The sequence below is a fragment of the Pedobacter changchengzhani genome (assembly GCF_004354365.1).
Taxonomy (GTDB): Bacteria; Bacteroidota; Bacteroidia; order Sphingobacteriales; family Sphingobacteriaceae; genus Pedobacter; species Pedobacter changchengzhani.
Map to the genome: position 1 here is coordinate 57,204 of NZ_SJCY01000002.1, position 461,373 is coordinate 518,576.

Sequence of the window (461,373 nt, forward strand, 5' to 3'; positions counted from 1 at the left end):
AGACGTTCAATTAGGTTGAAGGGATATGATTATTCGAAAGAAGGTTTATATTTTATAACAATATGCTGTCAGGATAGAATTTGCAGGTTCGGTAGCATAATTGATGGCGAAATGGAATTGAATAAGGCAGGAGAATTTGTAGAGTTATGTTGGTTTGCAATACCCGAGCATTTTCCAAATGTTGAATTACATGAATTCACCGTAATGCCGAATCATTTACACGGCATCATAGAAATCGTAGGGGCAAATCATCATTTGCCCGAAAATAATTTCAATGGTTTTCAAAATCAAACGGAAGAAAATTCGAATATTGAGGAGAGAGATGTTACAAATATCGAAGCAAAAGATATGCAAAATATCGAAGCAAAAGATGTTTCGCAAAAGGGGGCGAAAGATGTTTCGCAAAAGGGGGCGAAAGATGTTTCGCAAAAGGGGGCGAAAGATGTTTCGCAAAAGGGGGCGAAAGATGTTTCGCCCGTACGTGGCACGTCGAAAACAATTGGTTCAATTGTGCGTGGTTTTAAAATTGGCGTTACCAAACTAGTCAGCAAAAATTTGGGGATCAAAAATTTATGGCAACGTAATTATTATGAAAACATTATTCGAGATGAAAAGGCATATCAAAATATCTCGCAATATATTCAAAACAATGCGTTAAATTGGGGCAAGGATAAATTCCACTCTTAACATCAATGATAACCGCATCTAAATACTAAATCATGCTCAAACCTGTAAAAATTCTTCAAGCTTCTGCTGGCTCTGGTAAAACTTTTAGTTTAACGGCACACTACCTCACTTTGCTTTTTAGTGGCGATAATAAATACCGCGAAATTTTAGCGGTAACCTTTACCAACAAAGCAACCGAAGAGATGAAAACCCGAATTTTACAGGTTTTGCTCGGCTTTGCCACAGGCGATGAATCTAAAAAAATCGATGACTATCGGATGTTGGTGTTAAAATCACATCCGCAATTAGATGCTGAAAGCCTGAAACAAAAAGCAGATATAATTTACCGTAAGATATTGCACGATTACAGTCGGTTTTCGGTGAGTACAATTGATGGTTTTGTGCAAAAAGTAATTAGAGGCTTTGCTTTTGAGTTGGGTTTGGATAGTGGTTATAGCCTAGAAATGAATCATGATAAGGTAAAACAAGAATTAACTACAAAGCTTGAGAAACTCCTCGATGAGAAAGAAAATTTATTGCAATGGGTTGTGGAGTTGGCTTTGGATAGGATTAGCAATAATTTATCGTGGAATTACAACAACGAACTTTTAAAACTAGTGGGCGAGGTTTTTAAAGATCAATTTAAAGATTTTGAAATCGCTATTGCGAGTTTCGGGACTGAAAATACAGATGCAGTTTTTAAAAAATATATCGACTTTTCTAAAAATTTGATTAAAAAATTTGAAACCGAGTTGAAAGAATTAGCAGAAACCGCTTTCGAAATTATTGAAGTGAGTGGCTTTAGTGCCGACGATTTTAAAGGTAAAAGTCGGTCTCCCCTATTAAAATTTAAAAACATTGTAAATGGCGATTTCAAATATGTAGATACGGTTTTAAAATTAGTTGATGATGAAGAGAATTGGTTCCCGAAAGGAAAAGTAAACGAACTATTTAACGATGTTAATCCTATTTTATTGAGCATCGCCAAACTTTATACCAATGGTATTGGCGAATATATCTTAGCCAAAGCCTTTATTAAAAACGGTTATTTTTTACGTTTGATGCAAGAAATTGCTGTTTTATTAACCGAATATAGAGAGGAAAACGAAACACTTTTAATCAGTGATGCGCAAAAATTACTTAATGGCATTGCAGAAGATGCAGGAGAAAACCCATCTTTCATTTGGGAAAAAATGGGTAATAAATACCGAAACTTCTTGTTTGATGAATTTCAAGATACTTCAGCCAACCAATGGGATAGTTTTAAAGCCCTTGTTGGCAATGCCATTGCCACGCATAACGGCAAATTACACGATCATTTAATTGTTGGCGATGCCAAACAATCTATTTACCGTTGGCGAGATGGTGATTATAAATTACTCCACCAAAAAGCAAAAGCCGAATTAAAAGAAGATAATGTTATCGATGATCAATTATTAGAAAATTACCGAAGCACGGAAGAAATCATCAATTTTAACAACCAATTATATCAAAAATTGGCTGTGCAATTACAAGAAAAAATTAATGACCAAATACCTGCCGATGATGAAGGTTTAAACAATTTTTGGAATGATACGAAAAACCAATACGGCGATATCATTAATAAAATTTACGAAGGCGTAAGTCAGAACACGCACCCAAATACAGTAAAAGGTGGCATTATAAAAATTAAAAAAATTGAGTTTGACAAACCAATGCCCAAAATTGATGGAATTGTACAAACCAATTTAACGGATAGCGAACCTGAAAATAAAAAAGAAGCTTCGTTATTAGAAATGCTTCAAGAGGTTAAACTTTTACTCAAGGAAAAAGGCTATCAACAACGTGAAATTGGCGTTTTGGTGAGGTCAAATGCTGAGGCATCAGAAGTGGTAAATGCTTTAATGGCGGGCGGTTTGGATGTTATATCAGGCGAAGCCTTAAAAATTGCGAGCAGTACGGCAATTAAATTGATTGTAAATGTGCTAAAATTGCTAATTGTTAGTCCGGCAAATTCTGCTTTATATAAGGCAAATTGCATTGCTTTATATGCTCAACTACATGAGAAAGAGCTCAATGGCGATAACTACTTCGCTTTGAAAGATACGCCTATCGAAAATTTACATACTGTTTTACCGTTAGATTTTTGCATCCATCACAAAGGTTGGATGGCTTTACCAGTTTCAGAATTAATAGAAAAAATAATTACTGCTTTTGGTTTAGATATTTATGAAAAAAACAATATCAATCCGTTTTTACCCTATCTATTGGCTTTTAGAGATTTAACCAATAAATCATCCCGACAGGGCGAAAAAGGAATTTCTGCGTTTTTAAAATGGTGGGAAGAAGAAGGGCATAACAAGAATTTGCCATCGCCAGAAACCGCGAATGCGATACAGGTTATGACGATTCATAAATCGAAAGGTTTAGCTTTTAGGGCAGTTTTTATTCCATTTTGCGATTGGGCTTTGGGTGGAAAATCTAACAACGCTTTTTGGGTGCCGATGGAGGGAACGCCTTATGCCGATTTACAAAGCATTCCATTACAATTTACCAGTCAGTTGAAAGGTTCTAGTGTAACTAAATATTATTTGGAAGAGCTTTTGATGAATTACATGGATGCATTGAATAGCTTGTATGTAGCCACTACAAGAGCGAAAGATTACATTTATATTTCGTTTGCTGGCAAGAAAAAACCTTCACTTACTCATGTTGGCGATGCGGTTTTTAATGCATATTCAGAAGATTTTGAAAACGCGGATGAAGTTGTAATCGGCCAGTTCTCTGCTAAAAGCGATGGGATAGACAGTTATGATGGATTAAATTTACTTTCTTATCCAACCACAAACCGATTAGAAGAAGTTTACGAAGAAACTGAAAACCGACCACAAAAATATATCGATAACATTACTAAATCTGGCATAAAAGGGAGCAACTTACATTTAATTTTAGCGGAGATTAATAACATTGAGGAAATTGAAAATGAAGTTGACAAACTGATTTTGGAAGGCTTAATAAGTGAGGATGAAAAAGCAGATTACATCAAACAAGTATCGGAAGTTTTAGCGCACCCAGAATTGAATGCGTTGTTAAGTCAAAATGCAAATCAACTTAACGAACGATCAATTATCGGCACTGATGGAAAAATGTATCGCCCGGATAAATTGGTGGTAAATGGCAAACAGGTTTCTATTATCGATTATAAGTTTACCGCAGAAGAGAGCCAGAGCCATGTGGCACAAATTACCAATTACAAAAATTTAATTGAGGCAATGGGTTATGAGCATGTTAAACCTTATTTGTTTTATGCAAGTTTGGGGAAATTGAAGGTAGTTTAAAGTACACTCGTCACTGCGAGGCACGAAGCAGTCTTTTTTTGAAATAGTTAAACTCGATGGAAAGAGGTGTGTAGCTTATAGATTAACAAACAATTATTAACGAAAAAGATTGCTTCGCTTCACTGCGTTGCGCTCGCAAAGACGAAAACCACAACGTCACTGCGAGGTACGAAGCAGTCTCATTTTTTAAAATGTAAATTTATGGAAAGAGGTGGTGTTGTTTATATAGTAACAAATAAGCTAAATAAAGTTTTATACACTGGCGTAACTTCAGATATTGCCTATAGAATTTGGCAACATAAAAACAAAGTTTATCCTACGGGATTTACTTCAAAATATAACTGTGATAAATTAGTCTATTATTTTTTTTATCCAACAATAGAAGATGCTATTGGCGAGATAAACGAATTAAGGGAGGTAATAGACTTGCAAAAATTAAGTTAATAGAAAGCATTGACCCCGAGTGGAGAGATTTGTATAATGAAGTTAATTTATAATGGAAAAAAGATTGCTTCGCTTCACTGCGTTGCGCTCGCAAAGACGAATAGACCTAATAAAATCAATTTTAAAAGAGGTTAAAACTGTAATATATGTACTTAGAAATAAATTCTTCTACAGAAGAAACGATAATCGATAGCTTTAGGCAACTTGCCATTAAGCTATTTAACGATTATAAACTAATAGTAAATGATTATCATTATCGCCTATTAGATTTAGAGTTTTATTATTATGCAAAAGATAAATTTGAAGATATATACGCTCACAAGCACAGTCACCAATTGCAAAATGGCAAATGGTATTCTCATGGTTCTGGAATGGACATTACATTTGGAGATGGTAAAAACTATGGTGGCATTTTGGTACGAGCAATGGCAGAAATTACCAAGGATGCATCAAAAGATGAGTATTTCATAAATACGGAAAATCAATTTCATGGTCCACTAAAAGTAAAGACTGAGATTTTTTCGAAATTAAATGGAGCTTTTGATAGTACACCAAATAATTTTTTTCTTGCGAATATAAGCAGAGATAGGCATGGAGCGCTAATGCCAGAAGCAAATCATGTCATTGAGGCAAATCGAATTCATTTAAATGAAGTTAAGGATACATCCCTTGATTCAAAATTCCACCAGGGTAAATTTAGATTTGTAATTTTTCCTCACTTAAAATTAGCGGAAAAAACTCAAATTGCGGAAGATATGCAAAGGCAATTTCCACATTTGACTACAGCCGATATTAACAAACTTTTCGGTTCAAAATTTTTGTAATTATGATTACTGATAGCCAAACAAATTTTATTTATTTAGCAGATACATTAAAATTAAAGTATCCCAAATTTTCTAATGACTTTCAAAAAATATTGAAACAAGCAGGGGTAGATTTCAGTTTTTTACCTAATACCAAAGATGTGTGGGCTGTTGATTACATGCCTATTCAAATTAACGAAAATGAATTTGTACAATTTCAGTATCATCCAGATTATTTAATAGATACAATTAAATGGAAAAAAACAATTTCAGATACAGATTTAATTTGTGAAAAAATTGGTTTAAAAACGAAAAAATCAGAGATTATATTGGATGGAGGGAACGTTATTAAAAGCGATAACAAAGTCATCATGTGCGATAAAATTTTCTTAGAAAATTCAGAAATAGAATTCAAAGAATTGGTCAAACAATTAGAAACTCTATTCCAAGTTGACAAAATTACTTTCATTCCCACTCATCCGTTAGATAAAATTGGTCATGCAGACGGTATTCTTAGATTTTATGATGAACAAACAGTATTACTAAATCAATTTTCTAATGACGATAAGAAATTTGAAATTGCATGTAAAGCTTCGTTAAAAAACGCTGGGATAGATTTTATTGAAATTCCGTATAATCCATATCAAAATACGAAAAATATTGACGCAACTGGTATTTACATAAATTATTTGGAGGTTGGGAATACCATAATCCTACCTGTTTTCGGTATATCCGAAGATGATGAAGCGGTAAAGAAATTTGAAGTCTTATTTCCCAACCACAATATTCTAACATTAAAAAGTTGTGACTTAGCGAAAGATGGAGGTGTTTTAAACTGCATAACCTGGAACGTGTATAATAATCTTGCTTCGCTAGGAAAACGACACAACACATAACTAACTGATAATCAACTGGTTTTTGCTTCACTAGAAAAACGACATTTAACATCTCAACACTCATAACTCAACACTCATATCTACAAAAAATGAACCCATTTTTAAAAGAAGTTGCCGAAGATTTAGTTGCCAAGTTTGAACAAAACTTACAAGATTGTGCTATTGTTTTTAACAATAAACGACCTGCAGCTTATCTACAAAAACATTTGGCAGATATTTATCAGAAACCTTTTTGGAGTCCTGAAATTTTCACCATTCAAGAGTTTTTTGCCAAAGCAACCCATTTAAAAATTGCCGATCATTACACGCAGTTTTTTACTTTATACGATTGTTATATCGATTTACTAAAAAAAGAAGGCGTAGAAAAATTACCCTCAATTGCTAAATTTCATAATATTGCCCGCATTATTTTGGGCGATTTCAGTCAGATAGATAATGATTTGGTTGATGCCGATCAATTATTCACCGAGCTTGAAGATATTGCCGTAATTAACCAACAATTTGATTTTTTAACACCGGAACAGAAAGAATTCCTATCTCAGTTTTGGCAATCCTATTCAGAAGGGAAATACAAAAAGCAACAAGAACTTTTTATTAAAATGTGGAAACGGATGCCGGTTTTGTATCATTCTTTTCACGAGAAATTAAAAAAAGAAGGTTTTACAACACTTTCCAGGCTATATAAAAACATCGCTGATGGAAAAAACGATGTAGATTTTACTTCAAAATACGGTGGTAATAAGTTGGCTTTTGTAGGTTTTAACGCGTTAAGCAAAGCAGAAGCTAAAGCTTTTAAACGTTGGCAAGATGAAGGAAAAGCAATTTTCTATTTCGATACCGACAGCTATTACTTGGAGGATGAAATGCAGGAAGCCGGCTTGTTTCTTCGCAGAAATTTGAAAATGGGCTTAGTAAATCAATCGAAGAATGAACAGAGCAATTTTAAATCGGAAAAACGAGATGTAAATGTGTACAAAGTACAAGGGCAAACCGCACAAGCAAAAATTGTAAACGAGCTTTTATCCGCAGAAAAAGAACTTATAGAAAATGGAAAAACAGTTGCATCAACAGCAATTATTTTGGCAGATGAAAGTTTGTTAATTCCTACAATGCAAACCATTCCATCATCTGTTGGCAACAAAAAAATAGATGTAAACATTACTATGGGTTTTGGCTTAATTAATTCTTCGTTATACGGATTGGCCGATTTATGGTTGACTGTGCAATCTGAAGTTAATGCTAAAAAAACCATTCAATATTCAAAAGCAGAGGCTTTTCTGTCGCACCCATTAACCGGGATGAGCGACAAGATGCGCCCGAAAATTTTAGATGCATTAATAAAAGAGCAATTAGTCGAAATTCCTTATCAAAGGCTTTCCCGACAAGGCGGATTATTTACTTCATTTTTTGAACCCATAAATTCATCAGCCGATGCTGTAAAAACATTGATTATAGTTTTAGATTATGTTTTGCAACGAGAGTTGGCATCAAAAAAATTGAAGAAAATTGATGCTGAATTATTTGGCAGAACACTACAAGAACTTAATCGCCTACAAGATACGCTACAACACCACATCGAAAAATACAATGCCGATATCGAACTCAGTTTTGTACTTTCTATAATTCAGAAATCTCTTTCAACAGTCGCTGTGCCGTTAGAAGGCGATCCATTAAATGGTATACAAATTATGGGCTTGCTAGAAAGTAGAAATTTAAATTTCGACAGAGTAATTATTTTGGGCTTAAACGAAGGTGTTGTTCCACAGGCATCTACCGCAACTACTTTTATTCCAGATAGTTTGCGCCGAGCTTACGGAATGCCAGTTTTAGAGAACCAAGATGCAATTTCTGCCTACATGTTTTATAGGCTTATCCAAAGGGCAAAAAACGTCGATTTTGTTTATAACAGCTTAACAGATGAAAGCAATAGTGGCGAACCCTCGCGTTTTATTAAGCAGTTGGAGTACGAAAGTGGGTTTAATTTTCACCATAAAGAATTGCAATTGGCTATTAAAACCGAGCTAAAAAGAGAAGAAGTTGTGGTAAAATCGCCAAAAGTACAAGCGGTATTAAATAGATACCTTACCGGACAAAAATACCTATCTGCATCTGCTTTAACTACTTATATATCCAACCCGATCGATTTTTTTTACAAATATATTGCTGGTATTGAAGAGCCAAAAGAGGTTGAGGAAACGGTTGAAGCTTATAAAGTCGGACTAATTTTACATGACGTGATGGAGCAGTTTTATGCGCAGTTAAAAGCCACAAACGCTGAGATTACATCAGATCGAATTAAGGAAAAAAGAACCGATATTCCTAAATTAATTATGCAGGGTTTTGCACAGGTGCTTTATGATAATAGAAACGCTACTGTACATTTAAATGGCATGCAAAAGGTAATTTACGCCATCGTTTTAGAGTATGTAAACATCATTTTAAAGCAAGATATTGATGATGCTCCTTTTACCCTAATTGGTTTAGAGCAGAAAGGAAGTATTGGCTTTAACTTTGAAGCCAATGGCTCGCCTCAACAAATTAAATTATTCGGCATTATTGATCGGGTTGATTTAAAAAATGGAATTTACAGGATTGTAGATTATAAATCAGGTGGCGATAAACTCAAATATTCTACAATTGAAGAGTGCTTCGATACCGATTGCAACAATATTAACAAAGCCCTTATACAAACTCTTTTTTATACACATGTTTACGAGCAAATATCTAAAAATGAGCAAGTAGAACCCAATCTTTACATTGTTAAAACCATGAGCAAGGATGGCATAAATTTCAATGGTAAAGGTGGTTTGCTTAAGGGAGATTTCTTGGCAAACGAGAAACAGATTTTCTTAAATGCTTTGCGAAACAAACTAAAAGAGCTTTTCGATTATGATATCCCTTTTAGAGCGAGCCAAGTGCCAGGGAATTATGTTTATAGCATTTATACAACATTGTTTGGGCGGTAATTAAATAGGGGAAATTAAAATTTTAACAAGCTGAACGTTTTTCAACATTAAATTTAGCTTATTAAACTAAATCCATTAAATTTGAATAATGTATAAATTAGACAGAACAGCCTTTAAAGCCCAAACTGCTGATCAAGCAAGCAAGGCTGATTCGCTGTACTACAAAAGTTTAACTTGGCAAGAACGCCTAAAAATTGCCAATTACTTAAACAGCATTGCGTACAATTACCCTGAGAATACTCCTCCCAAAATGGACAAAACAGTATACTCTGTAAGAAGTAGGAAATAATGGGGAATATTTTTAATGATGATTTCAGAGAATTTATTCAAGCATTAAACGATAATGATGTTAAATATATTCTAATTGGCGGTTATTCAGTGATCCTACACGGGTATTCTCGTACAACAGGCGATATGGATATTTGGGTTGAAAGGTCTGAACAAAACTACAAAAAAATATTTTCCGCCTTTTATCAATTTGGAATGCCTGTATTTGACATGACTAAAGACAATTTCTTAAATCATCCAGAGTGGGAAGTGTTTAGTTTCGGGCGACCTCCAACATCGATCGACGTTATGATCATCGCTAAGGGGCTAAATTTTGAAGAGTGTTATTCAAAATCAATCTTTTTCGAAGAAGATGGTTTAAAAATTAGAACAATAAATTATCCAGATTTAATAAAAGCAAAAAAAGCTTCGGCCAGAGCTAAAGACTTAAACGATTTAGAAAACCTTTAAACTGGTGTAAATCCAAACCTAACAAAACACACTCAATAATATTATGGTAACAAAACCTACCGCAAAAAACTAAAAAACCCACCAAACGGCTCCGAATATTAAAATCATTTAATCCTAATTATTACAAAACACAAGCATTATTGCCTTTGGTTTAAAAGCGATTAATAATTATATTTGCCACCGTTATTAAAATTTACGATGAGAGAAATCCAATTTAGAGAAGCACTACGCGAAGCAATGCAAGAAGAAATGCGCAAAGATGACCGCATTTTTTTATTAGGTGAAGAAGTAGCAGAATATAATGGTGCCTACAAAGTTAGTCAAGGCATGCTTGATGAATTTGGTGCTAAACGTATTATTGATACCCCAATTGCCGAATTAGGTTTCGCAGGCATTGCAACTGGAGCAGCAACAGCTGGTTTGATTCCAATTGTAGAATTTATGACTTTCAACTTCTCGTTGGTTGCCATTGATCAAATCATTAACGGCGCTGCAAAAATTTTATCAATGAGCGGTGGCCAGTTTTCTTGCCCAATGGTTTTTCGTGGCCCAACAGGTAACGCAGGCCAATTAGGCGCACAGCACTCACAAAATTTCGAAAACTGGTTTGCAAATACACCAGGTTTAAAAGTAGTAATTCCATCAACCCCATACGAAGCAAAAGGCTTATTAAAACAAGCCATTATCGATCCAGATCCAGTTATTTTTATGGAATCGGAAGTAATGTACGGTGATAAAGGTGATGTTCCTGCCGAAGAATATTATATCGAATTTGGCAAAGCAAACGTAACCAAACAAGGTACCGATGTAACCATTGTAACTTTCGGTAAAATGTTAACTCGTGTGGTTAATCCAGCAGTAGAAGAATTAACTAAAGAAGGAATCAACGTAGAGGTGATCGATTTACGTACCGTTCGCCCTATCGATTACTCAACGATTATCGAATCGGTTAAAAAAACCAATCGCTTAGTTGTAGTAGAAGAAGCTTGGCCATTGGCGTCAATTTCAGGCGAAATTGCTTACAACGTGCAAAGAAACGCGTTCGATTACTTAGATGCACCAGTGGTACGTATTACTTGTGCCGATGTTCCGCTTCCATATTCTCCAACTTTAATTGCTGCAAGCTTACCAAATGCAGAGCGTGTAATTAAAGCCGTTAAAGAAGTAATGTACACTAAAAAATAAAATATTCTTGTCATCCAAAGCCTAGCGAAGGATCTCATTTATAAAAAATCAAATCCTCCAAAGCAATTTGGAGGATTTTTTTTATGCATTACATTTACCACCTTAGGCACCTAAGCTTAGGTGGTAAAATATTTGAAAATCAATACCCGTAGTCCTTCGGTTCCGTCAGTCCCGCCATTCATTTCAATCTTTTAACACTAAATCCCCAACGGGGATTTAGCGTTAAAAGTATTTCCATTTCTGTCGGGTTTATTTAACAAAGGTTGTGCTAAAAATTGCGTGCAGCTCCTAACCAATAGCCTAAGAACCGAGCGATAAATCTTAACTTGTATCTGCTAGTCTGGCTTTTGTAATACTTCAACATCAATTCCTTAACACCTCGCAACCTAACATAGCAGCAAAAACCTAAGTTATTTAAACGGGATTGAAGCGATATCTTTTTACCCGCCCCTTTCAGGGCATTTAAGGGTAAAAAATTTAGCGTAAAGCCCGACTAACATTAAAAAGAACTACTGCATTGGCTTTTCCTAAAAATTTATAGGCATAAAAATGCTTTAATCTTTAAACAACGTGTAGCAATTCGTGGAAAACTTGATTTTAAAAATCCTTAAATCCAGCAAATCCTGATTAGCTTTGCGACAATAATTTTCAACTATGTTAGCACACCATAAAACCATTGCAACCGAATTAAATGTTGCCGAAAAACAAGTAACCGCAACCGTAACTTTATTAGATGAAGGGGCAACTGTACCTTTCATATCGCGTTATCGTAAAGAAGTAACCGGCAGTTTAGATGAAGTGCAAGTTGCTGCAATACGCGATAGAGTTTTACAATTACGCGATTTAGATAAGCGCCGCGAAGCGATTTTAAAATCGATGACAGAACTTGGAAAACTAAACCCAGAACTTGAGAAAAAAATTACCGAAGCCGAAACTATATCGCTTTTAGAAGATATTTATTTGCCTTACAAGCCTAAACGCAAAACACGTGCAAGCATGGCTAAAGAAAAAGGTTTAGAGCCGTTGGCTTTACAAATTTTCGATCAAAATAGTTTCGATTTAGATGCTGAAGCAGACAAATTTATAGATGCGGAGAAAGGTGTAAATACTTTAGAAGAAGCCTTATCAGGCGCTAGAGATATTATTGCCGAAATGATTTCGGAAAATGCAGAGGCACGCACCAAAATGCGTACTTTTTTTCAGGAAAAAGCTGTTTTTAAATCGGAAGTAATAAAAGGAAAAGAAGAAGAAGGCATTAAATATAAAGATTATTTCGAGTGGAATGAACCTGTAAAAACCGCTGCTTCGCACCGGGTTTTGGCCATGCGCCGAGGCGAAAAAGAATTGATTTTACGTTTAGATGCACTCCCTCCCGCTGAGGATGCAATTGTAATTTTGGAGAATCAGTTCATTTTATCCAGTAATTCAGCTTCAAAACAAGTTCAACAAGCTTTAGAAGATGGCTATAAACGTTTGTTAGAACCGGCAATGGAAACCGAACTTCGGGTGTTAACCAAGCAAAAAGCAGATGTAGAAGCCATTCGTGTTTTTGCCGAAAATGCTCGCCAATTATTATTATCGGCACCAATGGGACAAAAAAACGTGTTGGCCATCGATCCCGGTTTCCGTACAGGTTGCAAAGTAGTGTGTTTAGATAAGCAAGGGCAGTTATTAGAAAATACGGCAATTTACCCACATACCGGACAAGGAAACGTTAAAAATGCCGGATTTACCATCGAGCAACTTTGCGAAAAACACGAAATTGAAGCCATCGCCATTGGCAACGGAACGGCAGGTAGAGAAACAGAAACTTTTATTCGTGGTTTAAATTTACCAAATGTTACCATTGTTATGGTAAATGAAAGTGGCGCATCAATTTATTCTGCTTCTGATGTGGCTCGTGAGGAATTTCCTACACAAGACATTACCGTTCGTGGTGCAGTTTCCATCGGTCGTAGGTTGATGGATCCATTGGCAGAATTGGTAAAAATCGATCCAAAATCCATCGGTGTTGGACAATACCAACATGATGTAGATCAAAATAAATTACAAACCAGCTTAGATGATACCGTAATGAGTGCGGTAAATGCGGTTGGTGTAGAATTAAATACAGCATCCAAACAAATTTTGGCTTACGTTTCTGGCTTAGGACCAACTTTGGCGCAAAATATTATAGATTATAGAAATACTAACGGCGCTTTTAAAAACCGTGAAAGCTTAAAAAAAGTACCGCGTTTGGGCGATAAAGCTTATGAACAAGCAGCAGGTTTTTTGCGCATTCGCAATGCAGAAAATGTTTTAGATACAAGCGGTGTGCACCCAGAACGCTATGCTGTGGTAAATAAAATGGCGAAAGATTTAGGCACAACAGTTTCTGCGTTGATGAAAGATACGCAATTGCAAAAACAGATTAAACCACACCAATACGTTACAGCTGAAATCGGTTTACCAACGCTTAATGACATTTTAAAAGAATTGGCAAAACCAGGTCGTGACCCGCGTGAGCAATTTGAAAGCTTTAGTTTTACTGATGGCGTAAATGAAATTGCTGATTTAAGAACTGGAATGAAATTGCCAGGAATTGTAACCAATATCACCAATTTCGGTGCTTTTGTAGATATAGGCGTTCATCAAGACGGTTTGGTTCATACCAGTCAGTTGGCGAATCGTTTTGTGGCCAATCCGAATGATATTGTTAAAGTTCAACAAAGGGTGGAAGTTACGGTGATGGAAATTGATGTGGCTCGTAAAAGGATTTCTTTATCGATGAAAAGTGAAGGGGGTCCGAAAGACGGAAAGTCAGTAAGTCGGGAAGTTAAAGAGCAGAAGCCAAAACAGAATGTTGTTGGAGCAAAGAACAAAGAGCAAGGAACAAAAGGTTTTAACGCTCATGCTCAACCTCGTCCTCAGCCTAAAAATGCAGACGGTGATTTGCAGGAGAAATTAGCGAAATTGAAGGGGATATTTAAATAAGTCGTCATTTCGACCGTAGTGGAGAAATCTTTGAAATAAAATAAGTTTCAAAGATTTCTTCGTTTTCGCTGTTCTCTGACAAAGGCATCACTTTATAGCCGTCTAAAAGACGATTAAACTTTTTAAAAAAACCCGCTAAATTTTGCCACTGTGTAAATCCCAAATTGGAAAGCACATTTCGTAATCATTCCAAATAACATCGCCAAACTCAATGGTGAAATTTTTAAATTCACTTTTATCCAAGTACTTTTTTGTCATTGAATTTTGAGCAGAATTCAAAAAAGGAGCAAAATCTACTGTTTGATTAACTCCATCTGAAAATTCGAATGAGATTTTGTAATCGTTAATGTATTTTGCTTTAATAATTTCTATAACCATAATTATATTTTTTTAGTTATTACTTCAGTTTGAATAGGTTTATTATAGACAAAAAAATCTATCCATTTAATAACAATTTCATCTCTAAAAGTTTCTACAAAAATCTTGAAGTTTTTTAAATTTTTAGAATCTAAAGGCTTTTTGCCTTTTACGTCAGTAATCCTAATTTCTTTAAAAACACCATCAATAAAAATTATTTCTGCCTTGCTCTCCATACCTTGGTATTTTCCATGCACATGAATTGGTTCATGCTCATTGGAATAGAAAAGTATAATTAAGCCTAAGTATTCGTATAGTTTTGGCATTAAACAAATATAATTAATAATGTGTATAACTACAAAGGATGATTAATTTATACACGCCCTGAATAAACCCTGAGCATCTCATTGTCATCAGTTTATTATTCATTATATTGGAAATTATATTTAATTTCGCCAATCGTCCTCGTTTTTAACGAGGATGACTGCGAAAGGCGATTTTACAGCCCTCGATATTTGCTCAACCCCAAGTTATCTAAACCCGGATTGAAGTGGAAATCCTTTTTTGCTACCCTTAACTTAATAGATTGCTTCGTCGTTCCTCCTCGCAATGACGAAAATTTGAGGGTATGACAAAAGTTCAAAAAAGATTGGAACGAAAAGCGGGACTGAATTATCAAAAGAATTACTGCAATTGATTTACTAAAAAAGGAACTGTACATTTTTTTAGATGCTGAAATAAATTCAGCAAGACGACTGTTGCACGGAACTTAAAACCTATAACTTATTACTTTCAACTTTTTTGCAATCAACTATTTGATTACAAAAGTTTTCTACCTATCTTTGCAGTCCCTAATTTTTTGAGGGAATAAATAATTGTTTAATAAATTAAATACAAGCAAGTGAATACGTTAAGTTACAAAACTGTCTCTGCCAATGCTAAAACTGTAAACAAACAGTGGATTGTTGTTGATGCACAAGGCGAGATTTTGGGGCGCTTGTCATCGAAGATCGCTATGATCATCCGTGGTAAAAACAAGCCTGAGTACACCCCACACGTAGATTGCGGAGATAACGTTATCGTTATCAATGCAGAAAAGGTTAAATTGACAGGAAACAAATTCAGCGAAAAGCAGTATGTTTCTTACACTGGTTATCCAGGTGGTCAACGTTTTATTTCTCCTAAGGAGTTAATGGAAAAACACCCTAAACGTGTAATTGAGAAAGCAGTAAGAGGTATGTTACCTAAAACTAAATTGGGCAAAAAATTGTACACAAATCTTTTTGTGTATGCAGGTGAAACTCATCCGCACTCGGCTCAATCTCCAAAAACCATTAAACTTTAAGAAATGTCAGTTACTAACACTTCAGGAAGAAGAAAAACAGCTGTAGCACGTATCTACTTAAAAGATGGTGCAGGCGAAATTATCGTAAACGGTAAAGATCACAAAGTTTATTTCCCTACGTTACCTTTACAATATATTGTAAACCAAAGTTTAGAAGTTTCTGAGCTTACTGGTCGTTATGATATCAAAGTAAATGTGCAAGGTGGTGGAGTAAAAGGACAAGCAGAAGCTGTTCGTTTAGCTATTGCTAAAGCGATTGTAGAACTAGATGCGGAGAAAAAACCAGCATTGCGTGCTAAAGGTTTAATGACGCGTGATAACCGTATGGTTGAGCGTAAGAAACCAGGACGTGCTAAAGCTCGTAAGAAATTCCAATTCAGTAAACGTTAATCACAGGAGGCAAACACAATGGCAAGAACAACTTATCAAGACTTATTGGATGCAGGTGTACACTTTGGTCACCTTACCCGTAAATGGAATCCAAAAATGGCTCCTTACATTTTCATGGAGCGTAATGGAATTCACATTATAGATTTAAATAAAACGTTAACAAAAACTGAAGAAGCTGCGGCAGCGATTAAACAAATCGTAAAATCAGGACGTAAAGTTTTATTTGTATCAACAAAAAAACAAGCAAAAGGAATCGTAGCTGAACAAGCTAAAAAAGTAAATATGCCTTTCGTAACCGAACGTTGGTTAGGTGGTATGTTAACTAACTTCGCTACTGTACGTAAGTCAATCAAAAAGATGGTTACCATCGATAAGATGACTAAAGACGGTACATATTCGATCCTTTCGAAAAAAGAACGTTTAATGATTCAACGTGAACGTATTAAATTAGAATCACTTTTGGGTGGTATTTCTGACTTAAATCGTTTACCTGCAGCTTTATTCTTAATTGATGTTAAGAAAGAGCACATTGCAGTAACTGAAGCGTTAAAATTAAACATTCCAACTTTTGCAATGGTTGATACTAACTCTGATCCTTCTAACATCGATTTCCCAATCCCAGCGAATGATGATGCTACTAAATCAATCTCTTTAATTACTGATATTATTATCAAAGCAATTGAAGAAGGTTTAGATGAGCGCAAACGCGAAAAGGATGACGAAGCTGAAAAAGAAGCAGTAGCAGCAAAAGTTGCAGCTGACGCTCCTGAGGTTAAAGAACCTAGAGCAGCTGGCGAAAAAAGACCAACTACTAAAAAGGTAACAGCAGAAGCTCCAGTAGCTGAAGCAAAGGAAGAAGCGAAAGCTGAACCAGTTGTTGCAGAAACAGTAGTTGCTTCATCAGAAGAACCTACAAAAGAAGATTAAATTTAAGTTATGAGTTACGAGTTGTATGTTATGGGTAAAACCCCGTAACCTATAACCCGTAACTTTTAACATTTATAAAACTTATAAAATTTTAAAAATGTCAACAGTACAAATTACAGCAGCAGATGTAAATAAACTACGCCAACAAACTGGCGCTGGTATGATGGATTGCAAAAAAGCTTTGGTAGAAGCTAATGGTGATTTCGAAGCTGCAGTTGATTTATTGCGTAAAAAAGGTCAAAAAGTATCAGCTGCCCGTTCTGGCAACGCTACTTCAGAAGGTATTGTGTTAATTAGTGTATCAGCAGATGGTACAAATGGTAAATTAGTTGCTTTGGCTTGCGAAACTGAGCCAGTTTCTAAAGTTGAAGATTTCCGCAATTTAGCGCAGGCTATCTTAACAGCTGCAGTTGACCATAACGCATCTTCTACTGAAGCGTTATCAGCAATTGCTTTAGCAGACGGACGTACCGTTGCTGAGACGATAACTGAATTAACTGGTAAAATTGGAGAAAAAATGGTTATCCAAAATTACGAAAACGTAACTGGCGAGAAAATCGTTTCTTATGTACACTCTAACGGAAAAATGGGTGTTTTAGTTGCATTCGAAGGTGCTAACGGTGTAGATATTACTGAAGCTGGTAAAGATGTTGCAATGCAAATTGCTGCAATGAACCCAGTTGCTGTTGATAAAGACGGTGTTGACCCTGCAACTATTGAGCGTGAAATCGAAATTGCTAAAGATGTTATCCGTGCTGAAGGTAAACCAGAAGAAATGGTTGAAAAAATCGCAGCTGGTAAATTGAATAAATTCTACAAAGACAGTACTTTATTAAACCAAGAGTTTGTTAAAGATAGCTCGGTAGATATTCGTAAATTTTTAGATAATACAGTTAAAGGTTTAACTGTAACTGCTTTTAAACGCGTACAATTAGGTGCATAAGCAAATATAATATTATTAAAAAAGGCCGATTACTGAAAAGTAATTGGCCTTTTTTAATTTATAAGTGAATTAAAATTTCTTTAATCCTTATCGTGTTTCACCCAAATCAAATCGGTTAAATCATAACCATCTCGTTTTGCTTTCGCTAAAAACTCTTCTTTAACTTGCTTGGTTATTTCCTTATGCCGAGAAAGAATCCAAATATACTTGGTACTGCCACCGTAAACTAAAGCATTTTGGTAGTCGTCGTCAACTTTAACTACATTATAGCCCGCGTAAAATGGACCAAAAAAAGAAACTTTTAAATTACCCTCATTTTCCAAACCTACGAACTTTGCTTTACCTTTAACCGATTTCCACTCATTCTTCTTATAATTATAGCCTTTGTTAATCACCTTAATAGTACCGTCATCATTTAAAGAATATTCGGCAGTCGCATTATCTAAATTTCTTTCGAAACGATAATCCAATCGCGCAATTTCATACCATTTACCTAAATATTTGTCTTTTTGGAAATTTTTAACTGCGGTTACATTTTTTGGAATAGTTGCACAAGATTGTATTAAGCTTAAAGCCACAACTGCAACGCCGACGCTTAAGAGGATATATTTCTTTTTCATTTTTTCTTTAGTTTGAATAAAAAACAAAAGAAAACCCTCAATGTTTTTCCAAATCAAGAAATGAGAAAATTGGAAGGTGATATTCACTTCATCTGTGCTTTACAACAGCTATTCGCTCTACTTAATTTACGTATCATAAATTATTTTCTCAGATACATCAATAATAAAATGAACTACAGCTTAGTTAGGATAATGCAAAACCAAATTCATTCTATTGTAATTGACTTTTGTAACTCAACATAAGTGAGTCTGTAGGAAACTCCTTCAAACCCAAATTAACTACCTTCTTTACTTGATCTCTATCTGCTTTGGAGTAAAACATACTTAATGAATAATATGACCATGACTGAAGATCATTTCTATATTTATTGTAATTTTTAAAAAGGTGCCTAATCTCCGGAACATCATCATTCACTCTTGCTAAGTAGCTAGCCATTCGGTAATAATAGTAATTTCTAGGTGTAGCATGTGCAACTATTTTCGCATATTTAAACGCACTATCAAGCTTCTTCTCCTCTAAGTAAATATTACATTTTAAATAATCGCCATACATTACATAAGGACTTTGAGCACGTACGCTATCCAACAATTTAATAGCTTCATCCAACCTTTTTTCTTTGTATAAATATTTTGCTTTTTTATACCCTATCGTTTCAGAGTTTTCGCCAATGTTTGGGATTTTCGGGAACATTAAATTCACCTCATCAAATTTCAATTTTGGTGTAGCAAAATCTATTGCATCAATTGAAGCCAAGTCGTTGTCGACTATATACTGCGCTTTAGATGACGTAAATACATTGGCACTGACATAAGTTGCACCTATTCCAAACAACAACATTGTGGCACAAAATATACCAACAAATCTGTTAGCCTTTTCTGTAGATAAAACCGGATTTAGCTTAAGGTAATTAACGGTAATTAGCGCCAGTGAAATGGCAAAAAGGACTTGAATGTTTGGCCTTTCGGCTGGAAAATTAAAACATGCGTCAACAAAATAACCAGATAAAGCAGAAAAGGCTATAACGGCAATCATTTTAGTTTCTAAATCACTTTTTGAAAAAACTACTTTGATCATAAAGAAAAATGCCAGCGCAAAAATCGACAGATATATGAACGCATTTATTACCCCTGTTTCACCGGCAACCTCCAAAAAATCATTATGTGGGTGCTTAGAAAAAATATTTTCGTTAACTAGTGTATTGGTGTAGAGTGGCGTGTATAACTTCCAATTACCAATACCAACACCTGATAAGGGTCGTTTTTTAATGAGACCGATTGCGCCTTTCCAATAGCCAATCCTACCATTTGATGCACCCTCAACATTATCTGCAATGCCACCTAACCTAGCCCCTACAGTAAGAGAATTATTATCTCCAGCTTTTGTAGCGCTATTTAAACTATTTTGACTCACAAAAAAGGAGAAAAGCAAAACCATAATCACAAGGGTGGAAGAAATTAAGTATCCTTTGAAGTTATTTTCTTTAATAAATACATAACAAAACAAGCCAAATAAAATAAAAAGCTCTAAAATTAAACTTATATATGCAGATCTTGCGCTAATCAATAAGATGCAAAACACACTAAGGCCCAAACTAATTAAAGCCAAAAATTTAACAAAACCTTTTCTTAAAAAAACAGTGTAAAAAATGAAAGGAATTTTAATCACAAATGAAGCAGCCCATATATTTTTGTTGCCAGATGTTCCTTGCAAATTAGATATGACATCATAAACAGAAACTGTCCGCAATTGTTTATAGAACTGCGTAACGGTACCGAAAGCCTGCGCCAAAGTAAGAATTGTTATAATTAAGGCAATATTTTTAAGTACGGCCAATCTATTATATAATAAAATACCGATGATTAAAAAAGCGGCTATGGTTGAGAATACTCGCGCATAAACCACTATTCCTTCTGTGGGATTAATCGCTACAAATAAAGACATCCCTGCTATCATAAAAAAAACACAGTATACCAAAGTCAAACCATTCTTAAAGAAAGAGATTAATTGGCTGTCTTGAATAATTTTACGCTTCAAAATAAATAGAAGTGAACATATATTCAAAATTGAAATTAACAACCAATGAAAACCCATTTGATCTAACATGTCGATCGATGGCGAGGCCTCAACTAAGAGATACATGGTAATGATTGCCGTAACAATATTATTATTAAAATCGGTTGACTTCTCTTGCACCTTGCTTGAATAATTGAGGGTAGCTATTTTTTTATTTTTGAGCATATCTTTTAAATAGTTTAGAAAATTACTACTTTTTTACACTAAAACAAAAGATACTTATTTTTTGGAGATTTGCCGAACCTCTTAAATAAAGTCCAGTCAATAGTATAAAGAACTGATACCCACAATAAACTTAAATTTTCTCCCATTATAATCATAGTAAATAATGCACTTTATATCCTATTTTTCTTGTATAAGTCTCAAAGTCTTTCTCTCTTTTGGAAATATAGACCTAGACTAACATACCTATTAGTCTTGTTAGGTATAGATTTACATCCTAGCAACCTATTATTTACCGAAAAACTGCCAACAAATTGAATATTTTCATCATTTATCAAAATCAATACCCTTTAAGTAAAAAATTGTTGATATTTTTGAGGACATGAAATACAAACGTATCCTACTAAAACTTAGTGGTGAATCGCTAATGGGCGATAAGCAATATGGTATTGATAATGAACGCGTTAGGCAGTATGCGCAAGAAATTAAAGCTGTACATGAAAAAGGCATAGAAATAGCCATTGTTATTGGCGGTGGTAACATTTTTAGGGGCTTAAGCGCCGAAAAAAGTGGAATGGATAGAGCGCAAGCTGATTATATGGGCATGCTGGCAACGGTAATCAACTCTATGGCACTTCAAGATGCGTTAGAAAAAGAAAGTATTAAAACTCGTTTACTTTCGGCGATAAAAATGGAGCAAATATGCGAGCCATTCGTTCGCAGAAGAGCAGTTAGGCATTTAGAGAAAGGAAGAGTTGTTATTTTTGGTGCAGGAACGGGAAATCCATACTTTACTACAGATTCTGCCGCAGCGCTAAGAGCCATTGAAATAAATGCTGATGCTGTATTAAAAGGAACGCGAGTTGATGGAATCTATACAGCAGATCCAGAAAAAGACGCTACCGCAACTAAATATGATGAAATCTCTTTCAAGGAAGTAATTGCCAAAAACTTAAATGTGATGGATATGACCGCTTTTACTTTGTGCGAAGAAAACCAAGTGCCGATTATTGTGTTTGATATGAACAAGCCTGGCAACTTAATGAAAATTGCAGATGGGGAGAAATTAGGAACATTAGTTAAATAAAGCTTAAACATTATTTTTGTCGAAATACATACATATTATGAACGAACTGATAGAATTACAATTAATGGAGGCCCAATCTGCAATGGACAGGGCAATTGAACATTGTGAGGCAGAATTAACCAAAATTAGAGCCGGTAAGGCATCGGCAGGTATGCTTGATGGAATATTTGTTGATTATTATGGTGCTTCAACTGCGCTATCGCAAGTATCTAGCATCAATACACCAGATGCAAGAACAATTGTAATTCAACCTTGGGAAAAATCACTTTTAACACCAATAGAAAAAGCAATACAAGTTGCAAATATTGGCATTAACCCGCAAAATGATGGGATTGTAATTCGTTTAGTTGTACCACCACTTACCGAAGAACGTAGAAGAGACCTTGTAAAAAAAGTAAAAGAAGAGGCAGAACGTGGGCGCATAACTGTACGCAACATCCGCAAGGATGCGAATACTAAAATTCAAAAATTGAAAGAAGAAAGCGTATCTGATGATGAAATAAAAACCGGCGAAGGCGAAGTTCAAAAACTGACCGACGCTTACATCATTAAAGTAGATAAGCATGCGGAGGCGAAAGAGAAAGATGTAATGACGGTATAAGATAGTCTTTTAGTAAAGTCATAAAAAAAGGGAATGGATTTTTATCCGTTCCCTTTTTTTATGTTTGTAAAATTCGCACATAAAAAATGAAAATATTAATTAACTATCTTAAAAATCATAAGTGGATTGTTGCTTTGGCATTACTCTTAGCAGGAATAAACATCGGTTTCTCTCTTTTAGACCCCTATTTTACCGGGAAGATATTAGATCTTTATATCAATAAAAAAAGTCAATTCCCGAATAAAAGTGCCTATATATGGGGTGCAATGGGCTTTATAGGTTTAGCCGTTGGTGCGGCAATGGTTTCGAGAATTGCTAAGAATTTTCAAGACTACTTTACTAGCGTTATTGTGCAAAAAGTTGGCGCAAAAATGTATGCCGATGGTTTACAGCACTCGTTAAAACTGCCTTATCAGGTTTTTGAAGATCAGCGAAGTGGAGAAACTTTAGGCATTTTACAGAAAGTTAGATTAGATAGCGAAAAATTTATAACATCATTTATAAGTATCCTATTTGTAAGCCTAATAGGAATGGCATTTGTAATTGTATATTCTTTCTCCATCAGCTATAAAGTTACGTTAGTGTATTTTACGGCAATTCCGATTATTAGTTTTGTAAGTTGGTTTTTAAGTCGGAAAATTAAAATCATCCAACGTTCTATTGTTGGTGAAACTACTGCGCTAGCAGGCTCCACAACCGAATCTTTAAGAAATATAGAATTGGTTAAAAGCTTAGGTTTAGCCGATCAAGAGATTGAGAGATTAAACAAAACTACTTACAAAATTTTAGGATTAGAATTAAAAAAAGTGAAGTATGTGCGAAGCATGAGTTTTATGCAGGGCACTACCGTTAACTTGGTTAGAAGCTCTATGATCGTAATTCTGTTGCTTTTAATTTTTGACAATACCATTTCACCAGGACAATACTTCTCCTTTTTGTTTTATTCATTTTTCCTATTCGGACCTTTACAAGAGCTGGGCAATATTATTTTATCGTGGCGTGAAACTGAAGTATCATTGGCTAATTTTAAAAGAATTTTAAGTATGCCTATTGATAAGAAACCAGAGAATCCGGCTAAAATTGATAAAATTCAGAATTTAGCTTTTAATCATGTAAGTTTTAAACATCAAACGGCCAACCGTAATGCGCTAGAAAATATTTCTTTTACTGTTAAAAATGGTAAAACAATTGCGTTTGTTGGCCCATCGGGAGCTGGAAAAAGTACGCTTGTTAAATTGTTGGTGGGATTATACGATGCTAAAGAAGGTGAGATTTTATACAACAACATCCCGAGCAAACAAATAGATTTAGATACATTAAGAGAGAAAATAGGATTTGTGACGCAAGACACCCAACTTTTTTCTGGTACAATTAGAGAAAATCTATTATTTGTAAATCCGACAGCAACTGATGAAGATTGCTTACGTGTTTTAAAACAAGCAGCCTGTGATGGCCTTTTGGCGAGGGCAGATAAAGGTTTAGCCTCAATGATTGGCGAAGGTGGTGTGAAGGTTTCTGGAGGCGAAAAGCAACGGTTATCGATCGCTAGAGCGCTATTAAGACAACCTGATATTTTAGTTTTTGATGAAGCAACCTCATCTCTCGATTCTATAACTGAAGAAGAAATTACAAATACCATCCGTAACGTTTCTGAATCGACCGCACACATTACTATACTTATTGCACACCGATTATCGACTATTAAGCATGCCGACACAATTTATGTGCTAGAACGTGGCCAGATTATTGAAGAAGGAACACATGAAAATCTTATCGCCCAAAATGGTCTATATAAAGCAATGTGGCGCCAACAAATTGGCGAAAGAATTGTTTAAGCTTAAGAATAAAAATATCAATTATGTCACAATCAGCTTTTGGAAGCAATCAATTGGCTTTATTAATTATTGTATTGGGTGTAATTTGGTTAGCCTTGATTTTAGTGGCACTATACCATATTTCGAGAAATAATACAATGGGGTTTATCGTAAAAGTACTGTGGTTTATTATTATACTTTTAGCGCCATTTTTAGGCTCAATAATTTACTTAATTTGGGGTAAGAATAAACACTTTTAATAGCATTCACGCATGCTGTTTCTCCAAGTAACTAAAAAGTGATGGCTTTAATTACCCATCGGTTGCCTGTTTACACGAAGGGGTTTGCGTGAAAACAGCTGTAGTTGCTTATAACTTATTAACGGTTTATAATAAACGCATAACAGTTTTTAAACGCCCTGATTATGCAGCATGCTAGCGTTAGGCATGGGCGGGGCTTGGTGCCAATTTTTTATTGGCACGGTAGCGAAGCGAACCCCCAAACAGGCCGGGCCCGATTTTTCATCGGGTAACGCCCAAAAAAATATTTATTTCTTTATTTATTGAACCGTTCGGTAAGCCAAACCTGCTCGATTATAAATTTAACGAACTAAATATTACAACTTAAGTCGATTAATTTTTAATTGTTTGTTCATTAATATCTTCCAAATTTAGCTTCATTAAAGATCGGGTTTTAAACCAAGTTACGCCAGCAATGGCAATGGTCATACTTCCACCAAACACTACAGCTGGTACAAGTCTCATATATTTTGCTGTTATACCCGATTCAAATTCTCCAATTTCATTTGAAGAACCAATAAACATACTGCTAACTGCAGAAACCCTTCCCCGCATTTCATCAGGTGTGAGGAGTTGCATTATGGTTTGGCGGATAACGACGCTAACACTATCAAAAGAGCCTTCTAAAAACAAGAAAAACAGGGTTAAATAAAAGTTTTTTGATAATCCATAACAAATTATACTTAAACCAAATCCGGTTACAGCAATAAGCAAATTACGCCAAGGTTTGCCCATGGGCGAGAATTTTGTCATAGCCAGCATGGTAATTACAGCGCCTGTAGATGCTGCACCCCTCATCATACCCAAGCCAAAAGAGCCGAGATTAAAAACATCTTTTGCGAAAATGGGTAATAATGCTACCGCACCTCCAAAAAACACAGAGAACAAATCTAAACTCATTGCCCAAACCATCATCTTTGTTTTAAAAACGAAACGCACGCCCTCCTTTAAACTATTAAAAATATTTTGGGTAGCGATAAAAGTAGCAGGGTATTTTTTAAAACTGCTGATGCAGAATAGGGAAATAGAGAGAAAGAAAACAATTACCGAATATGCTGCTGTAATACCCCAAAGCCAGTTTACTAAACCCCCAATTAATGGGCCGATAATGGTGGCCATTTGCCAGCAACTGCTGTTCCATGTACTAGAGTTTGGATATAATTCTTTGGGTACAATTCTCGCCATTAACGAAAACGTTGCAGGCCCAAAAAAGCCTCTAGCTAAGCCTATGCAAAATACTAATGCATACATAACGAGTACAATTACATCTTCTTTTAAATTGAGGTATTTACTCGTTATGATCAACATTAAAACTGATGATAGCCAAACGCCAAAAAATATTTTTAGCAAAAGGCCTCTTTTTTCGCTCTTATCGGCAATATACCCGCCGTACAGTGCAATACCTATAGCAGGGATGGCCTCACATAAACCAACTAATCCGAGTTTAAGTGCATCATGGGTTAAATCATAAATATGATATCCAATTACAACTGCCTGCATTTGATAGGCGAGTGTAAAGAAAAAACGCATACCTAAAAACGCTCGAAATTCTTTGTAGCGTAATGCCGCAAATGGATCGGGTTTAGAGAAAACGGGTTGGGGTTGTAAATCTGCCACTGAAATAAATTATCGATTGCAAAACTACGTTTTAAGAAGTAAAAAATAGAATGAGAAATTTTAAAAGAAAAATAGCTTTGTTAAGTTAAATTAAGAAATTTTATCAAACGAAATGCCTCGTTCTAATTTTTTTAGATGTGCTTTAAGCAATAAATTTTCTTCTTTTTCCAAGATAGGGTCTTCTTGCAGTATTAATATTGCAGAATTTCTTGCTTCTTGTAGTATTGCTTGATCTGTAGTTAAATTGGCAATTTTTAGATCTAATGCGCCGCTCTGTTGTGTGCCGGTAATATCTCCAGGACCGCGAAGTTGCAAATCAATTTCAGAAATTTCGAAACCGTTATTAGTCCGCACCATAGTTTCTAAACGTACTTTCCCCTCTTTACTTAATTTATTGCCACTCATTAAAATGCAAAAAGAATGTTCAGCACCACGGCCAACTCGTCCTCGTAATTGGTGCAACTGAGAAAGGCCAAAGCGTTCTGCATTTTCGATTACCATAACCGAAGCGTTGGGTACATTTACACCTACCTCAATAACTGTAGTAGCAACCATGATGTGGCTTTTACCTTGTATAAACTGTTGCATTTCGAATTGCTTATCGGTATTATGCATTTGGCCATGCACAATACTAATTTGATAATCTGGACGAGGAAATTGATAACTCAGTTGCTCAATACCAGCTTCCAAATTCATTAAATCTAATTTTTCACTTTCTTTAATTAATGGGTAAACCACATAAACTTGTCTGCCTTTAGCAATTTCATCTCTCATAAAACCAAACATCCTCATCCGTTGGCCTTCAAAAAGGTGTTTTGTGTCAATTGGTTTTCTTCCTGCGGGAAGCTCATCAATAACAGAAACATCTAAATCTCCGTACAACGTCATTGCTAAAGTGCGTGGAATTGGCGTGGCCGTCATTACTAAAATATGTGGTGGTATTACACTTTTTCGCCAAAGTTTCGATCTTTGTTCTACACCAAAACGATGCTGCTCATCAATAACAACTAGACCCAAATTTTTAAATTGGACTTTATCTTCAATTAAGGCATGGGTGCCAATAAGAATATCAATATCCCCGTTTTCTAAGCGTTCATGAATTTGAACACGTTCTTTCCTTTTAGAACTTCCGGTTAATATGGCAACTTTAACCAAATCATCAGTAATCAACTCCGTTATCGATGCATAGTGCTGACGAGCCAATATTTCTGTGGGCGCCATCATACAAGCTTGGTAACCATTATCATTGGCTAAAAGCATACTCATTAAAGCAACTGCAGTTTTACCACTACCTACATCGCCTTGTATTAACCTATTCATTTGTACACCAAGTTGCGTGTCTATTCTAATTTCTTTAATTACCCTTTTTTGTGCATTCGTTAATTCGAAAGGCAAAATTTCTTTATAAAATCGATTGATTTTTTCTCCAACGGTATTAAAATTAACACCTTTAAATTTTAGTGCTCTTAAATGTTTGCTATTTAACAGTTGAAGCTGAATAAAAAATAATTCTTCAAATTTTAATCGTCTTTGCGCATCATTTAAATCTTGCTGATTTTTAGGAAAGTGAATGTTGAGTAATGAAGTTCTTCTGTTTGGGAGATGATATTTATCTAATAAATGTTGTGGCAATGTTTCTAGTATATTCGGAATAACAAGATCTAATAAACCTGCAATTAATTTTTGCAAACCTTTAGAATCGAGGTTAAACTTCTTTAGCTTTTCGGTTGAATTATAAACGGGTTGCAGAGTAAGGTTTCCCCTACCAACGGGATTACGTTTATAAGGTTCCATCTCAGGATGAGAAATACTGAAAGTGCCATTGAAAAGATTCGGCTTTCCGAAGGCTACATAAACCAAACCTTCAACTATATTTTCGTCAATCCATTTCAAACTTTGAAACCACACAAGCTCCATTATTCCAGTTTCATCTTTAAAAACCACAACAATTCTTTTCGTTCGTTTTTCGCCGATAACTTTTTTACTAATAACCCTACCAATAATTTGGATGTACGAAGAATCAGGTGTTATCTCATTAATTTTAAAATACTTAGTTCTATCTATATACCTAAAAGGATAATGGCATAGCATATCTTGATAGGTGAAAATGCCAAGGTCTTTTTTTAAAACATCAGCGCGGTTTGGTCCAATTCCCCTTACATATTCTAACGGCGTATTTAAAATCGAGTTATCCAAATTGAGTATGCTTCTTACTAAAAAAACGATCTAAAAATGAAGTGTTGAAAATTATTATTGACACCAACAATAGACAATATGCAAAAACCTGCGCCAAATCTATTTTCTCATCAAAATAGAAAAAAGCCACGGTAAATGCAACAATTGGATTAAGATATATAAGAATACCTAGAGCCGATGATGGCATGCCAACTAAAGCATAAGCGTTTAAAAATAATGGGATGATCGTAAATAAAATAGCAATTAAAAAAATATGCCCCCAAAATAAACCCTCGATAGGTATTGGTTCTGATTTTAAAAAATGATATGGCAACATCAACAAGCCCGATATAATTAATTGTAAACCTAGCAAAATGAACTTATCAACCTCCTTAATCAATTTCAAAATTACAATATATAGTGCATAAAAAGATGCAATAATTATCGACCAAACTACTTCATGTACAGAACCTGTAGCTAATAAGACAATGCTTACAATCGCAACTGTCATAGCGATTATTTTAGATTTTGTAACCCTCTCTTTTAAAAAAATAAACCCACAAAAAGCAGTTATTAATGGGCAGACTAAATAAGCAAACGCGGCTGATTTTAAACTTACAAAATTAACAGCGTACATGTAAGTAAACCAGTTACAACTAATTAAAATTGATGAAATAATGGTTAAAGAAACAAACTTAAATTTGTTTCTTTTCGTTAATTCCACAAAAAATTTAAAATCGGCATTTAAGTTCTTCCACTTAAATATGAGGATGGTGAGCCAAATAATTATGCAAGAAACGAATACTCTATAAAATAAAATTTCCTCAGGCAGAAAGGCCTTAAGATCGCGCAATGGTACAGACATTGTACCCCATATTACATAAGGAACAATGCCTGCCAATAAATACCCTCGATTAAGCTGCGCCAAATTAATGAGCTATTGCAATTGCCGAAATCTCTACATTAACATTTTTAGGTAATACAGATACTTGAACGGTTTCTCTAGCGGGAAATTCTGCTGTAAAATATTGCCCATAAACTTCATTCACTTGCGCAAACGTTCCCATATCACTCAAAAAAATTGTTGTTTTAACTATGTGATCGAAACTTAATTCTGCTTCTAACAGAATAGCTTTTAGGTTACGCATTACTTGATGGGTTTCTTCTTCGATGTTTGTTAAATTCAATTCTCCGCTCTCTGGGTTAATGGCAATTTGGCCAGATACAAATAAAAAATTACCAGCCTTAACAGCTTGACTATATGGGCCGATTGGCGTAGGAGCACTAGAAGTATTTACAATTGTTTTCATTAAGTAAGGATTAAAGTTTAATATTCAATGATAATGTATTATTATTTTCAAAGATACAACGTATCGTAGATCAGACGAATTTATGTAAATCTTTTCTAACATGGTTAATTATGGAAATGCAAAATCCATATAAACAAAAAATGGCCTCGATTTACATCGAAGCCATTTTTTGTTAATTGTATTGAAAGACTAGTTTCTAGCAGTTTCAACACGACGATTTTGCATACGACCTTCTTCAGTATCGTTTGAAGCAATTGGATTAGCTTCACCAAAACCTTTTGTAGAAACTTGGCTAGAATTAACACCAGAGTTTACTAAATAAGTTTTAACAGAATTAGCTCTGTCTTTAGATAACTTCACATTATATGCAGCAGTACCTTCGCTTGAAGCGTAACCGTTTAAAGTTACTTTACCACCGTTTTCACGTAATACAGAAGATAATTTATCTAAAGTTGGATATGACTCAGTTTTTAAAACTGATGAGTTAAAATCAAATCTGATTGCTTCCATACCAGTCATAGAAGAAGCTGCAGCGGCAGCTTCAGTCATTTTAGGAAGTGGACAACCTGATCCATCAACAGCAGTACCTGCAGGAGTTCCTGGGCATTTGTCAAATTGATCAGCAACACCATCACCATCAGTATCTTTTTTCAATCCTTCGATTGCACCTTCAACACTAGTAACGCGTTTTTTCAATGCTTCTAACTCAGCACGTAATGAAGGATCTTTCAATTCATCATACATAGTAGCTAATGGGTTAGTCCACTCTAAACTTGGTTTAGCTGAAGAACCTAAAGAGAATTCTAAACCAGCATATCCATAAGAGAAATGATCGTTAGAACTTGTTTTACCATAAACACCATCTAAATTATCATCATCCATGAAGTTCATCGTGTAACCTAAATTAAAGTTAACTCTTTCAGAAACTTTAAATTTAACACCTGCACCAACTGGGATGTAGAAAGTCTTCAAATAATCACTTCTGTTACCAGATTTAACGATTGCACTTCCACCATCAGGATTTCCACCACCAGTTCCTTTAAAGTCTGTTGTAACATTTGCTGCGTTAGTAAGTTTAGGCGCATAAGCCATATAACCACCACCTACAGTAACGAAAAATCCTACTGAATTCTCACGACGTAAGAAATCAATTGAACCAACATTAACAACTGCACGTAAATCAGCAGCATACTGAAGTTGAGTTTCAAAGCTCTTATCAGTTGATGCAGCACCTTGAATGCTCATATCATTTGAACCAGAAACTTTTCCACGTAAACCATTCAACTCTAACGCGAAAGAATGACCTAATTGCTTACGGATATTTAAACCGTAACCTAAATTAACATCCCATCTGTTAAAATCGTTTGTACCGCCAATAGCAACAATAGGTGCTAAAACACCTCCGTTAACGCCAATTGACCAAGTTCTGTACTGGGCTCTTCCACCAAACGTTTTGGCAGAAGAAGTCATTGCAGGCATATCTTGAGCGACAGCAAGAGAAGCTACTCCTGTTAGTGCCACTAAAGAAAGCGCAAGACTTTTCTTTAAAGTAGAATAATTCATAATCTTTTTTTTTTAAGGGTTAAACAACTAAATTGATTAATTTTTTAGCAACGCAAAATTAAACAAAAATTTACATTTTCAAACTTTTAAACAAATTCCGTTCCAAAATTCTTATTAATTAATCATTTTGATACATTTGAACCGTCGCTAATATGGCGCTAAGCTACATGAAATATCCGAGTATTAGTAATAAATTACCTATTTTAAATAGACAAAACTATATTAAACAGCTAAAAAACAATTCTTTAAGTGTTTTTAATGCCAATGATGAGTTCCCGAGAAGTGGTGACCAAACGTTTTCTTTTAAACAAAATGCCGATTTATTTTATTTATCAGGGATAGATCAAGAGCAGACAATATTGCTGTTATACCCGGATTGTCCTAATCCTTTGTATAGAGAAGTCCTATTTTTAAGACAGACAAACGATTTTATAAAAGTGTGGGAGGGTTATAAATATACCAAAGAGCAGGCGCAATTAGCCTCGGGCATAAACAATATATTTTGGTTAGAAGATTTTGAGAACATCTTACACAGTATTGTTCACTATGCTGACTATATCTACCTAAACACTAATGAGAACAATAAATACACAGATTCCATACCTTACAGAGATATTCGTTTTATAGAACAGATGCGCTCGAAATATCCATTGCATCATTATGAACGTGCTGCACCAATTATGCGCAACTTGAGGGCTATAAAATCTGAAATTGAAATTTCTCTCACCCAAAAGGCTTGCTCAATTACTCGCGATGCTTTTTTGAGGGTATTAAAATTTGTTAAACCTAGCGTTAAAGAATATGAAATTGAAGCTGAAATTATTCACGAATTCATTCGTCAAGGCGCAACAGGCCATGCATACCCACCAATTATAGCATCAGGTCACAATGCAAATATTCTTCATTATGGCGATAACAATCAGCAATGCAAAAAAGGTGATGTAATTTTATTTGATTTCGGTGCAGAATACGCAAATTATAATGCAGATATGAGCAGGGCAATTCCTGTAAATGGAAAGTTTACCAAAAGGCAAAAAGAAGTATATAATGCAGTTTTACATGTAATGAAAGAGGCAAGCAAATTATTAGTTGATGGAATTACGGGGAAAATTTACCACGAACAGGTGGGCGAATTAATGACGGAGCAACTTATAAATCTCAAACTACTTACTTTAGATGATGTAAAAAACCAAAAGAGCAGTTATCCAGCGTACAAAAAATATTTTATGCACGGCACTTCTCATCACTTAGGGTTGGATTTGCACGATTTTGGGGGAAGATATACACCTTTCGCAAATGGGAATATATTAACTGTAGAACCGGGTATTTATATCCCCGAGGAAGGCTTAGGTATTCGCCTAGAAAACAATATTTTAATTACTGCAAGCGGAAATATTGATTTAATGGCCGATATACCTATAGAAACCGAAGAAATTGAGGAGATAATGAACCAATAAATCGGTTTTTAGTTGGCAATTGGAAGTTTTAAGTTTGTGGCGCTTATTTAATCAATCTAACATGACAACGATCAATTGGCTCAATCTTCCCTTCCAAACTCATCCGCAAAACGATAAATATTAAAATCATTTGTTTTTAAAGCTTCGCTAATTTTGTTGCGGAGCTTTTTTTTATCTACGTTTTTCATTTTTCCCTGCTGAATAATTCGCCATGCTTTCTCTGCATACAAAAACTCCTTTCGGGTTTGATCGAGCTCAACTGGCGTAATAATCCATTTGCAGAGATCTTCGATACCAATATTTTTAGCAGCAACTGTTTTTATAATTGGAATTGGTTTGACGCTTTGGTGTATTATTTTCTTTAATGTATTTGCGAAACCATCCGCTCCTTCCCGATCTGCTTTATTAACTACGAAACAATCGGCTATTTCCATTAGGCCTGATTTTATGTTTTGTATCTCATCTCCCGATTCGGGCACTAAAACAACAATAGTCCGATCGGCCAAACCCGCAATTTCTACTTCCGATTGGCCTACACCCACCGTTTCGACTAGGATTAAATCAAAATTAGAAGCCCTTAAAACATCAACCATTTCTATTGTCTTCGTCGAAATTCCACCTAAAGCACCGCGGGTAGCCAAAGAACGTATAAACACATTTGGATTATTAAACTGTGCCGACATCCGAATTCGATCGCCAAGTAAAGAACCAAAATTAAAAGGCGAGGTTGGATCAATCGCTAAAATTGCAATTCGTTTATTCGATGCTACAAAATAGTTTGTAATGGCATTTACTAAAGTGCTCTTACCTGCACCAGGTGGACCAGTGATTCCAATTACCGGCACATTTGCACCACTATCCAAATGCCTCAAAATAGCGCACGACGGCGAAATATCGTTTTCAACAAGGGTTAATGTCCTCGCCAAAGATTTAAAATTGCCACTTTTAATTTCGGCTATAATGGATAGATGCGTATTCATCAATAAAACTATCTTTGTACAAATAAACAAAAATATACAGCATAAGTAGCTATAAAGCAAACTAAATGAAAGTTACCGGATTTACCTTTATAAGAAATGCAATCGCTAACGATTATCCAGTTAAAGAAGCCATACTTTCTGTATTGCCATTATGCGATGATTTTATTGTGGCACTAGGAAATTCTACCGATGAGACTGAAGCACTTATAAAAAGCATAGATCCTGAAAAAATTAAAACGGTATCCACTGTGTGGGATGAAAGCTTAAAAGAAGGAGGACAAGTTTTCGCAACTGAAACCGATAAAGCACTTGCCAATATCCCTATTGATACCGATTGGATGATTTACATTCAAGGCGATGAAGCGATACACGAAGATTATCTTCAAATTATTAAAAAAGAAATGCAAGCTGAGCTTAACAATAAAAATGTTGAGGCACTTCTTTTAAAATACAAACATTTTTATGCTTCTTACGATTATTTAGCGGAATCTCGCAGGTGGTATAGAAGAGAAGTTAGGATAATAAAAAACTTAAAGGGTGTTCATTCTTATCGCGATGCGCAAGGATTTAGGATTAACGACCGAAAATTAAAAGTTAAACTCATCGATGCATATATTTATCATTATGGCTGGGTAAAACCACCAAAGGGTTTGCAAGGAAAAGTGCGAAACTTCAATCAATTTTATCAATCTGAAGACTGGATTGAGCAAAATTTCCCCGTGCAAGATACTTATGATATGCACAATGCAGACCGGCTGATTCATTTTGAAGGCTCACACCCAAAAGTAATGAGAGACAGAATTGCATCTGCAAATTGGAAATTCGATAAGGATTTAACCAAAGAAACGCCTAAAATGAACTTGAGAAGAAAAATACTCCAAAAAATTGAAGATTTAACTGGTATTCGCATGTTCGAATACCGTAATTATAAAATTGTAAAATAAATGCAAAAAAGCGTTTCAATTGTAATTCCAAATTATAACGGCAAGCTTTTATTAGAAAAATACTTGCCTTCAGTATTTATTGCTGCAAAAAATGCCAAAACCGTTTTCGAAGTAATTGTAATTGATGACGGATCAAAAGATGATAGCATTTCATTTATTCAGCTCAACTACCCTAATGTTAATTTATTAGTAAACGATAAAAATAGAGGTTTTTCGTACACCTGTAACCATGGTATCCGCGAAGCCAAATATGAACTTATTCTACTTTTAAATTCTGATGTTAAACTAACACCTGATTATTTTGAACATCAATGGAAATACTTTGAGAAAGTAGACACATTTGGCGTAATGGGTCGAATTATGAGTTTTGATGAGACCAGAATTGAAGATGCAGCTCGACTGCTCTATTATAGTGGCTGTAGAATAAAGGCAAACAAATTTTATTATAGCGAAGTTATAGGCGACGAAAATGTTTACACCGCCTACCTTTCGGGGGCTAATGCTTTGGTTGATGCAAAAAAGCTAAAAGAACTAGGTGGTTTTGATGAAATTTATTCACCTTTCTCATCAGAAGATTTTGATTTAAGTTTGCGCGCTTGGCAATTGGGCTGGAAATGCTATTACGAACACCGTTCATTTTGCTTTCATCATGTTAGCGGCAGTACAAAAACGCAAATTAAATCAAGCTTTATTAAAAAAATTTACTACCGCAACCGCTACATCTTACAGGGCATCCATCTTCAAGGCTTAAGAAAACTTCTATATCCATTACAGCAAATCTTTACTGAGCTTTTACCAAAATTACTAACTGGTAAACTATGGGTTTTAGAAAGCTATAAAGATTATCTCGCACACAAAGAATTGATAAAACGCAGCGAACAACGTTTAAATAATTTAAAGAAGAAGCATAAATCCGATTTGAACATTTCAAATATTATGCAAATAATAAATACCGCGCTATCAAGCAAAAAAATTAAGCGCTTATAATTTTAAAACTCTTCGACATTGAAAACCTATGAGGTTTATTTGAAAACCGTACATTTGCCAAGTTTTAATTAAATTTTTTGTGGAGATGTTTTGTGCATACTCCGTTTACATATTCCATACATAAAATGAAAACCTATTTTCGTTTATTATCATTTGCCAAACCGATTGAAAAATTTGCTATTCCGTATGTAATTGCAACACTTTTTGCGATTATTTTTAATACCTTTTTATTTACTTTATTAGGCCCGCTGTTAGAAACTTTATTTATTAACGATGCGCCAACAACTTTAAGCAAAGCAAGTTCATCGTTAGATTTTATGGCAAAATTTAGCGAGCAAATAAACATTTGGATCGACCACTATGGAAAAATCGAGACCTTAAAATACGTTTGCGTTGTAATTGTAGTTACTGTAGTATTCTCAAATTTATTCCGCTATTTATCGCAACGTTATATGGAAGATTTACGCGTACATACCCTTTTAAATTTGCGCAGAACCGTTTTTAATAATGTAATGAATTTGCATATTGGTTATTTTAATAATGAGCGCAAGGGCGATATTATTTCTAAAGTTGCATCTGATGTGCAAGTTGTTCAATTTACAGTAACCAATACTTTGCAAGTAGTTTTTAAAGAACCTGTTCAATTAATCTTTTACGTCATCGTTTTAATTTCCATTTCATTAAAACTTACGTTATTCTCCCTACTTGTTATTCCAGTCTCGGGTTTTATTATAAGTAAAATTGTAAAACGTTTAAGGCAACAAGCAAAAGAATCTCATGAATCATTTGCGAAAATGATTGGCTTTTTAGATGAATCGTTAAGCGGCATAAAAATTATAAAAGCATTTAATTCTACCCAACGCGTTAAAGATAAGTTTGATGATGAAAACAAATTCTATTCTTTTTTAAATCGGAAAATGGTTCGTCGCCAGCAACTTGCCTCTCCAGTTTCCCAAACTTTAGGTGTTTTAGTAGTTGTTTTTATCGTTTTGTATGGTGGTACAATGATATTAACCGGCCAAGGCGACCTTACACCTTCAAAATTCTTAGTTTACATCGCTACATTCTCGCAAGTGATGCAACCTGTAAAAGCTTTAACTGATTCTTTTAGTGGCATTCACTCTGGCATTGCAGCCGGAGACCGTGTATTGGAGTTAATTGATACCAAGCCAGAATTGCAAAACAAGCCAAATGCCCAAACGGTAAATGGATTTGAAAAAGCTTTAACATTAGAAAATGTTTCTTTTAATTACGGCGATAAACAAATATTAAAAAACATCAACATCGATATAGAAAAAGGAAAAACAATTGCTTTAGTTGGTCCATCTGGGGGCGGAAAAAGTACGCTAATGGATTTAATTCCCCGTTTCCACGATCCAAAGTCAGGATCAATAAAAATTGATGGATTAGATTTTAGAGATGCAAAGATTGAAGATGTTCGCGCTCAAATGGGCACCGTTAATCAAGAATCTTTTTTATTTAACGATACCATATTTAATAACATCGCATTTGCAAAACCTGATGCTACCGAGGCAGAAGTAATCGCGGCTGCGAAAATTGCAAATGCACACGAGTTTATTTTAAATACCGAAGATGGCTACCAATCATTTGTGGGCGATCGAGGAAATAAATTATCTGGCGGACAAAGACAACGTGTTTGTATTGCTAGAGCAGTGTTGGCGAATCCGCCGATTATGTTGCTAGATGAGGCAACTTCTGCTTTGGATACAGAATCAGAAAAATTGGTACAAGAAGCGTTAAATAATTTAATGAAAAACCGAACCTCGATTGTAATCGCACACCGTTTAAGTACAATTCAACATGCCGATAAAATTGTGGTGATTGATAAAGGCGAGGTTGTTGAAACCGGAAATCATACTGAACTGATGGCGAAAAATGGGCTTTACAGAAGGCTAATTGATATGCAGACTTTTAATGACTAAACGTAACGCTCTAGTATTTCTGTCAATTTTTGAGTTTGCACTTTAACGTTAAATGTTTGGGCGTAACTTTTTATTTTATCCTGATCATAGATTGCATAATTAGCTTCTATTTGCTCCATAGCCGTAGCCAGTGTTTTAAAATTAAGCTGATCTACAACAATGCCAATATTTTGTTTTACAAATTCTTTTATTCCGCCCGAATTAAATCCGGCAATAGGTTTACCTAAATGGGCCGCTTCAATCATTACCAAGGGAAAAGAATCTTCTCTTGATAGCGAAAGATATGCATGGCCAATATTAAAATAATCGTAATAATCTGTTGTTTTTTTACCGGTAAAAAATACGCGATCAGCAAAATTTGCTTTGACAGATTCTTCTGCATAACACATCGTTCCGTTATTTTCTACCTCACCTATCCAAATAATTTTATGGTTATGCTTTAACTCTTTAATCAGTGGAATAAGAAAGTCGATACCCTTTATTGTAGAAGTATTCCCTGAAATTACCCAAACAAAATCATCAGCTTTAATAGCAAATTGTAGTTTAATAATATCACTATTTTCAATCAGATTAATTTTTTTATCATCAACAAAGCCATAAAGTAAATGAACATTTTTATGCCCCATGTCTTCCAATTTTTCGCAGACAATTTCAGAACAACCAATGCACATGCCTGAGTTAAGCATATTTTTTATCGTTCTTGATTTAACCAAACTGTAGGACAAGGGTAATTCGTGAACATGTGAAATTACATTTATGCCAAGCTTTTTCGCAACACTAAAAGCATCCCTATTGGCTATCGTATTAATATACCAGCAATCGGCCTTTAATTTTTTTTGCAATAAACGTAATTGAAATTCAACTGGATTTATATTTACCGCATACAGCATCAGCCTAAAAATTTTATATAAGAAATTAGGATGCTGCTTATACCCTACAAATGATGAAATACCCCCTGAAAGCTCTTTAATAAGTGCGCCATTATTTCTCGAAAACAAATATGGCTTTATCCTTTGCCGATCAAGATTTTGCAGAATATAGAATAATTGCATCTCAGAGCCTGTGCGGCCAAAAAATGGAGTGATAAATAAAATTTTTTTAGGAGCAAACCCACTTTTACTTTCTTTTGAATTTGTTTCCATTGCAAGTCTATATAGAATCAAATATAACAAATAAATCAAAATACCTTTATTATAGCTTTTATCATACCATTACGAAACATAGCGTTTAATGCCATAATTTAGTTTTAAAAGCATAAACTGTAACAAGCTAATTTGGCTCTAAGTTATTTATGTTATTTTTACGCTTTATTTCAAATTTTGGCTCGCCACATGATTAAAAATTTTTCTGTTGAGGTTACTGTTTTAATGCCTGTTTTTAACAGTGGATTGTATGTAAAAGAAGCAATAGCCAGCATCTTAAATCAATCTTTTACAAATTTTGAATTTCTAATTATTAACGACGGCAGTACAGATGCCAGTGACGAAATTATCCGTTCTTTTACCGACATACGAATAAATTACATAGATCGTAAAACAAATAGCGGAATTGTTACTGTTTTAAATGAAGGACTTCGGCTAAGTAAAGGCAAATACATAGCAAGAATGGATGCAGATGATATTGCGCACCCAAATAGATTAAAAAAACAGTTTCATTTTTTACAGTCAAACCCAACCTATAAGCTTTGCGGATCTAATGCAATTTATATGGATTATACCGGAAAAAGAAGCTGTAAATTAAGGCGACCAAAATATAACGATGAGATTAAAGTGTTTCAATTATTTCGTAATGCTTTTGTACATCCTGCCATCATGGCCGATACAGCAATTATCAAATCTTTTGCCTATCAAGAAGAATACAAATACGCTGAAGATTATTTTCTCTTTTCGCAAATTGTAATGCAACATAAATCTTTCAATTTAAACTCGGCAGAACTAAGCTATCGCATTCACGAAGAAAGTATATCATCAAAAAAAATAAAAGAAATGATGCAAAGCGAAATTAAAACTATGGCTTTCTTATTATCATTTCTATTTAAGGAGATTTCGGAAGAAACATTAGAAATTCACCATTCATTTTTACGACCGCAAAACCCAACCCACAACATTAAAGCGATAGAAAACCACCTAATTGCCATAAAAATTGCCAATCGTAAAAAACACATTTACAATCCTCATATTTTAGAGAAGCAACTACAAAAAGAATGGTACTTAAGTCTCTTAAAAAGTTCAGAAAAGCAAAGGATTCTTACGTTTATTTCTTCTAAGTTATTCTCAATCAAAAATCTTAATATTAAACAGTTAATAAAACTATCATTTGGTTAATATGGAAAAAACCGCTTTAATTTCTATAGCACTTTGTACTTATAATGGTGCTTCGTTTCTAGAAGAACAAATTATGAGCATTTTAAACCAAACTCACAAAAATATTGAACTGGTTATTGTAGATGACTGCTCCACTGATAATACATTTCAAATCAGTGAAAATCTTGCGTTCCTATACCCACAAATAAAATCTTTTAGAAATACACACAATCTCGGTTTTAATAAAAATTTTGAAAAAGCGATTGAGCTTACAACTGGCGAATACGTTGCAATTAGCGATCAGGACGACATTTGGTTACCTAGTAAGCTTGAAGTTTTACTGGATAATATTAAAGATAAGTGGCTGGTTTTTTCAAATTCAAAATTAATTGACGAAGAAGATAAAGAATTAGGGAAACAAATCTTAAAGCCTGACTTCACGCTAGAAGGAAAATCATACAAAAGTTTTCTGTTCTACAATTCGGTGACTGGACATACATCTATGTTCAACAAATCATTTGTTACCTATTTTACCCCCATACCACCTGAAGGTTATTACGATTGGTGGATGGGATTTATAGCTATGTATCATAATCAGGCCATATGCGTTAACCAATGCCTTACTTTACATCGCATACACCAAAAATCAGTTACTTTTAACGCCTATAAACAGCAAACAAAAAAAGTGTTAAATGATGAAATCAACACCAACTTGCGACTTGTACAAACATACAAAGGCCTTACTACCGATGATAAAATTTTGATAAATAAAATTGCCAAAGCTTATCAAAAAAAAATCAGTCTTTTTTTAATTAACCTTATTATTAAGCATTATAACGAGTATTTTCCCGACAGAAAACCACGAAAATGGTTTAGTAAACTTAATTTTGCGATTAAACTGAAATAAGCTTTTGCCTAACGTAACCAATAGTATTGTATTAAATCTTTCGTAACTTTGTAGTATTAAGGGCTTGTTATTTTAATCTATAAATCATCACTATAAGCGCTAATTTTAAATTTCTTTCGGCAAAGCTTAGTTACCAATAAAAAAATGAAAAAATACCTAATTATAGGAAGTGGATTTGCTGGAAGCGTCATTGCGGAGCAACTTAGCAAAGATAGTTTAATTGAAATGTGGGAAGAAAGAAACCACATAGGTGGCAATTGTTATACCGAAAGAGATGAAGATACTGGGATAAACATTCATAAATACGGGCCACATATTTTTAATACAGATAACGTTAACGTTTGGAATTATATCCAGCAATTTTGCCAAATGATGTCCTATGTTAATAGAGTAAAATCTATTTACAGAGGTCAGGTTTACTCTTTACCAATAAACTTACATACGATAAACCAATTCTTTAATAAAACCTTTTCGCCTACACAGGCAAAAGAATTTATACAGTCTTTAAGCGATGCCACTATTGACTCTCCTAAAAATTTTGAAGAACAAGCCTTAAAATTTATCGGTAAAGATTTATATCAGGCTTTTTTTTATGGCTATACTAAAAAACAATGGGGTTGCGAACCAACCGAACTACCTGCTAGCATTTTAAAACGACTGCCTGTTAGGTTTAATTATAACGATAATTATTATACCATGCCTTTGCAGGGCATCCCAAAAAATGGCTATACCGAAATCTTCGAAAAAATGCTTAGTCATCCAAACATCACTATTCATTTAAACAAACGGTTTACAACCAATGATGCTGATTTCTCTACTTATGATCAGGTCTTTTACACCGGTCCTGTTGATGCGTTTTTTGAATACAAATTTGGAAGATTAGGCTACAGAACTGTTTTTTTTGAAAAACACACTTCTGAAGGAGATTTTCAAGGAAATGCAGTAATTAATTATGCAGATGAGGAAACTCCATTTACCCGAATACACGAGCATAAGCACTTTACTCCTTGGGAAGAACACGAAAAAACAGTATATTTTAAAGAGTTTAGCAAAGAAACAGAAGTAGAAGACATTCCTTACTACCCTAAACGCTTAACCAATGATATTGAAATTCTTGAAAAATATCAAGAAGAAATTAACAAGCTACCAAAAATTACTTTTTTAGGCCGATTAGCAACCTACCGCTATATGGATATGCACCATGTAATTGCCAATGCGTTGGAAATTGCACAAAAATTCAAATAACAATGTGGTTTAACAAGAAAAAAGACCAGGAAGAACCTCTAGAGCTTTTAATTGTATCAATTAAAAATGCTCAAATATCATCAATATCTAACTTTAACTCTTTTCAATCACGGGCAGAATCTTCTTTAAAAATGACGATCGATGCAATCAAGCTCGGCATTATTAATAAAGACATATCTTTTAGCCTAAACACAGGTGATTTCCCTGTTGGAAATATCCAGCCAAACAATTTTTATTATTGCTGTGATTGTAAAGAAAATTTAAGTACAGTTTTTCCAGACTTCATTTTTGATCACTGGCAACAAGCTGGAATTGAAGATTATAACTTAACCGTTCAAAAAATAATTGATGCCAGTAGCCGACCTTTTATTCACAACAAAATGCTTTGGATTGGAAATGTAAAAACCAATGCTACACGCAAAAAAATAACCGAATACACCAAACAATTTCCAGATCTGATTGAGGCTTATGACACTTGCGTTGATCAACACGTTAGTGGAAGCAAGAAAGTTCCTTACATCTCCTTATCAGACCATACTAAATATAAATACTTAATAGATATTGAAGGCCGGGGCTACAGTGGAAGAATAAAGCTGTTACTTCACACTAAGCGCTTATTATTTATTCAAGAAAGGCGATGGAAATCTTATTATCATTTCGAACTTGAGCCTTACAGGCATTTTATCCCAGTAAAAAATGACATGTCTGATCTGATTTCTCAAATAGAATTTGTAGAACAACAGGGGTTGACATATTATGAAACTATAGTTAACAATGCTTTTGATTTTGCAATTGAGAATCTCAAATATGATGTTGCCATTAAGAGAATCCAAAATCTTATTAATAACAAGTTATGATTAACCAAACCTTTGTTTGCGCCATTATTGTAACATACAATCGTTTAGAGTTTTTAAAGGAATGTATAGACTCTGTATTAAACCAAACTTTCCCTCCCGACAAAATAATAATCATAAATAATGGATCTACAGATGGAACAGGTGAGTATCTCAACAATCTTAAAAATGATAAAATAGATGTAATTTTTCAAGAGAATATTGGTGGAGCCGGCGGATTTAATACTGGCATTGGGAAAGCCTATGAACAAGGCTATGAATGGATTTGGGTAATGGACGATGATGTAGAGCCTTTTACGGACTGTTTGGGGCAACTGCTTAAGTATTCTGAAAAATCAAAATGTATACATCCCTTAAGAACGTTTAAAGACAATAATGAAATTTTTAAATGGGAGCATTATTTCGATTATAGAACCTGCATGCCTATTTTACATGATAATGCTTCTTTAAGACATAAAGATTACTGTTTTGTTAACACAGCTTGTTTTGAAGGTATGTTAATACACCGTAGTATAGTTAAAGAAATAGGATTACCTAAAAAAGAATATTTTATTGCTGGTGATGACACTGAATATGGTGTTATGGCAAATTTTTACACCAACATCATCTATACCAAAACAGCACAAATGTATCGTAAAAGAAAAGAAATTTCTTCCAAAATACGCCCATTACAAGCCTACTATGAATACCGAAATTTATTTCTTTTAAGAAAAAATTTAAAGCCATATTTTCCGGGGGGCTTTAGCTCTTTGTTTTATAAAGGTTTATATAAAGACTTTTTAAAAAGAACCAAAACCATCATAAAAGGCAAAGAATACTCCTTTAACGAAAAAATAACACTTATTTTAAGAATGTCTAAAGGTATTAAAGATGGTTTTAAAATTTATAAAAATAAGGCTTAATGATTAGCAATTTAAAAATATCGGTAATTGTACCCTGCTTTAATCAGGCTCGTTTTTTAAACGAATGCATCACCTCATTAATTAAACAAAATTATACCAACTGGGAATGTCTAATTGTTAATGATGGCAGTACAGATAATACAGAAGAAAAATCTATTGAATGGCAAAAAAAGGATAATAGAATATTATATGTAAAAAAAGAAAATGGCGGTTTAAGTTCAGCTAGAAACGTTGGTTTGCAGCACGCCACAGGAGATTATATCCAATTTTTAGATTCTGATGATTTTTTAGACCCTAATAAATTTTTGAAATCAATTAACAAAATTTCGAATAATAAAAACACAGTTGTTATTACCAATTTTGCACTTTTTGAAGATAAAAACCAGGAAATATTAGCGCCATATTGTAAACTAGAAGAGGCTCATTTCAATCAATTGACTTTATTAAAAGATTGGGATAAAAGTTTCACCATCCCCATTCATTGTGCAATTTTCCCTCAAAACCTAATTAAAAATTTTTCATTTTTTGAAGATTTAAAGGCAAAGGAAGATTGGTTATTCTGGGTTCAGATTTATAAAAATAATCCGCCAACGGCTTTTATTGATGAACCTTTAGCTTATTATCGTATAAGTGCGGTTAACATGACAAAGAATGACGATTTAATGCTGGAAAACCAATTAGCTGCTTTTGAAAAATTGGAAGATATTATCAATAACGAAGTTCAATACAATTCACTACTCAGGTACAATAATACTTATTTTCTAAATGAAAATTTTAAACTTAAAAAGGAAGTAAAACGACTTAAAGAAAAAAGAAAGCTGATGTACAAACTTAATAAAGTTTTATACTTTTTGAAATTAAAGTAAACAGATTATTGCCCTACAATCCATTTCATTTTAGTTTTACTTATAAGCATTGTTAAAACCAATGACATAATGTAGGCAAAAAGAAACCGCCCTAACGTAATCCCTGTATTAACCCAAATACTAAATTGACTGAAATCTAATTTAAGGGGTTGAAATATTAAAGCCAATACACGTTCTAAAATAATAAAATGTATTAGATAAATACCGTATGTGGTTTGTCTAGGTTTAAGTTTCTTCAAAAAACTTAGAGATCCCATTTTAAATAATGCAAAAAAAGCGACCAAAGAGTAAATAATATTTGTAAATCTTAAAGTATTATAAGCATCCTTTATTCCTAGATTAACTAAGTAAAATGATTCTAATAGCGCCATTGATAGACTAATTAGCAACAGAGTATAGATTACGAACCAGGGTGTTTTATTTATTAAATGTCTGAATTGATCAAAATACTTATTTAAATAAACACCAAGCCATAAATAAAATACAAAACCAAACAAAGCCGCAGAATGAGAAGTTTCAAACCAACCGTAATGTAAATTTACGCTGTAAACTATCGATACCATACCTAATATTACACCTAACCAAATTTTGTAAAGAAAACGCTTAAACAATAATAATATTGAAATACAGATTAAAAAATTTAAAATAAACCAATAAGGACTAAAAAATAATATCATTTTGGTTAGGTTATAAAAATATAACGGAAAATCGCTCACCAATAAACCTCCATCACTACCTTTAGCGTAAGCAACCAGTCGATCTAGAATGGTTATAGACATAAAAACAACTACCCAAAATAACCAAGGTTTTACTGTATTTTTAAATCGGTTTTTTAGATATTGTCTGGCGGGATACTCCTGAAATTTATGGTTAATCAAAAATCCCGCAATAAGAAAAAAAGCGATAGATGCGAATTTAAATATTTGCAGGGTAATAGACTGAACCAAAAGCGAACTTTTATCTGTGTATAACTCGATACTAATGGCCGAACTATGCTCCCACACGATACCCATCATGGAGATACATCTTATTGTATCTACAAAATCGAAGTTTTTTTTAAAACCAGGTTCAATTAGGTTATGTTCTTCAATCTTCATAAATGTAAATATTTTAAAAAAAAAGCCTCAATAGATTATTGAGGCTTTTAATACATTAATATTAATATTATAACTTTCTAACAATTTCTACTTGTTCGTAAGCTTCTACAATATCACCAACTTCAATATTATTAAAGTTTTGGATGTTTAAACCACACTCGTAACCTTTAAGCACTTCTTTAACGTCATCTTTAAAACGTTTTAATGATGCAAGTTCACCTGTGTAAATTACAACACCATCTCTAACGATACGGATTTTGCTATTACGGGTAATCTTACCATCTAATACCATACAACCTGCAATGGTACCCACTTTCGTAATTTTAAAGGTTTCGCGAATTTCAACGTTAGCCACAATTTTCTCTTCAAATTCTGGATCCAACATACCTTCCATTGCCGATTTAATCTCGTTTATTGCATCGTAAATGATAGAATATAAACGGATATCAATTTGCTCTTGCTCTGCCAATTTACGTGCACCCGTTGATGGACGAACTTGGAAACCAATAATAATCGCATCAGAAGCCGAAGCTAATAATACATCAGATTCTGAAATTTGACCAACACCTTTACTAATGATATTGATTTGAATTTGCTCCGTAGAAAGTTTTAATAATGAATCGGCTAATGCTTCGATAGATCCATCCACATCACCTTTAACAATGATGTTAAGTTCTTTAAAGTTGCCAATTGCTAAACGACGACCAATTTCATCCAAAGTGATGTGTTTCTGCGTACGCAAACCTTGCTCACGCTGTAACTGCATACGTTTGTTTGCAATATCACGCGCTTCTGTTTCACTTTCTAATGCATTGAAACGATCACCCGCTGTTGGTGCACCTTGCATACCTAAAACTTGTACCGGTTGCGATGGACCAGCAGACTCAACCTTTTGTCCGCGTTCGTTAGTTAACGCTTTTACACGTCCACTAAAGCTACCTGCTAAAATTGGATCACCAACTCTTAACGTACCAGCTTGAACCAATACGGTGGTAACAATACCACGGCCCTTATCTAAAGCTGATTCTATTACCGAACCTGTTGCTCTCTTATTAGGGTTTGCCTTAAGTTCTAATAATTCGGCTTCTAATAATACTTTATCTAAAAGCAAATCTACATTTAAGCCTGTTTTACTCGATATTTCTTGAGATTGGAATTTACCACCCCAATCTTCAACTAAAATGTTCATTACCGATAACTGTTCGCGCACTTTATCAGAATTTGCACCTGGTTTATCCACTTTTGTAAAAGCAAATACCAATGGTACGCCTGCTGCCTGTGCGTGGTTTATTGCTTCTTTTGTTTGAGGCATTACCGCATCATCCGCAGCAATAACAATAATTGCAATATCTGCAACCTTAGCACCACGTGCACGCATCGCTGTAAAGGCTTCGTGACCTGGTGTATCTAAGAAAGTTACTTTTTTACCTGTTGGTGTTGTTACCATATAAGCACCAATGTGCTGTGTAATTCCACCTGCTTCACCTGCAACAACATTTGCTTTACGGATATAATCCAGCAATGAAGTTTTACCGTGATCCACGTGACCCATAATCGTAACAACTGGTGCTCTTTCGATTAAGTCTTCTACTGCATCCTCTTCCTCAATTACATTCTCCTCATCTTCATCAGGCTTAACGAATTGAATTTCGTAGCCAAACTCATCAGCAACAATGGTTAAAGTTTCAGCATCTAAACGTTGGTTAATTGAAACAAACATACCAAGACTCATACATGTACCAATAATTTTGGTTACCTGTACATCCATCATGCTTGCCAACTCATTTGCAGTAACAAATTCTGTTACTTTTAATATTTTCGATTGAGATTCTAGCTCATTTGCCGCTTCTTCAGCATTATATGCAACATCATCACGTTTCTGACGACGTAATTTAGCACGCTGCGCAAATTTACCCGATTTACCTGCTCCACTTAAACGAGCAAGTGTTGCTTTAATCTGATCTTGAATTTCTTTCTCTGTAGGTTCTCCTTTAGGTACGCCTGGTGTGGCATTTCTATTTTGGAAACCCGGTCTTGCATTATTTCTATTTCCCTGATAAGGTGTTCCACTCGCTGGTCTGTTGCCTTGATAAGGCGTACCGCTAGCTGGCCTGTTTCCTTGATAAGGTGTACGAGGTTGCCCTGGTGTACCGCCTGGCGCTTGCCCTGCTGTATTGCCACCTGGCTGACCATGACCGCCGTGTTGACCAGGCGCTCCCGGTGCTTTTTTACGCTTACGTTTACGTTTAGCTGCTTCACTATCGCTAGATGATGCAACCGGACCGTTTCTACGATCTGGTGTAGTTGGCAAAACAATTTTACCTATAATATTTGGTCCAGAAAGTTTTACCGAACGCGCCTTCATCACTTCTGGCTCCGCAGGTTTTACATCTTTCTTTACCTCAATCGGTTTTTCTTCTATTTTAGGCTGCTCCACAACTGGCTTTTCGGCAATTGGCTTTTTAACTTCAGGAGATTTTTCAGCAGGCTTTTCTACTTTTTTAACCTCAATAGGCTTCTCTTCAACTTTTGCTTGTTCAACAACTGTTGGCTTTACCTCTGTTACAGGTTTAATAACCGGTGCATCTTCTTTTTTAGAAGGACGAGTTTTAGCATTTAGATCATTCAAATTGATCTTACCTACAACTTTAACACCAGGCAAATTACCTTCTTCAGCTGCAACTTCCGTTTTAGTTTCTTTAGCTGTTTCTACAACAGCCGGAACTTCCACCTTTGGAACTTCTACTTTCGGAACTTCAACGATAGGAACTTCTACTTTAGGAAGCGCTGCTTTAGGCACATCTACTTTTGGTAATTCTACTTTCGGTTTCTCCGGAGGACTGAATGATTGTGCGTTCTTAATCAGAATCTCTTCTTTTTCAAAATCTACTTTTCGCGCAGGTGCTTCTACAGGTTTTTCAACTTCAGATTCATCACGACGAATTTTGCCAATCACGATCTGCTTAGCTTCTTCTCTAACGATTTTATCTCCTTGATACTCTTTTAATAAGGCAGCATACATTTCGCCAGAAAGTTTAAACATAGGGCTCTTCTCGGCAGAGAATCCCTTTTTGCTTAGAAATTCTACGGCCGTACCCATGCCTATATTAAGTTCCTTAATAGCTTTAATTAAAATTATTGGTTTGTCGTCTGACATTTATCTCCTGTTATTTTTTTCTTATTATTTACAAAAGTAGTGTTTATTTGCCAATTACACCACTATTCAAATTCTGACTGCAAAATCTGAACCACTTCTTTAATGGTTTCTTCTTCTAAGTCAGTACGTTTTACTAAATCTTCTATCGTAAGCGCTAAAACACTTTTCGCAGTATCGCAACCAATAGCTTTCAATTCATCAATAATCCAGCTATCAATTTCATCTGAGAATTCTTCTAAATCAACATCTTCATCTGTTTCTTCTCCAGCTTCGCGATAAACATCAATTTCATATCCGGTTAATTTACCAGCCAATTTGATATTGTGTCCACCACGTCCAATTGCTAACGAAACTTGATCAGGTTTTAAATAAACCGATGCATGTTTAGTTTCATCGTCTAATTTAATAGACGTAATTTTTGCTGGGCTTAGCGCACGTGTAATATATAATGACAAATTATTAGTGAAATTGATCACATCAATATTTTCATTTTTCAACTCGCGAACAATACCATGGATACGAGAACCTTTCATACCTACACAAGCACCAACTGGATCAATACGATCATCGTAAGATTCAACAGCTACTTTAGCACGCTCACCTGGTTCGCGAACGATTTTTTTAATGGTAATTAATCCATCAAAAATTTCTGGCACTTCTTGCTCAAATAAGCGCTGTAAAAACTCAGGTGCTGTTCTAGAAATAATAATTTTTGGATTTGCATTAATCATTTCCACTTTAGAGATTACCGCTCTCACAGAATCGCCTTTTTTGAAATAATCTGCAGGAATTTGTTCGGTTTTCGGCATTAAAAGCTCATTGCCTTCATCATCCAAAACCAAAGTTTCCTTTTTCCATACCTGATATACTTCGCCAGTTATAATTTCGCCAACGCGATCTTTATATTTTTTGAAAATTTCGTCTTTCTCTAATTCTAAAACCTTAGAAACTAAAGTTTGGCGGGCAGCTAAGATTGCTCTACGGCCAAAACTCTCAAGCGTAACCTGTTCAATATAATCATCGCCAACCTCTAAAGTACTGTCTAATTTAGAAACTTCAGCAAGTTCAATTTCCAAATCATCATCTTCAGAGAAACCATCTTCCATTACTTTTCGTGTTCTCCAGATTTCCAAATCCCCATTATCAGGATTCACAATCACGTCACAATTTTCATCGTTTCCGTATTTTTTACGCAACATACTGCGAAAAACCTCTTCCAAAACACTAATAACCGTAGGACGATCTATATTTTTAAAATCTTTAAACTCTTGGAAAGAGTCAATCAAATTAATTGTTGTAGTACTCATTTTTTTAATTATGATTAAAGTGATTATTAAGCCTACAAAGATTATCCGTGCAACTTACTAACCCTACTATTTGCTATTTAAAACTCACTAAAACACTAGTCTCTACTATATCATTAAAGGATACGCTTGCTTGCGCAGTTGTAGCCTTTTTTCCTTTTTCTTTCACTGCTTCTTCGATAAGCACATTACTTTCTGAAACCTCTAAAAGCTTCCCTTCTTTCTTTTGTCCGCCAACAAGCTTAACACTTACATTGCGGCCAATATTTTTATTATACTGGCGGATCAATTTTAAAGGTTCACCAACACCAGGCGAAGAAACTTCTAGATTGTAGGCCTGTTCAATTGTATTTTCTTCTTCTAAATGAAAACCAACATGCCTGCTAATAGCCACACAGTCCTGTATGCTTATGCCTTCATCGCCATCAACATGAATAATTAACTTATTGTTGGGCAACATTTTCACTTCCACCAAAAAAAGCTCCGGCCGATCTACAATTTTCTCTTCAACTAATGCCTTTACTCTACTTTCTACCTGCATAATTTAACCTAATTTCACAGAAAAAGGGGACAATGTCCCCTTCCCTTTCTTCGATTACGAATGCAAATGTACTACTTTTTTACAAATAATCAAAGTCTTAATGCCAATTTTTATGTTAAAATTAACGTGTAAGTATTTGTTGTTGTGGCGTTAAGTTGCTTTTTACTCCACCGTTAATCATTTTTTTTACCGTTATAAACTCAGCATTAATATAGTTTTCAACTAAGTAAGAATTACCTTTTACAAAAGGTATTGTTGGCATAAAAATAATTTCGTTTTTATTCAATTTAATTGTTCCTTTAACCCTTTCTTCTAACTGTAAACTATCATTTAGGCTGGGAATAATTAAGACAGAAACAAAATTAACTGTATCAGGATTAGCATCATATATCTTTTTTGCCTGCAAAAAACTTGCGGCATCAATATTATTAATTATAATTGATGCGCTATCGCTCGAAAAATTAATTTTTGCGTCACTTTTACCACCTTTACATGAGGTTATTGACAGCACAGCACAGAAAAAAAATAAATATTGTAATACTTTAAACATCTAATTAAACAATTATTATGAAGTTGATTATAGAAATCCTTTTAATGGGACTTGCCGTTTTTATTGGAGCAAAAATTGTTCCCGGAGTAACTATAGACGGTTACGGAAGTGCAATTATAGCAGCAGTGCTAATTGCACTGGCAAATGCAACTATTGGCTTTATTTTAAGAATACTAACCTTCCCGGTTAATTTTTTAACATTAGGCTTAATGTCTTTCGTTATCAGCGTATTGATGATTTTATTGGTGGATAACATGATGGCCTCCTTTAATACATCTGGCTTTCTTTCTGCTGCATTTTTAGCAATAATTGTAGCATTGGTAAAAGCTATTTTTGGCGTAATTGCTGGAGATAAAGAATAATTCAGTTGGCAGTTGGCGGTTTTCAGTTAATAAACCGAGAAGTGCAAGCTGCCAACCGCCAACTACCTTATCACTTCTCTCGAAATAACCATCTTCTGTATCTCTGATGTGCCTTCGTAAATCTGCGTTATTTTTGCATCGCGCATTAATCGCTCCACATGATATTCTTTTACAAAACCATATCCACCATGTACCTGCACGGCCTCAATGGTAACATCCATTGCAACTTTCGAAGCAAACAATTTCGCCATCGAACCTGCTTGCGTGTAAGGTAAACCTTGGTCTTTTAACCAAGCCGCTTTGTAAACCAACAACCGTGCAGCTTCGATTTGTGTAGCCATATCGGCCAATTTAAAAGCAATAGCTTGGTGCTCGGCAATTGGCTTACCAAACGATTTTCGTTGTTTAGCATATTGTGTAGCCAGTTCGAAAGCGCCTTGCGCAATACCCAATGCCTGTGCTGCAATTCCAATTCTGCCACCTTCTAAAGTTTTCATCGCAAATTTAAAACCAAATCCATCTTCGCCAATTCTATTCTTTTTAGGTACTTTAACATCATTAAACATCAACGAGTGGGTATCAGAACCCCTAATGCCCATTTTATTTTCCTTTGGTCCGATGGTAAACCCTTCTAACCCTTTTTCTACTATAAACGCATTAATACCTTTGTGCCTTAATTCGGGGTGGGTTTGTGCGATAACCAAATAGGTGGAAGCAGAATTTCCGTTGGTGATCCAATTTTTGGTGCCGTTCAGCAAATAATAATCGCCTTTATCTTCGGCAATAGTATGCTGAGAAGTGGCATCAGAACCTGCTTCGGGCTCGGATAAACAAAATGCGCCAATTTTTTCTCCAGAAGCCAATGGTTTTAAATATTTTTCTTTTTGAAATTCATTGCCGTACTGCTCCAAGCCATAGCAAACCAGCGAATTATTTACCGATACCACTACAGATGCTGATGCATCAATTTTGGATAGCTCTTCCATTACCAATACATAAGAAATTGCATCTAAGCCACTTCCGTTGTATTTTGGATCAACCATCATCCCTAAAAAACCCAGTTCCCCTAATTTTTTAACCTGCTCTGCTGGAAATTTTTGGTGTTCATCTCGATCTATTACGCCCGGCTTTAATTCTTGCTGTGCAAAATCGCGTGCCGCGTGCTGTATCATGATCTGTTCTTCACTTAATTCAAAATGCATAACGATATAAATATATAAAAGGTTAGTCTATCAAAAGTAACATTTACAAATGAAAATTACTATGGTTGCATAGTAATTTATTTTTAATGTGCTTAATATTTTGTGGAGAATTTTGAAGGTAAACGCTTTCCTATCGACTTGAAAAATGGTATATACAACGTTTTGAGTAAGTGTAGCACAAAATTGTTGGTACAGTTTTAATTACGGCCAGTGCTAATTGCTACTTCTCCTTTTAGTTAACACAACAAACAAACTTGCACTGCCCAAAAATAATACAAGCAAAAGTTGCGAAGAATGGATAATTGTTGCGTAGGCTAAACCATCCTTAAATGGTACAAAGTGTAATAATAACGCTTGAGCAACCATCCAATGAAAAACACCAATACCGCCCTGAACGGGTGCAACCATTGCGAAGCTAGAAAAAACCAACGCCGTATAAGCTACATTTAAGCCTAAAGATGCTGTTGCAGCTAGGGAGAAAAATGCGAAATACATGGATAAAAAGTACAATACCCAAATACCAAAAGTATATACCAAAAACAGCGGTTTATTTTTTAATTTATGATAGGAATTGAAGCCTTGTTTTAAGCTAACTAAAATTCTTAAAAACTTATTGTTAAATTTTTTACGCAATAAGTAAAAGATGAGCAAAACAAATACAAGCAAAAGAATTAACAAACCCAGTACCCACAAATAGTTTATGCCGGCAAGTTGCTTTGAAATATTAGCGTAAATTGTATCGTTTAAAAAATCAAATACTAAATTGAATTGAAAAAATACCAGTGCCAAACCTGTTAATAACAGCACAAAAATATCGAAAAGTCTTTCGGTAATTACCGTACCTATAGATGCAAAAAGTGGCACATTCGCTGTTTTATGCACTACAGAACATTTGGCAATTTCACCAAACCTTGGCAATGCCAAATTTGCTAGGTAACCGATAAAAACAGCATGGTAAGTGTTCCAAAAAGAAACTTTATATGAAATTGAATTGTATAACATTTGCCAGCGCATCGCCCTCAACACGTGCGCAAACCAAACCGTTACCACAGAAAGTAATATCCAAAAATAATTGGCAGATTTAATTTCGAGCCAAATTTTACATAAATCCTGATTTTTAAAAGCAAAGTATAAAACCGCTATTCCTATTAAAAACAGGAAGATATATTTAATAGCCGTTTTAAGATGAACTACCAATACACTATTTTAACAAGTGGTTGTTATCATCAGGAAAAACAAGAACAGGCTGATATTTTTTTGCTTCTTCTATTGGTAATGAGCAATAGGTTACAATAATTACGATGTCGCCAATTTGCGCTAAACGCGCGCAAGAGCCATTTAAGCAAATTGTACCCGAGCCACGTTCGCCTGTAATTACGTAAGTTTCGAATCGTGCACCATTATTATTATTCACCACCTGCACTTTTTCATTAGCGATGATGTGAGCGGCATCCATTAAATCTTCATCTATAGTTATACTACCAACATAGTTTAATTCGGCCTGTGTTACTTTAACACGATGAAGCTTCGATTTTAAGATCTCAATAATCATTTGGCAAAGTTAGTAATAAAGGTTGAGGGAATAAAAGGTTTTAGGCGTAAGGCAAAAGTAAAAAGCTTAGTAACCAAAATTAAAAGATTAAGCACAAACAAAGAATTTAATATGATCGCAACGCTAGAATCTCAATACTCAAATCTCAAATCTCAAACCTTAATGCTATTTTATTATCATGTTATCAATTAGTCGTGTTTTGCCAACTTTTGCGGCTACTAAAGCAACTAAGTGATGTTCGTTTTTAGATTGGGCTGGCTGAAGATTATCTCCATTGGCAATCGTAAAATAATCTAATTCTACCCCGTCAATAAGCTCAAATAACGCTTTTGCGCTTTCTTCAAGTTTCCGAAGCGAATTATCGTTAAAATGCGCTACTACAAACTTTAATGCTTTGCTCAATACTAAACTGTTTTCTCTATCTAAACTCAATAAATGAATATTTCTGCTGCTCATTGCCAAGCCATCGCTTTCTCGTATTATGGGGCATGTTACAATTTGTATAGGCAAATGAAAATGGGCCACCATATTTTTAATCATCAGCACTTGCTGAAAATCCTTCTGACCAAACATTGCAATATCGGGTTTTACCGCATCGAACAATTTTTTAACAATTTGGGTTACTCCTTGATAGTGTCCCTTTCTAAATTCGCCCTCTAACAGAAATTCTGCGGGGCCCAAATCGATGTGCCAATGCTCCTCTTTAGGGTACATTTCATCAACCGACGGCATAAATACCGCATCACATCCTGCGTTCTTTAGCATTTCAAGATCGTGCTCAATCGGTCTTGGGTATTTTTCTAAATCTTTTAAATCGGTAAACTGTGTTGGGTTTACAAATATGCTGCATATAATTATATCGGCGCTTTGCTTTGCCAAATCAATTAATGAGATATGCCCATTATGTAGCGCGCCCATTGTTGGCACCAATGCTACCTTTTTACCTATTGCTTTAAGAGGGCTAACAAAGGTTTCTAGTGCTATTTTAGTCTTTAATATTTCCAATGGATTTGCTATAAATCAAAACTGTAAAGGTGTAAATTAATCTATACCAAAACAAACAATTGGGTATCTTATTGATAAATGTTATTATTTTCCGTACATTTGCACCTCATTATCTTTTCTTTAACTAATATTTTATATAAAATATGGAGATGGCAAAAACGAAGCTGCTGATTGTTACCCACGAGATGTCGCCTTTCCTCGAGCTTACTAAAATTTCTGAAATTACAAGACAATTGCCACAGGCAATGCAAGAAAAAGGATTCGAAATCCGTATCTTGATGCCAAAGTTCGGCAACATTAACGAAAGAAGAAATCGCTTACATGAAGTTATCCGCCTCTCGGGCATGAACATCATTATCAATGATAATGATAACCCATTAATTATCAAAGTTGCCTCTATTCCTGCAGCGCGTATGCAAGTTTATTTCTTAGATAATGAAGAGTATTTTCAACGCAAACAAGTTTTTAATGATGCGAGTGGAAAATTCTTTGAAGACAATGACGAGCGGACTATCTTTTTCTGTAAAGGCGCATTAGAAACCGTTAAAAAATTAGGCTGGGCTCCCGATATTGTTCACTGCCACGGCTGGATGAGCGCTTTAGTTCCTGCGTATATTAAAACAACTTACAAAAACGATCCTACTTTTAAAAATTCTAAAGTAGTGTATTCTGTTTACGAAGACTCTTTTACCGAGAAATTAAATGCCGATTTCGCTAAGAAAGCTATTATGGCAAATATGACTGCAGAAGACACAAAACCTTTTGCAGATGCTGATAACAATAGCTTACATATTGGTGCCATAACGCATGCTGATGCAGTAGTTTTAGCAGATGAAAACTTAAGCGACGCTATGTTAAAATTTGTTAAAGATTCCAATAAGCCAACTTTAGCCTTTAACTTAACCGAAAATTTTGAAAACTTCTACGCTTTTTATGAAGAAATTTCAAGTGATGAATTGGTTTCAGTTGCTTAATTAGGTATTATTATTTTAAATATGAAATTTACAAAACTAGACTTATTAACCATGTTGATAGGTCTTTTTCTTTTTGCTTCTTGTAAAAACCAAGAAACTATTGGTTTGGACATAGATCTAAACTCACAAATACAGGGTACATTGGTTAATACAGAAGCCGTTGTATCACAAACCGTAAAGGAAGCTGATATTTTTACCACTGGTTTAACAGGCCATCCTTTGGGCTATATGGTTGATCCAATTTTTGGTAAAACTGAATCTAGTGTAGCAATGACCGTAGCACCTAATAGTTTAGGGTACGATTTCGGAACTTCTCCGGTTTTAGACTCTGCAGTTTTAGTACTTAATTTAGCGCCTCAGTTTTATGGAGACACCGTAAATTCTACTTATAGTATTGATGTTTATCAATTAACAAATCAAATTACTCAATTTAAAAGCAATAGCATACAGCCACACAATAACACGGTATTAGGAAGTTTTACAAAGAAAATTTTTCCCAATACCCCTACTCAAGTTTTTGATATAATTGCTGGCAAACCAGATACACTTAAAAAAGTTCCGGCTCAGATTAGGATTAGTTTAGATAAAACGTTTATACAGAATACAATTTTAAGTAGATCTACTACAGATTTTTCATCAAATGCTAAATTTGCCGAATACTTTAAAGGTCTTTATGCTGAAATAAACAAAACTAATTCTACCATTTCAACTACTAACGGCGGAGGTATTGCATTTGTAAACTTTGCTGGTACGAGTTCATATTTGCAATTGGTTTATAAAAAAACAAATACTACATCTGGTAAAGATACGGTTTCGGTTAATTTTCCAATTAATATTAACACTGGCCCGGTTGCGGCAAATATTAAGCACGATTATTCTGGCACTGATATAGAAACTCAGTTAAATAACCCAACACCTGCTACACCGTATAATGTAACGTATGTACAATCGTTAGTTGGTGTAAAAACAAAACTTACTTTCCCGAATTTAGCAAATTTTACTACAGATTACGGTAAGGCAGTTATAAATAAAGCAGAGCTTGTTGTTGATTTAAGCGCAGGTACTTATGGCGCTCCGTTTTTCGCGCCAGATCGTTTGTCTTTATACCGTTTTGATATTGCTGAACAACCACAAAATGTTCCCGATCACAATCAACCTACTCAAACCAATAGAGGTGATTTTAGAGCATTAGCCGATCCAATATTTGGAGGTTATTACGACTCACTAAACAATAGATACATTTTTGTAATTACAAGTTATGTGCAAGATTTGATTGATAAAAAACTTATTGACTATGGTACTTTTATCGCACCAACGCCTCTTTCACAGTTTCAAATTACGCCTACTGCATCAGTTGCATCTAGGGCTGTAATTGGCACTTTTCTAAATTCGAATAACCGTGTAAAACTAAATATATACTATACTAAAATAAAGTAAAGTAACTATTGTATATAAAAAATTCATTACAAATTCATCTATTGTTAATACATTAGATGAATTTTTATTTTAAATCAAATTATGTGTGGAATTGTAGGCTATATAGGCTATAGAGAGGCTTGGCCAATTGTTATTAAGGGCCTTAAAAGGTTAGAGTACAGAGGTTATGATAGTGCTGGAATTGCAATTATTGGCGATTCTGGAGAGAAAATATATAAAAAGGCAGGTAAAGTATCCGTTTTAGAGGAGTTTGCAGAAAACCAAGACAAATCTGGCCACATTGCAATGGGCCACACACGTTGGGCTACCCATGGTGTACCTTCTGATCGTAATTCCCATCCCCATACATCCAACAATGGTAAACTTTCTATTATACACAACGGGATTATAGAAAACTATGCAACCCTAAAAGAAGAACTTATTGGTCGCGGGCACGAATTTAAAAGTGATACAGATACCGAAGTTTTAATTCATTTAATTGAAGAGATTCAGAAAATTGAAAAAATAGATTTGTTAGAAGCTGTTCGCTTAGCTTTAAACGAGGTAAGTGGCGCTTATGCAATTGTGATCATGGATAAAGACAATCCAGATCGATTAATTGTGGCTAGAAAAGGCAGTCCGATGGTGATTGGTGTGGGTAAAGGCGAATATTTTATCGCTTCAGATGCAACCCCGATTATTGAATATACTAAAAACGTAATTTATTTGAATGATAACGAAATTGCATTAATTACTAAAGATGATCTTTTGGTTAAGCAATTGGATAACGTGATTCAAACCCCTTTAGTACAAGAGTTAGAACTGAAGTTGGAGATGCTTGAAAAAGGCGGTTATGAGCATTTTATGCTGAAGGAAATTTATGAGCAACCACGATCTATAAAAGATTGTATGAGAGGCCGTATTTATCCTCAAGAAGGTAAAGTGCAGCTAGGTGGCATTAAAGAATTTGCAGATAAGCTCAAAAATATAGATCGAATTATAATTGTAGCTTGCGGTACATCTTGGCATGCTGGCTTAGTTGGAGAATATTTAATTGAAGAATATGCGCGGATCCCTGTTGAAGTAGAGTATGCATCAGAATTTAGATACCGAAACCCAATTATAACAGAAAAAGATGTGGTGATTGCCATCTCCCAATCTGGAGAAACTGCCGATACCATGGCCGCCATTGAAATGGCGAAAGAAAAAGGAGCTACCATTTTCGGTATCTGTAATGTTGCCGGTGCATCTATTCCACGTTTAACGCACGCAGGCGTTTATACCCATGCCGGACCAGAAATTGGTGTTGCATCAACAAAAGCATTTACGGCTCAGGTTACGGTTTTAACTTTAATGGCGTTTTATATGGCGCAGCAAAGAGGAACCCTTACCACTTCAAAATTAATCGAACTTTTAACAGAGCTGGATCATATTCCTGAAAAAATTCAAATTGCATTAGAATCAGACGATATCATAAAAAAAGTTGCTGAAAAAATTAAAGATTCTAAAAACTGTTTATTCTTAGGTAGAGGCAGTGGTTTTCCTGTTGCTTTAGAAGGCGCTTTAAAGCTTAAGGAGATCTCATATATTCACGCAGAAGGTTATCCGGCTGCGGAAATGAAACACGGCCCAATCGCACTAATTGATGAAGAGATGCCAGTTGTTTTTATTGCAACTCAAAACTCTTCGTATGAAAAAGTGATTAGCAATATTCAAGAAGTAAAAGCTAGAAAAGGAATAGTAATTGCCATTGTTACCCAAGGCGATATCGAAGTTAAGAAAATGGCAGATTATTGCATCGAAATTCCAGATGCAGATGAAGCATTTTTACCGCTTTTAGCCACTATACCTTTGCAATTATTATCTTATCATATTGCTGTTATGCGTGGTTGTAATGTAGATCAACCAAGAAATTTAGCTAAATCTGTCACGGTAGAATAAAATTAAATTTAATAGGTATATCCAACATTTCGGATATACCTATTTATACAATTGCGTATAGCTTACTGCCTTTTTACAATCTCATTTCATCAAACGTACACCATTTTTAAGTTTTATAATTCTACCTTTTCTATTTCCTTCGTCGCCTAAAACGGTGAGTGTAATTGGCTTCGTAGTTCAAGAAATAGCCTAAAATGGCAAATCACCTCTTTCATCTTTGGCGCCTATGCTAAAATCATCGTCTATTTTAGTTTCAGTATTTTGAGCGATAATTACTGGCTGAGTAGGTTCAAAATCCGTTTTCCGACCGAGCAATGTGAAATTTTCGGCAACTATTTCGGTTACATATTTTTTTACTTTCTCTTTATCTTCGAACGAGCGGGTTCTGAGTTTTCCTTCAATATAAACAAGTTTGCCCTTTTGTAAGTATTTAGAAGCAATTTCTGCCAAACCTCTCCACATTACAATGTTATGCCATTCGGTTTGCTCAACTCGTTTCCCATCTTTACTATAGGTTTCTGACGTTGCCAGCGGAAAACTAGCAACAGTTACACCACCGTCTAAATGTCTAACTTCTGGATCTTTACCCAAATGACCTACTAAAATAACTTTGTTAACTCCAGACATAGCGTACTTTATTAATTCGTATATATTCTTTCGATTTACCTGATCAACTATTCATTTTAATGCAATGCTAAAAGTACTCACTTACAAAATCATGAATAACTTTAGGCTGTGGCCTTTCATTTAAACCTGCTAAAGAAACCCAATATAGTTCCTTTTGTTTACTAAAGTTAAATATATAGTTTTTTAATTCAAAAAATTGGATGTGTAATATTTGGTGCGTCAAAACATGTCTTTTATGGGTGATGAACTGCGCATCAACGTCATTACCGAAAGTACTTTTTATTTGCAACATAAAATCGTTATCATCAAGCGAGGTGGCATCGCTAGTCTCTATACTTGGAAAATCGAATAAATGTTGCCAAATATCGCCAACTTGCCTTTCCCTAATTAACACATTATTGTTGTGTATTAGAATGAAGTAATTTAAGAATCTATGTTTCTGAGGTGCCTTTTTCAATTTAATTGGTAAAACCTGTACAAGGTTATTTTTGAGCGCATAACAACCCAAATTTAATGGACAAATTCCGCAATTGGGCGATTTTGGCTTGCATTGAAGGGCGCCAAACTCCATTATTGCCTGATTATAAGTACTCGGATCATTGGTATAGAGCATTTCATTTGCCAAGTTGTAAAACGCCTTTTTTCCTTGCGGAGAATTTATCGGCGTACTTATCCCAAAAAATCTCGACAATACCCTAAACACATTTCCATCAACAACGGCTCGCGCTTCTCCGGATGAAAATGATGAAATTGCAGCAGCCGTATATTCGCCAATACCTTTCAATGTAATCAGTTCATCATGTAGTACAGGAAACTTACCGTCGTATTTTTCCATTACGACTTGTGCGGTTGCATGCATATTCCTCCCTCTGGAATAATAGCCTAATCCTTGCCAAAGCTTTAAAACCTTCGCTTCATTGGCTTCTGCAAATGCTTTAACCGTAGGAAAGTTTTCCAAAAATTTATTGAAATACGGCAACCCCTGCTCTACCCTAGTTTGTTGTAGAATAATTTCGGAAAGCCAGATTACGTAAGGGTCTTTAGTGTGTCGCCAAGGTAAATCTCTCTTATTAAATAAATACCATTTTATCAGTTCTTCGGGGAATGTCATTGATACAAATAACGGTGTATTTTTTTGCTTTTAAAAAACCTTGCAATCGGCTGATAGAAATAGAAATAAAAAAATCATCTTTTATTTCCCTATCTCATTAAAAAGCAATACTTTTGCAACCCCAAAACAGCAGTAATAGTAAAACATAAAATATATAAATAATAAAATATGACTAAGGCAGATATTATTTCAGAAATATCAACAAAAACCGGAATTGAGAAGGTGGACGTACAGGAAACGGTTGAGGCATTTTTCAAAGTTATCAAAACAAGCATGATTGGTGGCGAAAATGTTTACGTTAGAGGATTCGGGAGCTTTGTTGTAAAAAAGAGAGCTCAAAAAACAGCTAGAAATATCTCTAAAAATACTGCAATAATTATCCCAGAACATTTTGTACCGAGCTTTAAGCCTGCGAAAGTTTTTGTAGATAAAGTAAAAAGCAATACAAAAAAATTAAGTGTAGAGGCCTAATATCAAATATAATGAGCAACAACATAAAATTAAAGCAAATCCTAATTATTGGAGCGATTCTATTGCTTGTTGTTTTTTTATTTACTAGAAATATTAAGGGCTTAGTAAAACCTACAGAAGAAAACGGTAAAATGCCTGCAAGTGGAAAAATGGTTAGCGGTGCACCAACCAGTCCAACTGCAACGATAAGTATAGATAATGCGTCTGAAGCTTCAAAAAGTCTCATCAGTAAAGATTTAAGTATCGAGATTGTAGCTTTAGAAAACAAATATAAAACCGCAAAAGGTGAAGACAAAGTTTCCATAGCAAAGCAACTTGCAGAGAAATGGAATGATGTTGAACAAATTACACCTTCGGCGCTTTATTTAGAGGTTATTGCCACTGCAAAACCAAGTTTGCAAAATTGGTTGACTACCGGAAACCGTTTTATGAAGGCTTTTGATGGCACTCAAGATAGTTTAGCGCAACCTATACTTTTGCAAAAAGCAAATACGGCATACACCAATGCCTTAGCCATTGATACCAGTAATGTTGAAGCAAAAACAGGCTTAGGTGTTACGATTGTAAATGGTTTGGGCGCACCAATGCAAGGAATTGCAATGTTGCTGGGTGTAGTTGCTAAAGATCCAAAAAATGTAAAAGCGAATATGAGCTTAGGTTTATTTTCGATAAAATCGGGTCAGTTTGCAAAGGCGATACCACGCTTCAATACCGTAATTGAAAATGCACCAACACCCGAAGCTTACTTTTATTTAGGTACGGCTTTAGAGAATTTGGGCAGAAATAAAGAAGCAGTTGAAGTTTATTTAAAAAGCAAAAAATTAGCCGCTAATCCTACCTTATCAGCTTTTATTGATAAGAGAATAGCAGAACTAAAGAATAAAAATTAATTAACATTAATAAAAACATTAAACCTAAAAATTATGCCAAGCGGTAAGAAAAGAAAGAGACATAAAATGGCTACTCACAAACGTAAAAAGCGTTTAAGAAAAAACAGACATAAGAAAAAATAGATTCTTATTGATATAGCTTATTTAAACCTCGTAACAAAACGTTATGAGGTTTAAACCCTTTTAGAAGATTTTTTCAAAAATCTGTAGTTTGTGCTATATCAATTTTTCTATATACTATCCATTTGTTAATGGGCGTAAGCCCTTAAATCTGTAGCTGTTGGTAAAAGAATTAATTATAAATTCGACTCCTGCCGGAGTTACCATAGCGTTGATTGAAGACAAACAACTTGTTGAGCTTCATAAAGAACAAATAAACAATAACTACGCTGTAGGCGATATTTATTTAGGCCGCATAAAAAAAATTATGCCCGGCTTAAATGCTGCGTTTGTGGATGTTGGTTATGAGAAAGATGCTTTTTTGCATTATTTTGATCTTGGCCCTCAGGTACAATCTTTAATTAAGCTAACTAAAATCAAGCGTAATGGCTCGGTTACAGGCACACTATTAGATAATTTAAAACTCGAAACCGATATAAATAAGGCCGGGAAAATATCTGATGTGCTTAGCAAAAACATGCTCCTACCTGTACAAATTGCTAAAGAACCAATTTCTACTAAAGGGCCACGTTTAAGTTCCGACCTATCTATTGCCGGCAGGTATGTAGTATTGGTACCATTTTCCAATACTATATCCGTATCAAAAAAGATAAAAAGTAATACTGAGCGTAATCGCTTAAAAAAGATTATTGAGAGTATTAAACCAAATAACTTTGGTGTAATTATCAGAACGGTTTCTGAAGGAAGAGGTGTAGCCGAAATGCAAAAAGATTTATTAGATCTTATTGCTAAGTGGGAAAACTTCATCAAAAAATTGCCCGATACTGAGCCCTCTAAAAGGGTTTGGGGAGAGATGGATAGATCATCTACTCTTATTCGTGATATTTTGAATCCTGATTTTACAAACGTTTTTGTAAGTCCGCCAGAATTGTTTGATGATATTCGTTCGTATGTGCACGATATTTCGCCAGAAATGGAGAAAATTGTTAAGCTGTACAAACAAAAAGAACCGATTTTTGAACACTTTGGTGTAGAGAAGCAAATTAAAAATGCTTTCGGCAAAACGGTAAACTTGCCTGGTGGTGCTTACTTGGTAGTAGAACATACTGAAGCGCTCCATGTTATTGATGTAAATAGCGGTAACCGTACGGCTAGCAAAGAAAACCAGGAAGAAAACGCTTTACAGGTAAATAAAGAAGCGGCCAAAGAAATTGCTCGACAGTTGCGTTTGCGCGATATGGGTGGCATTGTTGTAATCGATTTTATTGATATGCACAAGGCAACCAACCGCAAAATGCTTTTCGATTATTTACGGGAGCTGATGCTTCTAGATCGTGCAAAGCATACCATTTTGCCCCCAAGTAAATTTGGTTTAGTGCAAATTACTAGGCAACGTGTTCGCCCAGAGATGAACATTGTTACTGTAGAAAAATGCCCTGCATGTGATGGTACCGGCACAATTAAAGCAAGTATTGTTTTAATGGACGATATTGAAAACAACTTGAATTATATTTTGCGCGAGCAGAATGAAAAAGGTGTAACGCTACGTGTGCACCCCTATATTGAAGCTTATATTACGAAAGGTATTTTGAATTTACAACGCCGTTGGTTTTTTAAATATGGCCAATGGATCAAAGTAAAATCTGAACCATCGTATTATTTAAATGAATTTCATTTTATATCGTCGAAAGACGAGGAGATAAAACTTTAATATAAATACTTATTACTAAGCGCTTGATTTCTTTACGAAATCAAGCGTTTTTAGTTTTGAGGGGATTGATTTTGAATTTAATTAGACTAATTGACCTAAGTTTGATAATTATTTCGTTAAAAATCATGCTTCATTAGCGCTATAATTGGGCTTAATGTCTTGCTGTTCCGAATTCTCGGGATAAGCATCTTTCCTGCTACAAAGACCCTGAACTAAATTGAGGGTAATGGCCGCTCTAACCCAAAACCGATTTAGACTCTCGAAAGTAATATATGATTATAAACTTCAGCTTAATACGCTGTGACGCCAAATTATATTTTGCACATCATTTTGGGTTACTTACACAACCATATTTGGCTATACGAATATCTTCAGCTCAGGATCGGTTCTGTTTGTTATTGACCACAATTTTAACTACCTAAACCCGATAGAAATGGAAAGCCCCAGATTTTTCATCTGGGCTTGTAATGGAAAGCGGGAGGGTACGCTAATAGTAGCAGTGCAATTGCTTTTCTAAAAACTTAAAACCATTGACAAAAAAATCACACTTTAATTTATTTATGCACCATTTAGAAATAATGTTTAGAAAAACAGGGTTAGTTCTACGGTTGAAACCTTAAATTTGTTTTATAAAATCTAAAATCAAATTGGCAAAAACTAAAACGGCATTTTTCTGTCAGAGTTGTGGTTACGAATCGGCAAAATGGCTGGGCAAATGTCCGTCATGTAGTAATTGGAACACGTTTGTAGAAGAAATAGTAGAAAAAGGTGCGACATCTGTGCCGACTTGGAAAACAGAAACCACATCGCGCAAATTAAGTAAACCAAGCAAAGTAGATGAAATCAAATCGTCATCGGAGCGGAGAATTTTAACTGGCGACAAGGAACTTGACAGAGTTTTGGGCGGTGGATTAGTTGAAGGATCTTTAGTTTTAATTGGTGGCGAACCTGGCATAGGGAAATCTACCTTAATGCTACAACTTGCTCTAAATTTGAAAGGGAAAAAGCTCCTTTACATTTCTGGCGAAGAAAGCGAACAGCAAATTAAAATGCGTGCAGAGCGGATTACAGAAAGTCCATCGGCAGAATGCTACATTTTAACAGAAACATCAACACAGAATATTTTTAAGCAGATTGAGGTTTTACAGCCCGAGATATTGGTGGTAGATTCCATCCAAACCTTGCATTCATCTCACATAGATTCTACGCCAGGAAGTGTTTCGCAAGTGCGCGAATGTACTGCAGAATTGCTTCGCTTTGCTAAAGAAACAGGCGTACCGGTATTTTTAATTGGTCATATAACTAAAGATGGCGCTATTGCAGGCCCGAAAATTTTAGAACACATGGTAGATACGGTTTTACAATTTGAGGGCGATAGGCACCATGTTTACCGTATTTTACGTTCGATAAAAAACAGGTTTGGTGCTGCTGCAGAGTTAGGGATTTATGAAATGCAGGGCACGGGCCTAAGAGAGGTTTCCAATCCATCAGAAATTTTATTATCGCAAAGGGATGAAGAGTTAAGCGGAATTGCAATTGCCGCTATGCTTGAAGGCGCTCGCCCAATGTTGATAGAAACGCAGGCTTTGGTGAGTACAGCCGCTTATGGCACACCGCAACGTTCGGCAACCGGTTTTGATACCAAAAGAATGAATATGCTTTTAGCCGTGCTTGAAAAACGCTGTGGGTTTAGGTTGAGTACACAAGATGTTTTTTTAAATATTGCAGGTGGCATAAGAGTTGAAGACCCGGCGATTGATTTGGCTGTGCTCATCGCAATTATTTCTTCTCATCAGGATATTGCTGTTTCATCTAAAAATTGTTTTGCTTCGGAAGTGGGCCTCTCGGGAGAGATTAGAGCAGTAAATAGAATTGAGCAGCGGATTGCGGAGGCAGATAAGCTAGGTTTTGAGCGGATTTATATTTCGAAATACAACTTAAAAGGGATAGATATTTCAAAATATCAGATTGAGATTAAAGCCGTGAGTAAAATTGAGGAAGTTTTTGGTTTAGTGTTTGGATAACAGATTATTGCGGGTATAAATTTCCACATAAAATAATAAATACGGGGAATTTTATGCACAAAGTCATTTTTTTAAGTAGTTAAATTCACTTTATTTTTACGCCACAATTAACTCATATACAGTTATATAAGTATATTTTACATCATTTATATATTTTGGTTCGAGCTTTGCATAACGTATTATGTTGTACATCATGGGATGTGATCTATAACAATAGGGATGATTTTCCTCGTTAGTGTAAACTAACGAGGATTTTTTTTGCCCATTCTCTTGAAAAAATTTCAATATCTTTGAATTAGAAATTCAACCCGATAAACCCTTAACATAATGAGAAAATTGATTTTTAGTTTAGGCTTTTGCCTTTTAACAATTGCAGCATTTTCGCAAACCGATTATAAAGGCCAACAGTTTGGCGAAGGTGTAAAGACTGGAAATGTTAATGCTGTAGCAAACATTGAAAGCAAAATGGGCGACAACAAAACTGCCGAAATGAAAGTTGAAGGTAAGGTTGTTGAAGTTTGTAAGAAAAAAGGTTGTTTTATGGTTTTGGAAACCGCCAATGGACAAGGTATGCGCGTTACTTTTAAAGATTATGCTTTCTTTATGCCGAAAGATATTGTGGGTAAAACTGTTGTTTTAGACGGTATTGCGAAAAAACAAACCATTTCGGTAGAAAAGCTGAAGCACTATGCTGAAGACGCGCACAAATCAAAAGAAGAAATTGCTAAAATTACGAAGTCTAAAAATGAATTGGCTTTTGAAGCAAAGGGTGTTGTAATTTTGGATTAGTAGATTTAGGAACGAAGAGTAAGGATATTGAATATTTTATTAAGCGTATCAAAAATCCAATTTACAGCAAAGCCTTGGTTACAAGTTAAACAATTAAATGATGATTAAAAGTTTCATAGAAAACAAGTGGGTTAAAGCAGTGGCATTTTTAATCTTTTTCTCTACATTAATGATTGCTTACCAAATCGGAAGAAAAGATGGGGCTTCAAAAGCTCGAAAATCACCTGCGCAACAAACTGTAGTTAACAAAGACTAATATGAAATTAAATCAAGTTCGTACATTTTATCCATAATTTTTATCGTTTTTGTGCTGGGGGAAATCGTTGAATCTTATGGCAGAAGCGTTGCGAAAAACCCCCGACTAATGAGTTGATAAGAGGCTAGCTGACATGGTTGGAAATCATTACCACCTTTTAGTGTATTTCGATACTTAATTTTAAAACAAGTAAATTGATAAGTAGATTTCCTAAAAACATCGTTCAAACACTCGGTCTTATTGCCTTTGGTTTTATACCAAGCGTTTTTTTAGTTGCGATTCAAGCAATGGATCTAGTTCATATCCCCGAGCAAATATTTAATAGTACATTATTTGTAGCACTTTCCCTATCCATAATATTCTTTTACGTTTGGAAAAATAAAAGAATATTCACCTTCAAAGATTTATTTGCTTACAATAATCCCAAAAGAATAAAATTGCTTTTTTTCTTTCTCTTAATTATGATTATTTTTCAGTTAGGAGTTGAAACACCCATTTCAAGATTTATAAGTTTTCATGTAAAAAAATCCAGTAATATTTCAAACCCATTTAATAATTTACCAGCAATGATTGGGGCAGTAACTTTAGCACCCTTTTTTGAAGAAATAATTTTTAGAGGGATAATTCTCCGTGGCTTTTTAAGTAACTATAAACCTGCAGTGGCAATTATTATCTCAACAACAATTTTTGCATTGGCACACGGTGCACCAAATTTAATTTTTGGGACTTTTTTTCTGGGGTTGTTATTTAGTTATTTATTTTATCTAACTAAAAGTATAATACCTACTATGTTTTTTCATAGTATTTCGAATGTCATCGGTTTGTCTATAGGTTTTCTACTATTCAAAAATTATAACCAATGTAGAGTAGAAAAAACATATGGAGATTATACAATTGCCATTTTATGCATCAGCTTGATAACTGTTGTATTTTTTGGTTGGTTACTTTTAAAGAAAAACAGAGCAACAGGTATAAAGTGATATTAGCAGATAATTAGAATACTATTGTGCCTAAACATAAAGCCGGTAATCAGAGATTAAAATTATTCTCGCAAATTGGTTAGAGATAATGATAGCATAGCTATTAAGAACGTGTTAACAGTTCACAATATAAATTGTTCAAATTAGCGTTAGTCGATTAAGACATGAGCTAAAGAAATAACGTGCAAGCAATCATAATCATGATCGCAGGATTGCAAACCATGGCACAAAAATGCCCCAAACTTTACAAATTAGGGGCATTTTCATTTAAAACGAAATTTCGGTTACAACACCCAATTCCAACCAAATTCGTCTGGCACCAACCCATAACGGATATCGTTAAGTGTTTTAGCAATCCCATTTGAGATATGTCTTGTTGATGGATCTGTTAATTTATACACCTCACCTTTATAACCAATTTCGCCTACATGCGTAACTGTTGCCGCCGTGCCCGCAGCAAATGCTTCAGTTAAGGTTCCGTTTTTAATTCCCTCAATTACTTCACTTACCGACACTCTGCGTTCTTCTACCTCAATACCTGCTTGCTTTGCTAACTTGATAATCGTATCTCTTGTAACGCCATCTAAAACGGTGCTACGGATAGATGGTGTAATTAATTTTCCATTTATTACAAACAGTAAATTTGCTGTTCCAGCTTCTTCAATAAACTCATGTGTCACCGAATCGGTCCAGATTAATTGATCGAAACCTTCTTTTTTTGCTTGCTCGAATGGGTATAAAGAGCGTGCGTAATTACCTGCAGTTTTAGCAAAACCTACGCCACCTTCGTCAGCTCGGGTAAATTCGGTTTCTATTTTAACTTTTAATGCATTGCTGTAATATGGCCCAGTTGGCGTAGTTAACAATGCAAATTTGTAACTTTCAGATGCCTTTACGCCTAAATAAGGATCGGTTGCAAACATTACTGGACGAATATATAGCGCATAATCTTCTTGATTAGGCACCCATTTTTCATCAATATTGATTAAAGCTTCTAAACCTTGCATAAAAATTTCTTTCGGCAATGTAGGCATAGACATCCTTGTTGCTGATTTATTTAAACGTTCAAAGTTTTTATCAGCACGGAAAACACTAATTTTTCCGCTTGGCTGGCGATAGGCTTTCATACCTTCAAAAATAGCCTGACCATAATGTAAAGCTGCAATTGCAGGACTCATTGGAATTGGCCCGTATGGTAAAATTTGAAGATTTTTCCATTCTCCGTCTTCATAATCTGCCGTAAACATGTGGTCGGTAAAAACCTTACCGAACGGCAATTGTGAAAAATCGGTAACCGACAAACGTGTATGGTCTGCCTTTGTGATTTTTATTTCTAAATTATCAGTCATATCGTTATATTTTTTACCAAAGGCATCCCTTTGTAAAATGATTGATTTTGGAATGTTAAGATGATTTCGAACTTGCGAAACTTTTCAGCTTTCCACCCATCACTCGATCATTATTTTATTTGCGCAAAAATACGTAAAAAGAAACCTTCTTTTATAGCTTTTATTATTAAAAATAGTGGTTTCAAAGTGTTTAGCGTACACTAAGTGTTGAAGTGCCGACAGCTACAACTGCATCAAAACCTTAATAAAGAACTCTAAATTTTATGGTATTTTCTATCTTTTTTAATGATTTAAAAAGTTGTTTATCGTATTCGGTATTGATGTCGGTAATGGCATATCCAATTTCTTGGTTGGTCATTAAAAACTGACTTACAATATTTATATCATGTTTTGCAAACACAGTATTGATCTTCGCCATTATACCGGGTACATTTTTGTGAATATGGATTAATCTATGCGATTTTTCGATTTTCGGAAGCTGGAGGTTTGGGAAATTACTACTCATGTAGGTAGCTCCGGTGTTCATAAAATCAATTACACGCTTCGGAATAAAACTAACATTGTGCGGATTGCTCTTCGCGTCATCAAAAATTACGATACCCATTTTCGTGCAACTGTCTAAATTCAACTTACCTTTGCTGTTCCCTAAATAACCGATGGTTTTAAGCTTCACGGCACGCTTTAGTTTTTCATTTTCAATTTTTTCACCATTTGCTAAAAGTATTAATCCTACGTCTTTAACGTACTTTTCTTCAAACGAAGTTTTATGTCTAATTGATAAACCATCATTTTTTAATAATGCAATACTTAGTGGATCAACATCGCCGATAACCAAACAAAGGATTCTATTTTTTGGGTAAGAAATTGCCCTCGGCAGGTTGTTAACATACAAAAATTCATCAAAACTCGGCGTAACGTGGTCGGCTTTAGCCACAATACTTTCGCGGGCTATATTTTCGGTAAAAGCAAAAAATTTATTAATTAATCCGCTCTCACGCAGTTGAAAGTCAGAATATCCATCTCCAATACCAAAAAGCTCGCCTTCTAATTTTAGGTATTGCAATAATTTAACTTTTCCACCCTCTTCACTTAGTGGGTTGGCGTGGTCGTAATCAATAATTTTACCATCACCTGTGGTTACAAAAGTGTTGGCATAAATATTTTCTTTTTTAATATGGTATTGGCTTACCACTGGTATAATAAATTCCTTAAATCCGCCAGATACAATCAGCACGTCATCTGCATGTTTTTTAAAAAAAGCTGCATTGCGCGAAAATGAGGTCGAAACTTTTTTCTTCAAATGCTTAATCAACAGTTTCAAATGTTCTTCATTCGCTTCTAAAAGTTTTACTCTTTGAGCCAAACTCTCAGAGAATGAAAGCTTACCTTCCATTGAAAGGTTAGTAAAATCTTCAATCTTTTTATAAATTGCTTCTCTTTCTGGATGATCTTTTAATGATATGCGGGCGAGTTCATCTAATGCTTCTACCTGGGTAAAAGTACTATCAAAATCGATAATATAATATGATTTTTGTTTGGGCATTATTTTAAGTGTTGGGTAATTTCTTTTAAACTTTGAGCAATTGGCTTAAATTGGATGCCGGTTGCTTCTACTATTTTTTTATTATCGTAATTGCTATCTGTTGTGCTACTTTCGGCAGTATCTCTTGTAATTGCAGGCTCGCTGTTTGTAAATAAGGAGATAAATTTTAGTCCTCTCCAAGCCAAGCCGAGCATCCAAGGTTTTGCCTCTTTAGTAGGTGCTTTAACTTCAAAACCGTCGGCAATTTCCGAAAAAAGTCGCTTATAATGGTAATTTTCTGAAGAAACAATATACCGCTGACCTTCAATCTCGCTTTCCATCAATAAAATCATCGCTTTCGCAACATCTTCTACATCAACAAAACCCGAAGTGCCATTTGTAAAAAAAGGGAAACCGTTCTTAACCATTTTAAATATAGAACCACTGCCTTCAAAGCCTGCATTTTTCCCTATTATTATAGATGGATTAACGATGACAGCGTTTAACCCTTCGGTTATACCGCGCCAAACTTCCATTTCGCCTTCGTATTTAGACAAGCTGTAGGCATGCGCTTTTGAATCGTACTCCCAAAAGTTTTTTTCTGAGATTTTTTCTCCTTTTTTCGGAATGCCGAGTGCAGCAATAGAGCTTACATGTAAGAGGCGGCAATTATATGCTAAGCAAAGATTAACAATATTGGTTGTGCCATTAATATTTACATGAAAAAGTTGCTTTTTATTTTTCGAGTTTAAGGATACGAAAGCAGCGCAATGATAAACGTGGGTTACATCTGCGAAAGCATCGGCGAGTGTTGCCGGCTCATTAATATCACCATTAACCCAATTTATTAAAGCATTATTTTGAAGTAATACAGGGATTAAAGATTTTTCTCGTTTAATTGCCCGCACCGTTAAACCCTTATCGGTTAACTGTTTTAATAATTCAGACCCTAAAAATCCAGTTCCTCCGCTTACCAGTATCATTTATTTTTTTCGACTATATGTGGAAATATGCATTCAAAAATAGATATTTGAGGCGATAGTTTTAAAAATATGTCACTAACAGATTTCTTTTCTCCGGTAAATCCCGAAAATTTTACACCCAAACAAGGATTTTTCACAAGTCAACTGGGTTTAAAGGCTCAAATTTTTACAGAGTCGTTTCCAGATCTTACAGAAAACAATTTCGATTTGGCCATATTTGGCGTACTTGATGGCAGAAACGCCATAAATAATGAGGGTTGCGCACTTGCGCCAGATTATTTTAGAGAAAAATTTTACAAGCTAAATGAGGGTTCGTTTACCAGTAGAATAGTAGATTTAGGAAACATTAAACCTGGTGCAACCGCAGCCGACACTTATATAGCTGTAAAACTTGCCGTATCTGAAATAATTAAAAATAATATTATACCGATTATTATTGGTGGCGGACAGGATTTAACCTTTGCGCAATATTTAGGTTACGAAGATTTAGAACAGAAAGTTGATTTGGTAGTTGTTGATAATCAGTTTGATATAGATGACGACAACCACGATGGTATTGCAACACGATCTGACTGTTATTTGAATAAAATTTTTCTTCATCAACCAAATTATTTATTCAATTTTAGCAATATTGGCTATCAAACCTATTTCGTAAACCAAGAAAGCTTATCGGTTATGGATAAGCTCTATTTTGATGTGCACCGACTGGGCGAATTTGCGCAGGATATTACGTTAACAGAACCGATTATCCGCAATGCGAATATGATTAGCTTTGATATTGGCGCCATTCGCTCTGCAGATGCAATTGCAAACGCAAATACATCGCCCAATGGATTTGATGGCGAAAAAGCCTGTAGAATTGCCCGTTATGCTGGCATGAGCGACAAACTTACTTCAATAGGTTTTTACGAATTTAACCCCGCTTATGATAACAACGGACAAACCGCATTTTTACTTGCCGAAATGGTTTGGTATTTTGTTGATGGGTTTTACGCTAGAAAGAAAGATTTTCCGCTAACACCAAAATCGCAGTTTATGATTTACCGCACCAGCTTAAAAGATGGTTCGGGCGAGATGACTTTTGTGAAAAGCAAAAAATCAGACCGATGGTGGATGCAGGTTCCTTATCCTTCTACACACTCTAAAAATGAACGTTACCATTTGGTGCCTTGCAAGTATGACGATTATCAAACCGCAGTAAATGGCGAAATGCCCGATTTATGGTGGCGCACTTATCAAAAATTAAACTAATATTCTTTGTGTAATTTCAAAGTTAATGGTAGTTTCTGAGTTTGAAAAACAAAACTACCACTACTATTTAAATGATGAATATTATTTTTGGCAAGATAGCCACAGCAACGAAGTTGATTTGCTCAAACCAACCGAAGATGGTTTTTCGGTATTTGAAATTAAGGCAACACAAACCATAACACCCGATTTATTTAAAAATTTAGATAAATTTGAAACTTATGCAAATCCAAATAAAGTGCGCAAAACTTTGGTTTATGGTGGCGCAGAAAATCAAAAGCGCACTAAACACCGTGTGTTAAGTTGGAAATCTATTGAATTGGGTTAAAATATAAGCGATGTGAAAATATCCAAACACTGATAAATGACAAAATGTAACATTTATGGTGGCGAACTTATCAAAACTTATTATAATTTTACATCAATAAAAACGTTAATCATAACTAACAAATAACTTATTAATGAAAAAAATATTATTATCTGCCTTAGCACTAATGCCTATGGCTTTAATGGCGCAACAGCCATTTACAGTAAACGGCAGTGTTAAAGGTTTAAAAACTGGCGATAAGGTTTACCTCGTTTATCAAGGTGCCGACGAAAGAATAACCGATTCGGCTACAGTTACCGATGGTAACTTTACTTTTGCGGGCACAATTAAAAACACATCGCCAAGCAATTTATTCAAAAATAAAAACCCTTATGTTAATCAGCCTGCTGAAGGGGAAGTTTTAGACTTTCTGACAGTTTACTTAGAGCCTACATCTATTTTAGTAAAAGGAACAGATTCTTTAAAAAATGCAACAATTACTGGTTCAGCTGTAAATGATGACAATAAAAAGTTGCAAGTGGCCACTAAAGCCATTACCGCCGAGCTTGCGAAAATTAACGCAGAATATGCTGGTTACACTGCAGAGCAGAAGCAAAACAAAGAAATAATGGATGCTTTGAAAACTCGTTTTGAAAATGTTTCTGCAGGGATGACACCAGTTTTATTGGATTTTATAAAAAACAATCCAAAATCGTACATTAGTTTAAGTGCGATATCAGATTTAGCAAGTGATCCCGATCAAGTGCAAGTAGCAGAAAAAAGCTACAATACTTTATCGCCAGAATTAAAAGCAAGCGCTTTAGGGGTGAAATTGGCTGAAACATTTAGTGCAGCTACTAAAACAAGTGTTGGCACAATGGCGATGAACTTTACACAAAATGATGTAAATGACAAGCCAGTATCATTATCTGATTATAAAGGTAAATATGTTTTGTTAGATTTTTGGGCATCATGGTGCGGACCCTGTCGCCAAGAAAACCCTAACGTTGTTGCAGCTTATAATAAATACAAAGATAAAGGTTTTACCGTTTTAGGCGTTTCGTTAGATCGTCCTGGTAAAAAAGATGCTTGGTTAAAAGCAATTGCTGATGATAAACTAGCTTGGACTCATGTTTCGGATTTAAAATTTTGGAATAATGAAGTTGCCAAAATGTATGGCATTCGTTCTATTCCAGCAAACTTTTTGATTGACCCAAGTGGAAAGATTATTGCAAAAGGTTTGAGAGAAGAAGCGTTGCAGAATAAACTTGAAGAATTATTAGGCAACAAATAGTAATAGCTAAAATATTTAGCCAGTATATACTAAAGAAGTCAAGTTTTTAAAACTTGACTTCTTTTTTTGTTGGTGCTTGTTGAATTACTAAAGCAAATTGTAATAATATTTAGCGAGTATATATTTTAAAGGAGTCAAGTTTTTTAAAACTTGACTCCTTTTTTTTGTTGCAGCTTGTTGAATTACTAAAGCAAATCGTAATAATATTTAGTAAGTATATATTTTAAAGAAGTCAAGTTTTAAAAACTTGAATTCTTTTTTTTGTTGGTGCTTGTTGAATTACTAAAGCAAATCGTAATAATATTTAGCCAGTATATATTTTAAAGAAGTCAAGTTTTTAAAACTTGACTTCTTTTTGTTGGTGCTTGTTGAATTACTAAAGCAAATCTTAATAATATTTAGCGAGTATGTATTTTAAAGGAGTCAAGTTTTTAAAACTTGACTTCTTTTTTGTTGGTGCTTGTTGAATTACTAAAGCAAATTGTAATAATATTTAGTGAGTATATACTAAAGAAGTCAAGTTTTAAAAACTTGACTTCTTTTTTGTTGGTGCTTGTTGAATTACTAAAGCAAATCGTAATAATATTCAGCGAGTATATATTTTAAAGAAGTCAAGTTTTTAAAACTTGACTTCTTTTTTGTTGGAACTTGTTGAATTACTAAAGCAAATCGTAATAATATTTAGCGAGTATATATTTTAAAGTTGGTGCTTGTTGAATTATTAAAGCAAATTGTAATAATATTTAGCGAGTATATATTTTAAGAAGTCAAGTTTTTAAAACTTGACTTCTTTTTTTAAAACAATAATATTCACAATTTTAATGGCCGAGAAATCATTTTCTAGATTAAATCGAAACCAATATCTTCTCTAAAATATTTACCATCAAAATAAATACGACCTGCATCAGCAGTAGCACATTGTAGCGCTGTAAATAAATCTTTCTGTAAGCTTGTTATCGCAATTACTCTACCACCATTGGTTTTAACCACATCGTTTTCTAACAATGTACCTGCATGGAAAGCAGTGGAATGCCTAAGGTTATCGATACCCGCAATTGCTTTACCTTTTAAATATTGTCCTGGATAACCACCAGCTACAATCATTACGGTTGCAGCAGTTTGATTTGAAATTTTTAGTTGAATACTATTCAATTTTTTCTCGGCAGTTGCCACAAAAAGCGCTACCAAATCATTTTCAATTCTTGGTATTACACTTTCAGTTTCCGGATCACCCATTCTTGCATTATATTCAATGATGAATGGATCATCACCAACTTTTATTAATCCAAAGAAGATAAAACCGGTATAATCTATATTGTCTTTCTTTAATCCTTCTACGGTAGGCTTAATAATTCTTTCTTCTACCTTTTGTAAAAATTCTGGCGTTGCAAAAGGAACAGGCGAAACGGAACCCATACCACCTGTGTTTAAACCTGTATCAGCTTGACCAATTCTTTTATAATCTTTCGCAGATGGAAGTGTGACATAATTTTCGCCATCCGTTAAAATGAAAACTGAAAGCTCTATTCCGCTTAAAAATTCTTCGATAACAACAGTTGCGCCAGCAGAACCAAATTTGCCACCGAGCATTAATTTTAATTCTTCTTGTGCTTCTATTGTTTCTGTGCAGATTAAAACGCCTTTACCCGCAGCTAAACCATCGGCTTTTAAAACCACAGGTAACGCATGGTTTTGCAAATAAGCTAAGCCATCTGCTAAGGTTTGAGGTGTGAAAGACTTTGAGGCGGCGGTTGGAATATTATGACGGGCCATAAATTGCTTAGAAAAATCTTTACTTCCTTCTAAAATTGCACCGTCTTTTTTTGGCCCGATTACTGGAATATGAGCAATGGAATTATCTGCTAAAAAATAATCGTGGATACCGTTAACCAAAGGTTCTTCGGGGCCAACAATAACCATATCGATTTGCTCATTAAGTGTAATGGCCTTTATCGCATCAAAATCATTTACACTAATGTTGATGTTTTTACCAAATTGGCCAGTACCACCATTACCGGGTGCAATAATCAATTTATCGCAAAGGGGAGATTGTTTAAGTTTCCAGGCAAATGCACACTCTCTGCCACCTGATCCTAATAGTAAGATGTTCATATTGGCAAAGATAATATTTTAGTATCAAGAAGCGAGCATCAAGTATCAAGATTTGGGTACTTGTAACTTACAACGTCTCCTTGTTTAAACTACAATCCTCAACTTTTTACCTTTAATTTTTTTTAGCTGCCTTTCACTCCTCGAGTCATTTGTTCTAGCATATCCCACATATCGTTCGGAATTGCTTCCAAACCATTCATTTGTCCTGCGCCCTGAAGCCATTCGCCACCATCAATGGTGATTACTTCGCCATTAATATAACCTGAAAAATCGCTTATTAAAAAAGCAGCCAAATTTGCAAGTTCTTGATGATCGCCAACACGTTTCAACGGCACGCGGTTTTTAAAATCGAATTTCTTAGCTAAATCTCCAGGTAATAGTCTCTCCCACGCACCTTTTGTTGGAAAAGGACCTGGAGCGATCGCGTTTGTACGTATTCCATATTTACCCCACTCTACTGCTAATGATCTTGTTAAAGCCAAAACCCCGCCTTTAGCACATGCAGAAGGCACAACATAGGCTGATCCTGTAAAGGCATAAGTTGTAATAATATTCAACACTGTTGCAGGCTGTTTTGCAGCAATCCAATGTTTCCCAAAAGCTAGCGTACAATTTACCGTTCCTTTTAAAACAATATCTATAATTGATGAGAATGCATTGGCAGATAACCTTTCGGTTGGAGAGATGAAATTACCAGCGGCATTATTAATTAACCCATCAACTTGCCCAAAATGCGTTAAAGTTTTGGCTAACATTGCTTCTACTTGATCATTTTCCCGCACATCGCAGGCAACAGCTAAAACCTTACCTCCTGTCTTCTCTTCCATTTCATCGGCAGTTTTTTGCAAAACATCTTGCTTCCTGCTGGTTATAACTAAATTTGCGCCCAACTTTAAAAAGTAAATACCCATGGCCTTACCTAATCCGGTACCACCGCCAGTAATTACAATCGTTTTTCCTTTTAAGGCGTCATCTCTAAGCATTGGTGAATTGTAGTTTGCCATATTGGTTAGTTTTTTGGTTGATTAGTTTTTTTGGTTAGTTAGTTAGTTGGTTAGTTTTTTGGTTGATTAGTTGGTTGGCTTACTATAGTTAAAACGAAAAGTTATCATTCACCATCTGCGACTCATCACTCATAACTCATAGCTATAACGTTGGCTTACTATAGTTAAAACGAAAAGTTATTATTCACCATCTACGACTCGCAAACTCATCACTCATCACTCATAACTCATAACTATAACGTTGGCTTACTATAGTTAAAACGAAAAGTTATGAGTCGCCATCTACGACTCGCAAACTCATCACTCATCACTCATAACTCATAACTATAACGTTGGCTTACTATAGTTAAAACGAAAGGTTATTATTCACCATCTACGACTCGCAAACTCATAACTATAACGTTGGCTTACTATAGTTAAAACGAAAAGTTATGAGTCGCCATCTGCGACTCGCAAACTCATCACTCATCACTCATAACTCATATCTCATATCTAAAACCATAACTTATTTTCTTTGCAAACTTGCTATAATAACTTTCAAAATATGTCGTGTTTTTGGCGACCACCATTGTACTAACATTTTTTCTAGTGTTTTAGATTGATCGGCGCTAAGGTCTCTAATTAAATCTTCGCGAATATTTAGCTTACTTTGAGACCAAGTATTGCTTTCAAGCTCCATATATTTCTTAATCTTTCTCGTTGCAGCGGTTAATAAACTTTCGTTCTTTACAATTTCATCAATTAACCCTACCGCTAAAGCCTCTTCAGGATTATACAATTTACCAGTAAGTAAACTTCTCGATGCTTCGGCATTTCCGATCCAGAAAGAATAAAGTTTAAAAATACTATTGGGTACAATTATACCAACAGGAACCTCATTTAAACCAATAATAAACTGGCCCTCGGCCATGATTCTATAATCGCATGCTAAGGCCATAACGCAACCACCAGCTGGGCTGTGACCGCTAATTGCTGCAATAATCGGCTTCTTAAAAGCAACAAGATCTGCCGTGAATTTAAAGAACAGCTCAAAAAAAGTTTTTAGTTCTTTTTCATCATAATCGTAAAGTTCTATCAAATCTAAACCTGCCGAAAAAAACGGACTGTTCCCTGTTAAGATTACGCCACCAATATTTTCATCATTCGAAATATTTTCCAACATATCGTTAAGCTCGGTTAAAAGCTCGGTATTTAGCGGGTTGGATTTGCCTCGACTAAGCGTTATTGTTGCTAAACGATCGGTTACACTAACCTTAATGGTATTCATAATTTTCTACTTTTATTTTACTTCGTAAGTGTACACTTTCCTTGCCAAATGGCCAACAATGTCCAAACCTTCTATCACTACTCTATACGTTCCGGGCTCATCTGCGTTGTAAAACTCTAACTGTGCATTGCCATCTTTATCCGTTATCACCTGTGGGGCCCAATAAATGGTAGTTCTTAAGTCCATTTTCGAACTTCTATTTTCGTTATCATATTTTGGCGCATAAAACTCTCGAGATACTGATAATCCCTTTGGTGCAATGGTAACAATACCTGGCGCGTAACGGGTAGTGCGAAAGCTTCCATCACCGCGTTTAGTTGTAATAATTATTATACCACCCGCACCTTGCCCACCATAAATTGCAGTGTTACCAATGCTTTTTAAAAGTTCTATTGTTTCTACATCAGATGGCGTAACGTTATCCAAAAAATCTGGCTCAACGGGAATACCATCCAAAATTATATTAATTGGAATACCTTGACTACGCATTAGGAAAAACTTTCTGTCACGACTAATAACGCCTGGTAACCTACCCTCTAAACACTGCGATAAAGTGACACAAGCTTTTAAATCTTCGGCACTCATTACAAAATCTGCATGTCCACTTCCGTTTAAATTTGATGTATTTTTAGTCGGGTTTTTCTTTTGGGTAATTGTAATATCGTTAAGTTTAATGGTTCTTTCTAACAAACCTAAGCGCGTCATTTCGTTAAAATAATTATCGCTTTCTTTTATGTACTTCATTAAAGAATTATTGACGTTTATCTCTACTTCAGCACCATTTTTATTTTTTGTTACAATTTGTCTTGGGTCAACATCTAGCGTAATATCAACAAATTTACGTTCGGTTTTTGTTCTGGCTTGTACAATAAAACTCGTGCTATCGCCAAAAATCAAATTGTCAAAACTAAATTTTCCTTCGGCATTGGTAACCGTATCCAGCATAAAAAAACCTCCTTTGGTTGATAAAATCATTACCTTACCTCCAACAACTGGATTTTTGCCTTTCATAATTTTGCCACTTATGGATACATTTTGTTCTGGCTTATAAGTAATTGTAGGCTCAACATTATTAATTACATTCTTCCATAATATTCTTGTCCACCCTTGCGTTAGCATCAAATCATCTAATTCTTGTACGGTGTTAGCATCATCATTTAAGAAATAATGGTTAGGTTTTTCTACATATCCTGTTAAATCGGATGTTAAAAGAAAGCTGGTTAAAATGTTGGTTTCATTATCCTCATCAGGTGCAATTTTTGTAGCATTTGTAACGGCTACAGAAAAACTTCCCATAATGGGTTTTTGTTGGTTAGTTGCATTAAAAGCGAAAGTGGTCTTTCCTCTTTTGAGTGTAGAAACCTTTGTTGTATTTAAATTTAAAGCTATAAAATCAGTATTATTTTTTATAAAAATTAAACGCTCCGCTATTGGCAAATTATCGGCAGAGAATAAGGTAAACTGTACAATGCCCGATGGTAAAGTCTTTTTTGGAATGTTTGCTATTACAACTTGTTTGTTCATTACTGCTTTAGAAACGTAAAAAACATTTCCATTTTGTTGCGCTACAATTTTTAATTCACCTTTTTGAAGTAAATCTTCGGTAGCCATCAATTTTAAAGACACGCTACCTGTATCTAAATTATTAATCGCCATTACATAACCACTAGCATTTGGTTTAGGCAACTTTATATCTTTTATCGATCCATCTTTAAACTTAATTTTGGCGGTGTACGATTTATTAGCCTGCATTGTAACCGTAAAATGACCCATTCCTAAAAACGGCGTATCGAAAGAAGTGATTTCACTACCTTCATCATCAAAAATTTGGCCTGTTACATTTTCTCCCTTCCCGTTTGCATTAACCGCTTTGATTGCAATTTTTTGTGGCAATTCTTGTATTAATGTACCACCTTCGGGCATAAACTGTATATCAACCGAATTAGATGTTGACGTAATTGGGATTAACTTTGTGACTTTAGATTTGTCGGCCATTGTTAAGGTGGCGTAAATTTTACCACTTTTGTTTAAAGCAGGCTGGTTATTAACGAAGGCAACGCTGATATCGCCTGTTGAATTGGTTTTTTCTTTGCCTTTAGCGACGTTTTTAGCATCTAACTGCACTTCATAGCTTACCTCTTGATCGTTGTAAGCGATGCCGTTTTTATCTTCAAAATGAATATTTGCAACTACCTTATCGTTTTCATTTTCTTTAGAAAAACTGTAATTCGTTTTAGTAAATACTTTGTTAGACCAGCTATTGCCAATTTTTATCGTTTTATCAAAAAAGAAATTTGGGCCAAAATTGCGCATATAATTGGTGTAAGCCCTAATGCGATAATTGCCTTCGCCTAATGAATCCGTTAGCTTAAAATCGCCCCAAGTAATGCCACTCATAAGTGGAATCCTCAATTGTTTTTTAACCGAATCCTTTTCATTTATAAGCTCTACATAAATAATTTTGCTCAAATTAGAAGGTGCCATCGTTTGCGTATTTAAAACGTATGCTTTAAACCAAATATCATCGCCAATGGCATAATATGGCTTATCTAAATGCAGATGTACTTTTTCTTGAGGATACTTTTTTGAATAATCTTCTAATTTTTTCAACAGTAAAGTAAATGGATCATCATCCATTTTAAAAGCAAAAAAAGTAAATACAACAAGTATTAAGCTAAAGCTTAAAATAATTTTGGATTTCATGGCTTGGATTAAAAAATCAATAATATAATGGGATGAAGTTAACGTAAAAAAATTAAAATATATTTTTCCACATCATGCTTTCTACAGGCCTAGTGGTTTTGTTACTGTATTTCGCATTTCCTTTTGTATTATAAAAGGTTTTTATTTCACCCTCTACTAAAAAGTAAATAAGTTGCCCAATTGGCATACCGGCGTAAATTTTTACGGGTTGTGCTACAGAAATTTCCAGTGTCCAAGTATTGCAGAAACCTACGTCGCCTTTGCCGGCAGTTGCATGTATATCAATACCCAACCGGCCAGTACTGCTTTTACCTTCTAAAAATGGTACGTGTGCATGGGTTTCGGTATATTCGAGTGTTACGCCCAAATACAACGTTCCGGGGTGCAGGATGTAGCCATCTTTCGGGATTTCGAAATGTTCTATTTCATTGTGTTGCTTTGCATCAAGAATTCTACTTTTATAAGTGGCTAAATATTTGCCTAAATGCACATCGTAAGAATTTGTACCTAAACTATTTCTATCGAAAGGCTCGATGATGATTGTACCCTTTTCAATTTCTTCTAATATCCGCGTATCAGATAATATCATTATTATTATGTTTATTTTTGCCCTAAATTTATTATTTATTTAAGATAATATTGCATACAATCAGCGATTTTAAAAATGCCTATAGTTTATAATAAGAAAATTAACGGAGATTCGACTCTGGCAATTTGGAAAATTGAAGAGACTGAGGAGGAACTCTTAAATGGTTTACAGCTTAAACAGCATGAGTTAGACCTAATTTCTTCTTTTAACAACGGAAAAAGATTGTTGCATTGGCTTAGCACCAGGCTGTTGTTAAGAACCATGCTGGCAACTGCCGATTATATCGACTGCAAATTTGATGAACATGGAAAACCATTTTTGGCGAATTTTGACTATGAAATTTCTTTAAGCCATTCTTATGACTACGCAGCCGTGATGATTAGCAAAAGTTGTGCAGTTGGTGTGGATATTGAACTGATTAAGCACAAAATTAAAACCATAAAACACAAATTTTTAAGCGATTTAGAACTTGCTCAAAAACAAATTGGCGATAATATTGATGGTTTATATGTTTGTTGGTGTGCCAAAGAAGCCATTTACAAATGGTACGGAAAAAAGGGACTTGAATTTAGGCAACACATCCACATCAAACCTTTTAAATTAAAAAAAGAAGGCAGTTTAACTGCTGTAGTCGAATTACCAACGGGATTTAAAGAACTAACCGTTAACTATTTTAAAACGGCCGATAATTACATGGTTGGGTATGTAAGCGCAGCGCATTAAATAAATCCACCAAGCAATGAACACGAAAATGAATGAGGATTTAGCAGACAAGGCTTTAGCAAAAACACAATTTTTAAATTGGGGCTTAACCGATTATCAAGAAGCTTGGGACAAACAGGAAGCATTGTTAAACAGCACCGTTGCCATAAAAACCGAAAACCGAATTAACGGAACCCACAAGTTAACACCGAATTACTTAATTTTTTGCGAACATCCGCACGTTTACACATTGGGCAAAAGTGGCCACCAAGAAAACTTGTTGCTTGATGAACAAGGTCTTAAACAAAAACAGGCAACTTACCATAAAATAAATCGTGGTGGCGACATTACCTACCATGGCCCCGGACAAATTGTTGGTTATCCAATTTTAGACCTCGAAAATTTTTTCACCGACATTCATTTATACCTCCGAACGCTGGAAGAAGCTGTAATATTAACGCTAAAAGATTATGGAATTGAAGCCGGCAGATACCCTGGCTACACCGGAGTTTGGTTAGATGCCGACAATGAAAAAGCCAGAAAAATTTGTGCAATGGGCGTTCGCTGCAGTAGATGGGTAACTATGCACGGTTTCGCATTTAACGTTAACGTAGATTTAGATTATTTTAAAAATATTGTACCATGTGGGATAGATGATAAGGCCGTAACTTCATTAGAAAAAGAACTTGGTTACACCTTAAATATGTTGGAGGTTGAAAATAAACTAAAAAACCACATTGCAACATTATTTAAGATGGAACTGATTTAACCAGCTTTAAACCATCTCGATCATTTTTTCGTAATTAGCATTATGAAACTTTTCCTTACCTCAATTATATTCTCTTTATTTACTTCGGGTTGCAGTAAAACTGATGAAATTCCACAAAAAATAACTTCTTTGGATTTGGAAACTCAAAATACTTTTACCTACTTAGCCTTGGGCGATTCGTACACCATCGGCGAATCTGTAACACCATCTAAAGCATTTCCATATCAACTACAGGCTTTGCTTAACAGCGAAAAAGTTGGTGTTGCAACACCTAAAATAATAGCCCGAACGGGATGGACAACTGGTGACCTGCAAAGTGCAATTAAAGCAGAAAATACCACGCAAAAATATGATTTTGTAACTTTGCTGATTGGCGTAAATAATCAATACCGAGGTTATAAGTTGGAGGACTATAAAAAAGAATTCTCCCAACTACTCCAAACCGCTATAAATTTTGCCAATGGAAATAAAAAACGGGTTTTTGTGGTTTCTATCCCCGATTGGGGCATCACTCCGTATGGAAAAAGTAGCGGAAGAGATGTGAAAATGATCTCCAGCGAAATTGATGCTTTTAATTTAGCGAATAAAGAAATCACTTTGGCTGCAGGTGTAAATTATACCGATATAACGCCACAATCTAGAAATGCCGAGAAAGATTTATCACTCGTAGCACAGGATGGTCTACACCCTAGTGAAAAGATGTATGCTGAGTGGGCAACTGCGCTAAATGCTAAAATTGTTGCTGAATTGAAGTAATACCATTTTTGATTATTATCTGTTGAAAAAAACCTAATTAGTCATCCATTTATAAACTTAATTTGAAGTAAATTGTAGCATAACCAAAAATTTTGATGTTTTTTGTGACAAATTTTATACATTTAGCTTAAATATCAAACTAAACAACTTAAACTTTAAATTATGCAAAATTACGACTCTTCAGCAGGCGCTGGTTTTATGAGTGCATTTATTGGTGCTTACTTTATTTTCATTTTATTTATATGGGCGCTTTCCGTTGCAGGAATGTGGAAAACATTTGAAAAAGCAGGTAAGCCTGGTTGGGCTGCAATTATTCCAATTTACAACATTATCATTATGTTAGAGATTGTTGGTAAACCCATGATATGGATCTTGTGGTTGCTTATCCCTTGTGTAAACATTGTATTTTCTGTCTGGTTAATAAATTTAATGAGCAAAAGTTTCGGTAAATCTGAAGGTTACACTATTGGATTAATATTCCTTGGATTTATATTCTGGCCAATGCTGGGTTTTGGAGATGCAAAATATGTAGGTCCATCTGCTGCAGAAGCTCAAAATGGTGGCTTTGGTAACAATCCGTTTAATAACCAAAATAACCCTTTCGGAAATCAGAATAATCCAAACGACACTCCTCCTCCAGCACTTTAATTTGATTAATGATACTGAACTTAAATTTTGCAACCTCTTCTAAGTTATGAATTGGTTGCAAAATTATTTAATACCTTGCCCATTCAAGGCCTTAACAGGAATAGATTGCCCAGGTTGTGGTTTTCAGCGTTCTTTTTTAGCACTTTTACAAGGCAATTTTACTCAGAGTTGGCACCTATACCCACCTACGTTGCCTATACTTTTACTATTTGTTATAACGGGATTTTTAATTCAGTTTAAAGTCAAAAACAGATCAAAAATTATTAATTTACTGGCAATTATTGTTGGCAATTTTGTGTTGATTAGTTATCTGGTTAAAATGCTTTAACCTAAACGCTTTCGTTTGCCGTTAAAAAATTATAGTCATTTTTGATAAGCTCCAAAAATTGCAGTTCATTCATCCCCTGCGGGATACTAATAGATAAAAGATCTTTGATTTTAGCGGCCATTGTATAAATTAAATCGGCATTGCCACTTTCATTAAAGCCTTTAATTACTTCATGAATCAGCTCTACATCTCTATCGTTTAAATGCAAAACTTCTTTAAAAGTAACCTGATAATCTACGGCCTCTACTGGCACAAATGCAATGTTATGAAACTGTGTTCGAGGAACAGTTTTAATTAGGGTTGTATTTGCAACTATATCGCCAATACGTTGCTTTTTCTCACTTATGGCAACGCTAATTAAGGCCAATAACTGAGAGGTTAATGTAAAATCGATAATCCTAAACAACCACCGCAATAGGTACTGACTTAAAGTAGGGCGATTTCCATCTAAACTAATTACCCTTATTTTCATTAATTTTTTCCCGATACTTTTACCATCCATTGTAAGTTCGCAAACCAGATCGTAAAAAGTAAAAATTGCTAAAAAAACTGCAACTATAGTGATGAGAATTGCTTCAGACCGACTAATTGCAGCCACGATAAAAATCACCATCATAATGATAGCCAATACTGCAAACAAGGCCAAATCGATTAACCTCGCAGCTATTCGATCTCCTAAACTTGCTATCTCATATTCAACTTCTACATTTTGAGCGGTGTTAATTTTAATTGAATCCATGGTCAAAATTAATTTAATTTAGCGATAAACTGAAAGATAAAATTTACACCTTATTCGCATTATAACCCATAGGTAATGTGTAAAAATGAGATCACGCAATTCCATCAAATCCACATTAGTATTAGAGAATTGAATATTTTCTTTAAAAAACTAAAAATTTATCTATTTTAACCCAAGATTTTACAAACCAACCAATGAGAGAAGCCTTATTTGTAAAGCAAAATACAGAAAAGTGGCAACACTTTGATAAAATGCAACATGCCAGCTCAGATGATTTGGCCGATTGCTTTATCGAAGTAACTAATGATTTGGCCTACTCAAAAACTTTTTATCCTAAATCTCAAACTACCGCTTACTTAAATGGCTTAGCTTCTAGATTGCACGGCTCGGTTTACAAAAATAAAAAAGAAAAATCGGGTAGGTTTAAAACTTTTTGGGTGTCAGAATTGCCTTTAATTTTCCATCAATATAGAAAGCAACTACTTTATGCTCTCATTTTTTTTGTTGTTTCTTGCGCAATAGGTACTTTATCAGCTAAGTACGACGATAGTTTTGTGCGTTTAATATTGGGCGATGGTTATGTAAACATGACCAACGAAAATATTTCAAAAGGAAATCCATTTGGTGTGTACAAACAAAGTGGAGAGGTAATCATGTTTATCCAAATTGCTGGCAACAACATTTTTGTATCGATGTACACATTTGTTTTGGGCGTAATTTTTTCTTTTGGTGCGATTGTTTCACTTTTTAGAAACGGCATCATGTTAGGTTCTTTCCAATATTTCTTTTTTAGTAAAGGCTTGGGTTTGCAGTCGGTTTTAGTAATATGGATACACGGAACGCTAGAAATATCGGCAATTGTTTTGGCAGGTGCGGCAGGTATTATTTTGGGGAATAGTCTTCTATTTCCAAAAACTTACAGCCGGTTGGTATCCTTTAAAAGAGGCGCTAAAGATGGCTTAAAGATTGTTACGGGCTTAATTCCTATATTTCTGGTCGCTGCATTTTTCGAAAGTTTTGTAACCCGACATACCGAAATGCCAATGTGGTTAAGTGGTTTTATACTACTTAGCTCGGCAACTTTCATCATTTGGTACACCATCATTTATCCCGCTAGGGTTTATAAAAAAGTTAACGCTTTATAAAATTTTTATGCAAGAAAAGTTAGAATTTAAGAAAAAACGAGATTTTAGTCAAATTATAAACGACACATTTTTATTTCTTCGGCAGAATTTAAAACCACTTTTAAAAATTTATTTCATTTTTTGCGGATTATTTGTCCTCGCCGGCATGCTTTCGGCTTTAATGTATCAATATAAAACAATCAATTTAGTAAATGGTGGCAGTCCTGCTTCTGCATTTAATTTCAGTAGAATGTTCGGCCTTGAATATTTTTTGGTGATCGTTTTCGCACTTGTAAGTTATGCCAGCGTAACGGTTGCCATTCTATCCTACATCACGCTATATGTTCAAAAAGGTAATCAAATTCCCTCAACCGATGAAGTTTGGGCCTATTACAAATTTTATTTTCTCAGAGTTTTTGGCAGTTCGCTGCTTCTGAGTTTAATGTTGGGCGTTGCAACCCTTTTTTGTTTAGTGCCAGGTTTTTATCTTTTCCCATTTGTAGCCATAATGATGCCCATCATGGTAATAGAAAACGGTACATTGGGTTATTCGTTTGGGCGAAGCTTTAAACTTATAAAAGACAATTTTTGGACAACTTTTGGAACCATCATGATCGTGTGGATCATTGTGTACGCAGGTATGTCGCTAATTACGCTGCCCACAACAATTTTATCTATGGTGGGTTTGTTTACAAAAAACAATCCATCAATGTCGCTAACTTTTACTGCAATAAGTACAGTGCTACAATACCTTTGCCAAGCATTTACTGTAATTCCAATCATTACCGTTTCTTTATGTTATTTTAGTTTGGCCGAGGATAAAGAAAGAACAGGATTAATGGAAAAAATTTCACAATTTGGCAACTTAGAAAAACCAATAGACCACCGACCAGAGGAATATTAAAATGTACAAATCGCTCTTTATCTCTTGTTTATTTTTAGGCCTATTCTTTACTTCCAAGGTTGGTCTATCTAAGGCAATATCCTTTAATCACAAGCAAACTGAAATTAGTTTAGATAGCGCTCAAATTAAACCCGCTAAGTTTGATAAGGAGGCACTACAAGAATATAAAAACCAAAAATCATTTAAGTATGATGATGCCCCAACTACCGAACTGTCTTTATGGGATAGGTTTTGGATGTGGTTTTGGGATTTGGTAGGTCGAATTTTTGCAGGCGCCGCAAGTAATCCAATTTCAAAATGGTTTTTCATTATTTTGGGCGTTGCCGTAGTTGTATTCATCATCATTAAATTAATAGGAACTGAACAAATTTTCTCTAAAAAATCGAAAGCCACTAATTTCTCTTACGATTTAACGGAGAATATTCACGATATCGATTATGAAGCTGAATTGAACCGATTTATTGCACAAGAAAACTATCGCCACGCAGTGAGGCTGCTGTATTTAAGGTGTTTAAAAAAACTAAGCGACGCCGAAATTATTACGTGGAAACCCGATAAAACAAACTTTAACTATTTGGCAGAGCTAAAAGATTTGAACCTAAAGGATGATTTTAGCGCCTTAACTTTTCAGTTTGATTATATCTGGTACGGCGATTTCCCTATTGATAAAAATGGCTTTGCACCAATTAACCAATCTTTCAAAAATTTTAACAGTCAAATTAAATGAAAGGTTACAAGATATATTTAGCCATTGGCGTATTATTGATTGCTGCATATTTAGTGGCGCAGTACAATAAACCAAGCCCTACCGATTGGACCGCCACTTACGTTGCCAAAGATAAAATTCCTTTTGGAACGTATATTTTGCGCAACAGAATAAATGATATAATACCTAATGCTGAGGTTTTAAACGCACAAAACGCCACTTATAACACTTTTAAAGATTCTAAATATGAAGCATCAAGCTACATTATAGTTGCCTCATCGGTAAAAATTGATAAAACAGACTTCGAGCAGTTGAAGCTTTTTATGGAGAAAGGGAACAACGTATTTATCGCTGCGTACGAATTTGGCCCATACCTAAATAAAATATTAAAATTACAAACAGCCACGGTTTACAAAACAACGCCCGGTAGTATTTCTGTCAATTTTACCAATCCAGCTTTAAGTTCAGTTGCCGATTATCGTTTCGAAAAAGACATTGGCAACCAATATTTTCAAAAATACGAAACTAAAAACGTAACCGCTTTAGGAAAAAATGCACTCGGAAATGTGAATTTTATAAGCAAAAAATATAAAAAAGGCAATTTGTATTTAATTGCAGAACCCGGTTTTTACACCAATTTTAATCTGTTAGATAAAGATGGTGCAGATTACGCAGCAAAATCCTTAAGCTATTTACGGCAAAGCAAAACCGTACTTTGGGATGAGTACAACACTTTAGCCAATACCGACGAAGGCAGTTTATTGCGTGTATTTTTTAAACATCCCGAATTAAAATATGCCTATTACCTCACTATAATTGGCTTGATTATTTTTGTGCTGTACGATATGAAACGTCGCCAAAGAATTATCCCAATTATGAACCCTTTTACAAATTCATCGGTAGATTTTGTAAAAGTAGTAGGCAGTGTTTATTTTGATAAAAGAAACAATTTAGACATTGCACGTAAAAAAATTACTTTCTTTTTAGCCTATTTACGTGCCAGGTATCATTTAAAAACAAACGAAATTGATGGAAATTTCAGCGAATTGTTAAGTCAAAAAACAGGTATAAACCTCATTTTAGCAAAAACATTGACCAATAATTTTATAAAAATACCTTTGGCACAAGAAATTAATGATAAAGAATTGATTGATTTGAACGACATTATAGAACAGTTTTATAAAAATACGCAACCACATGGAGCAACAATTTAACCAACGCACCGATTTAACTGCTTTAAATGAAGCGGTAAATCAGATTCGCACGGCACTAAGCAATATAATAGTTGGACAAAAACAGGTAATCGACTTTTTGATAGTGGGGCTTTTAGCCGATGGACATATTTTAATTGAAGGTGTGCCCGGTGTAGCCAAAACTTTGAGCGCGAAACTTTTAGCAAAATCGATAGATGCAAAATTTTCTAGGGTACAATTTACGCCCGATTTAATGCCATCTGATGTTTTAGGAACACCAATTTTTAATACTAAAACCGGCGATTTTGAATTTAGAAAAGGTCCAATTTTCGGCAATATTGTTTTAGTTGATGAAATTAACCGTGCACCAGCAAAAACACAGTCGGCACTTTTTGAAATTATGGAGGAACGCCAAGTTACTATTGATGGCGAAACCTATATTATGGATGAACCTTTTATGGTATTGGCAACCCAAAACCCGATTGAACAAGAGGGAACATATCGCTTACCAGAAGCACAATTAGATCGGTTTTTATTCAAGATAGAGGTTAAATATCCTACCGTAGAAGAAGAAGTTGCCATCATTACCGCACAGCATACCGTTGTAAATAAATCACTTTTAGATGAGGTAAAACCTGTTCTATCGATTCAACAAATTAAAGATACACGCGCCATTATTAGAAATTTATATGTAGAGCCAAAACTTATTGAGTTTATTGCACAGATTGTATTCGAAACACGCAATAATCCATCGCTTTATTTGGGTGCGTCGCCTCGGGCATCGCTGGCAATTATACATAGCGCAAAAGCTTTAGCAGCCATCCAAGGTAGAGATTTTGTAACGCCAGATGATATTGTAACCGTAGCAGTGCCAGTGCTTGCACACCGAATTTTGCTCTCGCCAGAAAAAGAAATGGAAGGCTTAACAACGGCTGATATTATCAACCAAATCATCAAAAAAATAGAAGTACCGAGGTAAATTTCATCAACTTAATTGAGTGACATTTAATTAAATAAAATATTGAAAAAAATATTTAATCAGTTTTACGTTAACCTATTTTTAGCCGATAGATTTTTTCTAGCTTTAGGATTTTGCGTACTGCTATTTTTGCTAAAATTCTTTTTTAGTTGGTTGGGAGATTTACCTATAATTGCCTTTGGCGTTTTAATGGTAATTTTAGCGGTAGATGTATTTGTTTTGTACAGGCTTAACAGTGGTTTAGAAGCCAAAAGAAATACGCCCAAAAGATTAAGCAACGGCGATGAAAACCCGATACAGATTGAAGTGCAAAATACATACGGCTTTTCGGTTGGTATTCGGATTATCGATGAGGTTCCACATCAGTTTCAGCTACGGGATACTAATTTTTACCTGCATTTAAAACCGAGTGAAATTAAATTTATTAACTACAAATTACGCCCTACAAAACGTGGGGAATATAGTTTTGGGTTTATCAGGGCGTATGTAAAATCGCCATTGGGCTTAATCAGCAGGAGATACAATTTCGATAACGCAAAGGTTGTTCCCGTTTTCCCATCATTTATAAATCTAGGGCAGTACGAATTAATGGCTATTTCGCATCACCTTACAGAATTTGGCATTAAAAAAATTAGAAAGGTTGGGCAAAGCAGCGAATTTGATCAGATTAAAAATTACGTTGGTGGCGACGATATTAGAACGATAAACTGGAAAGCAACTGCGCGAAAGGGAAGTTTAATGGTGAATACCTATACAGATGAAAAATCTCAGAACATTTATTGTGTGGTAGATAAATCGCGCACCATGCGCATGCCGTTTGAGGGTTTAAGTTTATTAGATTACGCCATAAATGCCAGTGTTGCGCTTGCCAAGGTAGCCATGCTAAAAGAAGACAAAGCTGGCCTAATTACACTTTCTGAAACGATTGGCGCTGTTGTACCTGCCGAAAAAAAATCGACCCAATTAAACCATATTATGCAGGTTTTGTATAAAGAAAAAACCCGCTATTTAGAAAGTAATATGGAAATGCTTTACAGCACCATTCGTTCGGTAATTAAGCAAAGAAGTTTGGTTGTATTTTTTACAAATTTCGAAAGTTTATCTGCTCTGCAAAGGCAAATGCCCTACTTAAAAAGAATAGCTAAATATCATTTATTGTTGGTGGTGTTTTTTGAAAATACCGAACTAAAGAGTTTGAGTTTAACACCCGCACAAGATATAGAAGGCATTTACTACAAAACAATTGCCGAGAAATTTATTTATGAGAAGAAAGTAATGGCCAAAGAGCTAAACAAGCATGGTATTCTTTCCATTTTAACAACGCCCCAAAACCTCACAATTAATATTATTAACCAGTATTTGGCGCTTAAAGCGCAACATAAAATTTAAGGCGACATTCTAGCATATTTCTTAACCATATCATCCACAATTTTTGCGGTTTCATCAGGAAAATTAAATTGATGCTGTTGTGGGTTTTCTACCCAGCTTTTAATAATTGGTAACCAATTTTTGGTACTGCCCCAAATAACAGGTAAACCCAACTCTTTTAATGCATAAGCATTACATTGTTGTTCAAACTGGAATTTCATTGGTGATACCAATAATTTTTTTCCTAAAAAAAGTGCCTCGGCGGGACCTTCAAAACCTCCACCGGTAAACAATCCCGCGCAACTGGCTAAACTTTTGTTAAATTTCTCATTATTGATGGGTTCAACAAACACATTTCCGTCGGTATAACTAACGCTTGTATGTTTTGAAAAAACCTGCCATTTTACGGCTGGAATTTGCGCCAATAGCTTTACCAATCGCTTGTCATCAAGTGCAGGCAAATATACCGTGTAATGACCGAGATTTGTTGGCGCCACCTCTCTAATCTCTTTGCGTATAACTGGCTTATGTATAAAGGTGTCATAATCAACAAAATGAAAACCGATATGATGCGTAGCGGGCGCATAATGGCTCAAAATAACCTTTCCCCAATCTATTGTTCTAGGCTTAGGAACTTTCTTCGATTTAAATGAAGCTTGATGACTCAAAGAAATGCATTCTATTCCTTGCAACTTACAGGCCCAAGCACTTACCGGCTCAAAATCATTCACAATTAAATTATACTGTTTTAAATCTAATTGCTTAATGTCCTTCCTTAACCTGAATAAATTCATACTCAGCCAAGTTTTAAAATGGTGTACACCACCTTTTTTACCAAACACGAAGCTGAAACCATGAAATTGATATTTTACTGGTTGGGATAATTTTACATCAGATTGAGTACCACTGATAAGGATATCAAGCTCGCCATACTTTTGCAATAGGGGTATTATTTCCCTGGCTCTGCTGATGTGGCCATTGCCGGTGCCTTGTATAGCGTAAAGTATCTTCATTTTGTTATCAATGCCGAATATCCAAAATTATTCAGTTATTTCATATTTTATGGATAGCAAAAGCACATTTATATTGAATTTACTTTTTAAATTGCTTTATCAGCTTACATTTAAACTTCAAATTATCGCACACAGATTATTAAAATTGTTACAGTCCAAATGCAACGACGCTTCCATCAGCATGAATTTTTACCATAAAACCTAGAAAATGTTAAACGCAATAAAAAAGGGAAGCTCAACATTTGCTGCGCTTCCCTTTTTTACGTAATAAAGAATTTTATCTATGCTTTTTTCTTCTTTTTCTTCTCTTCGGCATAAAAAGCAAAACCTAATCCTGCTACTAATAAAACAGAGCCGAACAATGAAATTTTTTCTCCTAAATAGTACGATGTTGGATGAAAAATGAAATCTATTTTGTGATTTCCTGCCGTTAATTGGGCCGCTCGTAAAACGTAATCGGCTCTAAAATATGGTTTTTCTACATCATCAATATACATCTTCCAGCCTTTATTGTAGTAAATTTCAGAAAATACAGCAACAGCATCCTTTGCGGTAGAATATTCATAAGTTAAATGATCTGGACTATATTTTGTTAACTTAATAAACCCTTCTTGGCCTGTACCTAAACGCGTTGTATCTATTAAGTTTTTAAAGCTATCATCAACAATAGCTTCCTTTTTCGCATCGAAACTACTTATCGCAGCCATTTCTTCATCAGCATTTTTTGCGAATTGCACACTTTCTACAAACCACGCATTTCCGCAGGCCGTAACATTTTTAGTTACTTTAAATGATCCATTTTTAGGGTCTTGACTGATCATGTATTTTGTATTCAGCATATCTAAAACATCCTGATTTACACTTTTATCAAACTGATTTCTAATCAACTCATCAAATCTCTTTAATTTAGCCGCGTGGTAGCCACCTACCGTTTTATGGAAAGCAGTTGTGCTTGCATTAGAAAAAGTTTGGATGGTAGAATCATAAACTCTATAATCTGGATCTTTATCGGTAGCGATAATTTGATCAACCTCACGTTCTGGAAAGTGATTCGCCAATTCAGTTTGCGTTTGAAAATTATCATTGTTAAGATAACGACGATCAACCTGCCATAAATCAACCAAAATAAATAAAGCCAATAAGCCAAAAGCCAATTGCATATTCATTTTTTTATTGATAAATGCCCAAGTAATTCCGAAACCTATTGCGATAAACAAAACTGTGCGCCATGCATCGGCACGTGCCAACGCGATGCGATCGTTAATAACAGCACCTAAAATTTTATCGGTTAAACCACTGTTATTTTGCAATATTTTATTTAACCATTCGCGAACTGATGATTCATTTTCACTCGTGAAACTAAAAAATACAGTTGGCACTAAAGCTACTAAAAGTGCAAAACCACCCACAATACCCGCCGACCACATTAAACGTTGTGTTAAATATTTTTGATCGTATTTTCCTTCTTGAGCTTCTTTTAAACCTAAAATTGCTAAAAGTGGCACGAGCAATGCTAAAACCGCCAAAGTAGATTCTACTGCCCTAAATTTATTGTATAAAGGGAAGTAATTAAAAAACAAATCGGAGATAAGTGGAAAATTTTGACCGAAAGACAGCAACAATAATAAAACACTTGCAGCTACAATCCACCATTTCCATCGATGTTTTACAATAAATAATCCGAAAACAAAAAGTAAACAAATAATTGCACCAAAATAGTACGGACCAGCAGTACCCGGTTTATTACCCCAATATTGCGAACCCGCAGTTTGTGCAATCGCATTTAATGCCTGATCGGCATTTTGACCATACATTGTTTGTAAAGGCGTTGAAACGGTTCCATCTTGCAGAATTTTAATAAACTCGCCTTTTTCGTTAAGCGCACCACCAGATGATCCACCATATAAATTAGGAATTAAGAACGTAAAACTTTCACCAACACCTTGGCTCCATTGATATGCGTAATCTTTATCTAATCCATTTGCCGGTTCGGTTTTATCTGTTGTTATATTAGATTTTCCTCTAATGGTTTCTTTGCCATACTCGTAAGTAGTCCACAAAGTGCCCGCATTGATCAGCAAAGCAACGAACATTCCTGCAGAAAGGTAAGCAATGGCTTTACCAAAACTCTTCAATTGCTTTACTTTAAAAGCATGATACAATTCTATACCTACTAAAATGATTAGTGCAATAAATAAATAATAGGTCATTTGGATGTGGTTAGAACGAATTTCTAAAGCCATAAACAATGCCGTCAAACTTGCACCCAATAAATATCTGCCTCGTAAAGTAAGAATAATTGATGCTAGCACAGGCGCAAAAAAACCAATTGCAACTGCCTTATTGCTATGCCCCGCAGCAATAATTATAAAATTATACGATGCAAATGCCACGGCAATCGCCCCCGCAGCGGCTAGCCAAGGGTTTACCTTTAATACACAAAACAGTAGATAAGCACCTAATAAATAAAGTAAAACGGTACCTACTGGATTAGGCAATGCTTTTGTAACTAAATCAATCCCGTAAGATGAAATGTTTAAAGGATATTGTACCCAAATTTGATAAGCAGGCATTCCGCCAAACATCTGGTTTGTCCAAAGTGGGCCTTTGCCTTCTTTAGCTTTAACATTCATTATCTCAGTTTGCATGGCTTTAGCCTGCAGAACATCGTCCTGTCTAGGCGCTTTACCTTGCAAAACAGGACTGAAATAGGTAAAGCAAAGGATTACAAAAAAAGCTATAATGGCTAAATGGATGCCATTTTTATTAAACCAATTATTCATTAAGGGTTATTTAAGTTTAAAACAATGTCAAAAATAAAAAATAGAATGGTATAAAAAAGGAATAAAGGTGTTTGTAGAGATAATTAATAAATTTCACCATTAAATAATGATTAAAAATATTATTTAAGCTATCTAAATCAACAACTATCACATCATTTTATTATAGAATTTTGATAGCAAAAATAAACTTTCAATAAGTTTTGAAAGTTTAAAACATTTCATACATTTGTACATGGAATTGGCCGAAGCAAAATTGAAGTTTATAGAAACCTGGGGTAAATTAGGCTCTGAATGGGGTATTAATAGAACGATGGCTCAAGTACATGCGCTATTGCTGATTTCGACCGAGGCATTAACTACTGAGGAAGTAATGGAAATGCTAAAAATCTCCAGAGGAAATGCCAATATGAATCTCCGCGATTTAATAGTTTGGGGTTTGGTAGAAAAACAGCACAAAGCCGGAGAACGTAAAGAATTCTTTTTCGCTGATAAAGACGCTTGGTCAATTGCCCGTCAAGTGGCTAAAGAGCGTAAAAAAAGGGAACTCGAACCTGTATTAAAATCACTTGCAGAACTTAGTAACGTTAATGGAGATGAGAAAGATCCAGAATTCAAAACCTTTAAAAAATCTGTTTCTGATATTAGTAAGCTGGCCAAAAACGTAGATAAAACTTTAGAAACGATGCTCAAGGCCGAAGAAAATTGGTTTTTTGGATCAATTTTTAAAATGTTTAAATAGGCCTGCGATAAATTTTAGACTGGTCGTCTTTCCCGTAAAAACGAGAATCCTAAGGCAAAAGCAAAGCTGGTTTATAGCTTTAAGATTCCCGCCTACGCGGGAAGGACGCAGATTCACAAAAAAATTGCCACAACGAAATGGCAAAACAAGATTACTAAAGCCTAAGGGCTTAATTTTTTAAAACAATGTTTCAATTTTTACTGAAAATAAAATAACAACATGAATCTGCTAGAAAACCACACCATCCTTTATGATGAAGATTGCCCAATGTGCCACGTATATACAGGAGCGTTTATTAAATTTGGGTGGTTGCCGAAAAATGGACGAGAAGCATACCAAAATATGCCCGATCATGTATGCAAGTTAATCGATCATCAACGAGCTGTAAATGAAATTGCTCTGGTAAATACTGTAAACGGCGAAGTTACCTACGGCATAAGCAGTTTATTCAAAATTATTGCCAATGCTTTGCCAGTTTTTAAACCGCTATTTAGATTTGCACCTTTTATTTGGTTTATGAAGAAAATCTATGCTTTTGTTTCTTACAATCGGAAGGTAATTATACCAGCTAAAATTAAAGAAAATGTTTTACAACCCTCTTTTAGCTTAAAGTACCGATTGGCTTATTTAACATTTGCTTGGCTAATTACATCAATTATATTAACCAAATATACTGCGATGCTAACTAATTTTGTTCCTATTGGAAATAGCTATAGAGAATATTTAATTTGTGGGGGACAAATGGTTTTTCAAGCTGCGATAATTATTTTCTATAAAAAAGACAAGCTTTGGGATTATTTAGGAAATATGATGACGGTTTCTCTAGCTGGTGCACTAATTTTAATTCCAGCTTTAATTGTTAACCATTTTCTAATAATCAATACTGTTTTCTATTTATTGTTCTTTCTATTTACAGCTGGATTAATGCTTTTAGAACACATAAGAAGATGCAAGATATTAGATTTAGGTTGGTTGATGAGCATTACTTGGGTCACTTACAGGTTGATCGTTTTGGTTTTAATATTGTTATAATTTAAAATATTACAAAGATGAAATACGAGAAAATAGTTTTGGTTGGCGGAAATGGATATTTAGGCGGAGTACTGGCAAAATATTTTAGTGTTATTACAAGTGAAGTGGTTATAATTTCACGAAAAAGTGCACCAAATGATAAAAATATTAAAACCATAGTTTGGGATGGGAAGAGCGAAGGAGATTGGGAAAATGCTTTAAATGGAGCCGAATTGGTTGTTAACCTATGCGGGAAGAATGTAAATTGTAGATACAATGCTAAAAATAAAGCCGAGATTATAAGTTCGAGAGTTGTGCCCACGAAACTTTTAGGTAATGCGATTCAAAAATCAAATAATCCACCAAAACTATGGATCAATATTACTTCAGCCACTATTTATCGCTATGCGGAAGATTACCCACAGGATGAAATTATGGGTGAAATTGGTGCTGGTTTTTCTATCGAAGTTTGCAAAATTTGGGAAGAAACTTTCTATAATTTTACAACGCCAAATACAAGAAAAATTGCATTACGAATGGGGATAGTTTTGGGCAAAGAAGATGGGGTTTTCCCTAGATTGTTAAATTTAGTAAAATTAGGCATGGGCGGAAAACAGGGGGATGGCCAACAATATGTAAGTTGGATACACGAGCATGATGTTGCACTAAGTGTTGACTATTTAATGAACCACACTGAACTTGCTGGAAATATAAACTGCACCTCTCCAGAACCAGTAAAAAATGCGGTGCTGATGAAAGAAATCAGGACGGTCTATAAGATGCCGTTCGGCCTACCCGCACCCACCTGGCTTTTAAAAATTGGTGCAATTATGATTGGAACTGAAACCGAGTTGATTTTGAAAAGCAGATGGGTAATGCCAACGGTATTAACAAATTCTGGCTTTAAATTTAAATATGGAAATTTACGCGAAGCAATAAAAGCGATATTGAATTAAACCAAGTCGTCGTTGCGAGGTACGAAGCAATCTTAATAAAAGAGTTAAAAGCTTTAGGATTGCTTCGTGCCTCGCAATGACGGAGAGCGATTTTTTTCAACACCTAGATCAAGCACTTTTTCGAATGTAGCGCTCCGTTCGGTTTATTAGGAAAATTGGCTGAAAAAATATTTTTAAAAAGTTACATGCAAAAGCTACTAACCGCGAGGAATGCTTTAATTAAAAAAGTAGCCGAGAATGCTAATGCTATTTAGTTTAAACCATTTTAGGGATTTGCCACAGAAATAATCAAACTCTAAAACTATTTAATTTCTTCATAATCCACGAAATCACCCAACTTATCAGTTTTGCCTTGATCAGGTTTTGGTGGCATGTAATCAATAGATATAGAACCTTCGGGTTTTGATGATCTTTGTTGTTGCTTTTGACCGGTAGCTTGTTGTTGCATTTTATTGGCAAGGTTGCCAAATAGCATAGGCAACAAAAGGCGGATCAGTAACCTGAGCACCCAAAGTACCAATACTGCGATAAATAAAAATTTTAATAACGGCATTATTTTTTAACTATAGTTACAAATATAGACGGCAATTTAAATAGTTTGTTACCAAAAAAAGTATTAATTGCAAACCTATTACAATTTTGTAAGAGAATATTAATTGTCCTCATCTACAATTTCAGCTACCCGACCAATTTGGCCATCTTCCAAACGTACTTTTATTCCACGTGAATGAAATGAAGAGGATGTCAATAAATTTTTTACGATTCCGTAAGTTATCTCGCCATTTCGTTGGTCCTTTTTAAGGATAATACCAACCTCTAAACCAGGATAAACATCACTTCTATTTTGTCCGTTCATTATTTATTTAGGTAATTTTTTAAAATCGACGGCAGGAGCTTTGCCTGTTAACTTTCTTTCGAAAATTGTTCCGGGCTTAGTATAATTGTTAAAAAATCCGCAATTTTCTAAATAGAAAGCACCATTTCTTTCTCCACCTGCATAATCCATACGATAGCCTTTACTGCCCGTTTCATCAGTTGTAAATCTGGCTTTTCCAATTTCTGTCCAATTACTATTTGCATCACAAACCCACTGATTATTAAAAGAAACACTCCTTGTTTTATCGCCCTGTGGCGGACTAAAATTCTCTAAAAAAGAATGAAAACCAGTTAAGTAAGTATGGGTTTTAGGGCGTTTAAAGCTGGCAACAATTTGCCACTTGCCCAACTCAGGCGCTAAAAAATATGCTGTGTAAGTTGTTGTAGAATCCTTATTTAAACTCGGCTCTGCATGCAGGAGGAACTTGTAAGTGTTCCCAGCTTTCCACATATAGTTTAAATAACTCTGCCCGCCAGAACCTTCGTTACCAAATTCTCCCGTATGGACATTTTTACCTTTACTTAACATTTTAATTTTTTGCGATTCTGGAATACTTTTAGGGTCGTCGGTACTGAAGGGACTCCAAACGGAAAACAGAATGTGGCGCTCTTCGGGACCGTTCACCTGCATACCAAAATAACCTTCGCCAAAACCCACCGCCATAAAATACGAACCTAAAACATCTTCTCCAACGGGAACCGTAACTTCATTATAACACCATGATGCATTTACATTTTTAGGTTGCATATAGTTTAAATGTACCGACGGTCCGCGTCTGCCCCAATGAAAAAAGTTGCCTTCATTATTTTTTACGTAGGCAGTTTTGCCATCTGTAACGCTACCCGAAATATTTAGTGCTTTAATTGATGGAAAATTATTTTTTGTTTTGCTTATACCTTTAATTGATATTGCTACGTAACCGGTATCGATAATATTCCACTCGCCTACTTTACCATCAAAATTTTCGGCTTCATCAAAAACAATGTTTTTAGACCGGTTGTTTATCGAAAATTCAACGACAGACTTACCATAAATGATTGGCTTTTCATCAATAGAAATAATTAAGGAACCCGGTTTAGAAACCCTAATATATGCCGTGAAATGCGCTGCAGGATCTCCCCAATTTACAATCCCTTCATCAGCGACTGAACCGCTAAAAGCATTTGAGCTGTATGCATTACCACCAAGCGGTACAGAAAGATTTTGAGCAAACATGCTCGTACTCGCTAACAAAACACAAAAAAGTAATTTCAGAGATTTCATATTCAAATTTAAATATTTGTATTGAGATCGCTTCCTTGTATCAAAAATGATTCAACATTTAGGTTGCAAAGCGAATAAATTCTAAGATTTTCCAAACTTCTCGTTAAACATTTTTTCTAATGCGAACATTTCATCTCTCAATTTAGCGGCTTGCAAAAAGTCCATATCTTTCGCCGCTTTTTGCATGTCTTTACGAGTGGTGTCAATGACCTTTTGCAGTTCAGCCTTGCCCATGTATTGCACTATTGGATCTGCCGCAATGCTAATTTCGGCGTTCTCTACATAAGCCCGGGCTTTATTATCACTCGCTTTTTGAGAGAAATCCAATACCGAAGTCTGCTCCAATATTTCATCGCGAGTTTTACCAACCGTTCTTGGTGTAATGCCATGCTCCAAATTATAAGCAATTTGAATATCTCTACGGCGGTTAGTTTCAGAAATTGTTTTCTCCATACTATCGGTAATGCCATCGGCATACATAATTACGCGCCCCTTGTCATTTCTTGCCGCTCTCCCAATGGTTTGAATCAACGACTTTTCTGAGCGTAAAAAACCTTCTTTATCGGCATCCAAAATGGCTACAAGTGTAACTTCTGGCAAATCTAATCCTTCTCGTAAAAGGTTTATCCCTACCAAAACATCAAACTCGCCCAAACGTAGGCCACGTAAAATTTCTACACGTTCTAAAGTTTTAATTTCTGAGTGGATGTATCTGGTTTTAACATTTAAACGATCGAGATATTTTGTTAATTCCTCGGCCATTCTTTTTGTTAAAGTAGTTACTAAAATACGTCCGCCTTCTTTTATGGTTACATCTATTTGTTCCAATAAATCATCTACTTGGTTAATGGCAGGTCTAATTTCTATCACAGGATCCAACAATCCCGTTGGGCGAATAACTTGCTGTACCACTACACCTTCGCTTTTTTCCAGTTCGTAATCGGCGGGTGTTGCACTCACATAAATGGTTTGTGGCGCTAAGGCTTCAAATTCGGTAAAGTTTAAAGGGCGATTATCAAGCGCAGCTGGCAACCTAAATCCATATTCTACTAACGACAGCTTTCTTGATCGATCGCCCCCATACATTGCCCTAATTTGAGGTACTGTAACGTGGCTTTCGTCGATCACCATCAAATAATCATCAGGGAAATAATCCAACAAACAGAACGGTCGCATTCCAGGTGTTCTTCCATCAAAAAAACGAGAATAATTCTCAATTCCGGAACAATAGCCCAATTCTTTCATCATTTCTATATCGAAATTGGTACGCTCTTCTAAACGTTTTGCTTCAATAAAGTGGCCATCGCCTATTAATTGAGTTTTGCGTAATTCCAATTCTTCTTGTATGCCCCAAATAGATTGTGTAAAGCGATCTTTTGGGGTAACAAATAAATTCGCTGGAAAAATCGCCATATCTTCCATTTTTTCGATTGTTTTTCCAGAAACTGGATCGATGGATGAAAGCTCTTCAATGTCATCGCCAAAAAAGGAAATGCGATAAGCAAAATCTAAATAAGCAGGATAAATATCAACCGTATCGCCTTTAACTCTAAAGGTTCCTCGTTTAAATTCGGTTGTAGAACGTGAGTATAAAATTTCTACTAAACTATGTAGAAAAGCATTTCTCGAAATCCGTAACCCTACGCCGAACCTAAAAACCATGCGCGAAAAATCTTCGGGATTTCCCATACCATAAATACAGGAAATGGACGAGACTACAATAACATCTCTGCGTCCGCTCATTAACGATGAAGTGGTGCGAAGGCGCAATTTTTCTATTTCTTCGTTAATACTTAAATCTTTTTCGATGTAAGTATTGCTGGAAGCGATGAATGCTTCGGGCTGATAATAATCGTAATAAGAAACGAAATAATTAACCGCATTATCAGGAAAGAAGTTTTTAAACTCTCCGTAAAGTTGTGCCGCTAAGGTTTTATTGTGACTTAAAATTAAGGTTGGTTTTTGTGTTTGCTCTATAACATTGGCAATTGTAAATGTTTTACCAGAACCTGTAACACCCAATAAAGTTTGATAATTCTCATTGGCGTTTACGCCCTGTACCAATTGTTTTATGGCGCTTGGCTGATCGCCTGTGGGTTGATATGCTGATGTTATTTTGAATTTCATTGTTGATCAAATTTAAGCATAATTGCCTTTTAAAACAATTTTGATTGTTGGTAGATTATCATATCCTACCATGCAACAAGAATTAAAAACAATAGTTTTTTAAGCGTTAAAAAAATAATTAACCTTGTAAATCGAAAGTTTAACTTTCGATTTACAAGGTTAATTTAAAAATCAGTTTAGCGATATTTAATAATCTCTAACAGAAAGTGCATAAATGAAAGAAGTCAAGTTTTAAAAACTTGACTTCTTTGGCAAATTAATCAACGGCTATTTGCCACCTGCGCTTTGCATAGGGTTTATGCCCGAAGATTGAAATCAGTTTAACGATATCAATAATCTCTAACAGAAAGTGCGTAAATGAAAAAAGTCAAGTTTTTAAAACTTGGCTTCTTTGGCAAATTAATCAACGGCTATTTGCCACCTGCGCTTTGCATTGGGTTTATGCCCGAAGATTGAAATCAGTTTAACGATATTTAATAATCTCTAACAGAAAGTGCATAAATGAAAGAAGTCAAGTTTTAAAAACTTGACTTCTTTGGCATATTATATTAACGGCTATTTGCCACCTGCACTTTGCATTGGGTTTATGCCCGAAGATTGAAATCAGTTTAGCGGTATTTAATAATCTCTAACAGAAAGTGCATAAATGAAAGAAGTCAAGTTTTAAAAACTTGACTTCTTTGGCATATTATATTAACGGCTATTTGCCACCTGCACTTTGCATAGGGTTTATGCCCGAAGATTGAAATCAGTTTAACGATATTTATAATCTCTGACAGAAAGTGCGTAAATGAAAGAAGTCAAGTTTTTAAAACTTGACTTCTTTGGTATATTATATCCACGGCTATTTGCCACCTGCACTTTGCATTGGGTTTATGCCCGAAGATTGAAATCAGTTTAGCGATATTTAATAATCTCTAACAGAAAGTGCATAAATGAAAGAAGTCAAGTTTTAAAAACTTGACTTCTTTGGCAAATTAATCAACGGCTATTTGCCACCTGCGCTTTGCATAGGGTTTATGCCCGAAGATTGAAATCAGTTTAACGATATTTAATAATCTCTAACAGAAAGTGCATAAATGAAAGAAGTCAAGTTTTAAAAACTTGACTTCTTTGGCAAATTAATCAACGGCTATTTGCCACCTGCGCTTTGCATTGGGTTTATGCCCGAGGATTGGCCTCTTGCAGAAGCCGCCTTAGCTTTGTAAAGTTGAAATTTGCTTTCTTTTGCTTTATCTGCGCCCCAAATATTATTACTCGTATCAATATCAGCGGTTTCGCGTAGCGGATCTATTAAAATGGAAGCAACTTCTTTATCCTTAGCGTAAAATTTTGAGGTAGATTTTTCATTATGCCTCCAAATTTGCGCCGGAATTCTATCTATTTCTGTTGATCCATCTTTGTAAGTAAACTGAACAATAATTGGCATTACTAAACCACCTTTATTACTAAAATTTAATTCGTATAAATATTTACCCGCATATTTTTGCTGTTCGTTAACAGGCACCAATTCTAAATTGCTTGTTTCTTCTGTTTTGGTGGCTGTAGTATTATCTACGCTAACCAATCCTCTATCGTATTTATAATAAAAATCGTGTGTAGCCACATCTTTATCTACATAAAAACTTATTTTCATATCGCTGCGGTTCTTAATTTTCGAAATATCATCAAAAGAATTTAGCAACGGTTTATCTATTTTAACCATTTCTATTCGCGTTGGATCCGTACGAGTTGCAAAATCTGGCTGTGCAAACTTCACGCTATCCAAAGAAATATCACAAGCATCGGTTCCATAAAACCAACCCCTCCAAAACCAATCTAAATCTTCGCCACTGGCGTCTTCCATCGTGCGGAAAAGATCGGCTGGCGTTGGGTGCTTAAATGCCCATCTTTTAGCATATTGTTTAAAAGCAAAGTCGAACAACTCTCTGCCCATAATCGTTTCTCGCAGAATATTTAATCCTGTAGCAGGCTTAGAATACGCATTCGGTCCAAAACGGGTAATGTTTTCAGAGTTGGTCATAATTGGCTCCAATTCATCCTTTGGCAATTTCATATAATCTACAATGGTATAAGCCGGGCCTTTTTTACTAGGGAAGGTATTATCCCAAAGTTCTTCGGTTAAATATTCTACAAAAGAATTTAGCCCTTCATCCATCCAAGTCCATTGGCGTTCATCACTATTCACAATCATTGGAAAAAAATTATGTCCAACTTCGTGAATAATCACGCCCAACATACCATTTTTTGTGCTTTCGCTATAAGTGCCATCGCTATTTGTTCGCCCGTAATTGAAGCAAATCATTGGGTATTCCATACCGTTAGAAGCTTCGATACTTTGCGCTACCGGATATGGGTACGGAATGGTAAAATCTGAATAGGTTTTTATAGTGTGTGCAACAGCACGAGTAGAAAACTTACTGTATAAGTTATATGCTTCTTTGCCATAAAAACTCATACACATTACGTTATTTCCGTTGCCTTCAATCTTTTGGTTCATACCGTCCCAAATAAATTTTCGTGATGATGTCCATGCAAAATCACGAACGTTATTGGCATGGAAAACCCAGGTCTTTTTAGCGGTTGATTTTCTCGTTTCCGCTAATTTCGCTTCGTTTAAAGTTTGAATCTCAATCGGAACTGAAGATTTTCTAGCTGCATTATACCTGCTTAACTGCAAAGGATTTAGCACTGCCGTATAATTTATACACTCGCCTGTACTTCCAATTAAATGATCGGCGGGTACTGTCATTTGCACTTTAAAATCGCCAAAAGTTAAAGCAAACTCGCCTCTACCTGTAAACTGATGGTTTTGCCAGCCTTGAAAATCGCTGTACACACACAGGCGAGGATACCATTGAGACATGGTAAACAAATAGTTACCATCCTCAGGAAAAAATTCATAGCCACCACGCCCGCCAACGGTTTGCCTATTGCTAATGTGGTAATTCCAATCTATGTTAAAAATAAATTTCTGCCCGTTTTTTAATGCAATTGGCAAATCAACACGCATCATCGTTTTATTAACGGTATAAGCGAGGTTTTTCCCAGCAACATCTGTAATTTTAGTAATGTTTATCCCCAAATTATTATTGCTTTTTTTCGAAGCATTATCAATAGAACCGGTGGTTAAAGTTGATGGAAATCTGCTCGCATCTTGATAGTTTGCATTCCGATCAGAACTGTGCTCATTTTCATCGAGCTGAAGCCAAATATAAGTAAGTGGATCGGGAGAATTATTGGTGTAAGTAACCGTTTCGCTTCCTTTTAATGTTAAGTTTTTCTCATCAAGCTCGCACTTAATGTCGTAATCGGCACGTTGTTGCCAATATTTTACACCTGGCGCGCCACTCGCTGTACGTTGCTCATTAGGCGTAGGTAATATTGTGCCCAACTGCTCAAATTTATTGCCATGATTACTGCCCGGATTGTTTTGAATATCTTGAGCAATTGATAAACTGCTAACAAAAACGATAAGGCCTGATAATATGTATAGTCTTTTCATATTTAATTTTTTTAAAATGGAAGCCTTTGTAAGGCCATTTGTAACGAGAGCGCAAATACCGCAGCGGAGACGAATATTACCCAATTTAATCTTTTAATATGGGTGTAGTTAAAAATTATAAAAGTTATCAATAAGATAATGAGCACCATAAATATTTGGCCAAACTCTAAACCTACGTTAAAGCCAAATAAACCCCAACTGATGTTTTCATTACTAGCCAACATCATCCTAACAGAGTTTGCAAAGCCCATACCATGAACTAGGCCAAAGAAAAGTGCCAAATAATAATTTATTCTAATTGATTTTAAGGAAAAATTTTTCCTCAATAAATTACTAATTGCTGTAATAAAAATTGTACAAGGTATTAAAAACTCAACCCATTTACTGCTAAAACGAATAATATCTAAAACACTAAGCAATAAAGTAATAGAATGCCCAATGGTAAATGCGGTAACTAAAATTAAAACCTGCTTAAAATTTTTATAGGTATAAATTGCCACCAACGCTAAAATAAACAGTTGATGATCCAAAGCATCTAAACTTACAATATGTTGCCACCCTAGTTTAAAGTAGAAAACAAAATCTTGAAACGGCATTAATAAGTTATAAGTTAGTTTTGTAGATTTGAAAAATTAAAATTAGAATATTTTATTGTTAATTAAGCTAAACGCTGATAAATGAATCTGTTAAATATTAAATTTGTTACAATAATTATTCTCCTTTTACTAAATATCTCCATTCCAGTAGCTAAACACCCGCTACATGTGAGCACTACCGAAGTAAATTTTAATGCTAAAGATAAAACGCTCGAAGTAACCTGTAAAATTTTTACCGATGATTTTGAAGATATTTTAAGTAAAAATTATAAGCAAAAAACCGATTTATCTAAACCAGCATTAAAAAGCACGATGGATAATTTGGTTAAGAAATATCTTTTAAGCCATTTAAAAATAACCGTCGATCAAAAAAATGCAACTTTAAACTACATCGGTTTCGAAATTGACCATGAAGTAACTAATATTTACATGGAGATTGAAAACATAAAAACCGTAAAAAAGGTTGATGTTGATAATCGAATTCTTTACGATTTGTTTGATGACCAAATAAGCATCAACCACGTAATTAAAGGCGCTGACCGAAAAAGTGGCAAACTTCTATATCCAGATACAAAATTTTCGGCTAGCTTTTAATTGCAATTTTTATAGTAAATTTAAAAAAGCAAATAAGCCCAACTAGTTTAGTTTATGAAGAAAGTGAAAACTTTAAAAGTTTCGATGCGCTTTCGCTATGATTTTGAAATACAAAGAAGAATAGCGTTTTAGATAAATTTATTAACATTAATCCTACACAAATGATTTTTAACCTAAGTAAAACTAAATCTATAGCCAATACTTTTATCGCCGAACTTCGCGATGAAAATATTCAGAAGGATGCCATGCGCTTTCGGAAAAATTTAGAAAGAATAGGCGAGTTTTTTGCTTATGAATTAAGCAAGGGATTAAATTTTACATCGAAAAACGTAGTAACGCCATTAGGCATATCGCAATGCGAAGTTTTAAAAGAACAACCAATTTTGGCCACGATTTTACGTGCCGGCTTACCTTTGCAACAAGGTTTGCTCAATATTTTCGATCGCGCAGAATGTTGTTTTATATCCGCTTACCGCAAAACAAAAAAAAATGGCGATTTTATTATTCAAATGGATTACGTTTCTACGCCAGACTTAAACGGCAGAACTTTAATAATGGCCGACCCAATGTTGGCAACCGGGCAAAGCATGGTAATGTGCTGTAAAGAATTAATGAACCGATACGATATTGCGGAACTACACATTGTATGCGCAATTGCAAGTACCGAAGGCGTTGCACATGTTCGTGCAAATTTGCCAAAGGCTAAACTTTGGCTTGGCGCAATTGATGATGAAATGACCAGCAAGTGTTACATTGTACCCGGTTTGGGCGATGCAGGCGATTTAGCGTATGGGGAGAAAGTTTAGGAGTTTGCTTAAGAACAGCCTATATTTGCTTGTAACATGCAAACAAAAACACACATTTTTTTCGATTTAGACCATACCATTTGGGATTTCGATCGCAATGCGGAAGAAACGTTGACTGAACTCTACTCCGAATATAAACTCGATACATTGGGGTTAAATTCATGCGCCGAATTTATAACTACTTACACTGAAAATAACCATCAGCTGTGGGCCGATTATCACCTTGGCAAAATAACCAAAGATGTTTTAAGAGCCGAACGTTTTAACAAAACTTTTATTCAGCTTGGCATTCATCCAGATCAAGTACCACATCAATTTGAAGATGATTATGTGAAAATTAGTCCGACTAAAACCAATTTATTTGATGGTGCAAATCAAGTTTTAAGTTACCTACAAAATAAATATACTTTGCACATCATATCAAACGGCTTTAAAGAAACCACTTTGACTAAGATGAATTTATCTGCATTGAACCCTTATTTTACTAACGTGATTATTTCTGAAGATATTGGTGTAAATAAACCAAATCCATTAATTTTTGAACAAGCATTATCAAAAGCCAAGGCGAATAAAACCGAAAGTATAATGATCGGCGATAGCTTGGAGGCCGACATTTATGGTGCTTTAAATTTTGGAATGGACGCCATTTTTTTCAATCCACTTAAAAAAGAAAAACCTGAAGATGTGAAGGACCAAATCCATCATTTGGAAGAGCTCTTTGATTTATTTTAAGCAAATTGTTTACATATAAATGTTGCCACGAATAAAAATAAATGAGCAATGAAATCTTGTTTTCAGAAACACAAAAATTTAAGCAATGGTGGTTGTGGTTAATTTTGTTAGGCATTAACTTACTATTCATTTTTGGACTTTTTAACCAGGTTATTGGCAAACAACAATTTGGAGACCATCCGATTACCGATACTGGCCTTTTGTTAGTAACGGGATTTACATTTGCACTAACAATTTTGTTTTTAACCTTTAAATTACAAACACAGATAAAAAGCGATGGAATTTACGTTAGATTTTTCCCTTTCCATCTAACATTTAGGCATTATACTTGGCAAAGTTTAATAAAATGTTTTGTTCGCAAGTACGCTCCAATACCTGAGTTTGGCGGTTGGGGATTACGATTAGGACTTTTCGGCGGAGGCAAAGCTTTTAATGTTTCGGGGAATATTGGCCTACAACTCGAATTTACTGATGAAAATAGATTACTTATTGGCACCAATAAGCCAAAAGAGCTAACGGAAGCTTTAAATAATATTGGGCAGTTAAAACAATAATTTCTTAAATTCGAGCAATAAATGCTACGCCCCTAAATTTATTCGAAAGGCTTCCCTGTTAAGGTAATAAAGCAAATAAAAAATCAAAATTTAAATACATGAAAAAAATTATCCTCTTAATCGTAATGGTTTTTTATACCACTTTAAGTTTCGCACAAAAAAACAGAAACAGAGCCGAAGTTTTTCTTCAAATAAATGATGCCGGCACTTACACCGTTTATTTAGATAATGAATTTGTAGGATCCGAAAACGGAAGATTTCGATTTTACGATGTATATAATTCAAACCCTGTAATTTCGATTTACAGAAATAATATTGTTATTTTTAAGAAAAACATAGCAGTTGTTCAAGATCAACGTTTGATATTAACTTATGCTAAAAACATGGGCATGAGGGTAATTAAACAGTTAAATATCTACAGAAACGTAGAATATGCATTGGATGATTTTGACAATTACAACAATAATACAAGCGACAATGCAATCGATCAAAATTACACCGAAGTGCCTAAATCTCTATCCCCGGAAGCCTTTCAGCAATTAAATAAATTGATAAAAGATGAATCGTTTGATGATGGTAAAACGAAATTGCTCCAAGTCGCTTCGAAAAGCGGAAACTTTACCACCGAACAAGCCAGAATCCTTTTAAAATATTATTCATTTGATAACAACCGTTTGGTAGGTGCAAAAGCGATTTATAAAAGCATTATCGACCCTCAAAATTATTTTACTTTAGCTGATTTATTTACTTTCTCATCCAATAAAAGCGATTTCTTAAGCTTCTTAAACAGTAAATAAATAGTTTATCTTTATTTAATGAACACGGCCAAAATAAAATTTTCGATTAATAAAATTGTGGGTGCTTACAAAAGTAAGTTGTCATCCTATACAGATGCTAATTTTCAACAAATTCCACCCATTTTAGGGTGGAGTTACAGCGAAGTTTATTCGCATATTTTTGATGCCAGTTTACTTTCTTTAATCGCTTTAGAAAACGCAGCGAAGGGAAAAGGAGAAGATAAACCTACACATTTTGCAGTAAAAATGATTTTATTTTTTGGCGCTTTTCCGCCAGCTAAAAAATATAAGGTGCCTAAGCAGTTAATTGATCGGGTTAAGAAAATATCAAAACCCGAAGCCTTAAATTTTATAAATCAATTTGAGGTAAGTTTGGCTTCGGCCTATCCCACAATATTAAATTCAAACAAAAACAGTAAAGTTTTACACCCAAGGTTAGGCTATTTAAATGCTGAACAATGGTTGCGTTTTATAGAAATTCACCTCAATCATCATTTAAAACAATTAAACAGAATTGAAAAAAGTTTTAAGGTTGAAGCAGTATAATGCCTCTGTTTGATCACAATTCCAGCACCATTTAACCTAATTAATTTTACATCTTTGCAGAAATGAAGTTTACTGCCTTAAAAGGTTTTGATCAGGAAGCGTTTAACAAGTACTTAAAAAATACAGGTTGGCTAATGTTTGGCAAGTTGCTTAGCCTTATTGTAAACCTTTTAATTGCCCGTTATTTAGGTCCAATTCTATTTGGCGATTTAAGTTTTGGCTTATCATTGGTGGCAATAATGGCTGCTGTTGGTGCTTTGGGTTTAGATACTTTTATCATTCGAGAAATTATTCAAGAACCAAATAAAAGAGATGAAATTTTAGGAACTTCGCTTTGGTTACGCCTAATTACCAATGCATTACTGATACCTATTGTAATTGGTATTTATCTTTTTTCTCATCATTTAACGCCAAATCCGAGCGAGCAACCGCTTACTTTGCTTATCGGCTTGTTGGCATTAGCCTCGTTTTTCAAATCGTTTAATGTTATCGATTCTTATTTTCAATCTCAGGTTCAATCTAAATACGTTGTTCACGTCCAAAATACCTCGCTCATTGTCACCGCAATATTTAAAATTATTGTAATTAGTTTAGGTTTACCGCTAATTTATATTGTTTTAGCTTATGTTTTAGATGGTTTAATTTTAGCTTCGGGCTTAATCATCATTTACCAAAAAAGAGGCTTACACATATTCGATTGGAATTTTGATAAGCAACGTGCAAAAGATCTGCTAAAAAAATCTACTCCATTAATTTTGGCTGCAGTAATGGTATCTATCTACATGAAAATAGATGTAATTATGCTAAAAAGCGTTGGCAGTAAGGCCGTGGGGATTTACAGCTCGGCGCAAAATTTAAGCGAAGCTTGGTATTTTATCCCCGTGGCCATTGTAACTTCTGTATTTCCTGCCTTGCTTAATGCCCGCAAAACAGATTTGAACCGATACCTTAAACGACTAGGCAACCTGTACGATTTAATGGTTTTAATCAGCTTACCGATTGCGATTTTTATCAGTTTTTTTGCCTCTGATATTATTCACATTATTTACAAAGGCAAGTTTGATGGTGCAGGCCCAATGCTTTCAATTCATATATGGTCGGGCGTTTTTGTGTTTTTAGGCGCCGCAAGTTCGCAGTATTTAATTGCCGAGGGTTATACAAGAATTGCATTTTACCGAACGGGTTTAGGTGCAATCATCAATATATTGTTAAACTTATGGTTAATTCCAAAGTATGCAGGTTTAGGTGCGTCTGTTGCCACTTTAATTGCATGCATTGCATCTACATTCTTTCTTTTATTCGTTTCAAAAACACGAAACCAAGGTATTTTGATGTTAAAATCGTTATTTTTGGTTAATCTATTTAAAAAAATATTAAAAATTGAGCAATCTTAAAGCACTAGCAAACTTACTCGCAAAACCCAAGCGATTAAAAGCACTCTTATCCTACGGACATAAAGGTTATTTAAAAAGTATTGGCTGGTTTACCGCCTTTGATCAGCAACAAGCCGTTGATGAAAATGGAAATCCCTTACCTTGGGTAACTTATTCTTTTATCGATTTTATTAAAGAAAGATTAAATAAAAGCCAAAATATTTTTGAATATGGATCAGGAAGTTCAACCCTTTTTTATGCTGATAAGGTTGCTACGGTTACTTCTGTTGAGCACGACGAAACGTGGCTAAATAAAATTAAAAATACTAGTCCGGCAAATGCCGAAATGATATACTGCATTTTAGCAACTGATGGAGAATACGCAAAAAAGGCAACTTTGCTAAACAAAAAATTTGAGGTTATTATTGTTGATGGCCGTGATAGGGTAAATTGCTGTAAATACAGTATTAATGCGCTAACCGAAAACGGTGTAATTGTTTTAGATGATAGCGAAAGATTAGCATACGAACCTGCGCGAAAACTCCTTACAACTAATGGATTTAAAGAATTAAGCTTTAGCGGCATTTCTCCAGGATTATTCTACAACAAAGCAACCTCAGTTTTTTATAAAACCAATAACTGTTTGGGCATTTAAAACAACGTTAAAATGCCTTTTTCAATTTGGTATTTTTACTAAAAGCGATACGTTTTTTCTGTGGAAGTGCCACCACAAGAATAGGTTGTGACTTTTGATATATAGTTATTATGTTTAAAATAATTTATTTTCTCTAAATTTTTGCAGTAAAGAAACAATGCAGCACCTTGCTCCAATAGCACTATTTGTTTACAATCGGCCAAAACACACTTTGCGTACGATTAAATTTTTACAGCAAAATGAACTTGCTGCAGAAAGTAGATTATTTATATTTTCCGATGGCCCAAAAACTAATCAAGATATTGATAAAGTAACCGAGGTAAGAGACATTATAAAAAATATAGATGGATTTAAGTCCGTTAAAATAATCGAAAGAAAAGGAAATATAGGTCTAGCAGAATCAATAATTCAAGGCGTTACAGAAATAGTTGAACTTTATGGACAAATTATCGTTTTTGAAGATGATTTAATTACCTCGCCACATACTTTAAGGTTTTTTAATGATGGACTTACGAAGTATAAAGCAGCCGAAAAAGTGATGCATATTGGCGCCTATATGTATCCACTGAAAGAAAACAATTTGCCAGAATCTTTTTTTTATCAAATTGCATCGAGTTGGGGCTGGGCCACATGGGCAAGTGCTTGGCAACATTTTGAACCTAATATTGATAAATTAATTGCCCAATTTGATAAATCGAAAATTGCATCATTTTCAATCGATCATAAAATGAACTTTTGGAAGCAGGTTAAAGAGTTTAAAAATGGCAAAAATAACAGTTGGGCAATAAGATGGTATGCATCTATTTTTTTAAAAGGAGGATTAACTTTAAACCCATCAAAATCTTTAATAAATAACATCGGAAGCGATGGTTCAGGCGTTCATTCAGGAATTAGCGATATTTATAACGTTGTAATCAATCCAAAACCAATCACTTATTTTCCAGAGCAATTAGTGCAGAACAAAGATGCTTACGAATTGGTAAAGGAATTTTTGGCTGGCAGAAAAGGCAATTTATGGCAACGCATAAAACGATATATGATTCAACGATTCAATAAAAACTAAAAATTAGGAAAAATTAATTCTTACTTTTGGTTAACACGATTTTTATAATTAACGCACTGAATTTCAATTTATTAACTATGAATAATATAAATTGATTTTTTAACACTAATAATAATTTAAAATACCCCAATTCGCAATTTATGGTTGATATTATCAGCGAGAATGTAAAAGCTGCCTACGATGATTTCTATGCTAAAAACGATGTAGCTTGGCGTATGCTGAGTGCAAAATTTAAAGCAAAAAATATTGTAGATGTTTGCAAGGCAATCAGCCCGAAAAAAATATTGGAAGTTGGCGCGGGCGATGGAAGTATTCTTCATTATTTAAACGAATGGAAATTTGGATCTGAACTTTACGCTTTAGAAATTGCACAAACTGGCGTAGATAAAATTAAAGCATTAAATTTATCAACCTTAAAAGAAGTGCAAACTTTCGATGGCTACAAAATCCCTTACGCAGATGATAGCTTCGATTTAGTTATTCTTGCCCACGTGTTAGAACATGTAGAACATGAACGCATTTTACTTAGAGAATTAAAAAGAATTGCAAAATACGTTGTTATAGAAGTACCTAAAGATTACCGTTTTGGTGTTGATAAACGCATTAAACATTTTTTAGATTATGGGCACATTAATATGTACACGCCCACTTCTTTAAGGTTTTTGCTTAAAAGTGAAGGCTTAGAAATTGTAACAGACAAAACCTCGATGACAGAGCCGGCTGTAAACTTTTTTAACGAATTTATAAACAAAAAAGCCAAAAAATCAGTCGTAAAAAAGTTGCGCATCAATTTGGAATATTTTGTTAAAAAAACAATTGGGAATGTTTTAGGGAAAAAGAAAAAGGAACAATTTGCTAATGCTTACACCGTTTTATCCAAAAAATCTGATCACGATATTAAGATATTTTAAAAATCAGATGGCTACAATAAGGCTTATTGATAACTATTGCATCGCTTTGCTGTAAATTTGCATTAAAATATTTTTGTTTTCTTTTTCGGTATAGCTACTTTCATACGCAAGCTTTGCGTTTGCGCCCATTTGTAATTTCGATTGCTGGGTTAAACTGCTAAATTTTGCAATATTTCCCAAAAGTGAATCTACATCCCCAGGATTAAAAAACAAACCATTCTCGCCATCGGTAATCATCGTTTGCATTGCACCCAAATTACTCGCAATAACAGGCGTAGCACATGCAAAAGCTTCAATTATAGACATTGGCATTCCTTCAAAACATATAGAAGGGAAAACTAACGCACTACAACTGCTCATTTGGCTTAAAACTTCATTTTTACTTAAGGCACCCAAAAGCACAATGTTCTTGTTTTGTGCCGCAGCGCTTAAAAGTTCATTTTTCAATGGTCCATCACCTGCAATACTTAATTTAAAATCTCCTTTTAAAGCTGCGTTTAAGGCAATTCGTATTCCTTTTTCCTCGGATAATCGACCTACATAAAGAAAATAATCTTGTTTAGGTTTATTAGGAAAATCCAACTTAAAAATGAAATTCGGTTTTAAAGAAAATTTTTGTTCACTTATATTTAGGGTAGAAGAAAGATAAATTTTTCGAGCAAAATCGGTAAGTACAATATATTGATCGACCAAATTATAAGTCCCCATTTTTTTATGTGCCCAATTAGCAAATGCCAACCAAAAAGTTTTAATTATCGAATTGGAAAATAATCCTAATTTAACCGCTTTCCACGGAAAATCGCTCTTTACGCTATCTAAAAAAACATTTCCGTTGTTAAAAAGTGTAGCAGAAGGACAAATCAACCTAAAGTTATGAAGTGTCATCACCAACGGAATTTTAAATTTCTTAACCGCTTTTATCCCCGCTGGACCAATTGCATAATGCAAATTATGAATGTGAACCAAATCTGGCTTAAACTGCTTTATGGCTGCTTTAATTCTTCGCATTGCGATGAAATTATAAGGATAAAGTAAAAACTGAATCCAACCTGCCCATCCCTTTTTATTTGAGAATGTAAGTTCGAAAACCTCTTCAGTTTCTGAAAGCATGGCTTTTTCTAAACGAAAAACTTCATCTTCACCGCCAGGATCTTGATAAAAATTATGTACAACTAATATGCGCATCAAATAATATTGGTTGCAACAAACTTACAAATAAAACGGATAATGGTTAAACTTGCAGTGATGCGTATCAACTTTACTAAATGCATTGGTTTAATATTGAAGTGAATTTTAAAAAAAATAAAATAATCTTTTACTAAATTTAGCGCAATAATTACCTTCCTATTAAAGTTAACATCAAAAAATTTATCAGCTACTTTAAATGCCAAAATTAACCGTCATCACTGTTGTATATAATAATGTTCGCGATATTGAACGTACAATTTTATCTGTACTGGATCAATCCTACAAAAATATAGAATATATTGTTATTGATGGGGCATCAACTGATGGCACTTTGGATGTTGTTATGCGGTATAACGATCGGATTGCTAAAATTGTATCTGAACCAGATAAAGGTATTTACCACGCAATGAATAAGGGCTTAGCCTTGGCCGAAGGCAGATATGTGCTGTTTATGAATTCGGGTGATGAAATTTATGCAAATCATACTGTCGAAGATATTTTTAATACCTCGCCAGGCGCTGATATTTATTATGGTGAGACAGAAATGTACAACGACAATTGGGAGAGTTTAGGTAAGAGAAGACACGAAGTACCAGAAGAATTTAGTTGGAAGAGCTTTAAATTTGGTATGAGCGTTAGTCATCAAGCCATTTACATTAGGAGAAGCATTGTTTCTCCATTCAATTTAAGGTATAAATACAGTGCCGATATCGATTGGATTATTAAAGCATCAAAAAAAGCATCGAATATAGTTAATGTGCATGCCTATGTTGCCAAATACTTAGTTGGTGGTATGAGTAAGCAAAAACAGCGCGAAAGTTTGATAGAAAGGTTTAAAATTTTTTCGAAGTATTATGGTTTACTACCAAATGTATTAAACCACTTAATTATTGCGGGCAACTTATTGGCGTATTTTATTAAGCATAGAAAAACAAACGATTAACTTTGGCTTTTTTAGCGCGCTCTGATTTTTACAACTTAACCTGACGGATAATATTCTTAATATTAAGCTCGATTATATCGGTCATGTTTTTACACCTTAAATAATTGGAATCTTTAAAATAATCGCTCATTCCCTGTTTTAAAATGGCAATATTTTCTGGTGTGGTTAATTCCTCTTTGCTAGATACGTCGCGAAGATCAGTTAACCGATGGCGTTCGCTTCTTACCCGATGAACTATTGAAGATTTTTCTTCCTGTTGATATTGAAGAACAGTTTTTTCGGTTAACTGCTCCATGCTCATTTTAACGTAGGGCAAATTTTCTTTAAAAAATTGTGGTAAATAAACCTTTAAATTTCCTTCAAAAAACTGCTGATCAAAATCAATTGCCCGAATGCGAAACTGAATGTCATCAAAGTCAGGGGTAATTTGTACGACAAAATTATAGGCTCTCATATCGCCCAAAAGCATAATTAAGCAACGTTCGTTAAATTTTACAAACTCTTTGGCAATTCTGGTTGGGTTAAATCCGGGTGTATATAATTGGCTTTTTGTAAAAACATCACCAGGAATTCCCGCAATATGTTCTTCAATCAATGTATCGCCATCTACCAAATAATTTACCTGATTTGGAGATAAGATTTCTTCCATTTCCAAGCCATATATTCTAGATGCATCGGCCTTTTTAACATAAAAATAATCGTAAACGTCATTCAATCTATTCACAATGCGGATACGAAATGGATGGGTATTTCCAAAAGTACAGTACTCTATTTTATCGATAAACTTATGCTGTACAATACGGAGATTACCGGAAGCCTTTAAATTTGCATAAACTACTTTTAAACCGTTATGAATACTTTCAATTAAATCTTGAGGATAGATTGGCCCCTCCCAAAGTGAGTCTTTCCCAAATTTATCCATTATTGGATAAGCCTCGGTAAATTGCATCAAATCGCTGTACTTTATAGGCAATTTCGCATCCCGTTGGTAATGGCGTAAGTATTTCTGTAAAGCTGGGGTAACCGGAAATATCGGTTTCTTTCTCGAAATTTTTACATCTTGATCTTCCATTGATTAGCAATGTAGCATTTATATTTTTTGCAGCAAAGTACAACCAATAAATATATTTTAATAAAACCATAGGTATTTAAGAAGAATAAACCATTAAGAAATTAAGGGAATTAAAACTTAATTTTTCTTAATGGCTTAATGTTGAGGTAAACGAATATTTATAAAATAATATTGAGCACCTGTTAAAAACTAGAAATTAAAAAAGCCCATTTCAATTAAGAAATGGGCTTCAATATTTAAAGATCCCTTTAGGGAATTTAAGGTTTATTAGTTTTTATTACCGTTCATTTTACGTTGTTGCTCCGTTAAATGAATTTTACGTAAACGCATACTTGCAGGTGTTACTTCAATGTACTCATCAGCTTGGATATATTCCATCGCTTCTTCCAACGAGAACTTAATTGCTGGTGCAATACGAGCATTATCATCAGTACCAGATGCACGCATGTTGGTTAAAGCTTTTCCTTTTACAATATTGATAACTAAATCATTATCGCGAATGTGCTCACCCATAATCTGACCTTCGTAAACATCAGTTCCTGGATCTACAAAGAAACGCCCTCTATCTTGTAACTTATCGATTGAATAAGCAGTAGTCATACCTTTTTCCATAGAAACCAATACCCCGTTAGAACGACCAGGTATTGTACCTTTCCAAGGTTCGTATGCTTTAAAACGGTGTGCCATAATTGCTTCGCCACCTGTTGCAGTTAATACGTTGTTACGCAAACCGATAATACCACGTGCAGGAATTTCGAATTCTAAGTGTTGTAAATCGCCTTTTGGCTCCATAATTAACAACTCACCTTTACGCTGCGTTACCAATTCTATTACCTTACCAGAAACTTCACCTGGTACATCTACAATTAATGTTTCAATTGGCTCACATTTTTTACCATCAATTTCTTTAATGATAACTTGTGGCTGACCAACTTGCATTTCGTAACCTTCGCGACGCATTGTTTCGATTAATACCGATAAATGCAGAATACCACGACCGTAAACCAACCAAGCATCTGGAGAAGCTGTATCGATTACTTTTAAAGCTAAGTTTTTCTCCATTTCCTTCATCAAACGTTCTTTAATACGTTGAGAAGTAACCAATTTACCTTCTTTACCAAAAAATGGTGAGTTGTTAATGGTAAACAACATGTTCATTGTTGGCTCATCAATACTGATAACAGGCAATTGTTCTGGTGCTTCAAAATCAGCAATAGTATCGCCGATATCAAAACCATCAATACCTACAACGGCACAAATATCTCCTGATCTTACTTCAGTAGCACGAATTTTTCCTAAACCTTCAAAAGTATATAATTCTTTTACTCTAGATTTTACAATCTTACCATCGCGCTTAATTAAAGTAACAGGTTGGTTTTCTTTAATGCTACCGCGATGAACGCGACCAATTGCAATACGACCTACGAAAGATGAATAATCTAATGAGGTAATTTGCATTTGTAAAGTACCTTCATTAATTGGTGCAGGTGGAATGTATTCCACTATAGCATCTAATAAAGGGAAAATATTGTCAGTTTTAACCTTCCAATCTGTACTAAACCAACCATTTTTTGATGATCCGTAAATTACAGGGAAATCTAATTGATCTTCTGTAGCTTCTAAGTTGAAGAACAATTCGAAAATTTGCTCATAAACTTCTTCTGGGCGACAGTTTTCTTTATCCACTTTGTTTACCAATACAATTGGCTTTAAACCTAATGCCAAAGCTTTTTGGGTTACGAAACGTGTTTGAGGCATTGCACCTTCAAAAGCATCACATAACAAAACCACGCCATCAGCCATTTTCAAAACACGCTCAACCTCACCACCAAAATCCGCGTGACCAGGCGTATCTATAATGTTAATTTTTACGTCTTTGTACATAACAGAAACGTTTTTAGATACAATTGTAATCCCGCGTTCACGTTCTAAATCATTACTATCTAATATTAAATCTCCTGTTTGTTCGTTATCACGAAAAATAGAACACGCATGTAAAATTTTATCAACCGTTGTTGTTTTACCGTGATCTACGTGTGCTATAATAGCTATATTTCTAATTTTTTGCATATAATGCGCCTATAAATTTGCGCAAAGGTATGTTTTTTAATTGAAAAATTTTATACAACCCCAATAAAAAATGCAATTATCTTTTTGTTAAATTTTGATAATCAATAGTTTGGGTGATGTTATCGCAATTATTTTTCTCTGTTTAGCTTTCGGTGGCATTTATTAAGCCTTTTTAAATTGATGGCTCAAACCGAAACGCTCGCCATTAAGAAGTGATGCATTTATATGCTAATCGGCTTGAAAAAAAACCATAATCGTTCTAAATTGAAATTATAGTCGCTTTAAAGCTGTGTTTACTTTAGCTTAGTAAAAAATTAAAGATAATGAGTACTACAAAAATAACAGTTAACAACAATGGTTCGCTTAAAATAGAAGGCGATTTCGAAATAGTAGATAGAGCAGGAAACCAATATGGTTTGCAAGGCAGAACAGTGGTTGGCATTTGCCGTTGTGGACTTTCTAAAAACAAACCTTTTTGCGATGGTTCGCACAACAATCATTTCGAACACGAAGCAATTGCTTTTGATTTGCCTCCTAAAAAAGTATAAGATTATACTAGGGGAAGTTAACGCTTCCCTTATCACTTCTTTAATATAAAAATATCGTTATATATAGCTAACGAAAAACTTTTTAAGTTTATAGTTCCATAAAAATCATTCGATTTTTGTTTTCTACAATAAAATGTATTGAAATTATGCTCAATCACTTAGAACCATATCGTTTTGAGTTTGTTAAAAGCGTATGCTAAGAATCCATGATCCTGAATATAAAGAAACCCGATTAATAAAATTAGGGGTACAGCATCTCGACAAAAAATTTTTACAGTTTGCAGATTGGATAAATGCAACCTACAATGTCCAAATTCTTAACATCTATGTTGATGTATTGAATGAAGATTATACCCGCGTTCAACTCATTTTCGATCAGCGGAGCACATTAAATCAGTTTTTCACAAAGGATAGGTTTACGATATCACATTACAAAAAAAATAAAATTATCAAGAAATATGAGGAACTCTTCAAACCATCATTTTCTTCAATTTTATTATTGATCTATGCGTTTGAACCTTTAGCGAGAGAAGAAGCCAACACCAAAATCCCACTAAAAAAGATTGAGGCGTTTAAAGAAAAATATAAAGATTTACTCTGGGAAATAGCCAGATATGGAGAACATGTAACTTTCTTTTTTTACACCGCCACACAAATGAAACAACAAAGTAAATCTGGCTTAACTAAGCTCTTCAAACAAGAATACTTCAATATTTTAAAACCACTCGATCAATTTAATTATTTTACGATCGATAACTTTAATTCAGTTTTTGATAGTAAGGAAAATTTTGATAAAAAATATAATGGCAATTGGAGGGTCTATTATAACTAAATGAAGGAAATAAAGATTTTTATTTTATCAATTTTGTTGTTTTCACCTGTTCTTTGTTTCGCCCAAAAAGCTTATGAATCAGTTGATTATGTGGGTGCTTTTAATGGATTCAGCATTAAATTTACATTGGCAAATGGCTATATTGGTGCGAGCAGAATCAGTTTAAAAATTAACCATAAAAAGGCTTTAATTTTTACTTCAGTTAGTGGCGTAGCAGATGAAAAAGAACAGCTAAAATTCCTACATTACATTAATCCACTAAAATTTAGCAAAAACTATTTTATTTTATATGGCATGAGAGCAGGATATGCTGATGAGCCACAAAGGATTTTAGGAACATATCACGATGGGAAAAGGGAATTTAAAATCATCCTTAAAAAGAAATAAACCATGAGTAAGAAAGCAATTTTAATTGGTGCAACAGGCTTAATTGGTGCAGATTTATTAGGAAAATTATTAGCTAGTTCTGCATACAGCGAGGTTTTGGTTATTACCCGAAAGGAAGTTAAAAATACAAATACCAAACTTAAACAGCTCATAATAGATTTTGAAGATCTGAATAAGCACGCCGATAAAATTACAGGTGATGACGTTTTTTGTTGCATAGGAACCACCGCAAAAAAAACACCAGATAAGGCGCTTTACAAAAAGATAGATTACCAATACCCGTTCGATGTAGCTAAAATTGCATTTGCAAATGGTGCAAAATCTTATCATTTAGTGTCTTCGATGGGTGCAGATGCAAATTCCAGCATTTTTTACAGCCGCACAAAAGGTGAAATAGAACGCGATTTAAAGTTGGTTGGCTTTGAGAGCTTAAATATTTATCAACCCTCTTTATTAGTTGGAGATCGAAAAGAAGATAGATTTTTGGAAGGATTTATGTTTGGCTTGATGAAAGTGATTAATCCACTTTTAATAGGCAGATTGAAAAAATACAGAAGTATTAAAATTGAGAAAGTGGCATCGGCAATGCTCAGCCAAGCAAACAAAAACCTAAAAGGTATTTTTACTTATCCTTCGGATGAAATTGAAGAATTAGGGCGCTAAAACTGAAAACCACATTGGTTACAAAAGTTGGCATCATCAGGGTTATCATGATTGCAAACTTCGCAAATTTTGGCGAGCTCCCGCTTCTTTGTCATTTCAACAGTTATAATTCCGGTTGGCACAGCAATTATTGCATAACCCATAATCATCGCCAATGAAGAGAGTATCTTACCCAAAACTGTAGATGGCACAATATCGCCAAATCCTACGGTGGTTACCGTAACAACAGCCCAGTAAATGCTCTGCGGTATGCTGGTAAAGCCATTTTCGCCACCCTCAATCACATACATTAGCGTACCCAATAACACCATTATTGAAAAAACAGCCATTAAAAACACACCGATTTTATGGCCGCTACCTTTTAAAGCGAGAACGAGAACCTGGGCCGCTCTACTAAATTTAACGAGCTTAAATATCCTAAAAACACGCAACAACCTAAAAATTCTTATCGCTAGTAGATAATGGAAGCCAAAATTCAACAATTCTAAATAAGTAGGAACGGTAGAAATAAAATCAACTAGTCCCCAAAAACTAAAAATATACTTTAATGGCGTTTTTGTGCTCCAAATACGTAATAAATACTCGATAGTAAAAACAATAGTAATACCCCACTCGATGTAGTAAAAAGTGTTAAAAAAACGAACGTGTAAGGTTGGGGTGCTCTCCAGAATAACCACTAAAACACTGAACAATATTACCCAAAGCAACACTACATCGAAAAGCCTGCCGGCTTTGGTATCGTGATTGAAAATGATATTATTAATTCTTTCTCTCATAACATAAATAAAGTAAGGTATGAGCCAATTATCTAAAAATTACCCCTCATAGGCTGCTTAATTTAGGCAATCAAAACTAATTTTCAAAGGCCCAATTCAAAAAAGCGGGCATAACGCTCGCCCATGTTGGCACATCATGTTTACCGCCGACTTTTTCGTAATAATATATATCGCTTGTGCGCTTGTAGTTTTTCTTTTGTAAAGCCTTTATCACGTCTATCGTATCATCGATAGAGTCTATAATAAAATTTTTATTGCGATCGGCTTTTTCATCTTCCGTACCTGTCATCAGCCAAAATTTCATATTTGGTTTGGTAGAAGTATGATCGATTAATGCATGTATTATCCTATCATCATCCGTATAACCATTTGCTAAATCTTTTTTACGCCACCAAAAAGCGCCAGAAAATACGCCTATTACATCAAACGAAGATGGATTATTCCAAGCAATATCAAATGCAGATAAGCCACCTAAAGAAAACCCTGCAAAAGCAGTTCTACCAGTTATGGGTATTGCTATTTTCTTTTTTACGAAGGGTAATAATTCTTTTATTATAAAGTTAGAATATTCATCGGCCTTGCCTCCTCGCCCTTTAAAATCGGGTTCGCCAACAACGCCATATTCCATTACACGCTCTGCAGAAGCTTTAATGGCCACAACAATTAATCTATTTTTTCTTTTATTTACGTGTGCTTGTGTTAAAATTTCGGCAAAATTCATTTTTGCAACATCCTGTCCGTCGTTTAACAAAAGCAATTCGATCTTTTCATTCCCCAAAATGCCCTCAGGCAAATACAGATCAAATTCTACTTCGCGCTTTAAAAAAGTAGATGATAATATTAAATTGATTGTGTTAATTTTTACCGACAAAATTGTTGTGTACATATAATTAAATCTAAATATTTAATTAGTGGTTAATAATAAGTTAATGTGCAAAGTTACTATTCTATATAAATTATGTATCAGTATAAGCAAACTTAAAATTTAATTTATACCTTAAACTTTCAATTTATCTATATGCACGAAGAACATAAAAAGTGGTACAGCGCAAATTTGCATACCGATATGGAGATGCTCATATTTGGCCACGCAGGCATTCCTATCCTATTGTTTCCAACAAGTATGGGCAGATACTATGAAAATAAAGATTTTGGTTTGATAGATGCTGTGCAGGATTTTATCGACGAAGGCAAAATTAAAGTTTATTGTGTAGATAGCGTTGATAAACAAAGTTGGTACAACAAAGATATTCATCCGGCAGGAAGAGCAAAAAATCACATCTGGTATGATCGTTATTTACTAGAAGAGGTTGCGCCATTGGCCAGAAATGAAACTGGGCACAGTAAAATTATAACTGCTGGCTGTAGTTTTGGTGGCTACCATGCCGCTAACTTTGCGTTTAGGCACCCATGGTTGGTAAGCCATGTATTTAGTATGAGCGGTGCTTTTGATATATCGGGCCAGTTAGATGGTTTTTATAATGATGATGTTTATTTTAATAACCCGGTAGATTATTTGCTGAACAATAGTAACCCCGAATTGCATTACTTAAAAATAGTATTAGGTACATCCGATCGAGATATTTGTAAGCCAGATAATGAACGATTATCTAACATTCTGGCAAAAAAAGGAATCGATCATTGGCTAGATGTTCGGCACAATGCCGACCACGATTGGCCAATATGGAGAGAGATGTTTCGAGACTATATTTCGAAGCTGTAAAAACTTAACCTATTTAAACACAACGGTTGTGAAACAATTTATGGATTAAACCCGTTACAATTAAATAGATGTGGAAGCTTCAAAAATTATATCATTTTATAAATACAAGCTTAATTAACCCTTAAAAGAAATTAAACAAATGAAAAAGATAGGTATTTTATTTGGCCAAGAACGCTCTTTTCCGGAGGCCGTTATAGAGAGAATAAATCAAAAAGCAGAAAAAGACATTACTGCCGAAGCTGTTAAAATTGATAAAATGTTTCAGAACGCAGCGTTAGGTTATGCTGTAATCATAGATCGTATTTCTCAAGATGTTCCATTTTACCGCGCATCGTTAAAAAATGCTGCAATTACTGGTACTGCGGTTATTAATAATCCATTTTGGTGGAGTGCTGATGAAAAGTTTTTCAACAATGCCCTTGCTGAACAAATTGACATTCCTGTGCCAAAAACGGCTTTAATTCCTTCTAGGGAGCATCCAACGGGAACTACTGGAGAATCTTTTTCTAATTTAACCATGCCCTTAAATTGGGATGCAATTTTTGAATATACTGGTTTTCCAGCCTATATGAAACCTTATGACGGTGGCGGATGGAGAGATGTTTATAAGTTGCATGATAAGGAAGATTTTTTTCATAAGCACGCAGAAACCAAACAGCTGGTGATGTTGTTGCAAGAAGAAATTATTTTCGAAGAGTATTTTAGGTGTTATTGCATTGGTGGCAAGCATGTTAGAATTATGCAGTATGAACCTCGCAACCCACAGCATTTGCGTTATGCTGTCGATAAACCTGCATCGAGCCAAAAACTTTTAAAAACCATAGAAGAATATACTTTAAAGTTGTGTAATTATTTAGGATACGATTTTAACACTGTAGAATTTGCAGTGCGTGATGGTGTGCCTATTGCGATAGATTTTTGCAACCCTGCGCCAGATGCTGATATTAAGAGTGTAGGACAAGAAAATTTTGATTGGGTGGTAGAAACTACGGCAAACTACGCCATCGAACGGGCAAAAGCGCAAAAAGATGGTCAAGATAATTTAACTTGGGGCGAATATATTAAAGCTTCGGTAGGTGGAATGCCGTTAAATGCAAAAACTACGACTGCTAAAAAAGTAATTGCCCCAAAAGCAACTTCTACAAAAGCAGATGCTAAAGTTGCCCAGGTAAAAGCACCTGCAAAACCGAAAGCAACAAAAAAATAAGAGGGATTTTCTAACCAAATATTAAAATTATGAACGAATTTACGCTGGGTATAGAAGAAGAGTATATGGTAATTGATCCCGTTACCCGAGAACTTACTTCTCATGATCAAAAAATTGTAGAAGCTGCACAAAAAATTCATAAAGACCAAGTTAAGGCAGAAATGCACCAAGCTGTGGTTGAAGTAGGTACAGGCATTTGTAAAAATACCACCGAAGCGCGGAAGCAAATTTCGCAACTCCGCTACACCGTTTCTCAATTAGCAGGCGAACAAGGTTTACGCATTGGCGCTGCGGGCACGCATCCATTTTCGCACTGGGCAAAACAATTGATTACTGAACATCCTCGCTACAACGAAATTGTAAACGAATTGCAAGAAGCCGCTCGTTCTAACTTAATTTTTGGCTTGCATGTTCACGTTGGTTTTCAATCCAGAGAGCTTGCCATACACATTGCAAACCAGGTTCGCTATTTTTTACCGCATGTTTTTGCGCTATCTACCAATTCTCCTTTTTGGGAATCGAGAAATACAGGCTATAAATCTTATAGAACCAAAATCTTCGATAAATTTCCACGTACCGGAATTCCTGATATTTTTAACAGTATTGAAGATTATGACAATTATGTAAAATTGCTGATTAAAACCAATTGCATGGATAATGCAAAGAAAATTTGGTGGGACATTAGAGTACATCCGTTTTTTGATACCGTTGAATTCAGAATTTGCGATTGCCCAATGTTGATTGATGAAACCATGGCATTTACAGCACTATTTCAGGCTTTATGTGCTAAACTTTATAAACTGCGCTTGCAGAATATGGAGTTCATCAGTTATTCACGGGCTTTAATTAACGAAAATAAATGGCGGGCTGCACGTTACGGAATTGATGGAAATTTAATTGATTTTGGTAAAGAGATGGAAGTAAATTGTCGCAATTTAGTACTCGAGCTTTTAGATTTTGTAGATGACGTGGTAGATGAATTGGGTTGCCGAGAAGACTTAAATTACATTCATAAAATATTAGAACATGGTACCGGCGCCGATAGGCAGTTGGCAGTTTATGCGCAAACAGGTAACTTTGAATCGGTGGTAGATTACATTACCACGCAAACACTGATAGGTGCAAAGTAATTTTACAATGAACAAAACAAGCTTAAAAGTTGCCGTTATAGATTTGAATAATGGTGCGCCAAACCAAGGCATGCGCGGCATTCAAGAAATTTTATCCCGTTTTAAAACCGAACATAATATCGATCTTACTTTTGATATTTTTGATTTAAGACAAAAAGGAGAAATTCCGAGTATTAATTATGACGCCTACATTTCTAGTGGCGGACCAGGAAGCCCGTTGGAAAGTGAAGGCGAAAAATGGGAGAACGATTTCTTCAATCTGTTAGATCAAATTGAAAATTTTAACACCCAAAATAACGAAAAAAAGAAATATGCTTTTCTAATTTGTCACTCCTTTCAATTGGCATGCCGAAAATATATGTTAGGGAATGTTACCGAAAGACGATCGAATGCTTTTGGAATTTTTCCCATAACCTTAACCGAAGATGGCGAAAAAGATAGTGTTTTTAGTGGCATCACAAATCCTTTCTTTTCTGTTGATAGTAGGGATTGGCAAGTTATAGAACCAGACTTTAATGATTTTGATGAAAAAGGAGCTAAACTTTTAGCAATAGAGAAAGAGCGCAAACATGTTAATTTGGAGCGTTGTATGATGTCTATCCGTTTCACTAACGAAATTATTGGCACTCAATTTCATCCAGAAGCAGACCCTGTGGGCATGAAAATGTATTTACTACAGGAAGATAAAAAGAAAGCCATTACCGATTTACATGGCGAAGCAAAATACCTCGACATGCTAAATAGTTTAGATGATCCTGCTAGGATTGTACTTACCCAAAGTATTATTTTACCAAATTTTTTAAAACGAGCAGTCGGAAATTTGCTTTCCAAATAGTTGCTTAATTGCATGGCACAGAAGATAAACATCATCTTTATTACTTCGAGATATTATAACCATAAATAGTATGATACCAGCGTTGCGTGAGAAATACAACCGAGAATTTACGATAGAAAAGTATGAAAATTTTCTAGCTAAGCTTGAGGAAGGTTACTTTGATATCCCATTTAGGGTTGCAGAAACACCCATTTTTATTCCAAAAGCACTAAAGGAAAAATTGATCGCTGCTGGCGAAGAAATTATAAAACTAATTAAACAGCCAAATTTTAAAGAGCTTACTCAAAAATCCATCCCAGCAAACTGGACTGTACCCAATGAAAATGACCAACCGCACTTTTTAACATTCGATTTCGGTATTTGTAAGGATGAAAACGGAGAGTTGACACCGATGCTAATCGAGATGCAGGGTTTCCCTTCGCTGTACGGTTTTCAAGTTCATTTAGCAAATACTTTTAAAAGCTGTTTCAATATTGATGCTTCTGTTAACTACTTCCCTAATGGGATGGATGAAGCAAAATATATTGATTTGTTTAAAAAAGTTGTGATTGGAAAGCACCAGCCTCATGAAGTTGCAATAATGGATGTTGATGCCCTAAATCAAAAAACAGCAATAGATTTTTATGTTACCCAAAAAATGCTAGGTGTTAAAATATTAGCGCTCGAAGACATCAAAAAAGTTGGTAAAAAGCTATTTTACGAGGAGGATGGAAAGAAAATTCAATTAAAAAGAATTTACAACCGCCTCATTTTCGACGAAGTAGCGAACAACACAACAATTTTTAAAAACAGTTTCGATCCACGCGAAGATATTGAGGTAGAATGGGTAACGCATCCAAACTGGTTTTACCGAATTAGCAAATACACTATGCCTTTTTTGAATAGTAAATTTGTACCCGAAACACGATTTCTAAATCAAATAGAAACCATCCCGACCGATTTAGAAAACTACGTTTTAAAACCGCTATTCTCTTTTGCCGGCATGGGCGTTATTATAGAAGTTACAGAAAAAGACATTACAAACATTCCAGACCCAGAAAATTGGATTTTACAACGAAAAGTGAGTTACGAGCCCGCGGTGCAATCGCCAAGTGGTGGTGTAAAAGCAGAAATTAGAATGATGTATTTATGGGCAGATGGAGAAGAACCGAAACTGTGCATTAATTTAGCACGTTTAAGTAGAGGGAAAATGATTGGCGTACGCTACAATGCCGATTTTGATTGGGTTGGCGGTACGGTTGGTTTTATGGAAGAATAGTTTCGTGTTTTAACCACAGAGAAAAAAAGAGAAAAACAAACTGGCACAAAGAGAACATCTATCTCGGTGTAAAAACTCAGTGCTCTTGGTGGTAAAAAACAGTAAGCAAAACAATTTACATTGAACTGAAACCAAAACTAGCAAAGGTTACTATATTTGTGTTATGGATATTCAAACCATATTAGTTTTTTTATTTTTTGCAGCTGCATTGGTTTATGTGGTTCGTTTAGTATATAAGTCTGTTCAATCTAAAAAAAATGGTTGCAGCAGTGGATGTGGTAAATGCGGTGTAGATTTTTCGAATATAAAAACACCTAAAAGCTAATCTAGTGATATGATTAACGAGTTTAAAAAATATTTAATAGAAAAAATAAAGATAACTGATGAACAGTTTGAAAGTATTTCTTCAGGATTAAAAGTTAAAAAATTCGATAAAAACCAAATCATACAATATAAAGGCGATCAATTTAAACACGGCTATTTCGTGGGCAAAGGTTTATTGCGTAGTTATTCTATCGATGCAAAAGGCAAAGAACATATCTTACAGTTTGCACCAGAAAATTGGTTAATATCCGATAGGAACAACATGAATAACGAACCTTCGGAGTTTTTTATTGATGCAATTGAGCAAACAGAAGCCATTTTAGTACCCAATCATTTTATGGATGATGCAACCGCAAAAGTACCATCGTTACAAGCTATGCATAATAAATTACTTAATAATTCAATTCGCTTTATGCAGAAAAGAATTAATTTACTGTTAAGTGCAACCGCCGAAGAAAGATATTTAGATTTTATTAAACTTTATCCAAACCTAACTTTAAGGGTGCCACAATGGATGATTGCTTCCTATTTAGGCATTACGCCAGAATCGCTAAGCAGAGTGAGGAAAGAATTAGCTAACAAACATTTTAGGTAATATGCAAATTTATCAATTTGTTAAGCATCTAATTAATTAACATACATCAATTTACATTCCACACTGTGCCTATATCTTTGTGTTGTTAATTAAAAAAGCTAAACACAAAAAATTATGGCAACTACAAAATGGATATTAGATCCAACCCACAGCGAATTACAATTTAAAGTAAAACACTTAATGATTACTACTGTAACGGGTAGTTTAAAATCTTTCTCTGCAACTTTATCTTCTAACGAGGATAATTTTACAAACGCAGAAATTTCGTTCGATGGAGATCTTAATTCAATTGATACTGGAAACACAGATAGAGATAACCATCTAAAAAGTGCCGACTTCTTTAACGCTGCCGAATTTAATTCAATGTCTTTTAAATCTCAGTCAGTTGAGCAAGATGGCAACGATTTAACCGTAAAAGGCGATTTAACGATTAAAGGAATAACTAAACCCGTAACATTAGCGATTGAATTCGGCGGTATCGCGACCGATCCTTATGGAAATACAAAAGCTGGATTTACGCTAAGTGGCAAAATTAACCGTACAGATTTTGGCTTAACGTGGAATGCTGCGTTGGAAACTGGTTGCGTTATGGTAAGCGAAGAAGTTAGAATTTTAGGTGAATTACAATTTGTAAAACAAGCTTAATTGCAGCCAGGAATATAGAATAAACAGCAAAGTTTAAAGACAGTATGGTCGGTTTTTAACGAATACCGAAGAAGAAATAAGAGAAGCGATTGCCGATTACAATCAGGGCAAATTTAGATATCTCGAAGAATAATCTGCTAAACACTAACAAAAGCCGATAAGTCAGTTAAGATTTATCGGCTTTTTTATTTTATCAAACATTGTGGTATTCACTCAATCTTCATATAAAATAACCACATTTGTTTACTAAATCAGATTAGAAAAATGTCCGGAAAACAAATTTTTCAAACCAACAACAAGCGAAGATGGAACACATTTACTTGGGTAAGTCGCTCGTTCTTTTTGGTTTTAATTATAGCCTTAATTTGCGTTGCCTACACGCTATATTCAGTACAATACCCAATTTTACCGATTATAAATACAACTATTCCGCTAACGGAAAAGAAAATAGCTGAGATGAAAAAATCGCAGCTTTACAAAGATTTTCGTGTTCAAAAATCAAAGTTGCAACAAATTAAGCTCGATCGCGAAAAAAGAAATCAAACCCATCGTGGCGATAATAAGCGTATAAATTTAGCTTTTTACGTAAGCTGGGCCGGGGTTAAAGAAAAATCAATATCCGATTTAAGGCAAAACATTAGCCATTTAGATATGGTTGCCACAGAGTCTTTCTTTTTAAACGGCGATTCTATTGTAGATAAATCAGATACGCTAGCGCTTTCGGTTATTAAAAAAGCGAAAAAGACTGCCATTGCTGTCGTATCAAATTATGGCAAATCAGGTTGGGATGGTAACGCTATAAAAAGATTGCTAAACAATATGCCCGTTCAAAATAAGGCCATATCACAAATGATTATGCTTACCAAAAAGCATGGTTATAAAGGCATCAATATCGATTTTGAAGAGTTAAACTTAGAAAGTGATGTTCCATTCGTCGCTTTTATGAAAAATCTTTACACTCAGTTTCACGCCGAGAATTTACTGGTTACGCAAGATATTTCTCCAGAAAATGATGATTATAAGCCTGAAGTGTTGCAACACTACAATGATTACATCATCTTGATGGCTTACGATCAACATACCGATCAAAGTAACGCCGGTGATATTTCTCACCAAGAATGGGTAGAGGAGAAATTGGATAAAATTTGCAGTAAAATGGATGCCAACAAAGTTATTTTGGCATTGGCATGCTATGGATACGACTGGCCGAATGGCAAAGTTGGCAAAAGCATTACTTATGATGATGCAATTATAAATGCCGGCCACTACAAAAGCACTATAAATTTCGATAAAGCATCAGCCAATTTAAACTATAAATATAAAGATGAGAACAATATTGAACACCAAGTATATTTTACAGATGCAGCCACGAATTTTAACCTAATTAGAAAAGCCGATGACTGGGATATTGCTGGAATTGCATTGTGGCGTTTAGGATCTGAAGATAAGCGCCTTTGGCAATTTATATCTGATGATTTAACTTTAGGCGTATTACAAAAAAAACCATTTGATTTAAGCACAATTTCGGTTTTAAAAAATGGAACAAATATAACTTATGTTGGCAACGGCGAAATTTTAGATTTAGTTTCTACACCAACACCTGGACAGGTTACGTTCACACTAAATAAATCAAATTTTACGATAGACAACCAGGTTTACAACAAAATTCCATCACCTTATGTGATTAAAAGATTTGGCGAAGCAGATAAAAAAATTGCTTTAACTTTTGATGATGGCCCCGATCCGGTTTATACCCCACAAATTATCGATATTCTAAAAAAAGAGAAAGTACCAGGTTGTTTCTTTGTAGTAGGCATTATGGCCGAAAAAAACATGGAGTTGTTGAGGCAAGAGTATGATGATGGATATGAAATCGGGAACCATACCTTCTTCCATCCAGATATGTCGGCAGTTGGGCCAAATAGAGTTAAATTTGAGTTAAACGCAACACGTAGATTAATAGAATGCGTAACCGGCCACAGCACTATTTTATTTAGAGCACCATTTAATGCCGATGCCGAGCCTCAAAATGAATCGGAAATTTTACCTGTTGCACAAAGTAGAAAAGAAAATTATATAAATATTGGCGAATTTATTGATCCCGAAGATTGGGAACCTGGCAAAACTGCCGATCAAATATATAACGAGGTAGTAAAGCAACAAGATAATGGAAACATTCTTCTTTTACACGATGCCGGAGGAAACCGAGAAGCCACAGTAGCCGCATTGCCTCGAATTATCAAACTTTTTAGAGATAAAGGTTATACGTTTACAACCGTTGGCGATTTGATGGGCAAAAAAAGGATAGAGGTAATGCCTCTTGCAAATTCTGATGCTAATGGCGGTTTTATAGGCTCTGGCGACTACTTTTTTATTAGTTTTTTTTACTATGCGAATATAGTGCTGAATATAATTTTTACCATTGCAATTGTTTTAGCCATACTGCGCACTTTATTTATAGCGTATTTAGCCATCCGCCAGAAAAAGCGGTCAGAGAGAAATGCCTATAAACTTGTGCAAAACCCTAATGATAAGGTAAGCATTATTATTCCGGCTTATAATGAAGAAGTTACGGTTATTCAAACCATTAACAGCTTATTAAAAACTACCTATCCAAACTTCGAATTAATATTTGTTGATGATGGATCGAAAGACAAAACCTTTCAAATGGTGAGCGAGCAATTTGGCAACCATCCACAAGTTAAGGTATTTAAGAAAGAAAATGGCGGTAAAGCCTCGGCTTTAAATTACGGTATATCAAAAGCTACAGCCGAATTTGTTATTTGTATTGATGCAGATACGCAATTAAAAACTGATGCGGTAACTGAACTAATGCGCTATTTTTACAGCCCTAAAATTGCAGCGGTTGCTGGCACAGTAAAGGTTGGAAATGCGCATAATATAATTACCAAGTGGCAATCTATCGAGTATATTACGGCGCAAAATATGGATAGGCGTGCATTTGATCTACTTAATACCATAACCGTAGTTCCTGGTGCTATTGGTGCATTTAGAAAGGATATTGTGTTAGAAGTTGGTGGTTTTACAATTGATACCCTTGCGGAAGATTGTGATTTAACCATGCGGATTTTAAGAGCAGGCTATAAAGTTAAAAATTGTAGCACTGCAATTGCATACACTGAAGCGCCAGAGACTGTAGAAATGCTTTTAAAGCAACGTTTCCGGTGGAGTTTTGGCGTAATGCAAAGCTTTTGGAAAAATAGAAAAACCTTACTAAATAAAAAATATGGTTATTTCGGAATGGTGGGTATGCCTAATATTTTAATTTATCAGATCATTTTACCACTATTTTCGCCATTGGCAGATTTGTTTATGCTTTTATCGCTAATAAGCGGAATATTCTCGCTAAGCGCGATTAACAATTTAACGCTAACGGGTTTTAGTGGCATATTAAGCTTGCACAATGGTTTCGGCCAAGTGTTATTTTACTACCTTATTTTTATTATTGTAGATATGTTTTTTGCTGCCATTGCGTTTAAAATGGAAAACGAAAAATATAAAAATCTACTCTACCTATTCCCACAACGCTTTTTTTGGCGTCAACTTATGTATTTAGTTTTATTTAAATCATTTAGAAAAGCACTAAAAGGCGAATTAGAAAGCTGGGGAACACTTAAAAGAACAGGGAATGTGAAAGAGGAAATGGTTTAGTTCTTCGTAAAAACACCAAGTTAAAAAGCCGAGCTGAAATTAAATTTCAACTCGGCTTTTTTAATAATAACCTTTCGGTTTATTTAAGATATGATTAACCGATAATCGTATTTCAAGAAGCTTTACACTTAACGATTTAAATTTTTTCGATCAAACATACTGCATACGCAACCACGCCTTCTTCCCGGCCTATAAATCCCATCGTTTCATTAGTTGTGGCTTTAATAGAAATATCTTCGGTAGAAATACCAATAGCTTCGGCAATATTTTGTTGCATGGCCTCGATATAAGGATTTATTTTCGGGGCTTCTATACATAGCATAGCATCAATATTGCCAACTTGGTAACCCTTCTCTTTTATTAATTTTACGCTTTCTTTTAACAAGATTAAACTACTTATACCTTTCCAACGGTCATCGGTATTTTTAAAATGGAAACCAATATCTCTTAAATTGGCAGCACCTAAAAGTGCATCGCAAATGGCATGTAACAGTACATCGGCATCAGAATGCCCAAAAGCACCTTTATGATGCCCCAAATCAACTCCACCAATAATGAAAGGATGATTATCTTTTAACTGATGTACATCAAACCCAAAACCTACTCTTATTTTCATCCGTATAAATTTGCTTTAGTTAAACAAAGACATTAACATTTTCTGCCCATTTCTTCGAAATCGATGATCAAAATGTTTTTAAGAATAAACGATAAAATTAATGGAATGGTAGTACCGATTACTTTCTAGCAATATTCTTATCGCCAAAGTTAAACAATAAACTAAAACGCAAGGTATTTGCCAGCGGACTTGTTTGCGTATTCGCAATTAGATAAGCAAAATCGATATTAAAAACATTGTATTTTAGGCCTGCACCAAGTGTAATATATCTACTATCTCCCTTCTGCGGACTTTGATAATTGTAGCCACCTCGCAATGCAAATTGTTGGCTATACCAATATTCAATCCCTGTTGATATTCCAACTTCTCTAAATTCTTCTTTAGCGCCACCGGGTGCATCACTAAAAGAACCAAAAATACCAGCCGGAACCGATCGATCTGGATCTTTCCCACTCACAATGTTATTATTCGAATCGTAAATTGGTTGCGTAGGAACCAGCAATTTATTAAAATCTAACGCAAAAGTAAATTGATTAAAGTCATCGATGTTGATAGTTGATGAACCGCCCAATTTCAAATTTGTTGGCAAAAAATAAGCTTTCTTCCCGTTAGCATAGCTTAACTTTGGGCCAATGTTTGATAGGTTTGCACCCGCAGCTAAAATGGCGCTCTTTCCAAATAAAATAGTTTCAGTTTTATATAATCCAGATACATCAACGGCAACGGTTTGCCCGCCACTGTTGGCTATTCCTGCGCTTACCTGCCCCGAAGTTAAGTTTGAATAAATGTACCGTAAAGAACTCCCAAGCGAAAATTCATTGCCGAACTTACGTGCAAAACTCACATCAAATGCCAACTCACTGGGGCTTGCAATACCTAAATCTTGCTGACTGTTATCTGTTAACTGGATTTGACCTAACGAAAAATAACGTAATGATGCAGCGATTGTATTGCGATCATCGAGTTTGTAAAAACCACTAACGTATGCTAAATTAATATCAGGAATCAAACTTTTTAACCACGGACTATAAGATAATGAGAACCCATAAGGCTGATCTAAAAAAGCCAACTTCGCTGGATTATTGCTTGCCGAATTTACATCGCCAGAAACGGCAACTCCAGCATCGCCCATAGCTGCGGTTCTAGCATCTGGTGTAATTAACAAAAATGGAACCGCGGTAATAATATTATTCGTTTCTGTACCGTTAGTTTGAGTAGATGATTGCCCATAAGTTTGCCCACCCCATAATAAAATTGAGAACATGGAAAAAGCAAGTTGATGAGCACACTTGAGATTCATTCTTTAAAGATTCGTAATTTAGATAATGTAGAATTTTTCTTTTTCGTAATATTTTAAAACGTAAAACAGCTGATAATATTTTAAACTTTGTACAGAATTGACAAAAACGCCTAATTTAAAATATAACAATGAACATCAAAAAATAAAATTTTCGATAATTACAAGCCTCAACAGACAGTTTCTTACCTAAAAAATTGAGTTTGAATACATTTAAATACAATATTTTTAACGCTGTTCGAGCAATATAATGATTTGGAATTAGTAAGGTTAGTTCGTTTTCTTTTTAAAAAACCCATTAATTTTATCGGCGATTGCTTCCTTTACCTTTTCTGTGGCTTTAGCTTTAACAGTATCAATTTTCGCTTGTGCTTTTGCTTGCAATTCAACTTTTTTCTCTGCTATAACGTTGTTTACTACATCCTTAGCCGTTGTTTTTGTGTCACCCACACCATATTTTAAACCAATAGTAGGTTTTAACATTGTACCACCTAGTACAGCATTTACTTTTATGGTTTCGCCTATAGATACATTAGTGCCAGCTTTACTATTTAACTTTGCAATTAAAGCATTTGCTGTTTCGTTCGCTTTACCACCCAGCATGGCTCTTGGAATATTTAAAGCTAGGTTGTAATCCATACTTTGGTCCAAACTATTAGATCCTTGAACGTTCATAACAATACCATCCTTTTTAATGTCGAAAGGCGCCACATTTAAGCGACCGTTATTTATTTTAAATTTGGTAATTAGATTATTCAATTCCAATTTCTTAAACTGATCAGAATTAAGCGCGCTCGCCAATTTATTTAAAGGTTCAAAACCATCAATGGTAGCTTGAATAATATCTGCTAAACCATCAGCATTTATACTAGAGTATATCGGCATCATCCGCTCATCAAGATCCGAATTAAATTTTAAACGAGTAGAAAACACACCTTTAGCATATTTAGCCACTGGAGCAAGCAGTTTAACTGTATTAAAAGCATTAAAAGCTTTTTGAATACTCATTTTTTCTATCGCAAAATCCACATCCACCTTTGGCTTTTTCGGGTCGGTGGTTGCGTAAAATCCATTCATATTAACTGTCCCTTCGAGCATGTTCATCGCCATATTTTTAAAAGTGATGGTTTTGTCTTTTGCCAATAAAGTACCTTTAGCATTTGTAATATCATAAGTATCGTACAAAATACGGTTTGCCTTGGCAGCGAAGGTAAAATCGATATTCCCCGGCACTTCAAAAACCGAAAGTTTAGTGCTAGGTTTTTCTTTAGTTGCTGTAACCACAGCTTTTGGGCCTATCAATTCATTTACATCAATTAAATTAGCCGATAAATTAAAAACACCTTGAAGTGCTTGATTCTTTTTGAAAAAATAGCTCAAATAATTATTCACAGTTCCATTTACCGCAAAATCACTTTTCCCTACCTTGGCAATTAAATTGCTAAGCGAAATATTTTGAGGACTAAAAGTCATTTTAGCATTTGGCACACTAACTGGCATGGGCACATTTTTACCTGCATAATTAAAATCATTAACCAAAACCATTCCCGATGCTTTAAAAGCACCATAATTGCCTTTATCAATGGATGATTTATGACCGCTAGCCTGAACATCAGCATCCAAAATCCCACTCAATATCATGTCTTTCATCGGGAAAATTGCCGTCAATTGCTTTAAGTCCAGTTTTCCCTTCAAAGCCATATCTACAAAAGGGTCCGTTTTTGGTGTTTTCAAAAGCAGTCTGCCATCAACAGGCACTTTACCAAATTCTAAATGAAATGCTGGTACACTCACAACCGTGTGATCAATAATTCCATCCGGATTGCTGATATTAGACTTTACTTGAATATTATTTATTGCAGAAGGTAACGAAGGATATTTTATTTTACCGTTTTCGATAGATAAATTCACGTTGAAAGCAGGCAAAGTTTGCTCATTATAAGTACCTTTTACCATTCCGTTCATTGCAAAATTTCCGGTGGCGTCCAAATCCTTAAAATTAGATGAATAAATTGCAGGTATCAACGAAAGGAAATTTTTAAGTTCAGATTGCTTCGCATCAAATTTTAAATCCATAACCATATCTCGATTATTTGGCCGGGCTAAATATCCAACTGCCGACAGAATAAGCTCATTCAGCTGAATTTTATTTTCAGCAAAAGTAAACTTCATGTTTTTCATGTCGATATCAATTGGCAAATCTGCCGTTAGCTTAACCTGGTTTAAATAAGGAATTCCGGCATACTTTACCGTTAGCTTCTCGATGGAAGACTGCGTATTTAAAGTGAACAAATCTTTTGTAAAATCGCCTTTTCCGCTATGATTTAGCTTATCTAACTTGATAAAAAACCCTAACGATGCATCATCATACACAATAGTTCCGTTATCAATTTGATATTTTTGTAAGGCAATTTTGAAATTTTTTTGCGCCGTATCGGTTACCTTAGTAGCACTATCGGCCTTCATAATGTTCCAATTAGACAACCCACTTTTTAAAACGCGTGCATAAATTTTTGGAGTTGCTAACGAGATGGAGTTTATTTTGTACGTTTCTCCTTTTATTACACTCAACAAATTAACATTTAACTGCAAAACTTTAAAATTCGCCAGCGTATCTTTTTTAAAACTATCTACACCAATAATTACCAAATTGTTGATTTTTATGCCCAAATTGGGAAAACTAGACAGTATGCTTAAATCAAAATCGTCAAAATTGACTTGTGCATTCACACTTTTATTTATGCTAGATTTTATTTTTGCATCTATTTCCTTTTTAAAAAAGATAGGAATGATTGACAATGAGACAATAGCTAGAATGAAAATAGCTGCGATTACAATTAAGGTTTTCTTTAACACGATTAAAATTTAAGATAATTTGTGAGATTTCTAACGGAGTGTGGCAATTAATGCGCCAATTAAATTTACATTTTTTTTAAAATATAGCAATTTACCATATCGTGGCATGGAACGTGCACAATACAAATTCCACTTTTTCGTTAAGTATTAAAAAATTAATTATCAATATTAGCTTCACAAATTTCACAAACCAATTTATTTGCTTAATTTTAACAGCCGAAAGGTGTTAAAAGCAACAAATTTCGGTATCCTTATGAAAAAAACTTTACTTTATTCTTTCGCCGTTATAGCTATTTCTACAACAATGTTCAGTTGCAGTAGAAATAAGGGAGCCGGAGTATCAAATAAAACAGGCATCCCTTATGCTAATAAAAACAACAAAACTTATGGTAGTTTTGCTGTTGCAACCCAGTACCAACGCGCACCAGGCCCAGGATTAATACCAATTGAGGGTGGCGTTTTAGTTGTTGGTGGAAGTGCAATCGAAGTTCCGGGCGTAGAACCCAATATTTACAATTACAGAAGGCAAGTTACAGTACCATCTTTTTATATGGATGAGACCGAAGTTTCAAATACCAACTGGTTGGAATATTTACACTGGATAAAAACAAGTTATCCTGATGATAATGAATATTACTACAATGAATTGCCTGATACTTTAGTTTGGCGCCGTGCATTATCTTACAACGAACCGTACGTTAACAACTATTTAAGACATCCAGCTTATCGCGATTACCCTGTTGTAGGTGTTTCGTGGGAACAGGCTTCTCGTTTTTGCGAGTGGAGAACTTCTCAAGCCAACGAATATATTTTACGTCAAAAGGGAATATTAACAGATTACAAAACGTTAGCGGGAGGTAATAAACCTGGTGGTAAAAACAGTTCTGCAGGCACTGCAACTGCAACACGCCCAACTACTCCATTTAATACCGATGCCTACCTTAATGGGCAGTATGATGATAAGGGTAAAAATGCACCAAAAGATTACAACGCCCAACCCGGTGCACCTGCAACTGGAAAAGGCGCAAATGCAATTCCTACACGTAATGCAACATTAGAGGATGGTGTAATTATGCAGCCATACCGCTTACCTACAGAAGCAGAATGGGAATATGCCGCGCTTGGCTTGATAGGAAACACAGAATATGAAAATATTACGCAACAAAAAATTTACCCTTGGAATGGTTTAGGTGTTAGTTCTGCAGCGAAAAAAACCCGTGGTTTGGTACAAGCTAACTTTAAACGAGGTGTTGGAGATTATATGGGTGTTGGTGGATCTTTGAATGATAAAGCCGATTTAACTGCCCCGGTTATTTCTTATGCACCAAACGATTTCGGTTTGTATAACATGGCCGGAAACGTAAATGAGTGGGTAAACGATGTATATCGTACTGGTACTTTTAGTGATGCCGATGCATTTAACCCTTATCGTGGTAACGTGTTTGAAAACAATAAACTATCTGACGCGAAAAAGGGAACGATTGCACTTGATAAATACGGTCAACCGATTAAAGAGAAAGCATACGCTGGACGTAAAGAAACTTGGGCAGAGAAACAAGCGTTATCTCGAAGAGCAGATTCTATTGCAAAATCACCCGATCCATCTACTCCGGTTACACCATACATAGCCGATGAGAGAGGTTACAGAGACAAGCAAAACAAATTATTAAATGAGGAAGGCGTTACCTTGGTTAACGATAAATCTAGAGTGTACAAAGGTGGTTCATGGAATGATATGGCTTATTGGTTAAACCCCGCAACCCGTCGTTTTTTACAGCAAGATGAATCATCGGCAGAAGTTGGTTTTAGATGTGCAATGACAATGCTAGGCGCACCCGAGATAAGTACTAAAGGCAAACGAGGATTCAAACCCGCCCAACCTAGAGTATTTAAATCGAAAAAATAATATATAAAAAAGGCTTCGAAATTTTCGAAGCCTTTTTTATTTTACACCAAGCTCAATCAAACAAACTGAATCAGTATTTGATTCTTCTCTACTTTATCGCCCTGCTTTACCAAAATTTTCTTTATCACGCCATCTGTTGATGATTTTAGCATATTTTCCATTTTCATCGCCTCAAGTATCAATAAATTATCGCCTTTGCCAATTGCGTCACCTTCATTTACAGAGATACTTAAAACTAAACCAGGCATTGGCGCTTTTATTTCGCTAATTTTTGTAGCGCTCAAGTTATCAATACCCAGTTTTTTAAGCAATTGATCGAATTGATCTTCTACTTGAATGGTATAAATATTTCCGTTTACCTTAATAATGCATTTCTTTTCCTTTTTATCAAACTCAACTACTTCTGCATTAAATGATTTATTTTTAAAAATTAGATTTGAAGAGTATTTACCAGTAGCGCTGCTGTCTATTTCTAACACCTCACCATTCACAGTTATATCTTCACCCTTTAGCTCAATACCGTACTCAAAATGATCATTAACCTTAATTTTATACATATTTTAATGTGTTAAAGCATATTGTACTAAATTTGCGCCCATTTTAAGGGCCTTGTTTCGAGTCTCTTGGGTATCTTCAGGATAAGTACCAAAATCTTCCCATCCATTCCCAAGATCACATTCATACGTGTAATAGCAAACTATTTTGCCCTTGTAAATTAAAGCAAAACCTTGGGCGCGTTTACCATCGTGCTCATGAATTTTAGGCAACCCGTTGGTAAACTTAAACTTTTGATTATATATTGCATGGTTTGCTGGCAACTCTACGAATTCTAATTCTGGAAAAACTTTTTTCATCTGTGGTCTGATAAATTTATCCAAACCATAATTATCATCTATGTGCAAAAAGCCTCCACCAATTAAATATTGTCGTAAATTTTTAACTTCTTGTTCGTTAAAAACCACATTGCCATGCCCTGTCATATACACAAACGGGAAGTTGAATAATTCCTTACTCCCCACTTCAACTATACTTTCTTCGGGGAAAAAATTTGTTTTTAAGTTTGTATTGCAAAATGCGATTAGGTTTGGCAAAGCCGTTCGGTCGGCATACCAATCGCCACCTCCGCTGTATTTTAGCTTAGCCATTCGGTAGGTTGGAACATTCGTAAAGGCAGAAAGCATAAAGCCAAAAGCACAAAAAAGATCGCTGAAAACTAAAAGACTAAAGCATTTAATAAAAAAATTATTTCTTAAAACTTGAAACTTCAAATTGGTTATCGATTTAGGTAATTAACTTCAAAACAAGTTGCTAGCGCAGCCGTTTCGGTGCGCAACCTGTTGTTACCTAAAGTTATAGGTTTATACCCTATATTCAAAGCTAAATTTACTTCTTCTAAAGAAAAATCTCCTTCCGGACCAATTAAAATTAAATAATTACCGTTGGGCTGAATTAGATCAGCAATATACTTTTTATTGTCATCGGCTACGCAATGAGCGATCAATTTATCTCCTTCAAATGGCATTTTTAAAAAACCATTTAGTGAAATTGCCTCGTTTAACTTAGGATGATAAGCCTTGATAGATTGTTTAACTGCCGAAGTAATCACTTTATTTAACCGATCATTCTTAACAATTTTTCGTTCAGATCGGTCAGATATAATGGGTGTAATTTCATCAATCCCTAACTCAGTAGCTTTTTCTAAAAACCATTCTAAACGATCGATATTTTTTGTTGGCGCAACAGCAATGTGTAAATAATGATTACGCTTTTGAAATTCCTTTTCTACTTGAAGAATTTTTAAGTTAACTTTTTTCGGATTATCAGATAAAATTTCAGCCGTGTAAAATCCTCCAATACCATCAATTAGATTGATTATGCCTCCAACAGGCAATCGCAATACCCTTACGCAGTGTTTACTTTCCTCTTCGTTAAGTGTATAGGTAGGTTGAGTGATATCGGGAGTATAGAAAATATGCACGACGAAATTTAATGATTGTTAACCATATCGGTTTCATTAATAACCAATTCTAACTTTATAGTTTCGATATTTTGATCCGTTTTTTTCAAAATCGTAAACAGGTAGCCATAAGATTCATTGCTTTCTCCAACTTCTGGAATTCGTTCAAAAACGTGAGATACCAAACCACCAATGGTGTCAAAATCTTCATCCTCTGGCAAATCGTGTGGTAAATGTTCATTTACATCGTAAACCGTAGCAAAAGCATTTACAATAAATTCATTATCCGATATTCGTTCCACTAAAGGTTTCTCTTCATCATACTCATCCTGTATTTCGCCAACCAATTCTTCTACAATATCTTCTAAGGTAACCATACCCGCAGTACCGCCAAATTCATCCAAAACAATGGCAATTTGAATGCGGTTACTTTGCAACTCACTCATTAAATCGTTAATCTTCTTTGTTTCCGTTACAAAATAAGGTTTACGGATAATATCGTTCAACGTCCAATGATCGTTACCTGCTACAACCAATGGCAAGATATCTTTAGCATGGATAATACCAACAATCTTATCCATAATTTCATCATATACGGGTAAGCGTGAGTATCCTTCTTTAATTATTTTATCAATAACATGCTCTTTAGCTAAAGTTAATTCTACCCCCGAAATTTTCGTTCTGGGCACCATAATATTTTTAACAACACGTTCATTAAAATCGAATACATTCTTTATCAGCTCATGCTCATTATTATCCAACGCACCGCTTTCCTTACCCTGATCTAACAGATATTGCAACTCTTCCGAACTGTGAATAGATTCGTGCCCTGCAGAGGTATCGATACCGAAAGGCTTCAGAATAATCGCTGCTAAGCTGTTCAATACCCAAATAATTGGGCGGAATAGTACATAAAAAATTTGAAGCGGAACTGAAACAAAAAGCGTAGTTGCTACTGGCCTTTGAATGGCTAGGGATTTTGGCGCCAACTCTCCAAAAACAATGTGCATTATGGTAATAATAGAAAATGCGATTGCTGTAGAGATAGTGGTAATTAATGCCTCGCCTATGCCAAAGTTGGCTAAAGAATTATGAATAATTTCGTGCATTACTTTTTCTCCAACCACACCTAAACCTAGTGAAGCTAAAGTAATACCAAGTTGTGTAGCGGCTAAATATCCATCTAAATGATGAAGAATATTTTTGGCCATTTTACCAACCCTACTACCTGTTTTGGCTTTGATTTCTATTTGCGATGCACGAACTTTAACAATTGCAAATTCTGCAGCTACAAAAAAGCCATTTAAAAACACTAAAAAAAGTGCAAATATTAAACGCCATCCAACATCTCCAGAAGGCTCAATTGCGGGTACAGCAACTAATATCGAAGCAGGAACGATTGCACCAAAAAGCGTAACTGCTGAAATAATGACGGGATAGACCATTAAGCTAAATTTCTAAAAGTGGTATCATAAAGTGCTATACTTTCTTTAATTACTTTATGTGCGTAACGTACACCAAGCAAATGCTCAATAGTTACATTTTTATCTTCTAATGCCTTGTAATCTTGAAAGAAACGAACAATTTCTTTCATTTGATGTGGTGGAAGTTCATCTAAATCATTGATATAATTTACCGACATATCGTGGTTTGCAACTGCGATAATTTTATCATCTTGCTCACCGTTATCAACCATGTGCATTACGCCAACTACCTTTGCTTCTATCAAAGTCATTGGAAATACATCTACCGAACACAATACCAATATATCAAGCGGATCTTTATCATCGCAATAAGTTTGAGGGATAAAACCGTAATTGGCCGGGTACATTACGGATGAGAATAACACTCTATCCAATTTTATCAACCCTGATTCTTTATCTATTTCGTATTTTGCTTTAGATCCTTTTGGGATTTCAATAATTGCGTTTACTATTTCAGGAACGTTTTTACCTGGTGAAACACTATGCCATGCGTGATGATCGTCTTTTGCCATTTTTAATTTAATTCTCTTTATCTTCTTCTGAAGTATTCACTTTATTTTTTACAAAGGTAATCAATAATGGAATAGATGTAATTACGATAAAGCCAATAATAATATATAATAAATACTCGTTAATTTCTTTTTCAAATCTTTTACCCAAAAAATAACCCAATAAGGTTAGGGAGCAAATCCATAAAATGGCACCAACTACGTTATAAAAGGCAAACCTTTTAAAGTCGAGTTTTACTACACCAGCAAAAATCGGGGCAAAAGTTCTAACAATAGGCACAAAACGGCCCATAATTAACGCAAAAGCGCCTTGTTTGTTGTAGTATCGCTCTGCAGCCTTTAAATATTTTTTCTTAAAAAAGAAACTATCTTTCCTTGTGTACAAAACTGGACCGGTTTTTTTACCAAACCAATAACCAGTAAAGTTGCCCATAATGGCTGCGATGCACAAACCAGCCAAAAGTATGCCAATATTAACATCGAGTTTGCCGGTAGCAACAAACATTCCTGCTAAAAAAAGCAAGTAATCTCCGGGTAAGAAAAAACCAAAAAACAGACCAGTCTCGGCGTAAATAACGAATATAAGGAGGTAAAAACCTCCTCCCTTCAATAATTTCTCTGCATCAATTAAATGTTGCAATTTACTCCAGATTTCGTGCATAGTTCAATTATTCATAAAACTACAAATAATTATCTACAACAAGATGGTTAAATTAAGTTTAAAATAATTGTAGGATAAACACCCAATACTACGGTTATGGTTACGCAAATAAGTAAAACCAGCTTATATTGAAAAGGGGTAGAAAGCTCAAGATCTGATCCATCTTTAAACCATGTGGCCACAATTACCTTAAAATAGTAGTAAAAACCTACTAAAGCATTTAAAACTGCAAAGCCAACCAACAAGATTTGATAATCGCCCATAACATTCAGAAACATTAAGTATTTACCAATGAAACCAGCAGTTAGGGGAATACCGGCTAATGATAACATCGCTATTGTTAGCGCAGTAGCCACCAATGGATTTCGCTTACCTAAACCGTTAAAACTTTCGATATTAACATTGCCTGTTCTTTGCTTCACTAAAATTAAAACTGCAAATGCAATAAGCGTAGCGAAGGTATAAGCGGTTGCATAAACTAAAACACTATTATCAGAACTTTTACTCAGTACCACTAACGAAAACAGCATATAACCTGCGTGAGAAATACTGGAATAAGCCAATAAGCGTACAAAGTTTTTCTGAAATAAGGCCGTTACGTTACCAATAAATAATGTTAAGCAAATAATTACCATTAATGGAATTACCCAAAAATCATGTATTGGAGCAAATGTTCCGGCAAATAAGCGTAAAAAAGCCGCAAAACCAGCTGTTTTTACTATTGTACTCATAAAAGCAGTTATTAACGAAGGCGAACCTTCGTACACATCGGGTACCCAGAAATGAAAAGGTGCGGCACCAACTTTAAAACACATTCCAACCATCATTAATATTACCCCAGGGTAAAAAATTGGTGATATGGATTTGTAATCTTTAACTAAATATTCCTTTATGGTTAGCAAATCGAATGAACCAGTAGCACCATATATTAAAGTAATGCCGAAAAGTAAAAAACCTGTAGAGAAAGCGCCCATTAAAAAGTATTTTAAAGAAGCTTCATTAGATGCAAAATTTCTTTTACGAATACCAGCGAGGATGTATAAACTTACCGACATTACCTCTAAACCTACAAATAACATCGCCATATTGGTGTACGACACCATCATAATCATCCCCGCAAGGGAAAACAAGATTAACGTAAAATACTCGGCAACGTTTTCGCTTTTAGTATGGAAATAATTTTGAGTGAGGAGAAAAATCATCAAAGTGCCCACTATACAAAGCGCAGAAAATGCTAGTGCAAAATTATCAGTTTGCATCATGCCGAAGTCAACAGCATTTCCATTCCATGCGGCAATGGTAAATCCTAGCGCAGTAAGTAAGCCAACAACGGTAAGTGGTAATAATGCTTTATTTGCCTTAAACAAACCTGAATAGAGGACAATAAAAGCTGTTATACTAATGGTTATTATAATATTCATTGCTTATTTTACTGTTAATTTTTGATTTACCTGCTCTAATAAATGTTGTACAGATGCCTCTGTTAAATGCAAAATTACTTTTGGATAGATCCCCAAAATAATAACTAAAGCACATATTATATAAAGAACTAATTTTTCAGTTCCTTCAATATCTTTAAAACCAACTGTTAATTCGTTCGTTTTGCCAAGCATTACATTTTGATACATGCGCAACATATACACAGCACCAAAAATGATTGTTAAACCCGCTATTGCAGCCGCCCAAATACCGTAGTTATACACGCCCATCAGCAATAAAAATTCCCCAATAAAACCGTTTGTACCGGGTAATGCAATTGTTCCTAAAACAATAATTAAGAACACGATGGAAAGCTGAGGTGCCGATTTAGCTATACCACCCAAATCTTCAATTTTATTGGTTTTTAAACGCGAAAATATAATATCTAAAATAAAAAATAAGCCGACCACGTTAATACCATGACTTAACATTTGCATCATAGCACCCTGCATCCCTTGTTGACCAGCAATACCAATATTAAACGAAGCAAAAATACCCGCAGAGATTAAGCCAACGTGGGCAATTGATGAATAAGCAACTAAACGTTTGGCATCTTTTTGTGTAAATGCGATAATCGAAGCATAAACGATACCGATAATGGAAATAGCCATTACCAAGCCAGACCAATCTTGAACACCTACGGGAACAATTGGCAACAGCCATCTAATTACGCCGTAAATACCCATTTTTAACATAATACCAGATAATAACATTGTACCTTGAGTCGGCGCTGCTGTATAAGTATCGGGTTGCCAAGTATGAAATGGGAAAATTGGCATTTTAATTGCAAATGCGACAAAGAAAGCCCAAAAAAGCCAGCCCTGTTGCACACGATCTAAACTCAATGCGTAAAAAGACTGAATTTCGAAATTATGCGCCGGGTTTTGTAAATACAAATAAATAATACCCATCAACATAAAAAGTGAACCTGCAATGGTGTACACAAAAAATTTCATGTTAATGCGAATTCTATCTTTTCCGCCCCAAAAAGCACAAATAAAGTAAATTGGAATTAATGCAGCCTCCCATCCTATATAGAAAAGGAAAGCATCCATTGCTGTAAATACCAACAATAAACCCACTTGCATGAATAAAATCAACGCGTAAAAAGCACCCGGATTTTTATAATCGTGTTTGTAGCTGGATAAAATGATGATTGGAATTAATAAATTGGTAAGCAATACCACAAGCAAGCTAATTCCATCAATACCTGCATGAAAATGAATACCCAAATCATTGATCCAAGGCAAATTCACTTCAAATTGTGTACTTGCATTTGGAATGAAGTTTAAGGCCATAAAGATGGTTAGGCCTAAAACAACAATAGCAGTTGCTGTAGAAACCATTTTTGCCGACTTACCAGAAAATGCTGTAATTACGGCACCTAATAGCGGGAGAAATATAAGTAGTAAAAGTTGTTCCATTATTTATTTTTGAACCCTTTTTAAATGTAATAAAATGTATATGCAAGCAATGCGACGATACCAAATACCATCATAAAAATATAGAAACCAATGTTTCCACTTTGTATTAAACGAACGCCTTTGCTGGCTTCGTTTGTACTCCATCCTAATCCGTTTACAATACCATCAATAAATTTAGTATCTATCACTCTATAAAAGAACTTTGATAATCCGTCCAAAGGCTTAGTAATAATGAAATCGTAAATTTCATCTAAATAAAATTTATTGTATGATATTTTAACAAGTGGAGAACGGTTTTCGGAATCTAACGCTGGAATACGTGCGCCTTTAACATAGCGGAAATAGGCAAAAATCAATGCGCCTATAGCTAGTAAAACGGAAATAGCCATTAAAACAATTTCTGTAGTATGATCTAAATTTAATTCATGTTGCGCAACCTGTGCGCCAGATAGCCAATGCGCTAACCACTCATTTCCACCAAAAATATGAGGTATGTTTATTGCACCGCCGATAGCAGATAAAATTGCCAAAATAATTAATGGAGCTGTCATTGTTACTGGCGATTCATGCACGTGACTTTCTGCATGATGTTTACTGCGGTAATTACCAAAGAATGTAAGAAACATCATTCTAAACATATAAAACGCAGTTAAAAAAGCAGTTAACACGCCTACGCCCCATAATATTGGGCTATACTGAAAAGTGTGTGCTAAAATTTCATCTTTAGAAAAGAAACCCGAAAATGGTGGAATTCCCGATATTGCAATGGTTGCAACCATCATGGTTAGGAATGTTATAGGAAGCTTTTTTCTTAACCCGCCCATATTCCGCATATCCTGCTCGTGATGCATGGCGTGGATAACAGAACCAGCACCCAAGAAAAGTAATGCTTTGAAAAATGCATGCGTTAAAACGTGGAAAAAAGAACCTGTATAAGCACCAACACCCAAGCCTAAAAACATATAACCCAATTGGGATACGGTTGAATAGGCTAATACCTTTTTAATGTCGGTTTGTGATAAAGCAATAATTGCAGCGATTAAAGCGGTTGCTGCGCCAATAATGGCGATGATGTGCTGCGTGAAAGGTGCCAAGTCGAACAAAACGCTAGAACGGGCAATCATATAAATACCAGCAGTTACCATTGTTGCGGCGTGTATTAATGCAGAAACAGGCGTTGGACCAGCCATTGCATCTGGCAACCATGTAAATAAAGGCAACTGTGCAGATTTACCGCAGGCTCCGATAAATAACATCATGGTAATTAGCACCAACATATTATTTCCGGGTAACATGTTAGCAGCTTGAGGAAAGATTTTAGAAAACTCTACACTACCAAAGAAGTTGAACATTAAGAATACACCCAATAGAAAGCCTAAATCGCCAATTCGGTTCATTACAAAAGCCTTTTTCGCTGCAGATGCATAAGCACTATTGGTGTACCAAAATCCAATTAGAAGGTACGAGCATAAACCTACACCTTCCCAACCGATAAACATTACAATGTAATTAGCGCCCAATACCAATATGAGCATGAAGAACACAAATAAGTTTAAGTAACTGAAAAATTTACCAAAACATTCATCAGCGTGCATATAGCTTACCGAGTATAAATGGATTAGAAAACCTATGCCAGTAATAATCAAAAGCATTACCGAACTTAGTGGATCAACTAAGAAAGATAACGGTATATGCAATTTCCCAGCACTAATCCAATCGAATAAAAATACTTCGTGAGATTTCTGAGCATCACCTTGTAAAGTGAAAAATATAACTACGCTAATAATAAAAGAAGCTAGAATAACGCCACTTCCGATTATTCCAATTACGCTTTTTGATAAAAAATTTCTGCCTAGCCCATTAATTACAAACCCTAAAAGAGGAAGTAAAGGAACCAACCAAATCAACTGTTCTATTGTCATTTCTTAAATATAATTTACCACTTAAGGCGATTTAAAACATTAATATCTGTAGATTTTGTATTTCTGTAAACCATAACAATAATCGCGAGGCCAACTGCTACTTCTGCAGCGGCAAGCGCCATAATAAAGAATACAAAAACCTGCCCCGATGGATCGTTATGTTGAACTGAAAATGCTGTTAAAAGTAAGTTTACAGAATTCAACATCAGTTCTACCGACATAAAAATTACGATTGCATTTCTGCGGGTTAGCACGCCAATTACTCCAATAGAGAAAATAATTGCACATAAATATATATAATGATTTAGTGGAACGCCGGCCATTTGTGTTGTTAAATTTTCCATTATGATTCTACCTCATCTTTTTTAGATAACAAAACAGCGCCGACCATTGCAGTTAATAGTAAAAGCGACGATAACTCGAACGGCAACAAGAAAGGGCCAAAAAGTTCTTTACCTAAGTTTTCTACTAAACCCAAACCTTGATTTTGTAAAACAAGCGGGCTGTTAATACTTGCTGCCTTAAATGAACCGATTAAAGTAACCACTAAACAACAGCCTGCTATTAACCCCACAATTTTAATCAACGGAGATTTAAGCGGTTCGCTTTCTTTGTTTAAGTTGAGTAACATTAAAACAAATAAGAATAATACCATTATGGCACCCATGTAAACGATAAAGTTTACAACAGCCAAAAACTGTGCATTTAAAAGCACATAATGTACCGTAAAGGTGAAAAAAGTTAAAATTAAGTACAATACGCTATGTATTGGGTTTTTTGCAAAAACCACCATCAGCGAGCAGATGATACTTAATGTGGCTACGAAATAGAATACTTGTGTACCCATTAATATTTTGTTTATTTTATATTTAATTTGCCGTCATTGCGAGGCACGAAGCAATCTATTTTGTAAAATCATCGCATTAGGATTGCTTCGTTCCTCGCAATGATGGACTTTGTAAGTTATTTATTTCGTGTCGCCACGAATGATATTTATTTTTTCATTACTAAAGGCTCTTCCACCAATTTATCCTTACCGTAAATAAAATCTTTACGAAGATAATCTGCTGGTACAATTGGCCCATCTAAATAAATTGCTTCTTTCGGACAAGCCTCTTCACACAAACCACAAAAAATGCAACGCAACATGTTAATTTCATAGGTTGCTGCATATTTCTCTTCGCGATACAAATCTTTCTCCTCTGGCTTGCGTTCTGCTGCAATCATGGTAATGGCTTCAGCTGGGCACGAAAGTGCACATAAACCACAAGCAGTACAACGTTCCTTTCCATTTTCGTCGCGTTTTAGCGAGTGCATCCCTCTAAAATTAGTAGAAAACTCACGTTCAACCTCTGGGTATCTTATCGTAGCAGTTTTTTTAAACAAATGGCTAAAAGTAATGCCCATACCCTTAAAAATGGCAGGCAAATACATCCGCTCCATTAAAGTCAAAGGCTTTTGATCTAGTACTTTTTTCTTATTACTTAATGATTCCATAACTCCAAACCTCTAAAGAGGCTTTTATATACATGTGTAAATCTTACATTTAAACCTAAAAGGCTTTTTAATTTTTTCGCTATCACTCCCCTTCAGGAGATGGAAGTCTAAAACTTCTCAACAAACGCAATCACAATTCCTGTTACTATTATATTGGCAATGGCCAAAGGTATTAAGACTTTCCAACCTAAATTCATCAATTGATCATAGCGGAAACGGGGGATTGTCCAACGTACCCACATAAAGAAAAAGATGAAGCAAACTATTTTTAAAAATAGGATAGCTACACCAAATAGAGGCGCCCAAGTTGGCCCCAATAAAGTTGCCATGTAATCCATCCCAGGATAATTATAGCCTCCGAAATATAGGGTGGCCATTACTGCCGAGGATACAAACATATTGATGTATTCTGCAAACAAGTAAAAGCCTAATTTCATTGATGAATATTCAGTGTGATAACCACCGATTAATTCCGTTTCACATTCAGGCAAATCGAATGGTGCACGATTGGTTTCTGCAAAAGAACAAATCATAAATATTAAAAAGCCCAATGGTTGATACCAAGCATTCCAATTAAAACCGTGCTGTTGCTCTACAATTGTTTTTAAGCTTAACGTATTTGTCATTAAAAGCAATGCGATAATAGATAAACCCATTGCAATTTCATAGCTGATATTTTGTGATGCTGCTCTGATTGCACTTAATAACGAATATTTATTATTTGATGCCCAACCACCAATCATTACGCCGTAAACACCCAAAGAAACAACGCCGAAAATATATAAAACGCCAACATTAATATCTGCAACTTGTAAAGGAACCAACTTGCCACCAATTTCCATTGGACTACCCCAAGGAATTACCGCTGTACCAATACATGCACAAAGCAATGCCAAACCAGGGCCAGCGATAAAGAGGAATTTGTTTGCAGCTGTTGGAATAATCTCCTCTTTCATAAACATTTTCACTCCATCTGCCAATGGCTGAAGAATACCAAAAGGACCTGCCCTATCTGGCCCTAACCGATCTTGTAGAAATGCCGCAACTTTACGTTCAGCATAAGTAGAATACATGGCTACCACCAAACTGATGCCGAAAATTACCGCTACCAGAATAAATTTTTCTATGATAAAACCTGTATCCATTAATATTTTACTTTTTTGTGTAGTTCAATTTCATTAGCTGCCTGCAAAGCTTCATTAGGCTGTATTACGTGCAAAGGTATTAATGTTTCGTAATGATTCGATGCAATTACTGAAGTATCATCAATATGTGTTGGATGTTCAATCACCCAATCGGCCGTTAATTTCTTATCAAACCTACACTCGTTGCAAATAAATGCCTCAACTTCTCCAAACTCATCTTTACGAGCCGTAACACGTAAAACGTTTTCGCCTTTATACCAAAGTGTTACCTTACCATTGCACGTATCATGATTACAATCACGGTGCGCATCTACAGGTTTTGTAAACCAAACCCGATTTTTAAAACGGAATGTTTTATCGGTTAAAGCACCTACGGGACAAACATCAATTACGTTACCAGAAAAATCATTCTCTACAACCTGTTGGATGTATGTAGAAATTTCTGAGTGATCACCTCGGTTTAAAATACCGTGAACACGTTTATTTGTAATCTGATCGGCAACAAAAACACAGCGGTAGCACAAAATACACCGATTCATGTGCAGTTGAATTTTATCGCCAATATCAATACGTTCAAAAGTACGGCGTTCAAACTCAAAACGGGTTTGTTGCAAACCATGTTCGTAGCTTAGATTTTGTAAATCACATTCACCTGCTTGGTCACATACTGGGCAATCCAACGGATGATTAATTAATAAAAATTCTACTACACCTGCACGTGCTTCTAAAACCTCTGGCGAGGTAATATTCAACACTTCCATTCCATCCATTACTGTTGTACGGCAAGATGCAACCAGTTTTGGCATTGGCCGAGGATCTTTCTCCGAACCTTTTGATACCTTAACGATACAGGTACGGCATTTTCCACCACTGCCTTCTAACTTAGAATAATAACACATTGCTGGTGGAACAATATCACCGCCAATTTGCCTTGCAGCATTTAGGATGGTAGTTCCATTATCAACCTCTACCGTTATTCCGTCTATCGTAACCTTAACTTTATCACTCATTATTTAAATTCAAAAGTGAAAATTTTAAATTAAAAACCTTCAAAAAGTTTAAGCTTTATCTTTATTTATTGTGCCGTCTTTGCGAGGCACGAATCAAACTTTTCTTTATAGTCTATCGCTTTAGGATTGCTTTCCCGAGAAGTCGGGACTAGCTGTTCCTGGCCACGACGCCAGACTTCATCACAAAAAGTGACTTAAAATCTTATTTCTCTTCAGTTACAGTTATCTTTTCTATCGGCACAGCATAATTTGCCATACCATAAGGCACTGTCTGACTTTTAACCGGCTCATTAATGTAGTATTCAAATTCATCTCTGAAGTGACGAATTGCGCTCGCTACTGGCCAAGCCGCTGCATCACCTAACGGGCAAATTGTATTTCCTTCAATTCTACGTTGTATATCCCAAAGCAAATCAACATCCTGCATATTGCCTTTTCCGTGTACAATTCTATTCAAAACCTTTTCCATCCATCCCGTACCTTCACGGCATGGCGAACACTGTCCGCAACTTTCGTGATAATAAAAGCGAGAAAAATTCCAAGTATTGCGAACAATAGATTGGTCTTCATCAAAAGCGATAAAACCGCCAGAACCCAACATCGTTCCTGTCGCAAATCCACCTTCTGATAAAGATTCATAACTCATCAAACGTGGCTCGCCGTTGGCTAACTTTAAAGTTAAGTTTGCTGGCAAAACAGGTACCGATGATCCGCCCGCAACTGTTGCTTTTAGGCGTTTTCCATTTGCAATACCGCCACAATATTCATCAGAGTAAATAAATTCTTCTACAGGTAAGCCTAATTCTATTTCATAAACACCTGGCTTTACTAAATTACCCGATGCGGATATTAACTTTGTACCAGTACTTCTACCAATACCTATTTTTGCATATTCTTCTCCGCCATCGTTAATGATGGGTACAATCGCAGCAATGGATTCAACATTGTTTACTACCGTTGGGCAACCATATAAACCTGCAATTGCCGGGAAAGGTGGTTTAATTCTAGGGTTTCCTCTTTTACCTTCAAGCGATTCTAACAATGCAGTTTCTTCACCACAAATGTAAGCACCGCCACCTGGTTGCACATATAACTCTAAATCGTAACCTGTACCTAAAATATTTTTACCTAAAAAACCTGCAGCTTTAGCTTCGGCAATAGCTTTTTCTAAAATACGAATTTGAGGCATCATTTCGCCACGAACGTAGATGTAAGAAACTTTCGCACCTAAAGCAAAGCTAGATACAATCATACCTTCTATCAAAGCGTGCGGAATGTGCGTCATTAAATACCGATCCTTGAAAGTTCCAGGTTCAGACTCATCTGCGTTACACACCAAATAGCGCGCAACACCTTCTGGCTTAGCCAAAAAACTCCACTTCATACCTGTTGGAAAACCTGCTCCACCACGGCCACGCAAGCCTGATTTCTTAACTTCTTCAACAATCTCTTCAGGTGTTAAAGTTTTAAGGGCTTTTTCCACGGCACGGTAACCACCTTTTTGGCGATAGACCTCAAATGTATTGATGCCTGGTACGTTTATATGCTCAAGTAATAATTTACGGCTCATGTATTTATTAGATGTGAGATGTGAGATGTGAGATTTTAGACAAATTGCCAATCTCATATCTCATATCTAGTTTCTCAAATCTCATTTGTTCTTTAAATCTTCAATCAATTTATCTACACTTTCAGTTGTTAAGTTTTCGTAGAAGGTATAATCTGGACTAATTTGTAAAACTGGCCCATAACCACATGCAGCTAAGCACTCAACACCTCTAAAACTAAACAACCCATCTGCAGTAACTTCCCCTTCTTTTACACCTAAAGTGTTTTCTAAGTGTGTTAATATTTTTTCTGCACCTACCAAACAACAAGGTCCTGTGCGGCAAACTTCCATTGCATATTTTCCTTGTGGCTTTAAAAAGTACATACTGTAGAAAGTGGCTACTTCATAAACTTCAATAGGCTCAATATTTAAATATGCAGCAATTTGATCCATTGCTGATGTACTTACCCATAAATATTCGGCCTGTACTAAATGCAAAAGTGGCAGTAAAGCCGATTTTTGCTTTCCTTCTGGATAACGGCTTTTAACATCATCAAATTTTGCCAGCAAAGCTGATGACAACTGTACAGGTGTTTGTTCTTCTACTTTAAGCATCTAATTCTCCTGCAATAATGTTCATACTACTCATGTTTATAATGGCATCGGATAATAACATGCCTTCGCTCATTGGTGCAAACATTTGATAATTTATAAAACTAGGTCTGCGAAAATGCAAACGGTAAGGCGTACGTCCACCATCGTTTATCAAATAAAATCCTAATTCGCCGTTTCCACCTTCTACAGCGTGGTAAATTTCCGCTTTCGGTGCATCAATCTCGCCCATCACAATTTTAAAATGATAGATTAAGGCTTCCATATTGTTGTAAACTTCTTGTTTTGGAGGAAGATAAAATTCTGGCACATCAGCGTGAAAAATACCTTTAGGCTCAGATTTTAATTTCTCTAAACTTTGTTCGATTATCCTTAAACTCTGCCACATTTCTTCATTCCGAACCAAATAACGATCGTAAATATCGCCACTTGTACCCACTGGTACTTCAAAATCAAAATCTTGATAAGAAGAATAAGGATCGCTTACGCGAACATCATAATCTATACCCGTAGCGCGCAAAAGTGGACCAGTCCAACCGTAATCTAAAGCTGTTTCTTTACCTACTTCGGCAACGCCCGCAGTTCTATCAATAAAAATACGGTTACGGTTTAAAAGGTTTTCAAATTCTTTTAAAGCGACTGGAAATTCTTTTAAAAATTTATTGATTTTGGTAAATGCTACCTCATTAAAATCTCGCTCAAACCCACCAATTCTACCAATATTTGTTGTTAAGCGTGCACCACACACTTCCTCAAAAATTTCGTAAATGTGCTCTCTAAATTGAAAAAGGTATAAGAAAGTTGTTGTTGCGCCGGTATCTTGACCAATAATTGTATTACATATAATATGATCTGCAATACGAGAAAGTTCCATTATAATTACACGTAGATAATCTACACGTTTTGGCATTTCGATTTTTAACAGTTTTTCAACCGTCATGTGCCAACCCATATTGTTAATTGGCGACGAGCAGTAATTTAAACGATCTGTAAGTGGGGTAATTTGATAAAATGGGCGATGCTCGGCAATTTTTTCAAAAGCACGATGGATGTATCCAACTGTAGATACGCCGCTAACAATCCGTTCTCCATCCATTTGCAAAACATTTTGGAAAACTCCATGTGTTGCTGGGTGGGTTGGACCTAGGTTTAAAGTTACCAGTTCCTCTTGAGGATCGTTATCTGTAAATACAGGATGGTTATGATTCATGGCCCTTAATTCCGAAAAAACGGAACTCCTTTCAAATTTTATTGTTAATTATTTGTTATATCTAACTTCTATTTCGGCAAAAATTATCTGCCAAAAAATTCGTCTTTTTTATCAACACGATTTGGATCTTCCAAAGGGTATTGCTTTAACATTGGGTGAACACCCAAATCATCCATATTCAAAATACGGCGCAAATCTGGGTGACCTTCAAACTTAACGCCAAAAAAATCATACGTTTCGCGTTCCATCCAATTGGCAGCTTTCCAAATTGTAGTAGCAGTAGGTATAGTTGGATGTTTTTCAGCAATAAAAACTTTTACCCTAATTCTTACCCTTTCTACCATATTATTTAAGTGGTAAACCACTGCAATTCCATGGTCTTTTTCGGGGTAATGTACAGCTGTAATATCCGTTAAGAAATTAAAATTTAATTCATTTTTAAGATGCAAAAGTACGTTGTGAATTACATCTGTATAGGTTACAAAAGTTAATAAACCATAAGGTTCGGAAACTGCTGTTACTTTTTCGCCAAACTTTTCTACAAGCTTAACATGGATATCGTTATTTAAAGTTGTTTGCTCCATTATTTAATACCGTATTGACCGAGAAGATCTTTATAATAATCAGAATGCCTTCTTCTGCCCGATTCATTTTTAACTAAATCTTGTACGCGCTGGAAACCATCTAAAATAGCTTCAGGCCTAGGCGGACAACCAGGCACGTAAACATCAACTGGTATAACCTCATCAATTCCTTGTAAAACAGAATAGGTATCAAAAATACCGCCACTGCTTGCACATGCACCAACAGCCATTACCCAACGTGGCTCGGCCATTTGAATATAAACCTGCTTAAGCACTGGTGCCATTTTTTTTGCAATGGTACCCATTACCATTAAAACATCAGCTTGACGGGGAGAAAAACTTAAACGCTCTGCACCGAAACGACCCAAATCGTAATGTGAACCCATAGTTGCCATAAACTCAATGCCGCAGCAAGAAGTTGCGAAAGGCAACGGCCACAACGAATTTGCGCGAGCCAAACCGATCACTTTATCTAAAGAAGTGGCAAAATAGCCAGGTCCTTCTGTTCCTGGAGGTGCATCTACTATATTAATTTCACTCATGTTTTTAAACAAAAAATGTTCATTCCTTTTTATAGAATGAACACAAATTTACAATATTTTAAAGCCAAACATACAAACGATACTTGATTTAGAACCTTTCTAAATAATTAATTTAACTGGGGGCTAAGTGTAAATGATACACATTTGGTTTTCAGTTCTCAATTAACAGTTTTTCTATGCTCAAATGCAGGCCACAATTGTTAACCTATTAGTTCCAGTCTAACACTTTTTTCTTAAGTACATACACAAATCCTAATAATAGTGTAGCCATAAAAATGAACATCTCTATCATTCCATCCATTTTTAATGCTTTAAAATTAACTGCCCAAGGATACATGAAAATAACTTCTATATCAAAAAGAACAAATAATATTGCTACCACGAAGTATTTAACGGAAAATGGCTGCCTTGCATTACCAATCATTTTAACACCAGCCTCAAAAGTTTCTAATTTATCGCTGGTTTTACGTTTTGGGCCTAAAAAATGTGTGGCAACTAAAGTTGTTACTACAAACCCTAAGGCAACAATTACTTGAAATATAATCGGTAAAAAATCTATTGAGGTACTTTGCGCTTGCATATTCTTAATTTTCTGCTACAAAAGTAAAAGAAAAAGGCAGAGTAACCAAACGCTGCCTTTTCTAAATTATATTAACTGTTTTATTTTCCTTTTGCTTTAGCACCTGTTGCACCTGTAAGCTCTTTCAATTTAGCTGGTGCATATTTAGATACTGGATCTAACGCTATACTTTTGGTAAAATAATCAATTGCTTTTTGTTTATCTTTTTTAGCATACCATTCTCCTAAAGTATCATAAGCCTCAGTTAGATTTGCTTTATTTGCCTCTATTTCTTCAGGTTTGATAATGGTTACATATTTTTCATAATGTGGAATAGACAAACCTTTTGGATTTGTTTTATCATCCATCGTGCTATTTATTCGTGCTCTATAAAAAGCTGCAAGAGATAATCCAGGACTTAATCTTTGTAAAGTACTTAAAGCAGAGTCTGCTCTTACTAAACCAGCAATATCCAACGGCTTATTTTCTTTTTTATCAAAATATGCTTGGTAAAAACGATTTACACCAATATAGTAGTAATTATACAACGAGCCTTTACCCATTGGGTTATACTTAATAGCCGTTTCATAAGTATCGGCTGCTTTACCGTATTTTTTGGCTTTCATGTACGATGCTGCAACATCACCAATTGCTTCAGCATTAGTAGAATCTGCTTTTGTTGCTTCAACGATATTAACTAATGCAATACTATCTTGTCCTGCTTGCAATTCTGCTTTACCCAAATACAAGTAATCATTAGGCAAAAGTTTAGACTTATCTTTAATTTTGCTAAAAAGCTCATTCATATAAGTTAATGATTGAGGGTAATTCTTATTCTCATAAGCAGCCCACCCCTTCATTCTCGCAACTACAACGCTGTTAGGGTCGTTTGCATCAACATTCATTTGCGAAGCCACCTGCTCAAGCGTTTGGTAATCTTTAGCATAGAATAAGAATTGCGCATAACGAATTTGAGATTCTAAAGATTTATCGGTTAAATCTAAATACTTTTTATAATTCTCAATTGCCTTAGCTGCTTTTTCCTTATCCGTACCAAAATTACTCCACTGTAAGTAAAGTTCTCCTAATTCGCGATATGCAGGGCCGTAATTTGGATCTGCTGCAATTACATCCAACAATTCTTTTTCGCCCTCAGGAAATGCACGAGATTGCTTGTACATTCTACCTGTTTGTACTTTAGCTCTTCTATTTGTAGGATCAATATCCTGAACTCTAAAATATGGACCTAATGCTTCAGAATTTTTGCTTTGCAATGAGTAAGCATCACCAATTGCTACGAAAACATCCGCATCTTTATCCTTAGCATCTAAATCATCTGCCTTAGTTAAGTTCGCAATTGCGCTGTCAAAATCTGGTTTCGATTCTACATCGCTAGGTTTATCCTGTGCTAAATAAGCTTTACCAACGGCCAAATAAGTTTTATAATCCTTCGGCGATAAAGAAATTGCTTGATCGAAATTAGTTTTTGCTGAAGTTGGGTTATTCGATAGTAAATCTGCTTCACCTAAACCAGCATAAATTGATGCATTTTTTGGATCGCCTTTTAAACCTGCATTAAACACATTTCTAGCTGAATCTATATAACCTGTTTTTAGATAAACTAAACCTAAATTATAAAAGCTATCCCCATCTGATGGCTTAGAACTGGTTAAAGTTTTAAGCATCGATTTTGCTTTTTCATACTGCTCAGCATCAATGGCCTTTTTTGCATCATTTAAATTTTGAGCAAAAACCGCTGAACCCACTAACGCTATACCTACATTTAAGGCTATTGCTTTTTTTGAGATTTTCATAGTTCGTTATTGTTTTAATGTTAACAAAATTTTAGTAATAAATTTTACTGTATTACAAATTCGTTAGGTATTCAATTTTGAATTTCGGATTGAACCAACAATCTTTTTTCAATTATAATAAAATTTTTATTTCTTTAATAAATTTATTTCCCTTGGCATTAACTTATGAGGACCAAGTCCAGATTTAAGTACAATTAATTGTCCCCGCTGACTTCTTAACCATGTTGCAAATCCTGTGCCTAAACCATCTCTACCTTCGCAATCTAAAATATTTATATTCCGAAGAAAGGGATAAATACCGTTAATTAAATTGTTTTGTGTTGGCTTATAGTATTGATCATGACCTGGTTTACCTTTTAAATTCTTAACGCCAAGAAATTTAACTTTCGCAATCTCTTTAGTCATCTCTAAATTTTGATCAGATACCCAATTTACGCCTAAAATGCCAATATAGTTTTTATCCTCAGCAATTAACTTTATTACTTCGTTACTGTTGTTCTTTGCAAAAACATTTTGTTTGGGGAATTGTTTAATGTTGGCTATCTGTTTCAAGTAGGAGAATGTACTGGAGTAAATGTTGTCAAATACGAGTTTTTTATCAGCACTTTTTCCCTGCAATATGTCAATAATTTCTTTAACGTTAATTGTACTGTCAATATTATCTACATTTGTAATTAAGGCAATTCCATCAACGGCGAACCTCGAAGTGTTTATTGGAATATTTCTCTTTTTGTAAAATTTCTGTTCATCTGTCGTAAGCATTCTCGGCAGTACAGCAACTCTAACGCTGTCATTCAAAAAGACTGGCAAAAGCTTTTCCTCTGGCCGATTGAGCATAACAATTTTTGCATCGGGATAATCGAGATTAAAAATTTCTATTTCTTGTTTAACGATTGGGCCAACGCTTTCATCGACCAGCATGGTTAAGTTCCCTGCCGTTCTGGTTTCTTTTACCGCTTTAGTTTTTTGTTTGCAAGAAACAAAGCTTAGCAGTAAAAATGCAAAAAACACTTTATTCATATTATTAGTTTTGTTTTGCCAGACTGAGTAATCGCACAAATGCATAGACGATTAGAAAAACCCCAATAGCGATTTTGTAAGGCCTATCTATAGGAATTGCAAGCCTTGTCCAGAATATAAAGGCAAGCCCCATAAATAAATAAAGGAGAAACATGAGAAGCCCTAAAATAAGCAAAAATCGCTGTTTGGGCGATTTTTGCTTAAAAATATCAAAATTTAACATTTATTTAATTTTGCAACGTAAAGTTGATATTGATGTTATACTTAACACGTACAGGCTTACCATTTTGAATACCTGGTGTCCAACGTGGACTCGCCTTTAACACTCTAATTGCTTCTTGATCTGTTCCACTACCTAAACCACGAGTTACTGTGATATCGGTTAGTTTTCCATCCTTTTCTACAACGAAAGATAAAAACACTTTACCTTGAACGTTACTTTCTACTGCCATTGCTGGGTATTTCAAGTTTTTACCAACATACGCATAAAACTTAGCAATACCTCCTGGAAATTCTGGTTGCTTTTCGATACTAACAAAGTCATAAACATTGTTATCTTCTACCGCAGCCTTTTCTTCCGTTCTTGGGCCGTTACCTACTGCACTGCTAATTACAATATTATCTGGTGCAGTTGGGTCGCCTTTAATTTCTCGTTGTCCTGGATCTGCTTCCTTCAGTTTTTCTACCGTTGGTGGTTCATCACGTACCTGCTCATCGGGTTTTACGATTGGAGGTGGCATTTTTACCTGATCCACTTTTGGTGGCGGTGGCTCTACTGGCGGTGGTGGCGGTGTTTTTGGATCAACTGGAGGTGGTGGCGCCAATACCACTTCTTGAGCTTTTTCGATTACTTCTTCTTTAGTAAACGAACCCTTAATTAGGCTGTATAACTTTGGAGAGAAGAATACCAATAGAAAGAAAAATGAACCGATAACTAAAGCCCTCGTTGTATCAGAAGCATTGGTTTTGCGCAATTGATAAGCGCCATAACTTTTGTTCTTCTCAGCGAAAACTACGTCAAGCCATTCCTTTCTAAATATATCTAATTTTGACATAATTATTTAATTTTAAATATTATAAAATTCCTTGTTCTTTCATGGCTTGTTTTTCATTATCAAGGATATTTTCATCGTCTATTTGACGAACTTTTACCTTCAAAATTTCCAAGTCATCCATAATATCAACAAAGTTACTGAAAGTAGAACCCGATGTTGGTTTAACCAATACAACAAAATCTCCTGAAACGCCTGAAGCATCAGCCGTTTTTCTGTTTGCTATTATAGCTTTATCAATTTGAGATACCGACTCGATAGTTGGTGCAGATTTACCTGCCTCGCCCATATACCAAGCTACTTTATCTTTTTTACCTAAAAGGATTGTCATTGTTTTACTCGCCTTCAGCTCCAATCTATTCTCTGGCAATTTATCTTCTTTATCTGGCTTCACAATATCCATCGCCTGTGGCGTAGATAGTGATGTTGTTAAGATAAAGAAAGTAACCAGAAGGAACATTAAATCCACCATTGGCGTCATATCAACCCTCGGTGTGGCCTTTTTACCACCTGTATTTAATTCTGCCATTTTATTTCTGTTTAGCCTCCGCGTTAGTAACCAATAAAAACTTATTTACTTTTTGCTTTTGTAAAACATCAATAATTTTCTTAATTACTGGGTATTCTTCCTTACCATCGGCCTTGATGCTTACTCTCATTTGCACGGAGTTTACTTCGGCGTTGGCCTTACGGGCATTTAATACCCATGAATTTAATTGATTATCTACCGAATCTGTGGGGATACCGTTTTGAGTACCCTTTTTCATTCTTTCCTCAGAAGACATGCCAATAAATTTTTTAATATCGCCAAACGGTACGCCAAATGTAGAAATTACAGAGAAGCGCTCTAACTCCTGTGGTGTAAATTTCACGCCATATTGTTCGCCCATTAATTCTAGCGTTCTTCCTTTAACTTTATTTCCTGCTATATCTAAGAAAACCTTACCCTGCCCTATGGTTAATATGGCATTATTTTCTGCTGGCACTTTAAACTCATACGTAGATGAAGGAGTTTGTACCGCAAGTGGTTCTGGTTGCTTTGCTGTTGCAGTTAAGATAAAGAAAGTAAGCAGTAACGCGGCGACATCGCACATAGCGGTCATATCGGTTACTGTACTTGTTCTTTTAACTTTTGCTCTAGGCATAATATTTAATTCGTTTTAATAATGATGAATATTTTTTCGGTTTTCCATAAAGCCGATAAAAAAAATTTCAAAATTTTATTTATGCGAACTAGCGTAAGTTTGAACGATGCTGAAACCAGCCTCATCAATAGCATACGTTAAACTATCAATTTTAGAAGTTAACACGTTGTACATGATAATTGCAACGGTAGAAACCGAGATACCTGTCATTGTATTAATAAGTGCTTCAGAGATACCTACTGCAAGTGCTGATTGATCTGGTGCACCAGAATTTGCCAAACCGGCGAAAGCTGTAATCATACCCTTTACTGTACCTAATAAACCGATTAACGTACCGATTGATACCAAAGTAGCAATAATTGTTAAGTTTTTCTCTAACATTGGCATTTCTAAAGCAGTAGCTTCTTCAACTTCTTTTTGGATGGCAACGATTGATTGCTCAACATCCAACTTAGGGTTGTTTTCAACTTCGCTGTATTTTTTTAAGCCAGATTTAATTACGTTGGCAACTGATCCTTTTTGTTTATCGCATTCTGCTTTTGCTGCTTCGATATTTCCAGCGCTTAAGAAACCTTGTACCTTACGGATAAAAATTTCTAAATTAATTGTGCCGCTTGCTTTACCAATAACGATAAGACGCTCGATAGAGAATACAATTGTAGTTAACAATAGCCCCACTAAGATGGCTACAACAAAACCGCCTTTAAATGCTGTTCCTAAATAGTTTCCTGGTAAAGGAAGTTTATCTCTGTCGCCATCGATGAAATTGTTTGATGCTCCGAATACGAAATACCATACCGAAAAGCCAAGTATAATACAGATCGGAATTACCAATAACGCAAATGCGTTAGAAGCAGATGATGAACTCTCTTTTTTTACAGTTGTTGGTTGTGGTGCGTTTGCCATTTTTTTTTGAATTTTTAGTTTTAGTTCTGTTTAAATTTTAGCTTTTTACTTTTGTTTACACACAACGTTAATAAGTTTAATTTTGTTGCGGTAACAAATTTATAAATTGATTTTAAATTACAAATTATTTTATCAATAAACTATTAAATCGTTACCAACATTTATTTAAAATACTTGGTTGCTGCACAAATAAAAAAGAATTGCCCTCAGCCGGAAAGCAATTCTTTCACAATAAAAACTAAAAAAAACCCTAATTGCAAATTTTTTGAATAAAAAAAACTTTTTAAAGTGATTATTAACACATTTTTAACCCTTTTGGCACAATTTCTTCATTTTCCCCATTTTCAAACTGTTTAAAGTTCTCTGAAAATGCATCCGCGAGTTCTCTAGCCTTGGCTTCATATTCGCTTGCATTTTGCCAAGTTTTTACAGGATTTAATATTTCATCGGGAACATTTGGACAGGTTTTTGGCATTTGAAGTTTAAAAATTTCATGTTCTTGATACTCTACGTGTTCCAATATTCCCTCTAAAGCAGCAGTAATCATTGCTCGGGTGTACTTCAAACTCATCCTTTTTCCTGTTCCGTAAGCACCGCCGCTCCAACCTGTATTTATTAACCATACCGAAACCTGGTGATCTTTTAGTTTCTTACCTAGCAAAGCTGCATATTTTGCTGGGTGCAAAGGAAGAAATGCCTTACCAAAACATGCAGAAAACGTAAGTTGAGGTTCGGTTACGCCAGTTTCTGTACCGGCAACTTTTGCTGTATATCCATTGATAAAATAAGACATTGCCTGTTCTATGCTAAGTTTTGATATTGGAGGCAAAACGCCAAATGCATCAGCAGAGAGAAAAAATATATTTTTGGGTACGGATGCTATAGATGGTAAAATAGCATTATCAATATAGTTAATTGGGTACGCAACCCTTGTATTTTCTGTTTTCTCGATATTAGAAAAATCTACTTCTCTGGTGTTTGAGAAATAATTTGTGTTTTCTAACAATGCGCCAAATTTTATGGCATCAAATATTTGTGGCTCCTTTTCATGGTTCAAATCTACACACTTGGCGTAGCAACCACCTTCAAAATTAAATATTGAATGGTCTCCCCAACCATGCTCATCATCGCCGATTAACCCACGGTTTGGATCTGCCGATAGTGTGGTTTTTCCGGTACCCGAAAGACCGAAAAATATAGCAGCATCGCCATCGGCACCTACGTTGGCCGAGCAATGCATTGATAAAGTTTCTTTATAAACAGGCAACAAGAAATTTAAAACAGAGAAAATTCCTTTTTTTATTTCGCCAGTATAGCCTGAACCGCCTATCAAAATTATTTTTTTTGTAAAATTGATCAATGTGAAGTTTCCCTGACGTGTACCGTCAACTTCTGGATCGGCCAGAAAACCCGGTGCTGCAATAATACTCCACTCGGGCTCTATGTTAAGATCGATAGATTCAGGTCTTAAAAAAAGGTTGTTTGCAAATAAATTTTGGTAAGCGGTTTCCGTTATAACACGAATAGAAATAGCATAATTTTTATCTGCGCAAGCAATAGCATCTCTTACATACACTTTTTTATCGCTTAAGTAATTAGCGATTTTTTCTTGTAGAACATCGAATTTTTTGGGGCTGAATTTGATATTTATGTCACTCCACCATACTTCATGTTCAGTAATTGCATCACAAACAATAAATCTGTCTTTTGGAGAACGCCCAGTAAATTTTCCGGTGTCGATGGCTAAAGCTCCAGACGAAGCTAAGGTACCTTCATTATTTTTCAACGCTTCTTCTACAAGTTGCGCCGGAGATAATTGATATTTTATCTCAATACCAGATTTAAGATTTAAATAGCTTAAATCTGGGTTTTGCAATCCTATTTTGCTCATACCAATAAGTTAGTTAGTACTGCAAATGTAGCTAGATAAATTGCAAGTTTAAGTGATTTTTAAACACTTTATTTACTTATTGTGGCAAATACACTATCATTTAAATGCCTGAATATTAAATACTTAAATCATGCTTTTGCAAGCTAAAATAAAATTATTTTTTACACTAAGTACTTGCTATCCTCCTGCTTTTTTAGCCTTGTAACCTTCTTTTTGCAACAATAGTAAAATTTTATCCCTTAAATCGCCTTGAATAATAATCTCTCCATCTTTTACTGCGCCACCCACGCCACATTTTGTTTTTAGCATTTTGCCTAAAACCACAAGATCATCGGCTTTGCCTTTAAAACCAGTAACTAAAGTAACTGCCTTTCCGCCACGGTTTTTTTTATCCAACATTACTCTTAAATCTTGTTGTTGGTTTTTCGGCGTTGTAGCATCATCTACAACTTCTACATATTCAAACTCAGGATTTGTTGAATACATGATTCCACCCAAATCGCTGAGGCTATTTTTTTTTTGTTTCATGTTACTTCGTTGATAAATTAGGGTAGAATTATTTTAAGTGATAGCGGGTTAATATTAACTTCGATTGTATCGCCCAACAATAAAGGTTCTCCATCAATATGAACAGGACCTTCACTTTCTCGCTTAATGATGATCGATTTACCTTTAATAATCTCTATCATGCTGGATTCTTCGGCTTTTGCCCTGAGCATAACATAACTTAACACAGGCAATTTTAATAAAGGGAAAGGTTTAATAATGCAAACATCAAGCAAGCCATCAGTTACAGAGGCCAAAGGCGATATAAACACGTTGTTGCCATATTGAGACGAGTTTGCAATGCTAATGGCAAAAGCCTTTCTGGTATATTTTACGCCATCTATAATTAACTCGTAAAGTTGTGGCTTGTAGGTAAAAACCTGTTTTATTCCAATTTGGAAATAACCATTAAAGCCTCTTTTTTTACTGTTAGAGAATAACGCACTTAGATGTGCATCGAAACCCATACCAGCCAAATTAAAAAAGAACTTGCCATTTAAAGTTGCAGAATCTATCTGCACAATTTTAAATTTATTAATGATTTCGATTGCATCCTTAATATTTTTCGAAATTTTTAAATGGCTAGCCAACCCATTACCCGACCCAAGCGGTAAGATCCCTAATATTTTATTATGCCTAGCCAAAACGGATGCAACTTCATTTATAGTTCCATCGCCACCGGCCGCAACAATTACATCGAAATTTTTATTTACTGCTTCTTCTGCCATTTCTTTGGCGTGACCAACGTGCTCGCTAAATAAAAAATTAGGACTAAAACGTTCCTTATCTAAATAGCGATCGATTATAGTTGGCACCTGCCCCTTCTGTTTTCCGCCAGAAATTGGGTTGATTATAAATAGAATGTTGATTTTGTTTTGCAATTTTTTCGTAATAAGTGTACAAAATAATCTATATTTTTTTGAAATAAGAAAAATATACTACTTTTGTATAGTTAAAGTGGATTGATTTGTAATGCTTTGTTAAAAAAAGCTGGATTGCAACCACTCAAAAAAAAGTGCTAAACCCATCCTACAGTAAGTTTTAACCTGTTTCTTAGGTTTTTGGCACTTTATTAAATTATTTTTTTATAATTAAAATTTTAATAAATGTCGTATTTATTTACATCAGAATCAGTTTCAGAAGGTCATCCTGATAAAATTGCAGATCAAATTTCGGATGCTTTAATTGATAATTTTTTAGCTTTCGACCCTGAATCCAAAGTGGCTTGTGAAACTTTGGTAACCACCGGACAAGTTATTTTAGCTGGGGAAGTTAGATCGAAAACGTACTTAGATGTACAGCAAATTGCTAGAGATGTAATTAAGAAAATTGGTTATACCAAGAGTGAATACATGTTCGAAGCAAACTCTTGCGGAATTTTATCTGCTATCCATGAGCAATCTCAAGATATTAATCAAGGTGTTGATAGGCAAAATAAGGAAGAGCAAGGTGCCGGCGATCAAGGTATGATGTTTGGTTACGCAACAAACGAAACCGAAAATTACATGCCTTTAGCGCTCGATTTATCGCATGCCTTATTAATTGAATTGGCTAATTTAAGAAGAGAAAATACTGAAATTACTTATTTACGCCCTGATGCGAAATCGCAAGTTACTTTAGAATATTCTGATGATAACAAACCTCAACGGATAGAAGCAATTGTAATTTCTACCCAACACGATGACTTTGTAAAGCCTAAATCTGATTCTAGAGCGGACAAAGATGTGGCGAACGAGGAAATGTTGGTGAAAATTAAAAAAGATTTAGTTTCGATTTTAATACCACGAATTAAAGCAAAATATCCACAATATGCTCATTTGTTTAATGATGAGATTACTTATCACATTAACCCAACAGGCGTTTTTGTGATTGGCGGTCCGCATGGTGATACAGGTTTAACCGGTAGAAAAATTATTGTAGATACTTACGGTGGAAAAGGTGCACACGGTGGTGGTGCATTTTCGGGCAAAGATCCAAGTAAGGTGGATAGAAGTGCTGCTTATGCTACGCGCCATATTGCAAAAAATTTAGTTGCTGCAGGCGTGGCCGATGAAATTTTAGTACAGGTGAGTTACGCTATTGGCGTTGCAAAGCCAACATCTATAAACGTGGTTACTTACGGTACTTCAAAAGTTAGTTTAAGCGATGGCGAGATTAGCAAAAAAGTAGAATCTATTTTTGATATGCGCCCTTACTTTATAGAACAACGCTTAAAACTTAGAAACCCAATTTACAGCGAAACCGCAGCCTATGGCCACATGGGGCGTAAAGCTGAAACGGTTACCAAAACCTTTACAAACCCTTATGGAGACCATAAAACGGTTACCGTAGAGCTATTTACTTGGGAGAAGTTAGATTTTGTAGATCAAGTTAAAAGCGCTTTCGGTTTATAAGCGAATTCAAAATTTTTATTAGGCCTCTCGATTTTTGATCGAGAGGCTTTTTTTATATCCCTTTCGTTTCCAAAAAAGTTTTTTCTTGCGCTAAAATATTTGCATCATCAACCAGATACGATTTAATGTCGGCGATTTTCATCTCGTCAACTACATCTACAAAGTTTTTATAAATAGATGTTTTGGTAGGCTTTATAATCACAATCATGTATTTTGTAGGATCGTTTAGGTACAGATTTTTAATTTTCTTTTTATTAGACGAAATCTCATCTTGAATATTTTTAAGATTTCCAATTTTCATCACCGCACTTTTCGCATCGCCCATATAATAAGCACTTTGGTTATTTTTGCCCAAAAGGATAGTCATTGTTCTAGATTGAGTTACAGGTTCTGGATTCATATCTACAGGTTTCGCAATGTCTATTGCGTTAAACTCGCCCAAAGATGTAGTTAACATAAAAAATGTTGTAAGCAAAAACATTAAATCCACCATTGCGGTTAAATCCACTCGTGGACTAGTTTTGTTTGATCTGCCCGAAGTAGCCTTGCCACTTTTAGGTAAGTTTAGTGATGCCATAATTGTGAGGTTTTAATTATGAAGCAGTTAAACTAAAAAATTCACAATTGAATAAATTTTAATTAGCCAATTGAAACCATTTGATGCTACGTTTGTTTTAACAGAAACTACAACAATTATGGAACAGCCAGTAGAAATGAATACCCTAAGTCAGATTTTAGAAAAATTAAGACTTAAAGGAAAGGATAATGAGTTGAAGATGACTGATCATGGTAAGATGCAGAGCGACAACGGCAAAATTTACACACCCGAGGATTTGACTATCGTTAAAACATATCGTTTCGAAGGCATGTCTGATCCGGGTGATAATTCTGTGCTTTATATATTGGTGGATCAAGATAACGAAATGAGTTATATTATTGATGCTTATGGTCTTTATTCAGATCATGACGGGCCAGCATTTGATGACTTTTTAAAGAAAATTAACACCGCCGATAGAGACGAACAAGAATTATTTAGCTAATATAAAAGGGGCGAAGTGAAAACTTAGCCCCTTTTGATAAATAGCATTTTTAAAATTACTTTTTTTGAAGTAACAACATTTTTTCGGCGTAACGTTGACCCAAGGTTATTGCAGAAGCCGAAGTGAAGTGCAAATTATCTCCCTTATCTGTTAATCCTTCTGAGCTAACAACTGCAGTGTTGGGCACTTCGCTCGGCAATTTATTTATTTCTGTATTAAATGTTTGAAAAGAAGTATTGTATCTACCTAATTCGCCTGCTATAAAAGGCAAATTTGGGTTTCCAACAAGTGTTCTTACCCTATTAATTAATACTTTTAGCTTTGCTAGATAACCTGCTACTGCTTCTGGCTTACTATCAGATTCTCCTTGATGCCACAGAATACCCTTAATTGTTCCTGTTTTCATTGCTTCGATAATCCGCTTTTCGGCATCATCATAAGGGTATTTTTTTGTTTCAGAATCATAACCCTTTGGTTGCCAAGAATTTATTGATGTACCGCCAACGGCAGTGGGCACTAATCCTATTTCGATGTTTTTATTAGCACTTTGCATAGCTAATCCAAAAGATAAACCAGGCCCAACTGCAGAAGTTCCAGGCTTATCGAAATGAATTGGATTTTTAGCTGGCACCCATTTTAAATCTTCTGTAAGCATTAAGACTTTTTCATTTTTAATAATGTTATCATCAGGTGTTAAAGGCCCACGACCAGCCATGTTGGATTGGCCCATTAAAATATAAATATCTAAATTTGTATCCTTTACATTGTTGGTTTTTAAAGTTTCCATTTTTTTAACTGTGCAACCTGCGCAAAATAATCCGAAGGCTAAAATTAAGCTACTGTTTAAAATATTTTTCATTGTAATTATTGGGGTATTAGGTATGTAATTGGTTTAAGTATTCAAATCTGTTTTACTTTGATCAGAAAATTCTGAAGGCGTAACTTTAAACTGTTGATGAAAGCATTTTGAGAAATAGGAATGCGAGCTAAAACCTACCATGTACCCAATTTCAGAAATATTATATTCTTTTGTCATCAATAATCGTGCTGCATTTTTCAATCTAATTACCCTAATAAATTCATTTGGAACATAGCCTGTCATCGATTTAATTTTTTTGTATAGGCTAGATCGGCTTAATCCAATATCTCGCCCTAGTTCCTCTACAGATAACAATGGATCTGCAATCCGGTCTTCAATCAGCGCGATTAGCTTATTCATAAAATCTTTATCTTTAGTACCAGCAGGTAAAATTTCAAAACTCTCGAATGGCGATTGAGAAAAACGTTGTTTAAGATTTTGCCTTAATTCCATTAAGTTTTTGGTAATTAGGGCTAAATTTTTCCATTTAAAAGGTTTTGAGATATACGCATCTGCTCCGTTTTCTAAACCCTCTGTAACTGAGTCTGAATCTGTTTTTGCGGTGAGCAAAATTACGGGTAAATGGCTGTAAGCAATATTATTTTTAATTTTTTTGCACATCTCGATACCATCCATCACAGGCATCATTACATCAGAAACCACCATATCTACTTGGTGCTTATCTAACAATTCAAGTGCCTTTAATCCATTATTTGCTTTTATTACAAAGTAACCAGCCGATTCATAATTTTCGGAAATAAATTTAAGCAGCGCAAAGTCATCTTCTACAACCAAAACGGTTTGTTGCCCCTCTTCAGATTCGCCAATTGGCAAGTTAACTTGTTGATTAATAACTTCGCCTTCATTAAAAGGAATTTCAAGGGTAAAAGTTGTTTTCACATTTTGCTGACTATGAACAGATAAATTTCCTTCGTGTTTTTCTACCAGCGATTTGGCAAGTGCTAAGCCGATTCCCGATCCACCTAAATTGCTGTAATAATGATCTTGTGTTTGAACTTTAAAAAATTTAGTAAAAATAGACTCTATTTGTGATTCTGGTATGCCAATTCCATCATCCTCCACAGAAATGGAAATTACCTTTTGGTTTATTGAAGCAGCTAATTTTACCCCAATTGAAATAACTACATTTTTACGTGCGAATTTTGAGGCATTTATGAGTAAATTACTAATGATTTTATTGATTGCCTCGGGATCTAACATCGCATAAATAACTTTCTCGTTGCACTGTACGCTAAAATTTATTCCCTTTTGATAAGTCATTGCAGAAAACTTATCTTTTATACTGGTTATTAACGATACCAATTCTACTTTTTCTACATGGATGTTATAAATATCGCTTTCTATTCTCCTAAAATCTAACAACTGATTTACCAACGTAAGCAACCTATCGCTGTTCTCTTCCATGGTTTGCAATTGCGATAAATTCTCTTCATCTAACTGCTTTTTACTTAGCATTTTTTCTAAAGGTGCAATTATTAACGACAGTGGCGTTCTAATTTCATGCGCCATAACCGTAAAAAACTCGATCTTTTGCTTGTAAAATTCCTTCTCGTTGATGTTTTTTAAACGTTCTAACTTAATTTCATTTTGCTGGCGTGTTTTTTCTAAAAAGTATTTACTTAGCAAATAAGCCAATAAAATAATTACAATTGCGTACAAAAAGTAGGCAATTTTAGTCCGGTAAAAAGGTGGCAAAATTTCAATATCAATATGATAAGCATTTTGATATGGGTTTACGGTATTGTTAAGATCAGTTACCAAAAATCTATAATTACCGGCTGGCAAATTGGTATATGTAGCCTTTTGCTGCGTACCTACTTTATTCCAATCTTTATCAAAACCCTCCATTTTAAATGCATATTGAGTTTTATTCGGCGCAATAAAACTCAATTGGGCGTACTCGAAACTAATTACAGATTGATTAGGTTTTAAAATAATTTTATTTGTAAAGTTTATACTTTGTACCAACGGACTATTTTTATCGCCGATGACTACATCTTTATTAAAAATTTGAAAGTTTGTAAGCACAATTGGCGCATTTTGTATGGAATGATGGATATTTACTGGCATAAATGCATTAAAACCCTTTATGCCACCAAAATAAATTTTACCATCACTATCTTTAAGAAAAGCCTTATAATTATATTGCTGACTTTGTGAATTATCCCACCTATCAATGTTCTTTGCAGATTTTGCTTTCAAATCTAGCTCATAAATTCCTTTGTTGGTAGAGAGCCAAAATGTTTGGTCGTTCTCCATCACTACGCCATAAATTACATTGCTTTCAATGCCATATTTTTCGTTATAATCAGTAAATTTTTCAGTTTTAATATTAAAAACGCTTAAACCCCCTCCATCTGTACCCAACCACAAATTACCCTTTCCATCATCTAAAATAGAGATTACCTTGTTTGAGTTTATGCTGTTTGACGATGAATTCATTACAAACCTAGTCGTTCTACCAGCTTTATCCATTCTCACCAAGCCGTTATCATAAGTTGCTATCCAAATTATTCCATCTTTATCTTGATAAACTTGATAGATACAACTTTTTTCCAAATACTTGTCTTTTATCCTGATAAAGTTATCTGCCTTTGCATCATAAAGGTTTAATCCGGAAATGGTTGACACCCAAATTCTGCCTTCTCTATCTTCATTGATCGCATAAACACTGTTATCGCTTAATGAAAGGGGGTTGTTGGGGTTACTGGTATATCTTTTAATGTTTCCAGTTGTTGGGTTCAAAATATTTAGGCCACCCGTGTACATACCTATCCAAATATTTTTTTGCTTATCTTCAAAAAGTGCATGAATATTATGGTAGGATAATTTTTGCTGATTTGGCGCAAATGGATAACGTTTAAACGTTTTATCTTTTGTGTTGAAACTATTAAGTCCGGCGTCTTCTGTACCAATTAAAATTTGATGATCGCCAACCTTTAAAAAGGAACTTACTGCATTTCCAACTAATGAATTGGCTGCGCCAGATGAATAATAATATTCTAAATTAGAAAATTTACTATTGTAATAATTCAGTCCTCCAAAATAAGTTCCTATCCAAAAACCACCTTCTCTATCTTTAAAAACAGTGTAAACGGCATCATCACTTAGGCTATATAAATCATCATTTCTGCTTTGATAGTTTGTAAATAAACCAGTTTGGGTATTTAAAATGTTTAATCCTTTTTCAGTAGCAAAATAAATCGTTCCTTTCTCAAACTGATAGATGTCTCTCACAATATTATCAGAAATATCATTTTCTCCACCCTTTACATATACTTTAAATTGCTGAGTTTCTTGGTAAAAACAATTTAAACCGCCAGACATGGTTCCTACCCAAATATTGCCATCAAGATCTTTTAAAATACTTAAAATAAAATTATTAGATAGCGAACCGACTGCACTCGAAGTATGAAAATTCTTGATTCGATTATGTTGTGGGTCTAAAACATCTATCCCTTGCCCATAAGTTCCAACCCAAATTTGGCCCGAATTATCTTCTACTATTTTTGATATTTCATTGGAGGAAAGCCCGTTGCCACTTGCAGTACGAATATAATTGGTAATGTGTTTTTTTTGAATTTGATAGCGGTAAGCGCCATTACTTTTTGTGGCTATCCAAATATTATTTTTACTGTCTTTATAAATATCGTTAATAAAAGCTTTACCTATTGGCTCAAAAAGTTTAAAAGTTTCGGTTGGTAAATCGAAGATGTAAATTCCTGCTTCTGTACCAATCCAAAACGTTTTTGCATCGTATTTGAATATTTTATGGATGAAGTTATTGCCTAATGAATTTTTGTTCTTTTTATTAAATTGATAGGATTTAAACTCATGACCATCAAAACGATTTAAACCATACTTGGTTCCAAACCACATAAAGCCTTGGTCATCTTGTTCAATATCCCAAATAGTATTGGCGCAAAGTCCATCAGTTGATGTATAATTTCTAAAAAATATTTTTTGTGCAATAATTTGAGGCGTGCTAAGCACACTTAACAGAAAAATTAACGCTAGCTTCTTCATCATATCCAAAACGTAAAATTATATCAATATATATTACAATACATCGGTATAAAGTTAAATTTATTACTTAAAAATGTTGCGTTAAATCCACAATTACAAGTAACATAATCAATGGATTAAATTTAGACGTTTCTACAAAACAAAAAAGTTAGCCTTTCGACTAACCTTTTTGATAATTAAACTAACCAAATTTATTTTTTACCATTCAATTTTTTGATCACATCCACTTCATCTTGACGATATGGTGTTCCATCTTTTCTAAAAACTTCGTGAAACCATTCTGTAGGCTCGCTACCATCAGGCAATGGTGTATCCCAAGCGTATTTTGTGTTCGATTTTCCATCAACCAAACCCCAATTTATTGCGCCAATGTTTTCTTTTTTAAGCAAAGGCATAATGTTTGCAAAACGGCTGTTGCGAGAACGTGCCATATATTCTGTGCAAATCATTGGTCTGCCAAAGCTTTTTAGCATATCAATAACACGTTGGTGCCATTCAGGCGCTTCATAATCGTGGTAGGTTATAATATCTGAGTTTAAAGCCTGAATCGCATTTAATTCATGGTAACTCCAATCCCACAAACCTATACTAATTGGTTGTGTTGGATCAACAGCTCTTGCCCATTTAATAACACTTTTAACCAATGGGATTGATGTGGTTAACTTACCAGAATTACCTGGCTCGTTGTATAAATCCCAAAGCAAAATACGATCATCTGATTTGAAATGAGTCATTACATCTGTTACATATTTTTCTAAAGCTGGGTATTTGTCGGGGTTTTTAGAATCTGGATCTCCAGGATCTTGCACCCAACCCGAATTATGGATACCCACTTTTGGTTCTGGTTGTTTGCCTGCAAAACCTTGTTTATTCCAGCAATCATCAAAAAACACAAAAATAGTTTTTATTTTATGCTTGTTTGCGATGGTTAAATACTGATCCATACGCTTCTTGAAACCCGATGGATCCTCCTTCCAAGCGATGCTGTGTAAGTAAACCCGCATGGTATTAAAGCCAATACTTTCTGCCCAACCCAGCTCTTTATCAATTGTTGGCGCATCAAAAGTAGCTGCCTGCCACATTTCTAACTGGTTAATTGCGGTGCTTGGCAAAAAATCTGCTCCACTCATCCAAGGGTGTTGCTTATACCAAGCGTTTGCTTTCTCTATAGACCAAACTTTACCTAAAATTTCGGGATTGTTATCTTGTGCAGAAACGTTTGCTATTGCTAAAAAACAAACGAAAGCACAAATGATTATCTTTTTAATAGTCATAATTATTTTGAAGGTATTTTAATGATTGTATTTGTTTTTAGCGGTTCTCCAAAATTTGGGGTACCATCTTTATTCCAAGTAAATTTTTGTGCCCTGGGCGATCTAAATATGCCGCAGCCTTGTCCCGGCTGATCGTTTGCATGGTATAATATCCAATTTTCTTTGCCATTTGGCGAGGTAAAAAATGAATTATGACCAGGTGCGTAAACCCCGTTTTTGGCCGATTGCTTAAACACTGGCTGGCTGGCTTTTGTCCAAGATTTAGCTGAAAGAATATCCTTACCCGTTAAGGTTAACATTCCTAAAGCATAAAAATCTGTCCAACAACCACTGGCAGAATAAATTAGAAAAGTTTTTTTGCCGTTGACTAAAATCTGCGGGCCTTCGTTCACACTTACGTGAGGTGGATTACCGGGATCATTTAAATCGCCATGTAATTCCCACTCTAATTGCGGTGTAGATATTTTATGGCGTTTCCCTTCTATGGTGTAGGGATTTTTCATTTTAGCAATAAAAATTTCTTGCTTACCATTGCTGTCGCCTTCCCAGCCAGACCAAATCATATAAAGTTGTTTTTTATGGTAAAATACCGAACCATCTATCGCCCATTTATCAGTATCATCGCCAACTTTACCCTTAAAAACCCATTCTCCTTTTAACGGATCTAGGGCGCTATTTTCTAGCACATACATTCTATGCGTAGCATTATCTCCATTATCTGCAGCGAAATACACGTACCATTTGTTGTTTATAAAATGAATCTCTGGCGCCCATATCTCTTTCGAATACATGGTTCCCTTGGCAGGCAGAAAAATAGTTCGTTGCTCAGCTGTACTTAAATCAGCCAAATTTTTTGTTTTCCACAACACCAAACTATCTTGCATGGTGTGCATGTAGTAGTAAAACCCGTCTTTATGTATGCTCCATGGATCTGCACCACTTGGCAATAAAGGGTTGGTAAAAGTTTGCGCTTGTGTAAAAACTGCAAAACCGCATAGTAAATAAAAAATAATTATTTTTTTAGCCATCATAATTTTATTATTCTCCTGAAGGTTTAGTAACTTTTAACCCAGTTGCAACAGGAGTGCCAAAATTTGGAGATCCATCTACGTTAAATGTAAATTGTTGCATCCTAACATTTCTATTAGTACCGCAACCTTGTCCGGCTAAAGTGTTTGCATGATAAATAATCCAATTTTGAGTTCCATCTGGAGATTTGAAAAATGAATTATGACCAGGCGCGTAAGCATTAGCAGAAGGATTTTTTGCAAATATTGGTTGAGCAGTTTTCGTCCAATCCGCTAGCACAAGTGGATTGCCGTTTGCTTTCAAGGTAAGCAAACCTAAAGCGTAATCATCTGTACCACAATAACTTGCAGAGTACACAATGAATGCTTTATTGCCGTTAGCCAAAAACTGTGGTCCTTCATTTACGCCAAAACCATTCTTTTCCCAGCCAAATTGAGGCGTACTAAGCATTGTTGCATTGCCTTCTAAAGTATATGGATTTGTCATTTTAGCGATGTAGATATTCTGCGTTTTATCAATGTTCGTAACATCTGGTCTACCAGACCAAAGAAAATAACGTGATCCGTTGTATTCCATAATATCGCCATCTATCGCCCAAAAATCGGTATCGGCTGTAGAAAGTTTACCTTTTGATACCCAAGATCCTTGCATAGGATCGGCATTGGAGTTTTCTAATACCCAAGTACGTTGTGTTTTATCATCGCCATTACCTGCAGTGTAATAGATATACCATTTACCATCAAGAAAATTAATTTCTGGTGCCCAAATATTTTTTGAGTTGGGATCGCCTGTGGTGGGTGTAAAAACAGTTAACGGAACAGCATTGCTAATTTCACTCATTTTTTTGGTCGCCGACAATTTTATAGAATTACCAGTGGTAACCATAAAATAGTAAGTCCCATCCTTTTGATATACATAAGGATCTGCTCCAGCAATTACTGGATTTATAAATTGATCATTCTGCACAACCGGTGGCTTAATAGGTGTAGAGGGGCTATCGCCACCTTTACCGCAACCAATCATTAACCCAATTGGAATTAGGAGCGCCAATAAAGAGGGTTTAAAATTTTGTTTGTACATCATGATTTTGTGTTTTATATAACAATACACGTTAGTTTAGAAAGTTTTTCTAAACTAACGTATAGAAAATTAAAAGTTTGGATTTTGACCTAAATTTGGATTTAAGTCTCTATCATTTTGAGGTATTGGATAATATTCATTTTTCCCAACCACAAAAGTTGCGAAATCTGCATCTCTTGAAGCCAATGCAGGACTTAAATCTCCCCATCTCAACAAATCTGCCCAGCGCCATGCTTCACCACACATCTCAGTTACACGCTCATGCTTTAATTGTGTTAAAAAATCTACTTTATTTAAACCTGGCTTTGCAATTGTTAAAGTCGCTAAGCCAGCTCTTGCTCTAACTCTATCTACGTAAGGATAAGCTTCGCCCGTTCTATCTAAACCGTTTAAACATTCTGCGTACATTAAAAGTACATCTGCATATCTTATCATACGGTAGTTGTTTGGAGAACGGAAACCTTCTCCATTTTTGTAACTGTCATTCAACAATTTTCTGAAATACACATTTTTATTATTTAAACCATATCTCGCCTGCCAAGATTGGCCATAAACCTGAGTTGCTCCAGGTCCTGCAGGATCAGCAAAATCAAATAATAAAGAGGCAGCTAATCGAGGATCTTGAGCATTAGTGGTCGTTTTTTCTTGTAAAAATTCATTTACAAGCCATCTACGTGCTCCTCCATCTCCAAAGCCAACAGGTTGAGGCGCAAAAAATTGAGCGATTGAAGTACCTGTATTATTTTGTCTACTCTCATCAGTATCATCATCTGTACTTTCTAAAAGGTTTTCACTAAACTGAATTTCAAAAACAGACTCAACATTGTTCTCTTTTGCGACAATAAAATTATCTCTGTAATTTGCAGTAAGGTTGTAAATACTACTTCCTAGGCCAGTAACCAACCAAGAAAATGCATCTAAAGCAGGCTGATATTTATTTTGTTGCAAATAGGTTTTACCCAATAAAGCATAAGCAGCGCCTTTTGTCGCTCTACCTAAATCAAGCCCAGTATAAGCAGTAGGTAATGACGGAATGGCTTCATTCAAATCCTTAGCTACCTGTGCATAGGCTTGGGCTGTGGTTGCACTTGGTGACTGATCACCAGGTTGCGATGGCTCCAATATTAGTGGTGGAATACCGTAATATAATGTTAAATTAAAATAAAATAAAGCCCTTAAAAACTTTGCTTCTCCAATAACTCTTGCTTTTAAAACTGGATCCATTGAAATATTTGGCACATTTGCAATAACCTGATTTGCTCTAAAAACACCTACAAATAAGTTGGCCCATGTACCGGCTGTTAGGCTAGTATTATAATCAGTTTGGTTAAACCTCATTAGGTTATTTAAACCACCATCACCACCAGATCCATAACCCTCATCAGATTTTAATATCCCGTGATAGAACATAAACCTAGAGTAAGTTGTATTTGTACGCTTAAATGTACTGTAAACAGCATTTATACCCTTAACTGCATCGTCACTTGTTTTCCAAAATGATGCTATAGTTACTGCATTTGGGTTAGGTTCTTCAAAATCGCGTTTGCATGATGCCAAACACAATACAATTGATAAACTTAGTATGATATACTTTTTCATAACTTGCTTTTAATTAATTTAAAATCCAAAACCTAAACCGAAAGATATAATTCTAGATGAAGGATAGTTTCCACTATCAACACCTGGTTCTAAATTGGCATTTGCGCCAACAACATCTGGATCTAATCCTTTATATTTTGTAGTGGTAAATAGATTTTGTCCGCTTACGTAAATTCTAGCATTACTAATTTTAGCTCTTTCTAAAACTTTACTTGGAATGCTGTAACCAATCTGCAGATTACGAAGTCTCAAATACGATCCATTATCTAACCATCTATCTGTGTTACCTCTCGAATTGGAAGTAATGCCCTTATCTGTTGAAAAGTTATAACCTAATCGAGGGTCAGAAGTGTTGGTATTGGTCGGTGTCCAAGGATTGATATCCGCTCTATAATTAGAATTGCCATAGCTATCTAACTCTGTAAGTACACTATTGTATAAAGTAACTCCATAAACCCCGTAAAATTGAGCGCTTAAGCTAAAGTTTTTATAAGATGTGTTAAACTGCAAGCCAGCTGTAAATTTTGGCCACGGTGTTCCAACAAACTGTCTGTCTTTATCGTTGATATCATCTTGTGTACCACCATCTACTAAGTTAACGTAACGAATATCACCAGGTTTAGCATAAGATTTTTGCGCATTCTGTGCATCAATTTCCGCTTGATTTTGAAAAATTCCATCTGTTTTAAGTACGTAGTACTCACCGATAGATCTACCAATCTGTGTACGTGTATTTCCAGATTGAACATAATTTCTAGGTAAACCTGTTAACGGATCGATACCTTGGTTTCCAAGCGCCAAAACCTTGTTTCTAACAACACTTACATTTGCACTTACATCCCATTTAAAATCGCCAGTTTGATTTTTTGGCTTATAGCCTAGTTCTACTTCAATACCCTGATTTCTAATAGAAGCCGTATTCAGAAGTGGCGGACTACCTATATTACCTAAATACAATGGAATCGGAAGTGATAACAAAACATCACTTGAAATAGATCTAAAAGCATCAACTGTTAAATTAAATTGGTTATCTAAAAATGCCATATCTAAACCAATATTTGCAGTTTTCTTAAGCTCCCATTTTAAACGGTCAGCAGCTAGTCTGGCTTGCGTAGCACCCGGCAAAATTGTTTGGTTAGGCCCAAAAGTGTAAGATGGTGCCTGATTAAGGAATGCATTATATTGATAAGCGTTAATTGTATTTACGCCAACTGCACCATAAGAACCTCTCAATTTTAAATCGTTAATCCAACCTACTTTAAAGAAATCTTCTTTAGATACTCTCCATGCTAATGCTGCTGATGGGAAATAACCTGTTTTATATTTTGGAGAAAATCTTGAGTCTTTATCGGCTCTAAAAGTTAACGTTAATAAATAACGATCGTTATAGGTATAATTTACCCTTCCTAAATATGAAGTTAGTAACGTTTTGGTTAGCGATCCGGATGAAGATCTATCACCAGGAATAGAACTTGTAGCGTTTAATTGCGTAAAATAATCACCGCCAAAATTAGACAACTTTGCTCCATTACCAACAGTATTTTCTGATTGAGTAGTTTGCTCTGTATATCCAATTACACCGTTAATATTATGTTTCGAGAATGTTTTTTCGAAATTTAAAGTGTGCTCAAATAAATAACTCAGATATTGAGAACGTGTATCAGACAGACGGCTAACGTCAACAGATTGTGACTGATACCACGAGCCGTCTTTTCTAACATATTTCTGTTTATCAAAACTTGTTTCTAGGCCTGCATTAGCTCTGTACTTTAACCAAGGCAAAATTTCTACATCCATAAAAGCATTACCAAACAATTTTGTATAATTGGCATTGTTAGACGTAATATTTGCAATTGCAACCTGATTTCTTGAATAATTTGTAGCAAAAGTACTATTTCCGTAGCCCCAACCGCCTGGATTAGATGCGCTAACTAATGCATCACTTCTAACAGGGATAATTGGCAAACTACTAAAGGCATCAACCCAAGGATTACCTTCACTACTAGGCTGATTGTTGTTATTGGTAGAAATAGCCAAATTTTCACCAAATTTGAATCTTCCTTTAGTTGTTTCTGTATTAATTCTCAACGAAGTTCTTTCGAAACTTCTTGCAATTAATGTTCCTTCATCTTTAAAATAACCTGCAGACAATAAATATTTAGATACATTAGAACCACCGGAAATACTCACGTTATAGTCCTGAACTTTTCCTGTTCTAAATAATTCATTTGCCCAATTGGTATTTACAGAACCGTCGTAGCTAGCTACACCAGGTTGAATTGCAGTACCGCTATTTTGATAAGCAAGCTTATTTGTAGCAGCATAAGCTGGTCCATCCATCACATTATATAATTTAGGTACTTGAGAAACGCTAAATCTTGATGAAACATCAATTTTAGTATCGCCTGCTTTACCTTTTTTAGTAGTAATTATAATTACACCATTACCAGCTCTTGAGCCATAAATTGCTGCCGCAGATGCATCTTTCAAAACTTGAACACTAGCAATATCATCAGGATTAATAGTCACATTTGGATCAGTTAACATCCCGTCTATAACATATAATGGACTTGCATTACCAAATGTTGCTAAACCACGAATGTTAATTACAGCGCCTTGTCCTGGTGCACCACCATTTCTAACAGATACGCCACTAACCGCGCCTTGCAACGCTTCTGGGAATGATCTTGCTACAATTTTTTCGGTGTTAGCCATATTTACAACGCTAGCTGATCCGGTTAAATCTTTCTTTTTAATGGTTTGATAACCGATCACAACAACCTCATCTAAAGATTTAGTGTCTTGTTGCAACGAAACATTAATTTCGGTTTTACCATTAACTGCAATTTCTTGTGTAATATAACCTATTGCAGAGAAGATAAGAGTAGATTGACTGGAAGGCAGTTGTATACTGTACGTGCCGTTACCAGCCGTTACTGTTGCCATTTTGGTGCCTTTTACCAAAATTGATACTCCAGGAATTGCGCCATTCGCATCCGTTACTTTTCCCGTAACCATAATGCCATCTTTCACTTGTGGAGATGCACTAGCTACAATTGGAGTAATTGCTATGAAAAGCATTACAATCAGCTTCAGAATTTTGTTTGCAAATTCTTTTGGCGGGTAAAGATTAAAATTTTTAGTACTTGTTTTTATGTTCATATTATGGAAATATTTGGTTAATAATTATTTTTAGAAAATGAAAATTTGGTTGGTTTACGGCTGGGTGCTCCTTTCTTTTTTTTTACAATATTTGGTTTTAGTAGTTTAACAAAAGAGCGATTAAAAAAAGATAATGGCTGTAAAATTTGAATATAAATGTGTAACTATTAGATATTTTACCGACCAAAATCCCCTCAATTGGACTTAATTATATGCATTGATACAAAATTGCTGAAATAATTTGCAAGATGCTTACCATTAAAATTTACCTGATCACTTTTTTGTTAAGCCCATTACTTTTTTACTTTAATGGGCTTTGGCCCTAAAAACGATTTTTTCATCCCACCAAAATCCATTACTACTTTTTGCACAATTACACCGGGGCTATTTGCATAAATTTGTAGCGTATGTTTACCCGGCTTATCAATATATATTGAAGTTTTACATACCGAGAAATTTCTTAAAACATTATCTCTCCATAACTGCGTGTACTCTTGCGCACCTGCAACGGCATCGGCAGTAACACCTTTATCCAACCCAATTCCATACAAAGTATCGTGTTCGCGATCTAGCGCAAAAGTTGGCAGTGCGTAGGTATAAACATCAACCCTACCTGTAGAAAAGGCATAAAAATCATATTCGGTACGTGGCGTATTTACATCCCATCTATCTTGTTTAGGATCTAAAATATCTCCAAATTTTACCGATTGATTTTCAAGACCTAAACCATTTACAGTAGTTATCTTAATATCCTTGCTCTCAAATTTGCGGTTAAAATCGCCTGCGTTAAATGCAATTACACCGTTATGTTCTACATATAAATCAGCCAATGAGCCATCTTTATAAGCTTTCGGATTAAAACCACTTACAAAAACTCGCTCTATTTTATTGTTAAATTGGATAGAAACCTCTCCGTCAAAATATTCTTCTGCTGGTGCTTTATCCCAATCAATGTTCACTAAAATTTTATCTAAAAACTTAGTACTGCCTTTCATTTTAGAAAGCTTTATCCAAGTTTGGTTTGTTTTCGCTTCCCAAGTCTTCGCTTCATCACCCTTGTTGTAAATATTGATGAGCTGAGATTGATTGGCTAAATCATAAGCATTAATTGTTGGTAATTGATGATTGGTATTCTTCTGCTCGTTTAATTCCTCACCTGAAACTGTTACTTTTAAATCTCCGTTTTTTTGTGGCGAAACAGCATCCAAAACAGGAAGGTTATCTAATTTAGAGGTATAACCACTTTTAATCGACATCATTTTATCCCACTTACCACCTAAAAGCGAATTGTAATTTTTTGTTAAATCATCCAAATCTTTTTGCATCATCAACACACTATCCTTCAAAACATTTGCGTGGGTAAAACCTGCCAAAGCCTCTGCTCTGTTTTGCTGTGCCCAAAGCATCTTTTTATTCATCAATTCTGAACCCTTTACTGGATAATACATCAGCTGAAAAAACGAAGGTTGTTGATTTTCTGGTAGTTGACTATAAATTGCTTGTGTTCTTTTACTTAAATCGGTATATGCATCCAACCTAGCTTGTGCTTCGTTATAATTATACAGCGAAAATTGGGTATTTGCTAACTTTTCATCTTTGTTTTGTCCGTTAATCCACTCTACACCTCCACCCATAAATTCTGGCTTGTGTGGAAAAGCTAAATGATAGAAATCGTTTGTGATGCCTTCAAATTGAGTTTGATATTTTTTACCGTAGATATTACTTAACCAGTTTGCTTGGTGCGTGTGAATATTGTCGAATGAGAATTTCGAAATATCCCAAGCCATATCCAAAAACAAATCCATTGAATATTCCGATCCTTTCAAATCACCCACATTTAGCATCCAAAATTGATCTGCACCAGTACTGTAAGCTTTGCTCAACTCCTCGTACATTAAAGCGGGTGGCGTAGAGCTAAACCATAAATAATCGTGTGGTTCGCCTAAGTACGAAACGTGATAATACACACCCGAGCCACCTTTTCTTTTTCTTTCATCAGCATTGCTCAACCTTTTAATGTAACCAAAATTATCATCAGGCCAAACCAAGGTAACATCATCAGGCACTTTTAAACCTCTTTCGTAAACTTCTAAAACTTCTTTGTATGGAATAAATACTTGTGGCACTTCTTCTATGGGCTTTTTTAAGTTTGTGGTAAGGAGATTACGCTCATCATTTATTGCATTTTCTAACAGTTTAACTTTATCCTTATCAGATAAATTATTAATCATACCTGCATCGTGAATTCCCCTTAAAGCTATCGTATAAACCGTTTCATTACCTGCATTTTCTGCAACGCGATTGCCAAGCGCTTTTAAAATACCGGCCTTGTTGGTGTCGTAATTCCAATCGCCCATGGTATCGTGATGCCACTCACTTGCGTTGTTAAACATTAGTGGCTCAGGGTGCGATGAACCGGTAACAATTGCAAAACTATCGGCAACTTTTTTATTATCAGGGAATTTAAAAAATGCGCCACTTATAGGGTGCATGGCTGGCCAAATGGTGTTAGCTTTTAAACGTAAAAGCAATTCGAAAACTTTTGCGTACGTTTTTGGCCCAATATCTTTAAGGTCTTTTTCAAAAGTTTTTGATGCCCATTGGTACATCCCCCAATCTTCATCGTTAATAAAAATACCACGATATTTAACTGAAGGCGATGGCATAATCAGCTCACCTTTGGTAATATAAATTTCTTTTTTCTTGATTGAAGGAACATCTGCCCACCACCCAAATGGCGATACGCCAATTTTTTTAGATAATTCTAACGTACCGAATGCTGTACCACGGCGATCGTTACCAAAAATTACAAGTGCCTTTTTAACGCCCGAAGCGGGTTTATCAATCACGGCCCAACCGAAGCTTTCCCAATGCCCTACAACTTTAGAAACATCGAGCTTTTTTGTTGCGATAAGTTTATCAATTAAAACAGATTGGCCTATTGTACCAATAATTACAGGATATTGGGTTAGTTTTTGTGTTTGATCTTTCACAGCTGGCATTAAAGACGTTACCTCCATAATGTCGTGCTGTAAAAACCTTGCAACTTTCGCCACAACTAAAGCATCTTTATTATCGTAAAAAATTGTTGCGGCTTTTTGGTTACTAACCAAAGGAAAACTCGAAGAAGAATTTGTGTAGGATACAACCGAATTATTTACTTGTGCAAAAGCAGTAAAACTAAATGCAACAAGCAGTAAAGATAAAGTAGATTTTAGGTAATTTTTACTCATAGTAAACAGCATCAAAAATTTTAATACTATTTTTTAGTAAAGAGGATAGATGAAAATCTAAAGCCCTCCGATTAAAAAATATATTTGGTTATTTATAAATACAAATAGAAGCATTCGGCAATAAGAATACTATAACGAATGTGTATTAAACTGTAAAAATTAGCTTATTTATTGCTTTACCATGCCTAAGGCATACTTTAACAATTAAATCTTTTAGATAAAACCTTTTAGTACCATAATTATTATTCAATAAAAAAAGCCTCTTCAAACTGAAAATATGGCTTAACATACCTTGAGTTGAAGAAGCAATTTTGTATATTTTATTTGCAGAGCGATTAACTTATTGGTCTAATTTATTATCCTTTATAAATTTGATTAAAGAATCGGCCATTGCCTGTTGCGCTGCCATTCGTGGGTGGCCTGGTGAGTTTTTAGGTTTGAAAATATTTACATAAAGTTTGTTGTCATTTAGTTCTTTAACCGCCGTTTTAATGTAGCCTGGCCATTTAGAATCTTTATTAACCGCATCCATATTACCAAGTGCGCAAATAATTTTTGCGTTGGGATAAACCGATCTTAAAGAAGAAATAAAATTCTTATAGGCGTTAATTATAAATTCTTCTGACGGTTTAGTTGTGCCAAACCTTTTTATAAATTGTACGTGCTCTGGCTTATTTACCAATGAATTGTCGTTTTGAAACAAATTTACAACTACAATATCTGGTTGATATTTAGAAAAATCCCATTTACTTAACGAATCGTTCGGATTCAATCTGTTATATATTTCTGGCATAATTGCTGGATCCCAGCTTACTGTTACGCCAATGCCACTTTTAGATGTGTTGTGATATTGTGCATTGAAATATCTAGCTGTAATGGCGGCGTAGGTAAAATAATTATTAAAGTATTCGGCAAAATAAGTGTCTTCCATCCCGTCAGGCACTTCTACACCATGCCCTGCAGTAATAGAATCGCCAAAAAATTCCATTTTTAGTGGCTGTTTGGTTTTATCTTTTAAAACCTTAGCACATTCATCAACCATAAAACCATAAAAATTGGTTATTTTCTCATCTGTGTTTGTTGCTTTAAAAAGCTGAATAGTATGTGGTTTTTTCGTTAAGCCATTAGCTACAGTGTATGTATGTTTCCCTTTTAAAACTTTTAGTTTACTGGTATATTTTCCATCGATAATTACATCATAATAGTTTACATCGGCATTTTCAGAAAAAATTGCTTTTACGTTTTCAGTATTTTTTACATTGAGCTGCACGCTTGTACCACACCAATAAAAAGTTGTGCATGAGTCTGTTTGCAAAACCCTGCCCATGTAATTTACACGATTATTGTTGCTGCCAACTAACTTTAATTTTTGCGCTGTTGCAGAAGAGATCCACAGCAATAAAGTAAAACTTAATAAATATTTTATTCTTAACATGTTATTATTTTATAATGATGTAATTAATAAACCTTAACCTCCCAAATACCAGGTCTTGTATTTTGCTTTTCGTTTCTCAACGTAACGCGGATGTATCTTGCCTTGTATTTTTGCAAATTAACCATTGGCGAACCTATTTTAATGTTTTCCCATTGACTATCTGCTAATTTCCAATCTTTATTATCTTCAGAAACTTCAATTTTATATTGATAAGCTTTAATTGGAAATTCGGGAAAGATTTGAATTTGATTAAATGATTTAATTGCGCCCAGATCTAGTTGTATCCATTCTTGCGCATATTTTCCACCTATCCAAAGCGTTCCATTATTTTCATCAACGGCAAATTTTGCCTTCGTTACTGTACTGTCCAGATCGCTACTGCTTGTAACTGTTGCACCGAAAGCTAAGTTCTGCACGGTTGCCATTTTCTGTAGCGCACCCACACCTTTGTGGGTTGTAACTACTCGTTGCAATGATCCATCGGGATTAAAATTTAATTCATCAGCAGCAACTTGTCTCAACTTTTGAGAAATATCGTATTTGTCTAAAGTATTAAAACGATGATAAACGATATAATATTTTCCGTTGAGCTGTAAAATAGTGTGGTGCCCGGTAGATTTAATTTTATTGTCTTTATCATCGGTACTTAAAATTGGCCGCACCATTCCTTCTGTCCAAGGGCCGTAAGGTGTTGGCCCTGTAGAATAGCGGATTTGGTAGGTTTCATCCCAAGTTTTGCCCCAAGAGTATGAGAAACAATATAACCCATTTTTCTTGAACATGTACGGCGCTTCAAAATAGTGTGGTGGCGTTACATCTTTTGGCATTTCTGCAAAAGAAGTCATATCTGCATTTAATTTTACGCCCAAACATCGCCCCTCAATATCTCGCCCACTATCTGATGAGCCCCAATATAAATAAGCCTGACCATCATCATCTACAAAAGCTTCTGCATCGATAGTTTCTACATAATAATATTCTTTGTGTCTCACCATCGGTGTATTATCAGCTTTGGCATTTTTCCACGGGCCAAGTGGACTTTCTGCAACACCCACCCAAATTTCTTGTCCAACGGTTACATACATATAAAATTTCCCATTTGGCGCTTTTATAACACTAGGCGCCCAAACGCCCGATGGTGTGCCTGTATTGCTTTTACAAGCCTCTTTGGTTGGCCAGTTTAGGTAATCACATTTCCAGTTTACAAAATCTTTTGATGACCAAACTGCCATTTTAGTGATGTCGTTCCAACTTGGCATATCGCTAGTTGCATAGATGTAAAACGTTCCATTACTTTCTATAATGGTTGGGTCGGCGTAGTAACCCGGCAATAACGGGTTTCCCGTTTTAGGACTATCAAACTTTAAATCTTTCTTTGTCCATAAATTAATTACGGATTGATCTGGATTTTGCGCAAAAACATTTAAACAAGCAACTGAAAAAAATGCAACAAGCAGGAGGGTTTTCATCGTTTTTAATTTCATATCTTACTTTTTCATTTACAAAATTGTGCTAATTATTTAATTTATAAAATGTAGCAGAACCATTATAATTTTCTAAACTATCCCAAACTGGTCGCCACCATAAAACGGATGGTTTTGTGTTTTCTGGATGATCATGATCCATAACACCAATATTAACGCGTATCGAATCAGAATTTAGGGCTTTAATACTATTTAATGGGATAGATAATTCTAACACTTGGTTATTTAATTGTTGTGCTACTGCCACCTTCAAACCCATCAGTTTTTTAGCTTCCTCATTCATTAAAGGTTTTGTAGGATTATCAGTTGCTGCAAACTCTAATTTAAAGTAATTTTTATTATCCAACGGGGAAGAACTAAGGTGAACATAAAATTTATCCTGAAGTGCATCAATCTTTTTCTTATCTAAAATAGTTTTATCGTCTGTAAACTTGACCGCTATAAAAAGATTTTTTGAATCGGCGGTTACATTAAAAGAAAACTGACCATCGTCGGGTCCTTTCCAATCCCAATCTTCGTAAAAAAACTGCGGATTTAATACCGAAATAAATTTACTTTGATCCCATTCGGGTAACATTCCATCTACTTTTATTTTTGTTTGTGGCGCTGAAAGAGAATGTTTCCAATCTACAAACATTGGTTTGCTTGTACTTAGACTTATAGTTTTACCATCTTTGCGCTTAAAACCTGCTTTCAGCGCAAGCGCAACAGGGTGATTGTTAAGTTCCTCAATGTTCATTTTCCCCGTATCTGCAATCGCATTTACGGTGATTTTTTTTTCTTCGCCACTGGCTACGGTTTCGGATATCGAATTTGGTTCAAAATGAATACCATATTGCGCTACAAGATTCCCTGAAATATCCATTGGGCGCTTCATGTCATTTTTAATAACAAGATTAACTGGTATGGACTGGAAATTTGGTGTATTGAGTACTAATGGCTCAACCTTTAACCATTTTCCCACCCGCAAACTTTGTATGTCATTATAGTCTTCCGGCCGTATCAAATTTTTATCGTAAATACCTGTTATATCCAAATGCGCAACTTTGGGCCCATCTTTCTTCATTGTAACCCAAGTTATTTGGTCAAACTCGCCTACATCGGCACCACGCCCGTAAGTTCCACCGCCGGTAGTAGCCAACACATAGTGGTCCATTCCATCTACAACCTGATATTGGTAATTATGATGATGAGCAGAAAATAAAGTATATTTTCTACCTTTTAATGCATCTCCAATCTCTTTATACCCTGCCTGATCTCCGTAAGACCATAACGGGCGGTGCATAAAAATCAATGTCCATTGCACATCTTTATGTTCATTAAGGGCATTTTTAACATAAGCAACTTGTTTTTCGCTAATTCCTCCACCTTCTATTTCATCCGTATTTAAAGCCAAAAACAAAACATTTTTGTGTACAAAAGCATAATAATCGCGTCCATTTCTTTTCTTCCAAGCATCTGTTAGCAATTCGTTGCTGGTATCGTGGTTGCCGGGCACATAATAGAAAGGCATATCAAGCCGATTAACCAAAGCATCAAACTCATTCCATTCGGCATTCCAAACCTTAGGATCTTTAGTATAACCATCAATTAAATCTCCAACCGACAATACGAATTCCGGTTGAAGGTTGTTGAGTTTATCTATAGCGCTTTCGAATACACCACGCCTCATGCCTCCATTTCTATCTGAAACAATGGCAAAACGGAAAGTAGTTGAGTCATCGTTAAAACCTTTCTGGGTAACAGGGATTTTATTATTTTGAGCCCAAAGTTGGAGAGATGAAAAAAATAGAAATGCGAATAAAAAACTGACTTTCATTTTAGTTGTATTATTTGTTCTGATCTGTAAAATGCTTTAAGCAATAAAACTTTAATTTGATCATTTAAAACCTGATATAATAATGGATAGCTATTAAGATTAATTCAATTTCTTCAACCTATTAACTACCTCCATACAGGCTCTACTATTGTGATACGGGCATTTCCAAAAACCAGCTTTATCTTCGCCCTGCATTAATGAAAAATCTTCGTTAACCCCCCAAAACCACTCACCTTTTTTATGATCGATAATGTGTTTTTTGGTAAAATGCCAAATGGCCAAAAAGTGGTTGAGCAAGCTTTCGTCTTTACTGAGTTGATAGGCATTTAAAAAACCAACCATAGCTTCGGCTTGTACCCACCAATGTTTTTCTAATATCTGATGATTTTTATCAACTTCGAATTCATAAATCATAGCACCAGTGCTATCAATCCCTTCTGTGGATGCATTAGCAATTTCTACCGCCAATTTTTCGAATCGATGAATCAACTTTTCATCGCCAACTACTTCAGCAGCTTCTAGCATCAGCCAAGAAGCCTCAATATCATGTCCGTAAGAAACAATATTATAATTCGTATTCCATTTTTCATCAAAAAACAGCACCAAATGTTTTGTGCTTTGGTTAAGGATATGCTCATCGAAAACCGCTAAAAGAATTACAATTTTTGATTTTAGATTCGCATCGGGCCAACATCTATACAAATTAGTATAAGCTTCTAAAATATGAAGATGGGTATTCATGGTCTTCTTTTCGTTTGCATCTTTGTCGCTTAAACGCAAATCGCCAATTTCTTTCCAGTCGCGGGTTAGTGCTTCTAGATAACCACCATTTATGGCATCAAAACTATGCTTTTCAATATCGTTAAAAAGAGACTTTGCAATTGCTAAAGCTTCTTCATTTTTACTTGCTTTGTAATATTCTGCCAAGCCATATATTGCAAATGAAATGGCATAAATCTGCTTCTTGGTATCTAAAGGGTTTCCCAAATAATCTACCGACCAAAAAACACCGCCCATTTCTTGATCAATGAAGTGATTTTTTAAATATTCGAAGCTTCTTTCTGCTAGACTTAAATATTTATCGTCTTTATTAAAGTTGTAACCTGCAGCAAACGACCAAAGAATTCTGGCATTTAAAACTGCTCCTTTTGGTGCGTTTTTTATAACGTTATTATCGTTATCCAATGCACCTAAAAAACCACCATTTTCCTCATCAATGGTATGTGTTGCCCAATAATTAAGAATGGAATTTAATTCTCCATCAAACTCGGTAATAAGCGCTTCTATATTGTTTTCGATCATGATATTTAAAACAAAAGCTTGAGAATGATATTAAAAAAATCTTTCTCAAGCCATTAATGTAATTATTTTAAATTAGTTACTGTTACTAAGCAGTTGTTCGTTAACTGTATTGTGCACAAGCACATTTTTTTCAATTAATTTATTAATTGTTTTTACAGAATTTGCTGAGCTTAAACCATCCTCAGGCGTGTTTGTGCAATAATCTAACAATTGATCGATTGTTGTTGTAGCAACGTGCATACGGGTATCAGAAGATGCATAATAAATAAAAACATCACCATTATCATCAGCAATCCATCCGTTAGAAAACACAACATTCGAAACATCGCCAACACGCTCAGCGCCTTCAGGTGCAATAAAATAACCACCTGGTTTGTGCGTTACTTTCATCAAATCGTGTAAATCTGTCATAAACATATACAAAACATAACGCAAACCTGCCGCAGTATTTCTAACGCCGTGTGCCAAATGTAACCAACCATTTTCTGTTTTAATTGGCCCAGGTCCTTGTCCCATTTTACCTTCGTAAACAGTATGATATTCTTTACTATATAAAACGTGTTCTTTATCTACTGTAGCATTTTCCATTGTTTTTGAAAGACCAAAACCAATGCCACCGCCTTTACCAGCTTCAATAAAACTATCTTGCGGACGGGTGTAAAAAGCATATTGACCGTCAACAAACTCTGGATGTAAAACCACGTTACGTTGTTGTGCCGATGGAGTTTTTAAATCTGCCAAACGCTCCCAAGTTTTTAAATCTTTAGTTCTTACAATACCACATTGTGCTACAGCAGCAGACATATCTCCAACTGGTGCGGTTGGATCTTTCTTTTCAGTACAAAACAAACCATAAATATATCCGTCTTCATGTTGTGTTAAGCGCATATCGTACACGTTTGTGTCTTCGCCTTCTTTACTATCAAAAACAACAGGATTACTCCAAAATTCAAATCCATCTACGCCATTATCACTTTGTGCAACTGCAAAAAATGACTTTCTATCTGCACCTTCAACACGCAAAACTAATATATATTTACCTTCAAACTTAATTGCGCCCGCATTAAAAGCTGCGTTAACGGCAATCCTTTCCATCAAAAAAGGATTGCTATTTTCGTTTAAATCAAATCTCCAATTTAAAGGAATATGAGCTGCAGTTACAACCGGATTTTTATAGCGGTCAAAAACTCCATTTCCTAATGCTTCTTTTTCATTTTTTTTATTGATAAGCGTTTCGTGGTGGTTTTGCAATTGCGCAAAACGATTTTTAAAAGTTGATGTCATTTTATAATAGTTTGAATGATTTTAAATTTTTATATGTTTTACTGTTATATTTCATTTTTACGTTTTTGCGCTAATTCTGCCTCTATCGCTTGCAATTTATTTTCGCTAAGCGGATAAAAAATAATAAATACTACCGAGAGGGCACCTGCAATTGCGGGTAAAAAACTAAGCATTAACTGGATTCCGTTTTGCGTATAAACAGACTGCAACACATTTGCCTGGAAACCAAAGTAACCCAAAAGCCAGCCCGTGGCAGAACCGCCGATAGTCCACCCAAATTTTTGAGACATAGAAGACGCAGAAAAAATTAAACCTGTTGCTCTGCGGCCTTGTTTCCATTCAGAATAATCTGCAGTATCAGCATACATTGCCCATATCAATGGGAAAATTGAATTTAAAGTAATGCTGATGACCACCTGCAAGGCGTAAATTGCAAATAAGTTATCGTTACCTACAAAATGAAAACCAACACTAAAAATTGCTGCCAAAGCCATTGCACCCATAAAGGTTAGTTTTTTCCCTATGCGTTTTGATATTGGTGTGGCTATAACTACCCCGATAATCGCAGCTGCTTGACCTAATACGAGATAAAAAGATGTTGGTGTCATTTTAAAAGATTGACCGAACATATTTATTGTAAAATCTTGCGCATTTGTAATGCAATACTTAAAGTAGTACACCGCAGCGCCATCACGAATGGATGAAAATATTAAAGCAAATACACCTGCGCCCAACAAAATCCACCAAGGTCTATTTTTCCAAAGATCGTTAAGGTCATTTTTTAAAACTGGTTTTTCTTCGTTAATGGGTTGCACTCTTTCTTTAGTTAAGAAAAAGCAACCTAAAAATAAAGCTGTAGTAATGGCTCCGAAAACGATGATTGTGTATAACCATCCATCTTTAGCATTCATACTTCCACCGAAATGCATTACCAGTGGCTCTACCAACCATAATGCAAAAACGCTACCTGCAAAAGCAAAAACCATCCTGTATGACGATAGTGTAGTTCGTTCTTTACTATCAGGACTGATAACGCCCAAAAGTGATGCATAAGGCACATTTATAGCAGAATAAACCATCATCATTAAAGAATAAGTAACATATGCGTAAATAATTTTACCCTTCATATCAAAATCGGGCACGTAAAATGTTAATACACCAATTACCGCAAAAGGAAAGGCTGTCCACAATAAAAATGGCCTAAATTTTCCCCAACGGGTTTTCGTTCTATCAGCTATTATGCCTATAATCGGATCAAAAAATGAATCCCAGATCCTGGTTACCAAAAACATCGTTCCGACAACAGTTGGTGCAAGACCAAATACATCTGTATAAAAAATGAGAAGGTACATCCCAAAAATTTTCCAGAACATAGAAGATGCAAAATCTCCAAAACCGTAACCAACTTTCTCTTTAAAGCTTAATTTTTCGTGCATGTGGTTCTTGTTAACTAATTTGAATGAAAGCTATTTATTTATATATGTTAAACTTTTTTAAATCACTTTGAAAAAGTGTTCCTTTAAAATCATGAAATTTCTGAAAATCTGGTGCGGATGGATGCCCCAAATAAGGCCCGTAATAATGAAACTTGTTCTCGTCTGCTTTCCACCCGTGGTTTCTCCAAACTAAAACATAAGATATTTTGTAATCTCTAATAATTGGCCACAGTGTTTTTGTCCACCAAGCCTTATCAGGTACCGCTTCTAAACCCGTTTCTGCAAAAGTTGGTATTTTTTTATGTGCTTTCGCAATAGAATCTAAAATCGTTAATCCATTTTTTATTTGTGCCTGAAATTTAATTCTCGAATCTTGCATTACCGAATCTGTTGCAGTTGGACTGGCATATTGATAATTATCAAAGCCAATCATATCCACCACATCATCACCCGGGTAATGTTGCATAAATTCTGCTGCAGTTTGAAAAGTATTAGGGCTATAAGTATAAATTAGGTTATGAATGTGTTTTTTATTCTTCAAATAATCAACCGTATATCTGTATAATTTTACATATTCTTCTGGCGTAGCCGATTTATTTCCCCACCAAAACCAAGAACCATTCATTTCGTGGTAAGGCCTAAAAAGCACAGGAATTTGCTTGCCATCACTTCCTTTTAAACTCTTTAAAAAAACAGCAAGGTTATCCATCCATTTTTTATATACCACTTGCTTGCTACCACCGGGTAATACATCGTTAATCGCTTTTGTATTGTCCCAAGCATTTTTTAAAGTATTTGGGTTATCTACATGCCAACCAATGGTGTTAATACCGCCCATATCGTAAACAGACTTTATGTATCCTTTCATTTTATCGAAAGGCACATCATCAAGGTTTTTTGCATTGCCATACTCAATATGCCCTAAATCCCATCCAAAAACCGCAGGATAATCATTTACAACATCTTTAATGTCACTTCTTTTACCGTCAGGATTTTTCCAATTTACACCGTAAGCCAAATCATCTTGGTGGCCAAACATTATGCCTTTGTTCAAAAGCTTTTGAAGGTTTTTATAAAGATTTTTTGTTTCAGTGGTTGCTTTCTTATCGGATAATTCCATTTTCTGTGCAAAAACCATTTGCATTGTTAACGTGCAGAAGATGACAGTTATGAGGTTTTTAAATTTCATGTTTAGGTGGTTACTGGATTGATTTTTTATGTTGATTGTTCGGCGAAATTTTGATGGTTAAGTTTTACTGTATTTATAATTTGTTAATGATTATTGATAAACGTTGTATTTTGAAATATCTTTTTGAAAAAGTGTGTTTGGTAACTGGTAAAAATCTTGAAAATCTTTTGCTGAAATTTGACCTGGATAGGGCGCGTAATAATGAAACTTTTTCTCTTTCTCCATCCAACCGGCATTTCTCCAAACCATTACATAAGAAATTTGATAATCCTTCATGGTATCCCACAATGTGGCTGTCCACCACTTTGCATCTGGAATGGCTTCGAAACCTGTTTCGGCAATTGCCGCAATTTTATTATGCGCTTTAGCTACCGAATCCATTACCGTTAAATCGTATTTCATAAGCTCAATATATTTAGCTTTTGAAGCCAAAATATTTGCATCATTAATTGGATTAGCAAATTGATAGCTATCGAAACTCACGATATCGATTACATCATCTCCCGGATAGCGCTGGGTAAACTCACTAGCCGAATTAAAAGAATTTGTATTAAATACATAAATTAAGTTATGTACGCCTTTTTTATTTTTTAGATAATCTACTGTGTAGCGATATAAATCTACATATTCTTTGGTACTGGTAGAATCCTTTCCCCACCAAAACCAACCGCCATTATGTTCGTGATATGGCCTAAACAAAATCGGTATCTGTTTGCCATCACTTCCCTTTAAACTTTTTAAATAAGTGGCTGCGTTATCCAACCATTTGTTAAAAAGCGCATTCTTTATGCCACCGGGCAATATTGCATAAACAGCTTTTGTATTATCTGCGTGATGCCCCAAAGTTACCGGATTATCCATGTGCCAACTAAATGTGTTTATGCCACCCATATCGTAAACAGCTTTAATCTGTTCCCTCATCTCAATAAAAGGTACGCCATCAACATTTAATAAGCGGTTGCGTTCTATTTTACCCAAATCCCATCCAAAAACAGCTGGATAATCATTTACAACATCAAAAACATCACTTCGCTTGCCATCGGCCTTTTTCCACTCTACACCGTACGATAAAGTTTCGTGGTGACCGAACATGACCCCCTTTTTCAGAAGCACTTGAAGGTTTTTATAAAGATTTTTAGTTTCTACGGTAGCTTTAGCATCGCTCAATCGCATTTCTTGAGCCGAAACACAAAAAGTAAATAGAGAACAAAAAAACAGGAATGTAAAATCCTTAAATTTCATCAGCTAATTTATTTAATACCCTTAACCAACATCTTCAATGTTGGTTAAGGGTAAATATTATTAGTTTATTTTGTAAACGTTTGGAATTTTATCTCCAAACACCATTAACGAATTGTTTTTAAAACTTGTAAAATCTGCAGCTGCAGGATGCCCGGCATAAGGAACAAAAAATTCGTCGTTCCTATTACTCCATGACATTGTATAAGCAATTTCGACCTTTTTTTGCGTTAAAGCTGGCAAAAGCACATTACTGTACCAATTTGTTTGACTTGATGTTTTCAAGTTTAACCCAGTCTCTGTTAATGCAGCAACTTTATTCGCTTTAAGTGCGTAATCAGACACGATTTTAATTTTATTACTAGCCGCAGTGATACCACCATTGCTAACTTGATCTGCAGCTAAATCATAATACTGATCCATCCCTACTACATCTACATAAGCGTCGCCCGGATATCTATCTAAATATTGGGCTTCAGTAGTTGCTCCCCTATCTGGAGACCATGCAAATAATATATTATGAAGGCCTTTAGTATCTCTTAAATATTTAACAGTATATTGATATAGATCTTTATATTGTTGAGGCGTACAATGCGATGAACCCCACCAGAACCAAGTTCCATCCATTTCGTGAAAAATTCTAAAAATAACTGGGATTGGCTTATTGTTTGCATCCTTGAGTGTATTAAAATATGCAGCTACTTGATCTAATGATTGGTTGTAAACTGCATTATAAGAACCACCTGTCAAAATTTGAGAAACAGTATTTGGTGATAAACCATCGTAGTTAAAGCTTGCGTTAGTGCCTTCAACAGAACCATCTCCAGGTCTTTTACTTAACACTGGGTTCCAATAGTGCCAAGAGTATGTATTTATACCGCCACGGGCGTAAGCATCTTTAGTTAACTGCCTAATCAAATCAGGGGCTTGGTTGGTAAAATAATTGTTTTGTCGGAAAGAAGCAATGTCTAACAAATCCCAACCATAAACTGCTGGGAAAGCACCAGTTACTTGTTTTACATCAGATGTGCCGTTTCCTGAATCAAAATTAAATCCCGACTTTGTATCGTCTTGATGCCCGAACATAATTTGGGTTTTAGACATCATTTTCATGTTGTAGAATAAAGCCGCTGTTTCATCGGTAGCATTTTTATCAACCAAAATACCCTTAACACCACTTAATGTAGTTGGAAATGTAGGCGTAATTACTGGAGGCACGACTACTACTGGAGGAATAACGGGTGTTGGCTGGGGCGTATCTGTTTTAGAACAAGAATAAAGTGTTGCTATACATAACGAACCTAAAAAAAAGTAATTTCTAAAGTTGAGTTTCATATTGTTATTATTTTAAAATATTATACTTTAATAGTTATTTTTTGAGGGGCATTATAGATGTTATAACTAAACATATTTAAAAGATGAAAAGATGTTTCCAACATTTAAATACAGGTTAAGCGATAGAAGAACAAATTATTTTTGCAATATTTCTTTGAGAGCAGTTAAGAAGAAACTGTTGATATTATTTACGAGCAACTGCCTAACGCAGATGTTTGTTTTTACAATTTGAATTAAATATGATAATTGATAAAGATCACTGTAAAAAATATCTCGATGCGATAAAAAATTTTCGCATCGAGATAATTAAAAAAATTAAATTTTAAATGAAACCTATGTCATCAATGTAGATGATATAACCACCACCGCTAAAATCTTGCAGCACAAGTTCTGTTATTGATGTTGGATTACCTAGTTGCGAAAGTGGAACAGTAAAATCAGTATATACACCTGCAGTAAGTGTAAGTGTGATTCTATTGTTGTAATTTCCACTCAAACCTAAAGATACTTGTTTACCTGTAGAGCCTGGTCCACCAAATATCGAAAGCTTTACAGATGTTAGACCCAATGTTGAGGTACTAACGGTTGCGCCATTATAATAATATTTAAATCCTCCGTATGCTGCGCCAGGAAAGGTGTTTTTGATAGACATTGTACCTCTTTTTGGGTTTTCGGTACTTGTACTAAAGGTTACACCATTATATCCCTGAAGACTCCAGCCAGTAGGCAAAGCATCATCGAATGCTAAATATTTAAATCCAAAAGAACCTACAGATTTAGTAATTCCACCGGCAGTTTCAACAAAAATATTTGCTTGAACAACACCCGCAGGTACTTTAACCTTAATTTGTGTTTTGGTTGGCGTGCCAACAATTTCTGCGGGAATAGTTCCAAATCTTACAGCTATCAAGTTTTCAAAAGTAAGTCCATTAATGGTTACAATATCACCAGCACCTCCAGCTAATGGAGAGAAATCTGTAATCGTTGAAGCAGGTTGTTTAATTGGAAATTTGAATTTAGCTGTTCCGTACTGAGTGGTAACAATAATCTCATCTGTTTGCCCTGGTCCATAAGGCGTTAAAGTACCAGTATTCACAATAATACTATTATCTGTTACCAAAGTTGGGTTAAAATAAACTTTGTATCCATTAAAAGAAACAGATAAGGTAGTTTTTAAACTTGTTCCAACAATTGCGTATAGATTATTTAATTGTCCAGTAACAACAGTTGAATCGAATGGCTTTACACGATAATCATCATACACCTGATTAACATCTAAATTAACACGATGAACCACATTTTTAATCGTATCAAGCTTAGAAATTACACGAATTCTTTGTATAGTCGGCGCATCTTTACTGCCACCCGCATTATCTTTTTTACATGAAGTAAAAAATGACACCATTAGTATCGGCAATAGCCAAAGGGTGTTCTTACCCATTTTTAAAATATTTTTCATAATTTTTAATTATTTAAATGTATAAGGTACAGGTGCTTGTAAAAGTTTTGGATTTGCATTTGTTTCTGCTGCTGGATATGGGAAATAAAAATCCTTGTTTGTGATTGTTACGTATCCATCACCATATCTTTTTGGTGGACTATCATTATTTGAACCACCTCTATCCTGTTGTGCAATTAATGCAATTGCTCTTGGGTGATTTGTTACATTAAAACCATCTACCCTACCTAAATCAAACCAAAAATCATTTTCAAATGCTAATTCTCTTCTTCTTTCGTTTAATATATCATCTACAATTAACATAGATGGTGTTTGGGTTGGTGCACCAGCTACAGCAGCCGCAGGATTAGGAACCAAGTAATTTCTATTTATGGTTATTAAATTACCTAACCCAGCTCTGTTTCTAACCTTATTAATTGCATTTAGTGCATTAATATCGGTACTGGTAGATGCTCCATTCATAATTGCCTCTGCTAAGATTAAATACACTTCAGAGTAACGCATCATATAGGTATTGTTTGGTGCTGCCTGACGGCCACCAAAACCTCCGTTATCTGCTGGGCTACCTACAACATATTTTTTAACCGCAGCGTGTACGCTGTTAGGACTTGCAGTTAACGGAAAAGTATATCCACCATCCGATTTATGAAGTTCTGGATAAAAATCGCCAGGCAACATAATTGTCGCTTTTCTACGTTTATCTCCAGATTGGTAAAGATCCTGTAAATCAAAGGTTGGCGCCAACAAACTATAACCATCACCAGTTAACGTTATACCGTTGTAGGCAAATGCAGCTTGTTGTGGATTTCCCTCGCCATAACTGCCGGTTTTGGCCCATTGTAGTGCAATTACGGATTCTTCATTGTTGTTATTTTCTGTTAAGAATAGATCATTATACGTTTTGCCTGTAATATCTGTTCCGTACAGTTTAAATTCTCCGCTGCTGATTACTTTTTGTGCTTCTAATTTTGCATTAGGATAATCTTGCATATACAAGTAAACCTTTGCCAATAAAGCTGATGCAGATCCGCTCGAAACTCTACCTGTTCCATAACCAGATCTCATCATAGGCGCTAAATTGGCCTCAGCAAACTTCAAATCATTTACCATAAATTTGTAAATGTCAGGAATAGGTGCCGTATTTACTTGGTAATTTTGAATATAATCGGCACTATTTTCGATAATTGGCACAGGTCCAAAAGTTCTAACAATATGGAAGTAAGCTAAAGCTCTCCATAAATGAGCTTCTCCTAAAGCATTATTTACTACTGCTTGAGGCACGCTCGGATCAACCTTTGTAGGTAATGTATTTATTACCGCATTTGCCTGAGCAACCACTGTAAATAAAGAATTCCAAGCAGACTCTAACTGTGAGTTGCCACTCGTTACCGAAAAATTGAAAAAGTTAACGATATCTGATGATCCACCTCTTCCGTTACCAGAAGCCAAATCGGTAATGGCCCAACCAGATTTACCGCACCAGCCAAACCAACTAACGCTATAAAGTGCATTGGTTGAAGCTTGAACTTCTTGTGTTGATTTGTAATAATTATCAACTGTTATTGCTGCCTGAGGAGTTCTGTCAAAAAAACTCTTTTTACAACTTGAGATTGTTACCACCGATAATAGGGCTACCGCTGATAAAAATTTTATATTCTTTCTCATCTTAAAATCCTTTAACTAATTTAAAATTTTGCATTAACTCCAAAAGTAATTACTCTCGGACTTGGGTATCTGCCTAAATCAACGTTTGATAAAAATACATTCTGATTGATAGCGCCAATTTCTGGATCTAAACCTGTGTAATTAGTAAAAGTGTATAAATTTTGTGCACTAACATACACTTTTAATCCACTCAATTTAACTCTCTGAATATATTTTAAAGGAACATTGTAACCTAAATTTACATTCTGAATTCTTAAAAATGAACCGCTCTCCAAGAATCTATCAGAGTTTTTCAAGTTTGGATTATCTCCACTTTTAGGTGCTGGAATGTTCGAATCAGAATTTGTTGGTGTCCAATAGTTTGCTACACTTGCCAATTGGTTTGTATATAATCCCGCAAGGTTACTAATCTTATAATTCAATGCGTTAAAAATCTTTGATCCGTAAGAACCATTTAAGAATATAGATAAATCAAAGTTTTTGTACGAGAAATTGTTAGTAAGACCGTAAGTAAATTTAGGATTTGGATCGCCTAAAGAGGTTTGATCGTTCTCATCAATTTTTCCGTCGCCATTTATATCTTCAAATTGAATATCGCCTAACCAAGTACCCGCACTTCCTCTTTGTACTGGTCTGTTAAATTGTACTGGTGCACTTCTCAATTGATCGTCCGTTTTAAAGATTCCTTTAACTTTATATCCGTAAAATTCTCCAACAGGTCCGCCAGCAGAAGTTCTAGACACAGGTAAAGATAAAAAGCCAACATTTATACTACCTGGCAAATAAGGTGTACCTGGTGCTAATGAAATTACTTTGTTTTTATTAAACGACATGTTTCCACTGGTACTCCATTTAAAATCACCAATCAAATTACGGCTGGTTAAAGTAAATTCCAATCCGGTATTTCTTAATTCACCACCATTAATAAATGGCGCAGAAATTACACCCCTCGCAGAATACTCAGCTACTTTACCTAATAAATAAGCTGGAAGTTGCGATTGGAAAAGGAAATCTTTTGAAGTTTTTCTGTAAGCATCAACAGATACATCTAATCTTGAATTAAAAACGCTGAAATCTAAACCTGCATCGGCTTGAATTTGTGTTTCCCATTTTAAAAGATCGTTTGGCACTTTATCTACAGCATAACCTGTACCCAAACCCGTTGGATAAGGAACTAATGCAACGCCATAAGAATAATTGGGTATAGCTTGATTTCCAGTACCACCATAACTTGCTCTAAATCTAATATTATCTACTTTACCCTTTAAGCTTTGCGCAAATGATTCTTCTGAAATCTTCCAAGATGCACCAATTGATGGGAAAATACCTACTTGATGACCAGGAGAAAACTTAGATGATTTATCTGAACGTACAGTAGCTGTCATACTATATTTTTTGTCATAAGTATAAATTGCTCTTACGAAAAATGATTCTAATGCTTGGCTATCTTTGTATTCATCATTTGTAGCCGTTTTTGCATCTCCTAAATTTAAAGATTGTAAATCGTTACTTAAAAAATTAGATCTACTTAGATTTGTACCTTTCCATGACGATTGATTTACCTCGTAACCTGCCAATGCCGTTAAATCATGTTTAGTGCCAAACATTGTTTTGTAGGTCAAATATTCTTTCCAAGCCCAATATGTATTTCCCGAATAATATTCTGTAAGCTTATTGGTTTGATTAATATCTAAAGGACCATTATTGAAGGTTGGCAAGAACTGTCTAGCCTCTGAAGAACTAAAATCACCATTCAATTCAGACCTTAGCGTTAAACCTTTAATAAAAGTAATATCCGCATAAGCGCTTCCGTTTAAGCCTGACCTTAAAAGCGTATTGGTAATGCTTAACGCTTGTGCTATAGGATTTGGAGGCGTACCTGATTCGAAAGCCTGACCACCTGTAAAACTTCCATCAGTATTTCTAACAGCCCTATCTGGCGAACTTAGTAACGCATTATTTGCGATACCACCGTTATCACTTAAACCTCTATTTTCAAAACTTCTGCTTCCAGATAAAGTCATACCGGTTTTAAACCAGTCTCTAACTTGTCCGTTTACATTAGATCTAAATGAATATCTATTATAATCGCCACCAATAATAGTTCCTTCTTGATCTAAGTATGAACCAGAAATATAATAATCCGTACCGTCTTTAGCACCAGAAAGTGATACTTGATGGTTTTGTTGAGCAGCAGTTCTAAATACTTCTTTTTGCCAGTTAGTTCCTTCACTTAACAGTTCTGGATTCGCAAATTCTGCTCTACGGCCAACGCCCAAAACATCGGCTAAATCATTTTGATATTTTGCATATTGAGGCAAATTCATCACATCCAAAAAGCGACCTTGTTGCCTAATGCCGTAATAGCCTTCATAATTGATAACACCTTGACCATTTTTACCTCTTTTTGTGGTAATAATAACCACACCGTTCGAACCACGGCTACCATAAATTGCGGTAGCAGAAGCATCTTTCAAAATTTGGATAGATTCAATATCATTTGGGTTAAGTGTTGTTAATGGACTTACTGTTGTTCCTCCATTACCACCACCTTGCTCTCCTTTATTATCTAAAGCTAGCGCTCTTCCGCTAGTGGCGATATTAGATGGATCACCAGATATGGCCACACCATCAATTACATACAAAGGATCATTGGCAACACTTAATGAAGTAATACCACGAATTCGCACCGAAGTATTACTACCAGGCGCACCAGAGTTTTGACTTACGTAAACACCCGCGGCCTTACCTTGCAACAACTGATCTACACTTACTTGTGGAATCTCTTGAATGTCTTTTGCACTGATTACAGAAATTGAACTGTTCAAATCGCTCTTTTTCTGCGTACCGTACCCGATAAACACAACCTCATCCAGCTTATTAACCGATGATTGTAATTTAATGGTTAAAAAAGTCTTTCCAGATACATTTACATCTTGAGGAGTAGCGCCTATAAAACTTACAGTCAAAATAGATTTATCAGAAGGAACGCTAATTGCAAATTCGCCACTACCATTAGTTGAGGTAACGATTTTTGTTCCTTTCACCATAACCGATGCGCCTGGTAAGGCTAGGTTATCGTTGTCTACTACTTTTCCTTTAACTAACTTCTCTTGAGCTTGAACGCTAAGAAAGGAGATCGTCAAAAAAAATACGCAGAGGAATTTTAAGTAAAAAAATTTTCTCATAATTAGATTATTTGGTTATTGATTAATTAACTTCAAATATAACGGGTAAATAACCTTTAAATTAATACTATTTTAACAAAGTATATCCACTTTCAGTAATTTTAAACTATTAGAACTATTTGAATCGATTGTTTAAAGTATAGTATTTTAACAACTAATTGCTATATTTATGCAATTAATTGATTGAGATGAGCAACAATATTATACGAGAAATAACCCCATTAACTCAAAACGACTGTTTCACGCTATTTTCTCGCAAGAAGAAAAAGTTCGATTTCCCACTTCATTATCATGAAGAGTTTGAACTTAACTTGATTATTAATGGAAGTGGTGCGAAAAGAATTGTTGGCGATCATATAGAGGTTATTGATGATTTAGAGTTGGTGTTGGTTGGCCCAAACCTCTGCCATGCTTGGTTTGACCATGAAAATAAAAGCGACGACATTATGGAAATTACGATACAGTTTCATAAAGATTTGTTTGATGATTCACTGCTGCGGAAAAATCAATTGAGCTTTATACGTAATATGTTCGATCAAGCGAAGAAAGGTATTTTATTTGCTAATGATACCATTGAGCGGTTGAAATCCAGAATTATGTCTTTAGATAAAAAACAAGGTTTTGATTCTGTATTAGAGCTAATCTCAATTTTGCACGATTTATCAATTTCGAGAAACTTTAAAACCTTATCCGATTCGAGTTTTAGCAACGAACAGTTTAATTACAACAGCCGGAGAATAGAGAAAGCATTCGAATATATGAATATGCATTACGGCAAACAGATTACTTTATCAGAAGTTGCCAAAATTGCCAATATGCCCGAAACATCATTTAGTAGATTTATGAAAAAAAGAACGGGGAACACATTTATTGATAGCTTGAACGAAATAAGGATAGGCCACTCGAGCAGAATGCTAATTGACACCACACATACCATTGGAGAAATTGCCTACAAATGTGGTTTTAACAATATTTCGAACTTTAACCGAACTTTTAAAAAGAAAAAAGATTGTACACCGAAAGATTTTAGAGAGAGTTTTACGGGGACAAGAATTTTTATTTAAGCGTTAATTGTAATTCATCAAACTTGAAATAATTTTTGCCAGATATTTTTCATACTATAAATGACCATTTCCATAAAAAGGAATTAATTTTTGTGCACGAATAAATTAGGTTGGTTTATTTGTTTAAGGTGCGGAGTTGTTTGCGAATATAAAGACCCGATTTTGAAAGCATTTTTAAAGGCCAACTACCGTTAATACCGGCACCCGGCAAAAGTAACGCAGTTGTTTCTTTTTTATCCGTTAGGTTCCAATTTGCCCAACTTAGTTTATTGCGCTCAAGCCAATTTAGCCATTTATCGGTTTTTTCAGTATCAAAAATACCATCTCCGTTTGCTTCGCCAACGCCCCATTCGGTTACAAAAATTGGCAAACCCATTGCAATTGCATCATCGGCTTTTGCCATTAATTTTTCTTGATGACCAGGGTCGGATGCATAGAAATGGAAGCTATACGCAATGTTACTGTATCCCGTTATCGGATCTTTTGCGGTAATATCAACATCTTGATCCCAATTGGAACTGCCAACAATAATAAGTGCATCAGGATCTGAATTTCTAATTTCAGGTATAATTTCTAAAGCGTAGCTTTTAATCACGGCCCAGCTTACACGCGCTGGTTCATTCCAAATTTCGTAGATCATATTTGGCACGCCTGCATATTTTTTAGCCATTTTCTTAAAAAAGACTTTCGATTCCGAAACATGCTGATCTGCATGATGATCGTGCCAATCTAACAACACATAAATTCCCTGTTTAATAGCTTCATCTATAACTTTGGTTACCAGTTCTTCTTGTTTTACTGGATCTTTTAAATAGCCACTATCTGGCTCCACTGCCATTGCAATGCGGATTACATTAATGTCGAAATCTTTTTTAAGCCATTTTACCACTTTGGCATTATAATATTTCCTGCCTCCCCAAATACTCCACGATAGGCTAATTCCTCTAAGCTGTACAATTGAACCTGAAGAATCGACAATTTTACCGCCCTCAACACTCAATTTTCCATGTTGTGTTACCGGCAAAAGCTTTTGTGCATTAGCAATAAACTGGGTGCTTAAAAAAGTTGCTATAATTACTACCGTGCGGAAAATGCATTTTTTCATTTCTACTTATATTGAAAACTTTCCATTAAGTCGCCTATCATTACTGTAAATTCTCCAGGTTCTGTAACGGTATTTAGTTTCGCATTTACAAAAGCCAAATCGTTTTTATCAATCGAAAATTTTACTGTTTTGCTTTCACCAGGCTTTAAATCGATTTTTTCAAAAGCCCTTAACCGCTTCATATCCGGACTGATAGACGCGTATAAATCTCTGGTATATAATTCTACGGTATGTTTGCCTGCTATTTTACCTGTATTACTCACCGTTACAGAAACATGCAGCTTTTCATCACCAACCAAGTTTTTTGTACTTAATTTTAAATCGCTATAGGCAAAAGTGGTATAACTTAAGCCAGTGCCGAAAGCGAATAACGGATTGTAACCCGTGTGGATATCATCATTAAAAACTTCTCTAATATCTTCGGCAGGTTTTCTATCATAAAGCACAATTTCCCCACTGCTTCTTGGGTAACTGTAAGGCAATCTTCCGTTTGGGTTGTAGTCGCCAAATAGAACATCGGCAATTGCTTCTGCAGTTTTTTTTCCGCTCCAATAAGCCATTAAAATACCATTCATTTTTGGTTCTATGTTGGTAATAAACCTCGGTCTGCCCTCGGTTAAAACTAATATAATCGGTTTACCAGTTGATATCGCTGCCTTTGCCAATGCTTGCTGGTTTTCATCTAATGCTAAATCTGCAATATTACCCGGACTTTCTGCGTAAGCGTTTTCTCCCAAACATAAGATGATACAATCAACATCTTTAGCTGATTTAATCAATGCATCTCCATCAAAATTTTTAATCCCCTCAAAACCCTTTTCGGTTGTGGTTACCACGTTCGATTTGCCTACTTTATCTTCAATGGTTTGCAAAATAGTTTTACTATCTTTTGGATACCATTGCTCGTCTTTACCCTGCCAAGTATAACTCCAACAGCCGTTTAATGCGCTAATACTCTGTGCGCCAGGACCAGCAACCAAATATTTTTTATTTTTTGATAAGGGTAAAACTTCATCTTGATTTTTTAGTAAAGTCATCGCTTCATGCGCAGCGTCTAACGCGAGCGTTTGATATTCTGGTTTTCCAAAATTGGCTTTAGCACTTTCTTCTGGGTAAGGATTATCAAACAAGCCCAATTTCATTTTAAGCATTAAAATTCTGCTTACGGCTTCGTCAATTCTTTGTACTGAAACTTCCTTTTTGTGCACCGCATCAATCAACAAATCATAAAATGTAAAATCGTACGGAACCATGCTCATATCTACACCAGCATTTACACACATAGCAACGGCTTCGCGTGGCGAACTGGCAACATGATGCCAAGTGTAAACGCGTTTAATATCTTCCCAATCGCTTACCGCAACACCGTTAAATCCAAGCTCTTTACGCAAAATATCTGTAAGCAAATACTTGCTGGCATGCACCGGAATACCGTTGACAATGCTAGAATTTATCATTACAGACGAGGCACCGGCTTTTACTGCTTCTTTAAATTGAGGCAAGTAATATTCTCTCATTTCTATCTCTGGCAGGTAAATCGGCGTTCTATCTTTACCGTTTCTCGATGCAGAGTAACCTAGAAAATGTTTCATACAACTTGCCACTGCTGTTGTTTTATCAAGCCCATCTTCTTCATAAGCCTTTATAACGGCAGCACCCATTGTTTTACCAATAAAAACATCCTCTCCGTAAGTTTCAGGGAAACGAGACCATAAAGGCTGGCGCCCACAATCTAAAACGGTTGCAAAATTCCAGCGTACGCCACTTGCTCTTAATTCGTTTGCCGTTACTTTAGTTATAGCCTTGGCAAGTTGAATATTTCTAGTTGCCGCCATGCCTATATTTTGAGGAAATAAAGTAGCATCTAACGTATAAGTTTGTCCGTGGATGGCGTCTAAACCATATAAAACAGGTATTTTTAATCGCGTAGTTTTTGCTTCATCGGCAATTTTGGTTAATAAATTATGCCATTGATCTACGGTTAAAGCATGATTAGTTACATTTAAGATCGAACCCACGCTATGCTTCACTACTGCATTTTTTAGTGCCTCTTGGTTAATTTCGCCATCAACTTGGGTGCCAACAACGCCCAAAGTTATTTGCGTCATTTGCCCAACTTTTTCTTCTAAAGTCATTTTAGCTAAAAGTGCAGCAACCTTTTTCTGGTTTGAAGTAGTTTGTTGTGCGCTTAAATTTACAGTTGAAGCGAGCAACGCGATGAGTAAAAAATATTTATTCATAAAAATTATTTGGTTAAAATATAGCGACAAGTAGTACAATCTTTTAAACACAGTTTAATGCACAATTATAGTTAAAATGAAATTGTGTCGTACTTTAAGTGTCATTACTGTTATCAAATTTACCATCAATGTATAATTTTTTATAATATTGTTTTAACAATTGATAATTAGAACAGGCGCATAACGGCAGTTATTTAGCAATATATAAAGTTATAATCCGAAATGATTAAGTATTTGTAATATTTTAAAGTATCGCCAGAACTTGATTTTGAGATTTTTACAATGCCTAAAAGCTGTGAAAAGTCAAAATTCATCAACATTATGAATAAATAGTATCAATAAGTCATTATCTTTCAAAGTACTTTTGAAAGTCAAACTTTACCCTAACCAATATCAGTTTTTGTATGAGAAAACATTTCAGAGCCATTTCCATTTTTGCATTATCGTTAGTTTTTCTTTCGCCAAGTGCATACTCGCAAAAAAGTACCACCAATTTTTCATTAGAAAAAAATTCGGTCAACATTAATATTAATAAGGCTAAACTCTCTATTTCTATTATTAGTGATGAAATAATGCAAGTGCGATACACTAATAATGCCTCATTCTCGACCAAAAAAAGTCTTTTTTTAGATGAGCGCGGTTTTGCTAAACCTACTTTTAAAGTTGCACAACTTAAAGACCTTATAACGATAACTACGCCTAAACTTGTTGCAAAAGTAAATAGCAAAAACGGACAGGTTTCTTTTTACGATAAAAATGGTAAAGAGATACTTAAAGAGCAGGCTAACGGTGGTAAATCTTTTTCTCCAACAAGCTTTGAAGGTTACAAAACACAAAGTATTCAACAGAAATTTATATCGCGTAAAGATGAAGCCATTTATGGTTTAGGCCAACACCAAGATCGCTTACTAAACATTAAAGGTTACGATTTAGATTTGTATCAGCACAATACCGAAGTATATGTTCCGTTTTTCGTATCAACAAAAGGTTATGGGTTACTGTGGAACAATCTATCTTATACCAAGTTTGGACAACCAGATTCGATTAAATCAATAACAAAAAATCAACTTTTTGATAAAAACGGTGTTAAAGGTGGGTTAACTTTAAATCTGTATAAAGACAGTATGTTTACAGAAATTGCTCAACCAGAATCGAAAACAGCAAACATCGCCGTTGTTAAAGAAAATCCTGCTAAATCGGCTAAACTTACTGGCTATTTACTGGCTGATAAAACTGGTGAATATTCTTTTTACAGTTTCGCTGATGGCACATTTAGGTTAAAAATAGATGGTAAATTAATTTTAGATAACTGGGCACCTTACGCCAATGCCCGCGATAGAGGAACCATCAACTTAGAGAAAGGAAAGAAATATAAAATTGAGGTAGAGTGGGAAAGATACCATGTAAACAATAGTTTCGAGGTAAAATGGAGAAAACCGAGCATTCACAACGAAACTTCTTTATGGTCTAAAGCTGGCGAAGAAATTAATTATTTCGTAATTGCTGGTAAAGATATGGATCACATTATATCTGGTTATCGCAATTTAACCGGAAAAGCAACCATTTTGCCTAAATGGGCAATGGGTTTTTGGCAAAGCCGTGAGCGTTATAAGACGCAGGAGGAAGTTTTAAATACAGTTAGAGAATTTCGTAAGAGACAAGTGCCTTTGGATATTATCGTTCAAGATTGGCAATATTGGAAGTTGGATGAATGGGGTTCGGCAACATTCGATCCGGATCTTTTTCCAGATCCTAAAGCAATGATAGACACTTTACACAAAGATTTGAACACCAAATTTATGATTTCGATTTGGGGAAAATTTTACCGCAAGAGTGACAATTTTAGAGAATTGAACAAAGCCGGATTCTTATATCAACCTGCATTAAAAGAAAATTTAGTCGATTTTTTAAATTACAATTTTACTTATTACGATGCATTTAATCCGGCAGCGCGTAAAATGTACTGGAATCAAATAAATCAAAAACTATACAGCAAAGGTGTAGATGCTTGGTGGATGGATGCTGCAGAGCCAGAATTGCCAGACCATGATGCTACACCAGAAAATATGGCGCATTTTATGAACCCAACTTTCGAAGGCCCGGGTTTAGCAAACTTAAATGCCTTTCCATTAGAACATGCAAAAGGCGTTTTTGAAGGCCAGATGCAAGAATCGCCAGATAAACGCGTTGCTATTTTAACCCGTTCTGCTTTTGCAGGCTCGCAAAAATATTCTACCGTTATTTGGTCGGGAGATATTGCTGGCGAGTGGAATAATTTAAAAGCTTCTATCCCAACTGGGTTAAGTTTTTCTATGTCGGGCATGCCTTACTGGACAACCGACATTGGTGGTTTTTGGGTAAAAAAACCTTGGGATAATAAAAATTCTCAGTACCAAGAAATATATACTAGGTGGTATCAATTTGGTGCATTTTGCCCAGTTTTTAGGGCTCACGGTTCTAATACAGAAAGAGAAATATGGAATTTTGGCGACGAAAATTCGGAAGTTTATAAAACACAGTTGAAATTTAGCAAGCTTCGTTATCGTTTAATGCCATATATCTATACGTTAAACGGCATGGTTAACCAGCAGGATTATACCATGATGCGTGGTTTGGCAATGGATTTTGCTAAAGATGAAAAAGCACTAAATATTAAAGATCAATTTATGTTTGGCCCTTCAATTTTAGTAAGTCCGGTAACAGATAAAGGCGCTACGGCTCGTGAAGTTTATTTGCCAAATAATACAAAATGGGTTAATTTTTGGACTGGCAAAACCTACAATGGTGGCGAAACGGTAAATGCTAACGCACCATTAAACGAAATGCCACTTTATATAAAGGCAGGTTCAATCATTCCATTCGGACCAGATTTGCAGTTTGCAATGGAGAAAAAAGCTGACCCACTTGAATTGCGAATTTATACCGGCGCAGATGGATCTTTTACGTTATATGAGGATGAAGACATAAATAACAACTACTTAAAGGGTGCATCAAGCTCAATAAACTTCAGCTGGAATGAAAGTAATCAAACCTTAACTATTGGAAACAGAAAAGGAGAATTTCCAGGCATGTTGAAAAACAGAACAATCAACATTGTTTTTGTAGATGAAGCACATGGAAAAGGAGATTTAATCAGCAATAAAATTGATAAAACGATTAGTTACGATGGAAATTTAATTACCGTTAAAAAATAAAATGATGATGAGAAGAAAAGGATTATCTACATACTTTGCAATGCTTGCAGTAAGCGCACTGTTATTTTCGTGTAGTGCAAAAAAGAATTTTGTTAAAGTTAACGGTGCTAATTTTACCGTAAATAATAAACCCTATTATTTTGTAGGTGCAAATTTTTGGTACGGCGCTTATTTAGGTGCTGACACCGATTATGGCAACCGCGAGCGATTAGTTAGAGAGTTAAACCAACTTCAAAAATTGGGCGTTAAAAACCTTAGAATTGTTGCTGCCTCAGAAGAATCGGATTTTAAAGTGCCTTTAACTCCACCGTTCCAATATAAAAACGGTACTTATAATGAAAAACTTTTACAGGGATTAGATTTTCTTTTATCAGAAATGAAAAAAAGAGATATGCATGCCGTTTTAATGCTTAACAACTACTGGGATTGGACAGGTGGCATGCAACAATACGTTTCGTGGACTACCGGCGAACGGGTTTACGATCCGGCAAATGTGAAAACGGATACATGGGATCAGGCGATGAAACATTCGGCAACGTTTTACACAAATGAAAAAGCGCAGGCTTTATATCGCAAATATATTAACATGATTATAAATCGTAAAAATATTTATACCAATAAGATATACAAAAACGATCCTACGGTGATGACCTGGCAATTGGCAAACGAACCTCGCCCAAGTACTGCTGGAGACCCTGTAGAAAGTATGAAAATTTTTAGTAAATGGGTGGATGATGTTGCGGGCTATATTCACTCCCTTGCGCCAAACCAATTGGTAAGTACAGGCGGAGAAGGTAGCCAAGGGAATTTAAATAAATTAGACTATGCACTTCAATCTCAAAGCAGCAAGCACATCGATTATATGACTTTTCACATGTGGCCAAAAAATTGGGGATGGTATAAAGCCGATCAACCAGAAATGATGGAAAGCGCACTCGCAAAAACGAAAAAATACATTGATGAGCATGTAGATTTAGCTGTTAAATTAAACAAGCCTACTGTTGTAGAAGAATTTGGTTTTGTTAGAGATAATGAAAAGTTTGCTGCTGAAAGTCCGACTGTTGCCCGCGATAAATATTACCGTTTTATTTTAGAATTGTTAAAAAAATCTGCCGATGAAGGAAAACCTTTAGCAGGCATGAATTTTTGGGCGTGGGGTGGCGAAGGTCGTGGACAGGAAAAAGATTTTATGTGGAAAATGGGAAACACTTCTTACACCGGCGATCCTTATGGTGAGGCACAAGGTTTAAATTCTGTTTTTAATACTGATAAAACCACTTTAGATATTTTGGCTGAATATGCGCATGATTTAGAAAAAAAATAAACCTATAAACTCGTCATTGCAAGGCACGAAGCAATCTAAATACACTGGTTGGAACAGTTTGCTTCGTGCCTCGCAATAAAGGTTGAAATTTTAATTTATATTATACTTAATTGTATAATTCCGACTAGCAACTCCCAATGATGAAAAAGCTTAAAATTTCATATTGCCTTCTTTTTACAATGACTTTGTCTTTTTCTTTGTTTGCGCAAAACACTGATCAACGAAAAGACGCAAAAAAAGAATTTAATATCGTAAAATTTGGTGCCATAGGCGATGGAGAAACTTTGAATACGGTTGCCATCCAAAAAGCAATTGATGCTGCAAGCAAACTCAAAATAGGTGGTACAGTCGTTTTTCCAAAAGGGAAATTTTTAACTGGTAGTATCGAATTGAAAAGCAACGTTGATTTGCTTATTACCGAAGAATCTGTTTTATTGGGCAGCACCAACCCAAGCGATTATAAAAATGTAAGTTCAGAAGGCAGACCAAACTCTCCCAAAAAAGACGACAATACACACTTAGGATTAATAGTAGCACATAATTCGACCAATATTAAACTTTACGGAAAAGGAAAAATTGATGGTCAGGGAAGAGCCCTTGCACTAACAATTGACAGCTTACACCATGCAGGCATCAAAATTGACCCCAATTATAGTCTTCAAAATATGAGGCCGAGCGAAACTATCCGACCAAAATTATTTAGTTTCTCCCTTTGCAACCAAGTCAAAATAGAGGAATTAAATATCAGCAGTAGTGCAGGTTGGGGTCTTTCTTTCGAGCTTTGTAATGGCTTAACTATAAACGGTATTAAATTAACAAATCGTGCGTACTGGAACAACGACGGCATGGATATTACCGATTGTACCAACGTAAAAATTACCAATTGCGACGTAAATTCGGCAGATGATGGAATTTGTTTAAAATCTTACTACCCCGGTTATTTTAACGATAACATTTACATCGCAAACTGTACAATAAGGTCTAGCGCAAGTGCCATAAAATTCGGCACAGCATCTTACGGAGGTTTTAAAAATGTTACCATTGAGCATATCAAGATTTTCGATACATTTCGTTCTGCAATAGCCATCGAGTCAGTTGATGGGGGCATCATCGAGAACATTAAAGTTGAAGATATTACAGCTAAAAACACAGGAAACAGCATATTTATTCGTTTAGGAAACCGTGCTGGAGAAAAACCAGGCTCCATTAAAAATGTGCTTATAAAAGATATGAAAGTAGAAATTCCTTTCGGCCGACCTGATATTGATTATGATTTGCGTGGTCCAGAAGTACCTTATTTTCACAATCCATTTCCAGCTTCCATTACTGGCATTTCAGGCTATGATGTAGAAAACATTACGATAGAAAACGTAGAAATTACTTATCCCGGCAGAGCAACTAAAGGTATGGCATACATTCCGTTGAGTCGTTTACAACAAGTGCCCGAAAAAGCAAAAAATTACCCTGAGTTTGACATGTTTGGAGAATTGCCAGCATGGGCTTTTTATGTCCGCCATGCCAAAGGCTTAACCTTTAAAAATATTACGCTAAAGTTGCAGCATAATGATTTCCGCCCCGCGTTTGTATTTGATGAGGTAGCAGATTTAAAAATGGAAAATATTAGTTTGCCTGTTACCAACAAAAAAGAAATCGTGTTGAAGCAATCGAAAAATGTGACCTTAGACGATAAAGCAAACACCACCAAAAACGAATTATAAAGCGTTAAAAGTTTACAAAAACAAAAATTAATGTGTTAAATAAAAACCCCAAGCTTCTTTTAATTATTGGCATTTTATTGTTTTTTCAAAGCTGTAAAACCTATAAATCAACGTCGCTCGGCGTTATTGAAAATAACCATAAGCTTGGCGCATATTTAAAGAGCATTCAATATTCGAAAGATGGAAAACATCTCTTCGGGCACGAAAGTACCATTGCGATGGGCGTTAGTGGCGATTCTGACTGGGAGATAAAAGATAGAAAGGATGTTGCAAACGACATTTCTCAACAAAAATCGGATGTAAAAGAAATGACGGGAAAACTCCCCGCAATTATGGGTTTTGATGCTTTTAAACTGATTTTGGATGTTACCGATGGCGCTAACCGTTTGGAAGAGGTAGGAGCCAATTTGGCGGCTTTAAAACTTTACCACAAAAATGGCGGAATTATAAGTTTTGATTGGCACATGCAACCAATTTTATTGCCGGGTTATAAAGAAAGAGCCTATCGGATGGATGAGACAAACAACAATCCATACATCGATTTAATGAAAAAAGAGCACCCATTTTATCACATTGCAAATGGTTTTGCAAACAAAGATAAATGGTGGACAACTTATGAAACACAAAGGTTAAAGCCAATGGTTGCTCGGTTGAAACAAATTTCGGCAGATGGATCTGGAATCATTTTTCGTCCTTTTCATGAAGCCGATGGCGATTGGTTTTGGTGGGGATTAAAATGGCTGAAAGGTGATTTACCATTAAACGGAAAAGATGCATTGATGAAGGTTTTTATAGAAAGCGCAAGATATTTGAAGCACGAGATGCCTGAATTATTAATCGCATTTTCTACAGATAAGATGGATAATGTTAATCAGTTAATCGCAAAGAACGATACTGAAATTGCCCAAAATTATGCAAATGAGTTTAGTAGCTTCTTACCAAAAGATTCGGCTGATTTAGCACTGATAGATATTTATGGAATGGACCTTTACACCGATAAAAACGACCCAAAGCCCAGTTTACAAAAGTTTAAACTCAAATTACAAGGCCTTTCATTAATCGCTAAAAAGGACAATAAAATTGCAGCCATTACCGAAGCTGGCAACCGTGGAAATCCGGCAGAAGAAGATGCTAGGCAACCTACCATAAATTGGTACAACGATTACTTATCATCGTGGACGGAGGATAAAAATATTCACGTGGCTTATGTTGTGATCTGGCAAAACTGGAGCAATAATAGAGACAAAAAATTATCTGATCCTGATGATGGATACTTTGTACCCGTTTACCAAAATTCGCCCGCAGGTAAAGATTTTATAAAGTATGCTAAGAAAAAACAGACCATTATGCTGGATGAATTTCGATCTGAATTAAGAAAATTTAAAATCAATTAACTTCCTTTTTCTCCAAATTTTAAAACATTGCTATCGTTTAAGTAAAAATTTTTAAGTACTATCCTTCTACCTAATATATAGAAAAAATGAAAAAAACACCGGTTCTGTTATTCGTTCTATTAAGCACCTTAACTGCATTTGCACAAAAGCTCCCAATTGATTATGTAAACGTATTTGCAGGTACTTCAAATTCAAGGTGGATGCTCTTTCCGGGTCCTAGCCAGCCATTTGGGATGGTTAAATTAAGTCCTGATAACCAAGGAAACGTATGGAATGGCGGCTACGAATATTCGGTAAATAGTATTTCTGGTTTCAGCCATTTACACGGCTACGGTTTATCTGGCGTAAGTTATATGCCGTTTGTTGGTGATTTAAAATTTGGTGAAGAATATTATAAATTATTTCCGGGTCCGCCCGATGGGCCTTTTGGAAATATGTGGACAGCCGGATATCGTTCTCGTTACGAAAAAGAGAGTGAAAAAGGAAGTCCGGGTTATTATTCGGTACACTTAACTGATGCAGATGCTACAGTTGAATTAACTGCTACCGATCGTTGTGGCATGATCCGTACTACTTTCCCAAAATCGGATAAAAGTACTATACTGTTAGATTTTAATCCACCAACTGAAGAGTCATCAGAAATTTTAGCCTGTACTTTCAAAAAAGTTAACAATATGCTAATTGAAGGTTCTATCACGTTCAAAAATAATAACACAAACGGAACCACTGTATTTTTTCAATCAAAATTTAGTAAACCAATAACTAGCACCGACAGTTGGGAATACGAAAAATATACTGGCACACAGCAAACTTATGGCATCGATTTTAGAAAAAAATGTAACGTAAATAAAAATATCACCTCGTTTATAAGTAAAGGGCAAACGGGTATTATACTTCATTTTAACACCAACAAAGGCGATCAGGTAATAACCTCAACTGGGCTTTCATTTGTAAGTATTGAAAATGCTGGCTTAAATTTGAGAACAGAATTAGGTACATTAAATTACGACTTTGATAAAGTAGTTTCACAATCAAAAGAAACGTGGAAGAAATTATTAAATAAGATAGAACTTAAAGGCAAAGAGGCAGATAAAGCTAAGTTTTATACCAATTTTTACCGCTCATTTACTGGCAAAAATATGATGAGCGATGTAAATGGCGAATATTTAGACCAGTGCGGAAAAGTAGAAAAAGTACAAGCACCGGCCGATGCAGTTTACAGCAGCGATTCTATGTGGGGTACGCAGTGGAGTTTAACGCCACTATGGACTTTAGTTTCACCGAAATATGCCAATTCTTTCGCTAATTCTTTAATCGAGTTGCAACGTGTTGGCGGATGGATACCTCAATCACCTGTAAGTTTAAAGTATGCGCTGGTAATGGCCGGACAACATCAAAATGCACTTTTAATAAGTGCTTACCAAAAAGGCATTGCCCAATTCGACCCTAAAAAAGTATATGAAATGATTAAGCATGATTATACCACGCCAGGCGAAAAACAACCTTGTGGAGGATTTGCAGGCAATATTTATATGAAAGATTATATGGATTATGGCTACGTTCCGGATGAAGTTGGCGCAACATCTCATACCATGGAATATGCTTTTGATGACTGGTGCCTCTCGCAATTTGCCACCGCTTTAAATAAAAAAGCCGATGCTAAATATTTTTTAAACCGATCAAAAAACTACGAAAATATTTTTGATAAATCTACTGGCTACATCCGAAGAAAACATAAAGACGGTACTTGGAGTAAAGATGCAGATATTTTTAAAATGGGCACAGATGGTGGTTGGAATGCACCCGGATTTATGGAAGGCAATGCTTGGATTTATACTTGGTTTGTGCCGCAGGATTTGCCAAATTTGATTAAACTAATGGGTAAAACCGAATTTAACCGCAGACTGGAAGAAGGCTTTGAAAAAGGCTACGTAGATTTAACAAACGAGCCAAATATGCAAGCGCCATTTCTTTTTAATTATAGTGGCGAGCCTTGGTTAACCCAAAAATATACAAGAATGGTTGCCAATAAGTTTTTTAGTACATCGCCATATACAGCATGGGTTGGCGAAGAAGATGAAGGCCAAATGGGTGCACTATATTGTTTAATGTCTATGGGCATTTTCGAAATGAAAAGTGGGTGTTCGGTAGAACCTTATTATGATTTAAGCAGCCCTGTTTTTGATGAAATTAAAATTAACTTAGATAAAAAATATTATCCTGGTGGTAGTTTTACCATTAAAGTTGAAAATAATGGCGATGGCAATGATTACATTCAATCGGCCATCATTAACGGAAAAAAAGTAGAAAATTATCAACTGCTACACAAAGACATTGTAAAAGGTGGCGAACTAAAAATTGTGTTGGGTAATACGCCTAATAAAACAAATTAATAACGCAAATCAATTTACCTAACTTAAAATTAACTTATGAAAAACATAGTTTTCTCAATGCTGATGATGATGCCTTTTTTTGCTATCTGCCAATCAAAAAAGTTAAATACGTTGGTAGTTAAAGAAATTAGCAACAATTGGACATTCAAAGAAATTGATGGAACACATAAAGGTAAAGCAACTGTTCCGGGAACGATTCATACAGATTTGATTGCTAATAAGTTAATTGAAGACCCTTTTTATCGCATAAACGAAGAAAAAATTCAATGGATTGATAAAAAAGATTGGGAATATGCCACCACAATTTCCATCAGCTCAACTGAATTTAAAAAGAACAATATTATTTTGAATTTTGAAGGATTAGACACCTATGCGGATGTTTTTCTCAATGACAAATTAATTTTAAAGGCTGATAATATGTTTCGAACTTGGGAAACTAATGTAAAGCCAATACTTAAATTAGGTGAAAATCAGTTAAGAATACTTTTTCATTCTCCAATAAATAAAGGATTAGCACTATTGAAGGCTTCTCCATACGGTTTTCCAGCTAGTAACGACCAATCAGAAGTTGGCGAAATTGGCGATAAAAAAGTTTCTGTTTTCACACGAAAAGCAGGCTATCATTATGGTTGGGACTGGGGCCCACGTTTGGTAACATCAGGCATTTGGCGCCCAATAACATTAAAAGCGTGGAATGATGTTCGCATTAAGGATGTATATATCCAACAGCCTAAAGTTAATAAAACAGCCGCCAATTTAGTTGCTGCAGTTACGGTGCAAATTGATAAACCGTTTTTAGGAAATATTCAGATCGTAAATCCCCAAACGAAGGAAATTTATACTTCATCCAATTTTAATTTTAAAGTAGGGTTACAAACTTTGTCTTTACCTTTCGTTATTAAAAATCCAAAATTATGGTGGTCAAATGGTTTAGGCAAATCGAATATGTATCATTTTAACGCAGTGGTTTTAGATAAAGAGGAGAATCCTATTGCCAATCAAGAAACAACTACAGGATTGCGCAGTTTAAAATTGATTCGCGAAAAAGATGCTGTTGGAGAATCTTTTTTATTCGAGTTAAACGGTATTCGCGTTTTTGTAAAAGGAGCCAATTATATTCCCAATGATAATTTTTTACCAAGAGTTACGCAGGGCGATTATCAAAAAGTAATTAAAGATGCTGTAGATGCCAATATGAATATGCTCCGTGTTTGGGGTGGTGGTGTTTATGAGGCCGATTATTTCTATAAGCTTTGCGATGAAAACGGACTGCTAGTTTGGCAAGATTTTATGTTTGCCTGTTCCATGTATCCTGGTGATGAGGCGTTTTTAGCAAACATTAAACAAGAAGCGATTGATAATGTTACCCGTTTAAGAAACCATCCGAGTATTGCTTTGTGGTGTGGAAATAATGAAATAAACTCGGCTTGGCATTATTATTCGAAAGGCGGTTGGGGCTGGAAAGAAACCTACACGCCGGCACAGCAAGACGAACTTCAAAAAACCTACTTAAAAATATTCCAAAACATACTTCCTGCCGTTATTGAAAAATATACAGTTGGCGATAATTATTGGCCTTCTTCTCCTCAAGCGGGTTACGAACCGGATAAACCCGCAAGTTATGAAACAACCTCTGGCGATATGCACTATTGGGGCGTTTGGCACGGGCAACATCCTTTTGAGGATTTTGAAAAATACAAAGCGCGTTTTATGAGCGAATATGGATTTCAATCTTTTCCTGATTTCGAAACCGTAAAAAAATATACAATTCCTGCAGATTACAGTATAGAAAGTAAAGTAATGGCCGCTCATCAACGAAGTGGAATTGGCAATTTACGTATTAAAGAATACATGGATCTGTATTATAAAACACCAAAAAACTTTGCAGATTTTTTATACATGAGCCAGGTTTTACAAGCTCGTGGGCTAAAAACTGCTATAGAAGCCCATCGAGGCGCAATGCCTTATTGCATGGGTACAATGTATTGGCAAATTAACGATTGTTGGCCCGTTGCAAGTTGGAGTAGTACCGATTATTATCACAAATGGAAAGCCGCGCATTACAGTATTAAAAAAGCTTACGAACCGATTTTAATTTTTTCCAAAGCAGATGCTGATAAAATTGAAATTCAAGGTGTTTCAGACCTGCTAAATGATAAAAAAGGAACTTTAAAACTATCGGTAATTGATTTTGATGGTATCAAAGTTTTTTCAAAAACTGTCGAAGTGAATTTATTTCATAACACAAGTACCAAGTTATTTGAAGGAAAAAAATTGGATATATTGGCAAATGGAGATACAAAATCAGTCGTTTTAAAAATTGAGTTTTTAAATGAAGATAAAGTTCTGGCGGATAATTTATATTATTTTGAAAAACCAAAAGATTTAAAATTAGAAAAACCAGATATTAAAACCGAGTTGGTTCAAAAAGAAGGTAAAACATTTGTAAAAGTAAGCACCAACAAGTTAGTTAAAGATCTATACCTCAATTTTCCAAATGAAACTGTCTTTTTTTCTGAGAATTATTTTGATTTATTACCGAATGAAAGTAGATGGATCGAGCTTACTTCAGCACATAAAATGGATATTGGTAAATTAGAAATTAAGCATATTCAACAAAGTAGTAAAGAATAGAAATTACTTTTTAAAATTAAATGAGTTGATGAAGACAGAAATACCATATCATTATTAATTGTAGCATTATTGTTAGCCAATATTAAGCAAAGCCCCAGTTTTAATTGAGTAAATTTAAAAATATCACAACACCATCAATCCGTTTAAAAGCAATGAAATTAAAATTTAAAACCATCATTTTATTAGCGCTATTAAGCATTTCTTCGCCATTATTTGCGCAATGGAAACCGGCAGGCGATAAAATTAAAACCGAATGGGGAGAAAAATTAAACCCAAAAAATGTTTTAGCCGAATATCCACGACCAATAATGGCACGCCAAAACTGGAAAAACTTAAATGGTTTGTGGAATTATGCAATAACCGATACTAGCAAAGCACAGCCTGCCAATTTTGATGGAAAAATTCTAGTTCCATTTGCTGCAGAATCTAGCTTATCTGGTGTAATGAAAAATGTAGGCGCATCAAAAGATTTGTGGTACAACACTACATTTACCATCCCAAGCGATTGGAAAGGAAAAGACGTTTTATTAAATTTTGGAGCCGTTGATTGGCGAACAGAAGTTTGGATTAATGATAAAAAAGTTGGTACACACGAAGGTGGCTACTCGCCGTTCTCGTTCAACATTACAAAATATTTAAGCAAATCTGCACAAAAAATTACCGTAAAAGTTTGGGATCCTACCGATGAAGGGCCACAGCCGAGAGGCAAGCAGTTGAACAATCCCAACTCGATTTGGTACACGCCAGTTACAGGGATTTGGCAAACGGTTTGGTTGGAGCCAGTTGCTAAACAACACATCACCGCATTAAAAACCGTTGCCGATATCGATAAAGGCGTCATTAATATCACACCAAAAGTGTTCGGTGGTACAACTGGCGACTTAGTTGAAGTAAAAATCATGGATGGCGGGAAATTAATATCCTCCACAAAAATGAAAGCTGGAAAACCTATTTCAATCGCTGTTAAAAATGCTAAACTTTGGTCGCCCGAATCTCCATTTCTATACAAGATGAAGGTTAAATTATGGCGAAAAGGAACCGTTCTTGATGAAGTAAAAAGCTATTTTGCCATGCGTAAACTTTCTACAGGTAGAGATGCAGCAGGCATTATGCGTTTAGAATTGAATAACAAAAGTTATTTCCAGTTTGGCACTTTAGACCAAGGTTGGTGGCCGGATGGTTTATACACTGCGCCATCTGACGAAGCCTTGAAATACGATATTGTTAAAACAAAAGCAATGGGTTTTAACATGATTAGAAAACACATTAAAGTGGAACCTGCACGGTGGTACACACATTGCGATGAGATAGGCATGTTGGTTTGGCAAGATATGCCAAGTGGCGATAAAGACCCAAACTGGCAAGGCCGAGGCTATTTTAATGGCAAAGAATTAATCCGTACGGCAAAATCTGAAGCGATTTATAGGAAGGAATGGAAAGAGATTATAGATAACTTATATTCTTACCCAAGTATTGCTGTTTGGGTACCGTTTAATGAAGCTTGGGGACAATTTAAAACGCCGGAAATTGCAAAATGGACAAAAGAATATGATCCAAGTAGATTGGTAAATCCAGCAAGTGGTGGCAATCATTATAAAAATACTGGCGATATGGTCGATATTCATCAATATCCTGCACCGGTATTAGAAATGAACGGCCCTGATCATGTAACTGTTTTAGGTGAATATGGCGGAATTGGGTTACCAATAAAAGGTCATTTATGGAACAATGATAAAAATTGGGGTTACATCGAACTAAAAAATAGCGCGGAAACTACGGCTGAATATGTGAAATATGCTAAACAATTGGAGGAGCTCGCAAAAAAAGGAATTTCTGCCGCCGTTTATACACAAACTACGGATGTTGAAGGCGAAATTAATGGTTTTATGACGTACGATCGTAAAATTGATAAATTAGATGTTCCAGAAGTGAAAAAGGCTAATGAGGATGTTATAAAAGCTATACTGCCTTAATAATTATGCATGGAAGAGAAAAATAATATTGTTTTAGGCGCCGATATTGGTGGTTCGCACATTACCACTGCTTTGATCGATTTAACTGAACATAAAATTCTAGACTATACTTTTGTAAGAAAAAGAGTAGATTCTCATGCGCCTGCCGAAGAAATTATCGCCAGTTGGAGCGATACAATTAAAGAAAGCATAGCTTTGGGCGATGCTAAAGTTAATCAATTCGGATTGGCCATGCCTGGACCTTTTGATTATGAAAATGGCATTTCTAAAATGAAAGACAATGCCAAGTTTGAATCGCTGTATAATTTAAATGTTAAAACCTTACTTGGAGCAAATTTAAATGTGCAGTCTGCTCAAATTAAAATAACGAATGATGCGGGTTGCTTTTTACGAGGCGAAGTTTTTTGTGGCGCAGCAAAGGGTTTCGCACATGCAATAGGTGTAACTTTGGGTACGGGATTAGGTACTGCCAAATATCACAATGGAAATGCCGAAGATGCAGATTTGTGGTCCCTTCCATTTAAAAATTCAATAGCCGAGGACTATATTTCATCACGCTGGTTTGTAAATAGCTACAATGAGCGCACTGGAAATAATATTAAGGATGTAAAAGAACTCGCTTCGTTATATGCTTTAGACCAAACAGTCGTTTCTATATTCAATGAGTTTGGAGAGAACTTAGCGCTATTTCTCAATGAATTTATACGTCAGGAAAACCCTGAGGTTATCATCTTAGGTGGTAATATTGCCCAGGCTTATTCCTTTTTTGAACATAGTTTAAAGGATAATTTACCTAAAGTAGCAATAAAAGTTTCAGCATTGGGTGAGGCGGCTGCATTACTTGGTGCGGGAAGTTTATGGGATTCTAAATATGAAAAGAACTAATTTTTTATTCCCTGCTCCATAACTTTTGGATCTGATCTTATCTTTTAGTGCAAGCGTAATTTCTTAAATTTCGCAACCGCCAACAATATTTTCTCTAGTAAACAAAAAAGCCTCAACTTTTTACAAGTTAAGGCTTTTTTTGCGGAATGGACAGGACTCGAACAATTCTATATAACTTTCTCATTATCAATACCTTTAAATGTAGCTAATCTGGAAATTCCCGAATTACCCACAATAAGTTTACAACAGTTTAATTCCTAATGACTAACATAAAGATGAGCATTAATTTAACTAGATGCAATGGTTAACTGTGAGATGGAATACCGGTAACAAGTCCAAATGCTGGAGACATTATTTCTTGTTCTGCCCGGTAAATGCCCAGCTTTGACGCCAGCTTTCGCCAATCTTTAACTACCGTAGAAATTTCCTTAATGACTTGATGCATCTGGTCGTCCTTGAGCTGAAAAAATTGCCCTACACTCAATGCAAGTTCAAAATCCAGTGCATTATTGTCCATATCCACATTTAGAGCCAGTCCGTTTTTTTCCATCGAGGGATTAATGTCGTATGCTGGCGATAACCTCCAACCCTTTTCCGCCAATAAAAACCCATGATTTCTCATATGGTCATCCGTATTGGAGATAGCCATATTAAACACTATTCTCCTCCACAATTGATGTAAATCCTCCTCTATTGCTGAACCATAAGTTTGAATAAAATCTGCTATTTCAAGGTAACTCGGGGTGGCATCTCTAATGCCATCTTCACTGTTTTTGGTCATCGTCATGGCCGAAGCGAAATGAATACGCTCACTGGCTTCCCGATCGAAACGCCTTGATAAGAATGTATGATATGGTCCTCTTACCTTTTCAATAGTGCATACTGGCATATTAATTCCTGCCCTGCAGGCCAGCTCGTATGCGAGGTATTCCCACGCTGCTTTGTCGGTGGTATCGGCTTTTGAAGGAAACTTTGCAATACATAAATGACCATTTAAATCAATAACATTTGCCTTTGGCCTCGCTCCACCCAAAGATGATCCAGGGGCAAAAAGCATTGGAATCCATTCATCCCCATTTTTACCGCCGTCGTCTTCTTCATAGGCTTTAACGCTAGCCTGCAGTTCTCGGAGATGGGTAATTGGTGGGGTTGGATTATCGGTATTGTCATCCAGAAAAAGCCCCTCTGGATTCAACTTAAAACGGAGTGCTCCCATCCTGGAAACATCATGAACGCCCAGCAAGAAATCAATTTCATGCAATTTTGGGGAAGCCTCTCCTTTTGCCAGTGCTATTTGTGCAGCACGACGCAACATAAGTTTTCTACCCCAGGTATCAGGCATCGAGTCCATAAATACCCCAAAATTGTCTTTTTTTTCGGGGTATTGGGTACCAGAGTAGAGCCCTATTTCGGGATCAAGCAAAAACAACTGATCAGACTTCAACCAGTCCTTATCATACTCAAAACCAAATATTCTGCTCCCTTTACTCTGTTGTGCAGATATTACGCCTATGCATTTGGGGCTTTCCAGTCCTTTCCAGTGTGCATACACCCAGATGTCTGTTTTTGTTGTTGCCATTAGGTTAACAAATCTAAATCCTGGAGCTTTCTGCCAAGCTCATCATCTACTGCCAGTTTAAGAAAGTCTTCGTGCAAATTCAATGCTTTGAGCACATTGAAATATGCACCCATAGAGACGCTGGGATCTCCTCGCTCTATTTTACGAAGGGTTAGCCTTTCAATGGCAGAACGTTCGGCAAGTTGAATTGCAGTTAATTTCCTGCGCTTCCTAGCAAGTTTGATGTTCTCACCAAGTTGATCCCATATCTTTTGATATTTGGGGAACACAATAACTTTCTTTGACTTCATTATGGATGTAATTATATCCAAATATACTAAATATGAATATAATAATATCCATTTATATAATAAGGTTGATTTTTATGTTTATGTCATGATTCACTTCTTAGAAAGATAATGAATCATATTATATCCAAACAGAGTTGAAGCGAGTGTAATATGATCCATTTTTAAGGTATTGTCGATAAAAAAGTAGAATTTTACATCCATTAAGAACTTGCATCAATAATAGCGCAGATTTACGTATTGAATCCGAACGTTTTCGTAAATATAAATTCTTAATTTAGCTAAAATCAGAATGTTGCCTATGATTAGTAGCTACTTTAAATCCCGCAAAGCCTTTTCATTTTCCCCACATCCATACGACCTTGGAACTTTTGTGGGTTTATGGCAAGACCATGATGACAACGGATCAAGGATAATAAGGTAGATTTCAAAGCTTATTGTTTCTACAAAATTAATCAAATCTTTTTCCTCCCCAACTTTTTTGCTTGATCCGTAATTTCTTAAATTTCGCAACCGCCAAAAATATTTTCACCAAAAACAAAAAAGCCTCAACTTTTTACAAGTTAAGGCTTTTTTTGCGGAATGGACGGGACTCGAACCCGCGACCTCCTGCGTGACAGGCAGGCATTCTAACCAACTGAACTACCACTCCATCTGTTCTCTTTAAAGTTTGAACCTCTTTCCCTTTCGGGAATGCAAATATAGTGTGTTTTATTAACTTTACAAGAAATATTTTAAAATAACTGTAAGTGCTTATAATACAGATACAAAAAATTAATTTCTCTTAACCCTAATGGGTTTTTAAATAACATATTAGCTTTTGTAGGCGATTTATCCCCAAACCCAAAAGGGGCTTTGAATAACATAATGGGCATTCTAAGTGCTTTATCATTAATCTTTGTCTCAATCCTTCAATGGATATCTTAAGCACCTTATCTTTGTTCCTTGCTCTTTGCTCCTTAATCTATCACAACCTTACGCAACAGCACCTTCTTGCATCTTCTCCGCATTCTCTGCAAACTGCAAAGCATCAATAATTTCCTGTATCTCGCCATCCATAATTGTAGGTAAATTATACATGGTTAAACCAATACGGTGCTCGGTAACCCTTCCTTGCGGGTAATTATAAGTTCTAATTTTTGCCGAACGATCTCCTGTAGAAACCATTGTTTTACGCCTAGCCGCAGTATCTCCATTCTTTTTCTGCACCTCAATGTCGTAAAGTTTACTACGCAACATTTCCATCGCAATAATTCGGTTACCCAATTGCGAGCGATCTTGCTGGCAAACCACTACAATTCCCGATGGTTTATGTGTTAACTGCACCTTAGTTTCAACCTTGTTTACATTTTGTCCGCCGGCACCACCAGAGCGTGAGGTATGCAGTTCAATATCACCTGGGTTAATGTATAAATCAATTTCTTCCGCTTCGGGCAAAACCGCAACAGATGCGGCCGAAGTATGCACCCGACCCTGCGTTTCCGTATCAGGCACCCGTTGTACACGGTGTACGCCGCTCTCATATTTTAATTGCCCGTAAACATCCTCTCCACTTACCTTCAAAATTACCTCTTTGTAACCGCCGGCAGTACCTTCAGTTACATCCACGGTTTCAACTTTCCAGCCTTTAGTTTCAAAATAACGGGTGTACATGCGGTACAAATCGCCGGCAAAAAGCGCTGCTTCATCACCACCAGTACCACCACGAATCTCAAAAACAGCATTTTTAGCATCTTCAGGATCCTTCGGAATTAACATTAAGCGAATAGCGCTTTCCATTTCTTCCTGCTGCTTTAACAACGTATCAAGCTCTTCCTTCGCCATTTCTCTCATTTCAGCGTCTTTTTCAACACTTAAAATTTCCTTATTGGCATCAATATTACTCATCACGTTTTTGTAGATTTTATACTCATCTACAATTTTGCCCAAATCTTTATATTCCTTGTTTAAAGCAGCAAAACGCTTCATATCCTGAATTGCATCTGGATTGCTCAATTGCTCCTCTACATCTTCCCAACGCAGTTTTATTGCCTGTAATTTATCTAACATAATATTAATTTCTTTTGAAAAGGTACTGTACAGCTTATTAACAATGTCAGTCCCGCTTTCCGTTACAAAGTAAATTTTTTAGCTCCGCTTCGCGTAGCAAAATTTACGTTTTCCACTGCAATCGGGTTTAAAAACTTAAACCTGTGCAAATGCAAAAATAAGGAAAAAAAGCTTAAAGCAGAAAGACTAAATCAGTGCCAAAGGCATCCCTTTGGGAAAAGACGAAAGGCCACAGCTGAAAGCTTAAAGCATGAAGACCAAAGCAGTGCCAAATGGAAAAGCATTAAGCGGAACGACAAACGCTCAAAGCATGAACTTTCGCAAAAGCCTCTTTAGGGGTTTGGGGTATAATACGCCAACCTTATCTCCTCGCCATTAAAAACCCCGTACGAGTTATAATTCAACCATTCGCCAATGTTTATATAACGCGAATTTGCATTTAGTTTTATATCCAAAGGCAAATGCCTATGTCCGAAAATGAAATAATCATAATGCGCTTCCTTAAGCTTTTCTTTAGCGTAAATAGCCAGCCATTCATGCTCCTCACCCAAAAAAACCTCCTTTTTATCGCTTGCCACTCTACTAGTTCCCGACCATCCGTTGGCAATAAACATTCCTATTTTTGGTGGCAATACAGAAAATAACCACTGGCAAAATTGATTTCTAAAAACCTTTCTTAAAAATTTGTACTTCGCATCACCAGGCCCTAAACCATCGCCATGATGTAGGTAAAACTTCTTTCCATTTCGCTCAATCACCAGTTCATCGCTAATAATCTGCAAACCAAGTTCTTTTGTAAAATAATCATTTACCCACATGTCGTGGTTACCTTTAAAAAAATATATTTTTATACCCGAATCAGCCATTTCGGCCAATTTGCCCTGCAGTCTTATAAATCCCTTCGGAATAACCTTTCCATATTCAAACCAAAAATCAAAAACATCGCCCATTAAAAAAAGCTCGCCACATGTAGGTTCGATAAAATTTAACCAATTTACAATGCGTTGCTCTCTTTTACGGCTTTCTGCGTAATTTGGTGCACCTAAATGAAAATCTGAAGCGAAATATATATTCTTTGTCATGTACTTTGTAAAGATAAAGCAAAAAAACGAAATCAATATTCGTAATAAACCTATTACTTTGCGCTCGTTTTTGATAACAAAAATTACACAGCTTTTATTGTCAAAAAACTTAACATTTTATCCCTCCAAATTCACTATAAAATGCCAATTTTTTAAATTTAATCGCACAAACAAACTTAGTCTATAAAATCCATAGACTAATTATAATTTGTTTATAAGGCTCATATTTGCCAAAGTTTTGTTTTGAGTGCCCGAATTGCATACAATATATTGAATGAAAACATATTACAGAATTATATAGAATATTTCTAAATAAAAACCTACATAAAAGTATATTTTGTAACTTTGTGCAAATTTTTTTGAATGATCTCTACAGATATAGCCGTAATAGGCGCTGGTCCGGTTGGTTTATTTGCCATTTTTGAAGCCGGCTTATTAAAAATGCGTTGTCACTTAATTGATTACCTTCCACAAGTAGGCGGTCAACTTTCTGAAATTTATCCTAAAAAACCAATTTACGACATTCCGGGGTATCCCTCGGTACTTGCGCAAGAGTTGGTAGATAATTTAATGGAACAAGCTAAACCCTTTCATCCAAGTTTTACATTGGGCGAGCGTATTGAAGGCTTAGAAAAACGTGGCGAAGCAGATTTCGTTTTAACCACAAACATGGGCACCATTATCGAAGCGAAAGTTGTGGTTATTGCAGGCGGTTTAGGGTGTTTTGAGCCTCGTAAACCAGGTGTAGAAAATTTAGCCAACTTTGAAAATGGTAAAGGAGTTAATTATATGATTCTTGATCCAGAAAAATACCGCGATCAGAAGATGGTAATTGCTGGTGGAGGCGATTCGGCTTTAGATTGGACAATTTATTTAGCTGAAGTTTGCTCGGAATTAACATTGGTACACAGAAGCGAGAGTTTCCGTGGTGCGCCAGATTCTGTAGCTAAAGTAATGGCACTTGCCGAGAGCGGTAAAATTAATTTAATTTTAAATAGCAATCTACAGGCGGTACACGGCTCAGACAAACTTGAACAAGTTGAAGTTGTGCAGAACCGCAGCATGGAAAAAACAATTATTGCAACCGATCATTTAATTCCATTATTTGGCTTGAGCCCCAAATTAGGCCCGATAGAAGCATGGAATTTGAACATTAGCAAAAGTGCAATTGAGGTAAATACTGATGATTATTCGACCAATATACCCGGAATTTACGCCATTGGCGATATTAATACATATACAAATAAATTAAAATTAATTCTTTGTGGTTTCCACGAAGCCGCATTAATGAGCCATAGTGCGTATTCGTATATGAATCCAGGAATTAAATATACCATGAAATACACAACGGTAAATGGGGTTTCCGAATTTTAAGCAATTACATATATTTGCAAATAATATAAGTTAAGCACCACAAATGGAAAACAACATTACAATATATATGGAAGAACCAGATGGTTCTGTTACCCCTCACGAAGCACCAACAGATATGGGCTTAAGTTTGATGGAGTTTCTTAAAGCATCTGAGTATGATATTTTAGCCACCTGCGGTGGAATGGCTTTATGCGCTACTTGTTGCGTTGATGTTTTAGAAGGCGAAGATCAGCTAAATGAAATGACAGACGACGAGTACGCAATGCTGGATACGTTGCCCGATGTGTTGCCAAATTCTCGATTGGCTTGCCAATTGCAACTTAGCAATAATATGGACGGCCTAAAAGTTAAGCTACACGGCGTAAGCTAGGAAAAAATTAAGCGTTAAAAAGGCGATGTGAAAACATCGCCTTTTTTTTGTGGCTTTAGAAAACCACCCCCAACCCCTCCTTGAAAAAAGGAGGGGAGCTCAAATCGCAAAAAATATTAACCGAAAAATTTATTTAGAATACTAAAACACTCGCTACTCCCCTCCTAATTTAGGAGGGGCAGGGGTGGTTAAATACAAATACATTTAAGCTAAATTCCTACCAGCGTTCACAATTCCAAAAACGGTACGCACAGCTAATTTCTCTAAAGATTGGCGCTCCTTTTCTTCGTGATTATGTTGTAATTTCTCCAGTGCAAAATGCTGAATTAGCACCAATGGTAATATAATTTTCTCTCTTGTTGCTATTGATTTTTTATCCACCGGGTAATTAGCCATTAATGTTTCTTGACCCGACAATTTCAAAAGCATCTCTTTAGTAAGCTCAAACTCGTTGTAAAGTTGTTGCCAAAAAGCGCCAAATTCTTTATCCTCAGCCATGTAAGCCGTAATACTGAAATCAGATTTGCTCATGCTCATCATACAGTTATCCACAATTGTTTTAAGGTAATCAGATTCTGAATACACTTTTACAACTTTATCCCAATTACCCGCTTTTTCTTGGTTTTTTAACGAGGTACCCATACCATAATAACCAGGTATGTTTTGCTTTAATTGGCTCCACGAGGTAACAAAACTTATAGCACGTAAATCTTCTAACTTTAATTTGCCATCGCCATTCCTTTTTACAGGCCTACTGCTAATATTTATTTTAGATAGTAATTTTAGCGGTGATAATTTCTCCAAGTAAGGCACAAATAATTCATGTTCTCTCAACTCTAAAAACGCTTGATAGCTATCGTCAGCCATTGCATCTAAAATGGCTTTGTTATCGTCGTCTAATAAAACGTTGTGCAACTCTTTAATGCCTGATGAAATACCTGCATTGATTAATTGCTCAATATTAAACTCTGCACTTTCTATCGATCCATATTGCGAACTGATGGTTTGCCCCTGTACCGTTAACTGCATATTTTTATTTGCAATTTCTTTACCCATTGAAGCATAAAAGCGGTGTGTTTTACCTCCACCACGAGCAGGCGGACCACCACGGCCATCAAAAAATGCAAGTTGAATGTTGTGTTTTTTAGACACCGCTGTAAGTTCCGTTTTACCGTTAAAAATAGACCAATTCGCCATTAAATAACCACCATCTTTTGTACTGTCAGAATAGCCGAGCATGATATCTTGTTTGTTACCACGATTTTTTAAATGCGCCTTGTAGAAAGGATTATTGTACAAAATATCCATAATTTTACCCGCTTCTTTTAAATCGTTAACGGTTTCAAAAAGAGGGACAAAATCTATTGTAAGCGTATCTTTGCTCCATCCGTTCCATAAAAATAGCTCCATTAGTTGTAAAATGTCACTCGCCTGTTGGCAATTGCTTATAATAAATCGATGGCACGCTTTTTCTCCATTACGTTTTTGGATATCCTTAATTTCTTTTATAACGTTAATCGTATCATTGGTTAAATCATCTGCTTTGGTTGGATAAACAATTGTAGCCTCTTTAAAAGAAATGATAGCTAATTTTTCCTTTTCGCTTAATTCATCATAATTTACAGGATACAGAGAAGAAATGGGTTTGTTTTGGCGACAATACTCGTGCGCGTTTCTTAAAATACGGCTATCTTGTCTAATATCTAACGAAGCAAAATAATTTCCATAGAGATCAACCTTTCTAATTAAATCGTTTACCAAATCAACAAACAACCCTTCATGTTCCTTAAGCAGGGTTTCCTTAATTTCATTCAAATTTGTTTTTAAAAGTTCAGAAATATCTTCAACTTCCAAATTTTGATCGAAAGCATTTTTATACAACACATCTTGCAGAATCGAAATATTTTCTTCTACTCCTCTAAAAGTAATGCGGCGTTTTAACACTCTAAAATCGCGGTAGTAGCAACGGAAAAGAATTTCTCTTAACATTTTAGAAACGGCGAGCGTAGTTTCTACATGCACATTTGGATTTCCATCCCGATCGCCTCCTGGCCAAAAACCTAATTCTAATATCTTTTTAGATTCAAGATTGTATTCATCCAGATCGCGGTCTAACTCTTCTTGAATATTTGCCGCAGCAAAATAGAATACGTTTTCTAAAAACCAAGCTAAGTTTAAAGCTTCATCAACAGGTGTTGGCGATTTTTTATTAAAAAATGGTGTTTTACCGAGTTGTTGCAACAAAGAATTGATGATTGTGATGTCGTTTTCTTTGATTGCTTTCGTTAAATCGGTTATAATAGCCAATACACTACCCGGATAAAATTGAGTTGGGTGAGCGGTTAAAACCAATCGCAACGAAAGTTCTTCAATTAGTTTTTCAACTTTAGCTAAAGCGGGCTTATTATCGGCACTGTTTTTTAAAACAGATGATAAAGTGGCTTGTTCATCTGTGGTATTTAATTTATTGAAAGATGCATCTTCAACAGCATCGAAAAGTACCACTTGGCGCTCTATATATTGGATAAAGCGGAAAAGTAAATCAATAATATCATTAGGTTGATCGTAGCTGGTATATTTAGCAAAAAACTCCTCGATAATTTGTGCGGGTTTTTTGTGCTGTTTTATACCTTCTTCGCAACTTTTAAAAAATAAAGGCAACAATGTTCCCGTATCTTTTATTTTATAAAATGGAAGCGTTAAAAACAGACTGTTAAAGAGTTCAAAACGAGAGATGACTTCGTTATTAAAAATTGCTTCTCTTTGTGTGGTTAATCTTAATTTAGGCATAGCTTTGACAAAATATTTTGTATGGTAATACTACAAAAAATGCACAAACTATAAAAATTATAAGAGATTGAATTTGGGAAAATGCTGAAAAAAAATTAATTTTAAAATCTTATTTGGTTATTGTATTGCTATATAAGAACAAGTGCAATGTTTAAGGGCGTTGCATAGATTGTTAATTTTTTGGGCAAAAACAGCCGCCGTACATTTATACGTCGGCTGTTTGTATTTTTTACTCATTTTTAGCCATTTTATTGCCAAATTTAATGCGCATCTACCGGAATGTTTGCATTTTTCTTAAACTTTTGCAAATAAAGTAATGGAATTGAAAACAGCATAATCAATCCAGCGACCCAATATGCGTCGTCATAAGTGAGTAACATAGTTTGTCTCATCACAATACCTTCCATCGCTTTTAAAGCCATCATTTTCGCATCTATAAATGTTTGCCCTTTAGCCATAAATCCCTTTGTAATAATGGCCAATCGCTCTGTAAAAGCTGGGTTATATTCATTAATGTTAACCAACAAATTACTCCTGTGGAAACCTGCACGAATGTGGATTAAAGTGGTTAAAGCTGCAATACCAAAAGAACCCCCTAATTGGCGCATCATATTATTTAAACCCGATCCTTGGCCAATTTCTGCACCTTTTAAATCTTGTATTGCCAACGTAATTAGTGGCACAAATAAAAGTGCCATACCAATACCTCTTATTACCAATGGGAGGAAAAAATCTCCAGTTCCAGATTCTAGCGTAGAATTACTCAACATCCAACAGAATACAAAGAACAAAAACATACCAACCGTGGCCATTAACTGAGCAGGCACACCTTTTTTAAGCATAATACCTATAAACGGCATCATGATAATGGTACATAATCCGCCAGGAAATAACAATTCTCCTGTTTGCAAAGCAGAGAAGCCTAACAAGTTTTGGCAAAAAACCGGAAATATGAATACCGAACCGTACAAGCCGAACCCTAAAATAAATGAGGTAAACATCCCTATAGAGAAACTTTTATGCCTCATAATTTTAAAATTCACAATTGGGTGGTCGGTGCTCATTTCCCGCCATATAAAGAGTAAAAGACCAATTACCGATGCAACTGCAAGTGCAGTGATGTAAGGTGTAGCGAACCAATCTTCGCTTTCGCCTTTCTCTAGTAATGTTTGCAAACTACCTACTGCAATGGCAAGTAAACCAATTCCATACCAATCTATCGGTTGCCCTTTGCCAGTTTTAGGCGTGACTCGGACAAAGGTGTACGTACAATATGCTGCGAGAATACCGACGGGAATATTTACATAAAAAATCCACGGCCACGAGCTTACATCCAAAATATAGCCACCAATAGTTGGGCCAATTGTTGGGCCAACTACGGCTCCTAAACCAAATAAAGCAGTTGCAATACCAACATCCTCACGTGGCCACGTCTCAATTAAAATGGCTTGTGCAGTGGCTATTAAACCACCACCGGCCAATCCTTGCAAAATCCTAAATAAAATAAGTTCGTTTAACGAAGTTGCGTTACCACATAAAAAAGAAACAAAGGTGAAAACGATTATAGAGGTAAGGAAATAGTTTTTCCGGCCAAATCGGTTACCCAACCAGCCAGACATAGGTAATATAATAACATTTGCCACTGCATAACCTGTAGAAAGCCAAGCTACATCCTCTAAAGTTGCGCCTAAATTTCCTTGTATTTGTGGTATTGCTACGTTTACGATGGTGGTATCAATCAACTCCAATAAGGATGCTGTAATCACCGTAAAAGTTATAATCCACTTTTTTAAACCTACTTCGGGCATTTTTAATTTCTTAATTGATAGAAACTGAAGCCTTAACACTCATTCCTGGGCGTAATTTGGCTAACAATTCTTTAGATGGATGAATTTTTATTTTTACTGGGATACGTTGCACCACTTTTACAAAATTGCCGGTAGCATTATCGGGTGGCAATAAAGAACCTTTTGCTCCAGTAATGGGAGAAAAATTATAAACTTCTCCTTCAATTTTCTCATTAGGATAAGCATCTACCTCAACTTCTACTTTCGAGCCTTTCTTTATTTTCTCTAATTGGGTTTCTTTAAAGTTGGCTGTAACGTAAATGCTTCCATCATTAACAACCGAAAATAACGATTGCCCTGCTTGTATCAACTGGCCTTTTTGAACGTTCTTTTTGGATACGATACCCGATGCCGGTGCTTTTATTTCCGTGTAAGACAGTTGCAGTTTAGCATAATCAATATCGCTTTGGCGTTGATTAATTACGCTATTACTTACTGCTAATTGCGACTGCGATGCCCCAACCTGCTTTACCGTTGCCGTGTATTGATCTTGAGCAGCTTGGTATGCCGCCTGTGCCGATTCCTTTGCAGCTTTAGCCTGATCAAATGCCTGCTTTGTAATAGAACCATCTTTTACCAAGTTTGCAAACCGTGCATAATCTTTTTGAGTTAAGTTTAATTTTACTCTAGCCGCTTCTACATTTGCTTTTGCAGTGCTTGTATTTGCTTGGGTAGCAATTATTTGCGATTGTACCACGCCTACGCCTGCACTTGCACCTTTTTGGCCAGATTGTGCTTGCTCTAATTTAACCTTAAAATCGCTATCATCAAGCTTAACCAACACTTGCCCTTCGGCAACGTGCGTATTTTCTTCGAAATTTATAGATGCTACATAACCGCCAACACGCGCCACAACCGGACTTATATCACCGTCAATTTGTGCATCATCCGTATCAACGTGCTTACTATAGTAGCTCCATTCTTTGATACCAAAAACGATACCTATTAAAAGTAGCACACATAAAATTATAGGCACTACAATATTCTTTTTCTTCTTTTCAGTTGTCATTGTTATATTTATTGGATTATTTTACCTGTCGATTTTAATAAAGTGAAGTATGCTAAACCAGCATCTGCCTTTGATATTTCTAAATTTATTTTTGCTTGATAGAGTAGGGTTTCTGCGTCGATCCTATCGGTAACAGAGGCTACATTATTTTTATATTTTGAAGCCAATAACTTATCATTTTCCGTAGCCTGATCAATCGATGTTTCTAAAACTTTTATTTTACTTAGCGCTACTTGATAATTTTGATAATTCCTGTTGATGTCTGTTTTAACCTGATCGGTAAGGATATCTTTTTGAATACTGATGGAATTTTGTTGCACCTTAGCTTCACTAATTTTGTTCTTATTCGTCCAAAGGCTACCAATATTCCATGATACTGTTGCACCAATAGTAACTGGCAATAAATAAGAATTGCTAGGTGGGGTAAAACTTCCACTTGGGTTAATGTAATACAAATTTGCACCCACACCAACTGTTGGTAAAGTATTGGCTTTTATAGATTTAAGGTCGAAATCGGCCACTTTATTTTGCACATCCAATTGCTTAAGCTCTTGGCGGTTTGCCATAGCCAAATCGATGTAATTATAAAGCGTACCAACCGTTTTCAAATTCACATCCGGATCTGAAATATTCAACACGGTTGCATCGGGTAAACCCAATAAAATATCTAAGTTATAGTTGATGATTTTGATGTTGCTTTCAATTTCTAACTCAGTTAAAGAAACATTTGCCTGCTGTAATTGAAAACGCAACACATCATTTTTAGTTACAATGCCTTGCTCAAAAAAGCGTTGTGCTTGTTTAATCTGCGCCATAATTGACTCTTGATTTTGCGCAACAACTTTTTTACTCTGCATCATTTTGTACAAAGAATAGTAGGTACTAATAATGGCGTATGTTATTTCTTCTTTACTTTTATCTGCATCTAAACGCGCCACATCAGCAAGCAATTTTGTAGATTCTTTAGCATACTTTAACTTTCCGCCTCCGTAAACCAATTCTTGAACGGATGCAGTACCAACAAATGCATCAGCTCTGCGTGGTAAATTAATAGTACTGCTGCTATTGCCCAAACTAAATGTATTGGTGGGTATTTCGGCATGGTTGTACATAAAACTTGCATTCGCCTTTGGCAATACATTATCGTTTACCACTTCGAGCTTTGCTAAAGCCACATCAATTTTGTTTTGCGATAGTTTTAAGTTTTTACTGTTTGCTATTCCAAGTTCTATCGCTTGGTTAATGGTTAAATCCTTGTTGCTTTGTGCCATCAAAACACTTGGAAGGATTAAAACCAAAAGCACTAATTTTATTAATCTGGAGATCATTTTTTAGTTGTTAAATAAACGGTTGTAAGGTCTTTTAGGTAGGTGATTGTTCGTTCCCTAATTATTTTTTTATCTTTTGGATTGTCCAAATCCATGTTTGAAGTATTCATAATTTTATTCGGCGCACTAACCACGTTTGTTATCGTGCCCATTATTGTACCAATTAGCATTCTAACATCTACTTTGTTAAAACTACCATCATCAATACCGCCAGAAATTATATTTTCGATCATTTGCATATTGTGCCCCATTGCATCTTTAATCTTATCGTAAATTTGTGGCCTTTGTGATAAAGAAAGCTCTCTATGCATCATTTTATGAAAAGAAGGATTATTAAAAATTCTTGTTGCATAACCCTCAATAACTAAATGTAATTTTTCCAAGCATGTGATCTTATCCTCATTTATTATTTTCAAGTGCGCACTAAAGTTTTCGATACGTTCGTTCATAATTTCGATAAATACACCTTCTTTCGAACCGAAATAATAATTAATCATAGCCATATTTGCGCCAGACTCCTTTGCGATTTGGCGTGTAGATGTACCCTCATAACCCATTTCACAAAAAAGCTTATTAGCAGCCTCAAGTATCGCTAGCTTTTTATCTATCTTTTCCATTTCAAATAATTTATGGCGTAAAATTAATCAATCGTTTGATTAACTTCCAAATTTTTAGATATATCTTTTACAATTGGCTGATAAAAAATTTAATTAATTGTTGGTGTGATAGCTGTAAACACTAATTGCTACGACTATAAACCGTTTTGAAAATTGTGCTTTACCCCATGAATATGGAATTATATAGCACAACTGGAGATATTAATTTAAAAGAAGTTAACAACAGATAGGTTTAATTTTATCTGTGGTTAACTTTTATCCTTTATAAAAATTTGTTAGTTTATTGGTGTGGTGCAAGATCTCAATATTAAAGCTTTGGTTTTGCACGGCCTTCTCCGCTCATATCGTAACCTTTTTCTTCGTTATTAAAAAAGAAAAAGTAGGCAATAATTAACACAGTTAAGCTTACGCCAACAATTAATAAGGTATAAATACTTCGGAATAAATCAGCTCTGTTTAGTAAAGTGATGCCCCAAATATGCAGTACAAGTAAAGTTGCTCCGGCTAATAAAAGTAAAATGATCAGTATGCCTAGTAATTTTTTCATGTTTATAGGATTATAGTTTTTCTAGCCAGCCTTTTTTCTTTTCATCAAATTCTGCTTGGGTAATAATATCTTCATTCAATAAAAGTTTTAGCTTTTGTAGTTGAACAACAGGATCGGTATTTGGATCGTTATTAATAATCTGCACTTTTTGGTCATTAAAAGTTTTCCCCAATTCCATACCAACACCCAACTGTAAGCCAGCTCCCGCAAGTCCGCCTTCGTTTCTAGCTGCATCTCTTAAAGCTTTTAATTTTTCCAATTCAACATAATTTAAGCCACCTTCTTTTGCTGCTAAAGCATCAGCAGTAATATCGGCAATTTTATTTATGCGTTCTTTCGTATCGGCATCGAAAATGGTTCCGTTAAGTTTAAAATCGGTAAGTTCGAACCCTAAATTTTGCAATTCTACATTTAGCTGTTCCTTCAAACCCATTGATAAAGTTCCAAGTTGCGAATCTATAGTTTGGTAAGATATAGATGAAGTTGCTAAATAGGTTGACATCGTTTGTGGAAACCTATTCTGTATTACTTGTTTCGCCTCGGCTGTTGTGTAAAAATCTTTAGCGCCTACAATTTCTTGAAATAAATGTGTGGCAGATGAAATTTTGAATGAGAAATTTCCATTTGCGCCAAGCTCTACCGGGAATTTATAAATGGGATCGACATACTTAATTGCCTGAGAGGTACCCCAATTTTGATTGACACTTTCTGCTGTTCGGTAGAAATAAATCTTTAATTTATGCTCACTTTCAAACGCAGTACGCAATTTTGTTAAGGTAGTTATGAAAGAATGGTTATCGGTTTCGAGGTTATAAATTCCTGGCGTATCGATTACATCGCTAACTTTTCCTTCGTATAAAATGATGGCGCCTTGTCCTGGTGCAACAATGAGTTTACTTGCATTTTTTATCTCATCATTATCTGATCGGAACTTATAAACCAGTAAGTCAGCGCTTTGATCTTTCCATTCAATTACCTGAGAAAGCTGATTTTTAAAAAAGTTAATGATGCCCATATCTTTTAATTTAGTTTTAATTGTTTTATAAGTTTACCCTTCGAGTCCAGATTGTAAAATTCATTATAGCTAGAAACTACAAAGCCGTCTTTATATCTTATCCCATCTTTTAAATATTTATTTTCACTTAACGGAGTGGTAAATATAATTGCGCCTGTATTTGCGTTTAAACATTGGATAGACGTTGGTGGCTTCTCTGCTGCTGTGGTATTAAACGAAATAAGCAGTACTTCATTATCAAAGTACAAAATTTTAGGTTTGAAAAATAAACGCTCAGGCCTCATTATAGTGTAAGAAATAACTCTGCCCGATTCCTTGGCAAAAGACGTTAAGAAAACTACCTTGTTATTTTCGGCGGAGGTGTATTTACCTCCATAATTATTTCTCCATTCAAAGGTGGCATCATCTTTCGGTCCGCCAACATAAGTTTTGTATATATATTTTACCAAATGGGTTTTATCATTTTTAACTTCACGGCCTACCCTAGAGAAAGTAAATGCAGTTTTTTCTTGCGCACCCGGTAAGAGTGTAATCATATCATGACCAGCATCGTAAGCTTCATCTTTTGTATATACTTTATCAACTTGGGGATAATAGAATAGGTTGTTACCATCATTTGTAATGGTGTTAAAGCCATCGCCATAATTATCGTAAACAAACTCTATACTTGCTATGCCTGCACTAAATTGTGGCGCATTTTTAAACAAGTTAACGGTTTGATCACTTACGGAATAATTTGTTCTGTCAAATTTAAAAACTTTGGTTTTATTCATTATAAAATAAATGTCGCCATTGATGAATGACCTAACTTGAAAATCATTTGATGAGGCATCTGAGATACCTTGTAATTCTGTGCTCTTTAAAATCTTTTCTGTTGCTACATCATAAACCTCGGCAAAGAATTTGTCTTTATTTTCTTTGTTAGCCGACCCATAAAAAGATTTCTTCCCGACTATCAAAATCATCGGCTTGCCGGCTCCACTAACAAAAGCAAGTTTTTCACTGCGGTTCCACCTAACTTCTCCTAATGTGGAAGAATTAGTACTTCTTGGCGAACTATTGCAGGTTGCCAGTTTAATCACGAAGAAAAGGAATATAATTAAACTAATTAGTATTGCGTAAATAACTTTTTTAGGCGTGTTGGATGTATTAAAAGGCGCTGGAATATTTTGCGCTTGATTATAATTGTGGTTGATATTAACATCATCGTTATCAAGATAATATTCGGTATTGCAATTATTGCACCTAAAAAAATCGGGCTTTACCTCGGTTTTTTCAGTACTGCCACATTTTGGGCACTGTATAACTTTTATATTTTTAGCCATATTTAATTCAAAGTTCTGCTGAATATTCGCTTTAAGCCAAATTTAAGCAATATAAAGCAAGCAACTCAGTAATCTTGTTTGTTAAACACTGTGTTAGAGCATTTGTTCACTCCTAGTTTAATTACCAATCGAACGCTAATACGTTAGAAAGAAAATGTGGCATTAATTGCCAAAACTGGTATTTTATCGTTACTTTATTTTAAACTCATTTATAATTTTACCTGTCGAACTTAGGTTATAAAAACCACTATTGTTGTCGATTACAAAACCCGTTTTATAACGAATTGCATTTTTTAGATAGCTATTTTCACTTAAAGGTGTTGTAAAAATAATTGCGCCACTTTGTGCATTTAAACACTGTATAGAAGTTGCCGCTTTTTCGCCAGCAGTTGCATTAAATGAAATTAATACCACTTCATTATCTGAAAACAAAATTTTCGGATTAAAATACAAGCGGTCGGGCGTAAAGTTGGCGAATGAAATTATTCTGCCTGAAGTTTTGGAGTAAGGCAGTATAAAAACTTTTCTATACGGACTTGCGTCTGTAAATATTCCCGATCCACCGTAATCTTTTCTCCATCCAAATCGCACATCATCTTTAGGACCACCTCCGTTATCTTTATAATAATATTTTACTAACTGAATTTTTTCATTTTCATAGTCATTATCAACCGTAGAAAAGGCAAAACTCAATTTATCTTTTGCACCCGGCAAAAGAGAATTAAAACCTTGACTGGCCGTGTAAAATGCATCTTTTTTATAAACTTTGTTAACTATTGGATAGTAATATAGGTTGTTTCCGTCGTTGGTAAGTATATTAAAGCCATCTCCATAATTATCGTAAACGAACTCTACACTGGCCAAACCTGCGCTAAATTCTGAAGCATTTTTGAATAAACTCGTGGTTACATCGCTAACCGCGTACGTTGTTTTATCGAAACTAAAAACCTTATTTTTATTAACGATGAAATAAATTTGTCCGTTGCTAAACGTTCTGATTTTGTAATCATCGATAGAATTTTTAGTTATACCATCAAGTTTAGTGCTTTTTACAGCTTCATTATCGGCTACATCGTAAGCATCAGCAAAATATACATCTTTAACATCTTCTTTATGAAAATCTTTTTCTCCAACAACTAAAACCATCGGCTTACCCGATGCATTAACGAAACTTAGTTTTTCACTGCGATCCCAAGTAATTTCTGGTTCGCTATTGTCTGCAGAAGAGGTATTTCCACGCTCACTTGTAGAATATCTTTGCGGCGTGCTGCGATTACAAGTAGTAAGTTTTATTAAAAAGAAAAAGAACAAAATTACACCAATAATTACGGCATAAATAATTTGTTTTGATGAATATGGTACATTAAATGGTGCACCGTTTTGACCATGGTTATAATTTACATTGTGGTTGATGTTAACGTCATTATCATCTAAGAAATATTCAGTATTACAATTATCGCATCTATAAAAATCGGGCTTTACCTCTGTTTTTTGCGTGCTGCCACATTTTGGGCATTGTATAACTTTAATTTCTTTAGCCATGCTTAATTTAAAATATTGTAATTCAAAACTTGTTTAAAAAAAATTCATGAGAAATAAATCCTCTTATTGTACTTTAAACAAGAAATGCTGGTTCTTTTATCAATGTATTTAAAATGGGCTTCGTAAATATTTATCCTCATTAAATACAGCAATCTATTTAATTCCTTTTAGTGGTTTTAAACAGATTGCTATAAATGTACATTAAAATTTTATTATTTAATTTTGATAACCAACTTACCTTTTGCTCTGCCAGAAGCTAAATGTGTAAACGCTTCAACACCATCATTTAAAGGATAAATTTTTTCGATAACTGGTTTAATTTTTCCGTCTTCAACCAAAGTTTTAATTTCATTTAGATCTTTCCCGTCCGGGTGCATCCAAATATATTTATACGATGCTTTTTTCTTTTCAATCGCCTTAACTAAATCTTCTGGCATTTTATAGTCGCTAATACCAAAAGCGTGTGCGGTTTCTTCATCCATTGGGCCAATAATACTCACCACTTTTCCACCCTCTTTTAATACTTCAAAAGCATCAACAGAATACTCTTTTCCTAAGGTATCAAAAACAATATCAGCATCTTTTACAATGGTTTTGTAATCTTCCTTTTTGTAATCAATTACCCGATCTGCGCCTAATTCTTTAACCCATTCTACATTTTCGGTACTGGTGGTGGTGTACACGTAAGCACCTTTGGCTTTAGCATATTGCACAGCTAAACTGCCTACACCGCCAGAACCAGCGTGAATAAGTACAACATCGCCCGCTTTAATGCCTGCATTATTTAACGATTGAAATGCGGTTAAGCCTGCCAATGGCAAACTCGCAGCTTCTTCGAAAGAAATATTTTCTGGCTTCTGCGCAACAGCTTTAGCATCAACCGCCACATATTCTGCAATCGTTCCCATCTGTTCTTGAGGTACTCTTGCATAAACGCTATCGCCTATTTCAAAATGATGTACGTCGCCTCCTTTTTCTACCACAGTCCCGCTAACATCATAAGCAAGGGTTACAGGTAGTGAGAGTGGGATCATTCCTTTTAAATGACCTAAAACCAACGCCTTATCTATTGGGTTAATAGCCGCTGCATTAATTTCGATTAGTACATCGCCCTCGCCGAATTTGGGCTTATCAACCTCGTTAAATGCCAAACTATCTTTAATTTCTCCATATTTTGTTAACTGTAAAGCTTTCATTTCTATCGTTTTTTTATATTGATTTAAAATTTTGATTATATCGTCCTAATTTGCTCAATACCTAAGCTGCCGTACTTTTGTAAATAATCTCGCAATAGTTTATCCAATTCCTCGAAACTGATTTTTAACTCGGTACTATTTATAAAGAAACCGTGGTTGGCCATTTCAATTTTCGACTTTTGAAATATATATTGATCTGGATTTTTTAGTTTTAAATAAATCTGTTTTGTGCTGTATTGCACAGACGTATTTATCGATTCAACATCTTTCAAATTCACTACGCCAATCGTTTTTCCTGCTAGCGTGCCGTTGAATTTTATAGTTTTATCAGTTAATTTTAAGCCTACTTGATCAGTACTAAAAATGCTCTTTACTAGAACAAATATTCCATATATACTCCCTAAAATTAATAAAGCAAACATGGCTAAATAGTAAATTTTTACTCGTTCTGCATTAAGAATTATGACTAACATAATGGTGCTAAAAGCAATAATCGCAATGGGCAACAGAAGTATTTTCTTTCTTTTTGCAACGTCATATTCGATAATTATGTCATTTGTATCCATCATAGGTTTTATCAATATTAAATTAATACGCTGCTGCTTGCGCCTTAATTATGGCAGATAAGTTTGTTGATTTTATTTTTCTTTTACTTTTAAAAGTTCGTTATACATATTGTTTAAAAAAGTTTGTTGTGCTGCATTATCTTTAAAATATCTCTGGTAAAGTACACTACAACTTTCCACATCTGCAATGTTTGCTTTATTAAACGACCAATCATTAGTGTTTTTTAGCAGTATTCCCATGTCGCTATCACAACTCTCCCAGAGCCGGGAAAATCTAGTTTTATTTTCATCAGGTAGCTTTTTAAAATTTGCATTAACCGAAACTCCATGCATTTCAGAATTAAAAAATTTCGAGATTGATGTTACAGGAACTCCACCCCAATTTAATGGTGCATTGGCAGGAAAATTAATGGACTTAAGTTTCTTTTCGCTCATTGCTTTATCCTGTTCACCTGTTTTAAAATAATCTTCGTTGTATGTAAGTGTTGTTCCGGTGGGCACGAGAATATTCTTAACTAACAAAGGTTGTTTTACTACGAACCATGGATAGTTTGGGCTAGAATTACTACCAGTAGGATTCATATTGCCAAGACATCCTGATAAAAACAATGTAAAAATCGAAAAAGGAAAAATTTTAGAAATTTTCATTGCTATTGTTTTGATTTAATCACTAAATTCTTTAATAGTTTGCCTACTCTATCATTCCAAAAAAGACAAACTATTATTTTCAGTGAGTTTTGGTTTTTGTAAATTGTTTAAAGCTCGGAAGACGAGCTTTTAAGCAATTTCAGTAATTTGCGTTCATTCTTAAAGGTTGTATTAAAACGAAATTTGAGTTACTTTGTTTTTTCTAAGTACTTAAAAATGGCCGAAAAGTCTAATCTTCCCATTCCATCTTTGTTGGCTTCTGCAAAAATCTCTTTAGTTAGATTTGCAATGTATAATGGTTGATTAACTTCATAAGCCGTAATTGCAGCAAGGTGTAAATCTTTGTGCATCCACTCTAACGGAAATTGAACATCATAATTATCATTCTTTATTGATGCTGCTTTAACTTTCGTAAAAGGCGCAGATACGGGAAGGTTCGGAAGTAAATCGAGTAAAAAATCTTTCGATATGCCCATTTTATCGCCCAATAATACCGCCTCGGCAAAAATTAACATCGATTGCGCTAACATCATATTCACCAACATTTTTAAAGATGCGCCTTTACCGGTATCGCCAACATGTAAAATTTCTTTACCCATCATGTTCATATAAGGCGTTGCTTCTTTAACCACACCTGCATCGCCACCAACAAAAAATATTAGTTCGGCGTTTTTTGCTGGTATTTTTGAGCCTGAAACAGGTGCATCTAAAAATCTAATTTGATACAATGCTGCCTCTTTGGCGGCCTGTAAACTAAATGATGGGTTAACGGTGGAACAATCGGCCCAAATTGCATTCTTCTTCATCAAACTTAATGTTTTCTCTTGTCCAAAAAACACTTCCTCAACCGCTTTTGGTGTAGAAAGCATGCTAAAAACAATATCTGCATCCTTAACTGCGTCTTCGAGCGAATCGGCAATTGTTACGTTTGTATTTTTAAATGGAAGATTTTCAATCGCTGTTCTGTTGTAAACGGTTAAATTAACATTGTTTTTGGCCAAATTGGAAGCCATTTCGGTGCCCATGATGCCCAATCCTATAAATGTGATTTTCATTTTGATTAATTTTTGGTGATTTTACTTGTTTTACAGCATTATTGTTAAAATAGTTAAATTGCATTTAGTTTAATTCCTATTCAACTTTAACAGATTCAACTTTATCCACAAAGGAATTAAATAGATCAGTATATCGGTTTTTGCAATCAACCAATTTAAGTTGCTTAATTATATTTAAAAGTTCCGCTCGGATATATTGGTCGTTTTTTCCATAATTCCATATTGGATAGAAGCATTTTTCAAACAGTTCGGTAAAGCAAGAAGTTGGTTTATATATTCTCGCCACCTCCGCTTCATCTACTATAATTTTGGGGAGATTTTGGTAAATCCGGAATGAAAATAAACTAGAAAGTGCATGTAGGGAAATTACTGCCGTTCCAGGATCGTTTATTCCAGGGCTTAAGGCTTTGATGGCTATTTCGGCCAACTGATTGAAACCATAATCCGCATTTATATCAATGGGTTGTCCGCCATAAAAGTCAATTGTTGATAGCACAACTTCCACAAAATCGTTATCAAATTTTTCGTTACTGTAAATTCTGAAAAATGGTGTGCCTTTAATAAGAAACGAAGATTGTTTGTGCAAAAAGGTAATATAAAAATTCTTATCAGATGCTGTTTTTAAAAGTTTATGCGTATTCATGCCTTGAAAATAATTTGATTCGGGCGCGTTTACTTCAATAAAATCTAAATGATCCCAATTGCTTTTCTCATCAGTTTCTTCAGCAAATCTTTTATGCATCGTTTCTAAGGTCTGTTTTTTAACCCGATTGATAACCGTTTCATATTTAACGGTTTGCGTTACGTAATCAAGAAAATATATAAAAAGAAAAATATCGATTATGGTTAAAAGAATAAGGAGGTAAATACTTAGGGCGGGAATGTAAACACCGCTATCAATATCTCTTATGGTTGATAATAAAAACAGCGCATACACAATTGTACCAATATAAAAACCCAATACAAGTTGCTGGAAACGATTTTCGATCATGCTGGTGAGCACCCTATTACTCATTTGCGAAGCAGCTTGATTGAGCACAATCATCACCATCGAGAAACTGAAAACGGTAAGGGAAATAATCGCGCCAGCAACGGTAGAAATAATTGATCGGGCAGTGCTTGCATCTTTTAAGCTCAACCAGCTCATGCCTGATTTTATCTGTTTGCCCCAACTGGAAAAATCCAGTTCTAACATGCACCAAGAAAGAATTAAAAACCCAACCGCTATTAAAGCTGGATAAAAAGCAATGCTGTTCGTAATTTTATTATAGGTAATTCTAAGCCACTTTGTTAAATTTGTCTTCATTTTAAAAAAACTGATTTTTTATGAAAGTAGCGATTTATACCTCTACTTTCTCTTTACTAATGGATGATTTAAATCGCCTACTTTATTTCTAATTACTTCAAAGCCTGCAATGTTTTCGAATAGTTTTGATAACGAAGAATAACCATAAGTTCGTGCATCAAAGCTGGGGTCAATTTTTCTAATATTTCCGCCAACATTTGAGATATAGGCCGTGTCGTTTTCATTGGTAGAAATTTCGAAGGCTTTAGAAATTGTTTCCTCATCACTTGCTGATAGCACAACAGCATTTACTTTAAGGTTTTTCTCTGCGGGCTTTTTCTTCTCAACAGATTTCACATTGCTTTTTTCAATTTTCGCTGGTTTGGTATCGATAATTTTTACGGTAATATTCTCGGTATAGGTAAATATATCGCACGATTTCACAAAAGCCTCGGGCGTTTTCTTCTCGCCAATACCCATTACAAACAAACCTTCTTCGCGTATTCTTTTAGCTAAGCCGGTATAATCACTATCGCTAGAAACGATACAAAACCCTTCAACATTTTTGCTGTGCAAAATATCCATGGCATCAATAATCAATGCGCCATCTGTAGAGTTTTTACCTGTGGTATATGAAAATTTTTGTATTGGATTTATGGAATGTTGGTTAATTAAAGCTTTCCAAGAATTCATTGTTTGTGATGTCCAATCGCCATAAATTCTTCTAATGGTTGCTTTACCATATTTTGAAACTTCTTCTATCGTTTCTTTTAGAAGTTTAGATTGCGCATTGTCTCCATCAATTAAAATGGCAATGTTAAATTTTTTATCACTCATTGTTGGTTTTTTTGGTGCGGTTTAGTTTTATTGTTTAAAGCAAAGTTAAAATGTTGTGTTGCTTTTAGGTTAAAAACTTAAACTATTTTAAATGCAATAATTATGTTTTTATGGGCAAATGATAACTTTAAAAAATCCTGATACTGGGCTCAACCAAAAAATTACCTTAAATACATTCAAACGCAAACTAAAATTTAAAATAAATATTAACTTTGTGCACAAATAATTAAAATACAATGAATACTCAAGAAAACATCAACAATAATTTCAATTGGTTATATTACCTGCTAGGTTTAATTTCTGGTGTTGTTACGGCAATTGTAATTACTGGAAGTTATATTTTTGCTTTATTAGGTGCTGTTTTAGGCTTACTTACGGCGGGCTTATTTTTAAATGCACTTGTAAAGGGCAAAAAAAGCTAACAATAAGTTATCGCTATAGTTACTTTTAATTATTATATATTGATGAGAAGTTTATTAGTTCTTATTTTTGCTTCATGCTGTTTTTTTGCTCAGGCCCAGGTTAATACTTCTTCAGCCGATCAAATAAAATTTCCTATTGCCGATTTTAGTCCGGCGGATATCGTTTATTTTCCATTAAACACACCAAAAGCGAAGCCTGCAGAAAATGTACAGCCTGTAATGAAGGTTGTTTATTCTCGACCTCAAAAAAAAGGAAGAGAAATTTTTGGCATTTTAGAGCAATTTGGCAAAGTTTGGAGGTTGGGTGCTAACGAAAACACCGAAATAAAATTTTATAGTAAGGTTAAAATTGGTGATAAAAAGATTAAAGCTGGAACTTATAGCCTTTTTGCCATTCCGAATAAAGAAAGTTGGATAATCATTTTAAATAAAAATATTGATAGATGGGGTGCTTTTACTTACGATGAATCGAAAGATGTGCTTCGTGTAGAAGTTCCGGTTCAAAACTTGAGTAAGCCGTTGGAATATTTATCTATCACTTTTAAAGAGGTAAAGAATGGTGCAAACATGATAATCGGGTGGGATAAAACAGTTGTAGAATTACCAATTGTATTTTAATAAAATTGTTTTTTTACATATAGATATTGAGGGTTTCAGCTTGCTGAAGCCCTTTTTTTTGTAAATATGGAGGCACCAATTTTTTTAAAAAAGCACTCAGCTCAAAACAAATCTTTAAAACTTAACTTCTAAATCAACACTATTTGTTCCCTTTGCAGGCATTAACCAATCTGGGCCAGTTTGAATAAGTCTAATCGCTTCTGCATCTGCCTCTTTACTTAAGCTTTTTGTTACTTTAATGTTTTCTGGTCGGCCGTTTTTATTAACGTTAAAGCTTAGCAAAACCTTTCCTTGCACACCGGTTTTGTTTGCAAGTTTATTGTTTAAACTTAAATATTTATCATAATCGGCAACTGCCGGAATAGGTTTTGTTGATGTTGTCGTTTTTCCATTTAAAACAGATGCGCTTTTCGCCGAAACTTGTGCAGCATTCTCAATTTGTTTCTTTTTAGCCAGTTGAACATTTGCCGCCACCACCTCGCTCATTACGCGATCTTTACCTGCGTTTAAGTTAATTTTATTAGAATCTACCGCCGTTACGTAGTTGCCATCTGCTCGCGAAAGTTTGGCCTGTTCCACTCTCGCTACGGAAGCAACACGTTCACTTTTAACCGCTACAATTTCTTCGTTTATTACGGGTGCGGTTGGCTGGCTAACAATTGCATTTGGAGCTTTAACTTTCTTATTGTTTACCGCCAGCTTATCTTTTTTCGAATCTTCAATCGCTTTATCAATTAAAGCATTTTTTTCTGAAGCGATTGTTTTGGAGTCTGCATTTTTTAGTTCGGGCTTATTTGCAGCTAAAGCATTATTCGAATCTAAATTAACAATTACGCATTTCGATTTTCTTTGTGCAGTTTCTACATTTTTACGGTTGTTTTCTCTCATGAAAAACAAAATACTCACACTTAAAAAAATAACGGTAGCTGCAGCTGCAATACTCATTCGTTGTGTTGTAATGCCCCAAAGTTTTCGTTTTACTGGTTTTTGTGCAATCCTATCGTGCAGTTTCTTCTGTAGAATAGAAAAATTTTGTTTTCGTTTTGGCGATTGCCTTAGTCCTTCCAACGCATCGGCAATAAAAGGATCTTCTAGCGCCTGCTTTTCAACAAAGTGCATCGCTTTCCCATCAAGTTTACCATCAAGGTAATCTTCTAAAACATCTATATCTAACCAATCTTTATTCACTGCTATTTTTCTCCATGCAAATTTTCAAATTCCGTTTCCCATTCTGTATATAGCTCTTAACCTTAAGCACTTCATAACCAGTAATATCCGAAACCTCTTTATAACATTTCTCCTGCAAATAAAATAAATCTACACTTTTTCGTTGCTCTTCTGATAAGGTTTCCATGCACTTTTCCATAGCGGTAAGTTGCGTTTCTTTTGTATTGTCTATATCAAGATGCACAAACTCCCTGTTTTCCACAAAAGCATCATCTAGCGAAATGTTATTTTGTTTAGACGATTTTCTCAGTGCCATTAAACAATGGTTGCGCGTTAAAACATGCAACCAACTTTTAAAATTCTGCACTTCATAAATCTTCAATTTTGTAACTAATTCTTCAAAAATCTGCATTACAGCGTCTTTGCTCTGCTCTTCATCTTTAAAATAATTAAAGCAAACCCCATAAACCAAATGCATATATTTATTGTACAACGTGCCCAATGCATCAAGTTCTCCCGAATTTTTATATTCGGCAATCAGTTGCGCATCTTCTTGCTGTTGGTTTCCAGCTGTATTTTTTATAAATTTCAAAAACTTGGGTGGCTTTAGCTAATTTTTTTCAAGTATAAAAAATATTTCTCAGTGATTGGTTAAAAGTAAATAATAGATTGGCGTTAAGGTTAGTTATTTCGAAGTGGTGTAATACTCATCGCTGGTCAGGATTTTTAATCCTGACCCCTCGAACTAAAGATTTAAAATCCTCGATTTATAACTTTATTTTGCTAACTGCCAAGAATGCTGTGTGGTCTAGCATCCTAATGACTATCGATGGCCTATCGCTGGTCAGGATTTGTAATCCTGACCCCTCAAACTGAGGATTTAAAATCCTCGATTTATAACTTTATTTTGCTAACTGCCAAGAATGCTGTGTGGAATAGCATCCTAATGCCTATCGCTGGCCTATCGCTGGTCAGGATTTGTAATCCTGATCCCTCGAACTAAAGATTTAAAATCCTCGATTTATCGATTTAATTTGCTTACTGTCAAGAACGCTGTGTGGTCTAGCATCCTAATGCCTATCGATGGCCTATCGCTGGTCAGGATTTGTAATCCAGACCCCTCAAACTGAGGATTTAAAACGCTCGATTTATAACTTTATTTTGCTAACTGCCAAGAATGCTGTGTGGTCTAGCGTCCTAATGCCTATCGATGGCCTATCGCTGGTCAGGATTTGTAATCCTGACCCCTCAAACTGAGGATTTAAAATCCTCGATTTATAACTTTATTTTGCAAATTGTACCAAAGCATCTCTTCTAACCTTCGTCGTTACCATTCAGCACAAATTCACAAAGTTTGTACTAAGTAAAATAATAAGCTTTAATTAGCTTATGGGTAGCTAAAACAAAAACTATTTGTAAAATTGCACATGACTAAATTTAATGTTTTTTTGGCCTCGGGAATTATTCCATGCCTAGCTTTTTTAATGGCATGTAATTCGAACACAAAACCTGAAGAAAAACCGATTGTTGCCACAGACAGTGTTTCAATTATCAATAAAAAATTTGGTTTAGCATTCCAAAATGGCGATAAAATCGTGGCTTCAAGTATTGATACTTTAAAGCAGATTTCGTTTGGTGGAGCCACCGATCCTGCAATTTCGCCTGATGGAAAGAAAATGGCCTACACTGTTATCGATTCTGCAAAACATAGAACTATTTGGGTTGCCGACTTGGAAAATAAGAGTCAATTACAATTGAAAGTTAACAGCGATAATTATTACCAAGCAATGTGGTCGCCGAGGGGCGATAAAATTGCGTTCAATATTTTTACACCTGCAAATGTTTGGAAAATTGGTTTAATAAATGCAGATAATACAGGCTTTATTATTTTAAGCAATACAACAAAAATAAATGCTTATTCTCCAACATGGAAAAGTGAAAGCGAGATTTTGGCGCATGATTTAAGCAACCTTTATACATTCGATAGCTCAGGAAAAATCATCAAGACAGAATCAATTGCGAAGCTGATCGGTGCAGACTATTTAATCTCTAGCAGTAACCGTTTTTTTTACACCAGAGATGGTAAGAAATTGGTTTTTAATGCTGGAACTAATGAAAAGATAGACGGTTTAGAAGGTCCAATGGAAGCCGTTTATATTTTAGATTTAACCACTAAAAAAATTGAAAAGATTAGTCCAAATGGGATGAACGTAACTTATATTTTCTTAACTGCTGATGACCGTATTTTTTACAGCGGTGGCGAAAAACCTTTTACAAAGCGTATGATCTATATTTCGGACTTAGCTGGGAAGATTAAGAAAATAGTTGACCACGGTGATAACCCAAGTGGCGCTTTACAATAAGCTTAATAAGAATGGTGATTTTCTAATGTTTTATGGAGGATTAAAAATCCTCAGCTCAATAAGTCAGGAAAACATTTCCTGACTAGCGAACATTAAAACGCTCATTGCGGTGCCGAAAAACCTTTTACAAAGCGTATGATTTATGTTTCGGACTTAGCTGGCAAGATTAACAAAATAGTTGACCACGGTGATAACCCAAGTGGCACTTTACAATAAGCTTAATAAGAATGGTGATTTTCTAATGTTTTATGGAGGATTAAAAATCCTCAGCTCAATAAGTCAGGAAAACATTTCCTGACTAACGAACATTAAAACGCTCATTGCGGTGCCGAAAAACCTTTTACAAAGCGTATCATTTATATTTCGGACTTAGCTGGGAAGATTAACAAAATAGTTGACCACGGTGACAACCCAAGTGGCGCTTTACAATAAGCTTAATAAGAAGGGTAATTTTCTAATGTTTTATGGAGGATTAAAAATCCTCAGCTCAAGAAGTCAGGAAAACATTTCCTGAATAGCGAGCATTAAAACGCTCATTGAGGTGCCGAAAAACCTTTTACAAAGCGTATGATTTATGTTTCGGACTTAGCTGGAAAGATTAAGAAAATAGTTGACCACGGTGATAACCCAAGTGGCGCTTTACAATAACCTTAATAAGAATGGTGATTTTCTAATGTTTTATGGAGGATTAAAAATCCTCAGCCCAATAAGTCAGGAAAACATTTCCTGACTAGCGAACATTAAAACGCTCATTGCGGCGCCGAAAAACCTTTTACAAAGCGTATGATTTATGTTTCTGACTTAGCTGGAAAGATTAAGAAAATAGTTGACCACGGTGATAACCCAAGTGGCGCTTTACAAAAAGCTTAATAAAAGGGGTGATTTTCTAATGTTTTATGGAGGATTAAAAATCCTCAGCTCAATAAGTCAGGAAAACATTTCCTGACCAGCGAACATTAAGACTTTCTGCAAAGCAGAGAGATTGTTCCAAAATTACTCCTACGAAGCTTCGTCGGCTAAGTTTTTAAAACACGTCGTGAACAAAGTGCACTCTAGAATTTTAAAAGTTTCGGACCTGATAAGCTAGGGGAGTTTTTTTTGCCAGCTTCGGTATATTCTACACTTTGCAAACCCTATTTTTTGCACGGATTTAATTAATCTAAACCCGATTTAGCGAGATGCCGATTTTTCTTCGGCAGAAGCGAGAGCGGGGCTGCTTTTTCGAAAGTGTGCCGGAACTTGTTTTTCTAACATTTTTTATTCCTCAAAGTACTAATCAATCCTGCTGTTTGTAATTCGCTTTATTTTAAGGTACTTTTGCGTAATAATTAAATACAACAGATTGAATTTTACCGACTTTAACTTTAACCCAGATTTATACGAAGGCCTAATGGCTATGGGGTATAAAAGCGCTACTCCAATACAAGAACAAGCTATACCTGTAATTTTGGATAACCACGACCTTATTGCCTGCGCCCAAACGGGTACAGGTAAAACTGCTAGTTATCTTTTACCTGTTATGGATAAAATTATGCGCGCGAAAGAAAGGCACAACAATACTTTAATTTTAGCCCCAACTCGCGAACTTGCTCAACAAATTGATTTGCAGGTTGAAGCACTTGCATATTTTACAAATATTAGTTCGTTAGCTGTTTATGGCGGAGGCGACGGGATTGCTTATGAACAGCAAAAACGCTCGATGCGTGATGGTGTTGATGTTATTATTGCTACTCCAGGTCGTTTAATGGCACATTTATCATCTGGAGTTTTAAAATTAGAACATTTGCAACACCTAATTTTAGATGAAGCAGATAGGATGTTGGATATGGGTTTTTATGATGATATTATCCGCATTATAAGTTATTTGCCAGCTAATAGACAAACGCTTTTATTCTCGGCTACAATGGCACCGAAAATAAGAAATATGGCGGCAAAAATTTTGCAGAATCCACAGCAAATTACCATTTCTATAGCTAAACCAGCTGAGGGAATTGATCAACAAGCTTATTTAATTCACGATCAACAGAAGCAAGCTTTATTAACCGAAATATTTAAAAGCGGGCAATATAAAAGCAGTATTATCTTCGTTTCTACAAAGGATAAAGTTAAAGCGTTGTATAAAACCTTTAAAAGTTTGGGATTAAAAGCAGAGGCTTTCCATTCAGATTTAGAACAAAAAGAACGGGAAGACATTCTGCTGGCATTTAAAAACCGTAGGTTACCAATTTTAATTGGAACGGATGTTTTATCGCGTGGTATTGATGTAGAGGGAATTGATTTAGTTGTAAATTACGATGTACCCGGCGACCCCGCAGATTATGTACATAGAATTGGCAGAACGGCACGTGCAGAAACCAAAGGAACTGCAATTACGCTTGTGAACGGCAGAGATAAGCGGAAGTTTGATAATATAGAAAAACTGATTGAAAAAGAAGTGCCAAAAATGCCTTTATCAGCTGCGATTGCCGCAATGGAAATTAAGCATGTAGAAGAGAAAAGACCTCATCAAAATAACGGTAAGAAAAAGGTTTGGCATAAAAAGAAACCTAAACCTACAACATAAAAAAAAGGCTGAGATTTTAAATCTTGGCCTTTTTTTATGAGTAATCAATTTGCGCTTACCTTAAAATTCGCCCTGTTCTATCAACTTGTATAAAATCAAATGGATTTAGGTAAACACTAACCAAGGCAGAAAATTCTCTACGTGTTAACAATTTTTTCATATCAAAATTCGACTTAAAACCATAAACTTTTAGCCAATCTTTTTCGAGTGCTAATTTGGTTGCTTCTGGCGATTTATTACCTAATGCGGCAACTAAAGAGATGCTATTCTCTAAATTTATAGGTACATCAACATGGTCGTCGAACCAAATTTGTGCTTTGTAATAATAATCTTTTAAAGGTTGTTTAATTTCATTGTAGGTAACCAATTCATCAGGATTGAATAACAATTTGCCATTTTTAAATTCTCCTTTTAGCAAGCCAGTTGTGGCTACTTTTTGTATCGCCAACCAATTAGAATCGGTAACCCTAATATCTTCAAAAGGTAACAGGGCACATTTATAAGTAAGTAATTCGATTTGAATCTTTTTTAAATTTGACAAACTTGTTTTGGTGTTAAAAAACGCAGCATACGAGGCTGTTGCTCCTGCTGCTTGGCCAACTTCAAAATAATCGGTAGGGATGTATATTAAATTTTCTTGATTGGGAATTAATAAGTTCGAAAGCGGTAAAAAGCTTGGCTGGTTAGTTTTATTAACTCCAGCAATTGAAGTCCGGTAAAGGTTATCGCCATAACTAAAAGCATTAACTTCAGCCGGTTTAATAGCATCAATTTTCAGCACCTTTAAAAGATTATCAGATGGTTCTGCAAGCACTAAAACTTTAGCCTTAATATCAGTGCCATTACTAAGTTTAATTTTCCAACCGCTTCCAGCTCGTTTAATCTCGGTATAGGAAATGTTATTTATAACTTTAAAAGTTGTTGAACTGTCTGACCATTTATTAATAACGACGTTCGACATTTGAAAGTTAAAAGGAGGCAATGCCACACTATCGGGCAATTTAAGCGATTTTCTTGCCTGCTTCACAAACGCTATTGATGTTCCATTTTCATCCAACGTAAATAAATCGTCTAACTTAAAACCATCGCTTTGCGTTAAAGCCGTAACGTTTACCGATGAAAGGTTGGCTTGTACTACCGCAGCAAATGCAGCATTGCCATTGCCAATAACCAATACATCTGTTTTAATATTTTGCGCTTGTATTAAAAATGGAAATAGGAGCAGTGAAATAAAAAATAATCTTTTCATATTCAAAATTACGATTTGTAGCAATATGACTTAAAAGGGTGAATTTTTAATGAATTGGCATCAAATTTAACTAAATTTAACTTAAACAGTAATATACGTTATTTATGGTTAAAGAGATTATTTCGGTGTTTGAACAGCAACAAAAGCATAAGTTTGAATTGCGTAAAACAGATGCCAAAACTAGAATCGAGAAATTAAAACGTTTAAAAGAATTTATTGAAAACAACGAAGAAGACATTTATGCAGCCTTAGAAAAAGATTTGAGGAAAAGCAGGTTTGAGAGTGCTGTTACGGAGTTGATATTTACCTACATGGAAATAGACCATGCTGTAAAAAAATTGAAAGGTTGGATGAAGCCAAAAAGTGCATCAAGAACTTTGAGCAATTTTTTCGCAAGTAATAAATTATATTATGAGCCCAAAGGCGTTTGCTTAATTATTGCGCCATGGAATTACCCATTTCAATTAATTATGAGTCCGCTTATTTCTGCCATCGCAGCCGGTAACTGTGTGATGTTAAAGCCTTCGGAAATTAGTTCTGCCACGGCCAACGTAATAAATAAGCTTATTACCAAATGTTTTGATAAGCATGAAATTGCATGTTTTGAAGGCGATGCCGAGGTTTCTACAGCGTTATTGAAGTTGCCTTTCGACCATATTTTTTTCACAGGAAGCACAGCTATTGGAAAAGTAGTTATGGAAGCGGCTTCTAAAAACTTAACTTCGGTTACTTTAGAATTAGGTGGAAAATCGCCCGTAATTATTGATGATACTGCTGATTTACAAAGTTCTGCAGAAAAAATAGCCTGGGGAAAATTGGTAAATGCCGGACAAACCTGTATCGCTCCAGATTATGTTTTAATTGATGAGAAGCTAGAACAAGCCTTTGTCGATTACTACAAAATAGCCGTAAAAAAATTATTTTTTAGAAATAATCAGCTCGACCTACAAATTTTTGGTAAAATTATTAACGAAAAACAATTCGAAAGGTTGGCAAACTTAATAAAAGACGCAGTTGAAAAGGGTGGGAAATTAGTTTTTGGTGGCGAGGCAGATAAAAAAACCTTAACCATCCAACCTGCATTGCTAACCGGGGTTAACCCTGAAAGTAAAATTATGGAAGAAGAAATATTCGGGCCAATCTTACCTGTAATTACCTATAAAAACTTGCAGACAGCCATCGACTTTGTAAATGCGAAGAACAAACCTTTAGCACTCTATATTTTTAGCGATAGCACACAAAATACAGCGAAAATATTGCATGAAACTTCGGCAGGTGGCACTTGCGTAAACGATGTTTTGATTCATATTAGCAACCCAAATTTACCTTTTGGCGGTGTTAACAGCAGCGGAATGGGAAGTTGCCATGGGATTTATGGATTTAAAAACTTTTCTCACGAAAGATCTGTCGTTTTTCAGTCTAAATTAGGTGTTTCCAAAATGATTTATCCGCCTTACGATGAAAAAATGGGCTTGTTAAAGTGGCTAAAGAAATTGATGTAATAAATAGAAAACTAAATGGCGGTTAAAAGTTAAATATAATTCATCTTTTAACCGCCATACCTTAAAAAATTAATGCTTTTAATTCGCTTTTAAAGTTTCAGTAACACTTCCACATTCAAACATCATTTTTCCATAATATGGATTTTCGATGCTTTCCTTTTCATTTAACCAGCTTGCTTTCGCCATTGGGCAATGCTGTATATATACAATATCGCTATTAAAGTTTATTGTTTTTACCAATTTAATCATCGGATTAGAAATTCCTTCAAAAGCTTTTCGCTGTGTGGCTATATTTTTTGCAACAGTTAATTCTTTAGCCTTAGCCTTTATCAAAGTAGATTGCTCGATCCACACTTTATGCTGGGTTTCGGGCAAATCTTGATGCGGAACAGCTTCAATTTTTGTAATAAAAACCCTTGCTTTTTCTGCAACAGAATCATTTTTATCAGTTGCTAAAGCATTTTTTAAATCGTAATATGTACTTAAAACTTGGTTTAAAGCTTCGTGAGATTTGGTTTGCGCGAAGCTAAACTTTGTTGAGAAAATGGCAATTATAGCCACCATTAAAAATATTTTTTTCATTTATATATTATTTTAAAACATTAAAGAAATTAAACTCTGCCCTTAACAAGAACATATTTTTAGCATATCTGCCATCCATATTACCCGTTGCCTGAAATCGGTAACCTAAATCAATTCTTGTGGTACTATTTAATACAACCTGCATTGCAGGTGCAATATCTAAATAAGATTGGCCACTGCTTGGATCGGTTTTACCTAAAAGCTCAACATAAGCATTAAAATTTGGTTGCTTATAATTTTTGTAAACAGTAGGCGAAACTAAATATCCAGAAGATAGACTGTAAGATAACATATTGTTTGGCATCGGCATTCCAACAATTTGCCTATCGTAATTTTTAAAAGCATGTGCGTAGCCAACAGTTGCAGATAAGGCTAATTTATGCAACAATTGCGTAAAAATTAGGCCACCTTGTAAACCACCATTATCGCCTTCCAAATTAATATCTTTCGTAAAAGTTGGCCGGTTGCTGGTGCTTACTCTTCCAAAAACCGAAGCTCTTGAATGCGTTTTAAGCGCATCAATTGAAAGAAACCTGTACTTAGCATAAAAACTACCACCTTCAACTTGATATTTTCCATCCATGTTTGATAAAAAACCTTGCGCATGCATCATTAAGTTTTTATTAAAACCGATCATAAACTCTGGCATCGTTCTCAGTGCAAAGTTAGGGTTGTTAAATTGCACTTCATTTGTGATTCTTACACCTAACGATTTTGATGGCATATTACTTGCAGGCTCAGAAAAAACAAAAAGCTCTTGTGCACGCAACCCCGTAAAACTCGTACCAATCAGTATAATGAATAATAAAATATGTTTCATTATTAAATACTTAAATGATAAATACGAGTCTTTTTGCCATTAACATTTGCCGAACCACTTGCATACGCATCAGAATTTATGCTTTTAGATTCCTTTTTAAATGCGCTGTTCGTGATAAAATCCTTATCAATCACATTGGCTTTAACCGAACCATTTAGCGTTTTGCTTTTTAAGTTCGCAAAGCGATAAACATTGCCATCAACTATCGCCTGACCTTTATCATCAATTTTAACTTGGTTGAAATTAAAATCAGCAGTTAAACCACCCACTGAAAAGCCAGCATCTTGTACTTTTTTCAGAATTAAATCTAAATTAACTTTCGCATCTTTTTTAAAGGTTAAAACGAAGATATTTTTGTTCAAATCAGGTTTAACGGATTGAATAAAACCAATAGTTTCTAATGATTTTTGTGTCGCATTTGAACACATGGAGCAGGTTAAACCCGTAACTTGTAAATCTGCTGTAGAAATTTGTTGTGCCGAAGTATTGATGGCAAAAAATAGCATAATGATGCCGAATATTTTTATAGTTTTCATATATTTTTTTATTAGAATTAAAGAAAATGTGATGTTAAGATTATCGAAAAATCGATACACTTTGTGGAAATGCAAAAAATGCATTTCAAAATTTAATCATCAAATCCTAATTCCTAAAAATACAATTGAAAATATGAAGGGAGAGCCAAGAAGACAATGGTGGCGCTTTATTGGCAATTTTACTAAAAAACTTTGGCGTAATGTTAGATAGAAACTCTAAAACGGGCGTACGTACAAAAACGCTTATAGAAAACAGTTTAGGCATTTTGATTTCAGCCTCTGTTTGGTGACTATCTTTAACCTTAATACTTACCTGTGTATTTTTACAGCAATTATCTTTTTTTAACTTTTCAGCAGGTATTTCCTTGCAAAACTTACAAGAAATTTCATTGCTAAACATTTTAACGTTCTCCAACTTTCCACCACAAAAATGCAAACTCAAAGCAAAACCAATCACACTAACCGTATATAATACGGCCAAACTAAGTGCTATTTTTTGTTTAAGTTTCATTATTACAAAGATATACGAAATAATACTGATTATAGGTTTAAATTATTTATTGAATTTCATTTTTTAGTTTAATTTCGCATTATAGCCCATCATTATGAAAAAATTCCTCCTTTTTATCTTCACTTTTTCAATGTTTTCTGCATTCGCCAGTAAACCAAAAAACCAATACGTACGCATGGTAACACCTTATGGCACGTGTATTATCAAACTTTATAACGAAACGCCTTTACACCGCGATAATTTTATCAAGCTGGTAAAAGAAGAATACTACAACGGCACAACTTTTCATCGGGTAATTAAAGATTTTATGATTCAAGGTGGTGATCCAAACTCTAAATCTGGCGACCCGGATTTGATAATTGGCGAAGGCGGCCCAAAATATACCATCCCGGCAGAAATAAATGATTCGTTATTTCATAAAAAAGGTGCTTTAGGTGCAGCAAGAGAGAGTGATGATGTAAACCCTTTAAAAGCATCGAGTGGTAGTCAGTTTTATTTAGTGCAGGGAAAAGTTTTTAACGACGACCAGCTGAATACATTGGAACAAAAACGATTGAAGTTTAAATTGCCCGAATGGCAAAGACAGGTTTATAAAACCGTAGGTGGCGCGCCACATTTAGATAGAAATTATACTGTTTTTGGTGAAATTGTTGAAGGTTTGGATGTTGTTGATAAAATTGCGGCTGTAGAAACGGGTACAAATGACAGGCCAAAACAAGATGTAAGGATAGAAGTTTCTATGCTGAGGAAACGAGAAGCAAAGAAATTGGAAAAACTCTTACTAAAGAACTTAGCTAAATAATTTTGTGATTGTGATAGCAGAAAACCCTCCCTCAGAAACTGTAATTTATCAATCAAAGCGATATAATATTTTGAGGATAATCGGTAGCCTCCTTCCACTCGGTTTTGGTTTTTCTATATTTTTAGGTGGCGGTAGCCTTGATATAAAACCTTTACTTAGCGGTATCTTTTTTATGTTAATTGGATTTGGAATAATATACTTTTCTTATAAAGATTTGAAAAATAAAACTCCAAAACTTCTACTAAACTTCAAAGGCATTCAACTTAATGGAAAAGATTTTTATGCATGGTTAACTATTTTAGATGTAGTTATTTACACCAAACCTGGCAGAAATAGAGTGAATTGCTTAAGGTTGCAAACTGATAAAGGATTTATTGAGTGCCCGATTGATGGCTTAACAATTAACAATGTTGATTTACAATTATTGATTAGGGCTTACAGAAGAAAAGCGCAAAGTAAGTAGTTGCATTTTCCCATCGTATATCCTCAACGACCGAAAATCTAGAATAACATATAAAGTTTCATAAGCTTCTTCTGAAAATATTATCTCTAACTCCATCTTTGAGCCAGTCTCTTTTTTACTTCTTCAAATGAAATTATTTTACCTTCTTCTGATTGTAATAAGCTTTTTCTAATCCCATCTTGAACATTTTGTGATAAACTCTCGATAATTGTCCTTTCATGATTAGTTAAAAGAATATCTAATTCCGACAGAAGGTTTTCATCATCAGTTTCAAAAACTTTTTTAGCAATTTCAATTTTCAATTCTTCTATACTCATAAACAAATTTAACGAAACGAAATATCAAATACTAAACCTTTGTTCTTTTATTTTCTAAATTTACAGTCGATGAAAATCATATCTTACAACGTAAACGGAATTAGAGCAGCAAGTACTAAAAACTTTTTTGGTTGGTTACAAGCCACTAATGCGGATATGGTTTGTTTGCAAGAAGTGAAGGCTTTAATTATCCAAATTCCCGAAATTATTGCGTTGATTGAGCAATTGGGCTACTACCATTATTGGTTTGCCGCAGAAAAGAAAGGATATAGTGGCGTAGCAATATTAACAAAGTTAAAGCCTAATTATATAGAATACGGGTGTGGCGAAGAATGGATTGATAAGGAAGGTAGAATTTTAAGGGCCGACTTTGATAATTTCTCTTTAATGAGTTTGTACATGCCGTCGGGCTCGAGTGGCGAGGAAAGACAATTAAAGAAATATGAGTTTATGCGTTTTTTCGATGGATATATTGGTACACTTCGTATTCAGTTTCCAAACCTTATTATAAGTGGCGATTACAACATTTGCCATACCGCGATGGATATTCACAATCCAAAATCAAATGCAAATTCATCTGGTTTTTTACCGCAAGAAAGAGCATGGATGCAAGTATTTTTAGAAAATGGTTTTATCGATGCCTTTCGGCATTTTAATAAAGATCCTCACCATTATACTTGGTGGAGTTACCGAGCAGGTGCAAGAACTAAAAATTTGGGTTGGCGTATTGATTATCATTTGGTTACCAAGCCAATGGAAAATCGCCTAAAAAATGTTAGAATTTTACCCGACGCAATACACTCCGATCATTGTCCGGTTTTGTTAGAAATAGACTAAAATAATTAACCGATTTAGCTGAAACGCTAATTTATAAAAACTGCTAAAATAATAACAGTCGCTAGTACAATGAAAAATGGAATTAGCACTTGTTTATTGGCATTATCTCTTTCTAAATCTGTAGCCTGCAAGTAATTATTTACGTGCGTATTGAAATGATCTTGATTGCCAATTGTTGACGAAAGCAAAAAATATAATCCAGCCATAAGTGGTATTGCTAACATTTTACCAATAAATTTCCCTGTAAAATTTAACATAAAACCGCTTCGTTGCAAAATGTGCTCAAAGCCGGGGATGTGGATTAGGATTAACAGGAAGCAGATCATAATCATAATACCAAAAGCAGCTAAAAAAATATTACCATTAAAGCGTCCTTTTGAACCATCTTTTCCTACTTTTAAAACATCATTATATTGGCTACCGTAGAGTGCGTCTAAAAAAGTCATATTAATAATTTATAAGTGTTCTGCCTCGTATTTTTCGCCAGCTTTTAACATCAGCTCAATTTGCTTTTTATCCTCTTCTGTTAACTCTTCTTTCTCTTGCAATTCAAAAACTGCAATCATGTTGTCTTCATATTGCTTTTCTGTTTTAATGCTGATTTCTTTTAACATGATGTGGTGTAAAATTTAATAATATTTGTGGGTGTGATGCATAAATCTAATCGAATGTCGTTTTCATTCACATCATCAATTTTATCTATCGCACTGAACAAAGATAATCCTATTTTTTGAGCATTTGAGTTTTGAAGAAAACGATCGTAAAAGCCCTTTCCATACCCAACTCTATAACCTTTTTTATCGAATGCAATTAAGGGAGTAATAACCATATCAACGTCTTCATTATGAATTCTACCGTTTTGTGGCTCTAAAATATTGTAGTGATTTTTGTGTAAATCATCTTTTCCTAAATATTGATGATGAGACATTAGCGAAGTTTCAAAATCGGCTTTAGGGATAATTATTTTAATTTCTGGATGATTTCTCTGCAGCCAATCAATCAATAAAAAAGTATCTGGTTCTTTTTTTTCAGCAATTGGCAAAAAGATATGAAGCGTTTTAATTTTGCTAAAACTTATAGATTGGAATTGCGCTAAAAGCTGTAGATTTAATACATCAAATTCTTGATTGGTCAATGACAACCGGTTTTTTAAGGCTTGCTTTCTAATTTCGGCTTTTTGCATAGGTATCAAATTTATAACTTTTTTAATAATTTGCCTTTTTATTGCATTTGGCAACCCGTATTTTTTGCACAAGCCTAAATTTATAAACCCGATGGCACGGAAAGCCCCTCCCGATAATTATCGGGATTCTCGGGCTTGGAGGTACAGCGGGAGGACAGTTTCCGAAGAATTACTGAACGTTCGTTTTCAAAAGAAAAAATTATTTTGAATTTTCTTAATTTCAAGCTAGAAACAAATATTCCGCACTAATTTTTCATAAAAAAAGCCCTTAAAAATAACTTAAGGGCTTTCTAATATTAAAAGAGTTTTTATTATTTCACACGCTCAACATATTCTCCCGTGCGGGTATCAACTTTAATTTTATCGCCTTGGTTAACAAACATTGGCACTTTCACTTCTACTCCATTTTCTAAAGTAGCGGCTTTTAATGCGTTGGTAGATGTATCGCCTTTAACTGCAGGTTCAGAATATGTAATTTCGAACTCCGCAAAATTTGGTAATTGGCCCATAATCGGTTCATCACTTTCTATCGAAACGATAACATTCATGCCTTCTTTTAAAAACTTAATAGAAGAACCAAACAAAGCTTTTTCTACGTTAAACTGTTCGTAGTTGTTATTGTCCATAACCACCAAATAATCGCCCTCTTCGTACAGATATTGATAATCGTTGGTTTCTACGCGACAAATTTCTACAGCTTCATCAGTGTTCATGCGGGCTTCAACCAATCTGCCACTTTTAATGTTGCGGAATTTACCGGTATAAAATGCTCCACCTTTACCTGGTGTACGGTGGTTCCATTCTTCTACTGATACCAATTCTCCGTTTAAACGTAAAATATTTCCGTTTTTTATTTCTGATGCTTTTGCCATAACGTGTTAAAAATATTGACTTTATATTTTACCTGTCAATTTGATTCATGCAAAGTTAAAAACTATTTTTAATGTTCAATCGTGTTTTTAAAATATGTTATTTTCTTATTTGTCCATTTCCTCTAACCACCCATTTATAGCTGGTTAATTCTTCTAAACCCATTGGTCCGCGGGCATGAAGTTTTTGTGTGCTGATGCCAATTTCTGCGCCTAAACCAAACTGTGCGCCATCGGTAAAACCAGTTGATGCATTTGCATAAACCGCAGCCGCATCTACCTGGTTTAAAAATTCAGCAATATTTTCTGCATCTTCAGAAATTATGGCCTCGCTATGCTTAGAACTAAATTCGGCTATGTGATTTAAAGCTTCCTCTAAATTCTCCACAACTTTAACAGCCAGTTTTAACGATAAAAACTCTGTTCCAAAATGTTCGGGTTTTGCTTGGTTTAGCAAGGCTGATGGATAAGTTGATTTTAAACTTTCATAGCTTTTTTCATCGGCAAAAATTTCTACTTCGGCATTGGCCAAAGGCGATAATAGTGAAGGCAAATCTGATATTCTACTTTGATGAATTAGCACACAATCTAACGAGTTGCAAACGCTTACTCTTCTAGTCTTGGCGTTAAAAATGATTTCTTTTCCTTTTTCCAAATCGGCAGTTTCATCGAAATAAGTATGCACAATGCCCGCACCCGTTTCAATTACAGGGATTTTGCTGTGCTCGCGAACGTAATTAATAAGCGATTGGCTTCCGCGTGGAATTAGCACATCTACAAACCCACGGGCATTTAATAATGCTTCGGTTGCTGCCCTTTCTGCTGGTAATAAAGTCAACACATCTACATTTATTTCGTGTTTTTTTAACACATTGTGGATGATTTTTGTAATCGCAAGATTCGAAAATTCTGCATCGCTTCCGCCTTTTAATACCGCAACATTACCAGTTTTGAAACAAAGTGAAAATACATCGGCAGTTACGTTTGGGCGGGCTTCGTAAATAACGCCAACTACGCCGAGTGGCACACGTACTTTTTGGATATTTAAACCATTATCTAAATTGTTTTCTGATAAAATTTCACTAAGCGGATTTACCAACTTTGCAACATTTTGCATATCCTCGGCAATTGCTTTTATTCTATCCGAAGTTAATTTTAAGCGATCATATTTTGGATCTTCGATCGGCATTTTTGCTAAATCTTTATCATTTTCTAACAAAATTTCTTCACTATTTTTTACCAAAGCCAAAGCCAAATCGGTTAAAACCAAATTGATTTTTTCTTTTGATAAGCTTATTAAATTTCGAGTTGCTTTTTTAGCATTTTCGAAGTATGTTGTGTAGTTCATTTTCTAGTATCAAGTAGTGAGTATCAAGTATCAAGATTTGCAGGTCGTTAATTCTAATTTTTTTAACCACCGAGTTCACGGAATTTTTACACCGAGAAAACCGAGGCTTTCTTTTGAAGCATTGCACCAAAATTTCTCTGTGTTACGCTGTGTCTTTTTTCTTTGTGTCCGCTGTGGTTCACTTTTTTAACCACCGAGTTAACGGAGTTTTTACACCGAGAAAACCGAGGCTTTCTTTTTAAGCATTGCAACAAAATTTCTCTGTGTTACGCTGTGCCTTTTTTCTTTGTGTCCGCTGTGGTTCACTTTTTTAACCACCGAGTTAACGGAGTTTTTACACCGAGAAAACCGAGGCTTTGTTTTTAAGCATTGCAACAAAATTTCTCTGTGTTACGCTGTGCCTTTTTTCTTTGTGTCCGCTGTGGTTCACTTTTTTAACCACCGAGTTCACAGAGTTTTTACACCGAGAAAACCGAGGCTTTCTTTTTAAGCATTGCAACAAAATTTCTCTGTGTTACGCTGTGCCTTTTTTCTTTGTGTCCGCTGTGGTTCACTTTTTTAACCACCGAGTTCACAGAGTTTTTACACCGAGAAAACCGAGGCTTTGTTTTTAAGCATTGCAACAAAATTTCTCTGTGTTACGCTGTGCCTTTTTTCTTTGTGTCCGCTGTGGTTCAATTTTTTAACCACCGAGTTAACGGAGTTTTTCACAGCGTACATAGCGGTATTATTTTAAAAAAGCTTCTCTGTGTTACGCTGTGTCTTTTTTCTTTGTGTCCTCTGTGGTTAAATAGTTAAATATTAAATAGACGAATAAAAGTAATCGTAATGCACCAAAGCCTTCTGTTTCTTTTGGCCAATTCTTTCTCTTGCTTTATCCGATCCGTATTCGGCAATGCCTAAACCAATTAATTGGTTTTTTTCATCGATAATTTTAATAATATCCCCTTTTAAAAAATCGGTTTGTATTTCTATAATTCCAATAGGGAGTAAACTGCTGGCTTTGCCTGAGGTTAAAACTGCTTTTGCGCCATCGTTAAGTTTCACAATCCCTGTTGCTGCCGTTTCTGAATGTGCTAACCATTTTTTCTTGCCCGATTTAATCTTTTCAGGAACAAAATGCGTGTGAACAACCTCATTATTTAATAAATCAGTAAGTATATCATCTGCCGTTCCGTTGGCAATATGCACATTAATGCCGAGTTTTGCCACTTTTTGCGCCATTGTCGATTTGGTAACCATGCCGCCTCTACCAAAAGAAGATTTGCCGATCTGTATAAAGGATGCTAAGTTAGAAACCGGTCCAGTAATTTCTTGTATAACTTCTGATGTTGCTAATTTCGGATCGCCGTTGTATATGCCATTTACATTTGATAATATTATAAGCGCATCAGCATTTAGCATAGAAGCAATTAAACCCGCGAGTTCATCATTATCGGTAAACATCAATTCAGTAACCGATACCACATCGTTTTCATTCACAACCGGGATCACATCGTTCTGTAGCAATATTTGCAAACAATTTTTCATGTTTAGGTAGTGCGCACGATCGCGAAAATCTTCTTTAGTTACCAAAACCTGAGCACACTTAATGTGGTGGTTTGCAAAGAAATTTGAATACGTATTAATTAATTTTACCTGGCCAATGGCTGCTAAAAGTTGCCTTGTGGTAACAGCATCTTGTTTTTCTGAAACTTTTATCAAACTTCGGCCGGCTGCAACCGCGCCCGATGAAACCAGAATAACTTCTATACCCTGTGCTTTAATCGCTGCCAGTTGATCTACCAAATGATTAATTCTAACCTCATCAGGTAAACCATTTGCCTGCGTAATTACATTCGAGCCAACTTTAACAACTATTTTTTTATAACCTAGTTTCATTCTTAATGTACAATCAATTTAATGTTGCAATTTAACATCTATTTTTTTAATTGATGTGATAATTGATTTTAGGACGAATTTTTTTGAATATTGTAATTTTTACAATCTTGCTAGGAACAAACTTTGTTTTTAAACCCGACAGTAGCGAGCACGGAGTGTAACGAAGTAAAGCGGATGGCGGGGCTGTACAAGCCTATGAAATACAGACCGTAATTTTTCAAAATAAAATGCTTTAAAAAAATCATAAATTGCGTAACCTAAACAAAGTGAAATATGAAATATATCTTACCTAGCTTATTTTTGCTGGCAACAGTTTCAGCTTGCAATAACCCTAAGAAAATAGAAATGGAAAAAATAAATTGGCCCGATGCAAAACCGCCAATCGCCGAGGTTATCCCTCATAGTAGAACAATTAACGGCGATACAGTAATAGACAACTATTATTGGATGATTGATTATTTTAAGAAAGGGCCAGACAGCACAAAAGCAGTTGATTATTTAAAAGCAGAAAATGCTTATTTAGATACCATGATGAAGGGAACGGAGAAATTCCAATCGGATTTATTTACCGAAATGAAAGGCCGTATTAAAGAGAAAGATGAATCGGTTCCGGTTTTTAAAAATGGTTATTTCTATTATACCCGTACAGATGATGGCAAACAGTATTTTAAATATTGCAGAAAAAAAGGAAGTTTAACCGCTAAGGAAGAAGTTTTATTGGATGTTGATGAATTGGCAAAAGGGCATGCATATTATAATGCTTCAGGCTTCAGTATCAGTCCGGATAATAAATTATTGGCTTTTGGGGTTGATAAAGTTTCGCGCAGGCAGTACGTTATTTATGTAAAAAATTTAGCAACCGGCGAGGTATATAAAGATGCTGTAAGTAATGCAGAAAATGAGGTGGCTTGGGCAAACGACAATAAAACTTTCTTTTATACGTCGAAAAATCCGACTACATTATTGAGTGAAAAAATTAAAAAACACACTTTAGGAACGGATGCTAAAAACGATGTTACGGTATATGATGAGAAAGACAAATCGAATTATATCGGCGTTATGACATCAAAAAACGGTAAATATATTTTTATAGGTTCGCAATCAACTTTAACAACCGAATATAGAATGATTGACGCCGACCACCCAGAAGCACCTTTTAAAATTTTTGCACCACGAGCTAAAGATGTTTTGTACGAAGTTTTGCCTGTTGATGATAAGTTTTATATCGTAACCAACTGGGATGCGAAAAATTTCCGTTTGATGGAATGTCCGTTAGATAAAACTGGTAAGGAAAATTGGAAAGAAGTTATTCCGAACCGAACAGATGTTTTGTTGGAGCATGCCGAAGAATTTAAAGATTATATTGTTTTATCCGAACGTAAAAACGGATTATCAGAATTGCAGGTTTTAAAAAATGATGGTACGGGCCATTATATCAAATTTGAGGAGCCCGTTTATACTGCCCAAACGGGTGCTAATCCAGCGTATAATAGTAAAACATTCCGCTACATTTACACTTCGCTTACCACGCCAAATTCTACTTACGATTATAATTTGGAAACCAAAGATAAGCAGTTAATGAAACAGCAGGAAGTTGTTGGTGGCTATAATGCGAAAGATTATGTAACTGAACGGGTTTTCGCAACAGCAAAGGATGGCACAAAAATTCCGATCGCTTTGGTGTATAAAAAGGGATTTGAAAAAAATGGACAATCGCCATTGTTGCTTTATGGATATGGCTCTTACGGTTCAAATTCTGATGCTTACTTCTCAACGGCGAGATTAAGTTTTTTGGATAGAGGTTTTGCTTTTGCGGTTGCAAATATTCGTGGCGGACAAGAAATGGGACGCCAATGGTATGAAGACGGCAAATTGATGAAAAAGAAAAATACTTTCACTGATTTTATTGCTGCAGGCGAATTTTTAATTGATCAAAAATATACGTCAAAAAAACATTTATATGCCAATGGTGGCAGTGCGGGTGGATTGTTGATGGGTGCAATAGTAAATATGGCCCCCGATTTATGGAATGGCGTAATTGCCGATGTGCCTTTTGTAGATGTGGTAAATACCATGTTGGATGAAAGTATTCCGCTAACTACAAATGAATTTGATGAATGGGGCAACCCCAAAGGTAAAGAAGCTTACGATTACATGAAAAGTTATTCTCCTTATGAAAACGTAACGCAGAAAGCCTATCCAAATATGTTGGTTACTACAGGTTTGCACGATAGCCAAGTGCAGTATTTTGAGCCTGCAAAATGGGTGGCAAAACTAAGAGCAAATAAAACCGATAAAAATGTTTTGTTGCTAAGAACAAATATGGAATTTGGTCATGGTGGCGCATCTGGCCGATTTGATTATTTAAAAGACGTAGCACTGAGATGGGCGTTTCTATTTAAATTGGAAGGCATAAGTAAATAAAGTATTTTTAGCTTCGATAACAATCCGTTATTTTTGTTATCGAAGTTTTTCAATTTATTCACTTTAGAAAAAACAGTTAACTTATTTTCAACTACACACCACTCACAAATGAACTCAAAACTGAAAACACTACAAATTATACACTTGGCGCTTTCTACTGGCGTATTTCTTTTTGCCGCAGTTACTATTTTAATAAGTAAAGATGAATTAATTTTTGATGCTAATTTTGAAACCACTTCACCATTTAATCCGATATTTCCAATTATAGCTTTGGCAGGCGTTTTTGCAAGCATGGTAATTTTTAGAAAATCGCTTGTAAAAATTGACCGTACATTAAGTTTAGATTCGAAGATTCTGCAATACCAAACGGCGTTTATTGTAAGTGCAGCTTTGTTAGAAGGTGGCGCATTGCTTAATATTGTTGGTTGTATGCTTACTAAAAATGCGTTCTTCTTAATTTTTGCAGGTATATGTTTGTTCTTTTTGATTAGAAGCCGACCTACAAAAGATAAATTGATTAGAGAATTGGAATTGCAATATCCAGAAACGGAGGAATTGTAAATTGATGAATAATTGAGTTGGAGTAACTAAATTTTTAATTGAGATAGTCTGCTGTTATTTTTGCTAAATCATTTTGAAGACCAGATGCTTCTATTCTTGGCGTATTAATCCATTTTTTTGGAGATAAATTCCTAAACTTAAAGTTACGTCTTTGATTGTCAGATTTATATCACCGCACTGAACTAAATAATTAACGAAAAACCTAAGTTGAACCACCGTCAGCCATTTGCGCAAATCTACTATTATGCGTAGTTTTTATTGAGTTCTATTTAGTGCAATTTATGCTTTCATGTTTAATTTCAATTGTCAATTTGTATTTCGTAAGTTTTACCATCTTCGCCTTGAACACTTGCATTCCCATCTTCGTCGATATCTGCGTAAGATATATGATCGCTGTCTAAATAACCATCATTTGGGAAATTTATTTGAACAACTTGGCAGTCTTGAACTTCAACATCTAGGGTATAAGTAGCTGAGTACCCAGTGTCTGAATTATTATAGTCAACATTAGCAGAATATGTTCCATCTTCAAATTTACACCCTGATGTATAATCTGAATTTTCATCGTTGTTCCCTTCATCATGTGATTGATTTGAGGAATTAGATTCGATGCTTTCAGGCTCACTAGGCGAAGAAGTGTTTTCTGAAGAAGAATTATTTTTCTTTTGCTTTTCTGAATTAGAACTGCAAGCAAATAGACAAAATATAACCATTAAAAGGATTAGAGCTTTTTCTTTCATGATTAATCAATAAAAATAATTTCTCCTCTATCGTATCCATAATTACTTTTTACAACCAAAATAATATCTTCTCGGTTGGCATATTCAGAGCAATATGTGGTTTCAATAAAAATATCTTTTCCGTCTACTTTATATAGATTAGATGCCTTACGAGTAACAGATAATTTATATTTTCCCTCGTCTATTTTTGTAGGAATTAAAATAGCTTCTGCTTCTTCAAGCTCTCCATCAGTCGTTAATACTTTTACTCCACTTTCGGGTTCAACCGACTTATAAATATTTTTAATGTCACAACTAGTTTCAACATATGAAAATGTTGAGAAAAATAACAAAGTTGTTAAAGTTAGTAGCTGTTTTATCATTTTAGTTTCGTTTGTTTAAAATTACAAATACCGTTTTCGGACTTTGCGAATACGCTGAATTAGAAGAATAAAGGTTCAATTGAGCACGAAGCCGTCATTTTGCCGAAATGATATTAGTCTCAGTTTTTTCTTTATATCAAATATTTTCTGCAATTGACTTTGGTTGCGCGTAAAGATTAAAATCACAAATGCTTTTTTCTACAGTTGTACATAATTTTATTGTGTCAATTAAATATAAAACGATGTCTGAAGCACTAATAATTTGAGTTAATTTTCCTTGACTGTGCGCGTAACTACCTCTGTATTCGGCAAGTTTTTGTAAGGAATTTAGTAACAAAGTTTCAGGAATATCTATACCAACTGGTATAAAGAGTTTTAAAATATATTTTAAAGAAGCTCCATGGTTATTGTCAACATAATTATCAAAAAATTTAACTGTTTCTTTTAGTATTTCTTTTGTATATGAGTCGCTTTTTTTTGTTAGCTCTGTGACATCTTGTAACGTTAAATTACTTCCGCTCTTGTATATTTCTGTAACTCGTTCAAGTTTTAGTTTGTGTTCCTTTAAAGCATCAGAGTTATTTCTTGAATATACAGAATAGCTACTAGATAGTACTAATGTCTTAATGAGTTGAGATATTAATAAGTTTAAGTTGTCAATTTCATCTTGAGTTGTAGGTATGCTTTCAATGAATCTTTTTGTTTTATACTTTTTATATGCATTCTTAACAGTTTTAAGTGTAAGTTTCTCAAAATACTCTTCAAGTGCTGCATGTGTTAAAACACAAAAAGCTTTTACACAATCCTCCTCTTGGGAAGTTGGTTTCAATGTTTTTATTTTTACGTGTTCTTTAAGCAATGTCAAATACAATCTATAAGAATAATGCTTTAATTCTATGATATCACTCATTGCTTTCTGGAACTAAAATTTGAGGGAAATCTTTATCGTAGGAATCATTTATTAAAGTTCGAAAGCACTCAAATCTTGTAGTAAAATTCTTCTTTGTATTTGTCGAAGATGTCAATGATTTTCTAAATTCAGAGTTGCTTTTCGATAATTCTTTAAAGCCTTCAATATACTTTGAATTATTCACTGAATTAATATCAACATCAAGTAATTGAGAAAAGTAAAATATTTGGACATCAAATACATTTCTATTGAATCTGCTTTCACCACTATACCTTCCCACATTTTCATTACCAATGATGTTTACTAACCTTACTATTCCTACATCAAATTGAGTAAGTAATTCTTTAATGTAACTGGACTTCGATTCCCAATTTTTATTAAGCTTCACTAAATTGTCATCTAAAAACCTTTTTAAGTTTCCTGAATAATCAATTAAGCTGTATCTATTCGAAATATATTTTAACAATATTTCGGCATCAATTAGTCGTTTATCGGGTTGGTCAATACCAAGTACTTTGTGTAACGGCCCTATCGACTCAGTTGATTCCATTAGGAAATCGGAAAAATCACCTTTTCTTAAAGATTGTCTTAATTCTTGCATTGATAGAGGAACAGCACCAGAGTTAAGACGATAAAAAATTTCGTATAAAATATCATCAGTCGATTGATTAAAAACAACCGTACATCTAATATCAGAATTTTGAAAGGCTCTGTTGTTGTCATTATTTACTTCTTGTGAAAGTAGTTCAACGGTCATACCATTCAATGATGGTTTTAGCCTTAAATCTCTCAAGATAGGTTTGTCCCAATACTTATATTTTTCGTGGTCAATGAAACCGGCTATAGTCAGTAATCTTTGTTTGCCGTCAAGGACGACAAATTTATTTTTTTCTGTGTGACTTTCTGCTAAGACAATTGATGGAACAGGTAGTTTCAAGATTAAAGACTCAATTAATCTACTTCGTTTTTCATCAGTCCAAGCATTTCGCCTTTGGAATTTAGGATTGAGTTCTATGTTACCTTGTTTTATTTGATTATAAATAGTTTCAACAGTCCAATCTCTCGAATAGGTCTTAATGTTTTCAGATAACACTATTGACATATCCTCAATAATTTCTTTGTTAGATTCTACAATTTCATTGTCTAAATTAGTGCTTTCCATTTTAATGCTTTTTTATATTGGTACTGTCTTTCTTGTTAGGTAAAATTACTACTAAATTACATATATCACCTACAAATACTCGCTACCACAACTGTTTTAGGTTATGTTACGATATTTTTGCCCCTTAATTTCATCTGCAATATAAATAATTTTATAATCTATTAAGAAGACATTTTAAGCTCCAAAATTTTTTCGTCGATTTTTAAGTTTATATTCTAGAGAATGAAATTCTATAAATAACGATTAATTCTATCTATTCAAATTATTTTTTTTACGCCTTATATTAGAAAACTTCCAACAGCACGAATTACTGCCATTGCCAAAACAAATGTATCTTTGCATACTAATGGAGTATAATGTTCACACCCTGCCAAATGGCATCCGTATTTTACATGTGCCTTCGGCGTCAGCCATATCGCATGCCTGCATAATTGTAAATACAGGCGCTCGCGATGAACCTGAAAATAAAGCTGGTTTAGCACATTTTATCGAGCATCTTATTTTTAAACGCACTGAAAAGCGCAGTACCAATCAAATTTTAAACCGATTGGAAAGTGTTGGCGCAGATTTGAATGCCTACACTACAAAAGAATATACCTGTGTTCATGCTTCGTTTTTAAATCCTTATTTAGATAGAACATTAGACCTTTTTAACGATATTATTTTTCATTCTACCTTCCCCGAAGAGGAAATGATAAAAGAGAAAAGCGTTATTTTAGATGAAATTGCATCCTACATCGATCAGCCAGAAGAAGCCATAAATGATGATTTTGAAGATATGCTTTTTGCCGGCAATGCGCTTGGCAATAATATTTTAGGCACCATAGAAAGTGTAAGTAATTTTACAAGAGATGATGTAATCGATTTTAGGAAAAAAAGTTACCGCACCAATGAAATTATAGTGGCTGTTTTGGGTAATTATACCTTAAAAAGCGTAGTTAATAAAGGCACAAAATATTTTGCTGATGTTGTTGAAAACTGTCCAGCTAAAAATAGAATAAAACCCGAAGTTTTAAACCCCACCAATACCAATATTTATAAACCGATTATGCAATCACACTGCATATTAGGCGCACAAACCTACTCTACCTATAACAAAAAGAAGGCTGGTTTAATGTTACTTAACAACTATTTTGGTGGCAACGGAATGAGTTCGGTTTTAAATCTTCAAATTAGAGAGAAATATGGAATTGCCTACACCATCGAATCGAATTTTTCGCCACTGAGTGATACCGGAATCTTCTCCATTTATTTTGGCACGGATAAGGAAAAACATCCAAAAGCTTTATCGCTAATTTTTAAGGAAATGAAGAAGCTTAGGGATCATCCATTAAACGAAATTCAATTACAAAAGGCTAAGCATAAGTTTATTGGACAAATTGCACTGGGTGAAGAAAATAGAATCGGTTTAATTATTTCTATGGCCAAAAGCTTAATCGATCACAATAAAATAGATTCTTTACAACAGGTTTTTGAAAAAATTGATGCAGTAACCAAAGCAGAAATTGCCCAAATTGCAGATGAGGTTTTTGATTTTGACAAATTGAATATTTTTACTTTTAGTCCGATATTAGAATAATTCTTATTTTTGCACCAGAATGTGATGGGCTTAATTAGCTATTTAAAACGATTTCGTCATTGCGAGGATCGAAACAATCCAACAAACAATCGCTAATCACACCTAGCGATTTAAGATTGTTCGTTCCTCGCAATGACGGGTGAAATAAAAACAACTTAATGAAATTACCAATAGTAGCATACGGCGATCCAGTTTTGAAAAAAGTGGGTACGCACATAGATCAAGATTATCCTGAGTTAAAACAGTTAATCGCCAATATGTTCGATACGATGTATCATGCAAGTGGCGTTGGCTTGGCTGCACCACAAATTGGTTTGCCTATCCGTTTATTCATCGTCGATTTTCATGATGATGAAGAAGATGAGCCTCAATACAAGAAGGTATTTATTAATGCAGAAATTTTGGAAGAAACCGGCGAGCCCTGGAATTTTAATGAAGGTTGCTTAAGCATTCCCGATATTCGTGAAAACATCTCCCGCAGGCCAAAAATTAAGGTAAAATATTTTGATGAACATTGGGTTGAGCATATTGACGAAGTAAAAGGTATGCCGGCGCGAGTAATTCAGCATGAATACGACCATATAGAAGGTAAACTTTTTACGGATAGAGTAAGTATTCTTCGTAAAACGATGTTAAAAAGTAAATTGGATGCGATTTCTAAAGGAGATGTAAAAACCGATTACAGAATGAGGTTTCCAAATAAAAGTAAAAAGAGATAGTTTTTATTTGTAAAATGGAAGCATTTTCCCTTTTGGGATGTTACTCAAAGTAAGGATTTCAGTACATAAGTTCAATCGAACATGTTCAGGCCTAATTTTGGCAAGACATATTACCTGCTGGTTTCATTTATTTGTGATAATTTCTATGGCTTTTTCAAGTAACTCATCTTTTCCTTCTCTTATGCCTTTTAAAGTTGGTTTTACTACCACGTCTGGTACAATTCCAATCCTTTGAGTCTCTTGTCCGTTTGGATAGTAAATTCCAATACCAGAAATCATAGTTCTAAGTCCACCAGGGAGCATGATTATCGATACGTTTCCATCTGCTCCAGCAGTCGTACTTCCAACTATTGTCGTGTTATTCCCTGCCCTGAATGCCATTGCCGTATATTCAGCCTGACTTTGTGATAATTCATTTACCAAAACGACTAATTTTCCTTTGTAAGGTCGTCCTTTTCTTGGAATATCCAAATTATTAGTGAAAGTGAATTCGCCCGGATTATTAATATTGCCATTCGTAAATTTTACAAATGGCGTAGATGATGAAACAAAATAAGAGCCTAAGCTAAACGGAACAAATGTTGAGGGATAATTACGGATGTCGATTATCATGCCTTTCGTTTTGCTAAACTCATATTTTATTTTGTTAATGTCGCCTTGCTTTATGGTTTGCAATGTGACATAACCTATATTGTTTTCCAGCATTTTATAAGATTTTTCGTCACTTTTTCTATAATAACGGTAAATGTTAAGACTGTCCTTTGGGTAAAGTTTAAGTGATTTTGTTTGCGATTTAGAATTGTCGGATTTAAATTCGATGTCAACTTTCTTACCATTAGAACGTAAAAGGTCAGCCGAAATGTCTCTTAGTTTTGTTGGGAAATTTGATGCAGGATAATATTTAGATTTTTCTTTAATTAGTTCATCGATGGTTTTACCATTTATTTTGGTAATCACATCCCCAATCTTTAACCCGACTTTGCTTTTTAATTCTTCATTATAATAATCTGTTACAACTAGTTGATTTTCTATAAAACGAACATTTATTGGAGAGTAATTCGAACCTTTCCATTCTTCGATTTTATCAGCACCGCCCCAAAGATTGGCGTGTGTATCTTGGACATCTCCAATAAGCTGAAGAGCAGTCAATTCATAGCTTAATTCGTCTTTTGCATTAATAAACAATGGAATGTATTCTTTTAATTTTTTGTTCCAATCCTCGTCCATTAAGTGTTTATAAGGATAAAAGTAATTTATCATATTCCAATACCTATAAAGCGACAATAACCTAAAGCCTTCGTCTGGATACGACATTTTAGAATAAGCATTTTCGTTTTTAAACTCTGGATTTCCAACGTAAAACATCCCGATGTAATAATTGCTATCTTGAGAGCGACTGTTGTAAACTTGTAGTAATTTATTTTTTAAATCGTTATTTTGATTATCAATCCAAGAAAGGTCTGGCTTTAACCAAGAGTCTTTACCCGTTGGTTTACATTTCAGACATTTTGTTAGGTCGCCTAGTGAATTAATCCAGTTAATTATAAGTTTGTTTCTCTCTCCGCTATTTTGAACTTTAGCGTATTTTGGTAAAAACCTGAACAGTTCATAATCCCAATTATAATTTCCTTTAGCAATTTCGGGGTGATAATACTTAAGAAATCCCCAAACTCTTCCCAGTAATTCAAGATTATCTATACTTTCAGCGGACAAGTCAGAAAGTTTGACTGAAGACCCGTTATCGAACTCCTTATCAAGTTGTGCTTTTGATAACTCTTTATTTTCTTCCTTAAGCGTTTGGATATTTTTCCCGTCAATAGAAACGGTAAAATCATCAAACCAAGCTTCGCCCTTTCCCGAAAGTATTCCACCCATAAAAATCGTTTCTGCTCCTTTGGGATATTTAAGTGTTATGCTGTATTTTTGCCAATCTTTTGTTCCTGTTATTTTTTGACTCTGCATATTGTCAAAAGCTAAAGAAGTCCCGTTTCCGTCAATACGCAACAATAAACCTGCGAACCCTTTTTCAACATTTTTGATTTTCATACAACCCTCAAGTTGAATTGTAGCTCCTTTATAGTTTGCAGGTATTTTATATGCAATACTACCGAAGGAACTTCCGGCTTCGTCTGAAGTTATTTTCCCGGACTTCTTTCCTGAATGAGTGAGACTATCTATTGTCAGTTTATAATTCCCCCATTTGAACCAGCCGTCAGAAAGTACTTTTTCACTTTTTTGGTTTTCAAATCCGAGATTGTATTTTTCGGTCTTTTGTGCTTGACAACCGAAAGGGATAATTGTAAATAGTATTAATAGGATTCTGTTCATAGTCTGGTTTTTAAACTTTCAGCAAACAATTTACGGTTTACAGTCATATACATGCGCGAAGCAAAGCAAAAAAATGCTTCGTGCCTCGCAATGGCGATCTTGATTATCCTAATTATCGCCCCTACTTTTATCGCCATCAAAAATCTGTTGCATTAGTTTCCCCCATGCAAAAGGATTTAGTAATGGGTTGGTTTGAACCATGTTTTTATTAATCATTCGATCAAAATTATAACGGTAATTCTGACTGCCAATTTCCTGCCCATCGCGTGGTAAAGTTTGGATCATTCCATTTATCGATTCTCGAGAAAGGTTTTTCTTGGCAATCGCCATATCATCATCTGCAAGTTTCATCGATAGAAATTCGCGGGTAAACTCTTCTGTTGTAGCCCAAGGGAAAATGCGTACAGTTGGCAAATTAATCACTTCCGATTTCATTTTCACCATTGCGGTGTACTTATTATCTGGATTAATTACGGGTATTATCGTAGAAAATTTTTTGTAACCAATGGCGGTAAATAAAAGCGTATCGCTCGGATGAACAATCATCGTAAAATAACCCCTATAATCTGCAGCAATACGTTGATTTTTATTCGAAATATTGGTAATGGTAACATAAGGGATAACCGAAACACTATCAATATCCGTTATAATACCCGAAAATTGAATAAGGCGCTGCTGTACTGGCTTTTGTGCAAAAGCAGCTAAAGAGAAAAATATACAAAAAAGGGCTCCCCAATATTTCATTAATACAAAAGTAATTTTTATAATAAAACTTCCTTGTTAAATTGTGTTAAAGCTAATCCTGCTCGGCCATATTTATAGCCACTACCGACGTAATTTGTGGTACAGCCTTCATAATTGCTTGCTCTATGCCCGATTTCATGGTCATAAAACTCATTGGGCACGAACCACAGTTTCCTAAAAGTTTTAGCTTAACTACGCCTTCGGCTGTAATTTCTTCAACAGCAACGTCCCCTCCATCTGCCTTTAAATACGGCCTAATGGTTTCTAATGCCTGTTCTACCTGCTCTGTTAAATTCATTATAATTTTTTAAAATATAAAAATAGCAAAATTTTATCAATTGCTCGCTTGTGCGTTATTTATAGATATTTGTTGTGCAATTTTGCTTGCAATATCTCCAAATATTTCATCCAATAAAGGATTTTGGTTTAATGTTGCAGGTTTTCCGCTATCGCCCGCTTCGGCAATGCTTTGTATAATTGGTATTTCGCCAAGAAAAGGAACATCAAAACGCTCAGCAAGTACTTGCCCACCACCTTTACCAAAAATATAATACTTGTTATCGGGTAGTTCTTGTGGTGTAAAGTACGACATATTCTCAATTACGCCCAAAATTGGAATATTTATGCCCGGCATGCGAAACATGGCCAATCCTTTATGTGTATCAGCTAAAGCAACCTGTTGCGGCGTGGTAACAACTACTGCGCCCGAAATTGGGAAACTTTGCGTAATGGTAATGTGAATATCTCCTGTACCTGGCGGAAGATCTACAATTAAATAATCCAATTCGCCCCAGTTGGTATCGTTAAATAATTGCTTTACTGCATTTGAAGCCATTGGCCCACGCCACGGCACCGGCTGACCAGGATCTGCAAAAAACCCTAACGAAAGCAATTTAATGCCATATTTTTCGATTGGTAAAATTTTTGTTTTCCCCTCTGCTGTTTCTTCTGCACCTGGTTTTGCGTGCACCAAATCGAACATAGTAGGTATTGATGGGCCGTAAATATCAGCATCTACTAAACCAACTTTTGCGCCATCTTTTGCCAAAGTTACCGCCAAGTTACTCGCCACCGTCGATTTTCCTACACCGCCCTTGCCTGATGAAACTAGGATTATATTTTTAATTTGATCTAACGAATTTGAATTTACAGGTTGCGTAACACGCGAAGTTACATTTATAGAAATTTCGGCCTCGGCATCAACAAAATGTTTAATCGCATTTGTACACGCATTCTTTAACATGTCTTTCATTGGGCATGCCGGCGTAGTTAATTCGAGGGTAAAACTTACTTTTTTATCAACGATGTTTAAATCCTTAATCATGTTTAAGGTAACCAAATCTTTTTTAAGGTCTGGGTCTTCTACATTTTTAAGTGCATCTAATACTTGTTGTGGGTTAATTTGCATCTTATCGATTTTATAAATCCAAAATTAACAAAACATCGCTATAAAAACTTTTATTTAGGCTTTTTAACTGTAATTTTAACACGAAATAAACATTTATTTGTTACGTTTAAGCAATTACACATTTTACCAACCTATGCAATTATCAAAAATTAAAATTCCTAAAAAATATTTAAAAATTGGCGCTTGGATTATTGGCGTATTTTTAATTGTTTGCATGGCTTTAGGCGTTGTTGCGTACAATAAACGAGAAGCATTATTAAAAAAAATGGTTGCCAAAGCCATTACAAAAGCGAACAAGGATTTCGGGCTCGATGTTAAAATTGGCGCCGCAACTTTTGATGGACTCAGTACCGTAAAAATGACAGGCATTACGGTTGTTCCTAAAGATCGTGATACGTTAGCAAGTATAAATGAACTTAGCGTGGGCGTAAAACTCCTGCCTCTAATTTTTGGCACTGTAAAATTATCGCAAGTAAAATTGAATCAAGGCTTTGTAAATATTGTACTTAAAGATTCGACCACCAACATCGATTTTATACTTAAAAGGAAGAAAAAAGACAGCACTGAAAATAAGAACAAAGTTAATTTGGCAGATATTGCAAGCAACGTTATGAACGAGGTTTTGTACAAAATACCTGATGATATGGATGTTAAAAATATGCGTTTTAAATTTAATGATAATGATACCGCAAAATTAACATTTGATACCCAAGCGATTATAAATAATGGCGATTTAACATCTACAATTAATGTTAACAACCGCGAATCTATTTGGCATATTGATGGATATGTAAACCCCGGAAGCAAGAAATTAAGTTTTACGGTTTACGCCGATGGCAAGAAATTAGAATTACCGTACTTAAACCAAAAACTACATGCAAAACTGAGTTTCGATACCCTACAAACAGAGCTAAAAAATGCAAAATACAGTGGCGATGACTATAAAATTTCTGGCTCTTGGTCGGTAAAAAACATGCTCATTAACCAGCCCCGAATCGCGTCGAATGATATCATTGTACAAAGCGCAAAGCTTGATGCTGACGTGCTAATAGGGCCAAATTTCATTTCGTTGGATAGTACTTCTACTGCATATTTAAAAAATGCAACCATACACCCATTTGTTAAATACACTTTAGGTAAAAATAAAATTTACGAGTTAAAACTTAGGGCCGAAGAACAAGATGCACAATCGATATTTGATGCTTTTCCACAGGGATTATTCGAATCGTTAGAAGGATTAAAAGTAAAAGGAAAAGTAAAGTATGATCTTAATTTTTATCTCGATACTAAAATTCCCGATAGCGTTCGCTTTAATTCTACACTAACGCCAGTCGATTTTAAAATTGTACAATGGGGCAAAACCAATTTACAGAAAATTAACAGCGCGTTTGTTTATACGCCTTACGAGTATGGCAAACCCATGCGAGACATTACCATTGGTCCAGCTAACGCTAATTTTACCCCATTAGGTTCTATTTCGAAAAATTTTGTGAATTCAGTTTTAACGGCCGAGGACCCATCATTTTTCACTCATAATGGTTTCGTAGAAGAGTCTATCCGTAAATCCATCGCCATTAATTATAAAGAGAAAAAATTTAAGCGCGGTGGCAGTACGATTAGCATGCAATTGGTAAAAAATATTTATTTAAGTCGCCAAAAAACCTTAGCCCGCAAAGCAGAAGAAATTTTAATTGTTTGGTTAATTGAGCACAATCATTTAGTAACTAAACAAAGAATGTTGGAAGTATATTTTAACATTATTGAGTTAGGACAAAATATTTATGGTATCGGCGAAGCTTCAAGATATTATTTTGGTAAACAACCAGCCGATTTAACCATTGGCGAAGGCATATTTTTAGCCAGTATTGTACCACGACCAAAAGCAGCGATGTATAAGTTTGTGGCTGATGGAAGTTTAAAGCCTTACATGTATAATTATTTTAGGTTTATGGGCAACATTATGGCCAAACGTGGTTTCGCAACTGCCGATAGCACCAATTATGGCTTTTATAATGTTCGTTTACGGGAGGGTTTACGTAGATATTTAGCGCCAGATTCTGCGGCTGTAGATACCGTTTTGGTTGATGAGGATGGAGAAGCAATGCCCGTTGTGATGCAAGATAAAAGCAAAAATTTATTCGATAGAATTTTTGGTCCATCTAAGACAGATTCTGTTTCAAAGCGTAACAATAATATGCCTGCAGATACTACAAAAACGAATAAGCAGTTGCGCCAAGAACGTAGGGAGCAACGGAGGTTAGAAAGAGAAAAAGTGGTAGGAGGTTAGGTAGTTATGGGTTACTGGTTACCAGTTTTTAGTCAATGTGTTCAAAATATAAGGTAGTTAAATACAAGAAAAGAATTAGATGAACAAAATAAAAGTTATAGATAAAGAGTTCGAAATATTTTTAGAGAACGAAACCATTAACAAACGTATTCGATTATTGGGTATCCAACTAAATGTAGATTATGAAGGTAGAAGCCCATTATTTATTGGAATTTTAAATGGTAGCTTTTTGTTTATGGCCGATTTAATAAAAGAAATCGATTTGTCTTGCGAGGTTGCATTTATGCGTTTAGCATCTTATGAAGGCACGCAAAGCACTGGCGCAGTTAAAGAATTAATTGGTTTGCCTGATGATATTGAAGGTAGAGATTTAATCATCGTAGAAGATATTGTGGATACCGGATTAACGCTAACGCATATTTTAAAAACCTTAAAGGAGAAAAATCCAGCATCGATTAAAGTTTGCTCGTTACTGCTTAAACCTGCGGCATTAAAGCATGAAATTGAAGAGTTGGATTATGTGGGTTTCGAAATCCCTAATGAATTTGTAGTGGGATATGGTTTAGATTATAATGGTTTAGGCAGAAATTTAATTGATATTTATAGGGCGACTAATTAATTAATATTAAGTTTTTTGTAACTAGAAATGCAAATTTGACCGCAGATAAATCATGTAAACTTAAACAATGATACAACGTTTTTATTTTGATACTTCAGTTTTTGGTGGTGTATTTGACATTGAATTTGAAGAAGAAACACTTCTCCTTTTTGAACGCGTAAAATTGGGTCAAATAAAATGTGTTTATTCAAACCTAACCGAAGCAGAACTGGAAAATGCACCAGAAAGAATACGAAATTACTTCAACGAGCTAAAACCCGAACAACTTGAAAAAGTATTTGTTACTGAAGAAGCCTTTAAGCTTGCGCAAACATATATTGACGAAAAGGTTATAGGAGAGACCAGTTTTGACGACTGTTTACACATTGCGACTGCAACGCTAAACAAAGTTGACATCTTAGTTAGTTGGAATTTTAAGCATATTGTCAACGTTTATAGGATTAGAGGTTATAATTCTATAAATTTACGTTTAGGATATCTGAATTTAAATATTCACTCACCAAAAGAAATTGTAGGCAATGAACCATAAAACTAAAACGGAAAAGGACTTCGATACCGTTAAAACCTTTAGGAAAATCAAAGACAAAATTTCAAAAGAAATTAAAGGAATGAATTTTGAGCAATTAAACGCTTATTTGGAAGGAAAGAAATTGCAAATTCAAAAAAAATAAACCCAAATCTATATTCATAAACTTAATCGAAAACTAGAAGAATTAGCTTATATGGGCTTCGAAATACCTAACGAGTTTGTAGTTGGTTATGGTTTGGATTACAATGGTTTGGGCAGAAATTTAATTGATATTTACCGGGCGACCAGTTAGGCAAAGTAGTCATCGAATGATTATAGTCACAACGTATGTAATCATCCGATGACTGGCGCTATATCCAGTAATCACCAGCTGGCAAAAGTACTGATTTATTGAAAATCCCAATTAACACCCATAACTAACGATATTTCTAATTATTTTTCCCAATTTTGCAACCATAACAAATTTAAGAAAGATGACTATCCATAAAGAAGGCTATACTACGATCGCTTTAAGCGTATTGTTTATTTTTGTGATCAACGCATTGGTTGATTATAAATACTACGATATAACTTGGTTGCGTTGGGCGGTCTATATCTTTTCTTTCGCATTATTTATAATCGTTTTACAGTTTTTCCGTAATCCTAGCCGGACGTTTTCTGCTGGAGAAAATTTAGTTATTTGCCCTGCCGATGGTAAAGTCGTTGTAATTGAAGAAACTACAGAAAGCGAATATTTTAAAGATAAACGCTTACAGGTTTCTATTTTTATGTCGCCTGTAAATGTGCACATTAACCGTAATCCAATTTCGGGTGTGGTTAAGTTTTTCAAATATCATCCAGGCAAATATCTTGCCGCATGGAATCCAAAATCATCAACAGAAAACGAACGCACAACAACTGTTGTAGAACATAAAACTGGCGTGCAAATTCTTTTCCGCCAAATTGCTGGTGCTTTAGCGCGTAGAATTGTTTGGTATATTAAAGAAGGCGATCAGGTTATTCAAACAGAGCAGTTCGGTTTTATTAAATTTGGTTCTAGAGTGGATGTTTTTCTTCCCGTTGGCACAAAAGTTAACGTAGAACTTAACCAAGTAGTAAAAGGTGGTATAACCACGCTGGCCACACTAAGTTAAAAATTTCAAAACCTATCTAAAAAAAGCCTATTCGATTATAAGTTGAATAGGCTTTTTTTATTAACTGATTATTATTGATTGTTAAAATATTTTAAATCCTACACTTAGTTGAAATACATTTGCTTTTTGACTGTAAGTTTCACTTTTGCTGATGTTGCTTAAGCCAGCTTCATATCTTAAATCTAAAGATAATGCCCCAACATCCACACCAACACCACCCTGAACGGCGAAAGCTTGATTTTTATAGTTGTTAAAATCCGTAGCTTGTTTATAAGCCGAATCGAATGTCGATTTATCATTCAAAACAAATGAAACTACTGGCCCTGCCATTAAACGGATATTGTAACTTTTAGTGCCGAATTTTGTACCGAGTAAAACAGGCACACTAAGCGTGGTAAATTCTACTTTTCCATCGGCTTTTACTTCGTTACCATTGTTTGTAAAGCTAATAAATTTGCTGCCTTTGCTACCAGCATACACTTCGGGTTGCACGTAAAAGTTTGCGCCGCCAACCCTCGCCCAAAGTCCAAGTTGATAACCCAAACGATTTTCGGTACTTGCGTAATCTGCATCTAGTTTAGCTAAGTTTACGCCAGCTTTTATACCAAGGTTAAAGCTTTGTGCCCGAGACGATGCCCAAGCCATAGAAAGGATAAAAACAGGAATGATGATTTTTTTCATGGTTTAAATTTGTAGTGAAGTGTTTAGATAAATTACACTAATTTCGGCTTTTTTTGTGATATCACATAAAAATTGAACAACCTCCCATTAATATTTTCTACTTTTGCAGTAAATAATATCTGCTATGGCCAATTTCCAACTTACAGAAGAAACTGCATTTAAAGTAAAAACTAAGTTTTTGCGTAAATACCGCGATCTTGCTAATGAGCCATTAGCATTTGTGCCAGGCAATGAAGATGCACTTGTAGAGGATTTAATGCGTTTGGTTAAGCGTGATAGAACTTATATAGAATTTACCATTCAAAAGGCGCTTGCTGATACAAAAGGTAACCGACTTTAATTTACAGCACCAACTCTCGCGCTATATTGCCTTTCTCATACTCAATGATTACATTTACCTTGTAGATGCGTTCGCTGTATTTTAATGGGCATCATTAATTTTTAACTTTCATGAAAAAGCTTAAAAAATATAAGTTTGGCCTAATTGCCATTTCTTCTATTATTATTGTCCTATCATTTTCTTTTAGGGAGGATTTATTTCTTGTATCTAAAAATCTAGACATTTTTGCTACTGTATATAAAGAAATTAACATCAATTATGTTGATGAAACCAGTGCGCCAAAATTGATGAAGATTGGAATAGACGCAATGTTGAATAGCTTAGATCCTTACACGGAGTATATACCAGAATCGGAAATTGAAGATTATAAACTCAAATACGTAAGCACGCAATATGGTGGTATAGGCGCATCAACATTGATAATTGATGGTAAATTGTTCGTAAATGAGGTGAGCGAAGGCTACCCAGCATTTAAACAAGATATAAAACCTGGCGATGAAATTGTAAAAATAAGTGGCACCATCGTAAAAGATAAGGAACGAAGCCAAATTAGTCAGCTTTTACGGGGCCCAAAAGGATCGGAAGTAAATATGATTTTGGTAAGAGATGGAAAAGAAATCAACAGAAAAATTATTCGTGATGAAATTAAATTACCAAACGTTTCTTACTCAGGAATGGTGGGCGATGGCATTGGTTACATTAAATTAGATAAATTTTTAGAAAATTCTGCACAAGAAGTTAGGGATGCATTGGTTGCCATAAATAAAGAAAACCCAAAAGGCGTTATCCTAGATTTAAGAAATAATGGTGGTGGAATTTTACAGGAAGCCGTGAAGATTGTAAACCTGTTTATAAATAAAGACCAAGTGGTGGTTACGCAAAAAGGTAAAAATATAGAGAAAACGGTAACTTATAAAACACAGCTTACGCCACTTTCGCTTTCAGTACCTTTGGTTGTTTTGGTAAATGGAGGTTCAGCTTCTGCCTCAGAAATTGTTGCCGGTTCTTTACAAGATCTTGATCGTGCTGTTATAATCGGACAGCGTAGTTACGGCAAAGGCTTGGTGCAACAAACATTTAATTTACCTTATAATAGCTTAGTTAAGGTAACCGTAGCGAAGTATTATACGCCATCGGGCAGGTGCATCCAAAGGTTAGATTATGCCCATAAAAATTTAGATGGTGAAGCCGTTAAATTTGCCGATTCGAGTATAACTATGTTTCAAACAAAAGCAGGAAGAAGTGTTTACAGTGGAAATGGAATTTATCCTGATGTTGTTACGGAGGCTAATAAAATTAGTCCGATTACGATTACATTGATTAACAAAAGCCTATTTTTTAATTATGCAAATCGTTATAAAAAAGAGAAAGTTAGTTTGCCATCTGCGCAAAAATTTCAACTTACGGATGCAGATTACAATAACTTTATAAATAGCTTAAGCGATAAAGATTTAAGTTATCAAAGTCGTACCGAGCGATTATTAACCGAATTGCGCTACGAAGCTGATAAAGAAAATAAAACTGCCGATGTAAAGGCTGATTTGGAAAATCTTAAAAACAAATTAAACTCGGCTAAGAAAACTGATTTACTAACGCATAAAGCAGAAATTAAGCGAATGCTCGAAACGCAGATTGTAAGTCGGTTTTTTTATGAAAAAGGTAAAATAGAACAGAGTTTTCAGTACGATAAGGAGTTGGCCTCAGCGAAATCTTTATTCAATAATCAGCCACAAATTTTGGCAATACTAAAAGGTGATGGCAACTATAAAGTAATTGGCAAACCTACAAAAGAAGTAACTGCAAGCATCGATTAAACTAAACAAAGATGCGTTTCATCAATTTTTGATTTTAACGCTCATATCTTTTTAAGGTAGAGTTGACCTCAGTTCGACCTTAAAATCCTTGATCTAATAATTATCGAACTGAGGTTAATAAAACATGCAGGAGAATTAACCGCAGGATTAAAAAAGGCTGTCGGTTGTGCCACAGATTGAGAACAGTTCTATTTTTGGCGCAAGTTACGCTCCGGTGTTTATAAAATCGGTTAATCCTTTTTTAATTTAGGAATTTCTACACCCACTGGCCCGGTTGGGTCGCTCTCGTTTTTCAAACGATCTAAGGCCGTTAAAAGGTAACTGTATCTTTTACCGGGCTCAACCGTAGTATCAATAAAGCTTAAATAATCTTCAAAACTAATTTTAAGAATATTTTTTGGATCGAGGATAGAAATTTTTTCACCTTCTTCAAACCTATAAATCACATATCCCGAAGCCGTTTCACCATCTTTTGCCCTAAACGGATTTGCCCATTTTAAATGCACACCATCGTTATGTGCTTCCGCAGTAAACTGTTGCGGTTGGTTTGGTGGGGTATCATCTAACCATGGCATTTGCGGAGGCAATGCAGGGTATTTATAAAAATCATTTTTTAGCGAATCTCCAACGGCTTTCGCTACCGTACTCATCGATTTTGAAGAAAAGAAAACGCTTCCCTGTATTCGATTATTCGCCCTAATAAATCTTATCTGATTAGGTATTTCACTAGGGTTTTTCCACGCCTGTTCTGATCTGGAATTGACCAAATATCCGGCTTGGCCGATGTATAAATGCCTGCCATACGTATTATTACTCCACCAATTAACTAAAGTAGCAAATGGCGCAACTTTTCTCGAAAAAGTGAAATACACCTGAGGATTAATATAATCTACCCAACCCTCTTTAACCCATTTTCGGCTATCGGCATAAAGTTCGCCATAATTAGAAAGCCCATTACTTTCTGATCCTTCTGGGTCTTCATACTTATTACGCCAAATTCCAAACGGACTAATTCCAAACTTTACATACTTTTTATAATGATGAATGCTATCATCAAGTTGCTTAATAAGCAAGTTAACATTATTGCGCCTCCATTCTTTAATGTCAGAAATGTTATTTGGGTGTTTATAAAAGGTTTCAGCGTCTTTTATCGTCTGTCCAGCAATTGCATAGGGATAAAAATAATCGTCGAAATGTACACCATCAATGTCATAACCTTTAACAACATCTAAAATTACTTGAACAATATATTCTCTAACTTCGGGTATGCCCGGATCGAATTGATATTTACCGCCATAAACAAAAAACCAATCTGGATGCTTTTTAGTAGCATGATCGGCACTAACATTTGCAATGCTACCCATGCTTGCGCGATAAGGATTAAACCAAGCATGCAATTCCATTCCTCTAAAATGCGCTTCTTTAATTGCAAAAGCCAAAGGATCATATCCCGGACTTGGCGCTACGCCCTGTTTACCCATCAGCCATTGGCTCCAAGGCTCTCTAGATTTTTCGTAAAATGCATCCGCAGCCGGTCTAATTTGCAAAATGATCGCATTCATACCCTGACTTTTATGGCGTTCCAAAATACCTATAAGCTCTTGCTTTTGTTCATCGGTAGTAAGCCCGGGTTTAGATGGCCAATCGATATTAGCTACGGTAGCAACCCATACGCCTCTAAACTCTCGTTTTGGTGCAATTTTTGTTATTGTTTGAGCATTTAATATATTAGTGGATAAGATCGTTATAAAAATTAGGGAGAGAAGATTTTTAAGCATTTACTATCTGTTTTTAAAAATAAGAATTTACATTCATCAAATTGAAGAGGGCGTATTAAACAACTTAACGATAATTTTTTACAATTTATATGTTTATTTAAAAGTTTAATTTGCATATTAACCAATTAAATACAAAGATAAAAATATAACATAGATAGCACACCAGTATAAACATGGAATCAGAACACGTTAACAAAGGCGATAGTAGCAAGATTTATTTTTTAGTTATTGTTATTGTAGCTTTACTCGGTACAAATGGATATTTGTTTTTTAAAGACCGCCAACAAAGCGAGGTGACGGTGACCGTAAGTACTGAAAAAGATAAGCTACGTTTAGAAGTTGAAAAAATTGAAAATGAGCTAGATAAGGTTAACGCTCTAAATTTAGATTTGAATAAGAACTTATTAGAAGAGCAAAAATTAGCACGAATTAAAATTCAAGAATTAAAATCAGCTTTAGAGAAAGGAACCCTAACGCAAAGGGAGTTAGACAATGCAGCGGCACAAATTAATGATTTAAAAACGTTTGTAAAAAACTACAATGACCAAATTGTATCGCTACAAAAAGAAAATAAATTTTTAAAAGTAAAGCAAGATAGCCTAGAAACAACCGTTAAAAGCATTAATGAAAAAGCAACCAATTTAGCTAGCGAGAACGCTAAGTTAAGTGCTACTGTTAAAGTTGCCTCGGCTTTAAAAATCCAAGAAGCCACTATAACGGCATTTCGAACCAAATCTAGTGGTAAAAAGATAGATGTTACCCGATCATCAAGCGCAGAAAAGCTAAGTGTTAAGTTTAACGTTGTAGCTAATGATTTGGCAGAAAAGGGATTTCATAACGTATATTTAAGGGTTTTTGATCCTGCAGGGAATTTATTAGCTGATGATAGCAACCATTTCGAAGCCGATGGCCAAGATATGCAGTATAGCCACGCCATGAATATTGATTATAACAACGATAACAGCTATTACACAATTGATTGGGCAAACTCAAAGCCTTTTATAAAAGGCATTTATACTATTATTTTATATACCGATGGCCATACAATGGGCAAAGCTCAAATTGAGTTGAAATAACGAGCAATTAAACTATTGGGAAATCTATATAAAAACTTGTGCCTCGGTTATCGGGCGAACTAAATGATATTTTACCACCTGCATTTTCTACTGCCTGCTTAACAAATGCTAAACCTAAGCCAGTCCCCGAGGTTTTTGTTGTAAAGTTTGGCACAAATATTTTATCGTAAAAAGTGGCTGGTATTCCTTTGCCGTTATCTTTAACTTCTATAAGGATGTGTTCAAAATCATTGTGTAAAATTACGTTTATTACACACATTCTTTCATCCTCTGTGGCCTCAATCGCATTTTTAAATAAGTTATTAAAGGTTCTTAACAACTGGTCTCTGTCGCCAAAAATATGCGCATTTACTTGTAAGTTATTGAAAATGTTTATTTCAACATTTTCGGCGCTTTTAAATACTTCTCTAGCCTGATCGATAATTGGTTCGATTGATAATTTTTCTAAATTCGTTTCTGGCATTTTTGCAAAGTTCGAGAACTCTGATGCAATCTTCGATAAACTATCAATTTGCTCTATAAAAGATTTACTAAATTTATTAAACTTTAATTCAAAGTTTGGATCATTCTCTTTCCACGATTTTTCTAACAACTGAACGCCCAATTTTAAAGGCGTAAGTGGATTTTTAATTTCGTGTGCAACCTGTTTGGCCATTTCTCGCCAAGCGCTCTCACGCTCAGAACGTGCAAGTTTTAACGCACTTTCCTCTAAAGCCGCAATCATACTGTTATACTCTTTAATAAGTAAGCCAATTTCATCGTGCCTGCGCCAAATAATGGGTTCGTTTCGCTGGCCAATTTTTGTTTTACTTATACTTTGCTGAATAAAAGTTAGCGGACTTGTAATTTGATTCGCCAAAAATACCGCCAGCACACCAATGCCTACAAAAACCAAGGCATATATGTTAATTAAATTACTTACAAACAGGGCAATTTTATCTTTATACTCAGCTTCGTTTGAATAATTTGGCAACGAGATATAAGCGATCGTTTTATTTTGTGCATTTCTAATCGGCGCATAAGCCGCTGCATAAGTTAATAAACCAATCTTCTCTTCAGTATTTATATACTCCGAACGATGCATCTTATCCAAATAAATGTAAGCCATGGCACCCATTTTTTTGCTGATAATTTTATTGCTAAAAAGTTTTGGATTAGTACTCATCAACAAAGTGCCCGTTGTATCATATAAATTTAAATCAGCGTTATTTATATCGGCAAAAGTTATAAAATCGGCCGTGGCTTTATCATCTGTTTTAATTTTACCATCGCTAAAAACTTGCTTCTCAAAATTCTGCTGAACTTTTCTAATCTTATCTTTTATTAAAACATCCTGTTGCCCCCGGTATTCCCTATCCATATAAAAATAGGTGGTCCAACCTACAACAAGCAACGTAGCAACAACAGAAAGTACAATGGTAACTTGAATACGCGTTTTGTAAAGGATTTTGTTGGCGTTAATCATCAGCGATCGATTAATGCTAAACCAACCCACATGCTCGTTATCTAAATTTCTAATTAACCAAATTAAACCGTACAATAAAAACGAAAAGATAATAAATACCAAAAAAAAGAAGGATAAAGCCGCTAAACGCTCTATGTAATCTATCTTCTCTTTAGTAATTACCACCATTTTATTCTCTTTTGGTTTATAAATTAAGTGGTTATAGCGTTTTAGTACAGTTCCTTGTTGCTGCGAATCGTTAAAAAACACAAAATCTTCTACCTTACCTTTAAAAATATTTCCATCTAAAGGAAATGTGTAATTTCCAGATTGGTTTAAGAGTTTATTGTAACTATAAAGCGCAATCGAGTAATTCTTAAATTCTTCATCATTAACCATTTTAGCATCCGACAATAGATCAGGCAGGCGATTATTGAAATTATACGGTTTGGAGCGAAACTCAATAATCAATGTGCCCATTAAATTATCTTCCTTTAACACGGGCAAAATGCCAAAGTAATCTTGGTAGCCAAAGGTATTATTTACCTTATAAAAATAATTTGAAGCATCTATTTTTATAGCGCCAGACTCCACCAAATATTTGTATTTCGAAATCGGTTGGCCATTATCATTTATCGCAGTCTCGAAACGATTATAATCATAAATTTTATAATCATATCTCGATAAATAACCATCCATCAAATCCTTTATATGATTTTTTAAAACAGCGTAGTTTCCAGTAACGTTGTTATTAAAATAATTAATGAGGAATTTATCCGTTAGGATTTTTTTCTCCAAGTTACCCAATGCTACAATGGCATTTGGATCATCTGAGGACTGTACTTTTTGAGCCAGTGTTTCTCTAAAATTACGTTCCTTAATGTCTTTATATTTAATGTATTTTATGGATGTATTAAACGCTAAGCAAAAAAATATAACGGCAACCAACCCGATTGAAAAACGCGTTTGCTTAACGTATAAAATACGCCCAACCAAAAATACAACCAATGCATAAACGATAAAAAATGCTGTAAAATCAGTTACCAACTTATATAAAAAAAAACCCGAAAAAGCAGTGAGAAAAAGAATCAGTCTTTCTCTATTTGTTACATTTAATTGCTTGCTAAGCGATACTGTAATAACGGCAACTAAGTAAATTTGAAACCATATTAAACACAGAATTACAATACTTACCCAGCTTGTACCACCCAGTTTTAAGATATTTATAATATCGAAATTAATTTTAGAGTTTAATATTAAACCTAAAAATAACTCATCCATAAAAAAAGCCAAGGCGCCAATTAACAATATAAAGGATGTTTGAATAATAAGGCCTGCAATTTTACTTTCCTTTATTATTTTGATAAACTGGCACTTTTGAATGTGATTATAAACGAACAAAAGCAACCATGTGCTAAATATAACATTAAGCAAAAAATCGCCTAAGGAGGGCATTTGCGTACTTTGCGAATATATTTTTGGGTCGAAAAGTGCTAAGTTAAAGCGATGATTAAACCAGCCGTACTTTAAATCGGTGATACGAGACAACGAAAAAACAGCAAATAATAAGAGTGTTCCTAAAACGGGATAACCTCTTTTCGCAATTAACGAACTTAACGAATTGAAAAACATTAAGATGCAAAGCAAACCCGAAACAAACAGCCAAACTTGAGGCAATGAGTTAATACGATCAAGGTTATCACCTTTTGATTTTAAAGCAAAAAGGAATTTGTTATCTATACTTTTAATTTCATAGCTATCTTTATCGGTAAAATTAGCAAGCGTTAAAGTTTTCGAATCTGATAACAGCGGGTCGATATCATTTTTAAAAAATTGATTTTCCTTAACTGAGTAGTTAGACTGGATTGCAATTAAGAAAACGAAAGTAAAGTTTTGATCGGTTTTTTTAACAACCTCATACCATCCGTTAGAAAAAAATAGCACCGAGCTACCTTCTTTTATGCTTTTTGGATTAATATCGCCAACTTTAAATGTGGTCCAAAATTTAAGATTGTTATTTTGGTACGTTAACAAATTAATGCCGTAACTGCGGTAAGCGTTTAAAAAATTTAAGCTAAGTTTAGGGTTTAAATGAAATTTTTTGGCATTTTGAAGCAAGCTTTTGTTGTGGATTAAGGCACTTACAACTTGTTCTTTAGCGTTTAATTTTTTCTCGAGACTTTTAGATTCGCGAGCTAAAATATCAGCCGGGGTATTAAAAATATTTAGTGAAATTGAGGTTGCGATTAAGCAACAACCTAATATTAACAGTAAAAATCTAATTTTAGCCCCTATGCTCATTTTCATCTATATAAATTTATGAACTGCTTTTGATAATCATCCTCTAATTTAATTATCAAACTTTGATTGACAGCAATGGTTTTGGTTAAAACGCTTTAACTACAAAATACTTATCTACCTTAAATGGATGGATAAAAAAACAACGCCATAAACGATGTGCTTATGGCGTTGTTCATATGTGCAAAAAGAGATTATAAAGAAGCGCTACTTGTAGCAACCTCTCTACTCACTTTTTTAACCAAGCCTTGCAAAACATTTCCGGGGCCAACTTCTACAAAATCTGTTGCACCATCGGCTAGCATATTTTCTACGGTTTGTGTCCAACGTACGGCTCCGGTTAATTGTTTAATTAAATTTTCTTTAATCTGCGATGGAACGGTATAAGGTTTCGCATCAATATTTTGGTAAACAGGGCAAATTGGAACAGCAATAGGAGTGCTTTCTATTGCGGCCTGTAATTCTATTTTTGCGGGCTCCATTAATGGAGAGTGGAACGCGCCGCCAACATTTAATTTAAGTGCTCTTTTTGCGCCGGCTTCTGTTAGTTTAGTGCAAGCCAAATCGATACCTTCAATACTACCAGAAATAACCAATTGACCAGGGCAATTATAATTTGCCGGTACAACTACCTCATTAATCTCAGCACAAATTTTCTCTACTACATCATCGGCTAAACCCAATATTGCCGCCATGGTAGATGGTTGTGCTTCGCAGGCTTTTTGCATTGCGTTAGCTCTGGCAATTACCAATTTAAATCCATCTTCAAAGGTTAAAGCATTTGCAGCTACCAAGGCCGAAAACTCTCCTAAAGAATGTCCTGCAACCATATCTGGCTTAAAATCTTCGCCCAAAATTTGGGCTAAAATAACCGAGTGAAGAAATATTGCAGGCTGTGTAACATTGGTTTGTTTCAACTCCTCATCAGTACCGCTAAACATTATATCGCTAATGCGGAAACCAATTATTTCATTTGCCAATTCGAATAAATTGGCACCGAGCGGATTCTCATAAAGATCCTTACCCATGCCAACAAACTGTGCCCCCTGTCCGGGGAAAATATATGCCTTCATACCACTTGATCCCCTAAATGGGGAATTAATTGTTTAGTAAATATTATTTATCCTTACCCTTTTAGGGGCAGGGGTCAATGTAAATTGGCTGTAACTAACCTTAAAAATTCGGCTCTGGTTTTGTCGTTACTTAAAAAAGTACCTGTAAATGCAGAAGTTGTAGTTACCGAATTTTGTTTTTGTATGCCTCGCATTGCCATGCAAAGGTGCTTACATTCAATAACTACGGCTACACCCATCGGCAATAAAGTATCTTGTATGCAATCTCTAATTTCGTTGGTTAATCGTTCTTGTACTTGTAACCTGCGGGCAAAAGCATCTACTACCCGAGGGATTTTGCTCAGGCCAACAATCTTTCCATTCGGGATGTAAGCAATATGCGCTTTACCAAAAAATGGCAACATGTGGTGTTCGCACATCGAATAAACTTCAATATCTTTAACCACAACCATTTGGCTATAATCCTCTTCAAACATGGCCGATTTTAAAATTTCGTTCGGTTTTAAATCATAACCATGCGTTAAATATTGTAATGCTTTAGCCACGCGTTCGGGCGTTTTTAACAAGCCTTCCCGCTCAGGGTCTTCGCCCAATTGCGTAATAATATCTTTGTAGTGCGATGCAACTGCCGTAACTTTAGTTTCATCATAGCGGTCTATTTTTGCATATCCACCATTAAATTCTTCGTTAAAAATATCGTTTTTATCCATTTAAGTGCTTTTGTTTAGCCAAAATATTCTACAAAATTCTTCTCTGTTTCGTACAATTTTACCGAATGTAAAATTGCACCACTTTCAGAAATATGTGGTAATAATTGATCCCAAATGGCAATCGCCAAGTTCTCTGTAGATGCCAATTTATCTTTCATAAAAGAGACATCTAAATTTAAGTTTTTATGGTCTATTAAATCTACAGCGTAAGTATTAATCACGTCTTTAAGCCACTTTAAATCGACAAGAAATCCTGTTTCTGGATTAATTTCACCCTTAACCGTAACAAAAAGGTCATAATTATGGCCATGCCAATTTGGATTTGAACATTTGCCAAAAACCTCTTCATTTTTTTCGTCACTCCAATCCGGACGAGCCAATTTGTGGGCTGCGTTAAATGAAGCTTTTCTCGTTATATAAATCATCGTATTAAAATATGTGCAAATATACGTTTTAAGCTGAAAGCAAAAAGACTAAAGCTTAAAGTTAAAAAACGGATAGAATCGTACGGTTACTGTAATCATCCCACAATGAAAAGCTTTAGAAATTATACTTATTAAAACAATCTGCTAATTTTACAAGATGAAAACATTAATTGTTGCAGCCACAAAAGCAGAACTTACCTATTTTTATCAACACTTTAATTTATCGGGAAATGATTTTATCCAATCTAAAACATTTGATGTTTTAATTACCGGTGTAGGTATGGTTGCAACGGCGTACGCGCTGGGTAAGCACTTAAATTTATCGAGATATAACCTTGTTTTAAACTTAGGAATAGCAGGCTGCTTTGATCGAACCATAAAATTGGGAAGTGTCTTGAACATTACCGAAGATGTATTTGCCGAATTGGGTGCACAAAATGGCAACGATTTTTTGAGTATTAAACAATTGGGTTTTGGGGAGAATGCTTATACGTCAAAATCTGAAACAAAAATTGATTTGCCTAAAGTTAAAGGCATTTCGGTTAATTGTGTAACAGGAAATGAAAATACCATAAAACGCTTAATTGATAGCTTCAATCCGATAACTGAAAGTATGGAGGGCGCAGCTGTTTTTTATGCATGCGATAAAGAAAAAATAGATTGTTTGCAAATTAGAAGCATATCTAACTACGTTGAAGCTAGAAATAAAGACAACTGGAAAGTTGGCCTTGCTATTGAAAACTTAAACAGTTGGGCAATCGACTTTGTTGAAAAACATACGATGGTTTAGTGATGGTTGGTGATAACACCAACCAGAAGGATGTTCATCAACCAGAGGAAGAGCCCCCCTTGGTTGGTGTTATCACCAACAAATAAACATCACCAACTGATAAAATTCTTATATTGCTAAATATGCAATCTAATATAGAATTTTTCACGGCAACGTGTTTAAATTGGCAAAACCTTCTTTCGCCAGAAAAACACAAAGAAATTGTTTTATCTAGCTTAAAATTTTTAGTCGATGAAAATAGAATTTGGATTTATGGATATGTCATTATGCCTAATCATGTGCATATATTATGGCGAAAACAAGACCTATGGATAGACAAAAGCATTCAACAACAATTTTTGAAGTTTACTGCACAGCAAATAAAATTTAATTTGATTGCAAATTTCCCAAATGAATTAGAAAAATACAAAAGTTCACAAGCTGACAGAAATTATCATTTTTGGGAGAGAAGACCATATAGTGCTACAATGAATAGCCGAAGAGTTTTAGAACAGAAATTAGATTACATTCATTACAATCCAGTAAAAAAGGAATTTTGTACCTTACCTGAAGATTATATCTATTCTTCGGCCAAATATTATTTACTAGGCCAAGAAAACAAATTGGTTACGCACTATATGGAGCATATATAAATTATTGATGGTTGGTGATAACACCAACCAGAAGGAAATAGATTGTTTGCAAATTAGAAGCATATCTAACTACGTTGAAGCTAGAAATAAAGACAACTGGAAAGTTGGCCTTGCTATTGAAAACTTAAACAGTTGGGCAATCGACTTTGTTGAAAAACATACGATGGTTTAGTGATGGTTGGTGATAACACCAACCAGAAGGATGTTCATCAACCAGAGGACGAGGCCCCCTTGGTTGGTGTTATCACCAACCAACAAGATATGAATTAGATATGACGATTTAATATTATGCAGTACCTAATTTTGATTCTATGAAGCTTACACTCGGTTTTTCACCCTGCCCAAATGATACTTTTATTTTCGATGCACTTATTCACCATAAAATTGATACCGAAGGTTTAGAATTTGAAGTAGTTTTCGATGATGTGGAAACCCTAAACCAGAAAGCATTAAAAGGCGAATTAGATATAACAAAACTTAGCTTCCACGCGTTTGCTTACGCTACCGATAAATATGCGCTTTTAGATGCCGGCAGTGCCTTAGGTTTTGGTGTTGGGCCACTATTAATTAGTAAAAAATATACAATTGATAGTTTACAGTTGACAGTTGAAAATTCTCAAGCATTAAATAGCAGTTCTCAAACACTAAGTGCAAGTTCTGAGTTGCCTGTCGACGATGAGCAATCTCATCACTCATCACTCAAAACTCATCACTCAAATCTAAAAATCGGCATTCCCGGCAAATACACCACGGCAAATTTTTTATTAGGCATTGCTTATCCGCAACTGCAAAATAAGGAAGTGTTGGTTTTTTCGGGAATTGAATCAGCTTTGCTGGAAGATAAAATAGATTTAGGTTTAATTATACACGAAAACCGTTTTACCTACCAAGACAAAGGCTTAAATAAAATTATCGATTTAGGTGATTACTGGGAAAAACTTACAGGCTGCGCAATTCCGCTTGGTGGCATCGTAATTAACAGGAAACTAGCACATGAGGTGCAGTTAAAAGTAAATCGTTTGATCAGAAAATCAGTAGAATACGCTTTCGAAAACCCAAAATCAAGTTTAGAATTTATCCGCAAACATGCGCAAGAAATGGATGAAGCTGTAATGTATAAACACATTGAACTTTATGTAAATAAATACAGCATCAATTTAGGTAATGAAGGTAGAAAAGCAATTGATACGCTCTTCAAACTCGCAACCGAGAGAAATATAATCCCTCCCATTCAAAACAATTTATATGTTACCGAATGAAAAAGTTATAAGTAGTAGGCTTTAAGTGACCTGCCTTGGTACTCGATACTCAAATCTTCACACTAAAAACCTAACTCACCAAAAGCTTGTAGCCTTTACCATGCACATTAATTATTTCTACAGCAGGATCTTCTCTTAAATACTTACGCAACTTGCTTAAAAAAACATCCATACTGCGGCCGTTAAAATAATTATCATCGTGCCAAATGGTTAATAATGCTTCTTCTCTGGTTAAAACAGCATTCATTTTTAAGCACAATAAGCGCAATAATTCTGCTTCTTTAGTCGATAACTTTTGTTGCACACCATCATGAACAATAATTTGCGTGGTGTAATCAAAATTATATTTGCCAATAGAGAAATTAGTTTCTACTGTTTCATCGGCACCATCATTTCTGTTGGCAGTACGCTTAAACATGGCATTTATTCTTAAAAGTAGTTCTTCTATTCTAAAGGGTTTTGTAATGTAATCATCGCCACCTAAATCATAAGCCGCAGCTTTATCTTCTAACATGGTTTTTGCAGTAGCAAATATTATGGGCACCTGTGTATTTGTTTTCCTGATGTCTTTACCTAAAGTAAAACCATCTTTTTTTGGCATCATTACATCGAGGATACAAAGGTCGAATTTTTGTTTATTAAAAGCCTTTAATCCCTCGTCTCCATCGGTACACAAAACCACATCAAATTTACCCTTCAACTCCAAATAATCTTGCAACAAAAGACCCAAATTTGGATCATCTTCAACTAAAAGAATCTTTTTCATGTTTATATTTCTGTTTATAACCGATGTAATAAGTGCACTTTAAAATTTTAATTGCTTGAGTAAATCAATGGCAAAGAGCGTATTTTTTTTTACAACCAAGGTAATACTGTCGGGGTTTAGTGTAAAGGTAAGGTTATTTCGAATGTTGTTCCTTTATCTTTTTCGCTAAATACCTTAATGGTACCGTTTAGTTGCTTTATGATATCTTGCACATAGTTGAGGCCAAGACCAAAACCTTTTACATCGTGTAAGTTACCTGTGGGTACCCTATAAAATTGATCGAATATTCTTTTAGCGTGTTCTTTATTAATTCCAATACCTTTATCGCTAACCTCTATAACTATATTTTTGCCAACATTTTTTGTAACTATATTTATTATTGGATCGTTGGCGCTGTACTTATTTGCATTATCAATTAAATTAAAAATTACATTTGATAAGTGTAGCTCATCTCCAAAAACAATAGCATTGTTTGCGTCGGTATTTATGTTAACTACAGCATTTCTTTTTTGCAGTTGCAATTCCATACTATCTAACACAATAACAATTAAATCATTTACATCTACCTCACCATTCTCCATTTTGATTTCGTTTTTTTCTAATCGGGCTATGCTTAACACACGCTCAATATGATTACCCAAACGCACATTTTCATCATAAATAATACCTGCAAGCCTTTTAACTCTACTCTTATCGTCAGTAATCTCGGGGTCTTTTAAAGCTTCGCTTGCAATCATAATCGTAGCTACGGGCGTTTTAAATTCATGAGTCATGTTATTTATAAAATCCGTTTTCATTTCAGAAAGTTTCTTCTGTTTTAGTATGGCGTAAAGTGTGTAACTAAAAATGAACAGTAGAATAAGCAACAAACCAACCGAAGAGGCCACAGTAGCGCTCAAATTGGTTAAAATTGCCGCATTCTTATTAGGGAAACTTAACAAAAGCAAGCCCGGATCGCGAATTAAATCGTTGCTAAAAAGGGTTGTTTTATAGGTGTTTTCTGCCGTAAACTTTACATTCGGATTGGAGCTTTTTACATAAATTGATGAATCTTTTTTGGCAAGTTTAATTTGATAACTATACGCTTGAGTGATATTATTATTGAGCAATTCCTTTCTTAAAATGGTATCAATTAGCCCAAAATTTATTCTTTTGTTTAAAGGAATATTTATTTGGGCCATTTCTTTGGCAACATCTTCTAGCTGTAAAAGGTTGCTTGCAATTAGCGTTGTCGAATCAGAATTTATAAATCGTACCTTTTGCTCGAAATCTTTTTTTGCCAGTAAGTCTTCTTTTTTAAATTGGGTTAGCATCTCCTTTTGCCTTGTTGGCAAAGAAATTAGCACAATGTTGTTGGTGTTTGGGTCAACTGCAGCGTAGCGGATAGAATCTGGTAAGTTATTAGCCGTAAAATTTAAACTTCTCTTTCCTGTGGGCGTAAATTTCGTAGAAATACTTCCACCTAAAATGTTGTAATTCTCATCTACATTCGCAAAAACATCAATTTTTACAGGCGAATTTGTGTTTTGTCCATTTCGCGCATCCGCAGCCTTAAAATCGGCTTCTGATAAAATTACAGGTTTCCGATAATAAGACCTGATAATACTATCTTGACTGGTAAGTTCTGCTTCGATTTTACGCTGGTTACTGAGGCGATTACGATCCAATAGGGTTTCGTAATTTTTCTTTAAATCGGCCAATTCAATTGCCCGTCTTTTTACATCAATTGTTCGCTTTCGTTTGTTATTTACTTGGCGCGTATTAAAATGATTAAATGCATTTCGTTTTTGAATTTTATTAACTACAGCATTAAGGGTTTGGTTCACTTGCTCATCAAACAACTGCGATTTTAGGTTGTACGATTCCCTAATGTAATACATTTGCATTACAAAAACGCCGAGCAAAGCCACCGTCATCAGTATTGTAATAAACCAAAAACTTGTTTTTTTCATTTATAAATTGGAACCACTTCAATATGTAGAACTAAATTCTTAATTCAAAATTAATAATGCTTAAGATTATGCAGTTGTTTTTAACATAATTTAACAACGCGCTAGTGCATTGATGGCAAAAGCTTTACAAAACTTAGTGCATAAAAAAATGCCGAAATTAATATTCCGGCATTTAACGTTGTTTAGCTTAAAAAAAGACTCTTTATTTAGAACTTGGCGTTTCTTTAATATCGTCAATAGCTGTTTTAAGATGGTTTAACGGAATTAAAACACCGTTTAGGTAACAAGTATTTACATCATTTATATCAAATTTAACAACTACGCCATAAATAGTTCCCGGAAATTTTCTCAATTTTATTTGAATACCATTTTCAGTTTCTTCAGTTCCGCAATTGTCCCATGGGGTTCCGATTAAATCTAATAAAATAATATTTTTAGCGAGGTTTTCTATTTTTGGGGAATAAACCCAAAGCGAATTTCTGGCTTCAAAAATACTGCACGTAACCTTAATCTGTTTATTTAAATAATATCTTACTTCGATATTATCCAACCTTAGAAAGGCAAATCGTCATCTTCACCTGCTGTATTGCTTACATCAACTGGCTTGGCAGCATATTCTGGCGTAACTGCCGCTGGAGCAACTCCACCTGCAATTGCATTAATGCGCCAAATAACCAAACTATTAAAATAAGATGTTACACCTTCTTTGTTTGTCCACGGGCGACCACGTAAATTAAAGAATACTTCAACCTCATCACCTGCTTTAAAAGTATCTAACAATGCAGCCTTATCTTGCAAAGCCTCAAAGCGAATATACTCTGGATAAGTTGGGTTTTCTGCATACTCAATTATCAAATCACGTTTTTTAAACGTTTCACTCACTTGCTGTGTGGCACCTACTTCGTGTACTTTTCCTTTTAATTCCATTTCAATTATGACTTAATTGTACTATAAAGATCAAATCTCAATAATTTTATTGATAACTTTGCATAAATTATGATGCAAGTTTTCCACAATAAAAGCAAGGTTATTATTACCTGCAACAAGCGCCTTTCGCCTTATTTACAAGATGAGGTTACCGCTTTAGGTTACACCATTGTTAGGGCATTTGCCACTGGTGTAGAACTTAACATTACACTTACCGAGTGTATTAAACTAAATTTAAACCTTCGGTGTGCAAGCCAGATTTTATATTCTATAAAGAGTTTTAAGGCAGTAACACCCGATGATTTGTACAACGAGATAAAGACAATTGCTTGGGAAGAATTGATTGATTTTACTGGCTATTTCTCGGTAACATCAAACGTAGATAACCCAAATATTACCACGCCACTTTTTGCAAACCTTAAGGTTAAAGACGCTATTGTGGATCGGATGAAAGAAATAAAAGGTATCCGACCTAATTCTGGTTCGGATGCAAATAAAGCTGTTGTTCATTTATATTGGAAAGATGCCGAAGCGGATATTTTTATGGATACATCGGGCGAAACTTTAGCTAAACATGGTTATCGTAAAATTCCTGGTAAGGCACCAATGTTAGAGGCATTAGCTTCGGGTGCTATTTATGCTACCAAATGGGATAAAAAATCACCTTTCATCAACCCAATGTGTGGTTCGGGAACACTTGCCATAGAAGCCGCTTTAATTGCAACCAATCGTGCACCAGGTTTGTACCGAATGAATTATGCATTTATGCACATTTTGGGCTATAATGAGGAAGATTTTTTTGCCGAAAGAAGAATTTTAAAAGACCAGGTTGTTAAAAATGTAGACTTAAAAATTGTGGCTTCAGATTTATCTGCTGATGCGGTTGATATTACCCGTAGAAATGCGCAAACTGCAGGTGTAGATACTTTTATGGATTTTGAAGTGTGCGATTTTGAATTAACACCAATACCCGAAGGCGGGAAAGGTGTGGTGGTTTTTAACCCCGAATATGGCGAACGTTTGGGTGTGCACAGCCAATTAGAACTGACCTATAAACGCATGGGCGATTTTATGAAAACAAGTTGCAAAGGTTATTCTGGTTATATTTTTACCGGCAATCCCGATTTGGCTAAAAAAATAGGTTTGAAAGCTTCGAGAAAGATAGAATTTTACAACGGAAAGTTAGACTGCCGTATGCTGGAGTATGATTTATATGATGGATCGAAAAGAGACCCAAATGAGCGGGTTACTAAAGATTTGAAAGAAGATTAATAAAAATAGCAGGTTTTTTAAACAAAAGAAGTCAAGTTTTAAAAACTTGACTTCTTTACAATAATACACGTAATCCAAAGTGAGCGAGTTACTAAAGATTTGAAAGAAGATTGATAAAAATAGCTGGCTTTTTAAACAAAAGAAGTCAAGTTTTAAAAACTTGACTTCTTTACAAATAATACACGTAATCCCAATTTGGATCGAAAAGAGACCCAAGTGAGCGGGTTATTAAAGATTTGAAAGAAGGTTGATAAAAATAGCTGACTTTTTAAACAAAAGAGGCAAGTTTTAAAAACATGACTTCTTTACAAATAATACACGTAATCCCAATTTGGATCGAAAAGAGACCCAAGCGAGCGGGTTACTAAAGATTTGAAATAAGATTGATAAAAATAGCTGGCTTTTTAAACAAAAGAGGTTTTAAAAACTTGACTTCTTTACAAATAATACACGTAATCCCAATTTGGATCGAAAAGAGACCCTAGCGAGCGGGTTAATAAAGATTTGAAAGAAGATTGATAAAAATAGCTGGCTTTTTAAACAAAAGAAGTCAAGTTTTAAAAACTTGAATTCTTTACAAATAATACACGTAATCCCAATTTGGATCGAAAAGAGACCCTAGCGAGCGGGTTATTAAAGATTTGAAAGAAGATTGATAAAAATAGCTGGATTTTTAAACAAAAGAAGTCAAGTTTTAAAAACTTGACTTCTTTACAAATAATACACGTAATCCCAATTTGGATCGAAAAGAGACCCTAGCGAGCGGGTTAATAAAGATTTGAAAGAAGATTGATAAAAATAGCTGACTTTTTAAACAAAAGATGTCAAGTTTTAAAAAATTGACTTCTTTACAAATAATACACGTAATCCCAATTTGGATCGAAAAGAGACCCTAGTGAGCGAGTTACTAAAGATTTGAAAGAAGATTGATAAAGATAGCTGGCTTTTTAAACAAAAGAAGTCAAGTTTTTAAAACTTGACTTCTTTACAAATAATACACGTAATCTCAATTTGGATCGAAAAGAGACCCAAGTGAGCGGGTTACTAAAAACCAACCCGAAGATTAATAAAAAAAGCCATCAGTTAACAAAAAACTGAAGGCTTTTTTAAACCGAAGATTTCGGAGATTTTAACCCTACTTTAATTAAAACGCATTTTTTTGACGACTGCACTATGCGCCATGCTGGCGTTAGGGATGGGCGGGGCTTGGTGCCAATTTTTTATTGGCACGGTAGCGAAGCGAACCCCCAGACAGCCCGGGCCCGATTTTCCATCGGGCAACGCAAAAAAATATCTAGCTATAATTAAATATTTATGTTGAGGGAATTAAAATTGCCGAACTTAAGGTTAATAACTCATTTCTACAATCTTTTTGGCATCATTAGGCGTAAGGTTTTTATGTTCTCCAAGGCCTAACCAACCACGTTCTGTAAAACGTTTCGAAACTATGTTTCCGGTTTCTGAGTAATCTTCGGTATAATCAGATAATTTAATATCGATGCCTAAAGATTTGAAAAATTCGTCGGTTTTCGCTATGCCAATTTTGGCTTTTTCTTCAGTACTTCCTGCCGTAACATTCCAAACCCGTTCTGCATATTGCGCTAATTTTTCTTTTTTTGTTTCGAAGTTGTAGCGGTAATGATTTGAGGCCAAAATGGCTAAAGTTCTTGCATGATCGATACCATACAAAGCCGTTAATTCATGGCCCATTGCATGTACTGCCCAATCTGTAGGTACGCCCTGTTGCAACAAACCATTAAGTGCCATTGTGCAACACCACATAAAATTGCTTGCTGCTTTATAGTCGCTTGGGTTTTTCATAATTTCAGGTGCCACTTCAATTAATGTTTTTAAAACACTTTCAGCGAAACGATCTTGCAAACTTGCGCCTGAAGGATAGGTCATGTATTGCTCTAAAACATGGGTAAACGAATCTGCAATTCCGTTAGCCAATTGGCGCTGCGGGATAGATGCCACGACCGTTGGATCCAAAATTGAAAACAGCGGAAATAAACCAGGTCCACCAACAGCTAATTTTTCTTTTGTCTCTTCTCTTGTAATTACCGAGCCAGAATTCATCTCAGAACCTGTAGCAGGTAAAGTTAATACTGTTGCAAAAGGCATTGCCGAGGTAACTGGTTTACGATCGGTCATTAAATTCCATGGCGTTTCGCCTTCATATTCTGCAGCGGCAGCTAAAAATTTTGTGCCATCTATTACAGAACCACCACCCACGGCCAATAGAAAGTCGATTTTTTTGTCTTTAATTACCTTTAGTGCATCAAGCAAAACGCTGTATTCTGGGTTGGCCGGAATTCCGCCAAACTCAACAACGTCAAATGCCGAAAGTGCTTTTTTTACGTTATCGTATATGCCATTTTTTTTAATGCTACCACCACCATAAAGCATTAGTACTTTAGAATTAGCCGGAATTTCGGTTGCTAAGTTTTCTATTTGGTCTTTACCAAATAATATCTTCGTTGGATTTCTAAATTTGAAATTATTCATAATAACTAATTATATTTTTACAATCATTTTCCCGTTGTTTTTACCTTCAAAAAGATCGATAAAAGCTTGTGGGATATTATTAAAGCCTTCTACAATGGTTTCAGATGAAACGAGTTTACCTTCTTTTAACCAAGTAGATAGCTGTTTTATACCGTCAGGGAATTTATCGGCGTAGTTGCCTACAATAAATCCCTGCATTAATACACTTTTTTTAATTAAAAATTGCTCTACCCGTGGCCCTTGCGGAGGCGTTGTGTCATTGTACGAAGATATTGCGCCGCAAACAATTACCCTACCTAATCTATTTATATTGGCATGCACGCCATCAGAAATTTCGCCGCCTACGTTATCAAAATAAACATCGACACCATTAGGGCAAAAATTGGCAATTGCCTTGGTTATGTTTGGTTCTGTATTGTAATTTATGGCTTCATCAAACCCAAAATCAGTTTTTAAAGCATTTACTTTCTCATCAGTACCTGCTATCCCTACAACCCTGCAACCTAAAATTTTGCCAATCTGCCCCACCATATTGCCCACTGCACCTGCTGCACCAGAAACAACAATTGTTTCACCTTTTTTTGGAACACCAATTTCTGAGAGCCCAAAATAAGCGGTTAAACCGGTCATCCCTAAAATACCCAAATAATTAGATAGTGGTGCTAAACTTTCATTAACCTTTGTTAAGTTTTTTCCGTTTGATAATTGAAATTCCTTCCAATCTAAACCGCCAGAAACGAACTCGCCAACTTTGTATCCATCTACATTGGAGGCAACAACTTCGGCCACCCCTCCAGAATTTATAGGTTTACCGAGCTCAAAAGATGCTATATAAGATTTCGATTCGCTCATTCTTCCTCTTAAGTAAGGATCTACAGAAATAAACTTTGTTTTCAAGAGCATTTCACCTGCTCCGATTTCTGGTTTTTCCTCAGTTGAAAATTTAAAATCAGAAAGTTTAGGTTTGCCGTCAGGGCGACTATTTAAAAGAATTACGTTATTCATTTTTAGTTATTGTTATAAAATTGATTGTTAATTGTACTACTTAATTTAACAGCGTTATAGGGCAAATGTTATTGTTTGTTTTGTAAACATTGATAAAATATTTCTTAAACATAATCTATACCTCTTATTCAATATATTGAGCTTAAAAAATTACATTTCTATCGCATAGCCACAGGCTTTAATTCACGTATTTCTCGCCTAATATTATACTTAATAATTGATTTAAAACTAAAATCATCTAGATCTCGTACATGTACGCAGAGCCACACCAAATTATCAATTTATTACTATGGAAAATTTTGCTTTAAGAACTAAAAATGTTGCTGGTAGCATCAGAAAGTTGCGCGAATACAAAGACTACACTCAGGATTATTTGGCTGCAAAGCTTAAAATATCACAGAATGCCTATAGTAAAATTGAGCTCGGTTACAGTAAACTCTCGTTAGAACGCTTTTTTCAAATCGCTTTTATTTTAGATATTAATCCGTCTAAATTAATCACCTTAAATGATGCTGATTTAATTGAAGCCATCACTACAAATAATATTGCACATTAATTGGCGATAAATTTGTTCTGACTGTACAATAGAATACTTTTGTGCAGAAAATTATTTTTATGAATACAATTTTAAGTTCTACAATTTCTTTTGTTAAAGAAACATTAGCCAACGCCGAAGCAGGGCACGATTGGTTCCATATCGAGCGCGTTTACAAATCGGCCATCGAAATAAATAAAACCGAAAAAGGCAACGGGTTGGTTGTGCAATTGGCTGCTCTTTTGCATGATATTGCAGATTCTAAATTTAACAACGGTGATGAAGAAATTGGGCCAAATAAGGCTTCTGATTTTTTGAAATCCATTAATGTTGATGTGGAAACGATTAATCATGTAAAGCTGATTATACAAAATATGTCGTTTAAAAACAGCTTTGATTCCGTTAGTTTTAACTCAAAAGAATTGCAAATTGTACAAGATGCTGATCGGTTAGATGCCATTGGCGCTATCGGCATTGCTAGAGCATTTACTTACGGCGGGTTTAAAAATAGGGTGCTTTACGATCCAGAAATTAAACCTGTAACCGAACATTCTAAAGAGAGTTATAAGAACACAAGTGCACCAACTATAAATCATTTTTACGAGAAATTGCTTCTTTTAAAAGATATGATGAATACTGAAACTGGAAAAGCCCTGGCTCTTGGGCGACATGAATTTATGGAAACATTCCTAGATCAATTTTATGCAGAGTGGGAAGGTAAACGATAAAAAAGCCCTACTCATCAACCTGCCAAGCTGACACCCCAATTTAATTTATGAATAGTAAATTGACAGTAGTGGTGAAAATTTGTCTATCCTAACCTATTGGCACAAAAAGTGATAAATACACTGTAGTAATTAAAATTAAACTCAAATATAAAATTATAAAAAGTTATGGCGTTAAACCTTAAACCAATTGCTGGCACATCCAACAGAGTAATTGTTGAACCGGCTGCGGCTGAAGAAAAAACTGCATCCGGGTTATACATCCCTGATACCGCAAAAGAAAAACCATCAAAAGGAACAGTAGTTTCTGTTTCTGAAGAAGATTCTGACGAGAAAAAACCAAGTGTTAAAGTTGGCGATATTGTAATTTATGGTAAATATGGCGGTACGGAATTTCCTTACGAAGGTAAAGATTACCTAATTATGCGCGAAACTGATATCTACGCAGTAGTTGGATAATACAAAGTATAAAGTTAAAAGTTTAAATAGATGTGTTTTTTTGAGTTTGGAACGCTAGTCTCATATCTCATATCTCATATCTCAAATCTATTATAAAAATGTCTAAACAAGTAAAATATAACGTAGAAGCACGTGACGCTCTGAAACGCGGTGTTGATATCTTAGCAAATGCAGTAAAAGTAACTTTAGGTCCAAAAGGACGTAATGTAATTATAGATAAAAAGTTTGGCTCTCCAGCTATTACTAAAGATGGTGTTACAGTTGCAAAAGAAATCGAATTGAAAGATGCAGTTGAAAACATGGGTGCACAAATGGTTAAAGAAGTGGCTTCTAAAACTGCAGATATTGCTGGTGATGGAACGACAACGGCTACCGTTTTAGCGCAGGCAATTATTACTACTGGTATTAAAAATGTTGCTGCGGGTGCAAATCCAATGGATTTAAAACGCGGTATTGATAAAGCAGTTGTTGCAGTTGTTGCTAATTTAAAAGCACAATCGCAAACAGTTGGCGAAGACAATAACAAAATTAAGCAAGTTGCATCTATCTCAGCTAATAATGATGAGGTAATCGGTTCGTTAATTGCTGAGGCGATGGGCAAAGTTGGTAAAGATGGTGTAATAACTGTTGAAGAAGCAAAAGGTACAGAGACAGAAGTAAAGACTGTTGAAGGTATGCAATTTGATAGAGGTTATTTATCTCCATATTTTGTAACTAATGCAGATAAAATGGAAGCGGAATTAGAAAATCCTTACATTTTAATTTACGATAAAAAAATTAGCAACATGAAAGAATTGTTGCCAGTTTTAGAAAAAACCGTTCAAACCGGTAAGCCTCTTGTAATTATTGCAGAAGATTTAGATGGAGAAGCTTTAGCTACTTTGGTGGTTAATAAAATTCGTGGTTCATTGAAAGTTGTTGCTGTTAAAGCACCAGGTTTTGGCGATAGAAGAAAAGCAATGTTAGAAGACATCGCAATTTTAACTGGCGGTATTGTAGTATCAGAAGAAAGAGGTTACAAATTAGAAAATGCTGATTTAACTTACTTAGGTACTGCAGAAAAAGTTGTTGTAGATAAAGACAACACTACTATAATTAACGGTGCTGGTAATTCTGAAGACATTAAATCTCGCGTTAGTCAGATTAAATCTCAAATCGAGACCACTACTTCTGATTACGATAAAGAAAAATTACAAGAGCGTTTGGCTAAATTAGCTGGCGGTGTTGCTGTTCTTTATGTTGGTGCAGCTAGTGAGATTGAAATGAAAGAGAAGAAAGACCGTGTTGATGATGCTTTACATGCAACTCGTGCAGCTGTAGAAGAAGGTATTGTTGCTGGTGGTGGCGTTGCCTTTATCCGTGCGGTAGAAGCATTAGCTGATTTAAAAGGCGAAAACGAAGATGAAAATACTGGTATTCAAATCATTCGTCGCGCTATTGAAGAGCCGTTACGTCAAATTTGCGAAAATGCAGGTATTGAAGGTTCTATCGTAGTACAAAAAGTTAAAGAAGGTAAAGCAGATTTCGGTTATAATGCACGTACCAACGTTTACGAAAACTTAATTGGTGCTGGTGTAATTGATCCAACAAAAGTAAGTCGTGTAGCATTAGAAAATGCTGCATCTATTGCATCGATGTTATTAACTACAGAAGTAGTTTTAGCTGATGAGCCAGAAGAAGCTGGTGCTGGCGGTCATCCTCCAATGGGTGGTGGTGGCATGGGTGGAATGATGTAATCACCCATCTAATAAAAATTTCGTGTAAAATTTATCCCCAAGCCATACCGCTTGGGGATTTTTTTGTGCCTTTCTATTCTGAAAAAGTAGTTTTCAAAAATATTTTGGCGTATTTGTATTTTTCGTGTAAAAATATTTGGTATCCTATTTCTTTTAACTATTTTGTAAGTTAAGATTTTATGAACTTTTCATAGCTATTAAGCACATTGCGGTTGGTTAAAAAATTTTCAAATAAATCTGTCCCTATTGTTGAAGATTTTTATGAAAAGATGTAGAAAGATTGCGCGCATTGCTTTTTTTATTTTTTTATCCCATTTTTTTTGCCTCGCCGCATTTGCGCAGGTAAATATTGGCGCTGTTGACCCTGGGCCATATACCGCAGGAAGTACAATAGCTATTCCTTTTTCCGCTGGTAGCACGCCATGCGTAGCACCCGCAAATGAGTTTCAGCTTTTTCTCTCCGATGAGTCAGGAAACTTCGCAACTGAAACGCAAATTGGCACCTACAATGGGTTTTACAGCACCTTTATTAATGGCATAATACCAACAACGGGACTTATCCCCGGTACTGGTTACAGGGTTCGAATTAAATCAACAGATCCCGTTTCAATTTCTACAGTGTCCAATTCTTTTGAGATTAAAGCAGGAACACCAGTGATTGCAAAATTAACATCTACTTTAATAGGAACCGACCCAGATATTTTTGGCAGTTGTGCAGGACAAGCGAATAAAACATTTTACTTAAAAAATGAATCTACCGCCGGAAGCACAATTAATACCACCATAAAAGACGAGTTAAATGGCGACGTAATAACCACAACCTTCCCAACTCAAATTGCTACTGTAGTTGCCAAATTAACCCATTACACCATCTTTACAAGGTTAGAAATGCCAGATGGATCAATCGCAACGAAGGCTAATTTTCTAATTAATAATGATGCAATTACCGCATTTACAACTGTTGGAAATAATATTGTGTGTTTGCCAACGGGCGAGTTACAGTTTAAAGTAAATACAAGCGACCTAGAAAAGAATTTTCCGGGAAACACCTATATCATTAACTGGGGTGACGGTACATTTGACGAGTACACCATTTGCGACATAAAAAGCAAAGGAGAAATTGTATCGCATACTTATAAAAAATCTTCATGCGGCAACGTGTCAACTTCTGGCTCTAATACAACTTATAATGCATTTGATGTAAGTATAAAAGTACAAAATACTTTCTGTGGATTTATCGGCTCGCCAATTTATGCTTTCGCAAAAGTTGTTCTTAAACCCCAAAACAAATTTACAGGCCCAATTACGGCATGTACAAATGCTGCTGTTACTTTTAAAAACAATTCTACAAAGGGCGAAAATCCAAATTCTTCCGGGCCAGGATGCACAGCTAATAACGTAACCTATAACTGGTTTGTTGATGGAAATATCGTTGAATTTGATGTAGCATTGGATTTTGATTTTGTATATACTTTCACTACAAAAGGCATACACACGGTTCGGTTAGAATCAAACAATTCTGGTGCCTGTAATGCCGATCCTTTCGAAAAAGAAATTTGTATTCAAGATCCACCTAAACCAAAATTTGCACTTTCAAATACCACAATTTGTACCTCAAACACTATAAAAGTAACCGATTTATCCATCATTGATAATACCTGTAATGTGCCGAGTGTTTATTCTTGGGTTGTTACGCCAGCTGTTAGTTATGCTAATGGCACAAATTCTTCTAGCCCACAACCAGAATTTATTTTCAGCACCCCAGGTTTATACAGTATTGTATTAAACATTTCGTCGGCATCCTGCGGCGTGGTTTCAACCATAGCCCAAAATGTTGTGGTAAATGAAACACCAACAATTACATTATCGCCCGATGTTGCTTTATGTAATTTAGCCACCTACGATTTTAATAATTTAACACTTGGTCCAACAAGAACAGTTATTGCTGGAACTTATCTTGATTTACCTTCCACCTATATTTGGACTGTAACGGGTGGGGCATTTTCGTTCGCCAACGGAACCGATGCGAGCACTAAATATCCTTCGATAGAATTTAAAGATTACACCACTTACACCGTATCGGTAACACAAACTAATGGATGTGGCGCCGAAACGAAATCGCAAAAAATCTCGTTTAGTACTGCACCACAGGTTGATGCAGGAATTGACCAATCGATTTGTTTTAACGATGGAAGCTTTGCATTAACAGGTGTTATTACAGGACCTACCAGTTCATCCGTGTGGATTGGCGGTTTTGGAGTTTTTACCCCAAATAGAAACAGCCTAAATGCTACCTATACGCCAACCACAACAGAGAAAAACACAGGCTCATTAATTTTAACCTTAAGGGCAACAACAACTTTACCCGCGCCTTGTAACCAAATTGATGATGAAATAACTTTAACCATAAAACCCGATATAAGCATAACAAGTGCACCTTCAAAAAATATCTGTACCGGCACTAATGTTAATTATCAACCTACAAATAATGTTATTGGCAGCACATATACATGGACCGCCAGCGGATCGGCAAGTGGATTTACGCCCGTCGGTTCTGGTCAGATTAATGATTTACTTACCAATGCTAACCCTTTAGTTGATGCAACCGTAACGTACGTAATTACGCCTCATAATGACGGGTGCAATGGTACGCCGTTTAATTTTATCGTAACTGTAAAACCTCGACCAGACATTGCCTATACAGCACCAACAGATGCCATTTGCAATAAAACATCATCGGCTATTACGTTGTCTTCAAATTTGGCCGGCACCACTTATACGTACACAAGTGTAGTTACTGCGGGCACATTGTCAGGGAATTCGGCGAGTGCTATCGCTTCTCCTATTGTGGCAATTAATGATATATTAACCAATACCGGCACAACTGAGGCTACGGTGAAATATACCGTAACGCCAAATGCTGGCAATGGTTGCGGTGGAACAGCTGTTGATATTGAAGTTAAAGTTTTGCCTGGTGCCAGTATTGCATTTGCTGGCGCTGATGATGAAGTTTGCAACGTAACAAATTATACGTTAAATGGTAATAATCCAATAGTTGGAATAGGAAAATGGACAGTTGTATCTGCACCGAATACCATAAATTTTGTTGATACACAATTTGACACAGCAATAACTGGCCTAATACCCGGAAATTCTTACGAGTTAAAATGGACTATTGCTGATGGTTGCTCCAGTAGCTCGGATAATGTAATTATTAAAGTAAATAAACCATCGGCTGGCGGAACAACCACTGGCGCAGCAACTGTTTGCGCAGGAAACAGTAACGGAACAATTACTTTAAATGCACAGGTTGGAAATATTTTAAGGTGGGAATCATCGCCCGATGGCACCAATTGGACAAATATTGGCAATGCAGGAGAAACTTCCATCAACTACACAAACTTAAACGCAACAACACATTACCGCGCAGTGATTAAAAATGGCGTATGTGCCGAAGCAAATTCCACTGAAACAATCATAACCGTTAATCAAGGTGCAGTAGTTGCAAAAGTTGGTGCCGACCAAGTAATATGCAACAGTACTACTACAACACTTACCGGTAACAATCCGTTAACCAATATTGGTTTGTGGGAACTTTTACCAGCCGATCCTTCTGTAATAATAACCAACCCAGGTTTATACAATACAACCGTTACAGGTTTAGTACCGGGTCAAACTTATTCTTTCCGTTGGACAATTTCTGGATTAGCACCCTGCCCTTCAACATCGGCAATTTTAAAAGTTCAGATTGATTTGCCATCAAAAGGCGGAACAACAACTGGCGCAGCAACTGTTTGCGCAGGAAACAGTAACGGAACAATTACTTTAAATGCACAGGTTGGCAATATTTTAAGGTGGGAATCATCGCCCGATGGCACCAATTGGACAAATATTGGCAATGCGGGAGAAACTTCCATCAACTACACAAACTTAAACGCAACAACACATTACCGCGCAGATACTAAAAATGGCGTATGTGCCGAAGCGAATTCCACTGAAACCGTTATTACCGTTAATCAAGGTGCAGTAGTTGCAAAAGTTGGTGCCGACCAAGTAATATGCAACAGTACTACTACAACACTTACCGGTAACAATCCGTTAACTAATATAGGTTTGTGGGAACTTTTACAAGCCGATCCTAGTGTAATAATAACCAACCCAGGTTTATACAATACAACCGTAACAGGTTTAGTGCCGGGTCAAACTTATTCTTTCCGTTGGACAATTTCTGGATTAGCACCTTGCCCTTCAACATCGGCAATATTAAAAGTTCAGATTGATTTGCCATCAATTGGCGGAACAACCACTGGCGCAGCAACTTTTTGCGCAGGAAACAGTAATGGAACAATTACTTTAAATGCACAGGTTGGAAATATTTTACGATGGGAATCATCGCCCGACGGCACCAATTGGACAAATATTGGCAATGCAGGAGAAACTTCTATCACCTACACAAACTTAAATGCAACAACACATTACCGCGCAGCTACTAAAAATGGCGTATGTGCTGAAGCGAATTCTACTGAAACCGTTATTACTGTTAATCAAGGTGCAATTGTTGCAAAAGTTGGTGCCGACCAAGTAATATGCAACAGTACTACTACAACACTTACCGGTAACAATCCGTTAACTAATATAGGTTTGTGGGAACTTTTACCGGCTGATCCTAGTGTAATAATAACCAGCCCAGGTTTATACAATACAACCGTAACAGGTTTAGTGCCGGGACAAACTTATTCTTTCCGTTGGACAATTTCCGGATTAGCACCCTGCCCTTCAACATCGGCAATATTAAAAGTTCAGATCGATTTGCCATCAAATGGCGGAACAACCACTGGCGCAGCAACTGTTTGCGCTGGAAACAGTAACGGAACAATTACTTTAAATGCACAAATTGGCAATATTTTAAGGTGGGAATCATCGCCCGATGGCACCAATTGGACAAATATTAGCAATGCGGGAGAAACTTCCATCACCTACACAAACTTAAACGCAACAACACATTTCCGCGCAGTTACGAAAAATGGCGTATGTGCCGAAGCAAATTCTACTGAAACCGTTATTACTGTTAATCAAGGTGCAATTGTTGCAAAAGTTGGTGCCGACCAAGTAATATGCAACAGTACTACTACAACACTTACCGGTAACAATCCGTTAACCAATATAGGTTTGTGGGAACTTTTACCGGCTGATCCTAGTGTAATAATAACCAACCCAGGTTTATACAATACAACCGTTACAGGTTTAGTGCCGGGACAAACTTATTCTTTCCGTTGGACAATTTCCGGATTAGCACCTTGCCCTTCAACATCGGCAATATTAAAAGTTCAGATTGATTTGCCATCAAATGGAGGAACAACGACAGGGGATGCAATATTCTGTTCTACCACAAATACTGGAAGCATTTTACTGGGCGGCCAAACTGGGCAGATTGTAAAATGGCAATCATCTATAGATGGAACGAATTGGGTTGATATTAACTCAACTGCCAATCCTTATATTTATTCAAATGTTACAACTACAACTCAATTTAGAGCAGCAGTTTCTAATGGAATATGTGGCGAAGTACTTTCAACCGAGACTAAAATAACAATTAATCCAATTACGGTAGCTGCAACAGTAAATGCAGATCAAAATATTTGCTCAGGTAACAGCGCAATTTTAACGGGTAACGACCCATCGCCAAACACAGGTTTATGGACGCTAGTTTCTGGACAATCAGGTGTAATCATTACAAATTCAACATCAAATGTTGCAACAGCTACAGGTTTAATCCCGGGTGAAAATTACATCTTCAGATGGACGATTAGCGGGTTTGCATCTTGTCCACCGACATTTGCTGAAACAGCAGTAAACTATTACCCAACCGTAGTAAATACAATTTCTGGAAGTGCTACACCAGTTTGTTCAGGCCAAAATATGACCATTATTGGGGATGCGCCAACAGGCGGAACAGGAATTTACACCTATCAATGGCAAAGTAGTGCCGATGGAACAAATTTCACGGATATTTCTGGCGAAACTAGCAAAGATTTGGGTTTGACTGTTCTTACTACCCAATATTATCAACGTATTGTAAACAGTAACGTGTGTACATCAATTAGTAATATTGTAAAAATTACGGCCTTGCCTTCGCTCGCCAATAATACCATTACCGCTACGCAGGCAGTTTGTGTGGGCGATATTCCAGCACCGCTAATTGGCAGTTTACCCACTGGTGGCGATGGCAGTTATACCTATCAATGGCAGTCGAGTTTTGATGGCGCAACTTGGGTTGATCTCAATTTAGAAAACAACATCGACCTTACTTTACCCACTCCAACTTCTACTATTTTATATCGGAGAATTGTTGGTAGCGCAGCCTGTACCGGAGCTTTCGAAAATGTAAGTAATGTAATTAAAGTTACCTTAAACCCACACGCTAAAGCAGAATTTACCTCCACAACAAACAAGGCTTGTTCGCCTTTTATATTAACACCTTCAAACATAATTGCTATTCCTTATCCCGATAGGAATAACACTTATACTTGGTATGCAGATAATATACCCATTGGAACAGGAGAAATTTTTCCCGGATATACAATTACTAACGAAAACCATACTGTTGCAATAAAATTAGTAGTAACAAGTAGCTTGAATTGTAGGAGTGATGAATACACCCAAACCTTTAGCACATTTTCTACAATCATAGCTTCATTTTCACAATCGGCAATAAATATTTGCAGCACCGAGCGCATAACCTTTACCAATACATCAACCTCATTAACAGCAGGTACTTTTCTATGGGATTTTGGCAACGGTACTACCTCAAATTTAACATCTCCCCCTCCGGTTATTTATTTAGGCACCAATAACGGCAGAGATACTACTTATGTAGTTAAGCTTACTTCAATAACAACATGTGGCACATCAACCAGCACATCAAACGTAACTGTTATCGGCAAAGCTACTTCCATTTTTTCTCCAGATAAAACACTTGCCTGCGTGGGATCGACTATCATTTTCAGCAATTTCTCACCTGGCAACTCAAACGTTTATAAATATGATTTTGATGATGGTTCTCCAATTTTAACCGTTACCGATAACCAACCCGTTTCGCATACTTATGACACTTTTGTAAAATTAGATTATACCGTAAAGTTAACAGTAAAAAACAGTTGTGGCACATCCACATCAACGCATATTATACGCATTTACCCAAATAACATTACACCAAGCTTTTTTGTTGATGGAAATAATACTGAAGGTTGTGCGCCTTTAACGGTTAACTTTACAAACAATACCCAAGGTGCGAGTAAATTTATTTACGATTTTGGTGATGGTGGCAGTTACTCTTCAAACGGAGGCGCAGTAGAAATTGTGCCCCACACCTTTACAACCCCGGGCGATTATGAGGTTAAAATGTTTGCAAGTAACGGCTGTTTCAGCGCGCCGGTTCAAATAATACCGATAAAAATTTATGCACAGCCAACTGTATCTTTTACCGCCGATAAATTAAGTGGTTGCAACGGCACTGTCGTTAAATTTAAAAATAACAGCATTAACGGAATCAGTTTTATCTGGGATTTTGGCGATGGAACAACATCCGATCAATTTGAACCAACACATACTTATTCTTCATCAGCAGTAGCCTACACGGTAACGCTAACGGCAAAAAATACGATGGGTTGCCCTAAAACAAGCATAATGGCTGATTATATAAATATTGTTTTGCCTCCAAAAGCAATTTTTACGGTGAGTCCGAATAATGAAATTAGCATCCCCGATTATACATTTAAGTTTAACAAAGAAAATGCAGAATTTGGAGAAAGCTGGACTTGGGATTTTGGCGATGGAAGTATATCAAAGGAACAGAACCCTACCCATACCTATGCCAATGTGGGTAAATTTAATGTAACCTTAAGGGTAACTAATGCTACCGGTTGCGAAACTGTTACCATGCAAGAAGTAAGGATAACAGGCGTAGAAGGGTTCTTAAATGTGCCAAATTCTTTCATGCCATCGAGTGCGAAAAGTGAATTGAGAACATTTATGGCTAAAGGCCGAGGATTAGAAAACTGGAGAATGACAGTTTTTAATAAATGGGGACAAATAATGTGGGAAACAACCCAACTATCCGAAAGTGCACCAATGGATGGATGGGACGGAACGTACAAAGGCCAAGAACAGCCACAGGGTGTATATTATTGGAAAATTGAAGTAAAGTTTATTAATGGAGGGGAATGGAAAGGCATGACGTATGATTCATCAGCACCTAAAAGGACAGGGGTAATATACTTAATAAGATGAGGGGAGCACTAAAAATATTCCTATTTATGGCCATGCCATTTTATAGTTTCTCGCAAGATCATATTTTTTCGCAATTTTATAATGCGCCAATTTATTTAAACCCAGCACTAACAGGCCAATTTGAGGGAAGTTTTAGGTTTAATGGTTTGTACCGTAATCAATGGAGTGGCCTAAGTGGCGACCTCTCTTACATTACAGCATCAGCTGATTTGAATTTACCGCAATATAGCAGTGGTGTAGGAATAACATTTAACAGAAGCAATGAGGGTACTGCCTATTTAACTAAAAATAATGTGGCCCTGAGCTATTCTTTCATTATTCCGGGGGATGATTTTACGTTGTCTTTTGGTTTACAAGGTGGCGTAACCAGTCAAAAATTAAATTGGGATAAACTTGTTTTTGGCGACCAAGTGGATGTAAGATACGGTTACATACCGGGTAGTATTTCTGGTGCCGAAAGACCACAAATAGATAGTAAATATTATTTTGATGCTGCAGCTGGTGCAAACTTTGTTTTCAAAAACTTTATGATTGGCGCCGGTATTCACCACTTAAACCGCCCAGATGAATCATTATCTGGTTTTAAAGCTCGTTTACCTGTAAGAACATCTGCTAATTTAAGTTACAAAATTACTTTAAACCCCGAGCAATTTGATAAAGACGGCACTTACCTAATTCCTTCGGTTGTTGTTTATAAACAGGTAAATGTAATAACGTTTAGCATGGGTACACAGTACAAATACCGAGGTATAAATGCTGGTATTTGGTACCGAAGCGATGGAAGTAACACTGGTAATGATGCTGTAGTACTTTCTGTTATTTTCGATATTTTTAGTAAAAAAAATAATGGCGAGAAGATAAGGTTGGGCTTAAGTCATGATGCCACAACATCTAAACTAAATTATACAAATACAAGCGGTACAACTGAAATTGGAGTGGGTTATGAACAATATTTCCCTAATAGTAAGGGTTATGGCATATACAATGGCTTAAGATGTTATGATTTTTACTAAATTACCATTTCAATACAAATATTGATTATGGAAAATTTTTTTGGCAATCATCACTTTCTTACCCAAACAGAAGTAAATAAGTTTTTGCTAACCACACTTCTCTGTGGTTTAATTGGTGCAGAAAGAGAATACCGAAGTAAATCGGCTGGTTTAAAAACCATGATTATGATTGGTTTGGGTGCTACTTTATTCACCATTCTCTCCATAAAAATTGGTTTAGGTTCTCAAGATAGAATTGCATCGAACATTGTAACAGGCATTGGTTTTTTAGGTGCTGGTGTAATTTTTAAAGAAGAAAATAGGGTAAAAGGACTTACCACAGCTTGTATCATTTGGATTGTTGCCGCCATAGGCATGGCCATTGGCTCGGGCTATTATGAGCAAGCAATTGGGGTAACTTTAGTGGTTTTAATATCGTTGCTGATTTTCCCTTTTATCGAGCAAATTGCAGATCGTAGATTTACAAAACGTGATTATAGGATTGTTAGAAAATACGATGCGCAGGTAATTGGTAACTACGAAGCTCTTTTTAAACTTTACAAGTTAAAATTTTTACAAGGCAAACAAACGCTTGGCAATAACCATATCACAGGCAATTGGACGGCAGTAGGAAAACCCGAAAACCATCAAAAGTTTGTTGAAGCAATGTTGGCCGATCAAGAAATTTTGGAGTTTGATTTTTAGGGCTAAAAATTATGCTGTATCAAGATTATCCACAATCTTAATTATGAATTAAAATCATCATGTCAAATAAAATTAAAGTTCGTCAATGATTAAAACTATCCTAGCTTTGCTTTACTAACTTACATCATGATAAAGGAACAAATCTCCGTTTTCGATATTTTTAAAATCGGCATTGGCCCATCTAGCTCGCATACGCTCGGGCCGTGGCGGGCAGCGCAGCAATTTACCGCTTCGTTAATTCACCACAATTTATTGGCAGATGTGGAAACGGTTAAAATATTATTGTACGGATCTTTAGCCAAAACCGGTAAAGGGCACGGAACGGATGTTGCCATTTTATTAGGCTTAACTGGTGCAGATCCGGTAACTTTTGATGTTGATGCAGTGACTTCAACTTTCGAATCTATCAAAAGCGATAAAAATTTGAGTTTAGCTGGTGAGGTAAATATCAACTTTCATTATGATACTGACTTACTTTTCTTATTTGCCGAAAGTCTGCCATTCCACCCTAATGCGGTTACTTTTCAGGCATTTTTAAAAACTGGTAAAGCTTTTTCAGAAACCTATTACTCTATCGGCGGAGGTTTTGTGGTTAAAGAAGGCGAAGATAGCAGCCAAAAACCACAGGTAGATTTACCTTTCCCAATGGAAAAAGCAAAAGATCTTTTACATTGGTGTTTATCTACAGGATTAAAAGTTAGTGACATTGTATTAGAGAATGAGCTAGCCTGGCGAACCGAAGCGGAAACTAAAGCTGGCATTTTACAGCATTTTGCTGTAATGCGCGACTGTACCTATCGCGGTTGCCACACTACTGGTATTTTACCTGGCGGATTAGATGTTGCCCGAAGAGCATATTTATTGAATAAACGATTAATCGGCAAAGCAGAATATCATGATTATAACTCATGGATAGTAGCCATTAAAAATGGCGGAAATGGGTTTAATTATATTTTAGATTGGGTAAGTTGTTTCGCACTTGCGGTTAATGAAGAAAATGCATCGTTTGGGCGGGTTGTTACAGCACCAACCAACGGCGCAGCTGGCGTAATACCTGCTGTTTTGCAATATTTTATGGCTTTTTGTGATGGATATACTGAAGATAAAATTATTCAATTTATCGCTTGTGCATCCGAAATTGGCAGCATATTTAAAAAAGGCGCTACCATTTCTGCTGCTATGGGCGGTTGTCAAGCAGAAATTGGTGTTTCTTCGGCAATGGCCGCTGCAGCTTTAACAGAATGTTTAGGTGGCTCGCAACGGCAAGTGCTAATGGCCGCCGAAATTGCAATGGAACATCATCTTGGCTTAACCTGCGATCCGATTGGTGGCTTGGTACAAATTCCATGTATCGAAAGAAATACAATGGGCGCCATAAAAGCAATTACCGCAAGTCAGCTCGCTTTGCAAAGTAATCCTGATAAGGCAAAAGTAAGTTTAGATGCGGTGGTAAATACCATGTGGGAAACCGCGCTAGATATGAATGTAAAATACAAAGAAACATCCGATGGTGGTTTAGCCACCAATATCCCAATAAGTTTACCCGAATGTTAATACCGCTTAACGTATCTATATAATAACTTATTTATATAAATTTTGTCTATACCTTTATCAAGGTAATGAATTAAAATTTAACATTGATATGTGATTCGAAAATTTCTATGCCGTATCTTTGCACCATAAAAAAAACAATTATGGCAATCGTAGGAAAAAAATTCCCAAGTGTTAGTATTGATGCAATGTCTGACATGGGAGATGATTTAAAGATCAATATATTTGAAGAAGCAGTAAACAAAAAAAGCAAAGTGTTATTGTTTTGGTATCCAAAAGATTTCACTTTTGTTTGTCCAACCGAGTTACACGCTTTCCAAGAGGCTTTACCCGAATTTGAAAAAAGAAATACCATTGTAATTGGCGCATCATGCGATACAAATGAAGTTCATTTTGCATGGTTAAATACACCAAAAGATAATGGCGGTATTGAAGGTGTTACTTATCCAATTTTGGCAGATACGCACAGACAATTATCAGGCATTTTAGATATTTTAGATCAAGAAGTAAATTATGACGAAGAGGGTAACGAAACTTTCTCAGGGTCAAATGTAGCTTTTAGAGCAACTTTTTTAATTGATGAAACTGGAAAAGTATTTCACGAAAGTGTAAATGATATGCCACTTGGCAGAAATGTTAAAGAATATTTGCGCTTAATTGATGCATATACTCACGTACAACAACATGGCGAAGTTTGTCCTGCAAATTGGGAAGAAGGAAAAGAAGCAATGAGCGCAAACAGAGATGGTGTTGCTGAATATTTAACAGCTCACTAATTTAAATTCAATAATATGTTTTTAGAATTAACAGAAGATAATCTTCAACAATATTTAAACGATAACCCAAAGGTTATGGTTCAATATGCAGCTTCGTGGTGTGGCAATTGCCGAATTATGAAGCCGAAGTTTAAAAAATTAGCATCAGAAAATGATGGTGTAGCTTTCTTAATTGTTGATGCCGAGAAATTTCCAAATTCACGCAAATTTGCGAACGTTGATAATTTACCAACTTTTGCAGCTTTTGAAGATGGTAAATTGGTAGATCAGGTGCAAACCAACAAGCCCGATGGTTTATTCGAACTTTTTAACAAAATAAAATAATGAAAATTCCAGTAATAAAACAGTTGTTTCAAACCAATTCTCCAGAAAAACTAGAAGCTACATTGGAGGTTTTAGAAGCATTCTGCGAGTTTAGAGGTGTTAGCGAAACTGAAATTGATGTAGCCGGAGAAATGATTACCAATATTTGTGGCGCTTTAGAAGTACATCAAATGGTAGCAGATGGTGCAGTGGAAAAAGATGCGCTTAATGCTTTCGGACAAAAAGTTATGGGTTCTATCGATAGATAATTATCCTTCGTATCGGAACAAAATTCTTAAAATTAGAAATGCCCCAAATTGTTTTACTTTTTGGGGCATTGTTTTTAAAGCAAGTTTCAATATTATTTGTAAATCCTCCCGGTAGATTCGCGATCAATTACAGTGGGCGTTAAAACCGTATGACTAACTTCATCGTATGGATTTCCCTGTTGAATCATTTTAAGAAACATTTTTGCACATTCCTTTCCCATTTCATTTGCATGCTGATCAATAGTAGATAAGTTTGGCGTAATGTAAGCGGAAAATCCCTCGTTCGAAAAACCTATTACGCCAATTTTAGGTGGCGTTTCGCCAATTTCAATCAGCTTTTTAATTGCACCCAAGGCGGTAAAATCATCGCCAGCAACAATGGCATCTGGCTTATTTTTTTTACGCATCAATTTACCAACACCAAAGCGCCCATCTTTTATAGATAAGCCACCGTAAATGATAAATTCATCTATAATCTCCAAATTATTATCTAATAACGCTTTTTTATATCCCTGCAAACGATCGCTAAAAATTTTGATTTGATGCACTGTTGTTAACAAAGCTATTTTTTTATACCCTTTATCAATTAAATGTTGTGTGGCAATATATCCAGCCATGAAATCATCTAAAGTAACCGTAGGCACACCAAAGCTTTTGTTAACACGATCGAAAAGTATTAGTGGTTTATTTTGCTTTACAACCTCTTCAAAATGATTAGTCTCATTCGTTTCTAATGACATTGATGCAATTATTCCATCTACTTGAGCTTCTAAAAGTGCTTTAACACCATTTATTTCCTTCGCTAAAGATTCGTTTGATTGATATAAAATGATTCGGTAACCTTTATCTTTCAACCCATCTTCTAAACTGTTGATCACAGATGCAAAGAAACTTGCCTGAACAGTTGGTACAATTACACCAATAATATTTGTTTTACCTAATTTGAGTGCAGTTGCGAGTTTATTGGGGGTATAATTTAGTGTTTTTGCTGTTTCTAATACAGCATTTTTTGTGGCTTTGCTAATTGTCGGAAAATCATTTAATGCCCTTGAAACCGTTGAGACCGTAATGTTGAGTGCTTTCGCAATATCGTAAATGGTCGTCTTTTTTTTCAAGGCTATTTAATAATATATTTTAGCAAATATGGTTATTCGTGGTAGCGTAAATATATAAAAACTATTTACCACCTTATACTTTAATGATGATGTTCTTTTTATACATAAACCAAAGCAATACATAAAAGGCGAGCACATAACTGACGGCCCAAACTACTGATGCATTTATGGGTGAAAAGTATGGCACATAAAAGCGTTGATAAAAATGAACAAGCAATCCATCCCTTACGCCTTTATTATTGGTAACTTTTATTAAATTAAGTAGCCGAGGAATAAAGCTCGACAGAAAAAACACGGTAATTGCATTTACACCGTAAATTACAAAAGGTGTGGTAAATTTTTTATATCCCTGCACATCAATTAACCAATAGCATAGCGCAAAAGCAATTGTTGCAAGCCCTCCAGTATATAACACGTAAGAACTTGTCCACAATGCTTTATTTATGGGGAATTGTAAATCCCATATTAAGCCTGCAATAGCGCATAAAGTACCTATTGCAAATAACCACGTTATTTTCGTAGGCGTATCTATTTCTTTTCTTCGGATGTAAACACCAACCAAAACACCAAATAAGCAAGTGGCTATTGCGGGCAATGTACTTAATACGCCCTCAGGATCCCAAGTAATAGATAGCGCCCAAGTATGCGCGGTAGTTAACACACCACGATCAATCCATGCGGCCAGGTTGGTTTCCTTTTCCATATTGGCAAAACCTACGCCCGGTACGGGCACAAAACACATTAATAACCAGTATAAAATTAGAATACCTACAAAAACGCGTAAAATATTTTTTGTAGAAAGTTTGATAAATAGGAGACTAGAAATGATAAAGACAATGCCTATTCGTTGTAAAACACCCATTATCCTAACCGTTTGAAAAGCATTCCAAACCTCAGTTCCATCTACAAAAGCACTCACAATTTTAAAAAATATAGCTAGGAAAAAGCCTAATAAATAAAGGACTAAACCTCTTTTAATGGCTTTTAAGATAATCTTTTTGTGTAAAGATGGATCGCTTTTGCCAGTGCCCATAGCAAAGGCAATAGAAACGCCGACAATCCATAAAAAAAATGGAAAAATTAAATCAGTTGGCGTACAACCATTCCAGTCCGAATGTTCTAATGGGCCATAAATATGTCCCCAATTACCAGGATTGTTAACCAAAATCATCGCTGCAACCGTTAAACCTCTAAAAAAATCGAGCGATAATAGGCGTTGTTTAGTGGTTTGCATAGTTATAGCAGATTTGGTTTTGTATATTCTAATTTAAAACATTGTTTTTGCAAATGGAAATAAATAATGGATTGAAGTAATTAAGGCTAATTATATTATTATCCCTGAGTCCTATTTACGTTCGGAGTGGAACAGCAATCGACTTGCTATGATTAAAATTGAGCGTTTAATTTGTTATAAAAATTTCAACTGAGGCTGTCTCAAAACAACAAATTGAGAAACTATAAGAGAATTAAATTTGGTGTTATCGTCATGCTCACCTTGTTCCGATAGCTATCGGAAGGACATCCTAATGCTTTAGGAGGATGCTGTTTCGTAGCCTTTCCATAGCATTACGATTCCCGTTTTCACGGGAATGACGGTTTCGCGAAATATTATTCTTTGAATGAGACCCCAAAATTGATTATGAGACAGCCTCTGGGGGTGGCTCAAAAATTGTAGCCTAAGATTTTAAAATTTAAGACACAAAAAAGCCGTAGCGATTTGCTACGGCTTAAACCTTATGTTTTTTAAAACTTAATCTTCAAATTTATAGCGAACAAAAGCTTCCATCGCTTCGTATTCTGCTAAGCCCAAATCGTCATACGCCTTTGCCGTATCGCGATTTCTGTCTTCAGCACGTTGCCAAAATTCTCTAGCATCATCTCCAGGAAAAACCGCTCTATCTTTTTGGCTTTGGTGTTTAAAAATAGCATATTTCTTTCTTTCCAATTCTTTCGGACTAATGGGAACTGCCATTTCAATTTCATAGGTTTCAAATTCATGCCAAGCGCCACGATACATCCAAAGCCAGCAATCTTTCGCCCAACTTTCTGTTTGGCGCAAACGTTTTAAAGCCGCTAAAATAATATTGAAACAAACCAAGTGGGTTCCATGTGGATCTTCAAAATCTCCAGCTGCAAAAACCTGTTCTGGCTTCACTTTTTTCAATAACTCCATTGTTAATTCAATATCTAAATCCGTAACCGGATTTTTTTGATTTTTACCACTTTCATAAAAAGGCAACGCTTGAAAATGGATATGATCATCTTCTAAACCGCAATAACGAGCACCTGCTATGGCTTCACCTTTTCTAATTAAACCTTTTACCGCTTGAATTTCTGGAGTATCTACTTGATTTGGTTTTTTCTGCTCCATAAACAACCTCATGTTATCGTACATATCTCTCAAATGAGTATTATCAAATCCCATTTGCGCTGTAAAGTCGACGTTAAATTCTACGAAACGCAATGCATCATCATCCCAAACGGCAGTATTTCCTGATGTTTGGTAAGCTACATGCACATCATGTTTTTGATCCACTAACCGAATAAATGTGCCTCCCATTGATATTACATCATCATCAGGATGAGGAGAAAATATAACGATGCGTTTTTTCGCAGGTTCCGCACGCTCAGGTCTTTGAGAATCATCAGCATTTGGTTTTCCGCCTGGCCAACCCGTTATGGTGTGCTGTAATTTATTAAAAATATGAATGTTGATGTTGTAAACTGGCCCTTTTTCGATAGCCAATTGCGCCATACCGTTATTGTTGTAATCGTCTTCTGTCAATTTTAAGATTGGTTTTTTTAAGGCTGTAGCCAACCAAATAACTGCTTTTCGAATTAATTTATCAGTCCAAATACAATCTTTAACCAACCAAGGCGTATTAAAGCGAGTTAAATCTGATGCTGCTGGTGCATCTAATATAAACTCTACATTTTCAGAAAGTTGCAAATACGTTGCAGGCACTTCGCCAGATATTTCTCCTTCTACTGCTTTTTTAATTATGGAAGCCTTTTTACGGTTCCACGCCATTAAAATAATTTCTCTTGCTTTGAAAATTGTACCAATTCCCATCGTAATGGCTTTTGTTGGTACAAAACTTTTGCCACCAAAATCTCTTGCAGCATCTCTCCTTGTTAAATCATCCAAAGTAACCAAGCGAGTACCCGAGTTTGGCGCCGAACCTGGCTCGTTAAAACCGATGTGACCAGTTCGTCCTATCCCTAAAATCTGAATATCAAGTCCGCCAAAATCGCTAATCTTTTTCTCGTAAGCCAAGCAGAATGCCGGAATTTCTTCAAGCTTTATCGTGCCATCAGGAACATGAACATTGTTCTTATCAATATCAATATGGTCAAATAAATGCTCATTCATAAACCTTACGTAACTTTGCACTGCGTTTGGTTGCATTGGATAGTATTCATCCAAATTAAAAGTCACTACGTTTTTGAAACTTAAACCATCTTCCTTATGCATGCGGATAAGTTCTGCATAAACGCCAATTGGAGTAGCACCAGTTGCCAAACCAAGCACTGCAGTTGCATTTATCGCTTGTTTTTTCTTAATTAAGTTTGCAATTCTTTGCGCTACATTTATAGAAGCAGTTTGTGGATTTTCGAAAACGCTTACAGGGAGTTTCTCAAAGCGGGTTTCCTCCAGTAGATTTAATCTTGCCATTTTTTTCTTTATGGTTTGTAGTGTACGGAGCAGTAAAGATAGAGAATGTAATGATATTTTAGCGAATGTTGATTACATTTAGCGCGGTTTTTAATTAAAAAATTAACATTTTGATAGAGAATTAGATATGAATAGTCAAATTCAGAAACTATATAACATTGGTTTAAAACCTCAACGCTTAATCGTCGGCCTAATGTCTGGCACATCAATGGATGGTTTAGATATTGCACTTTGTGAGGTAAAGGGTAGCGGAAAGAATTGTGCAGTAAAGGTGTTAAAGTTCACAACTGCCCCTTATTCAGATGATTTCCGCTTTAAAATAAAAGCCATTTTTGCTAAAAAAGATGCCGACTTACAATTGGTTTGTTTAATGAATGAGGAAGTTGCATTTGTGCATGCCGTGTTAATTAATGAAACCTTAAAAAGTTGGGAAATTAATAATGATGATGTAGATTTAATTGCTAGCCACGGACAAACAATTTTTCATGCACCAAAATCTTTACACGAATTAACTGACTACCCAAATGGTACACTCCAAATTGGAGATGGCGACCACATCGCAGTAAAAACTGGCATAATTACTATTTGCGATTTTAGGCAAAAGCATATAGCGGCCGGTGGAGAAGGCGCACCATTGGCCGTATATGGTGACTATTTAATTTTCTCAAAAGAAAATGAAGATAGAATAATGTTAAACATTGGCGGGATTGCAAACTTTACCTATTTACCAAGAACCTTAAATGCAAATGAGGTTTTCTCTACAGATGTTGGCCCAGGGAATACCTTGATGGATCAAGTTATGCAGAAGCATTATCAAAAATTTTATGATAAAGATGCAGAAATTGCGCTACAAGGAAAGTTAAACGATGATTTACTTAAAGCTTTATTAAACTGTGATTTTTTTGACCTTGGTTTTCCTAAAACAACTGGGCCCGAATTATTTAATTTGCCTTACTTAGAAAAAGCTCAAAAACAATCAGCTACACAAAATATTACTAACGAAGACGTTATGAATACCTTATGCCACTTTTCGGCTATAGTAATCGCAAAATCTATTGAGAAATGCTTTCCTGAAAATGCTAATACCCACATATATATGAGTGGAGGTGGCATGCACAACCCACTGTTAGTTTCGCTATTAAAAGATAAATTGCCATTCGCAAGCTTTTACACCACTGCAGATTTAGGCATTAGCCCAGATGCAAAAGAAGCCGTACTCTTTGCAATTTTGGCAAATGAAACGGTAGCTAGCAGCGATAATTATTTTGGAAATCGGGAAGATGTTCCTTCTGTTTGCATGGGGAAAATTTGCTTGCCGGAGTAGGCTTTTAATTAAAGTAAATTCTTTTTTAATGAAATTATTTAGCAATGAGAAACCTATTTTTTGTTGTCAAGATCAATAGGGTTATCCACTACAGGAGCCGATTTATCGCTGATTAACCTTTGCGTTGGATAAGCAAAATCTGACTTATTACCCATTACAATCTCCATAATCTTAAAATTAATTTCTTGCTTTATGGCTAAAAAATCATTGTAAGCCGTAATCGAAACAAAATAAATTACTTCTATATTTAACGAAGAAGCGCCAAAACCTTCAAAATAAGCATTTCCATCTTCACTGGTATCTTCGTGATCGTGAATAAATGTCTTTATTTCCTGCACAATTTTTTTGATGGTATCCGCATCGGTTTCGTAAGTAATTCCAAAAGCGAATTTTACCCTTCTAAAATTCCGCAGGCTCATGTTTTCCAAAACGCCATCAATCATGCCTTTATTCGGGATAGTGGCCATTGTTTTCTCTGTTGTACGAATTAAGGTGCTCCTAAAACCAACTTTCTCCACGGTGCCTTCTACGCCATCAACCTTAACCAAATCGCCAACTACAAACGGTTTATCTAAAAAGATAGTAAAAGAACCCAACAGGTTTTCTAAACTTTCTTTAGCAGCAAGCGCAATGGCTATACCGCCGATTCCTAAACCAGTTATGAGTGTTAAAACATTAATTTCGAATACGAAACCCAATAATGTAAAAAAGCCGATAAAAATGACAAGTGTTTTAAAAAGTTCTTTTAAAAAAGGTACAAGCTGATCATCTGATTTACTTTCTGTTAGCGATGCTTTATACATCAAGACATGGGCTACAAAATCTGTTATTCTTAATATGATCCAAAAAATAGATAGAATAATAAGAAACAAAAAAATCCGATCAATACAATCGCCCAAGCTTACGGGAATGGCTTCTTTAACTTTGCCAACTAGTTTTGTGTAATGAAACACTGTAACCTCTAAAGGATGCTTAAGCTGATTAATTGCACTGTACAAGGTAGAGAATAATATAAAAACCTCTATCGGTTTAAGCAATAAGGAAACAAAAGTTACATCGTGCGACTGCTTTGAAAAACCTTTAAAAAGTTTAAAAAGTAATTTACTTAATAACTTTGAAACAATTTTTTTAAATAGCAACCCCAAAATGAGGATTGTGCCGAAGAGAAAATAGGCCTTAACGGTATTTCCCCAAAAAATTTGATCGAAAAAAATTGAATCTAACATAGTGGTAAAGGTATAAACAAAAAAACCTCCACGACAAAGTCGTGAAGGTTATATCTTATCGTAAGGGATATTATTTTCTCAAAGATTTGATACGAGCTGCTTTACCAGTTAAAGCACGTAGATAGAACAACTTTGCTCTACGAACTTTACCATAACTGTTTACATCAACTTTATCAATGTTTGGAGAATTTACAGGGAAGATACGCTCTACACCAATACCATTACTCATTTTACGAACAGTGAATGTTTCGTTTGCACCAGCACTGTTGCGTTGTATTACAACACCTTGGTAAATTTGAATACGCTCCTTATTACCTTCGCGAATTTTATAGTGAACGCTCACTGTATCCCCAGACTTGAACGCAGGAAAATCTTTTTTCGCGATGGCCTGCTCTTCAACAAATTTTACTAAATCCATGATTTTAAGCTATTAAATCGATATTTCATCCCGTGAAAATCGGATTGCAATATTAGGGATTATTTTTGATAAATAAAAACCTATTTTAATTTTTTCCACATTCTTTTAGAAATTAACATTTTGGTAGGTAACTGAACTTCATTTCAACGTTTTAAGGGCGTGATTAAAAGTTATAGGACAAACCCTTAAAATATAAAGCGCTGTATCGCCTTTCGGTTGTAAAAGCGGTGGCTTTTTTGTTAAAATCTTTTTATTAATTATAGAAGTGATATTTAATTGAAAGGGTGCTCATTTATCCGAGCGCGCTTTTACAATTTCCGAAGCAAATTGCGCATTGCAAAACGACGCCAACTATTTTAAATGTGGGTTTTGCGTGAGGGATTGAAAGGGTTTAGTACCGGTTTTTCTCCGGTACCGAAGCGAAGCGTAGCCCGATAAAGCCCGACCCTTGCGAAGCTTGGGGCACGCCCAAATAATTCTTAAAAATTCTTTTGGCATTCGTTTAATAGATTTGAATTTTCAGAGATGATATTAATCTAGGAGATCTGGACGGCGCTTTTGTGTGCGTTCGAAAGCTTGCTCGTGCCTCCACTCATTTATTTTGGCTTCGTGCCCACTAAGTAAAACGTCGGGCACTTTATGTCCACGCCAATCGGCCGGTCGGGTAAAAACAGGCGCATCTAAAAGTTCGCCCTGAAAGCTATCCGATAGTGCAGAAGTTTCGTCATTCAATACGCCGGGTATTAACCGCACTACGGCATCCACCACAATGGCTGCGGGCAATTCTCCGCCACTTAATACATAATCGCCAACAGATATTTCGCGGGTTACAAAAATATCGCGTATGCGCTGATCAATCCCTTTATAATGCCCACACAAAATGATAATATTCTTTTTAATGGATAACTCGTTCGCCGTACTTTGATTTAGCGTTACACCATCCGGACTCATAAAAATAATCTCATCATAAGTTCTTTCTGCTTGAAGCTTTTCTATACAGGCTGCAAAGGGCTCAATGCTCATCACCATTCCACTTCCACCTCCGTACTGATAGTCATCTACACTTTTTTGTTTATTCGTAGCGTAATCACGAAGGTTATGAACTACAATTTCTGCAATGCCTTTTTTTTGTGCTCGTTGCAAAATAGAGTGTGCAAAAGGACTTTCTAACAAAGCGGGTAAAACGGTTATGATATCGAAACGCATGGTGCAAAGGTAGCTAGAAGTTGTAAGTTATAGGTTATAAGTTTTATGTTAGCATCATTTATAAACTTAATCTCCTTCTTCCAGCTCAAATATTTCTTGCACTGATACACCGAAAACTTTGGCCATTTTCAGTGAAAGTACAGTTGAGGGTACATATTTTCCAGACTCGATAGTATTGATAAATTTACTAAAGCGTTAATTTTAATAAACTATACTTGCTTTCAAAACATTGTCCTCAAAACTCCAATTAGAACCAATTTATTGGTTCAGTAGTGTTAAATACAATTTTTGTTTTAGGCATCATTTCGATAATACTAGCCTTTTCGTTTTCAGAAATTGTACCAAAAAGATAAAGTTTATCGATTCTCACTTTTGTAAGTTTGTCGGGAATTTTGATAATACTTCTAAATCGGATTACTAAAACTCTAAAATAGTTTTGGTTAAAAACTTCGTCCGGTATTTCATCAACATTTTTAAGCTCTAGAACTTTGCCGTAGTCTGCCAAAGCATTATTTAAATGGCTTTCTTCTTTTAATTTGAGAAGTTTTGCCATCTCCTTATCGAAAGCTATTTGATCTAAATCAGTGCGTAAATTTTTTAAATAGGATTTTGCTTGTGCCGTATCCCGATTGAGCTTCTGCTTAGCCACGTTATTAACTGCCCAGCCCAATTCTGGTTTTAGGCCAAAATCAGTAGCGTTCTGCGTGCAACCAATAAAGCCACCCCAAAACTCCATTTTATACGCTTGTTTTGATGTCAATTCTTCTAAAATGAAAGGTACTTTTACAATTTCTGATGCTAAGGAACTTGAAGTTACAATCTCTCCTAATTGGCGTTGATTGCCCTTATTATCAAACGGGAAAAATTTTGTGATCCAGCCGTTGATATGATCAAAAGGTCCGTATGGCGCATCTTCTGTCCGAAATTTAACAGTATTTTTCCAAAAGGTTTTATCTATTTTCCCTTTTTTTGCTTCAATTAGTTTATCCAAAATCGGCAATAGCTCTTTCGTCCACCATGCTAATTTGTATTGACTAAGGTATTCTGTTTTCGTTCTTAATTTTTGCCAATCTTTTAAAGTGCCTTCTAAAGTTACATACGGCAGTCCACAACCAATATAAGTTACTTTGTAATCGAAGTAATTTTTAAACGCCTCCATCACAGTAATTTGACTCACAATTTTGCTAACTGGAGTTGTTGTAGAGAAATCACATATTAAAATATCATTCAGTTTTTTGCCACTATACTTTTCAATTTGTTGGTTAAAATCAGGAAAAACCTTCTCCCAATCTGATGAATTATTACCTAATGCAATATTGTATTTATCGCCATCTACAATCAATTCTTTTTTGCCATCAAAACCAACTAATTTTTCTCTAAGTTCCTCACTATGGTTTGCTACATTTCTGGCAAAGCCTTGGCTAATTAATACCCAAAACATATCGGGCGAAAAGGTGAACGGGCGGTGGTTTTGGTAAGCATTAACTAAACCGTTTAAAAATGGATGTTCATTAAATGCGACTAAACTATCGGGCATGGCCGATGCGCCTTCTAAACCTAAATTATATTGCTTGTAAATTTCTTTACTGTCAATTTGTGAAAGTAAACTTTTAGGCTTCGTTAGCTTTTCTATTTGAACAATTGTATTTTCTTGACCAGTTGCAGTAAAGTAAAACCCCACAAAGAAATTGAATAATAGAAATGATTTTATGTAGATGTTATATTTCATATCGAAGCAGACGTTAAAAATCAGTACTTCAAAAGTGCAAATAATTTTTTATTGTTCAAGATATACATCCAACAAGCCTTCAGGCAAATCGAGTGTTAAAATTTTTCCTTCATCGTCTATCTCTACAATAAAATCTTCGTTTAAAGGGAAAAGAATTTCCGTGTCTTTGTACATCACAGTGGCTACAAATTGTTGCGGATATTCGTGCACTTCTAAAATTTCGCCAAGCTCGCCTAAGGTTTCATCAATAGCTAAAAAACCTTTCAAATCGGTATAGAAGAATTCATCGGCGTCGCGTTCTGGCTTTTTAGCAAGTGGCAAATAGAGTTTCTTTTTTAACAAAGGTTGTGCTTTATCAATATGATCTAAGTCATCGAAATAAAAATAACCTGTTTTATTTGGGTGCAATTTCGAAGAAGCGACAAAATAAGGCACCAATTTGCCATTCATGTCGGCAAAAACAACGTCGAATACAATTTTCTCGTAATCATCAATTTCGAAAAATACCTGAATTTCTCCCTTTAAACCTTTGGTTTTTGTAGCGTAACCTATGTAAAATGCTTCTTCGTGTTTCATAACCCCAAACCCCTAAAGGGGCTTTTTAATATCATCGTCACCCTGAATTTAGTTCAGGGTCTTTATAGCGAGAAAGATGCTGAAATAAATTCAGCATGACGAATAGTAAATACAAATACTCTTTTAAATAAAAATAGCGTTCCGAAATTCGGAACGCTATTTTCTGCTCAAAATAAAATGAATTATTCTGCGCCTTCTTCTTTAGTAGCTTCTGCTGCAGGAGTTTCTTCAGTTGCTTCAGCTTCAACAGCTGGTGCTTCTTCCGTAACTTCTTCTTCAACAACTTCTTCTGCAACTGGTGCATTTTTAGCTGCGATTGCCGATGCTCTGTCTTCTTTTTTCTTAGCCTCTGCCGCTAATGCTGTTTTACGAGCATCTGCTTTAGTAGTAGCCAAACCTTCTGATTTACCAGAGATTTTACCAGCTTTAGCATCTAACCAAGCTGTAAATTTCTCGTCAGCTTGTTCTTGAGTTAAAGCACCTTTTTTAACACCACCTTCTAAGTGTTTTTTGTACAAAATACCTTTGTAAGATAGGATAGCGCGAGCTGTATCAGTTGGTTGTGCACCACTGTTTACCCATGCTAAAGTTTTTTCGAAGTTAATTTCGATGGTTGCAGGATTGGTGTTTGGGTTGTAAGAACCTAAACGCTCAATAAATTTACCGTCACGTGGAGCGCGAGAATCTGCTACCACTACGTGATAAAAAGGTTTTCCCTTTTTACCGAATCTTTGCAATCTGATTTTAGTTGCCATTTTCTTTTGTATTTATGTATTCAACATAGTTCCCGGAGCTTCATGCTGCGGGGATGCAAAGTTAACTAAATAACTGTAAATTAAAAACATAGTTTAATTTCTTTGTTTTAAGGATATTTGCAGAAATATTTTAAGCTACATTATGGAAAGAATTGCGATTGATATGGACGAAGTGATTGCCGATGTAATCCCCAAATTTATTAGCTTATACAACCGAGATTTTGGTACACCCTTAGATTTAGTAATAGATTCAGGGAACGAAGTTTTCAAAAACGTACCCGAAGATGTTAACCAAAAGTGGCTCGAATATATCAATGAAGTAGGTTTTTTTCGGGATTTAGCCGTAATTCCGGACAGCCAACGGGTGATAAAAGCATTGCAAGAAAAATATGATGTTTATATCGTATCCGCAGCCATGGAATTTCGAAATTCGTTGGTGGATAAGTACGATTGGCTTGCCGAGCATTTCCCTTTTATAAATTGGCAACATATTGTTTTTTGCGGTGATAAAATTATTGAGGCAGATTATTTAATAGATGACCGAATTAAAAACTTCCAAAATTTTAAAGGTAGGCCACTACTATACACTTCGCCACATAACCTTTTAGTAACCGATTATGAAAGGGTTAATAGTTGGGAAGAAATTGCAGGTTTGTTGTTATAGAATTTTGAAATACAAACATTAAGAAGTTAAGGTAATTAAGAAATATGATCTTAATGTATCCTTATTTCTAAATCTAATAAAAAAGGTTTCCCGGCAATGCTCAAAATAACGGAGTTATTATCGCATAATGTTGAAATAGAAATATTAAGAAGTTAAGGTAATTAAGAAATATGATCTTAATGTATCCTTAATTCCTTAATGGTTTCTAAATCTAATAAAAAAGGTTTCCCGGCAACGCTCGAAATAACGGAGTTGTTATCGTAAAATGTTGAAATAGAAACATTAAGAAGTTAAAGTAATTAAGAAATATGATCTTAATGTATCCTTAATTCCTTAATGGTTTCAAGCTCATTTATGAATTTAAAGGCGTTGCAATCGAACTAACGGAGTTGTTATCGTAAAATGTTGAAATAGAAACATTAAGAAGTTAAGATAATTAAGAAATATGATCTTAATGTATCCTTATTTCCTTAATGGTTTCCAGCTCATTTATGAATTTAAAAGCGTTGCAATCGAACTAACGGAGTTGTTATCGTAAAATGTTGAAATAGGAACATTAAGAAGTTAAGGAAATATGATCTTAATCTATCCTTAATTCCTTAATGGTTTCTAAATCTAATAAAAAAGGTTTCCCGGCAATGCTCGAAATAATGGAGTTATTATCGCATAATGTTGAAATAGAAACATTAAGAAGTTAAGGAAATAAGGAAATATGATGTTAATGTATCCTTAATTCCTTAATGGTTCTAAATCTAAGAAAAGGCTTCCTCGCAACAACGATCTATCGCTTAAAAACTGAACTCTCCAACTAAATTTCCCTTTTTATTATCGGCATATAACGGTAGAACAATCACTTTTCGTTGCTCTTTACCTGTACCGTAACGCGTATAGATCTCAGCGGTTACGGTTGTTGGGCCACTAATCGTAAACTGACTATCGCCAAAATAATTTACCTCAATTTTATAGCTTCCTTTTATTGCTTTTTTTACCATAAACTGCTCCGGACCATAGCCTGACGTAAAATCGTTACTAATTCTGCCGCCAATTTGAGTTTTCGGATTGCTGTAAAAACATTTTTCCCCATTTGGATCGGTTACCCATAAATCAATATCCGTATCATTTTTATTCCAATTTAGCACAACACGAACATCAACAGGGAACACTAAAATCAATTTTTTATCAATTCCGCTTGTATTCAGTTTTTTACCGTGTTGGGCAATTAAGTTGTTAATTTCAGAAATAATAATCTCCTCAATACCTTGATCTCGGTTCGCAATCTGCGCATTATAACTCTGCGTTAAAACTTTATATAAATTATCCAATGCTTTTTGATATAGACCATCATCGGCTAAAGCCAAAGCATAATCGCGGTAACTTTGTGCATCCATTGGGCGCCATTGCAAAATCTTTTGCGTGATAAAAATTTCCGCTTTGTAATTGCCTGTTTGCTTAAGCTTATAGGCTAATGTTTTAAATAAGTCAGTATTTTCCAAATCCAAATCAGCAATATTGCTTAATATCGTTAAGGCTTTTACGCTGTCTTTTTGCTGGTAAAACCAATTGGCCACATCGAAATAAAACATGGGCGTAGTAATGTAATTCGGCCTAATTTTTAAGTAAGCTTGGTACGCACTATCGGTTTTACCAACAAGGTTCTTCATATAATCCTTGTCGCTTTTAAACTCCGCAGTTACAATTCTGGGTTGATTGTCTTCTTTAAATTGACTAACACTAGATCGTTTTTGAGCTCGTTGTGCATTACCGATAACAACCGATTCGGCAAGCATTTTACGATCTGAATTTGCGCCACTAAGTTCCAGTCGATTCTCTTGAATTGATTTATCATTCCTAGAGACTGGCGGAGGTGGCGGAGCAGAAACCATATCAGCTTGCGCATCTGCAACAGGAGTACTCATAATTTCTTCTACTACTGGTGTGGGGTAGCCACCTTTTTTAATTTTTGGCTTCACTAAGCTAAAATCAGTATTCCACCAGGTTTTTAATTCTGTGGTTTTGGCAAATGCAGCGCTAAGCAAATTGGCTTTACGTTCCATCATTTCTTTTCCTCTCTGTTTAAGGGCAATATCATAAGCCGACCTTAATTCTGCTGGTGGTGCAATATCGTACCGTAAATAATCATCAAGATTTTCTAAAACAATTAAACTTGTGTTTCTGGTTACCAAACCAAATTGCTTACTTAAAACGCTAATATCATCTTTATTGGTTTCGTATTGAATATCCATTTCAGCAATCTTTTTTTGCGCCCAAACCCTACTAATATCTATACTTGTAAGTGTATGTTCTGTTGCATTTAACCTAATTGGCTGTTCGGTTACCACCGTATTTCCATATCCAAACTGCAAAATAAAATCAGTGTTTAAACCATTTAAAATCCCTGCTAACGAAAATTGCCCATTTATATTTACATGCATTGATGGGTAAGTTTGGCGTACATCTGGACCATTTTTGATGCCCAAAAATTGTAAGTTAATTTTACTCAACCTTTTAAAAGCATCGGCTGTAGAAATGGCATTTAAATTAATAAATTGGCCACCTGTTTTTAACGAAATATATTTTAACGTACTATAATCAGCTTTAAGTGAAGAATTTATGCAATGAATAGGTTTAGTTAACGCAACTGTATTTTTGCCGAAGGTTGATAATCCATCGCTAAAAAATAAATACTCATCAGCACTAAAATCTCTACTTGTTAATGCACTAAAATTTGTTCCGCCATCATAAGTAATACCATTTAATTTTTGCTTTAAAATTTCCCAATTTCCATTTTTAATTTCGAAGGTTCCGGCAATTTTAAAACCATTGTTAAGCAACCCCAATTGTATGGTTAAATTTTGTTTCTGTTGGATGATTAAGTCTAAAAGCGCCAGTTCTTTTTTAACATCTCGTTGCAAACCACTTAAAGAAGAATCCCATATTAAGCCCATTTTATTGCTCCATTTTCTTGGCATGCTTTGTACTTTAGGGAAAACGTTAACCAAAAAATAATATCCTGTTGATGCTTTTTGCATTTGTACCTCTGGCAAACTGCTTTTTTTAGGCAAATCAATATTTAAGCCATTTTTAGGTTGATAATTGGTTTTATGGATTTCGGCAACGTAAGTATTTCCTGTTGCTTTAAAAATGAAACTTCCATCGGGTTGCTCGCTCAACTCAGGCTTTAAAACACTTTCAAATACAGTAGTTTTAAGGCTAAAATCTTCTATAGGCTGACTGTATGCCAAAGGTAAGTGATACCTTAAAGCATCAGCATTGCCAAAATTTAATTCTTCTTCATAACCGATTATAACTGTCCTACTTCCTTTGGCAGGTAACGGATAAATTCTAGTCCGAAAATTATTTCCTTCTACTTTTTCAAGTAATCCTGGGTCAACACGCCTACGCTCAATGCTTTCAAAAACTTCAGTTGCTTTCGCTTTTTCTACGGGCACAGCTTCGCGCATTTTACCGTTAATATCTAAAGCATAACGGCTAACACTCACGCCTTCTGGCATCGGGAAAGTTAACTCGCCTTCTAATATTCTATCGCTACTATTGTAAAAGGTCATAGTCATCACGGTAGTCGCAATGTTTCCAGTAATCTGAACATCAATGTCCAGCTTTTTTAATTTTACAGTTTCTTTATTATCATTTGCACCGTTTACCTTAAGTACAGGCATTTGGGCATATACAGAAACCGAGCATAAAAATATGGCGATGGTGGTTAGAATTTTATATCGAATCATAACAATGGTTTTTAATATGGATGCAAAAAATTGTGGTTTTGCATAAATTTATTTTCTTAACCTGTTAAATGGAAAACTTATTGGAATAGAAAAAACTTCATTTCGTTAGATCAGCACATAATAAATGGCTGTGTTTCAAACAAAAAACGCAACTTTATTTTTTAACTGCATGTAACATTTTACCTATATCGGCCTCTAAATTTAAAAATCAGATTATCATGTTAATAACCACCACACCTTCTGTAGAAGGAAAAAAAATAACGAAATATATCGGTTTAGTAACCGGAGAAACGATTATTGGCGCTAATATTTTTAAAGATTTATTTGCAGGAATTAGAGATATTGTTGGTGGCAGGTCTGGCTCTTACGAACGGGTTTTACGCGAAGGAAAAGATATTGCCATTAGTGAAATGCAACAATATGCAGCAGCGATGGGTGCGAATGCAATTGTTGGCGTAGATTTAGATTACGAAACGGTTGGAACAGGTGGCAGTATGCTTATGGTAACCGCATGTGGAACCGCAGTTGTAATTGAGGATATTTGAGTTTTCTAAAGATTATCAATCTAAATTAAAACTTAGGTCAGATTTGTACTTGTGATAATACTTTCTATTCAACAGATGAGTTAAATGAAGCGATTCAAAATTCAGTTTCGATTTATCAATTAAGAAAATTAAGGTATCAGATAAAAATATTCATAAGAACTGAACAGATCTTATAAAGACCATCTTTAGTTTTTAGGGATGAATTAATCAATAATCCATCCCTAAAAAAATCTAAAATGATAATATATCAATGAGTTTTAACCAAGTTGAACTCACTTTTTCAGCATCAATGTGCTTTGTTGCATGATCAAAAGGTGTAAATACAATTTCTCTATTTATTTGCCCCACCATTGCGCCACGCTCTCCATTTAGCAAACCTTCTACAGCAGCAACTCCAAAACGGCTTGCCAAAACTCTATCCATACAAGTTGGTTTTCCGCCTCTTTGAATGTGACCTAAAACAGAAACTTTTGTATCGTATTGAGGATATTTTTTCTGTAAAACTTCGGCAACTGCAAATGCGCCACCAGCTTCATCTCCTTCGGCTATAACGATAATTTTCGATGATTTATCCTGACGACTGTGATCTAATTTATGTAGAATATCATCAACATCCATATTTGCCTCCGGTATCATAATGGCTTCAGCACCAACGCCAATTCCACTTCGAAGCGCTATTAGGCCAGAATCTCTACCCATCACTTCTACCACAAATAACCGATCGTGAGATTCTGCCGTATCTCTAATTTTATCAACAGCATCAACTACAGTATTTAACGCAGAATCGTAACCGATTGTAAAATCTGTACCTTCTAAATCGTTATCAATTGTACCAGGCAAGCCAATTATCGGAAAATCGTATTCTTTTGAAAACACACTTGCTCCCCTAAAAGTTCCATCACCGCCAATTACCACCAAAGCATCTACATGGTTTGCTTTTAAGTTATCGTAAGCCTTTTTTCTACCTTCTACCGTGTTAAATGCTTCACTCCGTGCAGTTTTTAAAATTGTACCACCGCGCTGTATAATATTCGCAACCGACTTGCGATCCATATTTACAAAATCGTTGTTAATTAAACCTTCATAACCACGGATAAATCCGGTTACTTCAACTTCGTGATAAATGCCTGCTCTAACAACTGCTCTAATCGCTGCGTTCATGCCTGGTGAATCCCCACCAGAGGTTAAAACGCCAATATTTTTAATCTTATTCATTTTTTTACTTCTTGGCAAATTCCGATAATCCCTTATCTAAATATTGCAAATATTTTTCTATGTTAAATTCTACACCAATCGGAGGAGAAACAAGCTCATTCCCTTTAGTATCCAAAAGTACATAATACGGCTGTGAAATGGTATTAAATTTTTCTGCCTGAAGATGTTTGAACTTTTTACCAATCGTATTTACCCTAGTGGATAACACTTTAGAGTCAAATTGCTCCGCATCAGGTAAGTCTGTTTTATCATCTGTGTAAAGAGAAACAACGATATAATCTTCTTTTAATTTTTTCAAAACCCGGGGATCCGACCAAACTCTCGCTTCCATTTCTCGACAGTTAACACAACCGTGGCCAGTAAAATCCAAAAACAAAGGCTTATTTACTTGTTTAGCATAAGCTAAAGCTTCTTCGTAATCGAAAAAACCATCAATATTATGTGGTATATGCAAAAACTCTGCGTACTTTCTTTTAGCGTGACTTGGTGCAGTTTGGGTATTTGCACCACTTTCTTGCCCGATAACAAAATCTTGTGTAGATAATGGCGGTACCAAAGCGCTAACTGCTTTTAGCGGTGCGCCCCATAAGCCCGGCACCAAATAAATTGCGAATACGAATACACCCGTTGCAATAAACAGTCTCGGCACAGAAACGTAAGGCAAATCACTATCGTGAGAAAATTTGATCTTCCCTAGCAAATAAACACCCAGTATAACTGCTAAAGCAATCCAAATGGCTAAAAAAACTTCGCGATCTAAAATCCCCCAATGGTATGCTAAATCTGCTGTTGAAAGAAACTTTAACGCCAAACCAAGTTCTAAAAATCCAAGAAAAACTTTGATCGAATTTAACCAACCTCCAGATTTTGGTAAACCTGTCATTAAGCTTGGGAAAATTGCGAACATGGTAAATATAAAAGCTAAGGACAAAGAAAACCCAAACATCACCACTACAGGCGTAAGTAAATCGGTATTTATGGCTACCAAAGATGTGCCGATAAGCGGCCCTGTACACGAAAATGAAACTACAGCCAATGTTGCGGCCATAAAAAATATTCCACTCAAACCTTTCGAATCTGATTTTGCATCTAATTTGTTTACCAATGAACTTGGCAACGTAATTTCAAATGCTCCTAAGAAAGAAATTCCGAAAACAATCAATATAAGAAATATGAAAATATTAAAAAACCCATCGGTCGAGATTTCATTTAATGCGCTGGCGCCCCAAACAAGTGTAATAATTACGCCTAAGCCTACGTAAATTATGATAATTGATAAGCCGTAAATAATAGCACTTCTAATTCCCTTTGCTTTACTTTCTGCCCGTTTGGTAAAAAAACCAACAGTTAAAGGCACCATTGGAAATATACATGGAAGGAAGAATGCGGCTATTCCTGCCAACAATCCTAAACCAAAAGTTACCCATAGCGACTGTTTCGGGCCATCATTTGCTTTTTTAGTTACGCTGGAAACAACCTTTTTACCTACTGTATCTTTTTTTAAATCAGTAGCAACTGTACTGTTTGCAACACTATCGGCGGCAGAACCCACTTCGGTAAATGTTAAATCGTCGGGTACTGTGGCCACTGTATCTTGAGTTTTCGCTGCAAAACTATTTACACAAGGTAGTGTAGTAAACAGCGACACAAACAACAATAGCAATAAAACCTTTTTCATCCTTTATATTTTAAGTGGCAAAATTAACAATAAAATATAAACGATTAATTTATACCATGTTAATACGCCGAATTTTACTTTAAACAGAAACAGCCATCCTAAAAAAAGAATGGCTGTTTGAAGCTTAATTAAATAATATTTATTTAACTGGGATACTAAATGCAACCTCATCTGGAGGTAAACATTGTTTATCGTTACAAACCATAAATTCTACACTACCTTTAACCGTTGTAACACCTTTTTTAAGCTTTATTTTTTGTTGAAATATCACTTGTTTCTCAAAGTAGTTTACGTTAATTTTAAAACTATCTTCGTATTTAACCATCGGCTTAGGTTCCATTACCTTACCAACCAATGTATAATCTTTTGATGGTGCAAATGTAAAGGTAGTTTTTACTGGGCCACCATCTGGCGTGTGTTGAGAATAAATATGCCATCCATTATCAATGGTAGCTTTGATATACAGGATTGCATCTGTACCGGTTTTTTTTGCTACATAAGCAAGTTTTACAGGTTTTTGAATTTGTGCAAAGGTTGATGTAGCAACAAAAACGACCATGGCCAATAATAATGTGATTTTTTTCATTTTATGTGTGGTGTAAAAATTCAATTTCTTTAAATACATACGATGAAGAACCCGAAGAGGTTTTTAAAACCAACCTTCCGTCTTCCTCAACTTTGGTTATTATACCTTCAAAAACCAATCCATCTTTTTTATATAATGCAGGTATTTGGTAGTTATAAAGTCTTTTTAAGTAATCATTTTGTAAAACCTCATAGTTGCCAGCTTTTAGCATAAGGTAAAACTTCTCCACAAAAACGCAGAGTTTGTTCAAAACGTATAACAATTCAGTTGGTTTTTGCAGAATTTGATGTACTGAGATTGTCCTTTCATTTATTGCAGCCGAGAATTTTAGTTGGTTTATGTTTAATCCGATACCAACCACTGATGATTTTATGGACGTTCCTGTCAGTGTATTTTCTATAAGTATGCCACCTATTTTTTTATTGGTATAGTAAATATCATTCGGCCATTTAATAGCAACATTTTCGGGCAGAAAGTGCGCAAGGGTTTCGCTAACTGCTAAGCTTATGGCCATATTTAAATAGAACTGCTTATTTATTGGTAAAAAAAACGGCCTAAAGTAAAAGCTCACACTAAGGTTTTTACCGTCTTCTGTTTCCCAAACATTCTGTTGCTGGCCTCTACCTGCAAATTGATTGTCTGCCATAATAACAGTTCCTTCTGGTAATGGCTCGGATTTTGAAGCTAAATTCTTTAAAAAATTATTAGTAGAATCAACTTCGTTTAATTTGATAAAATTTTGACCAACAAATAGTGTCGAAAATGTGTTATTTTGCAAGTGTTGAATTTATTACATTAATCTTCCAAAAATATAGCATTTTAATGGCAAAAAAGAAAATAATAGCACTCTCTACATATCTATCCGAATTGGTTGTAGAAGGCATTCAAGAAAAAAAGGGTGAAGATATTGTACGTTTAGATCTTCGCAACATCCACAGCTCCGTAGCCGACTTCTTTATTGTATGTAGCGCAAATTCTAGCACGCAGGTAAAAGCGATTGCAGATAGTATAGAAGATGTAATTTATAAAAACACACAAGCTGACCCAAGGCATAAAGAAGGTTTTGAAAATGCCGACTGGATAATTTTAGACTATTTTGATGTAGTTGTACATATTTTTAAAACCGAAAAACGCCATTTTTATGGCATTGAAGAATTATGGGGCGATGCTGAAACGACTAGCTTTCAGAGCGCATAACCCATAAAAATTACCCACTTGAATAAGAAAAATGACCGAGAATCAAGATACAACCGAGAAAAAAACAGGGAAGAAATTACCAAACTTCCCAAAGAAACCTCAAAAGCCAAAATTTAATATCTTTTGGGTTTATGCAGTGATAATACTGGCTCTTATTGGCGCACAGTTTTTGTTCACAAACGATAGCAGTAAACAAGTAGATTACAGAACTTTTGAAACAAAAATGCTTTTAACAGGCGATGTTTCTAAGTTAGTTGCATACAAATCAGACGATTTGGTAAAAGTTGAGGTTTACATCAAAGCTGACTCGCTAACGAGCAAAAAATTATACGATGCTTATAAAAGCAAAAGTGTTTACGGCCAAGGCGGAGGACCAACTGTGTTTTTTACAGCAGGTACATTTGATGGACTTGATAAGCAACTTGCTGATTCTCAAAAAGACTTAGCACCTACGCAAACGAAGGTTTTAGCAGAAAAAGATACCCGCAGCAATCCATTTTTAAGTATGTTGGGTAGCTTTCTTCTTCCTATTTTACTACTAGTTGGTTTTTGGGTATTTATGATGCGCAGAATGGGTGGTGGAGCAGGTGGTGGTGGTCAAATCTTCAGCATTGGCAAATCAAAAGCTACTCTTTTTGATAAGGAAAGCCAGGTTAACATTACATTTAATGATGTTGCAGGTTTAGAAGAAGCAAAAACTGAGGTAATGGAAATTGTAGATTTCCTTAAAAACCCTTCAAAATATACCGATTTGGGCGGTAAAATTCCTAAAGGTGCTTTGCTTGTAGGTTCTCCGGGTACTGGTAAAACATTATTGGCGAAAGCTGTTGCAGGCGAGGCACAAGTTCCATTCTTCTCTTTATCAGGATCTGATTTCGTAGAGATGTTTGTGGGCGTTGGTGCATCGAGAGTGCGCGATTTATTTAAGCAAGCGAAAGACAAATCACCTTGTATCATTTTTATTGATGAAATTGATGCAATTGGTCGAGCTCGTGGTAAAAACGGTGTAATGGGCGGTAATGATGAAAGAGAAAATACATTAAACCAATTATTGGTTGAAATGGATGGTTTCGGTACCAATACCCACGTAATTATTTTAGCCGCAACCAACCGTGCAGATGTTTTAGATAAAGCTTTATTAAGAGCTGGCCGTTTCGACAGACAGATTTATGTTGATTTACCAGATGTTATCGAGCGCAAGCAAATTTTCGAAGTGCACATTATTCCACTTAAAAAATCAGAAGAATTAGATACCGAATTTTTAGCGAAACAAACACCAGGTTTCTCTGGTGCAGATATTGCAAATGTTTGTAACGAAGCCGCTTTAATTGCAGCACGTAAAAACAAAAAAGCGGTTGATAAGCAAGACTTTTTAGATGCTGTAGATCGTATTGTTGGTGGTTTAGAGAAGAAAAACAAAATTATTACCACTGAAGAGAAGAAAGCAATTGCTTTCCACGAGGCAGGGCACGCAACCGTAAGTTGGTTGCTAGAACATGCAGCACCTTTAGTTAAGGTTACAATCGTTCCCCGCGGACAAAGTTTAGGTGCAGCTTGGTATTTGCCAGAAGAACGTTTGATTGTTCGGCCACACCAAATGCTTGATGAAATGTGCGCTACCATGGGCGGACGTGCAGCAGAGAAAGTAATGTTTGATACAATTTCTACTGGTGCTTTAAGCGATTTAGAGAAAGTAAACAAACAGGCTAGAGCGATGGTTACCATTTATGGCTTGAACGAAAAATTAGGTAACATTACTTATTACGATTCATCTGGCCAAAACGAGTACAACTTCTCGAAACCTTACTCAGAAGATACCGCTTTAACAATTGATAGAGAAATTTCTAGTCTGATAGAAGGACAATACCAAAGAGCAATTAATTTATTACAAGAGAATAAAGATAAGTTAATTCAGTTGGCAGAAATTTTAATTGAGAAAGAAGTGCTATTTAAAGATGATTTAGAGCATATTTTCGGTAAACGTTTATTTGGAGCAGATAGCGAAAGCTCAAACCCTGGCAATATTGCCCCGGTTGAAGCTTAGATTGTGAGATTTAAAGCGTAAATAAATAAGATCTATTATTACATTTGCTACCCTAATGGTAAATTAGGGTAGCTTTTTTTTTATAAATGAAAGATAATACGACAGCAAGAGAACAAATACTGAAAAAGATAAGGAAAGCATTATTAGAGAAACGCGAAAATCCTTATCCTAATTTGGAGGACAGTGCGCTTTACAAAAAAAATACTGAGGAGCTTGAGGTATTATTTGCCGAACAGTTGACTGCCATTTCAGGTAATTTTATCTTTTGCGAAAATGGAATCGATTTTATTGAAAACATTTTAGAACTGGCCGAAAAATTTAATTGGCGAAAAATTTATTGCTGGGAGCCCGAACTTCAAAAACTTTTATCGCATTACGAATTCCCTTTTTATCAAACCGATAAAGATTTTGAAGAAGCAGAGGTTGGCATCACACTTTGTGAGGCGTTAATCGCTAGAAACGGAAGTGTTTTAGTAACCAACCAAAGTGCCGCTGGTCGTAGGTTGAGTATATTTCCACATCATCATATTGTTATCGCCCGCACTGGTCAACTGGTGTTAGATTTAAAAGATGGTTTTCAATTGCTAAAAAACAAATACGGCAATCAAATCCCATCCATGATTAGCACCATTACTGGCCCAAGTAGAACAGCAGATATTGAAAAAACTTTAGTTTTGGGTGCCCATGGCCCAAAAGAATTATTTGTGTTTTTGGTTGATGATTTTAGTTGATGGTCTTTATTTGTCATCGTAATGACCCCAAAATGAAAGAATTAAGACGATTACATTCTTTTCTTGAATTCTGTAAACGAGTAGGTGTTTTTAAGTAATTCTTCTAGACCAAGTTGATACATGATAATATTTTAACTTTTCGGGTTTTCCCGTTCCAAAAGTTGGATGCGCTCTTAACTCATTTATAAGCTGTCAATTTTAGTATAATAATCGTTATTTTTATCAATTTCAAAATGAACTTTCAATTCGTGCAGTAATGATTTTAACAAAGATTTTTGTTCTTAATTTTTAGATTTATTTGAAACTTTGCTTTTTAAAATCGTTAAAAACAAGCATGGAAATCAAAATTCGATCGATGATTAGAACAATTACCGCTAAAGCTGAAAGGCATATATTGAAAAGACTTTTGTATTGGTAGCATATTGTTCAAATGGGTTTTTTCTATTTTTGGTTAATGATTAGCTATTATACTGAGCGTAAAAATCCCCATTTCTAATTAAAAATTTTTATTTTCGATTAAATTATAATATTTTTATACCAAATACCATTTTGGTATATAGTATTAACGGGTAAAAGCAACATGATCAACACCATTATTTCTGGTACAGGAAGTTATATTCCTGAGCGTATTATCTCTGGTAATGAATTTCTTAATTCTACTTTTTATGAGAATGGAAACAAAATCGAAAAAGAAAATTCGGAAATTGTACAGAAATTTTCGGAGATAACAGAAATTGTAGAAAGACGCTACGCAGATGATGGTGAATTAAATAACCAAATTGGTGCAAAAGCTGCTGAGCGTGCTATTGAAAATGCAGGCATTGATAAAGAAACTTTAGATTATATTATATTCTGCCATAATTTTGGCGATGTCCATCCGGGAAGTAACCGAATTGATATTTTGCCTTCTCTAGCTTCAAAAGTTAAGCAACAATTGGGCATTGCAAATCCAGATTGCGTTGCTTATGATATTATATTTGGTTGCCCGGGTTGGGTACAAGGGTCTATACAGGCCGATTACTATATTAAAAGTGGAGATGCCAAACGAGTGTTGGTGATTGGCGCCGAGACACTTTCTCGCATGGTTGATCCACACGATAGAGACAGTATGATTTTTGCCGACGGTGCAGGAGCGGTAATTTTCGAGGCCGAAGAAAGTAACGAAAAAAGAGGCATAATTTCCCATAAAACAGAAACGCATGCATTAAACCATGGCAATTTATTGATTATGGGCAAAGGTGCAAATCCAGAAGAAGCAAACGACAACTCTTACCTAAAAATGAACGGCCGCAAACTTTACGAATTTGCTGTAATTCAAGTGCCTCAAGTAATTAAAAAAGCAATTGATAAGGCTGGCTTAAGTGCTGAGGATATAGATATTGTATTTGTTCACCAAGCCAATGGCAAAATGGATACCGCAATAATGAAACGCCTGTTTAAACTTTATAACATAGATACGATACCTGATAATTTAGTACCAATGACGATTTCTTGGTTGGGAAATAGTTCTGTAGCCACTATACCTACTTTATTGGATTTGGTACTAAAGCATCAAGTTAAAGATTATAGCGTAAAAAAAGGCGATGTGGCTGTATTTGCATCAGTTGGTGCGGGAATGCACATTAACGCATTTATTTATAGATTCTAGTTTGCTATTCGTTTCAATGCGGCTTTAGCCTGAGTTTCTATACTGCTTTCATATTCATGGTTTTTCATGTTTATGGCGGTGTTATATGATGATTTTGCTTTGATAAAATCTTTCTTTTTCTCATAAACTTTACCCATTTGTAAAGCAGCATTTGCAGCGAAGTAATATTTTAAATTTCTGCCAATGTTTATCGCATTTTGATAATAGGTTAGGGATTGATTGTCTTTTCCCAAATCATCGTAAATTCTGCCCAATCGATAGTTAAATTCCGTTTTATCCTTATCGGTGGCAAAATCCTCATTGGTTTTATCTGCTAAAAAACTCAATGCCTTTGTTAAATAACCCCCGTCAAACAGCAACCTAGCTTTTAGCAATTCTACGTTTGGCATCGGGCTTAAAGCTTCATTTTGTGCCTGCTTATCTTTCTCTTGATAAAGAAAACCATTGCTTACGGCCTTTTCTGCAAATTTTTTATAATTTAATTTATCCCCCTTTAAAAGCGAAACCCAAGCTAAATGCATATAAGTATCTTTAATATGATCTACGCCTTTAGTCGTTTTTAAAAAGTTCTCAAAATAGATTACGGCGTTTAAATCCAACTTATTTAAGTGCGCCACACCCTCCAAATAATCCAGATATGGAAAATTTACATAAATTGCGCCTACAGGTTTATGCTTAAAAATTGCCATTGCATTATCTGTGTGCGCATATTTAATCGAAACATAACCTTGTAAATAGGTTTTTAATAAACTGCTATCGTTCATTCGCGCGGTATAATGCATGGTTTTGGTATAAGCCGAGGCACTATGGGCCACATCAATTAAAACATAGCTGTAATAAAAAGCAACTTCTTCGTAAAAGGGCTCATAAGTAGTTTCGGCAATGCTTCCAGCAAGTTTATCTAGCATGGCTAATCCAACTTCGGTATCACCTTTTATCCCAAAAGTAGCTAATGTACTTTTTAAAGCTCCATCAGGTAAACTTCCCAAAACGGCATTTATTAAGCCCAAGCCTTTATAGCTTAACGGGAAAGATGGAAAATTTTTTACGTTTTCTGCCAATAAGCTGTTGGCCTTCCTAATCTCCATAGCGGCATTAAAATATTCGCCATACCTACCATGTATTAAAGCCCACTGTAAGTTTATTTCTGCTTGCGCATACAAGTAATAGGGAGAGGTTTTATCATCGGCACTGATGATATTTAGTCGGACTGATTTATTCGCCTTTAAGCGATCGAACTCAGCTTTACTATCCGAAGTAAGCAACGTAAAATAATCGATGTAATTTTCTAGTAAAGGAATTATAGAATTATTGGGTCTGAGTTTTTTTTCGGTAGAAAGGTAAGCCCTAGCATTGCCTAGTTTAAGCTCAAAAATATTTTTATATGCATTTAAACAATTGGCATTAAAATCAAAATTGGCAAAAGAGGATAGTGGAACAAACAAAAAAATTGCAAAAAGCAGAAATAAATAGCGCAGGGATTTTAGCATTTAAAGCAGTAGATTTTTGAAAGTAGAAGCAAATATCTGCATTAACTTAGATTTTAAAAAGTTAATTTATGTGATGGTTTGTAAAATTTTACAAGTCGTTTAAAGCCCTGCATTTGGAGGAGGGTGATTGCAAATGCTTCCAAGCTGGAGCTACCATTGATGTTGCTGGTTAACTAACATTTGTACAGCGCTTTATACAATTGTATATGTCCGCTTGGCTAAGCCTAAGTAATGAATCCCCGTTCACCTTAAACCCGGCCTAATAAATTTTTGGGAATCCACTGTCCGAGCCAAACCACTAACTTTAATACAAAAATTTTCAGCCGGAAATTTTTGTTTCTTTTTGTTGTCAAAAAGAAAAAGCCCGCCCGGCCAGGGCAGAAAGAGTTCACATCATTTTTTTGATTTACTCCTTAACATAATGACGATGCCGTTGGGTTGAACAAAAAAAACGGCCTTGTTTTTGTAAACAAAGCCGTTAATATATTTTTAGTTTAAATTAAGCTTCAGCAACTTCTACAGTTAAGGCTTCATCAACCAAAATACGTCCGCAATGCTCGCAAACAATAATTTTTTTACGCTGACGGATATCTAACTGACGTTGAGGTGGAATTTGATTGAAACATCCTGAGCACGAATCGCGATCGATTGTTACAACCGCTAACCCGTTTACAGAGTTTTTGCGTAAACGTTTGTAAGCTACTAATAAACGTGCATCGATTGTTGGCTCAGCTTTATCGGCTTTCTTTTGTAAATCTTTTTCTTCTTTTTCTGTTTCAGAAGTAATTACATCCAATTCGCCTTTTTTAACTTCTAAATCTTTCTTTCTGCTTTCCAATTGAAGTTTAGTTGCTTCGTAGATTTCTGTTTTAGAAGTAATTTCGAAACCATGTTCTTTAATCTTCTTTTCAGCAACTTGAATATCTAAACCTTGAATCTCAATTTCTTTAGTTAAAGCATCGTATTCACGATTATTTTTAACCTCTTTTAATTGCGTATCGTATCTTTTAATTGCTGCCTGAGAATCTTTGATCGTATTCTTTCTTGTAACGATAGAATCTTCAAGATCGTCAAGTTCACCTTTAATTTTAGAAATTCTGGTTTCTAAACCCAAAACATCATCTTCTAAATCGGCAACTTCCATTGGCAATTCACCTCTTACCTGGCGAATTTTATCAATTTTTGTGTGGATATTTTGTAATTCGTATAAAGCTTTTAGCTTTTGTTCTACGGTTTGTTCCATTAAAACAAGTAATTTATGGGGTTTGTATTTTGCTCCGTTAAACGGATTGCAAAGTTAGTAAATTTTTTCTGAATAATTTCAACCAATAAATTCGAGGTAAATTGTTCAGTCTCAAAGTGTCCGATGTCGGCAATTATAATTTTATGTTCCGCATCAAAAAATTCGTGGTATTTAAAATCTCCGGTAATAAAAACATCAGCACCTGCTGCAATTGCATCTTTTAACAAAAAACTCCCTGAGCCACCGCAAACGGCCACCTTTTTAATACGCTTGCCAATAATTTCGGTATGCCTAACTACTTTAGCTTGCATTCTATCTTTAACTAAATGCAGAAAATCATAAGCATCCATATCGTATTCTAACCAGCCAACCATGCCAGAGCCCACTAACTGATGCTTATTCTCTAACTTATAAATATCATACGCAATTTCTTCATAAGGATGGTTTTCGAACAAAGCCACCAAAATTTTACGCTCTGTCTGTGTCGGATAAATTACCTCAATCCTAACTTCGGGCTCTTTATGCCGAACGCCTATTTCGCCAACAAATGGATCGGCATTTTCATTTCCTTTAAAAGTACCAAAGCCATCGGCGTTAAAACTTGCATCGCTATAATTGCCAATATTTCCTGCGCCTGCATAAAACAATGCCGAGCGCAATTGCTCAGCTTGTGCCTGCGGACAAAAAGTAACGAGTTTTTTTAATAATCCCGCTTTTGGCGAAAGTACTTTTGTGCCTGTTAAACCTAATCGTTCACAAATACGAGCATTAACACCGGTATCAATCGCATCTAAATTGGTATGAATGGCATATAAAGCAATATTATTTTTAATGGCTTTAAGCACAACTCTCTCCACGTAATTTTTACCATTCAGTTTTTTTAAGCCTTTAAAAACAATTGGGTGATGGGTGATAATTAAATTACATCCCGTAGCAATGGCTTCATCAACTATTTTCTCTATACAATCTAATGCTACCAAAGCAGCATGCACTTCCATATTTGGGTCGCCAACAATTAACCCAGCATTATCATAATCCTCTTGATAATTTAGAGGCGCAACAGTTTCTAAGTAGTTTGTTATTTCTGATAATCTCATTTTATAAAGATAGAAATTTTGAGGTTTTTGTTTGAAATGAAGATGAAAAACTTCTGCGAATTAATTCTTGAGATGAATAAACAATATTAGTTAGTTGATAACCACCCCCAGCCCCTCCTTAAAAAAGGAGCGAGTTGAAAGCGTAAAAAATCGAGCGTATTAAAAACCAGCTAAAGCCATAAAATAACAAACCCAATTTTAATACGCCCAAAATTCCCAAGGGGATACAAATAACAAAACAGAAAGTCCGCAAACCCGTTTTTTATTCGGGTGCGGACTTAATCTTGGTGCTTGGCTTTTTAATAGTGGGTGGCAGAACTAAGTCAAAATAAATCTGACTTTCATCTCCTAAAATTTATTATCAACTGGAGTTGTTGGAGCCGGTTGCTGAAAACCGCCCATCCTTACCATTTGCAAACTTTCGAAAGCCATTTTCTGGTTGTGTTGAAAAGCTAAGTCTTTATGATTGACAATATCTACAATAGAGCCAATAAAACATAAACCCCAAGTTAATAGGTATAGAATACCCATCCCTATCTGTCCGATAATAAATCTTTGTAAGCCTGGCAAAACCAATAATCCGATCAAACAAAAAATTAACATATCTGATGGATTTTTTCTTCGGCCACTGTAAAACATCAGGAAATTGCGCATTTGTTGCTCATTTAAACCAGTTGTTGCTTGTTGTAAGTACGAGAATTCTTCTGGCGTTATACCTGGTAAAGCCATTAAAGGTGATTGATAGTTATCCATAATATTTTAAATATGTGTTTTTAATTTTCTAATTTCTATTTTCTTTGTAAGTACGTAAATTCTATGCAACAATATTAACAACGCCGGTATCCCGAACCAATGTTGCCTAAAACTTTGTTCAAATTCCCCATGAAAAATATAGGTAATTGAACGCCCTAAGCCACAACCTGGGCACCAACGTTCGAAACCCAAATTTGCAATGGGACAAAGTGTAAAATGATGTTCGTGCGCATTCGCAGTTGCCAATAATACCAAAGCCGTTATCCAGAATAGCAATTCTAATGGCAAGCTTTTAAAGTATTTCATGTTTATCAATTTATATGGTTTAGAGGCTGATGATGGGGTTATGTTACACAAACTGCAGTTAATTCGACAAACAGCGCATATTATTCGACGAAGTTGTTTATTTCATCAAAGAACCAATCACATCTAAAGTAAAATTTTAAAATTCCAGTATCCAAAAAAATCAAAAATAGTTAAAAAAACCTTTACACCAATTTGAGGTTTATTATAAAAGATAAGTTTAAATTTGCACCTTGAATATTCGAGATTTAGTTAATAGATACAAAACCAACGATAGCGTAATCGAATTTACCAAAGCGTTGAATGCCAGTAAAAACCCTAAAATACAACTAAAGGGTTTAGTAGGTTCTGCGGATGCACTTGTTGCACTCTCATCGTACTTTTTATTGCACAAACCTTTGCTTTTCGTACTTCCAGATCGAGAAGAGGCCTCATATTTTCAATCTGATTTGGAAAGTGTATTGGATAAAGAAGTTTTATTATTTCCATCATCTTACCGCAAATCTTTTGATTTTACACAAGTAGATACGGCAAATGTGTTAGCTAGGGCGGAAGTTTTAAACGAGCTTAACCATGATTCGGAATATGGAAAAATTGTAGTTTCTTATCCCGAAGCCATTGCCGAAAAAGTGATTGATCGCTCTGCTTTAGAAAAAAACACGTTAGAAATAGGTTTAGGCGCTAAACTCGGCATCGAATTTATTAATGAGTTTTTAATTGATTACGATTTTGATCGTCGGGATTTTGTTTACGAACCTGGGCAGTTTTCAATTCGGGGCGGCATTGTAGATATTTTCTCGTTTTCTTCGGATTTACCTTATCGGATTGAATTTTTTGGCGATGTGGTAGAAAGCATCCGCAGCTTTGAAATTGATAGTCAGCTTTCTGTTACCGATTTAAAATCACTCACCATTGTACCTAATGTACAGGCTAAATTTTTAACTGAAAGCAACATTAGTATTTTGGATTACATTGATCAAGATACCCAACTTTGGTTTAAGGATGTTGAATTTACTTTAGATATTGTTAAGGCAGGCTACAAAAAAGCATCCGAACTTTGGAAAGCTTTATCATTGGCCGATAAAACGCAAAACCCCGATTGGATTGATCCAAAATTTGCATTTTCAGACGAGAAGCTACTTGGCGATCATTTACAAGATTTCCCTATTATAGAATTTGGCAAACAGTTTTTTTATAAAACCGATTATCGTTTCGATTTTGAAACCAAACCGCAGCCATCATTTAATAAAGATTTTAACCTGCTCATCCACAATCTAAAAGAGAATGAAAAGGCAGGAATTATCAATTTTATTTTTACCGATTCGCCTAAGCAAATTGAGCGTTTATATGCTATTTTAGATGATATTGATAAAACTGCAAAGTTTACACCCATCAATAATATGCTTCGCGAAGGTTTTATTGATGCCAACATTCAAACTGCTTTTTACACCGATCATCAAATTTTTGATCGTTACTACAAATACAAACTTAAAAAAGGTTACCAAAAAAGTCAGGCGATTACGCTTAAAGATCTGCGCGAATTAAAAGCTGGAGATTATGTTACCCACATCGATCATGGTATTGGCAAATATGCCGGATTAGAAAAGGTGGAGGTTAACGGTAAAACCCAAGAAATGATTCGTTTGGTTTATGCCGATAACGATTTGTTGTATGTAAACATTAACTCGCTTAACCGCATTGCAAAATACAGTGGGAAAGAAAGCGGTGTGCCAAAAATGAATAAATTGGGCACCGATGCTTGGGATAAGCTAAAAAAAACCACTAAAAAAAAAGTTAAAGATATTGCCCGAGATTTAATTAGGCTTTATGCTTTGCGTAAAGCACAAGAAGGAACGGCTTTTTCTCCGGATGGTTATTTACAAACCGAATTAGAAGCATCTTTTATTTATGAAGATACACCCGATCAATTAAAAGCTACCCAAGATGTGAAAAAGGATATGGAATCTCCATACCCGATGGATCGATTGGTTTGTGGCGATGTTGGTTTTGGCAAAACAGAAATTGCAGTTCGTGCGGCATTTAAAGCCGTTGCTGAGGGTAAACAAGCCGCTATTTTGGTGCCTACCACTATCTTAGCTTTACAACATTTTAAAACTTTTTCGGCACGTTTAAAAGATTTTCCGGTTACGGTTGATTATATAAATCGATTTAAAACCAGCAAGCAAATTAAAGAAACTTTAGCCGAAGCCGCTTTAGGTAAGGTAGATATTTTAATCGGAACCCATCGTTTACTCAGTAAAGATGTAAAATTTAAAGATCTGGGCATCATGATTATTGATGAGGAACAGAAATTTGGCGTAGCCGCAAAAGAACGATTAAAAGCCGTTAGGATTAATGTTGATACCTTAACGCTTACCGCAACGCCAATTCCTCGTACTTTACATTTTTCTTTAATGGGCGCTCGAGATTTATCTATTATTAGTACGCCACCACCAAATAGGCAACCTGTAAATACCGAATTACATGTTTTTAACGATAAGTTGATACAAGAAGCTGTACAATTTGAATTGGATAGAGGCGGACAGGTTTTCTTTGTACACAATCGCGTTAATGATTTAATGCAATTGGGCGGGTTAATTAAAAAATTAGTGCCAAAAGCGAGGATTGGTATTGCACACGGACAACTAGATGGCGATGCACTGGAAGACGTGATGATGGATTTTATTAACGGCGAAAAAGATGTTTTAGTGGCAACAACTATTATAGAGGCGGGTTTGGATATTCCGAATGCCAACACGATAATTATAAACCATGCGCACATGTTTGGACTGAGCGATTTGCACCAAATGCGTGGTCGCGTAGGCCGAAGCAACAAAAAAGCTTTCTGTTATTTACTTTCGCCACCTTTATCTACTTTAACTTCCGAAGCTAGAAAACGTTTAAGTGCCATTGAAGAATTTTCTGATTTGGGTAGCGGTTTTAATGTTGCGATGCGAGATTTAGACATCCGCGGTAGCGGAAATTTATTGGGAGCAGAACAGAGCGGCTTTATCGCCGAAATTGGTTTCGAAATGTACCATAAAATTTTAGATGAAGCCATTCAAGAACTTAAAGAGGCAGAATTTAAAGGTTTATTCGAAAATGAACCTGCTCGTAGTTTTGTAGGTTTTACGCAAGTTGATACCGATTTGGAACTCTACATCCCCGACGCTTACATTACCAATATCACCGAGCGCTATAATTTATACACCGAACTTTCTAAGCTCAACAACGAAACCGAATTGGCTATTTTTGAAAAGCATTTAGCTGATCGTTTCGGACCCGTTCCGCCACAGGTAAAAACGATGTTAAGTGTGGTACGGTTACAATGGTTGGGCAAAAAATTAGGCTTCGAGAAAATCAGCTTTAAGAAAAATAGCTTAAGAGGATATTTTTTAAGTGATAAACAATCGAAATATTTCGATTCGGATACGTTCACCAAAATATTAACTTTTGCGCAAAATCATCCACGGATGTGTAATTTAAAAGAAGTGAAAAATACCTTGAGAATTGCTTTCGATAACGTAACAACCGTTGAAGAGGCGATCCAAACTTTAGAACTTATCGACTAAAAAACACGAATTCAGTCAGTCAACTGACTGAATTAACGTTAATTCATTCAGTTGATTGACTGAATTAACTATTTTTGTTATATTTGTGCGCTATGGAAGATCAAATACCTAGATATTTAAGTTCTGTTATAAAAAGCAAAATTGGCAAAAATAAGGTTATCCTGCTTTTTGGAACTCGCCGTGCTGGTAAAACTTGGTTTATCGAGAACATCCTCCGAGAAACAACAATTGAACATTTATTTTTAAATGGCGAAGATCAAGATGTGCAGGCATTACTTGCCTCGCGTACCGCTGCAAACTATAAAAGAATTTTAGGCGAAGCGAAGCTTTTAGTAATTGATGAAGCGCAAGTTATACCAGAAATTGGAAAAATTTTAAAGCTTCTGATTGATTCTTTTAAAGATTTAACCATCATTGCAAGTGGATCATCAGCTTTCGATCTATCTAACCAAACAGGTGAACCATTAACGGGAAGAAGTTTAACTTATTATCTTTATCCAATAGCACAACTAGAGTTAACTACTATCGAAAATGGCTTACAAACTGCCCAAAACCTCGAAGAGCGATTAATCTTTGGGTCTTATCCGGAGCTTTTCCAGTTAAATACAATTGCCGAAAAAACAACATATTTAACAGAATTGGTAAAGTCATACTTGCTAAAAGATATTTTGATGTATGAAAATATTCAAAATAGCACCAAACTTTTCGATTTGCTAAAATTAATTGCGTTGCAGGTTGGGTCAGAAGTTTCTATCGATGAACTTTCTCGCAATTTAGGACTTAGTAAAAACACTGTTGATCGATATTTGGATTTACTTTCAAAGGTATTTATCATTTATAAAGTAGGCGGATATAGTAATAACTTACGCAAGGAAATTACTAAATCTTCTAAATGGTATTTTTATGATAATGGTATCCGTAATGCGATAATAAATGATTTTAGACTTTTAGCACTTCGCAACGATCATGGTATTTTATGGGAAAATTATTGCTTTAGCGAACGTATAAAAAAGACAAGCTACCAAGAAGAAAACACAAGAAATTACTTTTGGAGAACATACGACCAACAAGAAATTGATTTTATTGAAGTTAAAGACGAACAGATTAATGCGGTAGATTTTAAGTTGGCAAACCAGAAAAAGAAAATCCCCGGTTTTTTCGCCAAAAATTACCCTAATGCAAACTTCACAATTGTAAACAAAGAAAACTATTTAGATTTTATAAGTTAATGCTAGACCCAACCTTACTGCTCGATTTAGTTAAAATGCAAATGCCTTACGGAAAGTACAAAGGCTATTTAATTTGCAACATACCCGAAAGTTACTTGCTTTGGTATAAAGATAAAGGTTTCCCGAAGGGAAAATTAGGCGATTTAATGGCTACGATGTTCGAAATTAGAGTTAATGGATTGGAATATTTGTTAACGCCATTGAAAAATCAAAATAAATAATTAATTCCAATTATCATATCAAAACCAACTCTTCGCTCAATTCATTAAAACTTCATAATACTGCCTTTATTTTGCCATCGATAAGATTTTAAAACATCTTTAAAATCCGTTCGTCTAAAATTAGCAGTTAATGAGAAAATTAATACTCCTAAGCGCAGTAAGTTTGCTTTTGTATCAGACAGGTTGTAGCTCAAAAAAGGAAGAAAAAGAAGAATCAACAAATTACACCGCAACTTCTCCCCTAAAAATAGACACATCTTTTAACAAAGATTATGTTGCTGAAATAAAATCAGTTCGAAATATCGAATTACGGGCGCAGGAAAAGGGCTATCTCCAAAATATTTATGTTGATGAAGGGCAAACTGTAAAAGCCGGACAATTGCTGTTTAGGATTATGCCGAAAATGTTTCAAGCAGAGCTGTTAAAAGCACAAGCAGAATCAAAATCTGCAGAAATTGAACTTCAAAACACAAAATTATTATCCGATAAAAATGTAGTTTCTAAAAACGAATTTTTTATGGCTAAAGCAAAATTAGACGCTGCAAATGCAGAAACTTCTTTAGCCAAAATGCACCTCGCACTAACTGAAATCAAAGCGCCCTTCAGCGGAAAAATTAATCGAATTCCACTTAAAATTGGGAGTTTGGTTGATGAAGGGGCGTTGCTAACTTCCCTATCCGATAACAGCGAAATGTTTGCCTATTTCAACGTTTCTGAACCCGAATATTTGAATTATGCCAGTGCTGTAAAAGAGAAAGGCAAACAACAAGTAAGTTTATTAATGGCAAACAACGAACTTTTATCTGCTAAAGGTACTGTTGAAACCGTAGAAAGTGAATTTAACAACGAAACAGGAAACATCGCTTTTCGAGCTCGATTTAACAACCCCAACGGTTTACTTAAAAACGGAGAAACGGGTAAAGTAGAAATGTTGGTTCCGCTAAAAAATGCATTAGTTGTACCCCAAAAAGCAACTTACGAAATACAGGATAAAACCTACGTTTTTATAATTGATAAAAACAATAAAGTAAACGCCCGAGAAATTACCATCGCAAACGAAATTCCAGATTTATATGTAATTGGTGCTGGACTAAAAGCCGATGATAAAATTTTATTAGACGGGGTGCAGAAAGTAAAAGAAGGCGATCAAATCAAATTCAAATATCTTGATCCTAAAGGCGTAATTAACGGTTTGAAATTACACGCAGAATAACATTACCACTAAAATTTATGTTCAGTAAATTCATCCAACGGCCGGTACTTTCTATAGTTATATCGCTTATAATTGTTTTTTTAGGTGCTTTGGCCATTACTGGTTTGCCAGTAACGCAGTTTCCATCCATCTCGCCACCAAAAGTAAATATTACCGCAGAGTATCCTGGTGCAAATAACGAACTGCTAATTAAATCGGTTATTATTCCTTTAGAGCGTGCGCTAAACGGCGTACCGGGAATGAAATATATTGCTTCAGATGCTGGAAATGATGGCGAAGCAAGTATTCAAGTGGTATTTAATTTAGGTACCGATCCCAACCAAGCATCATTTAATGTTCAAAATCGCGTTGCAGCTGTAACCAATAAATTGCCCCCGCTCGTAATAAGAGAAGGTGTAAAAATTACCAGAGAAGAGTCTAACATGCTGATGTATATTAACTTATACAGTAAAGACCCTAAAATGAACGAAAGTTTTCTGTATAACTATGCAGATATAAACTTGCTGTCGGAGCTGAAACGCGTAGATGGTGTTGGCTTCGCCGATATTTTAGGCGATCGTGATTATGCCATGCGCATTTGGCTTAAACCTGATCGGATGCAGGCTTACAAAATTTCTGCCGATGAAGTGATGAAAGCGCTTGACGAGCAAAGTTTAGAAGCTTCGCCGGGCAAAACAGGCGAAAGTTCTGGCAGGCGTTCTCAAGCTTTTGAGTATGTTTTAAAATACTCAGGCAGGTTTACAACTAAAGAGCAATATGGAAATATCGTTTTACGTGCTAATCCCGATGGGGAAATGTTGCGCTTAAAAGATGTGGCCGATGTCGATTTTAGTAGTTCTGCTTACAATTTATACTCCAGCTTAAACGGCAAATCTTCCGCAGCAATTGTATTAAAGCAATCGTACGGTAGTAATGCAAGCCAAGTTATTAAGGATGTTAAGGCAAAAATGGCCGAGATTAAAGCCTCGTCTTTTCCAAAAGGTTTAGATTACGAAATCAGTTACGATGTGTCTAAATTTTTAGATGCTTCCATAGAAAAAGTACTGCACACTTTAATAGAAGCTTTCATTTTGGTGGGTTTGGTGGTTTACCTGTTCTTAGGCGATTGGCGTTCTACCTTAATTCCCATCATTGCAGTACCCGTATCGCTTATTGGTACATTTATATTTATGCAGTTTTTTGGCATATCCCTAAATCTAATTACGCTATTTGCCTTAGTTTTAGCCATTGGGGTAGTGGTTGATAATGCCATTGTGGTAATAGAAGCGGTGCATTATAAAATGGAAACCAAGAAACTTTCAGCTTTAAAAGCAACGCAAGAAGCCATGAAAGAAATTAGTGGTGCAATCATCGCCATTACTTTTGTTATGGCGTCGGTTTTTATTCCAGTTGCTTTTATGTCGGGGCCGGTTGGTATTTTTTACCGTCAATTCTCCATTACAATGGCTACAGCCATCATCCTTTCGGGTTTAGTTGCACTAACCTTAACACCTGCATTATGTGCTATGATGTTAAAGAGTAATCACGGTAAAGCAAAAAAGAAATCGGTAATTGATCGGGTTTTAGATGGCTTTAACAATTGGTTTGGCAGGCTTACCGGTAGTTATACCAAGCTTTTAAACAAAGTGGTAAGTCGTAGGTTATTAACTTTTGGCGCATTAATTGCTTTTTGTATCGGGATATTTTTTTTAAACAATTCCGTTCCATCGGGCTTTATCCCTAATGAAGACCAAGGCATGGTTTACGCCATTATCCAAACTCCTGCGGGCTCTACTTTAGAACGTACAAACGAGGTTGCTAAAAGGCTTCAGGTTTTGGCTAAAGATATTGAAGGTGTGAAATCAATTTCATCTTTGGCGGGTTACGAAATTCTTACCGAAGGAACAGGCTCAAATGCCGGAACTTGTTTAATTAACTTAAAAGATTGGAGCGACCGCAAAAACTCATCGCTTGATGTAATTAATGAACTCGAAAAAAAGGCTAAAGAAATTCCGGGCGCTACGATCGAGTTTTTCCAACCTCCGGCAGTTCCGGGTTATGGCGCAGCTGGCGGATTTGAATTGCGATTATTGGATAAAGCCGGCAGTGGCGATTACAAAAAAATGGAAACGGTAAGTAATGATTTTGTTCGCGAGCTTAATAAGCAAAAAGAATTATCATCTGTATTTAGCTTCTACAGCGCCAGTTTTCCTCAATATATGCTAAATATCGATAACGACCTTGCCCAACAAAAAGGCGTTACTATTGATAATGCAATGAGTACTTTATCCACATTTGTGGGAAGTGATTACGAAACCAGCTTTATAAAGTACGATCGCCAATATAAAGTAATGGTGCAGGCTTTGCCAGAATATAGGGCGCTTCCATCTGATATTTTAAAACTATCTGTTAAAAACAGCAGAGATGAAATGGTTCCTTTTTCTGCATTTATGAAAATGGATAAAGTGTATGGTTTATCGGAAATTACGCGGCACAACATGTCAAATTCATCCGAAATTAGTGGTCAATCTGCTTTGGGTTATAGTTCTGGCGAAGCAATTAAAACCATTACAGAAGTAGCACAAAAAACGCTACCAAGAGGTTTCGGAATTGATTGGGCAGGTATTTCGAAAGATGAAGTATCGAGAGGAAATGAGGCAATTTATATCTTCTTAATTTGCTTGGGCTTTGTTTATCTTATTTTGGCTGCACAATATGAAAGTTTTGTATTGCCTTTGGTAGTAATTTTATCATTACCTGCTGGTATTTTCGGCACATACATTTTTCTTAAAGTTTTAGGCTTAGAAAACAACATTTATGCACAGGCCGCAATGGTTATGCTTATTGGTTTGCTAGGCAAAAACGCGGTGCTAATTGTAGAGTTTGCGGCACAGCGGCACAGCCAAGGTGTATCAGTTTTTAATGCGGCAATAGAATCGGCGGTGCTTAGGTTCAGGCCAATTTTAATGACTTCTTTTGCTTTTATAGCAGGCTTAATCCCTTTAATGATTGCCACCGGACCCGGAAAAATAGGCAACCGAACAATTGGTACAGCTGCCACAGGCGGTATGCTCTTCGGAACCATATTTGGCGTAATTATTATCCCGGGGTTATACTTCATTTTTGGCACCATTTCCGCAAAGCGAAAACTTATAAATATTGAGGATGAAAATCCATTATCCGAAGAAATTGAGCACAATGTTTAAAATAAATCAATATAAAAGCTTAGGCTTAATTTTAATTGCCGTGGGTTATTCGGCATGCAAACTACCGCAGTTGGAGCAACGCAATGCGCAAAAAAATGTTCCTTTTAGTTTTACTGCTTCCAAAGATAGTGCAAACGTAGCCAATATTAAATGGCGTCAATTTTTTAACGATGAGGATTTAGCGAACTTGATTGATACTGCTTTGAAAAACAATCAAGACTTAAACATTACTTTAAAAGATATCGAGATTGCCAAAAACGACATAAAAGCCAAAAAAGGAGATCTTTTGCCAACAGTTGGTTATCATGCAGGTGCAGGTTTTGATAAAGTTGGCTTATACACCAGCCAAGGTGCGGGCGATGCAAGTACAGATATTACACCGGGAAGCAGTGTGCCTGAAATTTTGCCCGATTATCAAGTTGGTTTAACTGCCAATTGGGAAGTTGATGTTTGGCATAAACTCAGAAACGCAAAAAAATCGGCATATTACCACTATTTGTCATCGATTGAGGGCAAGAATTTTGTAGTTACAAACTTAGTTGCCGAAGTGGCCAATTCTTATTACGAGCTTTTGGCTTTAGATAATCAGTTTACAATCATTAAGAAAAATATTGTTTTACAAAACGATGCTTTAAACTTAATGAAGATTCAAAAACAGGCCTCGCGAGTAACCGAGTTGGCTGTTAGAAAATTTCAGGCAGAGGTATATAATTCTGAAAGTTTAAAGTATAATATTCAGCAAAGTATTAGCGAACAAGAGAATAAAATTAATTTTTTGTTGGGCAGATATCCCCAACCGATTAAAAGAAATGGCGACAGATTTATGGATTTAGTTCCAACTGTTATTAAAGCAGGTTTGCCAGCCCAATTATTAGCAAACCGACCAGATATTAAGCAAGCAGAATTAGATTTAGCTTCAGCAAAGCTCGATGTTAGCATTGCAAAAGCACAGTTTTATCCATCGTTAAATATTTCTGCAACGTTGGGCTACCAAGCGTTTAATCCGAGCTATTTAATTCGCACGCCCGAATCTCTATTGTACTCGTTAGCAGGTGATTTAGCCGGACCACTCATCAACAAAAACGCAATTAAAGCAAGTTACCTTACCGCAAATGCAAAACAAATTCAAGCAGTTTATAATTACGAAAAAACCATTTTAAATGGATATATGGAAACTGCTAACCAACTTTCTAATATTGATAATTTAGAGAAAAGCTATATTTTAAAACAAAAACAGGTGCTCGCATTAACGCAATCAGTAGATATTTCTAACGATTTATTTCGTTCTGCTAGGGCCGATTACTTTGAGGTTTTAATGACCCAGCGCGATGCTTTGGAAGCGAAGTTAGATTTGATCGACACCAAAAAGCAACAATTAAATGCTGTTGTTAATATTTATAGCGCCTTAGGTGGTGGCTGGAATTAAAACTGAAAAACGATCGAAGTTGCTGATTTTTGAAACCACTTCGATCGTTGTATTTTAATTTTATATTTCGTGAACAAAAGTTGATAATTTTGCTAAATCACCGTTCCAAGAACGCAACTTAATTCAATCCTTTAAAAGGATAATTAAATTTCACAGCCATTTTCATCACAAATGGCATCATTACTTTTATTTAATGAAGTAAGCGTTGTTTTAGGCTGTACTTCTTTCCATTCGGTAAAACTTTGTGTTAGCGCCTCAACAAACGCTTGCACAGGTTGCGCACCCGAAACGCCAAACTTTCTATCCATTACAAAATAGGGCACACCCCGAATACCCAAATTCTGGCTTTCATAAACGTCGTATCGAACGGCTTCAGCAAATTCATCGCTGTTTAAAACTTGTGCTGCCTCAACTTTATCTAAGCCAATTTCTACTGCCAAATCTATCAAAACACTTGTTTCACCTATGTTTTTACTATTTACAAAATGTGCTTCGAATAGCGTTTCTTCTGCCAAATCTTGAAGATTGTGTTTTGCCGCTAAATGAATCAATCGGTGCGCATTAAAAGTATTTGCAGGAATATTGGTATCGAAGTTAATGGTTAAGCCCGCTTGTTTAGCCATGTCGGCTACCTGCGCGCCCATTTGCTTTGCCTGCTCAATTGGCATCCCTTTACTTCTCGAAAGGTATTCGTACACTGTTTCGTTATTCGTGTTATGATATTCTGGATTTAGCTGATAGCTTTTCCAATCCACCTCAATTTCATCCTTAAAAGGTAATTTTTCGAGTGCTTTCTCAAAATGACGTTTGCCTATATAACAAAACGGACACATTACATCCGACCAGATTTCTACTTTCATAACGTAAAATTAGAATCATTTCTGCTAAACATAGTTTGTGCAACGTAAAGATTATCACAATCCCTTATAAAAAAAATCTTTATTGTAGCCAATATTCAGCTAAAAGTATTGCTTTAATTTTGAAGCTTAGGCGCAAGAAATACCTTGAGTAAGAACGATTCGACTAGATAAAAATACTACAATTGACCACGAACGAGGAATTATCGAAAATTGACGGGGAATCCGCAAGCAAATTTTAATTCAAAATTAAATACAAATATGCATAAACTACGGGAGCAGCCAATAATAAACCATCAAAACGATCTAATAAACCACCATGTCCTGGCAATAAATTGCCACTATCTTTAGTGTTTAAACTCCTTTTTAGCATCGATTCTACCAAATCGCCCAGCGTACCAAAACTAGCAATTAAAACAGCCATACCAACCCAAACCCACATTTGGTTTTCGGTAAAAATATACGATAAACCCACTGCAACTAAAACGCTTGTAAACATTCCTCCAAAAAAACCTTCCCAACTTTTTTTAGGCGAATGGCGCTCGAATAGTTTTCGTTTGCCAAATTTAACGCCAAAAAGATAGGCGCCTGTATCGTTCGCCCAAAGCATTAAGAAAAAAGAAAGTGGCAGATGAAAATTGTAGTTATTCCAATCTTTTAAAAAACCTAAGCCATGAAAAAATACAAATGGCACGGTAACATAAAATAAACCTACAAAAGTGTAAGATATGTTGGCAAATGGAATTTTGTTCTTTTTATAAAGTTCAGTTACAAAAACCGAAAATATTAGTGGTACACAAAGCAACAGATACTTCACATCGTACTTAAAATAATGCAAACCCGCAGCCATTAAAAAAATTATCGCCGCAGCTACCAAACCAATGTTTCTATGTGGCCTAATACCCGAGTTTTTTATCAATTTATAAAACTCAAAGAGCGCCAACATGCTTAAAATCAAATAAAATGCTGTAAAAACATATTTACCCAGCATCATTGATCCCAACATAACAATGGTAAAAAAGAAGGCGGTTATGGCTCTGGTTTTCATTTAAGGTTTTGGGTTTGTACTGAGGTCGATGCTAAGGATGAGGTTGAGACAGAGGTCTTATTAATCTATTTGGTTTTGCACAATATATTCTATCGCCTTATCAAAATCTGATTTATTGACTAAAACAGTCACCTCGCCAAAATTGTAGGCGGCAAGTTGCTTGTTTATTGTTACAGCAGGAATACCCGCTTCTGTTAATCCTTGTTTTAATACTTCGGCAGCAAAAGCATCGCCTGTTGTATATACTTTAATCCAATTTTCGCTCACGTTGTATGGTATCTTTAAAAATTTTAAACAAAGCTATGGTAATTATCGCACTAATTAAGTACCCATACCACGGAAAACCGATAGGATCATCGGCTTTATTTAACGGTATGTTGTGCATTTGCATATATAAAGCGGCGCAAACTGCATAACCGTTGTTAATAAAGTGCCCCAATATTGCATACCACAAGTTGCCACTATAATAGTACAAATAACCAAACCCTGCGCCTAAAAGCATACGTGGTAAAAAGCCATAAAACTGAACATGAATGGCGCTAAAAACAATCGCCGTAATCCATATTGCTACATGCGGATTGCCGAAAGTTTTATAAGCAATTCTCTGTAAACCACCTCTAAAAAATAGTTCTTCGCCTATAGCCGGCAATACTGCAATCATCGTTAAATTAATAACAAAATCCCAATTATTGCGTACCGTTAACAACTGTATAGTCATTTTCATGGCCTCTGCTTCTTTGGCCTTCATCCACTGCTCTACACCTCTTAAAAACTCGGGCAATACCATTTTCTGGTTTATTGTAACCGACCATTCCATAAAAGGCATACTTACCATCATTATAATAAAAACCAACAACAAAGGCATGTACTTTGGTTTTAAAAGGCCGAATAAAGTTGAAGGATTTTGCTTTTGAGTAATCGCCAAAAAAATAGGTGGAACAATAAAAATACCAATTGAGCTAGCCATTTGAAATATTTTTAAGGCGAAATTATATTGCGGGTCGCCACTTGTAATTAGGCCAAAATTACTCAAAATGCTTGTGCCGTAAATGATTACAATTATTAAAACTGCAATGGCAGAAAACACTAAAAGGCCCACAAATGCGTAAGCCAAAAGTAAAAGTAGTTGATAGAATGGATGGATTTCACCCGGTTTTGGTGTTACAGAATTCATTATTTGTACCTTTGTAGATATTATTAATTGTTGAAGATAGAAAATGTCTGTAAAGATAGGAAATATAGATTTAGGTGAGTTCCCGTTATTGCTTGCCCCAATGGAAGATGTGAGCGATCCACCTTTCCGTTTTGTGTGCAAACAAGGCGGTGCAGATTTGATGTACACCGAATTTATATCTTCAGAAGGATTAATCCGCGATGCTGCAAAAAGCCGTAAGAAACTAGATATTTTCGAATACGAGAGGCCAATTGGAATTCAAATTTTTGGCAGTGATATTGAGAGTATGCGCGAAGCAACTGAAATTGCTACCCTTGCTGGGCCAGATTTAATGGATATTAACTACGGTTGCCCCGTTAAAAATGTAGCTTGTAGAGGTGCTGGTTCTGCTTTACTGCAAGATATTGATAAAATGGTAAAAATGACAGAGGCTGTTGTAAAAGCAACGCATTTGCCAGTTACCGTTAAAACCCGTTTAGGCTGGGATGACAATACCAAAAACGTTGAAGAAGTTGCCGAACGGCTGCAGGATATCGGTATTCAAGCATTAACTATTCACGGGCGCACTAGAGCACAGCTATACAAAGGCGAAGCCGATTGGACATTAATACGAGAAATTAAGCGTAACCCGCGTGTTAAAATTCCAATTTTTGGCAATGGCGATGTAGATAGTGTGGTAAAAGCTGCCAACTGGCGTTTAGAATATGAAGTTGATGGAATTATGATCGGCAGAGCGGCCATTGGCTACCCTTGGATTTTTAGAGAAGTAAAGCACTTTTTTAAAACTGGTGAGGTTTTGCCTGGGCCAACTTTGCAAGAAAGGATTACCGCCTGCAGTACACATTTAGAAAAATCGATAGAGTGGAAGGGGCATAAAACTGGAATTTTTGAAATGCGCCGCCATTATTCAAATTATTTTAAAGGCTTGCCAGATTTTAAACCCTTCAGGATGCGTTTGGTATCAGAACCTGATGTAGAAAATATTTATGAAATTTTAGAAGAAGTAGCATTCAAGTTTTCAAATTATGATCCCGCTACAGTAATGGCTTAATTTTTAAATTGCCTATTTTACAACCAAAGGTTGTTAGCATTACGGTCCTATCGATCGAGCAAAAATTGAGCAAATCAACATTATTCTCTATGCAAGTAAGTAGTGTTATCTTGGAGTCAAAATACTGATTTTGTCGGCTGAATAATGTAAATAATGACCAAACTCACATAAATGGTTTTTTCCTTTTCTTAAATTTGCTCAATGATTTTTTTAAATCAAGAAACACAAAATTATAATGTTAAAAAAATCATTTCTAATTAATCATTAATAAATATATTATGAAAAACAATTTTAAAATTTTAGCATTGGCAACTGTATTTGTTGTTTCATTAAGCGCATGCGGTGGTGATGAGACCAAAGAGTCTACTACTACAACTACCACAACAGAAGCACCAAAGGTTGAAAACACTGCCCCAGAACCAGTAGCCGTTAATACATTCGAAGTTGAGGCTAACGACCAAATGCAGTTTAGTAAAAATGAATTAAAAGCTGTTGCAGGTAAAGAAATTACTTTAACATTGAAAAATGTAGGTAAAACAGAAAAAAGCGTAATGGGCCACAACTTTGTTGTTTTGAAAGAAGGTACTGATATTGCAGCTTTTGCAACTAAAGCATCGAGCGCCAAAGAAACAGATTTTATTCCTGCTTCCGAAGCATCGAAAATTGTTGCGCATACTAAACTTTTGGGGCCTGGCGAATCAGACACCATAAAGTTTACTTTGGCTAAAGGCACTTACGATTACATTTGTTCTTTCCCTGGCCACTACGCGTTAATGAAAGGTAAAATAATAGTAGAATAAGCAACAACGCTTTTTACGCTAGTTTATAATTTAAACCCTGCACGCTTTAATGTTGTGCAGGGTTTTTTGTTTTAGTCAAAAAAATGCTGCCAGCATAAATGGCAGGTTGAATGGTTAAAAGCTTAATAAAATCGAAATGGCTTGATTTTTGAAATAGTTTTTGTACTTTCAAATTTAAACATGGTAACAGCAATTACAGAAGGAATAAAAGTTTCGGTAGAAACCGTTTATCAGCCAGAATATTCAAATCCGGCTAATGAGCATTTCATGTTCGCCTACCGGGTAGAAATTTCAAATCTTACCGATTATTCCATCCAATTATTAAGAAGACAGTGGTTTATTTTCGATTCGAACAATACCACACGCGAAGTGGAGGGAGAAGGTGTTGTTGGATTACAGCCCGTTCTTGAACCTGGAGAAAGTCATGTATATGTTTCGGGTTGCAATTTAAAAAGCGACATTGGCAGTATGCGTGGCAATTATACCGTTCAAAATTTAATTCAGGACCTTACTTTTAAGGTAGAGATTCCCGAATTTCAATTAGTAGTGCCCTATAAACTCAATTAGCAATCATTTACCTTTATTTGTTATTTGATGTAAATCATCTTTTAACCAATCTTGCATCATATTTTCATTTCAAACAAACTCTTAATTTTATTTTTCAAGGGTTTTAAGATTGGTAAGTATGATAAACGAATGTTTACTGGAACAAACAGGCGCGAAAAGAGTATTTTTAGAGAAGAATCAAATTATCTTTAAAGAAGGAGAAACTGCTCGATATTATTATCAGATTGTAACTGGCGCCGTTAAAATGAACAATTTTAATGATGAAGGGAAAGAATTTATACAAGGTATTTTTGTTGATGGAAATAGTTTCGGCGAACCTCCGCTATTAATTAACGATAACTATCCTGCTAACGCCGCCGCCCTTATTCCAACAACTGTATTACAACTTACTAAAGAGAGATTCTTAAATCTTTTGTTCCAAAACCCAAAAGTACATCTCGATCTTACCACCACCTTAGCAAAGCGTTTGTACTTTAAAACGATAATGGCCTCAGAAATTTCATCTCAAGATCCCGAACATCGAATTATTAAACTCATAGATCATTTCAAACTAAAAATTAGTAAAGTTCCACAAGATTTAATGTACAAAGTAGATATTACACGCCAACAAATAGCCGATTTAACAGGATTGAGGGTAGAAACGGTCATTAGAGCAATTAAATCGCTAGAAAAAAAAGGAGAAATTACCATTAAAGACCATAAAGTTTTTAGGTAAGATTATTAGGTCTAAACCTATAACCGTAAAAAATGCTATTCTCAATCGATGATTGAAACCAAGCGGTGTTTAAAAACCTTTTCACAGCAAATAAAAGCAACATACAATTCTAAATCGTACGCCCGTTAATTGGCGATTTTATCTGCAAAATCAACATTTTTCTTAAGCTTAATAAACTTATAAGCGATAAGAAACAAACCCGAACCTATTAAAATTGCTGAAAGAAATAACCATTTTGGCGCATAAGGTATAGCTTGTTTATTTAGCACTTCCAACCCTTGACTCATTAATATAACTTCTTGAAAAATAACAGCGAAAACCAAAATCCATACCCCAAATTTATTTAGGCTTAAGTTGCTTCGCCTTAAAACTTCATTAATATAGCCGAGGATAAAGAATGAAATTACCCCCAAAAAAGACAGGTGCAAATAGCCAATTACAATGGGCCTAAAGCTAAAAGCAAACTGCGCTAAGTAAGGAAAAACAGAAAGCGATTGCAACACAATTTTCAATATTAATGCAAAGCCAGATAAGCTCCATAAAAACTTAGTAAGTGGCGAAATGGATATTTTTATAGCGATTATTTCTCGGACAAGTTTTACAATATAATAAATCATAAAAAGTTGAATAACCCCCGAAATGGCAGCCAGCCAATACATATAAACCGGAATTTTTAACCACATAATCGATAAAAAATAACTAGGTGCTACAGTAATAGCCAACAACAAATAAATCCGCTTGTTAAAAATTAATGCAGGCAACGAATTTGTATTTTTTAGGTAAGAAAAGAACAAGCCCAAACACACAAATAAAAACCATCCATTATATTGAAAATGAAGGAAAAAGTAAATTGCAGCAAAGTAAAGGTCTTGATTTGTGATATGCTTTGCCATTAAATACGCCAAGCTAAACGCGCCAATTGAAGAAATCCCCCAAATAATTAAAGCAGTTTTGAACCAAATATGTACGGCAAATGTATCTTTTACTTGCTTCAAATCTTTCCAATAACTGTAAATAAAAGTATATGATACAAATATAGAAAGCGTAGAAAATGTGATGGAAAATAATGCATAACCCTGTATTATAAAAGCGATGAGCATGCCGTACGCGGTTATGGTGTTGGCAATGAGTATCCATTTATATTTTTTAAAATTAATTTTTACATCGCTTTTTATCAAATAGTTAACCATTAATGCCATAAGCGATAATGAAACCCAACCCACAAAAGCAAAATGAGAATGGCCATGCAGTAAGTATTTTTGATTGATAAATGGCAACGAAAAATTTATTTTATATCGAAGTAGAATACCCGCCAAAGCAACAAGTAAAAAATTTATTAGGGCTATTTTAACCCAAGCATTCGTATTAAAATTTACTGGTTTCATGTAGAAGGAAAATAGTGATTATTAGATTTAATAAAATAAGTAATTAAATTGTAATTTTTTTATGATTGAAGTCATAAATTCAAAATGTTTAATGATTTACTTTTATATCAAAATCAAAAACGTATTTAGATCATGAAAAAACTTTTTATTATTGGCGTATTCGCATTGTTTGTATATGCCTGCGGAAACGAGAAAAAAGAAACCACAGATGATGCAGCTCCGGTAGAAGATGCGCAAAAAAAAGCTGATCCTTCGTACGATACCAATCGTGGAGAAGGTAAGTTCAAAGATGTTAAGTTAGCTGACAAATTAGATAATGCAATGGCTTTAAGAGGCGAGAAAATTGCAGATTTAAAATGCCTTTCGTGCCATAAATTAACAGATGAGAAATTAGTTGGACCAGGCTGGAAAGGTGCAACAACCAGACACAAGCCAGAGTGGATTATGAACTTCGTAACCAATACGGATGTGATGATCGACAAAGACCCGAAAGCTCAAGCCATGTTAGAAATTTGTATGGTGCGTATGCCAAATCAAAATCTTGATGATGCTGCAGCTAGAGACGTACTGGAGTTCTTGAGAAAAAATGACGGTGTAAAATAAATACCTCATTTATATCATATAGTTACCGTTACTCACCATTTATTAAACACCAATTTTATGAAAAAAATTCTATACTCAATTAGTGTAGTGGCATCTGCTATGCTCGTTTTTGGCCTTCAAGGTTGTAAACCCAAAAACGCAGGAGATGCAACCGGAGCCGATGCGGCCAGCAAAGTTTATGTTGCGCCAGGCAAATATGACGAGTTATATAACTTCGTTTCGGGTGGCTTTAGCGGTCAAGTAAGCGTTTACGGAATCCCTTCCGGTAGGTTATTGCGAGTTATTCCAGTTTTTTCGGTAGATCCAGAAAAAGGTTGGGGCTACAGTGAAGAAACTAAACCAATGTTAAATACCTCTAGCGGACAAATTCCTTGGGGCGATCAACATCACTTAGATTTATCGCAAACAAACGGCGAGATAGATGGCAGATGGTTATTTGCAAACGAAAACAATACACCAAGAATAGCACGTATCGATCTTAAAACTTTCCGTACTTCAGAAATTATAGAAATTCCAAATAGTGCAGGAAATCACTCTTCGCCATTTATAACAGAAAATACAGAGTATGTTGTTGCAGGTACTCGTTTTAGTGTACCAATGGATTACGAAAACGGAGATGTTCCAATAGATTCTTATAAAAAGAATTTTAAAGGTACACTTAGTTTTGTTAGTGTTGCGCCAAAAGATGGAGAGATGAAGCTTGCTTTCCAGCTGTTATTACCAGGTATGGATTTCGATTTAAGCCATAGTGGTAAAGGCCCAAGTAGTGGCTGGTTTTTCTTTAGCTGTTATAATTCTGAACAGGCACATACATTATTAGAAGTAAATGCATCTAAAAGAGATAAAGATTATGTTCTTGCCGTAAACTGGAAAAAAGCAGAAGAATACTTTAAAGCTGGAAAAGGTAAAAAAGTTAAAGTTAACTACGCTCATAATAAATACAATGAGGCTACCCATACTGCTAGCTCAACAATGATTACAGAAACAACAGTAATCGATGTTAAAGATTTCCCTGATTTGGTTTATATGATTCCTTGTCCAAAATCTCCTCACGGTTGTGATGTTGACCCAACAGGACAATACATTGTTGGTAGTGGAAAATTAGCAGCGTTGATTCCTGTATTCTCATTTGCAAAAATTCAAGATGCTATAAAAAATAAAACTTTTGATGGTACTTATGGTGGCATACCAGTTATAAAATATGAAGCCGCTTTATATGGTGAAGTTAAAAAACCAGGTTTAGGACCATTGCATACAGAATTTGATGGAAAAGGAAATGCATATACTACTTTCTTTATTTCTTCTGAAATTGTAAAATGGAGTTTAAAAGATCTTAAGGTTTTAGATAGACATCCTACATACTACTCTCCAGGTCACTTATGTATTCCAGGTGGCGATACTAGAAAACCTTATGGTAAATATTTAATCGCTTATAATAAAATTACTAAAGATAGATTTTTGCCTACCGGACCAGAATTGGCTCAAAGTGCGCAATTATTTGATATTAGCGGCGATAAAATGAAGCTTTTATTGGATTATCCTACCATAGGAGAACCCCATTATGCACAAGCAGTTCCTGCTGAGTTAATTGCTAAAAATTCTCAAAAAATATACAAATTAGAGGATAACAAAAATCCGTATGCAGCACTAGGAGAGAAACAGACTAAAGTAGAAAGAAAAGGAAACGAAGTGCACGTTAATATGACAGCCATGCGCTCTCACCTTTCTCCTGATAATATCGAAGGCATAAAACTTGGCGATGTGGTTTATTTCCACGTAACCAACTTAGAGCAAGATTGGGATGTACCGCATGGTTTTGCAATAAAAGGCAATAAAAATGCCGAATTGTTAATTATGCCAGGCGAAACTACTACGCTAAAATGGGTGCCAGAAAAAGTGGGCATATTTCCAATGTATTGTACCGATTTTTGTAGTGCTTTACATCAAGAAATGCAAGGCTATATTAGAGTAAGTGCAAAAGGATCAACTGTTCCGCTTTCTTTTAGCTTGGGTAAAAACTCAGAAGCAGCAGAGAGTATCATTGCAAAAAAATAAAAAAATATTTAGATGTTCAAAAGGTTAACGCTTTTGAACATCTATTTTATTGAGGCCTCTCACCTTAATTTTCAATCTTATAATCTCTATAAGATTCGTTAGCAAAAATTCAAAAAAATGAAAAAAAATAAGCTAACAAATCCAGTTAAAGCGCTGGTAATTGGTTGCGGTTTAGCACTAATTATTGTCCTATTTGTACCTTTATGGCAAATAGAATTGGCTGCTCCCCAGTATCCCGAAGGATTAATCCTTAAAATGTATCCAAACAAATTAGCAGGAAATGTTGATATTATAAATGGCTTAAACCATTATATTGGCATGAAAACCTTGCACACTGCAGATTTTATAGAGTTTACATTATTACCTTACATTATTGGTTTCTTTGCTGCTTTCTGTTTGGTGGTAGGTTTAGGCTTCAAATCTTTCAGAAGTTTAATCGCCGTTTTTGCATTATTTGTACTCTTCGGCATTATTTCAATGATTGATTTTTGGAGATGGGAATATCAATATGGCCATGATTTAAATCCAGATGCGGCAATAAATGTACCCGGGATGACCTACCAACCGCCATTAATTGGGTACAAGCAACTGCTAAACTTTGGCGCATATTCTATTCCTGATATTGGTGGATGGATTTTTATTGCCGTTGGCGCAACTTTACTTACGGCTATTGTTATTCAATATAAAAAACAAAAAAATGCAACATTATAAAAAAGTCTCAAAATCTTTAACGCTCGTTTGCCTGTTCTTACTTTTCATTCTATCATCGTGTAAAACAAAACCGCAACCAATTAAACTTGGAGATAGTTGTTCTTTTTGTAAAATGGGCGTTGCTGATGAAAGATTTGGAGCAGAATTAATTACCCAAAAAGGTAAGGCTTTTAAATTTGATGATGTGCATTGCCTAATCGAGTTTGTTAAAGGCAATACGGTTCCAAAAGATCAAATAAAAACAATTCTTTTTGTGGATTTTGAAGCGCCACATGAGTTTATCGAATCTGAAAATTCCTTCCTGCTAAAAAGTGATAGTTTAAGAAGCCCAATGGGAAGCAACATTTCTGCATACAAAAGCGAAGCCAAACTTAAAGAAAACCAAACAAAAGTTGGAGGCGAAGAAGTTAAATGGTCAAGCTTGGATAAGTAAATAGATAAATGAAAAAACTTTTTCCTATTTTAATTTTTGCAATTTTCTTTGGATTATCAACCCAAGCCAAAACCTATTTTGTTGGTAAAGGGAGGGAAATTACTAAAATTCAAAAAGCTATCGACTTAGCAAAGAACGGTGATACCATTATGGTAGATGCTGGATTATACAAAGAAAAAAACATCATCATTCAAAAATCCATTACGCTTATCGGCATTAATCACCCTGTTTTAGATGGCGAAAATAAATATGCTATTATTACAATTAAAGCGAATAACGCTAAAGTAGAAGGTTTTAAAATACAGCACACAGGCCGATCGGAAATTACAGAATTAGGCGCAATAATGATTTATGACAGCTATAAAGTGAGTGCTGTTAATAATATTTTAGATGATAACAACTTTGGCATTTTTGTACAAAACAGTAAAAGTTGCACCATAAAAAACAACAGCATAACGGCTTACGGTAAAAATGAATTACAAAGCGGTAACGGTATTCATTGTTGGCATTCTGATAGCCTGATTATTGTTGGCAACAAAATAAAAGGACACAGAGATGGACTTTACTTCGAGTTTGTAAAAAACACCTTGGTTTGGCGCAATATAAGCACCGAAAATGTGAGATATGGTATCCATTTTATGTTTTCGAACCACAATACCTACATTGGCAATATTTTCGAAAAAAACGAAGCTGGTGTTGCAGTAATGTACAGCGCCAACATTAATATGTACAACAATTATTTCTTAGATAATTGGGGAGATGCAACTTATGGTATTTTATTGAAAGACATTAGAGATAGTAACATTTCTGGAAATAATTTTACTAAAAATACCATAGGTTTATATATGGAAGCATGTAGCAGAATAAATCTCTACAAAAATATTTTTAAAAATAACGGTTGGGCAGTTAAAATTCAAGCCAGTTGTGAAGATAACGATTTTACAAAAAATAATTTTATCGGCAATACTTTTGATATCGGTACAAATGGTTCTTTAGTGCTTAATACCTTTACCGGAAATTATTGGGATAAGTATGAAGGTTACGATTTGAACAAAGATAATGTGGGCGATGTGCCTTACCACCCGGTAAGTATGTATGCAATGATTATCGACAGCAACCCTGCTGCATTAATGCTTTTTAGAAGCTTAATTGTAACTTTATTAGATAAAACCGAGAAACTATTGCCCGGTGTTACACCAGAAAATTTAAAGGACAACAAACCTGTAATGAGGCCACTTCCATTATGATTGAAGCAAAAAACATAACAAAAACTTTTGGCAAGTTAAAAGCCTTAGATAATATATCCTTATCATTTGATAAAGGCCAGTGCATTGCATTATTGGGTCCAAATGGCTGTGGGAAAACCACTTTAATTAAAACCATTTTGGGCATGGTGGTGCCAAATAGTGGCGAAATTTTATTTGATGGTAAACCCATTGCCAAGGAATGGCTATACCGCAACCAAATTGGTTACATGCCACAAATAGGACGCTACCCCGAAAATATGACCATTGCCAATATTTTTGACATGATGAAAGACATCCGAAAAGAAAGCGCAAAACAATTGGATGAAGATTTGATTGAAAGTTTTAACCTCAATAGTATGATGAATAAAAAAATGCACACCCTTTCTGGCGGAACCAGGCAAAAGGTAAGTGCAGCGCTCGCTTTTTTATTTAATCCTGATGTTTTAATATTGGATGAACCGACGGCAGGTTTAGACCCACTTTCATCAGAAAAGCTAAAAGAGAAAATTATAATAGAAAAAGAGAAAGGAAAATTAGTGCTTATAACATCGCACGTTTTAAGTGAGTTAGATGAATTGATTACTCAAGTTTTTTACATGCAAGATGGAAAAATTTTATTTTATAAAAATCTATCGGAGTTAAAAAACGAAACCGGCGAAGAAAAATTAACAAAAGCAATTTCAAAAATTATGATGGCCTACTAACCACAATTATTGCTAGTAAGCCAGTTAAAAAATAGAAAATGAAAAAAGTACTAAAATATGTAATTCTAGATATTGTTCAAAACAAAACCGTTTTGATTTATACGTTATTACTCGCCATTATTTCGTTCAGTGTTTTCAGTTTAGAAAGTAATAGCAGCAAAGGTTTGCTTAGCTTGTTAAACATTATTTTAATCATTGTACCATTAATTTGTATCGTTTTTTCTACCATTTATATTTACAATAGTGCAGAGTTTATCGAATTGTTGCTCAGTCAACCACTTAAAAGAAAAGCCATTTGGTTAAGTATTTTCGGTGGATTAGCAGTTTCGTTGGCATTGGCGTTTTTAATTGGCGTAGGCATTCCAATTTTAATTTACCAGCCCAATGGAACGGGTTTTATGATGATTGCCGCAGGACTCTTTTTAACGGTGGTTTTTGTAAGTATAGCATTGCTATCAGCAAGTTTTACCAGAGATAAAGCTAAAGGAATTGGTTTATCTGTGTTTATATGGCTTTATTCGTCTTTAATTTTTGATGCTGTTGTTCTTTTTCTACTGTTCCAATTTCAAGATTATCCGTTAGAGCGTGTAATGGTTATCCTTAGCTTTTTAAACCCTATTGATTTAAGTCGCATACAGATGCTTTTACAAATAGATATTTCTGCATTAATGGGTTATACAGGCGCTATTTTTAGAGAATTTTTTGGAAACAATACTGGTATTGCAATGTCATTTTTGGGCTTAACCGGTTGGATTGCAATTCCGCTGTTTATCTCGTTAAGAAAATTTGAGAAAAAAGACCTTTAATTTTAATCTCTACTTCTGCTAAATAACATAGAGGCATAGTAAAGTAAATTTGCTAAAGCGCCAACAGCGGCTACTACATAAGTCATTGCGGCCCACCAAAGTGCATCTTTAGCTTGTAAATTTTCTTCTTGCGTTTGCATTACGCTGTTATTGTTTTTTAACCATGCTAAAGCGCGATTACTTGCATCAAACTCTACAGGCAGTGTAATAATGCTAAATATGGTAATTAAAGCAAGGCCAACAACACCAATTGCCAACACAATAGGATTTCCGGTAAAACCGATAAGCACTACGCCAATAATTAAAACCCACTGCAATAGGTTAGAAGAAATACTTACAACTGGCACCATACTGCTTCTAAGTTGCAACCAATGGTAAGATTTTGCATGTTGTACAGCGTGGCCACATTCGTGTGCAGCAACAGCAGCAGCAGCTACACTTCGGCTGTAAAATACATCAGTACTTAAATTAACGGTTTTATCACTCGGGTTGTAATGATCGCTTAATTGTCCTTCTGTATTCATTACTTTAACGTCGTAAATGCCATTATCATGTAGCATTCTTTCTGCTACTTCCTTACCCGATAAGCCTGAACTGAGTTGCATTTCTGCGTATTTAGAAAACTTATTTCTAAAACGCCATTGTACAAACATGCTCAATATCAATATCGGGATGATCAAAATTAAATAAACACCCATTTTTTTTATCTCTCTCTTATATTTTCGATAATTAACTATACAAAAAGCGTTCCCATAATATTTACTAAATTTACTTTATGAAATTAGCTTTGTCATATTGGGAAACAACCACTTTTTTTAGCTATGATATTATTGTGGTAGGTAGTGGAATTGTTGGTTTAAACACGGCCATCTCTCTAAAAAAATCAAATTCAAAATTAAAAATTTGCATCTTAGAAAGTGGTTTTTTACCTTCTGGTGCAAGCACTAAAAATGCGGGTTTTGCTTGTTTTGGAAGCATTTCTGAGTTGATTGAACAAGAAAAACTAGCTGGTGAGGATGGGTTATCAACATTGGTAAAAAAGAGGTGGCTAGGGTTAAATAAATTAAGAAGTATTTTAGGTGATGAACAGATTGATTATCAATGTTTGGGCGGCTACGAATTGTTTAAAGAAAATGAACATTTATTTGCACAGGAATGTGTATCCAAAATTGAACATTTCAATCAATTAATTGGAGATATTGTTGGCGAAAATGCTTTTAAACTAGCCGGTGAGAAAATAAATACATTTGGTTTTAAAGGCATTGGTACTTTAATAGATAATAAATACGAGGCACAAATTGACACCGGAAAAATGATGTTTGCCTTAATACAGTATGCGCAACAATTGGGCATTATCATTTTTAACAATTGTAAAGTAAATAAAATTGGTCAAGAGGTGGACCGCATTTCGGTGCATACCGAAGTTGGTCAATTTAAATGTAAAAAAATTGCTTTGGCAACTAATGCATTCATTAAACATTTGATTCCTGATTTAGAGATAGCGCCAGGTCGTGGGCAGGTTTTAGTTACTAAACCGATCAAAAATTTACAGATAAACGGTACTTTTCATTACGATAAAGGGTACTATTATTTTAGAAACATAAATGACAGGTTATTACTTGGTGGTGGGCGAAATTTAGATTTCGAAACTGAAAATACACCACACTTCGGCGAAACCGATAAAATACAAAACGCTTTAGAAAATTTATTGCATGAAATAATTTTACCTAACGTAGATTTCGAAATTGACCAACGCTGGAGCGGAATTATGGCCTTCGGAAAATCGTTAGCACCTTTAATTAAACAAGCAAAACCAAATATTTTTTATGCCACTCGTTGTAATGGTATGGGTGTTGCAATTGGTGCTCAAACTGGAGAAGATTTGGCAAATTTAGTTCTGGAAAGTTTGTAGTTCGCTAAGTATCTGCCGAAACAAATTATTTTTGTTCGCTTACAAAATTAACTTTTACCTACATTTTAATAAATATTTTATCAGTATGGAAATTGCAGGCATTGTTTTGCTCATCGTTATTTTAATTGTTTTAGTGCTTGTGTTTCTAAAAAATACACAAACAACCGCTAATGTAATTTCTACAGAAAATTTTGAGAATTTGAAAATAGCGAATGAGAATTTGAAAATCTCTTTAGCGAAAGCAGATGAACGTGTTTTGGGCTTATCAACAGAAAAAGAAAACATAACCGCACTTTTAAAGCAAGAGCAACAGCGTTTAATTGTTGAATTACAAGGTGAACGCGATCGGTTAGCGGATGCAAATAGAGAATTGGAAAGTACACGCTCCTTTTATATGGCCGAAAAAGAAAAATTGATCGAACAAAAAGCCAGTTTAGCGCAAAACCAAGAAAAATTTAATAAAGATTTTGAGTTAATTGCCAATAAGATTTTGGAAGAGAAATCGACAAAATTTGTTGAACAAAATAGAACCAATTTAGATTTAATTTTAAATCCGTTAAAAGAAAACATTAAAGCTTTTGAAGAAAAAGTAGAAAAGGTTTATAAAGCAGAGTCTGATGAACGCAACATTTTAAAAGGTGTAATTTCTGAACTTCAAATTCAAAGTAAACTGATACAAGAAGATGCAAATAATTTAACTAAGGCGCTTAAAGGCGACAACAAAAAGCAAGGGAATTGGGGAGAAGTGATTTTAGAAAAAGTATTGGAGCGCTCTGGTTTGGTTCGCGATCAGGAGTACAGAATACAAGCTTCTCACACTTCTGCTGAAGGAAATCGTTATCAGCCAGATGTGGTGATTGATTTACCAGAAAACAAACATCTTGTAATAGATGCTAAGGTGAGTTTAATAGCTTATGAGCGATCTGTATCTGCGGATACAGATGAAGAGCGAGAAGGCTACGTAAAACAGCATTTAACCTCCATAAAAAATCATATCCAAGAGTTAGGTTCAAAAAATTATCAAGATTTGTATAAAATCAATTCCCCTGATTTCGTTTTACTATTCGTTCCCATAGAATCATCATTTAGTATTGCGGTGCAAAAAGATGCCGAACTTTTTAATTTCGCTTGGGATAGGAAGGTGGTTATTGTAAGTCCGTCAACGCTGTTGGCTACATTACGTACCATTGCCAGCATTTGGAAACAAGAAAGGCAAAACCGTAATGTTATGGAAATTGCCCGATTAAGCGGTAGCATGTACGATAAATTTGTTGGTTTTATTGCTGATATGGAAAACATTGGAAAACACATTAAAAATGGGCAAGATGCTTACGATAAAGCATTAAATAAATTGTCAGAAGGATCTGGAAATTTGATGAATACGTCAGAAAAAATTAAAAAATTGGGGGCTAAGACAACGAAACAGATTGATATTAAGTATTTGGAGGAAGGGGAGTAATACAAAAAATAGTCTTCTCGAGAAGGCTTTTTCATCCGAAGAAGCATCGTAGGAGTACCTTTTTAACAAATTATTTAGAAAGATTGCTTCGTCGTTCCTCCTCGCAAAGATTGTTATGACTAATACAAGTTTTAAGCAACTAATTTATAATTTTCTTTATAAGGCGATTTGCTTTTGATTACTGCTGCTACCCTTAGCACTATTTTGTTTCTTATTGCATTTAAAATGCTCATATTGTGTTTACCTTCATCTTGCTTTCTGTTATAATAATTTTTGAATTCTAAATTATGCTGTATCACAGATAATGCACACAGGTGCAATAATCTTTTAAGTTCTTTGTTCGCCATTCTGTGCACCCTGGTCTTACCTTTTATGCTTATTCCACTGCTGTGTTCAAAAGGCGCTACACCGGCATAACAGGCCAGCTCTTTTCCTGTAGGGCAACCTGCGAAGTTTGCGGTACAGCCAATGAGATAAACAGCGGTAACGTGTCCTATTCCGGGTATGCTCACCAGTAGGTCGTAACTCTGCCTGAAGGCTTCGTTGTTGGCAATGATTTTCCTTATCTGCGCTTCAATGCTGTCAATAGATTTTGCTATACCATCGGTGGCAGCCTTTAGGGATTTCTCGATCAGTTTCTGATGTGGTTTATCGTTCACGCTGCCCAGCTCTTTTACCGAGGTCTTTATTGCCGAGAGCTGCTTGAGCAGTTTTGTCCTGGCGGATACAAAATCTTTAAGCTGCAGTAGTTCAGCATCTAAAGCTGGTGTGGCCTTTAATGCATCGGCTTCCTTAAAAGCATAATTACATAAACGCAGACTGTCTATCTTATCGTTCTTTCCCCTTGCAATACCAAAGCTCCATTTAATGTGGGCCGCGTTGCCAATGTGTATGGGAAGGTTTTTTTTACTGCAGAAAGCCCATATCAGACGGTGGTAGATCCCCGTGTTTTCTATCACAACAAGAGACTGCCCGTTCATCAGCACTCCGTGGCCCTTGAGCCACTTTTCAAATAACTTTATACCTGGGGAGGTATTCTCAAATCTCATGGTTTCGATCCCCTGCTTCTGGTAGTTTTTTACAGTCAAAAGGGAAACGTCGAAGTATGGTTTTGAAACATCAATACCAATAAAAAATTTTGAAATGTCGATCATCATCTTTTTTTTTACTTTTGTAAGGTTACCTAAGTTTTACCCCATCGATCCAAGTCCTTAATAATGGGTAATGCCCTAATTGTTATCTGGTCACAAAGGGAAAAAACAGTAGCGGATTATATCTTTGCATAGGTATAAAAACCTTGACGACACTGTTAATGAGCCGCTACTGTTTTAGGTAATCTTTTCAATAAATTATTAAAGGCTAAAATAAAAGTAAAAGCTTAGTTATCCTTGAATAATATACAAACACAAATCTAAAGGACGAAACGTCGTATTGTCCTCGTTTGTAACGAGGATACATGAGATACACATTTTTAATGTGTCTAATTGTTTAGGCGATAAAATCGCCATTTTCGTCCATCCTCGTTACAAACGAGGACGATTTGATTTAATAATTCTTCCTCAAAAAATTTATTCGAACTACTTAAGCATCGCATTGTCCTCGTTTGTAACCAGGATTAATGAAATACACAATTTTAATGTGTGTAATTTAAACCGATAAAATGACCATCCTCGTTACAAACGTGTATAATTGGTTACTTTATCATAATTCCGCGCAAAGACTAATTAAAAATAGCTAATACCTAGTTTCCAAAAGCGTTCCAGCCTTGCGCTTTTAACTCATGTATACAATCCTTTTTAAAAACAACTATTCTTCAATAAGTTGCTTCAATTTTTCTTTACTTGGCAAAACTGTTGAATATTTGCTTGCAAAAATTTGTTCGTTATTTTCTGGTAATGTGTATTCTACAACGGCTTCACTTTTATCCTGACAAAGTATTATTCCGATGGTTTTATTTTCATCGACTAGCCTAACTTCTCGATCATAATAATTTACGTACATCTGCATTTGGCCAATATCTTGATGTTTCAATTCACCTATTTTTAAATCAATTAAAACAAAACACTTTAAAATTCTATTGTAAAAAACTAAGTCAATTTTAAAGTGTTTTTCATCAAAAGATATTCTATTTTGCCTTGCAACAAACGTAAAACCAGTTCCTAACTCTAAAAGGAAATGCTCCAATTTATCAATTAGCTTTTGCTCCAATTCATTTTCTGAGTAGGTAATTTCATCAGGCAACCCTAAAAATTCTAAAATATATGGGTCTTTAATAACATCTTTTGGCTTCTCTAAAATTTGTCCTTTTGTAGAAAGTTCTAAAATTTCTTCTTTATTTCTACTCAATGCCAATCTAGTGTACAAAGCTGTATCAAATTGTCTTTGTAATTCTCTTAAGCTCCAATTATTTTTAGATGATTCTATTTCATAGAAATTTCTTTCTTTTTCATCATCAATTCTCATCAACTTTAAATAGTGAGACCAACTCAATTTGAATTCGTCAGACAGTGTCTGACGTTTCGAAAAGTTCATATAAAAACTTCTCATTTGTTTTATATTTGTTTCAGAAAAACCTTTTCCAAAGTCTTGAGTAAGTTTTTTCGAAAGTATTGATAACAGCTGTTTCCCATAACCGGCCCTTTCTTTACCACTTTGCTCTTCCTCAACAATCATCCTACCAATCTCAAAATACGTTGAAACCATAGTTTGGTTAACCGTACTGATAATTTTATTACGTGAATTATTCAGTAAAACTGAAATTCTTACAACAAAATTTTGATGTGATAAATCGTTGTTCATAAGCTATTATTTACCAAAAGCGTTCCAACCTTGTGCTTTTAACTCGTGTACATTATTCGATTTTGAAACCATTTTGCATCCCGAATTTTTATCGGTTACATGGCCAATCACCGTAATATCAACATCGTGTTTAAGCTTTTTGTAATCCTCCTGGCTTATCGTAAACAACAATTCGTAATCCTCGCCACCACTTAATGCACAAACTGTAGGGTCAATGCCTAATTCGCGTGCAGTTTCATACGTCATCGGATCTAGCGGAATTTTTTCTTCATAAATTGTTATTCCTTTATCACTTTCAGTTGCCAAGTGTAAAATTTCTGAAGCCAATCCGTCAGAAATATCAATCATAGATGTTGGTTTTATACCTAAATCCTCCAAAAGCGCAACAATATCCATTCTGGCTTCTGGTTTCAATTGCCGTTCGATAATGTAATCTTTACCCTCTAAATCAGGCTGAATATTAGGATTCTCTAAATAAATTAATTTCTCTCTCTCCAAAATTTGAAGGCCTACATAAGCGCCACCCAAATCGCCCGAAACACAAAGCAAATCATTTTCCTGTGCACCGTTTCTATAGGTAACTTTATCCGCATCAGCGTAACCAATACTCGTAATACTAATAACTAAACCTTGCTTGCTCGAAGACGTATCACCACCAATTAAATCTATATTAAATTTGTTACAAGCCAGTTCAATTCCTTTATAAATTTCTTCAACAGCTTCTAACGGAAATTTACTCGATAAACCCAACGAAACCGTAATTTGACTGGCTTTACCATTCATGGCGTAAATATCGCTTAAGTTAACTTGTACCGCTTTATAGCCCAAATGCATTAAGGGCACATACGATAAATCGAAATGAATACCTTCTAACAATAAATCGGTTGATACCAAAATTTGTTTGCCTTTTGCATCTAAAACAGCTGCATCATCGCCAACACCTTTAACCGAAAAATCGTTTCTAATTTTAAAGTTATTAGTTAAGTGTTTAATCAATCCAAACTCTCCTAATTCGTTTATATCTGTGCGTTCTTTATTTTCAAACATATTTTTTTCAGTTAATAGGTAAGTTTAAATTTTAACCAATACCGTATTTAATTTCAATTCTTTATTACAAATAAATTTAATTTATAAGCCCAACGTTGCAGAAATATCCAACATTCTTTGTATCGGCTTACGTGCCAAAGTAATAATATCTGCTGGTACAGTTACTTTTGGTAGCCCATTTTTTAAACATAAATACAATTTTTCTAAAGTATTTCTTTTCATGTAAGGGCAATCGTTACAAGCACAACTATTATTAGGCGGTGCCGGAATAAATGTTTTTGTAGGATTTGCTTTTTCCATCTGGTGGATAATTCCACTTTCGGTAGCTACAATAAATTCTGTTGCAGAATTGTTGATGGTATATTTTAAAAGTCCGGTAGTAGATCCAATATAATCTGCCATTTTTAAAACTACTTCTTCACACTCGGGGTGGGCAATAAATTTAGCATTTGGGTGTCGTTCTTTTAATTTCGTTATCTTTTCTTTAGAAAAAATTTCATGTACCATACAAGCACCATTCCAAAGCACTAAATCTCTACCGGTTTTTTTTGCAACCCATGCACCCAAATTACGATCAGGACCAAAAATTATTTTTTGATCCTTTGGCAAACTCTCCACAATTTGAACAGCGTTGGTAGAAGTACAAACAATATCGCTCATCGCTTTTAATTCAGCTGTGCAATTTACGTAGGTAATTACCAAATGATCAGGATACTTCTCCTTAAATTTTTTAAACAAATGTGGCGGACAACTATCTGCTAACGAACAACCAGCCTTCACATCGGGTAATAAAACGGTTTTATTAGGCGATAAAATCTTTGCGGTTTCGGCCATAAAATGTACGCCAGCAAAAACAATTACCTCAGCATCTGTCTTCGCTGCTTCTTGCGATAAGCCTAAACTATCGCCAATATAATCTGCTATATCCTGAATATCAGGCTCTTGATAGTAGTGAGCCAAAATAATTGCATTCTTCTCTTTTTTTAGTTTTTCAATTTCAGCAAATAGATCCAATGTTGGGTCAATTTTCTCATCTACAAAACCTTTTTTGTTAATTTCGTCTAAGATATCGATGTTCATTTTATTTTTCCTTTTCTGAATTTTGTCGTTGGTCAAAGATAAAGCTTTCCACGTCTCAATAAATAATAAGTATTTTAATTTATATAAATCTTGTTTGTTTATTAGTGTGTTAGTAATGTTGGCAAGTAATATTTAAAAGCTCTTTTATGTAAGTTGTTAATAGTTTACTAACATTTAGATTACATTTTAATTACATAATGGCGTTGATTAACAGTACTATCTAAAAATGGTATATATTTTATCAATAGCGTAATGTTAATTGTTTATTTAAAGCAAAAAGTTAACTACTTCTGTAAAGATGCTTAAAAATTGGTGAAAAGATTGTGGCAAATTGTCTTTTTAGCTTAGCTTTAAACATTCTAATTTATTTGTTAGCATAATATAGACATAGAGTTAACACTTTTGTTTTATTTGTTAACATAGTGGATAATCTTAATTATTTTGATGATGAGAAATGTAGATTTTTTGGTAATAGGTTCAGGTATAGCGGGTTTAAGTTTTGCACTTAAGGCAGCAAAGTTTGGTAAAGTTTTAATTGTTACAAAATCTAATGAAGACGAATCTAACACTAAATATGCCCAAGGTGGTGTTGCAGTTGTTGTGGATAAGGGTGATTCTTTTGAAAAACATATTGATGATACTTTGATTGCTGGAGATGGTTTATGTGATAAAAAAATTGTTGAGATAGTGGTTAAAGAAGGGCCACAGCGCATACAAGAGATAATTGACTATGGTATAAATTTCGATAAAGACAATGCCGGTTTTTACGATTTAGCTAAAGAAGGCGGACATTCTGAGCACCGGGTTTTGCACTATAAGGACATCACTGGTTATGAAATAGAACGTGTTTTGTTAAAGGAAATTCACGAAAATCCTAACATAGAGATATTAACACACTACTTTGCGTTAGAGTTAATTACCCAGCATCATCTTGGTGAGTTTGTTGATAAACGTACTAAAGATATTAACTGTTATGGTGTATATGCCTTTAATACAGAGCGTAACGATGTGGAAAAGATTTTGGCTAAGGTAACGGTTATGGCCGCTGGTGGTGCCGGTCATGTATATTCTGCTACTACAAATCCTGTTATTGCAACTGGTGATGGCATGGCAATGGTTTACCGCGCAAAAGGAAAAGTTAGAAATATGGAGTTTATTCAGTTTCATCCAACGGCTTTATACCATCCTGGAGAGTATCCATCGTTTCTAATTTCTGAAGCAGTTAGGGGTTTTGGTGGTGTACTGCGGCGTAAAAATGGAGAAGAATTTATGCAAGAATATGACGAGAGGAGATCGTTGGCACCTAGAGATATTGTGGCTCGTGCGGTGGATAATGAGATGAAAAAATCTGGAGATGATTTTGTGTATTTAGATATTACCATGCGTAAGAAGGCCGATATTTTAAAGCATTTTCCGAATATTTACGCTAAATGTTTATCTATCGGGTTGGATATGACCAAAGATTATATTCCTGTTACACCAGCATCACATTATATGTGTGGCGGTGTTTTGGTTGATGAATATGGACGATCATCAATAAAAAATTTGTATGCTTGTGGCGAATGTTCATCAACAGGTTTACATGGTGCTAACCGTTTGGCTTCCAATTCATTATTAGAAGCGACAGTTTTTGCACATAGAATTTTTCAGGATGCTATGGAGAATTTTAAAGACAATGTAATTCCGGAGCATATTCCAGAGTGGGATTCGCATGGTGTAATGCAGACCGATGAAGATGTTTTAGTTACGCACAATTTAAGAGAGTTACAAAAAGTAATGGGCGATTATGTTGGTATTGTGCGTTCTGATTTTAGGTTGGAAAGGGCCTATCGACGGTTATTTCTAATTTATCAAGAAACTGAAGAATTTTATAAGAAAAATCAAGTTTCGGTAAAGCTTTGCGAATTAAGAAATGTAATCCAAACTGCTTATTTGGTTATAAAATCGGCCATGCAACGTAAAGAAAGTAGGGGACTACATTATACTACTGATTACCCAAATCATTCAAAAGAGTTGTCAGACACGGTGCTTTAACCCCTAAATCCCCTGAAGGGGACTTTGCCTGTCTGTCGTAAAAATCACTTTTTAATCGGTAGTTTTCTAAATACTAACTATTATATACTAACTATTAAAGGATGCCATTAATACTTCCAGTTAAAGATAAATACCCAGTAATTGGGAAAGATAATTTTATTGCAGAGAATGCTACAATCGTTGGTGATGTGACTATTGGTAACAACTGCTCGGTTTGGTTTAATGCGGTAATTAGAGGCGATGTAAATGCAATTACCATTGGCAGTGAAACCAATATTCAAGATGGTGCCGTAATTCATGCTACTTACTTAAAAGCAAGTACACACATCGGTAATCGGGTATCAGTTGGGCATAACGCAATTGTACATGGTTGCGTGGTTAAAGATAACGTGCTTATTGGAATGGGTGCAATTGTGATGGACGATGCAGTGGTGGAGGAGTTTTGTATTATAGCCGCCGGATCGGTTATTTTAGAGCGGACGATTTGTGAATCGGGATATTTGTATGCTGGCACACCTGCTAAAAAAATAAAGCCCATTACAGATGAGCAAAGGGCTTTATTGGTTCGTTTACCAGATAATTACATCATGTATTCGAGCTGGTTTGAATAATTTATATTAATTGTTTGATCTTCTTGGCGGTTGCGACATTCGATCTGGTGCATTTCTCAATCCATTAGGAGGATTTCCTATTGTATTTGGTGCGTTATTATTGTTATTATTGTTATTATTGATGTTGTTGGGTTGTGTTCGTGGAGTAGTTGGCTTTGGTTGAACAGGAAGTGGGGTTAACGGAATTATTAATTTATCTTCCCTCTCCCAATTTGCTTTTAAATCTACATCTGCTGGTAAATACCAAATCTTTTCTGGCTGAAGACCCAAAGCAACATTTCCAGTATCCCAAATTTTGTTTTTATTTTCATCGTAAATAACCCTAATAGCATATTTTCCTGCCGGATAATTGACATACTTTATGGGTGTATTTTTTGTGATAGCTGTCGATTTTAAAACTTCTTTCTTCTCATTCATCAATTCAACAATATAACTTTTTGTAGTATCTGGTACCTCAGCATTCATGGTAATGGTACCAAAATTATCTGTCGATTCTAATTTTAAAACGATGGTAAAGTCTTTATTTTTTGCATCAAATATTGTAGTAAATGTGCCCTCACCAAATTTAATGTTATAATCCTTTTTCTGTTTCCAGGGATATTTTAAGTAATATTTTAGAAAATTTACGCTGTCCTTTATCATTTCGAAGTTTGTTCGTCTTACAGAGTCTTCTAGTAATATTACTTTTGATGGGTCAACTGCAGTAATTGGAAGAGGTAATGATAATGTAAGTGTTTTATAAGGACTAAGCTTACCACTTGTTAAATTATCTGTTATGGTGATTACACGCTTGTAAGTGTCTTTTTTTTCTCTACTGAAACTAGTCGTTTGTAAAATTTTACCTTGATCTAAAACGTTAACTTTAATAGAATCAAAACTTAAATCATCTAAATAAACGTGCGCAGAATCGTTATTTTTTGAGAACGATACTTTCTTATTTTCATCTAAGTTTTTAAAATCGGATATGGTAATACTAGGATTTTTTAGTTGCTGATTAAAAGTTAACAATATTGATCCATCATCCAGCAATTTTTTATCTTTAATTCTAAACTCAGGGGCTAACTCCTTAAAAATTTCTAAGTTGATATTATCCACGCTTTTTTCCAATACCAATGGTTTTTTTATAAATCCAATTTCATCGCTTAGTTGTTGATAGATTTTATCACCGCCATTTACTTCTTTCAGCGCATATATTTTATATTTTCCTTTTCGCAAGTTGTTTATTTGATAGTGGCCAGCACTATCTGTAAGGGTATAAATCGAAGCCCTTTTTTTACCAAATAGTGAATCCCTTTCTAATGGTAAGATAAATACAGTAATATCTTTCTCATACTCGCCTGTTGATGAATTGCTAACATTACCAGATATACTAAGCGAATCTAACTCTGGTCCGGTGGAAAATACGTAACTGAGATTTTTTACAATATTTCCTTCATTTACATCTATAATGGCTTTACCAAAATTCATGGTATAAGTTGTGTTTTTTTCGAGCGAATCTTGAATCGTTATCTCTAACTTTTTTTGACGTACTTTTAAAACCGGTGGTTTTTCTTGGTCAGGTGAAATTGTAAATTCTTTAAACTCGTTCGACAGTTTAAAATATTCATCAAATTCTATTAAAATCTTTTTGGCCTTAAAGTTAACACTCAAATTTTTTGGTGTCATACTAATTATTTTAGGTGCAGTTGTGTCTCTTGGCCCGCCTTGGGGACTTTGGATACTTGCACAGCCTAAACTGCATAATATAATGCAAATTGATACATAATTTATGTATCTGAAATAGTATGATTTAAAATTTGCCATGTTTTAAGCGTTTTAACGCATTGTTATATTTTTTGGATTACGGATATTTAATTTTTTTTTTAATACAATACAAAGCATCTCTTTTTTTTTGTTTAGTTTGAAGCTAAAATATTGATAATCAGCTACTTATTAATATAAACCATTAAAACAGATATATCCGATGGTGAAACGCCTGAAATGCGAGAAGCTTGACCTAAAGTACGTGGTTTAATTTTAAATAGTTTTTCTCTTGCCTCTTTTGAAATGGAAACAATTTTGTTGTAATCAAAATCTGGGTTAATTTCTTTGTCTTCCATCTTCAACATTTTAGCAACAATTTCATTTTCCTTTTCGAAGTAGCTTTCATATTTTATTTTAATCTCAGCTTGTTCTATTGTTTCGTTATCTAAATCTTTTGTAGCGGCGGCAAGCGGTAGGCTCACTTTTATTAAATCCTGTAAGCCAACATGTGGTCGTGCAATTAAACTATTAATTTTTACATTTTGATTTAGTGCACTCGAACCCAAGCTTTCTAACATTGGGTTTGCATCTGCCATTTCTATACCTTGGCTTTTTGTAAATTTAACTAAAGCGTCTGACGCAGTGATTTTTTTATTTACTTTTTCTAAACGCTCATCGCTTATCAAGCCCAATTGGTGGCCAATAGGAGAGAGACGAATATCTGCATTATCTTGTCTTAATAATAGGCGGTGCTCTGCTCGCGATGTAAACATTCTATAAGGCTCATCGGTACCCTTGGTAACTAAATCGTCAATTAACACACCGATATAACTATCCGATCTTTTCATAATGAGTTCATGCTTCTCGTTAATTTTTTGGTGGGCATTTATACCAGCCATGAAACCTTGGCATGCGGCTTCTTCATAACCTGTGGTACCGTTAATCTGTCCGGCTAGAAAAAGATTACTAATATTTTTTGTTTCTAAAGTTAGCGACAATTGGGTAGGCGGAAAAAAGTCATACTCAATTGCATAACCCGGTCTAAACATTTTTGCTTGTTCAAATCCTGGAATTAATCTCAACGCTTTTAACTGAATATCTTCTGGCAATGAAGTTGAAAAACCGTTAACATAAATTTCGCACGTGTTCCAACCTTCAGGTTCTACAAATATTTGATGTCTATCTCGTTCTGCAAATCTGTTAATTTTATCTTCAATTGATGGGCAATAACGTGGGCCTAAACCTTTAATTCTACCGGTAAACATTGGCGATTTTTCAAAACCTTCTTTCAAAGTTTCGTGTACTTCGCTATTTGTATAGGTAATCCAGCAACATCTTTTATCTGTCGAAACTTCAGTATCGGTATAAGAAAACTTACCAGGATTTTCATCTCCCCACTGTTCTTCCATTTTAGAATAATCCAAACTTCGGCCATCAACACGGGGAGGGGTGCCAGTTTTCATCCGTCCAGATTCCATACCAAGTTCAACAAGTTGTTCTGTAATTCCTGTTGATGCTCGTTCTGCAGTCCTGCCTCCGCCAAACTTTTTCTCGCCAATATGCATTACGCCGTTTAAAAATGTGCCGTTAGTCAGTACTACAGCCTTGCTTTCTATTTCAATACCGAATGCTGTTTTAACGCCATAAACCACATTGTCTTTTACTAGTAAACCCACAACACTATCTTGCCACATATCAACGTTTGGCGTTCTTTCCAAAGCCAGTCGCCATTCTTCAGCGAAACGCATTCTGTCTATTTGTGCCCGAGGGCTCCACATCGCAGGGCCTTTAGATAGATTGAGCATTCTAAACTGAATAGTGGATTTATCAGATATAATACCTGAGTAGCCACCCATTGCATCTACTTCCCGCACAATTTGGCCTTTAGCTACGCCACCCATTGCAGGGTTACAGCTCATTTGGGCGATGGTGCCCATGTTCATTGTAATTAGTAAAACAGATGATCCTAAGTTGGCGGCGGCTGCTGCGGCTTCACAGCCTGCGTGTCCTGCACCAACAACAATCAAATCGTATTTTGAAAACATTTTGTTATTTTAGTTTAATGTTCCACGTGGAACATCTTGTTTTTTATTAAAATATGAAGCTATAATTTTATCAATGTTTCACGTGAAACATTGATTTAGTTCTAAAATTTTGAATAACACAGGGACAATACGCTAGAGTTTATCTTATGTTCCACGTGAAACATATTTATGTTGTCATTGCGAGGCACGAAGCAATCTTTCTAGTTAAGCAGTTCTTCGCACCAGATATTCGATTACTCCGAAAGTTCTAACCACCGCATCGTGTGTTCATCCAGTATCACTTTCAATTTCTCAATCTCCAATGAAATTTCTTGAATCTTTACATAGTCTGAAGTGTCTATTTTAGTTATTGCAGAGGATAGTTCTGTAATCTTTGCTTCGGTTTGCTCCATTAATTGTTCACTATCGTCCAACTCTTTTTGTTCTTTAAAACTGAGTTTTTTAGTTGCTTTTATCGGCGTTGTCTCAGCTGTTTGAGTAGGCGCTTTTTTAGTTTCAACTTTAGTTTTGGGTTGGTCTAAACTTAAACGATACTCAGAATAGTTTCCATTGTAAATTTTAACAACGCCTTCACCCTCCATAATAAATAGCTGATCGCTCATTTTATCCAACAAATATCTGTCGTGAGAAACCAACATTAGGACGCCAGGAAAGTTTTCTAAAAACTCTTCTAATACATTTAAAGTGTCAATATCTAAATCGTTTGTAGGCTCATCCAAGATCAGAAAATTTGGATTTTGCATTAAAACCTTCATTAAATTTAAACGCTTCTTTTCTCCACCACTTAATTTTTCTACCATGCCATGTTGTTTCTTTGGCGGAAACAAAAATAAGGTAAGTAGGGCAGAAGCGGTAATTACAGAACCATCTGCCATTTTAATATATTCGGCATCTGATTTTACAATATCAATAACGCGCTCTTTTGGATCGAAGGTTAAACCACCTTGCTTGTAATAACCAAAAACTGTGGTATCTCCTGTGTCAACCTTTCCACCGTCAGGTTTTAATTGACTAGTAATAATATTTAATAGTGTAGATTTTCCTGTTCCATTCTTACCGGCTAAACCAATCCTATCACCCTTTTTGAAAGTATAACTGAAATCACTTATAATCGGACGGTTGTCAAAACTTTGTTTTACATGTTCAATCTCAATAATCTTTCCACCTTGGCGAGACATCTTCATTTGAAGCGTAACACTTTGATTGTCAGCCTTTTTCTTCGATTTTTCTTCTAAATCGTAAAAAGCTGTGATTCTTGCATTAGATTTAGTTCCACGAGCTTGTGGCATGCGTCTCATCCACTCTAATTCTTTCTTTAATAGCTGTTGGTTCTTATGTAAAACCGTGGCATCGAGCGCATCTCTTTCCGATTTCTTTTCTAAATAGTAAGCATAATTTCCATTGTAGTTAAAAATCTTACCTCGATCTAATTCCACGATCGTATTACAGACGTTATCTAAAAAGTATCTATCGTGCGTAACTAAAAGAATGGTTTTTTGCCCGGTAGTTAACAGTTTTTCTAACCATTCAATGGTATCGATATCCAAATGGTTGGTTGGCTCATCTAAAACCAAAATCTCAGGGTCTTCAATTAAAAGTTTAGCTAGTGCCAAACGTTTCTTTTGTCCACCCGAAAGGGTATCTATTTTTTGCTGAAGATGAGTAATGCCCATTCTGTTTAAAATGGTTTTAATTTCGTGCTCATATTCCCAAGCATTGTGCTCGCTTAATTCTTCATATAAACGATTAAGGGCTTTTTCATCAGGATTGGGGTCTTCAATCAACTCTTCATATTCCTTGATGAGCTGTTGTTGCTTATTCTCTAAAGAAAAAATAAAATCGCTAATAGAATAACCATCGTTGAATGTGGGTTCTTGATCTAAAAATCCGATTTTAACGGCTTTGTTTTTTACTATTTTACCTTCTAGTGGTGGAAATTTTTCGGCGAGTAATTTTAATAAGGTACTCTTGCCCGCGCCATTAATACCCACCAACGCAACGCGCTGTCCGGAGTTAATACCTAAGGTTAAATTTTTAAATAGCCATTCATCATGGTAACCATGACCCAATCCTTCTGCCGCAATTAATGTGCTCAATTTATGTGTATTTCAGATTTATAAAAGAAAATTATCGCAAAAGTAAGTATAAATTATTGTGGAAGTGAATATCACTAAATTAAAGGCAATGATATGGAGAGGAATAGGACATTATATTGATTTAAATCGGTTACCATAGCGCGTTAAGTGGAAACAATAAAGCAACATGAAGACTCGCTCTTATGTTGCTTTGTTATTATTATTAACTAAACTAAAACTGGGTTTTAAATTCAATTATAAGATGAATTCGATTGGAAAATGTTACAGCAACTAAGCTATTTCTTTTAATAACGCTAAATATTCGTCTTCTTTAGCTGTCATTAGCGTTTTTGCTGCTTTTCCCTTATCCTTATAGCCTAATAAATGTAATACGCCATGTATTATAATGCGACAAACTTCGTCAAAATTGTTGGTTTTAAACGTTTGCGCATTTTCTTTAACCCGTTCAATACTGATGAAAATGTCACTTACGATAAGTTTTTCAACCTCAGAGTTATCAAAAGTGATAATGTCGGTATAGGTATCGTGATTTAGGTATTGTTGGTTAATGCCCAGTAAATACTCATCGCTACAGAAAATAAAATTAAGCTCACCAAGTTTAAAGCCTTCTTTTTCGATTGCCATTTTAAGCCATTTTTTTACTTTTAGCTTTTGAGGTAAATTGTATTTAACCGATTCGGTAAAGAAAGAAATTGCTGGCATGTCGATATGATTTATGCCTGCAAACTTATGAAATAAATTTAGTGGTTATTTGGTAAGACGACAAAAAATAGATTCCTCCTAAGGCGGAATGGCAGATCTAGATTGGATAATAGTAGGTTTTGCCATCTAGTGCATAGCGAAGGATCTTTGTTAGTGGGTTATTTGGCTAAAAGGATTTCTACTCCAAAGGAATCCATTTAGAACGAAGTCGGATCCGATAGTTATCGGATGACAAGTTTTGATGCAGTAATGATGGTCGTTTTAATTAAAACCTCGGGTGCTCTGTGAAAATCTCTGTTATCTCTGTGGTTATAAACGTAGCCAAAATAGATTTCTCCGAAGTTGGAATGACAGACCTCGATGGAGGAATGACAGATCTAAAAAAGGTCGGCTTATTTCTGCAAATTCAACCCCTTCAAATACTCAGCTATTTTATTTTTATAATAATAATTTAAGTTGGGCGGTAATTTTTGTAAAATATCATTCCCATTTTGAAACTGCTTCTTATAAGCATCAATCATTTTTTTATACGATGGCGGAAATTCTGTTGCGGCTTTACTTTCTCTCTTAGCATCTTCATCTTGCTCGCGTTCTGCTTTTTCGGCTTCTAATAATTTGGTCAATAAGTCTTTCTGGCGGTTCATGGTTTCTTGTTGCAATTTCTTGTTCACCAAATCACTTTCCGTTTGCTTCATCTCTTTAATGGCCTCATTTAAATTACCCATTTTTCCCGAGCCGTCTTTATTGTCTTCACGGTTAATTTTTTCTAAAGCCTGGCGGATCATTTGCTGTTGCTGTGCCATTTTACCAAACGCTTTGCTCATTTCAGCTTTGCCAACCGTACCTTGATTTTGTCCTGGTTTTTGCATTTGCTCCTTAGCTTTTTGCATATTTTTGTTTAGTTGCTCTTGCATTTGCGAAAGCTCTTTCATGCCCTGCTTTTTCTTGCCTTTGCCCCCTTTCGCATTTTTTTGTGCGTTTTGCAATTGATTCAATGCCTCGCTTAACATCAACGTTAAGTTGTTTATCGATGTCATGGTAACTTGTTGGTACCGGTTGGCTTCGGCTGTTCTCCTATCGCTCAACTTTTCCAAACTCTTGTCCAAATTGAAGTTGATTTTATTCATCTCCTCATTCACGGTAGATTCTATTTGTGGCACTCTTTTGCTTAACGAATATAAGCTATCGGCAATAGTTTTTAAGTTATCTTTAATTGTACGCTGTTTTTGTACGCTTGTGGTGTAGGCCGGATCAACCGAATTCATTTTTTTTAGCGCGAGCATTACCTTTTCCTGCTCAAAAGAAGTGTTTAGTAAGTTTTCTAATAAACGGCGAAGTTCTTTGGCATTTATGTTATTCTCCGTTTCCTCGCCTTGCTGTTGCGATTCTCTCATTTTTTTAGAAACTTTGCTCATTTCCTCACTTGCGCTTTGCTGTTTATCGCTAGCTTTCTGCGAATCGTTTTTATCTAAAGCATCTTTAGCATCTTGTTGGTCTTTCTGAATCTCTTTTGTTTCTTTTTCAGGGTTTTCGAAAGAGTTGGGGCGATCAAGAGATTGATTTTTTTCGTCTAATTTTTTTAAATCTTCTTTTAAATCGTTCATTTCTTTAGTTAGCGCATCTTGCTTTTCTTTAAGGGATTTACTATCATTTTGCTTGTTTTTCGATTGTTCGGCGAGCTCTTTTTGTTTTTTGGCAAGTTCATCTAATCTATCAATGTTATTTTGCAGGTTTTGATCAAACTCCAACTGCTTATACAACTCCAAAATTCTATCCAATTCGTTTTTAAGCGTTTTATTATCCAACTGCATTTTCGAAAGCTCGTCTTGCGTTTGGTCTTTATTTCGCTCATTCATTAATTGCTGTAACTTTTCTAAAAGTTGTTTCGTTTTTTCATCAAGCACATTATCGAAAAGTTCTTTAATTTGCTTTTGTTTTTCTAACAATTCTTCAGGTTGTTCTTGATTTTCTTGTTGCTGTTCGCTATTTTTTTCGTTAAGTGCTTTTATATCTTTTACCGCTTCTTCTAATTGCTTTTGCTTATCCAACAATTCTTCAATCTGCTTTTTATCTTCAAAAGAAATCTGCTTTTTGTCGATTAAATTTTCAGCAACCTTTTTGCTATCTTTTTCAATATTTGATGCCAATTTTATAGCCGATTGTATTTTTTGTTTCAGTACTTGATTATTAGCATTTATTTGATCAGCACTTTCTTTCTTACTGGCTTGTTTAAATGTTTTTATAGTCGAGCGCGTAATTTTTGATCCATTAACGCCATCATTATCGGCCACTTCAAAATAATATTCAATTTCTTGACCAGGTTTTATATCTACGGTTTTTAAATTCCAGAAATAGAAGAAAGAATTAGCGGTTAATTTGCTATTAATAGAAATATTTTTGGCTATAGTGGAAATTATTTTGTTGTTCTCTTTAATGTTGTATTTGAAACTCAATCTACTAAAACCATAATCATCGGTTATTTGCCCAGTAAAATAGAGCGCTTTGGTGCTGATGGAGTCTGGTTTCTCTTCAATAGCAATACCCGGAGGTTGATCTTTAATAACTGTGATTTGATGTGTTAAAGAATCTTTTACTAAAATGTATTGGTTTTTAGGCGTAATGCTATATTTCGCATTGTTTTTTATTAGCGTACTAAACGAAGATTCATCATTTTCTACATTTAACAAGTGTGAAATGTTGTTGAGTACGAAAATGAGCGCATTACTTTTTGCTGTTTTTAAATTCCAAGTTACCTTTGTGCCTTCGGGGATTAACATATCGCCAGCATTAGCGATGGTTTCTGCTTTTTTGCCTAAATAAGAGGGATAAATCAGTGAAACTGTGGCGCTCAATAACTCCGGGCGAGGTTTAACATTTATAGTAAACACAGAAGAACTAAAACCGCCACCTTTAAAAATCAGTTTTTTATCACCCTGTATATTTTTTAAAGTATAATTAAATTGGCTGATATTCAATTTTTCCAGTTTGTAAGTATTCTTGCCATCTTCCACATAAACTTCGGCCGGAAATTCATTACCCAATAGTTTGAGGTTTATAGTAAAATCATCACCCTGTGTAATGGTTAAGTTTTTATTTAAAAGCGAGAAGTTAAACGGCGCTTGTGGTGCAATGTATTCATCATATTTGATAAAACTTTTTGTACCTTCTTTTAAAATTGCTGGTGCAATTAGCGCAACCAATAATATTATTGTTAAAGGGATGAGGAGGTATTTTAAATATTTGCGGTTGTCTTTTATGCTAACAGCATTGTAAAAAGGGAACGGTTTTAAATCTAAAATTTTTTGATCGATGCTGGCTAAAATTAACTGATTGTGTTCTGAATTGCTTTTTGCTAAATGATGTAACTGTAAAGTATTTAGCAACTTATCTTTAATATTAGCAAAATGATTTCCGATAATTATGGAAGCCTCTTCGTAAGAAAGATGCTTGGATAATTTGGTAAGCGCGAGTATAGGCCGTAAAAGAAAAACCGCGAAAGCTGTTAAAGATATGGCTACAAAGAAATAAAAAGTAATGGTTTTGAATGTAGCAGACGGATTGAAATAGAAGAAACTTAAAAAAATACTAGTATAAAGCGCTAATAATAAAGTAGATACATAAATTGCTCCGCGCAATATTTTATTTAAATAAAATTTACGGATGAACTCATTTATTTTTTCGAGTAATTCTTTATAATTATCGCTCGCCATAGCTGTAAAAATAAAGATATATAAGTTTAATTTAAAAAGGGTAATTTGTAAAATTCAATTGTATGATAAAAGGTGTTTTTTTAAATGAATGCGCAACTTAAATGTAATTAAAGATTTTGCTTGCCATGATATGTAATATTTTAAATGTTTAAATGGAATAACAACAAAGTCATCGCGCATCGTGGTGCATGGAAACTACACAAAGTCCCTCAAAACTCAATTGCCGCACTTAAACAAGCGATAAAATTAGGTTGCTATGGTTCTGAGTTTGATGTATGGATGACCGAAGATGGCATTTTGGTGGTAAACCACGATCCTGATTTTTTAGGTGTGGACATCGAAACTTCTAGCTATGCTCAGGTTTTAGCAAAATCGCATCCTAACGGAGAAAAAATTGCCACTTTAGAAAGTTACTTGTTAGAAGGAATGAAACAGTTTAGTACAAAACTGATTTTAGAAATTAAACCCTCTCAAATAAATGCAGCACGCACTTTAGCAGTAGCTGAAAGATGTGTTGAGTTGGTGGTTAAACTTGGTGCTTCGGCATGGGTAGAATTTATTAGCTTTGATTATGAGGTTTGCAAAATGTTGATTAAACTGTTAACCAACGCTAATGTGGCTTACCTAAACGGCGATGTTTCTGCAGTAAAACTGAAACAAGATAAAATTACCGGGGCCGATTATAATTTAGAAATTTTTAAAAAAGACCCAAAATTTAATGTAGAGGCACATAAATTAGGGCTAACCACAAACGTGTGGACGGTAGATAAACTGAGCGATATTCGATTTTTTTTAAACGAGAATGTAGATTTCATAACCACAAACGAACCAGAGTTGGTGCTAAAAGAAAGCAAAAAGCGGTTAAATCATTTAGATTAACCGCTTTTTGTTAAATAATGTCTGTATATAATTAAATGCCTCCAAATTGAGGTTTTATCATTGTTTTTCGCACATCGCTAGCGTTAACGATTGGAGCGATATCTCTGGCTTGTCCGGCATGCAGTCTTTTGGTTTTTTCTACCAAAAAGATAAAGTCCCGAAATTTCGGGATTAAAACGCCCAAATACTATTTTTAAATAACTCGAATTATCTTACTGAAGAGCTATTTATTTTACTTTAATAAATAGATTACACCATAAATTAAAGCTGCCAGTGTTGCCGATACCGGGATGGTTAAAACCCAAGCCCATATCAGGCTAATGGTAACGCCCCAACGCACCGCCGAAACACTTTTAACTAAGCCCACACCAACAATAGAACCTGTAATGGTATGCGTTGTAGAAACTGGAATACCAAAATGTTCGGTTATGCCCAATGTTACCGCACCTGCAGATTCTGCCGCCACACCTTCTAAAGCATTTACTTTGGTAATTTTGGTGCCCATTGTTTTAACAATTTTCCAGCCACCACTCATGGTTCCTAATGATATTGCCGAGTAACAGGCAATAGGAACCCAAGCCGGCATGGCTTCGAAATTTGGAATAACTTTAGATGCGATTAAAGCCGTAGCGATAATACCCATTACTTTTTGTGCATCGTTACCGCCATGGAAAAAACTTAGCGCTGCTGATGATAGCAATTGCAAACGTTTAAACCATTTCTCGGCAGTTGCGGGCTTTGCGTTTTTGCAAATATTAATAATAATTAATGTTATGATTACAGAAATAACCATCCCAATTACAGGCGCTAAAACAATAAAAGCAACGATTTTTATTACGTAGCCCATATTTACAGCATCTAAAGCACTTGCGCCAGTAATCATTGCATGTGTCATTCCTGCGCCAGCAAAACCACCAATTAACGTATGCGATGAACTTGACGGAATGCCGTACCACCAGGTAAACAAATTCCATATAATGGCCGCAATAAGACCTGCTAAAATTACTTCTAACGTAATGTAGTTTTCAATTACAGTTTTTGCAACCGTATTGGCCACTTTATGATCTGTAAAGTAAAAATATGCAGCAAAGTTAAAAAGAGCTGCCCACAAAACAGCCTGAAAAGGCGTGAGCACTTTTGTTGATACTACCGTTGCAATTGAGTTTGCGGCATCGTGAAAGCCGTTTATATAATCAAAAACAATTGCCAGTATAATTACAACAATTAGTAATGTACTTACCATTTTTTGTTTTATTAAGCGTTTTTAACCAAAATAGTTTCAAGCACATTCGCAACATCTTCGCATTTGTCGGTTGCTTTTTCTATGGTTTGTAAAACTTCTTTATGTTTAATTAATTCAATCGCATTGGTTTCATACTCAAATAATCGCGCAACAGCCAAAGTGAATACATAATCGGCTTGGTTTTCGCCACTGTTTATTCGAATACATGCATCAGCAATTACACGGATATTTTTGAAACTGCGTAATTCTTTAATTGCTTTATCAATATCGATACACATTTCTACCAATAATTCTGCTATTTTAACAACAGGCTCGCTAATGGTGTCCATATTGTACATCTGCATTTTATTGGCTGTACTATAAATATAATCGGCAACGTCATCCACTGCAGATGCGAGTTGATGTATATCTTCCCGATCAAACGGTGTAATAAAAGTTTTGCTCAATTCTAAGAAAATCGAATGGGTTATATCATCGCCCACGTGCTCAAGGCGTTCAATTTCTTTAAAAATTACTTTTCTTTTTTCTACGTCGGCCGTACTTACCATTTCTAATAAAGTATTGGCAATTTTTAAAGCATTGCTTCCGGCCTGCTCAAACAAAGGATGAAACTTTTTATCCTGTGGGGTAAAGAACTTAAAAACGTTGTTCATGTTTTATATTATAAGATGTTGCAAAGCTACACGCCCAATGTTAACTTAATGTTAACTTATAAATTATTATTAGATATTATTTTGCCCAATGGTGGTACCTTAAACTTATAATCGTTTGTTTTACAGTTTTCTGACTTTCAATGGCTTAAGAGAATCGTTTTATTTTTTTTTGAAAACTGAAGGTAATATGCTTTTCGGTAACATCGGCCCCGCTTTCCTTACTGCCGAAATTTACGATAAATATCTTAACGGCATTCATCCAATCGGGTTTAAAAACTTAAGGTTGTGCTTAAAACGTAGGTTGTGTTTACCCAAAAGAAGCCAAGTTTTTAAAACTTGACTTTTTTCTCAACGTATTCTTTAATATCGTAACGGTTAATAAAACCATTACCCTGCTTTTTGGAGGGTAAAAGCGAAGGTTGTGCCTATTCCAGGCGTACTTCGTACAGATATTGTTTGTTCGTGGGCTTCTAAAATATGCTTCACAATGGCCAAACCTAAGCCTGTTCCGCCAACTTCGCGGGCACGGTGACTATCAATACGGTAGAACCGTTCAAAAAGTCTAGGCAGGTGTTTTTCTTCAATTCCTATCCCACTATCGGTCACTTCAATTAGAAACTGATCATGCAATTCGAAAATTTTAATTGCAGTATCTCCATTTTCGACACTATATTTTATGCTGTTTACGATTAAATTAATCATCACTTGCCTAATTTTCTCTCTATCTGCAAAAACCATAGTCGGTGCAGTATATTTATCCTTAAAAAATAATTTATTGCTTTTTATTTGTGCGCTATCTTCTAAGCTTTCCATCACATCTTTAGCCAAAACAACAAAATCAAATTTTTGATAGTTTATTGGCGATTCGCCAGATTCTAGTTTAGAAATAGCATCTAAATCATTAATTAAATAACTTAAACGCTCTACATTTTTACCTGCTTTTTTCAAAAAAATCAGCGCTTGGTCTGGGTCGTCTATTAAACAATCTTGTAAAGTTTCTATATAACCTTGAATGGCAAACAAAGGTGTTTTAAACTCGTGCGATACATTTGACAGAAATTCCTTTCTAAATTGTTCTTGTTTTTTTAAAAGGTCTATTTCTTTTTTCTTAGCGCCGGCCCATTCCATTACTTCATGTTCTACATCGTTAATCGGGTCCGGACTAACATATTCGCCTAGTGCATCTTTTAAATCTTTACCCAGTTTTAAATTATGGATGAGCTTGTAAATAAGCTTAATTTTTGTATAAATGTATTTCTCTATTAAATAATAGAAAACCAAAAAACTGCTCAGAAATGAAACGCCAAAAGATATAGCTAAAAAATACCAGCTGTGTTGGAAGTAAAAATTTACCATTCCGATAGAAAGCGCCACAGCCAAAGCGGTAAATAAAACAAGCACACTTAATTTCATGTTGCAATTTAAGGGTTTTATGTTAACTGAGTGTTAAGCTTCGTAGACTGATGGAATTAAATTTGGCATTATCGTCATGCTCAGCTCGACTGGGCATCCTAATGCTTTAGCAGGAAGCTATTTCGTAGCCTTTCCATAGCATTACGATTCCCGTTTTCACGGGAATGACGGTTTCGCAAAATATTATTCTGCGAATGAAATTCCAAAATTGATTATGAGACAGCCTCTTTGCAATAATTTAGCGATTTAATTTAAGCGGTCAGCTCATTATCTAAATGTTCGGTAACTTTCGATATAATATTATCTATTGTGTTACTCAAAACGGTTATATACGAGCCTTTTTGCGCATTCTTTATCGCTTCTTCTAAACAATCGCTACCTTTATTGTTTATGATTATTTCTTTATTGGGATCTACCTCGTGGATTCCCTTAATCAATAAATCAATTAATTCTTGCTGCGTTCTGCCACGAAGATATTTTTCTTGGCAAATGTAAATCTTATCAAACATTTGCGCTGCAATACGTGCAGTTTCAATAATGTCATCATCTCTCCTATCGCCAGTGCCAGAAATTATACCAACCTGCTCCGTAGCGTCTAAACTTTGCAAATAAGCTTTTACACCGTTAAATCCATCAGGATTGTGCGCAAAATCTACCAGGATTTTAAAATCTTTAAATTTAAAAATATTCATTCTTCCGGGCGTGTGCGCTGCAGATGGGATAAAAGTTTCTAATGCCAATTTTATATCCTCTGGTTTATAGCCCCACAAATAGGTAGCTAAAGTTGCTGCCAAAACATTCTGAATCATAAAGTTTACCGCACCGCCAAAAGTTAATGGCACTTGGGTAACTTTATCAACACGCAGTTTCCAATCGCCTGTTTTAATCGTGATAAAGCCGTTTTCGTAAATGGCTGCAATTCCGCCCTTTTTGCAATGTTCTTTAATGATAGGATTATTCTCATCCATACTAAAATAAGCAACATTACACCTTGCTTCTCTTCCTATTTTTACGCAATAGCCGTTGTCAGCATTTAAAACTGCCCAGCCTTTTCGTCTTACGGCACCAATAACTACCGCTTTTACCCTAGTTAAATCATCTAAATTGTGAATATCAGATATACCCAAATGATCTTCCTGAATGTTGGTTATTACACCAATATCGCAGGCGTTAAATCCCAATCCCGATCGTAAAATACCGCCACGTGCAGTTTCTAATACAGCAAATTCAACCGTTGGGTCTTTTAAAAGGAATTCTGCACTAATCGGGCCCGTTGTATCGCCCTGCATTAACATGGTGTTGTGCACGTAAATACCATCCGATGTGGTAAAACCTACACGCTTACCATTACTGCGAATAATATGTGCAATTAAACGAGTGGTGGTTGTTTTTCCATTCGTTCCGGTTACTGCAATAATCGGTATTTGCGATAATTTTCCTTGTGGATAAAGCATATCAATAACCGGAGCGGCAACATTACGAGGCAATCCGCCACTTGGCGCCAAGTGCATTCTAAAACCCGGGGCGGCATTAACTTCTAAAACTACGCCACCATTTTCTCTCAATGGTTGGGTTAAGTTAACGGCCATAATGTCTATACCGCAAATATCTAAGCCTATTACCCGCGAAATTCTTTCACAAATAAAAATGTTTTGTGGGTGAACGAGGTCAGTTACATCTAACGATGTGCCACCTGTACTTAAATTTGCGGTCGATTTTAAATATACAACCTCTCCTTTTTGTGGAATTGTTGCTAGTGTATATTCTTTTTTAGCAAGCAAATCCAAAGTATCTCTATCTACAGCAATTTCGGTTAAAACATTTTCGTGTCCATAACCTCGTCTTGGGTCTTCATTTTCTGTATCAATCAACTCCTGTATGGTGTGAATGCCATTGCCAAGTACATGCGCAGGATCTCTTTGTGCCGCTGCAACAACTTTATGGTCGATAACCAATACTCTAAAATCAAAACCTGTAATAAATTTTTCAATGATAACCCTGCGCGAATAGGTTTTGGCATAATCGAAAGCGGCTTTGGCATCTTCCATCGTTTTCACATTGATGGTTGCACCCTTGCCGTGATTTCCATCCAAAGGTTTAAATACCAATGGAAAGCCTACTTTATTAACTGAATTTTCCAACTCCTTGGGATCAGAAATTGTAACGCCAGAAGCTACAGGAATCGCCGCTTCAGTTAGCAATCGCTTAGTTTCTTCTTTATTACTGGCAATATCTACCGCAATACTGCTTGTTTTTTCGGTCATGGTGGCCCTAAAACGGACTTGGTTTTTACCATAACCCAATTGTACCAACGAGCTTTTATTTAATCTTATCCATGGGATATTTCGAGAAACGGCTTCTTCTACAATCGACCCCGTACTTGGACCGAGTGCTTCTAGCTCTCTAATCTCTCTCATTCTCCGAATGTCGTGTTCAAGATCATATTCCTCGCCATTAATTAGTGCTTCGGCAATTTTAACTGATGCTTCGGCTGCATAAACGCCAACCTTTTCTTCTAAATAACTAAATACAACATTGTAAATGCCATCTGTTTTGGTTTGTCGGGTTCTACCAAAACCTGTTTCCATACCAGCCAAAGTTTGTATTTCTAAAGCGATATGTTCAATAACATGGCCCATCCAAGTGCCTTCTTTTACCCTCGAAAAAAATCCACCTTCAACTCCTTTAGAACAACGGTGCGTAAACATGCTCGGAATAAGTTTCTCAAGTCGTTCTCCAAAACCATCAATTAGATTGGTTGGCCTTTGCTCAAGTTCCTCTAAATCCAAACGCATTTGGATTAATTTTTTGCGACTGATAGACCAAATATTTGGTCCTCTTAAAATTTGGATGTTGGATATTTTCATGTGTATAGTTTCGGTTGATTTAAATAATAATTATGCGGTAGCATTGCTATTAAAGCGCTATTTAGGCTAATAAATTAAGATTGTAAATTATAAATTTATTTCGAAATTTAATGATGCAATTAATTTTATCAGCAAATATTTATTAATAACACAAAAATCGTGTAATTGATTGGTAATCCGCATAATTATTTGATCATAAACTGCCATCCGAAATGTATTAAGGTGTATTACAAAATTGAGGCGCAAAAAAATATTCGTTGGGGCGTTTCAACTGCTTCAATTATCCGATGATTGTTAGCTAATGTGGATAAATTGGAGAATATTCACAAATAAAGTCGTGTTTTTTAGTATATCGTGATATATTTGAATTTTTCGGATGCAAATAAGATATATATAAATGGTTCCAAAAGGTAAACTAATCATAATAGGTGGTGCAATAAATACGGGCAGTTTTGCTGAAACGCAATTCGGGTTACCTGAGAATATGAACTTTTTCGAACGTGGAATTTTAAAACGGATTACTACCGAATCCACTAAAGGCATCGAATCCAGGTTTGAAATTATTACCACAGCTTCTTTAATGCCCGAAAAGGTTGGCGAAGAATACATTAAAGCTTACGCACAACTAGACGTTCATAATGTTGGTGTTTTAAATATTGCAAATAGAGAGGCTGCAAACGCACCAGAAAATTGTGATCGGATTAAAGCTGCCGATGTAATTATTTTTACAGGAGGCGATCAACTGCGCTTATCATCCATATTTGGAGGCACTGCTATCCATCAAATTTTATTAAGTAAATACAAAGATGAACCCGTAGTAATTGCAGGTACATCAGCAGGTGCTGCGGCGAGTTCGAAAAATATGATTTACCAAGGCAGTAGCAAAGACGCCTTACTTAAAGGTGAAGTTAAAATAACTGGCGGTTTAGGATTTATTGATGATGTTATTGTGGATACACATTTTGTACAGCGCGGTAGAATTGGACGCTTACTTTATGCTGCAGCAAGTAACCCGGGTATTTTAGGCATTGGTTTAGGTGAAGATACAGGCCTTTTTATATCCGAAGGGCATATTATGGAAGCAATAGGTTCTGGAATGGTTATTTTGGTTGATGGCAGACACATGGCAGATACAAATTTAACAGATGTTGAAATGGGCCAACCCGTATCGATAAAAAATATGATTGTGCACGTAATGTGCGATGGTGATGTGTATGATTTAGCCGATCACAGTTTAAATATTCATCATCCAAAAGTAGTTGCGATAGATTAATTTAGTTTGCAGTAAATTGTTTTCAGTTTTAATAGATTGATACTCGATACTAATATCTTGATACTCATAACTCAAAAATGAAATTAATTATACACGGTGGTTTTTTTAGTGAATCTTCCACCAACCAAGAGACGAAAAAAGCCAAGCAAAATTCGCTTTCAGCAATTGTAGCTAAAGGTTACGCATTTTTAAAAACCCATACGGCACTCGAAACGGTTGTTTATACGGTGGCGCTTTTAGAAGATGATGAATTGTTTAATGCGGGCATTGGCTCGCAAATTCAAAGCGATGGCAAGGTAAGACTTAGCGCCTCATTAATGGATGGGAAAACAGAAAAATTTAGTGGGGTTATTAATATCGAAGACATTAAAAATCCGATACAAATTTCAGCTTCACTTTTGGATTACGATGATCGTGTTTTAAGTGGGGAAGGCGCGCAACAGTTTGCCAGAGCTCATGGAGCAGCCTTTTTTAATCCAATTACCGAACAACGACAAAAAGAATACGAAGCCAAACTTAATCAGCAGCATAACTTAGGTACCGTTGGTTGTGTTGCTTTAGATGGTAATGGAGATTTAGCAGCTGGAACATCTACAGGCGGTAAAGGTTTTGAAATTCCTTGTCGCGTAAGTGATTCGGCAACCGTAGCCGGAAACTATGCTAATAAATTTGCAGGCATCTCTTGTACCGGCGTTGGTGAAGACATTGTAAGCGGTGCTTTGGCCGCTAAAATTGTAACTAGAGTTACCGATGGTTTTACACTTAAAGATGCTAGCGATAAATCATTTGCCGAACTTAAAGCTTTTGATGGTTTTGCGGGTATTGTAGGTATTTCGGCGAAGGGAGAAATTTACCATTGCGATTCTCATCCATATATGGTTTGGGCGTCTTTTGATGAAGAATTAGCGGTTTTTGAATAGTTATCCATCGATTATTATCAAAACCAAAACGATAAATTTTAGTAAAAGCAATAAAAAAAACCCCAATTAGATTTTAGGTCTAATCGGGGTTTTAATTTATTTAAAATACGATTATTTCGAACCGCTATTTACGACAACTCTGCCAGATTGTTGGATAAAATCGGCCATTACATGTAATGATTCATTTTCTATAAAATCAAAATCATCTTGTTTAACAACTTTTTCTCCCTTTTTAATGGCAGGCAAACCACGTAAAGCCCTCAATTGATTTTGTTTAACCAAAGTCTTTGCTTCTTGCGCATCGCGTTCTGCTTTCAACTTCGTTTCGTTTAAAGTAACTGAAACTTCATTACTGCGTTTTTTAACATCAGCAATTTCTTCATTTAAGTATTTAAAGTCTAGTGAATTGGCAATTCTTTGCTCACTTGATTTTTTTAATTCAGCTTTAATTGGTTTAATATCAGCCACTAATTTAAAGTTAGAACTCGGAATAACATCATAAGGCAAAGCCGATTTTTCTGTATCTTCTCCAATTTTATCCATTGGGTAAAGTGATGGGAAAACCACATCTGGTGTAACGCCTTTATGTTGTGTACTGGTACCGGCAACACGGTAAAATTTAGCCATTGTTAAATTTATTTGGCCAAGGTTTAGATCATCTGTACTGGCTGCAGAAGGTGAAGTACGAACGGTGGTCGCTTTGTTCTTATTAATTAAGTTGGCAATACTTCTTAATACACCAGGATTAATAATTTTATTCAAATCGATTGAAGATTGAACCGTTCCTTTACCGTAGGTTTGGCTGCCCATAATTATACCACGACCGTAATCTTGTATGGCACCAGCAAAAATTTCAGATGCAGAAGCACTCAAGCGGTCAACCATCACTCCGAATGGTCCATCCCAAGAAACACCTTCATTTTCATCTTCATCAACCTCAATTTTACCTTGTAAATTTCTAACCTGCACAACCGGTCCTTGATCAATAAATAAACCTGTTAATGAAATGGCTTCAAGTAACGATCCGCCACCATTTCCACGTAAATCCATCACAATTGCATCTACTTTGTTAATATTTTTTAAGGTATCTATTAAAAGTCTAACATCTCTTGTGGTACTTTTATAGTTTTTATCTCCAGCATTTGCTGCTTTAAAATCGGCGTAGAAAGCAGGTAGTTTTATAATTCCTATTTTAAATGTTTTGCCATTTTCTTCAATGGTTTTTACTTCTTTTTTAGCAGATTGGTCTTGCAAAATGATTTTTTCTCTAATCAAATCGACAATTACAGGTTTAGAAGACATTTCTTTGCCAACTGGTATTATTTTTAAACGCACTTTGGTGTTCTTTGGGCCTTTAATCTTCGAAACCGTAGCGTCTAATCTCCAGCCAACAATATCTACAAATTCTCCATCACCTTGTGCAACTGCAATAATTCTATCGCCAGAATTTAATAATTTACTCTTAAAAGCTGGTCCGCCGGGGATAATTTCGCCTACCTTAACCACTTCATTCTCTAGCTGTAACCGTGCGCCAATACCCTCAAACGAACGAGACATATCTTCATTAAAAGCGGTTGCGTTACTTGGATTAAAGTAGTTTGTATGTGGGTCAATTGATTCTGTAAATGCATCCATCAAAATTTGAAATACATCTTGATTATTTGATTTAGAAGTTTGCGATTTAAGGTTTTGATAGCGCTTTGTTAACGTTTCTACATTTTTCGCCTGGTTGGTACCAGCTAAATTTAAATTAATCAACTCATATTTAACTCTCTTTCCCCAAGTATCATCTAAAGCGGCAATACTTGTAGCCCAAGGTAATTTTTCACGATCGTAAACGAAGGTATCGTTCTGATTAAAATCAAATTTCTTCTTCACTTGATTTAGCGAATATTCGAAATATTCGTTAAGCCTCTTTGCATATACATTGTAAATGTAAAAAGGCGCGCTTAAATCGCCATTCTTAAAATCATCGTCAAGTGTATATCTAAACTTTTCAAAATCTTTAATATCCGAAGCCAAAAAGTAATTTTTTCCTTGATCTAAGGCTTTTATATAATTATCCAAAACGATAGAAGAAATCGAATCGTTAACTTTAATTTTTTTGTAATTGTAGCTTTCGATAAGGTTTACAACTTCCTTAATTACAATTTTCTGTTGTTCATCGGGCATTATATTTTTAACCCCTTCCACAACAATTTGCGGTTTTGGTGTTGCGTGGCAGGCTAAAACTGCTCCTGTAAAAATTGTAAAAAATATATTCTTTAACATTTCTTTAAATAATTTAAAATCCATTTTTATAATTAACAAACTGCTGTAATAATGCTATCTAATAAACAAAAAAAAGAGACAGCATTACAGTCCCTTTAAAACCTACCAAATCTAGCTAAAAGCTTTTTAGCAAACAATTTCTAAAAAGCTAACGTAAACTAATATTATTTGTTTTAAAAGGTTTTTATCAAAATTTTACAGTAGGTAAACTTCTGCAAGTTTTCGATTGATTGGTAGGGCAAAAAAAAGGCTTAGGTTTTCCATCGTAATTCATTTTTTTAAATTGATAAACCATTAAAATTTCTCGGCTCGATTGTGAGATGTAGAAAATTGTTATTGGTTTAATTGATGAATCAAATTTTAGAAAAACTATAGCATTGCACAATAACCAATTGTAGGTATTTTTTAGTACGCGCCAACCTTATACTATTTTATGTTCGTAGGCATATTTAAGTAAACCAACAAGGCTTTGGGTACATGTTTTTCTAAAAATATTTTTCCGATGCGTTTCTACAGTTCGCTCGCTGATAAAAAGTTTATCGGCAATTTGCTTGTTGCTTAATTCTTGTTCTATTAAACGGATAATTTCTATTTCTCTGTTTGTTAAACAGCAAGTGCCCGTCACTGGGTGGCCTTTCATCAGCTCTTGAGTTACTTCTTCGCTAAAATAGGTATGTCCCTCTAAAATGCGGCGCAATGCTTCCAACAGTCCTTGTTTTCCTGTGTTTTTAAGAATGTATCCTGATATTCCAGCATCAATCATCTCTTTGATTACTTGATAATCGCCAAACATGGATAAAGCCAATATTTTAATTGAAGGAAATTGTTTTTTTACCACGCGGGTAAGCTCAACGCCAGACATTTCGGGCATATTAATATCCGTTAATAAAATATCAACAGGTGTGGTTTCCAAAAGCTTAATTACATCCAAAGGCTGATTACTACAGCCTACAACCTGATATTGGTCTTCATTATTTAATAGAGATTTGAGTCCATCAACAATCATTTGGTGGTCATCAACAATAAATAATTTGGTTTGAGGGTTAATCATTCGTCTAATTTACAAAGGAATATGGATAGCAACAAGTGTTCCGGCGCCTGGTTGCGAAGAAAAATCGACTGTTCCTTTTAAATATGCTACTCTACTCATCATATTTTTTAAGCCTAAGCCGTTAAAATTTAACGTTTTGTTGGTATCAAATCCGTCGCCGTTGTCTTCGATCATTACGTTTATACCTTCTTCATCTTTAGTTAATTGTATATCTAAACTGTTGGCATTTGCATGTTTAATAACATTGTTAACCGATTCTTGAATCACCCTGTACAAAACCGTTTCTATGTTTTGATCTAATCGTTGTTGAAGGCCGAAAGTTTCGAGATTTACTTTGAGTTTGCGGGCATCTATTTTAGAGATAAAATCTCTAACGGCTGCAGTTAAGCCCGATTTTAAAAGTACGTTCGGTGCCATTTGATGCGCAATTACCCTAACCTCTTTGCAACTTTCATCTACCAAATCTAACGTTTTATCAAACATCATTTCACCGTCTTTATTCTTGAAGTCAATATCTTCAACAATAGCAGATAAATTCATCTTCACGGTAGAAAACATTTGCCCCAATCCATCATGTAATTCTGAAGAAATTCTTTTTCTTTCGTTTTCCTCGGCAATTAAAACTGCCTGTGTAGCCAAATCCTGTTGTTTAATTACCTCTTTTTGCAAACGGGTTTCTTGCATTAGCTTATACCGATTATAAAACAAAAACCCTATAACTAAAGCTAAAAGAAAGGCGCCTGCAATTATGGTTATTGTTGTATTTCTTTTAATGAGCTGTAGCTTCTGTACTTGGTTTTCTGAGTTTAGTAATTTTATTTTTTGCTCTTTTTTTTCAGTTTCGTAAGCGATTTGTAATTCGCTAATTTTATCAGTATTCTGCTTACTGTAAATACTGTCTTTCATCAACATACTCTTTTTGTAAGCGTTTAACGAGCCAATATAATCTTGTTTGTTTTCATAAACTGTCGATAAAATATTGTAAGCTTCTCTCAAGTAATCTTTCGCATTTAACTCATTAAAATAACCAATACTTTTCTTCAGGTATTTTTCGGCTTCGGGAAAATTGTTAAGCTTTGAATAACATAACCCTATATTCTTATAGCAAGAAGCTTCGCCAAGTTTATCTTTCATAAAAACTCTAAACTGAAGAGATTCTTGGTAAAATTTCATCGCCTTGGTATAATCTCCTTTTTCGTAAAAAATTTGGCCTAAGCTATTATATAATGTAGCAAGTTCACTTTTGCTGTTCGATGCCTTGCTCAATGCAATGGCTAAATTTGCATATTTTAAAGCTTCATCAAAGTTTTTGGCTTCGAAATAGTATTGCAACATACCAGAATAGGCATTGGCTAATGTAGAAGGCGAATTATTTTTTTTGCTCAGTGTGATGGCACGCTCGAAATAACTTTTAGAAAGGGCGTTTTTTCTAAAGTTTCGATAAATGTTACCGATGTTAACTAAAACAATGGCTTCTTTAACTTCGTCTCCTGTTTCTTCATAAATTTTAAGTGCTTTAGTCATATACAAAATTGCCTCATCGTAGCGGCCTTGTTGCTTGTATATAACCGCAATATTGGATAGTGAACCTACTGCTTTGGCTTTTAAGCCTAGCTTATCTCTAATTTGATAAGAAATTTTATAATTTGCTAAGGCTTCTGTAAACTTATTTACGCGTGTGTATGCATTTCCAATATCGCTATGCGCAAGCGCAATTGCCTCTTGATTATTCAATTTTTTGGCCAGCTTTAATTCTTCATTACCAAAAAAAAGTGCCTTATCAAAATTTATAAAACCGTAACCCCAAGATAAATCGCCATACGCAATTATTTTAATAGAGTCTGGTTTAGAAGATTTAACGATTATTTCTAAACTATCGAGTTTTTTTTGATTTTGGGCATAACTAAAATTCCATGCTAAAAGCATTAAAGTTAAACACAAAAAGGATTTAACACTTAGTTTCATTTTGAGAGAGATTTTGTTTAGAATTACGGTAACTCAATTTTAAATGTTATTTCTTCAGTGCGGTTGTTCTTGCATCGATAAGGCTCCGGGCATCGCTAACTTGGCCTGCATACTGTGTGCTTTTTATTGATCTGGCTAAAAATTCCACTCTGTTTAAATCGCGTTTTGCCAAAGTAAAATCTCTTTTTTTAATTTTAACGCTTACAATACCCAAAATAGATTCGATGTAAGAATTGTTGTTGTTTAACCTTTGCGCTAAAATGCCTTGTTGACTATAAAACCATAAAGATTGAGTGGTTTTATTCATAGCTAAATATACTTTTCCCAATCGTGAATAGGTATCCATTACGCCAACTCTGTTACTAAGTTTCGAATAGCTTTTAAGCGCAACGTTTAGTAAAATCTGTTCTGCATCTATAAACCTGCCCAATTGATAATGCATTTGACTCATTTTGGTAACACATTGCGCATATCTATTTAAATTTCTAACAACATTATATTCAAAAGCTGCTTTACCAAATAAAGTTAATGCGGTGTTAAAATCGCCCTTGTGTTCGGCTTCTTCGGCATTTTCATAAAAAGTATTGCCATCTTCTAAATCATAATTAGAGATGGCAATATTTATAGATTTGTTGTTAGTCTGATTGTATAAAATATCAGCACTATAGCAATTTTGAGCACTTAAAGTTAACGTTGATGAGAGGCCAATTAGCGCCAGTAAAAATTTGGTCATGTAGCAAAAATAATACTTTATAATTAATACACGGTATAAACACAACACACTCAACTATTTATTATTTACGAGGCTCGTTTTGTTTTGGCATTTGCATCGACATCATTTCCTTCAAGGTTTTATTCATTCCCTCGGTACTTCCATCTAAGAAGATAACGTTTCCGTTTCCGTTTTCGGCAAAATGCTTAATAGATTCTGTCCACATGGTGAATAAAATTACCGAAATATCCAAATTGGCATCTTCCATTTCCTGTGCAGCTTTTGTCATACCATGAGCAACTTCCGCACGGAAAAGCGCGATACCTTGTCCGCGTAATTGCGCAGCCTCACGTTCGGCAGTTGCGGCAATTTTAATCGCATTACCATCAGCCTCTGCTGCTTTAGTTTTAGTAATTAATAAAGCTTGTCCTTCATTTTCTGCTGCGGCTTTTAAGTTGTTTGATGCCACCACACGGCTCATCGAACGCATAATCTCCTCATCAAAAGTAATATCGTTTAATTGAAGATCTTGCAAATGGTAACCCCATCCATCAAGCACTTGGTCAATCTGTTCTTTTACGTGTAGCACAATCTCATTCCGTTGCGCCAAAACATTTGCCTGTTTTTGTGTAGCCACATAAGCTCTAATAGATCCTTCAATTGTTCTAATTAAAGCCTGCATTAAGTTGGTGGCATCCACAAATTTAAAGGCCACATTTTTAATGGTTTCTTCATCTTGGTTAACTACCGAATAAAGTAGCATGGCTTTAAAATAAACATTTGCCTGATCTTGCGTTACGGCCTGAAAAGACAGCTCAACAGATCGGTTTTGAATAGATATGCGCGAATAAATCTGCTCAATTAAAGGAATTTTGAAATTCAGCCCAGGTCTTAACTGGCGTTGATATTTCCCGAAAACAGTAATAACGGCAATTGTGCCTTGTTTTACCGTAACAAATGAGCTTAAAAGGATTATAACTCCAAAAAAGATCAGTACATAAATAACGTATTGCATAATGTAATTTTTTTATGAAGTTATAAAAAATTCACACAAACTACACTAAGCATTGTGTAGCTTTATTTTTTTCAAAACAATTACTGATGATAAAATCTAAATTTTTAATAGCAGGCACCGCAATTTTACTCATGGCCTCCTGCCAAAACAACAAAAAAGAAAACGAAAAGAAAAGTGCTTTTCTCGACCCAAGTACTATGGATACTACGGTTAAACCAGGGGATAACTTTTTCTTATACGCAAATGGTAAGTGGTTTAAAAATGCAGTTATACCTAAAACAGAAAAAGGCTGGGGCTCTTTTTACACTTTGTATAATGATAACCTTAAAAATTTGCATTCCATTTTAGAAAATGCGGCTAAAAGTAAAGCCGCTAAAGGAAGTATGGCGCAAAAAGTTGGCGATTTTTACAGTAGCGGAATGGACACCCTTGCAATTGAAAAATTGGGAGATACGCCTATTAAACCTGTTTTGGCTAAAATTGATGCGATCAAGAACGAGCAAGATTTGATTAATTTTGTTGCTGATGGCTTTAAAGAAGGTCATGGCGACTTACTTTCTTTTGATGTGGGTGCAGATGATAAAATAAGCACAAAAAATGCACTTTCATTTTCTCAAGGTGGTTTAACCCTGCCCGATATGAGTTATTATTTAGATAAAGATGATAAAGCCAAGAAAATAAGAGCATCTTATATAGATTACATAAAAAAACTGTTCACGCTAACGGGCGATTCTTTAAACGCATCAAAATATGCCGCAGATATTTTGAAGTTAGAAACTACAATTGCGCAATCGCATTCTACACCGGTAGAACTTCGTGATCCGCAAAAAAATTATAATAAAATGAGTGTCGCCGATTTTCAGAAGCTGATGCCAAATATAAATTTAACAAATGTTTTTGCTAAAGGTGGCCTTAAAACGGATACGGTTATTGTTCGCCAACCAAAATATTATCAATCGTTAAGCAGTTTAATTAAAAGCCAACCGATTGATATTTGGAAAGAGAAACTAAAATTTGATGTGTTAAACGATGAGGCAGGCGCATTAACAAAAGGCTTTAGATTGGCAAAGTTCGATTTTTTTGGTAAGGTATTAAGTGGCCAACTGGTACAAACCGAGCGTTGGAAAACAATTGTTAACAATGCAGACAATAGCCTGGGCGATTTAGTTGGACAACTTTACACCGAAAAATATTTTACACCAGAAGCAAAAAAGCGCATGTTAACTTTGGTTGATAACCTGCAAAAGGTTTATGCCGAACGAATTCAGAAATTAGATTGGATGAGCGCTGCAACTAAGACAAAAGCGTTGGAAAAGTTAAATGCTTTTGTTAAAAAAATCGGTTATACCGATAAATGGAAAAAGTACGATGATGTAGAAATTTCTAAAGATGATTATTATGGCAATTTGCAATCTGCAAAAAAGCACGAGTATAAAGAGATGATCGATAAACTTGGTAAGCCAGTAGATAAGACAGAATGGGGTATGACACCGCCAACAGTAAATGCGTACTACAATCCTTCATACAACGAAATAGTTTTCCCTGCGGGAATTTTGCAGTTTCCCTTCTTTGATTTTGATGCCGATGATGCCATTAATTATGGTGCGATAGGCGCGGTAATTGGCCACGAAATGACGCATGGTTTCGACGATCAAGGCCGCCAGTATGATGCAACAGGTAATTTAAAAGAATGGTGGACGAAAGCTGATGCAGATAAATTTAAATCGAAAGCCGATAAAGTAGTTGCACTTTACAATAAATTTACGCTATTGGATAATCAACATGTAAACGGCTCGCTTACTTTGGGCGAAAATTTAGCAGATATTGGCGGTATAAACATTGCTTACGATGCTTTTAAACTTACAGAACAAGGTAAAGGCGATAAAAAAATCGATGGTTTAACGCCCGATCAGCGTTTCTTTTTAAGCTTCGCCCAGGTTTGGAGGATGAAAACCCGCGATGAAACAATGCGTGTTCGTTTAAAAACCGATCCACATAGTCCAGAAATGTTTAGGGTAAATGGTTCTGTTTATAATATGGAAGCATTTTATAAAGCATTTAATATACCCACTACGGCAAAAATGTATTTAGCACCAGCCGATAGATTAGGCGTTTGGTAGTAGAAAAGTATAATTGTTTAAAAACCCATTTCGTTAATTTGAAATGGGTTTTTTTATGCACACTGAAACAAAATGATAGCAATTTTGTATTTAAGTTACAAATTTATCATCATGAACGTAAAACGCACCTTCGGCACAATTTTAACAGTATTAGGAATAATTGGGATAATTTACGCTGGCTACGGATTTATAAGCCATAATAACGATACACGAGCACTAATAGTTGCGAGTATAATTGGTATAATATTTTTTGTATCGGGAATTGGCTTGGTAAAAAACACAAAAGACGAGGTATAAAACGCTAAGTTTCCAAAATCTTACGACTGGATATATAAGGCATCATAGCTTTGCATTGCCATATTATTAGCTTTTATCGAGTCAATCAAGCTTTTTAAATCTCAGGATTAAAATAACGATTACTGTTATTGTGAGGTAACAAATCCCTAATAACCAGTTATTTATATCTATATTTAAATATATTTAAAGATAGAATGATGATGAATAGAATGGCAATACAAACTAATATCAGTAGTGCCTTAACAAGGCTGTTTTCCATATAACTATTGTTTCCTGATATAAAAATGCGTTATTTTTTCTTGTGTCTGATTGATGCATATTGGCCTACTGCTACAAAAAACATTGCTAAAATAATAATGCCACCAGAGATTAAATTTTTTGGATTTTCAATAATGTAATAGGTAGCGGCTAACATTAGCAAAATTGCACATATTCCAATAATGTAATGTATTAATAATCCTTTCATCTGTTAGTCGATTACGGTAATTCTATTGTTTTCAAATTTTAATTTGTTGCCTTTAAAATCTTGGTCGGTTAGGGTTTTCATTCTTTTAAAAGCACCAAAATTCTTATCCAGCGTTAAGCGACTGATTTTTTCTTGCTTAATAGAGACTACATCAGCGTATAAAAAATCACCTTTGGCATTTATTTTAAGTTGTAGCAATGGCGCGATACTGTTATTTCCTTTTAAGCTGAACATTCCATAGGTGCAAAAATTACCTAAGCTGTAGGCGATGAATTTATTTTTATATACCTCAACGGCACGCGTTACATGTGGGCCGTGGCCCAAAACTACATCTGCGCCAGCATCAATAACTGCATGGGCAAAGGCGTAAACATTGCCTCTATTCTCTCTAAAAAATATTTCATTTTTCCTGGTTACATGTTCAAACCTTGCGCCTTCGCCACCACCATGAAAAGATACAATTACAATATCAGCCAATTTTTTTAACCTTTCTACCAAAGCTTTTGCGCTGTCAATTTTATTGATAGAAACTGTATTTTCGTTTGGTGCAAAAGCACAAAATGCATACCTAACGCTGTCTTTTTCGAAAATTTCAAATTGTTTATTCGTTTGGCCGGCGTAATGAATTTTTAATGAATCTAAAATTTTGGCAGTATTTTTTCTGCCCAAGGCATCAAAATCGCCAACATGGTTATTGGCAATACTTAAAACATTAAAACCAGCTTTTTTGTAAATTCCTGCATAGCGCTCTGGCATTCTAAAGGCATAACAACTACCCGGATTTAAACCATTGCATTTGCTAGAGTTGCCTGAGTTTAAAAAGCACCCTTCTAAATTACCAAAAACAATATCGCCCTTTAACAAACTATCAACAGCTTGGAAACTTTTTACAGCATCATCTGGTGGAAGATTTGATTTTGATGGAAATGCGGAGCCAAGCATAATATCTCCAACAGCGGTTATCGAAATCGTATCCTTAATTTTTCTAACCTGAACAGTATCTTGTTTTTTTTGATTTGCAATAACCACAGGCTTACTTTGGCAACTCATTAAAAAATAAGCGCCTCCAGATATTAAAACTAAAAAACTAATAAAATTCTTCATTGGTGGTCATAAAAAAATCCTCCAAAATTGCTTTCGGAGGATATAAAATATTGTCTTTGATGATTGTCCCTTAATCTTTTATCTAAACTATTCTACTGTAAAATCTTTTTTGTACGATTCTAATATTCTTCCGCCTTTATAAAAAAAGCGACTGTAATAAGGTTCGTTCAAATTGCTGATTACAACACCTCTAGAGCTAGATGCGTGTGCAAACCTATTATCGCCTAAATAAATGCCAATATGAGAAATGCTTTTGCTTTTAATTTTGAAGAAAACTAGGTCTCCTTCTTTCAACTCATCTTTAGAAACAGGATCAACCATGCTAAAAATATCTCTTGAATTTCTTAATATAGTAGTGTTGAAAACTTTATCGTAAATCGCTTTCGTAAACGCCGAACAATCTATTCCTTTTTTTGTTGTACCACCAAAACGATAAGGTGTTCCAATCCATTCGTACACGAATTTGTATAGTTTTAGGTTAGAAGTTGCATCAACCGCAACGCCCATAACTTGAGAAAAATATTGCGAAGCTAAGTTATCGGGGTCATTTAATTCTTTACCAGATTCTTTTGTTTTTGTTTGTGCAAAGGCACAAGAGAGCGTGCATACAGCTATTAAGAATGAAAACAAAATTTTTTTAATCATGTTATACAGTTATGTTTGGTTTAATTCACTTCAACACTAACGTACACCATACATGGCATATTGTTGGTTACAAAAGTATTAATTATGTCAAGGTTATCCAAATGTTAATTAATTAAAATGTAAAGTTATTAACATTTACGACTTTTGTTGAGTTATTTTCAGCTAGTTAGCCATATTTATTTTTGCACAATTCTCACTTTCGCTGCTTTAAATCCCTAATTTTTTAATTAGGTAAATAGGTGCTATGGCAAAATATTATTCTACGTTAAATTTGATTGCATAACGCAAAAAGCTGTAAAGTTTGGCGTTTGTAAAACAAATCAAATATAAAAACCGCATATTTAAAACAATTGTATTGAGCAAAAAATTAGCATTAAATGAAATAGATGCTAATTTACCTAATGATTTTACATTTAAAAGTGCCAAAAATTGTAATAAAAAAATTAGATTTGCTTTCGCAAAAAAACAAATACCATAAAATGAGTGCAGTAGAAATAAATAAAGATACTTGGTTAAAATGGTTTGAATCGATGTTGCTTATGCGCAAATTCGAAGAAAAGACAGGCCAGTTATACGGTCAACAAAAAATTCGTGGCTTTTGTCACTTATATATCGGACAGGAAGCTGTGGTTGCAGGTGCATTATCTGCTATGCAAAAAGGCGATTCGATGATTACAACTTATCGCGATCATGCACATGCATTGGCTTTGGGCGTAAGCGCCGATAGTATTATGGCAGAAATGTATGGTAAAGCAACCGGTTGCTCAAAAGGTAAAGGTGGCTCTATGCACATGTTTAGCAAAGAACATAACTTTTATGGTGGCCACGCAATTGTTGGCGGTCAAATTCCATTAGGTGCGGGTGTTGCTTTTGCAGAAAAATATAAAGGAACAGATAATGTTAACATTTGTTACATGGGCGATGGTGCAGTACGCCAGGGTGCTTTAAACGAAACTTTTAACATGGCCATGTTGTGGAAGTTGCCTGTAATTTTTGTTTGTGAAAACAACGGTTACGCAATGGGTACATCGGTAGAGCGTACCACTAACATGACTGATATATACAAAATTGGTTTAGGTTTTGATATGCCTTGCGCACCTGTTGATGGTATGGATCCTGTTGCCGTTCATAATGCGATGGATGAAGCGATTCAACGTGCTCGTAAAGGTGATGGACCAACTTTCTTAGAAATGAGAACTTACCGTTACCGCGGTCATTCAATGTCTGATCCTGCAAAATATCGTACAAAAGAAGAATTAGAAGATTATAAAGCCAAAGATCCTGTTGATCTTGCGAGAGAAACCATCCTTAAAGAAAAGTATGCAGATCAAGCTTGGATAGAAGAAGTAGAAGCTAAAGTTAAGGGCATTGTAGATCATGCTGTTAAGTTTGCAGAAGAATCGCCATGGCCTGATCCATCAGAATTGTATAAAGATGTGTACAAAACGGATAACTATCCATTTGTAATGGACTAATTTTTTAAAAAAAGATTTCAATTAATTGATATAATGGCTGAAGTAATTAAAATGCCCAAAATGAGCGACACCATGACCGAAGGGGTTTTGGCGAAGTGGCACAAAAAAGTGGGAGATAAAGTAAAAAGCGGAGATGTTTTAGCAGAAGTAGAAACTGATAAAGCAACAATGGACATGGAATCTTATTGGGATGGTACGCTTTTATACATAGGTGTAGAAGAAGGCACATCAGTTCCAGTTGATGCAGTAATGGCCGTTATAGGTAAGGAAGGTGAAGATTATAAAGCCGCTCTGGAAGCCGAAAGCGGAAATTCTAAAGCGGAAAGCGAAAAAGCTGAAAGTCCGCAGGCCGAAAGTGCTAAAGTTGACGAGGCTCCTGCGCAAGTTGGTGGTTTAAGTGAAGAGGAATTAATAGCCAAAGGAATTACCGTAATTCGTATGCCTTTGCTAAGCGATACCATGACGGAAGGCGTAATTGCCGAATGGCATAAAAAAGTTGGCGATAAAGTTAAGGATGATGATGTTTTGGCTGATGTAGAAACCGATAAGGCAACTATGGAAGTTATGGGTTATGCAACTGGTACTTTATTACATATTGGTGTAGAAAAAGGCGCTGCGGCAAAAGTTAACGGTATTATCGCTATTGTTGGTCCAGAAGGAACTGATGTGAGTGGTATTTTAGCGGGTGGAGCTCAAAGCTCAAACCTGCCTGCCGGACAGGCAGGGCCGAAAGCTGAAAGCTCAAATTCTGATAGTGAACAAAAAGCACAAGCTTCGGCATCTCCAGAAATTGAGACCGCAAGAACCACATCTTGTGGCCCTGTTGATGCAGGAACCGATAATGATAGTCGTATAAAAGCTTCTCCTTTGGCAAAGAAAATTGCTAAAGATAAAGGGATTGATTTATCTCAAGTTTCTGGCAGCGCCGAAGGCGGCAGAATTATTAAAAAAGATATAGAGAATTATAAGGCAGCACCTCAAGCTGAAAGTGGAATGCCTAAAGCAGAAAGCGCACCACAGAAAGCTCAAGTTGTCGCTCCAGTTATTCCTACTTTTGTTGGTGAAGTTAAATTTACCGAAGCGCCAGTTTCGCAAATGCGTAAAATTATTGCGAAACGTTTAGCCGAAAGTTTATTTACAGCGCCACATTTTTACTTAACTGTAAGTATTGATATGGATAACGCAATGGCTGCACGTACTGCGATTAATACCGTTGCACCAGTAAAGGTTTCATTCAACGATATCGTAATTAAAGCAGTTGCAGTGGCCTTGAAAAAACATCCAGCAGTTAATTCATCGTGGGGTGGCGATAAAATTCGTTTCAACGAACACACCAATATTGGTGTAGCTATGGCGGTTGAAGATGGTTTATTGGTGCCAGTTGTTCGTTTTGCCGATGGTAAATCACTATCTCACATTTCTGCTGAAGTGAAAGATTTTGGTGCTAAAGCAAAGGCAAAAAAGCTTCAACCCGCAGATTGGGAAGGTTCAACTTTTACGGTTTCTAACTTAGGTATGTTCGGTATCGATGAATTTACATCAATTATAAATTCCCCTGACGGCGCAATTTTATCTGTAGGTGCAATACAAGCTGTACCGGTAGTTAAAAATGGTGCTGTTGTACCGGGTAATGTAATGAAATTGACTTTAGGTTGCGATCACCGTGTGGTAGATGGATCAACAGGAGCACAGTTTTTACAAACTTTAAAAGGGTTATTAGAAGAACCAATTAGGTTATTAGCGTAGCATAAATCGTCATTCCGAGGGAAGCAAAGCGACGAGGAATCTTTTTAGGAGATTCTTCGCTATGCTCAGAATGACAAAACCATAAATATTCTAAAGCCATTCTTGAAAAAGAATGGCTTTTTTATTTTAGAAAAGCCAATTGCTACAACTATCATTGTTCGTCCCGCTTTCGTTTATAGTCCTCATTTCGTTTCGCTACGCTTTCACTCATTCCGGGCTAATCACTCAATCGGGTTTAGAAATTAAATACAGTACATAAAACTTAATTTTAAAACCAACGGGGGTCAAAAATTAAAAAATTGACCCACGTTTTTACAATGTGGACAAAAAAGGGATAAATTGACTTATGTCAAGTATTTATATCTAATCAAAAGGCACTCCTTAAAGTTCAAATTTTTTGTTGTGTTGAATATTTATATCTTGCAGTACATAAACAAGTTATAATTCATGAAACAACTGCAAACTATTCAGCAAGTTCATAAAATGTTTGATACAGCGGGTAGCAGTCCATTATTGGTAACTTGTAATGATTTGAATGACTGGGTTTGCAAATATGACAAACACCCTAATTATCTCTTTAATGAACTGGTTGCTGCAGAGTTCGGGAAATTATGGGGTATTAATATTCCTGAAACATCATTAATCACTGTAAACAAGCAACATATCCCATTTGAAAAGTATAAAACTTTACAACCGAACTTTTTTGATAAACAATGTTTTGGTTCTTCGCATTTGAAGAATACAAAAGATTTAGATTTAACAGTTATACCCTTATTTAAGGATAAGAATTTTCGAAATAAAATTACCGATAAGTCAGGTTTTCTGAGAATTGCTCTATTTGATATGTGGTTAGCCAATGAAGATAGAAATTACAACAATAATAATCTATTATTACATTATGCAAAAGACAACAGCTTATCCTTTTATGCAATAGATCATGTTGCCATTTTTAATTCTAGCTTTTTAAATTATGGAATACAATCTTTAACTGAGGATGATAGTATTCTAAATACCGAACTAGCTAAACTATTATTTGCCCACGATAGGAAATTAGGTGAAACAGTAGATAAGCTAGTTGAAAATTTTTACCTTTACACCAAAGAATGTGAGGCGAAGTTAGATAATATATTTGCCTTAGTGCCAAACTCTTGGGCTGTAGATGCTGTTAATATAAAAGCAAAAATGAAACGATACTTGTTTCCTGATGCTTGGAAAAATCAATGTGAAGATAACTTTAGAGCACTTATACATTCTTTAATACTAACCTAAAATGAAAACTTTATTTTCAATATTATATGTTCCAATTAGTACTACGCTTGATGAGCGAGTAAGTATTGGACTAATTATGTTTAATGGCGAGCAACATTTTTTTAAGTATTCTGCGCTAAAACTTCAAGCGATTAAAGGTTTATTAGATAGCGAAAGTAACACGATTCTAAAAACCTACTTAAAAACATTAGAAAAAGAAATAAATAGTAGTTCGGGTACTGCAGACGAGCTTTTTGATGTGGAAATTAGTGCAAAAGCAAATTGGATAAACACTTCTTATATATCTTATTTATCTAAATACTCCAATAACTTAATTCAATTTTCTGAAGCTAAAACGATAGAAATTCCACTAAATTCTACGAATTTTAAAAAGGTTTTTGAAAAGTATATCTTCCAGTATAATGAAGTTACTGAAGTAGATGAAAGCATTAGTGTGTATCAGAAAGTTAAAGCTAAACTTTATCCTAACATAGTTGGTAAAGTAAATGTAGATAAAACAGTTACACCCAACGATTTTAAAAACTTAATTGCGCCTTTCGAAGTTAATTTTATCGGTTTAAATGGTGTACCAGTTGCAGGACAGGCAATTGATTTTGAGAAGCAACACTTTTATTTAGAGAATGACATCAGTAGATTTATCGCGTTAACAAATGCTTTAGAATTAGATGAAAAAAGAGATGGAAAATATTTTGTATTAGGCAGAGAACCGAAAGTGAATCATAATCAAAGAAATCATTTAATGTGGGAACAGATAAGAGATTCTGATTTTTTAGAATTTGTTGATATTGATGAAGTTGGCATAGTTGAAGATTACATTAATAAAAACAATGTTGCCCCATTTTTTAATTAATACTTTTAAGAAATAATAATTTAAGGCTTTCAAATTTTTGGAAGCTTTTTTTATGCCCTTAAAAAACTATATTTACAACAAAACAAATAAATTATAGATTAAACTTAAAAAAGACATATAAAATAAGCGTTTAGCGAAAATTCCTGTATCTGAAAGGTCGAAAATTTCAAATCCCACAGGAGAGTTTAGTTAACGTTCACGCTAAAAGCGTGGGCGTTGCTCTACTTTGTGGGATAGGTATTCGACCACCTCAGAAACAAGTAAAAGCGACTAACCCACGCTTTTTTTGTGGCTTTTGATTTTTCCCAATCAAACGATGAAATTATATACAGCGCTCGAAAATGTCTTAAAAAAAGAACCCAATTTTGTAACGGATAACAACGAAATAAAAAAATGGGTAGTAATCAGTAAAGCGCAAAACTTTGATGCTGAACTTATTGGGCTACTTCTTGATGACCCAATTTTAAAAGAAAAATTCTTCATTCCCATTAAGGAAGCATTGGTTTTCAACCAATCGCTATTTATTCAATTTCTGGAGCAAAAAAGCTATCTTAATGATAGCTACACCGCTTATAAGAACAAGGTTGGCTTAAACATTGATGGTAAATTTTTAAAGCAAAGGAACGAAGTGGCATTAGTTTGGCCGTTTAAAGATTGTGTTTTAGAAGGTGGGCAAAGTAGAGAAGAAGATAAACGAGAAGAAATTTTTTTCAATGAAATATTAGCACAAGATGAAATTAATCAATTATTAGAACCAAAGGTTTTTACCAATGCAAAGCGTTATTCCGTTAAGGGCGAAAAACCTTTAAATCATTTTAATAGAAATGCTGAAGGTACAATTACCGACAATTTGATTATTAAAGGGAATAATCTTTTGGCTTTGCACACTTTAAAAGAAGAATTTGCTGGTAAGGTAAAGCTAATTTATATTGATCCGCCATATAACACTGGTAATGACGGCTTTAAATATAACGACAGCTTTAATCATTCTTCATGGCTTACGTTCATGAAGAATAGACTAGAAATTGCCAAACAACTTTTGTCGCAACATGGCAGTATTTTTATTCAAATAGATGACTTTGAATCTGCTTATTTAAAGATACTAATGGACGAAGTTTTTGGAAGAGAAAATTTTAGAAATCAAATTACTTGGAAAAGAAGAGGCGGAAGTGCAAACCCAATAAACAGATTAAACAATGTTGTTGAATATATTATTTGGTATTCAAACACAAATAATTTTCATTTTCATGCTCCTTTCACAATCGATGATGAAAACACAAAAAAATACATTAGAGAAAGGTTTAATAATATTGATGAAAATGGGCGAAAGTTTATGAAATCTCCATTACAAAGCCCGAACCCACGGCCAAACTTAACGTATGATTACAAAGGATATAAAACACCGAAAAATGGCTACTCCATTTCGATAGAAAAAATGAAAGAATGGGATGAACAAAATAAACTTTGGTTTCCTGAAGATAAAAAGCAGAATATAAATCGAAAAGTCTATTTGGATGAATATCAAGGACAACCTATTTCAAGTCTTTGGACTGACATTAGTGTTATAAATCCAATGAGCAAGGAAAGATCAGAATTTGAAAACGGACAAAAACCAGAGGCACTATTAAAAAGAATAGTAAAAATGTGTTCGAACGAAAAAGATATTATTTTAGATTTTCACATCGGTAGTGGAACAACAGTCGCGACATGTCATAAACTGAATCGTCAATATATTGGTATTGAGCAAATGAATTATATAGAAACCATCGCAGTTGAACGTTTGACAAAGGTGGTTTTAGGAGAACAAGATGGTATTTCAAAATCAGTTAATTGGCAAGGAGGAGGCGAATTCGTTTATCTCGAACTCAAAAAATATAACCAAACATTTATTGAGCAAATTGAAGAAGCGAAAAACAGTCCATCACTTTTAAAAATTTGGGAAGAGATGAAAGCCAAATCCTTCTTGAATTATAATATTGATATTCAAAAACAAGATGCGCATATAGAAGATTTTAAGGCACTCACTCTTCAGGAGCAAAAACAGCAATTGGTTGAGCTTTTGGATAAAAATCAGCTGTACGTAAATCTCTCTTCAATTAATGATAAAGATTTTTCAGTTACACCTGAAGAGAAAAAGGTGACTAAAGATTTTTATCAAATAAAAAATTAGCATGACATTCTTATACGATAGTTTTGATACGCTTACTAAATTTGGAGCCATACCCGACCAACGTTTTGCTACGATAGAAGATAATTTATCGCCGAAATTTCCGATACGTGAATATCAATTAAAATCTTTTGCGAGGTTTAATTATTTCTTAAACTCGTCTTTTGATGATAAGCAAGACAAACCCTTCCATTTGCTTTATAATATGGCAACTGGAAGTGGCAAAACCCTGGTTATGGCAGGGTTAATGCTTTATTTGTATGAAAACGGCTATCGTAATTTTCTATTTTTTGTTAATTCAAATAACATCATCAAAAAAACTAAAGACAATTTTATAAATCAGCAAGCGTCAAAATACTTGTTTAATGATAAAATTGTTATTGATGGTAAAGAAGTATATGTTAAAGAAACGGATACTTTTGAAAGTGCTGATGATCGGAATATAAACATCAAGTTTACAACCATACAGCAATTGCATATCGACTTAAATAACACCAAGGAAAACAGTGTTACTTATGAAGATTTCGCAGACAAAAAAATAGTACTTATTGCTGATGAAGCGCATCATTTAAACTCAGCTACCAAAAATAAAGGAACTTTATTTGGCAGTTGGGAAGGAACGGCATTGGAAATTCTAAATCAGAATACTGAAAATATTTTATTGGAATTTACTGCTACTTTAGATTATGAGACAAAAGAAGTAAGTGCTAAATATCAAAAAAAGGTAATTTATAAATATGATTTGGCTCAATTTAGAATAGATAAATATTCTAAGGAAATAAATTTAATTCGTTCTCACTACGATGAACAAGGGCGCATTATGCAAGCCTTGATTTTAAATTTGTACCGACAGGAATTAGCTACACAGCACAATATAAATCTAAAACCTGTTATCCTTTTTAAAGCAAAAAAGACGATAAAAGAGTCAGAACAGAATAAATTAAATTTTCATAATCTTATTGATTTATTATCGAGTGAATTGGTTGACGAGATTAGAAATAGTGCAACAATTCCAATCATTCAAAAAGCTTTTAATTTCTTTGATTTAGAAAAGATTTCGGCTAGCGAAATCGCTAAGCGTTTAAAATCAAATTTTCGATTTGAAAACTGTATTAGCGCAAATAGCGATGATGAAGCTGAGAAAAACCAATTGTTATTAAACACACTTGAGGATGAAAATAATCCCATTAGAGCAGTTTTTGCAGTTCATAAGCTTAACGAAGGTTGGGATGTATTAAATCTATTTGACATTGTTCGTTTGTATGAAGGTCAGAATACTGGTGGTACAAACACTACGGTTGGTGCAGCAACACTATCAGAAGCACAATTAATTGGGCGAGGAGCAAGATATTTCCCTTTTGCTTTAGAAGAAGGGCAAGACAAGTTTACACGAAAATATGATGATGATTTAAGCAATGACTTAAATGTTTTAGAGGAACTTTATTATCATACAAAAGAAGATAGTAGATATATTTCTGAATTGAAAAAAGCACTTATTGATTCTGGTATTTACGAAGATGATGAAAAACTTGAAACAAAGCAGCTGACTTTAAAACTCGGGTTTAAACAAACAGACTTTTACAAATACGGTCAAGTGGTTTATAACAAGAAGATTGAGAAAAGCTACAATAATGTAAAATCGTTTGCTGATATGGGAATTTATAAAAAGAATTTTGCGTATCAACTCTCATCAGGCTTTGGAAAAATGACAAGCGCTTTTTTTGAAATGGAAGTACAATATGAAGCAGAAACACAACATCAAAAAGCGATAAAACTTTCAGAAATACCGTTCCATATTAAACGTTTTGCATTAGCTCAAAATCCATTCTTTTATTTTGATAAATTACAGAAATGCTTTCCAAATGTTAATTCTTTATCCAATTTTATTTTATGCAAAGACTATTTAAATGATTTGGAAATCAATTTTAACGGTTCTGCGAAAAGATTAGAAAACGTAAGTAACAAAGATTATTTAAATGCAGTTCAAGGTCTGTTACAAGCAATAGAATTTGAAATAAAATCAAATTTGACAGAATTTGAGGGCTCTGATTACACCAAAGAGTACATTCACAAAGTATTTAAGGATAAAGAGATTAAGGTATATAAAGATAGTGAACGTGCAGATGGACAAGAATCTTTAATTCTTAATGAGCCATGGTATGTTTATAATGCAAATTATGGCACAAGTGAGGAGAAAGCATTTGTTAAAATGTTTGCGAAACGTTTTGAGGGTTTAAATCAAAAATTTAAAAATATTTATCTGATTAGGAATGAAAGAGAAGTTAAAATTATAGATAAATTTGGTCGTGCATTTGAGCCAGACTTTATTCTGTTTTGTAAACAAAAAGATGGAGACGAATTAACCTATCAAGTGTTTATCGAACCTAAAGGGTTACATTTATCTTTATTTGATGCATGGAAAGAGGATTTCCTCATAAAGATTAGAGATCAAAACCGAATTATACAAATAGATACCGATAAATATAAAATCACAGGTGTTTCATTTTATAATAGCGCTCATGAAACCGAATTTGAAAAACATTTAACAAACGCTTTAGCAAATTAATTTAGAAGCCATCCAATTCAGATGGCTTTTTTCCATTTAAATCCCCTAACAATTCATCATCCAAAATATGTATTTTTGATTACACCTAAATCAAAATAAAATGAAAAAGACACTGCTTTTTGCAGGTTGTTTCGCCACAATTTTGGCTTGTAAACAAAAAGGCACATCAAATAATGTCGCCGAAAACAAAGCATTTTCCGCCATGTGCGAAAACTACTATCAAGATGGATTGAAAATGGATCCGATAAGCGCCACTTTTATTGGCGATGAAAGATACAACGATCTTTTACCTAATGATGGTTCGCAAGAATTTATAAAAAAATACAAAGCTTACAACGAAAATTATTTAGACAGTTTAAAAAAATACGACAGGAAAAGTTTAAACCATAACGATCAATTATCTTTCGATGTTTTAAAAGATAAACTCGACATGAACATTGAAGGTTTGAAATATCATTCGGAGTATTTGCCTTTTAATCAAATGTTTGCGTTGCCACTTACCATCGGGCAACTGGGGTCGGGCACAAGTGCGCAACCATTTAAAACGGTAAAAAATTACGAAGATTGGCTGAAGCGTATGAGCGCTTTTTCTGTTTGGGCAGATACGGCCATTGGCAATTTCAAAAAAGGTGCTGCGGTGGGCATTGTGCTCCCTAAAGCATTGGTTGTAAAAATGATTCCTCAGATGGAAAGTATGGTTGTAACTACGCCAGAAAAGAGTTTGTTTTATGATCCTGTTAAGTTAATGCCAGCAAGTTTTTCTGCAGCCGAGAAACAGAAGATTACTTCCGAATACAGCAATGCGATTACAAATGTGATTATTCCGACTTATAAAAAATTGGGCGATTACCTTAAAAATGAATACTTGCTAAAGGCGAGAACCACTTCAGGCTGGTCGGCAATGCCGGGCGGTGCCGATTGGTATGCATATTTAGTTAGGCAACAAACCACCACCAATAAAACGCCCGAAGAGGTTTACCAAACTGGGTTAAAAGAAGTGGCACGAATTAAAGGCATAATGAACAGCGTAAAAAATTCGGTTGGCTTTAAAGGAGATTTAAAGGCTTTTTTCGAGTATATGAAAACGGATAAGAAATTTATGCCGTATAAAAATCCGAAAGAGATTTTGGATGCTTTTGAAAACATCCATCAACGCATGATTCCGAACCTGAAAAAAATGTTTGATCATGTGCCAAAAACACCTTTCGAAATCCGCCAGACTGAAGCTTTCAGAGCCGCTTCGGCAAGTGCAGAATATAACCAAGGTTCGGCAGATGGTAAACGCCCAGGTATTTTCTATGTGCCGATTTTAGATGCGACTAAATTTAATATTACATCGGGAATGGAATCTCTTTTCTTACACGAAGCTATTCCGGGGCATCATTACCAAATTTCGCTAACGCAAGAAAATACTTCGTTACCAAACTTCCGTAGGTTTGGTATGCACAATGCTTATGTAGAAGGCTGGGCGTTATATTGCGAATCGTTAGGTAAAGAATTGGGTTTATATCAAGACCCTTATCAATATATGGGTGCTTTGGGCGATGAAATGCATAGAGCTGTAAGGTTGGTTGTTGATGTTGCAATCCACACCAAAAATATGACTAGAGAAGAGGCCATAAAATATATGACAGATAACGAAGCGATTAGTACCGAGGGTGCAACTGCAGAGATTGAGCGTTATATGGGTATTCCTGCACAAGCTTTGGGTTACAAAACTGGTGCAATGAAAATTAGAGAATTGAGAACGAAATATGAGAAACAATTAGGCGCTAAGTTTAAACTTGCTGAATTTCACAATGAAGTTTTGAAAGATGGTTCGTTACCGCTTTCTGTTTTCGAAACTAAAATGGATAATTGGGCTGCAAGTGTAATATAATTTTTGACAATCGTCATCCGATAGCTATCGGATGACGATAATATTTTGCTTTTTTAAACCTGCTTCTCCGTTAAATATTTCCAGTACCTTTTTGGTACATGTTGGATATGAAGTTTAGTGTTCTTTCTGGCTTCGATATTTGCACTTTTAAAATAGGCTTTCCATAAAATAGCATAAAGGGCTTCTTTTTCATCCATAATAATTTCAGAAAGCTTTTCATTATTGGCCTGCTCGCTAAAATTTATGGTTATTTCTTCAACGGTATTTAAATTATAATGCAGTCCGTATTTACGTTTAGTATCGTAAATTATCCATTGCTGATCCGCATATCTGTTTTTAAAGTGGTTAGATATTAACGGCAATACATTAAAATCGGGATCGATCGTTGCATAAAAAATTCCGTCTAGCGTTTTTTGAAATCGAATAAAAGCTTCCATTCTATGCTTTTCCCTTTCTACACTTTTTGCAAATTTAGAAAGCGCAATAATATGTGCATTGCCGTAATTATTTTCTGCGCCTTTTTTGTTTTGAAATATGTAGATAGCGAAATCTAAAAGATGTTGATAAGCTTCGGGAATTTCGGATAAATAGGTACAATAAAACGTTCTAAGCCAATTTTTATTAATTTTTTCTTTTAAACCTTTCCAAACTCGGTCTGCTTTTTCTTGATCGGTTATAATTTGTAAACTTTCATCAAAAGCCGAGGGTTGGTAAAGTCTCTGCTCAATTAAAGTGATATAATTTTGTTTCCTTTCGAAACATTCGAACACAGCTGTTAATAGCCCTGATAGTGAAGCATCGAATGTGTAAATCATTTATCGGATAATACGTTGTTTGAAGTTATTTATTTTGTTGAATGAGAATTTCATTAAAATAAAATGAGCTGATTGCTATCTGTTTTTAAATATTTACTGTCACTTTCTGCCAAAATAAAAGCTTTTATCTGTGTGCCTTGATAATCTTTAATTTGCTGTGGAGAATCGGCGCATATTATAAAATGCTTAGCTCGGTTATAAGCAATACCAATTTTCTTTAACTGATCTACCCTTAATTTACCAAATTTGCGCGCCTGTACAATTTTTTTAGCCGAGCCTACACCAACACCAGGAATTCTCAATATCATTGCGTAGTCGGCTTTATTAACATCAATAGGGAAATGTTGCATGTTTCTAATTGCCCAACTTAACTTTGGATCAATATCTACATCTAAATTTGGATTGGCATCATTTAAAATTTCTTGTACTTTAAATCCATAAAACCGCATTAACCAATCTGTTTGGTACAATCTATTTTCTCGAAGTAGGGGAGGTTGCGTGCCCAAAACTGGCATTCGTGTATCATTACTAATGGGTACATAACCCGAATAGTAAACTCTTTTTAACGCAAAGTTTTTGTAAAAAGCATTCGCTGTGTACATTATTTCCTTATCCGTTTCGGGAGTAGCGCCGATAACCATTTGCGTACTTTGGCCTGCGGGCACAAATTTAGGTACATGCTTAATCAATTTTTTATCTGCCGAAAATTGTGCTATATTTTGTTGGATAAAACTTAGCGGCTTTATTACATCGGCATGATTTTTTTCAGGTGCTAATAATTTCAACCCAGCTTCTGTAGGCATTTCTAAATTAATGCTCATTCTATCGGCGTACAGTCCGGCTTCTTTGATCAGTTCGTCGCTAGCGCCCGGAATAGTTTTTAAATGAATATAGCCGTTAAAGTTGTGCTCTAACCGTAGTTTTTTAACCACGAGTAGCAACCTTTCCATAGTAAAATCAGCATTTTTAAAAATGCCAGAACTTAGGAATAAACCTTCTATATAATTTCTTCTATAAAAGTTCATGGTCAATTCCACCACTTCATCAACCGTAAAAGCCGCCCTTTGCACATCGTTACTTTTCCGCGATACGCAAAAAAGGCAGTCGAAAATACAATGGTTGGTTAATAAAATTTTCAATAGCGAAACACATCGCCCATCTTCAGTATAAGTATGGCAAATGCCCGAAGAATGGCTATCGCCCAAACCTTTATTGGTGTTTTTTCTATTTCCTCCGCTTGAGGAACAAGAAACATCATACTTCGCCGCATCGGCTAAAATGTTGAGTTTTTCGAGAATTCGGTTGTGCATAGAAACAGTTTACTAACAAATATAGTAATTAAACTAAAATAATTAGTAAAATGTTTTAAGTTTAAACAAAAAAAGCTTCCTTTTCGAGGAAGCTTTTCAAACTAGAATATAGTTCTTTATTTTTTTGAAGTATCGGTACCTGCTGGTGGTGTTACTGGTGCAGTTGCGCCAGCACCGCCCAAGTTAAGTGGCGCTTGGTTAGGTGTTTTATCTAATTGCTCTTGAATTTTAGAACTTCCAGCTGCATCATGATTACCAGTTTTGCCAATAGTGGTAATTGATAATGTTAACACCACAATTAAAGCGATAAGTACCCACGATCCTTTTTCTAAAACATCTCCAGTACGTTGCACACCAAACATGTTACTACTTGCAGAACCAGCAGCTAAACCGCCACCTTTTGGGTTTTGAACTAAAACAAATAGGCCTAAAGCCACACAAGCAATAACTAATAATATAATTAAAAAGGTTACCATGGTATAATATTTTTATAATTTCTTTTCTATAGATTGGATAAGGTCGGCAAAGTAACGGCTTTTTTCCGGATATTTCAAACTTAATTTTTTATAAGTATCTATTGCCTTGTGGTAAAGCATTTGCTCGATGTAAATTTTAGCTAAAGTTTCTGATACCAAATCATAATGATCCTCTGCGCTCTTCTTAGCCTTGTTTTCATTATCAATTTGCTCTGGCTTCGGGGGCTTAATAATTGGGTCTTCTTTTAAAAATTTGTCAATAATCCCTGCACCTTTAGCATCCTTAATTTCTGCTGTTGGATATTCTGCCAAATGATCCGCAACCTCAAAAGGGGTTTGTATATGAAAAATATGCTCGATATATTGTTGTTGAAACTCTTTATTTGCCGTAGCGCTCTGCTGATTTACAACCTGGTTTTTTGGTTGCGCATAAGGCTGAAATATTTGTTCGTGCTCTTTTCTGGTTTTTGCCAGCCACCATAAAAACGTATAAGGCAATTTATCATCGTCATATTTAGAAATATAATTTATTTCTGGTTCATCAGGAACAACGGTTTCAATCTCTGGCGCTTCGGGTACTGTTTGATTGGGGATTTGTTCAAACGAAATCAATTCTTCCTCAGGCATATTCTGACTTGAAGTTTCTTCCTCGTGAGAAATATCCATTAAGTGACGATCAATTCCGGGTAAATTATGGGGTGTTTCAATCTCGACTGCCGTCAGCATTTCTGGTGTAGAAAGATTTTCATCTTCTTTTGCTTCTTCAAACAGATCTGAATCGTCTATTAAAGCTTCATTTTTAGCATCAATAAGTTCGATTTGATCTTTTTTATTTTCTACACTTTTAGCATTGATGATATTGAAAAGCGCATTTGAGTTTGAGAATAGTGCTGCAGTGGTCAAAAAATCCTCATCGGCCTTTGCCAATAACGCACGAAACGGTTGCGAATACGGATATTTCGAAATCATTTCCTTTAAAATGGAAGCATGCGCTGGCAACACCTTTTCGGGGTGTTTTAATAAATCTGCCAGAAGCTGTTGATTTTCCATTTACAAGGGTTTGGCGCTAAGTTAAAAAATGTATGTGTGTTTTCTAAATTTATTACCATTGGGCAAAAGCTTCATTGAAAATATCTTCAGTAAGCTGTTTATTTATATTTTCGATTGCGGTTGGCAAAAGAGATTGAATGGTAGCGCCATTTAAAGGAAAATCATAATATCTGCTAAAGCTTTTATCAAAACTGCTTTTAACTTTTAAAGTATTATTAAATTTTACGTTAACGGTAATGGTTAAACGGTTTGCACCAGCGGTTGGGTTGCTATTAGCTTGAAGTGCAATTGGTCTAATTTCATAGCCAGTAATGTTGCCAGAAAATATGGCTTGTCCATCGGTTTGTGTAATACTTAACCTAGTTTGGTTCCGTATTCGTGTTTTAATCGCCTCGGTAAACTGCTGGCTTAAAGTAGGAATAACTAGAGGCGCATTATTTTCGAAAAAGCGCACGGTTACGGTTTTCATTTCTGATGGAATTGATGCGCCACCGAACGAATATGCGCACGAGCTTAACGCCAAGCAAACAAATAAGCCAAATAAGTTAATTTTCCTTTTAAAGTGCATCATTTTATTCCTTTTAACAATTATAAACTTAATTCCTTAATTTTCCGATAGAGGGTACGTTCGGAGATGCCCAATTCTTGTGCAGCAAATTTGCGCTTTCCCTTATGTTTTTTAAGCGCTTTCTTTATCAAATCAGATTCCTTATCAATTAACGATAACGATTCTTCCACTTCTTCTACATCCTGGGCAAAATAATCGTTATTGCTACTGTTGTTAGAATTGGGTTGTTGAATGGTAAACGCGTGCTCATGGCCGGCGGGCAGTTCCACATCGCGGTATAATTGATTAATGTACTGAGGATTATCGGCCAAAACGGATGCCGTATTGCCGCCGTGTTGGATAATTTCTGCAACTAATTTCTTCAGCTCCACCATGTCCTTTTTCATATCAAACAAAACTTTGTACAAAATATCTCTTTCTGTAAAATCTTCTTTTGATTGTGAATTGATGGTCATGGGCAAATTACTGCCTGTTTCATTCGGAATATAACCCAATAAAGCTTGTCCGGTTACATTTCTGTCTTTTTCTAAAACACAAATTTGTTCCGCTATATTTTTAAGTTGGCGAACATTTCCTGGCCAGCTGTAATTGGTTAAAATTTGAACTGCATCTGGTTCTAACTGAATGCCCGGACTGCGGTATTTGTCGCTAAAATCGGCAGAAAATTTCCTAAATAAAAGAAAAACATCTTCCTTTCGCTCGTGCAAAGCAGGTATGCGCAACGGTACTGTGTTTAATCTATAATACAAATCTTCGCGAAATTTCCCGTTTTTAACGCGGTTATATACATCCACATTGGTGGCAGCGATAATTCTTACATCTGTTTTTTGTACTTTGGATGAACCAACACGTAAATATTCGCCACTTTCTAAAATCCTTAATAAACGCGCTTGAGTTCCTAACGGCAATTCTGCAACTTCATCTAAAAAAATTGTACCACTGTTTGCTACTTCGAAATAACCTTTTCGTGCCTCATGCGCACCAGTAAAAGATCCTTTTTCGTGACCGAATAATTCTGAATCTATTGTACCCTCGGGAATGGCGCCACAATTTACAGCAATAAAAGCACCGTGTTTACGAACGCTCATTTGATGAATAATATGTGAGAACACTTCCTTGCCGCTACCACTTTCGCCAGTAATTAAAACCGACATATCAGTTGGCGCAACTTGGCTTGCAATATCTATCGCCCGGTTAAGTAAAGGCGAATTGCCAATAATCCCGAAGCGCTGTTTAATATTTTGTGTATCCATACTTTAGATTTGAGTAATTAGATTTGAGATTTGAGACCTTAAGCCTTAAACCCTCTACCTTCCACCTTTCTTATACTATCTTTCCAATAAGCGTAGCTGATGTACATTTTTCTATCAATACATCTGCGTAGTCTCCGGGTTTTACACCATCAACAATTGGGAAAATTGCCATTGCACCGCTATCTCCTCTTCCACAATAATCTTGATCGGATTTTTTTGAAGTGCCCTCTATCAAAACGTGAATTGTTTTACCAACCCATTCTTGTAAACGCATTAAAGAGTGCGATTGTTGTTTGGCTAAAATTTCAGCTAAACGGCGCTTTTTAACTTCTTCAGGTACATCATCTGCCAGTTTACGTGCAGCTAAAGTTCCTGGTCGTTCTGAATACGTAAAATTATAGGCAAAATCGTACACCACATAATCCAACATGCTTAACGTATCTTTATGCTCTTCTTCTGTTTCGCCACAAAAACCAGCAATAATATCTGTCGAAATTGCACAACCCGGAATAATTTTCTTAATTGCATCAATGCGATTAATATACCACTCTCTGGTATAGGTGCGGTTCATCAATTCTAAAATGCGCGTATTTCCTGATTGTACCGGTAAATGAATGTAATTACAAATGTTATCGTACTTCGCAATGGTATGTAAAACCTCGTCGGTAATATCTTTTGGGTGCGAAGTAGAAAAACGAACCCTTAAAGCAGGATTAACCAAAGCAGTTAATTCTAAAAGTTGTGCAAAATTTACAGTTTCAACAGCACCTTTAGCACCAAGGTTTGCCACAGCGGCGCCCTCATTTCGTGTTGCAGGCCAATCGGTTCTGTTTACCATGGCATCAAGCAGTGCATCACCAGTTAAGGTGTTCAAAGCATCGGCTTCATCTGTTTTTGTAGCAACATTTTCTGATGTAGAAGATTGCCAAAAGTATGAATCTACATTTTGCCCTAATAGCGTAACCTCTCTGTAACCCGCTTCGAATAACGATTTTGCTTCTGCAACGATAGAGTGCGCATCTCTGCTGCGTTCTCTACCTCGCGTAAAAGGCACCACACAGAAAGAGCACATGTTATTGCAACCTCTTGTAATAGAAATAAAGGCTGTTATGCCATTACTATTTAAACGAACCGGACTAATATCGGCATAAGTTTCTTCGCGTGATAATAAAACATTTACAGCTTTATGTCCACTTTCTACCTGCTCAATTAAATTGGGTAAATCGCGGTACGCATCGGGCCCAACCACAACATCAACCAAGCGTTCTTCTTCTAAAAATTTCGACTTTAAACGCTCTGCCATGCAACCCAAAACACCAACAATTAATTTTGGGTTTCTGCGTTTTTCAACTCCAAATTGTGATAATCGGTTTCTAACACGGGTTTCTGCATTTTCGCGGATGGAGCAGGTATTAATAAAGATAACATCTGCTTCGTGGTAATCTCCAGTGGTTTCAAATCCTTTTTCAGAAAGAATGGAAGCTACAATTTCGCTATCGGCAAAATTCATAGCGCAACCGTAACTCTCTATATATAATTTACGCGCATCGCTTTTTAAAGGCGCTTCTAAAATTAGCGCCTCTCCCTGCCTCGCTTCATCGTGTGTTTTATCCTGTACTGGCAAATCAATCATTTTATAAAAACATTTTTGGACTGCAAAAATACACAATTAAAATTAGAAATGACAGTTTGACAGGTTTTGTGATAATGTTTACAAAACGATTATTTTTATTTGGTAAATGCACATTAAAATTTATCGTTTATTAAATAAAGCGTATAAATTACCATTTTTTTGCGCCCAGCGTTGTTTACACGTTATAAGCATCGCCCTTTCTACCGCAGTGGACAAATCTTTTAGGCACGAACAAAGATTTCTTCTTTGATACAAAGGAAATGATATCCTCAAAAAAAAAGCTTAAAAACATTAAGAAGTTAAGGTAATTAAGAACCGATGGCTTAATGTTTCTTAATACCTTAATGTTTCAGAATAGTTAAAGATTGTTTAGTGATACAAAGGAAATGATATCCTCAAAAAAAGATAAAAACATTAAGAAGTTAAGATAATTAAGAACCGATGGCTTAATGTTTCTTAATGCCTTAATGTTTCAAAGTAGTTAAAGATTGTTTAGTGATACAAGGGAAATGATAAACTTCAAAAAAGCTTAAAAACATTAAGAAGTTAAGGCTTGAATGAAAACCTTTTTACTAAAAATATTGTTCTACACTGATAAACAATAAATTATGGCTGTTAGCAAGAAAAAAAGGATTTGGATTTGGGTGGGTGGAATTTTTGGTACTATAATCATAATTTTAGGAATTGCAGCGCTCATCATCAGCGCCAAGTGGAAACCGTTGCTTTCAGAAAAAATTAAAGAAGGTGTTTACAATGCCTCTCATCATTTATATAAAATAGATTTTAAAGCAGTTAATCTTAACTTAGTTACGGGTAGTTTGGCCTTACACGATGTTACGCTAATGCCCGATTCGGCAGTTTACGATAGTTTGAAGGTGAAACATTTAGCGCCAGCAAATCTTTTCGAAATTAAGCTTAAAAAGTTGCAAATTAGTAGCGTTGGAATAATTACCGCATACTTTAAAAAGCGCGTAGAAGTGGGTGCAATTATTTTAGATAATCCATCAATTAACGTTATTTTTAGTAAAGTGCCAAAGAAGATAGATACTGTTAAAGTAGAAAAAACACTTTATCAACAAATTTCGCAATCGTTAAAATCTATCCATGTAAAAACTTTAAAAATTGTGGATGCCGATTTCGATTACATTAATAAGAGCACCGCTAACCGAACGGTAAATTCGATAAAACACCTGGATATTACGGTTAGAGATTTTCTTTTAGATTCTCTTTCTCAATACGATACAACCAGATTTTTTTACACCAAAGATGTTTCATTTCAAATTGCAGGCTATTCTTCATTAACAAAAGATAAAATGTACCGTATGAAAGTGGATACCATTAGTGGTTCTGCCTCATCAAAACATATTATTATAAAAGAGCTTAAATTAATCCCGTTATATCCTGAACTTACATTTGCCCGAAAATATAAAACGCAAAAAGATAGATACGATTTATCATTTAGCAAAATAGAATTTAACGGTGTTGATTTTTTAGGGTTGAGTACCGATCAAACCATCCACGCAAAGGCGTTAAAAATTGGACCTGCAAAAGTTGCCGTTTTTATGAGCAGAGAATCTCCGGCACCCAAAATTGATAAAGGAATGAATTATCCGCACTTGGCGTTAAAGCGATTGGATATAGAAACCATTATTGATACGCTTAAACTAAGTAATGTAGATTTAAAATATAGCGAATACAATCCTGCAAGTAAAAAAATTGGAACCATTGATTTTAAAGATTTAAGCGGGCATATTTATAATGTAACTAATGATAGTTTGAGGTTAACCAAAAATCATCATGCAGTTGCCGAATTGAATACGAAGCTTATGGGTTTAAGTAAAATGAACCTTAAAATTGATTTTAACCTTACCGATAAAAACGGTGCTTTTACGTATAGCGGAAGCATGAATAATTTCGATATGAAGAATCTTAATCCTTTATCCAAAGCTTTAGGTTTAGTTGAAATTGAAAGCGGACAGATACAGCACATAGATTTTAAAGCGAACGGAAATCAACGTACTGCAACAGGATCAATGAATATGCTGTACTCGAATTTGAAAATTAAATTACTATCGGATAATATTGATGGAGAAGGAACAAAGAAGAAAGGCTTTTTATCTTTTCTGGCAAATACGCTTTTGGTTAAAAATGATAATCCAACAAAAGGGGATCCGCCTAGAACGGCAACGATGAGTAACACGAGGATTAATTCTGCTTCTTTTTTTAATTTAATGTGGAAGACTGTTTTTGTAGGCATTAAAGATATTGTAGGTGTAAGTATAGTGCCGAACAAAAGTCCGGTTAAGCAACAAAAAGTAATTGCTAATAAAATTAAGGAGCAAAAACGCACAGATAAAGAAAGGGCAAAAAAAGATAAAAATTAGCTTTGTGTTGCCAACAAAAATGTTTTAATAAATGTAACTTGGTAAAAAATATTATGCCTTTTTTGCATGCCAAAGAAAAACAGCAATCTACTTAGAATTTTAAAATGGTTATTTGGGGGGGCTGTATTTGTTTTGATGGTTTTAATCGCCTTCGCCTCGTACCTAAACTTTAAATATAAGCCCATATTAACTGCCGAAATTAAAACGCTTGTTTATAAATCGACCGATAGTTTGTACAAGATCGATTTTACAAATGTGACTATAAATGTAGTTACGGGCAATGCATCTTTAAAAAATGTAACAATAATTGCCGATTCAAACAGGTACAAAGAATTAATTACTTTAAAAAGAGCGCCCAATAATTTATATACAGTATCGCTAAAGAAGCTGTTAATTAAGCGTTTTCATCCTTTAGCATTTCTAAAAGATAAGGCATTAACCATCGATTATTTAATTTTCGATCGGCCGGAGTTGCTTATGGTTAACAAGCAGTTTGATTTTAATGAGAACAAACCTCCTCGACCTGTAAAATCTCCTTACGATTTTATTTCGAACACGCTGAACAAATTTAGTATAGAAAATATCGAATTTAGGGGTGCGAGTTTTAAATACATCAACAACAATGTAGCAAAGCTTAAGGTTTTTTCGGTGGCAAACTTAAATATTGCGCTAAATGATTTGCTTATCGATTCTACTTCTGCAAAAGATCCAAACCGTTTTTATTTAATAAAAGATATAAATCTTAATTTGAATGATTACAGCTATACCACGCCAGATAAGTTGTATAAAATAAAACTGAATCAGTTGGAGTTTAAAGCTTCTACCGGCGAATTAACAATCAAAAAATTCGGCTTGGTGCCACAGTACGATGAAATGGTTTTTGGAAAAAAAGTTGGTCACAATGTAGATCGGTTCAACATAGAAATGAACAATATTGCTTTGGATGGAATTGATTTGCCACTATACATTAAAAAACAACATTTAGTTGCACAAAAAATGTCAGTTTATAACGGTAGGGTTTCGGTTTTTAATGATAATAGTGTTCCTAAATCTACTACCCAAACCCAGTTAAATCATTTTCCCCACGAATTGCTTCAAAGCGTCGATTTGCCGATAGAGATTAAGAATATCCTATTAAAAAATATCGATGTTGTCTATTCTGTTTACAGCAATAGAAGTAAATTAAAGGGAGAAATAACTTTTGAACACACCGCAGGCAATATCTCTAATTTTACCAATTTGCCTGTTGCTAAGGCTAAAGATTCTATTATGAAAGCCAGTTTTGTAACCTATTTAATGGGGCAAGGTAAATTGGATATCGATTTTAATTTTAACTTAACTGCAAAAGATGGCGATTTTGCATACAAAGGTAAATTGCATAATACCAACGCGCGGGTGATAAACCGAATTACGAAGCCATTGGGTTTAGTACAAATTAATAAAGGAAATGTAGATCAATTGGCGTTTGATTTTAAGGCAAATCATCGTAAATCGGTTGGTAAGGTAGATTTTAAATATTACGATTTATCCATCGCACTGATGCGCACAGATGTTGAACAAGGGCGTTTAGTTAAACGTGGCTTATTTTCTTTTTTAGCAAATGCGCTAATGATTAACTCAGAAAACCCCAACACTGCAGGGAAATTTGTATCGGCTGATGTGGTTTATGACCGTCCTGAAAATACCACGTTTTTTAATTTAATATGGCGCAGTTTATTACAGGGCATAAAGTACAGTATTGGCATTACGGAAGAAAAAACCAATAAAATGGACTTCAGCATTGCTAAATTTAAAGCCATTAAAATTAGTAGAGAAGAGCGAAAGGCAAATAGAAAAGCCCGCAGACTACAAAGGCACAAAGAAAGCCAGGGTGAACGCTTTTAAAAATTTTGGCAAAAGCCAGCAATATTTTTAATATAAATTGGAGGGTAACTCATAGCCCTTGGTTTCAGCTCATTAAAAATTTTGGCAAAAGCCAGCAATATTTTTAATATAAATTGGAGGGTAACTCATAGCCCTTGGTTTCAGCTCATTAAAACTTTTGGCTAAAGCCAGTAATATTTTTAATATAAATTGGATGGTAACTCATAGCCCTTGGCTTCAGCTTTTTAAACAGTTTGGCTAAAGCCAGTAATATTTTTAATATAAATTGGATGGTAACTCATAGTCCTTGGCTTCAGCTTTTTAAATAGTTTGGCAAAAGCCAGCAATATTTTTAATATAAATTGGAGGGTAACTCATAGCTCTTGGCTTCAGCCAAGGGATTATATCGAATATGAACGAGGCTTTAGCCAAAAAATTTAACGACACACCAAAATAGGAGACTTTTAAAAGCGTTTGCCCTGAAATGAAACCACCGACAACAGAATTAAATAATAATTTTAATATATTTATGCTCTCAAACTAAAAAACAACAACTATGATTATTGCCCTCATTATTATCGGTTTGGTTTTAATTTTTGGAATAACGTTTTACAACGGACTCATTCGTAAAAAAAACCAAGTTACCAATGCTTTTTCTGCGATAGATGTAATGCTAAAAAAGCGGTTCGATTTAATTCCAAACCTTGTTGAGGTGGTAAAGCAGTACACAAACTACGAGCAAAGTACATTAACTAAAATTGTAGAATTACGTGCAAAAGCCACATCTGGCAATGTAAGTGATGCCGAAAAAGCTTCGTTAGATGCGCAGTTGAGCACGAGCGTTAAAGGCTTAATGGTAAATGTAGAGAACTATCCAGATTTAAAAGCGAACACAAATTTTTTAAATTTGCAAAGCACGTGGACGGACAGCGAAGAACAAATTGCCGCTGCACGCAGAACTTATAATGCTTCGATAACGGATTATAACAACGCAATTATGATGTTCCCCGGTAGTTTATTTGCAGGGATGTTAAACTATTACCCAATGTCGGTTTTAGAAACTGCTGAGGCAGAACGTAAAAATGTGAGTGCTAAAGATCTTTTTAACAATTAATGCCTACTGATTTTTTAGGCGATGCAACCATACAAGCTGTATTGGCCAAACTCGAAATTGATCGTAAAAAAATAGCAAAGCGCCAAACCACAGGGTACATTTTGGTGGGTGTAGGAATTGTTATAGGTTGCATCTTTTCATTCATTTTTGGTATCCCCGTTTTTGGTGTTATTGCAGGTATAATTTCGGCTTCGGTTGGCGGTTATTTTCTTTATAATACTGGGAGTGATTTAAGTGCGTATAGAAATTCTTTTAAGATAGATGTAATAGGTCATTGTTTAAAATCTTTAGATCAAAGCTTGTGTATTACGCCTGATAAAGGTATTTATGAAAATGAGTTTACAGAATCTCAACTTTTTACAACCAGTCCAGATCGGTATAGCACCGAAGATTTAGTAATTGGCAAAGTAGATAAAACGGCCTTCTATTTTGCCGAAATACACGCCGAATATAAAACTGAAACATCGACAAAAAATGGCACTAAAACCGAGTGGCATGATATTTTTAAAGGGATTATTTTTACCGCTGATTTTAATAAAAACTTCAAAAGTTTTACCGTAGTAAGGCCAAGAGATTTTGGCAATGCATTTGGCGCATGGTTCTCAAAAAACCTGTTTTCGATAACTAGTAAGGATATAATAAATTTAGAAAATGTAGATTTTGAAAAGGCTTTTGTTACTTATGGTATGGACCAAGTTGAGGCGCGTTATATTTTAACGCCCGCCATGATGGAGAGAATTTTAACGCTGAACAAACAATCTAAATTAAACATTTCTTTATCTTTTATAAACTCGAAGCTTTATATTGCTTTTCCTTTAGATCGGAATTGTTTCGAAGCACCAATTTTTAGCACTTTGTTAAATCCTAATTTAATTAATGAGGACATTAACACGATTAAATTTATGTTTGATGTTATAAAAGAGCTTGATTTGAATACTCGAATTTGGGGACGAAATTAATATCTGACTAACTTACGTGCTTTTTTACAATTTCTTCTAAAGCATCAATATCAAATGGTTTAGCCAAATAACTATTTGCGCCAGCTTGTTCTGCCAAAGCGGATATATCATTATTGGCCGAGAAATAGATTACTGGAATGTGCTGTAAATCGAGGTTTCTTTTTAATGCTTTAGTAGCTTCAATACCACCTAAATCTGGCAACCAATTGTCCATAAAAATAACATCAGGCATAAATGAAAGTACCTGTTCTTCTATGTTGTTAGAACTTTCTGAAGTTTTAATCTCGTAGCCCGCATCTTCTAAAATGTAGGTGCATAAGTCTAAAATATCTTTATTGTCATCAAAAACAAATACCTTTTTGGTACTATCTGCCATAATTATTAGCGCTTAACCAGATTAATCATAATTTCAAGCTATAAATTTATGTTATTGTTTTTACACTTTACATAAATTGTTGATAAAACTAGCCATTTCCCACGCATTTAAAATATAATCTGCCTTTAAGTTTGATTTTACTTGCTGCGGCATAAACGGCATTATTGCAGTATCCGGGTTTTGGATAACCAATTTGCCCTTAAATCTTTTAACCGTTCTCATGCCGTCAAGTCCGTCAGCGTTTGATCCTGATAATAAAATGCAGTACAAACTATCTTTGTAAACGTCGGCGGCGGATTGAAAAGTAACATCAATAGATGGTCTTGAATAATTAATTTTTTCTGAATAATCTAAAGAAAATGATTGGTTTTCTTCTATTAACAGATGATAATCCGCAGGTGCGATATAAACATATCCAGCTTTAATAGGTTGCTTTTCTTCAGCTTCCATTACATTTAGTTGCGTTCGGTTTTGCAAAAGATCGGTCAATAAAGATTCGCCTCCTGGTTTTCTATGAATTACAATAATAATAGGGAAGGGTAAGTTTTTATCCAATTTTGGAAAAATTTCTAAAAGTACGTCTAAACTTCCGGCCGAGCCACCAATAACCACGGCACTACAGCCCTGTGTAATTACAGTTTCCGCCATATTTTTTCTGTTTTAACTCGCTTATAGTCTTTAATTTTTGGCCAAAAATCTAAACTTTCTTTACTTCCTAACGCTAAGTAACCTAATTTTTCGATGCTGTTATCAAATAAATTAAACACTTTGTGTTGTAAATCTTTGTCAAAATAAATCAACACATTTCGGCACATAATAAGTTGAAACTCGTTAAACGAATGATCGGAAACAAGGTTATGAGTAGAAAAAATCATTTTGCTCGTTAATGCCTGATCAAACTTTGCCAATGAGTAGTTTGCAATATAATAATTAGAAAAATCGTTTGTGCCTTCTGCCTGAAGATAATTTTCTGAATATTGTTTTAGGTGATTTAGGGAGAATAAACCTTTTTTTGCCTTTTCTAACACTGCTGGATTAATATCGGTGGCGTAAATGAGCGATTTATGCAACAGATTAAGTTCTTTTAATACAATGGCCAACGAGAAGGCTTCTTCGCCTGTAGAACAGCCAGCAACCCAAATTCTAATAAATGGGTAAGTGCCTAAAGTGGGTAAAACATCGTTTCTTAAAGCGCGGTAAAAAGACGGATCGCGAAACATTTCAGTCACGTTTACAGTAATTTCTTCTAAAAACCGCTTAAAATACTGCTTATCATTTTTTATAGTGTATCTAAATTCGGCAAAACTTACAAATTTATCTAACGAAAATAATCGGGTAATTCTACGTTTGATCGAAGCGTGAGAATACTCTAAAAAATCATATCCATACACCTCTAAAATATCATTTAGTATAATTTGGATCTGTTCATTATCTATCGTTTCGTTAAACACTTGCCGTTTTCAATTTTGCTATGTGCACTAGTAAATCATCAATATTAATTGGCTTCGAAACATAGCCCATTGCGCCGGCGTTTAAACAGCGTTCTTTGTCGCCAACCATTGCCTGCGCGGTTACCGCAATAACTGGGATATTCTGCATTTTGCTAGATTTTTTCATGGTGGCAATTGCTTGGTAGCCGTCCATATCTGGCATCATCATATCCATTAAAACTACTGCAATGCCCTCATTATTTTCGATAATTGCAAAACCTTCTTTAGCGCTTATGGCGGATAAACATTCGAAACCTTTTGATTTTAGAACAGCTTTTAGCGCAAAAATGTTTCGATTATCATCATCAATTAAAAGGATTATATTTTTCTGCATAAAATGATGAAATTAAGAATTATAGTGATTTTCATATAACCAAACGCGAAGAAGGGAAATAAGCTGATCCATATCTACTGGCTTACTAATATAATCTGATGCGCCGGCAGATATACATTTTTCTCGATCGCCCATCATGGCTTTTGCCGTTACCGCCAATATTGGCAAATTTCTATACTTTATGTTTTGGCGAATGGCTGAAGTGGTTTCATAACCATCAAGTTCGGGCATCATCATGTCCATCAAAACAACATCTACATGGTTGTTTTCTTCTAATAATTTTAACGCTTCTTTGCCGTCAATTGCTGGTAAAACTTTCATTTGGTGCTGTTCTAATACTTTAGTAAGCGAGAAAATATTGCGTACATCATCATCTGCAACTAATACAGTTTTACCTTTTAACACGTCTTGCAACTCCGAAAATTTCTTTGGAATTTTTGTTTTATCGTTATTTTTTTCTTCTACCAAATGAAGAAATAAGCCGGCTTCATCTAAAATTCGCTGGTACGAATGTGCCGTTTTAATTACAATAGAATCTGCATATTGTTTAATTCTATTTTCTTCGCCTTTTGATAAATTTTTGCCCGTAAAAACGATGATCGGAAGATTTTCTAGACCGGGTGTTTTTTTAACTACATCAAGGGTTTCGTAGGCATGTTTATCTGGAATGCCCATATCTAAAATTACGCAATTTACCTCCGATTTGTGTAAAGCGGTAATACTATCATTTACCTGGTTTACAATTTGCGTTTGAATGTTAAAATTGCTTAAAAAGTAGCTCAACGCTTTGGCATGTTGTTCATTTTCTTCTATAATAAGCACTTTTTTAGGATTTCTGCTTAACGCATGCTCCAATTTCTCGAAAATTTCGTGCATGTGCTCGAAAGCGAAAGGCTTGTTTATAAAATCTACCGCACCTTTAAGCAAACTTTCTTTTTTTACCGATAACGAAGACATAATGTGCACCGGAATAGGTCTGGTTGCAGGGTTCGCTTTAAGCTCTTCCATCACTTCCCATCCATCTTTTATCGGCAATTGTATATCAAGTAAAATAGCCAAAGGATTGTATTGTTTAGCCATTTCTAAACCAACATCGCCACGCACGGCCACTAAGCCTTTGTAATTTCGTTTTCTTGTAAAATTTAATAGCGTTTTTGCAAATGGCGTATCATCTTCAATAATTAAAATAACTTTATCATCAGCAGAAATATTGTCACGGTCATCTTCAATTTCTTGCGGGATGTGCGTTACCGTTAGGTTTGGCGCTTTAACAACCGGACTTATTTCCAATGGTTTAACCCACGGATCTATAAACTCAATGTTTTTTTGCTTATCAATGGGGAGAATGAGGGTAAAAACACTGCCTTCGCCTTCTTTGCTGCTTAAATCTATATAACCGCCCAAAAGTTTCGCCAACTCCCTACTAATGGATAAACCTAAACCCGTTCCACCATATTTACGCCTGGTAGATCCATCTGCTTGTTGAAAAGCTTCGAATACCATGGCTTGTTTATCTGGAGCAATGCCAACACCTGTGTCAGCAACTTGAAACACCATTGCATTGAGTTTCTCATCCTTTTTTATATTTAACTTTATCGAGCCTTTTGAGGTAAACTTAATGGCATTGGAAAGCAAATTTTTTAGTATTTGTTCCAGTCGCATTTTGTCTGTGTGCAAAAATGCGGGCGAATCTTCAGTTTTATCTATTACAAGTTGTAAACCTTTATCTTTTGCAACGGGATTAAAAAGGCCTTTCATGCCGTTTATCACTTCATCAATAGCGATGTTGGCTTTATCTAATTCCATTTTGCCGGCTTCAATTTTAGATAAATCTAAAATTTCATCAATTAAACTGAGTAAACCTTGGCCAGAGCTTTGAATAACCGATGCATATTCTTGATGCTCACTATTCATCTCTTCATTTTCGGCCATTAAACGCGATAGAAGTAAAATGGAATTAAGTGGCGTGCGTAGTTCGTGACTCATGTTGGCCAAAAATTCAGACTTATATCGTGTACTTAATTCTAAAGCATTTGCTTTTTGTTGAATTTCGATATTTCGCTCTTCAATAAGTTCATTTTTCTCCTCAAGCAAGCCTGTTCTCTCTTCTAACTCTTGGTTGCTTTGCAAAAGTTCTTCTTGTTGTACCCTAAGTTCTTCTTCTGATGCCTGAAGTTTTTGACTTTGTGCTTCTAGTTCGGCATTCATACCTTCTAGTTCGTTGTGCTGCACTTGTAACTCTTCTGATTGTGCTTGCGTTTCTTCTAATAATTGTTGAAGTTTTAAGCGGTTTTGTGCAGCCAATAATGCCGTGCCAATCTCTGGTGTAACCGTTTTAATATAATTTAATTGTAAGGCAGTATATTTTGTAATCGTTCCCAATTCTATACAACCAATGGTTATCGCATTGCGTATAATTGGAATAACTAAAATTTGCGCTGGTTTAATTTGCCCGGTTGCGTAGGTAATGGTTAACTCACTTTGTGGCACATTATCTAAAAGAATTTCTTTACCCGATTTTACGGCTTGGCCAATTAATCCCTGCCCAATTTCTAAAATTTCGGGTAACGAGCCTTGCAACGCAAATTGCCCTTTTAGGTGCAGGTATCCATCATCTTTAAATAAATATAGCGCACCAACCTGGCTATTTGTATAGCTGGCTAAAAACTCAATAATATCATCGGCCAAATTATAAACATCCTTTTCGGCTAACATTTTGATGTTTAAATTGGCAATACCAGTTTGTAGCCATTCGTTCTCCGATAAGCGATCGAAAGATCTTGTTAAAGATTCGGCCATTAAGTTTAGCGAACTTGACAACTCACCCAAATTATCGGCATCTTGGTTTTGCAATCTGGCGCTGTAATCTCCTTTAGAAACTTTGGATGCAATTTCTTTAATGGAAACGATTCTTTTTTCAGTCTCAATAGTGTTTAGTTCTAATTCTCTTTGCAATTTTGTGCGGTCGTCAAAATCTAACGAAACCTTTCTATAAAAAAACAGCGTGATAATTATGGCTAATAAGGCCGCCAACACAATGAGGATGGGCGTATAATTGGTAAGCTTGTTAAGTTCTAAATTTCTGATTTCTAAGAGCCTTCGTTCCTCTTTAATTATTTTAGCAATACATGCCCGTGCCGAATCCATGTAAGTTTTCCCCTGTAGCAACACAGTTTCATCTACTTTGCCCCCTAGAGATTTAATTTCTATAGTTGATTTTATAATATTGAAGCGTTTATTTAAAATTCCTTTCAAATCTGCAATATTTTTTTGTTGAACGGCGTTATTTTGGGCTTTTTTACTCAACTCGTCTAACAATGCCATCGCTTTTTCACTTGCACCGTTATAAGGTTCTAAAAAAACTTTGTTTCCAGTTAGCAGGTATCCTCTTTGGCCGGTTTCTGCATCCTTTAAATACGAAATGATAGATTCTGTATTAATAAGTACATTACCGCTCTGTTTTACCAAATCGGTGCTTTTTATTAAGTTTTGAATGCTGATGTAAGATGCAAGCGAGCTCACAAAAAGGATGAGGAGCGACAAGCCAAGGCCGAGCAACAGATTACTTTTAAGAGTTGTTTTCATGTAATCGAAATAAAATATTATGAATTGATTTCTTTAAGCGGTATGGTGAAATAAAATTCTGAGCCTTCGTTTAACGCGCTGTTTATACCTATTTTGCCATTGTGACGTGCAATAATTTCTGAGCAAATAAATAGCCCAATACCCAAACCATTAAAGTGATTGCTGTTTTCTTCTACACGGTAAAATTTTTCGAAAATCTTTTCTTGTTGTGCTAGTGAAACGCCAATACCGAAATCTTTTACGCCTACATAAAGTTGATCGTTGGTTATTTTAATATTTACGATAACTTCATTAGTGCCAGGTGCATATTTTATGGCATTAGTGATGAAATTTATAACAACTTGTTCTAAACGCATTTCGTCGCCAAAAACGTTTTCGTTAGTTGTACCTTTTTTAATAATCTTAAAATCTGGATTGGCTTGTTGGAGCATTTCAACGGCATTGTCAACCATGCTATTGGCACAAAAATCTTGCATATTAAACTTCAGCTTGCCACTTTCTATTTTGGAAATGTCTAGCAAATCGACGATTAAGCTATTTAGTTTTTCAATCTGAATACCGGCTTTTGCGAGGTGACTTTTGGCTTTTTCTTTGTCTTCTTTATCAATGCTTCGTTGCAAAAGTTGAATATATCCCTTTACGCTTGTTAAAGGCGTTTTAAGTTCGTGGCTAGCAATGCTGATGAATTCATCTTTTTTATGTTCCGCCTGCTTTCTAAACTCTATTTCTTCTAAAAGCTTTTCTTGTACTTCGTTAAGCTTACGGTTTTGCTCATAAATACGGTAAAATGTCTTTATTTTTAAGAGTAAAACATTAATATCTACGGGTTTGGTAATGTAATCTAAACCACCTGATTGATAGCCTTTTGTAATGAATTTTAACTCCGTATTTACTGCTGATAAAAATATAATTGCGGTATCCTTTGCTTTGCTAAAACCAGAAATGGCTTCGGCAACTTCAAAGCCATCCATATCTGGCATTTGAACATCGAGTATAATGAGGACGTAGTTGTTTTTTAAAACTTTTTTGAGCGCTTTTTCTCCCGAAGATGCGGTATCAACTTCAAAATTATGAGCTTGAAGTACTTTTTGTAAAGAAATTAAATTTTCGGGCCTGTCGTCAACTATAAGGATCATTTGAAAAAAATAAAGGCTGCAATAATAGCACTTAATGATTTATTATTATGCTAACAGTATACTACAGCGAAGTTTTAAAAATGTTTTAGTTTTTATTATTTACTGTTATTGAAGGTATCTCCTTGACTAACATCGCCGGTATCAAAGCCTTTTTTAAACCAATACATACGTTGTGCAGATGTGCCGTGAGTGAAAGAATCTGGCGTAACCTCTCCTGTTGCCTGTTTTTGTAATTTATCATCCCCAATCGCATTTGCTGCGGTTAAGGCTTCTTGCAAGTCAGTGTCATCTAATTTAATATTATTCATTTTTTGAGCATTATGTGCCCAAAGGCCGGCAAAGAAATCGGCTTGCAACTCTAATTTTACCGACAGCTTATTATACTCTGTTTCGCTCATCGTTCTACGAGCTTTATCCAGTTTAGCTGAAATACCCAATAAATTTTGAACATGGTGACCAACCTCATGAGCAAGGACATAAGCCTGAGCAAAATCACCAGCAGCGCCAAAACGATTTTTTAATTCATCATAAAATGATAAATCGATATAAACTTTGTGGTCACCTGGACAATAAAAAGGCCCTACATCAGAACTTGCGTTACCGCATGCTGTCTGTACGCCTTCTCTAAATAGCCGAAGCGTTGGTTTTTCATATTCTCTACCTAAGCTTTTAAATTCCTTCTCCCAAACCTCATCAGTCGAATTCAAAATTTTAGCCATTTGGATCCCCGCTGAATCAGTTGGTACTCCACGATTGATTTGAACGCTTTGATTAGATGGAATTTGGCCAGCTAAGCCCGTTAGGTCCTTACCAAAGAATAAGCCTAGAATTACTATAACGAGACCTACGCCTCCACCCAGAACCGCTTTTCCACCACCTTTGCTTCCTCTACTGTCCTCAATATTTTCGCTACCCTTACCGAATATTTGCATTTATTATATTTTAAAAACGATTACGGAAATTTAGATTCTTTCAGGTTGATACCAACTAAAAAGAGTGTTGTTCATTTCGCGTCCTGGTCTCATATCTTGTACATTTCTTGACCCTAAACCATTCCATTTCATACCCCCCATGATTTTTCTTTGCTCTTCAATTGAAAGGACTTTAACCCCTTCAATTGTTTTAATTGTCTTTTTCATAACTTATGTTTTTAGTGAAAATTATAAATGCAATGTACATAAAAAATAAATATGTTATATTTTCAAAAAAATAATTTTCCAGTTTAGCAATTCAATTATAAGTTAGGCGTTAATCGCTTCAACTGCTCTTGCAATTCTCAACTTTGTTTCTTCAACACCTAGTAAAACAGCGATGTCGAACACACCCGGACCAAACTTTCCGCCAACCAACATCACTCTAAAAGGCAACATCAATTCGCCGGGTTTAAATCCTTTTTCTTCAGCTAAGCTTTTAAAACTAGCTTCAGCTTCTGTAGTATTTTCTAATGTTAAATTAGATGCATAATCAGTAAAGAAATTAGCTTTTTCTGCAGTCCATTTTGGCTTTACCGCATTCAAATCATATTCTTTTGGTGCCGTAAAAAAGTAACTGCTTTGTGCAATAAAATCAGGTAATAGTGTACATCTATCTTTAATTAAACCGATAACAGTTGTTAAAAATTCATCATTTTTAACTGCAACACCTGCTTTTTCTAATTCGCTTTTAACTGCTAATTGCAAACTGCCAACTGCGGATAGTTTTATCCATTCTTGATTGTACCATTTGGCTTTTTCAAAATCGAACTTTGCACCAGCTTTACTTATTCTTTCTAACGAAAATTTTTCTTCTAGTTCTGCAAGGGTAAATATCTCTTGCTCCGTACCATCATTCCAGCCCAATAACGCCAACATGTTTATAAAAGCCTCAGGCAAAAAACCTAATTCTTTAAAGCCTTTGGTAACGTCGCCAGTTTTTGGGTCATTCCAATTCATTGCATAAACAGGAAAGCCTAAACGGTCGCCATCGCGTTTACTCAATTTTCCATTGCCATCGGGTTTTAAAATTAACGGTAAATGCGCCCATTGAGGCATATCACTTTCCCAGCCTAAATATTTCCAAAGTAAAACATGAATTGGCGCCGATGGCAACCACTCTTCGCCTCTAAATGCATGGCTAATTTCCATTGCTTTATCATCAACCACAACTGCCAAATGATACGTGGGCATACCATCAGCTTTTAGCAGAACTTTATCATCTATTTGAGCAGTTTCAAAACTAACATCGCCACGAATT

Annotated in this window: 388 protein-coding genes, 1 tRNA gene and 2 pseudogenes (2 of these 391 running past the window's edge); 175 read left to right on the top strand and 216 right to left on the bottom strand. The window is 35.2% G+C overall.

The annotated features are described in order from the left end of the window. The 10 genes from EZJ43_RS03075 to EZJ43_RS03120 all read left to right on the top strand — a co-directional run. Nucleotides 1-687, top strand: the 3' portion of a protein-coding gene (locus EZJ43_RS03075) for a transposase (RefSeq protein ID WP_133261209.1). It extends 18 nt beyond the left edge of the window; only the last 687 of its 705 coding nucleotides appear in the window; its start codon lies off the left edge, out of view; its stop codon occupies nucleotides 685-687. 32 nt (nucleotides 688-719) lie between these two features. Next, on the top strand, nucleotides 720-3,983 hold the full coding sequence (locus EZJ43_RS03080; protein ID WP_133261210.1) for a UvrD-helicase domain-containing protein: 3,264 nt from the start codon (nucleotides 720-722) through the stop codon (nucleotides 3,981-3,983). A gap of 201 nt (nucleotides 3,984-4,184) precedes the next feature. Next, nucleotides 4,185-4,427, top strand: coding sequence for a GIY-YIG nuclease family protein (locus EZJ43_RS03085; protein ID WP_207924558.1), 243 nt, complete (start codon nucleotides 4,185-4,187; stop codon nucleotides 4,425-4,427). A gap of 146 nt (nucleotides 4,428-4,573) precedes the next feature. Beyond that, nucleotides 4,574-5,251 carry a hypothetical protein gene (locus EZJ43_RS03090; RefSeq protein ID WP_133261211.1) on the top strand — a complete coding sequence of 226 codons (678 nt, stop codon included), beginning with the start codon at nucleotides 4,574-4,576 and terminating at the stop codon, nucleotides 5,249-5,251. A gap of 2 nt (nucleotides 5,252-5,253) precedes the next feature. Then, nucleotides 5,254-6,126 (top strand): agmatine deiminase family protein, encoded by an 873-nt coding sequence (locus EZJ43_RS03095; RefSeq protein ID WP_133261212.1) that lies wholly within the window; start codon nucleotides 5,254-5,256, stop codon nucleotides 6,124-6,126. 89 nt (nucleotides 6,127-6,215) lie between these two features. Continuing rightward, the gene (locus tag EZJ43_RS03100) at nucleotides 6,216-9,092 is read left to right on the top strand and encodes a PD-(D/E)XK nuclease family protein (RefSeq protein ID WP_133261213.1); all 2,877 of its coding nucleotides are present in this window, start codon (nucleotides 6,216-6,218) and stop codon (nucleotides 9,090-9,092) included. 88 nt (nucleotides 9,093-9,180) lie between these two features. Continuing rightward, a complete protein-coding gene (locus EZJ43_RS03105; protein ID WP_133261214.1) occupies nucleotides 9,181-9,381 on the top strand; it encodes a hypothetical protein in 201 nt (66 codons plus the stop codon). Continuing rightward, nucleotides 9,381-9,830: a DUF6036 family nucleotidyltransferase gene (locus tag EZJ43_RS03110; RefSeq protein WP_133261215.1), complete on the top strand. Its 450-nt coding sequence runs from the start codon at nucleotides 9,381-9,383 to the stop codon at nucleotides 9,828-9,830. Before EZJ43_RS03105 ends, EZJ43_RS03110 begins: the two co-directional genes overlap by 1 nt. A gap of 198 nt (nucleotides 9,831-10,028) precedes the next feature. Continuing rightward, the gene (locus tag EZJ43_RS03115; RefSeq protein ID WP_133261216.1) at nucleotides 10,029-11,015 is read left to right on the top strand and encodes a pyruvate dehydrogenase complex E1 component subunit beta; all 987 of its coding nucleotides are present in this window, start codon (nucleotides 10,029-10,031) and stop codon (nucleotides 11,013-11,015) included. Nucleotides 11,016-11,669: 654 nt separating this feature from the next. Continuing rightward, the gene (locus EZJ43_RS03120) at nucleotides 11,670-13,988 is read left to right on the top strand and encodes a Tex family protein (RefSeq protein ID WP_133261217.1); all 2,319 of its coding nucleotides are present in this window, start codon (nucleotides 11,670-11,672) and stop codon (nucleotides 13,986-13,988) included. Nucleotides 13,989-14,123: 135 nt separating this feature from the next. Here the strand turns inward: EZJ43_RS03120 and EZJ43_RS03125 are convergent, their stop codons facing one another. Next, nucleotides 14,124-14,366: a DUF2442 domain-containing protein gene (locus EZJ43_RS03125; RefSeq protein ID WP_207924559.1), complete on the bottom strand. Its 243-nt coding sequence runs from the start codon at nucleotides 14,364-14,366 to the stop codon at nucleotides 14,124-14,126. Nucleotides 14,367-14,368: 2 nt separating this feature from the next. Beyond that, entirely contained in the window at nucleotides 14,369-14,671 is a 303-nt protein-coding gene (locus EZJ43_RS03130) for a DUF4160 domain-containing protein (protein ID WP_133261219.1), read from the bottom strand. 575 nt (nucleotides 14,672-15,246) lie between these two features. Between EZJ43_RS03130 and rplM the strand changes: the two genes are divergently transcribed. The 4 genes from rplM to tsf all read left to right on the top strand — a co-directional run bounded on the left by rplM (nucleotide 15,247) and on the right by tsf (nucleotide 17,950). Beyond that, nucleotides 15,247-15,690 carry a 50S ribosomal protein L13 gene (gene rplM / locus EZJ43_RS03135; protein ID WP_133261220.1) on the top strand — a complete coding sequence of 148 codons (444 nt, stop codon included), beginning with the start codon at nucleotides 15,247-15,249 and terminating at the stop codon, nucleotides 15,688-15,690. Nucleotides 15,691-15,693: 3 nt separating this feature from the next. Then, nucleotides 15,694-16,080 (top strand): 30S ribosomal protein S9, encoded by a 387-nt coding sequence (gene rpsI / locus EZJ43_RS03140; protein WP_133261221.1) that lies wholly within the window; start codon nucleotides 15,694-15,696, stop codon nucleotides 16,078-16,080. Between the two features lie 18 nt (nucleotides 16,081-16,098). Further along, the gene (gene rpsB / locus EZJ43_RS03145; RefSeq protein WP_133261222.1) at nucleotides 16,099-17,007 is read left to right on the top strand and encodes a 30S ribosomal protein S2; all 909 of its coding nucleotides are present in this window, start codon (nucleotides 16,099-16,101) and stop codon (nucleotides 17,005-17,007) included. 97 nt (nucleotides 17,008-17,104) lie between these two features. Next, nucleotides 17,105-17,950, top strand: coding sequence for a translation elongation factor Ts (gene tsf, locus EZJ43_RS03150; RefSeq protein WP_133261223.1), 846 nt, complete (start codon nucleotides 17,105-17,107; stop codon nucleotides 17,948-17,950). An 80-nt stretch (nucleotides 17,951-18,030) separates the two neighbouring features. On the opposite strand, the gene EZJ43_RS03155 is transcribed toward tsf, so the two are convergent. Next, nucleotides 18,031-18,570, bottom strand: a complete 540-nt coding sequence (locus tag EZJ43_RS03155; RefSeq protein ID WP_133261224.1) for a lipocalin family protein — start codon at nucleotides 18,568-18,570, stop codon at nucleotides 18,031-18,033. A 211-nt stretch (nucleotides 18,571-18,781) separates the two neighbouring features. Next, nucleotides 18,782-20,809, bottom strand: coding sequence for an O-antigen ligase family protein (locus EZJ43_RS03160; protein ID WP_133261225.1), 2,028 nt, complete (start codon nucleotides 20,807-20,809; stop codon nucleotides 18,782-18,784). 379 nt (nucleotides 20,810-21,188) lie between these two features. Here EZJ43_RS03160 and pyrH point away from each other — a divergent pair, with 379 nt between their 5' ends. The 4 genes from pyrH (at nucleotide 21,189) to EZJ43_RS03180 (ending at nucleotide 24,568) form a co-directional block, all read left to right on the top strand. Next, the gene (gene pyrH, locus EZJ43_RS03165) at nucleotides 21,189-21,893 is read left to right on the top strand and encodes a UMP kinase (RefSeq protein ID WP_133261226.1); all 705 of its coding nucleotides are present in this window, start codon (nucleotides 21,189-21,191) and stop codon (nucleotides 21,891-21,893) included. Nucleotides 21,894-21,930: 37 nt separating this feature from the next. After that, nucleotides 21,931-22,494: a ribosome recycling factor gene (gene frr, locus EZJ43_RS03170; protein ID WP_133261590.1), complete on the top strand. Its 564-nt coding sequence runs from the start codon at nucleotides 21,931-21,933 to the stop codon at nucleotides 22,492-22,494. A gap of 86 nt (nucleotides 22,495-22,580) precedes the next feature. After that, complete coding sequence (locus tag EZJ43_RS03175) at nucleotides 22,581-24,329, top strand: ABC transporter ATP-binding protein (RefSeq protein WP_133261227.1); 1,749 nt, start codon at nucleotides 22,581-22,583, stop codon at nucleotides 24,327-24,329. A gap of 23 nt (nucleotides 24,330-24,352) precedes the next feature. Then, complete coding sequence (locus EZJ43_RS03180) at nucleotides 24,353-24,568, top strand: PLDc N-terminal domain-containing protein (protein WP_133261228.1); 216 nt, start codon at nucleotides 24,353-24,355, stop codon at nucleotides 24,566-24,568. Nucleotides 24,569-24,940: 372 nt separating this feature from the next. Here the strand turns inward: EZJ43_RS03180 and EZJ43_RS03185 are convergent, their stop codons facing one another. The 5 genes from EZJ43_RS03185 to EZJ43_RS03205 form a co-directional block, all read right to left on the bottom strand. Next, the gene (locus tag EZJ43_RS03185; RefSeq protein ID WP_133261229.1) at nucleotides 24,941-26,224 is read right to left on the bottom strand and encodes an MFS transporter; all 1,284 of its coding nucleotides are present in this window, start codon (nucleotides 26,222-26,224) and stop codon (nucleotides 24,941-24,943) included. 90 nt (nucleotides 26,225-26,314) lie between these two features. Beyond that, a complete protein-coding gene (recG, locus tag EZJ43_RS03190; RefSeq protein ID WP_133261230.1) occupies nucleotides 26,315-28,420 on the bottom strand; it encodes an ATP-dependent DNA helicase RecG in 2,106 nt (701 codons plus the stop codon). Next, complete coding sequence (locus EZJ43_RS17530; protein WP_317126391.1) at nucleotides 28,413-29,327, bottom strand: EamA family transporter; 915 nt, start codon at nucleotides 29,325-29,327, stop codon at nucleotides 28,413-28,415. Before EZJ43_RS17530 ends, recG begins: the two co-directional genes overlap by 8 nt. A 1-nt stretch (nucleotide 29,328) precedes the next feature. Then, nucleotides 29,329-29,709, bottom strand: coding sequence for a RidA family protein (locus EZJ43_RS03200; RefSeq protein WP_133261231.1), 381 nt, complete (start codon nucleotides 29,707-29,709; stop codon nucleotides 29,329-29,331). A 189-nt stretch (nucleotides 29,710-29,898) separates the two neighbouring features. Beyond that, entirely contained in the window at nucleotides 29,899-31,272 is a 1,374-nt protein-coding gene (locus EZJ43_RS03205) for an OmpA family protein (protein WP_133261232.1), read from the bottom strand. Nucleotides 31,273-31,424: 152 nt separating this feature from the next. Here EZJ43_RS03205 and EZJ43_RS03210 point away from each other — a divergent pair, with 152 nt between their 5' ends. Further along, nucleotides 31,425-32,729 carry an aminopeptidase P family protein gene (locus tag EZJ43_RS03210; RefSeq protein ID WP_243718030.1) on the top strand — a complete coding sequence of 435 codons (1,305 nt, stop codon included), beginning with the start codon at nucleotides 31,425-31,427 and terminating at the stop codon, nucleotides 32,727-32,729. Nucleotides 32,730-32,809: 80 nt separating this feature from the next. On the opposite strand, the gene meaB is transcribed toward EZJ43_RS03210, so the two are convergent. Beyond that, nucleotides 32,810-33,709 (bottom strand): methylmalonyl Co-A mutase-associated GTPase MeaB, encoded by a 900-nt coding sequence (meaB, locus tag EZJ43_RS03215; RefSeq protein ID WP_133261233.1) that lies wholly within the window; start codon nucleotides 33,707-33,709, stop codon nucleotides 32,810-32,812. 65 nt (nucleotides 33,710-33,774) lie between these two features. On the opposite strand from meaB, the gene EZJ43_RS03220 reads away from it, so the two are divergent. From EZJ43_RS03220 to EZJ43_RS03230, 3 genes are all read left to right on the top strand, one after another. Next, on the top strand, nucleotides 33,775-34,653 hold the full coding sequence (locus EZJ43_RS03220) for a glycosyltransferase family 2 protein (RefSeq protein WP_133261234.1): 879 nt from the start codon (nucleotides 33,775-33,777) through the stop codon (nucleotides 34,651-34,653). Beyond that, on the top strand, nucleotides 34,654-35,640 hold the full coding sequence (locus EZJ43_RS03225; protein WP_133261235.1) for a glycosyltransferase family 2 protein: 987 nt from the start codon (nucleotides 34,654-34,656) through the stop codon (nucleotides 35,638-35,640). It abuts the gene before it with no gap. Nucleotides 35,641-35,765: 125 nt separating this feature from the next. Further along, entirely contained in the window at nucleotides 35,766-37,583 is a 1,818-nt protein-coding gene (locus tag EZJ43_RS03230) for an ABC transporter ATP-binding protein (RefSeq protein WP_133261236.1), read from the top strand. Here EZJ43_RS03230 and EZJ43_RS03235 read toward each other — a convergent pair. Further along, nucleotides 37,580-38,725: a glycosyltransferase family 4 protein gene (locus EZJ43_RS03235; RefSeq protein WP_133261237.1), complete on the bottom strand. Its 1,146-nt coding sequence runs from the start codon at nucleotides 38,723-38,725 to the stop codon at nucleotides 37,580-37,582. The genes EZJ43_RS03230 and EZJ43_RS03235 overlap by 4 nt on opposite strands. A 189-nt stretch (nucleotides 38,726-38,914) precedes the next feature. Between EZJ43_RS03235 and EZJ43_RS03240 the strand changes: the two genes are divergently transcribed. The 6 genes from EZJ43_RS03240 (at nucleotide 38,915) to EZJ43_RS03265 (ending at nucleotide 44,660) form a co-directional block, all read left to right on the top strand. After that, nucleotides 38,915-39,907 (top strand): glycosyltransferase family 2 protein, encoded by a 993-nt coding sequence (locus EZJ43_RS03240; protein ID WP_133261238.1) that lies wholly within the window; start codon nucleotides 38,915-38,917, stop codon nucleotides 39,905-39,907. Between the two features lies 1 nt (nucleotide 39,908). After that, a complete protein-coding gene (locus EZJ43_RS03245; protein ID WP_133261239.1) occupies nucleotides 39,909-40,793 on the top strand; it encodes a glycosyltransferase family 2 protein in 885 nt (294 codons plus the stop codon). 144 nt (nucleotides 40,794-40,937) lie between these two features. Beyond that, the gene (glf, locus tag EZJ43_RS03250) at nucleotides 40,938-42,038 is read left to right on the top strand and encodes a UDP-galactopyranose mutase (protein ID WP_133261240.1); all 1,101 of its coding nucleotides are present in this window, start codon (nucleotides 40,938-40,940) and stop codon (nucleotides 42,036-42,038) included. 2 nt (nucleotides 42,039-42,040) lie between these two features. Next, nucleotides 42,041-42,895 (top strand): glycosyl transferase family 90, encoded by an 855-nt coding sequence (locus tag EZJ43_RS03255; protein ID WP_133261241.1) that lies wholly within the window; start codon nucleotides 42,041-42,043, stop codon nucleotides 42,893-42,895. After that, nucleotides 42,892-43,794 (top strand): glycosyltransferase family 2 protein, encoded by a 903-nt coding sequence (locus EZJ43_RS03260; protein ID WP_133261242.1) that lies wholly within the window; start codon nucleotides 42,892-42,894, stop codon nucleotides 43,792-43,794. The genes EZJ43_RS03255 and EZJ43_RS03260 overlap by 4 nt, the downstream gene beginning before the upstream one ends. Beyond that, nucleotides 43,794-44,660: a glycosyltransferase family 2 protein gene (locus EZJ43_RS03265; RefSeq protein ID WP_133261243.1), complete on the top strand. Its 867-nt coding sequence runs from the start codon at nucleotides 43,794-43,796 to the stop codon at nucleotides 44,658-44,660. The genes EZJ43_RS03260 and EZJ43_RS03265 overlap by 1 nt, the downstream gene beginning before the upstream one ends. A 5-nt stretch (nucleotides 44,661-44,665) precedes the next feature. Here the strand turns inward: EZJ43_RS03265 and EZJ43_RS03270 are convergent, their stop codons facing one another. The 5 genes from EZJ43_RS03270 to EZJ43_RS03290 form a co-directional block, all read right to left on the bottom strand. After that, complete coding sequence (locus EZJ43_RS03270) at nucleotides 44,666-45,757, bottom strand: acyltransferase family protein (RefSeq protein WP_133261244.1); 1,092 nt, start codon at nucleotides 45,755-45,757, stop codon at nucleotides 44,666-44,668. Between the two features lie 67 nt (nucleotides 45,758-45,824). After that, nucleotides 45,825-48,914 carry a translation initiation factor IF-2 gene (gene infB / locus EZJ43_RS03275; RefSeq protein ID WP_133261245.1) on the bottom strand — a complete coding sequence of 1,030 codons (3,090 nt, stop codon included), beginning with the start codon at nucleotides 48,912-48,914 and terminating at the stop codon, nucleotides 45,825-45,827. 62 nt (nucleotides 48,915-48,976) lie between these two features. Continuing rightward, complete coding sequence (gene nusA / locus EZJ43_RS03280) at nucleotides 48,977-50,221, bottom strand: transcription termination factor NusA (RefSeq protein ID WP_133261246.1); 1,245 nt, start codon at nucleotides 50,219-50,221, stop codon at nucleotides 48,977-48,979. Nucleotides 50,222-50,294: 73 nt separating this feature from the next. Next, nucleotides 50,295-50,759 (bottom strand): ribosome assembly cofactor RimP, encoded by a 465-nt coding sequence (rimP, locus tag EZJ43_RS03285; protein WP_133261247.1) that lies wholly within the window; start codon nucleotides 50,757-50,759, stop codon nucleotides 50,295-50,297. 121 nt (nucleotides 50,760-50,880) lie between these two features. Continuing rightward, nucleotides 50,881-51,309: a hypothetical protein gene (locus EZJ43_RS03290; protein ID WP_133261248.1), complete on the bottom strand. Its 429-nt coding sequence runs from the start codon at nucleotides 51,307-51,309 to the stop codon at nucleotides 50,881-50,883. Nucleotides 51,310-51,326: 17 nt separating this feature from the next. Here EZJ43_RS03290 and EZJ43_RS03295 point away from each other — a divergent pair, with 17 nt between their 5' ends. After that, complete coding sequence (locus EZJ43_RS03295; protein ID WP_133261249.1) at nucleotides 51,327-51,671, top strand: phage holin family protein; 345 nt, start codon at nucleotides 51,327-51,329, stop codon at nucleotides 51,669-51,671. Nucleotides 51,672-51,733: 62 nt separating this feature from the next. Here the strand turns inward: EZJ43_RS03295 and EZJ43_RS03300 are convergent, their stop codons facing one another. The 4 genes from EZJ43_RS03300 to panC form a co-directional block, all read right to left on the bottom strand. Further along, a complete protein-coding gene (locus EZJ43_RS03300) occupies nucleotides 51,734-52,873 on the bottom strand; it encodes an acyl-CoA dehydrogenase (protein WP_133261250.1) in 1,140 nt (379 codons plus the stop codon). Nucleotides 52,874-53,086: 213 nt separating this feature from the next. After that, on the bottom strand, nucleotides 53,087-54,070 hold the full coding sequence (locus EZJ43_RS03305) for a lysylphosphatidylglycerol synthase transmembrane domain-containing protein (protein ID WP_133261251.1): 984 nt from the start codon (nucleotides 54,068-54,070) through the stop codon (nucleotides 53,087-53,089). Between the two features lie 4 nt (nucleotides 54,071-54,074). Beyond that, nucleotides 54,075-54,425: an aspartate 1-decarboxylase gene (panD, locus tag EZJ43_RS03310; RefSeq protein ID WP_133261252.1), complete on the bottom strand. Its 351-nt coding sequence runs from the start codon at nucleotides 54,423-54,425 to the stop codon at nucleotides 54,075-54,077. A 165-nt stretch (nucleotides 54,426-54,590) separates the two neighbouring features. After that, nucleotides 54,591-55,430: a pantoate--beta-alanine ligase gene (panC, locus tag EZJ43_RS03315; RefSeq protein WP_133261253.1), complete on the bottom strand. Its 840-nt coding sequence runs from the start codon at nucleotides 55,428-55,430 to the stop codon at nucleotides 54,591-54,593. A 149-nt stretch (nucleotides 55,431-55,579) separates the two neighbouring features. Between panC and EZJ43_RS03320 the strand changes: the two genes are divergently transcribed. The 3 genes from EZJ43_RS03320 (at nucleotide 55,580) to glmS (ending at nucleotide 59,761) form a co-directional block, all read left to right on the top strand. Beyond that, nucleotides 55,580-56,404, top strand: a complete 825-nt coding sequence (locus EZJ43_RS03320) for a glycogen/starch synthase (protein WP_243718031.1) — start codon at nucleotides 55,580-55,582, stop codon at nucleotides 56,402-56,404. A gap of 21 nt (nucleotides 56,405-56,425) precedes the next feature. After that, on the top strand, nucleotides 56,426-57,841 hold the full coding sequence (locus EZJ43_RS03325; protein WP_133261255.1) for a DUF4270 domain-containing protein: 1,416 nt from the start codon (nucleotides 56,426-56,428) through the stop codon (nucleotides 57,839-57,841). 81 nt (nucleotides 57,842-57,922) lie between these two features. Next, nucleotides 57,923-59,761 carry a glutamine--fructose-6-phosphate transaminase (isomerizing) gene (glmS, locus tag EZJ43_RS03330; protein ID WP_133261256.1) on the top strand — a complete coding sequence of 613 codons (1,839 nt, stop codon included), beginning with the start codon at nucleotides 57,923-57,925 and terminating at the stop codon, nucleotides 59,759-59,761. 189 nt (nucleotides 59,762-59,950) lie between these two features. On the opposite strand, the gene EZJ43_RS03335 is transcribed toward glmS, so the two are convergent. Further along, on the bottom strand, nucleotides 59,951-60,388 hold the full coding sequence (locus EZJ43_RS03335) for a single-stranded DNA-binding protein (protein WP_133261257.1): 438 nt from the start codon (nucleotides 60,386-60,388) through the stop codon (nucleotides 59,951-59,953). A gap of 67 nt (nucleotides 60,389-60,455) precedes the next feature. Next, nucleotides 60,456-61,499, bottom strand: coding sequence for an A/G-specific adenine glycosylase (gene mutY, locus EZJ43_RS03340; RefSeq protein ID WP_133261258.1), 1,044 nt, complete (start codon nucleotides 61,497-61,499; stop codon nucleotides 60,456-60,458). Nucleotides 61,500-61,667: 168 nt separating this feature from the next. Between mutY and EZJ43_RS03345 the strand changes: the two genes are divergently transcribed. The 7 genes from EZJ43_RS03345 to EZJ43_RS03370 all read left to right on the top strand — a co-directional run bounded on the left by EZJ43_RS03345 (nucleotide 61,668) and on the right by EZJ43_RS03370 (nucleotide 68,740). Further along, a complete protein-coding gene (locus EZJ43_RS03345) occupies nucleotides 61,668-61,970 on the top strand; it encodes an HU family DNA-binding protein (RefSeq protein WP_133261259.1) in 303 nt (100 codons plus the stop codon). 11 nt (nucleotides 61,971-61,981) lie between these two features. Beyond that, on the top strand, nucleotides 61,982-62,860 hold the full coding sequence (locus EZJ43_RS03350; protein ID WP_133261260.1) for a tetratricopeptide repeat protein: 879 nt from the start codon (nucleotides 61,982-61,984) through the stop codon (nucleotides 62,858-62,860). A 280-nt stretch (nucleotides 62,861-63,140) separates the two neighbouring features. Next, entirely contained in the window at nucleotides 63,141-64,691 is a 1,551-nt protein-coding gene (locus EZJ43_RS03355; RefSeq protein ID WP_133261261.1) for an Rne/Rng family ribonuclease, read from the top strand. A 647-nt stretch (nucleotides 64,692-65,338) separates the two neighbouring features. Continuing rightward, on the top strand, nucleotides 65,339-66,715 hold the full coding sequence (gene radA, locus EZJ43_RS03360; protein WP_133261262.1) for a DNA repair protein RadA: 1,377 nt from the start codon (nucleotides 65,339-65,341) through the stop codon (nucleotides 66,713-66,715). Nucleotides 66,716-67,042: 327 nt separating this feature from the next. After that, nucleotides 67,043-67,504 carry a DUF4920 domain-containing protein gene (locus EZJ43_RS03365; RefSeq protein ID WP_133261263.1) on the top strand — a complete coding sequence of 154 codons (462 nt, stop codon included), beginning with the start codon at nucleotides 67,043-67,045 and terminating at the stop codon, nucleotides 67,502-67,504. Between the two features lie 100 nt (nucleotides 67,505-67,604). After that, nucleotides 67,605-67,760, top strand: coding sequence for a hypothetical protein (locus EZJ43_RS17030; RefSeq protein WP_165953079.1), 156 nt, complete (start codon nucleotides 67,605-67,607; stop codon nucleotides 67,758-67,760). 194 nt (nucleotides 67,761-67,954) lie between these two features. Then, nucleotides 67,955-68,740 carry a CPBP family intramembrane glutamic endopeptidase gene (locus EZJ43_RS03370; protein WP_133261264.1) on the top strand — a complete coding sequence of 262 codons (786 nt, stop codon included), beginning with the start codon at nucleotides 67,955-67,957 and terminating at the stop codon, nucleotides 68,738-68,740. Nucleotides 68,741-69,024: 284 nt separating this feature from the next. Here EZJ43_RS03370 and EZJ43_RS03375 read toward each other — a convergent pair whose 3' ends face one another. The 3 genes from EZJ43_RS03375 to EZJ43_RS03385 form a co-directional block, all read right to left on the bottom strand. Continuing rightward, entirely contained in the window at nucleotides 69,025-70,089 is a 1,065-nt protein-coding gene (locus tag EZJ43_RS03375; RefSeq protein ID WP_133261265.1) for a branched-chain amino acid aminotransferase, read from the bottom strand. Nucleotides 70,090-70,330: 241 nt separating this feature from the next. Then, nucleotides 70,331-71,632, bottom strand: a complete 1,302-nt coding sequence (locus EZJ43_RS03380) for an HAD-IB family phosphatase (RefSeq protein WP_133261266.1) — start codon at nucleotides 71,630-71,632, stop codon at nucleotides 70,331-70,333. Beyond that, on the bottom strand, nucleotides 71,632-72,594 hold the full coding sequence (locus tag EZJ43_RS03385; RefSeq protein WP_133261267.1) for an NAD-dependent epimerase/dehydratase family protein: 963 nt from the start codon (nucleotides 72,592-72,594) through the stop codon (nucleotides 71,632-71,634). Before EZJ43_RS03385 ends, EZJ43_RS03380 begins: the two co-directional genes overlap by 1 nt. A 69-nt stretch (nucleotides 72,595-72,663) precedes the next feature. On the opposite strand from EZJ43_RS03385, the gene EZJ43_RS03390 reads away from it, so the two are divergent. From EZJ43_RS03390 to EZJ43_RS03400, 3 genes are all read left to right on the top strand, one after another. Beyond that, nucleotides 72,664-73,845: a formimidoylglutamase gene (locus EZJ43_RS03390; RefSeq protein ID WP_133261268.1), complete on the top strand. Its 1,182-nt coding sequence runs from the start codon at nucleotides 72,664-72,666 to the stop codon at nucleotides 73,843-73,845. Between the two features lie 25 nt (nucleotides 73,846-73,870). Beyond that, nucleotides 73,871-74,170 carry a hypothetical protein gene (locus tag EZJ43_RS03395; RefSeq protein ID WP_133261269.1) on the top strand — a complete coding sequence of 100 codons (300 nt, stop codon included), beginning with the start codon at nucleotides 73,871-73,873 and terminating at the stop codon, nucleotides 74,168-74,170. 133 nt (nucleotides 74,171-74,303) lie between these two features. Then, entirely contained in the window at nucleotides 74,304-75,443 is a 1,140-nt protein-coding gene (locus EZJ43_RS03400; RefSeq protein ID WP_133261270.1) for a TlpA disulfide reductase family protein, read from the top strand. Between the two features lie 840 nt (nucleotides 75,444-76,283). Here EZJ43_RS03400 and purD read toward each other — a convergent pair. The 5 genes from purD to dcd all read right to left on the bottom strand — a co-directional run bounded on the left by purD (nucleotide 76,284) and on the right by dcd (nucleotide 83,118). Next, entirely contained in the window at nucleotides 76,284-77,555 is a 1,272-nt protein-coding gene (gene purD, locus EZJ43_RS03405; protein WP_133261271.1) for a phosphoribosylamine--glycine ligase, read from the bottom strand. 122 nt (nucleotides 77,556-77,677) lie between these two features. Beyond that, the gene (locus EZJ43_RS03410) at nucleotides 77,678-78,559 is read right to left on the bottom strand and encodes an SDR family oxidoreductase (RefSeq protein WP_133261272.1); all 882 of its coding nucleotides are present in this window, start codon (nucleotides 78,557-78,559) and stop codon (nucleotides 77,678-77,680) included. Between the two features lie 505 nt (nucleotides 78,560-79,064). Continuing rightward, a complete protein-coding gene (locus EZJ43_RS03415; protein WP_133261273.1) occupies nucleotides 79,065-79,826 on the bottom strand; it encodes an enoyl-CoA hydratase/isomerase family protein in 762 nt (253 codons plus the stop codon). A gap of 12 nt (nucleotides 79,827-79,838) precedes the next feature. Further along, a complete protein-coding gene (locus EZJ43_RS03420; protein WP_243718032.1) occupies nucleotides 79,839-82,529 on the bottom strand; it encodes a carboxypeptidase-like regulatory domain-containing protein in 2,691 nt (896 codons plus the stop codon). 52 nt (nucleotides 82,530-82,581) lie between these two features. Next, nucleotides 82,582-83,118 carry a dCTP deaminase gene (dcd, locus tag EZJ43_RS03425; protein ID WP_133261274.1) on the bottom strand — a complete coding sequence of 179 codons (537 nt, stop codon included), beginning with the start codon at nucleotides 83,116-83,118 and terminating at the stop codon, nucleotides 82,582-82,584. A gap of 75 nt (nucleotides 83,119-83,193) precedes the next feature. Between dcd and EZJ43_RS03430 the strand changes: the two genes are divergently transcribed. The 5 genes from EZJ43_RS03430 to EZJ43_RS03450 all read left to right on the top strand — a co-directional run bounded on the left by EZJ43_RS03430 (nucleotide 83,194) and on the right by EZJ43_RS03450 (nucleotide 86,321). Further along, nucleotides 83,194-83,841 (top strand): 4'-phosphopantetheinyl transferase family protein, encoded by a 648-nt coding sequence (locus EZJ43_RS03430; protein WP_133261275.1) that lies wholly within the window; start codon nucleotides 83,194-83,196, stop codon nucleotides 83,839-83,841. A gap of 16 nt (nucleotides 83,842-83,857) precedes the next feature. Then, on the top strand, nucleotides 83,858-84,589 hold the full coding sequence (lipB, locus tag EZJ43_RS03435; RefSeq protein ID WP_133261276.1) for a lipoyl(octanoyl) transferase LipB: 732 nt from the start codon (nucleotides 83,858-83,860) through the stop codon (nucleotides 84,587-84,589). Nucleotides 84,590-84,631: 42 nt separating this feature from the next. Then, nucleotides 84,632-85,345: an SGNH/GDSL hydrolase family protein gene (locus EZJ43_RS03440; protein ID WP_133261277.1), complete on the top strand. Its 714-nt coding sequence runs from the start codon at nucleotides 84,632-84,634 to the stop codon at nucleotides 85,343-85,345. Between the two features lie 162 nt (nucleotides 85,346-85,507). Further along, the gene (locus tag EZJ43_RS03445; RefSeq protein WP_133261278.1) at nucleotides 85,508-85,993 is read left to right on the top strand and encodes a DUF5684 domain-containing protein; all 486 of its coding nucleotides are present in this window, start codon (nucleotides 85,508-85,510) and stop codon (nucleotides 85,991-85,993) included. A gap of 46 nt (nucleotides 85,994-86,039) precedes the next feature. Continuing rightward, a complete protein-coding gene (locus tag EZJ43_RS03450; RefSeq protein ID WP_133261279.1) occupies nucleotides 86,040-86,321 on the top strand; it encodes a DUF2752 domain-containing protein in 282 nt (93 codons plus the stop codon). Nucleotide 86,322: 1 nt separating this feature from the next. On the opposite strand, the gene EZJ43_RS03455 is transcribed toward EZJ43_RS03450, so the two are convergent. After that, on the bottom strand, nucleotides 86,323-87,060 hold the full coding sequence (locus EZJ43_RS03455; RefSeq protein ID WP_133261280.1) for an RDD family protein: 738 nt from the start codon (nucleotides 87,058-87,060) through the stop codon (nucleotides 86,323-86,325). A 194-nt stretch (nucleotides 87,061-87,254) separates the two neighbouring features. Here EZJ43_RS03455 and EZJ43_RS03460 point away from each other — a divergent pair, with 194 nt between their 5' ends. Genes EZJ43_RS03460 through EZJ43_RS03485 form a run of 6 tightly spaced genes read left to right on the top strand, consistent with a single transcriptional unit; the run spans nucleotide 87,255 to nucleotide 93,355 of the window. Beyond that, nucleotides 87,255-88,205 (top strand): stage II sporulation protein M, encoded by a 951-nt coding sequence (locus EZJ43_RS03460; RefSeq protein ID WP_133261281.1) that lies wholly within the window; start codon nucleotides 87,255-87,257, stop codon nucleotides 88,203-88,205. A gap of 7 nt (nucleotides 88,206-88,212) precedes the next feature. Further along, entirely contained in the window at nucleotides 88,213-89,088 is an 876-nt protein-coding gene (locus EZJ43_RS03465; protein WP_133261282.1) for a G protein-coupled receptor family protein, read from the top strand. A gap of 1 nt (nucleotide 89,089) precedes the next feature. Continuing rightward, nucleotides 89,090-89,815: a DUF4129 domain-containing protein gene (locus tag EZJ43_RS03470; protein ID WP_133261283.1), complete on the top strand. Its 726-nt coding sequence runs from the start codon at nucleotides 89,090-89,092 to the stop codon at nucleotides 89,813-89,815. Then, nucleotides 89,812-91,008: a DUF4350 domain-containing protein gene (locus EZJ43_RS03475; RefSeq protein ID WP_133261284.1), complete on the top strand. Its 1,197-nt coding sequence runs from the start codon at nucleotides 89,812-89,814 to the stop codon at nucleotides 91,006-91,008. Before EZJ43_RS03470 ends, EZJ43_RS03475 begins: the two co-directional genes overlap by 4 nt. Continuing rightward, the gene (locus EZJ43_RS03480; RefSeq protein WP_133261285.1) at nucleotides 90,992-91,966 is read left to right on the top strand and encodes an AAA family ATPase; all 975 of its coding nucleotides are present in this window, start codon (nucleotides 90,992-90,994) and stop codon (nucleotides 91,964-91,966) included. The genes EZJ43_RS03475 and EZJ43_RS03480 overlap by 17 nt, the downstream gene beginning before the upstream one ends. Before the next feature lie 42 nt (nucleotides 91,967-92,008). Continuing rightward, nucleotides 92,009-93,355 (top strand): DUF58 domain-containing protein, encoded by a 1,347-nt coding sequence (locus EZJ43_RS03485; RefSeq protein WP_133261286.1) that lies wholly within the window; start codon nucleotides 92,009-92,011, stop codon nucleotides 93,353-93,355. Here the strand turns inward: EZJ43_RS03485 and EZJ43_RS03490 are convergent. Both EZJ43_RS03490 and EZJ43_RS03495 read right to left on the bottom strand, forming a co-directional pair. After that, on the bottom strand, nucleotides 93,352-94,347 hold the full coding sequence (locus EZJ43_RS03490) for a glycosyltransferase family protein (protein WP_133261287.1): 996 nt from the start codon (nucleotides 94,345-94,347) through the stop codon (nucleotides 93,352-93,354). The two genes, EZJ43_RS03485 and EZJ43_RS03490, sit on opposite strands and share 4 nt — an antisense overlap. Before the next feature lie 281 nt (nucleotides 94,348-94,628). Next, nucleotides 94,629-97,130: a YfhO family protein gene (locus EZJ43_RS03495; RefSeq protein WP_133261288.1), complete on the bottom strand. Its 2,502-nt coding sequence runs from the start codon at nucleotides 97,128-97,130 to the stop codon at nucleotides 94,629-94,631. Between the two features lie 232 nt (nucleotides 97,131-97,362). Between EZJ43_RS03495 and EZJ43_RS03500 the strand changes: the two genes are divergently transcribed. From EZJ43_RS03500 to EZJ43_RS03510, 3 genes are all read left to right on the top strand, one after another. After that, entirely contained in the window at nucleotides 97,363-97,869 is a 507-nt protein-coding gene (locus EZJ43_RS03500) for a GbsR/MarR family transcriptional regulator (RefSeq protein WP_133261289.1), read from the top strand. 219 nt (nucleotides 97,870-98,088) lie between these two features. Further along, on the top strand, nucleotides 98,089-98,901 hold the full coding sequence (locus EZJ43_RS03505; protein ID WP_133261290.1) for a thiol-disulfide oxidoreductase DCC family protein: 813 nt from the start codon (nucleotides 98,089-98,091) through the stop codon (nucleotides 98,899-98,901). Between the two features lie 17 nt (nucleotides 98,902-98,918). Further along, nucleotides 98,919-99,836: a TIGR01777 family oxidoreductase gene (locus EZJ43_RS03510; RefSeq protein WP_133261291.1), complete on the top strand. Its 918-nt coding sequence runs from the start codon at nucleotides 98,919-98,921 to the stop codon at nucleotides 99,834-99,836. 301 nt (nucleotides 99,837-100,137) lie between these two features. Here EZJ43_RS03510 and EZJ43_RS03515 read toward each other — a convergent pair whose 3' ends face one another. The 6 genes from EZJ43_RS03515 to EZJ43_RS03540 form a co-directional block, all read right to left on the bottom strand. Continuing rightward, on the bottom strand, nucleotides 100,138-100,389 hold the full coding sequence (locus EZJ43_RS03515) for a DUF4834 family protein (RefSeq protein ID WP_133261292.1): 252 nt from the start codon (nucleotides 100,387-100,389) through the stop codon (nucleotides 100,138-100,140). Between the two features lie 99 nt (nucleotides 100,390-100,488). Next, the gene (locus tag EZJ43_RS03520) at nucleotides 100,489-100,692 is read right to left on the bottom strand and encodes a YwbE family protein (RefSeq protein WP_133261293.1); all 204 of its coding nucleotides are present in this window, start codon (nucleotides 100,690-100,692) and stop codon (nucleotides 100,489-100,491) included. 3 nt (nucleotides 100,693-100,695) lie between these two features. Continuing rightward, nucleotides 100,696-101,976, bottom strand: a complete 1,281-nt coding sequence (locus EZJ43_RS03525) for a DUF3472 domain-containing protein (RefSeq protein WP_133261294.1) — start codon at nucleotides 101,974-101,976, stop codon at nucleotides 100,696-100,698. Nucleotides 101,977-102,057: 81 nt separating this feature from the next. Beyond that, nucleotides 102,058-104,103, bottom strand: a complete 2,046-nt coding sequence (uvrB, locus tag EZJ43_RS03530; RefSeq protein ID WP_133261295.1) for an excinuclease ABC subunit UvrB — start codon at nucleotides 104,101-104,103, stop codon at nucleotides 102,058-102,060. Between the two features lie 1,132 nt (nucleotides 104,104-105,235). Then, nucleotides 105,236-107,608: a M1 family metallopeptidase gene (locus EZJ43_RS03535; RefSeq protein ID WP_133261296.1), complete on the bottom strand. Its 2,373-nt coding sequence runs from the start codon at nucleotides 107,606-107,608 to the stop codon at nucleotides 105,236-105,238. An 11-nt stretch (nucleotides 107,609-107,619) separates the two neighbouring features. Then, a complete protein-coding gene (locus EZJ43_RS03540) occupies nucleotides 107,620-108,204 on the bottom strand; it encodes a HupE/UreJ family protein (protein ID WP_133261297.1) in 585 nt (194 codons plus the stop codon). Between the two features lie 81 nt (nucleotides 108,205-108,285). Between EZJ43_RS03540 and EZJ43_RS03545 the strand changes: the two genes are divergently transcribed. The 10 genes from EZJ43_RS03545 to EZJ43_RS03590 all read left to right on the top strand — a co-directional run bounded on the left by EZJ43_RS03545 (nucleotide 108,286) and on the right by EZJ43_RS03590 (nucleotide 116,235). Beyond that, nucleotides 108,286-108,798 (top strand): DUF6702 family protein, encoded by a 513-nt coding sequence (locus tag EZJ43_RS03545; protein WP_133261298.1) that lies wholly within the window; start codon nucleotides 108,286-108,288, stop codon nucleotides 108,796-108,798. A 161-nt stretch (nucleotides 108,799-108,959) separates the two neighbouring features. Beyond that, nucleotides 108,960-109,604, top strand: coding sequence for a uracil phosphoribosyltransferase (gene upp, locus EZJ43_RS03550; protein WP_133261299.1), 645 nt, complete (start codon nucleotides 108,960-108,962; stop codon nucleotides 109,602-109,604). Nucleotides 109,605-109,640: 36 nt separating this feature from the next. Continuing rightward, nucleotides 109,641-110,336, top strand: a complete 696-nt coding sequence (locus EZJ43_RS03555; RefSeq protein ID WP_133261300.1) for a YjjG family noncanonical pyrimidine nucleotidase — start codon at nucleotides 109,641-109,643, stop codon at nucleotides 110,334-110,336. Between the two features lie 41 nt (nucleotides 110,337-110,377). Beyond that, on the top strand, nucleotides 110,378-110,890 hold the full coding sequence (locus EZJ43_RS03560; protein WP_133261301.1) for a DUF6141 family protein: 513 nt from the start codon (nucleotides 110,378-110,380) through the stop codon (nucleotides 110,888-110,890). 98 nt (nucleotides 110,891-110,988) lie between these two features. After that, the gene (locus tag EZJ43_RS03565; protein WP_133261302.1) at nucleotides 110,989-111,687 is read left to right on the top strand and encodes a DUF4476 domain-containing protein; all 699 of its coding nucleotides are present in this window, start codon (nucleotides 110,989-110,991) and stop codon (nucleotides 111,685-111,687) included. Nucleotides 111,688-111,705: 18 nt separating this feature from the next. Then, complete coding sequence (locus EZJ43_RS03570) at nucleotides 111,706-112,233, top strand: DinB family protein (protein ID WP_133261303.1); 528 nt, start codon at nucleotides 111,706-111,708, stop codon at nucleotides 112,231-112,233. A gap of 62 nt (nucleotides 112,234-112,295) precedes the next feature. Beyond that, a complete protein-coding gene (locus tag EZJ43_RS03575; protein ID WP_133261304.1) occupies nucleotides 112,296-113,627 on the top strand; it encodes a flippase in 1,332 nt (443 codons plus the stop codon). Next, nucleotides 113,614-114,261, top strand: a complete 648-nt coding sequence (locus EZJ43_RS03580) for an FkbM family methyltransferase (RefSeq protein ID WP_133261305.1) — start codon at nucleotides 113,614-113,616, stop codon at nucleotides 114,259-114,261. Before EZJ43_RS03575 ends, EZJ43_RS03580 begins: the two co-directional genes overlap by 14 nt. Nucleotides 114,262-114,418: 157 nt before the next feature. Then, nucleotides 114,419-115,324 (top strand): sugar transferase, encoded by a 906-nt coding sequence (locus EZJ43_RS03585; RefSeq protein WP_133261306.1) that lies wholly within the window; start codon nucleotides 114,419-114,421, stop codon nucleotides 115,322-115,324. A 140-nt stretch (nucleotides 115,325-115,464) separates the two neighbouring features. Beyond that, nucleotides 115,465-116,235, top strand: coding sequence for a class I SAM-dependent methyltransferase (locus EZJ43_RS03590; protein WP_243718033.1), 771 nt, complete (start codon nucleotides 115,465-115,467; stop codon nucleotides 116,233-116,235). Nucleotides 116,236-116,268: 33 nt separating this feature from the next. Here the strand turns inward: EZJ43_RS03590 and EZJ43_RS03595 are convergent, their stop codons facing one another. After that, entirely contained in the window at nucleotides 116,269-117,420 is a 1,152-nt protein-coding gene (locus tag EZJ43_RS03595; RefSeq protein ID WP_133261307.1) for a glycosyltransferase family 4 protein, read from the bottom strand. Between the two features lie 199 nt (nucleotides 117,421-117,619). On the opposite strand from EZJ43_RS03595, the gene EZJ43_RS03600 reads away from it, so the two are divergent. Continuing rightward, nucleotides 117,620-118,366 carry a glycosyltransferase family 2 protein gene (locus EZJ43_RS03600; RefSeq protein ID WP_133261308.1) on the top strand — a complete coding sequence of 249 codons (747 nt, stop codon included), beginning with the start codon at nucleotides 117,620-117,622 and terminating at the stop codon, nucleotides 118,364-118,366. A gap of 28 nt (nucleotides 118,367-118,394) precedes the next feature. On the opposite strand, the gene EZJ43_RS03605 is transcribed toward EZJ43_RS03600, so the two are convergent. Next, nucleotides 118,395-119,438 (bottom strand): hypothetical protein, encoded by a 1,044-nt coding sequence (locus EZJ43_RS03605; RefSeq protein WP_133261309.1) that lies wholly within the window; start codon nucleotides 119,436-119,438, stop codon nucleotides 118,395-118,397. 267 nt (nucleotides 119,439-119,705) lie between these two features. Next, nucleotides 119,706-121,508 carry a translational GTPase TypA gene (gene typA, locus EZJ43_RS03610; protein WP_133261310.1) on the bottom strand — a complete coding sequence of 601 codons (1,803 nt, stop codon included), beginning with the start codon at nucleotides 121,506-121,508 and terminating at the stop codon, nucleotides 119,706-119,708. Nucleotides 121,509-121,831: 323 nt separating this feature from the next. Between typA and EZJ43_RS03615 the strand changes: the two genes are divergently transcribed. The 4 genes from EZJ43_RS03615 to EZJ43_RS03630 all read left to right on the top strand — a co-directional run bounded on the left by EZJ43_RS03615 (nucleotide 121,832) and on the right by EZJ43_RS03630 (nucleotide 123,938). Continuing rightward, nucleotides 121,832-122,056, top strand: a complete 225-nt coding sequence (locus EZJ43_RS03615) for a CDGSH iron-sulfur domain-containing protein (RefSeq protein ID WP_133261311.1) — start codon at nucleotides 121,832-121,834, stop codon at nucleotides 122,054-122,056. A gap of 193 nt (nucleotides 122,057-122,249) precedes the next feature. Continuing rightward, entirely contained in the window at nucleotides 122,250-122,888 is a 639-nt protein-coding gene (locus EZJ43_RS03620; protein ID WP_133261312.1) for a hypothetical protein, read from the top strand. Then, on the top strand, nucleotides 122,889-123,275 hold the full coding sequence (locus tag EZJ43_RS03625) for a hypothetical protein (protein WP_133261313.1): 387 nt from the start codon (nucleotides 122,889-122,891) through the stop codon (nucleotides 123,273-123,275). A 3-nt stretch (nucleotides 123,276-123,278) separates the two neighbouring features. Continuing rightward, nucleotides 123,279-123,938, top strand: a complete 660-nt coding sequence (locus EZJ43_RS03630) for an NAD-dependent epimerase/dehydratase family protein (RefSeq protein ID WP_133261314.1) — start codon at nucleotides 123,279-123,281, stop codon at nucleotides 123,936-123,938. Here the strand turns inward: EZJ43_RS03630 and EZJ43_RS03635 are convergent. Further along, nucleotides 123,935-124,714 (bottom strand): ion transporter, encoded by a 780-nt coding sequence (locus EZJ43_RS03635; protein ID WP_133261315.1) that lies wholly within the window; start codon nucleotides 124,712-124,714, stop codon nucleotides 123,935-123,937. The genes EZJ43_RS03630 and EZJ43_RS03635 overlap by 4 nt on opposite strands. A gap of 76 nt (nucleotides 124,715-124,790) precedes the next feature. Then, nucleotides 124,791-125,600, bottom strand: a complete 810-nt coding sequence (locus tag EZJ43_RS03640) for an alpha/beta hydrolase (RefSeq protein ID WP_133261316.1) — start codon at nucleotides 125,598-125,600, stop codon at nucleotides 124,791-124,793. Nucleotides 125,601-125,732: 132 nt separating this feature from the next. Here EZJ43_RS03640 and EZJ43_RS03645 point away from each other — a divergent pair, with 132 nt between their 5' ends. The 10 genes and pseudogenes from EZJ43_RS03645 to EZJ43_RS03690 all read left to right on the top strand — a co-directional run bounded on the left by EZJ43_RS03645 (nucleotide 125,733) and on the right by EZJ43_RS03690 (nucleotide 136,103). Continuing rightward, entirely contained in the window at nucleotides 125,733-126,437 is a 705-nt protein-coding gene (locus EZJ43_RS03645) for an esterase family protein (protein ID WP_133261317.1), read from the top strand. Between the two features lie 139 nt (nucleotides 126,438-126,576). Further along, nucleotides 126,577-127,644 (top strand): ATP-grasp domain-containing protein, encoded by a 1,068-nt coding sequence (locus EZJ43_RS03650; RefSeq protein WP_133261318.1) that lies wholly within the window; start codon nucleotides 126,577-126,579, stop codon nucleotides 127,642-127,644. 29 nt (nucleotides 127,645-127,673) lie between these two features. Then, the gene (locus EZJ43_RS03655; RefSeq protein WP_133261319.1) at nucleotides 127,674-128,774 is read left to right on the top strand and encodes a carboxylate-amine ligase; all 1,101 of its coding nucleotides are present in this window, start codon (nucleotides 127,674-127,676) and stop codon (nucleotides 128,772-128,774) included. A gap of 7 nt (nucleotides 128,775-128,781) precedes the next feature. Beyond that, nucleotides 128,782-129,609: a type 1 glutamine amidotransferase gene (locus tag EZJ43_RS03660; RefSeq protein WP_133261320.1), complete on the top strand. Its 828-nt coding sequence runs from the start codon at nucleotides 128,782-128,784 to the stop codon at nucleotides 129,607-129,609. 70 nt (nucleotides 129,610-129,679) lie between these two features. Next, complete coding sequence (locus tag EZJ43_RS03665; protein WP_133261321.1) at nucleotides 129,680-130,867, top strand: hypothetical protein; 1,188 nt, start codon at nucleotides 129,680-129,682, stop codon at nucleotides 130,865-130,867. Between the two features lie 163 nt (nucleotides 130,868-131,030). Continuing rightward, complete coding sequence (locus tag EZJ43_RS03670; protein ID WP_133261322.1) at nucleotides 131,031-131,192, top strand: FeoB-associated Cys-rich membrane protein; 162 nt, start codon at nucleotides 131,031-131,033, stop codon at nucleotides 131,190-131,192. A gap of 9 nt (nucleotides 131,193-131,201) precedes the next feature. Next, nucleotides 131,202-131,786 (top strand): Crp/Fnr family transcriptional regulator, encoded by a 585-nt coding sequence (locus EZJ43_RS03675; RefSeq protein ID WP_133261323.1) that lies wholly within the window; start codon nucleotides 131,202-131,204, stop codon nucleotides 131,784-131,786. A gap of 114 nt (nucleotides 131,787-131,900) precedes the next feature. Next, nucleotides 131,901-132,431: a YceI family protein gene (locus EZJ43_RS03680; RefSeq protein ID WP_133261324.1), complete on the top strand. Its 531-nt coding sequence runs from the start codon at nucleotides 131,901-131,903 to the stop codon at nucleotides 132,429-132,431. A gap of 49 nt (nucleotides 132,432-132,480) precedes the next feature. Continuing rightward, nucleotides 132,481-132,564: pseudogene (locus EZJ43_RS17460) on the top strand (hypothetical protein); the annotation flags it as partial. A 131-nt stretch (nucleotides 132,565-132,695) separates the two neighbouring features. Then, nucleotides 132,696-136,103 (top strand): glycosyltransferase, encoded by a 3,408-nt coding sequence (locus tag EZJ43_RS03690; RefSeq protein WP_133261325.1) that lies wholly within the window; start codon nucleotides 132,696-132,698, stop codon nucleotides 136,101-136,103. A gap of 136 nt (nucleotides 136,104-136,239) precedes the next feature. Here the strand turns inward: EZJ43_RS03690 and ispF are convergent, their stop codons facing one another. The 3 genes from ispF to EZJ43_RS03705 form a co-directional block, all read right to left on the bottom strand. Continuing rightward, nucleotides 136,240-136,719, bottom strand: coding sequence for a 2-C-methyl-D-erythritol 2,4-cyclodiphosphate synthase (ispF, locus tag EZJ43_RS03695; protein ID WP_133261326.1), 480 nt, complete (start codon nucleotides 136,717-136,719; stop codon nucleotides 136,240-136,242). A gap of 118 nt (nucleotides 136,720-136,837) precedes the next feature. After that, the gene (porV, locus tag EZJ43_RS03700; RefSeq protein WP_133261327.1) at nucleotides 136,838-138,019 is read right to left on the bottom strand and encodes a type IX secretion system outer membrane channel protein PorV; all 1,182 of its coding nucleotides are present in this window, start codon (nucleotides 138,017-138,019) and stop codon (nucleotides 136,838-136,840) included. Between the two features lie 267 nt (nucleotides 138,020-138,286). Then, complete coding sequence (locus EZJ43_RS03705) at nucleotides 138,287-140,746, bottom strand: AsmA-like C-terminal region-containing protein (RefSeq protein ID WP_243718034.1); 2,460 nt, start codon at nucleotides 140,744-140,746, stop codon at nucleotides 138,287-138,289. A gap of 379 nt (nucleotides 140,747-141,125) precedes the next feature. Here EZJ43_RS03705 and EZJ43_RS03710 point away from each other — a divergent pair, with 379 nt between their 5' ends. Next, nucleotides 141,126-142,778 carry an SUMF1/EgtB/PvdO family nonheme iron enzyme gene (locus tag EZJ43_RS03710; RefSeq protein ID WP_133261329.1) on the top strand — a complete coding sequence of 551 codons (1,653 nt, stop codon included), beginning with the start codon at nucleotides 141,126-141,128 and terminating at the stop codon, nucleotides 142,776-142,778. A 56-nt stretch (nucleotides 142,779-142,834) separates the two neighbouring features. On the opposite strand, the gene EZJ43_RS03715 is transcribed toward EZJ43_RS03710, so the two are convergent. From EZJ43_RS03715 to EZJ43_RS03860, 29 genes are all read right to left on the bottom strand, one after another. Beyond that, complete coding sequence (locus tag EZJ43_RS03715; RefSeq protein ID WP_133261330.1) at nucleotides 142,835-143,335, bottom strand: acetyl-CoA carboxylase biotin carboxyl carrier protein subunit; 501 nt, start codon at nucleotides 143,333-143,335, stop codon at nucleotides 142,835-142,837. A 3-nt stretch (nucleotides 143,336-143,338) separates the two neighbouring features. Then, nucleotides 143,339-143,959: a DUF4159 domain-containing protein gene (locus EZJ43_RS03720; protein WP_133261331.1), complete on the bottom strand. Its 621-nt coding sequence runs from the start codon at nucleotides 143,957-143,959 to the stop codon at nucleotides 143,339-143,341. 92 nt (nucleotides 143,960-144,051) lie between these two features. Then, nucleotides 144,052-144,756, bottom strand: a complete 705-nt coding sequence (locus tag EZJ43_RS03725) for a 16S rRNA (uracil(1498)-N(3))-methyltransferase (protein ID WP_133261332.1) — start codon at nucleotides 144,754-144,756, stop codon at nucleotides 144,052-144,054. Nucleotides 144,757-144,764: 8 nt separating this feature from the next. Then, nucleotides 144,765-146,180, bottom strand: coding sequence for a hemolysin family protein (locus tag EZJ43_RS03730; RefSeq protein WP_133261333.1), 1,416 nt, complete (start codon nucleotides 146,178-146,180; stop codon nucleotides 144,765-144,767). Continuing rightward, nucleotides 146,180-146,731 carry an inorganic diphosphatase gene (locus EZJ43_RS03735; RefSeq protein ID WP_133261334.1) on the bottom strand — a complete coding sequence of 184 codons (552 nt, stop codon included), beginning with the start codon at nucleotides 146,729-146,731 and terminating at the stop codon, nucleotides 146,180-146,182. The genes EZJ43_RS03730 and EZJ43_RS03735 overlap by 1 nt, the downstream gene beginning before the upstream one ends. Nucleotides 146,732-146,738: 7 nt before the next feature. Further along, entirely contained in the window at nucleotides 146,739-147,389 is a 651-nt protein-coding gene (locus EZJ43_RS03740) for a DedA family protein (protein ID WP_133261335.1), read from the bottom strand. A gap of 47 nt (nucleotides 147,390-147,436) precedes the next feature. Then, nucleotides 147,437-148,810: an NADH-quinone oxidoreductase subunit N gene (locus EZJ43_RS03745; protein ID WP_133261336.1), complete on the bottom strand. Its 1,374-nt coding sequence runs from the start codon at nucleotides 148,808-148,810 to the stop codon at nucleotides 147,437-147,439. Between the two features lie 3 nt (nucleotides 148,811-148,813). Beyond that, on the bottom strand, nucleotides 148,814-150,292 hold the full coding sequence (locus EZJ43_RS03750; RefSeq protein ID WP_133261337.1) for a complex I subunit 4 family protein: 1,479 nt from the start codon (nucleotides 150,290-150,292) through the stop codon (nucleotides 148,814-148,816). Between the two features lie 20 nt (nucleotides 150,293-150,312). Beyond that, complete coding sequence (nuoL, locus tag EZJ43_RS03755) at nucleotides 150,313-152,214, bottom strand: NADH-quinone oxidoreductase subunit L (protein WP_394343215.1); 1,902 nt, start codon at nucleotides 152,212-152,214, stop codon at nucleotides 150,313-150,315. Nucleotides 152,215-152,228: 14 nt separating this feature from the next. Beyond that, nucleotides 152,229-152,558 (bottom strand): NADH-quinone oxidoreductase subunit NuoK, encoded by a 330-nt coding sequence (gene nuoK / locus EZJ43_RS03760; RefSeq protein ID WP_133261338.1) that lies wholly within the window; start codon nucleotides 152,556-152,558, stop codon nucleotides 152,229-152,231. Then, the gene (locus tag EZJ43_RS03765; RefSeq protein ID WP_133261339.1) at nucleotides 152,558-153,061 is read right to left on the bottom strand and encodes an NADH-quinone oxidoreductase subunit J family protein; all 504 of its coding nucleotides are present in this window, start codon (nucleotides 153,059-153,061) and stop codon (nucleotides 152,558-152,560) included. The genes nuoK and EZJ43_RS03765 overlap by 1 nt, the downstream gene beginning before the upstream one ends. A 146-nt stretch (nucleotides 153,062-153,207) precedes the next feature. Then, nucleotides 153,208-153,711 carry a NuoI/complex I 23 kDa subunit family protein gene (locus EZJ43_RS03770; RefSeq protein WP_133261340.1) on the bottom strand — a complete coding sequence of 168 codons (504 nt, stop codon included), beginning with the start codon at nucleotides 153,709-153,711 and terminating at the stop codon, nucleotides 153,208-153,210. Nucleotides 153,712-153,818: 107 nt separating this feature from the next. Beyond that, nucleotides 153,819-154,856 (bottom strand): NADH-quinone oxidoreductase subunit NuoH, encoded by a 1,038-nt coding sequence (gene nuoH, locus EZJ43_RS03775; protein WP_133261341.1) that lies wholly within the window; start codon nucleotides 154,854-154,856, stop codon nucleotides 153,819-153,821. Further along, a complete protein-coding gene (locus EZJ43_RS03780) occupies nucleotides 154,856-155,866 on the bottom strand; it encodes a 2Fe-2S iron-sulfur cluster-binding protein (protein ID WP_133261342.1) in 1,011 nt (336 codons plus the stop codon). Before EZJ43_RS03780 ends, nuoH begins: the two co-directional genes overlap by 1 nt. A 202-nt stretch (nucleotides 155,867-156,068) precedes the next feature. Further along, nucleotides 156,069-157,436, bottom strand: a complete 1,368-nt coding sequence (gene nuoF / locus EZJ43_RS03785; protein ID WP_133261343.1) for an NADH-quinone oxidoreductase subunit NuoF — start codon at nucleotides 157,434-157,436, stop codon at nucleotides 156,069-156,071. 81 nt (nucleotides 157,437-157,517) lie between these two features. Further along, complete coding sequence (locus EZJ43_RS03790; protein ID WP_133261344.1) at nucleotides 157,518-158,030, bottom strand: NADH-quinone oxidoreductase subunit NuoE family protein; 513 nt, start codon at nucleotides 158,028-158,030, stop codon at nucleotides 157,518-157,520. Beyond that, nucleotides 158,023-159,237: an NADH-quinone oxidoreductase subunit D gene (locus tag EZJ43_RS03795; RefSeq protein ID WP_133261345.1), complete on the bottom strand. Its 1,215-nt coding sequence runs from the start codon at nucleotides 159,235-159,237 to the stop codon at nucleotides 158,023-158,025. Before EZJ43_RS03795 ends, EZJ43_RS03790 begins: the two co-directional genes overlap by 8 nt. Nucleotides 159,238-159,320: 83 nt before the next feature. Continuing rightward, nucleotides 159,321-159,821 carry an NADH-quinone oxidoreductase subunit C gene (locus EZJ43_RS03800; protein ID WP_133261346.1) on the bottom strand — a complete coding sequence of 167 codons (501 nt, stop codon included), beginning with the start codon at nucleotides 159,819-159,821 and terminating at the stop codon, nucleotides 159,321-159,323. Then, nucleotides 159,821-160,363, bottom strand: coding sequence for an NADH-quinone oxidoreductase subunit B (locus tag EZJ43_RS03805; RefSeq protein ID WP_133261347.1), 543 nt, complete (start codon nucleotides 160,361-160,363; stop codon nucleotides 159,821-159,823). The genes EZJ43_RS03800 and EZJ43_RS03805 overlap by 1 nt, the downstream gene beginning before the upstream one ends. A 208-nt stretch (nucleotides 160,364-160,571) precedes the next feature. Then, a complete protein-coding gene (locus tag EZJ43_RS03810; protein ID WP_133261348.1) occupies nucleotides 160,572-160,943 on the bottom strand; it encodes an NADH-quinone oxidoreductase subunit A in 372 nt (123 codons plus the stop codon). Nucleotides 160,944-161,023: 80 nt separating this feature from the next. Then, on the bottom strand, nucleotides 161,024-162,736 hold the full coding sequence (locus EZJ43_RS03815; RefSeq protein ID WP_133261349.1) for a tetratricopeptide repeat protein: 1,713 nt from the start codon (nucleotides 162,734-162,736) through the stop codon (nucleotides 161,024-161,026). Between the two features lie 126 nt (nucleotides 162,737-162,862). Beyond that, a complete protein-coding gene (locus EZJ43_RS03820; RefSeq protein WP_133261350.1) occupies nucleotides 162,863-163,756 on the bottom strand; it encodes a PstS family phosphate ABC transporter substrate-binding protein in 894 nt (297 codons plus the stop codon). Between the two features lie 227 nt (nucleotides 163,757-163,983). Next, nucleotides 163,984-164,811: an energy transducer TonB gene (locus EZJ43_RS03830; RefSeq protein WP_133261352.1), complete on the bottom strand. Its 828-nt coding sequence runs from the start codon at nucleotides 164,809-164,811 to the stop codon at nucleotides 163,984-163,986. A 19-nt stretch (nucleotides 164,812-164,830) separates the two neighbouring features. After that, on the bottom strand, nucleotides 164,831-165,337 hold the full coding sequence (locus tag EZJ43_RS03835; protein ID WP_133261353.1) for an ExbD/TolR family protein: 507 nt from the start codon (nucleotides 165,335-165,337) through the stop codon (nucleotides 164,831-164,833). A gap of 1 nt (nucleotide 165,338) precedes the next feature. After that, a complete protein-coding gene (locus EZJ43_RS03840) occupies nucleotides 165,339-165,953 on the bottom strand; it encodes a biopolymer transporter ExbD (RefSeq protein WP_133261354.1) in 615 nt (204 codons plus the stop codon). A gap of 75 nt (nucleotides 165,954-166,028) precedes the next feature. Beyond that, a complete protein-coding gene (locus EZJ43_RS03845; RefSeq protein ID WP_133261355.1) occupies nucleotides 166,029-166,859 on the bottom strand; it encodes a MotA/TolQ/ExbB proton channel family protein in 831 nt (276 codons plus the stop codon). Between the two features lie 295 nt (nucleotides 166,860-167,154). Then, nucleotides 167,155-168,750, bottom strand: a complete 1,596-nt coding sequence (gene pckA / locus EZJ43_RS03850; protein ID WP_133261356.1) for a phosphoenolpyruvate carboxykinase (ATP) — start codon at nucleotides 168,748-168,750, stop codon at nucleotides 167,155-167,157. A gap of 177 nt (nucleotides 168,751-168,927) precedes the next feature. After that, a complete protein-coding gene (locus EZJ43_RS03855; RefSeq protein WP_133261357.1) occupies nucleotides 168,928-169,278 on the bottom strand; it encodes a translation initiation factor in 351 nt (116 codons plus the stop codon). 17 nt (nucleotides 169,279-169,295) lie between these two features. Next, nucleotides 169,296-170,177 (bottom strand): diacylglycerol/lipid kinase family protein, encoded by an 882-nt coding sequence (locus EZJ43_RS03860; protein ID WP_133261358.1) that lies wholly within the window; start codon nucleotides 170,175-170,177, stop codon nucleotides 169,296-169,298. Nucleotides 170,178-170,402: 225 nt separating this feature from the next. On the opposite strand from EZJ43_RS03860, the gene metK reads away from it, so the two are divergent. Further along, nucleotides 170,403-171,689 (top strand): methionine adenosyltransferase, encoded by a 1,287-nt coding sequence (metK, locus tag EZJ43_RS03865; RefSeq protein WP_133261359.1) that lies wholly within the window; start codon nucleotides 170,403-170,405, stop codon nucleotides 171,687-171,689. 52 nt (nucleotides 171,690-171,741) lie between these two features. On the opposite strand, the gene EZJ43_RS03870 is transcribed toward metK, so the two are convergent. Further along, complete coding sequence (locus EZJ43_RS03870) at nucleotides 171,742-172,266, bottom strand: ExbD/TolR family protein (RefSeq protein ID WP_133261360.1); 525 nt, start codon at nucleotides 172,264-172,266, stop codon at nucleotides 171,742-171,744. A 70-nt stretch (nucleotides 172,267-172,336) separates the two neighbouring features. Here EZJ43_RS03870 and EZJ43_RS03875 point away from each other — a divergent pair, with 70 nt between their 5' ends. Further along, nucleotides 172,337-172,729, top strand: a complete 393-nt coding sequence (locus EZJ43_RS03875) for a hypothetical protein (protein ID WP_243718035.1) — start codon at nucleotides 172,337-172,339, stop codon at nucleotides 172,727-172,729. A 55-nt stretch (nucleotides 172,730-172,784) separates the two neighbouring features. On the opposite strand, the gene EZJ43_RS03880 is transcribed toward EZJ43_RS03875, so the two are convergent. The 20 genes from EZJ43_RS03880 to EZJ43_RS03975 all read right to left on the bottom strand — a co-directional run bounded on the left by EZJ43_RS03880 (nucleotide 172,785) and on the right by EZJ43_RS03975 (nucleotide 207,847). Further along, nucleotides 172,785-173,588, bottom strand: coding sequence for a sialate O-acetylesterase (locus EZJ43_RS03880; protein WP_207924560.1), 804 nt, complete (start codon nucleotides 173,586-173,588; stop codon nucleotides 172,785-172,787). 33 nt (nucleotides 173,589-173,621) lie between these two features. Next, nucleotides 173,622-177,638, bottom strand: a complete 4,017-nt coding sequence (locus tag EZJ43_RS03885; protein ID WP_133261362.1) for a two-component regulator propeller domain-containing protein — start codon at nucleotides 177,636-177,638, stop codon at nucleotides 173,622-173,624. Between the two features lie 188 nt (nucleotides 177,639-177,826). Then, nucleotides 177,827-178,909 carry a cellulase family glycosylhydrolase gene (locus EZJ43_RS03890; protein WP_133261363.1) on the bottom strand — a complete coding sequence of 361 codons (1,083 nt, stop codon included), beginning with the start codon at nucleotides 178,907-178,909 and terminating at the stop codon, nucleotides 177,827-177,829. 2 nt (nucleotides 178,910-178,911) lie between these two features. After that, on the bottom strand, nucleotides 178,912-179,937 hold the full coding sequence (locus tag EZJ43_RS03895; RefSeq protein WP_133261597.1) for a glycoside hydrolase family 43 protein: 1,026 nt from the start codon (nucleotides 179,935-179,937) through the stop codon (nucleotides 178,912-178,914). A 10-nt stretch (nucleotides 179,938-179,947) separates the two neighbouring features. Then, the gene (locus EZJ43_RS03900; RefSeq protein WP_133261364.1) at nucleotides 179,948-181,021 is read right to left on the bottom strand and encodes a glycoside hydrolase family 43 protein; all 1,074 of its coding nucleotides are present in this window, start codon (nucleotides 181,019-181,021) and stop codon (nucleotides 179,948-179,950) included. Between the two features lie 66 nt (nucleotides 181,022-181,087). Beyond that, nucleotides 181,088-182,617, bottom strand: a complete 1,530-nt coding sequence (locus EZJ43_RS03905) for a RagB/SusD family nutrient uptake outer membrane protein (protein ID WP_133261365.1) — start codon at nucleotides 182,615-182,617, stop codon at nucleotides 181,088-181,090. Nucleotides 182,618-182,635: 18 nt separating this feature from the next. Next, on the bottom strand, nucleotides 182,636-185,779 hold the full coding sequence (locus EZJ43_RS03910) for a SusC/RagA family TonB-linked outer membrane protein (protein ID WP_133261366.1): 3,144 nt from the start codon (nucleotides 185,777-185,779) through the stop codon (nucleotides 182,636-182,638). A 293-nt stretch (nucleotides 185,780-186,072) separates the two neighbouring features. Next, nucleotides 186,073-189,012, bottom strand: a complete 2,940-nt coding sequence (locus EZJ43_RS03915) for a glycosyl hydrolase 115 family protein (protein WP_165953080.1) — start codon at nucleotides 189,010-189,012, stop codon at nucleotides 186,073-186,075. A gap of 340 nt (nucleotides 189,013-189,352) precedes the next feature. Continuing rightward, nucleotides 189,353-190,447, bottom strand: a complete 1,095-nt coding sequence (locus tag EZJ43_RS03920) for an SGNH/GDSL hydrolase family protein (protein WP_133261368.1) — start codon at nucleotides 190,445-190,447, stop codon at nucleotides 189,353-189,355. 23 nt (nucleotides 190,448-190,470) lie between these two features. Further along, nucleotides 190,471-191,931: a family 43 glycosylhydrolase gene (locus tag EZJ43_RS03925; RefSeq protein WP_133261369.1), complete on the bottom strand. Its 1,461-nt coding sequence runs from the start codon at nucleotides 191,929-191,931 to the stop codon at nucleotides 190,471-190,473. Between the two features lie 28 nt (nucleotides 191,932-191,959). After that, a complete protein-coding gene (locus EZJ43_RS03930) occupies nucleotides 191,960-193,750 on the bottom strand; it encodes a metallophosphoesterase (RefSeq protein ID WP_133261370.1) in 1,791 nt (596 codons plus the stop codon). A gap of 99 nt (nucleotides 193,751-193,849) precedes the next feature. Beyond that, complete coding sequence (locus EZJ43_RS03935) at nucleotides 193,850-195,052, bottom strand: AGE family epimerase/isomerase (protein WP_133261371.1); 1,203 nt, start codon at nucleotides 195,050-195,052, stop codon at nucleotides 193,850-193,852. A 72-nt stretch (nucleotides 195,053-195,124) separates the two neighbouring features. After that, entirely contained in the window at nucleotides 195,125-196,336 is a 1,212-nt protein-coding gene (locus EZJ43_RS03940; protein ID WP_133261372.1) for a glycoside hydrolase family 130 protein, read from the bottom strand. A gap of 44 nt (nucleotides 196,337-196,380) precedes the next feature. Beyond that, a complete protein-coding gene (locus EZJ43_RS03945) occupies nucleotides 196,381-197,772 on the bottom strand; it encodes an MFS transporter (RefSeq protein ID WP_133261373.1) in 1,392 nt (463 codons plus the stop codon). A 34-nt stretch (nucleotides 197,773-197,806) separates the two neighbouring features. Further along, a complete protein-coding gene (locus EZJ43_RS03950) occupies nucleotides 197,807-198,961 on the bottom strand; it encodes a glycoside hydrolase family 26 protein (protein WP_207924562.1) in 1,155 nt (384 codons plus the stop codon). Nucleotides 198,962-199,051: 90 nt separating this feature from the next. Beyond that, nucleotides 199,052-200,203: a glycoside hydrolase family 26 protein gene (locus EZJ43_RS03955; protein ID WP_207924563.1), complete on the bottom strand. Its 1,152-nt coding sequence runs from the start codon at nucleotides 200,201-200,203 to the stop codon at nucleotides 199,052-199,054. 60 nt (nucleotides 200,204-200,263) lie between these two features. Beyond that, complete coding sequence (locus EZJ43_RS03960) at nucleotides 200,264-201,535, bottom strand: glycoside hydrolase family 26 protein (protein ID WP_133261374.1); 1,272 nt, start codon at nucleotides 201,533-201,535, stop codon at nucleotides 200,264-200,266. A 322-nt stretch (nucleotides 201,536-201,857) separates the two neighbouring features. After that, nucleotides 201,858-202,994 (bottom strand): IPT/TIG domain-containing protein, encoded by a 1,137-nt coding sequence (locus EZJ43_RS03965; RefSeq protein WP_133261375.1) that lies wholly within the window; start codon nucleotides 202,992-202,994, stop codon nucleotides 201,858-201,860. 9 nt (nucleotides 202,995-203,003) lie between these two features. Further along, a complete protein-coding gene (locus tag EZJ43_RS03970) occupies nucleotides 203,004-204,659 on the bottom strand; it encodes a RagB/SusD family nutrient uptake outer membrane protein (RefSeq protein ID WP_133261376.1) in 1,656 nt (551 codons plus the stop codon). 20 nt (nucleotides 204,660-204,679) lie between these two features. Beyond that, nucleotides 204,680-207,847, bottom strand: coding sequence for a SusC/RagA family TonB-linked outer membrane protein (locus EZJ43_RS03975; protein ID WP_133261377.1), 3,168 nt, complete (start codon nucleotides 207,845-207,847; stop codon nucleotides 204,680-204,682). Nucleotides 207,848-208,035: 188 nt separating this feature from the next. Between EZJ43_RS03975 and EZJ43_RS03980 the strand changes: the two genes are divergently transcribed. Next, nucleotides 208,036-208,911, top strand: a complete 876-nt coding sequence (locus EZJ43_RS03980) for an AraC family transcriptional regulator (RefSeq protein ID WP_133261378.1) — start codon at nucleotides 208,036-208,038, stop codon at nucleotides 208,909-208,911. Between the two features lie 115 nt (nucleotides 208,912-209,026). On the opposite strand, the gene EZJ43_RS03985 is transcribed toward EZJ43_RS03980, so the two are convergent. Further along, complete coding sequence (locus EZJ43_RS03985; protein WP_133261379.1) at nucleotides 209,027-210,016, bottom strand: glycoside hydrolase family 5 protein; 990 nt, start codon at nucleotides 210,014-210,016, stop codon at nucleotides 209,027-209,029. 2 nt (nucleotides 210,017-210,018) lie between these two features. Continuing rightward, nucleotides 210,019-212,256, bottom strand: a complete 2,238-nt coding sequence (locus EZJ43_RS03990; protein WP_133261380.1) for a glycoside hydrolase family 3 N-terminal domain-containing protein — start codon at nucleotides 212,254-212,256, stop codon at nucleotides 210,019-210,021. Between the two features lie 404 nt (nucleotides 212,257-212,660). On the opposite strand from EZJ43_RS03990, the gene EZJ43_RS03995 reads away from it, so the two are divergent. The 8 genes from EZJ43_RS03995 to EZJ43_RS04030 all read left to right on the top strand — a co-directional run bounded on the left by EZJ43_RS03995 (nucleotide 212,661) and on the right by EZJ43_RS04030 (nucleotide 227,771). Continuing rightward, a complete protein-coding gene (locus tag EZJ43_RS03995; protein ID WP_133261381.1) occupies nucleotides 212,661-215,450 on the top strand; it encodes a TIM-barrel domain-containing protein in 2,790 nt (929 codons plus the stop codon). A gap of 4 nt (nucleotides 215,451-215,454) precedes the next feature. After that, nucleotides 215,455-216,774: a glycoside hydrolase 5 family protein gene (locus EZJ43_RS04000; protein ID WP_165953081.1), complete on the top strand. Its 1,320-nt coding sequence runs from the start codon at nucleotides 215,455-215,457 to the stop codon at nucleotides 216,772-216,774. Nucleotides 216,775-216,953: 179 nt separating this feature from the next. After that, nucleotides 216,954-218,492 (top strand): glycoside hydrolase family 28 protein, encoded by a 1,539-nt coding sequence (locus EZJ43_RS04005; RefSeq protein WP_207924564.1) that lies wholly within the window; start codon nucleotides 216,954-216,956, stop codon nucleotides 218,490-218,492. A gap of 32 nt (nucleotides 218,493-218,524) precedes the next feature. Beyond that, nucleotides 218,525-219,886 carry a glycosyl hydrolase gene (locus EZJ43_RS04010; protein ID WP_133261383.1) on the top strand — a complete coding sequence of 454 codons (1,362 nt, stop codon included), beginning with the start codon at nucleotides 218,525-218,527 and terminating at the stop codon, nucleotides 219,884-219,886. A gap of 86 nt (nucleotides 219,887-219,972) precedes the next feature. After that, a complete protein-coding gene (locus EZJ43_RS04015) occupies nucleotides 219,973-222,279 on the top strand; it encodes a GH92 family glycosyl hydrolase (RefSeq protein ID WP_133261384.1) in 2,307 nt (768 codons plus the stop codon). A gap of 36 nt (nucleotides 222,280-222,315) precedes the next feature. Further along, nucleotides 222,316-224,913: a beta-mannosidase gene (locus EZJ43_RS04020; protein ID WP_133261385.1), complete on the top strand. Its 2,598-nt coding sequence runs from the start codon at nucleotides 222,316-222,318 to the stop codon at nucleotides 224,911-224,913. 152 nt (nucleotides 224,914-225,065) lie between these two features. Beyond that, entirely contained in the window at nucleotides 225,066-226,886 is a 1,821-nt protein-coding gene (locus tag EZJ43_RS04025) for a glycoside hydrolase family 2 protein (protein ID WP_133261386.1), read from the top strand. A gap of 9 nt (nucleotides 226,887-226,895) precedes the next feature. Then, on the top strand, nucleotides 226,896-227,771 hold the full coding sequence (locus EZJ43_RS04030; RefSeq protein WP_133261387.1) for an ROK family protein: 876 nt from the start codon (nucleotides 226,896-226,898) through the stop codon (nucleotides 227,769-227,771). 304 nt (nucleotides 227,772-228,075) lie between these two features. Here EZJ43_RS04030 and EZJ43_RS04035 read toward each other — a convergent pair whose 3' ends face one another. The 5 genes from EZJ43_RS04035 to EZJ43_RS04055 form a co-directional block, all read right to left on the bottom strand. Continuing rightward, on the bottom strand, nucleotides 228,076-229,350 hold the full coding sequence (locus EZJ43_RS04035; protein WP_133261388.1) for a type II toxin-antitoxin system HipA family toxin: 1,275 nt from the start codon (nucleotides 229,348-229,350) through the stop codon (nucleotides 228,076-228,078). Next, nucleotides 229,350-229,640, bottom strand: coding sequence for a helix-turn-helix domain-containing protein (locus EZJ43_RS04040; protein ID WP_133261389.1), 291 nt, complete (start codon nucleotides 229,638-229,640; stop codon nucleotides 229,350-229,352). The genes EZJ43_RS04035 and EZJ43_RS04040 overlap by 1 nt, the downstream gene beginning before the upstream one ends. 575 nt (nucleotides 229,641-230,215) lie before the next feature. After that, a tRNA-Asp gene (locus EZJ43_RS04045) sits at nucleotides 230,216-230,289 on the bottom strand. Between the two features lie 323 nt (nucleotides 230,290-230,612). Then, nucleotides 230,613-231,686 (bottom strand): peptide chain release factor 1, encoded by a 1,074-nt coding sequence (gene prfA / locus EZJ43_RS04050; protein WP_133261390.1) that lies wholly within the window; start codon nucleotides 231,684-231,686, stop codon nucleotides 230,613-230,615. 332 nt (nucleotides 231,687-232,018) lie between these two features. After that, nucleotides 232,019-232,768, bottom strand: a complete 750-nt coding sequence (locus EZJ43_RS04055) for a UDP-2,3-diacylglucosamine diphosphatase (protein WP_133261391.1) — start codon at nucleotides 232,766-232,768, stop codon at nucleotides 232,019-232,021. Nucleotides 232,769-233,131: 363 nt separating this feature from the next. Here EZJ43_RS04055 and EZJ43_RS04060 point away from each other — a divergent pair, with 363 nt between their 5' ends. Further along, nucleotides 233,132-234,142, top strand: coding sequence for an NAD(P)/FAD-dependent oxidoreductase (locus tag EZJ43_RS04060; RefSeq protein WP_133261392.1), 1,011 nt, complete (start codon nucleotides 233,132-233,134; stop codon nucleotides 234,140-234,142). A gap of 43 nt (nucleotides 234,143-234,185) precedes the next feature. Then, nucleotides 234,186-234,512 (top strand): 2Fe-2S iron-sulfur cluster-binding protein, encoded by a 327-nt coding sequence (locus tag EZJ43_RS04065; RefSeq protein WP_133261393.1) that lies wholly within the window; start codon nucleotides 234,186-234,188, stop codon nucleotides 234,510-234,512. 204 nt (nucleotides 234,513-234,716) lie between these two features. Here the strand turns inward: EZJ43_RS04065 and EZJ43_RS04070 are convergent, their stop codons facing one another. From EZJ43_RS04070 to EZJ43_RS04140, 15 genes are all read right to left on the bottom strand, one after another. After that, nucleotides 234,717-237,302 (bottom strand): phosphoenolpyruvate carboxylase, encoded by a 2,586-nt coding sequence (locus EZJ43_RS04070; protein ID WP_133261394.1) that lies wholly within the window; start codon nucleotides 237,300-237,302, stop codon nucleotides 234,717-234,719. Between the two features lie 260 nt (nucleotides 237,303-237,562). After that, nucleotides 237,563-239,110, bottom strand: a complete 1,548-nt coding sequence (locus EZJ43_RS04075) for a DHA2 family efflux MFS transporter permease subunit (RefSeq protein ID WP_133261395.1) — start codon at nucleotides 239,108-239,110, stop codon at nucleotides 237,563-237,565. Between the two features lie 10 nt (nucleotides 239,111-239,120). Further along, nucleotides 239,121-240,158, bottom strand: coding sequence for an HlyD family secretion protein (locus tag EZJ43_RS04080; RefSeq protein WP_133261396.1), 1,038 nt, complete (start codon nucleotides 240,156-240,158; stop codon nucleotides 239,121-239,123). Between the two features lie 8 nt (nucleotides 240,159-240,166). Further along, the gene (locus EZJ43_RS04085) at nucleotides 240,167-241,486 is read right to left on the bottom strand and encodes a TolC family protein (protein ID WP_133261397.1); all 1,320 of its coding nucleotides are present in this window, start codon (nucleotides 241,484-241,486) and stop codon (nucleotides 240,167-240,169) included. Further along, nucleotides 241,483-242,103 (bottom strand): TetR/AcrR family transcriptional regulator, encoded by a 621-nt coding sequence (locus tag EZJ43_RS04090; RefSeq protein WP_133261398.1) that lies wholly within the window; start codon nucleotides 242,101-242,103, stop codon nucleotides 241,483-241,485. Before EZJ43_RS04090 ends, EZJ43_RS04085 begins: the two co-directional genes overlap by 4 nt. Nucleotides 242,104-242,410: 307 nt before the next feature. After that, entirely contained in the window at nucleotides 242,411-242,650 is a 240-nt protein-coding gene (locus EZJ43_RS04095; RefSeq protein ID WP_133261399.1) for a hypothetical protein, read from the bottom strand. A gap of 10 nt (nucleotides 242,651-242,660) precedes the next feature. After that, complete coding sequence (locus EZJ43_RS04100) at nucleotides 242,661-243,665, bottom strand: SPFH domain-containing protein (protein ID WP_133261400.1); 1,005 nt, start codon at nucleotides 243,663-243,665, stop codon at nucleotides 242,661-242,663. 5 nt (nucleotides 243,666-243,670) lie between these two features. Further along, nucleotides 243,671-244,990, bottom strand: coding sequence for a hypothetical protein (locus tag EZJ43_RS04105; protein WP_133261401.1), 1,320 nt, complete (start codon nucleotides 244,988-244,990; stop codon nucleotides 243,671-243,673). A gap of 189 nt (nucleotides 244,991-245,179) precedes the next feature. Beyond that, nucleotides 245,180-246,532: a hypothetical protein gene (locus EZJ43_RS04110; RefSeq protein ID WP_133261402.1), complete on the bottom strand. Its 1,353-nt coding sequence runs from the start codon at nucleotides 246,530-246,532 to the stop codon at nucleotides 245,180-245,182. A 212-nt stretch (nucleotides 246,533-246,744) separates the two neighbouring features. Then, a complete protein-coding gene (locus tag EZJ43_RS04115) occupies nucleotides 246,745-247,728 on the bottom strand; it encodes an NADP-dependent oxidoreductase (protein ID WP_133261403.1) in 984 nt (327 codons plus the stop codon). A 35-nt stretch (nucleotides 247,729-247,763) separates the two neighbouring features. Further along, entirely contained in the window at nucleotides 247,764-248,297 is a 534-nt protein-coding gene (locus EZJ43_RS04120; RefSeq protein ID WP_133261404.1) for an STM3941 family protein, read from the bottom strand. A gap of 69 nt (nucleotides 248,298-248,366) precedes the next feature. Then, a complete protein-coding gene (locus tag EZJ43_RS04125) occupies nucleotides 248,367-248,942 on the bottom strand; it encodes a hypothetical protein (protein ID WP_133261405.1) in 576 nt (191 codons plus the stop codon). A 188-nt stretch (nucleotides 248,943-249,130) separates the two neighbouring features. After that, on the bottom strand, nucleotides 249,131-250,003 hold the full coding sequence (locus EZJ43_RS04130; RefSeq protein ID WP_394343216.1) for an NAD(P)-dependent oxidoreductase: 873 nt from the start codon (nucleotides 250,001-250,003) through the stop codon (nucleotides 249,131-249,133). 70 nt (nucleotides 250,004-250,073) lie between these two features. Further along, a complete protein-coding gene (locus EZJ43_RS04135) occupies nucleotides 250,074-251,303 on the bottom strand; it encodes a DUF2254 domain-containing protein (protein WP_133261407.1) in 1,230 nt (409 codons plus the stop codon). 42 nt (nucleotides 251,304-251,345) lie between these two features. Beyond that, complete coding sequence (locus tag EZJ43_RS04140; protein ID WP_133261408.1) at nucleotides 251,346-252,119, bottom strand: NYN domain-containing protein; 774 nt, start codon at nucleotides 252,117-252,119, stop codon at nucleotides 251,346-251,348. Between the two features lie 236 nt (nucleotides 252,120-252,355). Between EZJ43_RS04140 and EZJ43_RS04145 the strand changes: the two genes are divergently transcribed. Then, nucleotides 252,356-252,541, top strand: coding sequence for a hypothetical protein (locus EZJ43_RS04145; RefSeq protein WP_133261409.1), 186 nt, complete (start codon nucleotides 252,356-252,358; stop codon nucleotides 252,539-252,541). A gap of 42 nt (nucleotides 252,542-252,583) precedes the next feature. Further along, nucleotides 252,584-253,159: a DUF2911 domain-containing protein gene (locus EZJ43_RS04150; protein ID WP_133261410.1), complete on the top strand. Its 576-nt coding sequence runs from the start codon at nucleotides 252,584-252,586 to the stop codon at nucleotides 253,157-253,159. Nucleotides 253,160-253,273: 114 nt separating this feature from the next. Here the strand turns inward: EZJ43_RS04150 and EZJ43_RS04155 are convergent, their stop codons facing one another. Both EZJ43_RS04155 and EZJ43_RS04160 read right to left on the bottom strand, forming a co-directional pair. After that, nucleotides 253,274-254,347: a TonB family protein gene (locus EZJ43_RS04155; RefSeq protein WP_133261411.1), complete on the bottom strand. Its 1,074-nt coding sequence runs from the start codon at nucleotides 254,345-254,347 to the stop codon at nucleotides 253,274-253,276. Continuing rightward, on the bottom strand, nucleotides 254,340-254,918 hold the full coding sequence (locus EZJ43_RS04160) for an RNA polymerase sigma factor (RefSeq protein ID WP_133261412.1): 579 nt from the start codon (nucleotides 254,916-254,918) through the stop codon (nucleotides 254,340-254,342). Before EZJ43_RS04160 ends, EZJ43_RS04155 begins: the two co-directional genes overlap by 8 nt. Before the next feature lie 835 nt (nucleotides 254,919-255,753). Here EZJ43_RS04160 and EZJ43_RS04165 point away from each other — a divergent pair. Together EZJ43_RS04165 and EZJ43_RS04170 are read left to right on the top strand one after the other, a co-directional pair. Continuing rightward, complete coding sequence (locus tag EZJ43_RS04165; protein ID WP_133261413.1) at nucleotides 255,754-256,689, top strand: TolB-like translocation protein; 936 nt, start codon at nucleotides 255,754-255,756, stop codon at nucleotides 256,687-256,689. Between the two features lie 1,342 nt (nucleotides 256,690-258,031). After that, a complete protein-coding gene (locus tag EZJ43_RS04170; RefSeq protein WP_133261414.1) occupies nucleotides 258,032-259,252 on the top strand; it encodes a DEAD/DEAH box helicase in 1,221 nt (406 codons plus the stop codon). 55 nt (nucleotides 259,253-259,307) lie between these two features. Here EZJ43_RS04170 and EZJ43_RS04175 read toward each other — a convergent pair whose 3' ends face one another. Next, complete coding sequence (locus EZJ43_RS04175; protein WP_133261415.1) at nucleotides 259,308-260,501, bottom strand: hypothetical protein; 1,194 nt, start codon at nucleotides 260,499-260,501, stop codon at nucleotides 259,308-259,310. A 104-nt stretch (nucleotides 260,502-260,605) separates the two neighbouring features. Here EZJ43_RS04175 and EZJ43_RS04180 point away from each other — a divergent pair, with 104 nt between their 5' ends. Further along, nucleotides 260,606-262,003, top strand: a complete 1,398-nt coding sequence (locus EZJ43_RS04180; RefSeq protein ID WP_133261416.1) for an aldehyde dehydrogenase family protein — start codon at nucleotides 260,606-260,608, stop codon at nucleotides 262,001-262,003. 78 nt (nucleotides 262,004-262,081) lie between these two features. Here EZJ43_RS04180 and EZJ43_RS04185 read toward each other — a convergent pair whose 3' ends face one another. The 4 genes from EZJ43_RS04185 to EZJ43_RS04200 form a co-directional block, all read right to left on the bottom strand. Then, the gene (locus tag EZJ43_RS04185) at nucleotides 262,082-262,585 is read right to left on the bottom strand and encodes a DUF3347 domain-containing protein (RefSeq protein WP_133261417.1); all 504 of its coding nucleotides are present in this window, start codon (nucleotides 262,583-262,585) and stop codon (nucleotides 262,082-262,084) included. Nucleotides 262,586-262,592: 7 nt separating this feature from the next. Then, on the bottom strand, nucleotides 262,593-263,405 hold the full coding sequence (locus EZJ43_RS04190; RefSeq protein ID WP_133261418.1) for a hypothetical protein: 813 nt from the start codon (nucleotides 263,403-263,405) through the stop codon (nucleotides 262,593-262,595). A gap of 2 nt (nucleotides 263,406-263,407) precedes the next feature. Beyond that, nucleotides 263,408-263,941, bottom strand: a complete 534-nt coding sequence (locus tag EZJ43_RS04195; RefSeq protein ID WP_165953082.1) for a heavy-metal-associated domain-containing protein — start codon at nucleotides 263,939-263,941, stop codon at nucleotides 263,408-263,410. Nucleotides 263,942-264,047: 106 nt separating this feature from the next. Continuing rightward, nucleotides 264,048-264,452 carry an HYC_CC_PP family protein gene (locus EZJ43_RS04200; RefSeq protein WP_133261420.1) on the bottom strand — a complete coding sequence of 135 codons (405 nt, stop codon included), beginning with the start codon at nucleotides 264,450-264,452 and terminating at the stop codon, nucleotides 264,048-264,050. 94 nt (nucleotides 264,453-264,546) lie between these two features. Between EZJ43_RS04200 and EZJ43_RS04205 the strand changes: the two genes are divergently transcribed. Then, on the top strand, nucleotides 264,547-265,254 hold the full coding sequence (locus tag EZJ43_RS04205) for a peptidylprolyl isomerase (protein ID WP_133261421.1): 708 nt from the start codon (nucleotides 264,547-264,549) through the stop codon (nucleotides 265,252-265,254). A gap of 10 nt (nucleotides 265,255-265,264) precedes the next feature. Then, nucleotides 265,265-265,717 carry a hypothetical protein gene (locus EZJ43_RS04210; protein WP_133261422.1) on the top strand — a complete coding sequence of 151 codons (453 nt, stop codon included), beginning with the start codon at nucleotides 265,265-265,267 and terminating at the stop codon, nucleotides 265,715-265,717. 86 nt (nucleotides 265,718-265,803) lie between these two features. On the opposite strand, the gene EZJ43_RS04215 is transcribed toward EZJ43_RS04210, so the two are convergent. Then, a complete protein-coding gene (locus EZJ43_RS04215) occupies nucleotides 265,804-266,034 on the bottom strand; it encodes a hypothetical protein (RefSeq protein ID WP_133261423.1) in 231 nt (76 codons plus the stop codon). A gap of 69 nt (nucleotides 266,035-266,103) precedes the next feature. Here EZJ43_RS04215 and EZJ43_RS04220 point away from each other — a divergent pair, with 69 nt between their 5' ends. Then, on the top strand, nucleotides 266,104-266,871 hold the full coding sequence (locus EZJ43_RS04220) for an exodeoxyribonuclease III (RefSeq protein WP_133261424.1): 768 nt from the start codon (nucleotides 266,104-266,106) through the stop codon (nucleotides 266,869-266,871). Nucleotides 266,872-266,897: 26 nt separating this feature from the next. Here EZJ43_RS04220 and EZJ43_RS04225 read toward each other — a convergent pair whose 3' ends face one another. The 6 genes from EZJ43_RS04225 to proB form a co-directional block, all read right to left on the bottom strand. Beyond that, the gene (locus tag EZJ43_RS04225) at nucleotides 266,898-267,317 is read right to left on the bottom strand and encodes a hypothetical protein (protein ID WP_133261425.1); all 420 of its coding nucleotides are present in this window, start codon (nucleotides 267,315-267,317) and stop codon (nucleotides 266,898-266,900) included. A gap of 9 nt (nucleotides 267,318-267,326) precedes the next feature. Continuing rightward, on the bottom strand, nucleotides 267,327-267,485 hold the full coding sequence (locus EZJ43_RS17035) for a hypothetical protein (RefSeq protein WP_165953083.1): 159 nt from the start codon (nucleotides 267,483-267,485) through the stop codon (nucleotides 267,327-267,329). Further along, nucleotides 267,479-268,054 carry a 5-formyltetrahydrofolate cyclo-ligase gene (locus EZJ43_RS04230; RefSeq protein ID WP_133261426.1) on the bottom strand — a complete coding sequence of 192 codons (576 nt, stop codon included), beginning with the start codon at nucleotides 268,052-268,054 and terminating at the stop codon, nucleotides 267,479-267,481. The genes EZJ43_RS17035 and EZJ43_RS04230 overlap by 7 nt, the downstream gene beginning before the upstream one ends. A gap of 311 nt (nucleotides 268,055-268,365) precedes the next feature. Beyond that, on the bottom strand, nucleotides 268,366-268,926 hold the full coding sequence (gene efp / locus EZJ43_RS04235; RefSeq protein ID WP_133261427.1) for an elongation factor P: 561 nt from the start codon (nucleotides 268,924-268,926) through the stop codon (nucleotides 268,366-268,368). A 97-nt stretch (nucleotides 268,927-269,023) separates the two neighbouring features. Next, a complete protein-coding gene (locus tag EZJ43_RS04240; protein WP_133261428.1) occupies nucleotides 269,024-270,271 on the bottom strand; it encodes a glutamate-5-semialdehyde dehydrogenase in 1,248 nt (415 codons plus the stop codon). 801 nt (nucleotides 270,272-271,072) lie between these two features. Further along, nucleotides 271,073-272,152: a glutamate 5-kinase gene (proB, locus tag EZJ43_RS04245; RefSeq protein ID WP_133261429.1), complete on the bottom strand. Its 1,080-nt coding sequence runs from the start codon at nucleotides 272,150-272,152 to the stop codon at nucleotides 271,073-271,075. A 345-nt stretch (nucleotides 272,153-272,497) separates the two neighbouring features. Here proB and EZJ43_RS04250 point away from each other — a divergent pair, with 345 nt between their 5' ends. Together EZJ43_RS04250 and EZJ43_RS04255 are read left to right on the top strand one after the other, a co-directional pair. Next, nucleotides 272,498-274,576, top strand: a complete 2,079-nt coding sequence (locus tag EZJ43_RS04250; RefSeq protein WP_243718036.1) for a S9 family peptidase — start codon at nucleotides 272,498-272,500, stop codon at nucleotides 274,574-274,576. Between the two features lie 108 nt (nucleotides 274,577-274,684). Further along, entirely contained in the window at nucleotides 274,685-275,137 is a 453-nt protein-coding gene (locus tag EZJ43_RS04255) for a hypothetical protein (RefSeq protein ID WP_133261431.1), read from the top strand. Between the two features lie 299 nt (nucleotides 275,138-275,436). On the opposite strand, the gene EZJ43_RS04260 is transcribed toward EZJ43_RS04255, so the two are convergent. From EZJ43_RS04260 to EZJ43_RS04275, 4 genes are all read right to left on the bottom strand, one after another. Further along, nucleotides 275,437-275,850, bottom strand: coding sequence for a hypothetical protein (locus EZJ43_RS04260; RefSeq protein WP_133261432.1), 414 nt, complete (start codon nucleotides 275,848-275,850; stop codon nucleotides 275,437-275,439). Nucleotides 275,851-275,879: 29 nt separating this feature from the next. Beyond that, a complete protein-coding gene (locus EZJ43_RS04265) occupies nucleotides 275,880-276,239 on the bottom strand; it encodes a hypothetical protein (RefSeq protein WP_133261433.1) in 360 nt (119 codons plus the stop codon). Between the two features lie 136 nt (nucleotides 276,240-276,375). After that, nucleotides 276,376-277,149 (bottom strand): HEPN domain-containing protein, encoded by a 774-nt coding sequence (locus tag EZJ43_RS04270; RefSeq protein WP_133261434.1) that lies wholly within the window; start codon nucleotides 277,147-277,149, stop codon nucleotides 276,376-276,378. Beyond that, nucleotides 277,142-278,311, bottom strand: a complete 1,170-nt coding sequence (locus EZJ43_RS04275) for a DUF262 domain-containing protein (protein WP_133261435.1) — start codon at nucleotides 278,309-278,311, stop codon at nucleotides 277,142-277,144. The genes EZJ43_RS04270 and EZJ43_RS04275 overlap by 8 nt, the downstream gene beginning before the upstream one ends. A gap of 346 nt (nucleotides 278,312-278,657) precedes the next feature. Here EZJ43_RS04275 and EZJ43_RS04280 point away from each other — a divergent pair, with 346 nt between their 5' ends. Both EZJ43_RS04280 and def read left to right on the top strand, forming a co-directional pair. Beyond that, entirely contained in the window at nucleotides 278,658-279,890 is a 1,233-nt protein-coding gene (locus EZJ43_RS04280) for a M16 family metallopeptidase (protein WP_133261601.1), read from the top strand. Between the two features lie 158 nt (nucleotides 279,891-280,048). Then, nucleotides 280,049-280,609, top strand: coding sequence for a peptide deformylase (def, locus tag EZJ43_RS04285; protein WP_133261436.1), 561 nt, complete (start codon nucleotides 280,049-280,051; stop codon nucleotides 280,607-280,609). A gap of 123 nt (nucleotides 280,610-280,732) precedes the next feature. Here the strand turns inward: def and EZJ43_RS04290 are convergent, their stop codons facing one another. The 4 genes from EZJ43_RS04290 to EZJ43_RS04305 all read right to left on the bottom strand — a co-directional run bounded on the left by EZJ43_RS04290 (nucleotide 280,733) and on the right by EZJ43_RS04305 (nucleotide 285,089). Beyond that, entirely contained in the window at nucleotides 280,733-282,937 is a 2,205-nt protein-coding gene (locus tag EZJ43_RS04290; RefSeq protein WP_133261437.1) for a S41 family peptidase, read from the bottom strand. Between the two features lie 108 nt (nucleotides 282,938-283,045). Then, nucleotides 283,046-283,681, bottom strand: a complete 636-nt coding sequence (locus EZJ43_RS04295) for a hypothetical protein (protein ID WP_133261438.1) — start codon at nucleotides 283,679-283,681, stop codon at nucleotides 283,046-283,048. A gap of 52 nt (nucleotides 283,682-283,733) precedes the next feature. Then, nucleotides 283,734-283,979 (bottom strand): NifU family protein, encoded by a 246-nt coding sequence (locus EZJ43_RS04300; RefSeq protein WP_133261439.1) that lies wholly within the window; start codon nucleotides 283,977-283,979, stop codon nucleotides 283,734-283,736. A gap of 36 nt (nucleotides 283,980-284,015) precedes the next feature. Continuing rightward, on the bottom strand, nucleotides 284,016-285,089 hold the full coding sequence (locus tag EZJ43_RS04305) for an Mrp/NBP35 family ATP-binding protein (RefSeq protein WP_133261440.1): 1,074 nt from the start codon (nucleotides 285,087-285,089) through the stop codon (nucleotides 284,016-284,018). A gap of 133 nt (nucleotides 285,090-285,222) precedes the next feature. On the opposite strand from EZJ43_RS04305, the gene EZJ43_RS04310 reads away from it, so the two are divergent. From EZJ43_RS04310 to EZJ43_RS04330, 5 genes and pseudogenes are all read left to right on the top strand, one after another. After that, nucleotides 285,223-287,376, top strand: a complete 2,154-nt coding sequence (locus EZJ43_RS04310) for a transglycosylase domain-containing protein (protein ID WP_133261441.1) — start codon at nucleotides 285,223-285,225, stop codon at nucleotides 287,374-287,376. Nucleotides 287,377-287,455: 79 nt separating this feature from the next. Next, the gene (hpt, locus tag EZJ43_RS04315) at nucleotides 287,456-287,995 is read left to right on the top strand and encodes a hypoxanthine phosphoribosyltransferase (protein ID WP_133261442.1); all 540 of its coding nucleotides are present in this window, start codon (nucleotides 287,456-287,458) and stop codon (nucleotides 287,993-287,995) included. Nucleotides 287,996-288,062: 67 nt separating this feature from the next. Then, on the top strand, nucleotides 288,063-288,524 hold the full coding sequence (locus EZJ43_RS04320; protein ID WP_133261443.1) for a type II toxin-antitoxin system VapC family toxin: 462 nt from the start codon (nucleotides 288,063-288,065) through the stop codon (nucleotides 288,522-288,524). Nucleotides 288,525-288,705: 181 nt separating this feature from the next. Continuing rightward, nucleotides 288,706-288,816 (top strand): annotated as a pseudogene (locus tag EZJ43_RS04325) (hypoxanthine phosphoribosyltransferase); the annotation flags it as partial. Nucleotides 288,817-288,997: 181 nt separating this feature from the next. Then, a complete protein-coding gene (locus EZJ43_RS04330) occupies nucleotides 288,998-289,657 on the top strand; it encodes a phosphatidylserine decarboxylase family protein (protein ID WP_133261444.1) in 660 nt (219 codons plus the stop codon). Between the two features lie 81 nt (nucleotides 289,658-289,738). Here EZJ43_RS04330 and EZJ43_RS04335 read toward each other — a convergent pair whose 3' ends face one another. Continuing rightward, nucleotides 289,739-290,338 carry a porin family protein gene (locus tag EZJ43_RS04335; RefSeq protein ID WP_133261445.1) on the bottom strand — a complete coding sequence of 200 codons (600 nt, stop codon included), beginning with the start codon at nucleotides 290,336-290,338 and terminating at the stop codon, nucleotides 289,739-289,741. A gap of 124 nt (nucleotides 290,339-290,462) precedes the next feature. On the opposite strand from EZJ43_RS04335, the gene EZJ43_RS04340 reads away from it, so the two are divergent. Together EZJ43_RS04340 and EZJ43_RS04345 are read left to right on the top strand one after the other, a co-directional pair. Further along, nucleotides 290,463-290,678: a hypothetical protein gene (locus EZJ43_RS04340; protein WP_133261446.1), complete on the top strand. Its 216-nt coding sequence runs from the start codon at nucleotides 290,463-290,465 to the stop codon at nucleotides 290,676-290,678. Nucleotides 290,679-290,788: 110 nt separating this feature from the next. Then, nucleotides 290,789-292,492 carry a S41 family peptidase gene (locus EZJ43_RS04345; RefSeq protein WP_133261447.1) on the top strand — a complete coding sequence of 568 codons (1,704 nt, stop codon included), beginning with the start codon at nucleotides 290,789-290,791 and terminating at the stop codon, nucleotides 292,490-292,492. 230 nt (nucleotides 292,493-292,722) lie between these two features. Here the strand turns inward: EZJ43_RS04345 and EZJ43_RS04350 are convergent, their stop codons facing one another. Then, entirely contained in the window at nucleotides 292,723-294,270 is a 1,548-nt protein-coding gene (locus EZJ43_RS04350) for a glycoside hydrolase family 10 protein (RefSeq protein WP_133261448.1), read from the bottom strand. A 173-nt stretch (nucleotides 294,271-294,443) separates the two neighbouring features. On the opposite strand from EZJ43_RS04350, the gene EZJ43_RS04355 reads away from it, so the two are divergent. Further along, nucleotides 294,444-295,346: a hypothetical protein gene (locus tag EZJ43_RS04355; RefSeq protein ID WP_133261449.1), complete on the top strand. Its 903-nt coding sequence runs from the start codon at nucleotides 294,444-294,446 to the stop codon at nucleotides 295,344-295,346. Between the two features lie 7 nt (nucleotides 295,347-295,353). On the opposite strand, the gene EZJ43_RS04360 is transcribed toward EZJ43_RS04355, so the two are convergent. From EZJ43_RS04360 to EZJ43_RS04375, 4 genes are all read right to left on the bottom strand, one after another. Beyond that, nucleotides 295,354-299,097, bottom strand: a complete 3,744-nt coding sequence (locus tag EZJ43_RS04360) for a sensor histidine kinase (protein WP_133261450.1) — start codon at nucleotides 299,095-299,097, stop codon at nucleotides 295,354-295,356. 185 nt (nucleotides 299,098-299,282) lie between these two features. Beyond that, entirely contained in the window at nucleotides 299,283-300,161 is an 879-nt protein-coding gene (fabD, locus tag EZJ43_RS04365; protein ID WP_133261451.1) for an ACP S-malonyltransferase, read from the bottom strand. A gap of 74 nt (nucleotides 300,162-300,235) precedes the next feature. Then, nucleotides 300,236-300,871: a GTP cyclohydrolase I FolE gene (gene folE, locus EZJ43_RS04370; RefSeq protein ID WP_133261452.1), complete on the bottom strand. Its 636-nt coding sequence runs from the start codon at nucleotides 300,869-300,871 to the stop codon at nucleotides 300,236-300,238. Between the two features lie 14 nt (nucleotides 300,872-300,885). Further along, nucleotides 300,886-301,296 carry a 6-carboxytetrahydropterin synthase gene (locus EZJ43_RS04375; protein ID WP_133261453.1) on the bottom strand — a complete coding sequence of 137 codons (411 nt, stop codon included), beginning with the start codon at nucleotides 301,294-301,296 and terminating at the stop codon, nucleotides 300,886-300,888. A gap of 157 nt (nucleotides 301,297-301,453) precedes the next feature. Between EZJ43_RS04375 and mqnB the strand changes: the two genes are divergently transcribed. The 4 genes from mqnB (at nucleotide 301,454) to EZJ43_RS04395 (ending at nucleotide 303,977) form a co-directional block, all read left to right on the top strand. Beyond that, on the top strand, nucleotides 301,454-302,086 hold the full coding sequence (mqnB, locus tag EZJ43_RS04380) for a futalosine hydrolase (RefSeq protein ID WP_133261454.1): 633 nt from the start codon (nucleotides 301,454-301,456) through the stop codon (nucleotides 302,084-302,086). A gap of 122 nt (nucleotides 302,087-302,208) precedes the next feature. Further along, nucleotides 302,209-302,718 (top strand): REP-associated tyrosine transposase, encoded by a 510-nt coding sequence (locus tag EZJ43_RS04385; RefSeq protein WP_133261455.1) that lies wholly within the window; start codon nucleotides 302,209-302,211, stop codon nucleotides 302,716-302,718. 7 nt (nucleotides 302,719-302,725) lie between these two features. Continuing rightward, entirely contained in the window at nucleotides 302,726-302,890 is a 165-nt protein-coding gene (locus tag EZJ43_RS04390; protein ID WP_207924565.1) for a hypothetical protein, read from the top strand. A gap of 139 nt (nucleotides 302,891-303,029) precedes the next feature. Then, entirely contained in the window at nucleotides 303,030-303,977 is a 948-nt protein-coding gene (locus EZJ43_RS04395; protein ID WP_133261456.1) for a menaquinone biosynthesis family protein, read from the top strand. Between the two features lie 70 nt (nucleotides 303,978-304,047). On the opposite strand, the gene EZJ43_RS04400 is transcribed toward EZJ43_RS04395, so the two are convergent. From EZJ43_RS04400 to EZJ43_RS04415, 4 genes are all read right to left on the bottom strand, one after another. Next, complete coding sequence (locus tag EZJ43_RS04400; RefSeq protein ID WP_133261457.1) at nucleotides 304,048-304,743, bottom strand: response regulator transcription factor; 696 nt, start codon at nucleotides 304,741-304,743, stop codon at nucleotides 304,048-304,050. Between the two features lie 116 nt (nucleotides 304,744-304,859). Next, a complete protein-coding gene (locus EZJ43_RS04405; protein WP_133261458.1) occupies nucleotides 304,860-306,695 on the bottom strand; it encodes a sensor histidine kinase in 1,836 nt (611 codons plus the stop codon). Between the two features lie 202 nt (nucleotides 306,696-306,897). Continuing rightward, a complete protein-coding gene (locus EZJ43_RS04410; RefSeq protein ID WP_133261459.1) occupies nucleotides 306,898-307,245 on the bottom strand; it encodes a hypothetical protein in 348 nt (115 codons plus the stop codon). A gap of 2 nt (nucleotides 307,246-307,247) precedes the next feature. After that, entirely contained in the window at nucleotides 307,248-307,622 is a 375-nt protein-coding gene (locus tag EZJ43_RS04415; RefSeq protein WP_133261460.1) for a DUF3127 domain-containing protein, read from the bottom strand. 72 nt (nucleotides 307,623-307,694) lie between these two features. Here EZJ43_RS04415 and EZJ43_RS04420 point away from each other — a divergent pair, with 72 nt between their 5' ends. Further along, a complete protein-coding gene (locus EZJ43_RS04420) occupies nucleotides 307,695-308,894 on the top strand; it encodes a THUMP domain-containing class I SAM-dependent RNA methyltransferase (protein WP_133261602.1) in 1,200 nt (399 codons plus the stop codon). Nucleotides 308,895-310,241: 1,347 nt separating this feature from the next. Here the strand turns inward: EZJ43_RS04420 and EZJ43_RS04425 are convergent. Both EZJ43_RS04425 and EZJ43_RS04430 read right to left on the bottom strand, forming a co-directional pair. Then, nucleotides 310,242-311,402 (bottom strand): iron-containing alcohol dehydrogenase, encoded by a 1,161-nt coding sequence (locus EZJ43_RS04425; protein WP_133261461.1) that lies wholly within the window; start codon nucleotides 311,400-311,402, stop codon nucleotides 310,242-310,244. A gap of 9 nt (nucleotides 311,403-311,411) precedes the next feature. Continuing rightward, the gene (locus tag EZJ43_RS04430; protein WP_133261462.1) at nucleotides 311,412-312,407 is read right to left on the bottom strand and encodes an NADP-dependent oxidoreductase; all 996 of its coding nucleotides are present in this window, start codon (nucleotides 312,405-312,407) and stop codon (nucleotides 311,412-311,414) included. A gap of 289 nt (nucleotides 312,408-312,696) precedes the next feature. Between EZJ43_RS04430 and EZJ43_RS04435 the strand changes: the two genes are divergently transcribed. The 11 genes from EZJ43_RS04435 (at nucleotide 312,697) to EZJ43_RS04485 (ending at nucleotide 328,747) form a co-directional block, all read left to right on the top strand. Beyond that, nucleotides 312,697-312,963: a helix-turn-helix domain-containing protein gene (locus EZJ43_RS04435; RefSeq protein ID WP_133261463.1), complete on the top strand. Its 267-nt coding sequence runs from the start codon at nucleotides 312,697-312,699 to the stop codon at nucleotides 312,961-312,963. 59 nt (nucleotides 312,964-313,022) lie between these two features. Further along, complete coding sequence (locus tag EZJ43_RS04440) at nucleotides 313,023-313,670, top strand: HD domain-containing protein (RefSeq protein WP_133261464.1); 648 nt, start codon at nucleotides 313,023-313,025, stop codon at nucleotides 313,668-313,670. Between the two features lie 165 nt (nucleotides 313,671-313,835). Beyond that, nucleotides 313,836-314,126, top strand: coding sequence for a co-chaperone GroES (locus EZJ43_RS04445; protein ID WP_133261465.1), 291 nt, complete (start codon nucleotides 313,836-313,838; stop codon nucleotides 314,124-314,126). Nucleotides 314,127-314,224: 98 nt separating this feature from the next. Next, nucleotides 314,225-315,862: a chaperonin GroEL gene (gene groL, locus EZJ43_RS04450; RefSeq protein WP_133261466.1), complete on the top strand. Its 1,638-nt coding sequence runs from the start codon at nucleotides 314,225-314,227 to the stop codon at nucleotides 315,860-315,862. Between the two features lie 261 nt (nucleotides 315,863-316,123). Then, complete coding sequence (locus EZJ43_RS04455) at nucleotides 316,124-324,151, top strand: PKD domain-containing protein (RefSeq protein WP_133261467.1); 8,028 nt, start codon at nucleotides 316,124-316,126, stop codon at nucleotides 324,149-324,151. After that, the gene (locus EZJ43_RS04460) at nucleotides 324,148-325,164 is read left to right on the top strand and encodes a PorP/SprF family type IX secretion system membrane protein (protein ID WP_133261468.1); all 1,017 of its coding nucleotides are present in this window, start codon (nucleotides 324,148-324,150) and stop codon (nucleotides 325,162-325,164) included. Before EZJ43_RS04455 ends, EZJ43_RS04460 begins: the two co-directional genes overlap by 4 nt. Nucleotides 325,165-325,191: 27 nt before the next feature. Further along, a complete protein-coding gene (locus EZJ43_RS04465; protein ID WP_133261469.1) occupies nucleotides 325,192-325,848 on the top strand; it encodes an MgtC/SapB family protein in 657 nt (218 codons plus the stop codon). Nucleotides 325,849-325,974: 126 nt separating this feature from the next. Further along, nucleotides 325,975-327,402: an L-serine ammonia-lyase gene (locus EZJ43_RS04470; protein ID WP_133261470.1), complete on the top strand. Its 1,428-nt coding sequence runs from the start codon at nucleotides 325,975-325,977 to the stop codon at nucleotides 327,400-327,402. A 140-nt stretch (nucleotides 327,403-327,542) separates the two neighbouring features. Next, nucleotides 327,543-328,175 (top strand): peroxiredoxin, encoded by a 633-nt coding sequence (locus EZJ43_RS04475; RefSeq protein ID WP_133261471.1) that lies wholly within the window; start codon nucleotides 327,543-327,545, stop codon nucleotides 328,173-328,175. Nucleotides 328,176-328,190: 15 nt separating this feature from the next. After that, entirely contained in the window at nucleotides 328,191-328,499 is a 309-nt protein-coding gene (locus EZJ43_RS04480; RefSeq protein ID WP_133261472.1) for a thioredoxin family protein, read from the top strand. Further along, a complete protein-coding gene (locus EZJ43_RS04485) occupies nucleotides 328,499-328,747 on the top strand; it encodes a DUF6952 family protein (RefSeq protein ID WP_133261473.1) in 249 nt (82 codons plus the stop codon). Before EZJ43_RS04480 ends, EZJ43_RS04485 begins: the two co-directional genes overlap by 1 nt. 92 nt (nucleotides 328,748-328,839) lie before the next feature. On the opposite strand, the gene EZJ43_RS04490 is transcribed toward EZJ43_RS04485, so the two are convergent. The 3 genes from EZJ43_RS04490 to nagB all read right to left on the bottom strand — a co-directional run bounded on the left by EZJ43_RS04490 (nucleotide 328,840) and on the right by nagB (nucleotide 333,538). Beyond that, nucleotides 328,840-329,862 (bottom strand): LacI family DNA-binding transcriptional regulator, encoded by a 1,023-nt coding sequence (locus EZJ43_RS04490; RefSeq protein ID WP_133261474.1) that lies wholly within the window; start codon nucleotides 329,860-329,862, stop codon nucleotides 328,840-328,842. A 73-nt stretch (nucleotides 329,863-329,935) separates the two neighbouring features. After that, nucleotides 329,936-331,096: an acyltransferase family protein gene (locus EZJ43_RS04495; protein WP_133261475.1), complete on the bottom strand. Its 1,161-nt coding sequence runs from the start codon at nucleotides 331,094-331,096 to the stop codon at nucleotides 329,936-329,938. 516 nt (nucleotides 331,097-331,612) lie between these two features. Beyond that, nucleotides 331,613-333,538 (bottom strand): glucosamine-6-phosphate deaminase, encoded by a 1,926-nt coding sequence (gene nagB / locus EZJ43_RS04500; protein WP_133261476.1) that lies wholly within the window; start codon nucleotides 333,536-333,538, stop codon nucleotides 331,613-331,615. 127 nt (nucleotides 333,539-333,665) lie between these two features. On the opposite strand from nagB, the gene EZJ43_RS04505 reads away from it, so the two are divergent. Next, entirely contained in the window at nucleotides 333,666-334,862 is a 1,197-nt protein-coding gene (locus EZJ43_RS04505; RefSeq protein WP_133261477.1) for an anhydro-N-acetylmuramic acid kinase, read from the top strand. Between the two features lie 53 nt (nucleotides 334,863-334,915). Here EZJ43_RS04505 and EZJ43_RS04510 read toward each other — a convergent pair whose 3' ends face one another. From EZJ43_RS04510 to EZJ43_RS04535, 6 genes are all read right to left on the bottom strand, one after another. Beyond that, nucleotides 334,916-336,088, bottom strand: coding sequence for a mechanosensitive ion channel family protein (locus EZJ43_RS04510; RefSeq protein WP_133261478.1), 1,173 nt, complete (start codon nucleotides 336,086-336,088; stop codon nucleotides 334,916-334,918). 70 nt (nucleotides 336,089-336,158) lie between these two features. Then, nucleotides 336,159-336,506 carry a 50S ribosomal protein L19 gene (gene rplS / locus EZJ43_RS04515; RefSeq protein WP_133261479.1) on the bottom strand — a complete coding sequence of 116 codons (348 nt, stop codon included), beginning with the start codon at nucleotides 336,504-336,506 and terminating at the stop codon, nucleotides 336,159-336,161. 531 nt (nucleotides 336,507-337,037) lie between these two features. Further along, nucleotides 337,038-337,712, bottom strand: coding sequence for a tRNA (guanosine(37)-N1)-methyltransferase TrmD (trmD, locus tag EZJ43_RS04520; protein ID WP_133261480.1), 675 nt, complete (start codon nucleotides 337,710-337,712; stop codon nucleotides 337,038-337,040). A gap of 247 nt (nucleotides 337,713-337,959) precedes the next feature. After that, nucleotides 337,960-339,441, bottom strand: a complete 1,482-nt coding sequence (locus EZJ43_RS04525; RefSeq protein ID WP_133261481.1) for a DUF4419 domain-containing protein — start codon at nucleotides 339,439-339,441, stop codon at nucleotides 337,960-337,962. Between the two features lie 48 nt (nucleotides 339,442-339,489). Continuing rightward, nucleotides 339,490-340,017 (bottom strand): ribosome maturation factor RimM, encoded by a 528-nt coding sequence (gene rimM / locus EZJ43_RS04530; protein WP_133261482.1) that lies wholly within the window; start codon nucleotides 340,015-340,017, stop codon nucleotides 339,490-339,492. Nucleotides 340,018-340,199: 182 nt separating this feature from the next. After that, nucleotides 340,200-340,772 carry a 30S ribosomal protein S16 gene (locus EZJ43_RS04535; RefSeq protein ID WP_133261483.1) on the bottom strand — a complete coding sequence of 191 codons (573 nt, stop codon included), beginning with the start codon at nucleotides 340,770-340,772 and terminating at the stop codon, nucleotides 340,200-340,202. 142 nt (nucleotides 340,773-340,914) lie between these two features. Between EZJ43_RS04535 and EZJ43_RS04540 the strand changes: the two genes are divergently transcribed. After that, a complete protein-coding gene (locus EZJ43_RS04540; RefSeq protein WP_243718037.1) occupies nucleotides 340,915-341,436 on the top strand; it encodes a 5' nucleotidase, NT5C type in 522 nt (173 codons plus the stop codon). 788 nt (nucleotides 341,437-342,224) lie between these two features. On the opposite strand, the gene EZJ43_RS04545 is transcribed toward EZJ43_RS04540, so the two are convergent. After that, complete coding sequence (locus EZJ43_RS04545) at nucleotides 342,225-345,179, bottom strand: VIT domain-containing protein (RefSeq protein ID WP_133261484.1); 2,955 nt, start codon at nucleotides 345,177-345,179, stop codon at nucleotides 342,225-342,227. 218 nt (nucleotides 345,180-345,397) lie between these two features. On the opposite strand from EZJ43_RS04545, the gene EZJ43_RS04550 reads away from it, so the two are divergent. Next, nucleotides 345,398-345,724 (top strand): heavy metal-binding domain-containing protein, encoded by a 327-nt coding sequence (locus EZJ43_RS04550; RefSeq protein WP_133261485.1) that lies wholly within the window; start codon nucleotides 345,398-345,400, stop codon nucleotides 345,722-345,724. 231 nt (nucleotides 345,725-345,955) lie between these two features. Here the strand turns inward: EZJ43_RS04550 and pfkA are convergent, their stop codons facing one another. From pfkA to EZJ43_RS04570, 4 genes are all read right to left on the bottom strand, one after another. Continuing rightward, on the bottom strand, nucleotides 345,956-346,939 hold the full coding sequence (gene pfkA / locus EZJ43_RS04555; RefSeq protein WP_133261486.1) for a 6-phosphofructokinase: 984 nt from the start codon (nucleotides 346,937-346,939) through the stop codon (nucleotides 345,956-345,958). 4 nt (nucleotides 346,940-346,943) lie between these two features. Next, entirely contained in the window at nucleotides 346,944-348,617 is a 1,674-nt protein-coding gene (locus EZJ43_RS04560; protein ID WP_133261487.1) for a protein-disulfide reductase DsbD family protein, read from the bottom strand. Nucleotides 348,618-348,756: 139 nt separating this feature from the next. After that, nucleotides 348,757-349,203 carry a protein-disulfide reductase DsbD domain-containing protein gene (locus tag EZJ43_RS04565; RefSeq protein WP_133261488.1) on the bottom strand — a complete coding sequence of 149 codons (447 nt, stop codon included), beginning with the start codon at nucleotides 349,201-349,203 and terminating at the stop codon, nucleotides 348,757-348,759. 1 nt (nucleotide 349,204) lies between these two features. Next, a complete protein-coding gene (locus EZJ43_RS04570; RefSeq protein WP_133261489.1) occupies nucleotides 349,205-349,981 on the bottom strand; it encodes a biotin--[acetyl-CoA-carboxylase] ligase in 777 nt (258 codons plus the stop codon). 44 nt (nucleotides 349,982-350,025) lie between these two features. Between EZJ43_RS04570 and rsfS the strand changes: the two genes are divergently transcribed. The 3 genes from rsfS to EZJ43_RS04585 all read left to right on the top strand — a co-directional run bounded on the left by rsfS (nucleotide 350,026) and on the right by EZJ43_RS04585 (nucleotide 353,175). After that, a complete protein-coding gene (gene rsfS, locus EZJ43_RS04575; RefSeq protein WP_133261490.1) occupies nucleotides 350,026-350,400 on the top strand; it encodes a ribosome silencing factor in 375 nt (124 codons plus the stop codon). A gap of 31 nt (nucleotides 350,401-350,431) precedes the next feature. Next, complete coding sequence (ftsH, locus tag EZJ43_RS04580; protein ID WP_133261491.1) at nucleotides 350,432-352,444, top strand: ATP-dependent zinc metalloprotease FtsH; 2,013 nt, start codon at nucleotides 350,432-350,434, stop codon at nucleotides 352,442-352,444. Between the two features lie 86 nt (nucleotides 352,445-352,530). After that, nucleotides 352,531-353,175, top strand: a complete 645-nt coding sequence (locus tag EZJ43_RS04585; RefSeq protein WP_133261492.1) for a LutC/YkgG family protein — start codon at nucleotides 352,531-352,533, stop codon at nucleotides 353,173-353,175. Nucleotides 353,176-353,265: 90 nt separating this feature from the next. On the opposite strand, the gene EZJ43_RS17600 is transcribed toward EZJ43_RS04585, so the two are convergent. Continuing rightward, nucleotides 353,266-353,361 carry a type II toxin-antitoxin system YoeB family toxin gene (locus EZJ43_RS17600; RefSeq protein ID WP_133261604.1) on the bottom strand — a complete coding sequence of 32 codons (96 nt, stop codon included), beginning with the start codon at nucleotides 353,359-353,361 and terminating at the stop codon, nucleotides 353,266-353,268. 394 nt (nucleotides 353,362-353,755) lie between these two features. Here EZJ43_RS17600 and EZJ43_RS04595 point away from each other — a divergent pair, with 394 nt between their 5' ends. Further along, the gene (locus EZJ43_RS04595) at nucleotides 353,756-354,823 is read left to right on the top strand and encodes a 3-oxoacyl-ACP synthase III family protein (RefSeq protein ID WP_133261493.1); all 1,068 of its coding nucleotides are present in this window, start codon (nucleotides 353,756-353,758) and stop codon (nucleotides 354,821-354,823) included. On the opposite strand, the gene EZJ43_RS04600 is transcribed toward EZJ43_RS04595, so the two are convergent. The 5 genes from EZJ43_RS04600 to EZJ43_RS04620 form a co-directional block, all read right to left on the bottom strand. Beyond that, nucleotides 354,820-356,313, bottom strand: coding sequence for a tetratricopeptide repeat protein (locus tag EZJ43_RS04600; RefSeq protein ID WP_133261494.1), 1,494 nt, complete (start codon nucleotides 356,311-356,313; stop codon nucleotides 354,820-354,822). The two genes, EZJ43_RS04595 and EZJ43_RS04600, sit on opposite strands and share 4 nt — an antisense overlap. Nucleotides 356,314-356,812: 499 nt before the next feature. Further along, a complete protein-coding gene (locus EZJ43_RS04605; RefSeq protein WP_133261495.1) occupies nucleotides 356,813-357,556 on the bottom strand; it encodes a zinc ribbon domain-containing protein in 744 nt (247 codons plus the stop codon). Continuing rightward, the gene (locus EZJ43_RS04610; protein WP_133261496.1) at nucleotides 357,556-358,653 is read right to left on the bottom strand and encodes a Nif3-like dinuclear metal center hexameric protein; all 1,098 of its coding nucleotides are present in this window, start codon (nucleotides 358,651-358,653) and stop codon (nucleotides 357,556-357,558) included. The genes EZJ43_RS04605 and EZJ43_RS04610 overlap by 1 nt, the downstream gene beginning before the upstream one ends. A 348-nt stretch (nucleotides 358,654-359,001) precedes the next feature. Then, entirely contained in the window at nucleotides 359,002-359,406 is a 405-nt protein-coding gene (locus EZJ43_RS04615; RefSeq protein ID WP_133261497.1) for a TM2 domain-containing protein, read from the bottom strand. 6 nt (nucleotides 359,407-359,412) lie between these two features. Continuing rightward, nucleotides 359,413-359,712 (bottom strand): DUF2752 domain-containing protein, encoded by a 300-nt coding sequence (locus EZJ43_RS04620; RefSeq protein ID WP_133261498.1) that lies wholly within the window; start codon nucleotides 359,710-359,712, stop codon nucleotides 359,413-359,415. A 230-nt stretch (nucleotides 359,713-359,942) separates the two neighbouring features. On the opposite strand from EZJ43_RS04620, the gene mfd reads away from it, so the two are divergent. The 6 genes from mfd (at nucleotide 359,943) to EZJ43_RS04650 (ending at nucleotide 370,555) form a co-directional block, all read left to right on the top strand. Further along, the gene (mfd, locus tag EZJ43_RS04625; protein WP_133261499.1) at nucleotides 359,943-363,281 is read left to right on the top strand and encodes a transcription-repair coupling factor; all 3,339 of its coding nucleotides are present in this window, start codon (nucleotides 359,943-359,945) and stop codon (nucleotides 363,279-363,281) included. A 92-nt stretch (nucleotides 363,282-363,373) separates the two neighbouring features. Then, nucleotides 363,374-364,510 (top strand): ATP-binding protein, encoded by a 1,137-nt coding sequence (locus tag EZJ43_RS04630; RefSeq protein WP_133261500.1) that lies wholly within the window; start codon nucleotides 363,374-363,376, stop codon nucleotides 364,508-364,510. After that, complete coding sequence (locus EZJ43_RS04635; protein WP_133261501.1) at nucleotides 364,510-364,731, top strand: DUF3820 family protein; 222 nt, start codon at nucleotides 364,510-364,512, stop codon at nucleotides 364,729-364,731. Before EZJ43_RS04630 ends, EZJ43_RS04635 begins: the two co-directional genes overlap by 1 nt. Before the next feature lie 130 nt (nucleotides 364,732-364,861). Then, nucleotides 364,862-365,944 carry an efflux RND transporter periplasmic adaptor subunit gene (locus EZJ43_RS04640; RefSeq protein ID WP_133261502.1) on the top strand — a complete coding sequence of 361 codons (1,083 nt, stop codon included), beginning with the start codon at nucleotides 364,862-364,864 and terminating at the stop codon, nucleotides 365,942-365,944. A 17-nt stretch (nucleotides 365,945-365,961) separates the two neighbouring features. Beyond that, the gene (locus EZJ43_RS04645) at nucleotides 365,962-369,129 is read left to right on the top strand and encodes an efflux RND transporter permease subunit (protein ID WP_133261503.1); all 3,168 of its coding nucleotides are present in this window, start codon (nucleotides 365,962-365,964) and stop codon (nucleotides 369,127-369,129) included. Next, nucleotides 369,122-370,555, top strand: coding sequence for a TolC family protein (locus EZJ43_RS04650; RefSeq protein WP_133261605.1), 1,434 nt, complete (start codon nucleotides 369,122-369,124; stop codon nucleotides 370,553-370,555). Before EZJ43_RS04645 ends, EZJ43_RS04650 begins: the two co-directional genes overlap by 8 nt. A 143-nt stretch (nucleotides 370,556-370,698) precedes the next feature. Here the strand turns inward: EZJ43_RS04650 and EZJ43_RS04655 are convergent, their stop codons facing one another. The 4 genes from EZJ43_RS04655 to EZJ43_RS04670 all read right to left on the bottom strand — a co-directional run bounded on the left by EZJ43_RS04655 (nucleotide 370,699) and on the right by EZJ43_RS04670 (nucleotide 373,634). After that, a complete protein-coding gene (locus tag EZJ43_RS04655) occupies nucleotides 370,699-371,415 on the bottom strand; it encodes a DsbA family oxidoreductase (RefSeq protein ID WP_133261504.1) in 717 nt (238 codons plus the stop codon). A gap of 235 nt (nucleotides 371,416-371,650) precedes the next feature. Next, nucleotides 371,651-372,460, bottom strand: coding sequence for a phosphatidate cytidylyltransferase (locus EZJ43_RS04660; RefSeq protein ID WP_133261505.1), 810 nt, complete (start codon nucleotides 372,458-372,460; stop codon nucleotides 371,651-371,653). A gap of 60 nt (nucleotides 372,461-372,520) precedes the next feature. Beyond that, complete coding sequence (locus EZJ43_RS04665; protein ID WP_165953084.1) at nucleotides 372,521-372,727, bottom strand: putative signal transducing protein; 207 nt, start codon at nucleotides 372,725-372,727, stop codon at nucleotides 372,521-372,523. Continuing rightward, nucleotides 372,708-373,634, bottom strand: coding sequence for a CPBP family intramembrane glutamic endopeptidase (locus EZJ43_RS04670; protein WP_133261507.1), 927 nt, complete (start codon nucleotides 373,632-373,634; stop codon nucleotides 372,708-372,710). Before EZJ43_RS04670 ends, EZJ43_RS04665 begins: the two co-directional genes overlap by 20 nt. Before the next feature lie 43 nt (nucleotides 373,635-373,677). Here EZJ43_RS04670 and dusB point away from each other — a divergent pair, with 43 nt between their 5' ends. The 4 genes from dusB (at nucleotide 373,678) to EZJ43_RS04690 (ending at nucleotide 376,767) form a co-directional block, all read left to right on the top strand. After that, a complete protein-coding gene (gene dusB, locus EZJ43_RS04675) occupies nucleotides 373,678-374,685 on the top strand; it encodes a tRNA dihydrouridine synthase DusB (RefSeq protein WP_133261508.1) in 1,008 nt (335 codons plus the stop codon). Nucleotides 374,686-374,963: 278 nt separating this feature from the next. Next, the gene (locus EZJ43_RS04680; protein ID WP_133261509.1) at nucleotides 374,964-375,485 is read left to right on the top strand and encodes a plastocyanin/azurin family copper-binding protein; all 522 of its coding nucleotides are present in this window, start codon (nucleotides 374,964-374,966) and stop codon (nucleotides 375,483-375,485) included. Between the two features lie 180 nt (nucleotides 375,486-375,665). Beyond that, on the top strand, nucleotides 375,666-376,052 hold the full coding sequence (gene apaG / locus EZJ43_RS04685) for a Co2+/Mg2+ efflux protein ApaG (protein ID WP_133261510.1): 387 nt from the start codon (nucleotides 375,666-375,668) through the stop codon (nucleotides 376,050-376,052). Nucleotides 376,053-376,170: 118 nt separating this feature from the next. Then, nucleotides 376,171-376,767, top strand: a complete 597-nt coding sequence (locus EZJ43_RS04690; protein ID WP_133261511.1) for a Crp/Fnr family transcriptional regulator — start codon at nucleotides 376,171-376,173, stop codon at nucleotides 376,765-376,767. Between the two features lie 125 nt (nucleotides 376,768-376,892). On the opposite strand, the gene EZJ43_RS04695 is transcribed toward EZJ43_RS04690, so the two are convergent. Next, the gene (locus EZJ43_RS04695; RefSeq protein WP_133261512.1) at nucleotides 376,893-378,152 is read right to left on the bottom strand and encodes a hypothetical protein; all 1,260 of its coding nucleotides are present in this window, start codon (nucleotides 378,150-378,152) and stop codon (nucleotides 376,893-376,895) included. A gap of 132 nt (nucleotides 378,153-378,284) precedes the next feature. Here EZJ43_RS04695 and EZJ43_RS04700 point away from each other — a divergent pair, with 132 nt between their 5' ends. The 7 genes from EZJ43_RS04700 (at nucleotide 378,285) to EZJ43_RS04725 (ending at nucleotide 384,711) form a co-directional block, all read left to right on the top strand. Next, a complete protein-coding gene (locus tag EZJ43_RS04700) occupies nucleotides 378,285-378,755 on the top strand; it encodes a c-type cytochrome (protein WP_133261513.1) in 471 nt (156 codons plus the stop codon). Between the two features lie 57 nt (nucleotides 378,756-378,812). Continuing rightward, the gene (gene nosZ / locus EZJ43_RS04705; protein ID WP_133261514.1) at nucleotides 378,813-380,810 is read left to right on the top strand and encodes a Sec-dependent nitrous-oxide reductase; all 1,998 of its coding nucleotides are present in this window, start codon (nucleotides 378,813-378,815) and stop codon (nucleotides 380,808-380,810) included. Between the two features lie 117 nt (nucleotides 380,811-380,927). Next, nucleotides 380,928-381,521: a hypothetical protein gene (locus EZJ43_RS17320; RefSeq protein WP_207924566.1), complete on the top strand. Its 594-nt coding sequence runs from the start codon at nucleotides 380,928-380,930 to the stop codon at nucleotides 381,519-381,521. Continuing rightward, nucleotides 381,508-381,954 carry a nitrous oxide reductase accessory protein NosL gene (locus tag EZJ43_RS17325; protein WP_207924567.1) on the top strand — a complete coding sequence of 149 codons (447 nt, stop codon included), beginning with the start codon at nucleotides 381,508-381,510 and terminating at the stop codon, nucleotides 381,952-381,954. The genes EZJ43_RS17320 and EZJ43_RS17325 overlap by 14 nt, the downstream gene beginning before the upstream one ends. An 8-nt stretch (nucleotides 381,955-381,962) precedes the next feature. Continuing rightward, nucleotides 381,963-383,201, top strand: coding sequence for a nitrous oxide reductase family maturation protein NosD (gene nosD, locus EZJ43_RS04715; protein ID WP_133261515.1), 1,239 nt, complete (start codon nucleotides 381,963-381,965; stop codon nucleotides 383,199-383,201). After that, the gene (locus EZJ43_RS04720) at nucleotides 383,198-383,905 is read left to right on the top strand and encodes an ABC transporter ATP-binding protein (RefSeq protein ID WP_133261516.1); all 708 of its coding nucleotides are present in this window, start codon (nucleotides 383,198-383,200) and stop codon (nucleotides 383,903-383,905) included. The genes nosD and EZJ43_RS04720 overlap by 4 nt, the downstream gene beginning before the upstream one ends. A gap of 38 nt (nucleotides 383,906-383,943) precedes the next feature. Then, nucleotides 383,944-384,711, top strand: a complete 768-nt coding sequence (locus tag EZJ43_RS04725) for an ABC transporter permease subunit (protein ID WP_133261517.1) — start codon at nucleotides 383,944-383,946, stop codon at nucleotides 384,709-384,711. A gap of 2 nt (nucleotides 384,712-384,713) precedes the next feature. On the opposite strand, the gene EZJ43_RS04730 is transcribed toward EZJ43_RS04725, so the two are convergent. Then, nucleotides 384,714-385,409 carry a zinc metallopeptidase gene (locus EZJ43_RS04730; protein ID WP_133261518.1) on the bottom strand — a complete coding sequence of 232 codons (696 nt, stop codon included), beginning with the start codon at nucleotides 385,407-385,409 and terminating at the stop codon, nucleotides 384,714-384,716. A 77-nt stretch (nucleotides 385,410-385,486) separates the two neighbouring features. Between EZJ43_RS04730 and EZJ43_RS04735 the strand changes: the two genes are divergently transcribed. Then, nucleotides 385,487-386,623, top strand: coding sequence for an NAD(P)/FAD-dependent oxidoreductase (locus EZJ43_RS04735; protein WP_133261519.1), 1,137 nt, complete (start codon nucleotides 385,487-385,489; stop codon nucleotides 386,621-386,623). An 85-nt stretch (nucleotides 386,624-386,708) separates the two neighbouring features. Continuing rightward, complete coding sequence (locus tag EZJ43_RS04740) at nucleotides 386,709-388,082, top strand: DNA recombination protein RmuC (protein ID WP_133261520.1); 1,374 nt, start codon at nucleotides 386,709-386,711, stop codon at nucleotides 388,080-388,082. Between the two features lie 131 nt (nucleotides 388,083-388,213). On the opposite strand, the gene EZJ43_RS04745 is transcribed toward EZJ43_RS04740, so the two are convergent. From EZJ43_RS04745 to nadA, 4 genes are all read right to left on the bottom strand, one after another. Beyond that, a complete protein-coding gene (locus EZJ43_RS04745; protein ID WP_133261521.1) occupies nucleotides 388,214-389,239 on the bottom strand; it encodes an IS110 family RNA-guided transposase in 1,026 nt (341 codons plus the stop codon). A 649-nt stretch (nucleotides 389,240-389,888) separates the two neighbouring features. Next, entirely contained in the window at nucleotides 389,889-390,881 is a 993-nt protein-coding gene (locus EZJ43_RS04750; protein ID WP_133261522.1) for a PDDEXK nuclease domain-containing protein, read from the bottom strand. A gap of 6 nt (nucleotides 390,882-390,887) precedes the next feature. Then, a complete protein-coding gene (thiL, locus tag EZJ43_RS04755; protein ID WP_133261523.1) occupies nucleotides 390,888-391,928 on the bottom strand; it encodes a thiamine-phosphate kinase in 1,041 nt (346 codons plus the stop codon). An 81-nt stretch (nucleotides 391,929-392,009) separates the two neighbouring features. Further along, on the bottom strand, nucleotides 392,010-393,008 hold the full coding sequence (gene nadA, locus EZJ43_RS04760; protein ID WP_133261524.1) for a quinolinate synthase NadA: 999 nt from the start codon (nucleotides 393,006-393,008) through the stop codon (nucleotides 392,010-392,012). Nucleotides 393,009-393,455: 447 nt separating this feature from the next. On the opposite strand from nadA, the gene nadB reads away from it, so the two are divergent. Together nadB and EZJ43_RS04770 are read left to right on the top strand one after the other, a co-directional pair. Beyond that, nucleotides 393,456-395,042: an L-aspartate oxidase gene (gene nadB / locus EZJ43_RS04765; RefSeq protein ID WP_133261606.1), complete on the top strand. Its 1,587-nt coding sequence runs from the start codon at nucleotides 393,456-393,458 to the stop codon at nucleotides 395,040-395,042. Between the two features lie 101 nt (nucleotides 395,043-395,143). Beyond that, entirely contained in the window at nucleotides 395,144-395,653 is a 510-nt protein-coding gene (locus EZJ43_RS04770) for a gamma carbonic anhydrase family protein (RefSeq protein ID WP_133261525.1), read from the top strand. Between the two features lie 6 nt (nucleotides 395,654-395,659). On the opposite strand, the gene EZJ43_RS04775 is transcribed toward EZJ43_RS04770, so the two are convergent. From EZJ43_RS04775 to EZJ43_RS04795, 5 genes are all read right to left on the bottom strand, one after another. Further along, nucleotides 395,660-397,456: an Ig-like domain-containing protein gene (locus tag EZJ43_RS04775; RefSeq protein WP_133261526.1), complete on the bottom strand. Its 1,797-nt coding sequence runs from the start codon at nucleotides 397,454-397,456 to the stop codon at nucleotides 395,660-395,662. Nucleotides 397,457-397,578: 122 nt separating this feature from the next. Beyond that, nucleotides 397,579-399,441: a tRNA uridine-5-carboxymethylaminomethyl(34) synthesis enzyme MnmG gene (gene mnmG, locus EZJ43_RS04780; protein WP_133261527.1), complete on the bottom strand. Its 1,863-nt coding sequence runs from the start codon at nucleotides 399,439-399,441 to the stop codon at nucleotides 397,579-397,581. Between the two features lie 233 nt (nucleotides 399,442-399,674). Continuing rightward, a complete protein-coding gene (locus EZJ43_RS04785) occupies nucleotides 399,675-401,537 on the bottom strand; it encodes an ABC-F family ATP-binding cassette domain-containing protein (RefSeq protein WP_133261528.1) in 1,863 nt (620 codons plus the stop codon). Between the two features lie 270 nt (nucleotides 401,538-401,807). Next, nucleotides 401,808-402,239 (bottom strand): rRNA maturation RNase YbeY, encoded by a 432-nt coding sequence (ybeY, locus tag EZJ43_RS04790; RefSeq protein ID WP_133261529.1) that lies wholly within the window; start codon nucleotides 402,237-402,239, stop codon nucleotides 401,808-401,810. A gap of 392 nt (nucleotides 402,240-402,631) precedes the next feature. Beyond that, nucleotides 402,632-405,949 carry a DUF4175 family protein gene (locus EZJ43_RS04795; protein WP_133261530.1) on the bottom strand — a complete coding sequence of 1,106 codons (3,318 nt, stop codon included), beginning with the start codon at nucleotides 405,947-405,949 and terminating at the stop codon, nucleotides 402,632-402,634. Nucleotides 405,950-406,093: 144 nt separating this feature from the next. Here EZJ43_RS04795 and EZJ43_RS04800 point away from each other — a divergent pair, with 144 nt between their 5' ends. Continuing rightward, nucleotides 406,094-406,828 (top strand): glycerophosphodiester phosphodiesterase, encoded by a 735-nt coding sequence (locus EZJ43_RS04800; RefSeq protein ID WP_133261531.1) that lies wholly within the window; start codon nucleotides 406,094-406,096, stop codon nucleotides 406,826-406,828. Between the two features lie 232 nt (nucleotides 406,829-407,060). Here EZJ43_RS04800 and EZJ43_RS04805 read toward each other — a convergent pair whose 3' ends face one another. The 4 genes from EZJ43_RS04805 to cphA all read right to left on the bottom strand — a co-directional run bounded on the left by EZJ43_RS04805 (nucleotide 407,061) and on the right by cphA (nucleotide 413,004). Next, complete coding sequence (locus EZJ43_RS04805) at nucleotides 407,061-408,071, bottom strand: inorganic phosphate transporter (protein ID WP_133261532.1); 1,011 nt, start codon at nucleotides 408,069-408,071, stop codon at nucleotides 407,061-407,063. 11 nt (nucleotides 408,072-408,082) lie between these two features. Further along, a complete protein-coding gene (locus EZJ43_RS04810; RefSeq protein WP_133261533.1) occupies nucleotides 408,083-408,724 on the bottom strand; it encodes a DUF47 domain-containing protein in 642 nt (213 codons plus the stop codon). 387 nt (nucleotides 408,725-409,111) lie between these two features. Then, nucleotides 409,112-410,137 carry a sensor histidine kinase gene (locus EZJ43_RS04815; RefSeq protein ID WP_133261534.1) on the bottom strand — a complete coding sequence of 342 codons (1,026 nt, stop codon included), beginning with the start codon at nucleotides 410,135-410,137 and terminating at the stop codon, nucleotides 409,112-409,114. Nucleotides 410,138-410,388: 251 nt separating this feature from the next. Continuing rightward, a complete protein-coding gene (gene cphA, locus EZJ43_RS04820; protein WP_133261535.1) occupies nucleotides 410,389-413,004 on the bottom strand; it encodes a cyanophycin synthetase in 2,616 nt (871 codons plus the stop codon). A 397-nt stretch (nucleotides 413,005-413,401) separates the two neighbouring features. On the opposite strand from cphA, the gene EZJ43_RS04825 reads away from it, so the two are divergent. After that, entirely contained in the window at nucleotides 413,402-414,277 is an 876-nt protein-coding gene (locus tag EZJ43_RS04825; RefSeq protein ID WP_133261536.1) for a cyanophycinase, read from the top strand. 77 nt (nucleotides 414,278-414,354) lie between these two features. Continuing rightward, nucleotides 414,355-415,197, top strand: coding sequence for an isoaspartyl peptidase/L-asparaginase (locus tag EZJ43_RS04830; protein ID WP_133261537.1), 843 nt, complete (start codon nucleotides 414,355-414,357; stop codon nucleotides 415,195-415,197). A gap of 111 nt (nucleotides 415,198-415,308) precedes the next feature. Here EZJ43_RS04830 and EZJ43_RS04835 read toward each other — a convergent pair whose 3' ends face one another. The 5 genes from EZJ43_RS04835 to EZJ43_RS04855 all read right to left on the bottom strand — a co-directional run bounded on the left by EZJ43_RS04835 (nucleotide 415,309) and on the right by EZJ43_RS04855 (nucleotide 422,211). Beyond that, nucleotides 415,309-417,492 carry a carboxy terminal-processing peptidase gene (locus EZJ43_RS04835; RefSeq protein WP_133261538.1) on the bottom strand — a complete coding sequence of 728 codons (2,184 nt, stop codon included), beginning with the start codon at nucleotides 417,490-417,492 and terminating at the stop codon, nucleotides 415,309-415,311. A 397-nt stretch (nucleotides 417,493-417,889) separates the two neighbouring features. Continuing rightward, complete coding sequence (locus tag EZJ43_RS04840; RefSeq protein ID WP_133261539.1) at nucleotides 417,890-418,519, bottom strand: response regulator; 630 nt, start codon at nucleotides 418,517-418,519, stop codon at nucleotides 417,890-417,892. Nucleotides 418,520-418,528: 9 nt separating this feature from the next. Then, nucleotides 418,529-420,445 carry an ATP-binding protein gene (locus tag EZJ43_RS04845; RefSeq protein WP_207924568.1) on the bottom strand — a complete coding sequence of 639 codons (1,917 nt, stop codon included), beginning with the start codon at nucleotides 420,443-420,445 and terminating at the stop codon, nucleotides 418,529-418,531. 85 nt (nucleotides 420,446-420,530) lie between these two features. Further along, nucleotides 420,531-421,217, bottom strand: coding sequence for a hypothetical protein (locus tag EZJ43_RS04850; protein ID WP_133261541.1), 687 nt, complete (start codon nucleotides 421,215-421,217; stop codon nucleotides 420,531-420,533). Between the two features lie 61 nt (nucleotides 421,218-421,278). After that, nucleotides 421,279-422,211, bottom strand: coding sequence for an SPFH domain-containing protein (locus tag EZJ43_RS04855; protein ID WP_133261542.1), 933 nt, complete (start codon nucleotides 422,209-422,211; stop codon nucleotides 421,279-421,281). A gap of 86 nt (nucleotides 422,212-422,297) precedes the next feature. Between EZJ43_RS04855 and EZJ43_RS04860 the strand changes: the two genes are divergently transcribed. After that, nucleotides 422,298-424,331 carry a M13 family metallopeptidase gene (locus tag EZJ43_RS04860; protein ID WP_133261543.1) on the top strand — a complete coding sequence of 678 codons (2,034 nt, stop codon included), beginning with the start codon at nucleotides 422,298-422,300 and terminating at the stop codon, nucleotides 424,329-424,331. A gap of 111 nt (nucleotides 424,332-424,442) precedes the next feature. Then, on the top strand, nucleotides 424,443-424,628 hold the full coding sequence (locus EZJ43_RS04865; RefSeq protein WP_133261607.1) for a hypothetical protein: 186 nt from the start codon (nucleotides 424,443-424,445) through the stop codon (nucleotides 424,626-424,628). Nucleotides 424,629-424,917: 289 nt separating this feature from the next. Here EZJ43_RS04865 and EZJ43_RS17040 read toward each other — a convergent pair whose 3' ends face one another. From EZJ43_RS17040 to EZJ43_RS04875, 3 genes are all read right to left on the bottom strand, one after another. Next, on the bottom strand, nucleotides 424,918-425,094 hold the full coding sequence (locus tag EZJ43_RS17040) for a hypothetical protein (protein WP_165953085.1): 177 nt from the start codon (nucleotides 425,092-425,094) through the stop codon (nucleotides 424,918-424,920). Between the two features lie 3 nt (nucleotides 425,095-425,097). Next, nucleotides 425,098-426,198, bottom strand: a complete 1,101-nt coding sequence (locus EZJ43_RS04870; RefSeq protein ID WP_133261544.1) for a CapA family protein — start codon at nucleotides 426,196-426,198, stop codon at nucleotides 425,098-425,100. Between the two features lie 87 nt (nucleotides 426,199-426,285). Next, nucleotides 426,286-426,843, bottom strand: coding sequence for a C40 family peptidase (locus EZJ43_RS04875; RefSeq protein ID WP_133261545.1), 558 nt, complete (start codon nucleotides 426,841-426,843; stop codon nucleotides 426,286-426,288). A gap of 479 nt (nucleotides 426,844-427,322) precedes the next feature. Between EZJ43_RS04875 and pdhA the strand changes: the two genes are divergently transcribed. From pdhA to EZJ43_RS04910, 7 genes are all read left to right on the top strand, one after another. Beyond that, on the top strand, nucleotides 427,323-428,318 hold the full coding sequence (gene pdhA / locus EZJ43_RS04880) for a pyruvate dehydrogenase (acetyl-transferring) E1 component subunit alpha (protein WP_133261608.1): 996 nt from the start codon (nucleotides 427,323-427,325) through the stop codon (nucleotides 428,316-428,318). Between the two features lie 33 nt (nucleotides 428,319-428,351). Further along, entirely contained in the window at nucleotides 428,352-430,064 is a 1,713-nt protein-coding gene (locus EZJ43_RS04885; protein WP_133261546.1) for a dihydrolipoamide acetyltransferase family protein, read from the top strand. Nucleotides 430,065-430,511: 447 nt separating this feature from the next. After that, nucleotides 430,512-431,333: a HipA family kinase gene (locus EZJ43_RS04890; protein ID WP_133261547.1), complete on the top strand. Its 822-nt coding sequence runs from the start codon at nucleotides 430,512-430,514 to the stop codon at nucleotides 431,331-431,333. 1 nt (nucleotide 431,334) lies between these two features. Beyond that, a complete protein-coding gene (locus EZJ43_RS04895) occupies nucleotides 431,335-432,183 on the top strand; it encodes a hypothetical protein (RefSeq protein ID WP_133261548.1) in 849 nt (282 codons plus the stop codon). A 316-nt stretch (nucleotides 432,184-432,499) separates the two neighbouring features. Then, nucleotides 432,500-434,353, top strand: a complete 1,854-nt coding sequence (locus tag EZJ43_RS04900) for a DNA methyltransferase (RefSeq protein WP_133261549.1) — start codon at nucleotides 432,500-432,502, stop codon at nucleotides 434,351-434,353. A gap of 1 nt (nucleotide 434,354) precedes the next feature. Next, the gene (locus EZJ43_RS04905; protein WP_133261550.1) at nucleotides 434,355-436,916 is read left to right on the top strand and encodes a DEAD/DEAH box helicase family protein; all 2,562 of its coding nucleotides are present in this window, start codon (nucleotides 434,355-434,357) and stop codon (nucleotides 436,914-436,916) included. Between the two features lie 100 nt (nucleotides 436,917-437,016). Further along, complete coding sequence (locus EZJ43_RS04910) at nucleotides 437,017-438,795, top strand: DUF885 domain-containing protein (RefSeq protein WP_133261551.1); 1,779 nt, start codon at nucleotides 437,017-437,019, stop codon at nucleotides 438,793-438,795. A 53-nt stretch (nucleotides 438,796-438,848) separates the two neighbouring features. Here the strand turns inward: EZJ43_RS04910 and EZJ43_RS04915 are convergent, their stop codons facing one another. The 7 genes from EZJ43_RS04915 to EZJ43_RS04945 form a co-directional block, all read right to left on the bottom strand. Further along, nucleotides 438,849-439,610 carry a TIGR03915 family putative DNA repair protein gene (locus EZJ43_RS04915; protein ID WP_133261552.1) on the bottom strand — a complete coding sequence of 254 codons (762 nt, stop codon included), beginning with the start codon at nucleotides 439,608-439,610 and terminating at the stop codon, nucleotides 438,849-438,851. 53 nt (nucleotides 439,611-439,663) lie between these two features. Then, nucleotides 439,664-440,920 (bottom strand): putative DNA modification/repair radical SAM protein, encoded by a 1,257-nt coding sequence (locus tag EZJ43_RS04920; protein ID WP_133261553.1) that lies wholly within the window; start codon nucleotides 440,918-440,920, stop codon nucleotides 439,664-439,666. A gap of 116 nt (nucleotides 440,921-441,036) precedes the next feature. After that, on the bottom strand, nucleotides 441,037-441,396 hold the full coding sequence (gene secG, locus EZJ43_RS04925; protein ID WP_133261554.1) for a preprotein translocase subunit SecG: 360 nt from the start codon (nucleotides 441,394-441,396) through the stop codon (nucleotides 441,037-441,039). A 12-nt stretch (nucleotides 441,397-441,408) separates the two neighbouring features. Beyond that, nucleotides 441,409-442,446, bottom strand: coding sequence for a hypothetical protein (locus EZJ43_RS04930; RefSeq protein WP_133261555.1), 1,038 nt, complete (start codon nucleotides 442,444-442,446; stop codon nucleotides 441,409-441,411). A gap of 52 nt (nucleotides 442,447-442,498) precedes the next feature. Next, nucleotides 442,499-443,017 carry an LptE family protein gene (locus EZJ43_RS04935; protein ID WP_243718038.1) on the bottom strand — a complete coding sequence of 173 codons (519 nt, stop codon included), beginning with the start codon at nucleotides 443,015-443,017 and terminating at the stop codon, nucleotides 442,499-442,501. Between the two features lie 17 nt (nucleotides 443,018-443,034). Then, complete coding sequence (locus EZJ43_RS04940; RefSeq protein ID WP_133261556.1) at nucleotides 443,035-444,267, bottom strand: sigma 54-interacting transcriptional regulator; 1,233 nt, start codon at nucleotides 444,265-444,267, stop codon at nucleotides 443,035-443,037. 70 nt (nucleotides 444,268-444,337) lie between these two features. Then, the gene (locus EZJ43_RS04945) at nucleotides 444,338-445,900 is read right to left on the bottom strand and encodes a MiaB/RimO family radical SAM methylthiotransferase (RefSeq protein ID WP_133261557.1); all 1,563 of its coding nucleotides are present in this window, start codon (nucleotides 445,898-445,900) and stop codon (nucleotides 444,338-444,340) included. Between the two features lie 608 nt (nucleotides 445,901-446,508). On the opposite strand from EZJ43_RS04945, the gene EZJ43_RS04950 reads away from it, so the two are divergent. From EZJ43_RS04950 to EZJ43_RS04965, 4 genes are all read left to right on the top strand, one after another. Further along, nucleotides 446,509-448,284 carry an AsmA family protein gene (locus tag EZJ43_RS04950; protein ID WP_133261558.1) on the top strand — a complete coding sequence of 592 codons (1,776 nt, stop codon included), beginning with the start codon at nucleotides 446,509-446,511 and terminating at the stop codon, nucleotides 448,282-448,284. 66 nt (nucleotides 448,285-448,350) lie between these two features. Continuing rightward, nucleotides 448,351-450,168 carry a hypothetical protein gene (locus EZJ43_RS04955; RefSeq protein ID WP_133261559.1) on the top strand — a complete coding sequence of 606 codons (1,818 nt, stop codon included), beginning with the start codon at nucleotides 448,351-448,353 and terminating at the stop codon, nucleotides 450,166-450,168. A gap of 535 nt (nucleotides 450,169-450,703) precedes the next feature. Further along, nucleotides 450,704-451,261, top strand: a complete 558-nt coding sequence (locus EZJ43_RS04960) for a LemA family protein (protein WP_133261560.1) — start codon at nucleotides 450,704-450,706, stop codon at nucleotides 451,259-451,261. Beyond that, complete coding sequence (locus EZJ43_RS04965) at nucleotides 451,261-452,220, top strand: DUF3137 domain-containing protein (RefSeq protein WP_133261561.1); 960 nt, start codon at nucleotides 451,261-451,263, stop codon at nucleotides 452,218-452,220. Before EZJ43_RS04960 ends, EZJ43_RS04965 begins: the two co-directional genes overlap by 1 nt. Nucleotides 452,221-452,227: 7 nt before the next feature. Here the strand turns inward: EZJ43_RS04965 and EZJ43_RS04970 are convergent, their stop codons facing one another. The 9 genes from EZJ43_RS04970 to gltX all read right to left on the bottom strand — a co-directional run. Continuing rightward, nucleotides 452,228-452,596: a response regulator gene (locus EZJ43_RS04970; protein WP_133261562.1), complete on the bottom strand. Its 369-nt coding sequence runs from the start codon at nucleotides 452,594-452,596 to the stop codon at nucleotides 452,228-452,230. A 60-nt stretch (nucleotides 452,597-452,656) separates the two neighbouring features. After that, the gene (locus EZJ43_RS04975) at nucleotides 452,657-453,244 is read right to left on the bottom strand and encodes a chemotaxis protein CheB (protein ID WP_133261563.1); all 588 of its coding nucleotides are present in this window, start codon (nucleotides 453,242-453,244) and stop codon (nucleotides 452,657-452,659) included. Further along, nucleotides 453,229-454,047, bottom strand: a complete 819-nt coding sequence (locus EZJ43_RS04980; RefSeq protein ID WP_133261564.1) for a CheR family methyltransferase — start codon at nucleotides 454,045-454,047, stop codon at nucleotides 453,229-453,231. The genes EZJ43_RS04975 and EZJ43_RS04980 overlap by 16 nt, the downstream gene beginning before the upstream one ends. Next, nucleotides 454,040-454,420, bottom strand: coding sequence for a response regulator (locus tag EZJ43_RS04985; protein ID WP_133261565.1), 381 nt, complete (start codon nucleotides 454,418-454,420; stop codon nucleotides 454,040-454,042). Before EZJ43_RS04985 ends, EZJ43_RS04980 begins: the two co-directional genes overlap by 8 nt. Before the next feature lie 12 nt (nucleotides 454,421-454,432). After that, complete coding sequence (locus tag EZJ43_RS04990; protein WP_133261566.1) at nucleotides 454,433-458,005, bottom strand: response regulator; 3,573 nt, start codon at nucleotides 458,003-458,005, stop codon at nucleotides 454,433-454,435. Between the two features lie 17 nt (nucleotides 458,006-458,022). Next, nucleotides 458,023-459,141, bottom strand: coding sequence for a sensor histidine kinase (locus EZJ43_RS04995; protein WP_133261567.1), 1,119 nt, complete (start codon nucleotides 459,139-459,141; stop codon nucleotides 458,023-458,025). Between the two features lie 95 nt (nucleotides 459,142-459,236). Further along, nucleotides 459,237-460,073, bottom strand: a complete 837-nt coding sequence (gene ypfJ / locus EZJ43_RS05000) for a KPN_02809 family neutral zinc metallopeptidase (protein WP_133261568.1) — start codon at nucleotides 460,071-460,073, stop codon at nucleotides 459,237-459,239. Between the two features lie 30 nt (nucleotides 460,074-460,103). After that, a complete protein-coding gene (locus tag EZJ43_RS17045) occupies nucleotides 460,104-460,280 on the bottom strand; it encodes a hypothetical protein (RefSeq protein ID WP_165953086.1) in 177 nt (58 codons plus the stop codon). Between the two features lie 102 nt (nucleotides 460,281-460,382). Then, nucleotides 460,383-461,373, bottom strand: the 3' portion of a protein-coding gene (gene gltX, locus EZJ43_RS05005) for a glutamate--tRNA ligase (protein ID WP_133261569.1). Its footprint extends 518 nt past the window's final position; only the last 991 of its 1,509 coding nucleotides appear in the window; its start codon lies beyond the right edge, outside the window; the stop codon is at nucleotides 460,383-460,385.

Excerpts from the sequence above, each read along its gene's own strand:
- dusB (WP_133261508.1), top strand. The coding sequence starts at position 373,678 with ATGTCTGTAAAGATAGGAAATATAGATTTAGGTGAGTTCCCGTTATTG.
- EZJ43_RS03750 (WP_133261337.1), bottom strand. The coding sequence starts at position 150,292 with ATGGAACAACTTTTACTACTTATATTTCTCCCGCTATTAGGTGCCGTA.
- EZJ43_RS04550 (WP_133261485.1), top strand. The coding sequence starts at position 345,398 with ATGTTAATAACCACCACACCTTCTGTAGAAGGAAAAAAAATAACGAAA.
- EZJ43_RS04125 (WP_133261405.1), bottom strand. The coding sequence starts at position 248,942 with ATGAAAATTTCTAAAATTTTTCCTTTTTCGATTTTTACATTGTTTTTA.
- EZJ43_RS03915 (WP_165953080.1), bottom strand. The coding sequence starts at position 189,012 with ATGAGTAAAAATTACCTAAAATCTACTTTATCTTTACTGCTTGTTGCA.
- EZJ43_RS03205 (WP_133261232.1), bottom strand. The coding sequence starts at position 31,272 with ATGAATTATTCTACTTTAAAGAAAAGTCTTGCGCTTTCTTTAGTGGCA.
- EZJ43_RS04920 (WP_133261553.1), bottom strand. The coding sequence starts at position 440,920 with ATGCACAACCGAATTCTCGAAAAACTCAACATTTTAGCCGATGCGGCG.
- EZJ43_RS04425 (WP_133261461.1), bottom strand. The coding sequence starts at position 311,402 with ATGAATAATTTCAAATTTAGAAATCCAACGAAGATATTATTTGGTAAA.
- EZJ43_RS04195 (WP_165953082.1), bottom strand. The coding sequence starts at position 263,941 with ATGAAAACTATAAAAATATTCGGCATCATTATGCTATTTTTTGCCATC.
- EZJ43_RS04395 (WP_133261456.1), top strand. The coding sequence starts at position 303,030 with ATGAAGCTTACACTCGGTTTTTCACCCTGCCCAAATGATACTTTTATT.
- EZJ43_RS04855 (WP_133261542.1), bottom strand. The coding sequence starts at position 422,211 with ATGCAATACGTTATTTATGTACTGATCTTTTTTGGAGTTATAATCCTT.
- rplS (WP_133261479.1), bottom strand. The coding sequence starts at position 336,506 with ATGGATTTAGTAAAATTTGTTGAAGAGCAGGCCATCGCGAAAAAAGAT.
- EZJ43_RS04655 (WP_133261504.1), bottom strand. The coding sequence starts at position 371,415 with ATGAAAGTAGAAATCTGGTCGGATGTAATGTGTCCGTTTTGTTATATA.
- EZJ43_RS03770 (WP_133261340.1), bottom strand. The coding sequence starts at position 153,711 with ATGGAATCATTAAGTAATAAGAAAAAAGTACTAGATCAAAAGCCTTTG.
- EZJ43_RS03970 (WP_133261376.1), bottom strand. The coding sequence starts at position 204,659 with ATGAGAAAGAATATAAAATTTTTATCAGCGGTAGCCCTATTATCGGTG.
- EZJ43_RS04275 (WP_133261435.1), bottom strand. The coding sequence starts at position 278,311 with ATGGAAAGCACTAATTTAGACAATGAAATTGTAGAATCTAACAAAGAA.
- EZJ43_RS04825 (WP_133261536.1), top strand. The coding sequence starts at position 413,402 with ATGGTTCCAAAAGGTAAACTAATCATAATAGGTGGTGCAATAAATACG.
- EZJ43_RS03790 (WP_133261344.1), bottom strand. The coding sequence starts at position 158,030 with ATGCTTAAAGTAGAAGAACAAACACCTGTACAGTTGTCATCAGCTTTG.
- EZJ43_RS03335 (WP_133261257.1), bottom strand. The coding sequence starts at position 60,388 with ATGTCTGGAGTTAACAAAGTTATTTTAGTAGGTCATTTGGGTAAAGAT.
- EZJ43_RS04415 (WP_133261460.1), bottom strand. The coding sequence starts at position 307,622 with ATGGAATTAAAAGGAAAAGTACACGAAGTAGGTGCCACACAGCAAGTG.
- EZJ43_RS03630 (WP_133261314.1), top strand. The coding sequence starts at position 123,279 with ATGAGTAAGAAAGCAATTTTAATTGGTGCAACAGGCTTAATTGGTGCA.
- EZJ43_RS03175 (WP_133261227.1), top strand. The coding sequence starts at position 22,581 with ATGAAAATATTAATTAACTATCTTAAAAATCATAAGTGGATTGTTGCT.
- EZJ43_RS04120 (WP_133261404.1), bottom strand. The coding sequence starts at position 248,297 with ATGATGGATACAAATGACATAATTATCGAATATGACGTTGCAAAAAGA.
- EZJ43_RS04725 (WP_133261517.1), top strand. The coding sequence starts at position 383,944 with ATGAAAAAAGTACTAAAATATGTAATTCTAGATATTGTTCAAAACAAA.
- def (WP_133261436.1), top strand. The coding sequence starts at position 280,049 with ATGAAATTACCAATAGTAGCATACGGCGATCCAGTTTTGAAAAAAGTG.
- EZJ43_RS03535 (WP_133261296.1), bottom strand. The coding sequence starts at position 107,608 with ATGAAAAGACTATACATATTATCAGGCCTTATCGTTTTTGTTAGCAGT.
- purD (WP_133261271.1), bottom strand. The coding sequence starts at position 77,555 with ATGAACATCTTACTATTAGGATCAGGTGGCAGAGAGTGTGCATTTGCC.
- EZJ43_RS04375 (WP_133261453.1), bottom strand. The coding sequence starts at position 301,296 with ATGATTTATATAACGAGAAAAGCTTCATTTAACGCAGCCCACAAATTG.
- EZJ43_RS04355 (WP_133261449.1), top strand. The coding sequence starts at position 294,444 with ATGGAATCAGAACACGTTAACAAAGGCGATAGTAGCAAGATTTATTTT.
- EZJ43_RS04055 (WP_133261391.1), bottom strand. The coding sequence starts at position 232,768 with ATGACAAAGAATATATATTTCGCTTCAGATTTTCATTTAGGTGCACCA.
- EZJ43_RS03780 (WP_133261342.1), bottom strand. The coding sequence starts at position 155,866 with ATGAGTGATAAAGTTAAGGTTACGATAGACGGAATAACGGTAGAGGTT.
- EZJ43_RS03105 (WP_133261214.1), top strand. The coding sequence starts at position 9,181 with ATGTATAAATTAGACAGAACAGCCTTTAAAGCCCAAACTGCTGATCAA.
- EZJ43_RS03870 (WP_133261360.1), bottom strand. The coding sequence starts at position 172,266 with ATGGCATCACTAAACTTACCTAAAAGTGGCAAGGCTACTTCGGGCAGA.
- EZJ43_RS04115 (WP_133261403.1), bottom strand. The coding sequence starts at position 247,728 with ATGAAAGCTTTACAGTTAACAAAATATGGAGAAATTAAAGATAGTTTG.
- EZJ43_RS04065 (WP_133261393.1), top strand. The coding sequence starts at position 234,186 with ATGGAAAACAACATTACAATATATATGGAAGAACCAGATGGTTCTGTT.
- EZJ43_RS03765 (WP_133261339.1), bottom strand. The coding sequence starts at position 153,061 with ATGGGTACACAAGTATTCTATTTCGTAGCCACATTAAGTATCATCTGC.
- EZJ43_RS03560 (WP_133261301.1), top strand. The coding sequence starts at position 110,378 with ATGAGCAATGAAATCTTGTTTTCAGAAACACAAAAATTTAAGCAATGG.
- EZJ43_RS04150 (WP_133261410.1), top strand. The coding sequence starts at position 252,584 with ATGAGAAGTTTATTAGTTCTTATTTTTGCTTCATGCTGTTTTTTTGCT.
- pdhA (WP_133261608.1), top strand. The coding sequence starts at position 427,323 with ATGAGTGCAGTAGAAATAAATAAAGATACTTGGTTAAAATGGTTTGAA.
- nuoL (WP_394343215.1), bottom strand. The coding sequence starts at position 152,214 with ATGACAATAGAACAGTTGATTTGGTTGGTTCCTTTACTTCCTCTTTTA.
- EZJ43_RS04745 (WP_133261521.1), bottom strand. The coding sequence starts at position 389,239 with ATGATGATCGACATTTCAAAATTTTTTATTGGTATTGATGTTTCAAAA.
- EZJ43_RS17030 (WP_165953079.1), top strand. The coding sequence starts at position 67,605 with ATGATTAAAAGTTTCATAGAAAACAAGTGGGTTAAAGCAGTGGCATTT.
- pyrH (WP_133261226.1), top strand. The coding sequence starts at position 21,189 with ATGAAATACAAACGTATCCTACTAAAACTTAGTGGTGAATCGCTAATG.
- EZJ43_RS03935 (WP_133261371.1), bottom strand. The coding sequence starts at position 195,052 with ATGATCGAAAACAATATAGAAGCGCTTATTACCGAGTTTGATGGAGAA.
- EZJ43_RS03645 (WP_133261317.1), top strand. The coding sequence starts at position 125,733 with ATGCACGAAGAACATAAAAAGTGGTACAGCGCAAATTTGCATACCGAT.
- rpsB (WP_133261222.1), top strand. The coding sequence starts at position 16,099 with ATGGCAAGAACAACTTATCAAGACTTATTGGATGCAGGTGTACACTTT.
- EZJ43_RS04440 (WP_133261464.1), top strand. The coding sequence starts at position 313,023 with ATGAATACAATTTTAAGTTCTACAATTTCTTTTGTTAAAGAAACATTA.
- EZJ43_RS03660 (WP_133261320.1), top strand. The coding sequence starts at position 128,782 with ATGAACAAAACAAGCTTAAAAGTTGCCGTTATAGATTTGAATAATGGT.
- EZJ43_RS04280 (WP_133261601.1), top strand. The coding sequence starts at position 278,658 with ATGGAGTATAATGTTCACACCCTGCCAAATGGCATCCGTATTTTACAT.
- EZJ43_RS04830 (WP_133261537.1), top strand. The coding sequence starts at position 414,355 with ATGAAATTAATTATACACGGTGGTTTTTTTAGTGAATCTTCCACCAAC.
- EZJ43_RS04140 (WP_133261408.1), bottom strand. The coding sequence starts at position 252,119 with ATGAGTGATAAAAAATTTAACATTGCCATTTTAATTGATGGAGACAAT.
- EZJ43_RS03545 (WP_133261298.1), top strand. The coding sequence starts at position 108,286 with ATGAATCTGTTAAATATTAAATTTGTTACAATAATTATTCTCCTTTTA.
- EZJ43_RS03525 (WP_133261294.1), bottom strand. The coding sequence starts at position 101,976 with ATGAAATCTCTGAAATTACTTTTTTGTGTTTTGTTAGCGAGTACGAGC.
- uvrB (WP_133261295.1), bottom strand. The coding sequence starts at position 104,103 with ATGAAATTCAAAATAACATCAGCATATCAACCCACAGGCGATCAGCCA.
- EZJ43_RS03220 (WP_133261234.1), top strand. The coding sequence starts at position 33,775 with ATGAAAGTTACCGGATTTACCTTTATAAGAAATGCAATCGCTAACGAT.
- panD (WP_133261252.1), bottom strand. The coding sequence starts at position 54,425 with ATGATTATTGAGATCTTAAAATCGAAGCTTCATCGTGTTAAAGTAACA.
- EZJ43_RS03840 (WP_133261354.1), bottom strand. The coding sequence starts at position 165,953 with ATGCCTAGAGCAAAAGTTAAAAGAACAAGTACAGTAACCGATATGACC.
- metK (WP_133261359.1), top strand. The coding sequence starts at position 170,403 with ATGTCGTATTTATTTACATCAGAATCAGTTTCAGAAGGTCATCCTGAT.
- EZJ43_RS03395 (WP_133261269.1), top strand. The coding sequence starts at position 73,871 with ATGGTAGTTTCTGAGTTTGAAAAACAAAACTACCACTACTATTTAAAT.
- EZJ43_RS03910 (WP_133261366.1), bottom strand. The coding sequence starts at position 185,779 with ATGAACATAAAAACAAGTACTAAAAATTTTAATCTTTACCCGCCAAAA.
- EZJ43_RS04945 (WP_133261557.1), bottom strand. The coding sequence starts at position 445,900 with ATGATTGATTTGCCAGTACAGGATAAAACACACGATGAAGCGAGGCAG.
- EZJ43_RS04255 (WP_133261431.1), top strand. The coding sequence starts at position 274,685 with ATGAACTCAAAACTGAAAACACTACAAATTATACACTTGGCGCTTTCT.
- EZJ43_RS04525 (WP_133261481.1), bottom strand. The coding sequence starts at position 339,441 with ATGAAATATAACATCTACATAAAATCATTTCTATTATTCAATTTCTTT.
- EZJ43_RS03495 (WP_133261288.1), bottom strand. The coding sequence starts at position 97,130 with ATGAATAATTGGTTTAATAAAAATGGCATCCATTTAGCCATTATAGCT.
- EZJ43_RS04910 (WP_133261551.1), top strand. The coding sequence starts at position 437,017 with ATGAAAAAGACACTGCTTTTTGCAGGTTGTTTCGCCACAATTTTGGCT.
- dcd (WP_133261274.1), bottom strand. The coding sequence starts at position 83,118 with ATGATATTATCTGATACGCGGATATTAGAAGAAATTGAAAAGGGTACA.
- EZJ43_RS03245 (WP_133261239.1), top strand. The coding sequence starts at position 39,909 with ATGGAAAAAACCGCTTTAATTTCTATAGCACTTTGTACTTATAATGGT.
- EZJ43_RS03350 (WP_133261260.1), top strand. The coding sequence starts at position 61,982 with ATGAGCAACAACATAAAATTAAAGCAAATCCTAATTATTGGAGCGATT.
- EZJ43_RS03810 (WP_133261348.1), bottom strand. The coding sequence starts at position 160,943 with ATGCAAGCGCAAAGTACCTCAATAGATTTTTTACCGATTATATTTCAA.
- EZJ43_RS03155 (WP_133261224.1), bottom strand. The coding sequence starts at position 18,570 with ATGAAAAAGAAATATATCCTCTTAAGCGTCGGCGTTGCAGTTGTGGCT.
- ybeY (WP_133261529.1), bottom strand. The coding sequence starts at position 402,239 with ATGCCAGCAATTTCTTTCTTTACCGAATCGGTTAAATACAATTTACCT.
- EZJ43_RS04605 (WP_133261495.1), bottom strand. The coding sequence starts at position 357,556 with ATGGAACAAACCGTAGAACAAAAGCTAAAAGCTTTATACGAATTACAA.
- EZJ43_RS03565 (WP_133261302.1), top strand. The coding sequence starts at position 110,989 with ATGAAAAAAATTATCCTCTTAATCGTAATGGTTTTTTATACCACTTTA.
- cphA (WP_133261535.1), bottom strand. The coding sequence starts at position 413,004 with ATGAAAATATCCAACATCCAAATTTTAAGAGGACCAAATATTTGGTCT.
- EZJ43_RS04360 (WP_133261450.1), bottom strand. The coding sequence starts at position 299,097 with ATGAAAATGAGCATAGGGGCTAAAATTAGATTTTTACTGTTAATATTA.
- EZJ43_RS03795 (WP_133261345.1), bottom strand. The coding sequence starts at position 159,237 with ATGAATCATAACCATCCTGTATTTACAGATAACGATCCTCAAGAGGAA.
- EZJ43_RS03180 (WP_133261228.1), top strand. The coding sequence starts at position 24,353 with ATGTCACAATCAGCTTTTGGAAGCAATCAATTGGCTTTATTAATTATT.
- EZJ43_RS04680 (WP_133261509.1), top strand. The coding sequence starts at position 374,964 with ATGAAAAACAATTTTAAAATTTTAGCATTGGCAACTGTATTTGTTGTT.
- EZJ43_RS04350 (WP_133261448.1), bottom strand. The coding sequence starts at position 294,270 with ATGCTTAAAAATCTTCTCTCCCTAATTTTTATAACGATCTTATCCACT.
- EZJ43_RS04640 (WP_133261502.1), top strand. The coding sequence starts at position 364,862 with ATGAGAAAATTAATACTCCTAAGCGCAGTAAGTTTGCTTTTGTATCAG.
- EZJ43_RS04965 (WP_133261561.1), top strand. The coding sequence starts at position 451,261 with ATGCCTACTGATTTTTTAGGCGATGCAACCATACAAGCTGTATTGGCC.
- upp (WP_133261299.1), top strand. The coding sequence starts at position 108,960 with ATGATTTTTAACCTAAGTAAAACTAAATCTATAGCCAATACTTTTATC.
- EZJ43_RS04305 (WP_133261440.1), bottom strand. The coding sequence starts at position 285,089 with ATGCAAATTAACCCACAACAAGTATTAGATGCACTTAAAAATGTAGAA.
- EZJ43_RS04200 (WP_133261420.1), bottom strand. The coding sequence starts at position 264,452 with ATGAAACTTAAACAAAAAATAGCACTTAGTTTGGCCGTATTATATACG.
- EZJ43_RS03200 (WP_133261231.1), bottom strand. The coding sequence starts at position 29,709 with ATGAAAACAATTGTAAATACTTCTAGTGCTCCTACGCCAATCGGCCCA.
- EZJ43_RS04475 (WP_133261471.1), top strand. The coding sequence starts at position 327,543 with ATGGCAATCGTAGGAAAAAAATTCCCAAGTGTTAGTATTGATGCAATG.
- EZJ43_RS04230 (WP_133261426.1), bottom strand. The coding sequence starts at position 268,054 with ATGCAAAAAGCCGAAATTAGAAAGCAAGCCTTAAAAAACCGGTTGTCA.
- EZJ43_RS03675 (WP_133261323.1), top strand. The coding sequence starts at position 131,202 with ATGATTAACGAGTTTAAAAAATATTTAATAGAAAAAATAAAGATAACT.
- EZJ43_RS04635 (WP_133261501.1), top strand. The coding sequence starts at position 364,510 with ATGCTAGACCCAACCTTACTGCTCGATTTAGTTAAAATGCAAATGCCT.
- EZJ43_RS03920 (WP_133261368.1), bottom strand. The coding sequence starts at position 190,447 with ATGTTAAGAATAAAATATTTATTAAGTTTTACTTTATTGCTGTGGATC.
- EZJ43_RS04810 (WP_133261533.1), bottom strand. The coding sequence starts at position 408,724 with ATGAACAACGTTTTTAAGTTCTTTACCCCACAGGATAAAAAGTTTCAT.
- EZJ43_RS04090 (WP_133261398.1), bottom strand. The coding sequence starts at position 242,103 with ATGGAAAAGATAGATAAAAAGCTAGCGATACTTGAGGCTGCTAATAAG.
- EZJ43_RS04405 (WP_133261458.1), bottom strand. The coding sequence starts at position 306,695 with ATGAAAAAAACAAGTTTTTGGTTTATTACAATACTGATGACGGTGGCT.
- EZJ43_RS04260 (WP_133261432.1), bottom strand. The coding sequence starts at position 275,850 with ATGGTTATATTTTGTCTATTTGCTTGCAGTTCTAATTCAGAAAAGCAA.
- EZJ43_RS03210 (WP_243718030.1), top strand. The coding sequence starts at position 31,425 with ATGGCGCTAAGCTACATGAAATATCCGAGTATTAGTAATAAATTACCT.
- EZJ43_RS03605 (WP_133261309.1), bottom strand. The coding sequence starts at position 119,438 with ATGGAAGATCAAGATGTAAAAATTTCGAGAAAGAAACCGATATTTCCG.
- EZJ43_RS04600 (WP_133261494.1), bottom strand. The coding sequence starts at position 356,313 with ATGCTAAAATCCCTGCGCTATTTATTTCTGCTTTTTGCAATTTTTTTG.
- EZJ43_RS03830 (WP_133261352.1), bottom strand. The coding sequence starts at position 164,811 with ATGTCAAAATTAGATATATTTAGAAAGGAATGGCTTGACGTAGTTTTC.
- EZJ43_RS03085 (WP_207924558.1), top strand. The coding sequence starts at position 4,185 with ATGGAAAGAGGTGGTGTTGTTTATATAGTAACAAATAAGCTAAATAAA.
- EZJ43_RS04480 (WP_133261472.1), top strand. The coding sequence starts at position 328,191 with ATGTTTTTAGAATTAACAGAAGATAATCTTCAACAATATTTAAACGAT.
- glmS (WP_133261256.1), top strand. The coding sequence starts at position 57,923 with ATGTGTGGAATTGTAGGCTATATAGGCTATAGAGAGGCTTGGCCAATT.
- EZJ43_RS04040 (WP_133261389.1), bottom strand. The coding sequence starts at position 229,640 with ATGAAGTCAAAGAAAGTTATTGTGTTCCCCAAATATCAAAAGATATGG.
- EZJ43_RS04100 (WP_133261400.1), bottom strand. The coding sequence starts at position 243,665 with ATGGGCATCATTAACTTTTTTAAAAATCAGCTTTCTCAGGTAATTGAA.
- EZJ43_RS04300 (WP_133261439.1), bottom strand. The coding sequence starts at position 283,979 with ATGAATTTAACAGAGCAGGTAGAACAGGCATTAGAAACCATTAGGCCG.
- prfA (WP_133261390.1), bottom strand. The coding sequence starts at position 231,686 with ATGTTAGATAAATTACAGGCAATAAAACTGCGTTGGGAAGATGTAGAG.
- EZJ43_RS03635 (WP_133261315.1), bottom strand. The coding sequence starts at position 124,714 with ATGAGAGAAAGAATTAATAATATCATTTTCAATCACGATACCAAAGCC.
- EZJ43_RS03985 (WP_133261379.1), bottom strand. The coding sequence starts at position 210,016 with ATGAAAAAATGCATTTTCCGCACGGTAGTAATTATAGCAACTTTTTTA.
- EZJ43_RS03230 (WP_133261236.1), top strand. The coding sequence starts at position 35,766 with ATGAAAACCTATTTTCGTTTATTATCATTTGCCAAACCGATTGAAAAA.
- EZJ43_RS04345 (WP_133261447.1), top strand. The coding sequence starts at position 290,789 with ATGAAAAAGCTTAAAAAATATAAGTTTGGCCTAATTGCCATTTCTTCT.
- EZJ43_RS03885 (WP_133261362.1), bottom strand. The coding sequence starts at position 177,638 with ATGATGAAGAAGCTAGCGTTAATTTTTCTGTTAAGTGTGCTTAGCACG.
- EZJ43_RS03090 (WP_133261211.1), top strand. The coding sequence starts at position 4,574 with ATGTACTTAGAAATAAATTCTTCTACAGAAGAAACGATAATCGATAGC.
- rimM (WP_133261482.1), bottom strand. The coding sequence starts at position 340,017 with ATGAAACACGAAGAAGCATTTTACATAGGTTACGCTACAAAAACCAAA.
- EZJ43_RS04205 (WP_133261421.1), top strand. The coding sequence starts at position 264,547 with ATGAAAAAATTCCTCCTTTTTATCTTCACTTTTTCAATGTTTTCTGCA.
- EZJ43_RS04400 (WP_133261457.1), bottom strand. The coding sequence starts at position 304,743 with ATGAAAAAGATTCTTTTAGTTGAAGATGATCCAAATTTGGGTCTTTTG.
- EZJ43_RS04095 (WP_133261399.1), bottom strand. The coding sequence starts at position 242,650 with ATGAAAAAATTACTAGGCATACTGATCATTTTACTTTTATTAGCCGGA.
- EZJ43_RS04220 (WP_133261424.1), top strand. The coding sequence starts at position 266,104 with ATGAAAATCATATCTTACAACGTAAACGGAATTAGAGCAGCAAGTACT.
- EZJ43_RS03500 (WP_133261289.1), top strand. The coding sequence starts at position 97,363 with ATGGAATTGGCCGAAGCAAAATTGAAGTTTATAGAAACCTGGGGTAAA.
- nusA (WP_133261246.1), bottom strand. The coding sequence starts at position 50,221 with ATGAGTACTACAACAATTAATTTGATTGACTCTTTCCAAGAGTTTAAA.
- EZJ43_RS03940 (WP_133261372.1), bottom strand. The coding sequence starts at position 196,336 with ATGACATCAACTTTTAAAAATCGTTTTGCGCAATTGCAAAACCACCAC.
- EZJ43_RS04330 (WP_133261444.1), top strand. The coding sequence starts at position 288,998 with ATGACTATCCATAAAGAAGGCTATACTACGATCGCTTTAAGCGTATTG.
- EZJ43_RS17035 (WP_165953083.1), bottom strand. The coding sequence starts at position 267,485 with ATGTTAAAAGAAATCAGCATTAAAACAGAAAAGCAATATGAAGACAAC.
- EZJ43_RS03270 (WP_133261244.1), bottom strand. The coding sequence starts at position 45,757 with ATGAAGATTGAAGAACATAACCTAATTGAACCTGGTTTTAAAAAAAAC.
- groL (WP_133261466.1), top strand. The coding sequence starts at position 314,225 with ATGTCTAAACAAGTAAAATATAACGTAGAAGCACGTGACGCTCTGAAA.
- EZJ43_RS03515 (WP_133261292.1), bottom strand. The coding sequence starts at position 100,389 with ATGCCGTTATTAAAATTTTTATTTATCGCAGTATTGGTACTTTGGGTG.
- EZJ43_RS03095 (WP_133261212.1), top strand. The coding sequence starts at position 5,254 with ATGATTACTGATAGCCAAACAAATTTTATTTATTTAGCAGATACATTA.
- nosZ (WP_133261514.1), top strand. The coding sequence starts at position 378,813 with ATGAAAAAAATTCTATACTCAATTAGTGTAGTGGCATCTGCTATGCTC.
- EZJ43_RS03740 (WP_133261335.1), bottom strand. The coding sequence starts at position 147,389 with ATGCACGAAATCTGGAGTAAATTGCAACATTTAATTGATGCAGAGAAA.
- EZJ43_RS03400 (WP_133261270.1), top strand. The coding sequence starts at position 74,304 with ATGAAAAAAATATTATTATCTGCCTTAGCACTAATGCCTATGGCTTTA.
- EZJ43_RS04775 (WP_133261526.1), bottom strand. The coding sequence starts at position 397,456 with ATGGCAAATTTTAAATCATACTATTTCAGATACATAAATTATGTATCA.
- mqnB (WP_133261454.1), top strand. The coding sequence starts at position 301,454 with ATGAAAACATTAATTGTTGCAGCCACAAAAGCAGAACTTACCTATTTT.
- EZJ43_RS03320 (WP_243718031.1), top strand. The coding sequence starts at position 55,580 with ATGGCAAAAACGAAGCTGCTGATTGTTACCCACGAGATGTCGCCTTTC.
- EZJ43_RS03995 (WP_133261381.1), top strand. The coding sequence starts at position 212,661 with ATGAGAAAACATTTCAGAGCCATTTCCATTTTTGCATTATCGTTAGTT.
- EZJ43_RS04630 (WP_133261500.1), top strand. The coding sequence starts at position 363,374 with ATGGAAGATCAAATACCTAGATATTTAAGTTCTGTTATAAAAAGCAAA.
- EZJ43_RS03900 (WP_133261364.1), bottom strand. The coding sequence starts at position 181,021 with ATGATGTACAAACAAAATTTTAAACCCTCTTTATTGGCGCTCCTAATT.
- EZJ43_RS04535 (WP_133261483.1), bottom strand. The coding sequence starts at position 340,772 with ATGGCAACTAAAATCAGATTGCAAAGATTCGGTAAAAAGGGAAAACCT.
- EZJ43_RS04485 (WP_133261473.1), top strand. The coding sequence starts at position 328,499 with ATGAAAATTCCAGTAATAAAACAGTTGTTTCAAACCAATTCTCCAGAA.
- EZJ43_RS03480 (WP_133261285.1), top strand. The coding sequence starts at position 90,992 with ATGGAGCAACAATTTAACCAACGCACCGATTTAACTGCTTTAAATGAA.
- EZJ43_RS04005 (WP_207924564.1), top strand. The coding sequence starts at position 216,954 with ATGACTTTGTCTTTTTCTTTGTTTGCGCAAAACACTGATCAACGAAAA.
- fabD (WP_133261451.1), bottom strand. The coding sequence starts at position 300,161 with ATGAAGGCATATATTTTCCCCGGACAGGGGGCACAGTTTGTTGGCATG.
- EZJ43_RS03510 (WP_133261291.1), top strand. The coding sequence starts at position 98,919 with ATGAAATACGAGAAAATAGTTTTGGTTGGCGGAAATGGATATTTAGGC.
- EZJ43_RS03490 (WP_133261287.1), bottom strand. The coding sequence starts at position 94,347 with ATGAAGATACTTTACGCTATACAAGGCACCGGCAATGGCCACATCAGC.
- EZJ43_RS03615 (WP_133261311.1), top strand. The coding sequence starts at position 121,832 with ATGAGTACTACAAAAATAACAGTTAACAACAATGGTTCGCTTAAAATA.
- EZJ43_RS04960 (WP_133261560.1), top strand. The coding sequence starts at position 450,704 with ATGATTATTGCCCTCATTATTATCGGTTTGGTTTTAATTTTTGGAATA.
- EZJ43_RS03115 (WP_133261216.1), top strand. The coding sequence starts at position 10,029 with ATGAGAGAAATCCAATTTAGAGAAGCACTACGCGAAGCAATGCAAGAA.
- EZJ43_RS03640 (WP_133261316.1), bottom strand. The coding sequence starts at position 125,600 with ATGTACACAACAATTTTGTCGGTAAAAATTAACACAATCAATTTAATA.
- EZJ43_RS04850 (WP_133261541.1), bottom strand. The coding sequence starts at position 421,217 with ATGACCAAATTTTTACTGGCGCTAATTGGCCTCTCATCAACGTTAACT.
- EZJ43_RS04935 (WP_243718038.1), bottom strand. The coding sequence starts at position 443,017 with ATGATGCACTTTAAAAGGAAAATTAACTTATTTGGCTTATTTGTTTGC.
- EZJ43_RS04750 (WP_133261522.1), bottom strand. The coding sequence starts at position 390,881 with ATGAACAACGATTTATCACATCAAAATTTTGTTGTAAGAATTTCAGTT.
- EZJ43_RS03655 (WP_133261319.1), top strand. The coding sequence starts at position 127,674 with ATGAACGAATTTACGCTGGGTATAGAAGAAGAGTATATGGTAATTGAT.
- EZJ43_RS03235 (WP_133261237.1), bottom strand. The coding sequence starts at position 38,725 with ATGGAAACAAATTCAAAAGAAAGTAAAAGTGGGTTTGCTCCTAAAAAA.
- EZJ43_RS04860 (WP_133261543.1), top strand. The coding sequence starts at position 422,298 with ATGATAAAATCTAAATTTTTAATAGCAGGCACCGCAATTTTACTCATG.
- EZJ43_RS03120 (WP_133261217.1), top strand. The coding sequence starts at position 11,670 with ATGTTAGCACACCATAAAACCATTGCAACCGAATTAAATGTTGCCGAA.
- EZJ43_RS04470 (WP_133261470.1), top strand. The coding sequence starts at position 325,975 with ATGATAAAGGAACAAATCTCCGTTTTCGATATTTTTAAAATCGGCATT.
- EZJ43_RS04295 (WP_133261438.1), bottom strand. The coding sequence starts at position 283,681 with ATGAAATATTGGGGAGCCCTTTTTTGTATATTTTTCTCTTTAGCTGCT.
- EZJ43_RS04085 (WP_133261397.1), bottom strand. The coding sequence starts at position 241,486 with ATGATCTCCAGATTAATAAAATTAGTGCTTTTGGTTTTAATCCTTCCA.
- EZJ43_RS03415 (WP_133261273.1), bottom strand. The coding sequence starts at position 79,826 with ATGAATACCATTAAGGTTAGTGTAACCGATCGTTTAGCAACAATAACG.
- EZJ43_RS04240 (WP_133261428.1), bottom strand. The coding sequence starts at position 270,271 with ATGAACTACACAACATACTTCGAAAATGCTAAAAAAGCAACTCGAAAT.
- ispF (WP_133261326.1), bottom strand. The coding sequence starts at position 136,719 with ATGAAAATAAGAGTAGGTTTTGGGTTTGATGTACATCAGTTAAAAGAT.
- EZJ43_RS03805 (WP_133261347.1), bottom strand. The coding sequence starts at position 160,363 with ATGAGTGAAATTAATATAGTAGATGCACCTCCAGGAACAGAAGGACCT.
- EZJ43_RS03690 (WP_133261325.1), top strand. The coding sequence starts at position 132,696 with ATGTCCGGAAAACAAATTTTTCAAACCAACAACAAGCGAAGATGGAAC.
- EZJ43_RS03295 (WP_133261249.1), top strand. The coding sequence starts at position 51,327 with ATGAAGTTGATTATAGAAATCCTTTTAATGGGACTTGCCGTTTTTATT.
- EZJ43_RS04180 (WP_133261416.1), top strand. The coding sequence starts at position 260,606 with ATGGTTAAAGAGATTATTTCGGTGTTTGAACAGCAACAAAAGCATAAG.
- EZJ43_RS03110 (WP_133261215.1), top strand. The coding sequence starts at position 9,381 with ATGGGGAATATTTTTAATGATGATTTCAGAGAATTTATTCAAGCATTA.
- porV (WP_133261327.1), bottom strand. The coding sequence starts at position 138,019 with ATGAATCTCAAGTGTGCTCATCAACTTGCTTTTTCCATGTTCTCAATT.
- rsfS (WP_133261490.1), top strand. The coding sequence starts at position 350,026 with ATGGCAAAAAAGAAAATAATAGCACTCTCTACATATCTATCCGAATTG.
- EZJ43_RS04465 (WP_133261469.1), top strand. The coding sequence starts at position 325,192 with ATGGAAAATTTTTTTGGCAATCATCACTTTCTTACCCAAACAGAAGTA.
- EZJ43_RS03570 (WP_133261303.1), top strand. The coding sequence starts at position 111,706 with ATGAACACGGCCAAAATAAAATTTTCGATTAATAAAATTGTGGGTGCT.
- EZJ43_RS04340 (WP_133261446.1), top strand. The coding sequence starts at position 290,463 with ATGGCCAATTTCCAACTTACAGAAGAAACTGCATTTAAAGTAAAAACT.
- EZJ43_RS03720 (WP_133261331.1), bottom strand. The coding sequence starts at position 143,959 with ATGCTTTCTGCCTTTACGAATGTTCCAACCTACCGAATGGCTAAGCTA.
- infB (WP_133261245.1), bottom strand. The coding sequence starts at position 48,914 with ATGTCAGACGACAAACCAATAATTTTAATTAAAGCTATTAAGGAACTT.
- EZJ43_RS03130 (WP_133261219.1), bottom strand. The coding sequence starts at position 14,671 with ATGCCAAAACTATACGAATACTTAGGCTTAATTATACTTTTCTATTCC.
- EZJ43_RS04875 (WP_133261545.1), bottom strand. The coding sequence starts at position 426,843 with ATGATTAAAAAAATTTTGTTTTCATTCTTAATAGCTGTATGCACGCTC.
- ftsH (WP_133261491.1), top strand. The coding sequence starts at position 350,432 with ATGACCGAGAATCAAGATACAACCGAGAAAAAAACAGGGAAGAAATTA.
- mnmG (WP_133261527.1), bottom strand. The coding sequence starts at position 399,441 with ATGTTTTCAAAATACGATTTGATTGTTGTTGGTGCAGGACACGCAGGC.
- EZJ43_RS03990 (WP_133261380.1), bottom strand. The coding sequence starts at position 212,256 with ATGAATAAATATTTTTTACTCATCGCGTTGCTCGCTTCAACTGTAAAT.
- EZJ43_RS03430 (WP_133261275.1), top strand. The coding sequence starts at position 83,194 with ATGCCTATAGTTTATAATAAGAAAATTAACGGAGATTCGACTCTGGCA.
- EZJ43_RS03595 (WP_133261307.1), bottom strand. The coding sequence starts at position 117,420 with ATGCGCATATTAGTTGTACATAATTTTTATCAAGATCCTGGCGGTGAA.
- EZJ43_RS04565 (WP_133261488.1), bottom strand. The coding sequence starts at position 349,203 with ATGAAAAAAATCACATTATTATTGGCCATGGTCGTTTTTGTTGCTACA.
- EZJ43_RS03890 (WP_133261363.1), bottom strand. The coding sequence starts at position 178,909 with ATGACTATTAAAAAGATAATCATTTGTGCTTTCGTTTGTTTTTTAGCA.
- EZJ43_RS03620 (WP_133261312.1), top strand. The coding sequence starts at position 122,250 with ATGCTAAGAATCCATGATCCTGAATATAAAGAAACCCGATTAATAAAA.
- EZJ43_RS04870 (WP_133261544.1), bottom strand. The coding sequence starts at position 426,198 with ATGAAGAATTTTATTAGTTTTTTAGTTTTAATATCTGGAGGCGCTTAT.
- EZJ43_RS03440 (WP_133261277.1), top strand. The coding sequence starts at position 84,632 with ATGAAACTTTTCCTTACCTCAATTATATTCTCTTTATTTACTTCGGGT.
- EZJ43_RS04805 (WP_133261532.1), bottom strand. The coding sequence starts at position 408,071 with ATGGTAAGTACATTACTAATTGTTGTAATTATACTGGCAATTGTTTTT.
- EZJ43_RS03800 (WP_133261346.1), bottom strand. The coding sequence starts at position 159,821 with ATGGAGCAAACAACTTTAAATAACGATATCCATGTTAAGCTTGTAGAA.
- EZJ43_RS04595 (WP_133261493.1), top strand. The coding sequence starts at position 353,756 with ATGATCAACACCATTATTTCTGGTACAGGAAGTTATATTCCTGAGCGT.
- EZJ43_RS03575 (WP_133261304.1), top strand. The coding sequence starts at position 112,296 with ATGAAGTTTACTGCCTTAAAAGGTTTTGATCAGGAAGCGTTTAACAAG.
- EZJ43_RS03855 (WP_133261357.1), bottom strand. The coding sequence starts at position 169,278 with ATGAAACAAAAAAAAAATAGCCTCAGCGATTTGGGTGGAATCATGTAT.
- EZJ43_RS04455 (WP_133261467.1), top strand. The coding sequence starts at position 316,124 with ATGAAAAGATGTAGAAAGATTGCGCGCATTGCTTTTTTTATTTTTTTA.
- EZJ43_RS04445 (WP_133261465.1), top strand. The coding sequence starts at position 313,836 with ATGGCGTTAAACCTTAAACCAATTGCTGGCACATCCAACAGAGTAATT.
- EZJ43_RS04510 (WP_133261478.1), bottom strand. The coding sequence starts at position 336,088 with ATGTTAGATTCAATTTTTTTCGATCAAATTTTTTGGGGAAATACCGTT.
- EZJ43_RS03160 (WP_133261225.1), bottom strand. The coding sequence starts at position 20,809 with ATGCTCAAAAATAAAAAAATAGCTACCCTCAATTATTCAAGCAAGGTG.
- EZJ43_RS03880 (WP_207924560.1), bottom strand. The coding sequence starts at position 173,588 with ATGAAAAATATTTTAAACAGTAGCTTAATTTTAGCCTTCGGATTATTT.
- EZJ43_RS04900 (WP_133261549.1), top strand. The coding sequence starts at position 432,500 with ATGAAATTATATACAGCGCTCGAAAATGTCTTAAAAAAAGAACCCAAT.
- EZJ43_RS04165 (WP_133261413.1), top strand. The coding sequence starts at position 255,754 with ATGACTAAATTTAATGTTTTTTTGGCCTCGGGAATTATTCCATGCCTA.
- EZJ43_RS03745 (WP_133261336.1), bottom strand. The coding sequence starts at position 148,810 with ATGAATATTATAATAACCATTAGTATAACAGCTTTTATTGTCCTCTAT.
- EZJ43_RS04620 (WP_133261498.1), bottom strand. The coding sequence starts at position 359,712 with ATGAAATACTTTAAAAGCTTGCCATTAGAATTGCTATTCTGGATAACG.
- EZJ43_RS04290 (WP_133261437.1), bottom strand. The coding sequence starts at position 282,937 with ATGAACAGAATCCTATTAATACTATTTACAATTATCCCTTTCGGTTGT.
- EZJ43_RS04035 (WP_133261388.1), bottom strand. The coding sequence starts at position 229,350 with ATGGCAACAACAAAAACAGACATCTGGGTGTATGCACACTGGAAAGGA.
- EZJ43_RS04975 (WP_133261563.1), bottom strand. The coding sequence starts at position 453,244 with ATGGCGGAAACTGTAATTACACAGGGCTGTAGTGCCGTGGTTATTGGT.
- EZJ43_RS03265 (WP_133261243.1), top strand. The coding sequence starts at position 43,794 with ATGATTAGCAATTTAAAAATATCGGTAATTGTACCCTGCTTTAATCAG.
- EZJ43_RS04585 (WP_133261492.1), top strand. The coding sequence starts at position 352,531 with ATGAAAGATAATACGACAGCAAGAGAACAAATACTGAAAAAGATAAGG.
- EZJ43_RS03080 (WP_133261210.1), top strand. The coding sequence starts at position 720 with ATGCTCAAACCTGTAAAAATTCTTCAAGCTTCTGCTGGCTCTGGTAAA.
- EZJ43_RS03845 (WP_133261355.1), bottom strand. The coding sequence starts at position 166,859 with ATGGCAAACGCACCACAACCAACAACTGTAAAAAAAGAGAGTTCATCA.
- apaG (WP_133261510.1), top strand. The coding sequence starts at position 375,666 with ATGGTAACAGCAATTACAGAAGGAATAAAAGTTTCGGTAGAAACCGTT.
- EZJ43_RS04890 (WP_133261547.1), top strand. The coding sequence starts at position 430,512 with ATGAAACAACTGCAAACTATTCAGCAAGTTCATAAAATGTTTGATACA.
- EZJ43_RS03445 (WP_133261278.1), top strand. The coding sequence starts at position 85,508 with ATGCAAAATTACGACTCTTCAGCAGGCGCTGGTTTTATGAGTGCATTT.
- EZJ43_RS04320 (WP_133261443.1), top strand. The coding sequence starts at position 288,063 with ATGATACAACGTTTTTATTTTGATACTTCAGTTTTTGGTGGTGTATTT.
- EZJ43_RS04940 (WP_133261556.1), bottom strand. The coding sequence starts at position 444,267 with ATGGATACACAAAATATTAAACAGCGCTTCGGGATTATTGGCAATTCG.
- EZJ43_RS17325 (WP_207924567.1), top strand. The coding sequence starts at position 381,508 with ATGCAACATTATAAAAAAGTCTCAAAATCTTTAACGCTCGTTTGCCTG.
- EZJ43_RS03475 (WP_133261284.1), top strand. The coding sequence starts at position 89,812 with ATGAAAGGTTACAAGATATATTTAGCCATTGGCGTATTATTGATTGCT.
- EZJ43_RS17040 (WP_165953085.1), bottom strand. The coding sequence starts at position 425,094 with ATGAAAGGATTATTAATACATTACATTATTGGAATATGTGCAATTTTG.
- EZJ43_RS04390 (WP_207924565.1), top strand. The coding sequence starts at position 302,726 with ATGGTTGGTGATAACACCAACCAGAAGGAAATAGATTGTTTGCAAATT.
- hpt (WP_133261442.1), top strand. The coding sequence starts at position 287,456 with ATGAACAAAATAAAAGTTATAGATAAAGAGTTCGAAATATTTTTAGAG.
- EZJ43_RS04075 (WP_133261395.1), bottom strand. The coding sequence starts at position 239,110 with ATGCCCGAAGTAGGTTTAAAAAAGTGGATTATAACTTTTACGGTGATT.
- EZJ43_RS04990 (WP_133261566.1), bottom strand. The coding sequence starts at position 458,005 with ATGAAAACAACTCTTAAAAGTAATCTGTTGCTCGGCCTTGGCTTGTCG.
- EZJ43_RS03955 (WP_207924563.1), bottom strand. The coding sequence starts at position 200,203 with ATGAAATTTAAGGATTTTACATTCCTGTTTTTTTGTTCTCTATTTACT.
- EZJ43_RS04190 (WP_133261418.1), bottom strand. The coding sequence starts at position 263,405 with ATGAAACATATTTTATTATTCATTATACTGATTGGTACGAGTTTTACG.
- EZJ43_RS03420 (WP_243718032.1), bottom strand. The coding sequence starts at position 82,529 with ATGAAATCCAAAATTATTTTAAGCTTTAGCTTAATACTTGTTGTATTT.
- EZJ43_RS04670 (WP_133261507.1), bottom strand. The coding sequence starts at position 373,634 with ATGAATTCTGTAACACCAAAACCGGGTGAAATCCATCCATTCTATCAA.
- EZJ43_RS03460 (WP_133261281.1), top strand. The coding sequence starts at position 87,255 with ATGAGAGAAGCCTTATTTGTAAAGCAAAATACAGAAAAGTGGCAACAC.
- EZJ43_RS04735 (WP_133261519.1), top strand. The coding sequence starts at position 385,487 with ATGAAATTAGCTTTGTCATATTGGGAAACAACCACTTTTTTTAGCTAT.
- EZJ43_RS03670 (WP_133261322.1), top strand. The coding sequence starts at position 131,031 with ATGGATATTCAAACCATATTAGTTTTTTTATTTTTTGCAGCTGCATTG.
- EZJ43_RS04070 (WP_133261394.1), bottom strand. The coding sequence starts at position 237,302 with ATGCCTAAATTAAGATTAACCACACAAAGAGAAGCAATTTTTAATAAC.
- frr (WP_133261590.1), top strand. The coding sequence starts at position 21,931 with ATGAACGAACTGATAGAATTACAATTAATGGAGGCCCAATCTGCAATG.
- EZJ43_RS03325 (WP_133261255.1), top strand. The coding sequence starts at position 56,426 with ATGAAATTTACAAAACTAGACTTATTAACCATGTTGATAGGTCTTTTT.
- EZJ43_RS03930 (WP_133261370.1), bottom strand. The coding sequence starts at position 193,750 with ATGAAAGTCAGTTTTTTATTCGCATTTCTATTTTTTTCATCTCTCCAA.
- EZJ43_RS04695 (WP_133261512.1), bottom strand. The coding sequence starts at position 378,152 with ATGAAACCAGTAAATTTTAATACGAATGCTTGGGTTAAAATAGCCCTA.
- EZJ43_RS03380 (WP_133261266.1), bottom strand. The coding sequence starts at position 71,632 with ATGCCCAAACAAAAATCATATTATATTATCGATTTTGATAGTACTTTT.
- nuoH (WP_133261341.1), bottom strand. The coding sequence starts at position 154,856 with ATGGATACAGGTTTTATCATAGAAAAATTTATTCTGGTAGCGGTAATT.
- EZJ43_RS03300 (WP_133261250.1), bottom strand. The coding sequence starts at position 52,873 with ATGCATTTTGAATTAAGTGAAGAACAGATCATGATACAGCACGCGGCA.
- EZJ43_RS04215 (WP_133261423.1), bottom strand. The coding sequence starts at position 266,034 with ATGAGTATAGAAGAATTGAAAATTGAAATTGCTAAAAAAGTTTTTGAA.
- EZJ43_RS04895 (WP_133261548.1), top strand. The coding sequence starts at position 431,335 with ATGAAAACTTTATTTTCAATATTATATGTTCCAATTAGTACTACGCTT.
- EZJ43_RS03365 (WP_133261263.1), top strand. The coding sequence starts at position 67,043 with ATGAGAAAATTGATTTTTAGTTTAGGCTTTTGCCTTTTAACAATTGCA.
- EZJ43_RS04690 (WP_133261511.1), top strand. The coding sequence starts at position 376,171 with ATGATAAACGAATGTTTACTGGAACAAACAGGCGCGAAAAGAGTATTT.
- EZJ43_RS04815 (WP_133261534.1), bottom strand. The coding sequence starts at position 410,137 with ATGAAATTAAGTGTGCTTGTTTTATTTACCGCTTTGGCTGTGGCGCTT.
- EZJ43_RS04495 (WP_133261475.1), bottom strand. The coding sequence starts at position 331,096 with ATGCAAACCACTAAACAACGCCTATTATCGCTCGATTTTTTTAGAGGT.
- EZJ43_RS04270 (WP_133261434.1), bottom strand. The coding sequence starts at position 277,149 with ATGAGTGATATCATAGAATTAAAGCATTATTCTTATAGATTGTATTTG.
- EZJ43_RS03590 (WP_243718033.1), top strand. The coding sequence starts at position 115,465 with ATGGTTGATATTATCAGCGAGAATGTAAAAGCTGCCTACGATGATTTC.
- rpsI (WP_133261221.1), top strand. The coding sequence starts at position 15,694 with ATGTCAGTTACTAACACTTCAGGAAGAAGAAAAACAGCTGTAGCACGT.
- EZJ43_RS04000 (WP_165953081.1), top strand. The coding sequence starts at position 215,455 with ATGATGAGAAGAAAAGGATTATCTACATACTTTGCAATGCTTGCAGTA.
- EZJ43_RS04430 (WP_133261462.1), bottom strand. The coding sequence starts at position 312,407 with ATGAATAACGTAATTCTTTTAAATAGTCGCCCTGACGGCAAACCTAAA.
- EZJ43_RS04955 (WP_133261559.1), top strand. The coding sequence starts at position 448,351 with ATGCCAAAGAAAAACAGCAATCTACTTAGAATTTTAAAATGGTTATTT.
- EZJ43_RS03735 (WP_133261334.1), bottom strand. The coding sequence starts at position 146,731 with ATGGCAAAAGACGATCATCACGCATGGCATAGTGTTTCACCAGGTAAA.
- EZJ43_RS04950 (WP_133261558.1), top strand. The coding sequence starts at position 446,509 with ATGGCTGTTAGCAAGAAAAAAAGGATTTGGATTTGGGTGGGTGGAATT.
- EZJ43_RS03945 (WP_133261373.1), bottom strand. The coding sequence starts at position 197,772 with ATGCACGAAAAATTAAGCTTTAAAGAGAAAGTTGGTTACGGTTTTGGA.
- proB (WP_133261429.1), bottom strand. The coding sequence starts at position 272,152 with ATGAAACTAGGTTATAAAAAAATAGTTGTTAAAGTTGGCTCGAATGTA.
- EZJ43_RS04845 (WP_207924568.1), bottom strand. The coding sequence starts at position 420,445 with ATGCTTTTAGCATGGAATTTTAGTTATGCCCAAAATCAAAAAAAACTC.
- ypfJ (WP_133261568.1), bottom strand. The coding sequence starts at position 460,073 with ATGCAAATATTCGGTAAGGGTAGCGAAAATATTGAGGACAGTAGAGGA.
- EZJ43_RS04885 (WP_133261546.1), top strand. The coding sequence starts at position 428,352 with ATGGCTGAAGTAATTAAAATGCCCAAAATGAGCGACACCATGACCGAA.
- tsf (WP_133261223.1), top strand. The coding sequence starts at position 17,105 with ATGTCAACAGTACAAATTACAGCAGCAGATGTAAATAAACTACGCCAA.
- nagB (WP_133261476.1), bottom strand. The coding sequence starts at position 333,538 with ATGGCAAGATTAAATCTACTGGAGGAAACCCGCTTTGAGAAACTCCCT.
- EZJ43_RS03555 (WP_133261300.1), top strand. The coding sequence starts at position 109,641 with ATGCAAACAAAAACACACATTTTTTTCGATTTAGACCATACCATTTGG.
- EZJ43_RS03820 (WP_133261350.1), bottom strand. The coding sequence starts at position 163,756 with ATGAATAAAGTGTTTTTTGCATTTTTACTGCTAAGCTTTGTTTCTTGC.
- EZJ43_RS03260 (WP_133261242.1), top strand. The coding sequence starts at position 42,892 with ATGATTAACCAAACCTTTGTTTGCGCCATTATTGTAACATACAATCGT.
- EZJ43_RS04250 (WP_243718036.1), top strand. The coding sequence starts at position 272,498 with ATGGAAAAAATAAATTGGCCCGATGCAAAACCGCCAATCGCCGAGGTT.
- EZJ43_RS03385 (WP_133261267.1), bottom strand. The coding sequence starts at position 72,594 with ATGATACTGGTAAGCGGAGGAACTGGATTTTTAGGGTCTGAATTATTA.
- EZJ43_RS03520 (WP_133261293.1), bottom strand. The coding sequence starts at position 100,692 with ATGAACGGACAAAATAGAAGTGATGTTTATCCTGGTTTAGAGGTTGGT.
- mutY (WP_133261258.1), bottom strand. The coding sequence starts at position 61,499 with ATGACATTCCCCGAAGAACTGATAAAATGGTATTTATTTAATAAGAGA.
- EZJ43_RS03585 (WP_133261306.1), top strand. The coding sequence starts at position 114,419 with ATGCAGCACCTTGCTCCAATAGCACTATTTGTTTACAATCGGCCAAAA.
- EZJ43_RS03895 (WP_133261597.1), bottom strand. The coding sequence starts at position 179,937 with ATGGCTAAAAAAATAATTATTTTTTATTTACTATGCGGTTTTGCAGTT.
- EZJ43_RS04865 (WP_133261607.1), top strand. The coding sequence starts at position 424,443 with ATGAACGTAAAACGCACCTTCGGCACAATTTTAACAGTATTAGGAATA.
- EZJ43_RS04015 (WP_133261384.1), top strand. The coding sequence starts at position 219,973 with ATGAAAAAAACACCGGTTCTGTTATTCGTTCTATTAAGCACCTTAACT.
- EZJ43_RS04930 (WP_133261555.1), bottom strand. The coding sequence starts at position 442,446 with ATGGAAAATCAACAGCTTCTGGCAGATTTATTAAAACACCCCGAAAAG.
- EZJ43_RS04505 (WP_133261477.1), top strand. The coding sequence starts at position 333,666 with ATGAATAGTCAAATTCAGAAACTATATAACATTGGTTTAAAACCTCAA.
- EZJ43_RS03465 (WP_133261282.1), top strand. The coding sequence starts at position 88,213 with ATGCAAGAAAAGTTAGAATTTAAGAAAAAACGAGATTTTAGTCAAATT.
- EZJ43_RS04700 (WP_133261513.1), top strand. The coding sequence starts at position 378,285 with ATGAAAAAACTTTTTATTATTGGCGTATTCGCATTGTTTGTATATGCC.
- EZJ43_RS03375 (WP_133261265.1), bottom strand. The coding sequence starts at position 70,089 with ATGACTGATAATTTAGAAATAAAAATCACAAAGGCAGACCATACACGT.
- EZJ43_RS03225 (WP_133261235.1), top strand. The coding sequence starts at position 34,654 with ATGCAAAAAAGCGTTTCAATTGTAATTCCAAATTATAACGGCAAGCTT.
- EZJ43_RS17320 (WP_207924566.1), top strand. The coding sequence starts at position 380,928 with ATGAAAAAAAATAAGCTAACAAATCCAGTTAAAGCGCTGGTAATTGGT.
- EZJ43_RS03100 (WP_133261213.1), top strand. The coding sequence starts at position 6,216 with ATGAACCCATTTTTAAAAGAAGTTGCCGAAGATTTAGTTGCCAAGTTT.
- typA (WP_133261310.1), bottom strand. The coding sequence starts at position 121,508 with ATGCAAAAAATTAGAAATATAGCTATTATAGCACACGTAGATCACGGT.
- glf (WP_133261240.1), top strand. The coding sequence starts at position 40,938 with ATGAAAAAATACCTAATTATAGGAAGTGGATTTGCTGGAAGCGTCATT.
- EZJ43_RS04835 (WP_133261538.1), bottom strand. The coding sequence starts at position 417,492 with ATGGATTTTAAATTATTTAAAGAAATGTTAAAGAATATATTTTTTACA.
- pfkA (WP_133261486.1), bottom strand. The coding sequence starts at position 346,939 with ATGAATAAGATTAAAAATATTGGCGTTTTAACCTCTGGTGGGGATTCA.
- EZJ43_RS04970 (WP_133261562.1), bottom strand. The coding sequence starts at position 452,596 with ATGGCAGATAGTACCAAAAAGGTATTTGTTTTTGATGACAATAAAGAT.
- EZJ43_RS04025 (WP_133261386.1), top strand. The coding sequence starts at position 225,066 with ATGAAATTAAAATTTAAAACCATCATTTTATTAGCGCTATTAAGCATT.
- EZJ43_RS04335 (WP_133261445.1), bottom strand. The coding sequence starts at position 290,338 with ATGAAAAAAATCATCATTCCTGTTTTTATCCTTTCTATGGCTTGGGCA.
- EZJ43_RS03960 (WP_133261374.1), bottom strand. The coding sequence starts at position 201,535 with ATGAAACTCAACTTTAGAAATTACTTTTTTTTAGGTTCGTTATGTATA.
- EZJ43_RS04720 (WP_133261516.1), top strand. The coding sequence starts at position 383,198 with ATGATTGAAGCAAAAAACATAACAAAAACTTTTGGCAAGTTAAAAGCC.
- EZJ43_RS03390 (WP_133261268.1), top strand. The coding sequence starts at position 72,664 with ATGTCACTAACAGATTTCTTTTCTCCGGTAAATCCCGAAAATTTTACA.
- nuoK (WP_133261338.1), bottom strand. The coding sequence starts at position 152,558 with ATGGAAAATTTAACAACACAAATGGCCGGCGTTCCACTAAATCATTAT.
- EZJ43_RS03965 (WP_133261375.1), bottom strand. The coding sequence starts at position 202,994 with ATGAAAAATATTTTAAAAATGGGTAAGAACACCCTTTGGCTATTGCCG.
- EZJ43_RS03975 (WP_133261377.1), bottom strand. The coding sequence starts at position 207,847 with ATGAGAAAATTTTTTTACTTAAAATTCCTCTGCGTATTTTTTTTGACG.
- EZJ43_RS04185 (WP_133261417.1), bottom strand. The coding sequence starts at position 262,585 with ATGAAAAAAATATTTTTAATGGTGGCTATAATTGCCATTTTCTCAACA.
- EZJ43_RS04435 (WP_133261463.1), top strand. The coding sequence starts at position 312,697 with ATGGAAAATTTTGCTTTAAGAACTAAAAATGTTGCTGGTAGCATCAGA.
- EZJ43_RS03665 (WP_133261321.1), top strand. The coding sequence starts at position 129,680 with ATGATACCAGCGTTGCGTGAGAAATACAACCGAGAATTTACGATAGAA.
- EZJ43_RS04545 (WP_133261484.1), bottom strand. The coding sequence starts at position 345,179 with ATGATTCGATATAAAATTCTAACCACCATCGCCATATTTTTATGCTCG.
- EZJ43_RS03815 (WP_133261349.1), bottom strand. The coding sequence starts at position 162,736 with ATGAAAATCTCAAAAAAAGCAATAGCCTTAAATGTAGGTATAGCGTTA.
- EZJ43_RS03345 (WP_133261259.1), top strand. The coding sequence starts at position 61,668 with ATGACTAAGGCAGATATTATTTCAGAAATATCAACAAAAACCGGAATT.
- thiL (WP_133261523.1), bottom strand. The coding sequence starts at position 391,928 with ATGTTTGAAAATAAAGAACGCACAGATATAAACGAATTAGGAGAGTTT.
- EZJ43_RS03950 (WP_207924562.1), bottom strand. The coding sequence starts at position 198,961 with ATGAAATTTAAAAACCTCATAACTGTCATCTTCTGCACGTTAACAATG.
- EZJ43_RS17045 (WP_165953086.1), bottom strand. The coding sequence starts at position 460,280 with ATGAAAAAGACAATTAAAACAATTGAAGGGGTTAAAGTCCTTTCAATT.
- efp (WP_133261427.1), bottom strand. The coding sequence starts at position 268,926 with ATGGCAAAAGCATCAGAAATAAAAAACGGAAATATTTTACGTTTAAAC.
- trmD (WP_133261480.1), bottom strand. The coding sequence starts at position 337,712 with ATGCGTTTCGATATCATAACCGTTTTACCCGCTTTGTTAGAAAGTCCT.
- EZJ43_RS03600 (WP_133261308.1), top strand. The coding sequence starts at position 117,620 with ATGCCAAAATTAACCGTCATCACTGTTGTATATAATAATGTTCGCGAT.
- EZJ43_RS03125 (WP_207924559.1), bottom strand. The coding sequence starts at position 14,366 with ATGGTTATAGAAATTATTAAAGCAAAATACATTAACGATTACAAAATC.
- EZJ43_RS03905 (WP_133261365.1), bottom strand. The coding sequence starts at position 182,617 with ATGAAAAAGTATATCATACTAAGTTTATCAATTGTATTGTGTTTGGCA.
- EZJ43_RS04905 (WP_133261550.1), top strand. The coding sequence starts at position 434,355 with ATGACATTCTTATACGATAGTTTTGATACGCTTACTAAATTTGGAGCC.
- EZJ43_RS04420 (WP_133261602.1), top strand. The coding sequence starts at position 307,695 with ATGCAAGTTTTCCACAATAAAAGCAAGGTTATTATTACCTGCAACAAG.
- EZJ43_RS04225 (WP_133261425.1), bottom strand. The coding sequence starts at position 267,317 with ATGACTTTTTTAGACGCACTCTACGGTAGCCAATATAATGATGTTTTA.
- EZJ43_RS04105 (WP_133261401.1), bottom strand. The coding sequence starts at position 244,990 with ATGGCTAAAAATATAAAAGTTATACAGTGCCCAAAATGTGGCAGTACT.
- nuoF (WP_133261343.1), bottom strand. The coding sequence starts at position 157,436 with ATGAGCCGTAAATTATTACTTGAGCATATAAACGTACCAGGCATCAAT.
- EZJ43_RS03730 (WP_133261333.1), bottom strand. The coding sequence starts at position 146,180 with ATGGTCTATCCCGTCATTATTTCAGCAGTTACGCTTTTTGGTGCAATC.
- EZJ43_RS03980 (WP_133261378.1), top strand. The coding sequence starts at position 208,036 with ATGAGCAACAATATTATACGAGAAATAACCCCATTAACTCAAAACGAC.
- EZJ43_RS04615 (WP_133261497.1), bottom strand. The coding sequence starts at position 359,406 with ATGGATAACTATCAATCACCTTTAATGGCTTTACCAGGTATAACGCCA.
- secG (WP_133261554.1), bottom strand. The coding sequence starts at position 441,396 with ATGGTAACCTTTTTAATTATATTATTAGTTATTGCTTGTGTGGCTTTA.
- nadA (WP_133261524.1), bottom strand. The coding sequence starts at position 393,008 with ATGAACATCGATATCTTAGACGAAATTAACAAAAAAGGTTTTGTAGAT.
- EZJ43_RS04770 (WP_133261525.1), top strand. The coding sequence starts at position 395,144 with ATGCCATTAATACTTCCAGTTAAAGATAAATACCCAGTAATTGGGAAA.
- EZJ43_RS04795 (WP_133261530.1), bottom strand. The coding sequence starts at position 405,949 with ATGGCGAGCGATAATTATAAAGAATTACTCGAAAAAATAAATGAGTTC.
- EZJ43_RS04145 (WP_133261409.1), top strand. The coding sequence starts at position 252,356 with ATGAATACTCAAGAAAACATCAACAATAATTTCAATTGGTTATATTAC.
- EZJ43_RS04995 (WP_133261567.1), bottom strand. The coding sequence starts at position 459,141 with ATGATCCTTATAGTTGACGACAGGCCCGAAAATTTAATTTCTTTACAA.
- EZJ43_RS03715 (WP_133261330.1), bottom strand. The coding sequence starts at position 143,335 with ATGTATAAAATTAAGGTTAATGATCATTTTGAGTACGGTATTGAGCTA.
- EZJ43_RS04660 (WP_133261505.1), bottom strand. The coding sequence starts at position 372,460 with ATGAAAACCAGAGCCATAACCGCCTTCTTTTTTACCATTGTTATGTTG.
- EZJ43_RS04985 (WP_133261565.1), bottom strand. The coding sequence starts at position 454,420 with ATGCAGAAAAATATAATCCTTTTAATTGATGATGATAATCGAAACATT.
- EZJ43_RS04560 (WP_133261487.1), bottom strand. The coding sequence starts at position 348,617 with ATGAAAAAGGTTTTATTGCTATTGTTGTTTGTGTCGCTGTTTACTACA.
- EZJ43_RS03240 (WP_133261238.1), top strand. The coding sequence starts at position 38,915 with ATGATTAAAAATTTTTCTGTTGAGGTTACTGTTTTAATGCCTGTTTTT.
- meaB (WP_133261233.1), bottom strand. The coding sequence starts at position 33,709 with ATGAATACGCATCTATCCATTATAGCCGAAATTAAAAGTGGCAATTTT.
- folE (WP_133261452.1), bottom strand. The coding sequence starts at position 300,871 with ATGGATAAAAACGATATTTTTAACGAAGAATTTAATGGTGGATATGCA.
- EZJ43_RS04060 (WP_133261392.1), top strand. The coding sequence starts at position 233,132 with ATGATCTCTACAGATATAGCCGTAATAGGCGCTGGTCCGGTTGGTTTA.
- EZJ43_RS04610 (WP_133261496.1), bottom strand. The coding sequence starts at position 358,653 with ATGAGATTATCAGAAATAACAAACTACTTAGAAACTGTTGCGCCTCTA.
- EZJ43_RS04020 (WP_133261385.1), top strand. The coding sequence starts at position 222,316 with ATGAAAAACATAGTTTTCTCAATGCTGATGATGATGCCTTTTTTTGCT.
- EZJ43_RS04135 (WP_133261407.1), bottom strand. The coding sequence starts at position 251,303 with ATGAAGACAAATTTAACAAAGTGGCTTAGAATTACCTATAATAAAATT.
- nadB (WP_133261606.1), top strand. The coding sequence starts at position 393,456 with ATGAGAAATGTAGATTTTTTGGTAATAGGTTCAGGTATAGCGGGTTTA.
- EZJ43_RS04310 (WP_133261441.1), top strand. The coding sequence starts at position 285,223 with ATGCAATTATCAAAAATTAAAATTCCTAAAAAATATTTAAAAATTGGC.
- rimP (WP_133261247.1), bottom strand. The coding sequence starts at position 50,759 with ATGCAGGTAGAAAGTAGAGTAAAGGCATTAGTTGAAGAGAAAATTGTA.
- EZJ43_RS03710 (WP_133261329.1), top strand. The coding sequence starts at position 141,126 with ATGAAAAAAACTTTACTTTATTCTTTCGCCGTTATAGCTATTTCTACA.
- EZJ43_RS04650 (WP_133261605.1), top strand. The coding sequence starts at position 369,122 with ATGTTTAAAATAAATCAATATAAAAGCTTAGGCTTAATTTTAATTGCC.
- EZJ43_RS04080 (WP_133261396.1), bottom strand. The coding sequence starts at position 240,158 with ATGACAACTGAAAAGAAGAAAAAGAATATTGTAGTGCCTATAATTTTA.
- EZJ43_RS03925 (WP_133261369.1), bottom strand. The coding sequence starts at position 191,931 with ATGAAATTAAAAACGATGAAAACCCTCCTGCTTGTTGCATTTTTTTCA.
- EZJ43_RS04740 (WP_133261520.1), top strand. The coding sequence starts at position 386,709 with ATGGAAATTGCAGGCATTGTTTTGCTCATCGTTATTTTAATTGTTTTA.
- EZJ43_RS04915 (WP_133261552.1), bottom strand. The coding sequence starts at position 439,610 with ATGATTTACACATTCGATGCTTCACTATCAGGGCTATTAACAGCTGTG.
- lipB (WP_133261276.1), top strand. The coding sequence starts at position 83,858 with ATGAACACGAAAATGAATGAGGATTTAGCAGACAAGGCTTTAGCAAAA.
- EZJ43_RS03540 (WP_133261297.1), bottom strand. The coding sequence starts at position 108,204 with ATGCCGTTTCAAGATTTTGTTTTCTACTTTAAACTAGGGTGGCAACAT.
- EZJ43_RS03455 (WP_133261280.1), bottom strand. The coding sequence starts at position 87,060 with ATGGATTCAATTAAAATTAACACCGCTCAAAATGTAGAAGTTGAATAT.
- EZJ43_RS03650 (WP_133261318.1), top strand. The coding sequence starts at position 126,577 with ATGAAAAAGATAGGTATTTTATTTGGCCAAGAACGCTCTTTTCCGGAG.
- nosD (WP_133261515.1), top strand. The coding sequence starts at position 381,963 with ATGAAAAAACTTTTTCCTATTTTAATTTTTGCAATTTTCTTTGGATTA.
- EZJ43_RS03450 (WP_133261279.1), top strand. The coding sequence starts at position 86,040 with ATGAATTGGTTGCAAAATTATTTAATACCTTGCCCATTCAAGGCCTTA.
- EZJ43_RS03255 (WP_133261241.1), top strand. The coding sequence starts at position 42,041 with ATGTGGTTTAACAAGAAAAAAGACCAGGAAGAACCTCTAGAGCTTTTA.
- EZJ43_RS03625 (WP_133261313.1), top strand. The coding sequence starts at position 122,889 with ATGAAGGAAATAAAGATTTTTATTTTATCAATTTTGTTGTTTTCACCT.
- EZJ43_RS04840 (WP_133261539.1), bottom strand. The coding sequence starts at position 418,519 with ATGATTAACCCTCAAACCAAATTATTTATTGTTGATGACCACCAAATG.
- EZJ43_RS04030 (WP_133261387.1), top strand. The coding sequence starts at position 226,896 with ATGGAAGAGAAAAATAATATTGTTTTAGGCGCCGATATTGGTGGTTCG.
- EZJ43_RS04540 (WP_243718037.1), top strand. The coding sequence starts at position 340,915 with ATGGAAAGAATTGCGATTGATATGGACGAAGTGATTGCCGATGTAATC.
- EZJ43_RS04175 (WP_133261415.1), bottom strand. The coding sequence starts at position 260,501 with ATGAAAAGATTATTTTTTATTTCACTGCTCCTATTTCCATTTTTAATA.
- EZJ43_RS04645 (WP_133261503.1), top strand. The coding sequence starts at position 365,962 with ATGTTCAGTAAATTCATCCAACGGCCGGTACTTTCTATAGTTATATCG.
- EZJ43_RS03410 (WP_133261272.1), bottom strand. The coding sequence starts at position 78,559 with ATGGCAAACTACAATTCACCAATGCTTAGAGATGACGCCTTAAAAGGA.
- pckA (WP_133261356.1), bottom strand. The coding sequence starts at position 168,750 with ATGAGCAAAATAGGATTGCAAAACCCAGATTTAAGCTATTTAAATCTT.
- EZJ43_RS03290 (WP_133261248.1), bottom strand. The coding sequence starts at position 51,309 with ATGTTTAAAGTATTACAATATTTATTTTTTTTCTGTGCTGTGCTGTCA.
- EZJ43_RS04385 (WP_133261455.1), top strand. The coding sequence starts at position 302,209 with ATGCAATCTAATATAGAATTTTTCACGGCAACGTGTTTAAATTGGCAA.
- EZJ43_RS03835 (WP_133261353.1), bottom strand. The coding sequence starts at position 165,337 with ATGGCAGAATTAAATACAGGTGGTAAAAAGGCCACACCGAGGGTTGAT.
- EZJ43_RS04265 (WP_133261433.1), bottom strand. The coding sequence starts at position 276,239 with ATGATAAAACAGCTACTAACTTTAACAACTTTGTTATTTTTCTCAACA.
- EZJ43_RS03505 (WP_133261290.1), top strand. The coding sequence starts at position 98,089 with ATGAATCTGCTAGAAAACCACACCATCCTTTATGATGAAGATTGCCCA.
- EZJ43_RS03680 (WP_133261324.1), top strand. The coding sequence starts at position 131,901 with ATGGCAACTACAAAATGGATATTAGATCCAACCCACAGCGAATTACAA.
- EZJ43_RS04800 (WP_133261531.1), top strand. The coding sequence starts at position 406,094 with ATGTTTAAATGGAATAACAACAAAGTCATCGCGCATCGTGGTGCATGG.
- EZJ43_RS04460 (WP_133261468.1), top strand. The coding sequence starts at position 324,148 with ATGAGGGGAGCACTAAAAATATTCCTATTTATGGCCATGCCATTTTAT.
- EZJ43_RS04110 (WP_133261402.1), bottom strand. The coding sequence starts at position 246,532 with ATGGCTAAAGAAATTAAAGTTATACAATGCCCAAAATGTGGCAGCACG.
- EZJ43_RS04730 (WP_133261518.1), bottom strand. The coding sequence starts at position 385,409 with ATGGGTGTTTATTTAATTTTGATCATCCCGATATTGATATTGAGCATG.
- EZJ43_RS03470 (WP_133261283.1), top strand. The coding sequence starts at position 89,090 with ATGTACAAATCGCTCTTTATCTCTTGTTTATTTTTAGGCCTATTCTTT.